The sequence below is a fragment of the Pseudarthrobacter sp. P1 genome (assembly GCF_050156935.1).
Lineage (GTDB): Bacteria > Actinomycetota > Actinomycetes > Actinomycetales > Micrococcaceae > Specibacter.
The window spans coordinates 3,060,582-3,507,906 of sequence record NZ_CP189584.1; the positions used below are offsets into that span (position 1 = coordinate 3,060,582).

Here is a 447,325-nt window from a genome sequence, read left to right on the forward strand (position 1 = left end):
GATTGCAGACCAACTCCGCAACAGGACAAAGGAGCACACGATGACTGTTTCAGCCGATAGCACCTCCGCGGACGCACCGCCCGCCGCCCGACCCTACGATCCGTTCATCGCCGCGATGGGCGCGGTGGCCACCGGCGTCACGGTGGTGGCCACCGACGGCGCCACGGGCCGGTTCGCCCAGACGGTGAGCGCCATGTGCTCCGTCTCCGCGGACCCCCGCCTGGTGCTGGTGTGCATCAACAGCCGCAGCCCCATCAACGAGGCCATCCACGCCAACGGGACCTTCACCGTCAACGTCCTGGGCAGCCAGCACGACCACGTGGCCGACACCTTCGCCGGCCGGCCCTGGCCCGGCAAGGAGCCGTGGGACTTCAGCTGCGGCGAATGGGTGCCGGCCCCCTCCGGATCGCCGCGCATCCGCGACGCCGTCGCCAGCTTCGATTGCACCATCCACCAGGTGGTGGAGGCCGGCACCCACCGGATCTACATCGGAGCCGTCGCCGACGTCGAAACCCACGGCGGGGACCCGCTGATCTACAGCGCCCAGGCCTATGCCAAGCCCCTCCCCGTGCCGCCGTCGGTCTTTGACGACTACCCCGGCTCGGGCCCCACGTACCGCAAGAACACTAAGGAGAACGCCAAATGATCCGCACCGGAGATGAATACCGCGAGTCCATCCGCGACGGCCGCAAGGTCTGGATCAACGGGGAGAAGGTGGCCGACGTCACCACCCACCCGATGTTCAAGCCGATCGTGGACGTCCGGGCCCGGATCTACGACCTGGCCCACGAGGAAGCCACCCAGAAGGTGATGACGTACACCGACGAGGCCACCGGCGAGCTGAACGCCATCGCCAACCGGCTGCCCACCACCGCGCAGGATTGGCACGACAAGCGGGCCGCCGTGGACCTGGTCCAGCGCGAGGCCGGCGGCGTGGTCACCCGGGTGGGCGATGAAACCATCGGCGAGATGTGGTCGCTCTACGACGGCCAGGACGTGCTCAACGAGGTGGACCCGCGCTTCTCCGAGAACATCCGCCGGCACATCGAGAAGTCGATCACCGCGGACCCCTTCCACGTCTCCGCCAACACCGACCCCAAGGGCGACCGCTCCAAGGCCCCGCAGGACCAGGACCCGGACATGCTGCTCCACGTGGTCCGCGAAACCGACAACGGCATTGTGGTCCGCGGCGCGAAGTACGAGACGGCCGCCGCCTACTCCAACCAGGCCTTCACCAAGCCCACCATCGCCAACTGGGGCAACAGCGAGCTCTCCGACTACGCCGTCGGATTCGTCATGGACATGGGCACGCCCGGGCTGAAGTTCATCTCCCGCAACGGCTTTGCCGGCAAGGGCCCGGCGGCGGACTACCCGCTCTCCAACCGGGTGGACGAGGTGGAATCCCTGGTGGTGTTCGACGACGTCGAGATCCCCTGGGAGGACGTGCTGTTCTACCGGCACACCAAGGCCGCGGCGTTCATCCGCTCCACCCTGCACCGCTACAGCGCCTTCCCATTTGTCCAGCGCACCCTGCACCTGGCGGACCTGATGATCGGCGCCGCGCTATGGAACGTGAAGCAGACCGGGCTGGAGAAGCAGCAGGCCGTCCAGGAGAAGCTGGCCCAGCTGGCCGTCTACCGCGAGGGCATCAACGCCCACCTCACGGCGGCCATCGCCAATGCCGAGACCAGCCCCGGCGGGCTGCTCATGCCCAACCAGTCGCTGCTCTACGCGGGACGTGTGTCGGCCCTGTCCCAGCTGCCGGCCATGATGCACATGGCCCGCGAGCTGTGCGGCGGCCAGATCTGCATCACCCCCGATGCGGCCACCTTCGGCAACCCCGAGGCGTCGCCGTGGCTGGAGAAGTTCTACTCCATCAACGACAACTGGGTTTCCGAGGACCGCCGCAAGCTGCTGTCCTTTGCCCGCGACCTGCTCAACAGCGACTACGCCGGGCACCGCCTGACGTTCCAGCTCTTTGCCCAGTCCCCGCCCTTCGCCCAGCTGGGCGCGGTGTACCGCAACTTCGACTTTGAGGGTCCGCTGGACCTGGTGAAGTCCTCCGCCGGCCTGTCCGACAAGATCCTGGGCGGGGTGCCGGACTGATGGCGCACACCAGGATCAGGACCTTCAACACGAAGGAAACGTACCCGGAGCAGAACCTGGACAACGATCTGTGCCAGGCGGTGGTGGCCAACGGCGTCGTCTACCTGCGCGGGCAGATCGGCCAGGACCTGGACACCCGGGAGTCCATCGGGATCGGCGACGTCGAGGCCCAGGCCGAGAAGGCGATGGCCAACATCAAGCTGCTGCTGGAGGAGGCGGGCGGCTCGCTGGCGGACATCGTGAAGGTGACGGTGTACCTGATCGACCCGCGCTACCGTGAACCCGTCTACCGGACCATGGGCAAGTGGCTCAAGGGCGTCTTCCCGGTGTCCACCGGGCTGGTGGTCAGCGCCCTGGCCCGGCCCGAATGGCTGGTGGAGATCGATGCCACGGCCGTGCTCAGCAGTTCCGCCAACACCACCGCCGCCGCGGCGAACTAAGTAGGAGTTCCGATGACGTTTTCCCTTGTAGCCCGTGACCCGCTGACCGGCGCCTTTGGCATGGTGGTCACCTCGTCCTCGCCCGCCGTCGCCGCCCGCTGCGTGCACCTGCGCCAGGGTGTGGGCGGTGCCGCCTCGCAGAACATCACCGATCCCGGGCTGGGTGCGCAACTGCTGGACCTGCTCGAGGCCGGCACCCCGGCGGACGAGGCGATGGCCAAGCTGGTGGCCGGCACACCGGACATCGACTACCGCCAGCTCAGCGTGGTGGATGCCTCCGGCGGCACCGCCTCCTTCAGCGGTTCCGGGACGCTGGGCACGCACCGGACGGTGGCGGGCGACGGCGCCGTGGCCGCCGGCAACCTGCTCTCCTCCCCGGACGTCGTGGATGCCATTCTGGCCGGCTACAGCCAGGCGACCGGCGCCTTCGAGGACCGGCTGCTCGCGGGCCTGGCCGCCGGGCGCGACGCCGGCGGCGAGGAGGGCCCGCAGCACTCGGCGGGACTCGTCGTCGTCGACCAGGCGGCCTGGCCCGTCACCGACCTGCGCGTGGACTGGGACGATGAGGACCCGATTGCCGCCCTTGCCCAGCTGTGGGCGCTGTGGGAGCCGCAGAAGCTGGACTACTACACCCGCGCGGTCCACCCGGAGACGGCCCCCAGCTACGGTGTTCCGGGGGACCTGTGAACAAGATGAAGGACATTGTCGGCGCACGCGTCGACGCCCTGGAGGACCGGCTGCTGGCACTCTCGCACCGGATCCATGCCAACCCGGAGGTCGCCTGGGCCGAGGTCAACGCCTCGGCCTGGGTAGCCGCCGAACTGGCCGGGGTGGGGTTCAGCGTGCAGAAGAACCTCTGCGGACTGCCGACGGCGTTTGCCGCCACGGTGGGCAGCGGCAGCCTGCACCTGGGCATCTGCGCCGAATACGACGCCCTGCCGGGGCTGGGGCACGCCTGCGGGCACAACATCATTGCCGCCGCGGCCGTGGGTGCGGCCGCGGCGCTGGCCCCGGTGGTGGACGCGCTGGGCATCACGCTCACCGTCTTCGGCACACCGGCCGAGGAGGGCGGCGGCGGCAAGATCGAGCTGCTGGAAGGTGGCGCGTTCGACGGCGTGCACGCGATGATGATGGTCCACCCGGGCCCGCTGGACGTGGCCCGGGCCGAGCCGTACGCCGTCTCGCACAGCAAAATCCGCTACCGGGGCAAGGCCAGCCACGCCGCCGCCTACCCCGAGCGCGGGGTCAATGCGGCGGACGCCTTCACCGTGGCGCAGGTGGCCATCGGGCTGCTGCGCCAGCAGCTCGAATCCGGCGTCCGCGTCCACGGCGTTCTCACCAGCGGGGGAGAGGCGCCCAACGCCATCCCCGAGGTGACGGAGGGCCGCTGGTACGTGCGGGCCGGCTCGCTGGCAGAGCTGTCGGTGCTGGAGGAGAAGGTGCGCCGCTGCTTCGAGGCCGGTGCCCTGTCCACCGGCTGCGAGCTGGAGATCGAGGCCGAGAGCAAGCCGTACGCCGAATTCGCCACCGACGAGGCGATGCTTGAGCTCTACGTTGCCAATGCCACCGCGCTGGGCCGGACGTTCACCACGTCCGGGCCGGACATGCGGATGAACCGCGCGTCCACCGACATGGGCAATGTGTCCCAGATGCTGCCGGCCATCCACCCGTACATCGGCATTGGCTCGCTGCCGGCGGTCAACCACCAGAAGGAATTCGCCGCTGCCGCCGTCACGGACGCCGCGGACCGCGCCGTCGTCGACGCCGCCAAGGCCATGGCCCAGACCTGCATCGACCTGGCCGAGAACGCTTCTTTGCGGGAGCGGCTGATCGGCCGCCTGGCCGCCCGCAATGCCGCCCGGTTCCTGCCGGAAATCCCGGACCTGCCGCTGGAAATGGAGACCGCTGATGTCCGTTGAAACGTCTGTTGCTACGTCCGCTGGGACCCGCCGCGAACACGATCTGATCGGCTGGCTGGACGTGCCGGCCGACGCCTACTACGGCGTCCACACGGTGCGCGCCAGCCTGAACTTCCCCATTTCCGGCGTCTCGATCGGGCTCTACACGCATCTGGTGGTGGCCCTGGCCGCGGTCAAGGAGGCGGCCGCCACCACCAACCACGAGCTGGGGCTGCTGGACGGTCCGCGCGCCGACGCGATCGTGGCTGCCTGCCGCGAGATCCGCGCCGGCAAATTGCACGAGGAGTTCATTGTCGATGTCGTCCAGGGCGGCGCGGGCACCTCGACCAACATGAACGCGAACGAGGTGATCGCCAACCGGGCGCTGGAACTGATGGGCGCGGCGCGCGGCGCGTACGAGCTGCTGCACCCGCTGGACCACGTGAACCTGGGCCAAAGCACCAACGACGTCTACCCGACGGCGCTGCGCGTGGGGCTGCACCGCGCCGCCGAGGACTTGCTGGCCGCCATGGCCTTGCTGCGGGAATCCTTCGAGGCCAAGGCTGTGGAGTTTGCAAGCTTTTTGAAGATGGGGCGCACCCAGCTCCAGGACGCCGTGCCGATGACCCTGGGCCAGGAATTCCGGACGTTCGCCGTCATGATGGCCGAGGACGAGCAGCGGCTGCGCGAGGCGATGGATCTGATCCGCGAGGTCAACCTCGGCGGCACGGCCATCGGCACCGGGCTGAACTCGCATGTCGACTATGCCCGGATGGCGTGCGAGCAGCTGGCGGAGATCAGCGGCGTGGGCGTGGTCCCGGCCGGCGACCTGATCGAGGCGACGCAGGATGTGGGCGGACTGGTCCAGCTGCACAGCGTGCTCAAACGCATTGCCGTGAAGCTGTCCAAGGTGGCCAACGATCTGCGCCTGCTCTCCTCCGGCCCGCGCGCCGGCTTCGGCGAAATCCAGCTGCCCGCCGTCCAGGCCGGCTCCTCGATCATGCCGGGCAAGGTGAATCCGGTGATCCCCGAGGTGGTCAACCAGGTGGCCTATTCCGTCGTCGGCAACGACATCACCATCACCATGGCGGCCGAATCCGGGCAGCTGCAGCTCAACGCGTTCGAGCCGGTCATGGCCCGGGCCCTGTTTTCCTCGCTGGGCGAGCTGCGTTCGGCCTGCACCGTGCTGGCCGAACGGTGCGTGGACGGCATCACCGCCGACCCCGCAGCCCTGCTGGCCAGCGTGGAGCGGTCCATCGGCCTGGTCACCGCGCTGGTCCCGTTCCTGGGCTACAAGACCTCAACGGAGGTGGCCCAGCAGGCCATGGCCACCGGTGCAAGCGTGGTGGACGTGGTCCGGGACAAGGGCCTGATGAGCGACGCCGAGCTGGCCGAGGTGCTCGGCTCCCCGCACCTGCTCACCGCGCCCGGCCTGCGGGCCGCCGCTGCTGGTTTCGCTGGTTGAGCCTGCCGCGGCGGTCTCGGCTCCGCGCAACCTGCCTCGCTGGTCGAGCGGAGTCGAGACCTCCCGCCGTTGGATTGATCCCTGCGGCTCTTCCGGCGTGGGGCTGCTGGCCGTAGTGTTCCCTTTGGCCGGTGCCTGTCCCAAGGTGCCGCATACGAGGAGGAAAAATGACCAAGTTTGTCGTTCTCTACCACGCCCCGCAGTCGGCCCAAGCGGCCATGGACAACAACGACCCGGCCGCCGCGGCCGAGGGCATGAAGCTGTGGACGGACTGGGCCGCGCGTGCCGGCGAGCACCTGGCAGACATGGGTGCGCCGCTGGGCAACGGTCAGGAAATCACCACCATGGGCGACAACGAGGCCAAGTCCACCGTAGGCGGCTACTCGATCCTGGAGGCGGACAGCCTGAACGACGCCGTGTCCCTCATGAACGGCCACCCGCACCTGATGCTGCCCGGCGCCTCGATCGAAGTGTTCGAGGCGCTAGCGATCCCCGGCATGTAGGTCTCGACGGGCTCGACCAGCGAACCTACCGCGGCGCGACGGTCCACCCCGTCCAGGACAGCGGAGTGGCGCCGTCCCGGAGGGGGTTGGACGTCGCGGGTGCAGTTGGGTGTCCTGGTAGGAGTTCCAGGGCGGTGCAGTACGTCTCGACCAGCGGGGCGTCAGCAGGCGGCGAGGATGTTGGCCATGGCGTCGTGCTCGCCCTGGGTGACCCAGAGGCTGTAGGTGGCCTTGACCGCGATCTGCCGGACGACGTACTCGCAGCGGTAGGACTTGTTCGGCGGCAGCCAGGTGGCGGCGTCGCCGTCGCCCTTGCTGGCATTGGTGGGGCCGTCCACGGCCAGCAGGTTGGCGGGATCGTTGGCCAGGACCGTGCGCTGGGCCGGGGTCAGCTTCTGGGCGCCCTTCTGCCAGGCATCGCTGAGCGCCACGACGTGGTCGATCTGCACTGCGGTGCTGGTGGTCTGGCCGCGGGTGAAATCAATGGTCCGCGCCGTGTAAGGATCGTCCAGGACGCCGGTGAGGACCACGCACTGCTTGCTGCCCGCCTTGAAGGTGGTGGCGGCCAGGTCCCGGGCCAGGACGTCGTTGCGGGTGTCGCAGCCGTTGTGGTCGACGTCGGACCAGGCCGGGCCAAATTCCTCGCGGCTGTAGCCGGTCTTGGGCGCGCGGCCCTTGATCGGCAGGGCTTCGAGCTGGTGGCGTGCGGCGGCGCTGCTTTCGGCGGAGCCGGGCGGGCGCACCTGGGCTGGCGCCGCGCCGAGGGCGCCGCAGCCGGCGGCCGTGAGCAGGAGCGCCACGGCGGCGGCCAGACGGGGGAACGTGCGGACGGAACGGGGCAATTCAAACTCCAACAACGGGTGCGACGGGTCTCGGCGGGCTCGACCACCGGAAACGGGGAAACGGCCCCTGACAGGTTACCGGTGCGGGCTGACGTCAGGGATGACCGGGTTTCGCCGGCGGGCGCGGGAGGTCTCGGCTCCGCTCGACCAGCGGGACTCGACCAGCGGCGTTATCGGGCGGCGAGGACCTGGGCCACGGCGTCGCGCTCGCCCTGGGTGCCCCAGAGTCCGTACGTGGCCTTGACCGCGCCGGGCAGTGCTGGGTTAGGCTGTGCGGCTAACGGCAACACGTGCATCTACCGAACAGAGGTCTGGTCATGATCCGTGCAAATGAGGCAAGAGGCGTGCGGTTCGTCCTTTCGGCACTGGTCCTGTTTGCCCTGATCTGGGCCGGAGCGGGCCCGCTTCAGGCCGCCACGAAGACGCCAACTCCCGTGGGCAACGACGTGTCCTGGCCGCAATGCGGAAAGGCTTTGCCGAAGGGACAGGCGTTTGGCATTGTCGGAGTCAACAACGGCCTCGCGAACACCACCAACCCGTGTCTTGCCAGCCAATTGACCTGGGCGCAAGGGTCCAAGGGGGGCACCACGCAACCCAAGGTCGCCCTGTACGTGAACACGGCAAATCCGGAACTCGCCGGCTCCTGGTGGCCCTCGAACAATGTCTATGGCGGGTCCACCGTCAGCAACCCCTACGGAGTCTGCGACCACACGGCCACACCCGCGTGTGCGTATATGTACGGCTACGCCAAGGCCTACGATGACGCAAACATTCGCGGCGTCACCGCGCCTTCAGCATACGTGTGGTGGCTGGATGTCGAGATAGCCAATAGTTGGTCCACCAACAAGACCGCGAACACCGCCGACCTTGAAGGCATGACCGCCTATTTCCGCAGTATCGGCGCAGACGTCGGCCTGTACGCCACGACTTACCAGTGGGGAGCTATCGTCGAAACAGTTGGGGCTGGAAGCAACCTCTACAGCCTCAAGAGCTGGATCCCCGGTGCGATGACATTGGGGCAGGCCAAAACAAACTGTTCCTCCTCACCTCTGCCGCCCGGCGGGAAAGTCACGTTGACTCAATACGTCTCTGGCTCACTCGACTACGACTACTCCTGCATCTAGGGTGCCAGCCCGGCCTGCAGCGGGCGGACGCTGGAATCGTGTCGCCACGGGCCCGGCCGCCGGGGTTCCGGTGATTGAGCGGAGCTTGCGGAGCTGAAATCCGGTGGGCCGGGCGTGTCCCCGGGTTTCGCCGTCGCGTACCGGAGGTCTCGGTCCCCAGCCGCTCCCACAGCTCGCAAGCTCGCTGCGGGCCCCTCGCGGCAGTGGGCCCCTCACTCGACCAGCGGGGGTGGTGGAGGTCTGACAGGCTCGAGCAGCGGCGGTGTGCCGTCATCGGGAGTAAACGACACGCCGGGGCGGACCGGACTGTCGGCATGCGGACGGATTTGACTGGTATAGGCGGCCACGGTCTAATGAATTTGGCCGAGATTTGGGTTACATGCGGCCGGGATGAGGATCGCATGTAGAGCGCCAGCAAACTGCCAGCCGTTGGCGTGGGTTGTTTGAATGCCGCTTCCGTGAGGCCCGCCACAGCCGCCGCGCACCCGCAAGGAACTTCCCTGCACCCCGAAGGTGGCATCTTTGCCTTGAGAAGGTAGGACGTGGAATATATGTGATTTTGCGCACAGCACGGACCTGCAGCCCAGCACCACGACAACGCACCACAGGATTCAACCGGCCGCAGGCAACCGATTGCCCGGGCCAAGGATAGGACACCAATGAGCCACGAGACGCCCATGCAGCGGCTGGACGGAATTGCCCTGTGGGATGGAACTGCCGCGCGCGGTGCCGGTTCCATCAGCTGGCAGGACGGCACCATTGTGGAGGTGGCCGAGGGGCCGGCCGACGCAGCCGGCGCCATGGCCGAGTACAGCATCATTCCGGGCCTGGTGGACACCCATGTCCACTTAGGCGGCTACGCCGGCAAGGGGTCAGTGGACTGGGTTTCCTGGCCGCTGATCACCCCGGGCGAGGAGCGTGCCCTGCACATCGCCGCCAACGCCCAGCGGGCCGCCCGCGCCGGTGTCACCACGCTGCGCGACCTGGCCGGCGACAAGCACCAGCTGGCCGTCAGCCGCGCGTTCGAGTCCGGCGTGCTGGAGGGCCCGCGCGTGCTGGTGCACGGCCAGGTGGGCATGACCGCCGGCCACGGCGACCTCTTCACGCCCCCGCACTACCCGCACCGCGAGCCCGTGGCCGACAGCCCCGACGAGTGCCGCAAGCTGGTGCGCCAGTGGGCCCGCCAGGGTGCGCACGGCGTGAAGATCTACACCAGCGGCGGCGTGCTCTCCATGGGCGACAAGGTGGGCTGGCGCAACCAGACCAACGAGGAAATCGCCACCACCGTGGACGAGGCGCACGCGCTGGGCATGCCGGTGGCCGCCCACACGCACTCCACCGAGGGCGTGGACATCGCACTGGCCCAGGGTGCCGATTCGCTGGAGCACGGCACCGGCATCGTTGCCAAGCACTGGCCCACGCTGGTGGAGCGCAACATCCCGGTGGCACCCACCCTGCTGATCAACGACGCCATCGCCGACGGCCGGATCAAGATCTCCGCCGAGGCCCAGGAAAAGGCCAAGTCCGTGGTTGAGGAGCGCAACAAGAACTTCGACGGCGCCGGCGCCGCGGGAGTCCGCTTTGTGCTGGGCACCGACGCCAACGGCTTCATGGTGGCCTTCGGCGACCAGATGGAAGAGGTCCGCCTGATGGCGGCCATGTTCGAGTGGACCCCGGCCCGCGCCCTGGTCTCCGCCACCTCCGACGCGGCCGACGCCGTCGGACTGGGGGACACCGTGGGCCAGCTGAAGGCCGGCTTCGGCGCCGACTTCATCGTGATCAAGGGCCGCCCCTGGGAGAACATCGCCGATCTGCGCATCGAGAACATTGCCGCCGTCGTCTCCCGCGGCCGCGTCATCGCCGGCTCCCTGCCGGTTTAACACACCCCCTGTTCCCCTCCGTTCACCACCTAGAAGGACCATTGTGAGCATTCTGAAGAACCGCACCCTGCGAGCCGGGGCCACGGCCCTGGCCGCGCTCCTGGCCGGCGGCGCGCTGGCCTCCTGCTCCGCGGGCGAGCCCGCCGGCGCCGGTGCCCCGGCCGAGAAGGTTGTCTTTGCCATCAAGGAGGATCCGGGCTGCATGGATCCGCAGCAGGTCACCCTGACGACGGCGCTGAACGTCAGCCGCCAGCTGACCGACTCGCTGCTGGACCAGGACCCGGCCACCGGCGAGCTCAAGCCTTGGCTGGCCAAGCGCTGGGAGTCCAACGCCGACCTGACCAAGTTCACCTTCACCCTGCGCGACGGCGTGACCTTCTCCGACGGCACCGCCCTGACCGCCGACGTCGTCAAGGCCAACCTGGATGCGCTGTTCGCCCTGGGCGCCAAGGCCTCGCTGGCCTCGCAGCTGCTGGCCGGCTACACCGGCACCGAGGTGGCCGATGCGTCCACCTTCAGCGTGGACTTCTCCGCCCCGAACGCCCAGTTCCTGCAGGGCACCTCCACCACCACGCTGGGCATGCTGGCCCAGTCGACGACGGCGGCCACCGCCGAGGAGCGCTGCCAGACGGTCATCGGCTCCGGCGCCTTTGTGCTGGATTCCTACACCAAGAACGATTCCGTGGAGATCTCCAAGCGCGCCGGCTACAACTGGGGCTCCGAGCTGCGCAAGCACAGCGGCGAGGCCTTGACGGCCCACGTCTCCTTCCCGGTGATCACCGAGAACAGCGTGCGCACCGGCGGCCTGGCCTCCGGCGAGTTCGACGTCATCCAGGACCTGCCCTACGCGGACGAGGCCCGGTTCACCACCGACGCCTACCACGTCTACGCCGCCGCCAACCCGGGCATCCCGAACTCCCTGGTGGCCAACACCGCCAAGGGCGTGCTGGCCGACACCGCCGTGCGCCAGGCCATCATGATGGGCCTGGACCGGACCGAGATCAACACCCTGGCCGGCTCCACCAGCGGCAAGGCCCCCACCAGCGCCCTGACCTCCTCCACAGGCGGCTACGCCAGCCAGGCCGTGGCCATGAAGTTCAACGCCGACGGCGCCAAGGCCAAGCTGGAGGCCGACGGCTGGACTCTGGGAAGCGATGGCATCTACGCCAAGGACGGGGCGAAGCTGACCGTCACCGTCACCGCGTTCTACGCCCAGGATGTGCTCGAGGCCGCCCAGATGCAGCTGAAGAAGATCGGCGTGGACCTGCAGCTGAAGATGGTCACCGCCGGCGACTTCTTCGGTGCCGTGGCCAAGAAGGACTACGAGTTCCTCGGTGCCGCGCTGACCCGCACCGACCCCGACGTGCTGCGCGTGGCCCTCTCCGCCAAGTCCAAGGCCGCCTGGGGCGTCATCGCCGATCCCGAGCTGGAATCCCTGCTGGCCGAGCAGGCCTCCATAGCCGACGCCGGCAAGCGTGCCGACGTCGTCGCCAAGATCCAGGCCCGCGTCATCGACCAGGCCTACGTGATCCCGACGCTGGAGACGGTGCAGCTGCACGCCTCCGCCGCCAAGGTCACGGGCATCGAGTTTGACTCCGCCTCGCGGGTCAACCTGTTCGACATGGCCGCCAAGTAAGCACTTTGGCGTTTCCCTTCGCCAAGCACCTTCCCTAAGGACAAGACATGGAATCAGCAGGAGCGTCGCCCGCCAGCCGGGCCAGATCGGCCCTGGCATATGTGGCACCCAAGGTGCTGCAGTTCGTCTTCGTGATCTGGGCAACGTACACGTTGACGTTCCTGCTGATCCATTTCCTGCCCGGCGACCCGGTGCTGGCGGCACTGTCCCTCAAGGGCGGTGACGCCACCACCACGGACCCCGCGGCCCTGCACAAGCTGCGGGTCCAGTACGGGCTGGACGGGTCCCTGGTTGAGCAGTACGTCCGCCACCTGGGCGGAGTGCTCACCGGGGACCTGGGCGTGTCCATCTCCACCGGCCAGCAGGTCTCCACGATGATCGCCCGGGTTCTCCCACACAGCGCCTCCATCGCGGCGCTGGCGCTGGTGATCGGCATCGCGCTGGCCGTCGTCGTCACCTACCTGGCCTTCCTCACCCGCTCCACCTGGCTGCGCCAGACGCTGCTGCAGATCCCGCCGCTGGGCGTGGCCATTCCGGCCTTCCTGACCGGTCTGGTGTTCATCGGCATATTCTCCTTCGGACTGGGCTGGTTCCCGTCCTCGGGCACGCGCAGCCCGCTGAGCGTGTGGCTGCCGTCCATCACACTGGCCCTGCCGGTGGGCGCCATCTTCTTCCAGGTGTTCTCCGCGGCCGTCTTTGAGGCCGCCGGCGGCGCCTACGTCTTCACCGCCGTGGCCAAGGGGCTGTCCCCGCGGGCCATCTTCACCCGGCACGTGCTGCGCAACTCGCTGCTGGCCTCCATCACCATCTTGGGCCTGCAGATCGGCTACCTGGCCGGCGGCACCGCCGTCGTCGAGACGGTCTTCTCCCGCGACGGCATTGGCCGCATGACCGTCAACGCCGTGCTCTCCCGCGACGTCAACGTGATCACCGGCGTGGTGATCGTGGTGGCGGTGGTCTACTCGCTGGTGAACCTCGTGGTGGACATCCTCTACGGCCTGATCGACCCGCGCACCCGCCCCGCACTGGGCCGCGCCAAGGCGCTTTCGCCGACGCCGGCGCCGTCGGACCCGCCGTCCACCCCTGCCTCCGCGGACGCGACCGCCGAAAGGACCGAAGCATGAGCGCGCTGAAGAAACCCGGGCTGCTGCTGGCCGCCCTGATCCTGCTGCTGGCCCTGCTGGCCGTGGCGTTCCCGTCGCTGCTCGCCACGCACAGCCCGCTCGACGGCGTACCCGCCGAGAAGCTGCTGGGCCCCAGCGCCCGGCACTGGTTCGGCACCGACCACCTGGGCCGCGACCTCTACTCGCGCGTCATTTACGGCGCCCGGCTCTCCGTGGCCGCGGCCGCCCTGGCGGTGCTGATCGGCGTGCTGGTGGGTGCCGCCGTCGGACTGGTGGCCGGCGCCATTGGCGGCGTCGTGGACTTTGCCATCATGCGCGTCATCGACGTGCTGATCGCCGTCCCCGGCATCCTGCTGGCCCTGATCGTGGTGGCCACGCTGGGCTTCGGCCCCTGGTCCGTGGCCCTCGGTGTGGCCCTGGGCGCCGCCGGTGCATTTGCCCGCGTGATGCGCTCGCAGGTGCTGCGCGTGCGCAACGAGGAATACGTCGAAGCCGCCGGCGCCCTGGGCGTGCGCCGCGGGACGGTCCTGCTGACCCACGTGCTGCCCAACGCCGCCCGCCCGGTCATCTCCATGGCCGCGCTGGAGCTGGGCACGGCCATCTTGTCCGTCTCCGCGCTGAGCTTCCTGGGCTTCGGCCCGCAGCCGCCGGCCCCGGAATGGGGGTCCCTGGTGGCCTCCGGCCGTGAGTTCGTGGCCACCTCGCTGTGGCTGAGTGTGCTGCCCGGTGCCGTGATTGTTGCAGTGGTGCTCTCCGTCAACCGCGTTGCCCACCAGCTAGGAGCCTCCAAGTGAGCCAGACCCCCTCGCCGTCCACCGCCTCCGGCTCTGACATCACCGGCGCGCCGTTGCTGGACGTCGCCGGCCTGCATATCGACTACGTCACCGGCGGGGAGACCTTCTCCGCCGTGCGCGGCGTCAGCTTCACCGTCCCGCGCGGCGGCATTGTGGCCATCGTGGGCGAGTCCGGCTCCGGCAAGAGCACCATCTCCGCCTCGCTGATCCGCCGCCTGTCCACGGGCGGCCGCATCGAGTTTGGCGGCAAGGACCTGGCGTCCGCCGGGGAACGTTTCCTGCGCTCCATCCGTGGCGCCCGGATCGGCTTTGTGCCGCAGGACCCCAGCAACTCGCTGAACCCGCTGATGAAGGTGGGGGAGCAGATTGCCGAGCCGCTGCGCCTGCACCTGAAGCTGAGCACGACGGCGGCTGCCGCACGGGCCGTCGAGATCCTCGCCGAGGTGGGCATCCCGGACCCCGGCGCCCGCGCCCAGCAGTACCCGCACCAGCTCTCCGGCGGACAGCGCCAGCGCGTGCTGATCGGCATGGCCTGGGCCTGCAACCCGGAACTGGTCATCGCGGACGAGCCCACCAGCGCCCTGGATGTCACGGTCCAGGCGCAGGTGCTGGACCGGATGGAGCGGCTGGCCAAGGAGCGCAACACCGCCGTCCTGCTGGTCACCCACGACCTCGCCGTCGCCGCGGACCGGGCCGACCGGATCATCGTCATGCAAGCCGGGCGCATCGTGGAGCAGGGCGATGCCCGCGAGGTGCTGGCCAACCCCACGCACGAGTACACCCAGCGCCTGGTGGCAGCGGCGCCCGGGCTGAATAGCGCCCGGCTGGCACCGCGCCCGATCGCGGCGGCCGGTTCCCTGGGCAGCAGCCTGTTCGCCGCGCGCCCGGAGTCCTCTGCCCGCGCTTCTCGCGCAGCCGCGCCGTCGTCGAACATCCTCGAGGCCCGGGACCTGGTCAAGACGTTCACGCTGCGCACCCCGGGCGCACCCGCCAGCACGCTCACCGCCGTCGGCGACGTCTCCTTCGCCGTGCCGCGCGGGCAGACGGTCTCCATTGTGGGCGAGTCCGGCTCGGGCAAGACGACGGCGGCGCGGATCGCCGCCCGGATTGCCGGCGCCGATTCCGGCACCGTGCACTTCGACGGCGAGAACATCACCTCGCTCACGGGCGAGAAGCTCCGCCAGCTGCGCCGCAGGATCCAGGTGGTCTACCAAAACCCGTTCGGCTCGCTGGACCCGCGGATGTCGATCGAGCGGATCATCACCGAGCCGCTGCGCGCCTTCAAGATCGGCGGCCGCGCCGCGCAGGCCGCCGCCGCGCGCGAGCTGCTGGACTGCGTGCAGCTGGCCCCGGAGCTGGCCAAGCGCCGTCCCGGCCAGCTCTCCGGCGGGCAGCGCCAGCGCGTGGCCATCGCCCGCGCCCTGGCCCTGGGCCCGGAGATGATTGTGCTGGACGAGCCGGTGTCGGCACTGGACGTCTCCGTGCAGGAGGCGATCCTGCAGCTGCTGGTGGACCTGCAGGCGCAGTTCAACCTCAGCTACCTGTTCATCTCGCACGACCTCGGCGTGATCCGGCAGGTCTCGGACCAGATTGTGGTGATGCGCTTCGGCACGGTGCTCGAATCCGGCCCCGCGGCCGAGGTGCTGAACAACCCGCAGCAGGACTACACCCGTGAGCTGCTGGCCTCCATCCCCGGCCAGCTGGCGGTGCGCTGATGTTCCTTACCGTGCCCGGGCTGGGGCGGCCTTACGGGGCGTACAGCCACCTGGCCGAGGTCAACGGGATGGTTTACTCCTCCGGGATCGGGCCGATGGATCCGGCCACGGGCACGGTGCCCGAGGGCATCACGGCCCAGGCCGAGGCCGCGGTGGACAACCTCGAAACCGGGCTGGCCGCCGTCGGGCTCACGCTGCGCGACGTCGTGAAGGTGACGGTGGTCATCGAGGACTTTGCCGCCAACTTTGCCGCGGTGAACGAGGTCTACGCCCGCCGATTCCCGCAGCCGTACCCGGTGCGCACCGTGCTGGGCGCGGCGCTGCCGGGCCCGCTGGTGGCCATGGACATCATGGCAGCCCGGCCCGCTCCCTGACGGCCGGCGCCTGGGTCTCCAGCAACCGCCGACGCCGAATCCCGTCCGGGATGCAGTCGTGGTCATGTCATAGACGGGAATCCACGTCCTGACTGCAGTTGTTCGTCCTGGACGGGGGTCTCGACGAGCTCGACCACCGGCTTGACCCCGTCCACGATTCCGGCAACGTCCTTCGACTGTGAGACAACAGGGAAGAAGGCGTCTTGCGGACAATATCCGGGAAATCTCCCTATTCTTGCCCTCCTGTTTATACATTGTGGGTGAGGGCTATCGGGAGGACGAACGTGACACATATCGGCATCGTGGCCGAGTCGGGCCACGAGACAAGGGTGGCCGCCACGCCGGCCACCGTCAGGGCGCTCGCGGCGTTGGGCTACGACGTCGTCGTCGAGAAGGGCGCAGGAGATGCTGCGTCCTTCCCTGACCACGCATACACCGACGCCGGCGCACGGATTGTTGGCGCCGACGAGGCGTGGAGAAGCGAAGTGGTGCTAAAGATCAATCCGCCCACTGAGGAAGAGATCGGCCGCCTGGCAGACGGCGCAACCCTCATTGGCATGCTGAGCCCGGCGCTGCGGCCTGACCTGGTGGAGGCACTGGCGGCGCGGCCGATCACGGCGCTTGCCCTGGACGCTGTACCGCGCATCTCGCGGGCACAGTCGATGGACGTCCTGAGCTCCATGGCGAACATCGCCGGCTACCGGGCTGTCATCGAGGCAGCACACGAATTCGGCCGGTTCTTCACGGGGCAGGTGACAGCGGCGGGCAAGGTTCCGCCGGCGAAAGTCCTGGTCGCCGGGGCCGGCGTCGCCGGCCTGGCCGCGATCGGGGCAGCGAGCAGTCTGGGCGCCATCGTGCGCGCCACGGATCCGCGGCCGGAGGTGGCCGACCAGGTGAAGTCCATCGGTGGGGTGTACCTCAAGGTCGAGGTCGACGAGGCCATGACGTCCACGGACGGGTATGCCAAGGCCACCAGCGAGGCCTACAACCGGCGCGCCGCGGAGATCTACTCCGAACAGGCCCGCGACGTCGACATCATCATCACGACGGCCCTCATTCCAGGGCGTCCCGCACCGAGGCTGCTTACGGCCGAGGACGTGGCCTCCATGATGCCGGGCAGCGTCATCGTGGACATGGCCGCCGGCCAGGGCGGCAACGTGGAGGGCTCGGTCGCCGGCGAACGTGTGGTCACGGACAACGGCGTCGTGATCCTGGGCTACACCGACCTCCCGGGGCGGCTGCCGGCGCAGGCCTCGCAGCTGTATGGGACCAATCTGCTGAACCTGCTCAAGCTCCTCACGAAGGAGAAGGATGGCCAGCTGAGAATCGACTTCGACGACGTCGTGCAGCGGTCGGTGACGGTGGTGCGCGATGGTGTGAAGACCTGGCCCCCGCCACCCGTCCAGGTTTCCGCCGCACCTGCGGTGCGCACTGATGCCAGCGCGAAGACGCCGGCTCTCCGGACGGAGAAGGGCAAGGGCCTCGGCCCTGTCGGCAAGGTCGCGCTCATTGCGGTGGGCATTGCGGTTCTTTTTGGCATCAATGCGGTCGCCCCCGCCCCGCTGCCGCAGCATTTCACGGTGCTGGTGCTGTCCATCGTTGTCGGATTCTACGTCATCGGGAAAGTGCATCATGCCCTGCACACCCCGCTGATGTCCGTCACCAACGCCATCTCGGGAATCATCGTCGTCGGTGCGCTGCTGCAGGTCACCTCGGACAACCTCGTCGTGCAGATCATCGCGGCCGTTGCGATCCTGCTGGCCAGCATCAACATCTTCGGCGGCTTCGCCGTCACGCGGCGCATGCTCGCGATGTTCTCCAAGGGAGATAAACCAAATGGCTGACCGCCGTACGCGAAGTGGTTGGACATCAAACGAGGAGCCCAACTGTGCCTGATTCCGTCGCCGGTCCTTTGAGCGCAGCGTCCATCGCTGGGGCCGCCTACATTGTCGCCGCCCTGATGTTCATCCTCAGCCTTGCCGGCTTGAGCCAGCATGAGAAGGCCCGTGCGGGCGTTCTCTACGGCATTTCGGGCATGGCGCTTGCGTTGGCAGCCACCTTCTGGCTGACCGTTCAGGACGCGTGGGGGTCGGAGCCGGGCCGCGCGGGCCTTCTCGTGCTCGTGATAGCGGTTTTGGTCGGCGGCGCCATCGGATTGTGGCGTGCCCGCGTGGTGCAAATGACCGGGATACCCGAGCTGATCGCCCTGCTGCACAGCTTCGTTGGCCTCGCCGCAGTGCTCGTCGGCTGGAACGGCCATCTGGCTGCCCCCGATCTGTCCGGGTCGCTTCTGGCGGTGCATCACGCCGAGGTATTCATCGGTGTTTTCATCGGAGCGGTGACCTTCACCGGCTCGATCGTCGCGTTCCTGAAGCTCTCGGCCCGGATGAAGTCATCGCCGCTCATGCTGCCCGGAAAGAATGCCATCAACCTCGGCGCCCTTGCCGCGTTCGTGGCGCTCACGGTCTGGTACGTCAATGACTCTGCGCTGTGGCTGCTGGTAGTTGTCACCATTCTTGCCCTCGGACTGGGCTGGCACCTGGTGGCCTCCATCGGCGGCGGTGACATGCCCGTCGTCGTTTCCATGCTCAACAGCTACTCCGGCTGGGCCGCTGCAGCGGCGGGATTCCTTTTGAACAACGACCTCCTCATCATCACAGGTGCCCTGGTCGGCTCGTCGGGCGCCTACTTGTCCTACATCATGTGCAAGGCCATGAATCGTTCCTTCCTTGCCGTGATTGCCGGTGGATTCGGCATCGCGGCACCCACCGGAGGGGACGCCGACTACGGTGAGCATCAGGAAATTTCGGCCCAGGCAACCGCCGAGCTGCTTTCAAGAGCCTCCAGCGTCGTCATTACCCCGGGCTACGGAATGGCGGTGGCCCAGGCCCAGTACCCCGTCGCTGAACTCGCGCATAGGCTGCGGGAGCGGGGGGTGGATGTCCGGTTCGGCATCCACCCGGTCGCTGGCCGATTGCCGGGCCACATGAACGTGCTCCTCGCCGAGGCAAAAGTCCCCTACGACATTGTGCTGGAGATGGACGAGATCAACGACGACCTTGGCAAGACGTCAGTGGTCCTGGTGATCGGGGCCAACGACACCGTCAACCCCGCCGCTGCCGAGGACCCCAGCAGCCCCATCGCCGGCATGCCGGTGCTCCGTGTCTGGGAAGCCGAAAACGTTGTGGTGTTCAAGAGGTCCATGGCCGCCGGTTACGCCGGCGTGCAGAACCCATTGTTTTACCGGGAGAACGCTCAGATGCTCTTCGGCGACGCCAAACAGCGGGTCGAGGACATCCTCCGCGCGTTGTAGCGTCATCGGAGGAGGCCTCGGATGTGCCTCGGCCATTGGTCCGAGACACATCCGTTGGCCGGCACCCTGGCTCTTGGGCAGCCCCGGCGGATTGAGCTCGGACTTCTGGACCGCCTCGGTGGAGAGCCCCCAGCGGTCCAGGATCTTGGCATAGCTGCCGTCCTGGATCAGGTGGTTCAGCCCGGCCTGGGCCGCCGCGGCCAGGCCGTTGCCCTTCTTGGAGGTGGCCGCGATGCTGGCCTTCAGCGGCCAGCCGCCGTCGACCAGGCCCACCAGCTTGGTCGTCGCATCCGTGTCGGCCTTGTAGGCCGACGTCGCGTTGGGCCCGAAGGTCAGGTCCGCCCGGCCGGACTGCAGGGCCAGCGTGGAGGCGGAATCGTCGTCGTAGTACTGGAATTCAACGGGTGCCAAGCCGTTCTTCTTGTTTTCCTTGTCCCATGCCAGCAAGATGGCCTCCTGGTTGGTCCCCGAGCCGACAATGACCTTCTTGCCGGCGACATCCTTGGCGGACTCCACCGTGGTGATGCGCCCGAGGCCGCCCCCGAGGCAGCCCCCGAAGCCGCCGCCGGGGCTGCTGCGGCATTGGCGCCTGCAGCGGCGCCGGGATCGGAGCAGGCCGCCAGGCCAAGAAGTGTGACGGCTGTCAGGGCCGCGCTGATGCCTGGTTTGAAGCTGTTTCGAGCCATGGTGTCCTCCGCTAAGTGGCTGCAAGTGATGTGGTGCCAGCAACTATCCGTGAGACCCCCAACCCGGCAAAAGCCCGCGACACCGGCGGATACACGGGGTAACAGCGCTTAGTGAACGGCCTTCTTCATTACGCCGCATTCCTGTTTGGTGACCCGTGTTGAGCCGTGTGGCCCCGCATTTCGGCATCGCTTGAGGCAGGCACGCAGGGGTGGTTGTGTGGCATCACAGCGTCGAAAGGACTCGCCATGACAACCACCCCACGTTTCCCACTCCGGAGAGGCTCCGCAGCGTCCTGGGCCACTTTGCCACCGGGCTGACCGTCATCACCGCGGCCACCGCCACCGGCCCTGTCGGATTCACCTGCCAATCATTCGCGTCGTTGTCGCTGGAGCCGGCCCTGGTCTCCTTCAGCCCGGCCCGGACGTGGTCCACGTGGCCGCTGTTGCGCGATGCGGGCACCTTTACCGTCAACATCCTGCCCGCCGGGCACCAGCACCTGTCCGGACAGTTTGCCCGCTCCGGCACCGACAAGTTTGCCGGCGTCGGCTACACCGCCTCGCCCCTGGGAAATCCCGTGCTGGATGCGGCGCTGGCCTGGGTGGACTGCACCTTCGACCGCGAGTACGACGGCGGCGACCACACCATCGTGGTGGCGGCGGTGCGGGCACTGGAGGCGCGCGGCGATGCCGGGCCGCTGCTCTTCTTCAAGGGTGGCTGCGTCCACGTGCAGCCCGCCGCCGAACTGCTGGGCAGCGTGGCATGAGGGTGCTCGGACAGCCCTGACCCTTCATCTGTGCAACAGCAGATGCTCGAATAATCGGTCATTGGAGCATCTACTGTTGCACAGATTCTGGTTTGGGCGGGCCGGGAAGGGCTGGCATCGGGAGGCGCTGCCGTCCCGTCAGAGGGCGCCCGTCAGTAGACTTGTCCAATGACTTTTTCAGCAATTCCCGGGGCCTCGGACGCCCCCGCGCCCGCGATGCTGCCCAAGGCGGAACTCCACCTGCACATTGAAGGCACACTGGAGCCGGAGCTGATCTTTGCCCTGGCGCAGCGCAACGGCATCGAGCTGCCCTACGCGGACCTGGCCGAGCTGCGCGCCCGGTACGAATTCACCGACCTGCAGTCCTTCCTGGACCTGTACTACGCCAACATGGCGGTGCTGCGGACGGAAGAGGACTTCGCGGACATGACTCGGGCCTACCTGCGCCGGGCCGCGGCCGCCGGGGTGCGGCATGCGGAAATCATGATGGACCCGCAGGCCCACGTGGCCCGTGGCGTGCCGCTGGCCACCGCCATCAACGGCGTCGCCTCCGCGCTGGCCGCCAGCGAGGCCGAGTTTGGCATCTCCACCGGACTGATCGCCGCGTTCCTGCGGGACCTCTCGGAGGAATCGGCGCTGTCCGTGCTGGAGGAACTGCTGGGCATGGATGCGCCCATCATCGGGATCGGACTGGACTCGGCCGAGGTGGGGAACCCGCCGTCGAAGTTTGTCCGCCTCTACGACCGTGCCCGGGCGGCCGGCCTGCGCCTGATCGCCCACGCCGGCGAGGAGGGCCCGGCCAGCTACGTCACCGACGCGCTGGACCTGCTCGGCGTCGAGCGGATCGACCACGGCATCCGCTGCATGGAGGACACCGCACTGGTGTCCCGGATGTCCGCGGAGCAGGTGCCGCTGACGGTGTGCCCGCTGTCCAATGTGCGCCTGCGGGCCGTTGACACGCTGGCGGACCACCCGCTGCCGGCCATGCTCGCCGCCGGGCTCAACGTGTGCGTGAACTCGGACGATCCGGCGTACTTTGGCGGCCACGTGGACGACAATTTCGCCCAGCTGGAGGCTGTTTTCGGTTTTGGCACAGCTGAGCTGGAACGGTTGGCGGGGAATTCCATCCGCTCATCCTTCATTGGCCTTGAGCGGCGGACGGCCCTGCTGGCCGAGCTGGCGGAGTGGGTGCGGGCGCGGGATTAGCTGCCCGCTGGGCTGTAGTCATGGGTGAGCGTGGCCGGCGGCGGGCCCTGGAGCATTTCCGGCGTGAGCCCGTGGGTGTCCACCAGGTTCTCCCTGAACCAGACGTCGAAGGGGTCATCGGACTGCGCAAGCGTGGTGAAGGCGGCGCCAAGATCGTCCGCCTCGTGGAAGAGACAGACGAAGTCCCCCTCCGATGTCTGCGTGAGCGAGGCCACCTCGCGGGTGAAGCCGAGGCGCGCGCGTGAGCGCTGGTACTCCTCGAGCCGGGGCCCGTACATCTCTTCGGTGAAGGCCCGCCAGGTGTCGAGTTTCCCCGGCAGGATCGGTGCGAACCAGGTAATGGAAGCCATGACTCTCCCCTTTCAAAGAGCGAGTGACATTTTCAGGCTACGGCGCACCTGTTGGGCCGTACCTGGCCCCGATTGGCGGACGGCCCTGCTGTTCCGCCGCTGGTCGACCGAGCGGGGAACGAGCGCGTGGAGACCCGGGCGCGACGGGCACCCGGATCTCCGTGCGGGCGTGGGGTCTGGCAAGTTCGACCACCGGGGCGGGGTCAGTCCGGGGCGTCGGCCCAGCCGAGGTTTCGGGCCATGCGCTGGAGCACGTCCAGGGTGGCCTCGTATTCATCCTGCGGAATGCCTTGGACAACCTGTTCGCGGTTCCGGCGCACGACTTCCCCGATGGACGCCAGACTAGCGTGCCCGTGCGGGGTGAGGGCGTAGCTGTCGTCGCCGGTCTCGATCCACCCGCTCTCAACCAGCTCGGCCATCTGCTCCGACGCCAGGGGATCCCCGGGTTCGTCGTGGAAGGGCTTGAGCGCCTCGTCAATGTCGGTGCTGGTGCGCGGGGTGTCGGCCAGCAAGTTCATGATCTGCCACTGCCGGCGGGTAATGCCGTGCTCTTCCACGGTGGCCTCGAACTGCGCGCTGATCAACGAGTCCACCAGCTTGAGCCAGAATCCGATGGGGCGTTCCGTTGGCATGGTCCTCCCTCGATGGATGGTGCCGTGCGCTCCGCGGAGCGGAGTTGGAATGACTCTAGCCCGGGTGGTGCCGGGCCGGTAGGGGCGGCGCCGCATCCACGCCGTCGGGCCCTCCGGCAGGTGCCCGTGGTCCACCGGTAGGCTGGAGCACCTGCCGGGTGTCCGGCGGTCCGCGATGGTGCGGGTCCACAGGCAAGGAACGGAGCTGTCGATGGTTGATCCGGCATTCGAGGCGGCGTTCGCGGCCGCACAGGAGAGCCTGGCCGAGGGCGGCATCCCGATCGGCGCGGCGCTGGCCCGCGGCGGCGACATCATCGCCACCGGCCACAACGAGCGGGTCCAGCACGGGGATCCGATTGCACACGGGGAGATGTCCGCGCTGCGCGCCGCCGGGCGCCAGCACAGCTACCGGGACACCACCCTGTACACGACGCTGGCCCCCTGCGCGATGTGCACAGGGACGATCATCCAGTTCAAGATCCCGCGGGTGGTGGTGGGCGAGGCAAGGACCTTCCCCGGCGAATTCGACCTGCTGCGCTCCCGGGGCGTGGAGGTGGTGGTGCTCGACGACGAGCGCTGCGTGGAGATGATGCGCGCGTTCCAGCGGGACCACGCCGAGCTGTGGGCCGAGGACATCGCCGAATAGCAGCCGAATAGCAGCCGCCGGGGCCAACGTTTGGCCGCCGGGCGTTACTTGGCCGGGTTCGGGACAAAGGTGTGCCCGAGCGCCGTCGAGAGCCCGACGAAGATGCGCGTGGCCGGGGACGAGCACGGGATGTCGGTCGGGTTGTCGGTGAGCGTGGACGACTCGGAGCAATCGCCGGAGGGAATGTCGCTGTTGACCAGCACGACAACGGAGGTGTCCGACGTCGTGTCGTAGTAGACAGCGGTGTTGAAGCCGGGCAGTTCGCCGGTGTGGCCCACCCATCCGCCCACACAGCCCAGGGCGAACCCGTAGCCCGCCGGGGCGGGGAAGGACTCGAGCCGCTCGGTCTGGGTTGCCGCCGACAGCAGGCCCTGCCCCGTCCCCAGTGCCCGGTCGTAGACCAGCAGGTCCGCCAGGGTGGAGACCATGCCGCCGGCCGTCCAGCCAAAGGACGGGTTCCAATTGGTGGCGTCGGCCGGGTGCTCCGGCGTGCCGCTGCCCTGGAGCGTGTACCCCTGCGGATAAGGGTCTTCAAGGGCCGGCGAATCGCCGGGCCAGAAAGTGTTGGCCATGCCGAGCGGGGCCAGGATCTTCTGCTGGAGGACGTCCTGGACGGGCTGCCCGCTCACCTTTTCGACCACCTTGCCCAACAGGATGGTGTTCGTGTTCGAGTAGTTGAACTGCGCACCGGGGGCGAATACGGGGGATGCCGAGACGCCGTACGCGATCAGCTGGTCCGGGGTGAACACCGTCTCCGGATGCCCGAAGTAGATGTCCAGGAACGCCGGGGTGTAGTAGCTGGCAATGCCGCTGGTCATGTTGGCCAGCATCCGCAGGGTGATCGTGGTGCCGTTCGGGATGCCCGGGTAGTACTTGTCGATGGTGTCATCGAGCGAGAGCTTCCCGTCCTGGGCCAGCTGGAGGACCAAGGTGCCGGTGAACGTCTTGGTGACGGAGCCGATCCGCATGTGCAGGTCCGTGGCCATCGGTGACTTGATGGTGGGGTCGGCAAAACCGTACGAGCCGGTCCAGGTCCCTGCCGGTGTGCGCACCCCAACAATCGCACCGGGGGCGGCGGCCTCCTTGAAGGACGACTGCGCCGCGGCGTCGAGCGCGGACACCAGAGACGCCGGAAGCGCGGCACTTGCCGCTGCCGGATCCGCGGCGGCGCCGACCACTGTGGCCACGTCCGGGACGCACGCCGCAGCCGTGGGTGGCGCCGTCGAACTGGCGGCCGGAGCGGAGGCGGTTGGCGTGTTGGTGCCCGACGACGACGGGCCGCAGGCCGCCAGCAGCAGGCCGGCCGCCACCACCATGGCAAGAAGCTGGGAGTAGCGCATTCCGTTGGACTTCATCGCACCGGCCACGGTGGATCCCCTGTTCGTCGAACCGGACGCCGCGGAATACTCCGCCGGTGGGCTGGCTGGAAGGAGGCGCAAGCCAGCTCAGGCCAGTGTGTGCCCCGCCCCGGGGCCTGTCAACGGCCCCGGCCGCAGGTGGGGAGCGAGACCCGTGGCCGGGCATCCATGGCGCAGCTAACGCGGCCTTGACCGGCGGAAGCCCCCTGGATCTGCGCCATCGTTTGGGACAGCGGTTGAGGCCGGTGCCGTTAGCGGGCGACGGCGGCCAGCACCGGAGCGGCCTGCTCGGCGAGGAGGAACACGCCGAGCCCGAGCATGATGATCCCGCTGGCCAGCGTGACGCCGCGGGCGGCACCGGGCCGGGACCGCAGCAGCCGCCGGGAGGCAGCTGCCACCACGGAATAGACCAGCCCCGCCGTGGCCACAAAGACCAGGCCCAGGATGCCCGATTGGACGGGCACGGACAGGGTGGCGGCCGGCGTGATGAACTGCGGCAGCAGCGCCACGAACAGCAGCATGCCCTTGGGGTTGATGGAGCTGGTGGCCACGCCGCGCAGGTAGCTGGCCAGCCGCCCGCCCTGCTGCGAATCCCCGGTGGCAAAGCCGGCGCTGCGCCACGATTTTGCCGTGGTGAACCCGAGCCAGAGCAGGTAAAGGGCGCCGGCCACGGTGAGCCAGACGAGCACCTGGGGCATGGTGGCCACCAAGGCAGCGATGCCCACGGCCAGCAGGATGGTGTGGAGCAGGTAGCCGCTGCAGAGCCCGGCAATGGCGGGGACAAAGCTGCGCTTCCCGAGGCCCGCCGCAATGGAATACGCCCAATCCGGGCCGGGCGTCAGGGACAGCGTCATGGCGACGGCGAAAAAGCCGATGAGGGCCTGGGGTTCCACGGGTGCTCCTGGGCGGTGTTGTGTGTGGCGCCCGTGGTTTTCCCGGCCATCCTGCAAGCAAGCTTAGGGAAACAGTGGCGCGAAGTGCTGACCGATTTAAGCTCAAAATGGCACTGTGGCGATAAGATTTTGCTGTGATTGATGATCTTGATAGAGATATTTTGCGCCACCTCCAGCATGATGGCCGGATGACCGCGACGGCGCTCGCCGCCAAGGTGGGATTGACCGTGGCGCCCTGCCACCGGAGGCTGAAGGATCTGGAGGCCAACGCCGTGATCCGCGGCTACCTTGCGGACATCGATCCGGCGGCGGTGGGGCTGGGCTTTGAGGCGATTGTCTTTGTGACATTGAGCCGGGTGGACCAGGCCACACTGGAGGATTTCGAGGCCCAGGTGGCCGCAAATGTGCACATTGTCCAGGCGCAGCGCCTGTTCGGGGACCCCGACTACCTGCTCAAGGTGATTGCCGCCGACCTCTCGGCCTACCAGCGCTTCTACGACGGCGAGCTCTCCGCGCTGCCGGGCGTGCAGAAGCTGACCTCCACGCTGGTGATGAAGAACCTCAAGCCCGGGTCCGGGCTGCCGCTGTAGGCAGTCCGGACCACGGTCATCGACCGGGGCCGCTTGCGGCCGCGTGGAGATGCGGGCGTTTGGCCGCGGGAGGTCTTGGCTGCGCCCGGCCGGCGGGGGTTTCGGTGATTGAGCGGAGCCAAGAGAGGCAGCAGGGTTCCGTGACCGAGCCAAGCGAGGTTAGGGTGGCTGGCGAACGGGAGCCGAAATCCGGTGGGTCGGCGGCGCTGCGTCAGTCCCGCTGGTGGTCTCCGGTAGCGCCGTCGATCAGCTCGCGGAGAATGTCCACATGCCCGGCATGGCGGGCCGTTTCCTCGAGCATGTGGACGAGGACCCACCGCATGCTGACGGCCTGGCCGTCCCAGGACGCTCCGGTTTCCTCCAGCCCGGTCTCTAGAATCACCTGGTCCGCAGCGGCCCGGGCCCGGACGTAGAAGGCGAGCACATCCGCCGTCGAGGTTCCCGCCGGCACGCGCAGGTCCGCGTTTTCATCATTTTCGTCGAAGGGCAGCGGCTCCGTTTCGCGGCCAAATGTCTTGCAGAACCAGCCGTACTCGACGGCGGCCAGGTGCTGGAGCAGCCCCGGCAGATTGGTGCCCGGCGGCGTCATGGGCCGGCGCAGGCTCCCGTCCCCGCCGAAAGAGCAGATGGGGACAATGTTGGGGCGCGGGACTGTCCTGCCGTGCTCTTTCGCGGAGGGGCGGAGGGTGCTTCGGCGGCGAAGTTAGGGTGTGGTCAGTCCACATCTACCCGAAAGTGTTCTAGAGTGTCGTTTCATGAGAATTGCACTCTTCGCCACCTGCATTGTGGACGCGATGTACCCGCGGACGGCCCGGGCAACCGTGGCCATCCTGGAGCGGCTGGGGCACACTGTCGTCTTCCCCCAAGGGCAGGCCTGCTGCGGACAGATGCATGTCAACAGCGGCTACTTCAAGGAAGCCCTGCCGGTGGTGGCCAACCATGTGCGGGCCTTTGACACCGAGGACTACGACGTCGCCGTCGCGCCGTCGGGCTCTTGCGTGGCCAGCGTGAAGCACCAGCACGGCATGGTGGCCAGGCGCTGCGGCGAGGATGCGCTGGCGGCCCGGGCCGCCGTCGTCGGCGCCAAAACCTACGAGCTCTCCCAGCTCCTCACGGACGTTTTGGGCGTCACTGACGCGGCCGCCCAGCTGGGCTCGCATTTCCCGCACACCGTCACCTACCACCCCAGCTGCCACGGCATGCGCCTGCTGAAGCTGGGGGACAGGCAGCTGGACCTGCTGCGGACGGTGGGCGGCATCGAGGTTAGGGAGCTGCCCGAGGCGGACCAGTGCTGCGGCTTTGGCGGCACGTTCTCGATGAAGAACGCCGACGTCTCCACCGCCATGCTGGCGGACAAGACCGCCAACATCTGCGGCACCGGCGCCGAGCTGTGCTCGGGCGGCGACGCCAGCTGCCTGCTGCACATCGGCGGTGGGCTCTCGCGCCAAGGCAGCGCCGTCGGGACGCTGCACTTTGCCGAAATCCTGGCCGCCACGCTGGAACACCCCGCGCACATCACCGGCGATGTCCAGCTGGCCGGGAGGAAGTAGACCATGAGCGGAACATTCTTGGGCATGCCGTCGCTGCCCGTCTTTGGCCACGGCAACCTGAACGCCACCGAGCCCTTCCCGAAGGCCGCGCACCGCGAGCTGGGCAACGCCCAACTGCGGGCCAACCTGGGCCACGCGACCCACACCATCCGCGACAAGCGGCTGCGCGTGGTGGCCGAGCTGCCGGACTGGGAGGCGCTGCGCGACGCCGGCAGCGCCATCAAGGAAAACGTGATGGCCAACCTGCCCGCGCTGCTGGAGCAGTTTGAGGCCAACTTCACCGCCCGCGGCGGCATTCTCCACTGGGCGCGCGACGCCGGCGAGGCGAATGCGATTGTCACGGACCTGATCCGGGCCACCGGCGAGACGGAGGTGGTCAAGGTCAAGTCCATGGCCACCCAGGAGATCGGGCTCAACGAACACCTGGAAGAGCAGGGCATCACCGCCTTTGAGACGGATCTGGCCGAGCTGATCGTCCAGCTGGACCATGACAAGCCCAGCCACATCCTGGTCCCGGCGATCCACAAGAACCGCAGCCAGGTCCGGGAGATCTTCCTGCGCGAGATGCCCGGCGTCGACCCCGCACTGACGGACGAGCCCGCCCGGCTGGCCGAGGCCGCGCGCAAGCATCTGCGCGCCAAGTTCCTCTCCGCCAAGGTGGCCGTCTCCGGCGCCAACTTTGGCCTGGCGGACTCCGGCACGCTGGCCGTGGTGGAGTCCGAGGGCAACGGCCGGATGTGCCTGACGTTGCCGGAAACGCTGATCACCGTGATGGGGATCGAGAAGCTGCTGCCCACGTGGGCGGACCTGGAGGTGTTCATGCAACTGCTGCCGCGCTCCTCCACGGGGGAGCGGATGAACCCGTACACCTCCGTCTGGACCGGTGTCACGCCCGGGGACGGGCCGCAGAATGTGCACCTCGTGCTCTTGGACAACGGCCGCAGCGCCGCGCTGGCGGACAGACAAGGCCGCTCGGCGCTGCACTGCATCCGCTGCTCGGCGTGCATGAACGTCTGCCCGGTCTACGAGCGCACCGGCGGCCACGCCTACGGCTCCACCTATCCCGGGCCGATCGGCGCCATCCTCTCGCCGCTGCTCACCGGGATCAAGAGCGAGGAAAACAGCTCGCTGCCCTACGCCTCTTCGCTCTGCGGGGCCTGCTATGACGCCTGCCCGGTGAAGATCAACATCCCGGAAATTCTGGTGCACCTGCGCGGGGAGGACGTGGATTCCAAGCGCTCCGCCACCAAGGTGCCCACCCAGATGGACCTGATGATGAAGGGCGCCTCCTGGGCGTTCTCCTCCGGCCGCAACCTGGGCCTGCTGGAAAAGGGCCTGCCGCTGGGCCGGCTGGCCGCGGGCAAGAAGCGCAAGATCACCAAGCTGCCGGGCATCGGAGCCGGCTGGACGCAGAGCCGCGACATCCCCGCCCCGCCGCCGCAGTCGTTTCGCCAGTGGTGGGCCAAGGAACACCAGGTACCTCTTGGGCAGAACGACGACGGCGCGCCTGGCGCCAGTTACGGCGGGACCGGCCGCACCGAACCAACCACCAAGGGAGACGCATGAGCGCGCGCCAGGACATTCTGGACCGGATCGCCTCGGCCCTGCGGGATTCCCCGGCGGTGGAGCCGGTCCCGCGCGGCTACCGCCGTGCCGGCACGCTGGATGCCGCGGCGCGCATCGAGCAGCTGGTGGACCGGTTGGTGGACTACAAGGCCAACGTCTTTGTGGTGGCCGCCGCCGACGCCCCCGCCCAGCTGGCCGAGCTGCTGGCCGGTGCCGGTTCCTACGTGGTGCCGCACGGTCTGGACGAGGCCCTGCTGGCCGCCGTCGTCGGGCCGGTGCGGGTGGTCGATGCGCCGGAGCATCCGCTGGACGTGCCCGCGCTGGACGCCGTCGACGCCGTGGTGACGGGTGCCGCCGTCGCGGTGTCCGAAACCGGGACCATCATGCTGGACGGCAGCCCCGACCAGGGCCGGCGGATCATCTCGCTGGTGCCGGACCGGCACATCTGCCTGCTCCGCTCCTCGGACATTGTGCAGATCCTGCCCGAGGCCATTGCCCGGCTGGAGCCCACGCGCCCGCAGACCTGGATCAGCGGCCCCAGCGCCACCAGCGACATCGAGCTCGAACGCGTGGAGGGCGTGCACGGCCCGCGAACCCTGGACGTTCTCATCCTCACCTAGAGGCGGCTCCTTGGGCCGGCGCAGGGGTTCCCTGCGGAGGACGGGCGTGGCAGCATGGCGGTCATGAAGTCTTCGGAACTGCTGGTGGACGCGTTTGGGCGGATCGACGAAACGGTGGCCCGCGTGCTCAAGGGCATCGACGCCGAACGGCTGAACTGGCGCCCGGGCGGGACGGGCAATTCGATTGCCTGGCTCCTCTGGCATCTGACCCGCATCCAGGACGACCACATGGCCGAGCTGGCCGGCGTCGAGCAGCGCTGGACGGCGGACGGTTTCGCCGTGCGGTCCGGATTCCCGCTGGAGCCCGCCGACACCGGCTATGCACACAGCTCTGCACAGGTGGATTCCGTGCGGGTGGAGTCGGGTACCCTTCTGCTGGACTACCACCGTGCCGTGCAGCGCCAAAGCCTGGAGCTGCTCAATGGGCTGGATGGCGCCGATTTCGATAGGATTGTGGACCGGCGCTGGACCCCCGCGGTCACCTTGGGCGTGCGGGTGGTCAGCGTGGTCAACGACTGCATGCAGCACGCCGGCCAGGCGGCCTACGTCCGCGGGCTGCCGATGGACGCGCCCCGGCCCAACGGGATGGTTGATTCCTAATTGCCGGGCCCGGATCCGAGGTGTTGGCACCACTTTCGAACCTGGACGGCTCCATTGGACAGCCATCTGGACACCGTTGCAACAGCACTGTGCGTGGCGGTGGGTGACTTTCTAAAACCAAATCCACAGTTGGCCGGATGGGCCGAGTGCGGGTCCTTCGGATCTCGGCCGGCCGCCTCGAGCTGGTCCAGAATTCCGGCTGCTGCCCGCTCAGGTCATTCACCGCCCGTGGCCCATGAAGCCCCGGAAAGCAACCATCTAAGGCCGCGACAACCGCCGCTTGCCACGAACTCCGGGCGTGCCCAGCGGCTTCGGCAGGTGGTGGCTCTGCCCGTGGTGCGCCGGGGTTAGGCGGCGGTCTGTTTCGCGGACGTCGACCGCCGTGGCAGCACAACGGCTGCCACGGCTCCGAGGAGTCCGGCCGTTCCCATGAGGATCCAGGCCGGTTGGTAGCTGGCGGCGTCCGCGCTGGTTCCGGTCGTGGCGACGAGCAGCGCGATGCCGATGGCGCCGCCGATTTGCCGGGACATGTTCAAAATGCCGGTGCCCGTCGCGTACGCATCGGCGGGGAGCTGGCTAGATCCGCCTGCCAGAAACCCGGTCTGGGCGATCCCGGCCCGGGCCCCGGTGGCCACCAGGCCGGCGAAGAACGCGGGGATCGAGAAGGCTCCGGACGCCAGGGATGCGGACCACAGGAGGCCTGTGGCTGCAAAGGCCAGGCTGCCCAGGCCTGCCAGCCAGCGCGAATCGAGGGTGGACCGGCCGGCAGCCAGCGCGCTGGCCACTGCGGTTGCCGGGCCGATGGCAAAACCGGCACCGGCGAGCAGCGGGTTCCACCCCCATACGTGGGTCAGGAACAGGCTGCCGCCCAGGAGCATGATGGCGAAGCCGACGTAGAAGACGCCCATCCCCACGGCCGCCACGGTGAAGGAGTTGACCGAGAAGAGGCGAAGGTCCACGGCCGGGGCCTCGTGGCTTCTGCACCGCACGATGAACCACGCAAGGGCGGCGGCGGCAAGGGCCGCCAGGGCCCACACTTTTCCGTCGCCAGCCCCCAATCAGTGGTGCAGGACAGCGCTGTGGCCACGGCTGCCACAGCTGAGGCGAGCAGCGCGGATCCGGCCAAATCCGGGATTCTTGTCCGCAGCCGCTTTGATTCCTGCAGCGAGGCCGCCAGCAGCATGGCGCAGGCGGCGATGGGGACATTGATGATAAAGATCCACCGCCAATCGATTGTGGTCAGGACGCCGCCGAGCACCGGTCCGGCGGCCGCGGCGACCGAGCCGGTCGCGGCCCAGATGGAGACCATCCGCTTGTGCTTCTCCTGTGGATGGGCGGCGAGCAACAACGCAAGGCTCGTGGGGACCAGCAGCGCGGCCCCCACGCCCTGAAGGCCCCGGGCGGCGATCAGCGTGGCAATCTCCGGGGCAGCGGCTGCGGCCAGGGAACCCGCAGCAAAAACCAGCAGCCCGATCCGGAAGAGACGCTTGCGTCCAAACCGGTCGGCCAGCCGGCCCGCCGGCACCAGCAATGCGGCGAACACGACTCCGTAGGCGTTCAGGACCCAGGACATGACCGACCGGTGCCGGGGCGTCCGGGAAACTGGCCGCTATGGAGGAGAAGGCGAGGTTCACGACGAACAAGTCCAACGACGCGAGTACGCTCGCGGCGCCGATCGCCAGCAGGGCCGCCGTCCCACTCCCGCTTTTGCTTGCTTGAAGAAAGTTAGTCACGTTTCGAGGGGAGGGAGTAAACTTGCTTTAAACAAGTAAGACCCTCCGACGAAGGATTTCCCCATGGCTCTGCGCTCCGACTGGTCCAACCGGCCCTGCCCGATCGCGCGGGGGATAGACATGGTCGGCGATCCGTGGGTTTTGCTGGTCTTGCGCGAACTGGTCGCCGGTGTCCGCAGGTTCGATGAGATCCGCGAGAACCTTGAGGTGGCCGACAACATCCTCTCCAACCGCTTGGCCTACATGGTCGAGGCCGGCTTGGCGGTAAAAGTGCCCTACAGCGAAGGCAAGCGGCCCCGCCACGAATATCTGCCCACCCAAGCCGCCGTCGACGCCCTGCCCATCCTGCATGCCTACGCGCTCTGGGCCGAAAAGCACACGCCGACTACCTCGGACCAGCAAAGGCTGGCGATTGTCTGCCAGGCCTGCCACCGTGAAGCCTCCCGGGCCGACAGCTGCGAGCACTGCGGTGCCGCGCTGACCACCGGCACCGTCTCGTGGATCCGGCCCCTTGCCCTGGACCGCACGCCGCAGCCCCTCTCGGAGCCGGCCGATATCCAGCTGGGTTGACCAGAGGCGGTGTGCCCTCGCCGCGGGGGCTGATGCGTGGTTTGCTGAGCGTATGCCGGGACCTGAATCAGCAAAGTTGCATGGGGATGAGCCGCACCTGGGTGGCTTGGCTGCACGGTTGAACTGGCTGCGGGCAGGGATCCTGGGTGCCAATGACGGGATCGTTTCGGTCGCGGCAATTGTTGTTGGCGTTGCGGGTGCGATGGCGGAGAACGGGGCCATCCTGACCGCAGGGGTGGCCGGCCTGGTGGGCGGCGCCGTGTCGATGGCGTTGGGGGAGTACGTTTCCGTCAGCAGCCAAAGCGATGGCCAGCGGGACCTTATCGCCAAAGAACGCCGGGAACTGGACGAACAGCCCGCGGAGGAACTTGCCGAGCTGACGGCCCTTTACGAAGAGAAGGGCCTGACGGCCGGGACTGCCAGACTCGTAGCTGAAGAGCTGACGGAGCACAATGCGCTGGCCGCCCACTTGGCCGTGGAGCTGAACATTGATGAAGACGACGTGGTCAGTGCCTGGCACGCAGCCCTCGCATCTGCCCTGAGCTTCATCGCCGGGGCGGTATTGCCCCTGCTGGCCATTCTGCTTCCCCCTGCACCCTGGCGGGTCGGGACCACTTTTGCCGTGGTCCTTGTTGCGTTGGCCATCACTGGCAGCCTGGGCGCCCACATCGGAGGTGGGTCGAGAAAGAGGGCCGCCGTCCGTGTCGTGGTCGGCGGTGCCATAGCCCTGGCCGTCACGTTCGCCATCGGCCGGCTGCTGGGCGCGTCCGGCATGGTCTGAGGGGCGATGGGTCCGCAGCCCGGGCAAACGCCCAGAGCGTGTCCATATACTTTCCACATGGCTGAGCACCCCAGGATCCTTGTCGTTGAAGACGACCGCCGGCTGGCGGGCATGCTCATGGATCTCCTCGGAGGCGAGGGCTACGCCGTCGTGGCGGCCTACGACGGGCAGCGTGCATTGCACGAGGGCCTGACGGGGCAGTTTGACCTGATGCTTCTGGACCGCGGCCTGCCCGGGCTCGAAGGCCTGGATGTGCTCGCCAGGCTCCGCCGCAGCGGCGTCGCCACGCCGGCGCTGATCCTCTCGGCCCTGGGAAACCCCTCCGACCGGGTGGAGGGGCTCGACGGCGGCGCCGAGGACTATCTGAGCAAGCCCTTCGACATCGACGAGCTGCTGGCTCGCCTCCGGGTGCTGCTGCGCCGGACCGGCACGGCACTGCGGACGCTGCACATCCGCGGAGGGTCCTTCGACGTCGACGGCCGGACGGTGGATGTCAGTGACGGACGGCGGATTGTGCTCTCGGAGCGGGAAGCGGGCCTTTTGGAGCACCTTGCCCGGCGGCCCCGGCAAACATTCCAGCGCGGCGATCTGCTCGCCAGTGTTTTCCAAGAGGCGGACGACGAGGGCGTGGTCGACACCTATGTGCACTATCTGCGCAAGAAGCTGGGGCGCGACGTCGTCCAAACGGTGCGGGGGATCGGCTACCGCTTGGGCGAGCCCCAGTGAAAGGCCGCACCGGCACAGAGCAGAAACGGGTGGTGGCCCGGCTGACCCTGCAGCTGACCGCCTTCATCGTGGCGCTGCTGGCGCTGTTGGGTGTGCTGGTCTACACCCTCGTGGCCTCCAGTGCGTCCGAATCGGCCCAGCGGACCCTCATGAACGCGACGCAGATCGATTCCCCGCGGGACGCGCCGCTGGGGGTTTTTGTCGCAGTCTCCGCCGGCGGCCAGCTGATGGTGTCCCGGAACATGCCGGCCGGTCTGCCCGACCTTGCGGCGATCGCCCAGGCCGCCCGCACCGGGGCCACCATCGAAAGCCAATCCACCATTGCCGGGCACAGTTATGCGATCCTGACCGCACCGCACGAAGGCCGGGTGGTGCAGGCCGCCATCGACAGGCACCAAGGCGATGAGGAGCTCGCGAGGCTGGCCTGGGCGTTGCTGGTGGCCATGGTGGCTGCCGCTATCGCAACAGGGTTTGTTGCCTATGTCCTGGCCCGCCGGGCCACGCGTCCATTGTCGGAGGCGCTGGCCCTCCAGCGCCGGTTCGTTGCCGATGCCAGCCATGAGTTGAGGACGCCGCTGACGCTGCTCAGCACCAGGGCCCAGCTGCTCAAGCGCCGGCTGGCCCAGACGGACGCCAGCACCCTGGTGGGCACCCTCTCCCGGGGTGTGGGCGAAATCGTGGAGGACTCGAAGGTGCTCACGGAAATCCTGGAGGACCTGTTGATCTCCGTCGATCCGCGCGAAAGCACCGATCCGGTGGACGTGGACCTCGGGGCGGCCGCCGATGAGGCCCTGGCCGCTCTGGACCTGCCCGCTCAGCAAAAGGGCCTGGCCCTGCGGCGCGAGGGCCCCGTGGCGCCGGTGTCCGTCGTGGGCGCGCGGGTGCCCCTGCAGCGGGTTTTTACCGCCTTGATCACCAATGCGCTGGACCACGCATCCTCGCGGGTGGAGGTGGAGGTGTTTGCCAAGGGGCACGACGCCGTGATCCGCGTCAGCGACGACGGAACCGGATTTCCGCCCGAGGTGGGGCAGCGGGCCTTCGAACGCTTTGCCAGTTCCCGCCCCGTGGCCGGGGAACAATCCGGCCCGCGGCACTACGGGTTGGGCCTGGCCCTGGTGGCCGACGTCGTCGCCAACCACGGCGGAAGCGTCCAGACGGGCCCCGGTCCCTCCGGCGGCGGGGCCTCGGTCACGGTGCGCCTGCCGCTGGCCAGGAAGGCCTAGCCGCACCCAAGGCCGTGTGCCGATTGGCGGGGCAGTTCCCACGAGGGGGGAGTGGTCCTACCCTGTGGCGCCCGGCAGCCGCCCGCGCAGGCGCTTGGTCACCATCAAGCCTCCGGTGCGGTCGACGCACACCACGTCAATGTCCCACGTGTCTGTGGCGTGGTTGAGGGTTTCGACGCCCCCGGCGAGGATGGCCGTGGCCAGGACATCGGCGTCGATGATGTCCGCCGCGAGCACGCTGACCTGAGCAAACGGCGTGGCCTGCGGGAGCCGCCAGATGTGTTCGCCGCGCTCGGCCGTGCCCGACGTAGCGATGGCGCGCCACGGATCCTGCAGCGCAATGCCGGCCAGGAGGACGGAATGGTCCAGGGGGTCGACGATCCCGGCCTGCCAGCCGCCGTCGTCCCGGGAGCCGTGGACCAGGATGTCGCCGCCGACGTTGAGCATCCAGTCCGTCGCGCCGGAGCCGAGCAGGAGAGCCCCGGCCGCTTCCATGGCCTGCGCCTTGACGATTCCGGAGAGGTCGATGACGCCGTCGGGGCGGTGCGGGGTGAACGCGCCGTGCGTCAGGGACCGCCACTGCAGGGCCTGGGCGTAGGCGTCGCGGAACGCGGCGCTGGACTCCGGCCCGCGGAGTTCCCCGCGGGCCAGCCGGCTGATTTCCGAGCCGGGGCGGTAGAGGCTGAATCTGTCCTCGAAGCGGGCGAAGGAGTTGCGGATGTCCCGCAGTATCCGGGGGACGGGCGGGGTGCCGGGGAAGGTGATGCTGGCCACCGTCCCCATGGTTTCAAACACCTCGGCGGCCATGGCCGCTATTTCGCCTGGTCAAGGGCCGACTGCAGGGACTGCAGATAGCCATCGGAGGTGTACGTGGCGCCGGAGACTCCATCGACCGACGCCGACTGTGCCGCGAGAACCTCCGAACGGAGGATGGGGGCGGCCCGGTTGCTGATTTGCCGGGATCTGCCGTCAACATCCGTCAGTTGGAGCGCCGTGACATCTGTGATGGTGCCGGCGGACATGGTGACCTGGACCTGGACGTTTCCGAAGCGGGTGGACACGCTGGTGCCAGTGTAGGTTCCCGACGGCCCCGCAGCGGGCGCCGGGGCTGCGGGGGACGGGGCCGCGGCGGACGGTGCGGCACTTGAGGCCCCGGTGCCGGCGCTGTTGCCCGTCCCGGTCGCCGCGGAGGAGGCTGCCGCGCCGGATGACGGTGGGGTGACCGGTGCGGCGACGACGGCGGTGCCGGTCTGGTTGTTCGACCCCGCCTGCCAGGCCACCACCAGCACGGCGGCGGAAGACAGGATGCCTGCGACGACTGCCCGGGCCCTCACCAGTCAAACCTTTCGTAATGGATCCGGTGTGCGGGCAGGCCGGCTTCCCTGGCATCCCGGACCACCAGATCGGCCCAGGACTGGGGCCCGCAAACGTAGAGGTCGGAGTCGGCCAACCGGGGAAAGGCCGAAGACAGGGTCACGCCGTGGGCCATGGCCTCGGCAGAGAGCCAGGTGGCCGCCCCCGCCGGGCGCGGACCAACCATGGAGTAGGCCGCACAGCGCACCGACTGGGTCAGGGCGGCCACCTCGCCCCACAAATAGTTCTGCGATTTATCCGTGCCGCGGAGCAGGACTGTGGCCTCGCCGGGACCGAGCCGGGAGTCCTCCAGCAAGGCCCTGATTGGTGTCACGCCGATGCCCGCGGCCACGACGGCCAGATAGGGGGCGGTCCTTGCCGCGGTGGTGAACAGGCCGTAGGGGCCCTCCACCGACACCCTGGTGCCGGTGCGGACGCGGGAAATGCTGCGGCTTCCGCGGCCCAGGTCGCGGACGGTGATGCGCGCCGCCGTTCTGGTGGGGACGGCCGAGAAGGAAATGGGATGGGCATGCCACCAGGTCCGTCCGGTCCAGAAACGCCAGATGGCATACTGTCCGCCAGCCGTCCCGAGCCGGTCCAAATCCGTGCCCGCGAGGTGGATGGAGACCACGCCCGGTGCGATCTGCTCCACCCTTTCCACCCTGATCCCGTGGCGCCAGGACCGCCAGGCGGGCGTGGCGAACCGGAACCAGAAGATCGATCCGAACGCCAGCCCATAGAGCGCGAGCCAATACAGGCGCTGCCAGGTCCCCTGGGCCAGAACGCCGCCGACGCTGAGCTGGTGGGGCAGCGCCACCAAAACGGCCACGTAGCTGACCAGATGGATTCCATGCCATGCCTCGTAGGGGAACCTGCGCCGGACGGCAAGCAGCGAGGAAACGACCACCGCGATGAGCAGTCCCAGACCCAGATAGGCAATGGCCATGTCCGGCGTCTGGAACAGGATGAGCGTTTCGGAGACAACATTGGAGCCTTCGCCGATCGCGTAGCCTGCCGTCAGCAGCCCGGCGTGCAGGAGGATCAGGTACAGGGTGGGCTTGCCCAGACGGCGGTGCAGCGCAATGGCGGCGTCCTGGCCGATGGCCCTGTCCAGGGCCGGGATCCGTGCAGCCAGGATCAGCATGACAAGGATCAAATCGGTGCCGGCGAGCCCCGCCATGACACCGGCCGCATTCAGCGCGGAACCGGCATCGGGGATCTGCGACAGGCCGCCATAGGCAAGGTACAACGCAAGGGACAGCGAGACGGAAAGCCAGCAGAGGACGGTTGCGAAATCCGCGGACCGCAACCTGCGCTGCAGGCGGCGGCTGCGTTCCGGTCCGAGTGGTGCCGCAGCGTTGGCCCGGGGCTGTGCGTTTGACATGGTCATGGCTGTCCCGGCCGGGCCGGCTCCGCACCAGAGTTATTCTTGCGCATTGTCTGGCCCTCCCTTCCATTTCGAATCGGCTCCTGTAGTCAATGTTCCACCCGTTTTCTTGGAGGATTCTTAGATGGGAAATGACATCGAGGCGGAACGGGGCATGCAGATGGAGTGAGCCTCCGATTCCCGGTGCGCTGCGGCCGGTGCACCTAACCAATCCGGCCCGGCGTCCGATAACTAGGGGTGAGTGCTGCCATGGATGGCGGCCGGATGCGCGCTGCGAAGGATGCGCCGATGATTGTTCTAACCCGTCTGGACGGCCGGGCGTTTGCGCTCAATCCGGACCTCATCGAGCGGATCTTCGAGTCCCCGGATACAACTGTGGTGATGGCCGACGGTGCCAACTACATCGTCACCGAGCCCATGATGGACGTGATCGACCTGATCGCCGGCTACCGTGCCCGGGTCATCGTTCTGGCCCGCAGCTATGCGGGCCATCCCGACGACGGCGGCTTCGGGGCCACTTCCGCGGCGGCCATGCCCGCCCATGCGCCGCGGCTGGCTGCCGGACCCGGTGATCTGGTGGTGCTGGCCGGGCTGCGGCAGGCGCGGGCACTGGCCGCCGTCGCCAGCAAGTCGGTGTTCGTGGCCTTCAGCGTCGGCAACCCCACGCCGTCGAATCCGTTCATCCTCGTCGGCATCACCCGGGACGACATCGTCCTGACCATCCTCGGCGCCCTCGGCCTGTCCAAGCCCAACTGGGGCGCACCAACTGCACAAAAACCGCTCTTTTCGTGCAGTTGCTGCGCCCCAGTTGCTCCCACGGGGCCCTCGGAATGGGCCGGGCTAGGCGTCGACCAGCCTGGCGGAGTCCACGGCGGCCGCAGCTGTGGCGCGGTCCTTGCCGGGGATGAATGCGGCCAGGGCGATCGCCACCAGGGCGGCGGCAGCGCCAATGGCAAATGTCGTGTGGAAGCCGGCCATCGTGGGCACCTTCACCGGCCCCAGCGACATCGTCATGTTGGCCAGCACCACGCCCATGACGGCGGCCGAGGCAGAGGTTCCGAAGGCGCGCATCAGCGAGTTCAGGCCGTTCGCTGCTGCGGTTTCGGTCAGCGGCACGGCACCCATGATGAGCGCCGGCATAGCGGCGTAGGCCAGCCCGATTCCGGCACCAATCACCATGGACGCCACAATCACCTGCCACACGGCGGAGGTCAGGAAGAGCGCCAGGACGTACCCCGCACCGATCACGGCGGCGCCTAGGATCAGCGTCACCTTGGGCCCGCGCCGGGTGGTGAGGCGGGCGGAGACGGGGGAGACCAACATCATCACGAGGCCCCCCGGGGCCAGCGCCAGGCCAGCCTGGACCATGGTCTGGCCCAGCCCGTAGCCGGTGGCTGACGGGGACATCAGCAGCTGCGGAAACGCCAGATTCATCGCGTACATGGCGAAGCCGACGGCGATCGAGGCCAGGTTGGTGAACAGCACCCGCGGGCGGGCCGAGACGCGCAGATCCACCAGCGGCGAGGCCACCCGCAGCTCAAAGACGCCCCAGAGGACCAGGACGACGGCGGCGGTGGCGAAGAACCCCAGCGTCAACGGGCTGTTCCAGCCCCAGTCCGCACCCTTGGTGATGGGCAGCAGCAGCGCCACGAGACCCACCATCAAGCCCGCAGCACCCACGCCGTCGAACCTGGCGGGTGTCCGGACCGGCGACTCCGGCAGCACCACGGCAACCAGCACCAGCGCCACGGCGCCCAGGGCCGCGGAGGCCCAGAAGAGCACATGCCAGTCGGCGTTTTGGGCGATCAAGGCCGCGACCGGCAGGCCGATGGCACCGCCCACGCCCATGGTGGCGCTCATGGTGGCGACGGCGGAGCCCACCTTTTCGCGCGGCAACTCGTCGCGCAGGATGCTGATGCCCAGCGGAATGGCGCCCGCGGCCATGCCCTGCAGGATGCGGCCCGCCAGCATGATGGGCAGGGAGCTGGTCAGCGCACACAGGACGGAGCCGATCGCCAGCAACGCCAGCGAGATGACCAGCATCCGCCGCTTGCCGAACATGTCGCCGAGTCGGCCGCTGATGGGGGTGACGACGGCGCCTGCCAGCAGCGTGGCGGTGATGATCCACGACACGTCGGTGGCCGAGGAGTGCAGCAGCACCGGGAGCTGGGGGAGGACCGGAATGACGAGCGTCTGCATGAGGGAGACGACAATGCCGATGAACGCCAGGATAATGACGACGCTGCGGGGGGAGGTGGATCTTGGCCGGATCGCGGCTCGGGGATGGGACATGGTGCTCCTGCATGGGAAGGGGGCGTGCCGAATGGCTCTTATGCATCATACATACAATGTGCATCATGCATACGACTTGGTAGGCTTGGATGACCAATGACGACGAAAGGCCACCACGATGACGGACAACGCCGTCCATCTGGCGGGGATCGAGCATGAGCTCATGCTCTTTTCCCGCTACCACCTGCGCCCGCAGCACTATGCGGGAACCGTCCTGGAGCGGTCGGCCTATGTGCTGATGAGCCGCCTGGAGCTGGTGGACCCGATGACGCTCAAGGAATTGTCGACGGCACTGCGCCTGGATGCTTCCACCATCCACCGCCAGGTGGGTGTGCTGCTGAACCGCGGATTGGTGGCCTACGCCGCCGTGGCCCCCGGCGAGGTGGCGCGGCGCATCAGCCCGACGGCGGAGGGCCTGGCCGAGCTGGCGGCCACACGCACGACATTCGTAGCCGGGCTGGGCCTGGTGGTGGAGAATTGGCCGGCCGCCAAGCGCGGGCAGTTCCTGGACCTGCTGCTGGAGTTCAACCAGGACGTGGAGCGGCTCGAGGGGGCTCCCTGGCCGCGCGCTACGGACACCACCCGGTCCAACTAGGGCGCGCCAACTGCACGGAATCCGCTCTTTTCGTGCAGTTGCTGCGCCCCAGTTGCTCCACCCAGTTGGGTCAGCTGAAGTCCATCCCGGCGTCGGCGCCCATCTGCATGGTGGTGTTGGCGCCGTCGAGCTGCTCGCGGATGATGTCCGCGTGGCCGCTGTGCTGGGCCGTCTCGCGCAGCAGGTGCAGCAGCACCCGGCGGACGGTCCAGTACTCCTTCTCCGGCTGCCAGGGGGCTGTGGGCAGCGGCACCAGCCGGTCAAGATCGTCCATCGTGGCCAATGATACGGCGGTCCTGGCCGCGGTGGCGCGGTAGTTGGCCAGCAACTGCTCAAAGGACTCGCCAGGGTGCACCGTGTGCGAGTCGATGCCCTCCGCCATGTCGAACACCGCGCCCTCGTCCGGTTCCATGGCGGTCTTGATCCAGCCGGCCTCCGTGACGGTCAGGTGCTTCACCAGGCTGCCCAGGGTCAGCGCGCTCGCGGTGCTGTGCGTGCGGGACTGCTCCTCCGTCAGGCCGCGCAGCGGGATCAGGAACATGCTGCGCTGGTCCGCGAGCAGTGCGGCGATGTCGGCCAGTTCTCCGGTGGGCTGCGGGGTTGGATCCGCCATGGGGGACTCCTTCGTTCCGTGTCTGCGGGGCACCGGACCGGTGTTGGCGTGGGGGGGATCCCCGACGGCGGCCCGGTCCAGAACCCAACCTAGCCCGGTGCCGCCCACGCCGCAACGAAAATCCCGGCCGGAGCCGCGCACTGCACCCCTGCCGGCTAGCCCGGCACGGCGAAAAAGGCCCGCGGATCCTGCAGGCGCGCGGGATCGGCAAAGAAGGCGCGGGGCACCATCCGTTCGAACACCGCCGGACGCCGGAGCACGCCGTCGTTCTCGGCCAGTGGACCGGCCACCGTGGCGAGGGCAAAGCCGCCGCTGTCCAGTGGAAGTGCGACGGCGTCGCCCACCTCCAGCGTGCCTACAAAGGCATCCACCTGGCGGGCACGCTTGGGCGACTTTCGCCCATGCGGCGCGGCGCGGCGCAACGACAGCGTGAACGGGGCCCCGCTGGGCAACGCTGTGCCGGGGTTCCCCGGGGCAACCAGGCCACCGGACTCGGCCAGCTCCGCGGGCATGCGCAGAATCCAGATGCGGCCCGTCTCCGGCTCCGCGGGCAGGAGCGTGCGCTCCGGTTCCGGCCAGACGTACTCCAGGTCCGCCATGCAGTTGGGGAACAGCGGACCGTAGTGGCCGGGGTCCTTGCGGACCAGGTTGGAGCGGTGGCTGCGATGGAATGCCTCATCGCCGAGCCAGGGCGGCAGCGCCAGGGCAGCCGCCCGGGTACCGGCCGCCAGCTCCGGGGCGAACTCAAGGATGTTGGCGCGGGTGCTGTCCGCATTGCCCCGAGCCATCCATTCATCGGCAATGGCCAGCCCGTAGCCCGCCAACCCGGGGACATGGCCCATCCACATCCGGGTGGCCGGATGACGTTGCCAGCCGTAGTCCGGGATGGTGAGGGCGCGCAGCAGCTGCAGTGTTTCCACCCGTTGCTTGCCCAGCCGGGACCTGTCCAGCACCGCGGCGCTGGCGGCAAAGTCCGGATACGGCAGAAATGTCTGCATCCGGCCATTCTCCCATCCAGCACCGCGTGCCATCGTCTTGCCGGGAAGGGAATGTTTTCCGGTTTGCCACCCATTGTTGGGGTCCTGTTGGCCCGTCTTCTGGTTGGATAGGGGGAAGCCAAAGCTACATCAGGGGTTCCGCCCCAAATCGATCAGAGGCAGCAATGAAGCGCATCGAGGCCGAACACCCCCGGCCACGCCATTTTCTTCTCCACCTCAGCGACACCCACCTGTTGGGCACCGCAGCACCGCTGTACGGGGTGGTGGACAGCGCGGCCCGGCTGCGGCAACTGTTCACCGAGCTCGCCGCCTCGGGGTCGCGGCCAGAGGCTGTGGTCATCACCGGGGACCTGGCCGACAAGGGTGAACCGGCCGCCTATGACACCCTGCGGAGCATTGTGGAACCGGCCTGTGCGCGCATGGGTGCGAAGGTCATTTGGGCGATGGGCAACCACGACAACAGGGTGCATTTCCGGGCCGCCCTGCTTGATGAGCCGGCCCCGGCCGGACAGGGCCCGGCAGCCGATCCGATGGCCCCCGTGGACCATTGCCACTACGTGGACGGTCTGCGCATCATCACCCTAGACAGCACCGTTCCGGGATTCCACCACGGAGAACTCAGCCCCGAGCAGCTCCACTGGCTGGCCGAAGAGCTGTCGACGCCGGCCCCCGACGGGACGGTCCTGGCGCTGCACCATCCGCCCGTGCCCAGCGTGCTGGACCTGGCGGTGCTGGTGGAACTGCGCGGCCAGGCCGCCCTGGCCCAGGTGCTGCGCGGCTCCGATGTGAGGATCATCCTGGCGGGCCATCTGCACTACTCGACCACTGCGATGTTTGCGGGCATTCCCGTCTCGGTGGCGTCCGCCACCTGCTACTCGCAGGACCTCAACGTCCCCACCGGGGGAACCCGCGGCCAGGACGCCGGCCAGTCCTACAACCTTGTCCACCTCTACGAGCACACGGTGGTCAGCTCAGTGGTGCCGCTGGGCAATGCAGGAACGGTGGGCGAATACGTCGACGCCGCCGAAACCCAGCGCCGCTTGGCGGCCGCCGGCATCACGATTCCGGAGCGCTCCGTGCAGCATCCGCCGCGGCGGCGCCCCACAGCCGCCCACGATTCCACGCGGTCGAGGGGCTAGCCGGACCCGGAACCGGCCGGAGCCCGCCGTCGGCCGGACGGCGGCGGGCTCCTCTGCGTGCGGGCCGTGCGCTACTTTTCCCAGGGCGCCTTGATGGGGAAGTACTTCTGCAGGAAGTCGGTGACCAGGCGGGCGCGCTCGTCGGCAGCCACCTCCGGGAAACTGCCGTCATTGAGGCAGAAGAAATCCGCGTTGCGCTTGGCCAGCAGCCGCGGCAGGTAGGTCAGCCCCGAGCGCATGGTGGTGTCGATGTAGCGGACCTTGGCATCCGTCTCGGTGACTGCCCGCCCGGTGAGCAGGGCGTAGTAGTGGTAGAGCGAGTTGGTCACGGAGATGTTGTCCGCGGCCCTGAAGGTGCTCGCCGCCGTGGCCGCAAATTCCTCGGGGAACTCATGCTCCAACTCCGCCATCACGGAGCGGCGCAGCGGGGCCGCCGAATGCTCCAGGTGGCGGGTGGTGATCCGGCCGAACCGGTTCCAGAGCAGCCGCCGGTTGACCCGGGCCGCGTTTTCAAAACCGCTACGCTCGGCGTCGCTCTCGCCCAGACCGATCCTGGTCCGCGCCCGAATGAAGCGGGTGATGCCGCCGGGGGTGAAGAACACCTCGGGGCTGATGGAGCGGCCAAAAAACATGTCGTCATTGGAATACAGGAAGTGCTCGGCCAGGCCGTCAATGTGGTGCAGCTGGCATTCCACGGCCTGTGAATTGTGGGTAGGCAGCACGGAAGGGTCGGCAAAGAACTCCTCGCTGCGCACGATCGTCACGCCCGGGTGCTCGGCCAGCCATGACGGGGCGGGGGAGTCGGTGGCGATGAAGATCCGGCGCACCCAGGGCGCATACATGTAGATGGAGCGCAGGGCATATTTGAGTTCGTCGATCTGGCGGAAGCGGGCCTCGTGGTCGTCACCCTCGCCCAGGACGGCGTCGGCCTCGCGGGCCCGGCGGGCGGCCTGGTATTCGGGCGAACTGCCGTCCACCCAGGAAAATACCACGTCGATGTCGAAGCGGATGTCCGAGGCGTGGTCCGCGAACATGTTTTCAATGGTGGGCCAGCTGCGGCCGTAGCGCTCCACCGTGCCGCGGACGGCTTCCTGGGTCGGCAGGATCCGCCGGGTCAGTGAGTTTTCCATCGGCAAGACCAAATCCGGCCCTTCGAAGCTCCACAGCTCCAGCTGGACGCCCAGGGAGGCGCCATAGCTCAGCCCGCCCTCGGGCTCCACCCGCGGGCGGTACAGGCGCACGATGCGCGACTTGCCGTTCCGCGCCAGTTTGCCGTCCGCCACCAGGAGCGAGGACTTCTTCTTGGCATCGACGGTGATGGAGTAGAACGGCTCGTTCCGGCACGCTGACGCCAGGGCCGCGCGCAGGGCCTTGCGGTGCTTCCAATCCACGGCCAGCACGGGACGTTCGCCGTTGCCGCGCACCAGCAGGTAGGTGATGCCGGCGGCGTCGAGGGCATCGCGGAGAAAGAGCAGATCCTCCACCATCGCCTCGGACGGGGTGGTTTTGGTGTTCAGCAGCGCATAGCGCCCGCGGTAGCGGATGACGTCATCACGGGTTGTCAGGCGCACGACGGCGGCCGGCGACGTTTCTTCGACAAGGTGGCGTTCGTCGTCATCGGCGGGGCTGCCAAAGTACACGTCTTGCTGGTCGGGCGCTTCTGTAATGGGGAATCTCCAAGGGCTAGGCACAATTGCGGTTTCTTGAATCGTAGCCCCGTTCCCCTTCATGCGTCCGGTGGGGCGGTCGCGCCGGGGAATATGTCCGCTTGGTGGACCGCTTAGCCGCGCATGGGCACCTGCCCCAGCCGGAAGAGATGGTCCGGGTCGTAGCGGTTCGCCAGGGCGGTCAGCCGCTCCAGCGCCTCGGGGCTGTAGCAGGCGGCAAAGCCGGCCTGGCCGGCGCCGGCGGCAAAGTTGGGCAGCGAGGCGCCCGTGCTCCACTGGCCCACGGCGCCGTGCACCCCGCGGGCATTCTCGGCCAGGGGGCCGAGCTCCGGCGGCGGGGCCACGCCCACGGTGTAGAGGGAATAGCCGACGCCGCGGTGTGAGAGCACGCTGGGCACCTCGGGTTCGCGCGCAAAGGCGCCGCCCAGCTGGCGCAGCTCCACCATCAGCTGGCGCGACGCCGTGCCGGGCCCGGCCGCCTCCATCAATGCATCCACGGCCGGGCCGGCAAACCCGCCCAGCAGGGTGCTGTATTCCGTGGCGGGCATGCTTTCCTCCGGATCCGAGTGGACCATGCCGATCTGGGCGAAGGGCATGGTGGCCACCGCATCGATCAGCGGTGTCGCCACGGCGCGCAGCGGCGCCAGGGCGCGGGCGCCGTCGTCCGTGCCGCCGGTGTAGACAAAGCGGACGGCGGCGGTGAACTTCCCGGCCAGCGGTTCCGGGATGCCCGGCAGGGGCGGGAGCCGCAGCAGGGCCAGCGACGTGGTGGCCGCGGCCGGCAGGGTGGGGCACCATTGGCTCCACGCCCGGGCCACCTCGGCGTCGTCGTCCGCGCCAAAGTAGAGCGCGCCGGCGTAGATTTCGGGCTGGAGGAGAAGATCGAATTCGACGGAGGTGACGATGCCCAGCGAGCCCTTGCCGCCGCGCAGCCCCCAAAACAACTCGGGCTCCGTTTCGGCCGTGGCGCGGCGGATCTGCCCGTCGCCTGTCACCACCTCGAAGGCCCGGACGCGGTCCGAGGCGGCGCCGTGGCTGCGCACCAGGGGGCCAATGCCGCCGCCGGTGGTGTAGCCGGCCACGCTCACGCCCGGGGCGGAGCCGCACAGCCCCGCCAGCCCACTCGGTGCCGCGGCCGCCAATACGGTGGACCACAGGACGCCGCCGCCGGTGGTGGCCCAGCCCTCCGGATGGATGGTGCACTCGTCCAGGGCGCCGGTCTGGATGAGCAGCGCGCCGTCCATGTCGGAGGCGATGCCGTGGCCGGTGGCCTGGACGGCCACGGGCATCCCCGCCGCGGCGGCGAACTTCACGGCCTCCGCCACATCCTTGGCGCTGGCAACGGCGACGACGGCGGCGGGGCTGGTGGCGATGGCGGCGTTCCACGGCGCGGACAGTGCCGCGTAGCCGGGCTCGCCGGGTTCGAAGAGGGCGCCGGCCAGATGCTGGCGCAGGGCGTTGAAATCGGCGTTGGCTTGAGGTTGTTCGGGTTCAAAGGCGGCCATGATTGTCCTCCCGGTGCGGGCGGCCGCCGGTCCCGGCACCTGCGGTGGTGTGTGCGGCGGCCCGTGGGAGTGGCGCCACAGCAAGCGAGAGCGGCCCTCGTTCAAGGGTGGCACCGCTGGCCGCCGCTGGCCAGCGTCCATCAGATGCCGCAGCCGGCCGTCCCGGTGTGTCGGTCCGACGCGCCGGGACGGCCTCGCCGGGACAGGTCCTACGCGGCCGGCTTGGCCTTGGCGCGAGCGATGGCAGCGGCCCGGCGGCGCGGGGCAAAGACCAGGGCCACGGCGATGCCCGCCAGCCAGATGTCCTTGGCCATGGCAGTGCCGGCCGGTGTGGGCCGGATGCCGTCCGGCTGGGTCATGCCCGGACCCTTGAGGTAGGTGGCGACCAGCCCGCCGGAGAAGGCGCTCAGTGCCAGCCCGGCGAGCCGCGAGGGGATGAATGGTGCCAGCACGAACGCTCCGAGTCCGATCTCGCCCATGGCCAGCAGCTTGCCAAACCTCTCCGGATCAATGTCCTTCAGCTGCGGTACGACATGGGCCGCGGCGGCCTGCAGTCCGGTGGCGTGCTCCCGGTCCAGGGCGAGCTTGCCGATGCCGGCATTGAGGATGAAGGCCCCGGAGACGAGGCGCAGTGCGGCGTTGCTGAGGCTGAATCCCATGGTGTTCTCCTTGGCTTGTGCGGCGGTGGGCCATCCCCATCCAGCCTAGGCAGCGCCGCCGGGTTGCGCCAGAGCGCGATTCCCCGGACCGTTCTGCGCACAGGTGGCGGCCGCCGCTGCGCAGGAGCAGCTGCTGCTGCGCAGCGCTGGCTCCAACCGTTGCGCAGGACGGCCCGCGCGAATCCCTAGGATGCCGGCAGCCAGCGGGCGGCGAGGCCTGCGACCATCGCGTCGAGGCCCAGGCCAAAGGCGGCATCGGCGTCGCCGAGGCCCTGGTCGTTGCAGCGCTGGGCCACGGCCAGCGCAAACTCCGGCGCACTGGCGGCCAGGTGGCCGGAGTCAAAGATGTTGGCCGGGGCATTGGCGTCGTAGGCGGAGCCGAAAACGAAGGATTCCAGGGCCACGATGGCATCCATGATGTGCTCGCGCGGCCAGCCGGCGGCGGCAAAGCCGGCCACCACTGCCTCGTACATGCGCACCGTTTGCGGCGCGTTGGTCACCGGCAGCAGCGCAATCACCGGGATGAGCGGGATGTGGTGCGCGAACAGGTCCCGGTAGGAGCGGGCCCAGCGCACCACGGCCTCGGCCCACGGCAGCTCGGTAAAGCCGGAGACGTCCACGCGCTCCATCAGGTGGTCTTCCACCAGCAGCAGGACCTCGTCCTTGGAGGCCACGTGGTTGTACAGCGCGGACGGCGCAACGCCGAGCACCTTGGCCAGGGCGGACATGGTCAGGCCACGGTACCCGTCGCGGGCAATCAGCTTCAGCGCGGCCCGGGTGATCTGCGCCGGCCCCAGCACGGCCCGCAGGGGCCGCCCGGCCCGCCGCGGCCGTGCCGCCGTCGTTGTTTCACTTTCTGCTGCCATCTGGCAGACACCCCCCTAGCAGCGGGAGCCGAGAATTTACGGCGCCCTATTTACCAAACCCTGTGTTCCGGGTTACAGTCTATTCTAAATGAACGACATTCATTTAGTGAAGCCAGTCACCGACTGGAACTCCGGAGAGGAAGACATGCCCAACGTGGAAAACATTGTGCGCGACGTTGTCATCATTGGAGCCGGCCCCTCGGGTCTGACTGCAGCCCGCGAACTGACCAAGGCCGGCCTGAGCGTTGCCGTGCTGGAGGCCCGCGACCGCGTGGGCGGCCGCACCTGGAGCAATACCGTCGACGGCGCCTGGCTGGAGATCGGCGGCCAGTGGGTCTCGCCGGACCAGACGGCGCTGATCGGCCTGCTCGAGGAGCTGGGCCTGGGCACCTACTCCCGCCACCGCGAGGGTGAGAGCGTCTACATCGCCCCGGATGGCACCCGGACCCGCTACACCGGCGAGATGTTCCCGGTCAGCGAGATCACTGAAAAGGAAATGAACAAGCTGATCGGCACGCTGGACGACCTGGCGGCCGCCATGGATCCGGCCCGGCCGTGGGAGCACCCGCAGGCCCGGGAGCTGGACACCATTTCCTTCCACCACTGGCTGCGCAGCCAGTCCGGGGACGAGGAGGCCTGCAACAACATCGGCCTGTTCATCGCCGGCGGCATGCTGACCAAGCCGGCGCATGCGTTCTCCACCCTGCAGGCCGTGCTGATGGCCGCCTCGGCCGGCTCCTTCTCCCACCTGGTGGACGAGGACTTCATCCTGGACAAGCGCGTCATCGGCGGCATGCAGGGCGTGTCCCTGGCCATGGCCGCGGGCCTGGGCGAGAACGTCATCCTCGACTCCCCGGTGCGCACCGTGCGCTGGGCCGAGCACGACGGCGACTATACCGTCACCGTGGTCAGCGACAACGCAACCGTCACCGCCAAGCGCGTGGTCATGGCGGTTCCGCCGAACCTGTACTCCCGCGTCTCCTTCGAGCCGCCGCTGCCGCGCCGCCAGCACCAGATGCACCAGCACCAGTCCCTGGGCCTGGTCATCAAGGTCCACGCCGTCTACGAGACGCCGTTCTGGCGCGAGGACGGGCTCTCCGGCACCGGCTTCAGCGCATCGTCGCTGGTCCAGGAGGTCTACGACAACACCAACTACGAGGACCCGCGCGGCACCCTGGTGGGCTTCATCTCGGACGAGAAGGCCGACTACGCCTTCACGCTCAACGATGAGGACCGCAAAAAGGAAATCACGGCCTCGCTGGCCGGCTTCCTGGGCGAGAAGGCTCTGGCGCCGGTGGCCTACTACGAGTCAGACTGGGGCTCGGAGGAATGGACCCGTGGCGCCTACGCGTCCAGCTACGATCTGGGCGGCCTGCACCGCTACGGCATGGACCAGCTGACCCCGGTTGGCCCCATCCACTGGAGCTCCTCCGACCTGGCCGCCGAGGGCTACCAGCACGTCGACGGCGCCGTCCGGATGGGCCAGTTCACCGCGGCGAAGCTGATCGCTGACCTCAAGTAGCGTCCTGGCGGCGGAGCCGGTATTTCCTCGGCGGGGCCCACGGCCGCGAGGGACCCGCGGCGAGCTTGCGAGCCGTGGGAGCGACTGGGGACTTTCCGACCGTCGGCCGCGGGCGGCCATGGGCCTCCCTGACGCCGCCTACGAAAATACCGGCTCCGCTCAACCACCGAACTCCACCGTTTCACCATCACTCTTCAGGAGACCTTCATGCGGTACGTAGTGGGATATACGGCCAACGCCCGGGGCTGCGATGCAGTCAATTTGGCAGTGGCCTTGGCGCGCAGGCAGGGGGCCGCCCTGGACCTTGTCATGGTCCTTCCCGAAGATTCGCCCTATAACGGCGTCTACCCGCGGGCGGCCGGTTTCGACACCATCCTCACGGAGCAGATCGAGGCCTGGCAGGAAGAGGGACTGGCACTGGTTCCCGGTGATGTCAGCGCCAAGGCGCACATCCGCCGCGGCGAGTCCGAGGCGGAGGCCCTGATCTCCGCGGCGGCCGACCTGGGTGCGGCCATGCTTGTCATCGGCGCCAGCAGCGCCGGCCTGTTCAAGCGCTTCTCCATCGGCTCGGTGGCCAGCGCCCTGCTGCACGCTTCGACCTTCCCGGTGGCGCTGGCGCCGGCCGGCTACAGCCGCACCGAGCCCGTCTCCCGGCTGACCTGCGCCCTGGGCACCCGGGCGGGCGCCGAGGATGTGCTGGCCATGGCCGTGTCCATGGCCAGGCGGCGGTCGCTGCCGCTGCGCCTGGTCTCGCTGGTGGCGCTGGGCGCCGGTGGTTCCGAGGCCACGGTCGAGGAGGCCACCACGCATCTGCGCGGTGTCGCCGAGGCCAGCGCGCGAGTCGAGGCCGGCGCGCTGGAGAAGCCCCACGTCGTCGTCGGCCAGGGGCGCACCCTCGAGGACGCCGTGGACCGGCTGGACTGGGTGGACAGCGAAATCCTGCTGATCGGCTCCAGCCGGTTGGCCCAGAACAAGTCCATCTTCCTGGGCGCCACCGCGAACCGGATCCTGCGTGCACTGCCGGTCCCCATGATCGTGGTGCCCCGCAACTATGACCTCCAGGCGGCCGACGCCATGGAAACGGACCAGATCGCCGTCGTCGGCGGCGCCGGACACAATGAGGTGACCAAATGAGTACTGACACAGTGCGGAACGCGGCCGGAGACCACGGCCTGAGCGAAAAGGGACTCAAGGCCGGCTCCGTGGGGTTGATCGGCGCCGTCGTCATCGGCGTCTCCTGCATCGCCCCGGCCTACACGCTGACCGCGGCCCTGGGCCCGACGGTGTCGGAGGTGGGCGTGCACCTGCCGGCCATCTTCCTGGTCGGCTTCATCCCGATGCTGCTGGTGGCCCTGGGCTACCGCGAGCTGAACAATGCCATGCCCGACGCCGGCACCTCCTTCACCTGGGCCTCCCGGGCCTTCGGCCCGTGGATCGGCTGGATGGGCGGCTGGGGGCTGATTGCGGCCACCATCATCGTGCTCTCCAACCTGGCGGCGGTGGCGGTGGACTTCTTCTACCTGATGTTGGGGCAGATCTTCAACAACCCCTCTTTGGCGGACCTGGCCACCATCCTGCCGCTGAACATTGCCACCACGCTGGTTTTCATCGCCGCAGCCTGCTGGATTTCCTACCGCGGCATGGAGACCACCAAGACGTTCCAGTACGTGCTGGTGGCCTTCCAGCTGCTGGTGCTGGGCTGGTTCGCGATCGCTGCCTTCAGCCATGTGGCCAACGGCACCGCCTTTGACGCCACCGCCATCTCGCCGGACTGGTTCAACCCGTTCGCCGTCGGCTCCTTCTCCCAGTTTGCCGCCGGTGTCTCGCTGTCGATCTTCATCTACTGGGGCTGGGACGTCACCCTGACCATGAACGAGGAGACCAAGAACCCCGAGAAGACCCCAGGCCGCGCCGCCACCGTGACGGTGCTGGTGATTGTGGTCATCTACATGACCGTCGCGCTGGCCACGCTGTCCTTCGCCGGCGTCGGTGACACCGGGTTGGGTGCCGGAAACCCGGAGAACCAGGGCAGCATTTTCGCCGTGCTGGCCGGACCCGTGATGGGGCCGTTCGCCATCCTGATGTCGCTGGCCATCCTGAGCTCCTCGGCCGCGTCGCTGCAGTCCACGTTCGTCTCCCCGGCCCGCACGCTGCTCTCGATGGGCCACTACAGCGCCCTGCCGAAGAGCTTTGGCAAGATCAGCCCGCGGCACAAGTCGCCCAGCTACGCCACGGTTGCCTCGGCCATCGCCGCCGCGGGCTTCTATGTGGTGACCCGGACGGTGTCCGAGAACGCCCTGTGGGACACCATCACCGCCCTGGGCATGATGATCTGCTTCTACTACGGCATCACGGCCCTGGCCTGCGTCTGGTACTTCCGCGCCGAGGCCTTCCGCGGCGTGCGCAGCTTCTTCTTCAAGTTCCTGGCCCCGCTGGTGGGCGGGGTGATCCTGCTGGTGATGTTCTTCAAGACGGCCATCGACTCCATGGACCCGAGCTACGGCTCCGGTTCGGAGATCGGCGGTGTGGGCCTGGTGTTCATTCTCGGCGCCGGCGTGATCCTGCTCGGCGCGGTGCTGATGTTCATCATGTACAAGAAGAACCCGGAGTTCTTCAGGGGCCAGATCCTCGCCCGCACCAGCCAGCCCTACAACCCGTAGGCTGCCGCGGGACCCAACTTCCGCGGGGGCGGGCGGCGCGAATGTCGAAGCGCGCCGCCGGCCCCCGCGGTCTCCTTAAAAGAAAAATCGCGCCTGTTCGTCCCGGCGAATTCCGGGGGACGAACAGGCGCGATTTTGGCGTGTGCGCCGGCGCCTAGCTCTTGGGGCGGCGTGCAGCTTCGCGGGTCTTGGCCAGCTGGGCCTCGGCGCGGGCCTTGGCGTGGCTGGCGCGGGCCTCCACCAGCCAGGCGGGCTTGGCCTCGAGCAGCGCGGTGATCTCCGCGGTCGTCAGCGCCTCGGTGATGCCGGCGCGGGTCAGTCCGGCGATGGAAACGTTCAGCTTCTGGGCGACGACGGGGCGCGGGTGCGGTCCGCTGCGGCGCAGATCCTCCAGCCAGGCCGGCGGGTTTTCGGTCAGGGTCTTGAACTCATCGCGGGAGATGGGGCTCTCCTGGAACTCCGCGGGGGCGGCCGGAAGGTAGATGCCCAGCTTCTTGGCGGCGGTGGCGGACTTCATGGTTTGTGCGGAGGGTTCGGTGCTCATACTTCAAGGGTACCGGCAGGGTGGGTGCGCTAGGGTTGGGAGGTGTCAGAACCCCGTGTGCTCAAGATTTCCTTTGTCCCCGGCGTCACCCCCGGAAAGTGGATCCGCCGGTGGGAGGAGCGCATGCGGTCGGTGCCGCTGGAGGTGGTGCCGGTCTCCGAACCCGAGCAGCTGGCGAAGCTGAAGGCCCTTGAGGTGGAGCTGGCTTTTGTCCGGCTGCCAGTGGACAAGACCGGGTTGAACGTGATCCCGCTGTACTCCGAGCTGCCCGTGGTGGTGGCCCCGAAGGACCACGAGATCGCCGTCTTCGACGAGGTTCCCGTGGAGGAGCTCGCGGCCGAGTACCTGCTGCAGGACCCGGAGCTTTTCCCCGAATGGCGTGACATTTCCGACGAAATCCGCGAGGGAACCCGCAAACCGCTGCCACCGATGGCCTCCGTGGAGGAGTCGCTGGACCTGGTCGCCGCTGGCCTGGGCATCCTGATCCTGCCGATGTCGGTGGCCCGCCACTTCAACCGCAAGGATCTGCGCTACCGCCCCGTGACGGGTGTGGCCGAGTCCCAGGTGGGTGTGGCCTGGCTGCGCCCGGACGGCCCCATCCCCGACGGCGAGGGCGATCCGGTCATCGAGGAATTCATTGGTGTGGTCCGCGGCCGCAGTGCGCAGAGCTCCCGCCAGCCCTCCATCCAGGCCAAGCAGGACGCGGCCCCCAAGAAGGGCCGCGCTCCCAAGGCCGACGCCGCTTCCGGCAAGCCCGGTGGCAAGACCGCAGGCAAGACGGCCGGGCGGTCCGGTTCCGGCGCCCGGTCGGCGCGACCCTCCTCCCGTTCCGGCCCTTCCAAGGGCAAGGGCGGCAAGGGCAAGGGGCGCCGCTGATCCCTCTTTCGCCGGGTGCCGTGCGGGCGCCGGCCTGCGGGTTTCCCTCGCCGGGCGTGCTGTCCGCCGAGCGGTAGTGCTGTCGCCTGGCGATGGACCGGGGCGCGGACGCGTTCCAGATCCCGCCTGGGCCGAGTTGGCCATGACCGACCCATTCCTCACTGTCAAACACCCTCGATAGGGATTTGGCGGGCACCCTGGATCGGTGCTGCCCAAAACACCTCTAACAGGCCATAAGAGTCCGTCTTGCGGCTGTATCAAGCGTGCTCCGGCTGCGCCAACCCTGACCCGAAAATCAGTGCATGCCAGTATCGGCACCTCATTCCGAACGCTTTAATGTGCATAATAAGCATATTCAAGTGCTTGTATTGCACGTTGTTGAATGTAGACTGACTGTAACCGAGGCCACAGGTGCGAGGGGTCCGCCGGCTGCGCCGGCCGCACCGCCACCGGCCTGAATAAACCGGACAGACAAAGATTGGGCATGAGATGACAGAAATACACATGCGGCAAGTGCGGAAGATTCGGATCCACTGGCCGATCAACGGGTCCTCACTGGCTGGACTGGCCGCCGGGAAGACCGAAGCTTTCGAGTCGGACGAGGACATGCGCCTCCTGCTGGAACTGCTGCGGTCTACGCCACAGCTCGGAGACTTCGGGGTCTACAGCCACGTTTTTGAGGCCGGCATCGGCTTCGAGGGGTTCACCACGGGCGCAGGGGCCAACCCGACCCTCGGCATGGTTGGTGAGCGGACAGTCTCGCCGACCATCATTTTCACCACCTATCTGGATGCGGACACTGGGGAAGAACTCCTTCAGGTGATCCTCAGCCGGCTGGTAGGGGTCCATCCGTGGGAGATCCCCGTCATCGAGCTGTCGGAGCCCTTCCATCTGGTGGCCCGCCAGGCCGCGGGTGCGCAGGATTTGGATGCCGCCCTGCCATCGCACCGGCGGGACATCGCGTATGCCACGGGCTTGCACGAACAGTCCTGACCTATACCAACGCTGGAAATACGCTGGAAAAGGAGACTTCCATGGCAGCATCCGAGACCACCTTTGAGTTGTGGCAGACGTTCAACGACACGATCCGGGAACGCACGTTCACCGATCTGACACATGCATTCCATCCTGGCCAGCCGCATTTCCCGGCCTTCCCTGACGAGGTGCGGGACACGGTGTTTGATCTTGGCCGAGGGGACGGTTTCACGGTCCACAGCTATTCCATTGTTGGCCAGTGGGGCACGCATGTGGATCCGCCCTCGCACTTTGTGGCCGGTGGCAGGGCGGCCGACGACATCGGTGTCGACGAGATGGTTCTGCCACTCGTCGTGCTGGACATCAGTGCCCGCGCCGCCGTCGACGCCGATGCCGTCCCGACCGTTGACGACGTGCAGGAATGGGAGCGGCTTTACGGGCGGATTCCGGAGCGGTCGTTCATTGCGCTGCGCACTGACTGGCACCGGCGCTGGCCGGACGCAGCCCGCATGGCCAACCGCGACGCGGACGGCACCAGCCACTGCCCGGGGTGGTCCCGTGAGGTCCTGGACTTCTTGATCGACGAGCGCAATGTCGCGGCCGTCGGACATGAGCAGACCGATACGGACCCGGGGCTGGCCACCTCGCGCTCGGACTTTAGCCTTGAGACCCTGGTCCTGGCCAAAGACAGATGGCAGATCGAGCTCATGGCCAATCTGGACCAGGTTCCCGCCGCAGGTGCCTTGCTGGTGGCCGCCTGGCCCAAGCCCCTTGGTGGCAGCGGTTTTCCGGCCCGGGTCTTTGCCATCCACTAGCTCTGTTGGTCCTCCTTGTAAAGTGTGGGGAATGAGCGCGAATTCGAGCATGGGCCGAGGCCTTGAGGTGTTGACAGCGGTATCGCAGCGCACACGTGCCGGGTTCGGTGGGGGTACGGTGTCCGACATTGCAGGCGACATGGGGCGGGACCGGAGCCAGGTGTCGCGGGGGCTGAAGACCATCAGTGCGGAGGAATTCCTGGTCAAGGGACCGGGCTCGCGGACGTACCGCTTGCACTGGCAGCTCTATGCCGAGGCGCAGGCGTTGACGGAACAGCGGTTGCGGACGGACGGCCTGACTTCCTTGGAAAAGCTGGTCGAGGAAACTGGCGAAGGCTGCTATCTCGGCGTCCTGTCCGGTGACAGCACGGTGACCATTGGTGAACGCGTGCCGCCCGGAAACAAAGTCATTGGCTCCTGGATCGGGCGCCCATACCCGGCGTACTGCAGCGACGCCGGGCAGGCGCTGCTTTGGGATGCGCCGGACGACGAAGTCAGGGCTGTTTTTTCACGGACCTCATTCACGCAACATGGTCCGCATACGCCACTCTCGGTGGACGATTTCCTCGCGCGGCTGGCGGCTGCACGGGAACGCGGGTACTCCATTGTCGATGAGGAAGCGGAGCCCGGCCTGTATTCGATTGCGGCACCCGTCCGCGATTTCCGGTCCGAAGTTGTTGCCGCCCTGCAGATAGTCGGGCCCAAGGTGCGGCTTGAACCCCGGCGGGCGGAATGCGCCGCAGCCTTGCTCCGCTGGGCGGCCTGGCTTGAAGGGGCCTTGGCTGCGCCTAGCCAGCCGGTCTAGGCTGCTCCGGAGGCATCAATGCCGGACAGCCGCTGCGCGGCGTCTGCCAGCAACAGTGCGATGTCGTCGGCCTCGCTGCGGAAGTCGGACTCGCGGGCCAGGACGCTGAGGGCGGCAACAATCCGCCCCCCGGCGTCCCTGACAGGGACGGCCAACTCGCGAATACCATGCTCAAACTCGCCGACGGCATCCACCAGGCCTGTCGGCCGGTCGCGTGCCATCAGAGCCAGAACCTCCTGGGCGGAATGGGCGGCATAGGGGCCGCCGACACCGATGAACTCGACATCGCCCAGCAATTCCTCGACGGATTCCGGCGTGTGGTCCCACAACAGCGCCCGTCCGGCGCCCGTGCACCAGGTTGGCGTGATCATGCCGGCCCGGATGGACATGTCAGCAAAGCCATCTTCGGACCGCAGGAGCAGCACCCTTTCATCAAGCCGCACGGAGAGCCGCGCACTGATGTGGAACCGTGCAGCCAACCTGCGCAGCTCAATCCTGGCGAGCCTGACCCAGCCGTGATTGAGTGAAGCGCCCAGGCCAAAGTAGGCGGATCCAACCCGCAAGGCCGAACCGTCGTCCTTCTCCAGGAAGCCGATGTCGCAGAGTTCCTGCGTGAGCCGGGAGACGCGGCTGCGTTCCATACGGAGCTCGTCGGCCATCCGGCTCACACCGAAACCCGGCCGGCCGGAGCGTTCGCGTTCAATAGCCGCGCGGATGATGGCAAGACCCTGGGCCACGGAGGATAGATCCGATGCTGCCATGTTCTTGCGCTCCCTGGTCTGTTCGTCTCATCTGGGGTTCCGTTGGCCTCGGTGCATCAACGGTCCGGCTGCATCGCCTGCCGTGTTCCCTTAAGTATCTTAGGGTTGGAATTTCCCCAGACGGTGTACAGGTCAGCAAACAGCGCGCCGTTGGCATCCTCCAATTCCCTGGGGGTGATTTCAGAATCCCCTTGCCTGCCAAACAGAACCACTTCGTCGCCGGGCGCGACGCCGTCGATGTCCGTCACATCTGCAACCAGCACGTTCATGGAGATCTTGTCGAGAACGGGTGCGCGGCGTCCACGGACAAGGACGTGGGCCTTCCCGGCCAGGACCCGGCGGTACCCGTCGGCATAGCCAACGGTGACGCTGGCCAGTCGCGACGCGCGGTGCAGGGTGTGGGCGCGGTCGTAGCCAACGGTGTTGCCGGCCGGGTACTCATTGACCGAAGCGACGCGTGCCTTAAACGCCATCACTCTCTTGAATTCCCGGTGGGTGGGGGACGAATCGCCGTACAGCGTGGCCCCCGCGCGGACCATGTCCAGCCAGGATTCGGGAACCTCAAGGGCTGCAAACGAGGTGGCGCAATGCAGGAGGACCTGTTGGCGGTCCAGACCCTGTCGGATGAACCAGGCCGAGTCGCGGAGAAAGCAATCCAGGCCAGCCCGAACATCGTCGCGCTGTTCCATTGGAAAATGGGTGGTGATGCCGGCAACCACCAAGTGGGGCAGCGCCAGCATAGCTCTGGCCTCAGCCCGTCCTCGGGGGCCTGCCAGCTCCAGGCCGTCACGGCTCAGTCCGGAGGAGTTGACAGCGAAGTGATAGCGCAACGCCCTACCCTTCCTTCGGGCGATGGCGTCCGCCTTCTGGGCCAAGTGGAGATTGCCGATCATCTCCTCAATCCCATGAGCCATTCCGTCGTCGATTTCGCCGGGCGCCGCTGGCCGCACACGGATCAACCGGCCGGTATAGCCATGGCCGCGCACGATTCTGGCTTCCTCGTTCCTGGCGACGCCAATGGCCGGAAGGTCCAGCGAGACCAGCGACGGCGCGAGCACGTCGAGGCCGTGGCCATAGGCATCCGCCTTGACGACGGCGCACATGCTGCTTCGACCGGCGAGCCTGGCCCCGAGTGCCCGAATATTGTGTTCGAAGGCCTCGGCGTCGATCTCCAACCAGCTGCCGAGCCGCTCCGTGGGGTTCGTGCGATGCCGCACGACGGTGGCGGGCACAGACTTGACGTTGGACGTGCGGGGGGAATGGTCCATGGTGAGGGCTCTCTGGCGCCGGGTGGCAGCCCGCACGTGCGGGCTGCCACCAGTTGGGCTACGTCGCGGTGGGCTGGTTCTGATCCACCCTGGTCATGTCCACCGGTGGCTTCGCGCCACCCTTTCGGCGGCGGCCATACCGCAGGTGGAAATACAGGTAGCAGGCTCCGACGAACGGGACCCCAAAGTACAGTGCGCCGACCTGCGCCGGGTCGAAGGCGATTCCAACCAGCGACGCCAGGCACAGCGTGAACGCCAGGATCGGCAGCCACGGATAGAAGGGTGCCCGGTAGGGGAGGGTCTTTGGATCGCCGCCGGCGTGCAGGAAGGCGCGGCGGTGGAAGAAGTGCGATGCCGCAATGGACATCCACACGCCCACCACGGCAAACCCGGAGATGGACACGAGTATCAGGTAGACCGTTTCGGGGGCGGCAACGCTTGAAACCAAGGACGCCAGTCCGCCGACCATGCTCAGGCAGAGCGCCAGCAGGGGGATGCCCCGCTGGGTGAGCTTGGCCAGCGCCTTTGGTGCGTGCCCTTCTTCGGCGAGAGAGAACAGCATCCTGGAGCACGAGAACAGACCGCTGTTGCCGGCCGACAGCAGTGCGGTGATGATGACAAAGTTCATGACGTCGCCGGCATAGGGGATGCCGATGGAGGAGAAGACGGTGACGAATGGGCTCTCGTCCAATCCAACCTTGTCGAAGGGAACGGTGGCCGCGATGACGGCAATGGCCCCGACGAAGAAAACAGCCAGTCGGATCACCGTCGACCTGAGGGCGCGCGGGATGTTTCGGGCAGGATCTGCTGTCTCCCCGGCGGCAACGCCAATGAGCTCGGAACCAGAGAAGGCATAGAACACTGCAAGAGTCGTGACCATGACGCCGGACAGGCCGTTCGGGAACAGCCCGGCGTCGGTGTTGAAGTTCTCAAACAGGAACGGGTGAGGCTGGTTGCTGAGCGGGTGGAAACCGAGCAGGGCCGCCCCGCCCAGCACGATAAGCGCTACGATGGCCGCTACCTTGATCAAGGAGAACCAGAACTCCGTTTCGCCGAATACCCGTGACGAGACGGCGTTGACGCCGAACACGAGGGCGGCGAAGACCAGACACCAAATCCACACGTCCACCTGTGGGAACCACCGCTGCATCAGCAAGCCGGACGCCGTGAACTCGGACCCGATGGCCACGGCCCAACACAGCCAATAGAGCCAGGCGGTGGCAAAGCCGGTCGCCGGGCTGATCGATCGGGACGCATAGATGTGGAATGCCCCAGACACGGGATAGGCCAAGGCCAGCTCTCCCAGGCACGCCATGATCAAGTAGACGACGAATGCGCCGATGAGGTAGGCGATGACCGCCCCAAGCGGCCCTGCCTGCGAGATGGTGTAGCCGGAGCTGAGGAAGAGCCCTGAACCGATGACACCGCCCATCGCAATCATGATGAGGTGCCGGGCGCCCATTGTTCGCCTGAGCGCGTTTTTGGACTCGGCCGGCGAGGTTAGGTCCTTTTGGCGTGGGGCTGTTCTTGAAATTGACATGGCTCTTCTCCCTGTGAGGACTGGAGGGGCGAATCTGCTGCGGGGGACTGCACGTTGCGCTGCTTGGCACGGTGGACGGATTTGCCGCGGACCATCCCCGAACGCAGGAAGCGTGAAGTTGTTGTGATGAAAGTAACACAACTTGGGCATCTTGTGCATTAAAAACATTTCCACGTGCCAATGATGCACGCAAGATTCGGCTGCGCGCGGAGTGCAGATGTCCTGCGATCCGGGCGATATGCACTCTCGATTGGTCAATATGACAGGGGTCAACTGACACGACTGGTGGCGAGGATGGAACCACGCCTAACAACCAAGGAGATTGTCTTGACTCGATATGACCTGGCCCTCATCGGATTCGGTGGGGTCAACCGTGCATTGGCTGAACTGATCAATAGCAAGGGGGCCGAACTCGCCGAAGAGCTCGGGTTCTCGCTGCGCATTGTCGCAATCACCGACCTGCGTCTGGGATCACTGGTGCAGCCGGATGGCATCGATCTGCCTACCGTCCTTGCGCTGGGCCCGGGTGACGGCGATTTCTCGCGTCATCCCGGGGGAAGCTGGGAGCCGCGGAACCAGTGGGTCATCCAGAATTCGACGGCGGACATCGTCGCGGAGGCCACCTTTACGAATCCGAATGACGGCGAACCGGCCGTCTCCCATGTGCGGTGGGCGCTCGAAGCAGGCAAGCATGTCTGCACGACCAACAAGGGTCCGGTTGCACTGCGGGGCCATGAATTGAAGGAACTCGCTGCAGCGAACGGGGTGTCGTTCGAGTTCGAGGGATCCGTCATCAGCGGCACGCCCATCATCCGGCTGGCACAGCGGATGTTTGCCGGCCTTGCGCTCGAAGGCGTTGAAGGCATCCTGAACGGAACGTGCAACTACATACTCGGCCGCATGGAATCCGGTCTTGGTCTGGAGGAAGCTGTCAAGGAGGCCCAGGACCTGGGCTACGCCGAAGCCGACCCAACGGCCGACATCGAAGGGTTCGATGTTCAGCTCAAGGTCGTCATTTTGGCCAATGAGCTCCTCGGGGCGAAGCTGACCCGGGCCGATGTTCCGCGCGAAGGAATTTCCGCACTGACCGCCGCTGACATCGCCCATGCCGCGGCCAACGGCCAGCGGTGGAAGTTGATTGGCTCGGCGAAGCGCAGAGATGATGGCAGCATCTACGCCCGCGTGGCACCGGTTGCGCTGCCGAATGACCATCCTCTCGCGGGCATTTCCGGCCCCACCAATGCAGTGGCTTTTGAAACAGACCTGCTCGGCCAGGTGACCGTCTCGGGCCCGGGCGCGGGGCGGACCGAAACCGCCTATGCCCTGCTCTCGGACATCATTGCCATCCACGAAGGAACGCCGGGCAGGACCAGCGGCAGCGCAAACCGGATCGAGGCCGCCCGTGTCTGAGGCAGCAACCCTGGACATTGCGGCTCCGGCCGACCGGCGGAGCCTGCCGGTCACCAATCCCTTCACCGGCGAGGTTGTCGGCCACGTCCCGTTGCAGGGTCCGGATTGTGTCGAACCGGTTTTGGAACGCGCCCGCCAAGGCGCACGGATTGCCGGGAGCCTGTCGCGGCACCGCCGGGCGGAGATTCTTGACACAGCCGCCCAGCTGGTCCTGGGCCGGCAGGAACAGTTTGCCCGGCTGATTGTCAGCGAGGCGGGCAAAACCATCCGGCAGGCCCGCAAGGAGACCCTGCGGGCTGTCAATACACTCAAACTCTCGGCGGCCGAAGCGCGGCGCAACGCCGGCGAGGTCATTCCATTCGATTCGTACGAGGGATCCGAGAACCGCCACGGCTGGTTTACGCGCGAGCCGCTGGGCATCATCGCCGCCATTACGCCCTACAACGATCCACTAAACCTTGTTGCCCACAAGCTTGGCCCAGCCATTGCCGGTGGCAACTCCATCATCCTCAAGCCATCGCAGCTCACACCCCTGTCGGCCCAGTGGCTGGTGGACACGTTGCTGGAGGCAGGCCTCCCCGCGGAGGTGATCACCAGCATCAATGGTGGGCGGGATCTGGCCCAGGCCGTAGTGTCCGCCCGGGATGTACGCATGATTTCTTTCACGGGCGGTTTTGCCACGGGGGAGGCAATCTCTCGCACGGCGGGCCTGAAGCGACTCGCGATGGATCTTGGCGGCAACGCGCCGGTCATTGTTTTCGACGACGCCGATCTGACCGCCGCGGTCGGCGCCTGTGTTTCGGGGGCCTTTTGGGCGGCTGGACAGAACTGCATCGGCACCCAGCGGATTCTAATTCAGCGCTCCGTCTACGCGGAGTTTCGCCGCCAATTTCTGGTAGCCACGAGCCGCCTGGTCTGCGGGGATCCGATGGATGAACGGACCGATGTCGGGCCGATGATCACGCCCGCGTCGGCCCAGAACGTGCAACAAAAGACCGACGACGCACTGGCGGCCGGGGCCACCCTGCTGTGCGGAAACACCCTCAGCGGCAACCTGTATGCCCCCACTGTCCTCGAGGGGGTTCCCGAGAATTGTGATTTGTGGGCTGAAGAAGCGTTTGCCCCGGTCGTGACGCTGCAGGCCTTTGACACGGACGATGAAGCCCTCGAGCTGGCAAACCGTGTGGATTTCAGCCTGCACGCCGGCGTTTTCACGTCCAAACTGGGCCGCGCAATGAACGCATCCCGCATTTTGGAGGCGGGCGGCGTGATGATCAACGACTCCTCCGACTACCGCTTTGACGGCATGCCGTTCGGTGGATTCAAGTACGGGAGCATGGGCCGGGAAGGCATCCGCTTTGCCTTCGAAGACATGACCCAACCCAAGGTGGTCTGCATCAACGACTGAGAACCCTCAGTCGACCGGTGGATGGTATTTCCACACTCCTGACTCCAAAGGACAAGCAACAATGAATGGAAACACGGAACAGTTCCCGCTTGCCATGGCTGCGGATCAATCGCGTTGCCGCTCCGGCTCCAGAACGGAAACGGACTCCCTGGGATCCGTTGAGATTCCGGACTCTGCCTATTGGGGCGTCCACACGAAACGGGCCTTGGAAAACTTTCAGATCAGTGAAACACCCATCTCACGCTACCCTCAGCTGGTGGTGGCCTTGGCCTGTGTGAAGCAGGCCGCGGCCTTGGCCAACGGCCAGATCGGCGCTATTGCCCCCCACAAGGCCGCGGCAATAGCGGCGGCGTGCCGTGATATTCGTGATGGCTTGCACCACGAACAGTTTTGCGTCGACGTGATCCAAGGTGGCGCCGGGACCAGCACCAACATGAACGCCAACGAAGTCATCGCCAATCTGGCCCTGGAAAAGCTGGGGTATTCGCGCGGAGAGTACCGTTACCTGCACCCCATCGATGATGTGAACCGTTGCCAATCAACCAACGACACCTATCCAACGTCGCTGAAACTGGCCTTGGTCTTTTCCGTCCAGGAGCTTGTCCAGGAACTGGAACTACTCTCCGCCGCGTTCACTGGCAAGGGCCTGGAATTCGCCCACGTGGTGAAGGTTGGGCGGACGCAACTGCAGGACGCTGTGCCCATGACGCTTGGCCAGGAGTTCACCGCCTTCGGAGCCACCATCGCTGAGGACTGTGCGCGCCTGGTGGAAACGCTGCCGCTGCTCGCTGAATGCAGTCTCGGGGCAACCGCCATCGGAACCGGTATCACGGCGGACACCGGATACGCGGCCTTGGCGCTTGGGCATCTGCAGACCATCACCGGGCTGCCCATGACGCCGGCTGCCAACCTCATGGAGGCATCCTGGGACACGGGGGTCTTCATGCAAGTCTCCGGGGCAATGAAGCGCTCAGCCATCAAGCTGTCCAAGATATGCAGCGATCTGCGCCTGCTCTCCAGCGGGCCGCAAGCCGGGTTCGGGGAAATCAACCTCCCTCCGAGACAGGCAGGATCGTCCATCATGCCCGGGAAGGTCAACCCGGTCATTCCGGAGGTGGTCAACCAGATTGCATTTGCCATCGCGGGGGCGGACGTCACCGTCACCATGGCGGCCGACAACGGGCAGCTGCAATTGAACGCCTTTGAACCCGTCATCGCCCATTCGCTGCTCCAGGGGATTTCCTGGCTGCGCCGGGGGAGCAAGGCTCTGCGCCGGTACTGCGTGGAGGGCATCACCGCCAATGATGAGTTCCTGGCGCAGCGGGCGGCCGAATCGGTGGGTATGGTGACAGCATTGATCCCCTCAATTGGCTACGCTGCGGCAGCAAACATCGCCAGAGAGGCCTTGGCCACGAACTCCAGGGTCATTGACCTCATTGCCGCCAACGGCCTTTTGGACCCAGTGCGGGCGGCGGAGCTTATGTCGCCGGGATCCCTGTCGGCGGCGGGAATCGATTGATCACCGTCGACAGGGTCAGGGCAGTTACCGTGTCAGTGACTCCGGGGTGGGCTGCGATCTCTTCCCAAATCTCCCGGATGCGCTCAAGTGAGCGTGCTTCCAGGCGGACAAAGAGGTCGAAATCGCCGCTGAGAACGTCGCAGATAACCACCTCCGGGATCAGGCGAAGGGCGGCAAGCACCTCGGCGCCGCGCATTCTGTCCTTTCGGTAGACCATCAGGATGGCCGATGCCATTGCCTCGTTCTTCTCAGGGGTGCCCTGCACCAGCGTGTAGCCCTGGATGACCCCCTGCCGTTCCAGCCGCTCGATGCGCTGGCGAACGGCATTGCGCGAGAGCATGACGCGTTGGCCCAACTCAGCGTGGGACATTCGGGCGTTGCGGGACAGCTCAGCGATGATCTGCCCGTCTACGGGGTCATGGGATCGTCTGTCCATCGTTGAGTCCACTTTCTGCCAAATCCCCGGCGTCCGCATGCAGCGGGTACGCGTCGGCCTCGAATGCCGAACCGCCGGAACAGCTTCAACAGCCTACATCGTAAGGACAACCAGCATGGAAGAGATTTCCCGCCACCATCAGCAGCAACGGAGATTCACCTGTGTGCTCTTTGACATGGATGGCACGCTTATGGACTCGGCGCCAGGCGTCGTCGCCAGTGCGGCCGAGGCCCTGCGTGCCGTCGGCGCCGTCGTGCCTGACGTCCAAACGTTGCGCAGCTTTGTTGGGCCGCCGATGTACGACTCGTTCCGGCAGGTGGTGGGGCTAGACGAGGAGACAGCCGGACGAGCGCTTGCCGCCTATCGTCGAAGCTACGCCGACAAGGGGGCCCTGAACAATTCTCTCTACGACGGAATTGTTGCGATGGTGGCGGCCCTGAACGGAGGCGGCCTTCCACTGGCGGTGGCAACGTCAAAGGTGGAGGACCAAGCAATGCGCCTGGCCGGTCACTTCCGTCTGGATGACCACTTTGTTGATGTCTGTGGCGCCTCTGACGCTGAAGCCCGCAGGAGCAAGACCGATGTCATTAGTGAATCACTTCGCCGTCTCGCGGCGCAGGGGGTGGACGTTTCCTGCCCAGTTATGGTCGGAGACCGCTGCTATGACATCGAGGGTGCCGCCAGCCATGGCGTTCCCGCCATCCATGTGCAGTGGGGGTATGGTCCTGCAGAGGCAAAAGGGGCCGTGGCGACCGTGGATTCCCCTGCCCAGCTGGCTGCGCTGCTGCTCAACCACGCGCCGGGTTGAGCAGCAGCGCAGCCCGCTGCCCCTGCGGTTCAGCGGGTGGCGTGCCCGCTGCGGTTCCTGGTCGGGGCGTAGGTCTTGGCCAGGCGGGCCAGCGCCAGGGCCGCGACCAGCAGGCCGAAGTCGCGCAGCGCCACGTCGTAGAAGCCTGGATAGGTGAGCAAGTTGACGATGATGCCGGCCAGCCACAGGGCCACGACGTAGGCGGCCAGGCGCGGCTTGAGCGCCACCGTGACGGCGGCGGCGATTTCCACCACGCCAACGATGAGCATCACGGTGTGGGCGCTGAATGGTGAAACGCTGACGACCCACGGTGCCAGGTAGCCTTCCCAGTTGGCCAGGACGTTGAAGAACTTGTCCAGGCCGAAAACGAGCGGGATCAGGAAGAACCCGATCCACAACATCAAAAACGCGCCGTACGCCGGTTCAACCCGGGCCCTGTGCAGCGCCTGGCTCGACCAGCGGGACGTTGGGGCGCCGACAACATTGGCAGACATGATGCCCTCTTTCTAAAAACTGATTTGATGTTTTTAGAATGCTCCCGGGGGCGCCCACTGTCAAGGGGTGGGCGCCGGAATGTCCCCTCGTGCCGCCGCCGTCGCCTCGATCATGTCGGCGATGAACCGCTGCGCCAGTGCCAGCTCGGCCTCCGAGTAGCCCGCCATGGCCGCTCCCAGATGCGCCGCCAGCGGCGAGAACAGGGATCTGCCCACTTGCCGGGCATGGTCGGTCATGGCCAGCTCCACCTGCCGGCGGTCCGCCTCGCTGCGCTGGCGGGTCACATGTCCGGCCCGGTCCAGCCGGTCCACCAGCGCCGTCGTCGCCGGCGAGCTGAGGTTGAGGGCCTCGCCCAGCCGCCCCGGAGTGGCCGGCTGGGGGCCAAGGCCGGCCTGGACCAGAAAGGCCAGGGCGTTCATGTCCGTCCGGTGGAGTCCGTGCAGGCTGCCCACCCGTTCCACGTAGCGGTCCGTTTCGACGGTGAATTCCCTCAGCAGTGCCAGTAGTTCGGCGTGCGGCATCCGTGCAGTCATGACATCAATCTTCCGCTATGGATTCGTGGAACAATTTTACCTCCGCGCTGGAATATCTTCATGATCGAAGTATTATTGAGCGCATGGACATCAAGGACTGGACGCCGAAACGTTGGCTGCGCGGAGTGTTGCCGGCCGCACTGATCCTCATCTGGCTGGTGGTGGCGGGCCTTGGCGGGCCCACCTTCGGCAAGATCTCCGGCGTCTCCAGCAATGATGCGGCCAGCTTCCTGCCGGCCAGCGCCGAATCGACCCTGGCCCGGGAATGGCATCAGAAGTTCCTTGACTCGCACAGCATTCCGGCCATCGTGCTGCTGGTGTCGGACCGGCCCATCGACGGCGCCGGGATGGGCGCCTATGCGGCGCTGGCCGGCATACTGGGCACCGTTCCGGGGGTGGAGCAACCCGCCGCCATTGCGGGCCCCATTCCCTCCGAAGACCGCCGGGCCGTGGAATTCATCGTGCCCATTGCCGACACCGGGAATGTCAAGGGCGTGGTCGCCGGACTCCGCGAGGCAGTCAACGCGAACCTGCCCGAGGGAACCACCGCCTACGTCACGGGTCCCGCGGGGTTGACGGCGGATCTGGTCAATGCCTTTGGCGGCATCGACGGGATCCTGCTGCTGGTGGCGCTCATTGCGGTGTTCGTGATCCTGCTGGTGGTCTACCGCTCGGTGGTGCTGCCGGTGCTGGTGCTGCTGACCTCCGTTTTTGCCCTCTGCGCCTCCATCTTGCTGATATATGCCCTGGCGAGCATGGATTGGATCAAGCTCAGCGGGCAGAGCCAGGGCATCCTGAGCATCCTGGTCATCGGTGCCGCCACGGACTACTCGCTGCTGCTGGTGGCCCGATACCGCGAGGCCCTGCACGCGGTGGATTCCAAGTGGGCCGCCATGGGGCGGGCGCTGCGCGGGGCCTGGGAGCCGATTGTGGCCTCGGGCGCCACTGTCATCATTGCGCTGCTGTGCCTGCTGGCCTCGGACCTGAACTCCAATCGCAGCCTGGGGCCCATCGCCGCCATCGGCATCGCCTTCTCGCTGCTGTCAGCGCTGACCTTCCTGCCGGCACTGCTGGTGCTCTGCGGCCGCGGCGCCTTTTGGCCCTTCCGCCCCAACGTGGAACAGCCGCACCGCCATGCCGTGGCCACCGGCGAGAATTTTCCCGCCGGTTTGGCGGGCATCTCCGGGTTGTGGCGCCGGGTGGGCCTGCTGGTTGCCTCCCGTCCCCGCACCACCTGGATTGCCACGCTGGTGCTCCTGCTGGCCGCCAGCAGCGGCGTGCTCCAGCTTCAGGCCAACGGGGTCTCCCAGACGCAGATCATCCTCGCCCCCAGCAACGCCGTCGACGGACAGAAGGCGCTCGGCGAGCATTTCGACGCCGGCAGCGGCAGCCCGGTGGTGGTCATCGCGCGTGAAGGACGGGCCGATGACGTGGTGTCGGCCGTCGCAGCCCAGCCGGGCGTCTCCGACGTCGTCCTCTATTCGGGCGCCGGCCGTCCGGTTCCCGGGGCACCCGCCGTCGTGAAGGACGGGCGGGTGCTGATCAACGCCACACTGGTGGACCAGGCGGACTCCGCCGCTGCGGAACAGGTGGTGCGGGACCTGCGCGGGACCCTGCCCGCCGTCGACGCCGACGTGCTGGTGGGCGGCGTGACAGCCATTGCGCTGGACACCAACGAGACGGCCCAACGGGACCTGTGGAAGATCGTTCCGCTGGTGCTGGTGGTGATCCTGCTGGTGCTCATGGCGCTGCTGCGCTCCATCGTGGCACCGCTGCTGCTCATCGGCTCCGTGGTGCTGTCCTACGCCGCCGCCATGGGCGTCTCGGCGCTGGTCTTCAACCACGTCTTCCACTTCCCGGGCGCCGATGCCACCGTGCCGCTGTTTGGTTTCGTGTTCCTGGTGGCATTGGGCGTGGACTACAACATCTTCCTGATGACACGGGTGCGCGAGGAATCGGCGCGGATTGGCACGCGGCCGGGCGTGCTGCGAGGGCTCGGTGTCACGGGCAGCGTGATCACCTCCGCGGGCGTGGTGCTGGCAGCTACCTTCGCTGCCCTGGGCGTGATCCCGCTGCTGTTCCTGGCGCAGCTGGCCTTCATCGTGGCGTTTGGCGTGCTGCTGGACACGGTGCTGGTGCGGTCATTGCTGGTGCCCGCGCTCGCGTACGACCTGGGCAGAGTGATCTGGTGGCCGTCGCGGCTGGGGCGGGCCCCGGTGGTTTCGACAGGCTCAACCACCGGGGTTTCGACAGGCTCAACCACCGGGGTGGGGCGCGGCTAGGGCTTCATGTTCTCCGCACCCACCATCCAGGCGTACTGCTCCAGCTTCTCGATGAAGGCATGCAGCAGGTCCGCCGTGGTGGGGTCTTCCTCGTCCACGGCGTCGTGGACTTCGCGCATGGTGGCCACGGCGGCCTGGAGCCGTTCCACCACGAGGTCGACGGCGGCGGAGGTGCCCACCAGCCCGTCCGGGAACTGCGCCAACGTGGTCTTGGCAGCGACGGTGCCGCTGCGCCCATCCGGCACGGCCTCCAGGGCCCGCATGCGCTCGGCCGTGACGTCGGAGAACTCGCGGGCGGAAGCCACCACCTCATCCAGCTGCAGGTGCAGGTCGCGGAAATTGGCGCCCACGATGTTCCAGTGCGCCTGCTTTCCTTGGACGTGGAGCTCGATCAAATCAACAAGAACTGCCTGCAGGTTGGCTGCCAGCGTCGGTGATGCCTTCATCGTTTCCTCCGTGCATTTGTGGTCCGTTGGCCGGACCGGGTGGTGACAGGCTCAGCCAGCGGCGCCGGCCTGTTTGTTGTTTGCCTCGCGGTACCGGCGCATTTGCTGGTAGCGGCGCTGCAGACTCTCACGCCGGGGCTTGCTGTCCTCGGACGCCGCCTCGGCGGTGAGATCTATGTGGGACGGCCCGTACTGCCACAACAGCAGGTCATCCAGCAGCCGGTCCGGGCCGGGGGAGTAGCGGTGGTCCAGGGCCTTGCGGACATCGCTGATGGCGGAGGGCTGGAGCAGCTCGGCCAGCTGGATGGTCCGGGTGAGCCCGTGCGCGGCCAGCAGCTCTGCCGCCCAGCCCCAATCGTCGTCGGACTTCCGGTCCACGTGCGGGAGCAGCGTCTGCCAGATCTCCTTGATCCGGTTGGGCGTCAGGGCCTCGGCCCCCTCGCCGTCCTCGTGCCAGAAGTTGGTGACAGTTTCATAGCGCTCGTGCAGCTCGGAGAAGGCGGATTCCACTGTCTCCAGCATGGCCGCCGTCGCCGTGAACTGGCGGTCGAAGTAGGGGCTCCAGGCGCGCCGGTCCTGGGATTTGAAGCGGATGTCGTGCTCGATCTCGCTCCAGGCGTGGGCGAAGATGGTGCGGATCTGGCATTCGAAGAAGTAGCTGCCGTTGGGCTTGGTTGAGGGGTCCAGGACGTCCTGGTACACCCTGACGACGTCGTTCTGGATGCTGCGCAGGATCAGGTGCCGGCTGGAGTAGCCGTAGGTGCCGGACTCGATGGAGCCAATGTCCTTCTCCCTGTCGCCGCGGCAGTCGAAGATGCTGCGCTGGCGCTTGATCAGGTTGGCGGCGACGGCGTTTTCGCCGGGCAGCGTGGTGATGACCCGGACGCCGACCATGTCCGTGAGGTTCCGCAGCGGGTCCGGGAACTGCAGGGCAGGTGCCGCGCCCGGGGACTGGTCCACCATGCGCGAAGCCTTTTCGCGGAACGATTCCACTGTCTTGGTGCGGCTGGTGACGAAGAGCGGCTTGGTCTCTTCGCCGGCGAAAATGTCCCGGATGCGGCGCTCCATTTCGGCGGTGACGCGCTCCAGGGCGGGCCGGACACGCTCGTATTCGGCCACGCTTGCGGCCACGCCGGGGCGCAGGGAATCGGCGAGTCGGTCCCAGTGAAGGCTCATGCTGCGAGCCTAGACGCCGCCACCGACATTAGTCGAGCCGGGTCCACCCCAGTTGCTCCCGGGGCCCGCAACCGCGGGTCCAGCCGGCCGCCCTATTAGGACCGCTGAACAGGTCGGGGGCCGCCAGCAGGTCGCGGAAGACCAGCTCCGCGGCACCGGCGAGGATCAGGTCCTGGCCCATCGGGGCATGCTGGATCTCCAGCCTGCTGGGGCTGACCGTGAAGGACCCCGCGGTCAGTGCCTCCACCTCCTCGGCGCTGAGCGAGGCGTGCATGGCTCCGATGAATCCGCCCAGAACCACCAGGGACGGGTTGAAGATGTTGGCCAGTGTCCGCACCGCCAGCACCACCCACGACATCTGCCGCAGCACCTCCTGGTGGAGGGCGGTGTGGGCGGAATCGGCCAGAGCCTGCGCCAAGGCCTCGAATTCGAGGGCATCCAGCCCGGCCAGGTCCAACAGCCGGCTGGCCTGGACCTCGGTTTCCAGGCAGCCGCGCGCCCCGCAGGCGCACAGGCCGCCGAGCGGCTGGATGGGAATGTGGCCCAGCTCCGTGGCGTAGCCGGTGGCGCCGTTGAGCAGGTGGCCGCCGGTGATGACGCCGCCGCCGATGCCGCTGGAGCCGCCGTACAGGTATACGACATCGTCCGCGCCCATCCCGCCACCAAAGGCGGTGGTGGCGCTGATGCCCAGCGTGGCGTCGTTGCCCACCCAGGTGGGCAGCCCGGTGGCCGTGGCCACGAGGGTGCCGAGCGGCACGTTGCGCCAGCCCAGGTTGGCGGCGTGGCCGACGACGCCGCGGTCCTGGCCCACCTGGCCGGGCACGGCGATGCCCACGCCCGCCAGGCGTGCCCCCACGGGGAGGTCCGCCCCGAGTTCGGCCAACAGTTGAGTCACAATGCCGCTGGCCTGCTCCGGCGTCGGAACGGCATCAAGGATACGCCGGGCGGTGGGGCCGGTGCGCCGGCCCAGCCCCAGGACGCGCGCACGGATGGAACGGGCCTCGATGCTGACGGCCAGGGCCGCCACCGATTCCGCGGCCGAGATGTGGGAGACCGGCCGGCCCGGCCCCGCGGCCTTGCGCGCCGATGCCTCGCGGACCAGGCCCATCTTGTCCAGTTCAGCGGCGAGCATGCCCACGGTGGCGCGCGAGAGCCCCGTCTGGGCGGCCAGTTCGAAGCGGGTGGCCGGACCATGCCGGTGGATGTGGCCCAGCACGGCACTGAGGTTCTGCCGGCGGATGCGGTCGTTGGCTGATCCCTGCATCATCAAGAAAATCGTGCTCCATTCCAAGTGTCTGGACGAATAGTACCGGCAGCGTCCCCGGGCCGGGCCAGTGTGTCGGGACCCGCGCCGGCCTCGCCCGGGCGGCGCGGGAGTGGCACACTCTTTCCATGCCCGCCCCGCAGACTCCCGCCCCGCAGCGCTACGCCTACGGCCCGGACCCCGCCCAGTGGGCCGAACTCCACCTCCCCGCCGTGCCACTGCGCCGGGGCGTGGCGGTGGTCATCCACGGCGGCTACTGGCGCGCGGCCTACGGCGCGGAGCTGGGCGATCCGTTGGCCCGCGATCTGGCCGCCCGGGGGATCGCGGCCTGGAACCTGGAATACCGCCGGGTCGGCAACGGCGGCGGCTGGCCGGAGACGTTTGAGGATGTGGCAGCCGGGATCGACGCCCTGCGCCCCGCGGCGGCGGAGCACGGGCTGGACCTCTCCGCCGTCGTCGGACTGGGCCATTCGGCGGGCGGGCAGCTGGCAGTTTGGGCGGCGGGCCGTTCCGCCCTGCCCGCCGGCGCCCCGGGGGCGGACCCCGCCGTGGAGCTCACCGCCGTCGTCAGCCAGTCCGGCCTGCTGGACCTGCGTGCGGCGCACCGGCTGGGCCTGAGCAACCGTGCCGTGGCCAAGCTGCTCGGCGCGGACCCCCAGGACGCCCTCTGGCGGTACGAGCTCGCGGACCCGCTGGCCGCCGTCCCGCTGGCGGTGCCGGTCTACGCCGTGCTGGCCGCAGACGACGGCGATGTCCCCGCCAGCCAGTCGCGGGAGTACGTGCGCGCGGCCGCTGCGGCCGGGGCCCGGGCCGAACTCGTTCCGGTCCCCGGTGACCACTATGGTCTCATCGATGTCCGGCACGCGGCGTACCGCACGTGCGTGGATCTGGTTGAGAGGTGCCTGCCGGCCGTAGGCTGAGGGCATGCTGACTGTCATTGGTGAGGCCCTGGTGGACGAGGTGGTGCGCCCGGGGCAGGCGCCCGTGCCGCATGTGGGCGGGAGCCCGCTCAATGTCGCAGTGGGGCTGGCCCGGCTGGGGCACCCGGTGCAGTTCCTGGGCCGCTTCGGTACGGATCCGTACGGGGTGATGGTCTCCACGCATCTGCACGCCAACGACGTTTTGGTGCCGGTCGCGCCGGACGCGCGGCCCACCTCCGTGGCCCGCGCCACCCTGGACGGCGACGGCGCGGCCAGCTACGAGTTTTCCCTCGACTGGGAGCTGCCGGGTGCCGGCCCGGACGCAAGCGGCGGCCCCAACTTCATGCTGTCCGCCAGCACGCTGGTGCACACCGGCTCGATTGCCGCCATGCTCGCCCCGGGTGCGGACCAGGTGCTGGCCATGGTGCGCTCCGCCCACCCCCGCGTCACCATCGGCTACGACCCCAATTGCCGCCCGTCCATCATTGCGGATGTGGACTACGCCCGCGCCCAGGCGGAAAAGTTTGTCCGGCTGGCGGACGTCGTCAAGGCCTCCGACGAGGACCTGGAATGGCTGTATCCGGGCGTGGATCCGCTGGATTCGGCCCGGCGCTGGCTGAACATCAATGGTGCCCCGGCCGCGGGGAACTCCCGGCCCGGCACCGCCCGGGACACCGGCCGCGCCGGTGGCCCCGCCGTCGTCGTGGTGACCCGCGGTGGGGAGGGTCCGTGGGCCGTGTGCGCCGCCGGCGAGGCGTCCTGTCCGGTGCCGCAGGCCGCAGTGGTGGACACCGTCGGGGCGGGGGATTCCTTCATGGCCGCGCTGCTCTCGGCAGTGGTGGACCGCGAGTTGGACGGTGCCCAGCGCCGCGAGGAGCTGCGTGCCATCAGCGCCGAGGAACTTGCTGCCATGATCCGCCATGCCGCCCGCGCCGCTGCCGTCACGGTGTCCCGGGCCGGGGCCAACCCGCCCACCCGCGCGGAGCTGCACGCGCACTAGACGCGCCAACCACCAGGAGAATCCCATGAAAAGTGATCCGTACGCCCTGCTGGACCCGGTGCCGTCCTTTGAGCTCACCAGCACGTCCTTCGCCGACGGGGCCACGTTCTCGGTCCACCAGAGGAATGCGGGCCTGGGTGGGCAGGACCTGTCACCGCAGCTGTCATGGAGCGGTTTCCCTCCGGGGACGCGCAGCTTTGCCGTGACCATGTTCGACCCCGATGCGCCCCGGGCGGGCGGCTATTGGCATTGGGCCGCCTTAAACCTGCCGGCCTCCACCGCGGAGCTGGCCGAGGGCGCGGCCACCGCCGCGGGCTCGCCAGGGATGCCGGCGGGGACTGTGACTTTGAAGAACGACGGCGGGTTTGCCGGCTTCATGGGGGCGGCACCGCCGCGCGGGCACGGCCCGCACCGGTACATGCTGGTGGTGCATGCGCTGGATGTGGCCACACTGGACATCGGTGCCGGGGCCACGCCCGCCGTGCTGGAGTCCAAGCTGAAGTTCCACGCCCTGGCCCGCGCCCGGCTGACGGGCATCTACGAGCGGTAGCCGGCTACGGTCGGGTGCCGAGCGCGGCGGGATTCTCCGCGCGGCCGCGGGCGGCCTCGGTCGATCACCGAAGCCGGTGGTCGACCGAGCGAGGAACGAGCGCGCGGAGACCCAGCCGGACGAAGCGCCAGGATCTCTGCTCGGCCACGGGTGGCTCTGGCCCGCGCCAGGCTGGCGGGCATCTACGAGCGGTAATCGGCTACGTGCGGGTGGTTTCGGCGGGCTCAACCGGCGTGCGGCCCCGCCCGGGGTTCAGGCTAATCGCGTTATGCAGCGCCATGCCCGCGGCGCCGATGGCGCTCTCGGCCTCGGTCCACTCCTTCACCGTGATGTTCAGCGGGTGGTGGAAGCGCAGCACCGTCTCCTGCAACCCCGCCTCGAAGCCGGGGCGCAGGTGCTCCCACAGCGCCGTCGTCTCGCCGGTCACGATGATGGTGGCGATGCCCAGCAGGTTCACCACCCCGCCCAGTGAGCGGCCCAGCATGCGTCCCGTCCTGGCCAGGTACACCCCGGCGGCGGAGCCGGGGTTCCCGGCCTGCCGGGACAGCTCCTCCAGCGTGGGCGCGCCGCCCGGTTCCGGGGCGCCGGCCAGCAGTTCCTTCAGCCCCGCATAGACCTGGAGGCAACCGGAATTCCCGCACACGCAGCGCGGCCCGGCCGGATCGACGGACATGTGGCCAAACTCGGTGGAGGCGCCGTCGGGCCCGTAGAACACGGACCTGCGGCTGACGATGCCCATGCCGACGCCGGGGCCCAGGCCCAGCAGCAGAAAATCGTCGTGCTTGCGGCCCAGGCCAAAGCTGATCTCCCGGGTGGCCGAGGCGAAGAGGTCGTTGGAGACGAAGACCGGCAGGTCCAGGGCCTCCTGCAGCTGCTGGCCCAGGTCGAAATTCTCCCAGTCCAGCGTGGCCGAGATGATGACGGTGGAGGAGTTCTGGTCCACCGCACCCGAGACGGAGACGCCCACGGCCACGGTGCGCTCGGGGTGTGCCAGGTCCTGCATCTGCCCGGCCACGATCGCCGCCAGCTGGCCCACGGGGTCCGCCTCGGGGGCGAAGGGGATGGTACGGGAGGCCAGGATCTGCCCGTCGATCAGCATGGCCACCGCCACCACGGCGTGCGGGCCGATCCCCAGCCCGAGGACGACGGCGGCATCGGAGACGAGTTCGACGGGCACCTTGGGCCGGCCGGCCCCGGCGCTTTGCCCGGCGGGGAGGTCCCTGACCAGGCCCTCGGCCATCAGATTGCGCACCTGGGCCGTAACAGTTGCGGCACCAAGGCCCAGCTGCTTGGCAATTTCGCCGCGGCTCAGGGGACCCGTTTCGGCCAGCAATCCCAGTATTTCCGCGCGGCTGACGGCTTCTCCGGTGGGAGCGGTGCGGGCGCGGGGGCGAGTGTCCGAAATGTGAGCTACCTCTCTCTTGACTCCGGGTGGAGGGTGCGCATAGTCTATCGGCACGGCATTTAATTTGGTACCGAATTAATTATAGGTACAGCCCCCTGCATCCTCCAACAGACCCAGAAGGACGAAGAATGAAATTAGCAACGAAGCTAGCTGCCATCGCCGTCGGATCCGCCATGATGTTTGGCGCCACGGCATGTGGTTCCACCAGCACCTCCGGTTCCTCCGGCGCCGCCGCCAGCTCCGATGTCACGCTCGATTGGTCCTTCTGGTCCCAGGGTGATGAGGGCAATAAGACCTGGAAGGCACTGGCCGACCAGGTCACCGAGAAGTACCCGAACATCAAGGTCAACCTGACCACCGCACCGTTTGCCGATTACTTCACCAAGCTGCAGTCCCAGCTGGCCGGCGGCACGGCCCCGTGCATCGTGAGCATGCAGTCCCTGCGCCTGCCGGCGTTCGCCAAGGCACTGGAGCCGCTGGACGGTGCGCTGGCCCAGACCGCCGGCTTCAAGTCCGAGGAGTGGATCCCTGGTGCGCTCAAGGCGCTGCAGGCCTCCGACAAGCAGTACGCGCTGCCCTATGGCCTCTCCACCATGGTCATGTACTACAACAAGGACGCCTTCAAGGCCGCCGGCGTGGAGGAGCCCAAGAGCGGCTGGACCACCGACGAGTTCATCGCCGCCGGCAAGAAGGTCTCGGCCTCCATGGGCAAGCCCGCCTTCGGCGAGTCCTTCTCCGATCTGCACATGTACTCCCAGCTGCTGGCCTACAACGGCGCCCGCCCGGTCTCCGACGACGGCGCCCTGCAGCTGACGGACGCCAAGGTCACCGACGCCTTCGGCTGGTACTCCTCCCTGGCGACGGACGAGAAGATCAGCTCCGTTCCGGCCAGCTCCTCCGACGTGGCCTGGGGCGAGCAGCAGTTCGTCGCCGGCAACACGGCCATGGCGGTGGATGGCACCTGGAACATCAAGAGCAACGTCACCGATGCCACCACCTTCAAGGTGGGCGTCGTGGCCCTGCCGCAGGGCCCCAACGGCGGCGGCACCTACTCGGCCAACTCCGGCTTCGGCATCTCCAAGACCTGCAAGCACAAGGATGAGGCCGCCAAGGCCATCGGCGTGCTGACCGACGCCGCCTCGCAGGCGGCCTCCGCCAACGCCGGCAACCAGCCCGCCCGCCTGGCCGCCAACGACGCCTTCATCAAGGGTCTGAAGACCGACATCGACCCCACCAACCCGGGCTACTCGGACCAGGTGGCCGCCGTGGTGAAGGCCTCCTCGGAGAAGGCCGTGCCGTTCATCAGCACGGACAACTGGGACAAGGTCACCAAGCTCATGGGCCAGCAGTTCCAGCAGGCGTTCACGGCCAAGACCTCCCCGGCCGACGCGCTGAAGAACGTGCAGCAAAGCGGCGCCAAGTAGCATCCGCTGCTTCTTCCGCCCCCTGAGCCCGACGAGAAAGGCATTACCTTGACGGCCACCCTTGCTTCACCGACCCGGCACCAAGCCCCGGAACCGGTGACAGTAAACCGGAAGAAGAAGACGGACTCCCGTGCGGCGCTGGGGTTTTTGACCCCCAGCGCCGTCGGGATGACGCTCTTCATCCTTCTTCCCACCCTCCTGGCGATTGCCACGAGTTTCTTCAACTGGCCCACATATGGTGATGTCACCTTCGCCGGGCTGGACAACTACGCCGGCCTGTTTGCCGAGGGAAGCCAGTTCCCGGCCGCGCTGCTGAACACGGTGCTGTTCACCATCATCGTGGTGCCGCTGAACCTGGTGCTGACCATTGCGACGGCGTTCTGGGTTGCCACCAGCCGGTTCTCCAAGCTGTACCGCGTGCTGTTCTTCCTGCCGGTGGTGACGCCCACCGTGGCCACCGCCGTGATCTGGAAGCTGATCTACCAGCCCAACGGCATCCTCGATTCGACGCTGCAGTCCCTGTTCGGCATCCACATGCCCAACCTGCTCGGCGACAGCAGCACGGCCATGCTGGCCGTCGTCGTCGTGATCCTGTGGCAGGGCTTCGGCTACAACATGCTGATCTTCTCGGCCGCCATCGACCAGCTGCCCCAGGATGTCCTGGATGCGTCAATGCTCGACGGCGCCGCCGGGCTCACCTCGCTGCTGCGGATCAAGCTGCCGCTGCTGACGCCGGCCATCTTCTTCGCCTCCACGGTCACCATGATCTCGGCGTTCCAGATGTTCTCCGAACCGTTTGTGCTCACCGCCGGCGGCCCGGGCACCTCCACCGTCACGGTGGTCATGAACGTCTACCAGACGGCCTTCCAGGGTGGCGAGCTCGGTGCCGCCGCGGCACCGGCCATCATCCTCTTTGCCTTGATCCTTGTGGTCACGATGATCCAGTGGCTGGGACAAAAGAAATGGGTCCACTATGACCAGTAACCAGACAATTGCCAAGGCGTCCGCCGCGCCCGCACGCCGGGCCGCCAAGCGGTCCCGGGTGCGCTTGAGCCCTTTGAAGCTGGCCAGCGAGGTGCTGATCGCCGCGGTGGTCCTGCTCTTCCTCTTCCCGATCATCTTCACCTTCTTCTCCGCCTTCAAGTCCAACGGCGAGATCTTCGCCCAGCCGCCGTCGCTCTTTGGTGCGGAGTTCCGCTGGCAGAACTTTGTCGAGGTCTTCAACTACACGCCGTTCCTGCGCTTCATCGTCAACGGCCTGGTGGTCTCCGTCGCCGGCACGGTGATTGTGGTGGCCGTATCCGCCCTGGCCGCGTACAGCTTCGGCATCCTGCGCTGGCGCGGGCGGGACAAGTTCATGCTCCTGTACCTGGCCACCATGATGATCCCGCAGGAGGTGCTGGTCATCCCCATGTTCCTGCTCATGCAGAAGCTGGGCTGGATCAACACCTGGCAGGCCCTGATCCTGCCGTGGGCGTTCGGTGCGTTTGGCGCGTTCCTGCTGCGCCAGTTCTTCGTGAACATCCCCTACGAACTGGTGGAGGCCTCCCGGATGGACGGCTGCAGCCAGTGGCGCACGTTCAGCCGGATCATCCTGCCGCTGGCCAAGCCCTCGCTGGCGGTGCTGGCCGTGTGGACCTTCATCACGTTCTGGAACAGCTTCCTGTGGCCCCTGATTGTGGTCAATGACGTCAACGAGCTCGGCAACGTTTCGCTGGGCCTGCAGACCTTCTTCGGCGAGCACGGCAGCTCCTGGAACCTGGTCATGGCCGCCTCCGTCATTGCCATCCTGCCCACCCTGCTGCTGGTGGCCGCCCTCCAGAAGCACCTGGTCAAGGGCATCGCAACCGTCGGCCTGGCCGGCCGCTAGCCCGCCACCCCTTCAACTCCCAAAGGCTGGACATGTTTTATTTTGAGGACCGCGTCGGTCCCGACTTTGGCGCGGACGCTCCGAGCTACCCGGACTGGACGTTTCCGCAGTGGCTCAAGGATGCCAAGTTCGGCATCTTTGTGCACTGGGGCCTGTACTCCGTGCCCGCGTTTGCCGAGACCGGCGATGCCCCCGCCCCGGTGGAGGACGCCTACCGCGACCACAAGTACGCCGAGTGGTACGGCAACACCGTGCGCATCCCCGGCAGCAGCGCCGAGGCCTACCAGCGCGAAACCTTCGGCCCCGGCACCAGCTACGAGGACCTGGCGGAGCTGTGGACCGCGGAGTCCTTCGACGCCGCCGGGTGCGTCGAGCTGTTCCGCCGCGCCGGCGCCCGCTACGTGGTGCCCACCGCCAAGCACCACGACGGTTTCTGCCTGTGGGGCACCGAGACCACCGGGTTCAACAGCGTCGGCCGCGGCCCGGGCCGCGACCTGATGGCGGAGTTTGCCACGGCCACCCGCGACGCCGGGCTGAAGTTCGGCTGCTACTTCTCCGGTGCGCTGGACTGGCATGTGAGCGATCTGCGCGCCATCGACACCGATCCCGACGTCTTCCGGCTGCGGCGCAACGACGAGGACTTTGCCCGCTACGCCTACAACCAGGCCAGCGAGCTGGTGGCCAAGTTTGCGCCCGACATCCTGTGGAACGACATTGAATGGCCCGACGGCGGCAAGTCGGCGGCGGAGTTCGGCGTCGCCGCACTCTTCCGCGAGTACCTGGCGGCGGTGCCGGAGGGCATCGTCAACGACCGCTGGGGCGTGCCCTCGCACGGCTACCTGACGCGCGAATACAGCGACATCGGCTTGCTCTCGGGCAAGAACTGGGAGTCCTGCCGCGGTCTGGGCCGCTCCTTCGGGGTCAACCGGCGGGAGACCGACGCCGATGTGCTTAGCGTCGCCGAGGTGGTCCGCCACCTGGTCTCCGTGGTCTCGCGCAACGGCAACCTGCTGCTGAACATCGGCCTGAACGCCGACGGCACCGTCCCGGCCATCTACCGCGACAGGCTCGAGGGCCTGGGCGCCTGGATGGACGTCAACGGCGAGGCCATCTACGGCACCCGCCCGTTTGAGGGCGGGCTCGACGACGGCGCCCAGGACCACTTTGCGCTCACCGTCGGCCCGGCGGCCACCTACCTGCTGGTGCTCGACCCGGCGGCGGAGCTGCCGGCGGCACCCGTGGACACCACCGGCGGGCGCTGGCTCGGCGCCGGCGCGGCTTCGGAGGGCTTTGCCGTCCCGGAGGCGCTGAAGGACTCGCCCGTGGCCGTGTTCGCCATTCGGCACGCCGCCGGCAGGGCAGAGATTGCCCCGGGGCATCCGGCATGAGCCAGCGGCTGGTGGGCATTGACATTGGGGGCACCAAGATTGCCGCAGGCGTGGTGGACGCGGACGGCACGGTGCTGGCCCGCGAACAGCTCCCCACCCCGGCGGGCGGGGAGAACATCGCCGCGGCGGTGGCCTGGCTGCTGGGGCGCCTCGGCGCCGACGGCGGCGGGGGAGCCACGGTGGGCGTTGCCGTCCCCGGCTACGTCTCCACCGACCACCGCAGCGTGGCCAATGCGGCCAACCTTGAACTGAAGGACGCCCGGCTGGCGGACTGGATCGAGGAGCGAGCCGATGTGCGCGCGGTGGTCCTCAACGACGCCAACGCCGCACTGTGGGCGGAATTCCGCTTCGGGGCTGCCCGCGGGGTGCGCGATGTGGCCATGCTGACGGTGGGCACGGGCATCGGCGGGGGTCTGCTGGTCAACGGGCAGCTTGTCTCCGGCGCCCACGGCTGGGCCGGCGAGGCGGGCCACATGACGGTGGTCCCGGACGGGCGCCCCTGCGGCTGCGGCAGCCGCGGCTGCCTGGACCGCTATGCCAGCGGCACGGCGCTGGGACACCCGGCCGCCAGCGCCGAGGACTTCGCGGAGCTGGGCCACTGGCTGGGCTACGGCCTCAGCCAGGTGGCCATGTTGCTTGACCCTGAACTGTTCCTGCTCGGCGGCGGCGTCAGCGCCGCCGGCGCGGCCCTGACGGACCCGACCGAGCGGCGCCTGGCCGAGCTGCTGGCCGGGCGCGGCCGCGAGCAGACGCCACCGGTGCGGCTGGCCCAGCTGGGCCCGGACGCCGGCTTCATCGGCGCCGCGGCCTACGCGGCGGACCTGCTGGCCGGCGGCGTGCCCGCCGCGGAGCTGCCGGTTCCCGCCGCGGGTCGGGCGGGGGCCTAGATGGATGCCACCGGTTCCGCCCGGCGGCCCAACGTCGTCGTCATCCTGGCCGACGACCTGGGCTGGGGCGACCTGTCCTGCCAGGGTGCCAGCGCCATCGACACCCCCAACATCGATGCACTGGCCCGGCGCGGGATGCGGTTCACCGACGCCCACGCCTCCTCGGCCGTCTGCACGCCCAGCCGCTACTCGCTGCTGACCGGCGCGTATCCGTGGCGCAGCCCGCTCAAGAGCGGCGTGCTCGGCGGTGCGGACCCGGCCATCATTGCCTCCGATGCGCCCACGCTGGCCCGCGACCTCAAATCGCGCGGCTACAGCACGGGGGCGTTCGGCAAGTGGCATCTGGGCCTGGGCTGGACGTGGCTGGACGGCACGGTGCCCGAGGCCTTTGCGGACGGATTCGCCTCCGATATGCAGGGCCACGGCCGCGGCATCGACTACACGGTGCCGTTTGCCGGCGGACCCACGGCGCTGGGCTTTGACAGGTTCTTTGGCATCGCCGGATCGCTGGACATGCCGCCGTACTGCTTCCTGGACCAGGACCGCGCCGTCGGCACGCCGCTGGCGGAAAAGACGGACCTGGTCTCCTCGCAGCGGCCCGGCCTGGCGTCCGAGGGCTGGCGCGACGACGCCGTCGACACCACCGTCACGGCGGCGGCCGTGGACTGGATCGGCGAGCAGCGCCGGGCCGGCAACGAGTTCTTCGCCTACATCGCCACCGCCGCCCCGCACCGCCCGTGCGTGCCGCCGGCCTTTGTGCGGGGCAGCACGACGGCGGGGCCGCGCGGGGACGCCGTGGTCCTGGTGGACTGGATGGTGGGGCAGCTGGTGGCGGCGCTGGGCGAGGACCTGGAGCGGACGCTGGTGGTGTTCACCAGCGACAACGGGGCGCCCACCATGTTCGCCGAGGACATGGCCGACGCCGGCATGCCCGGCACCGGGGGCGCGGCCACCGCGCACCGGCCTAACGGCCCGTGGCGGGGGCAGAAGGCCGACGCCTGGGAGGCGGGGCACCGCGTTCCGCTGATCGTGGCCGGTGCCGGCACCGCCGCCGGGGTCTGCGGCTCCCTGGTCAGCCTGCTGGACCTGCGGCCCACCGTGGCAGAGTTGGTCCCGGGACCCGGGGACGATGCCGCCGGCCCCGCCGCCGAACACAGTCTCGGTCCCGCCGTCGTCGAACACGGCGCCGCGCCGGACCACCTCGGCGACGGGGAATCCTTCGCCGGGCTGCTCGCTGGCGCCCCGGACGCGGACGGCGGCCGGATGCTGGCGCAGCAGGCCTTTGACGGCACGCTGGTGCTGCGTAGCGGCGCGGCCAAGGCCATCTACGGCACGGGCTCGGGCGGCTTCAGCGCTCCGCAGGGGGAGCCGGACGATGCCGGCCGCGGACCCGGGCAGTTCTTTGACCTGGCCGCGGACCCGGCGGAAACGGCCAACCTCTGGGTGGACCGTGCCCCGGACGCCCACGCCATGATCGACACCTTTGAACAACGCACTGGATTCAGACGAGGAACCCGATGATTTCTGCTTCGAACACGTCGCTTTCGACCACCACTCTTTCGACCACGCCGCTGGCCCCCGAGCAGTCCGAGGTCTGGTGCCCGGCACTGGCCCCGCTGCAGCCGGGCGGCCTGGACCGGCCGCGGATCGGCATTGCCGGCATCTCCATTGAATCGAGCACCTTCTCCCCGCATGTGAGCGGCACGGAGGCCTTCACGGTCCGCCGCGGCGCCGTCCTCACCGCCTACTACCCGTTCCTGGACGCCGGCAAGGACCTGCGCAAGGCCGCCGATTGGGTGCCGCTGATGCACGCCCGCTCACTGCCCGGCGGTGCCGTGGACGCGGACCTCTACGCCGCATTCCGGGACGAGATTGTGGAGCGCATCCGCCGCGAGGGCCCCTTCGACGCCTTCTACCTGGACATCCACGGCGCCATGAGCGTGCAGGGCATGGTGGATGCCGAGGGCGATCTGGCCCGCCACGTCCGCGCGGCCCTGGGTGATGACGTCCTGGTCTCCACCTCCATGGACCTGCACGGCAATGTCTCCTTCGAGCTGCTCAGCGCGGTGGACCTGATCACCTGCTACCGGATGGCCCCGCACGAGGACGCCATGAACACCAAGGAACGCGCGGTCTTCAACCTGCTGACCCGGCTGCGCGCGGCCACCGGTGCCGACGTCGTGGCCCGCCGGCCGGCCAAGGCCTGGGTCCCCGTCCCGGTGCTGTTGCCGGGCGAGAAGACCAGCACGCGCATCGAGCCGGCCCGGAGCATCTACGACGAGGTGCCCGGCGTGGCCGCACTCGACGGCGTCGTCGACGCCGCCATTTGGGTGGGCTATGCCTGGGCCGACGAGCCGCGCTGCCAGGCCTATGTGGTGGTAACCGGCGACGACGAGGAGCTCATCGTCCGCGAAGCCGAGCGGCTGGCCCGGCTGTACTGGGATGCGCGCCGCGACTTCAGCTTCGTGGCCGAGACCGCCACGCTGGCCGATGGTCTGGCCGCGGCCCTGGACCCGGCCGCACCGCGCCCCTACTTCCTTTCCGACACCGGCGACAACCCCACCGCCGGCGGTGCCGGCGATGTCACCTGGACGCTGGCGCAGCTGGTGGCCAGCGCGGAGCTGGCCGCGGGCCCGTTCCGGGTGGTGCACGCCTCCATCTTCGACGCCGGCGCTGTGGCCGCCGCCGCCGCCGCCGGGGTGGGCGGGGACATCGACGTCGAGGCCGGCGCCCGGGTGGACGCCAACGCCCACGGGCCGGTCCGGCTGCGGGGCACCGTCTACTCGATCACCGAGGGGGACCCGGTGGCGGGCACCCAGGCCGTGGTCCAGGTGGGCAATGTCTTCGCCATCCTGACCGAGCGCCGCAAGCCGTTCCACCACGTTGCCGACTTCGCCCAGCTGGGCCTGGACCCGGCGGAGTTCGACATCATCGTGGTCAAGATCGGCTACCTGGAACCCGAGCTCTACGACGCCGCCGTCGGCTGGAAGCTGGCGCTGACCCCGGGCGGCGTGGACCAGGACCTGCTGCGGCTGGGCCATTCGCACCTGGCCGAGGGTGTTTTCCCCTTCGCCGACACGGACGCGCAGCCGGCCCTGGCCGCCGTCGTGCACCGGCGCTGAGGGGCTGGCGATGACTGATTTGGAGATTGCCGTCCAGGACGCCGCGGGCGTGCGCATTGCGCTCGACGGCGGGGCCAGCCGCGTGGAGCTGTGCACAGCGCTGCGGACCGGCGGGCTGACGCCCTCGATGGGCACCGTGCAGCTGGCCGTGGAGGCCGCGGCCGGGGTGCCCGGTTTTGTCCACGTGCTGGTGCGCAACCGCGGCGGCGGCTACGTGTACTCGGACGAGGACGTGCGCACCATGTGCGCGGACATTGGCGCGTTGCGCGGCACCGGCGTGGGCGGCGTGGTGGTGGGCGCGCTCACCGCCGACGGCCGCATCGACCTGGCCGCCTTGGCCCGCTTCACCGCGGCGGCCGGCGGATTGCCCGTCACGTTCCACCGGGCCCTGGACGCCGCGGTCGACCCGCTGGCCGAGCTGGCCCGGCTGGCGGGGACGGGGGTCTGCCGCGTGCTCACCTCCGGTGCGGCCGTGCGCAGCATCGAGGGGCTGGACACCCTGGCCGCCATGGTCCGGCAGGCGCCCGAGGGCGTGCAGGTCATGGCCGGCGGCGGCGTCCGGCTGCAGGACATTGCGGCGCTGGCGGCCGCAGGCGTGGATGCCGTGCACCTCTCGGCCCGCACGACCTTCCTGGACCTGTTCCCCGCCGGTCCGGGCGGCGGCGCCCAGGAGCTGGATGCCACGGACCCGGCCCTGGTGGCCGGCGCCCGCGCGGCCCTGGGGGAGTCCATCCCGGCGCGCTGACAGGCCCAGCCACCGAACCGCTGGTCGAGCTTGCCCCGGTGGTCGGGCTTGTCGAGACCCCCGCGTGGCCGGGTCCAGTGGTCGGGACCCCCACGCGATAGCCTTGGGTATGCGCCTTATTGCCAGTGACATCGACGGGACCATTCTCGGCCACGACGGGACCATCAGCCCCCGCACGGTGGCCGCCTTCGCCGCCGCCGCGCGGGCCGGAGTGGAGATCGTCTTCGTCACCGGCCGTCCGCCGCGCTGGCTTGAGCCGCTGCGCCGGCAGATGGGCCACACCGGCACCGTGATCTGCTCCAACGGTGCGGTGGTCTACGATCTCGCCACCGACACCGTGGTGTCCTCGCACCTTCTGCCCTGGGAAACCGTAGCCAGTGCCCGCAAGATCATCCTCTCGCGCGTGCCGGAGGCCCGGTTTGCCGCCGAAAGCCTGGACGGCTTCCACCTGGAGCCGGGCTTCCTGGAACCGGGAACGGCGCCCGCACTGCAGGGCATCGAGCCGGCCCCGCTGGAGGACACCGTCAAGGACGGCACCGGGATGGTGAAGTTCCTGGCCGTCGTCCGCGCCGGCACCGCCGATGAGTTCCTGGCCGCTGTCCGCGATGACCTGGACGGGCTGCTGTCGGTGACGCACTCGGCCCCGAACATGGCGTTGCTGGAGATGGGTCCACGGGGCGTGAACAAGGCCGTGACATTGGCAGAATACGCCGCCTCGCGGGGCATCGACGCCGCGGATGTCGTCGCCTTTGGCGACATGCCCAATGACATTGAAATGCTGCGCTGGGCCGGCTCCGGCTACGCGATGGCCTCCGGCCATGCCTCGGCCATCTCCGCCACCGATCTGCAGGCACCGCACTTTGACGACGACGGCGTGGCCCAGGTGATCGAGACGCTGCTGGCCGGACTCAACCACGCCTAGCGGCCGCAGGATTTCGCTGGTTGAGCTTGTCGAAACCAGCGGCTACGCGGGGTCTCAACAGGCTCGACCAGAGAACATCGGTGATTGAGCGGAGCTTGCGGAGCCGAAATCCGGTGGGCCGGGTGTGTCCCAGGCCGCCGTCGTCGTCCGCGGGTGGTCTCGGTCCCCAGCCGCTCCCACAGCTCGCAAGCTCGCTGCGGGCCCCTCGCGGCAGTGGGCCCCTCGCTCGACCAGCGAGCGCCGCGGGGGTTTCGACGGGCTCGACCAGCGAGGGCCGGCGGACTACTTCACCGTCCCGATGGGGTCGCAGCCGCAGGACTGGCGGATCCGCAGTGCGGTGGGAAAGATTTGATGGTCCGGCGGCTGGCTCTGGTCCCTCCCGACCAGGGCGGCGACGGCCGCGGCGGCCATGGCCCGGACGGGCTGTTCCACGGTGGTCAGGGCGGGCCAGGTGTATTCGGCCTCCGTCGCACCGTCGAACGAGGTAATGGCGATGTCGCCCGGGACGGAAACGCCGGCCTCGTGGAAGGCCCGGAGGATGCCGATGGCCTGCATGTCGGAACTGGCAAAGATGGCGGTGGGGCGGTTGGCCGCAGCCAGGAGCCGCTGGCCCGCAGCATAGCCGCCGTCGCGGGTGAAGTTCCCGCGGACGATGGGGCCTTCGGGCAGGCCGGCGGCGGCCAGGGCCTGCAGCCAGCCCTGCTCGCGCCCGTCGACGTCGTTGGACACATTGGAGCCCATGGCCAGGGCAATGCTGGTGTGGCCGTGGCTGATCAGGTGCTCCACCCCCAGCCTGGCCCCGGCGACGAGGTCGACGCCGATGCTGTTGAAGCCGGGTGCCTCGCCGGCGTGGTTGAGCAGAACGGAGGGGATCGCCGCGGCCTGCAGGTCTGCCAGGTCGGGATTGAAGAGGACGCTGGTCAGCACGACGCCGTCCACCTGGCGGGCGGCCAGGTTGCGGATGTTGCGGCGTTCCTTGGCCACGTTGCCGTCCGAGTTGGTGAGCAGCAGGGCGTAGCCCAGTTCCGCGGCGGCGTCCTCCACCGCGTAGGCCAGCAGGGAGAAGAAGGGGTTGCTGTTGTCAGGGATGACCAGGCCGATGGTCTCGCTGGAGCCCAGTTTGAGTGCCCGGGCGGCGGCGTTGGGCCGGTAGCCGAGCACGCGCACGGCCTCGCGCACCCGGGCCTCGGTGGCCGGTGCCACGCGCTTGGGCCCGTGATTGACCACATAACTGACGACGGCGGTGCTGACCCCCGCGTACCGGGCCACATCCTTGCGGGTAACCACGCTGCGCGGGGGCTGCACTGCTGACTCTGTCATGGAGTAAATGCTAGCTACACTTCCCCGGGTGCGGCGCCAAAGTCGCGGATGGCCAGGCGCTCGCCGCCGTTAAGGGCGGAGGCGTGGGCCACGATGCCCGGCAGCGTGAACCGCGCGGCCACCCAGGCGTTGACCGCCGGCAGCGTGCCGGTGCTGGCCGCCGTGACGAAATCGTCCACCAGGAAGTGGTGGCTGCCCTCGTGTCCATTGGGGGCGCCGGCAAATTCGCCCGGCAGCCGTGCGACGTCGTGGACCTGGGCGTGGCCGGACATGAACGCATCCCGCAAGGCGGGGGCAACGTGGGCCAAGGAGGGATCATCGGCGCTCATGGTGGCATGGGTGGCCAGCTGGTCGGAGACGTCGGTGACGGATTCCTTGTCCTGCCACACGCTGACCTCGGCCAGCTGCTCGAAGCTGGCGTCGGTGCCGAAGTAGCGGAAGCGCGACTCCCGGATGTGCGAGGGGTAGCCGACGCGTCGCATTTCATTGATCCGCATGGCGCCGCCGTCGTTGAGCTCAAAGAGCGCCGTGGCGTTGGAGAAATCGTTGTTGAAGGCGCTGACGTCCTTGTCGAAGACCCCGTCGCCGCGCTGGTCCTTGACACCGATGCAGCTTACGCTCACGGCGTGGGCGTCGATGGCGCCGAGCACCCCGCCCACGGAGTGCGTGGGGTAGAGCATGGGCGGGTAGCTGGCGGTGCTCTTCCAGTCCTCCCCGCCGCTGTACTGGTAGGCCTCGTAGAAGCCCAGGTCCATGTCGTGGACGTAGTCGCCCTCGGCGTAGAAGACCCGGCCGAAGGACCCCTCGGCGTTCTGCTTGCGGGCGTAAACGGTGGCGGGGTTGTAGTAGCTGGTCTCGCCCATCATGTACGTGAGTTTGGTTTCCCGCACGGCCTCGATGATGGCCGCGATCTCCTCCTCGGACACCGCCATCGGCACCGCCGAGTAGACGTGCTTGCCGGCCCGCAGTGCCTTGAGCACCAGCGGCCCGTGCGTCCAGCGCTGGGTGAAGATGGCGACGGCGTCGACGTCGGAGGCCAGCATCGCGTCAAAACTCTCCACGGTGCCTGCCAGCGACAGGCGGTCATTGAGTTCCTGTGCCCGTTCGGGGAGGACGTCCGTCACGACGACGCTGCCCACCCCGGGGTGCAGCTTGAAGAGTTTTGCGAACTGGCCGGCGAACTGGCCGGCTCCGACAATGCCGAGGGAAATGCTCATGGTGGACCTTTCGTACGTGCGCCAACCGGTGCGGTTGGCGTCCAAGCAGTCTGGCACCGGCATCTACACGAGTCAATGCTTTGATGTTGGAAATTTGAAAAGCCCTTGAAGCAAGGATTTAACCCTTGTGAAGGAAAAGTTACTCGTGTAGATTCATCGTCTAGTTGTTAGCTGCATCATGACGACCACCATCGAGACCCCCGCACGACCACGGGACACCACCGGCGTCGTTGGCCCGAAGAAGCGCCGCATGGGGGATGCCAAAATCGCCCTGCTCTTCATCGCGCCGGCGCTTGTCGGCTTCATCGCGTTCTACCTCGTCCCCACCGTCCGGGGCATCTACCTCAGTTTCACCAACTACTCCCTGCTGGGCGATCCCCTCTGGATCGGCATCAAGAACTACGCCACCATTTTCACCGACAAGCTGTTCTGGAACGCGATGGGCGTCACGGGCGAATACGTGGTGCTCAACATCGTCTTCCAGACCGTCATCGCCCTCGGCTTGGCCGTGCTGATGCACCGGGTGCCCAAATCCACCCTCGTCCGGGGCGTGCTGCTCATGCCCTATCTGGTGGCCAACGTCATCGTGGCGCTGCTGTGGTTCTGGATGCTTGACTACCAGATGGGCATCGTCAACCAGGTCCTGTCCTGGGTCGGCCTGCCGCGGGTGGCCTTCTTTGGCTCCGAGACCTGGGCCATCCCCACCATCGCCTTCATCAATGTGTGGCGGCACATGGGCTACACCGCGCTGCTGCTCTTAGCCGGGCTGCAGGCCATCCCCAAGAACGTGTACGAGGTCGCCTCGCGGGACGGCGCCGGTCCGTGGAAAACCTTCTGGCGGATCACCATGCCGTTGCTGCGCCCGGTGCTGGTGCTCGTGCTGGTGGTCACCGTGATCGGATCCTTCCAGATTTTCGACACCGTCGCCGTCACCACCGGCGGCGGGCCCATCAATGCCTCCCGCGTGATCCAGATGTACATCTACCAAAAGGCCTTTACGGAGCAGGACTTCGGCTATGCCTCCGCCCTCTCGGTGATCCTGTTCGCAATCCTCGGCATCGTGGCCTTCCTGCAGATGAAGTTCCTGCGCGGCAACGAGTCGGATCTTGATTAGGAAAGTCCCATGACCACGACACAGACACGCACCTCCGGGCCCAAGCTGGCCCGGCGCAAGCCCGCGGTGCGCCCGCCGCTGGATTGGGCCAAGCTCGGCTCCTGGGCGGCATTGGCGGTGGCCATCCTGGTCACGGTCGTTCCGTTCCTGTGGATGCTGCGGACGGCGGTCTCCAGCAACCATTCGTTGGCGGCCAACGCCGGCAACCTGCTGCCCGCCGACTTCAGCTGGGGCGCCTTCAAGCGGGTGCTCGGCCTGCAAAGCCCCGAGGAGGCACTCGCGGAGGGCGGTTCCGGTGCGGCCATCAACTTTTGGCTCTACCTGCGCAACTCGGCCATCGTCTCGACGCTGATCACGGTCTCCCAGGTCTTCTTCAGCGCCCTGGCGGCCTACGCCTTCTCCCGGCTCCGCTGGCCGGGCCGCGACAAGGTCTTCCTGCTCTTCCTGGGCACCTTGCTGGTGCCGCCGATCTTCACCGCACTGCCCAACTTCCTGCTGATCAAGAACATGGGCCTGCTCAACACCTTCCTGGGCATCGCCCTGCCGTCCATGCTGATGACACCCTTCGCCATCTTCTTCCTGCGGCAGTTCTTCCTGGGCATGTCCCGGGAGATCGAGGAGGCGGCGATGCTCGACGGCGCCAAGCATGTGCGCATCTTCTTCCAGATCGCGCTGCCAAACGCCGTCGGCCCGATCGCCACCCTGTGCCTGCTGACCTTCATCGCCGCCTGGAACGACTACTTCTGGCCGCTGTTGGTGGGCCAGGACGACAGCGTCCGCGTCCTTACCGTCGGCCTGGGCGTCTTCAAGTCCCAATCCCCGCAGGGTGCGCCCGACTGGAGCGGCCTCATGGCGGCCACGCTGATCGCCGCGCTGCCCATCCTGGTCCTCTTCATCGCCTTCGGCAAGAAGGTTGTCAATTCCATCGGCTTCTCAGGCATCAAATAACCCCACCCTCCCGGCATCCATTGACGGATGCTCGCTCGAAAGGTCCCCCATGAAGAAGAAACTCGCCATCGCCGCAACCCTCGCGGTTGCAGCCCTGTCCCTGTCCGCCTGCGGTGGCGGCTCCACCGCCAGCGCCGAGGCCAAGGGCGATGTCAGCTACTGGCTCTGGGACGCCAACCAGCTGCCCGCCTACCAGCAGTGCGCCGACGATTTCCACAAGGCCAACCCAGACCTGACCGTCAAGATCACCCAGCGCGGCTGGGACGACTACTGGTCCACGCTGACCAACGGCTTTGTCGCCGGCACGGCCAGGACGGCAAGCGCTACGGCCTGCCCAAGGACTGGGACATGGTGGGCCTGTTCTACAACACGGCCATGACCGACGTCGCCGGCATCAGCGCCGAGCAGATGAAGGGGCTGACCTGGAACCCGACCGACGGCGGCAGCTATGAGAAGGCCATCGCCCACCTGACCGTGGACAAGAACGGCATCCGCGGCGACGAGGCCGGCTTCGACAAGAACAACGTCGCCGTCTTCGGGCTGGGGCTCGCAGGCAGCGGCTCCGGCCAGGGCCAGACCGAGTGGAGCTTCCTGACGGCCACCACCGGCTGGACCGCCACGGACAAGAACCCGTGGGGCACCAAATTCAACTACGACGACCCCAAGTTCCAGCAGGCCATCGCCTGGTGGGCCGGGCTGGCCGACAAGGGATACATGCCCAAGCTGGAAACCACCATCGGAGCCAGCGTGGCCGACAACTTCGGCGCCGGGAAGGCCGCCATCAACACCTCCGGCGACTGGCTGATTGGCCAGTACTCCGGCTACAAGGGCGTCAGCCTGGGCCTGGCCCCGACCCCCACCGGTCCCGACGGCAAGCGTGCGTCCATGTTCAACGGACTGGCCGATTCCATCTGGGCCGGCACCAAGAACCCGGCCGGAGCCACCAAGTGGGTTGAGTACCTGGCCTCCGCCAAGTGCCAGGACGTCGTCGCCGCCATCAGCACGTCCTCGGACATCGCCGCCAAGGCCTTTGCCGCCAAGGGTGTCGATGTCAGCGCCTTCACCGCGCAGGTCAAGGACGGCACCACGTTCCTCTTCCCGATTGCCGAGAACGCCGCCAAGGTGGATGCCATCATGAAGCCGGCCATGGATGCCGTGCTCTCCGGCAAGGCCCCCGCCAGCTCGCTGACGGACGCCAACAACCAGGTCAACGCGCTCTTCGCGAAGTAGCCTGTTCCACCCCTCGCCAGTCCGGGTGCCACCGTTCCACATCCGGAGCGGCGGCGCCCGGTAGCGTGGATCCCATGACGACCCTGCCGTACCTTGATTCCCCGGTGCCGCTGGCCTTTGCCCACCGCGGGTTTTCGCGGGAGGGGCTGGAGAACTCGTTGCCGGCCTTCGCCGCCGCGGCGGCGCTGGGCTTTACCCATGTCGAAACCGATGTCCACACCACCGCCGACGGCGTCGCCGTCGTCTTCCACGACGAGACCCTTGACCGGGTGAGCACCGGCCGCGGCCGGATTGCGGACCTGCCCGCCGCCGTCGTCGCCCAAGCCCGGATTGGCGGCACCGAACCCATTCCGACGCTGGCCGCCGTGGTCACCGCGTTTCCGGACCTGCGCTTCAACCTGGACGTCAAGGACGCCGGATCCGTGGCGACGCTGGCCGCCGCCATCGAGGAGCTGGGGCTGCACGACCGCGTCTGCGTGGCGTCCTTCTCCGACAAGCGCCGCCGCGCCGTGCTGCGCCGGCTGAGCCGGCGGACGGCAAGCTCGGCAGGCGTGGGCACCATGGCCGCCTTCGTGCTGCTCGGCTGGCTGCCGGGGCCGCTGCTGCGCCCGTTCCTGCGCGGCACCGATCTGCTGCAGATCCCCGTCCGCGTCCGCTGGCTGAAGCTGGCGACACCGCGGCTGCTGGCCCGGGCGCACCGGCTGGGCCTGAAGGTGCATGTCTGGACCATTGACGATCCGGCCCGGATGCACGCCCTCTTCGACCTGGGGGTGGACGGCATCATGACGGACCGGGGGGACCTGCTGGCCGCCGTCATGCGCGAGCGCGGCTACTGGTCCTGAGGCCCGAGCTGGCAGGATGGAACCATGCGAATTCTGATTGCTCCGGACAAGTTCAAAGGCACGTTGACGGCGGCCGAGGCGGCTGCGGCCATGGCCGAGGGCGCGCTGCGCGTCTACCCCGAGGCCGTGGTGACGTCCTTTCCCGTGGCCGACGGCGGCGAGGGCACCCTGGAGGCGGCCGTCGCCTCGGGCTTTGAGGAGCGGGTCAATGCCGTCGTCGGCCCCATCCTGAAGCCGGTGGGCGCGGCCTGGGCCATCAAGGGCACCACGGCGGTGGTGGAGACCGCGCAGGCCAGCGGCTACCTGCTGGCCGAACCCAGCAGCGAGAACTCCCTGCGGGCGCATTCCTACGGCTCCGGCCAGCTCATCCAGGCCGCGCTGAACGCCGGCGCCACCGAGATCATGGTGGGCCTGGGCGGCTCGGCGATGACCGACGGGGGAACCGGCGCCCTGCGCGCGCTGGGCCTGAAGCTGCTGGACGCGGCCGGAAACTTGGTGCCGCTGGGCGGGGGATCGCTGGCGGACGTTGTCTCCATCGACGCTTCCGAGCTGGACCCGCGGCTGGCCAATGCCGCCATCCGGCTGGCCGTGGACGTGGACAATCCGCTGCACGGCCACAATGGGGCGGCGTATGTGTTTGGGCCGCAGAAGGGAGCCACTCCGGCCGATGTGGAGCGCCTCGATGCCGGCCTGAAGCAGTTGGCCACCGTGGTGGCGGCCGCTACCGGCGTGGACATCGACGTCCCCGGCGCCGGTGCGGCCGGCGGCTTCCCCGCACTGTTCCTGGCCTACGCCAACGCCAAAATCGAGCGCGGCTTTGACCTGGTGGCGGAGCTGACGGGTCTGGCCGGCGCGCTGGAGGAGGCGGACCTGGTGATCACCGGCGAGGGCTCGATGGACTCCCAGTCGCTCTCCGGCAAGGCGCCCATTGGCGTGGCCGACGCCGCGCATGCCCGCGGGCTGCCCGTCGTCGTCGTCGCCGGCCGCATTGCCGTCACCGTGGCGGAACTGGCTGCCCACGGCGTGGTGTCCGCCGTCAGCGCCGCCGACGTCGCGCGCTCGCCGGAGGCCGCCATGGCCGAGGCCGCCAAGTACGTCACCCTGGCCACGTCCGAGGCCCTCAACGGCATCTGACCCGCGTTGAGGCGTGGCTCCGCTGCACAACAAGAAGGAGCAGGCGCATGATCTACGAACTCAACCACTTTGGCATCCTGGTCGAAGACATCGAAGCGTCCCTGGACTTCTACCAGAAGTTGGACGCCAAGATCGTCTTCGACCACACCATGGAAGGTCCACAGGTCCGGATCGTCTACCTCCAGCTCGCCGGCGGCATGATCGAACTCATTTTCGTTCCCGGCCCCAGCGAGGGGACCAGGTTTGGCATCGACCATCTGGCGTTCATGACGGAGGACCTGGAAGGCGACTACGAGCGCCTAGTCAGGGCCGGCTGCTCGGAGGACCAAGCCCCGAAGAAGGCCGGAACCGGAAACGGGACGCTGGCGTTCCTGCGGCGTCCCGATGGTGCCCGGTTGGAACTCCTGGAACGGGACGTCGATTTCCGCGTCCCCGATGCCGGGACGGGCCTCGTCGCGGGGTTTGACCACTATGCGTACCGGGTGGATGACCTTGGGGAAGCCCATGCGTTCTTCACCCAGACCATTGGCATGACCCAGCTTGTGGACACGTCGACGGCGGATGGGTCCTTTTACAGCATCGGCGCCGACGTCCTCAGCCTGCGGACCTCGGCGGAGGAGTCCGAGGTCTTTGGGCACTTTGGGCTTCGCGTCGACGACGTCGACCGGGCACTAGCGACGCTCGCCGAACGGGGCGTGCGGCCCAGCGTGCCGGCCGCGGAGCCACCATCCGGCCACGGCCGGAACGCATTCCTCGCCGACCCCGACGGCGCCCGGATCGAACTGCTCGAGCGCTAGTAGCTGGCGGGCGTGCCGCGTCGGGTGGAAGATTCGGGGATGTAGGTGGCGGCCAAGGCTTCGCTGCCCCGGGCCAGGAGCGCGACGTCGGCCCCCACCAGCAGGAAATCGGCGCCGGCCTCGAGATAGCGGCGCGCCGTGGCCTCGGCGAAGGCATTGACCCCCACCGGCTTGCCGGCGGCCTTGACCGCAAGGATGGTCCGCTCGACGGCGGCGACGACATCGGGGTGGTCCTGCTGGCCGAGCAGCCCCATCGAGGCGGCCAGGTCCGAGGGGCCGACGAAGACGGCGTCGATGCCCGCCGTGCCGGCGATGGCCGCGGCGTTCGCCACGGCTTCCACCGATTCGATCTGAACCATCACGGTGACGGTCTCCGAGGCCCGCGCCAGGTAGTCCGGGATGCGGTTCCAGCGGGCGGACCGCGCCAGGGCCGAGCCCACGCCGCGGACCCCCAGCGGCGGGTAGTGCGCCGCGGCCACGGCGGCAGCGGCATCGGACGCCGTGTGGACCATGGGGATCAGCAGCGACTGCACGCCCAGGTCCAGATACTGCTTGATCAACACGGCGTCGTTCACCGGAGGACGGACGACGGCGGTGGCCGGGTACCCGCGGACGGCCTGCAGCTGGGCCAGGATGGATTCGAGCCCGTTGGGGCTGTGCTCGGCGTCGATCAGCAGCCAGTCCAGCCCGGCACCGGCGCAGATCTCGGCCACCAGCGGGCTGGCGGAACAGACCCACATGCCGGCCAGCGGACGGTCCGCCGCGGCCAGGGCGTCCTTGAAGGACGGATCCGGCTCTACTCGAAACGGCATGTGATGGTGCCCAGCTTTCCGTAGTCGGCAAACACCGTATCCCCGGGATTGACCCACATGGGGCGGGTGAAGGAGCCTGCGAGGATGATCTCGCCGGACTTGAGGATGTCCCCGTGCGGGGCGATCTTGTTGGCCAGCCAGTGCACGCCCGCGGCGGGGTGGTTCAGCACGCCGGCGGCGACGCCGGTTTCCTCCACCGTCTGGTTCTTGTAGAGGATGGCCGACACCCAGCGCAGGTCGATGTCCTGCGGCCGGACCGGATTCCCGCCGACCACCATTGCTCCCATCGCGGCGTTGTCGGAGATGGTGTCCACAATGGTGCGGCCCTCCATCTCGATCCGCGAATCCAGGATCTCCAGCGCCGGGGTGACGTATTCTGTGGCGCGCAGGACATCGAACAGCGTGGCGTTGGGGCCGGCGATGTCCTCCTTGAGCAGGAACGCCAGCTCCACCTCGATCCGCGGGTGGGTGTACTGGCTCCACTGCACCGTGGCGCCGTTTTCCAGGACCATGTCGTCGAAGATGATCCCGTAGTCCGGCTCGCTGATGCCCGTGGCGTACTGCATCGCCTTGGACGTCAGGCCGATCTTCCGCCCGGCCAGCCTGCGCCCGGCCGCCTCGCAGCGCTGCCGCCAGAGGTTCTGCACGCGGTAGGAATCCTCCACCGTCATCTGGGGATACCGCGCCGTCAGCCGCTTCACCGGCGTCCGGCTCCGACCCGCCTCCACCAGCTCATCCGCAATGCTTTCAATGGTCTTCTGGTCAAGCATCGTTGTCCTCCTGTGTCGAGTGAGCTGCAGAGGGTGTGCGAGGCATTTTGCCCGCCGCCCGCTTCGCGGGTGCCCGAAGCCACTCCCGCGGGCCAAAATGCCTCGCACCCTCCCCCGCCCTTGGCGAGTGCTAGAGCTGGTTGCCGACCTTGAAGCCGCGCTCCTCGCCCGGCTCCCGGGTGTAGGAGAAACCATCGGCGCCCACGGTGACAGCCATCTCGGAGGAATCCGTGCGCGCCACCACCGGCTGCGGGTTGCCGTCCAGGTCCAGCACCAGGGAGGCCTCGGTGTACCAGCTCGGCACCACCGGGTTGCCCCACCAGTCGCGGCGCTGGTTGTCGTGCACGTCCCAGGTGACGGTGGGGTTGTCCGGGTCGCCGGTGTAGTAGTCCTGTGTGTAGATCTCGATGCGGTGGCCATCCGGGTCCAGGATGTAGAGGTAGAAGGCGTTGGAGACCCCGTGCCGGCCCGGGCCGCGCTCGATCCGGTCCGAGATGCGCAGGGCGCCCATCTTGTCGCAGATCTGGATGATGTTGTGCTTCTCGTGCGTGGCAAAGGCGACGTGGTGCATGCGCGGGCCGTCGCCGCCGGTCAGCGCGGTGTCGTGCACCGTCTGCTTGCGGTGCATCCAGGCGGCGTAGGTGACGCCGTCGGAGTCCTTGATGTCCTCCGAGACGCGGAAGCCCAGGTCCTCCAGGTAGGCGCGGCCCTTGGGAACGTCGGGGGTGACCTGGTTGAAGTGGTCCAGGCGGACCAGCTCGCCGGCGTTGTAGAGGTCGTAGCGGCGGGTCAGGCGCTCCACGTGCTCGGTCTCGTAGAAGAACTCGTAGGGGAAGCCCAGCGGGTCCTCCACCCGGACGGTGTCGCCAATGCCCTTGCTGAATCCACCCTTGCGGCGCTCGGTGCGGCAGCCCAGTTCCTGGTAGTAGGCCTCGGCGGCGTCCACCTCGGCGGGGGACTTTACCCGGTAGGCGAAGGCGGCGACGGCGGCAATGGGGCCCTTGCGCAGCACCAGGTTGTGGTGGATGAACTCCTCCAGGGAGCGCAGGTAGATGGCGTTCTCATCCTCTTCGGTGACGTGCAGGCCCAGCACGTCCACGTAGAACTCGCGGGATTTGGCCAGGTCTGTGACCACCAGGTCCATGTAGGCGCAGCGGACGATGTCCGGTGCCGGAACGGTGGGGGTGGGGAGGAAGTTGGTCATGGTGGGGTTCTCCTTCAACGTTGAAGTGATGCCTAGTGGGTGGCGGAGGCGCCGAATTTGGGGGTGTGCACGGTGCCCAGGGTGATGTGGACGGCCTGCTGGTCGGTGTAGAAATCAATGGAGCGGTAGCCGCCCTCGTGGCCCAGGCCGGAGGCCTTGACGCCGCCGAAGGGCGTGCGCAGGTCGCGGACGTTGTGGCTGTTAAGCCACACCATGCCGGCCTCCACGTCCTGGGCGAAGGTGTGCGCCCGGGTCAGGTCCTGGGTCCAGATGTAGGCGGCCAGGCCGTACTTGACGCCGTTGGCCAGGGCGAGGGCCTCCTCGTCCGAGTCGAAGGGGGTGATAGCGACGACGGGGCCGAAGATCTCCTCCTGGAAGATCCGCGCGTCGGGCTTCACATCGGCAAACACGGTGGGGGCGACATAGTTGCCGGTCTCCAGCCCCTCCGGGCGCCCGCCGCCGGCCAGCAGCCGGCCCTCGCTCTTGCCGATCTCCACGTAGGACATCACCTTGTCGTAGTGCTCCGGGTGGACCAGCGCACCCACCTCGGTGGCCGGATCGTGCGGATCGCCGACAATGATGTTCTTCGCCCGGGCGGCGTACTTCTCGCAGAAGTCGTCGTAGATGCCGCGCTCCACCAGGATCCGGGAGCCGGCGGTGCAGCGTTCGCCGTTGAGCGAGAACACCCCGAACAGGGCCGAATCGATGGCGGCGTCCACATCGGCGTCGGCGAAGACCACGCAGGGGCTCTTGCCGCCGAGCTCCATGGACAGGCCCTTGAGGTGGGCGGCGGCATTGCGGAAGATGGTCTGCCCCGTGGTGGTTTCGCCGGTGAAGGAGATCAGCGGCACGTCGGGGTGCTTGACGAGGGCGTCGCCGGCCTCCTCGCCCAGGCCGTTGACCAGGTTGAAGACGCCGTCGGGCAGGCCGGCCTCCTTGAAGATGGTGGCCCAGAGGGAGGCGGAGAGCGGGGTGAACTCGGCGGGCTTGAGCACCACCGTGTTGCCGGTGGCCAGCGCCGGGGCCAGCTTCCAGGACTCCAGCATGAACGGGGTGTTCCACGGTGTGATCAGACCGGCGACGCCGATCGGCTTGCGGTTGACGTAATTGATCTGGGCGCCGGGGACCTTCATGGCGTCGTCGAACTGGGCCACGATCAGGTCCGCGAAGAAGCGGAAGTTCTCCGCCGCGCGCAGCGCCTGGCCGCGGGCCTGGGTGATCGGCAGGCCGGAATCGAAGGTTTCCAGTTCTGCCAGCCGCGCCTCCTGGGCCTCGACGGCGTCGGCGATCCGGTTCAGCACCCGGGCGCGTTCGCGCGGCTTCATCCGCGGCCAGGGGCCGTTGGTGAACGCTTCGCGGGCGGCGGCGACGGCGAGGTCGATGTCCTCTTTCTGGCCGGCGGCGGCGGTGGCGTAGTTGGTGTTGGAGACCGGGTCCAGCACGTCGAAGGTCCTGCCACTGACGGAATCGACAAACTCGCCGTTGATGTAGTGCTGGATCCGGGTGGGGAGGTTTTCGGGAATGTAATGCTCAGCCATGGAAGAAGTCCTTTGCATCGAAAGCGGAAGGGGTAGGGAAGAAGGTGTCTAGTTGAGTCCGGACAGGGAGGCCGGGGCGTCGTGGCGGCTATGCGCCAGATAGGCGTCCAGCGTGGCGGCGCGATGGGCGCGGGCCGCGCGTTCTATCGTCTCGGCGGGGGCGTGGTTTTCCAGCAGCACCAGCAGCGCCTCGTGTTCGGCCACCGACTCCCTGGCCCGGCCGGGCACATAGGAGAAGGTGGAGGAGCGCAAGGCCTTGAGCCGGTTCCAGCCGCGGTGCACCAGGTCCAGGATGTGCGGGTTGGGGCAGCTTTCGAAGAGCACGCTGTGGAACGCCGCGTTGAGTTCGGTGAACCGGACGGGGTCGAAGTCCACCAGGCATTCGCGCATCCGGGTGTTGATGGCCCGGGCCCGCGCGATGTCGGCCGCGCCGATCAACGGGGCAGACAGCGCCGTCGCGGCACCCTCCACAATGCTCAAGGTCTGCATGGTGTACAGGTACTCGGTAGGGTCGATGCCCGCCACGGTGGCGCCCACATTGCGCTCGAAGGTGACAAAGCTTTCGGCCTCCAGCCGGCGGATGGCCTCGCGGACCGGCACCACGCTGAAGCCCAGGTCATCGGCCAATTTGGCCAGCACCAGGCGGTAGCCGGGGGAGTAGTCCCCGTTGAGGATCTTGTCCTTGATGGCCGCGTAGGCCTGCTCGGACTTGCTGGCGGCGCCTTGGACGCTCATGGCCGGGCTTCTTCCGCAGAGTCGTTTGCGTAGTCGGGCAGCGGGTGGGTGGTGGCCCACTCCCTGTACTTCTCGGCCCAGGCGGCGTTCATCGGGTAGAGCCCGTCCACGCTGTGCCCGGCGGCCACCATCTGCGCGATATACGTTTCCTCGTGCTCCTGGGCGATGGAATCGTTGGCGAGCTCGTCCGCCATGGCCGGCGGAAGAACCAAGATGCCGTCGGCGTCGGCCACGATGATGTCCCCGGGCTGGACGGTGGCGCCGCCGCAGGCGATGGTCAGGTCCACATCCCAGGGGATGTGGCGCCGGCCCAGCACGGCGGGGTGGGCGTTGGCGAAGTAGGTGGGCATCTCCAGGCGGGCGACGGCGGTGAGGTCGCGGACGCCGCCGTCGGTGATGATCGCCGCCGCACCCTTGACCTGGGCGCGCAGGGCGAGGATGTCGCCCACGGTGCCGGTGCCCTTTTCGCCGCGGGCCTCCATTACCAGGATCTCGCCCTCGTTCAGCGAGTCGATGGCGCGCTTTTGGGCGTTGAAGCCGCCGCCGTGGGTCTTGAAGAGGTCCTCGCGGTTGGGTACATAGCGCAGGGTGCGGGCCAGGCCCACCACGGAGCGGTCCGGACGGGTGGACTGCAGGCCGTCGATGCTGACGTTGTCCAGGCCGCGCTTGCGCAGCTGGGCGCTCAGCGTGGCGGTGGCGACGCCGGCCAGCTTGGCCTTCAGGGCAGGGTCCAGGGTGCCGTCGGCGGCCAGCCACGGTGCCTGCGGCTCAGCGGCGTCCAGGGCGCCGTTGTTCAGGGCACCTGCGGCGCGTGCAACGTCCGCGGAACCGTAGGCGTCCACGACGTCGGCCTCGGTGGAGCGGGGGACGTTGCCGAACTCCGCCATCTCGATGGTGCCCTGCGTGACGGTGGTCCGCAGCCGCCCGGTGGACAGGCCCGCGGCCGGCGAATCCACCTCGACCTCGACGACGTCGCCGGGGACGGCCACCGAGGATCCGGCCGGGGTGCCGGTGAGGATGACATCGCCGGGCTCAAGGGTCATCAGCTGGGACAGGTCCGCAATGATCTGGGCGAACGGGAAGATCAGCCCCCCGGTGGTGTCTTCCTGGACCAGCGCGCCGTTGATCCAGGTCCGCACGCGCAGGGCGTCCGGGGCCACCTGGGCGGCGGGGATCAGGGCCGGGCCCAGCGGGGTGAAGCCGTCGCCGCCCTTGGAGCGGACGTTGGAGCCCTTGTCCGCGTACTTGAGGTCGTAGACGCCCAGATCGTTGCTGGCGGTCACGAAGCCCACATGGGCCCAGGCGTCCTCGGGGCTGACCTGGCGGGCGGCGGTGCCGATCACCAGGGCCACCTCGCCCTCGAAGGCCAGCAGCTCGCAGCCGGCCGGCCGTTCCACCGTGCCGCCGCTCAGGCTCAGGGAGGAGGAGGGCTTGAGGAAGTAGGAGGGCAGGGCGGGCGTGCGGCCGCGCTGGTCGGCCCGGCTCCGGTAGGCCACATGGACGGCCAGGACCTTGCCGGCGGCACCGATGGTGCCTTCATCAACCTGTTGCATGCGTCTCTCCTGAATCACGTACGAAATCGTATACGATCAGTATGTGAGCTGAAGCACGGGCTGTCAAGCGGCCCCTTCAAGTCCGTTGAGATGGACGTTCTTTTCGTTTGAAACGCTCCGAAACCGAAAGAACGTCCATTTCAACTGCGGGCGCAGGACCGGCCGGAGGGCCCTGCGCGCAATGACAACGTCCCCTCGCTCCCGTCCCAGCCGTGGACTCCGGTGCGCGGGAAGAATAGGGTGATCCCAACGTTGGAGAACGCCCATGAGCCTGAAAATTGCCGCCGTCCGACCGGTGCCCACCCCGCCGGATGCCGCCGTGCTGGCCTTGCGCGCCGCGGTCCTTCCCGCCGCCAAGAATCCGGTCCGGCTGCATCCACGGCTGGCCGCCGTTGCGGCCGCGGCGGGTATTGCGGCCCATGGTGCCATGGCGTTTTCGATGGCCTCGTCTCCGCCGATGGTTGCCCTGACGCTGCTGATGGCCGCGGCCTGCACGCCGTGCGCGCTGTCCCTGTGGCGCGGTGGGGGAGTGGGGCCCGCCCGGATGCTGGTGGGCATGTCCCTGGCCATGGTGCTGGTCCACGGGGCCATCCTGCTGGGCGTCTTTTCCGGCGCCCTGGGGCATTCCGGGGGACACGGGGCCATGGCGCCGCTGGCCACAAGTGCGGCCGGGGCCATGGGCGCCGCCGGCAGCATGGCGGACGCGACACTGGCCGTGCTGCTCTGCGACTATCTGGCGGCGATGCTGGCCGCCACCTGGCTGTTCCGGCTGGGCCGGGCCTCACGGCTGGCCGCCGCCGCAGCCTGAACAGCCAGTCGGCAAGACCCGCCGGAGGCCTCGCTCTCGGCGTTTTCCCTCGCCGGGGGTCCAATGGTCATTCACCGGGTCAAATGCACCACCTGTCCTGGCCCGTTCGCGCAGGAGAACCTCATGGTTCTCGGGTTTGGCCACCAGTTCGCGGACGTGGTGTCCGCCGAATCCGAGCCGCATGGCAGCTGAGTCTCGGGCCGCGTCTTCAACTTCACCGGCTCGCGGGGGCGTCCATCCCGATGGAGTTCCACGGTGCGCCCCACCAACAGGAACCAGTGTCCACTTGGCGCTGTCACGGGGCTTCATCCAGCCCCGTCCCGCGGCCCCGGGGCCGCGGGACGGGGTGGTGTCAGCGCAGGCGTTCGCGGACCATTCCGGAGGCCCCTCGCTTGCGTGGAGTTCAGAGATGCTTTGCGGCCACGGGCTGCCGTGCGCCGGCCCCGTCGGAGGCTGGCTGGCTGGCGGGTGGCGTGGTGTTCTCTGCCTCGGCGGGCGGTGCGGTCTTCAGCTTGAACCACTTCCCCATGATGCTTTCGCCGCCGCGGCCGCTGCGGTTCTTGTTGAAGATGTCGAATGCGACGGCCAGGAGGAGCACCAGGCCCTTGATGAGCTGCTGGTAGTCGGTGCCCAGTCCAAGGATGGACATGCCGTTGTTGAGCACACCCATGATCAGGCCGCCGATCATGGCGCCGGCAACGGTGCCGATGCCGCCCTGGACGGCCGCGCCGCCAATGAAGGCCGCAGCGATGGAGTCCAGTTCGAATCCGGTTCCGCCCGCGGGCTGGGCCGAGTTCAGGCGTGCCGTGAACACGAGGCCGGCCAGAGCGGCAAGCACGCCCATGTTGACGAACAGCCGGAACGTGACGGCCTTGGTCTTGATGCCGGACAGCTCGGCAGCGTGCAGATTGCCGCCGATTGCGTAGGTGTGCCGGCCGAACACGCTGTTGTTCATAAGCGCCGTGTAGACGATCACGAGGACGGCGAGCACAATCAGGACGATCGGCGTGCCCCGGTAGCTGGCCAGGAGAAAAGTGACAATCAGCATGAGCAGGGCAATGAACGTGGTCTTGGTGGCGAACCAGGCCATCGGTTCGTTCTCGAGGTCGAACTTCTGGCGGAGCCGGCGTTCCTTGACCGCCTGGACCAGCAGGGCAACGGTTGCGCCTACGCCGAGGATGACCGTGAGCCATTCCAGCACTGAGGTGCCGCCGGTGATATCGGGCAGGAAGCCGCCGCCCAGCGCGCGCAGTTCGGCGGGGAACGGGGTGATCTGCTGGTTCTTGAGCGTGATCAGGGTCAGGCCGCGGAAGATCAGCATGCCGGCCAGGGTCACGATGAAGGCGGGAATGCCAACGTAGGCGATCCAATATCCCTGCCACGCGCCGACGAGGGCGCCGACGAGCAGGCAGGCCGGGATGGCGGCCCACCAGGGCCAGCCCCAGTGCACAATCATGACGCCGGCGACCGCGCCGATGAATCCGGCGACGGAGCCTACGGACAGGTCGATGTGACCGGCGATGATGACCATCACCATGCCGATGGCCAGGATCAGGATGTAGCTGTTCTGGACCACGAGGTTGGTGACGTTCTGCGGCTCCAGCAGGATTCCCCCGGTGAGCACCTGGAAGAGCAGGACGATCAGGATCAGGGCGACGAAGATGCCAACCTGCCGGAGGCGGCTTGTCAGGAAGCCAAGGGATTCTCGTAGGGCGGACATGTTCGCTATTCCTTCTCTTTGGTCATGTAGTGCATGAGGGTTTCCTGGGATGCTTCGGCGATGGGAACTTCCCCGGTGATATGGCCGGCGGACAGGGTGTAGATCCTGTCGCAGATGCCCAGGAGCTCGGGCAGTTCGGAGGAGATGACGATGACGGCTTTTCCTTCGGCTGCGAGCTTGGCGATGATGGTGTAGATCTCGAACTTGGCGCCGACGTCGATGCCGCGGGTGGGTTCATCGAGAATGAGCACGTCCGGATCGGAGAACATCCACTTGCTCAAAACCACTTTCTGCTGGTTTCCGCCCGAGAGCTTGCCCGTGATGGCTGCCACCGAGGGCGCCTTGATGTTCATGCTCGTCCGGTAGCCGTTGGCCACGGTGGTTTCTTCGTTCTTGTCCACCCAGCCGCGCTTGACGAGCTTTCGGAGCGCCGCCATGGAGACGTTGCGTTTGATGTCCTCGATGAGGTTCAGCCCGTAGAGCTTTCGGTCCTCCGTTGCATACGCAATGCCGTGCTTGATGGCGGCGGAAACGGTGGAGGTGTTGATTTCCTGCCCATACTTGAAGACTTTCCCGGAGACAGCGTGGCCGTAGGTGCGTCCGAAGACGCTCATGGCCAGTTCCGTCCTGCCGGCTCCCATGAGGCCGGCCAGCCCGACGACTTCGCCCTTGCGCACGTTCAGGCTCGCGTTGTGGACCACGGTCCGGGTGTGGTCCTGGGGGTGCCGCACCGACCAGTCCTCGATCCGCAGGACCTCCTCGCCGATCCGTGGCTCCCGGTCCGGATACAGGCTCTCCAGGTCCCGGCCCACCATGCCGCGGATGATGCGTTCCTGGGTGATCTGGCCTTCGTCCAGGCGGAGGGTCTCGATGGTCTTGCCGTCGCGGATGATGGTGACGGCGTCCGCGACCTTGCGGATTTCGTTGAGTTTATGACTGATGATGATGCTGGTGACGCCCTGGTCCTTGAGATGGAGAATCAGGTCCAGCAGATGGCCGGAATCCTCGTCGTTGAGCGCGGCGGTGGGTTCATCCAGGATGAGCAGCTTGACCTCTTTGGAGAGTGCCTTGGCAATTTCAACCAGCTGCTGTTTGCCCACGCTGATGTGCTGGACGGGGGTGGTGGGGTTTTCGCCCAAGCCAACCCGTGCCAGCAGTTTGCTTGCTTCGAGGTTGGTCTTGCGCCAGTCCACCCAGCCGTTTTTGGCCTGCTCGTTGCCGAGGTAGATGTTCTCGGCGATGGACAGGTACGGGCTCAGTGCCAGTTCCTGGTGGATGATGACAATGCCGCGCTTCTCACTGTCGGTAATGCTGGAGAAGTTGCACGGTTCGTTTTCGAAGAGGATCTCCCCGTCGAAGGAGCTGTGCGGATAGACGCCGGACAGCACTTTCATGAGGGTGGATTTTCCTGCCCCGTTTTCACCGCAAATGGCATGCACCTCGCCGCGGTTTACGTCCAGAGTGACGTCCTGGAGAGCCTTCACGCCCGGGAAGGTCTTGGTGATTCCTCGCATTTGAAGAATGGGTGTGTTCATCGTCAATTCCCACTGGCTGGTCGAAACTGGGCCGTCCTGCGGCTGCAGGGGCCTGCGCTGCGGTTGTGGCCGGGCGGGGCCCGGCCACAACCGCGCGGCTTGGCTACTTGACCTCGGCGTCGGAGTAGTACCCCGAGTCGATGAGTTCCTTCTTGTAGTTGTCCTTGGTGATGATCACGGACTTGAGCAGGTACGCCGGAACGACCTTGACCTTGTTGTCGTACGTCTTGGAGTCATTGACCTCAGGCTCCTGGCCCTTCAGCACGGCGTCGACCATTTTCACGGCCTGGGCACCCAGCTGGCGGGTGTCCTTGAAGATGGTGGAGTACTGCTCGCCGGTGATGATGGACTTCACCGAGCCCTTCTCGGCATCCTGGCCCGTCACGACGGGCAGGCTTCCCTTGGCATAGCCGCCGGTGCTGGTCAGGGCCGAGATGATGCCGATGGACAGACCGTCGTAGGGGGAGAGGACGCCGTCGAGCTTCGTGCCGGAGCTGTATGCCGCGGTGAGGATGTCTTCCATGCGCTTCTGGGCAACGGGAGCCTGCCAGCGAAGGATGGCCGCCTGATCGAACTTGGTCTGGCCGCTGGGAACCTTGAGGGTTCCGGCATCCAGGAACGGCTTAAGGGTGTCCATGGCACCGGTCCAGAAGAAGTTGGCGTTGTTGTCATCAGGGCTGCCCGCAAAGAGTTCCACGTTGAACGGACCCTTGCCGTCCACCTTCTTGCCGCTTGCGTCAAGAAGGCCCAAGCCGGTCAGCAGCGAGGTGGCCTGCTGGACGCCCACAGTGTAGTTGTCGAACGTTGTGTAGAAGTCCACGTTGGGCGTGCCGTTGATGAGGCGGTCGTAGGCAATGACCTTGACGTTCTGCTCCTTCGCCTTGGCGAGGACGTCGGTAAGAGTGGTGCCGTCGATCGCCGCGATGATCAGGGCCTTGGCGCCCTTGGTCAGCATGTTTTCGATCTGGGCAACCTGCGTGGGGATGTCGTCATTGGCGAACTGCAGGTCAGTCTTGTAGCCAAGCTTCGTCACGGAATCGGAAACGTTCTTGCCGTCCGCGATCCACCGTTCCGAGGTCTGGGTGGGCATCGAGATGCCCACGAGGGAACCCGCGGTATCGGCGCTGGCCGCCGGGGTGGCTGCCCCGCCCCGGCTGCCGCAGCCGGTGGCTCCGGCGGTGATTGCCAGGACGACGGCGAACGCGCCCAGAAGTTTCTTGAATCTCACGTTGATCTCCTTCCGCGGACAGCGCGGTCCGCGAACTGATGCCGGTTTGAGTAGCAACTGCGCTAGTCGATGGTCCAGCATTATGTAGGTCCGGTTAGCCAGTTCTCGACGAGCTAAACGATGCCCGAATGTGTTAGCGCTAACAAGTTTGTCAGTTAGCAAGCTAGCACCAGCCGGAGTTGTGAGTCAAGTCACACGATTTGATGAGGTCACGATGCCGTCGCGGCTGGCCCTAGGATGTTGGACAACACAATGCTCCGGGCTGAAAGGTGACTCACATGGGGAACGTTAGCGATAGACGCCCACCGCGCCTGGAGGACGTCGCCTCGCATGCCGGCGTCTCGCACCAGACTGTCTCCCGGGTGGTCAACAATCAACCCAACGTCAGCAAGGCCACCCGGGAACGGGTGGAGGCCGCGATTGCCGAGCTCGGCTACCGGCGCAATACTGCTGCCCGGTCCTTGGTGACGCGGCGTTCCCAGGTCATCGGCGTTCTTGGGACCGAGCTCGCCCAGTACGGCCCGGCGAACACGCTGCTTGGCGTGCAGCAGGCCGCCCGCGAATCGGGATACTTTGTCAGCATCGCGGCCCTGAAGGAGTCTGGATCCGACTCCATTGCGGATGCCGTCCGCTACTTCACGGACCAGGGGGCCGACGGGATCATCGTGATCGTGCCTCATGGCGGAACGGTCCAGACCCTGGAAGGCCTGGGCCTAGATGTGCCAGTGGTTGTGGTGGGGGCCGGGGGCCACGGTCGCTTCAGCGGGGCCATGGTGGACCAGAAGCGGGGGGCGCGGCTGGCCGTGGCCCACCTGATCGGCCAGGGCCACCGTCGGATCGGCCACATTTCCGGTCCCCGGGACTGGATTGACGCCGAAGCCAGGGCCGAGGGTTGGCGCGAGGAATTGGCGGCGGCGGGCCTGGCCGACGACCTTTTGCTCGAAGGCGACTGGAGCGCCGGCAGTGGCTACCGGATGGGCCGGAAAATTGCCGCCGACCGCACGGCCACTGCGGTGTTTGTGGGCAATGACCAGATGGCGCTTGGGCTGTTGCGCGCCTTCAGCGAGGCGGGCGTCCGGGTGCCCCAGGACGTGTCGCTGGTTGGCTTCGATGACCAGCCGGAGGCGGCGTACTTCACCCCTCCGCTCACCACCGTGAGGCAGGACTTCGAGGAGCTCGGGAGGCGCTGCATGGACGTGATGCGGACCCAGGTTGAGGACGGTGCGGCCAGCAGCATCACCGTGGTCGATCCCGTGCTTGTCCTCCGGGCCAGCACCTCGCCCCTTCCCTAAGTACGGGACTCAGGGCCGCCGATCGCTGGCTCCGCGCGTCATGGATGGCCCAGGTGGCATCCTTGACAGGAGTGTTGTTAGCGCTCACAATTAACCCAGCCCGCAGAGCAGCGGGCACGTTATTGGAGGACTTTCATGGACGCCACAGCAGACGGCAGAGAAAACCTTGTAATCGGGGTGGACTACGGCACCCTTTCCGGCCGCGCCGTAGTGGTGCGCGTCCGGGACGGCAAGGAACTCGGCAGCGCCGTCTTTGACTACCCGCACGCCGTGGTGACAGGTGCCCTTCCGGCGGATACGGCAGGCGGGGATGCCGTCCGGCTGCCGGGGGACTGGGCGTTGCAGGTGCCCAACGACTACCGGGATGTCCTCCGGCACGCGGTGCCCTCGGCGATCGCCGACGCCGGGATCGACGCCTCAGCCGTCGTCGGCATCGCCACCGACTTCACGGCCTGCACCATGGTTCCGGTCCTGGCCGACGGTACGCCGTTGAACGAGCTGGAGGAATTCGCCAACCGGCCGCACGCCTATGTGAAGCTCTGGCGGCACCACGCCGCCCAGCCGCAGGCGGACCGCATCAACGCACTTGCCCGTGAACGCGGGGAGGCCTGGCTGCCGCGCTACGGCGGCCTCATTTCCTCCGAATGGGAATTCGCCAAGGGCCTGCAGCTGCTCGAGGAGGACCCGGACGCGTACGCCGCGATGGACCACTGGGTGGAAGCCGCCGATTGGATCGTCTGGCAGCTCTGCGGCACCTACGTCCGCAACGCATGCACCGCCGGCTACAAGGGCATCTACCAGAACGGAAAGTACCCCTCGGAGGACTTCCTGGCCGACCTGAACCCGCAGTTCAAGAATTTCGTGTCAACCAAGCTGGAGCACGCCATCGGGCGCCTGGGCGATGCCGCCGGCTACCTGACCGCCGAGGCCGCCGCCTGGACCGGGCTGCCCGAGGGCATCGCCGTCGCCGTCGGCAATGTCGACGCCCACGTCACCGCCCCGGCTGCCAAGGCGGTGGAGCCGGGCCAGCTTGTGGCGATCATGGGCACCTCCACCTGCCACGTCATGAACGGTGATGTGCTGCGCGAAGTTCCGGGCATGTGCGGCGTTGTCGACGGCGGCATCGTGGACGGGCTCTGGGGCTACGAGGCCGGCCAGTCCGGCGTGGGGGACATCTTCGGCTGGTTCACCGGCAACTGCGTCCCGCCCGAATACCACGAGGCCGCGGCCGGCCAGGGCCTGGGCATCCACGAGCACCTCACGGAGCTCGCCGCCCGCCAGGCCATCGGTGAGCACGGCCTGATCGCCTTGGACTGGCACTCCGGCAACCGCTCGGTCCTGGTGGACCACGAGCTGTCCGGCATCGTCGTCGGGCAGACCCTGGCCACCAGGCCGGAGGACACCTACCGGGCCCTGCTCGAAGCCACGGCGTTCGGCACCCGGACCATCGTGGACGCCTTCCGGGACTCCGGCGTTCCGGTGAAGGAGTTCATCGTGGCCGGCGGGCTGCTGAAGAACCCGCTCCTGATGCAGATCTACGCGGACGTCACCGGGCTGCAGTTGTCCACCATCGGCTCCACCCAGGGCCCGGCGCTCGGCTCGGCCATCCACGCCGCCGTTGCGGCGGGAAACTACCCGGACATCAGGGCCGCGGCGGCCGCCATGGGGCCGGAACCGGGAGCCGTCTACACGCCCATTCCGGACAACGTTGCAGCCTACGAGGAACTCTTCCGGGAATACCGGACGCTCCACGACTACTTCGGCAGGGGAGCGAACGAGGTCATGCACCGGCTCAAGGCCATCCAACGGAACGCCACCAGGGCGCTCCTCACGTCCGGAGTCCCCGCATGAGCGCGCTGCTGGACGCCATTGCACGCATCCGCAGCGAAGTGTGCGGGCTGCATGCCGAACTGACCCGCTATGGGCTGGTGGTCTGGACGGCGGGAAACGTCTCCGCGAGGATCCCCGGGTACGACCTGATGGCCATCAAACCCTCCGGGGTCTCCTACGATGACCTGACCCCCGACCTGATGGTGGTCACGGACCTCTTCGGCACCCCGGTGACGGGGATTTCCGCCGATGCCGACGGTGCCGCGGCCACGTGGGAAAACCCTGGACTGGCGCCGTCCTCGGACACCGACGCCCACGCCTACGTGTACCGGCACATGCCCGAGGTGGGCGGTGTTGTCCACACGCACTCGACGTACGCCACGGCCTGGGCCGCCCGCGGGGAATCCATTCCCTGCGTGCTGACCATGATGGGGGACGAATTTGGCGGCGAAATCCCGGTGGGGCCGTTCGCCCTGATCGGCGACGACTCGATCGGCCGCGGCATCGTGGCAACGCTGCAGGGCTCGCACTCCCCGGCCGTGCTGATGCAGAACCACGGGCCGTTCACCATCGGCAAGGACGCCCGAAGCGCGGTCAAGGCCGCGGTGATGTGCGAGGAAGTGGCGCGGACCGTGCACGTTGCCCGCCAGCTCGGCGAACCGGTGCCCATGGATCCGGACCTGGTCGCTGCTCTGTACGACCGCTACCAAAACGTCTACGGCCAATAGACCGCCCGAAATTCCCCCGAAATTCCAGGAGCAAACCAATGCCAAACGCCCACAACACCTCGCTCGAACGCTACGAGGTCTGGTTCCTCACCGGCAGCCAGGCCCTCTACGGTGAGGACGTCCTCAAGCAGGTCGCCGCGCAGTCACAGGAGATTGCCAACCAGCTCAACGAGTCCGCCGACGTCCCCGTCACGATCGTTTGGAAACCGGTGCTGGCCGATGCGGAGTCGATTCGGCGCACGGCGCTGGAGGCCAACGCCGCCGACAATGTCATTGGCGTGACGGCCTGGATGCACACGTTTTCGCCGGCGAAGATGTGGATCCAGGGTCTGGACCTGCTGCGCAAGCCGCTGCTGCACCTGCACACCCAGGCAAACGTGGAGCTGCCGTGGGAGGACATCGACTTCGATTTCATGAACCTCAACCAGGCGGCCCACGGCGACCGCGAGTTCGGCTACATCCAGACCCGCCTGGGCATTCCGCGCAAGACGGTGGTGGGGCATGTGTCCAACCCGGAGGTCTCCCGCCAAGTGGGTGTCTGGCAGCGCGCGGCGGCAGGCTGGGCCGCCGTGCGCACCCTGAAGCTCACCCGGTTCGGTGACAACATGCGCAACGTCGCCGTCACCGAGGGGGACAAGACCGAAGCGGAGCTGCGCTTCGGCGTCTCGGTGAACACCTGGTCCGTCAACGAGCTCGCCGACGCCGTGCACGGCGCCGCCGAGCCCGCCGTCGAGGCACTGGTGGCCGAGTACGAGCGGCTCTACGAGGTCGCCCCGGAACTTCGCGCCGGCGGCCCCCGCCACGAGTCCCTCCGCTACAGTGCCCGGATCGAACTGGGGCTGCGCGGCTTCCTTGAGGCCAACGGATCCGCCGCGTTCACCACCTCCTTCGAGGACCTGGGCACGCTGCGCCAGCTCCCCGGCATGGCCGTCCAGCGGTTGATGGCCGATGGCTACGGCTTCGGGGCCGAGGGCGACTGGAAGACGGCGATCCTGGTCCGCGCCGCGAAGGTCATGGGCGCCGGACTGCCCGGCGGCGCCTCGCTCATGGAGGACTACACCTACCACCTCACCCCCGGCCAGGAGAAGATCCTCGGCGCGCACATGCTCGAGGTCTGCCCCTCCCTGACCGCCACCAAACCGCGCGTCGAAATCCACCCGCTGGGCATCGGCGGCAAGGAAGACCCGGTCCGGATGGTCTTCGACACCGACGCCGGCCCGGGCGTGGTGGTGGCCCTGTCCGACATGCGCGACCGCTTCCGCCTCGTCGCGAACGCCGTCGACGTCGTGGACCTCGACGAGCCGCTGCCGAACCTGCCCGTGGCGCGCGCGCTCTGGTCGCCCAGGCCCGACTTCGCGACCTCCGCGGCGGCCTGGCTGACCGCCGGTGCGGCGCACCACACCGTGCTCACTACGGCCGTAGGCATGGACGTGTTCGAAGACTTTGCCGAGATCGCCCGCACCGAGCTGCTGGCCATCGACGAAGGTACCACCATCAAGGCGTTCAAGAAGGAATTGGCCTGGAACGCGGCCTATTACAGGCTGGCCGGCGGCCTGTGAACGGGAACGACTAAGGGATCCGGGCGGCGGGCACGACGTCGCCACGGAGCGGGCGGGTGCCCGCCGCCAGCTGCGCCGCAGGGGCCGGGACCTGATCGTCCCGGCCCCGGCCCCGGCAGCCTGGCACACACCCGCCCGGACGTGTTCGGTGATCCTGGGAACCTGGGCGCCGGCAGTTCCGCCCCGAACGGGGATGCCGAGGCGGTGCTGGAATCCGCCGACCCGGCCGGCGTCGACCCGCACGTGGCCCGGAAACTGCTGGCCGGGCAGCGGCCCCGGCCCCAGCTGCTGCTGCACGCCCTGCTGGACTGCGTCCGCCTCGCCACCCGCACCGGCACCCTGGCCGACAACGGGGGCCTGCGCCCGCACCGACACCCTCCCGGACAACGGGGGCCTGCGCCCGCAACTGTTCATCACCGTGACCCTGGCCGAGCTCGCCGCCGGTCCCGGCAGCGCCGCCGTCCCGCACAGCGGCCCGATCCCGGCCGCCGCGATCCGCACGGCGGCCTGCGACGCCGGGATCATCCCGGCCGTGCTCGGCGCGGAGGGCGAGATCCTGGACGTGGGCCGGTCCCAGCGCCTCGTCCCGCCCCACATCCGCAGGGCGCTGCTCATCCGGGACCGGGGCTGCGCGTTCCCGGGCTGCGACCGGCCCCCGCAGTGGACCGACGCGCACCACATCGTCTACCGGTCCCAGGGCGGGGACACCTCGGTGGAGAACTGCGTGCTGCTGTGTTCCTACCACCACCACCTCATCCACCACACCGGCTGGGCGGTCGAGTCCGTGCACGGCATCCCCTGGTTCACCCCGCCCCCATCCATCGACCCGCTCCGCCGGCCCCTGCGCAACGGGTACCACCACGCCGGGGCACCGCCGGGATGACGGACACCACCGCCGCCGGGCGCGGGAGGCCCCGGTCCCCAGCCGCTCCCACGGCTCGCAAGCTCGCTGCGGTCCCCTCGCGGCAGTGGGCCCCTCGCTCGACCACCGACCGGACAGGCGGCATCCGGTCTCGACCAGCTCGACCAGCGTGCCCGGTTGAGCGGAGCTCAGAGAGACGGCAAGGTTCCCTGGCCGAGCGAAGCGAGGTTAGGGAACCTTGCGAACGGGAACCGAAATCCGGTGGGCCGGCCGCGTCCTCGGGTTCCGCCGTCGGCCTGGGTTGGCCCCCCGGGCGGGCCCCCCGTGGCACGCGAAAGGGCGGGAGTCGGCGTGTGCCAACTCCCGCCCTGACGTGCTCGACGATCGAGGGTCTCGACGGGCTCGACCATCGGGACCGCCGTGGGCCCGACCAGCGGTGATGCTAGCTGCAGCAGCTGGCGCCGTCGGGCTCCGCTGAGGCGCCGTGGCGCTTGGCCGCGCCGTCGGGCAGGTCCAGGGCCGGGTTGCGGTCCAGGAAGCCGTTGGGCTTGAGCATGAAGCCCGAGTAGTCCACCGGCATGACGGGCCAGTCCTCGGTGCGCGGCACGTGGGTGGGGCCAAAGACGTGCCAGAGCACGACGTCGGTGTTCTCCAGGCTGCGGTCCGCCTGCGTCCACTTCGCCAGCCCGTCGCCGGTGTGCTGGTTGGGGTAGTCGCCGGCGGGGAAGCGCTCGGCCGGGTCGAACGGCGTCACCCACAGGTGCTTGGTGGCGAACGCCGCCCGGGAGGCCACCGAGGAGCCCGGCTGGGCCATCAGTGCCGGCCCCGGCTGCGGGATCAGGTGGTACGACGTCGGCTGGCCGACGTGGTTGAGCCGGTTCGGGTTGGTCACGTACCAGGACCGGCCCACGCTGGTGTCGGCCATCCGGGCGGCCTCGGACTCGCGCAGCAGCGGGGTCTTTTGGTACGTGAAGGCGTTGCCGTAGGGGTTTTCCGGACCCATCGCGATGCCCACCATCTCGGCCTCTTCGACGGTGTTGGCGTTGCCGTCCACGGCCATGTCCAGCCGGGCGCAGAACAGGTGCTGGTGCACCGGGGCGATGAGGCCGGGGGACACCTCCGGTGCGTGCCGGTTGGGCACGCCGGGGATGGTGGCGCCGGCGAAGACGATGCCGGTGGCCTTCGCCTCGACCTGGATGGTGCCGTCCAGGTAGAAGTACCAGAAGAAGCCGTAGTCGTAGTTGCCGATGGTGGAGAAGTAGGAGATCACCAGCCGGCGCGAGCGCCGGACGACGGACTCCTGCCCCGGTTCGGTGTGCTTCCAGAGGATGCCGTAGTCCTCCTCGTGCATGCAGATGGCCTGCGGGATCTCCACGGGGTGGCCGTGGTCGTCGGCCACGAAGCCGTCGAAGTAGTGGATCACACCCAGGCAGTCGCAGCCCAGCTTCAGGGAGTTCGCGTTCTTGCCCAGCAGGTACTCGCCGGCGTCGAAGTAGCTGATCCAGAAGCGGGTGTTGGAGGTGTCCCCGTACGGAACCACCATTTCCGGCACCGACGCGCGGTAGAGCACCGAGCGGTCCTCGTCGCCGTCGCGGAAGGTGACGTTGTTGAGCACCAGCCCTTCCTTGGCGTTGAAGCCCACGCGCAGCTTCCAGTTCTCCCAGGTCACGTGGTTGCCGTCCACCTGGAAGCTGGGTCCCTCGGGCTGGGTGATCTCGATCGGCTTGAGCGTGGTGCGAGCCGGGCCGGTGAACTCGGGGGTGTAGTTGCCCTCTGCGGCCGGAACCGGCACGTCGCCGTCGTCGTCGACCCTGATCACGCGCTTTTCGGTGAGGTCGATGTGGACAATGAGCCCCTCCACCGGGTGGGCCCACGGGCTGTCCTCGGCAAAGTTGCGCATGAAGGTCAGCGAGCGGATGACGCGCCGGCCCACCTCGTCCTCGCGGCCGAAGGAGCCCGGCGCCAGGGGTGCGGCGAAGGCGTTTTCCAGGTCGGTCAGGCCGCGGCGGGCCATCGCGGCCTGCCACTGCGGGTCCGCCTTGACGATCTCGGCGGCCAGATCGTATTCCTCGAAGAGGTACTGCGGCTGGCCGTAGGGACTGGTCCGGTTGTCCAGCGGCGTCCAGGAGAGCAGCTTGGCCTCCGTCACCGAGACCACTGCCTCGGCGGCGTCGCCGGTGGCGGTGTCCAGCACGGTCAGAATGACGCGGCGGTCGAAGGCGTCGCCGGGCCGGTAGGCCAGCATGGCGGCCTTGTCCGGCTCCACCGGGAGCACCTGCGGGAAGCGGCTGGTGGGCACCAGCCTGCCGGCATCGGCCAGGACGGCCCGGGCCGCGGAGATTTCCGCCGGGCCCAGCGGGTCCAGCGGGTGGGGCGCGGGCGCCGGCCTGGCGGCGGCCACGGTGCGCAGCGGAATCAGCGGCAGTTCATGGTGAATGGTCATTGTCCGTCTACTCTCCGTAGTGCATCCAGACGCCCTTGACCTCGGTGTAGGCGTCGATGGAATAGGGTCCCATTTCGCGGCCCCAGCCGCTGGACTTGAAGCCGCCCCAGGGGGCCGCCATGTCCGGGATGGGGGGCATGTTGATGAAGATGGCGCCGGCACGGATGCCGTTGGCCAGCCGGTTGGCGGCCGTGAGGTCCTTGGTCCAGATGGTGGCGGCCAGGCCGTAGTCGGTGGCGTTGGCCCGGTTGATCAGCTCCTGCAGCTCGTCGTCGTCGTCGTACGAGAGCACGGACAGGACCGGGCCGAAGATCTCGTCGGTGGCGATGGTCATGGTGTCCTTAACGCCGGCAAAGACGGTGGGCTCGAAGAAGTAGCCCTTGTCCATGGCGCGCGCGCCACCGGTGATGAGCTCGGCGCCCTGCGGCACACCGGTGGCCACCAGCCGCTCCACATGCGCGAGGTGCTCGGCGGAGACCAGCGGGCCCAGCTGGGTGGTCGCGTCCAGGCCGGAGCCCAGGGTCAGGCCCGCCATGCCGGCGGCCATCTTCTCGACGAATTCGTCCTCGCGCTTCTTGTTGACATAGAAGCGGGAGTAGGCGGCGCAGACCTGGCCGGAGTTGAGCGTGCCGCCGGCAATGTTGCCCCCGACGGCGGCGTTGATGTCCGCGTCGGCGGCGATGATGGAGGGGTTCTTGCCGCCGAGTTCCAGCGTGACGCGCTTGAGGTTGCCGGCCGAGGCCCGCACGATGGACTTTCCGACGGCGGTGGAGCCGGTGAAGGAGACCTTGTCCACGCCGGGGTGTTCCACCAGGGCCGCGCCCGTGGAGCCGTCGCCGGTGGCCAGGTTGATGACGCCGCGCGGGAAGCCGGCCTCGGCGGCCAGCTCCACCAGCCGGATGGCGGTCAGCGGGGTCTGCTCGGCGGGCTTGATGACCACCGTGTTGCCCGTGGCCAGGGCCGGGGCAAGCTTCCAGGCCAGGATCATCAGCGGGAAGTTCCACGGCGTGATCAGGGCGCAGACGCCGATCGGTTCGCGGCGGGTGTACTGCAATGTGTTGGGGAAGGAGATGGGGGACGTGGTGCCCTCGATCTTGGTGACCCAGCCGGCGTAGTAGCGGAAGTGCTCGGCGGCGCCTTGGACGGAGACGGCACGCGAGACGCCGATCGGCTGGCCCTGGTCGCGGGTCTCCAGCTCGGCCAGTTCCTCAGCGTGAGCGCCGATCAGGTCCGCCAGGCGGAACAGGAGCGCGGCGCGCTGGACCGGCAGGAGGTCCCGCCAGGCCGGGTTGTTGAAGGCGGCGCGGGCGGAATTGACGGCGTCGTCGACGTCGGACTTGCCGGCGAAGGCGACCTCGGCCAGCACCTCTTCGGTGGCCGGGTTGAGCGTGGCGATCGACCCACCGGTGGCCTCAACCCACTCACCATCAATAAACAGCTTCGTTGCCATGTCGGATCTCCTCGTCGGGCGGAAGGTGGCGGGCGTCCACTTCTCCGGCGCCCTTTATCCGACTATGTCGCAGGACACATGCGGCCGTCTTGTCTGTGGCGGCACGGGGCTTGATGATTGGCGAACGCTCAGCGGCTGTTGCGGTAGCCGGTGGGCGATTCGCCGAACGCGGCGCGGAAGATCCGGCTGAAGTGGGCCGCATCCAGCAGGCCCCAGCGGGCCGCGATGGCCGTCACCGGCCGGCCGGCCAGCACCGGGTCCGCGAGGTCGCGCCGGCAGCGTTCCAGCCGGCGGCTGCGGATGGAGGAGGCCACGGTGGTCCCGATCTCCTGGAAGAGGTCGTGCAGGTGCCGCGTGGAGATGTAGTGGGCCGCCGCGATGGAGGCCGGGCCCAGCTCCGGGTCACCGAGGTTGGCCTCGATGTAGTCGTGGATCCGGCCCAGCAGCAGGATGTGCGGGTCCCGGCCGGCGTCGATGATGGCATCGAGCTCGCCGTTGAACAGCGTGGTGGCCAAATCCAGGGCGTTGTGGGCGAGCCGGAGCCCGTTGGCACCGGAGAGCGCCTCCAGATTGTCCGCGAGCCGGACCATGAACGGGCTGATCAGCTGGCCCAGGCCCTTGTCGCCGGGAATCCGGATGGCCGTCACCTGGCCCACCACCTCGATGGGCAGGTCAAGGAGCTCGGGCGGGAACATCAGCACCAGGGTGCGGAAGGCGCCATCGAAGGTGAGCGTGTAGGGGCGGTTGGTGTCGTAGATGGCCAGATCGCCCGGCAGCAGCACGGCCTCGCGGTTGTCCTGCACCAGCCGTCCCGTGCCGGCGAGCATGATGCTCAACTTGAACCAGCGCCGTTCGGCCTTGGCGATCAGTGCCGGGGTGCGCTCCACGGTGTGCCGGTCCGCGGCGACCTCGACGACGGAGATGTCCTCCAGCACGCGCGAGCGGATCTGGCCCCGGAAGCCCTCGGGCCGGTCGGTGGAGACCAGCAGCGGCACGAAGGAGCCGCTGACAAGGCGGCCCCAGTCCGCAAAACCGTCGGCGGCAGCCGTGTGGACCGTGCTGGCTCCGGCGTCGGCCACGGTGGTCATCAAACTCCTTCGTCAGGGCCGGCCCGCACCGGCGTGCGGGCCTGTTCTGGGCCCCTGCACCCGGCATTGGGCCTGGTGTGAGCTTGGCAACAATTCTACATGTGGGCCCTGTGTGGGGGCGGTGTGCGGCCATGGACAACAACCATTCCCTGTGGGACAAGTCACAGCCGGCGGCGAGGGTGCAGTCTGGCGGAGTGGCCTTGGCGGCGTGCAGCTCCGCCGGCCCATCCCAGAACAGGAGAACCCTATGAGCGTTCAGGCTCCCGCCAACCACCAGGCCGACGCCGGTCCACAGAACAGGCGCCGTCTGGGTGTCCCCTCCGTGATGTTCATGATCATTGCCGCCTCCGCACCCTTGACGGTGCTGGCCGGCGGGGTGACCACTACCTTTGCCGTCACAGGCGTCACGGGCGTGCCGCTGTCCTATCTGCTGCTGGGCGCCGTCCTGGCGGTCTTCGCCGTCGGCTACGCGGCCATGAGCCGCTACGTCACCAACGCCGGCGCCTTCTATGCCTACGTGGCCCAGGGCATTTCCCGGCCGGTGGGGGTCGGGGCGTCGCTGGTGGCGCTCATGGCGTACAACCTCATGCAGGTGGGCATCTACGGTTTGTTCGGCTTCACCGTATCCTCGCTGTTGATCGCGCGCCTGGGCGTCAATGTGCCGTGGTGGATCCCCGTGCTGGTTTGCATCGCCGCGGTGGCGGTGCTGGGCGTGAACCGGGTGGACCTCTCGGCCAAGGTGCTGGGGCTGCTGGTTGGCCTGGAGTTCCTGGTGGTCATTGTCTACGACATCCTCTCCTTCGCCGTGGCGCCGGAGGGCGTCAGCTTCGAGGCGCTCAGCCCCGCCAGCCTCTTTGTCCCGGGCATCGGTGCGGTCCTGTCCTTCGGCATCGCGGCGTTCATGGGCTTCGAATCCGCGGCCATCTACGGCGAGGAATCCAAGGACCCCAAGCGCACGGTGGCCCGTGCCACCTACGCCGCCGTGGCGATCATCGCCTTGTTCTACGCGGCCTCGTCCTGGGCCATGACCGTGGGCACGGGGCCTTCCGCCGTCGTCGAGACCTCCACCGCGGAGGGCCCGGACCTGATCTTCAACTTCCTCGGCGCGCACGGCGGCGTCCTGCTCAGCGACCTGGCTCAGCTGCTCTTCGTCACCAGCCTCTTTGCCGCACTGGTCAGCTTCCACAACGCGGTGGCCCGCTACTTCTTCTCGCTCGGCCGCGAGCGGGTCATCCCGCCAGTCCTCGCGGCGGTCCGCCGGAACAGCGGGGCACCGTTCGCCGGCTCGCTCGCCCAGACGGCCATCGCCGTCGTGGTGACCATTGGGTTCGCGATCGCGGGCTCCGGCTCCGACCTGGCCGAGCTCTATCCGGTGCTGACCCTGTTCACCTGGCTCACCAACACCGGGGCCATGGGGCTGGTGCTGCTGATGGCGGTTGTCTCGCTGTCGGTGATCGGCTTCTTCCGGCGCCGGGGCCACGCGGCCAGCCTGTGGGCCCGCGCCATCGCCCCGGCCCTGGGCTTTGCCCTGCTGGGCGCCGTGTTTGTGCTGATCGTGGCCAACTTCAACGTGCTTTTGGGGCAGACGGAATCCAGTGCGGCGACGTTCGTCCTGCCGGCGCTGATCGTGGTGCCCGGGGTGGCGGGCGTCCTGTGGGGACTGTGGCTGCGGCGGTCCCGGCCGGAGATCTACCGCGCCATCGGCCACGGCGAGGAGGGCCCGCTGCACTTGCAGTGACCGCCCGTGCCCGCCGTTGAGGCGTGGGCTTGGTGCCCCTTAGAAGCGTTCTAAACGGCACCAGCCCACGACTCAACGTGTGCGTTGGTCCGTGGCCCTTTCGGCGGCAGCTGCGTAGGCTGTCCCGACAGGCATCTTGGGGGATCGGCGGTTGGGGGACCCGATGGGCAGATGGATTGACGGCGCGCTGGTGGACGGCGATGCCGAGGCCAGGTGGGCGGCGGTGCTTAAGCGGGTGGCCCGTGCGCCGGAGCGGCGCCCGATTGATTCCCGTGGGTGGCGGCTGCTCTGCGGTGCGGCGGCGGCCACCACTGCGCTGGCCGTTGCTGCCGGGGTGTGGGGCCTGCTTCGGCCCGCGGACCAGGACAGCGCCGGGATTGCGGCGGTCCTGTCCGGGCTCGGCGTCGCCTTCTTCTGCGCCGCCGTGGCAGCCATGGTCGCCGGATGGAGCTGGGCGTCCCGGCGTGGCACCATGTCCCCCAACATGGCATGGGTGCTACGCCCGCTCACCCGGGCGGAGCGGCGGCTGGTGCGCCGGCAGATCAGGGGGCGGCGGCCGGTGCCCCGGGACAGTGTGCCCGCGCTGCGGGCTATCGCCGCCCCGGTTCGCCACCAGTTGCTGGGAACAGTGGTTCCCGTCCTGGGCCTGGCGCTGCTGCAGGCCGGGCAGCTGCTGGTGCAGAGCAAAAGCTCGGTGCAGTTCCTCTTCGCCGCGGCCGCGCTGCTCATGTTGGGCGGGGCCGCGTCCACCGTGTGGGATGCCCGGCGGATCCAGCGGTTCCTGGGCAGGGTCGCGCCGGATGCGCCGGACAAGCCGGGCCGTGCGGAAGCACCGGGACACGGTTGAGGCGTGAGTTATTGCCCTTTAGGGCGTGTCTCCCAATGCGGCGCTCCAGATGACGACGGCGTGCAGGACGGCCGCTGAGCGGTAGGTGAGGGCCAGTTTGTCGTAGCGGGTGGCCAGGGACCGCCATTGCTTGAGGGTGTTGAAGCTGCGCTCGACCACATTGCGCCGTTTGTAGGCGTCCCTGTCGTATCTGACGGGGCGTCCCCCGGCGGAGCCCTTGCGTTTCCGGTTGGCCTTCTGGTCGTCCTTTTCCGGGATAACGCACTCGATGCCCCGCCCGCGCAGGTACGCCCGGATTGCTTTGGAGGAATAGGCCTTGTCGGCCATGGCCCGGTCCGGGCGGGTGCGGGCCCGGCCGGGACCGGGCCTTTCTACCTTCAGGGCCTCCATGAGGTTCTCAAACATCGGCGAGTCCCCGCCCTGGCCCGGCCCCAGCAGCAGGACCAGGGGACGCATGTTGCCATCCACCAGGGCGTGGATCTTGGTGGTCAGCCCGCCGCGGGACCGGCCGATGGCATGGTCCTCAGGCTCGTCGAGCAGATTCCTGTAATTCGACAGGTCCCCCTGTGTGGCGGGGCAGGTTCGTGCCGTGCTGGTGGGCACGGTTGACCGTGGAGTCGATCGAGACCTCCCAGTTGATCAGCCCGGCCGTGTCCGCGCGGGTCAGCAACGCCGCCAGGACCTTGTCCCAGGTCCCGTTGGCGGCGTTGCGGCGGTGGTGCTTCCACACGGTCTTCCACGACCCGAAATAGGCAGGGAGATCACGCCATGGGATCCCTGCCCGGTAGCGGTAGATGATGCCCTCGGTCATCAGCCGGTGGTCGTTGAAGGGTCGGCCCGGTTTCCCCGACGAATCGGGCATCAACGGGGCAATGGACTCCCACTGGGCATCGGACAACACGGAATAGCGAGAAGGCACCCATCAATCATGCCAAACCGCAAAACCACTGATTAGGAGACACACCCTAGCAGCGTCCTAAAGGGCAATACCTCACGCCTCAACTTTGGACGGCTTATGCGGGCTCCAGGCCTGCGCTGTGCCGGCTCATGCTGACCAGCCGGCCGTGGGCGCCGAAGGTGAAGTGTACGGGATCGGTGCCCGCCTCGTTCCAGCCGAAAAGGTAGCCGTGCGAGCGGATCGCGGTGATGTCGCGGTGGTCCGCCACGGTGATGGATCCGCAGGGGATTACCTTCTCCCGCCAGGTGAACACGTAGATGCCCGGGCGGAGCTGGTAGGTGGTGTTGGTGTCGGTGTCCGCCAGGCCGCGCTCGGGGCCGGCCAGGCACTGCCACGTGTACCACTGCGGGCTCAGGTAGATGTGCTCGTAGGCGTGGATGGGGCTGTAGACCCATTCCACCCGGCGGCCGAGAAGTGCCGCCGTCTCGCCCAGCGCCGGCCCGCGTGCCGCCATCCCGTCAATCGTGCCCGGGTGGAAGACGTGCCGGACGGCCGTTTCGCCCTGGGCTGCCTCGCCCAGGAAGGCGGTGATGGACAGGGCCCGGCCGCTGGCCAGATCCAGGAACAGGGACAGTGCGAACGCCCCGTCCGCACCGCTGTGCCACTGGGCGTAGTAGAGGTCCTCGGCCACGGCGAAGACCTCGCAGGGATCGGTGCCGGACCGCCCGGCCATGCTCCACTGCACGCTGTCGCCGCTGAACGAAACTTCCAGCGGACCGCCGTCGCCCGCCACCCGGAACGATTGGCCGTCCAGGTCCTGCACGGGTGCGGCCTTGTTGGCGTCAAAACCGGGGGCCAGTCCGTCCAGCGGCAGCCAGGTGGAGGTGTCTTGCAGATTGGCGCCCATGGCGGATCCTTTGCTCGTGGAGTCCGGCCGCGCGTGCGGCCGCTTCCCTTCGAGTCTGCTCCTTGGCGGTCCCGGGGTCTTGTCCGGCAGGGAGCTGTGCTTGCCTCTGGGCGAAGGACTTCCCTCTCAACCCGGGGTGCGCCGTCGTCTCACAAGCGTGGCAACCACGAGGAGCACGACGACGGCGCCCAGGCCCAGCCTGGCCACCAGCTGGCCATAGGGTTGCGAGCCCGTGAAGTACATCATCGCCAGCACGGGGGCAATGGCGGCGAACTCGTAGCGCCGGCTCAGCGCCACGAACGGCAGGAGCAGCAGGGCGTACCAGGGGTAGCTGGGCGAGACGATCAGCAGCGTCCCTCCGACCATCAAGACCTGCCCGTCCCAGGGCCGGGCGGCGTCGGTGGTCCGCCAGACATAGACGGCCAGACCCAGCAGCAGCACCAGTGCCGCCGGCGTCGACCAGCTGGCCGGGAGCACCAGTTTCAGCAGCGTGAAGCGCGGGCTGTCCGCTCCGTCGTACCCCTCCGATTTAAGGTAGGTGGGCAGATAGCCCAGCACCGCCCAGCCACTGGCGAGGACATACGGTATGTACGCCACCGCAAAGGTGGCCACTGCCGCGGCCACAAAGCGGACCGGCCGGCGGTAGAGCAGGGCGGGGGCGCAGATCGCCGGGATCAGCTTGGTGGCCACTGCCGCGCCAAAGACCATTCCCGAACCCAGCGTGCGCCCGCCCACCAACAGCAGCGCCGCGGCCAGCGCCAGCGCCGCGCCGAGTGCGTCAACGTGCGCACCGTTGATGGCCTCAAGGGCCACCAGCGGGGACCATGCCCACCACACCGCCTGGTGTGCGGGCCGCCCGGTGCGGCGCAGGAACGCCAGCAGCGCCACCGTCACGGCCAGGCTCAGCAGCAGCCCGGCCAGCTGGAAGGCAATGAATCCCACCCCGGGTCCGGGGAGCAGCCGCACGGCGAGGAAATACAGCTCCGCCACGGCCGGATAAACGGTGGGCACGGTGGGGCGGTTGATGGCCGTGCACAGGGTGCCGCCGCCAGGGATGTTGGTGGTGGTCTCCGTGCCGGTGGGGAAGGGGTTGGTGTGGCAGGTAGCGTCCTGTCCAGGGGCCCGTCCGGCATCCTGGAACAGCCATGCCGGCCGCAGCGGACGCAGCGCCTCATCGGCCGGTACATAGCGGTAGGGGGAAATCCCCGCCTTCTGCACGATGCCGTCCCAGGCATAGCGGGCGGAGTCGTTGCTGGTGGCGGGCGGGGCGGAGATGGCCGCGGCACCCAGCAGCAGGGCACCCAGCAGCACCACGGCGGCCGCGTGCCGGGCGGGAACCCGGCGTGCCGCCAGGGCGGCCGGCAGAAAGAGTGCCCAGGCCGCCAGCGTGCCAACCGGTGACACCCACTCCGCAGACGGATCGGCGGCGACGGTCCACGAGAGGACACCGGCGAGCAATGCCACCAGTGACAGCGCCGCCACGGTGGCGCCCGCACGCAGCGTGGCGCCTGCACCCTCCGGCGGGCGGCCGGCGCCGTTGGCGCGGGGCAGTGAACGTCTCACCCCTCGATCCTGCCCCCAAATGCGTCACCGGACACCAGAAAAGCCGGGACTGTTCGCCTTTCGTAAGGTCTGGCCCGGGACTGCGCCGGGGCGCCGGTGGTCTGATGTCCCTATGGACAGATTGACCACCCTCCTCCAGCGCCGGATGGAGTCGGTGAACCAGCGGTTCGCCTCCCCTTTGCGCAGCAAACGGCTGACGGTGGTGCTGGGCCGCTGGCTGGGCATCGCGTTCAGTGTGTGCTTTCTGACGGGGCTTTTCAGCCACCTCCTGCAGGACCCGCCCGGTTGGATGATCTTCCTTACCCGTCCCGTTTGGCTGTATGTGGCCACGCAGGGCATCCACATCACCACCGGGATCGCCTCCGTCCCGCTGCTGCTGGCCAAAATGTGGTCCGTTTTCCCGGAGCTGCTGCGCTGGCCGCCGCTGAAGTCCGTGGTGCATGGTCTGGAACGGGCGTCGATTGCCCTTTTTGTGGCCGCTTCCCTCGTGGAGGTCACCATCGGCCTGCTCGACACCTTCCAGTGGTACCCCTGGCCCTTCTCCTTCAAGGACGTCCACTACTGGCTGGCGTGGGTGGTCATTGGCTCGCTGGCCCTGCACATTGCCGTCAAACTGCCCATCATCAGAGCGCACTGGAGCCGGGCGGCGGAGGCGGCCGCCGCCCGGCCGGTGGCAGGTGCCGGCCCGGCCGCCCGGGAGGGTTGGAACCGCCGGGGATTCCTGGTGGCACTCACCGCCGGCACCGCCGTCGTCGTGCTGGCCACCGCCGGGCAATCCTTCGCCTGGCTGGCCGGACTGAACCTTTTCGCCCCGCGGCGCATGGATACCGGACCACAGGGTGTGCCGATCAACCGGACCGCGGCGCAGGCAGGCGTGGGGGAGGCGGCGCTGGCCCCGGACTGGGTGCTGACAGTGGCATCGCACACCCGGGAGAAAACGTTCACGCTGGCCCAGTTGGCCGCCCTGCCGCAGTACAGCTACGGGCTGCCCATCGCGTGCGTGGAGGGCTGGAGCCAGGGCGCGCAATGGCGCGGCGTCCGGATCCGGGACCTGATGGCCACCGTGGATGCGCCGGCGGATGCCGAGCTGCAGATTTCCAGCATGGAGCAGGGCGGCGTCTACGGGCGCTCGTACATGCCGGCGGCGTACAGCCAGGACGAGAAGACATTGCTGGCGCTTGAGCTTAACGGCGCGCCGCTGGACCTTGACCATGGCTATCCGGCACGGATCATCGCGCCGGGGCGCCCGGGCGTGCTGCAGACCAAATGGGTGAAAAAGGTGGAGGTGTTGTGATGAGGCTGCCTCTGGTGAACCCGCCGACGACGGCGGAGCGCGGGACCGTCTGGTGGGTGCGGGCCGTGCTGGGCGCCCTGGGCGTGGCCGGGCTTGGCTACGCCGCCTGGGGGCTGCTGGCCCACCTGCCGCTGGACCAGTTGATCGGCGTGGCGGCCTGGCTGGCCGTCGCCCTGTTGCTGCATGACGGCGTCCTGGTCCCGTTGACCACCCTCGCCGGCGGCGGCCTGTCCCGGCTGACGTTCGGCCTGGGCCGGACCCAGCGGGCGATTGTGCGCGGGGCGCTGCTGGTGGGGGCGCTGGTGACGCTGGTGGCGGGGCCACTGCTGCGCGCGCAGCAGGTCCTCCAGCCCGCGGGCCGCGGAAGCGGCACCAACAGCACGGTGCTGCAGGGGGACTACGCGCTGGCCCTGGGGCTGTTCTGGCTGGTGCTTGCGCTCGCCGCGGCGGTGGCCGTTGCCAGCGCCGGCCTCTATGCCCGGCGCTCCAGCGCCAGGAAGACACGCCCCTGAACCCGCCGGGTGGTTCCCACGGCCAGACCCGCCCGGGCGGCGTGGCCGGCCAGCGCCGCCGCCCCCACCCGGGCCCAGGGGAAGGAGTCGCTGCGGCGCCCGGCGGCGTCCTCGAGCACGGCCAGATAGGCCAGATCGAGGGAATCGGGTGATTCGGCCTCCACCAGCAGCTGTCCGCCGGGCGCCAGCAGGGAGCCTACCCGCTCCAGCAGTGCCCGCACATTGCCGCCGATGCCGATGTTGCCGTCCAGCAGCAGGGCCGAGCCCCAACCACCCTCATGCGGCAGTGGGTCAAAGACTGAGCCATGGATGGCTGCTGCGCCGCGGTTCCTGGCCAGCCGCACGGCGGGTGCGCTGGTGTCAACGCCCATTGCGGCCAGGCCCAGCTCCTGGGCGGCCGCCAGCATCCGGCCTGGCCCGCACCCCACATCCAGCAATGGGCCGCGCAGGGTGCGCAGCAGCCCGCGCTCGCCGGCAGTGGCAGGCGCCGAGAAGCCGCCCACGCTGAAATGGACAGGGCCGATGGCCTGCTGCACCCCGGCTTCGTGCGCCGCGGCCTCGTGCGCCGCGGCCTCGTGCGCCGCGGCCTCGTGCGCCGCGGGCGGCGCCAAAGGCAGCACCGGACGCAGCGTGAGCCGCCCCATGCCCCTCACCAGCGTGCCGGCGTACGGCTCCCTGCCGCCCTGGCCGAATACGGCGGCCGGGCCGAAAGGGCCGGCCGGGCGGGTGCCGGGGACAAGGGGCCCTGTGTCGAACTGTCCTGTGTTGAGCTGCCCGGAGTCGGACAGCCCGGCGCCGGGCTGTCCTGTGTCGAACTGTCTTGTGTCGAACTGCGCGGTGAGCGGTGCGCCGGCATCTGCTGACACCGTCTGGGCGCTCATCGCCGTGCCGCCGGCCGCGGGCCGGTGAGAAGTCCGCCCGCCGGAGGACCGCCGACCGGAGAACCGCCCGCCGGAGGACCGCCCGCCGGTCCTGCAGGCCGGGATGCCAGCGCGGCGGCCAGGGCCTGCACGGCACGGGCAAACGGGGTGCCGGGGCAGCGCGTGGCCGCGGCCAACGCGTCGGCAAAATGGTCCACATCCCGCAGCGTGGGCAGCAGCCCCACGGCCAGGCCCGCCCCGTGCAGCCGCGCCAGTTGGTCGGCCCCGGTGCGGGCGGTGGACATTTCCACGCCGCGGACCAGCCAGCCGTCCGGCCGGTGCAGGCCCAGCGCCCAGAATCCTCCATCCGACGCCGGGCCAAGCCAGGCCCCGCAGCGGGGCGAGGGGAGCGACCAGTCCGCCAGCAGTGGAGCCAGCTGGTCCCGGGACAGCTGGGGTGTGTCCATGCCCACGATCAGCAGGGGACCATCTGCCAGTGCGCAAATGGCCGCCAGCCGTTCATCCAGCCCGCCGCCCGCCTGGGCCCAAACCTCAAATCCGGCGGCATCGCCGTCGTGGGGTGCCCCGTCAAACACCAGCAGGTGCCGGGATGCGGGGAGGGCACGGACGGTGTCCAGCGTCTGGCTGAGGCTGGTCTGGGCCAGGCAGGCCGCCTGGGCCGGGGTGAGCGGCGGCGTGAGGCGGGTCTTGACCCTGCCCGGGAGGCATTCCTTGGCGATGACGGCGATGGTGAGGTTCATGGCGTGGCTCCACGCGCGCCGGCCGGAGGTCCACCGGCGGGTTTGCCGGCCGTCGGGACCGGGGGCCGCCGTTTGGCGGCGTCCAGCTGTGCGGCCATGTCCCGCACGGCCGTCAGGGTTCCGCGCACGGTGCCCGTCACCTTGGACTTGCCCAGGCGCGGAGCGTAGGACACCGGCACCTCGGCCACGCGCCAGCCGTCGCGGTGGGCCTTGAGGAACATTTCCAGCGGATAGCCGCTGCGCCGGTCGGTGAGCTCCAGCCCCAGCAGTGCGCTGCGCCGGGCCAGCCGGAGCGGTCCCAGATCCGTCACCGGAAAGCCGGTCAGCCGGCGCAGCCGCCGGCTGAGGAGTGCGTTGGCCAGCCGGGCATGGATCGGCCATGCACCGCGGGCCGGACGGCGGGCGCCCAGGACCAGATCGGCCCGCCCGCTGCGCACCAGCTCCAGCATCGGCGCCAGCTGGGCAGGGTCCAGCGAACCATCGCAATCGCAAAAGGCCACGAACTCCGCCGTGGCAGCCAGCAGCCCCGCATGCGCCGCCGCGCCAAAGCCGCGCCGCGGTTCGAGAACGACGGCGGCCCCCAGGCTGGCGGCCAGCGTGCCGGAGCCGTCGGTGGACCCGTTGTCCACCACGATTGCGCGGTATCCGCGCGGCAGGGCCCCCAGCACCTGGGGAAGGGCCCAACGCTCGTTGAGGCAGGGCAGCACCACATCCACCAGCACGGCGGGCGCGCCCCCGGCGTCGTCGTCCGATCCGCCGCGGCGCCCGGCCGCGCCGGTTCCATCGTCCGGTCCACTCTGCTTCTTCTCCACCCTTCGACGGTAGAATCCGCAGGCCCGGCGCGTCAGGCCGAAATCCTTACGGAACCGGGACGCTTGCCCGCCGGCAGCCGGGAACCGGCCCGCAGCGGCGCGCGCGAGCCTATGCTGGGAGCGTGAACACTGTCCAGCCCGACACGGACGCCGGGGACGTTGGCAACCGCCGCATCCTGCTCGTTGAAGACGAGGCCACCATCGCCCAGGTGGTGCACGACTATCTGGTGCAGGCCGGCTTCCAGGTGGACCTGGCCGGCGATGGCTTCAGCGCCCTCCACCTGGCCCAGACACACAACCCCGACCTGATCATCCTGGACCGCATGCTGCCCGGCCTGGACGGTGTGGAGGTTTGCCGGCGGATCCGCCGCACCCACTCCATGCCGATCATCATGCTCACCGCGCTGGGCACCGAGGACGACCGCATCCTTGGCCTGGAAATGGGTGCCGACGACTACGTGACCAAGCCGTTCTCCCCGCGCGAGCTGGTGCTGCGGGTGAAGTCCGTGCTGCGCCGCAGCATCAAGGAATTCACCCCGGAGCAGCCCGTGGAGCGGGCCGGATTTGTGCTCAACCCGGCCTCCCGGATCGTTCGGTACCGCGATGAGAACCTCACCCTGACGGCCCGCGAATTCGACCTTCTGGCGTTCTTCCTGCGCCGCCCCAACCAGGTCTTCAGCCGCGACGTCCTGATCAAGGCCGTCTGGGGCTGGGACTTTGGCGATCTTTCCACCGTGACGGTGCACGTGCGAAGGCTGCGCGAAAAGATCGAGGCCAACCCCACCGCGCCCGTGCTGTTGAAAACGGTGTGGGGCGTGGGCTACCGGTTTGACGACGGCACGGAGCCGGCCAGCCATGACTAGCGGCAATCTGTTCACCATTGTCGCCGTCGTGCTGTCATGGGCGCTGGCCATCGGTGCCGTGACGGTGGTGCTGCAGCGCCTGCTCCGGCGGACCTCGATTGTGGTGCAGATCCTGCTGGTGGTTTTGGCCACCGTGGCCATCCTGGTGGCCGGGATGGTGAGTGCCTTCAACGCCATGTTCATCACGGCGGCGGATCTGCAGGTGATGTGGTTCATCCTGGCGGTCGCCTCGGCCGTGTCCGTCGCCGTCGCCGCGCTGCTGGGAGTGGGGGTGGCCAGGAACACCAAGCGACTGGCCGGGGACGCGGCCAGGATCGGCCGCGGCGAGCCCGTGGCACCGCAACGGAAAATGACCTCGGAACTGTCTGCGTTGGCCGCCGAACTGGCCGCCACCAGCCACAAGCTGGAGGAGTCCCGGCGGCGCGAGCTGGCGGTGGAGGCCGCGCGGCGTGAACTGGTGGCCTGGGTGTCGCACGATCTGCGCACGCCGCTGGCCAGCATGCGGGCCATGGCGGAGGCCCTGGAGGACGGCATTGCCGAGGACGTGTCCGGCTACCACCAGCGCATCATCGGCCAGGCCGACCAGATGGCCGTGCTGGTCAACGACCTGCTGGAGCTCTCCAAGATCCAGGCCGGAACCTTGGTGCTGGACCACCAGCAATTGGACCTGTACGACGTCGTCAGCGACGCAATAGCCGACCTCGCCCCCGTCGCGGCCAGCCGGGCCATTGCCATCAACGGCGACGCCGTCGCGCCCACCATGGTGGCCGCCGACGGGGCGTCGTTGTCCCGGGCCATCCGCAATGTGGTCCTCAACGGCATTCTGTACAGCGCCCAGGGCAGCACCGTGTCCATTGCCGTGACCTCCACGGCCGGCGAAGCGGTGGTGGAGGTCCGCGACGGCTGCGGCGGGATCCCGGAGGAGGACCTGCCCCGGATGCTCACCGCGGGCTGGCAGAAGGACGCCGGGCGCACCAAATCCCGCTACAGCGGTGCCGGGGTTGGCCTGAGCATGGTCCACGGCATCGTCCAGGCCCACCGCGGCACCCTGGAGGTGGCCAACATTGAGGGTGGCTGCCGGTTCCGGTTGCGGATACCCGCCGGGCAGGAAAACCCGGGGCCGGCAGCCTAGGCCCGTTCCCCGCGCAGCGGCGCGGTGGCGAACTCCCGCATGCCGTCCTCAAAGCCGTGCCGGGGAGTCCAGCCCAGCTCGACCTTGGCCCGTGCCGAGCTGGCGGTGATGTGCCGGACGTCGCCCAGCCGGAACTCCCCGGTGAGAGCAGGGGCCGGGCCGCCGCCAACAGCGCTCAGGACCCCAGCCACCTCTCCAATGGTGTGGACCTCCGAGGCTCCCACGTTGTATGCCCTGAAGCTGCCCGGCGCCACGGCCCTGCCGTCCGCCAACGCCCCAATCGCGCACAGGTTCGCCTCCGCCACATCGGCGACGTGGATGAAGCTGCGCCGCTGCCCACCGTCCTCGAAGACCCGCGGCGCCTCCCCACGTGCGAGGGCCGAGCGGAACAGGCTGGCCACGCCGGCGTAGGGGGTGTCCCGGGGCATCCGGGGGCCATAGACGTTGTGGTAGCGCAGGGCAATGGCAGTTCCGCCGGTGGAGCGGGCCCATGCTGACGCCAGGTTTTCCTGGGCCAGTTTGGAGGCAGCGTAGACGTTCCGCGGGTCCAGCGCCGCGTCTTCGGTGACCAGCGCGGGCAGCAGGAATTCGCCGGTGGTGGGGTCCCGGGGGTCAAAGATTCCTCGCTCCAGGTCATCGACCCGGCGCGGTCCGGGGCGCACCAGCCGCCCGGCAGAGTCTGTGTAGGCCCCCTCGCCATAGACCACCATGGAGGAGGCCAGCACCAGCTTGTCCGTGCCGGCCGAGGCCATCCCTGCCAGCAGCACGGCCGTGGCCAGGTCATTGTTGCGGATGTAATCCGGCGCATCGGAGAAGTCCACGCCCAGACCCACCTTGGCGCTCTGGTGGACGACGACGTCGATCCCCTCCAATGCCGAGGCCACGGTGGCTGCATCGCAAACATCCCCCACCAGCAGTTCCGCGGCAGGGTTGGTCCATGGCGGGCCGGGGTGCACTGCCGGGTCCAGCGAATCCAGGATCCGGACCTTCCAGCCTCGGGCCACGGCGGCATCGACGATGTGGCCGCCAATGAAACCGGCGCCGCCGGTGACCAGAATCCTCACTGGGTGTTCCGGTCCCGGCGGGGCGCGCCGCCCATCACGGTGGCCACGGCGTCGGCGGGCATGGCGGCCATCCGCCAGCTTCCGCCGTCGTCCGCGGGCTCCGCGCCGGCCAGCCCCTCCGACACCCGCCGCACCACTTCGGACAGCACGGCCAGGATCCGCGGCTGCGCGGCCGCCAGACGGCCGAGCACCAGCTCCGCGGTCACGGGTTCGGACCCGTCGTGGCCGGTGTCGGCGTCAGTGATGAACGCCAGCGCGGCGAAATGCATGTTCAGCTCCGCCGCCAGCACCGGCTCGGGGTATTGGGTCATGCTCACCAGATGCGCACCGGCCTGGACCAGGGCCGCGGACTCGGCTTTGGTGGAAAAGCGCGGACCGTTGATGACGGCCACGGTGGCTGCCGGTGCGAAGTCTTCGCCCAGCAGCTCCAGAGCGGCGATGAGCGCCGCGCGCAGCGGGGCGCTGTAGGGCTCGGCGGCGGGCAGGTGCTGCACCCCGGTGGGCAGCGAGCCATCGTAGAAGGTGTCCGCCCGGCCCCAGGTCTTGGCCAGGAATTGGTCTGGCACGGCAAAGGTGCCGGTTCCGTGGCTGGGAACCAGTCCGCCCACGGCCGCGGAGGAGATGACAGCCTCCACGCCCAGGCTTTTGAGGGCCCAGAGGTTGGCGCGGTGGTTGATCTGCTGCGGGGCAATGCTGTGTCCGCGGCCGTGCCGGCCCAGGAATGCGACCACCGGGCCGTCCGCACCGCCGGGGCCGTCCGGTGCTGCCAGCCGGGCAAGGGTGGCGGGGCTGGAGGGCGGGCCGAACGGCGTCGCGATGTCCAGCGTGTCCAGCACGGCGGCGCCCGGGAGCCGGTACAGGCCGGTGCCGCCGATGATGCCGATGCGGGCGCGGGGTTTCAGGGGGGAGGCCATGACCCCATCATGCCAACCCGGGCCGCCGCCGTCGCGGGCGGAATCCTTACAAGTCCCGAACGCCGGCGTTGAGATGGACGTTCTTTTGGTTATCGCGCGCTGATAAGCGAAAGAACGTCCATCTCAACGAGGCCTAGGACGCCACGGGCTCGGTCTCGGGCTCCTCGGCGCCGACGGCGGTGCCGCGCCACTTCGCGAGCGCATTCATCCCGTGGTAGATGACCAGTGCGGCGGCGGTGCCCAGCGCGATGCCGGCAAACTGCAGCTGGCCGATGGTCCAGGTGTAGTCGGCGATGCCGATGATCAGTGCGACGGCGGCGGTGGTCAGGTTGACCTGGTTGGAGAAGCTGACCTTGTTCTGCACCCAGATCCGCACACCCAGCACGCCGATCATGCCGTAGAGCAGCGTGGCCGCACCGCCCAGCACGCCCACGGGCACGGTGGCGATCATGGCGCCGAACTTGGGCGAGAAGCTGAGCACCAGGGCGGCCGTCGCTGCCACGTAGTAGGCGGCGGTGGAGTAGACCTTGGTGGCGGCCATGACGCCGATGTTCTCCGCGTAGGTGGTGGTGCCGGAGCCGCCGCCCAGGCCGGCCAGTGTGGTGGCGATGCCGTCGGAGAGCAGCGCGCGTCCGGCGTACGGGTCAAGGTTCTTGCCGGTCATCAGCGCCACCGACTTCACGTGGCCGATGTTCTCCGCCACCAGCACCAGCACCACGGGGACAAAGAGCCCGACGACGGCGATGTGGAAGGTGGGCGTCTGGAACTGCGGTAGGCCGATCCAGGCGGCGGCATCGATGGAGCTGAAGTCCACCTCGCCGCGCAGCAGCGCCACCAGGTAGCCCGCCAGCACGCCGACCAGGATGGCGAGCCGGCCCAGGATGCCGCGGAACAGCACGCTGACCAGGATGATGACCACCAGCGTGATGGTGGCGGTGACGGGGGCGGCCACAAAGTTGTTCTTCGCCGCCGGGGCCAGGTTCAGACCGATCAGCGCCACGATGGTGCCGGTGACGGCCGGCGGCATGAGCCGGTTGATCCAGCCCGCGCCAAACTTCTGCACCACCAGGCCAATGAGGGCCAGTACGACGCCGGCCATCACCACGCCGCCGAGGGCGCCGCTGACGCCGAACTCCTTTTGCGAGGCCATGATGGGGGCGATGAAGGCAAAGCTGGAACCGAGGTAGCTCGGGACCCGCCCCGCGGTCAGCACCAGGAACAGCAGGGTGCCGATGCCGGAGAAGAAGAGCGTGGTGGCCGGCGGCATGCCGGTGATGATGGGAACCAGGAACGTGGCGCCGAACATCGCCACCACGTGCTGGAGGCCGATGCCGACGGTGCGCGGCCAGCTCAGCCGCTCGCCGGGGGACACCACCTCGCCGGGTTTGATGGTCTTGCCATCTCCGTGGACCGTCCAGCGGGTTCCCAACATGCTCATGCGTGTATGCCTCTCATCTGCGCCCCAAGGTGGTTGTGGCCATCGCCAAGGATATCGGTCATCGGATATCCCGGGCGCAGGACGGGGGAGCCTGTGGGCGTGGGCGGCGACGGCGGGAGGCGCCTCCCGCCGTCGCCATCCCTGCCCCGCGGGGAGGAGCTAGGTGGCCGACCGGCGGTAGGCGGCCTTGGCGGATCCCCAGAACAGCAGGGCCATGACGGCCAGCCCGGCCACGGCCATGGCCAGAATGCTGCCATCGAACACGGCCGGCCCAAACGCCGCATCCACGGTGCCCTTCCCGGCGTCGGCGGCTGCCTGCTTGCGGGCTGAGCCGGAGAGGAAGGGGACCAGGCCCAGCACGGCCTCCAGCAGCACTGTCTTGCGGCAGGTGCCCAGGCCCAGGGCCAGCACGGAGTCGGTCTGCGAGTGCGCCCGGGCACGGTTGATGGCGGGGATCAGGTGCAGCTGGTTGATGGCGCCGAACACCACCAGGATCTTGGCGGTCAGCACCAGTCCGTACTGCGTGGTCACCATCTGGGAGAGGCTGCCGACGTGGACCCACGTCAGCCAGCCGCCCGAGAGGATGATGACGCCCAGCGAGACCATGGCCAACAGGGAGAACCGCTGCCAGAGCTCGGGCCAGAACGCCGCGGCAGCGGCCTTCAATGCTGTGCCGAGGTTCTTGCCACCGGCAGAAGCAGCAGGGTCAGGAAGACCAGCCCGCCCACCCAGACCGCGGAGGAGAGGATGTGGAACTGGCTGGCCAGCGGGCCAAGGACGGATTGCACGCTCAGGCCGGTGAACGAGGATGGCAGGGCCGGCTCAAGCAGCATCACGGTTCCGGCGATGGCGCCGACGGCGGCCAGCGCGGGGGCGGTTCCGCCCCAGCCCGGTGCACGGCCGGAGGCCAGCAGCCAGGCGCCCAGGGCTGCCAGCACCAGCGTCAGGACGGCGGCCAGCGTGGCCTCGCCGCCCGCGCCGATCCATTCGCCGTCCTTGGGTGCCGTCGCGAACAGCGCGGCCAGGTTGGCCGGGGCGAACCCCTCCCACAGGGTGGCCTTGGCCGCCTTGGCGCTGTCCCACCCGGTCTGCAGGAAGGCGGCAGGCACCAGCAGCAGCGCGGCAACGCCCAGGGTGAGCCGCAGCCGTCGGCCCAGCTGGGCGAGGAAGGCCGAGCCGCCGTCGATCCCTGAGCGGGCGATGGCCGCGAGCACGGCCAAGGCCGCCACCAGGAAGCCGCCCAGTACGAGCAGTTCGAGGGCCAGGTGGGTGAATTCGATCAGTTGCTTGCCTTCCGGCGGCGCCGGTGCGGCCGCTGCCAGGGCATGGAGATAGGGGCAATTGGCATGGGGGTTCCCTCAATGGATGTCGTGAAATGGTGTGGGGCCGCGCGTCCAGTCCGGGGGCGGCTGGTGGCGGCCCTGGCGGTGGCATGGCTGATCACGCCGTTACACTGCCAAGTCAAAGGATAGGCTACCCTAACCATGAGCATGTTGAGATTTGTGAACCCTGCTCAGTGTGGCCGGTGGTCCTCGCTGGCCTGCAGCACCAGTCCCAGCAGGTCGCCCAGCGCATGGGCCAGGCCGGGGTGGGCCAGCTCGTAGCGGGAGCGCCGGCCCTCCTGGACCACGCTCACCAGTCCGCAATCGCGCAGGCAGGCCAGGTGGTTGGAGATACTCTGCCGTGAGACGGCGAGCTTGTCCGCCAGGGCCGCGGGGTAGTTGGGCGCCTCGGCCAGGTCGATGAGGATTTGGGCGCGCGTGGGGTCGGAGAGGGCGTAGCCAAATCGGGCCAGCACCGCGGCTTTGCTAATGGTCTCCATTCTCAATATGGTACACCTGTCGCTGGATTCAGCTTCGGATGTACTATTGAGGCATGTCAGGACACGACCACTCCCACGCCCACGGCGCCGAATCCCACCAGGGCCGGCTGGCCGTGGCATTGGGCATCACCCTGGCGGTGTTTGTCCTGCAGGTGGTGGGCTCGCTCGTCACAGGTTCGCTGGCGCTGCTGTTCGACTCCGCCCATGTGCTGACTGACGCCGGCGGCCTGGCCATGGCCCTGCTGGCCGCCCGGCTGATGGCACGGCCCGCCACGGACCGCCGCACCTGGGGCTTTGCCCGCGCCGAGGTGCTGGCCGCGACGGCGCAGGCGGCCATCCTGCTGGCCGTGGGCCTGGTGGTGCTGGTGGAGGGCGTCAAACGTCTTTTCAACCCCACCGAGATCGCCTCAACCGAAATGGCGGTCTTTGGCGTCATCGGCCTGGTGGGCAACATCGTCTCGCTGCTGGTCCTCTCGGGCGGACGCGGCAGCAATTTCAACATGCGCGCCGCTTTCCTGGAGGTGGCCAACGATGCCCTCGGCTCGGTGGCCGTCATCGCTGCGGCGCTGGTCATCGCCTTCACCGGCTGGCTGCAGGCCGACGCCGTCGTCGCCATGGGCATCGGCGTGCTGATCCTGCCGCGCACCGTCAAGCTGCTGCTGGAAACCGTCAACGTGCTGCTGGAATCGACACCCAGCGGGCTGGACCTGGCCGCCATCCGCGAGCACATCCTCGCCGTCGACCACGTGCGCGGCGTGCACGACCTCCACGTCACCCAGATTGCCACCGGGCTGCCCGTGCTGACGGCGCACGTGGTGGTGGATTCGGAATGCTTCCACGACGGCCACGCGCCGCAGATGCTCGACGCCCTGCAAAAGTGCGTGGCGGGGCACTTCGAGGTCAGCATCGAGCATTCAACGTTCCAGCTCGAACCCGCCGGCCACACCGAGCACGAGCACGGCGTCCACCACTAGCGGGACGCCGCCTGATTTCGGCAGGCTCAATCAGCGAAGCCGCTGGTCGAACCTGGGCCCACGGCCGCGAGGGGCCCGCAGCGAGCCTGCGAGCGGTGCGAGCGGCTGGGGAGCGAGACCCTCGACGCTGGTTTCGGCAAGCTCAACCAGCGTCGAGGCCCCTTAGGAGATGACGCCGTCGACGAGCGCCTTGGCTTCGGCCTGGACCAGCTTCAGGTGCTCGTCGCCCTTGAAGGACTCCGCGTAGATCTTGTAGACGTCCTCGGTGCCGGAGGGGCGCGCGGCAAACCAGGCGCTCTCCGTGGTCACCTTCAGCCCGCCGATGGAGGCCCCGTTGCCCGGCGCCTCGGTCAGCTTGGCCGTGATGGGCTCGCCGGCCAGCATGGTGGCGGTGACGTCAGCCGCGGAGAGCTTGCCCAGGGCGGCCTTTTGCTCGCGGGTGGCAGCCGCGTCAATGCGCGCGTACGACGGCGCCCCAAAGCGGGCGGTCAGGTCGCCGTAGTGCTGCGAGGGGGTCTTGCCCGTCACCGCGGTGATCTCGGAGGCCAGCAGTGCCAGCAGGATGCCGTCCTTGTCGGTGGTCCAGACGGAGCCGTCCTTCTTCACGAAGGATGCGCCGGCGGATTCCTCGCCGCCAAAGACGCCCTCGCCGGAGAGCAGTCCGGGGACAAACCACTTGAAGCCCACCGGCACCTCCACCAGCGTGCGGCCCAGGTCCGCCGCCACGCGGTCGATGATGGAGGAGGAGACCAGTGTCTTGCCCACGCCCGCCGTCGCGGGCCAGAGCGGACGGTGGGTGTACAGGTACTGGATGGCCACGGCGAGGTAGTGGTTCGGGTTCATCAGCCCGGCATCGGGGGTGACGATGCCATGGCGGTCGGCGTCGGCGTCGTTCCCGGTGGCGATGTCGAAGGCCGCGCCGCCGGCGCCGGGGGCGAGCTTGGCGATCAGCGAGGCCATGGCAAACGGGGAGGAGCAATCCATCCGGATCTTCTCGTCCCAGTCCAGCGTCATGAACGCCCACTGCGGGTCGATGGTCGGGTTCACCACCGTCAGGTCCAGGTGGTGGCGCTCGCCAATCTCGCCCCAGTAGTCCACGGAGGCGCCGCCCATCGGGTCGGCGCCGATGCGCACGCCTGCGGAGCGGATGGCGTCCAAGTCCAGCACGGAGGACAGATCCTCCACATAGCCGGAGAGGAAATCGAACTTGCCAGTGGTCTCGGCCACCATGGCCTCGGCCAGCGGCACCCGGCGCACGCCGCGCAGCCCGTCCTCGAGCAGTTCGTTGGCGCGGTTGGCGATCCAGCCGGTGGCGTCGGAGTCGGCCGGGCCGCCGTGCGGCGGGTTGTACTTGAAGCCGCCGTCACCGGGCGGGTTGTGCGAGGGGGTCACCACGATGCCGTCGGCCTGGCCGTTCCCGGCGGAGCGGCCCTTGTTGTAGCTGAGGATCGCGTGCGAGACGGCCGGGGTGGGAGTGTAGCCGTGGCGGGCATCGATGAGCACCTGCACGCCGTTGCCGCCCAACACCTCCAGTGCGGTGTTCTGCGCCGGCTCGCTGAGGGCATGGGTGTCCTTGCCCATGAACAGCGGACCGGTGATGCCCTGCCCGGCGCGGTATTCGATGATCGCCTGCGTGATGGCGGCGATGTGGCCCTCGTTGAAGGAGGACTTCAGGCTCGAGCCGCGGTGGCCGGAGGTGCCGAAGGCAACGCGCTGCCCCGGATCGGACAGGTCTGGGACGAGATCGTAGTAGGCGTCCAGCAAAGCTGTGAGGTCAACAAGGTCTTGGGGAAGGGCAACAGTGCCCGCGCGGCTAGCCATGGAACCAGCATGCCAGAGCATGCGCGGTGTTGGCAGCGCCGACCCGCAGTGTGGACTTCCATGACGGACGACGACGGCGGATGGTGGCCGCCGCCGTCGTCCCGCGATTGGGCCCCCGCTGCTGGGGTCCGGCGGGGCGCAGCTGCCCTACGATGGAGCTAATCGCTCATTTTCACCTGTGGGGAGCCTCCAATGACGCAACAGCCAGACCAGCCGGGCCAGCCCGATCCGAACAACCTGCCCCCGGTCCCGCCAGCCAGCCCCTACGGCCAGCCGGCCTCGGCCGAGCCGGGCCCCTACGGCCAGCCGGCGGCGGATCCGTTTGCCCCGCCATCCCCCTACGGCCAGCCGCCGCAGCCTGCCCAGCAGCCTCCCGCGGACCCGTACGCGCAGCCCGGCCCGTACGCGCAACCTGCCCCGTACGGCCAGCAGCCGCCCTACGCACAGCAGCCGTACGGCCAGGCACCCTCTGCGCAGCCCGGCCCCTATGGCCAGGCCCCGTACGGCCAACCCACCTACTATGCCCCGGCGTCCACCGGCCCCAAGACCCTGAGCATCACCTCGATGGTCCTGGGCCTGGCCTCTCTGCTGCTGGGCTTCGGCTTCCTCATCCTGCCCCAGATCGCCGGCATCGTCACCGGCCACATGGCCATGAAGAAGGAGGCGCCGCAGGGGAAGCCGTTCTTCCTCACCGGCCTGATCAGCAGCTACCTGGCCCTGGCCGGATTCGCGCTGTTCTACATCGTGCTCATCATCGGCCTCGTCTACGGCGCCCAGACCGGTTACGGCAACTACTAGGACGGCGCGGGCCGGCTGGCCCGGCAGACGCAAACGGCGGCCCCACCACATAGGTGGGGCCGCCGTCGTCGCACCGGGCCCTGCCCGAAAGACCGGAGATCCGGGCCGGCAAGTGGGTGGGCCCACGCGCCCGGTGGGCCCACGCGCCCGAGGGGCCCCAATGGTGGCTCGCTTGCGAGTCGCCTTTGGGGAGGGCGTGGGGACTAGTGGACGCCGGCCATCAACTTCTTGATGGGCTTGGCGGCGAGCGCGAGCACCACACCCAGGGCGATGGCGAGCAGGCCGATCACCGTGAAGTACGGAGCATCGTTCTTCTCGTCGTAGTACCCGGCAAACACCCCCGAGAGGGCCGTGCCGAGCGAGACGGAGAGGAAGAACAGCGCCACCATCTGCGTCTTGAAGGCCTCGGGCGCCAGCTTGGTGGCCAGCGACAGGCCCACGGGGGAGAGCATGAGCTCGGCCACCGTGAAGAGCAGCAGGATGCCGGCAATGGCCAGCAGCGGCACGGAGGCCAGCCCGGAGAGCGGAATGAATGCCAGGTACGCCAGTCCCATGACCACCAGGGCGATAGCGAACTTGATCGGTGTCACGGGCTGGCGGGACCCCAGCTTGGTCCACATGGCCGCGAACACGCCGGCCAGCAGGATGATGAAGATCGGGTTGATGGACTGGACCCACGTGGGGGGCATTTCCCAGCCGAACAGGTGCCGGTCCAGCCGGACGTCCGCATAGACGGCCAGCACGGTGAACTGCTGCTGGAACAGCGACCAGAACGCGGCGCTGGCAATGAACAGCGGAATGAAGGAGTACACGCGGCTGCGCTCGGGTCCCTGCAGCTTCTTCGAGGACAGGATCACCACAAAATAGGCGATGGTCGCGGCCACCACCAGGCCCACAATGACCCACTTGAGGTTGGCGGCGGTGACCAGCCCGGTGGCCACGGCCAGCACAATGAGCGCCACGCCCGCTGCGGCGAGGATGCCCACCAGCGCGAACTTCTCCCGGGGGAGCGGGTTGGGGACGTGGTGCGCGGATTCGGGCAGGTTCTTGCGGGTCAGGGCGTACTGGGTCAGGCCCAGCGCCATGCCGACGGCGGCGGCACCGAAGCCGACGTGGAAGCCGAAGTCCTTCTGCAGCCAGCCGGTCACCAGTGGGCCGATCAGACCGCCAATGTTGATGCCCATGTAGAAGATCGAGAACCCGGCGTCGCGGCGGTCGTCGTTCTCCTTGTAGAGCGTGCCCACCAGCGAGGTGGCGTTGGCCTTCAGCCCACCGGAGCCCACGCCCACCAGGATCAGGCCGACGGCGAGGCCGGCGGCGCCGGGCAGGACGGCCAGGGAGATATGGCCGGCCATGATCAGCAGGGCGCTGAAGAACAGCACCCGCTCCGAACCCAGCAGGCGGTCGGCCACCCAGGCGCCCAGAATCGTCGACAGGTACACGCCTCCGCCGTACGCTCCAACGATGCCCAGCGCGGTGCCCTGGTCGATGCCCAGCCCGCCCTGTGTGGTGGTGTAGTACATGTAGTAGGCCAGAATGCCCTGCATGCCGTAGAACGAGAAACGCTCCCACAGCTCCACGCTGAAGAGGTTCAACAGCATCTTGGGTTGGCCGAAGAACGACCTGTCTTGGGTTTCTGGGGGCGTCTGCCCGGGGATTGTAGACTTCATCCGGCCAATTTTCGCACTTTGACGGCCCCTCGTCACATTTGCCGGTCCGCAGCAGCGATATTCTTAAAGCCCACGCATCCCAAAAAAGCAGGAGAACACCCGCCGTGTCAGAGGTAATGAACGTCACCGTCGATCAGCTGGTCGCCGGCTCCCTGATCCTTGATGTCCGTGAGGACTACGAGTGGGAGGCCGGCCACGTGGACGGTGCCCTGCACATCCCGCTCGAGCAGCTGCCGGCCCGCCTGGACGAGCTGGATCCCGATGCCGACCTGAACATCATCTGCCGCACCGGCGGCCGCTCGTTCCGGGCCACCACCTGGCTGACGGAGAACGGCTACACCGCCTTCAACGTCGCCGGCGGAATGGGGGCCTGGCAGGACGCCGAGCTTCCCATGGTGTCCGAGAACGGCCAGGCGCCCCGCGTCCTCTAGCCCGGCGGTTGGCTTCACGCACCGGCATGCCCGCCCCAATTTTGGGGCGGGCATGCCGGGTTAATTGGTCCCGCTTTCCTCTATTCCGCGGGGGTCAGCGTGCGTATGCTGTGCTTACCCCATGGCGGGGCGGTTGCTCTTACGAAAGGGGATGTGCGATGACTGCCTACAAGGTAAACGACAGCAACGATGACGGCACCATCGTCAATCCTGGCGCGCAGTATGTACGCGACGATTCTGTGGGGGACGCTGCGGACGAGGCCAACGATCTGCGCTTTGGCGAAGAGGAAACGCTGATCCGCGAACAGGGACACCACAAGGACGCCTAGGGTCTCCTTGGTCCGCCGGGCCGTGCGGGGACGGCCAGCTACGCGGTGGGGGCGGGGACGCGGACCAGCAGGGATGCCGGATCCACCGTCACGGTGACCCTCGTCGCCGGGCCCGCCGGATCGCCGTCGAGCTGGGTTTCCACCGGCATTGCCGTGCGCACCGTCACCGTGCGGGTCCGGTAGAAGTCGATCACCGGAATGCCGCCCTTGTGCTGGAACAGGATCTTGCCCATCATGGCCACCCAGCCGATGGCGCTGCGCGGGCTCACCACCACCACGTCCAGCACGCCGTCGTCGATCAGCGCGCCCGGCACGAAGTCGATTCCGCCGGGGAGCAGGGCACAGTTGGCGAACAGGACGGTGCGGACCTTGCGCTGCTGGACCGGGGCGTCGTCCATGGCGATGCTGATCTTCTTGCGCCGGCCCACCATGTGGCGCATGCCCGCCTCGGAATAGGCCAGCCAGCCCACCGTCTTCTTCAGCTGGTCGTTGGTGTCGCCCATGACCTCGGCGTCCATGCCCAGCCCGGCGATCACCAGGAATGCGTGCCGGCCGGTGGCGCCCGTGACCGAGTTTTCCGTCTCCATCACCGCCGTGTCGATCCGGCGCTGGTGGCCAAAGAGGGCGGTCTGCACATTGGAGTGGATGTCGTTGATGTCCAGGGCGATGTTGCGGGCCAGCAGGTTGCCGGTGCCCAGCGGGATCAACCCCAGCGGGATGTCCGTGTGCCGCAGCGCCTCGGCCACGGCGCGCACGGTGCCGTCCCCGCCGCCGGCAATCACGACGTCGGCCCCGAAATCCAGCGCCTGGCGCGCCTGGGCAAAGCCCGGGTCCTCGGCGCTGGTTTCCAGGAAGAGCGGTGTGTCCCAGCCGGCCAGGGCGGTGGAGCGCAGGATGAACGTTTTGGCGTCCGCTGACCCGGCCTTGGCCGGATTGAGGATCACCGCCACCTTCTGCTTGTCCAGGTGGACCTTGTGCGGGGACTGGGCGACGGCGCTGCGCGTGTGCCGCTGTGCGAGCTTGCGCACACCCCACCAACTGAACAGGCCAAAAAGGACGCAGGCGAGCACAATGATGAGGACTACGACCTGAGTTGGCATGGTTCTACCAACAATAGCCGGTGGCAGCTGTGCGATTGGATACCCTTAGACGGTGATCGACGTACGAGACCTCAGCGAAAACCCTGACCAATACCGAGCCAGCCAGCGTGCGCGCGGCGCCGACGAGTCGGTGGTTGATGCGATCATCGCTGCCGATGCCTCCCGGAAGAGCTCCATCACCTCCTATGAGGCGCTGCGTGCGGAGCAGAACGCCTTCGGCAAGAAGGTGGCCGCCGCCAAGGGCGAGGAAAAGCAGGCCCTGCTGGCAGAGGTCAAGGAACTGGCCATCTCCGTGAAGGCCGCCGGCGCCGCCGCCGATGCCGCCGCCGCCGAGCAGGACTCCCTGGTGCGTGCGCTGCCCAACCTCGTCGCCGACGGCGTCCCCGAGGGCGGCGAGGACGATTACATTGTCGTCAAGACCGTCGGCACGCCGCGCGAATTCCCCGACTTCGAACCCCGCGACCACCTGGAGATCGGCGAGCTCATCGGCGCCATCGACATGGAGCGCGGCGCCAAGGTCTCCGGCTCGCGCTTCTACTTCCTGCGCGGCGTCGGCGCCCGGCTGGAAATGGCCCTGCTGCAGCTGGCCATGGACCAGGCCATCGAGGCCGGCTTCGTCCCGATGATCACCCCCACCCTGGTGCGCCCGGAGACCATGGCCGGCACCGGGTTCGACGTCAAGCACGACGCCGAGATCTACCGCCTGGCCGAGGACGACCTCTACCTGGTGGGCACCTCGGAGGTGGCCCTGGCCGGCTACCACAGCGACGAGATCATCGACCTCTCCGCCGGCCCCATCCGCTATGCCGGCTGGTCCTCCTGCTACCGCCGCGAGGCCGGCTCGCACGGCAAAGACACCCGCGGCATCATCCGCGTGCACCAGTTCAACAAGGTGGAGATGTTCACCTACACCACCGTTGAAGAGGCCGCAGGCGAGCACGAGCGCCTGCTCGCCTGGGAGGAGGAAATGCTGGCCAAGGTGGAGCTGCCGTACCGCGTCATCGACACCGCCGCCGGCGATCTGGGCAACTCCGCCGCCCGCAAGTTCGACTGCGAGGCCTGGGTCCCCACCCAGGGCGCCTACCGCGAGCTCACCTCCACCTCCAACTGCACCACCTACCAGGCGCGCCGGCTGAACATCCGCGAACGCCAGAACACCGACGAAGGAGGAAAACCGGGCAGCAAGGGCACCACCCGCGCCGTCGCCACCCTCAACGGCACGCTGGCCACCACCCGCTGGATCGTGGCCATCCTGGAGCACCACCAGAACGCCGACGGCTCGGTCAACGTCCCCGTTGCCCTGCGCAAGTACCTCGGCGGCCTGGAAGTCTTCCCGGTCCTCTAGGATTCTGCGCTCCCGGGACCGCGTCTGTCCGTCACCATCCGCCCCACCCGGGCGGATGGTGGGCCCACGGCGGCGCGGGACCCATCGCGAGCTTGCGAGCACGGGGAGCCGCTGGGGACGGGCAGGCGCGGTTTTTTGTGGGGTGGCTGCGAGTTACCCACAGTGGGGAGAAGCTGTGAGTATTTACCCGGAGTTCATCTGGGCTGTGTCCCGGGCTACAGCGCTGGAGTGCGGGGATCTGGTTCACTTGAAACATGACAACTTTGACTGAAAACTCAGTCTCTGGCATCGATGACCAGAGGAATGACACGAAAACCACACACCTGGTGGCCCTGGATGTAGACGGCACGCTGGTGGACCACGACGGCCACATGAGCGAGGCCGTCCGCGAGGCCGCACGCCGCACAGTGGCCGCCGGACACCATGTCATCATCGCCACCGGCCGCTCGCTCGGCGCCATGCTGCCGGTGATCGAGCAGATCGGCCTGGAGCGCGGCTACGGCGTCTGCTCCAACGGCGGCGTCACCATCCACCTCGATCCCGCCTTGGAGGCCGGCTACGAGGTCATCGACCGCGAGACCTTTGACCCCGCCCCGGCCCTGGCCACGCTGCGGGACCGCGTTCCCGGCGCGCGCTACGCACTGGAGGATGAGGACGGCAACTTCCTCTCGACGGAGCGCTTCCAGGACGCCAGCTTCGGCATCGAGGCGCAGGGCGTGGACTTCCACCAGCTCATGAACACCCGGGCCGTGCGCGTGGTGGTCAACAGCGTGGACGCCAGCACCGAGGAATTCACCGCAGCGGTGGCCAATTGCGGGTTGCAGGGCGTGGCCTATTCGGTGGGCTGGACGGCCTGGCTGGACATTGCCGCGGCCGGCGTCACCAAGGCCACAGCACTGGAAAAGCTGCGCCAGCGCTTGGATGTCCACCCGGAATTGACGGTGGCCGTGGGCGACGGCGGCAACGACCTTGAGATGCTGGCCTGGGCCGGCCGCGGGGTGGCCATGGGCCAGGCGGACGACTACGTGAAGGCGGCCGCCAACGAGGTCACCGCATCGGTGTACGACGACGGTGCCGCGCACGTGCTGCACAGCCTCCTGTAGCTCCACCGCCTCCGCGAACCGTCATTTGTGGCCAATGTTTCCGCTGAACATTGGCCACAAATGACGGTTCGGCGAAGGAACGTGACAGGACATACGACGGCGGCCCCCACCATTTGGTGGGGGCCGCCGTCGTGCGCGGAGGCGAAAGGCCTAGGGTGTGTCTCCTAATCAGTGGTTTTGCGGTTTGGCATGATTGATGGGTGCCTTCTCGCTATTCCGTGTTGTCCGATGCCCAGTGGGAGTCCATTGCCCCGTTGATGCCCGATTCGTCGGGGAAACCGGGCCGACCCTTCAACGACCACCGGCTGATGACCGAGGGCATCATCTACCGCTACCGGGCAGGGATCCCATGGCGTGATCTCCCTGCCTATTTCGGGTCGTGGAAGACCGTGTGGAAGCACCACCGCCGCAACGCCGCCAACGGGACCTGGGACAAGGTCCTGGCGGCGTTGCTGACCCGCGCGGACACGGCCGGGCTGATCAACTGGGAGGTCTCGATCGACTCCACGGTCAACCGTGCCCACCAGCACGGCACGAACCTGCCCCGCCACACAGGGGGACCTGTCGAATTACAGGAATCTGCTCGACGAGCCTGAGGACCATGCCATCGGCCGGTCCCGCGGCGGGCTGACCACCAAGATCCACGCCCTGGTGGATGGCAACATGCGTCCCCTGGTCCTGCTGCTGGGGCCGGGCCAGGGCGGGGACTCGCCGATGTTTGAGAACCTCATGGAGGCCCTGAAGGTAGAAAGGCCCGGTCCCGGCCGGGCCCGCACCCGCCCGGACCGGGCCATGGCCGACAAGGCCTATTCCTCCAAAGCAATCCGGGCGTACCTGCGCGGGCGGGGCATCGAGTGCGTTATCCCGGAAAAGGACGACCAGAAGGCCAACCGGAAACGCAAGGGCTCCGCCGGGGACGCCCCGTCAGATACGACAGGGACGCCTACAAACGGCGCAATGTGGTCGAGCGCAGCTTCAACACCCTCAAGCAATGGCGGTCCCTGGCCACCCGCTACGACAAACTGGCCCTCACCTACCGCTCAGCGGCCGTCCTGCACGCCGTCGTCATCTGGAGCGCCGCATTGGGAGACACGCCCTAGGGTGTGTCTCCTAATCAGTGGTTTTGCGGTTTGGCATGATTGATGGGTGCCTTCTCGCTATTCCGTGTTGTCCGATGCCCAGTGGGAGTCCATTGCCCCGTTGATGCCCGATTCGTCGGGGAAACCGGGCCGACCCTTCAACGACCACCGGCTGATGACCGAGGGCATCATCTACCGCTACCGGGCAGGGATCCCATGGCGTGATCTCCCTGCCTATTTCGGGTCGTGGAAGACCGTGTGGAAGCACCACCGCCGCAACGCCGCCAACGGGACCTGGGACAAGGTCCTGGCGGCGTTGCTGACCCGCGCGGACACGGCCGGGCTGATCAACTGGGAGGTCTCGATCGACTCCACGGTCAACCGTGCCCACCAGCACGGCACGAACCTGCCCCGCCACACAGGGGGACCTGTCGAATTACAGGAATCTGCTCGACGAGCCTGAGGACCATGCCATCGGCCGGTCCCGCGGCGGGCTGACCACCAAGATCCACGCCCTGGTGGATGGCAACATGCGTCCCCTGGTCCTGCTGCTGGGGCCGGGCCAGGGCGGGGACTCGCCGATGTTTGAGAACCTCATGGAGGCCCTGAAGGTAGAAAGGCCCGGTCCCGGCCGGGCCCGCACCCGCCCGGACCGGGCCATGGCCGACAAGGCCTATTCCTCCAAAGCAATCCGGGCGTACCTGCGCGGGCGGGGCATCGAGTGCGTTATCCCGGAAAAGGACGACCAGAAGGCCAACCGGAAACGCAAGGGCTCCGCCGGGGGACGCCCCGTCAGATACGACAGGGACGCCTACAAACGGCGCAATGTGGTCGAGCGCAGCTTCAACACCCTCAAGCAATGGCGGTCCCTGGCCACCCGCTACGACAAACTGGCCCTCACCTACCGCTCAGCGGCCGTCCTGCACGCCGTCGTCATCTGGAGCGCCGCATTGGGAGACACGCCCTAGTGGCCCTCTGCTGCGAAACGCTTGATGGAGGCTTCCAGCTCGGCCTCGGCGGCGGCGCGGTCGGCCCAGCCCTCGGCCTTGACCCACTTGCCGGGCTCCAGGTCCTTGTAACGGGTGAAGAAGTGCTCGATCTCCTTGATCAGGAACTCGTCCACGTCGGAGATTTCCTGGATGTGGTCGAAGCGCTTGTCGTCGATGACGCACAGCACCTTGGCGTCTCCACCGCCGTCGTCGGTCATGTTGAAGACGCCGATCGGACGGGCGTCAACCACGACGCCGGGGTGCAGATCGAATTCCTGCAGCAGCACCAGGGCGTCCAGGGGATCGCCGTCCTCGCCGAGGGTGTTGTCGAAGTAGCCGTAGTGCGTGGGGTACTGCATGGACGTGAAGAGCACACGGTCCAGGCGGACGCGGCCGGTTTCGTGGTCGACTTCGTACTTGACGCGGGATCCGCGCGGGATCTCGATGGTGACGTCGTGAATCATGTGTGCTCCTAAGCAGTGGTCCGGCCCGGTGCCGGATCCGTAAAAGAGGCGGGTTGGGAAGCGCTCCGGCGCGGTGCCGCGCGTGGGCGCGGCAAACGGGCGCAGCGGCATTCCGTCTAATATGAGGATATAGGCGCTGGCTTGCTGCGCCGAAACCTGCCCCTGTCACATCCAGCGGGCTACCCCTGTCTCCGCTGCGCCGAACCCAAGGATTGCCACCACCATGAGCCGTACGTCCAAGACCGTGACGGCCGTGCTGCTGGCCGCGGCGCTTGCTGCCCTGGCTGTCCCCGTGGGCCTGAACCTGGCCCCCGGGTTCCTGGCCGACATTCGCGGCGGCGCGGCTACCACCTCCGTCCCCGCGGCGCAGCAGGAACCCACGGCGCTGGCCACGTTGGGCGGCATTTCCGCCCTGTCCCAGGACGCCCCGTTGCCGTCGAAGGAGGCGCTGGCCACGGCGCTCGACGCCGCGCTGGCCACAGACAAGGGCGACTTCACCGCCGTCGTGCAGGACGCGGCCACCGGCCAGGAGCTCTACAGCCGCAACGGCACCGCGGCCCGGATCCCCGCCTCCAACCTGAAGCTGCTCACCTCCCTCGCGGCGTTGAAGACGCTCGGCGCCGGGACCACACTGCCCACCACCGTGCTGGCAGGGCCCACGCCGTCGTCGCTGGTGCTGCGCGGCGCGGGGGACTCCCTGCTCACCGCCGGCCCCAGCGATCCCGCCGCGGTGGTGGGCCGCGCGGGGCTGGCCACGCTGGCCCAGCAGACGGCCGCGGCGCTCGCGGCCGCCGGCACCACCGGTCCCGTCACGCTGGCCGTGGACGACACCCTCTTCACCGGACCCGCACTGAACCCCAAGTGGCTCGAGGGCGACGTCGACGCCGGCGAGATCGCCCCGATCTACCCGATGGCCCTCTACGGTGGACGCCCTGATCCGGCCGGGGCGCCGGCGCTGCGCCCGCAGGATTCCGCACTGAGCGTGGGTGCGGCGTTCGCCGATGCCCTGTCCGCCGCCGGCGTGCAGGTCGCCCCGGGCGTTTCACGGGGAACGGCCGGCGACGGCGCCCGCACCGTGGCCGAGGTCCGCTCCGCCACCGTGGGCGAACAGGTCGAATACCTGCTCCAGCAGTCCGACAACTACGTGGCGGAAGTGATGGGGCGGTTGGTGGCCCTGGCCGCGCACGAGCCCGGCTCCGCCGAGGGCGCGACGTCGGCGGTCCGCTCCACCGTGGCGTCGATGGGGGTCAACACCGATGGCATGGTGCTCACCGACTGCAGCGGCCTGGCCGAGGGAAACTGGGTCAGCGCCCAGCAGCTGGCACAGGCGGTGGCCTTGATGGCCGCGGACCCGGATGAGGATCTGCGTGCCGGACTGCGCGGCCTGCCGATCGCCGGCCTCAGCGGCACGCTGGGCGAACGCTACCGCGACGCCGCCACGCTGGCCGGTGCGGGCCTGGTGCGGGCCAAGACCGGCACGCTCAACGAGGACCTCTCGCTCTCGGGCTATGTGGTGGACGCCGATGGCCGGCTGCTGGTGTTCTCCTTCGTCGGCAACTCCTTCAAGGACGGCAGCGCCGCCGCGAAGCCCGCCGTCGACGCCGCGGCCACCATCCTCGCCGGCTGCGGCTGCACCGGTTCCTGACCCGCCGCCGGTGGCCGGTGCGCCACGCCCGCCGGGTTCCCCGGCCGTGGGCCCACAGCCGCGAGGGACCCGCTGCGAGCTTGCGAGCAGTGGGAGCGGCTGGGGACGCAGCGAGGTTAGTGGGCGGGTGGGAGCGGGACCCGGCCGGTGCGCGGCGCTAGTGTGGTGTCATGGATCCCATGGACGCCACCAGCCCCGTTCCGACCACCGCCTCCCGCGGCTCCACCCTGATCAACTGGGAACTGGCCGCCCGCACGGCTGCCACCCTGGCCCCGGCAGGGCCACTGCTCAGCGGCTCGGAGATCGGCGCGGCCGTCTCCCACCTGCGCACCATGGCGGACCGCAGTGTTCCCTATGTCCATGAGATCACCGGACTCGAGGCGGCCCGGGACCTGCGCGATTCCGAGGTCCTCATTGTCGACCGGGCCTCCTGGGCGCGGGCCAACACGCAGAGCTTTGCGGTGATGATGGGCCCCGTGCTGGACGCGCTGGCGGACAAGCAGTTCTCCTCCGGCAAGCCCGTGAATGCGGCCCTCAGCGGCACCGTCACGGGCGCGCAGCTGGGTGCGGTGCTGGCCTTCCTCTCCTCCAAGGTGCTGGGGCAGTACGATCCCTTTGCCGCGCTGGCGCCGGGCGCAGGTGGGCAGGGCGCCGGCGGCCGGCTGCTGCTGGTGGCCCCGAACATCATCTCGGTGGAGCGCGAACTCTCCGTGGAGCCGGCCGATTTCCGGCTCTGGGTCTGCCTGCACGAACAGACGCACCGCGTGCAATTTGCCGCTGCCCCCTGGCTGCGCCACCACATGCTGGAGCAGATCGAGCAGCTGGGCTCGCTGCTGGTGGGGGACACCGAGACACTGGGGGAGCGGCTGGCCGCGGCGGCCAAGTCGCTGGGCAACAGGTCCTCGACCGAGGACAGCCCCAGCCGCGGCGGGGTCCTGGACCTGCTGCAGGACCCGGCGCAGAAGGCCGCACTCTCGCACGTGACGGCGGTGATGAGCCTGCTGGAGGGGCACGCCAACGTGGTGATGGACGCCGTCGACGCCAGCATTGTGCCCACAGTCAAGACCATCCGGCAGCGCTTCAATGCCCGGGGCACGGAACGCGGCACCCTCGAGAAGTTCATCCGCCACCTGATGGGCCTGGACGCCAAGATGCGCCAGTACAGGGACGGCGCCAAGTTTGTCCGCGCCGTGACCTCGCTGGTGGGGATGGAGGGCTTCAACCACGTCTGGACCAGCGCCGCGCACCTGCCCACCGAGCCGGAAATCCACGATGCCAGGCTCTGGGTCGAGCGGATGGGCCTCTAGATGGCGCTTCCGTCCGACGGCGCGTCCGGCGGCGCGTCCGGCGGGGGGAGGCCGCGGCCGCGGCTGGACCCGGTGGTGGCCAAGGCCCGCAACCTGGTGGCGGCGCTGCTGGGCATCTCCAGCACCGGCAAGGTCCGCCCGGTGCCGGATCCGCCGCTGGTCCTGGTGGCCTGCAGCGGCGGGCCTGACTCCCTGGCCCTGGCCGCCGTCGCCGCCTTCTTCGCCCACCGCGGCGAGATCCGGGTGGGCGCCGTGGTGGTGGACCACCGGATGCAGCCAGGCAGCGCCGCCGTCGCGGACGCCGCGGCCCGGACCCTGCGCGGGCTGGGGCTGGACCCGGTGCAGATCCGTGCCGTGGACGTGGAGCACGACGGTGCCGGCCCGGAGGCGGCCGCCCGCACCGCCCGCTACGGTGCACTGGACGCGGCCGCGGTTGAACTGGGCGCGGTGGTAGTGCTGCTGGGCCACACCCTGGACGACCAGGCCGAATCCGTGCTGCTGGGCCTGGCCCGTGGCTCCGGAACCCGGTCGCTGGCCGGCATCCGCGAACGCCGCGGCAGCTACCTGCGCCCCTTCCTGGACCTGCGCCGGGCGGAGACGCTGGCCATCTGCGAGGTCCTGGGACTGGAGCCCTGGCACGACCCCACCAACACCGATCCGGCCTTTACGCGCTCGCGGGCCCGGACAGTGGTGCTCCCATTCCTCGAGGCGCAGCTGGGGCCCGGCATCGCCGCCTCGCTGCACCGCTCAGCCCGGATCCTGGCCGCGGATGCGGACTACCTGGACCAGCTGGCATCGGACGAGTTCGAGCGCCTCGTGGAGCGGGTCCCGGTGGGTGTACGCACTCTGCCGCGGCTGGAATTGCGGCTGCCGGAGGACGGGCTGCGGGGCTTGGCGCCGGCGCTCCGGCACCGGGTCCTGGCCCTGGCCGCCGTCGCCCTGGGCGGCAACCAGCCCAGCTTCGAGCGGCTGCTGGCGGCCGAGGCGCTGCTGGCCCGGTGCGGCTCGGCCGGCCCGGTGGAGCTGGCCGGCAAAGTCACTGTGAGCCGGATCTCGCGCAGCCAAAGCATTCCCCATGACGGTTCCAGCTATGGGAAGCTAGTCTTTAGACGCAATGCGTAATGCCGTTGGCGGACCCCCTTTCCGCGGCGGTGCACAAACAAAGCCCTTCAACACCAGGAGCCATTGGTGGATTCACTAGACGTCCAAGCCGATCTCAAGCACGTTCTCTACACCAAGGAACAAATCCAGGACCGCGTTGCGGAACTGGCAGCCCAGATCGATGCCGACTACGAGGGCCGCGACGTCCTGCTGGTGGGTGTGCTCAAGGGCGCCGTCATGATCATGGCAGACCTGGCCCGTGCCCTGCACAGCCACGTCACCATGGACTGGATGGCCGTCTCCTCCTACGGCTCGGGCACACAGTCCTCCGGCGTGGTGCGCATCCTCAAGGACCTTGAGACCGACCTCATGGGCAAGCACGTGCTCATCGTCGAGGACATCATCGACTCCGGCCTGACCCTGTCCTGGCTCAAGGCCAACCTGGTCTCCCGCGGGCCGGCCTCGGTGGAAATCTGCACCCTGCTGCGCAAGCCCGACGCCGCCAAGGTTGAGATCGACGTCAAGTACGTCGGCTACGACATCCCCAGCGAATTTGTGGTGGGCTACGGCCTGGACTTTGCCGAGAGGTACCGCAACCTGGACTTCATCGGCACGCTGGCCCCGCACATCTACGAGTAGATCCGGCGCTGGTAGAGACAAGACCACGCATCAAGCTCGCGCCTGCTCTTCCCCATCGCCCCGCCACCCGGGGGCGATGTGGATGAACAGGCGCGGTTTTTGTTTTGCCCCGGCGGAAATCCGGTTATGCCCTCAGGGAACTATTGCCATTCGCCGCACGTGTTCCATACGAACGGTGTAAACCTAGTACCGTGGGCGTGAAGCTGCACCCGCCTTGGCAATAAGTCTTGGCAATAAGTCGCCAGACTCGGGTGTGAACCGAGTACGAATTGAACGTTGATCGGGAGGGACGAGGCTGGGCCTCGAGCACATGAACTTCAAGAATATCTTCAAGGGTCCGATCATTTGGATCATTGCAGTGGTTGCGCTCCTCCTGATCGCATTCGCCACTCTCTCCGGCGGCGGGTCCGCCCGGATCGACACCTCCGATGCCCTCGGCCTGCTGAGCCAGAGCAAGGTCGAATCGGCCAAGGTGTTTGGCTCCGAGGGTCGCGTGGATCTGGTCCTCAAGCAGGACTACACCACGCCCAGCGGCCAGAACGTGGGCAAGAACGTCCAGTTCTACTTTGGCGACTACCGTGCCGACACGCTGGTCACGGCGATCGACGACGCGAAGCTGAAGACCTTTGACGACCAGCCGGTGCAGAGCAACTTCCTCTCCAGCCTGCTGAGCCTGATCCTGCCGATCGTGATCCTGGGCGCCATCTTCTGGTTCCTGCTCTCGCGCATGCAGGGCGGCGGCTCCAAGGTCATGCAGTTCGGCAAGTCCAAGGCCAAGCTGATCACCAAGGACCACCCGCAGGTGACCTTCGTGGACGTGGCCGGTGCCGACGAGGCCGTCGAGGAACTGCACGAAATCAAGGATTTCCTGCAGAACCCGGCCAAATTCCAGGCCGTGGGCGCCAAGATCCCCAAGGGCGTGCTGCTCTACGGCCCGCCCGGAACCGGCAAGACCCTGCTGGCCCGCGCCGTGGCCGGCGAGGCCGGCGTGCCGTTCTACTCCATCTCCGGTTCCGACTTTGTCGAGATGTTTGTTGGTGTGGGTGCCTCCCGCGTCCGCGACCTCTTTGAGCAGGCCAAGGCCAACTCCCCGGCCATCATCTTCGTGGACGAGATCGACGCCGTCGGCCGCCACCGTGGTGCCGGCATCGGCGGCGGCAACGACGAGCGCGAGCAGACCCTCAACCAGCTGCTGGTGGAGATGGACGGCTTCGACGTCAAGACCAACGTCATCCTGATCGCCGCGACCAACCGTCCGGACGTGCTGGACCCGGCGCTGCTGCGCCCGGGCCGCTTTGACCGCCAGATCCCGGTGGAAGCGCCGGACCGGTTGGGCCGCGAGCAGATTTTGAACGTGCACTCCCAAGGCAAGCCGATGGCACCCGGCGTGGACCTGAACGCCGTCGCCAAGAAGACGCCCGGCTACACCGGTGCCGACCTGGCCAACGTGCTCAACGAGGCGGCGCTGCTGACCGCCCGCTCCAACGCCCAGCTGATCGACGACCGCGCGCTGGATGAGGCCATCGACCGCGTCATGGCCGGCCCGCAGAAGCGCACCCGCGTCATGAAGGAGCTTGAGCGCAAGATCACCGCCTACCACGAGGGTGGACACGCCCTGGTGGCGGCCGCGCTGCACCACACGGCCCCGGTCACCAAGATCACCATCCTGCCCCGCGGCCGTGCCCTGGGCTACACCATGGTGGTACCCGAGGACGACAAGTACTCGGTGACCCGCAACGAGCTGCTGGACCAGATGGCCTACGCCATGGGCGGCCGCGTGGCCGAGGAAATCGTCTTCCACGACCCCTCGACCGGCGCCTCGAACGACATCGAAAAGGCCACCGGCACAGCCCGGAAGATGGTCACGCAGTACGGCATGAGCGAGCGCATCGGCGCCGTGAAGCTGGGCAGCGGCGGCGGCGAGCCCTTCCTGGGCCGCGACGCCGGCCACGACCGGGACTACTCCGAGTCCGTGGCGTCCATCATCGATGAAGAGGTCCGCCGCCTCATCGACCAGGCCCACGACGAGGCCTACGCGGTGCTGATCGAGAACCGCGATGTGCTGGACCGCCTGGCCCTGGAACTGCTGGAGCGCGAAACCCTGAACCAGGCCGAAATTGCCGCGATCTTCCACGATCTGCGCAAGCACGAGCCCCGCCAGGTGTGGCTGTCCAAGGACTCCCGCCCGGTCTCCTCCATTCCGCCCGTGGTGACGGAGAAGGAGCGCCAGGACGCGCGGGATTCCGGCCAGCCGTCTCCGGACAATGTGCTGCCGCAGGACCAGCTGGCCAACGCCCACCTGGAGGGCCACGTGGATGCCCCCGGCCCCATGCCGGGCTCCGGTCCGGGCTTCGGCGGCGGGGAGCAGCTGCCGCCGCGCCCGCTTGACGGATAGAATCACCTCCGTGACTTACTACGACGACGACGACGACGAAGCCGGCGCCGCTGGCAGCGGTGCCCCGGCGGACGGCAGGGTTGACCTGGCCCGGATCGAAAAGGCCGTGCGGGAAATCCTGCTGGCCATCGGTGAAGACCCCGAGCGCAGCGGCCTGGTGGAGACGCCCAAGCGCGTCGCCAAGGCCTATGCCGAGGTCTTCGCTGGCCTGCACCAGGACCCGGCGGAGATCCTCTCCACCACCTTCGACATCGCGCACGAGGAAATGGTGCTGGTGAAGGACATTCCGTTCTACTCCACCTGCGAGCACCACCTGGTGCCCTTCCACGGTTCGGCCCACGTGGGCTACATCCCCTCGCTGGACGGGCGCGTCACCGGGCTGAGCAAGCTGGCCCGGCTGGTGGACGTCTACGCCAAGCGCCCCCAGGTGCAGGAACGGCTGACCACCCAGATTGTGGATGCCCTGGTCAAATACCTCAAGCCGCGCGGCGCCATCGTGGTGGTGGAGTGCGAGCACATGTGCATGTCCATGCGCGGCGTGCGCAAGCCCGGCGCCAAGACCGTCACCAGCGCGGTGCGCGGTCTCCTTCATGAGCCGGCCACCCGCGCCGAAGCCATGAGCCTGATTCTCGGAAGGTAACAATTTCAATGGATTCCCTCGCAGCTGCACCCGGCACCGGGCCCGCAACGTCCCCCCTGCCGGTGCTCCGCGGCCCGCGGAAGCTGGCACGGTTCGCGGATCTGCCCACCGACCGCACGGTGGTCATGGGCATCCTGAACTGCACGCCGGACTCCTTCAGCGACGGCGGGGAGTACACCTCGGTGGACACCGCCATCGCGCACGGCCTGCGGATGTATTACGGCGGCGCCGACATCATCGACGTCGGCGGGGAATCCACCCGCCCCGGCGCCGAGGATGTGGACGAGGCCGAGGAACAGAAGCGCATCCTGCCCGTCATCGAGACCCTGGTGAAGGCCGGCGCCTTGGTGAGCGTGGACACCCGCCATGCCTCCACCGCCGCTCTCGCGCTCGACGCCGGTGCCGGCCTGATCAACGATGTGTCCGGCATGCATGTGCACGCCGACATGGTGGCGCTGATTGCCGAACGCCAGGTGCCCTATGTGCTGATGCACTCGCGCGGGAATTCGCGTGCGATGGATTCGCTCACCGCGTACGGCGAGGTCGTCGAGGATGTCCTCGCCGAGCTGCGCGAGGTGCGCGAGCGTTTCTACGCCGCCGGCGTCGGCCCCGAGCAGATCATCGTGGACCCGGGCATCGGCTTCTCCAAGACCGCCGAGCAGAACTGGGACCTGCTGGCCAACCTGGACCGGCTGCACGAGCTCGGCAACAGGATCCTGGTGGGCACCTCCCGCAAGCGGTTCCTGGGCTCGCTGCTGACCAGCGCCGGCAAGGCCGCCGCCCCGAAGGAACGCGACAACGCCACCTCGGCCACCACCGCGCTGGCCGCCGTGCAGGGCGTCTGGGGCGTGCGCGTGCACGATGTCTCCGCCAGCCTTGACGCCGCGAAGGTGGCCGCCCGCCAGCGGGCCGCCATGCGCACACCCGCGGCCTCGCAGTGAGCGTGGCAGTGAGCCCGCGCGACAGGATCACCCTCACCGGGGTGAGCGCCACCGGGTACCACGGCGTCTTCGAGCACGAGAAGCGCGATGGCCAGCCTTTCGTGGTGGACGCCGTGCTGTACACCGACATTTCCGCCGCCGCGGCCACCGACGATCTGGCCAAGACAGCCCACTACGGCGAGGTGGCCGAGGAGATAGTCGCCCTGATCACCGGCGAGCCTTTCGACCTGATCGAGACGCTCACCGAGCGGATTGCCGCCCGGATCCTGGCCGGCTTCCCCGGTGTGGCCGCCGTCGACGTCACGGTGCACAAGCCCAAGGCGCCTATCGAGGTGCCCTTCGGCGACGTCACCATCAGCATCCACCGGGAGCGCGGATGAGCACCGGACCCGGGGACGCGCCCGGCCCGGCGCCCGCCATGGTGCGCGCCGTGCTGGCCCTGGGCTCCAATCTGGGCGAGCGCGCCGACACCCTGGCCTCCGCCGTCGCCGATCTGGTGGACAACGACGCCGTGCGCCTGCGCCACACCTCCCCGGTGGTCACCACCAAGCCGGTGGGCGGTCCGGCGGGGCAGCCGGACTTCCTGAACATGGTGATCGAGGTGGAGACCTCACTGGACCCGTACGCGCTGCTGGCGCACTGCAACGCCGTGGAGGCGAAGCACCAGCGCATGCGCGAGGTGCGGTGGGCCGCCCGCACGCTGGACGTGGACATCATCACCTACGGCGGGCTGGAGAGCAGCGACGAGCGCCTGACCCTGCCGCATCCGCGGGCCGCGCAGCGCGCCTTTGTGCTCTACCCGTGGTCCCTGATGGACGCCACGGCGACCCTTGACGGCATCCCGGTGGCGGCGCTTGCCGCCCGCGCCGAGGACATGGCGGGCATCGAGCATTTCAGCGGCGGCACCGAAACCCTCTAGCCGCCCGCCTTCGTTGTACCGTTGAGGAAGAACGCCTGAGCAGATCGGTGAAGCAGGTGGGTGAGGGAGACATGAGGAGCACTTTGCGGACCATCAAGCCCGCATGGCTGGTGGTGACGGGACTGGTGGCCGCCTCCGCGGGGTGGGTCGCCACGGTGCTGGCCAACCGTGCCAGCATGGCCATGCCCGTGCTGCCGTGGAGCTCGCTGCTGACCATGGCCGTCATCGTGGTGCTGACCCTGATGCTGGGCCTGCGGGTGCGCGCCTGGCGCAACGGCGACCGCAAACGCATGCTCAACCCCATCCTGGCCGCGCGCACAGTGCTGTTTGCCCAGGCCTGCGCCTATTCGGGCGCCCTGCTCCTTGGCTGGCACGCCGGCATCCTGGCCGACGTGCTGCCCACGCTGGGCCTGCGCGGCAACCTCGACATTTTATGGCAGATCCTGTCCCTGGCCGGCGGCGGTGCGGTCATGGTGGCCGTCGGCCTGATCGTGGAGCGGTTCTGCCGGGTCCCGCCGGAGGACTCCGAACCCGCTGACACCGAGCCCAAACCCAGGGCAGCCGGCGAGGGCGAATATGCCTAGCCAGCTGGCCCCGCAGGGCCTGGATTTCACGCGCGTCTCCAGCCGGCTCATCACCGCCCGCCGCATCACCCGCGGCACCGCCTCGCTGCTGTGGCTGGCGCTGGCCGGCCTGCCGCTGGTGCTGCGTGCCGCCGGCGCCTGGCCCACCCTGCCGCTCTGGCTGGCCTGGCTGCTGCCGTCCGCCATGCTGGTCGGCGTGGTCTGGGCCTTTGTGCTGATCCCGCGCCAGGTGCGCGCCATCGGCTACGCCGAGCGGAACGACGATCTGCTCATCCGCCAGGGGATCTTCTTCCAGCGCCTCATGGTGGTGCCCTATGGCCGCATGCAATATGTGGACGTCACGGTGGGGCCGCTGGAGCGTGCGCTGGGCCTGAGCAGCATCCGGCTGCACACCGCCTCGGCCTCCACCAACGCGGCCCTGGGCGGTCTGCCGGCCGAGGAGGCCTCCCGGCTGCGCGAGCAGCTCACCGCCCGCGGTGAGGCGAAGCTGGCCGGATTGTGAGCCAGCGGAACGACGGCGGCCCGGCCTTTGTGGTGGACGGCCCCGACGAGTGGCACCGCGTCCACCCCATCTCGCCGCTGGTGCGCGGCTGGGTGGCCATCGTGGCGGTCCTGTTCATCTTTGGCCGCAATTCCTTCGAGGACCTGCTGCGCTCCGAGGCCACCGGCAGGGACTATTCCCCCAGCGCCGCGCCGGCCTGGATCATCCTGAGCATTCTGGCTGCCGCCGTCGTGGTCTTTGGCGTGGGCTTCTACCTGTCCTGGCTCTTCACGCGCTACCAGGTCACCGACGACCATGTGCACGTCAATTCCGGGGTGGTCTTCCGCCAGCAGCGCAAGGCCCGGATCGACCGCGTGCAGGCCATCGACGTCGTGCAGCCGCTGCTGGCGCGGGCCTTTGGCCTGGCCGAGCTGAAGTTTGACGTGGCCGACGGCGGGAAGTCGGCGATGAAGCTGGCCTTCCTCCGGCTGGACGAGGCCCGGCGGCTGCGCAGCGCCATCCTGGCCCGCGCCGCCGGCGTGCCGGTGGATCCGCAGGCCCCGGCCGAGGTGGCCGAGGCGCCGGAGGTGGCGGTGCTGGCGCTGCGCCCGGGGCGGGTGCTCGGCTCGGTGCTGCTCTCCGGGATCACCGGCGCGGCCCTGCTGCTCTCCGCCGCCCTGGTGTGGTTGGTGGTGCGGACCGGTTCGCTGGCGATCCTGGCCGCCTTTGTTCCCATGATCCTGGGTGTGGGGGCGGCGTACTGGCAGCGCTTCACCACCGATTTCAACTTCCGTGTGGCGGTCTCGCCGGACGGCATCCGGCTGCACTACGGCATGCTCGAGACCCGCTCGCAGACCATTCCGCCGGGCCGCGTGCAGGCCGTGGGCATCAGCCAGGGGCCGCTCTGGCGGTTGCTGGGCTGGCACCGCGTGCACGTGAACGTGGCCGGCTACGGCGCCGACCACCACGAGGGCGGTGGCCGCACCGTGGTGCTGCCGGTGGGGACGCTGGACGAGGCCATGGCCATGTTGGGCCTGTTGTTCCCCAATCCCGGGGTGGAGAACCCGTTGGCGGTGTTCGGCGCGGGGATCCACGGCACGGGGTCGGCCGAGGGGTTCATCCATTCCCCGCCCGCCGCGCGCTGGATCGACCCACTGGTGTGGCGGCGGCGGGCCTACCGGGCCACGGAGACGGCGCTGCTGTGCCGCCACGGCCTGCTGTTCCGCCGGCTGCAGGTGGTGCCGCACGAGCGGACACAGTCGCTGAGCCTGTACCAGGGGCCGCTGATGCGGGCGCTGGGGTTGGCGGACTTCGAGCTGCATTCAACCTCGGGTCCGGTGCGCCCGCTGGTGCGGCACATGGAGCTGGGGGCCGCGCGGCGGCTCTTCGACGAGCAGGCCGCCCGCGCCGCCGTCGCCCGCCGCATCCACCGCGCCGAGCGCTGGATGGAAGCTGCGCCGGATCCGCTGGTCGAGCCCGTCGGGTCCGCCTCTTCCGGCGCGGCGGCGGCAGCCCCGCCCGCTTCGCGGTGCCCACCACACCATGGGCTTGCCGCCGCCGCGCCTCCAGAGGCTGGAGTGGCCCCGCTGGTCGAGCCTGGGCCCTCGGCCGCGAGGGCCCCGCTGGTCGAGCTTGTCGAGACCAAGGGGCCGGGGAGCGAGACCAAGGGTGCCGGGTCCGCCCCATGACGCACAACTGCATCCAGGACGCCGCTTCCCGTCCAGGACAGGGCCACTACGGCGTCCTGAACGGAATTCGGCGTCGGGGACGGCCCGGGAGCAGGACCCAGGGGCCGCAGAACTATTTGAACAACACACAGGAGATTGAACATGGCCGTTAAGCCGGGGCGCTTGGGCGTGGGGATCATTGGCGCCGGGAAGGTGGGTGCCGTGCTCGGGGCCGCGCTGCGGGCGGCGGGGCATGCCGTGGTGGGTGTCTCGGCGGTGTCGGAGGCCTCGCGGGACCGGGCCGAAAACCTGCTGCCGGGCGTGCCGGTGCTGCAGATCCCGGAAATTGTCGAGCGGGCCGAGCTGGTGCTGCTGGCGGTGCCCGACGACGCCCTGCCGGAGCTGGTGTCCGGGCTGGCCGCCACCGGTGCCTGGCAGGCGGGACAGCTGGTGGCGCACACCTCGGGCCGCTTCGGCACGGCGGTGTTGGCTCCGGCCAAGGCCGCCGGCGCCATTGCCCTGGCCTTGCACCCGGCCATGACCTTCACGGGGATGACCCTGGACCTGGCCCGGCTTGCCGATTGCAGCTTTGGCGTCACGGCGGATCCGGCCATGCTGCCCATCGCCCAGGCCCTCGTGGTGGAGATGGGCGCCGAGCCGGTGGTCATCGCGGAGGCGGACCGGGTGCTCTACCACGCCGCCCTGGCGCACTCCTCGAACCATCTGGTCACGCTGGTGGCCCAGGCGGCGCAGCTGCTCGGGGACATCGGCGTCGAGGCACCGGACCGGCTGCTGGGCCCGCTGCTGCGCGCCTCCTTGGAGAATGCGCTGGCCTCGGGCGAATCGGCGCTCACCGGCCCGGTGGCCCGCGGCGACGCCGGCACCGTGTCCGCCCACGCCGCCGCCCTGCGCGAGCACGCCCTGGACACCGGCCACGGCGACATTGTGGAGGCCTATCTGGCCATGGGGGCCTCCACCGCCACCCGGGCCGCCCGCCGCGGCCTGCTGGGCGCGGAGCGGTACCTGGCCGTCCAGGCCGCCCTCGGCAACGACGACGCCGGTGCCACCTCGCCCGCCGTCCCTCCCGCAACCCCGGCGACCCCTTCGAACGACCCGCTCGACGATCCACAGCACACCGAAAGCGATTGACATGTCCATCACCCTTGCCACCACCATCGACGAGCTCAAGGCGGGAACGGCGGCGCTGCTGGCCGCCAAGGCCACCCCTGGCGCGCCCGCGAGCCTGGGCCTGGTGCCCACCATGGGGGCGCTGCACGCCGGCCACGCGGAGCTGGCGCGGGCGGCGGTGGCAGGCAACGACGTCGTCGTGGCCACCATCTTCGTGAACCCGCTGCAGTTCGGCGACGACGTGGACCTGGCGCGCTACCCGCGCACCCTGGCGGCGGATCTGGCGCTGCTGGAGGAGGTGGGCGTGGACCTGGTGTTCGCGCCGCCGGTGGAGGAAATGTACCCGGGCGGCGAGCCGCTGGTGCGCATCACGGCCGGCCCGCTGGGGGAGAAATTCGAGGGCGCCTCCCGCCCCGGGCACTTCGACGGGGCGCTGACGGTGGTCTCCAAGCTGCTGCACCTGGGCATGGGCCCGCAGCAGCTCTACCGGGCGTACTTTGGCCAGAAGGATGCCCAGCAGGTGGCCCTGGTCCAGCGCATGGTGGACGACCTCAACATTCCGGTGGAGATCGTGGCGGTGCCGATCGTGCGCGACGCCGACGGGCTGGCGCTCTCCAGCCGGAACCGCTTCCTCTCCGGCGACGAGCGCGAGGCGGCACTGGTGCTGTCCCGGGCGCTGCGGCTGCTCAAATCCCGGGCGGATGCGCACGAGCCGCTGGACCTCGACTCGGCCGAGGCGCTCATCCGCAGCGCCCCCGGCGTCGAGCTGGACTACCTGGAGGTGGTGGATCCGGCCACCCTGGAGCCGCGGGCCGAGAACTGCCGCGAGACCCCCTTCACCGGCCACGCGCTGGCTCTGGTGGCCGCCGGCGTCGGACCCGTCCGGCTGATCGACAACATGATCCTGGGTTAAACGCCCCGTAGGCAAAGTTGAGGCGTGGGATAAGGCCCGTTAGACGCCGTCTAACGGGCCTTATCCCACGCCTCAAGGCGGATGCTTGCTAGCGGAAGTCGGCGACCTCAGCGGCGGTGGGGTACGCCGTCTGCGTGCCCTTGCGGGTGGCGGCCATCGCCGCGGCCACGGAGGCGTAGCGGGCGGCATCGGCCAGCGTATCGCCGAACGCCAGTCGCGCGGCCACGGCCCCGGTGAAGGCATCCCCGGCACCGGTGGTGTCGACGGCGTCCACGCGGGTGGGCGCGATCCGCACCACGGGTGTGGCGGATGTGGAGTCCAGCACCACCGAGCCCTGCGAGCCCAGCGTCACCAGCACCTGCGCCAACGAGTGCGCGGCAAACTGCGCCACCGCGGGCTCCCACGCGGACTCCGGGGCCGCCGGGGAGGGCAGCGCAAAGCCGCCCAGGAACTGCGAGGCCTCGTGGGCGTTGACCAGCAGGACATCCGTCAGCCCAGCCAGCTCGTCAGGAATCTGCGCAAAAGGCGAGAGGTTCAACAGCACCGTGGCGCCGGCGTCGTGCCCGGCCGCCGCGGCCGCCTGGACGGTCTCCAGCGGCACCTCCAGGCACAGCCCCACCACCGACGCGCCGTCGAAGGCCGCCGGGTCCACGTCGGCCGGGGCCAGCGTCCCGTTGGCGCCGGCGGCGACGATGATGGAGTTCTCCCCGGCCGCGTCAACCGAAATCACTGCGACGCCGGTGGGCTCGGACGTGCGCTTCACACGGGTGACGTCCACGCCGGCCCCGGCGGTGGATGCCAGCAGCATGGCGCCGTTGGCATCCTCTCCGACCGCGCCGATCAGCGTGACGGTCCCGCCCAGCCGGGCCGCGGCCACGGCCTGGTTGGCGCTCTTGCCGCCCGGGTTCACGGCAAAGCCTGACCCGTGCAGGGTTTCGCCGGGCAGCGGCAGCCGGTCGGTGTAGATGGTCAGGTCCGCGTTCAGCGAGCCGGCCACCACAATGCGGCCGCCGGACTGGGGGTGGGCTGCGTTCTCCATGGTCAGGCGGCCACCTCGGCCTCAACCGGCTTGGGGATCAGCAGCGAGGCGCCCAGCGCCAGCGCGGTGACCACCAGGGCCACGACGACGGTGGCCAGGTAGGATCCGGCGCCGCCCATGGAACCGGCGGCAACCAGCACGGCCGGCAGCACCAGGAAGCTCAGCCCGGCGCCGAGGTTGAAGGCGCCGGCGTTCATGCCCGGCAGGAAGCCGGGGTTGCCCTTGGGGGAGAGCACGACGCCCAGGCCGTTAAGCATGATGTTGACCGTGCCGGCGTACATGATGCCCAACAGCACGGTGCCGGTGATCATCAGCGGCAGGCTGTGCAGGCCGAAGAAGCCAATGATCGCCAGGGCCACCAGCGAGCCGATGAGGCCGACGCGCAGCACCTTGGTGTAGCCCAGCACGGGGGCCAGCCGGCCGCTGATGGGGCCGAACACCCAGCCCAGCAGGGCGTACGGGGTCAGGATCAACAGCGACATTTCCGTGGCACCGATGCCGAAGCCGGGGTCGGCAGCCTGCACAAAGGCGGGCACAATGCCGTTGATCACGGCGAAGATGCCGGTCATGGTCAGCGTGGTGGTCAGCAGCGGGGCCCAGGTGGCGCGCTGGCGCAGGTGCGCCGTCTCCACCATGGGGTGCGTGGAACGCTTTTCCGTGTTCCAGAACAGGGCAAAGGCGGCGACGGCGACGGCGGCCAGGCCCAGGGCCCAGGCCAGCGTTTCGCCGGAGAAGCCCGCCAGCAGGCCGGAGGCCTGGTTGAGGGCGATCAGCAGGGCGCCGACGGCGACGACGATGAAGAACACACCGGACCAGTCCATCCGGGTGCCCGCGCCGGGCTTGCTTTCACCGGCGAGCCAGATGATCAGGCCCGTGGCGACGACGGCCAGGGCCACCATGAGCCAGAAGATGCTGCGGAAGCCGAAGTGCTCGGCAAAGTAGCCGCCCACAAAGGAGTCGACGCCGGCGATGCCGCCGTTGACGGCGGTGATCAGGCCCATCAGCACGCCGTACTTCTTGGGCTCGGAGACGGCCGAGCGCAGCATGATCAGGCACAGCGGCACGGTGGGGCCGCTGACGCCCTGGATGATGCGGCCCACGAAGAGCCAGGTGACATCCGGTGCCAGTGCGGAGACGACGGACCCCACGGCCATCAGGAGCATCATGATGACCAGGATCCTCTTGCGGCCCACGATGTCGCTCAGGCGCGGCAGGAACAGCGAGAACAGCGCAGCGGCGGTGAAGAAGGAGGTCTGGGACAGGCCGATGACGGCCTGGTTGGTGTGCAGCTCCTCGCCCATGGTGACCAGGGCGGGGCTGAGCATGGAGGCATTGAGCTGGAACGCCACACAGGCGGCCAGCAGGGCCGTCATCAGTGCGGCAACGTTGGCGGTGCCGGCCTTTGCACCGGTTGCGATGGTGCTCACAGGTCCACCTCGCCGATGCGCACGAGGGCGTCGGTGACCATGTTCCAGAACTTCGCGTGGTCCAGGTCCACTGCCACGGAAGTGGTGCAGTCGGCGGGGGCCGGGGCGCGGAAATCGGCCACCGTCATGCCCAGCGTCAGCGTGCCGGTGAGCTCGATGTCCACCGGAACCTTGCGGGTGGTCATGACGGTGGGGTCGATGACGTAGGCGACGGCGCAGGGATCGTGCACCGGCGGGTAGTCGAAGCCCTGGGCGTCCTTGTAGGTCTTGGTGAAGAACTCCATCAGTTCCATCACAAACTTGGCCGGCTTGGTGCCCACGGCCTCGATCTGTGCCACCACCTCGGGGGTGGCCAGCGCCTGGTGCGTCAGGTCCAGGCCCACCATGACCACCGGCCACTTCTCGTTGAAGACGATGTGGGCGGCCTCGGGATCGATCTTGATGTTGAATTCTGCCACGGCGCTCCAGTTGCCCACGTGGTAGCCGCCGCCCATCAGGACAACTTCCTTCACGCGCTCAACAATGCGGGGCTCCTTGCGGGCGGCCATGGCGATGTTGGTCAGTCCGCCGGTGGGGACCAGGGTCACGGTGCCGGGCTCGTGGGCCATGACAAGCTCAATGATGAGGTCGACGGCGTGGCGCGGGTCCAGCTCGATGGTGGACTCGGGCTGGGCGGGGCCGTCCATGCCGGACTCGCCGTGGATGTCGGGTGCGTTTTCGATGGTGCGCACCAGCGGGCGCGGGCAGCCGGCGGCGAACGGAACTCCGGTGATGCCGGCGATGGTGCCCACGGACAGGGCGTTGCGGGTCACCTTCGCCAGCGTCTGGTTGCCGACGACGGTGGTCACCGCCAGCAGCTCGATGTCCGGGTTGCCATGGGCCAGCAAGAGGGCGACGGCGTCATCGTGGCCGGGATCGCAGTCCAGGATGATCTTGCGGGGTGCGGTAGTCATGATTACTCCACGTCTTTGGGGGCTGCTGCACGGGGGTATGCAGAGTCATTTAGAAAAAAGTGTGGCACCACGCCGCCGCAACGTCAAGCGCTTAACGTGAGGTTCGTCAAACGCTTGACGCCAGAGCCCGGGCGAAAACCCCCGCACCCGTTACGATCGAGGCATGGGGTCCCACGAAATTTCCAGCACCACCTCCCGGCGCGTCACGGCGGCCATGGTGGCAGCCCGCGCCGGCGTCTCGACGGCCACCGTGTCCCTGGTGGCCAACGGCAAGACCGAGGGCCGCGTCTCGGCGGAGAACGTGGCCAAGGTCCAGGCGGCCATCGAGGAGCTTGGCTACGTGGTGGACGGCATCGGCAGCTCGCTGGCCCGCGGCGGCAGCAATCTGGTGATCCTGGCCGCCCCCGATGTCTCAAACCCCTTCTTTGCCAAGGTCATTGGCGGCGTCCGCAGCGCCCTGGGCTCGGACTACCAGCTGCTGCTGGCGGTCAGCGACGCCGGGCAGCTCCCCACCCCGGAGGAGGTCCGTGCCCTCATGTCGCTGCGGCCCGCCGGGTTGCTGGTGGACGCCCCCGACGCGGCGTTCCTGGACCGGCTGCACAGCACCGCGCCGGTGGTGCTGCTGGATGCGCCGGGCGTGGAGGGTTATGCCCCCTCCGTCAACCTGGATGTGGGCCATGGGGCCCGTGAACTCGCCAAGCACCTGGCCGGGCTGGGGTACACGAGGGTGGCCTATCTGGACAGCACCGGTGGGACCGCCACCTTCCACGTGCGGCGGGAGGCGTTCCTGGCCCAGGCCGCGGCCAGCGGCCTCGAGGTGCCCAGCGGCGCCATTGCCGCCACGCCCATCGACGTCGGCGCCGCGGCCGCGGCCTTTGCGCAGGCCTGGCCGCGCTGGCAGCGCAGCGGGATCACCGCCGTCGTCTGCTGCACCGACACCCACGCCTACGGCGTGCTCCAGGAGGCGCGGGTGGCCGGCATCGCGATTCCGGGGGAGCTGGCCGTCGCGGGCTTCGACGACCTGCCCTACTCGGCCACGTCCAACCCCGCACTGACCAGCGTGCACCTGCCCGCGGCGGCGCTGGGGGAGCGGGCCGGCCGGGCGCTGAAGGAGCTGATGCGCGGCGGCGTGCTCGCCGAACCGCAGCTGACCCTGGCCAGCAACCTCATCGAGCGTGCCTCCACCCTCGGGTAGGCGGCGGCGCCATCCATGGGTTCTGTACCACGTGTGGAGGGGGCTCGGAGCGGACACTCAGTTTGAGCCACTAAACTTGGGTACCGTGAGTGCTGAAAATACCGTAACCCTTGAAGCAAGCGACGTCTCCGAGCAGATGCATATCCGCATGGAGAAGCGCGCCAAATTGCTCCAGCGTGGTGGCCAGGCCTACCCCGTGGGCGTGGCCCGCACCCACACCCTGGAGGAAATCCGGGCCAAGTACGCGGGCCTGGAACCGGATGCGGCCACCGGCGAGATGGCCGGCGTCACCGGCCGCGTGGTCTTTGTCCGCAACACCGGCAAGCTCTGCTTCGCCACCTTGCAGTCCGGCGCCGGTGAGCGCCTGCAGGTGATGCTCTCCCTGGCCAATGTGGGCGAGGAGTCCCTGGCCGACTGGAAGGGCCTGGTCGATCTGGGCGACCATGTCTTCGTGCACGGCGAGATCATCAGCTCCAAGCGCGGCGAGCTCTCCGTCATGGCCGACTTCTGGCAAATGGCCTCCAAGGCGCTGCGCCCGCTGCCGGTGCTGCACGCGGAGCTCTCCGAGGAGATGCGCGTCCGCCAGCGCTACGTGGACCTCATTGTCCGCGACACCGCCCGCGAGCAGGTCAGGACCCGCTCCGCCATTGTCAAGGCCATCCGCGACACCCTCCATGGCGAGGAATACATCGAGCTCGAGACCCCCATCCTCCAGCTGGTCCACGGCGGCGCCGCGGCCCGTCCGTTCAAGACCCACATGAATGCCTTTGACCAGCCGATGACGCTGCGCATTGCCATCGAGCTTTATCTCAAGCGCGCCGTGGTGGGCGGCATGGACAAGGTCTTTGAGGTGGGGCGCATCTTCCGCAATGAGGGTGTGGATTCCACTCACAGCCCGGAATTCACCATGCTCGAGGCCTATGAGGCCTATGGCGACCAATTCACGATGGCTAAGACCATGCAGCGCCTTATTCTGGCCGCCGCCGATGCCGCCGGATCGCGCACCATTGAAAGCCCGCGCGGCACCATTAACCTCGACGGCGAATGGCCGTGGCTGCCGGTGTACAAGGGATTGTCCGACGCCGTTGGCATGGATATCACCCCCGACACCACGGCCGAGGAATTGCGTGCGATTGCCGCCACGCATGAACTAAAGATTGACCCGGCCTGGGACGCGGAAAAGCTTGTCGTCGAGCTCTTTGGCGAGATTGTCGAGCCCACGCTTATCCAGCCCACCTTTGTCTGCGATTATCCGCCGTCGGCCCAGCCGCTGGCCCGCCAGCACCGCGATGATTCCCGCTTGATTGAGGCCTGGGATTTGGTCATTGACGGCAAGGAGACCGGCACCGCATTCTCCGAGCTGGTTGACCCAGTCATCCAGCGCGAGCGCCTGACACGCCAGTCCCTGGCCGCCGCGGCCGGCGACCCCGAGGCCATGGCGCTGGACGAGGACTTCCTGCGGGCCCTGGAATACGGCGCACCGCCCATGGGCGGACTGGGCCTGGGAGTGGACCGCCTGGTCATGCTCTTTACCGGCGTCGGAATTCGCGAGGCGATTCTCTTCCCGTTGATGAAACCAGAGTAGAAGGGCAGCGTTGTGGAATACCTTGCAGTAATTATCCCGTCCCTGGCGGTCGGCGTTCTTTTCTACTTTGCCATGAAGGCGATCTTCAATGCCGACCGCTCCGAACGCGAGGCACTCTCGCGCGCCGAACAGGAAGCGGCGGAGCACGGCGAATAGGCTTCGCTATTCATTGGCGTAAACAAACGCGTTGACGCTAAGGGCGGATTAGCGCATACTTGAAGTGAAATAATGCATATATTTCACGTCCGAGTGTGAGGAAATAGGGATCGTCCATGGCTCAAAAAGTTGAGATTACGCTTGTTGATGACGTTGATGGCAACGCCGCCGATGAAACCGTCCGATTCGCACTGGATGGGGTCAATTACGAAATCGACCTGTCCGATTCGAATGCGGCACAGCTGCGCGGCGCACTGGAGTCCTACATCGGCGCCGGCCGCCGCGTCACGGGCCGTCCGGTTCGCGCCGCCAAGGCCGCTGCACCTGTACGCAGCAACGAAGTTGGCCTGATCCGCACCTGGGCCAAGGAAAACGGCTACCCGGTCCGCGAACGCGGCCGGATCCAGGCCGAAATCCGTGAGGCGTACTACGCCGCACAGGGCTGACACCCACCGCACTGAACTGCTGAGCATGCCGGTCCTTCGGGGCCGGCATGCCGCGTTAACGCCGCCGTTTCAGCGGCGCGGATGACAGTGGTATTTCCCCTGTGGCGAACACGCCCCCACGGGGGGCGCGTTCTGCGTAGCATCAAGGTACGCAGTAGCTAGGAGTGTGGCGAAATGTTTGAGAGATTTACTGACCGAGCCCGACGTGTTGTCGTGCTGGCCCAAGAAGAGGCCCGCATGCTCAACCACAATTACATCGGCACCGAGCACATTCTGCTCGGCCTCATCCATGAGGGTGAGGGCGTTGCCGCCAAGGCACTTGAATCCCTGAGCATTTCGCTGGACGGTGTCCGCGAGCAGGTGCAGGAGATCATTGGCCAGGGCCAGCAGGCGCCCAGCGGCCACATCCCCTTCACCCCGCGCGCCAAGAAGGTGTTGGAGCTCTCGCTGCGCGAGGCCCTGCAGCTGGGGCACAACTACATCGGCACCGAGCACATCCTGCTCGGGCTGATCCGCGAGGGCGAGGGCGTGGCCGCCCAGGTGCTGGTGAAGCTCGGCGCAGACCTCACCCGGGTCCGCCAGCAGGTCATCCAGCTGCTCTCCGGCTACCAGGGCAAGGAGCCCGTGGCCAGCGGCGGCACCGCGCAGGAAGGCACCCCGGCCGGTTCGGTGGTGCTGGACCAGTTCGGCCGCAACCTGACCCAGGCCGCGCGCGAAAACAAGCTTGACCCGGTCATTGGCCGCGAGCACGAGATGGAACGCGTCATGCAGGTCCTCTCCCGCCGCACCAAGAACAACCCGGTCCTGATCGGCGAGCCCGGCGTCGGCAAGACCGCCGTCGTGGAGGGTCTGGCCCAGGCCATTGTCCGCGGCGACGTCCCGGAGACCATCAAGGACAAGCAGCTGTACACCCTGGACCTCGGGTCCCTGGTGGCAGGTTCGCGCTACCGCGGCGACTTCGAAGAGCGCCTGAAGAAGGTCCTCAAGGAGATCCGCACCCGCGGGGACATCATCTTGTTCATCGATGAGATCCATACGCTGGTTGGTGCGGGTGCGGCCGAGGGTGCCATTGATGCGGCCTCGATCCTCAAGCCCATGCTGGCCCGCGGCGAGCTGCAGACCATTGGTGCCACCACGCTGGACGAGTACCGCAAGCACATTGAGAAGGATGCCGCGCTGGAGCGCCGGTTCCAGCCGATCCAGGTCCAGGAACCCAATGTGGCCCTGGCCATCGAGATCCTCAAGGGCCTGCGCGACCGCTACGAGGCGCACCACCGCGTGTCCATCACCGACGGCGCCCTCACGGCCGCCGCCACGCTGTCCGAGCGCTACATTTCCGACCGGTTCCTGCCGGACAAGGCCATCGACCTGATCGACGAGGCCGGGGCGCGCCTGCGCATCCGCCGGATGACGGCGCCGCCGGAGCTCAAGGCCATGGACGAGGTCATCGCCGACGTCAAGCGGGCCAAGGAATCGGCCATTGACGAGCAGGACTTCGAGGGTGCCGCCTCGCTGCGCGACAAGGAGCAGAAGCTCATTGCCGAGCGCGCCGAGAAGGAGCGCCAGTGGAAGTCCGGCGGCCTGGACGATGTCGCCGAGGTGGATGAGGAACTCATCGCCGAGGTGCTCGCCAACTCCACCGGCATCCCGGTCTTCAAGCTGACGGAGGAGGAATCCAGCCGCCTGCTGAAGATGGAGGATGAGCTCCACAAGCGCGTGGTGGGCCAGAACGAGGCCATCAAGTCCATCTCCCAGGCCATCCGCCGCACCCGTGCGGGCCTGAAGGACCCCAAGCGTCCGGGCGGCTCGTTCATCTTCGCCGGCCCCACCGGCGTCGGCAAGACCGAGCTGGCCAAGGCCCTGGCCGAATTCCTCTTCGGCGAGGAAGATGCCCTGATCACCTTGGACATGAGCGAGTACTCGGAGAAGCACACCGTGTCCCGCCTGTTCGGTGCCCCTCCCGGCTACGTTGGCTACGAAGAGGGTGGCCAGCTGACGGAGAAGGTGCGCCGCCGTCCGTTCTCCGTGGTGCTGTTCGACGAGGTGGAGAAGGCCCACGCGGACCTGTTCAACTCGCTGCTGCAGATCCTTGAGGACGGCCGCCTGACGGACAGCCAGGGCCGGGTGGTGGACTTCAAGAACACCATCATCATCATGACCACCAACCTGGGCACCCGGGACATCTCCAAGGCCGTCGCCACCGGTTTCCAGTCCGTCACGGACACCCAGACCGGCTACAACCGGATGCGCGCCCGGGTCACGGAGGAGCTCAAGCAGCACTTCCGCCCCGAGTTCCTGAACCGTGTTGACGACGTCGTGGTGTTCCCGCAGCTGACCCAGGACGAGATCATCGAGATCGTGGACATGTTCGTTGGACGCCTCGAGGGCCGTCTGAAGGACAAGGACATGGGCATCGAGCTGACCGCCGCCGCCAAGGTCCTGCTGGCCACCCGTGGCTACGACCCCGCGATGGGTGCCCGGCCGCTGCGCCGGACCATCCAGCGCGAGATCGAGGACCAGCTCTCCGAGAAGATCCTCTTCGGCGAGCTCAAGGCCGGCGACATCGTGGCCGTGGACGTTGACGGGGAGGGCGACGAGGCGAAGTTCACCTTTGCCGGCATCGCCAAGCCGCACGTCCCCGAGGCCCTGCCCGCAGGCGCCTAGCAGACAACCGCATAAGAGAGCTGCCGAGGGCCCAAACCGAGCGTGCGAGGTTTGGGAGGCAGCGAACGCGGGCGGCCTCCCTTCCCGGGGAGGCCGCCCGTCGCCGTTTAGGCCGCGGCGGGCCCTAGCCAGCGGGGCGGGGCTGGCCTAGGTTTGCTGCTGTGGGCAAGACTCCAGCCAGACACACCTCGCACCTCTCGGCCTCCATGGCCGAGAGGGTTGCGGCGCGGGCGGACGTGCTGCGGCACGGGCCCTCCACGGAGCGGACGGTGTTTTTCTCCGACGCCGTCTTTGCCATCGCCATGACGTTGCTGGTGCAGGACCTCAAGCTGGCGGACATGCCCGACGACGCCCCGGCGGCGGCCGTGCAGGCGGCCCTGTTGGAACGGCTCCCGTCCTTCGCCGCCTTTGCGCTCAGCTTTGCCCTCGCCGGGCTGACGTGGATCAACCACCACCGCCGGTTCAAGGCCATCGCCGCCTACAACGGCCCCTTGCAGCTGATCAACCTGCTGGTGCTGTTCTTCGTGGCGTTCCTGCCCGTGCCCACGGCGTTGTTGTTCCAGTCGGGCAGTGGCTCCCCGTGGCCGCCGGTGGTCTATGCTGCGGCCATTTCGGGCATCTTCCTGTCGCTCAATTGGCTGTGGCGCTACGCCTGGGCGGCCGGACTGCTGGCTGAGGTGGTTGACGAGCCGCTGTACCGGCTGGTGCTGGTGGGGAACCGTCCCGTCTGGGCCGTCTTCCTGTTGTCCATTCCCGTGGCGTTCCTCGCCGCCACGGCGGCCACCTATTGTTGGATCCTGGTCTGGCCGCTGTCCCATCTGCAGGGGCGGCTGGCCTACCGGCGCCGGACCGCGGGCAATCCGCTGCCTAGGCCCCATCAACGGGCGGTGTTGCCGATATTAGCGGCCCAGGTCAACGTGCAGGCCAAGGCCCTGTTCAATGGCCTTGTCGTAGAGCACGCTGCCAATGGCGAGGTCAAGCAGGCCGATGCCTACGGAGTTGAACAACGTGATGTCGTCCTCGGCGGTGCGGCCGGTTTCTGTTCCGGCCACCACCTGGCCTAGTTCGGCCCGGACATCATCGAATCCCAGGCGGCCCTCACGGACCGGGATGATGAGGTCTCCGGATTTCTCGACAGCAGTGGCCATGCTGTCCACGAAGATCCGGGAGCGGGCCATGCCCTCGGAGTCAATCTCGCGGTGCTCCGGGCGCGGCCGGGAGCCGACGGCGTTGATGTGCAGACCTTCGCTGAACCAGCGTCCATGGACCACCGGTTCGGTCGACGGGGTCAGGGTGCACAGCACATCGGCGGATTCGACGACCTGCTGGACGGAAGCGGCGACGGTGACGTCCAGGCCGAAGCCTTCGATCTCCCGGCGGAAGGTTTCGGTGGTCTGGCTTGTGCGTGACCAGACGACGACGGCGTCGATGGGAAAGACCGCCAGCATCGCCTCGACGTGGGCCACGGCCAAGGCTCCGGCTCCCACCAGGCCCAGCGTTGTACTCCCGGGCCGGGCCAGGTGTTTGCTGGCCACGGCGCTGGCGGCGGCGGTGCGGACCCGGGTGGGAACGCGCCCGTCAAGGATGGCCAGGGTCTCCCCGGTGGATTGTGACGACAGCATGATGGTGGAACGCTGGGTGGGCAAGCCGGCGCCGCGATTGGCGGGGATGTCCGCGAGCAGTTTGATACACGCCAACTGCTGGGTGTCCGCCAATGCGGTCATCGGCAGGAAACGGGAGTCCGAGCCGGGCAGGTGCAGCGACGTCGGTGCTGGCTGATGGGCGGTTCCGCGGGCGATGTCACCGAAAGCGCGTTCGACAGCGGCGATGGTGGTGCCCATGTCGGCCAGGGACGCCAGATCGGAGGCTGTGAGGATCAGGGTCATCGTGGATTCCTAAGGTCAGGGACGGTCATCGGTTGCCAGCGGGAAGGCCGGCGGGAAAAGCTCATCGGCACTCCGGTGCAGGGTGTCCCGCTCGGAGTAGGACCCGCGCATGCGGTTGAAGAGCGTCTGCGCCCGGGTGCGCATCCGGGCGAGGTCGACGCCGGGAACGGCACCGTCGCGGACGATGATCCGTCCGGCGACCACCGAATGGGTCAGCTGCCGGGCTGTGCCGTTCAGCAACAGGGTCCGCACCGGGTCCTCGAGCACGCCGTCGCGGAAATCCCCCAGGGAGAAGGCCACCAGATCGGCCTGGGCTCCGGCTTCAAGTTTCCCCAGATCGCTGCGCTGCAGGGCGCGGGCGCCGCCCAGCGTTGCGGCCTCGAAGTAGCGTTCGGCCGGGGCTGCGTCCCGGGCTCCGTCCACGATCTTGGCCAGGTGCACACCGGTGTCCATTCCGCGGATCAGATCCGGCGGGAAGGAATCCGTCCCCAGGCAGAGGTTGATGCTGGCCTCAAGGTAAGTGCCGAAGGAGTGCAGGGCGCTGCCGTACCGGAAAGAGGTCTGCGGGCAGTGGATGATGGAGACCCCGGCGCGGGCCAGGGTGCCAAGGTCCCCGTAGTCGGCACCGTGCACGAGCGGGTTGCGGTCGATGACAAGACCGTGCGGAATCAGCAGGTCTGCCGCCAGCAGGCCCGTGCGTTCCAGCAGCTGCAGCGGCGTCACCGAGTGCCGGCGCTGCAGGAGATCTCGCTCCAGCACTCCCTGAAGGCAGTGCAGCCGCACCAGCGTGTCCCGCTCGCGGGCAGCTGCAGCTGTGGCGGCCATGATCTCTTCGGTGAGCGTTTCAATCCGGCACGGAAGCAGGACTCCGGTGACCAGCGGGTCCGCGAGGTCCTGGGCGTAATCAAGGAAACGCAGGGCGTCCGCCAGCCCCGCCCGCCCCAGGTCCTCGTCAAAGGCAACGTCTCGTTCCCCGTCCGCCCGGACGATGTTGACCCCGGACCGGTAGGCCGGGCCAAGATAGCCGCGCAACCCGATCCGCCGGGAGGTCTGGCTCATGCCCACCATTTCGTCGTAGCTTTCGGCCCAGGCGCTGTGGGTTTCGGCGGCAATCGGCATGTACGTCGTGATCCCGTGCAGGGCCAGCTGCACCAGGGCGTACTCACGGATGAACTGGCGCTCCTCGGCGGTGAAGACGTCCCGGCGGCGGGAGAGGAAATAGTCCTCGGACCACTGCAACCCTGCTTCCCGCGCCGCCGGTGCCCAGGAATCCAGGAGCAGGTGGTCAATGTCGGTCAGGGCATCCAGATCGATGAGCCCGGGCGTAATGAGCGACGCGCCCAGATCGTATGACTCGTCCACGGTTCCCTGGTAGTCGCGGCCCACAAACACGATGCGGTCGTCCTCGTAGACAACCTGGCCCTCCCGGAACAGGGCATGGTGGCCGTCCTCGTGGCCGAGCACGAAATCGGCGCTGAAGCGCGTAATCAAGGGTGCCTCCTCATAGCGGACGACGGGCATGCCCGGCAGTCCCACAATCTCGAATACAACGACAATAGCGCCATTTGGTATACCAAGTCTATCCGCCTGCTGATTCCACCCGTCTGTGGCGTCCCCGCAAATCCCCGGCAGATGGCCTCGGATGGGAATTTTTGGTCAAGTGATTTACATCTCAGTGCACGTTGCGTATTCTCATTTGGTATACAAGCTCAGTTCAGCCTTGCAGCCCGGAGGCACCCGGCACATGCCGCCTCCGCCAGCATCCGTATCCCGAACCTCCAGAACAGAGATCTTCATGGCCAACACCACCCGCGTGCCGCAAGGAAGTCCACGCACCCATCGGATCAGCCGGGGGCACTGGACGACCGTCATCGCCCTGTCCGTGGCAGTCGCAGTGGTTTCCGTGCTCATCGGAACCGTCAAAATCCAACTCGGCCCGGCCGCCGTCGTACTCTTCCCCATCATCTGGGCCGTGGTCATCGGCGCCATCCTCGGCACCCAGCGCTTCCGGCCCGTCTCCCCGGCGGCCAGGGCCGTGGCCACGCTCCTGCTGGAGATCGGCATCGTCGTGTTCCTGGCCCGGCTCGGAACCCAGATCGGTCCCACCCTGGCAAACTTCGCCAACATCGGCCCGGCCATTGTGCTGCAGGAAGTCGGCCACATTTTCGGTACCGTAATCCTCGCCCTTCCCGTCGCCGTCGCCCTCGGACTCGGACGCGTCGCCATCGGAGCCACATGGTCCATCGACCGCGAATCCTTCCTGGCCTACGCCATCCAGCGCTTTGGTGTCCGTTCCCCCGAGTACCGCGGCGTCTTCTCCGTCTGGCTGCTCGGCAGCCTCTTCGGAGCCGTCTTCATCTCGCTCCTGGCCGGATTCCTGGGCGGGCTGTCCATCTTCGACCCGCGCGCCCTGGCCCTCGGGCTCGGACTCGGCTCCGCCTCCATGATGCTCGGCGGCGCCGGAGCCCTCTCCCTCCTCTACCCGGAGCGCGCCGGGGAAATCATGGCCCTGGCCGCTCTCTCCAACCTGGTCACCAACATCGTTGGCTTCTACGCCGGCGTATTCCTGTCCCTGCCCCTGTGCCGCCGGCTCTACACCTTCTGGAGCCGGATCTTCGGCAGGGACGATGACGGCCGCCGGATCAACCGCAGGGGCCCCGTCGGCTCAACAGGAAATGCCGCATCCGCAGCCTCGCCCACCGACACGGCCGCACCGCAACCCGCCATTGATTCCGACCCCGTGGTCCGCCCCACCGGCAAGACGATGCTGCTGGCCTACGCCGTCGTCGGGGTTTCCGGCCTGCTGATGAACTTCATCGGCACCAAGACCTTCGCCCCCTCCGACATCCTGGGCATGGCCATCCTGCTGGTCCTCACGGCCGCCTCGTTCCGCCTGGCCAAACTGGTGCCCTCCATACCCTCCAGCGTCTGGGTCCTCGGGATAGCCACCGTTCTCTCGGCAACCTTCCTGCCTAGCTCCAGCCTCATCGCCGGTCTCACCGGCCACTTGGACGTCATCCTCCTGGGCGTACCCACCCTGGGCCTGATCGGCCTCACCGTCGGCCGCGACATCCCAGCCCTGAAATCACTGAGCTGGCGAGTGGTCATCGTCGCACTCATCACCTACACCGCATCGTTCATCGCCGCCGCAGCCTTGGGGCAAACGGTCCTCCACCTCTAACTGCCGGGTGCTTCGTTCGCCCGGCGCCCAGATGGCCGGCAGGCCTACCGAAGCCCGTGGGAAAGCGGCAGGCGCATCCGTCCCTGGCACCGAGGGACGGATGCGCCTGCCGCATTCCCGGAGCGCGGCGGCGGATCGGCGGTCTTAGACTTGCTTACGTGACTTCCACCTTCAAGATCCGCCCCGCCCGCACCTCCGACGTCCCCGCGATCAAGGCCCTGGTGGCACCGCTGGCCGAGCAGCGGATCCTGATGGCCAAGGAGACAGTGGCCTATTTCGAGGGGATCCAGGAGCTCCGCGTGGCCGAGGCCGATGGCGAGGTGATCGGCTGCGGCGCCCTGCACGTGATGTGGGAGGACCTGGCCGAAATCCGCACCCTGGCCAGTGCGGAGAGCTGGCGCGGCAAGGGCGTGGGGCACGCGCTGGTGGAATGGCTGCTGGACGAGGCCCGTGCCCTGGGCGTGGAACGGGTCTTCTGCCTGACCTTTGAGGTGGGCTTCTTCACCCGGCACGGCTTTGAGGTCATGGCGGACCAGTCGGCCGTGGACCCGTCCGTGTACTCCGAGCTGCTGCGCTCCCACGACGAGGGTGTGGCCGAGTTCCTGGACCTGGCGCGGGTCAAACCCAACACGCTGGGCAACACGCGGATGATCTGCCGGCTGTGACGGAGCACGGGCCGGCCGGGGAGGCGTGCCGTCCACGACGACGGCGACGAAGCCACGCCCCAGCTGAGCCGCCACGGTGCACTCTACCCAACGCTGGGGCCGCCCGGTAGGGTTCAGATTGTGGCAACCGTCGGCTCCCGCCGATCCTCCACGGCCAGTCCACGCCACGTCGTTCAGGAGTGTTGAAATGAAGAAACTGATCAATGATCCGCGTGCAGTCGTCGATGAATCGGTGGAGGGTTTCGGGCTGGCCCATGCCGATCTGGTGCGGGTCAACCCGGACCCCATGTTCATCACCCGCAAGGAGGCCCCGGAACCCGGCAAGGTGGGCCTGGTCTCCGGTGGCGGCAGCGGCCACGAGCCCCTGCACGCCGGCTATGTGGGGCTGGGCATGCTGACGGCCGCCGTCCCGGGAGCGGTGTTTACCTCCCCCACCCCCGACCAGATCATTCCGGCCACGCTGGCCGCCAATTCCGGCGCCGGTGTGGTGCACATTGTGAAGAACTACACCGGCGATGTGCTCAATTTTGAGACGGCCGCCGAGATGGCCCAGGCCGAGGGCGTTGAGGTCCGCACCGTGCTGGTGAACGACGACGTCGCCGTGGAGGACTCGCTGTACACGGCCGGCCGGCGCGGCGTGGGCGGTACGGTGTTGGTGGAGAAGATTGCCGGCGCCGCCGCCGAACGCGGGGATGGCCTCGACGCCGTCGCGGCCATTGGCCAACGGGTGAATGACAATGTGCGCACCATGGGTGTGGCCCTGTCCGCCTGCACCGTGCCGCATGCCGGGGTGCCCAGCTTTGACCTCGCCGAGGACGAGATCGAGATCGGCATCGGCATCCACGGCGAGCCGGGCCGGCACCGCATCCCGATGGAAAACGCCGACGGCATCACGGACCGGCTGCTCGAACCCATCCTGGCTGACCTGAAGCTGGCCGCCGGGGACAAGGTGCTGCTGTTCGTCAATGGCATGGGCGGCACCCCGCAGAGCGAGCTGTACATCGTCTACCGGCGCGCGCGGGCGATCCTCGCCGACGCCGGGGCCACCGTGGAGCGCTCGCTGGTGGGCAACTACATCACCGCCTTGGAAATGCAGGGCTGCTCCGTTTCCGTGCTGCGCCTGGACGAGGAGATGACAGCGCTCTGGGATGCCCCCGTCCATACGGCGGCCCTGCGGTGGGGAGTCTAGGGTGGCAGCGCCCCTGGACGTCGCCTGGGCCATCGCCTGGCTGCGGCTCAGCGCCGCCGTCGTGGCGGAAAACCGGATGGCCCTGATTGAACTGGACAGGGCCATCGGCGACGGCGACCACGGCGAGAACCTGGACCGCGGCTTCTCGGCCATCGTGGCCAAGCTGGACGAGGAATCGCCCGCGACGCCCGGGGCGGCGTTGAAGATGGCGGCCATGACGCTGATGTCCAAGGTGGGCGGCGCCGCCGGTCCACTGTACGGCACGGCATTCCTGCGCGCCGCGACGGCGGTGGGGGAGTCCGCCACGCTCGATCCGGCCGCGCTGGCCGGTGCCCTGGCGGCTGCGCGCGATGGCGTGGTGGCCCGCGGCAAGGCCGAGTCCGGGGACAAGACCATGGTGGATGCCTGGACGCCCGCGGTGGATGCCGCGGCCAGCGCCGCAGCGGCGGGAGCGGACGGCGCCGCCGTGCTGGAGGCCGCCGCCGTGGCAGCCGAGGCCGGGGCCGTGGCCACCGATCCGCTGACTGCCCGCAAGGGCCGCGCCAGCTACCTGGGCGAACGAAGCGCCGGACACCGCGATCCCGGGGCCGCCTCTTCGGCCCTGATCCTGCGCGCCGCGGCCCGCGCCGCCGCCGGGGAGGCCGCATGAGGGTGGGGCTGGTGATCGTCTCGCACAGTGCCAAGCTGGCGGAGGGAGTGGTGGAGCTGGCGGCCCAGATGGCCCCGGACGTCACCCTGCTGGCCGCCGGCGGCATGGACGACGACGGCGCAGGGCCGGGCATCGGCACGTCCCTGGCCAAGGTGATGGACGCCCTGGGCGGGGCCGACTCCGGTGCGGGGGTGCTGGTGCTGGCAGATCTGGGCTCGGCGGTGATGACGGCCGAATCCGCGCTGGAGTTCCTGGGCAGCCAGGAGACGATGCTGCTGGCCCATGCCCCACTCGTGGAGGGTGCCGTGGCGGCCGCCGTCGCGGCCCAGTCGGGTGCCGATCTGGCGGTGGTGCAGAAGGCCGCCGAGACCGCATTCATCCCGGTCGATGGCCCCGTGCCCGGCACCGCAACGGGCGGAGCGACATCAGGCGGCCGGACGCCCGGCGCGGCATCCGGCATCACCGGGGACCCGGCATTGGGCGGTTCCGTGGACGGCACCGCATCCGGCGCCGTCACCGCCGAGCTGGTCCTGATCAATCCCATGGGCCTGCACGCCCGGCCCGCGGCCGCCCTGGCGGGAGCGCTGGGCGCCATGGACGTCGACGTCGAGATCAACGGCGTGGATGGCCAGTCCGTGATGATGCTGATGACGCTCGGTGCCGGCGAGGGCACCACGCTCTCCGTCCGGGCCACCGGCCCCGATGCCGCCAAGGCCGTGGACCTGGTCCGCACGGAAGTCGAGAACGGTTTCGGCGAGCTCTGACCCCAACTGAGTAGCAGTTGTTGTTCCCCAGCCGCTCCCAGAGCTCGCAAGCTCGCTCCGGGCCCCTCGCGGCCGTGGGCCCCCATGGAGCCAACTGCTACTCAGTTGGGCAGGTGGAGGCCGGTTTCGGAATGTTGGGCCAATCCGTCGGTGAGCAGGCCGGCGATGGCGCGGTCCAGCTGGCCGGGATCGGTGTTCAGCGCGTGCAGGCGCTCCAGCTGCACCCGGACGGGGCCCCGGTGCGCGGGGTCCAGGCCGGGCTCTGCCTCGACGGCGAGATCGGCCGCGGGTGCCAGGAACAGGTCCAGGTGCACCGGCTGCTCGGCTGCGCGCAGTACGGCCATGACAGCACCGCGCACCTGCCGGTCCGTCCCGGCCCACGGCTGCCCCTTGGGGATGTAGTCCGGCTCCGGCTGGCCCGCGGCAATCCACGCGCATTCGTCCTGGACCGGGCACAGGCCGCATTTGGGCGTCCGGGCCGTGCAGACCAGCGCGCCGAGCTCCATGACGCCCGCGTTCCAGAGCACCGATTCGCCCGGATCCGCCGGCAGCAGGCTGGCCGAGAGTGCCATCTCCGCCGCGGTGAGCGAGGGGGAGGGCAGCGCCTTGCCGGAGACCAGCCGGGCGTGGACGCGGCGGATGTTGGTGTCCACCACGTTTTCGCGCCGGCCAAAGGCAAAGGCGGCGACGGCGGCCGCCGTGTAGCTGCCGACGCCGGGCAGCGTCAGCAAGGCCTCGTACGTGCCGGGCACCTCCCCGCCAAAGGATTCCACCATGGCGCCGGCCGCCGCATGCAGGCGCAGCGCCCGGCGCGGGTAGCCCAGCCGGCCCCACGCGCGCACCACCTCGCCGCTGGGCTCGGCCGCCAAGGCGCCGGGCGTGGGCCAGCGGCGCATCCACTCCTCCCAGACCGGCTGCACGCGCACCACGGGAGTCTGCTGGAGCATGATCTCGCTGACCAGCACGCCCCAGGGGGAGCGGCCGCCGCGCCACGGGAGATCGCGGGCATTGGCGGCAAACCAGGTCTCGATGGCACTGTGCACTGAAGAAAATCCTTGGGCTGGAGCGGGTTGTGACCCGTTCAACTCTAGTGCGCCGGCGGCCCGGGCGGCGTGCCGGGGCCGCGAGTGCGCGCGGCAGTCGATACGCTGGACTGATGGGCAAGCAGGCAGATTCCGACGGCGGCAACAAGCGCCGCAGTGCCGCGCCCGCACCCCGGCAGGGAACGGCGGGCCGCACCGCGGGCAAGACCGCGGGCACACCGGCCGGCAGGGCCGGAGCCAAGTCCGCCACGGGCAGGGCCCCGTCCCGCGCGGCGGCCCCGAAAGCCGCCCCGAAGCCCGCACCTCGGTCCGCAGCGCGGACAGGGGCCGGAGCCAAGGCCGCCGCCAAAACTGCGCCCAGGACCACTGCGCGTGCGGGGACCGGTGTGCCACGCCCGGCTGCCCAGCGCCCTGCGGCCACCCGGCGCCCGCCGGGCCAGGCCTCCGTACGCACGCTCACCTCCACGTCCACGGCGCGGAAGGGCCCGCGCCCGGTGTCGAAGGCCATCTACCGGCGGCGCCGGCTGGTGTTGGGGATCTTCGCACTGCTGGTGGTCGGCGCCTTGGGGGCTGCGGGGATGACTCTGACCAGCACCTTCATGGAGGCCTCCGCGCTCCGGGACCCGCTGCCCTCGGCCGGGCCGTCGTCGTCCTCCGGCGCCTCCGATGCGGCCAGCCCGAAGGCCTCCGCGGCCGTGGTGCCCCCCACCTCGGCCCCGGCCGGCTGCAACCAGTCCCTGGTGACGGTGTCGGCATCACTGGACAAGGCTTCATATGCGCCGGAGGAACTGCCGGTCATGAGCCTGAAGGTCACCAACGGCGGCACTGTTGCCTGCGATGTCAATGTCGGCACCAGCCAGATGGACTACGTCCTCACCAGCGGCAATGACAGGATCTTCTCCTCCAGGGATTGCCAGGAGGGCGGCACCGATCTGGTCAAGTCGATCGCTCCCGGCGCCTCGGAGACGGCCAATTTCACCTGGCAGCGCAAGCGGTCGGCACCCGGCTGCGGGCACATCGACGCGGTTCCTGGCGGTGGCGGGGCGTACTACGTGCTCAAGGTGTCGCTGGGTTCGCGCACCAGCGCCGAGGCCCCCTTCCAACTCCAGTAGGACCCGGCCCCGGTCCGGCCGGCTCCAGCAGGGCCTGCCGGTCCTAGGGTGTGTCTCCTAATCAGTGGTTTTGCGGTTTGGCATGATTGATGGGTGCCTTCTCGCTATTCCGTGTTGTCCGATGCCCAGTGGGAGTCCATTGCCCCGTTGATGCCCGATTCGTCGGGGAAACCGGGCCGACCCTTCAACGACCACCGGCTGATGACCGAGGGCATCATCTACCGCTACCGGGCAGGGATCCCATGGCGTGATCTCCCTGCCTATTTCGGGTCGTGGAAGACCGTGTGGAAGCACCACCGCCGCAACGCCGCCAACGGGACCTGGGACAAGGTCCTGGCGGCGTTGCTGACCCGCGCGGACACGGCCGGGCTGATCAACTGGGAGGTCTCGATCGACTCCACGGTCAACCGTGCCCACCAGCACGGCACGAACCTGCCCCGCCACACAGGGGGACCTGTCGAATTACAGGAATCTGCTCGACGAGCCTGAGGACCATGCCATCGGCCGGTCCCGCGGCGGGCTGACCACCAAGATCCACGCCCTGGTGGATGGCAACATGCGTCCCCTGGTCCTGCTGCTGGGGCCGGGCCAGGGCGGGGACTCGCCGATGTTTGAGAACCTCATGGAGGCCCTGAAGGTAGAAAGGCCCGGTCCCGGCCGGGCCCGCACCCGCCCGGACCGGGCCATGGCCGACAAGGCCTATTCCTCCAAAGCAATCCGGGCGTACCTGCGCGGGCGGGGCATCGAGTGCGTTATCCCGGAAAAGGACGACCAGAAGGCCAACCGGAAACGCAAGGGCTCCGCCGGGGGACGCCCCGTCAGATACGACAGGGACGCCTACAAACGGCGCAATGTGGTCGAGCGCAGCTTCAACACCCTCAAGCAATGGCGGTCCCTGGCCACCCGCTACGACAAACTGGCCCTCACCTACCGCTCAGCGGCCGTCCTGCACGCCGTCGTCATCTGGAGCGCCGCATTGGGAGACACGCCCTAGAGGAAGCGGTCCAGCAGGCTCGCCTCGGCAATGCGGGACAGGCCCTCGCGGACGTTGCGGGCGCGCTGGTCTCCGATGCCGTCGACCACCATGAGCTCGTCGATGGTGGCGGCCATCAGGTTCTGCAGCCCGCCAAAGTGGTCCACCAGGCGGTCGGCCACCGAGCGCGGCACGGCCTTCAGGCCGGAGACCAGGCGGTAGCCGCGCGGCTGGATGATGTTGTCCAGTGCATCGGTTCCGGTGGACAGGCCCACAATGGTGGCAATCTTGTTCAGATCGATCAGGTCGGCCGGGCCAATGTCCTGCAGGGCCGCGACGGCCGCGTCAATGTCCGCATCGGTGGTGGAGGCGGAGTAGTCCCGGATGACCATGTCGGAGCCGGGGCCGCGGCCTGCGGTGAGCTCGTCCAGCTGGAGGGACAGCAGGCGGCCGTCGACGCCGAGTTCGAGGACATACTGGGCGATTTCCTCGGAGATGCGGCGCACCATTTCGTGGCGCTGCAGCGTGACGGCGACGTCGCGCACGCTCACCATGGCCTCGATCTCCAGTGCGGAGAGCGAGCTGGTGACCTGGTCCAGCCGGGAGCGGTAACGCTCCAGCGTGGCCAGGGCCTGGTTGGCGCGGGCCAGCACCTTTTCCGAGCCCTCCAGGACGTAGCGGATGCCGTTCACATAGAGGGCAATGATCTGCATGGACTGGCTGACCGAGACCACCGGGACACCGGTTTGGATGGCCACGCGCTCGGCCGTGCGGTGCCGCGTGCCGGATTCCTGGGTCTCGATGCTGGGGTCCGGGACCAGTTGGACGGCGGCACGCAAGATGCGGCTGGCCTCCTTGTCGCAGACAATGGCCCCGTCCATCTTGGCCAGCTCGCGCAACCGGGTGGGGGCGAAGTCGATGCCGATCTCGAAACCGCCCGAACACAGCTGCTCCACGGTCTTGTCCGAGCCCAGCACGATGAGGGCGCCGGTGCGGCCGCGCAGGATCCGTTCCAATCCGTCGCGCAGCGGAGTGCCGGGTGCGACACGGGCCAGGGTAGCCTTCAAGGCTTCTTCGGGGCTCCGAGCCATGGGGGCCAATCCTTCCGCCGTGCGCGCGGAGGCTCCGCGTGGGTCACTAGCCCAATAATAGTGGGCTGGCGGAGCCGATCCGCCCGTTTTAGGGCCTATTTGGCACCGCAGGGGCTATTTTGCTCCACCAAAGAGCAGATCCATGGCCTCGGTGAGGTGGTGGACCTCCCGGACGGAGAAATTTGGCGGGATTGTGCCGGGACCCTGCGGGCTGGCCGGGACGATGGCATGGGTGAATCCGAGGCGGTGGGCCTCGTGGATGCGCTGGGTGATGCCGGGCACCGGACGGACCTCCCCGGCCAGGCCCACCTCGCCGAAGGCCACCATGCGGGCCGGCAGCGCGATGCGCGATTTCGAGGAGGCCAGGGCGAGCGAGATGGCCAAATCCATGGCGGGTTCGGTGAGCTTCACCCCGCCCACGGTGGCCACGTAGCTGTCGTCCATGTGCAGCTGGGCGCCGGCACGCTGCTGGAGCACGGCCAGCAGCATCGAGACGCGGGCGGCATCGAGTCCGCTGGTGGCCCGGCGCGGCTGGGAGTTGTTGGTCGCGGCCAGCAGGGACTGGACCTCGGCCAGCAAGGGCCGGCGCCCCTCCAACGTCACGGTGATGCAGGTGCCGGAGACGGGATCCTTGGTGCGCGAGACAAACAGGCCGCTGGGATCTGCCAGCCCGGTGATGCCGACGTCGGTCAGGTCAAAGCAGCCCACCTCGTCCGTGGGCCCATACCGGTTCTTCACGGCCCGGACCAGGCGCAGGCGTGAATGCCGCTCACCCTCGAACTGGCAGACCACATCCACCAGGTGCTCCAGCAGCCGTGGTCCGGCGATGGAGCCGTCCTTGGTCACGTGGCCCACCAACAGGGTGGTCATGTTCATCCGCTTCGCTGCGGCAATCAGCGACGCCGCCACCTCGCGGACCTGGGACACGCCGCCGGCGCTGCCGTCCACGACGGCGCTGCTGAGCGTCTGGACGGAGTCGACAATGAGCAGTTTGGGCGAGAGCACCTCGACCTGGCCCAGGGCGGCGCCCAGGTCGGTCTCCGCCGTCAGGTACAAGGTGTCGGCCACGGCGCCGATCCGGTCCGCGCGCAGCTTCACCTGCGCCGCGGATTCCTCGCCGGTCACGTAGAGCACGTCCCGGGGGCCGGCGCCGCCGTCGTGCCTGGCGAACTTGGCCGCGACATCGAGCAGCAGCGTGGACTTGCCCACGCCGGGCTCGCCGGCCAGCAGGATCACGGCCCCGGGCACCACGCCACCGCCGAGCACGCGGTCCAGCTCGGAGACGCCGGTGGGCAGGTACGCGGCGGTGCTGGCATCGACGTCGCCGATCCGGCGCGCGGGCTCGGACACCGCAGTGGCGGCAGTGGTCCTGGCCACGGTGGCGCCGGATTCCTCCACGCTGCCCCAGGCCTGGCACTCGCCGCAGCGGCCCACCCACTTCACAGTGCTCCAGCCGCATTCGGCGCATTTGTAGTTCGCGCCGCTGGTCCGTCCGGTCCGGGAAGTCTTGGTTGCCATGCTGCAAGCGTATCGGCGGCCACCGACACGCCCACGGCGGCGAGGGGCCCGTTGTGAGCTTGCGAATCCGGGGAGCGGGTGGGTGGGCCCACGCCCGCGAGGGGCCCGTTGTGAGCTTGCGAATCCGGGGAGCGGGTGGGTGGGCCCACGCCCGCGAGGGGCCCGTTGTGAGCTTGCGAATCCGGGGAGCGGGTGGGTGGGCCCACGCCCGCGAGGGGCCCGTTGTGAGCTTGCGAATCCGGGGAGCGGGTGGGTGGGCCCACGCCCGCGAGGGGCCCGTTGTGAGCTTGCGAACAACGGGAGCGGGTGGGGACTACACCGTGGGCAGCAGGGCGCGCGCCTCGGCGGGATCGGTGCCGGCGGCCTCCATCAGGTCCACCAGTAGCGGGCGCAGCAGCATCACCACCGTCTCGCCCTCGGTGCGCACAATGCCCATCGAGCTCGGGTGCAGCTGGATGGCCACCGCGGCCAGCGCCCGCCGGACGGCCAGGAAATGGACGCTCCCGGGCCCCACCCGGGGATCGGAGACCACCGCGGCCAGCTGCTCGACGGCGTCGGCGGCCTCGCCCAGGACCTCGCTGATGGCGGCCGTGCCGGCGTCGGAAAGCGCCGAATTGTTGATGGCGCTGGTCAGCCGGCGGGCAAAGACGCGGCTGGAGCGCAGCGCGAGGTCCACCGCCTCCAGGGTGTCCGCCAGCGTCCCCACTTCGGAGCGGTGGCGGCGGTAGACCGGGGAGAGGTTGGCGATTTCGGTGGAGCCGCGCAGGGTGCTGCGCATCTGGTCCACCAGCGGCTGGGCTCCGCGGGCCCGGACCAGCGCATGCCAGGCCACCGTGGCATCGCTGTAGGACAGGGCGCTGGCGCATTCGCGCAGCACGGTGGCCAGCACCTGCAGCAGCTTGCGGAGATCGCTTTGGGGCTCGCGGCGCGGGTCCCGCGGCACCAGGAAGGTCACCGCCAGGGCAAAACAGCCCCCGACGACGGCGTCCAGGCTGCGGCCGAACGGCCCGCCGGCCGCCGGGGCCGGCAGGAGCACCACCAGCAGCGATTGCAGGGCCAGCTGGGTGGTGAAGATGACGCCGCTGTCCAGGAACCGGGCCAGCATGATGGAGCAGAACACCACCACGGCCGCCTGCCAGATGCCCGAGCCGAGCCAATGCAGCAGCAGGTCCCCGACGGCGATGCCCAGCGTGCAGCCCAGGCCCACCTCCAGCACCCGGCGAAGCCGCGGCTCGCGCGAAAATCCGAGGGCAATCAGGGCGGAGGTGGCGGCGAACAGCGGGCCCACATGGCCCAGTACATGTTCGGCAACGAAATAGGCACCCACCGCGCACACCGTCATCTGGATGGCGGGGACAACACTCATGGCGCTGCGCCGCAGGCCCAGCCGGGCGCGGGTGGTGATGAACCGTGCGGGGGCGGTGGCGCCGCTGATCCTAGCCATGCGCCCAGTCTATGTGCTGGCCATGACAGGTCAGCAAAGTACAACCGATGCCAAGAATCCTGTCTCCGTTAACCTCTCGTTCACCTTTAACGGCCAGTCCCTTCACCTTGGCTTCCTATCGTCGAAGAGGTTGATAGTGCGCCCTTGCCGGGCGTGGACTTGCCGGGCGCGGCGTTGGACCGCTAAGGCACACACATTCTTAGATATTCCCTGAAAGGGGCACCCTCGTGAAGGCTCTCCACATTGGCCGCGCCGCGGCTGTTGTCACCGTCGCTGCACTGGCACTGACCGCCTGCGGCACGGACAACGCCGTCAACTCCGGTTCCACCGCCGGCGCAACCACCTCCGCAGGCGTGCCGGTCACCGGCACCTTGACCGGCACGGGCGCCAGCTCCGTCTCGGCTGCGATGGACGCCTGGAAGGCCGGCTTCGAGGGCGACAACTCCGGCGCCAAGGTCCAGTACTCCCCCGAGGGCTCCGGCGCCGGACGCAAGGCCATCGTGGCCGGTGCCGTCCAGTTCGCCGGCTCGGATGCCGCCATGAGCGACGACGAGATGGCCGCCGCCAAGGACAAGTGCGGCACCGCCGGCGCCATCAACGTCCCGTGGTACATTTCCCCGATCGCCGTGGCCTTCAACATCCCCGGTGTGAAGGACCTGAAGCTGGATGCGGCCACCGTCGCGAAGATCTTCCGCGGCGACATCAAGAACTGGAACGACGCCGCCATCGCCGCCCAGAACGCCGGCACCACCCTGCCGGACCTGGCGATCACGCCCGTGCACCGCTCGGACAACTCGGGCACCACCGACAACTTCACCGATTACCTGGCCACCGCCGCCGCCGATGTCTGGACCGACAAGAAGTCCGGCGACTGGCCCGCCGCCCTGGCCGGCGAGAACGCCAAGGGCACCTCCGGCGTCGTCAAGACCGTCACCGAGACCGCCGGCGCCGTGACCTACGCGGATGATTCAGCCGTCACCGATGCCATGGGCAAGGCCGAGCTGAAGGTGGGCGACAGCTACGTCAAGATCTCCGCCGACGCCGCCGCCAAGGCCGTCGACGCCGCCGCTCCGGTCGCCGGCCGCGGTGCCAACGACCTCGCCCTGAAGCTGGACCGCAAGACCACCGTGGCCGGCGCCTACCCCGCCGTCCTGGTCTCCTACGGCGTCTTCTGCACCACCTACAAGGACCAGGCCACGGTTGACCTGGTCAAGGCGTTCGGCACCTTCGTCGTCGGCGACGCCGGCCAGAAGGCCGCCGCCGCCGCCGCCAAGAGCGCCCCGCTCTCCGCCGCCCTGGCCACCAAGGCCAAGGCAGCCATCGCGTCCATCGCGGTCGCCAAGTAGCCAGCGCATTGCAGCTGTCCCCGGCATCGGTTCCGGTGCCGGGGACAGCTGGACACAGGCACGGCCGTCCACGCGAATGACCAGCATGAGAACCACCAGCCACGAAGGAATCTAGAGTGTCCACCAACTCGCTGCGAAGCACCACCGGGGTGGGGCGTACCGGGGACAAGGTTTTCTCGGGGGCCGCCATGGCCGCCGGAATCCTGATCCTCGTGGTCCTGTTCAGTGTTGCCATCTTCCTGCTGGTCCAAGCCCTGCCAACGTTTAGTGCCAAGCCTGCGGATCTGACCGGGGGCAAGGGTTTCTTCTCCTACATCCTCCCGATTGTCATCGGCACCCTGATCGCGGCAGCCATCGCCCTGGTCATTGCCACGCCCATCGGAATCGGCGTCGCCCTCTTCATCTCGCACTACGCCCCCCGCCGCCTCGCGCAGGGGCTCGGATACGTCGTCGACCTGCTGGCGGCCATCCCCTCCGTGGTCTACGGCGCCTGGGGTGCCAGCTTCCTGGCCTCCCAGCTCAAGGAACCGTACGCTTGGCTGGCGGAGAACCTGGGCTGGATCCCGATCTTCGCCGGGCCCGCCTCCGGCACCGCCAAGACCATGCTCACCGCCGGCATCGTGCTGGCCGTGATGGTCCTGCCCATCATCACCTCGCTCACCCGCGAAATCTTCCTGCAGGCCCCCAAGCTCCACGAGGAGGCCGCGCTGGCCCTGGGCGCCACGCGCTGGGAAATGGTCAAGATGGCCGTGCTGCCCTTCGCCCGCCCGGGCATCATCAGCGCCGTCATGCTGGGCCTGGGCCGCGCCCTGGGCGAGACCATGGCCGTGGCCCTGGTGCTCTCCTCCGGCCCGCTGATCGCCTCGCTGATCACCTCCGGCAACCAGACGGTGGCAGCGGAAATCGCACTGAACTTCCCCGAGGCGTTCGGGCTGCGGCTCAATGAACTCATCGCCGCCGGCCTGGTCCTGTTCCTCATCACCCTGGCCGTGAACATGGTCGCCCGCTGGATCATCAGCCGCCACAAGGAATTTTCGGGAGCCAACTGATGTCCCTCGCCACCATGACTGCGCGCAAGCGCTCCGCCCTGACCCGCGGCCAGCTGCCCAAATACATCCCGTACGCCATCGCCGGTGCCGCCATCATCGTGGCCGCAGCGCTGATGTCCGTGATCGGATTCAACGCCTTCGGCTGGGGAGTGCTCTCCGCCGTCCTGTTCGCCGCCGGCTGGGTGGCCACCACGGCCGCCGTCGAGGGCGTCCGCAAGGCCAAGGACCGGCTCGCCACCTCGCTGGTGGTGGGCGCCTTTCTGGTGGCACTGATGCCGCTGGTCTCCGTCATCTGGACCGTGCTGGTCAACGGCATCCCCGGGCTGGTGGAGCCCGGCTTCCTGGGCACCTCCATGAAGGGCGTCACGGGCGTCCAAGACAACGCCAGCGTGGCCAACGGCACCCCGGTGCTGGGCGGCGCCTACCACGCCCTCATGGGTTCAGTGCTGATCACCCTGTGGGCCACGCTGATCTCCGTGCCGATCGGCCTGCTGACCTCCATCTACCTGGTGGAGTACGGCCAGGGGAACCGCCTTTCCAAGGCCATCACGTTCTTTGTGGACGTCATGACGGGCATCCCCTCCATCGTGGCCGGCCTGTTCGCCGCGGCCTTCTTCGGCCTGGTCATTGCGCCGGGCACCAAGACCGGCATGGTGGCCGCCGTCGCGCTCTCCGTGCTGATGATCCCCGTGGTGGTCCGCTCCTCCGAGGAAATGCTCAAGATCGTCCCCAACGAGCTCCGCGAGGCCGCCTACGCCCTGGGTGTGCGCAAGTGGCGCACCATCGTCAAGGTGGTCATCCCGACGGCGATCTCCGGCATTGCCTCCGGCGTCACGCTGGCCATCGCCCGCGTGATCGGCGAGACCGCCCCGCTGCTGGTCACCGCCGGCTTCGCGACGTCGATCAACACCAACGTGTTCTCCGGCTGGATGGCCTCGCTGCCGACGTACATCTACACGCAGATCATGTCGCCCACCTCGCCGTCCAACCCGGACCCGTCCACCCAGCGCGCCTGGGCCGCGGCCCTGCTACTGATCCTGCTGGTGATGGCTCTGAACCTGGGCGCACGCCTGGTGGCCCGCATCTTCTCGCCCAAGACCGGCCGCTGACCCTCTCTCCTTCGCATTACAAGAACGGAAACCCTCCCCATGTCTAAGCGCATCGACGTCACGGACCTCAACGTCTACTACAGCAAGTTCCTGGCTGTGGAGGGCGTCAACATCAACATCGAGGCCAAGTCCGTGACGGCCTTCATCGGCCCGTCCGGCTGCGGCAAGTCCACCTTCCTGCGCACGCTCAACCGCATGCACGAGGTCATTCCGGGCGCCCGCGTGGAGGGCGAGGTGCTCCTGGACGGGGACAACCTCTACGGCGACGGCGTGGACCCGGTGACGGTGCGCAGCCAGATCGGCATGGTCTTCCAGCGCCCGAACCCGTTCCCCACCATGTCCATCCGGGACAATGTGCTGGCCGGCGTGAAGCTGAACAACCGGCGGATGTCCAGGTCCGACGCCGACGCGCTGGTGGAGAAGTCGCTGCAGGGCGCCAACCTGTGGAACGAGGTCAAGGACCGCCTCGAGAAGCCCGGCTCCGGTCTGTCCGGCGGCCAGCAGCAGCGTCTGTGCATTGCGCGCGCCATCGCCGTCCAGCCCGAGGTGATCCTGATGGACGAGCCCTGCTCCGCCCTGGACCCGATCTCCACGCTGGCCATCGAGGACCTGATCAACGAGCTCAAGGACCAGTACACAGTGGTGATCGTGACCCACAATATGCAGCAGGCGGCCCGCGTCTCGGACAAGACGGCGTTCTTCAACATCGCCGGCACCGGCAAGCCCGGCAAGCTGATCGAGTTCGCCGACACCACCACCATCTTCAACAACCCCACCGAGAAGTCCACCGAGGACTACGTCTCCGGCCGCTTCGGGTAGGCCAGGCGCTCCCAACACCCAACTGGGGCGCAGCAACTGCTGGAAATCTACGGATTTCCAGCAGTTGCTGCGCCCCAGTTGTTGGAGGACGACGACGGCGGCCGGCTGGGAGCGGGTTGGCTCCGACCCTGGCCGGGTGGGTCAGATGGCCGGGGAAATGGCCAGGTAGAGGATGGCGCCCAGCAGCGCCGTCGCCACAGGGGTCATGACCCAGGCGCCCAGAATGCGCAGCATCAGCGGGGTGTTGGTGACGGTGAAACGCTGGTTCAGCCCTGATCCCACGATCGAGGACGTCACGGTGTGCGTGGTGGACAGCGGCAGATGCAGCGCGATGGCCCCAATGAAGAGCAGCACCGAGCTGACCAGCTGGGCCACCAGGCCCCGCATCGGATCGACCCGGGCCAGCCGGGACCCCAGCGTGTACGAGATCCGCCACCCGCCGGCCAGCGTGCCGGCACCCAGGAAGACGGCGGTGAAGACCGGCACCCAGCCGGGCACGGCGCCGGTTCCGCCCGCCAGCCCGGCCGCGGCCAGCGCCAGCAGCACCACCGCCGCCGTGCGGGCTCCGTCCTGCAGTCCGTGGCCGAATGCAACCGCGGCCGCGGCCACCGACTGGAGCCGGCGCACACGCAGGTTGACGTAGTTGGGCTGCGAGTAGCGCACGGCCCAGACGGCGGGATAGACCGTCACGAAGGACAGTGCGAAGGCTATCACTGGCGAGATCAGCAGCGGCAGGACCACCAGGGCCAGAACCGTGCCGTCCATGCCCTGCAGCGGCGTCTCGCCCACCAACGTTGAGGCCAGGGAGGCTCCGGCCAGCGAGCCGATCAAGGCGTGCGTGGACGAGGACGGGTAGCCGCGCCACCACTGGTACACGCCCCACAGGCAGGCGCTCGCGAGGCTGGCCGTGAGCAGGCCCAGGCCGTCCTCGCCGCTGGGCAGGCTCACCAGGCGCTCACGCATGGCCGCGGCAAACCCCACGCTGAGCAGGGCGCCCAGCACGTTGAACAGGCCCGCCAGCAGCACCGCCACTGTGGGCGTCAGGGCCCGGGTGCGCACGGCAACGGCGACGGCGGTGGAGACGTCGCGGAAGCCGTTGAGGAAGGCGAACGCGGCGGCCAGGACCAGCGCCAGCACCAGGAAGACGGTGGTCAAATCATGATTCCTTGACGATGATGCTGCCCACCTCGGTGGCGACGTGCCGGAAGGCCACCGACGCACCCACCAGGGCATCGGCCAGCACCCGGTACTTGCTGTAGGCGGCCGGGGTGAGGTCGCGCAGCAGCTCGCTGTCAAAGACGCGGTGGCTGCGTTGGGCCCGCTTGGACAGGCGCAGCACCTGGATCCAGAACTCCTCCAGCTCGTCCAGGTTGTCCAGCCGGCGCATGGCATCCGCCGTGAGCTCGGCCTGGCGGGTGAGGATCTCCAACTGGTCCGAGGCCCGCGCGGGGATCCTGTCGAGCTGGTGCAAGGTGATGAGCTCGGCGGCACCGGTGATGGCCTCGCTGGCCTCGTTGAGCCGGCGGCCCAAGGTGAAGAGGTCCTCGCGGGGGAGCGGGTTCACAAAACTCGTGCGCATATTCGTCAGCAGGGCCGTGAACTGCTCCGTGGAGGCGGCCTCGGAGGCGCGCACCTGCTCGGTGAGGGATTCAAAGTCCTTGGGCGCCGCACCCAGCAGCTCGGAGAGGAGGTGGGCGCCAGACACGGCCTCGGCGGCCATCTTGGCCAGGATCTCCAGACCGGCTTTTTCCTGTGGAAAGAGACGCAGTTTCACGCAGGGAGCCTTCCGGGCGCTGTGGTTACAGGCATAAAAGTGGTGTCGAACCGGGAGCGCCTCTCGGCGTTAGGCCGCTCAAAGCGGCTAAAAGATGGAGCCCGGGGGTTCCGCAGTTCGACACCACCTTCAGTGTTCTACTTTGCGTCTTTGATGTCAACAATGCCCCGGCATTGCGCGGAATTTGTGGCCTGCGCCACGCTTTCTAGTCCAGTTCGCCATTGCGCCAGGCGGCCGCAGCGCTCTCCAGATCCTCGGCCGTCTTGACCAGCTGGTGTGCATTGCGGGTCAGTTTCCCGGCATGGTTTTCATCCGCGTGCTCCCGGGCATCGGCCACCCGGGACTGGCCCAGGGCCACCACCCGGCAAAAGGCCGCGGAACGCTCCAGCGCGACGTCGAAATCGCCGTCGAACGCGCCCGAGAGGATGGCGTCGGCCATGGTGCGCAGCTCGTCCGCGCCGAGGGGTTCGGCCGCACCGGCCACGGCCTTGGACACCTGTGCGGTGTCCTGCCCCGCACGGAAGTAGACGCTCAGCCGCTCCGGGTCGTTCTGGGTGGCCGCACGCAGGGCGTAGAGCCGCCACAGGGCCCCCGGCAGCGACCGGGCCGGGCTTTCCGCCCACATCTCGGCAATTGCCTCCAGTCCCTGCTGGTCGGCCAGCTTCACCAGCCGTTTGGTCACGGCCGGATCATCGCTCTTGCGGCCCCGGTGCACCAGCGCCTGGGCGGCAAGGTGCGCCGCCTCGGACACGCGCGCCGGATCAGGACCGCCGGTAAAAGGCTCAAAGTCCACAGGTGCAAAAGGCAGTGGTTTGTGCGGCCTTGGGGCGCTGGAGCTGGCTGCTTGGTTCATGCATCGACACTACTCCTCCGCCCGGAACTGGTCGAGAATCCGGGCGTTTGGATGGCTTCGCGGGGATTGGGGGAGCGGGCACCGCGTGCGCTATTCTTGTTAGCGTCTGCACTGGGAACCTCGGTTCCGGACGCAGGCTGGTATGGGCCTTTAGCTCAGTTGGTAGAGCATCGGACTTTTAATCCGTGGGTCGTGGGTTCGAGCCCCACAGGGCCCACCAATGGATCCGGCCGGAACGCGCACAGCGTTCCGGCCGGATCTGTTTAAGCCCGGTCGCGTCCCCGGCGAATGGCCCCTTCGCCGGCGCCGCCGCCGGTGGCAAGATTATGTGCATGACTGCATCAGCTTCCCCCGCCCTTGCCCTGACCATCGCCGGCTCCGAGGCCACCGGCGGCGCAGGCGCCCAGGCCGATCTGAAGACCTTCCAGGAACTGGGCGTCTTCGGCATCGCCAACCTCACCTGCATCGTCTCCTTCGACCCGAAGAACAATTGGGGCCACCGGTTTGTCCCCGTGGACGCCCAGGTCATCGCCGACCAGCTGGAGGCGACGACGGCGGCCTACGGTGCCGCGTCCGGCGCACCCCGGGTGCTGGACACGGTGAAGATCGGCATGCTGGGCAGCCCGGCCACGATTTCCACGGTGGAGGCCGCGCTGTCGGGGGGCGGCTTCACGAATGTGGTGCTGGATCCGGTGCTGATCTGCAAGGGCCAGGAGCCCGGCCACGCGCTGGACACGGACCAGGCGCTGAAGACCCGGATCCTGCCGCTGGCCACCTTTGTCACGCCCAACCACTTTGAGGCCGAGTCGCTCTCCGGCCTGCAGATCAACACCTTGGCGGACCTGGTGGCCGCGGCGAAAAAGATCCACGAGATCAGCGGCGCCGCGGTGCTGGCCAAGGGCGGCGTGCGGCTGGCCGGCGCTGACGCCGTCGACGTCTTCTACGACGGCGAAACCTTGGAGGTGCTCAGTGCGCCCAAGGTGGGCGAGGTGGCCGTCTCCGGCGCCGGCTGCTCGCTGGCCGCCGCCGTCACCGCGGAGCTCGCCAAGGGTGCCACCGCGCTGGCGGCCGCCCGCACGGCCAAGGCTTTCGTCACCGAGGGCATCAAGAACCGGGTGCCCTCCGGTGCTCCGTTCACCGCGCTGTGGCAGGGCGGCGCGGGCGCCAACTAGCGCGCATTGTGGTGCGCGGGCCGTTGCCAGCGCGCCCCGTTGGTGCCACGATCAGAGGATGAGCGAGCAGCAGATGGGCGAGACGGCCGAGGGCTTCCACAATGATGTGACAATGCTGCGCAACGACGCCAGGCACCGGTATGAGCTGCATGTCGGATCGGCGCTGGCGTGCATCCTCCTCTTCAAGGAGCTGCCGGGCCACATCGATCTCATCCATACCGAGATCCAGCCGGGTTTTGAAGGCCACGGGCTGGGGAATGTGCTGGACCGCTACGCCCTGGACGACGTCGTCGCCTCCGGCAAGCGGATCATTCCGCACTGCCCGCACGTGGCCAAGTACATCCACGCGCATCCCGACGAGTACACCCAGTACACGGACTGGCCGGGGCAGGGCATGTGAGCACAGACCCCTCCGGCGAGACGGCGCTGGTCACCGGGGCAACGGCCGGCCTGGGCGCCGAGTTTGCCCAGCAGCTGGCCAAGGCCCGGATCAATCTGGTGCTGGTGGCCCGCGACGCCGCCCGGCTGCAGGCCAAGGCCGTGCGGCTGCGGCACGAGTTTGGCGTGGCGGTGGAGATCTTGCCCGCGGACCTGCTCACCGACGACGGCGTGGCCGCCGTCGTCGCGCGGCTCCAGGAGGGGGACGCCCCGGTGTCGGTGCTGGTGAACAATGCCGGGTTTGGGCTGGCCAAGCCCTTTGACGAGACCACGCCGGCCGAGGAGGCCGACCACCTCAAGATCCTGGTGGCCGTGCCGATGGCCCTGATGCAGGCGGCCCTGGGGCCCATGCTGGAGCGCGGCCGCGGGCAGATCATCAACGTCGCAAGCGTTGCGGGATTTGTGCCGCGCGGCAGCTATGGGGCCGCCAAGGCGTGGGTGGTCAGTTTCAGCCGCTGGGCCAATGCGGCCTACGGGCCCCGTGGCGTGGGCGTCACGGCCGTCTGCCCCGGATTCGTGCACACCGAATTCCACCAGCGGATGGGGGCGTCCACCGCCAACATCCCGTCGTGGATGTGGCTGGAACCCGAGCGCGTGGTCCGCGAAGGACTGGTCCATGCAGCGGCGGGGAAGGCCATTTCCATCCCGTCCCGCCGCTACGCCGCCCTGGTGCTGCTGAGCAGGTTTGTGCCCAGCCATTGGGCCGCCGCGGCCGCCAAGCGCGGCCGCCCGGCCTAGGCGCTGGTTCCGGCTCCGGCCAAGGCGGGGATGCCGCGGCCGGGAGTGGGCGGCTCGTAGCTGTCGTCAAACGGCATTTCGTCCATGTCCAGCAGCGGGTTCTCGTCCTGGGTGGCCACCAGCTCGCGGGCCTCGGCCATGGTGTCCACGCTGGGCATGGAGCCCGGCAGCGGCTTCTGGGCGGATTCCTTCAGGAAGTAGATCGCCACGGCTCCGATCGCGGAGGTCGCCATCAGGTAGTACGCCGGCATCATGTCGTTGCCGGAGATCCCGATCAGGCCCTGCACGATGAACGGCGTGGTGCCGCCAAAGATGGCCACGGAGAAGTTGTACGCGATGCCCATGCCACCGTAGCGGCTCGACGTCGGGAACAGCGCCGGCAGGGCGCTGGCCAGGTTGGCCACGTAGAAGGTGACGGGGAAGGCCACCAGGGCCAGCCCCAGCATGGTGGACCAGATTTCGCCGATGCCGATCAGGCTGAACGCCGGGATGGCCAGCACCACTGTGCTGATCGCGCCGATCCACAACACGGGGCGGCGGCCCACCCGGTCCGAGAGCTTGCCCGTCAGCGGAATGCAGACGGCCATGATCACCAGGACGGGGATGGTCAGCAGCGTTCCGTGCACCGGATCGTAGCCCTTGGACTCCGTCAGGTACGTGGGCATGTAGGAGGTCAGCGCGTAGCCCACGGTGTTGGCCGCGGCGGCCAGGATCATGGCCAGCAGGATCTGGCGCCAGTAGGCCTTCATGATGCCAATCGGGCCGCGCGAGGCGTCCGCGTCGGCGGCGGTGGCGTCCTTGGCGGAGGCCTCCTGTGCGTCCAGGGTTGCCTGGAACTGCGGGGATTCCTCGATCTTGGAGCGGAAGTACACCGCGATCAGGCCCAGCGGCCCGGCGATCAGGAACGGCAGGCGCCAGCCCCAGGCTTCCATGGCATCCTGGCCCAGCGTCAGTTGCAGCACCGAAACCAGTGCGGCACCGAGGGCGAAGCCGATGTAGCTGCCCATGTCCAGGAAGCTGGCAAAGTAGCCGCGCCGCTTGTCGGGCGCGTACTCGCTGACAAAGGTGGTGGCGCCGGCGTACTCGCCGCCGGTTGAGAAGCCCTGGACGAGCTTGAGCAGCACCAGCAGGGCAGCGGCCCAGATGCCGATCTGCGTGTAGCCGGGCAGCAGCCCGACGGCGAACGTGGACGCCGCCATGATCATCAAGGTGGCGGCCAGCACTTTTTGCCGGCCGATCTTATCGCCCAACCAGCCAAAGACCATGCCGCCCAGGGGGCGGGCCAGGAAGGTGGCGGCGAACGTTCCCAGGAGGAACAGTGTTTGGACCGCTGTGTCCGCCTCGGGGAGGAAGACCGGTCCCATTGTCGTGATTAGATAACCAAAAACTCCAACGTCATACCATTCCATGGTATTTCCAACGATGGTGCCGCCGAGTGCTTTCTTGAGCATCGGTTGGTTGACCACGTTTACATGGTCAACATCGAGCCTGCGGCGCTTGAGCCGTGGCATTCTGAGTGGATTTTGCTTGGACTTCGTGGGTCCAACGGTGTCCTGGACACCCGTCTGAGAGTAGGTTGTGCTTCGGTCTATGGGCATTTGTGCCACTCCTAAGGAGGTCATTTGCTTGCGACTTTTGGCTGCCCTGCTCCGGGCAGGCTATAAATCATATCAGAAAAATGAATGTCGTGCAAGATAAAGAAATGCCTCGGGATTGTCCGGAGAGAATGTTGGAATTGTTTGAGGCAAAAACAAACAAAAAGATCCGGCCGAATCCGGCCGGATCTTTTTGCGTTTTAAAGTGTGATTTAGGACATAAAGTTTATGCGTCGTGGTTGGTCTCCAGGATGCGTGCCAGGGTCTCCAGCGCCGCTTCGGCGCCGTCGCCGGCGGCCCGCAGGACCACCACGTCGCCGTGCGCCGCACCGAGACCCATCAGGGCCAGGATGCTGGCGGCGTCGAGTGCGTCCTCGGCGGGCTCGCCGGCCCGGGCAATGGTGACCTCCAGGGGCAGGTCGCCGGCGGCCTCGGCGAAGATGGCGGCGGGACGGGCGTGCAGGCCCACGGTGCTGGCGATGGTGGCGGTGCGTTCAATCATGGTGGCTCCAAAAGTGGTGGTGGGGTTGGGCAGGGTGGTGGCTAGAGGCCCAGCTCGGACAGCAGGGGCAGCTGCGCGCGGACGGCCGTGCGGGCCGCTCCGGCGCTGGCGGCGCCCACGGCCAGCGCCGCGAGCTCGCGGGCCTGCACGGCCGTGACGGTGCGCAGGACGGCGGCAACGGCGGGGATGGCGCGGGCGGTCATGGACAGGCTGCTCACGCCCAGTCCCGCCAGCACGACGGCGAGGGCCGGGTCAGCGGCCGCCTCGCCGCACACGCCCACGGGCTTGGCGGCGGTTCCGGCGGCCGCGGCCTGGGCGGCCGCGCCGTCGACAGTGGCCTTGACCAGGGCCAGCACGGCAGGCTGCCAGGGATCGTTCAGCGCGGCCAGGGGGCCCAGCTGCCGGTCCGCGGCCATCGCGTACTGGGTGAGGTCGTTGGTGCCGATGCTGGCGAACTCCACGGCGTCCAGCACGTGCCGGGCCGTCAGCGCGGCGGAGGGGACCTCCACCATGACGCCGGGAACCTTCAGGCCCGCGTCGGCGCACATGGCCGCAAAATCGGCGGCCTCCGCGGCAGTGGAGATCATCGGGGCCATCACCCAGACCTCCGCCTGCGACTGGCCGGCGGCAACGGCAATGGCGGCCAGCTGGCGGGCCAGCACCCCGGGGGTGGTCAAATCCGTCCGGTAGCCGCGCACACCCAGGGCTGGGTTGGGCTCGGTGGCATCGGTGAGGAACGGCAGCGGCTTGTCGGCACCGGCGTCGAGCGTGCGGACCACCACCTTGGCGCCCGGGAAGGCATCGAAGACGCCCTTGTAGGCAGCCACCTGCTCCTCGTGGCCGGGCTCGGCGTCGTGGCCGAGGAAGCAGAACTCGGTGCGCAGCAGGCCCACACCCTGGGCGTTGGCCGCGGCCGCGGCCCGGGCGTCCTTGGCTCCGCCGACATTGGCGCGCAGCGGCACCTCGGTGCCGTCCGCGAGGCGGCCGGTCCCGTCAAAGCCGGCCAGGGTGGAAGCCTGCCGGGCCCAGGCCGCGGCGGCCGCGGCCTGCTCCTCGCCGGGAGTGGAGAGGATCGCGCCGGCGGCGCCGTCCACGTAGACCACTGTGCCGTCCACCAGTTCCGTCACGCCGGCGGCGGCGACGACGGCGGGCAGGCCCAGCGAGCGGGCGATGATCGCGGTGTGCGACTGCGGCCCGCCGCCGGCGGTGACCAGGGCGAGCACTAGGGCGGGGTCCAGGGTGGCCGTGTCGGCCGGGGCCAGGTCCTCCGCGACCAGGATGAAGGGCTCGGCGGAATCGGGGATGCCCGGGGCGGGCACGCCGCGCAGCTCGGCCACGATGCGGGCCCGGACGTCCAGGACGTCGTGGGAGCGCTCGGCCATGTAGCCGCCGAGGTTGAGCAGCATGGTGGCCACGCCGTCGGCGGCCTCCCAAATGGCGGCCTGGGCGGAGGACCCGGCATCGATGAGCTTCACCGCTGCCTTGACCAGCATCGGGTCCGCGGCCATCAGGGCCGTGGCCTCCAGCACGGCCTTGCCGTCACCGGTGGCGCGGCCGGCGCGTTCGCGCAGCTCTGCCTGGACGGACTTCGCGGCCGCCTTGAGGTTTTCGGCGGCCTGGGCCGGGGTCGTGGCCGGGTCGAGGCGTTCGCCGGCGGGCGGGGCGGGCACGGCGGGCGGCATGATCTTCACCGGTCCCATCACCCGTCCCGGGGTGACTCCAACTCCTGAATACGTTGTCATTGCAAGTCCTTTGATAACTGCGGGGCGCTCCATGGTGGTCACGGTCATCGGCGCGTTCAGGATACCGCTGCCAATGCCGCCGCGGAGGTTTCGGCCGCAACGGGCTTGCGGACCGCCCAGCGCTTGAGCGCAATCACGGCCAGGGCGGTGACCACCATGCCGACCAGGATCGAGCCGATGAACCAACCGATGTTGCCGATCGCGAAGAAGACGAAGATGCCGCCGTGCGGGGCCTGCGAGGTGACGCCGGCGCCCATGCAGATGGCTCCCGTGACGGCGCCGCCCAGCATGGAGGCCGGGATGACGCGCAGCGGATCGGCAGCGGCGAACGGGATGGCGCCCTCGGAGATGAAGGACGCGCCCAGAAGCCAGGCCGCCTTGCCGTTCTCGCGCTCGGCCAGGGAGAAACGCTTCTTGTCCAGCACCGTGGCCAGGGCCATGGCCAGCGGCGGCACCATGCCGGCCGCCATGACGGTGGCCATGATCTGCCACGGTGCGTGGTTGACGGCGGAACCGGTGCCCAGCCCGGCCACGGCGAAGGCGTAGGCCACCTTGTTGACGGGGCCGCCGAGGTCGAAGCACATCATCAGGCCGAGGATGATGCCCAGCACGACGGCGGAAGCGCCGGACATGCCGGTCAGCCAGGTGTTCAGGGCCATGGTCAGCCAGGCAATGGGGCCGCCGAGAACGAGGAACATCAGGCCGGAGGCAACGATGGAGGCCAGCAGTGGAATGATCACCACGGGCATCAGGCCGCGCAGCCAGCGCGGGGCCGGCAAGGTGCCGATCCAGTGTGCGACGACGCCGGCCAGCAGGCCGCCGACCAGACCGCCGAGGAAGCCGGCGCCCATGAACCCTGCCACCGCACCTGCGGTGAACCCGGGGGCAATGCCGGGCCGGTCGGCGATGCCGAAGGCGATGTAGCCCGCCAGCGCCGGGACCAGGAAGCCGATCGAGAGGGCACCGATCTTGAAGGCGACGGCGCCGAGGTAGATGTGCAGGCCGCCCTCGGGCAGGTTGCCCAGACTGTTCTGGACCACCACGGTGTCGGCAATCTTGGTGATGTCGTAGCCGCCGAGCAGGAAGCCCAGGGCGATCAGCAGACCGCCACCGGCCACGAACGGGATCATGTAGCTGACGCCGGTCAGCAGGACCTTCTTTAGCTTGGTGCCCAGGTGCTCGCTGGCGGCCTCGGCGCGGCTCTCGGCCGATTCCTCGGCGCCGAAGTGCGGCACCTTGCGGGCGTGCGGATCGCTGGCGGCGGCCACCGCCTCGCGGATCATCTCGGCGGGCTCGTCAATGCCGCGCTTGACCGGGGCGTTGATGACGGGCTTGCCGGCAAAACGCTCCTTGCCGCGGACGTCGACGTCGACGGCGAAGATCACGGCGTCGGCGGCGGCAATCACGGCCGGGTCCAGCGGGGTGACGGCGCCGGAGCCCTGGGTCTCGACCTGCAGGTCGATCCCGGCCTCCTTCGCCGCTGCCACCAGGGAATCGGCCGCCATGTAGGTGTGCGCAATGCCCGTGGGGCAGGCCGTCACGGCCACCAGCCGGACCGGTGCCTTGGCCGGGGCTCCGCCGGTGGGGGCGGCCGCGTCAGCAACCGGGACCGGCGCAGCGGGTGAGGCTGCCGCGGCGGGCTTGTCGGCGAGGGCGCCTTCGACGAGGGCTACGATCTCGGCGGGCGTTGCCGCGGCGCGCAGGGCTGCGGTGAAGTCCTTTTTGATCAGCGACCGGGCCAGCCTGGACAGCAGCTTGAGGTGCTCCTGGTCCGCGCCGGCCGGGGCGGCGATGAAGAAGATGATGTCCGCCGGGCCGTCCTTGGCGCCAAAGTCCACGGCCGGGGCCAGCCGGGCCATCGCCAGTGTCGGGACCGTGACGGCCTCGGAGCGGCAGTGCGGAATGGCAATGCCGCCGGGAACGCCGGTGGAGGTCTTCTGCTCCCGGGCCAGGGCATCGGCGTACAGGCCCTCCACCTCGGAGGCGCGGCCGGTGGCCGCCACCATTTCGGCAAGGGCACGGATGACGGTGCTCGGCTCGGTGCCCAGATTGGCGTCGAGGGTGATGAGATCGCCGGTGATCAGGGAAGTCATGTCAGTTCTCCTTGGCGGAGGCAAGGGCCGCAACGGTGACGGCTGAGGGGTTGGTTTGGGAAAGTGCCGGGACGATGGATCCGGGCAGGGAAGCGGCAGCCGCCCCATGGGCTACCGCTTGCTGCAGGCACTCCGGGCCGGTTGCCCCGGCCAGGGTGCTCAGCAGATAGCCGGCGAGGGCGGAATCGCCGGCACCGACTGTGCTTTTCGCAATGATTTTGGGTCCGTGGGCAAACCAGCTGCCCTCGGGAGTGACCAGGACCGCGCCCTTGGAGCCCAGCGTGGCCAGCACGGCGCCCACGCCGGCATCCACCAACGACTGGGCCGCGGTGGCGGCCAGTGCGTGGTCCGCCTCGAGCTCGGCCTCGGAACCGATCCCCGTCAGTTCCGCCAGCTCCTCGGCATTGGGCTTGAGCAGGTCCGGCCGCGCGGCCAGCGCGGCGGCCAGCGGCGCCCCGGAGGAATCGATGGCCACGCGCGGGGCGTGGGAGCCGAAGCGCTTGCGCAATGCCTCGGTGATCCGGGCGTAGTAGTCGGCGGGGACCCCCGGCGGCAGGGAACCGGCCAGCACCAGCCAGCTGGCGCCGTCGGACTTCTCCAGGGTCAGCTCCAGCAGTGCCTGCTGCTGCTCCGGGCCCAGTTCCGGGCCGGGCTCGTTGACCTTGGTGGTGGTGCCGTCGGGTTCGGTGATGGCCACGTTGGAGCGCAGCGGGGCGCCGATGGGCATCGCGATGTGGGGCACCTGGTGGGCGGTGAGGGCCAGCACGACCGGGTCCTCGGCGTCGCCGGGCAGCAGCGCCAGGGCCGCGATGCCGGAGGCGGCGAGGGCGCGGACGATGTTCACACCCTTCCCGCCCGGCTCGGCGGTGGCGGCGGAGGCGCGCTGGACCTCGCCGCGGCCCAGCGGCCCCGGCAGTTCGATGGTGCGGTCCAGGCTGGGGTTGGGGGTCAGCGTGGTGATCATGCGATCACCACATCTACGCCGGCGGCGGCCAGTGCTGTTGCGAGTTCCATGTCCGGCTCCTCGGTGGTGATGAGTGTGTCGATCTGTTCGAGGGTGGCGAAGCGGACCAGCGTCTCGGCGCCCAGCTTGGACGAGTCAACGAGGGCCACCACGCGGCGTGCGGCGCGCACCATGGCGGTCTTGACCGCTGCCTCCACCGGATCGGGGGTGCTCAGGCCAAACTCGGCGTGGACGCCGTTGGCGCCCATGAACGCGATGTCCGGGCGCAGCGCGCCCAGCCGGTCGGTGGCCGTGGCGCCGACGACGGCGCTGGTCAGCCCGCGCACCCGCCCGCCGAGGATCTCCAGGCTGAGGTCGGGGTTGGCGGAGAGTGTGGCGGCCATCGGCAGGGAGTTGGTGATGGCCAGCAGTTCGTCGCCCGGAGCGGCGGGCTGCCAGCGGGCCAGCAGCTCGGCCAGGGCGGCGGTGGTGGTGCCCGAGTCCAAGAGCACCGAGCTGGTCCGGGTGGAGGGGATCAGGGCCAGGGCCGCGGCCGCGATGCGCCGCTTCTCGCTCTGGCGCTGGCTCTGCCGTTCGGCCAGACTGGGCTCGGACATGCTCAGTTTGTCCAGTGCGACGGCCCCGCCGTGGACCCGGCGCAGGACCCTGCCCGACTCCAGCGTGGCCAGATCCCGGCGGACCGTCTCGGCGGTGATGGCGAAAAGGTCGGCCAGCTCGGTGACGCTGACACGGTTTCGGTCGGCCACGAGTTCGGCGATTTTCCGGTGCCGTTCTTCGGCGAACATGGTGCCTCCGCGCCCTGGTGACTGGTGTCACATTGATGTTGGATTCCATGACTTTATCTGCGTTTATCCGTGAATGTCAACAGAAAGCCACATAAACACAGAAATGCGGGGGTGGTGGCGCCCCGGGCCGGCGCCGGGACAGACTGGGGCCATGGAAACAGTGCTCTGGTCCAAGCCCGCGGCCGAACGCCGTGGGACGCCGCTGCTGCTGATGCTGCACGGCTACGGCAGCAACGAGGAGAAGATGGCGGAGTGCTTTGGCGCGCTGCCGTCGGGGCTGACGTGCGCGGCCCTGCGGGCGTCGAACGAGATGTCGGGGGACTACGGCTGGTTCCTGCTGGACTACTTCCTGGCCAACGATTTTGCCGAGGTGGTGGGTGCCGCGGGCGCGGTCCTGGCCTGGCTGGACGCGGCACAGGCCGCCCACGGCTTCAGCAGCGTCTCCCTGCTGGGCTACTCGCAGGGCATGGCGATGGCCACCACCCTGGAACGGCTGCGCCCCGGCCTGGCCACCGCCGTCGTCGGTCTCTCCGGCTTTGTGCTGAAGAACCCGCTGCTGGCCGCGATGGAGCCGTTGGCATCGCGGGTGCCCTTCTATTGGGCGCGGGACACCGTGGATCTGGTCATCAATCCGGCGGCCACGGCGTTCACCGCGGGCTGGCTGGCGGCCAACACCGAGCTGACCGAGGCCACCTATGAGGGGATGGGGCACAACATCCGCGCCGACGAGCTGGTGGACGTGGCCTCGTTCCTGACCGTGAACGTCCCCGGCGCATTCAGGCCGTCAATCTCCTAGGGGACTGCCCGGCCGGACATCCAACCTATGCTCTACCCTTGGTAGCACAGGCTACGAACGGGGCACCATGGCACAGATTTCCAGCGGCCGGGGCAAGGGAAAACCCAACCCCGCCTTGCGTCTCGCAACGGAGGCCGCCTTCGACGAGCAGGGGCACCCGAAACCTGCCATCCAGCGTGCCCTGCTCCAGGCCGTGGAGGTCCAGCGCCCGCTGGTGCTGGCCAATCTGCGCCGGCTGCGGCGCAAGCACCCGCACGCCACACCCTATGAACTCAGCCTGAAGCTGGAGCGCGATTTCCTCACCGCCGTGGGCGGGGGAGGGGCCGCCATCGGCGCCACCGCCATCATCCCCGGACTGGGCACCGTGGCCTCGCTGTCCATCTCGGCCGCCGCCACGGTGGTCTTCCTGGAGGCGACGGCGCTGTACGCCCAATCCGTCGCGGAGCTGCACGGCGTGCGGCTGCAGGATCCCGAGCGTTCGCGCCTGGCGGTCATGGCCATCATGCTCGGCGAGGAGGGGACGGCCATGCTTTCCGGGCTCACCGGCCACGCCCTGGGCACCGGCCGCACGCCGATGCAGGCGTGGGGGACGGTGCTGGGCAAGAGCGTGCCCCTGACAGCGGTGCGCAGCATCAGCTCCCGCATGCAGAAGGCGTTCCTGAAGAAGGTGGCATTGCAGAGCGGCAGCGCGATGATCGGCCGGGCGATACCGTTTGGCATCGGCGCCGTGGTGGGCGGGGCCGGCAACTACCTGCTGGGCCGCGCCGTCGTCGCCTCCACCAAGGCGGCGTTCGGTCCGGCGCCCATGTGGCTGCCGCAGGACCTGGCCTACGAGCTGGACGCCCCGCGCCCCAGGCGCCAACTGCCGGCCCTGCCGAAGGCGATCGAGGCCCGGCTGCCCGGGAAGAAACCCGGCCGGAAGAGCTAGGGCGGGCGTTGGGGATTGATGCCCCGGCCTGCTAACGGGGAGGCTACCGGGAAAATTCGATGATCGAGTCGAGGGGACCGGTCCAGGCAATCTTCGCGTGGTACCCGGCCGCCAGGAACTGGGCGTCCTCCGCTGTGGCGTCGTCTTGCGGGTAGTCGAGCCGGCGGACAACCCAGATCCTGGAGATCGTGCCGAGCGCGTTCACCGAATCGGCCAGCAGCCGCGACGTGCCATCAAGGGTTCCATTCCGCGCTCCCGGTGTGGCCAGCGTGAGATCGCGCAATCCGGCGAAGGCCTCGGGGTAGGCCACCCCAACCCGGCGGAGCGTCAGTCCCACGCCGCTGCCGGCCGGTGGATACCGGGGGCTGAAATAGACGCCGTCGCCCTGGCCCTTGTGGTCCTGGACGTAGGCCGCGGCCACCGACCAGTCGAAACCTCGCTTGGCGTAGACCTGCCGTTGCGAAACGTAGACGGGGGCGGCGAGGGCCAGGATCCCGAGCACCGCCGCGGTCCGGAGCCAATGCCGGCGCAGGAACCACACGCCCGCGCCAATCGCGATGGCGACGGCCGGGGCGCTGAAGGAGAGGTAGCGCGGGTTGTACATCGGGTGCACATAGAGCGAATACAAGCCGATGGCTGCGGTGGGCAGCACGATCTGCGGGAGCAGCCACGCCAGGTAGGTGCGGCGCACGCCCGGGGCCCGGGAGCCGAGGATTTTCACCAAGGCGAAGGACATGATGAGCCAACACGCGCCGGCAAGTGCCACGGCGGCCAGTTTCCACAGCCAACCGGGGGCAAACTGCCCCGGCGCATCCGTGGGCGTGTCCCCCAGGAACCATTGGTTGACGGCAACGTTGCGCAGCCAGCGCAGCCAGCCCAATTCCTGGTCGCTGATCTGGCGGCTCTGCGCCATGGACAGGTAGATGACGGGGGAGGCCAGCAGCACGCCTGTCCCCGCGGACGCCAGCCACGCAAAGCGGGTCCGCCAGCCCACGGCGCGCAGGGCCAGAACCGTCAGGGCATGGGAGGTGAGCACCAGCACCAGGTAGAGGTTGATGCCAATGGACACCGCGGACAACAGCGAGTAGGCACCCCAGCACCATGGCTTGCGGCGCCGAAGGGCCACCATGAGCAGCACGGACAGCCACACGGCCGCGGCGGCACTGAACGCAAAGGAGCGGGCCTCGATTCCGGCCCAGGCGACGCGGGGCAGGATGGCAAAGACCAGTGCGCTGACCACCCCGAGCCCGGGTCCGCCCAGGTGGCGGGCCAGCCAGAAGACCCCGGCGGCACCAATTCCAACCGCCAGTGCGCTGGGCATGCGCAGCGCGAGGGCCGATTGGCCAAAGATGCCGATCCAGAAGTGCATCAACAGGTAATGCAGGCCATGCACGGCGTCCACGTGCTGGAGCATGGTCCACAGCTCCGGCAGGCTGCGCCGCGCACCGGAGATGGTGGCGGCCTCGTCCGTCCAGAGCGAGGGGATCCACGACCCCAGGGCGGAAACCAGCCACGCCAGCCCACCGCAGACCGTTGCCAGCACGCCGTCGCCGGGCCGGCTGCGCCCCGCTGCCGCCGGTGGACTGGATCTGGCGCCGCCCACCGCCCGGTCCTGTGCTGGAAACCCTAAAGCCGAGGTGTCCGTTGGGTGGCCCATGATCCTCCTCGAAAGCTCTGAGAGTGGCAGTGCGGAACGGCAGGGTGGGGCTCGTTAGGCGATCGTAGCACCGCCTCCGGCGCCGTCAACGGGGCCGGAGCGGGCCTTAGCCGAAGACCAGCGTGGCGATGGTGAAAATGGCCAGGCCGGCGAGCGCGCCCACCACCGTGCCGTTGATCCGGATGTACTGCAGGTCCTTGCCCACCTGCAGCTCAATCTTCTCCGACGTCTCCACCGCATCCCAGCGCTCCACGGTCTCGGTGATGATCGAGGCGATCTGGTGCCGGTACGTGCGCACCAGGTAGGAGGCGGCGTCGGCAATCCAGGTGTTGGCCTTGGCCGCGAGCTCCGAATCCTCGGCCAACCGGGTGCCGAAATCGCGCACGGCACCGGTGAACTTGCGCCGCAGCTCGGAGTCGGGATCGTCGACGGCGGACAGCAGGGCCGCCTTGATGGTGGCCCAGGTGCGCCCGGCCAAGTCGCGGACCTGGGGATCGTCCAGGACCTGGGTCTTGATGGATTCGGCCCGGGCAATCATCACCGGATCGTGCTGTAGGTCCTGGGCCAGGTCCTTGAGGTAGCCGTCAATCTGCGCCCGGACCTGGTGGTGTGGGTCGTGCTGGACGGCATGGATGAATTTGGACAGTTCGATGTGGATTTTCTCGCCCACCAGCCCGTCCAGGAATGAGGGCACCCAGGACGGGGAGCGGTCCGAGACCAGCCGGCCGATGACCTCGCGGTGGGTGTCCACCCAATCCGCGGACCGGTCCACCAGCAGGTCCACCAGCTGGTGGTGGTGCCCCTCCTCAAAGACGCGCTCCGCCATCCGGCCGATCGGCGGGCCCCAGGGCGGGGCGAGCAGATGCTTGCGCACCATGGACTCCACGACGTCCCGGACGTCGTCGTCGTTCAACACGGCCATGGCGCCGCGGATCAGCGCCGAGCCCTCGGTGGCCACGCGCTCGGCGCTCGCCGGCTGGGCCAGCCAGGCACCCACCTTCTGGGCGAGTTGGGCGGCGGCCAGCTTTTGCGCCACCACCGCCTCGGAGAGGAAGTTGGTCTCCACAAACTCGCCCAGGCTGGCGCCGATGGCGTCCTTGCGGTTGGGGATGATGGCCGTGTGCGGGATCTTCAGGCCCATCGGGTACTTGAAGAGCGCTGTCACGGCGAACCAGTCGGCCAGCGCGCCCACCATGCCGCCCTCGGCCGCGGCCCGGACGTATTCCAGCCAGGGGTAGCTGCGCTGCAGGGCAAAGGACACGGTGAAGATGATGGCCATCAGCACCAGCAGGGACAGTGCGATGGTCTTCATCCGGCGCAGTGCCGCGGCCTTCACGGCATCCGAGGATCCGGCCGCGGCGGCGGGAACCGGTGGCGCGGTGCGCGGCGCACCCGCGGGGCCGGCGCCGTCGTCGGACATTCTCGGGCGGGGGTCCTGATCGGTGAGCGACATACTGCAAGCGTAGGTTAACCTTCCGGTTGCCTGCTGCTGGTCCGCAGACCACCTCGGCGGCGTAGGTTGGTGCCATGACGTGGAAAATCTATGCCCACCGCGGCTCCAGCGACCAGTTTGCCGAGCACACCCGGGCCGCCTACCTGCAGGCCCTGGCCGACGGTGCCGACGGCGTGGAGTGCGACCTCCACCTCAGCGCGGACGAGGAAGTGGTGCTCCTGCACGACGAAACCCTGGACCGGACCTCCGACGGCACCGGCCCGGTGGACGAGGCCACCCTGGCGCAGCTGCGGGCCCTGGACTTCGCCGCCTGGAAGGGTGCCGCCGTCCCGGCCGCCTATGGCGGAACGGCGGACCAGCTGCTGACCCTCTCCGAGCTGTTGGCGATCCTGCGCGGCGCCGGCCGGCCGGTGGGGCTGGCCATCGAGCTCAAACACTCGGGCCCGTTCGGCCCGCGGCTGGAGGAACGCACGCTGGAGGTGCTGCTGGAGGCGGGGTGGCTGCCGCAGAGCTCCCGGCTGGGCAACATCGCCATCTCCTTCATGAGCTTCCACCCGGAGGCCGTGAAATACCTGGCCCAGACCGTTCCGGCGCGGCACCTGTGCCAGCTGGTGGCCGACGTCGATGTGGCCCAGGTCCGCGCGGACCTGGACCTGGGCGCCCTCTCCGGGGAGGCCGTGGCCGCCCTGATGCGCCGGGCGCTCGCCGAGGGGGAGCGGCTGATCGAGGACGGCGTGGCCTCGCTGGCCGGACCCGGGATCGACTACGTGCGTGCCCACCCGGAGCGGATCCGGCGCTGGCTCGACGCCGGGGCCACGTTCCGCGTCTGGACCGTGGACCGGGAGGAGGACGTGGAGCACTGCGCGGCCCTGGGCATCCAGGAGCTGACCACCAACCGCCCCGCCGCGCTGCGCGCACTGCGCGACGCCGTCCCCACCGCGTAGGCGCGGGACAGCGGCTGCCTAAACCCCGGGTGCGTGTGGTTCGATGGAGCAATGGCTTCACGCATCGAGGACTACGCCCTGCTCTCCGACTTGCACACCGGCCCGCTGCTTTCGCGGGACGGCAGCGTGGACTGGCTGTGCTTCCCGCGCTTTGACTCGCCCTCCGTCTTTGGCGCCCTGCTGGGCTCCGAGGACAACGGCCGCTGGCTGCTGGCCCCGGAGGATCCCGCCGCCACGGTGGTGCGCCGGTCCTACGTGGATCGGACGTTCGTCCTGCAGACCGAGTGGGCGGCGCCCGGCGGCCGGGTGCTGGTCACCGAGTTCATGCCGGTGGGGGACCGCCGCGCCTCCCTGGTCCGGCGCATCGAGGGCCTCGAGGGCAGCGTCTCGGTCCACCAGGAGCTGACCATCCGCTTCGGCTACGGCACGGTGCTGCCGTGGGTCAGCCGGATGCCCGACAGCCATGGCACCGAGGTGCTGCTGGCCGTGGCCGGCCCCGACGCCCTGGTGCTGCGCGGGGACCAGCTGCCCCACGCCCTCGACCACAAGCACGTGGGGACATTCACTGTCTCCGCCGGCGAGAGGGTGGACCTCGAACTGGCCTGGTACCCCTCGCACCGGCCCGTCCCGGCCGGCATCGACATCGACGCCTCCCTGGAGGAGACCATCCGCTACTGGTCCGATTGGGCCTGTGGCTACAACCAGGACGGCAAGTACGCCGACGCCGTGGAGCGCTCGCTGCTGGTGCTGCGCGCCCTCACCCATGAGGACACCGGCGGCATCGTGGCCGCCCCCACCACCTCGCTGCCGGAGGAGTTTGGCGGTGCCCGGAACTGGGACTACAGGTACGTCTGGCTGCGCGACGCCGCCCTTACCCTGGAGGCCATGCTCACCCACGGCTTCGCGAACGAGGCGCTGAGCTGGCGCAACTGGCTGCTGCGCGCCGTCGCCGGCGACCCGGAAGACCTGCAGATCATGTACGGGCTGGGCGGCGAGCGGAACCTCGTGGAGGCGGAGCTGGCGCACCTGCCCGGGTACGAGGGATCCGGGCCCGTGCGCATCGGCAACGGCGCCGTCGGGCAGTACCAGGCGGACGTGGTGGGCGAGGTCCTGGTGGCGCTGGAAAAGCTGCGGCTGGCAGGGGGCGCGGAGGACCACTTCTCCTGGCCGCTGCAGCGCGCGCTGGTGGGGTTCACCGAAAAGCACCTGGCGGCCAAGGACCACGGCATCTGGGAGATGCGCGGGGACTTGATGCATTTCACGCACTCGCGCGTGATGATGTGGGCGGCCTTCGACTGTGCAGTGCGCGCCGTCCGCGACCACGGGCTCCATGGTCCGGTGGAGCGCTGGGAGGAGCTGCGCGCCGGGCTGCGCGCGGAGATCCTGGAACACGGCTTCAACAAGGAGCTGAACACCTTCACCCAGACCTACGGCGGAGCCCAGACCGATGCGTCGCTGCTGGTGATCCCGCAGGTGGGCTTCCTGGCCTACGACGACGAGAAGATGCTCGGCACTGTGGCCCGGATGGAGCAGGAGCTGCTGGACGACCACGGCCTGCTGCTGCGCTACCGCAGCGAGAGTGGCGTCGACGGCCTGGAGCCGGGCGAACACCCGTTCCTGGCCTGCTCCTTCTGGTTGGTGGAGCAGTACGCGCACACCGGCCGCCGGGCCGACGCCGTGGCCCTGATGGACACGCTGGTGGGGCTTTCCAACGAACTCGGGTTGCTCAGCGAGGAGTACGCCATGGATCTGGGCCGGATGGCCGGCAACTTCCCGCAGGCGTTCTCCCACCTGGCGCTGGTCCGCGCGGCCGATGCCCTGCACGGGACCGAAAAGCTGTCGCTGGCCTCCGGGGCCATGCCGGTCGTGGGACTGCCGCTGCTGTGACGCCGTCCCCAACACCAACCTTCTTTGCCTCCCCGGCGGTGCGGATCGGCATCTCCATCAGCGTGGCCACGGGACTCTACGGGGTCTCCTTCGGCGCGCTCTCCTCCGCGTCCGGGCTGGATTTCTGGCAGACCATGGCCCTGAGCCTGCTGCTGTTCAGCGGCGGTTCGCAGTTCGCGTTCATCGGCGTGGTGGCCGGCGGCGGCAGCGGGATTGCCGCCATGAGCGCCTCGGCGCTGCTGGGCATCCGCAACGGCGTCTACGGCATGCAGCTCAACGCCCTGCTGCGGCCCTCGGGCTGGCGCCGGCTGGCATCGGCCCATGTCACCATCGACGAATCCACCGCCACGGCGACAGGCCAGACCGTGCAGCTCGAGCAGAAGCGTGGCTTCTGGGTGGCCGGGCTGGGCATCTTTGTGCTCTGGAACCTGTTCACCGCCGTCGGCGCCCTGCTGGGCGATGCGCTGGGCGACCCCAAACAATGGGGGCTCGACGGCGCCGCGGTGGCGGCGTTCCTGGGCCTGCTCTGGCCGCGGATCAAGGCCCTCCAACCGGCGGCCATCGCCGTCGTCTGCGCCGTGGCCACGCTCCTGGTGGTGCCCTTCGTGCCGCCCGGCGTGCCCATCCTGGCGGCGGCCCTGGTAGCCGGAGTCATTGGCTGGTTCCGGCGCGGGCACGAAGGCGAGGGCATGGAGCCGGACCTGGAACCCTACGAGCACGACGCCGAAGCGCACCACGGCGGGCACCGCGCCGCCGCCGGCGGGCACGAGAAGGAGCAGCCATGAACCTGTGGCCCTGGATCCTGCTGGCCTGCGTGCTCGCCTATGCCACCAAACTGCTGGGCTATCTGGTCCCCGCGAAGCTGATGGACAATCCGCGGATTTCCCGGGTGGCCGGAACGCTGACCATTGGCCTGCTGGCCTCGCTCACCGTGGTGAACGCGATGGCCAGCGGCCACGCCGTCGTCCTCGACGCCCGGCTGGGGGCGCTGGCAGCGGCCGCCATTGCCCTGCTGCTGCGGGCGCCGTTCCTGGTGGTGGTGCTGGCCGGTGCCGCGGCCGCGGCGGGCCTGCGGCTGCTCGGCTGGGGATAAGCGGCCCCCGCTGGTCGAGCGAAGCCGAGACCCCGATCCTGCTGGCCGGGCGGAGCCGAGACCCGCGCTGGGGAGGCGGCCCTTTGCTCCAGCTATGGACTCCCGTGGACGGCACAGTCATGCTTGTGCCATTCGGGGGGCGCGCCGCATCGCGTGGAATCCTCGTCGAGCGAGGGGGCTTGGCAATGAGCAAAAACGAGAACGACGACGCAAAGACGGTTGCAATAACAATCCATGCGCCGGACAGGGAAACGCTGCGGGAGCTGGTCAGGACACATTCCTTCGACTTTGGCTGCCGGCCGAAGGCCATCGAGGTCGACGGCGGGTACTCCACGCCGGCTCTGGTGTCGCGGCGGCAACTGGCAGAGCTGGGTAAGGAACGCTTCGACTTCGAGGTTGTCTTCGATGCGATCAGCGATGACCGGACGGGCGAGGCAACTATTGGCCGGGGCGATAGATTCGACGGCGGACGGACGCCACCACAGGGTCTCGGATCCCGGCCCAGGGGAGGCAGCGGGGATCTTGGCCCCATCATGAACGTTGGCGAGATCGGATCCGCGATGGACGCTCTGGCCAACGAATACGGGATCTCCACCTTCGGCCTGCCGAACGCAACCGCGGAAGGTAAGGTCAGCCAAGGGGGCAGCATCGGCGGCATCGATGTGGGGCTGTACCATCTGTACCTGACTGCCGGTGTGCACGCGCGTGAACGGGGTGGACCTGACAGTCTGATCTATTTCATCTCTGACCTGCTGCATGCACGGAAGCATTCCACCGGTTTGGTCTACGGGGCCAAAAGCTACACCCATGCGGATGTCATCCGGGCCTTGAACACGGGAATTGTTTTCTTTCCGCTGGTGAATCCCGACGGGGTGCGCTGGGACCAGCAAACCGACAGCCTGTGGCGCAAGAACCGCAACCCTGCCAGCGCAACGCCCGGGGTCGAGCCAACGGTCGGCGTCGACATCAACCGCAACTATGACTTCCTCTGGGACTACCGCCTCCATTTTGACCCTGCCGTGGCGGCCGCCACCTCGCTGGCTTCCGACAACCCCGTGGATGAGACATTCCATGGCCAGGGCCCGTTCTCCGAAGCAGAGACCCGCAACGTGGCGTGGGTCTTTGACCAGTTTCCGCGGGTGCGGTGGTACATGGACATCCACTCCGCAGCCGGTGAAATCCTCTACAACTGGGGCGATGACAACAACCAGGTGTCAGACCCGGGCCGGACGTTCCGCAATCCGGCCTGGGATGGCAAGCGGGGCGCCGCGGGTGCGGACGCCTACCAGGAATGGATAGAAGAGCAGGACTATGGCCGGGTCCGCGGCGTCGCCGGGCGCGTGGCGGGCGCCATGCACACAGTGGGAGGGCGGCAGTACAAGGGACTGCAGGCCTTTGGGCTCTATGCCACCGCCGGAGCCAGCGACGACTACGCGTACAGCCGTTTCAGTGCCAATCCCGGGACGAACAAAGCCTATGGGTTCACGATGGAGTTCGGCTATCCCACCAACTTCTACCCGACACTCACGGAGTTCCATCAGAACGTCCAGGACATCGGAGCCGGGCTGATGGAGTTCTGCCTGTCGGCGGACGACGCCGGGCTCGCCTGACGGGCCACCCGCCGGTGCGGCTCAGCCGTTGGCGTCGAGGGCGGTTTCGAGGCGCTCGACCTTGCCGGTGAGCTCGCCGGTGAAGCCGGGGCGGATGTCGGCCTTCAGCACCAGGGAGACGCGGCTGCCGTAGCGGCCCACGGCCTCGGTGGCGCGCTTGACCACGTCCATGACCTCGTCCCACTCGCCCTCGATCTCGGTGAACATGGAGCCGGTGTGGTTGGGCAGCCCGGAATCGCGGACCACCTTGACCGCCGCGGCGACGGCGTTGTGCACGCTGGCGGCGTCGCCGGTGCCGGCGGGTGCGTCTGTGGGGGTTCCGGACGGGGCGACGGAAAAGGCAATAATCATGGGGTGCTCCTGGCGGTTCACGGGGCGGCGCCGGGTGGCGGCACCATCTACGTTAGGCCATGGCGCCGTCGTCCACCGGGCCCGTATTGGATGTGCCTCCGTGGAGAGCCCGTCGGCATCGCCTAAGTTGAAGCCATGCTCGCATCCCTCTCCGCCCTGTCCCTGGCCGGCGCCGGCCACGGCCGCTACAGCTCCGCCGGCAACTCGGCGGGCTTCGTGGCCTTTGTCCTCTTCATCGTGATGCTTGAACTGCTGCTGGTCGCTGCCTTCTATGTTGGCGGCGCCATCGCCTGGATGGGCGTCTACACGAAGGCAGGGTACCCGTGGTGGGTCGGCTTGGTGCCGTTCTACAACAGCTGGGTTCTGGTGAAGATCGGTGGCCGCCCGGAGTCCAACTTCTGGCTGCAGATCATCCCCTACGCGGGCATCTACTGGACCATCTTGTCGCTGAACAATGTCTCGAGGTCCTTCGGCAAGGATCCCGCCTACACCGTGGGGCTGCTGTTCCTGCCGTGGGTCTTTGCGTCCATGCTGTCCTTTGGCCAGGCGCGGTACCTGGGCCCGAGCTACGTTGACCCGGCCCGCGCCTACCAGGGCTACCCGCAGGGTTACGCCCAGCCGCACGGCCAACCGCAGGGCTACTACCAGCCGCCCGCGGCTCCGCAGCCGCCGTATGGCCAGCTGCAGCCCGGCGGGTATGGCCAGCCATACCCGCCGTCGGGCGGCATTCCGACGCAGTCGGGCACGCCCGGGGACCGCCCCGAAAGTGGTCCGCGTAACCACCCCGAGGGCGGGCCCGGCACGGAATAGCGGCACCCCGTCCATGGTTGTTGCGGGTATGAGCAGCTACGTGGCAGCCACCGCCTTCGGTGGCCCTGACCCATTGTCGGTTTTGGACGAAACCCTGGGCGCGCCAGGTCCGGGCGAGGCCCTGGTCAAGGTCCATGCCATCGGGACGAATCCCGTCGATTACAAGATGTACAGCGGCGCCTACGGACGCGACGATGCACGGCTGCCGATGCGGATCGGCTCCGAGGCCGCGGGCACCGTCACCGCCGTCGGACCGGAGGCTGTTGGGCCGAACGGACCCATCTCCGTGGGCGACGAGGTGATTGCGTTCCGCGCACCGGGGGCCTACGCCGCGGAACTGCTGGTGCCTGCGCATGCGCTGGTGCCCAAACCCGCCACACTGGGCTGGAACCAGGCCGCCGGGCTGATGCTCACCGGCGTCACGGCCACCCATGCCCTCGCGGCCGCCGCCGTCGGGCCGGGGGACACGGTGCTCATCCACGGCGGCGCTGGCGGCGTGGGCATCATGGCCGTCCAGTTGGCGGCCGGACGCGGCGCCACGGTGGTCGCCACGGCCAGCCCGGGACACCACGCACTGCTGGCGGAGCTGGGCGCCGTTCCGGTGGCCTACGGGCCCGGGCTGGCGGACCGCGTGCGGGCCGCCGCACCCGGTGGCGTGGATGCCGCACTGGACCTGGTGGGCACCGACGAGGCCTTGGACGTGTCGCTGGAACTGGTGGCGGACCGGGACCGGATTGCCACGATTGCCGGGTTCAGCCGCGGATTTGGGGCCGGCATCAAGGTGCTTGGCGGTGCACCCGGCGCGGACAACGGCGCCGCCCTCCGCCAAGCGGCCCGGCTGGAGCTGGTCCGGCTGGCCGAGAAGGGCACGCTCACCGTCCACGTGCAGCAGACCTTCCCGCTGGCCCAGGCGGCCGCGGCGCACCGGCTGCTGATGGACGGCCACACGACCGGAAAGATCATCCTCGTTCCGTAGCGGCCGGCTTTCGCCCGGACGGCTCTGGCGTGTCCGGCCAAGTCGGGCCTGCCGCGCAGAGCCCTTGTCTTGTCTCAGCTAAGTTGAAACACGAAAAGCCCCGATTCGAGCAAGACCGAATGTTGCGCGCTTGCCGCCTTGACCGTCCCGTTTGGGGAACCCTCAACGGGCAGACGCGGACGGGTCGGAGTTCACATTCGGGTTACGAGTGGTTGGGCCTCGAAACGAGCACTGGTAACGACCGCAGCGAAATACCGGAAAAGAAACCACGTCGGGCACTGCCGGAAACGCAGCCTTCGCGTATGCAGCTCATTTCGTGGGAGCTCCGGCCCTACAGGCCCGACACGGAGTAGCTTCGCTCGATGCCAGCCGTCGCGCGGCCCCACTCGCTGGCCTTAACTCGCGCTTGGTGGAGCTCAAAGGAGCGAGCGTCCTGGAAACATTCGGAGACATCCCATACCCATGGATCGCCAGTTTGATTCACCTCGAAAGAAATGCACCCTGGTTCAGCACGCGTCAATTCAATATGCCGAGGTAGAGACTCCGTAACGACCGCAATCTCATCGTCACCTTGGCATATCAGCTGCCCAGTCAAAATGATGTTGTTCACAAGACGGATCCTGTCATGGACAAGTACGAAGCCGAAATAATCACGGGGTTCCGTAAGACGGTCCACAAGCGGCACAAGCGACACCCTAAATTCTCCGGATCGCGATCGCCGCGTATCCGCAGACGTCCGATTCCCGTATGACCCGCCCGCAAAAAGCCCGCCCCGCGACCCTATACGAGACAAGATATGAAGGTGCTCGGGCTTTAGCGAATCACGTTCCGATGGTTCATGTGTAGTGGGATTGGTCCACTTTGGATGAGGCAGGACAGCCCTCCGCATCCTCGATTCGCTCCGCTGGGGGCCCTCGTGCGCTACGCTGGGGCGCATGAGCGATCACCCCGCGGAACCGGGCTGGATTGGTGTGGAGCGGTTCTTGGCCCAGACGCTGGCCAAGCCCGACGCGGCCCTGCAGGCCGCCGTCTCCACGGCCGCCGCAGCAGGCATGCCGGCCATCGAGGTGGCCCCGACAGCCGGCAAACTCCTGATGCTCCTGGCCAGGATCTCCGGTGCACGGCGCATCCTGGAGATCGGCACGCTGGCCGGTTTCAGCACCATCTGGCTGGCCCGCGGCATGGCCGACGGCGGCACCCTGGTGACGTGCGAATACTCGCCCGAGCACGCTGCCGTCGCCCGCAAAAACATTGACGGCGCGCGGCTGGGCTCCGATGTCGACATCCGCGTGGGGCCGGCGATGGACACGCTGCCGCTGCTGGCCGGTGGCGCACCGTTCGACCTGGTGTTCATCGACGCCGACAAGGTGAACAACACCCATTACCTTGAATGGGCCATCAAACTGGGCCGCCCGGGCACGCTGATCGTGCTGGACAACGTGGTGTGGGATGGCCGCATCATCCATGAGAAGTCGCTGGCCGATCCCGCCGACGACGCCGCCGCCATCCGCGCCTCGTTGGAGTTCATCGGCAGCCATCCGCGGTTGGAGGCCACGGCCATCCAGACCGTGGGCGCCAAGGGCTGGGACGGCTTCGCCCTGGCGCTGGTCACCTAGGCCGGGTTTCGGCTGCGCTCAACCGCCGCGGGCGTCGCTCAACCACCGGGGGCAGCGCTCTGGCGTAGCCTGAAAGCATGACACCGTTCCGCCGCCCAGGTTCCGCCGTGCCCGCTTCCCCAGGGACGTGCGCCTGATGGGCCGGCAGCGGGCGTCCAAGGACGCCGTCGTCGAGGAGGCCGGAGTGCCGGCCAACGGACCGGTGGCCGGAACCTACACGATCGATACCGGCACGGCCGAGCTCGTCCGCGACGGCGACAACCCCACGGGCTGGCTGCTCAAGCTCAACGGGGTGCAGAGCTCGCACGTTGACCTGGCCGATCCGCTCCGGCTGGATTTTGAATACATGCGCTGGATCCTGGCCCTGGTGGAGAGCCAGTGGCCCGCCAGTGCCAAGGTGCGTTCACTCCACCTCGGCGGCGCCGCCTGCTCCATGGCCCGCTACATGGTGGCCCGCTACCCGGCGTCGCGCAATGTGGTGGTGGAGATCGACGGCAAGCTGGCGGACTATGTGCGCGGCTGGTTCGACCTGCCCCGGGCGCCGCTGCTGAAGATCCGGGTGGGGGAGGCCCGCGCCGTCACCGAAACGCTGACGGAGGACAGCCGGGATCTGGTCATCCGCGACGTCTTCGCCGGACCGCTGACGCCGCTGGCCCTCACGACGGCGGAGTTCACCGCCCAGGTGCGCCGCGTGCTGGCCCCGGGCGGGGTCTACGCGGTCAACTGCGGGGACGCGCCGGCGCTGGCCACCGCGCGCCGGGAGGCCGCCACCATTGCCGCGGCCTTCCCGCACACCGCCATCATTGCCGATCCGCCGATGCTCAAGGGCCGCCGCTACGGCAACATCATCATTGCCGGCTCCGATGCCCCGCTGGGGCAGGACCCCGCGCTGCCGCGCACCCTGCTGGGCGGGGCGATGCCCGCCCAGCTCTGGGACGACGCGAAGGTGCGCCAATTCGCGGCGAACTCGCCGCTACTGCTGGACGCCGACGCCGGCTGAGACGGGGGCGCCAACCGCGCCGCCGCCGCCGGTCTTTGCCAGGGCGGCCGGGACGCTCTCATCGGCCAGCACGGCACGGCGCAGGCCGTCCCCGCGCACCCAGAGCTTGAAGGCCACCAGCAGCAGCACCAGCCAGGCGCCGCCCACCCACAGGGCCACGCTGGTGTCAGGATCCATGCCCAGGACCACAATCACCAGTGCCATGAACGCGATGGTGAGGATGGAGGCCGCGGGCCAGAGCGGGATGGGGAACGCCGACGGCGCCAGTCCCTTCCGGGCGATCTCGCGCTTCATGGCCACGTGGGCGGCCAGGATCATCACCCAGACCCAGATGGTGGCGAAGGTGGCGATCGAGGCGATGATGAGGAAGATGTTCTCCGGGATGACCGCGTTGAGCACCACGCCCACCAGCAGGATGCCTGTCATCATCACCACCGTCATCCAGGGCACCCCGGTCCGGGAAATCCGCCCGAAGACGGCCGGGGCGTGGCCCTGCTGGGCGAGGCCGAAGAGGATGCGCCCGGCGCCGAAGATGTCGCTGTTGACGGCGGACAGGGCCGCGGTGATGACGACGGCGTTGAGGATGTGGGCGGCGGCGGGGATGCCGAGCGTGCTGAAGATCTGCACGAACGGGCTGGTCTCCCCGGTGATCTGGGTCCACGGGGACAGGCTCATGAGCACGCCCAGGGTCAGCACGTAGAACAGCAGCACGCGGACCGGAACCGTGTTGACGGCCTTCGGGATCACCGTGCCGGGGTTGGCGGCCTCGCCCGCTGTGACGCCGATGGTTTCGATGCCGCCAAAGGCAAACATGACGACGGCGAAGGCCGCCAGCAGCCCGCCAAAACCATGGGGCAGGAAGCCGCCGTGGTCCACCAGATTGCCCAGCCCGGAGGTGGCCTCGGCGCCGCCGATGGAGAAGCCGAACACCAGCACGGCCACGCCGCCGCCGATCATGGCGATGATGGCGCTGACCTTGATCAGCGAGAACCAGAACTCCAGCTCGCCGAATACCCTGACGCTGAGCAGGTTCAGCGCCGCCAGGAAGAAGATGATGGCCAGCACCCAGATCCAGCGGGGCACCTCGGGGAACCAGAAGCCCATGTAGATGCTGAAGGCCGTGACGTCGGCGATGGCCACGATGGCCATTTCAAAAACGTAGGTCCAGCCGGTGACGAAGCCCGCCATCGGGCCGAGGTAGCGGCTGGCGTATTGGCCGAAGGATCCCGAGACGGGGTGGCGGACGGCCATTTCGCCTAGCGCCCGCATCACCACGAACACGGCAGCGCCGCCGATGATGTAGGCCAGCAGGACGGCGGGGCCGGCCATCTGGATGGCGGAGGCGGAGCCGTAGAAGAGCCCTGTCCCAATGGCCGAGCCGAGGGCCATGAAGCGGATGTGGCGGACGTTGAGCCCACGGTTGAGTGCCTTGGCAGCGGTCTGCATTGCGTTCCTTACCCATGTGTAGTGCTGGTAGGAACAAGCCCACCATGCCGGCGCTGCCGGTGATGGGCGTCACAGGGCAGGGCTGTCTTAGATTCCGGATTCTCCCTCCAGAATATCGTGTCTGTAATTCCAGACAGGAGTATGCTGAAACCGCTACCCCGGCCGCCCTGGATAGGCAAGGGTTGGAGACTAAATCCATGTCGTGACGGCCGCGGCCGGTTATGGGAGGCAACGAAGTGACCAGCACCGCCAAGGGGGCGTCCAAGGTCCCCGCCGCCGAAAACACGCTGCGGATCCTCAAGCTGCTGGCCTCCAAGCGCGGCCCGCTGGCGGCCTCCACCATCGCCACCGCGCTGGAGCTGCCGCGCTCGAGCGTCTACCACCTGCTGGCCGTGATGGAGGAGAACGGCTTTGTGCTGCACCTGGCCGAGGAGCAGCGCTATGGCCTGGGCCTGTCCGCCTTTGAGCTCAGCAGCGCCTATTCGCGCCAGGAGCCGCTCTCCCGGCTGGGCCGGCCGCTGCTGGCAGCACTGGTGGACGGCATCGGCGAAAGCGCCCATCTGGCTGTGCTGCACGGCCGCGACGTCCTCTACATCGTCGAGGAGCGTGCCAAGAACCGCCCCTCGCTGGTGACCGACGTCGGCGTCCGGCTGCCCAGCCACCTGACCGCCAGCGGCCGCGCCATCCTGGCCGCGCTGCCCAAATCACAGGTGCGCGCGCTCTACCCCAATGCCGCGGCCTTCACCTCGCTGGCCGAGACGCCGGCGCCCATCCTGAAGTACTCCACGCTCTCCTCCCATCTGGACCAGGTGCGCCAGCGCGGCTACGCCACCGAGAACGGCGAGATCACCCCCGGCTTTGGCTCGGTGGCCGCCCCGGTGCGGGACCACCTGGGCTGGCCGACGGCGGCCGTGGCCGTGACCTTCCTGGCCGAGAAGACGCCGGCCGAGCAGTGGCCGGTGCTGGCGCAGCGTGTGCAGAAGGCCGCCACCGACCTCTCGGTGCGGCTCTACGGGCGTGTTGACCGGGCCGTCTGACACTGTCTGAAATACCGGACAGCATGGCCCGCCAGGGGCTGTGGGGAAGGCCCCGGACGGGCTTTAGTGGTTACAGGGGGCTTCCGCCCCACAAAGTTTCTCCACAACAGTTCCATCTCCACGGACAGGATCCGCCATGCGCACCGTCACCCTCTCCTCCTCGGGCACCACGGCCGAGGACGTCATCGCTGTCGCCCGCCACGGCGCCCAGGTCGTCCTGAGCGAGGAGGCGCTGGCCACCGTGGCCAAGGTGCGCGCCCACATCGACGAGCTGGCCGTCTCCGACACCCCGGCCTACGGCATCTCCACCGGCTTCGGCGCCCTGGCCAACCGGCACATCCCCACCGACCTGCGCACCCAGCTGCAGAAGTCGCTGATCCGCAGCCACGCCGCCGGCATGGGCCCGGCCGTGGAGCCCGAAGTGGTCCGCGCCCTGATGTTCCTGCGCGCCAAGACCCTCGCCAGCGGCCGCACCGGCGTGCGCCCCGTCGTCGTGCAGACCATGGTGGACGTCCTCAACGCCGGCATCACCCCGGTGGTGCGCGAGTTTGGCTCGCTGGGCTGCTCGGGCGATCTGGCCCCGCTCTCGCACTGCGCGCTGGTGCTGATCGGCGAGGGCGAGGCCACCGGCCCCGACGGCACGCTTTTTGGTGGCGCCGGCCGGCCCGTGTCCGAGCTGCTGGCCTCCGCCGGCATCGAGCCCATCACCCTCGCCGAGAAGGAGGGGCTGGCGCTGGTCAACGGCACCGACGGCATGCTGGGCATGCTGCTGATGGCCATTGCCGACCTGCGCGAGCTCTTCACGACGGCGGACATCACCGCCGCGCTGAGCGTTGAGGGACTGCTCGGCACGGACCAGGTGTTCCTGCCCGAGCTGCATGCCACCCTGCGCCCGCACCCGGGCCAGGCCGCCAGCGCCGACAACATGCTGCGCGTGCTCGCCAACTCGCCCATCGTGGCCTCGCACCGCGAGGGCGATTCCCGCGTCCAGGACGCCTACTCGCTGCGCTGCGCCCCGCAGGTGGCCGGCGCCGCCCGCGACACCCTGGACCACGCCTACCTCGTGGCCACCCGCGAGCTCGCGGCCTCCATCGACAACCCGGTGGTGCTGCCCGACGGCCGGGTCAGCTCCAACGGCAACTTCCACGGCGCCCCGGTGGCCTACGTGCTGGACTTCCTGGCCATCGTGGCCGCCGACGTCGCCTCCATCGCCGAGCGCCGCACCGACCGCATGTTGGACCCGGCCCGCAGCCACGGCCTGCCCGCCTTCCTGGCCGGGGACCCCGGCGTCGACTCCGGCCTGATGATTGCCCAGTACACCCAGGCCGGGCTGGTCTCGGACTCCAAGCGGCTGGCCGTACCGGCATCGGTGGATTCCATCCCGAGCTCCGCCATGCAGGAGGACCACGTCTCCATGGGCTGGCACGCGGCCCGCAAGCTGCGCCGCTCCGTGGAGAACCTGCGCCGGGTGCTGGCCATCGAGCTGGTCACGGCATCCCGTGCCATCGACATTCGTTGCGCCCTCTCCGACGGCGTCCTGGCCCCCGGGCCGGCCGGCGCCGCCGTCATCGCGGTGCTGCGCGCCTCGGTGCAGGGTCCGGGCACCGACCGCTTCCTCTCTCCTGAGCTGGAAGAAGCCGACCGCCTGGTGGCCTCCGGCGCCATCCGCGCCGCCGCCGAATCCGCCGTTGGAGTCCTCAGCTAGGCGCACCCGCTGGTTGAGCGCAGCCGAAACCTGGCACGACGGGCGTGTCCCCTGGCACCGACGTCGAATCCCGTTCAGGATGCAGTAGTGGTCTTGTCTCAGGCGGGAAGCGGCGTCATGGATGCAGTTGCGCGTCCCCGGCCGGCGATGTCGTCCCGCGGGAGGTCTCGGTCCCCAGTCGCTCCCACAGCTCGCAAGCTCGCTGCGGGCCCCTCGCGGCCGTGGGCCCCCGCTCGACCAGCGAGCTCCGCTCAACCACCGGGACCGCTGGTCGAGCCTGGGCCCACGCCCGCAGGGTGCCCTGGCCGAGCGCAGCGAGGTTAGGGAGCGGGTGGGGAGCGAGACCCGGGTGCGCGGTCGCCAGGATCTCCGCGCGGCCGCAAGCGGCCTCGGTCGATCACCGGATCCGGCGGTGGTCGAGCGGAGCCGAGACCCGGGCGCGGCGGGTTTCGGCGGGCTCAACCGCCGGACCGATTCTCAATCTGCGGGAATCGCATTCTCACTCGCATGTGGTCTGGATCATCCTGAATGCATGAATGATTCACACATCGATTTGGTCGTCACCGGTCTGGTCCTTCAGGACCGGGACTGGGTCCGCAGGGACGTCCACGTGGCAGGCGGCCGCATCACGGCAATCACCGAGCCAGCCGGGGAAGCCGTTCCCGCCAAGCGCCGGATCGACACCGCCGACGCCTACCTGCTGCCCGGAATGGTCGACGCGCACGTCCACTCGCTGTCCCACCCGGGCGAGGGCATTGCCGCCTCCACCCGTTCGGCCGCCGCCGGCGGTGTCACCACCATCGTCGAGATGCCCTTTGACCTCACGGGTCCGATCAACTCGACGGACCGTTTCGCCGTCAAGCGCGAGCTGGCCGAGAGCGAGGCGTTTGTCGACGTCGCCCTGCTGGGCACGCTGGCCCCCGACGGGGGCTGGCGCTCCGCCGAGGCCCTGGCGCAGGCCGGCGCCGTGGGCTTCAAGGTGTCCCTCTTCGACACCGATGCCAACCGCTTCCCGCGGATCACCGACGCCGAGCTGCGCAATGTCATGGCCGCCACCGCCGGTGCCGGCCGGACGGTGGCCGTGCACGCGGAGAACAACGAGATTGTCCAGGCCATGCTGGCCGCCGAACGCGAACTGAACCCGTTCGATCCGAAGGCCCACGTGCGCAGCCGCCCGCCGGTCAGCGAGACCATGGGGGTGCTGACCGCCCTGGAGATCGCCTACGAGCAGAAGGCCAAGCTGCACCTGTGCCACCTGAGCCTGCCGCGGTCCGTGGATCTGGTCCAGTGGTACAAGTCCCAGGGCCTGGACGTCACGCTGGAGACCTGCCCGCACTACCTGACCTTCACCGAGGACGACCACGATGCGCAGAAGGGGCGGCTGAAGATCAATCCGCCGCTGCGCAAGGGCGCGGACCGCGAGGGCATGTGGGAGCGGATCGCCTCCGGCGCCATCGACGTCGTCTCCTCCGACCACGCGCCGTGGCCGACGGAGTACAAGGACCACGAAGGCATCTTCGCCAACCACTCCGGCGCCCCGGGCGTCCAGACCTCCATGGCCGTCACCCTGTCGGCAGCCCTGGGCCGCGGCACTGACGATTTCAGCGCCGCCGTGCGCAGCCTGACGGAAACGCCGGCCGAACGCTTCGGCCTGGCCGGCACCAAGGGCCGCATCGCCGTCGGCTACGACGCCGATTTTGCAGTCTTCGACCCGGCCTCCGGCTGGGACATCGACGCCGCCGACATGTACTCGAACGCCGGATGGACGCCCTACCAGGGAATGACCACCAGCGGCCGGGTGACCATGACCATCTCGCGCGGTACCGTCGTGTGGAATGGCAGTGAGCTGCTCGGAGAGCTTGGCCGGGGCGTCGTCGTCGGTGCCTCGGTCTGACCCGCGGGGCAGCCGGATAGGGAAGGGGTTCCGATGAGCCTGACGTCGCTGCAGCGGGGTTTGGAAATGCTCTCCCTGATGAATCGGAACGGCCCGATGCGGGTGGACCAGATTGCCGCGGCGCTGGGCATGCCCACCTCAACGGCCTACCGCTACGTGAAGCTGTTCAAGGACTCCAACTTCCTCTTTGAAATCGACGGGGTGTACTCGCCGGGGCTGATGATCTCAAGCCGGGACGAGCAATCGCAGAAGCAGCACCTCGTGGAAATGGCCGGGCCCGTGATGGCCAGGCTGCGGGAAAGCAGCGGCGAGACGGTCATCCTCACCGTCCGGGTCCAGGCCGCGGCCCTCTGCCTGGAGCGGCTGCCGGCCCGGCGGAGCGACACGCTGTCCTTCTACCGGGGGTCGGTGCGCCCGCTCTATGCCGGGGCCAGTGCGACGGCGCTGCTGGCCTACGCGCCGACCGAGGTGATTGCCTCGGTGCGCGGCGGTTCGCTGCGCCGGTTCACGGCCCTGACGCCGACGGCGGAGCGGCTGGGGCAGATCCTGCCGGCCATCCGTTCCCACGGATACGCCGTCAGCGAGGGGGAGGTTGACCCCTTCATGGTGGCGGTGGCGGCCCCGGTGTTCCGGCACGGCCACTGCATTTGTGCGCTCACCGTGGCGGGGCGGCAAAGTTCGTTGTCCGGCCAGCGTCTCGACGACGTTGTGGGCATGGTGCGCGAGGCCGCCGCCGAACTCAGCACCGCACTGGACTCCGATGCCGGCAGCGGCGCCTGGATGACAGAAGAAGGCTGGTAGCCGCGTTTGGCACCCCCCCCGAAGGGGGAAGACGCAGGGGAAGCTGCTTGAGATGATCCGGCAGAACTACAGAATTGGAAAGAATCATGACAGAACCAGATCTCGCCACCTTGAGCCCCGACGCGGAGCGCATGTGGGCAGACATCATGGAGCTCTCGTCCATCGTGGACGATGGCAGCCCCGGCTGGTCCAGGGAAGTGTTTTCCGAGCCCTACAAGGCCTCCCGGGACTGGACGCTGGCGCGCATGCGCGGCGCCGGACTGGAAACATCCATTGACGCTGCGGGCAACATTGTGGGGCGCCTGCCCGGCAAGGACCCGAATGCGCCCGCCATCATCACCGGGTCGCACACCGACACCGTCCACTCCGGCGGCCGCTTCGACGGCATTGTGGGCGTGATGGGTGCCATCGAGGCGGCCCGGACGCTGCAGGAATCGGGCACCAAGCTCACCAGCGACCTGATGGTGGTGGACTTCCTCGGCGAGGAGGCCAACGATTTCGGCGTCAGCTGCGTCGGGTCCCGCGCCATCGCCGGCGTGCTGGACCCCGTCCACCTGGAACGGACCAACCGCGACGGCGTGTCCATGGGAAACACGATGGCCGCCTTTGGCCTGGACCCCCATGCCGCGGTCTCGATGGCGTGGAAGCCGAGCTCGGTGAAGTCCTACATTGAACTCCATGTGGAGCAGGGCCCCATGCTGGAGAACGCCGGCACCGAAATCGGCGTCGTGACCTCCATTGCCGGGATTGAACGCCTGATGGCGGTCTTCACCGGGCGGGCGGACCACGCCGGCACCACCCCGATGGACCAGCGGGCCGATGCCTTGATAGCGGCGGCCGAGGCCATCCTGACCGTGGAGCGCGTCGGCTGCGGGGCACCCGTGCACGGCGTCACCACCACCGGCAAGATCGCCACCGGCCAGGGCGCGTTCAACGTGGTCCCCGATTCGTCCACCATTTGGGCGGAAATCCGCAGCATCGACCCGAGCTGGCTCAGCGGGGCACGGCGCCGGATTGCGGACCAGATCGCCGTCGACGCCGCCAAGCGGGGCGTCGAGGTGGCCATTGACCTGCTCAACGACCAGGACCCGGTTCCGGCAGCGCAGTCCATGCAGGACACGGTGGCCGCGGCGGCCGGTTCGCTGGGGCTCAGCTGGGCCGCGGTGCCCAGCGGTGCCGGCCACGACGCCGCCCATATGGCCCATCTGGGCCCGATGGGCATGATCTTCGTCCCCTCCCGCGGCGGCCGCAGCCACTGCCCCGAGGAGTGGACCGACATCAACCACCTGCGCTCCGGCGTCCAGGTGCTCGCAGCAACCTTGATGCGCCTGGACCAGGCGTAACCTATTCATCGTCCCGGTTCCGGGCAATCCCACGAAAGCACCCTCATGACAACAGTTCCGCCGTCGACGATGGCCCCCAACGAGAAGTCCCTGGACCAGCAGCGCCGCGGCGCGCTCCGCGGCGGCGTCTTCGGCTATTACGTTGACCAGTTCGACATCTTCCTGCCGATCATCACCCTTGCCCCCGCAATGAGCTACTTCAACGGCGCCGGGACGTCGCCGGAGACCGCGGCATTGTTCAGCTCGCTCATCTTCATTTCCACCCTGGTGGCGCGTCCGCTCGGGGCCGCCGTCTTCGGCAATTTTGCCGACAAGACCGGCCGCCGGTTGACCACGCTCATTGCCATCGGTGGATTTGGCGTGGCAACGCTGCTGATGGCGCTGCTGCCGGGCTATGCGACGATGGGCCACTTCGGCCTGTTTGCCCTGATCGCGCTGCGCTTCATCGGCGGGTTCTTCCTCGGCGGCGAGTACTCCATCGCCATCCCGCTGGCAATGGAGTGGTCGCCCAAGGAGCGCCGCGGACCGCTGAGCGGCATGATCACCTCCATGGCCTCGGTGGCCAACGTCACGCTGGCCCTGATCACCTTTGTTCTGCTCTCGATCATGCCTGCCGCGGGGCCCGAATCGGCCTATGCCGTCTGGGGCTGGCGGATCCCGTTCGTCGCCGGCGCCGTCCTGGCGTTCTGCCTGTTCCTGTACTACCGCAACAACGTCCACGACACCCCGGACTTTGAAACGGCGGAAAAGTCGGAGAGCCCCTTCAAGGCACTGTTCGCCGGCGTCCACCGCCGCAGCCTGGTCCAGATCTTCATCCTGATGACGGGCATGTGGATCCTCAGCAACCTCAGCAATGCGGTCCTGACCGGCCGCCTCAAGGCGGATGCGCACATTCCGGACCAGACGGTCAGCCTGATCATGTCCATTGCGCCGCTCGTGACCGCCGGCTGCTTCATTGCCGCCGGCTTCATTTCGCAGAAGGTGGGGCGCCGGACCTTTTACCGCTGGTACGCCGTCCTGATCATCGTGGTTGCGCCTGTCATGTATGTACTGGCAATGACCGTCGGCGTGACCAACATCCCGCTGGCAGCGGTGCTGGCGGTGCTGGTCCAGGTCAGCAGCCTGTGCGTGTTTGCCCCCGTCGGCGCCTACCTGAGCGAGCGGTTCCCCTCCAGCATCCGCGCCAGCGGCTACGGCGTCGGCTACAGCCTGGCCGTCATTCTGCCCGCCTTCTATGAGTTCTACATCAAGGCGCTGGGCAACATCATGCCCGACCGGTTCGCTGTGGCGTCGCTGATCTGCCTGGCCGGTGTGCTGGTGTGGATCGGGGCAACCATGGGCCCGGAAACGAAGGACGTCAACCTGGCCGACGACGCCAGCTTCACCGTCTAAGGTCGTTGCACCGCAGTGGCCCGCCGCTGCTGGTGGGTCCACGCGGGCCGTGTGGACATTTGCCGGGGGCATAGACCCCGCGGATGTCCATGCGGCCCGCGTTTCCCTTTCTTGCGGGGGCTAGGCCAGCAGGGTGTTGAGCAGGCGGGCGGCGACCTTGGCCGTGCGGTTGTCGATGTCGAACTCGGGGTTCAGCTCGGCCACATCCAGATGCAGCAGTCTGCCGCTCTCGGCCACCTGGCGGCAGACGGCGGCGATCACCGGCAGCGGCACGCCGTAGGCTGCCGGGGCGCTGACGCCCGGGGCCGCTGCGGCGGGGAGCACGTCCAGGTCGATCGTCAGGTAGAGCACGTCCACGGTTTCCAGGAACGAGCCGACAAACTCGGCCGTGCGCTCCGCGGAGCAATCCTCGTCCAGCAGGTACTTCACGTCCAGCCGGTGCGCGGTGTCGAAGAGCACGCGGGTATTGTTGGGCTCGCTGATGCCGACGACGGCGTAGTTGAGCGCGCGCCCGGTGGCGGCCTCGGCGTGGGCCATCTGCAGGAACGGTGTGCCGGAGCTTGGCACGGCGGCCTCGCGCAGGTCGAAGTGCGCGTCGAGGTTGAGCACGCCCAGCCGCTTGCCGGACTGCACGGCGGCGGAGCCCGCGACGCCAAGGTAGCTGGCAAAGGCCGTCTCATGGCCACCGCCCAGCACGCAGGTCAGGGCCCCGGCGTCGAGCAGGGCGGTGATGGTACGGCCGGCCCGTTCCTGGCCGTCCTCCAATGCATCCCCGTCCACCACGATGTCGCCGGCATCGGCCACCGGGCGGGCGGAGTGGTACGCCAGCGAACCCAGGGCGGAGCGGATCGCGGCGGGTGCGGCGGCGGCTCCCACCCGGCCCTTGTTGCGCGCCACACCGGCGTCGGAGCAGAAGCCCAGCAACGCCGTCGGACGCCCCGAGAACGCAGAAGCGGAACCGGAAGCGGGGCCAGCGCCGGTCCCCCCGGACGTCCCGGCGTTCACGGCCTGGAACCAGCGGCGGTGCTCGGCGCCGTCGCCGTCGTTCCGGCCGGTCCAGGGCAGCGGGGGAGCGTCTACGTCAACTGCGGGAAAGTCCATGCCTTAAGCCAACAGCAGGCGCCCGGCCGTTGCCAGCCGGACGCCTGCTTGGCGGTCTGGAATGCCAGACGTTGGTGCTACTTGATCCCGAAGACCTGCTCGATCGGACCGATGCCGAAGAAGACCAGGAACGCGGCGGCCACGGCCCACATCAGCGGGTGGATTTCCCTGGCGCGGCCCTGGAAGAGGCGGATCAGCACAAAGGTGATGAAGCCGGCACCCAGGCCGTTGGCGATGGAGTAGGTGAACGGCATCAGCGTGAACGTCAGGAAGGCCGGGATCGCGATGCCCCAATCGGACCAGTCGATCCTGCCCACCTGGGAGACCATCAGAAAACCGACCACCACTAGGGCGGGGGCCACGGCCTCGAACGGCACCAGCGAGATCAGCGGGGTGAAGAACATTGCCACGATCAGCAGCAGGCCGGTGACCACCGAGGCCAGGCCGGTGCGGGCGCCCTCGCCGATGCCGGCGCCGGATTCCACGAAGATCTGGTTGGAGGACACTGACGCGCCACCACCGGCGATGGCGCCAAAGGCATCCACCAGCAGCACCCGGTCCACGTTGGGGATGTTGCCGTCCTTGTCGATGGTGCCGGCCTCGCTGGCCAGGCCCACCATGGTGCCCATGGCGTCGAAGAAGATGCTCAGCAGGATGGAAAACGCCAGCAGGACGGCGGCCAGCATGCCCAGGTGGGCGAAGGAGCCGAACAGGTTGACCTGGCCGATGAGGCTCAGGTCCGGCAGCGAGAGCTCCTTGAAGGTCGGCACCACCAGGGACCAGCCCTCGGGATTGGCGGTCTTGCCGTCAAAGCTGGGGCCAATGTGGAAGACGGCCTCCAGCACGTTGGCCAGCACCGTGGCGGCGATGATGCCGATCAGGATGGCACCCTTGACCTTGCGGATCACCAGGGCGAGGGTCAGCACCAGTCCGACGACGAACACCAGCGTGGGCCAGCCCAGCAGCTTGCCGTCGACGCCCAGCCCCACGGGGACGGTGGTGCCGGCGACGTCGGGGATGCGCCGCACGAAGCCGGCGTTGACCAGTCCGATGAGGGCAATGAAGAGGCCGATGCCCACCACGATGGCGGTCTTGAGCCCGGCGGGGACGGCCTTGAAGACGGCTGTCCGGAAGCCGGTGAGCACCAGGATGAACATGGTGATGCCCGAGAGGACCACCAGGCCCATCATGTCCGGCCAGGTCAGGCCGGGGTGGCTGGCCACGGTGACGGCGACAAACGCGTTCACGCCCAGGCCGGTGGCCAGGGCGAACGGGTGCTTGGCCCAGGCGCCCATCAGGATGGTCAGGACGCCGGCCACGAAGGCTGTCATGGCGGCCACCCGGTTGGGGCCCAGGATATCCCCGGACGAGTCGGCGCCCGAGAGGATCAGCGGGTTCAGCACCACGATGTAGCTCATGGCAAAGAAGGTGGCGAAGCCGCCGCGGATTTCCCGGGAGTAGTTGGACCCACGCTCGGTGATTTTGAAATATCTGTCGATGGCAGACAAGTTGGACAGGGTAGTAGCCACGAAACGCCCTCCAGCACTTGGCGAAAAAGATGTGTTTGTCCACGATTCTATCGGTTGCCTATGGTAACGAGACGGCGTTCGACGGCGCAGGATCCCCCGAGTGGGAAAGGTCACGGCGGGCTGTGGCGTACCGTGGAATGGTGGCCGCCGCGGCGGCCACCCGATATTTGACCGGTCCAACTGATCCATAGATGGGTGTGCCATGATCCCCGCCGCCAGCGTCCCCTCCACCAGCCCCGCCGGGTCCGGCACCGCCGCGCCCGGCGCAGCAGGCCGCGGCCCCCGGCGCCAGCGCACGGTGGTGCGGACGTTGTTTGCCGCCGTGCTGGCCCTGGGCCTGTCGTTTGGCGCGGCCACCGCGGCCTCCGCCCACGACGCGTTGGAATCCTCCTCGCCGGCGGACGGTTCGTCGGTGCCGGTCGTGCCGGACCAGATCACCCTGACCATGAGCGATACGCCGGGCGCGCTGGGTTCGGAGATTAAGGTTCTCGACGAGGCCGGCACCAACTGGGCCCAGGGCGCGGTGAAGGTGGTGGACAACCTGGCCATCGAGCAGCTGCGCTCCGGCGCCCCGGCCGGCAAGTACACGGTCCAATGGCGCCTGGTGTCCTCGGACAGCCACCCGATCGAGGGCACGTTTTCCTTCACGGCCGACGCTGGCTCCTCCGCCGGCGCGGGAGCCGCAGCCGGATCGACGGCCGGCGCCAACCCGGGTGCGGCCGCAGGCACCGCTGCCCCGTTGGTGAAGAGCACCGAGGCGACAGCACCGCAGGCGGCCAGCAGCGACGGCATCCCGTGGAGCGTCATCGCCATGATCGTGGTGCTGGTGGGCCTGGTGGCCGGGCTGGCCTTCTTCGCCAAGCGCCGCCTGGGCTCCGAGGACTGACACACCGCCGCCGCGAGGGGGCAGTTGTGGTGGGTCTGCCGCCTCCACACTGCCCACAAGTGCCGGTTCGCGGGGCGAGCGGACGCTACGCGATGGCGGGGGGTGTGGCCTGGGCGGAGATGGCTTTGCTGACCAGCTTGGCCTGCTTGAGGATTTCGCGCGTCGTGGGGACCACGGCGTCGCCCACGCCCACCAGGTACATGCCCAAGGCACGCAGCACGGCCAGGATGTCCCGGCCGACCTTGATGCCCAGCGAGCGCAGCAGGGCGCGCAGCTGGGTCTGGGCGCATCGGGTCAGCACAATGTTCTGGGCCAGCAGCACGCCGTTGGCCGTGTGGACCACCCACTGCTGTGGCGCGCCGTCGCGCCGGCTCACCTGGACGGCCCGGGTGCTGGGGCGCACATCCAGCTGGTGCGTGTCGGCGTAGCGGCGCAGCAGGCGCATGATCTCCGCCCGCTCGCCCAGCGCCCGGGGATCACCGTGGGAGGACTGGCGCAGCGCCGCGGAGGGGCCGAGGAAGTCCAATCCATCCACCACGATGGCGTTGATGCCTTGGCGGCTGAGTTCGCTGGCCACGGCCAGGCCGGAGAACCCGGAACCAATCACAACGGTTGTGCAGGACTCCGCAGCGAGCGGTAAACCGAGACCTGTGGTTTTACGCTCTGGGCACGGCGCGGTCATCTCTTTGATGCCTCCATGGACGGTGAGGAAAACTAACGGTGGCCGGCGCAGCCCTCCCCCAGAAGGGCTGGACGCCGGATGGCAGGGGCGTACGGAACGGTCCGGCGAAGCGCAGTGACTGCACCTAACGGATCCGCACTTTCCCGAACACTACAGAACTTTTTGGGCTGTGGATAGAGCCGCTCCGGGCGCGCCGCGCACGGGGTTTGCGGACACGCCGGCGCAGCCGGATTTGGCCGCCCGGTCCAGTGCAGGAGGACCCGCTGGAATTGTGTCCACGGCACGCCGCAACATCCTTGACGGGCCGCAGCGAACCGGCAATAGTCACCAGTAGGGGGCGCCATGGCAGCCCCCGGAGCCGCTGTCGCACCGCTGCGGCGTCCAGACCTAGGAGGCGCACCATGAGCGATCCAACCGCCCATTCGCCGGCAGAAACACCCCCGTCCATTCCGCCGCCCACAGGCATAGTGGTGGGCATTGATGGTTCGGACCAGAGCACCTGCGCCCTCGTCTGGGCCGCCCGGGAGGCGGAGCGGCGCAACAAACCCCTGCACCTGGTGACCGCGTACAGCGTGCCCATCTTTGCCGCGTCAGGTCTGGACGGCGGCTACGCCACTGTGGACGACGACGTGATCCGCGACGGCGCGGAGGCCGTACTGCACGAGGCGGCCACGAAGGTCTCCGGCTACAACGTCGACCTTGATGCCCGCGTGGAGAACGGCGACGCCGCCGGGGTCCTGCTGGAGATGAGCGAGACGGCCGAGCTGCTGGTCTTCGGCTCCCGCGGCCGCGGCGGATTCGTCGGCCGGCTGTTGGGATCGGTCAGCAGCGCCCTGCCGGCCCACTCGAAATGCCCCACCGTCACCATCCCCATCAGCTGCGCCGAGCGCCTGGGCCAACCCGCACCGGCCCGCCGGGAACGCGGGGACAAGCACCCCGACGTCGCCGTGGAGAACGTGGTCACGGTGGGCGTGGATGGGTCCGCCACCGCCCGCATGGCCGTCCTGGTGGCCGCCGAGCAGGCCCAACGCTCCGGCCGGACCCTGCGAGTCATCTGCGCCATCCCGCCCTACACCGGTTCGCTGGCCTGGATCCCGGCCCCGCTGGACCGCGAGGCCCTCTTCAAGGACATCGGCGTCCAGCTCGACGCCGGACAGGCCTGGCTGCGCAGCCACTTCCCCGACCTGCCCGTGGATGTGCAGCTGCTGGAAGGCCCGCCGGTGGAGGTGCTGATCGAGGCCTCGCGCTCCTCGGAGCTGGTGGTGCTGGGCACCCGCGGCCGCGGCGGCTTTGCCGGCATGCTGCTGGGGTCCACCACCGATGGGGTGCTGCACCACGCCAAGGGCCCCGTCATGGTGGTCAGGGACGCCGAGGATCCCCGCCTGGCGGACAGGGAGTCCTTCGGGCCCATGCTGCAGGCCTAGGGCCAATGCGAACGACGGCGGGGCCGGCACCACAGTGGTGCCGGCCCCGCCGTCGTTGGCCAGCCGGTGAGCCGCTTGGGCCCACGGAGCCGCCGGGGATCAGTAGCGGGCGGCCATGGGGTAGAGGTTCATGCCGCTCATCCAGGCCAGCGGGGTGACAGCGATGCCGTCATGCTCGTTCAGCGCCTGGACCACCTTGCCGTTGCCGATGTAGATCGCAATATGGGAGAAGTTGCCGGTGCCGTCGTCGTTGAAGACCAGCAGGTCGCCGTACCGCAACTGGGACAGCGGAACCAGTTGCGGAGCATTCCAGAACTGGGCCGTGCCCGTGCGCGGAACCCAGGTGCCGGCCGCGGCGAACGCCTGCTGGACCAGGCCCGAACAGTCGAAGCCCACGGGGCCGGTGCCGGCCCAGACGTAGGGTCCGCCCACCTTGGACAGGGCGTAGTTGACCATCACGGACGTGTTCACGCCCGACGCCGGGGGAGGAGTCACGACGGGAGGCTGCGCCACGGGAGGTGCCACCGGAGGAACCACGGGAGGTGCCACCGGCGGGGCAACGGGGGGCGCCACCGGGGGTGCGACGGGCGGATCGGGCTTCGGTGCGGGCGGCACGACGGCGGTGCCGCCACCGTTCCCGGTCCCCGTGCCGGAGCCGCCGGAGTTGGACCCGCCCGAGTTCGAGCCACCGGGGTTCGAGCCGCCGGTGCCGGGGTTCTGCCCGGCAGGAGAACCGCCCTGCGCCGGCGGCGTGGGCTTGGGCGCAGTGGCCGAGGCCGCGATCTGGGCGGCGAGGGCGTCCTCCTGCTTTTTGGCCTCCAGGGCCGAAACGCGGGCGTCCTCCAGTTCGGCGGTGGTGTTGTGCAGGGTGGCCAGCTTGGCCACCACCGTGGCGCGCTGCTTGGTGTTTGAGTCCACCACCGCGCTCTGGGCGTCCGCCGAGGCCTGGGCCTTTGCCTTGGCGTCCTCGGCGGCCCGTGCGGCGTCGTCGGCGGCCTGCTGGGCGGCGGCAGCGGCCTCGCGCAGGGCGGTCGAGGACGAGGCGGCGGCCTCGGCCGAGGCATAGGTTCGGCTGCGGGTCTCGCTAAGGGCCATCAGGGTGGAGGCCTGGTAAAGGGCGTCCTTGGCGTCCGAGCCGCCCATGACGGTCTGGACGCTGGGGTTCATGCCGCCGGACTTGTACAGGTTTCCGGCCAGCTGGCCCACCTGCGCCTTGGCCTTGCCGTAGCTTGCGTCGGCGGCATCGGCCTTGGCAGCGGCGGCAGCGGCCGCCAGCTTGCGGCTCTCGGCCGTCAGGATGGCATTGGAATAGCTGTCGTTGGCACGCATGGAGTCCGCCACGGTCGCCTGCAGGTTCCGGGTCGCATCGTCCAGGATGGCCTCCAGCTTGGCGGCCTCCGCGGCGGTGGCATCCTCGCTGGCTTTGGCCTGGGTGATCTCGTCATCGGAAGGGATCCCGGGGCTGGAGGGCAGCACGGTGAACTCCGGGCCGGTCGGCTGGGCCGCTGTGGCGGGAGCGATGAAGGCCCCGGACAGCAGGGCCGCGCAGGCCAGGGCGGTGGTTCCGCCGGCCACGGCACGGCGCATGAACGCCGTCTTGGCAGGCTGTGGCTGGGGAGCTGTGCCAGATTCGTGGCGCGGCACCATCGTCATGTGTGAGACCTCACTGGAGTTCCGTTTGGGAAAGCACACACCTGCCAACCGGGGACGGGTGCGCCGGACAGGCCGGACCGTTGCAATCCACAACAAATCCGAGGCTACGGCGGCAAATGTCACTTTGGCAACATTCGTCACACCTTTCACATGAATAACATGAATGCCGGTGCCCGGCGTCAGTCCCAACCCAGCTCGTGGAGCCGGTCGTCGCTGATGCCAAAGTGGTGGGCGATCTCGTGCACCACCGTCACGGTGACCTCCTCGACCACCTCCTCGGCGCTGGAACAGATGTCCAGGATGGCGCCGCGGTAGATGGTGATCCGGTCCGGCAGCGAGCCGGCGCCCCACCACGAGTCCCGCTCGGTGAGCGGCGTGCCCTCATAGAGCCCCAGCAGCACCGTGTCAGGATCCTCGCCCGGTCCGGGCAGGTAGCGGTCCTCGACGAACACCACCACGTTGTCCATGGCCTGGCGCAGGTCCGCCGGGATGGCTGCCAGTGCATGGTCCACGGCCGCGTCAAACTCGTCCAGGGACATGGCGAAGGGCGCCGGATCCGCCCCGGGCACATGCCCGGGTACGGGCTCTGGGAATGGCTCGGGAAAGTGCGGATCCTGGCTCATGGGACCAGCGTAGTGCGGGTGCCAAATACGGGCCCCAGGACCGCGCCCGGGACTCGTTTTGTATATTTCCGATTTAGGCCCTATAGTTTTTGGAGTCCACTTCGGGAGGATGCGGGAAGCCGCAGAGACCATGAATGTGACGATGCCCCCATCGTCTAGCGGCCTAGGACACCGCCCTTTCACGGCGGCGGCACGGGTTCGAATCCCGTTGGGGGTACGCACGAGGTAAAACTCAAGCGAAAATCGAGTGGTAAAAACAGTCCGAAAAGACTGGTACGATATAACTCGTGAAAAACACGGAAACGTGAATGGATCGAATTATGAAGTGCAACGTATGGCCCTGTAGCGCAGTTGGTTAGCGCGCCGCCCTGTCACGGCGGAGGTCGCGGGTTCGAGTCCCGTCAGGGTCGCTTTGGTCCTCTGGAGAAATCCGGGTGATCATGGTGACCAGTTCACCAGGCTCTGTAGCTCAGTTGGTAGAGCGTTCGACTGAAAATCGAAAGGTCACCGGATCGACGCCGGTCGGAGCCACCAGCTAAAATCCCCGCATTCGAAAGAATGCGGGGATTTTTCGTTTAACCTTCGCTTAACCGTCATTTCCCCCGCTGGGCAAGGCCCCCCGCCGGGCGTAGCCTGTGGATTGGATGCGGTGATCTCAAGGGGGCGGCGGTGAAGGTTTCCTCGGCACGCTGGGTTGCGGTGCTGGGTGCCAGTGTGATCTTGGCCCTGGGCGGATGCTCCCTGATCCCGGCGTGCCGCCGGGACCGGTCCCGGCGCCGGCCACCTCCGGGCAAACCCCAGCCACAGGCGGATCAACGTCCGACGGCGGCACCGCCTCCACCTCCTCCAGCTGCCTCACCGTGGCGGGAGCCTTGGCGGGGGTGTCCTTCCTGCCCCTCTCGGCCGCCGTCGGCGCCACCGACAGCGCGGACCTGGACAAGGCCAAGGCCGCCATCCGGGAGGCGATGTCCCGGGTCCCGGACGAACTCAAGCCCGATTTTGCCAAGCTCTCCGAGGTGGTGGATGCCATGGGCGGGGATCTGTCGAAGTTCGACACCCCCGCCTTCGAGGAGGCCGTGAAGCCCATTTCGGCCTGGCTGGAGAAGAACTGCGGCGGCTAGCCACGGCACCGCGCCAGTGCGTTGCCCGCTGCCGCGTCCCTGCATAGGGTTACGGTAAGGACAACAGAAAGGGCGTGGGGGATGCAGGCGCAAGAGCAGCCGCAGGTTCAGGTTCACGGGGCAACGGGCCGGACGGTCATTGCCGAGGCGGCGGTGGCCAAGGTTGCCGCGCTGGCGGCCCGCAGCGTTGACGGCGTCTATGCGCTGGGAACCGGGGCCGCGCGCTCCATCGGAGCCATCCGCGACGTCGTCGGCGCCGCCGACGTGGCAGCCGGCGTCCGGGTCGAAGTGGGGGAGACCCAGGTGGCCGTGGACGTCAACATGGTGGCCCGGTACGGAAAACCGCTCCAACAGCTGGCCAATGCCGTCCGCGCCGCCGTCTACGCCGCCGTCGAGGAACTGGTGGGCATGGACGTGATCGAGGTCAACGTCGAAATCAATGACGTCCACGTTCCGTCCGCTGACGCCGACCGGGCCCCGGCCCGGCCCACGCTGGGGGAGCGCATCGGCGTCCTGGCTCAGGGCGCACCGGCCAGGCCCACCGTCCCGGCACCGTCCGCCGACTCCCTGCCCGCGACGAATGGGGAACCATCATGAGTGCAACGCTTGCCGGCATCGCCATCGGTGCCTTTCTGGCCTTCATGGCCTTCAGCTTTGGTTTCTGGGGCTTCCTGATCGCCGCGATCTTCATGGGCGCCGGCGCCCTGGTGGGGCGCGCGGCCAGCGGGAAGATGGAATGGCGCACCGTGCTGGACGCCATCACGGGCCGGCGTTCGTCCTCATGACGGCGGCCCCCGCCAACACCGGGGAGCGCGAGCTGGCCGGACACAACCGGATCAGCACGGCGGCCCTGACCTCCGTGGCCCAGGCCGCCACGGCGCAGGCGCTGGGCGTCTCGGCGGCGGCCGTGCGGGCCAGCTGGGCCGACGACGCCGGGCTGTTGGCCCTCTCCCTCGCCACCCCCATCGGCATGCCCCCGCTCGGTGATGTCGTGCGCGATCCCGGGACCGTGCAGCGCAGCGGCGGCAGCGTGCTGGACCGTGCGCTGTCGGCCAAAGCGGTGATCCTGGCCCTGGTCCAGGACCTGACGGGCTCGCGCCTGTCCCGGGTGGACATCCGCATCACCGGCGTCCGCACGCATCGGGGCGGTCGGGTCCTGTGACGCCGTGGATCGAGCGCATCCTGCGGCGCGAAACGCATTCCTCCCGGGCCCCGCTGGTGGGCATTGCCGCCGTGCTGGTTTCCGTCCTGGCCATCTACGCCCTGCTGGAGGCCGTCCTGCGCGCCGTCGGCCAGCCGCCCTGGCTCGCCGATCCGCTCGACGCCGCCCACAATCTGGCCAACCTCCCGCAGGGCATCTCGCCCATCCTGCTGGGAGCCATCGGCGTGCTGCTGATGCTGGTGGGACTGGTCTTCTTCTTCAATGCCGTACTGCCCGGCCGCCGTGCCCGGCACATCATTGAGGATCCGCGGGCCGCCGTGGTGGTCGACGACGGCGTGGTGGCCGCCGCCCTGGCCCGGCGCGCCCGGATGGCTGCCGGCGTCACCCGCGAACAGGTGATGGTGGTGGTCGCGCGCGACACCGTCCAGGTCAACGTCCGCCCCACTTCCGGCATCCGGCTCGATGAGGATCTGGTGCTGGCCGCGGTGGAGTCCGAGCTCGACGCCATGAAGCTGGTGCCGCGGCCAGACGTGCGCGTGGTGCTGGCCCCGATGGGGGTGGTGGGCGTATGAACGGCACGCCGCGGGCCCTCAACCGGGTCCTGCTGGCCATCCTCGGCCTGGCGTTTCTGGCCGCCGGGGCGCTCGCGCTGGCCCTGGCCGCCATTCCGGCGGTGGCCAGGTGGTGGCAGGACTGGGCCAAACCCGCTACGGACGCCCTGGTCGATCTGGCCTACCGCACCGCGTTGCCGGGCCGGGGAGGCAGTTGGATCTGGATTGCCGTGGCCGTCGCCATGGTGCTGGTGGTGGTGGCCATGGCAACCTGGGTGGCCCAGCAGGGCAAGGGCCGCGCCTCGACGCTGGCCGCCGTGTACGGGGATGCGGACGACGACGGGGCGGCCGGGATGGTGTCGATCAGCGCCGCCGTGGCGGAGCAGGCGCTCAAGGCCGCGCTGGCGGAGCGGAACGATTTGGCCGCCGTATCCGTGGCCACCTATGAGGTGGACGGGAAGCCCGCCGTGAAGGTGCGCATCCTGCCCCGGCAGGGGGTGGCCCCGCATCTGGTGGCCGACGACGTCGCCGCCCTGGTGGACGGGCTCGATGCCGTCCTGGGCCTGCAAACACCGGTTCTGATCAGCATCGGTGCCGGGGCCAGATCGCGGTTCACGAAGGCCGAACGCGTCCGCTAGTCTGGGCGTGCAGCACCCCGTTCGGCACCGCCGGACATGGGACCTATCAAGTTCTAGCGCAGGGAGTGTCACATGAGCGAGATTAACGGCGAGAACCCGATCGACGCCGCCAAGGAAGCCGCCACGGAAGCCGTTCAGGACGCCCAGGGCGCGGCAGCCGACGGAGCCGAGGCGGCCCAGGACGCGGCTCCGGATGCCGTGGAGAACGTCAAGGAATTTCTGGAGGACGCCGGCGAGAACATCAAGGATGTCGCCGCCGATGTTACGGAAAACGTCAAGGAGTTCTTCTCCGGCGATGTGGCCGAACACGCCAAGGACCTGGTGGAAGACGTGAGCGAAAACGTCAAGGATTTTGCCGGGGGTGCAGCCGAGCACGCCAAGGGGATTGGCGCCAAGATCGCCGGTTTCTTCAAGGGCGGGCACTAGGAAAACAGCACCACGGCAGGGGCGGCCCCGGGATTTTCCCGGGGCCGCCCCTCTTTTTGTGCCATGCCACGGGAAGGTCACGATTGAGTGTAAGCGCTTGCATGCGCGCCCGCTGGCACATACAGTGATCCACGTCACTCAACTGCGCCGCTGCCTACGAAGGCGTGCGCCGGCCCGTTTTTTTGGTTGGAGAGAAGAGCATGGGAATAAAGAATTCACGCAAGATGGCCCCCCTGGCTGCGGCCGCTGTGCTGGCATTGGCACTGGCTTCGTGCAGCGGCGGTGGGTCCGGCGGAGGCGGCGGCGGAGGCGGAGGCGGCGGCGATGCCGCTGCGAACCTGGACGGACGTGGCCCCATCACCTATGTGCAGGGCAAGGACAACTCGAATGTGGTCCGGCCGTTGGTCGACAAGTGGAACGCCGCCCACCCGGATGAGAAGGTCACCTTCCAGGAGCAGTCCGACAAAGCCGACCAGCAGCACGATGACCTGGTCCAGCATTTCCAGGCAAAGAGCGTCGACTACGACGTGGTGGACGTTGACGTTGTCTGGACGGCGGAGTTTGCCGCCAAGGGCTGGCTCCAGCCGCTCAAGGACACCATGGCCGTCGACACCTCGAAGATGCTGCCGGCCACGGTGAAGACCGCCACCTACAAGGGCACCCTGTACGCGGCCCCGCAGACCTCCGACGGCGGCATCCTGTACTACCGCAAGGACCTCGTCCCCACACCGCCCAAGACCTGGGACGAGATGATGGGGATGTGCTCCATCGCCAAGTCCAACAACATGGGCTGCTACGCCGGCCAGTTCGCCAAGTATGAGGGCCTGACGGTCAACGTGGCCGAGGCCATCAACACCGCCGGCGGCACCATCGTGGGCGAGGACGGCAAGCCCACCCTGGACACCGCCGCCGCCAAGGCAGGCCTGGGCAACCTGGCCGCGGCCTACAAGGACGGCAACATTCCGGTGGAGGGCATCACGTTCCAGGAGGAGCAAGGCCGCCAGGCATTTGAGGACGGCAAGCTGCTGTTCCTGCGCAACTGGCCCTACGTCTACAACCTCGCCAAGACCGATGGCGCCTCGACGGTGAAGGACACCTTTGGCATCGCGCCGCTGCCGGGCAAGGACGGCCCCGGCGCCTCCTCCCTCGGCGGGCACAACATGGCCGTGAGCGTGTACTCCAAGCACAAGGCCACCGCCAAGGACTTCCTGGCCTTCATGACCAGTGAGGAAACGGAGAAGTTCTACGCCACCCAGGGCTCGCTGGCCCCGGTGCTGGCCTCCCTGTACGACGACCCGGCCCTGGTGGCCCAGCTGCCGTACCTGCCGGTGCTGAAGACCTCCATCGAGAACGCCGTGCCGCGACCCGTCAGCCCGTTCTACCCTGCGGTCACCAAGGCCATTCAGGACAACGCCTATTCCGCCATCAAGGGGGAGAAGAGCGTTGATGCGGCCCTGGCCGACATGGCCAACGCCATCACCTCCGGCTCCCACTAGCCGTGCGCGGTGGGCGGCCCTCCCGGCCGCCCACCGCCGTCGAGCATTCCCGGTGCCACCGCAGGCGCCATCCAGCCCGGCAGCGGGCGCACAGCTGCCATCCATTTGGTGAAAGGAGAGGCCATGTCCATACACGCGCAGCCGACAACGTCGCGCGGGACCCCCGGCCCCAACGCAGGACACGAGAACAAAGAGGTTGACCAGGACCGCAAGGCCAAGACCCAGGGGCGCTGGGCGGCAACGCTCGTCCTGCCCTCGATGATCGTGCTGGGCATTGTCATTGTCTACCCGGTGGCCAACGCCATCATCATGTCCTTTCAACAGGACGAGGGCCTGGACCCGGTGACGGGCAGTTTTGTGGCCGGCGGTTTTGCCGGCTTCGCCAACTTCACGCACTGGCTCCTGCAGCAGTGCCCCGCGCCCGACGGCACCACCGCCTGCTCGCCCGGCAGCCTGGGCGCCCAATTCTGGTCCGCGATGGGCACCACCTTCTTCTTTACGGTGGTGACTGTGGTGCTGGAGACGGTGCTGGGCTTCTGGATGGCCATCATCATGGCCCGGACCTTCCGCGGGCGCAGCGCCCTGCGTGCCGCGGTCCTGGTGCCGTGGGCCATCCCCACCGCGGTGACGGCCAAACTGTGGTTCTTCATCTTCGCCTTTGACGGCATCGCCAACAAGCTCTTCGGCACGGCGATCCTGTGGACCGGGTCCGAGGGGCCGGCACGTGCCGCCATCATCATCGCCGACGTCTGGAAGACCACGCCCTTCATGGCCCTGCTGATCCTGGCGGGCCTGCAGATGATCCCGGCCGAGGTGTACGAGGCGGCCAAGGTGGACGGGGCCTCGGCCTGGCAGCGGTTCACCCAGATCACCCTGCCATTGGTGAAGCCGGCGTTGATGGTGGCCGTCCTGTTCCGTGTGCTGGATGCACTGCGCATGTACGACCTCCCGGCCATCATGACCGGCGGGGCCAACGGCACCACCACGCTGTCCATCCTCGTGGTGGACCAGATCCGGCAGGGCTTCAACTCCGCCGCGGCCCTGTCCACCATCACGTTCCTGGTCATCTTCCTCGTCGCGTTCATCTTTGTCCGCTTCCTGGGGGCCAACGCCGTCCAATCCGCCACCGGCCCGGGAAAGGGGAAAGGCAAATGAGCACCTCAACAGTGAAGGCCACGGAGGCCGCTTACGCCGCACCCCACCTGGCCGCCAAGCGGCGCGAACGCTGGGCCAGTTCGCGCACCTACATCAGCGCCGCGCTGATCTTCATCTGGTGCCTGCTGCCCTTCTACTGGATGATCGTCACCGCCTTCCGCGACGTGGGCTACACCTTCGACCCCACGCCGTTCTTCACCCACGTCACCTGGGACAACTTCACCACGGTGTTTTCCGAGGGCCTGGGCAACCACTTTGCCCGGAACCTGCTCAACTCGCTCTTCGTGGCCGGTGTGACCACCGTCGTCGCACTGCTCTTCGGCGTGTTTGCCGCCTACGCGCTGGCCCGGCTGGAGTTCCGCTTCAAGTTCCTGGTGCTGGGCTTCGTCCTCGGGGCCTCGATGTTCCCGGGCGTGGCCCTGGTGACCCCGCTGTTCCAGCTCTTCACCAACATCGGCTGGTATGGCACCTACCAGGCGCTGATCATCCCGAACATCTCCTTCGTGCTGCCGTTGACCGTGTACACGCTGACCTCGTTCTTCCGGGAGATGCCCTGGGAACTGGAGGAATCGGCGCGCATCGATGGCTGCACGCAGGGCCAGGCGTTCCGGAAGGTCATCATGCCGCTGGCCGCGCCGGCGGTCTTCACCACCGCCATCCTGGCCTTCATCGCGGCCTGGAACGAGTTCCTGATCGCCAGTCAGCTCTCCAACGATGCCACCAAGACCGTGACAGTGGCGATCGCCTACTTTGCCGGTGCGCAGCCACACCAGGAGCCGTACACCGCCGTGATGGCGGCGGGCACGGTGGTGACCATTCCGCTGGTGATCCTGGTGCTGGTGTTCCAGCGCAAGATCGTCGCCGGACTGACGGCCGGGGCGGTGAAGTAATGGCCGATTCCGATCCGCTCGGCCCGGGTGCCAGCACCGCCAAGCACCGCAGCGCCGAGGACTTCGACATAATTATCGGCTTCCTCGGATTTTGGGGAATAGTCGTATTGGCCGTCACCGTCTGGATGGAGGTCACCGGAGCGCCGGCGTTCGGCTGGTCGATGGGGCTGCTGGCCATCGTGCTTGCCTTCTGGGGCATGCTGCGCCTACGCAGCAGGCTGCCCCGGCGGATCGCCCGGCGCCGCAACTAGGCGCAGGGGCCCCATCCGCCCGGACCACGCGAGAGGAGACTTCATGGCTGTCAGCATCGACGACGTCGCCGCCCGGGCGCAGGTTTCCACTGCCACTGTGTCCCGCGCCATCCGCGGGCTGCCGCGCGTCAGCCCGGCCACCCGGGCCCGGATCCTCGCCGCGGCGGAGGAGCTTGGCTACGTGGCCTCGCCGTCGGCCAGCGGGCTGGCCACCGGGCGCACCAAGACCGTGGGCGTGCTGGCACCCTATGCCGACCGCTGGTACTTCGGCCACTCCATCGAGGGGGTGGACAAGGCGCTGCGCGAGAACTCCTTCAACCTGCTGCTGTTCAGCCTAGGCGGATATGCCGGCGGCCGGGAGCGCTTCTTCACCCGGAACATGGTGCGCAAGCAGATCGACGCACTGGTGGTGCTGTGCCTGGGCCTGACCGAGGATGAGCTGGACCAGCTGCACCGCACGGAGATCCCGCTGGTCGCCGTCGGCGGTCCGGTGGAGGGCTGCGCGTCGGTGCGGATCGACGACGGCGCCGCGGCGGCCGCGGCCACCGGGCACCTGATCGGGCTGGGCCACACCCGGATCGGCCACCTGCGCGGGGCGGTCGAGGACAAGCTCAATTTTGCCGTCCCCGCCCTGCGCACCGCGGCCTTCACCGAGGCGATGGACCGGGCCGGGCTGCACTGCCCGCCGCAATGGAACGTGGCGGGGAACTTCACCGTCGCGGAGGGTGCGGAGGCCGCCCGCCGGCTCTTTGACGCGCCCGGACCGCGCCCCACCGCCGTCTTCTGCGCCTCGGACGAAATGGCGCTGGGGCTGATGTTCGAGGCGCACCGCCGCGGCATTAGGATTCCGGAGGACCTGTCGGTGGTGGGCATCGACGACCACGATTTTTCCGGGGCGGCCGGCCTGACCACCATCCGGCAGAACCCCACCGAGCACGGCTACCTGGCGGCGAAGATGCTGATGGAGGAATTGTCCGGGACTGCCGGGGCCATCGAGGATCTGCTCCAGCCGTTTGAGCTGGTGCTGCGCACCTCCACTGCCCCGCCCGCCTCGTAGGACGGCCCCGCCTCGTAGGGCGGCCCCGCCTCGTAGGGCGGGCCCGCCTCGTAGGGCGGGCCGCCCTCGTAGGGCGGGCCCGCTGGGCGGGCCGGCCGGTTGATCGGGTGCGGCCAACGGCCGCCATGCCGGCCCCGCTAGCTGGCGCGGGCCAGCTGGCGGATCGGAATCCAGCGCGAGGCCAGCCGGCGGTAGGCCGCCGCCGCGCCGGTGATGTCGCCGTCGGCCAGGCATTCCAGCCCCATTCGGACGTCGGCGGGGGACTCGTCGGGGTAGACTCGGTTGGCCACGGGACCGTAGTCAAGCTCCACCCAGGCATCGCGGGTGTAGGTGCCCAGCCAATCATTGAGCTGGTCCAGTTCCTCGTACAGGTCAAGGTCCGGGGCGTGCTCCTCCAGCATGGCGAGCACGTTCGAGGCCCGGTGCGTGGCCAATGGCAGCGGCACCTGGATGCGCACGGTGAGCACCTGCCCGCTGGACTCCACCACCTCGGTGCGGTCCTTTTCGGACACCAGCACAAACCAGCTGAACGGGATGCCCCAGGTGGAGATCCTGGTCTGGAGGGGTCCGCGCAGCCCCTCGGAGCTCTCGGCGCGGTGCAAGGCCGGGGCCCACACGCCGTCGGGCACCAGCATCTGGGCCAGCTGGGAGGTGGGCCCGTGCGCGAACTCGGTGGCGGCCTGCCAGGACCGGGCCACCACCTGGTTGGGCGAATACAGGGTCGGCATGTCCTCGCCCAACTCCAGCGTCCGGACGCGTTCGACGGCGTGGGTGGGCAGGGGATTGGCGTTCTCGCGGCTGATCCGCCCCAGCGAGTCCGCCAGTTCCTGGGCGTCGATGCTGACCCGGTCCTGCCCCACCACCAGGTGCTCCTCGATGTAGCGCTGCTGCGTGGCGGTGTAGGCCACCAGCGGCAGGTAGACGCGCAGGGTCGACACGTAGGGGAGCGAGGCCCCGCCAAGATACAGCCCGTTGCGCATCCCGCTACCCCAGTTCCACAATCACGGGCGCGTGGTCCGAGGCGCCCTTGCCCTTGCGTTCCTCACGGTCGATCTGGGCGTCGCTGACCCGGGCGGCCAGTGCCGGGGAGGCCAGCACGAAGTCGATCCGCATGCCCTCCTTCTTCGGGAAGCGCAGCTGCGTGTAGTCCCAGTAGGTGTAGACCCCCGGGCCCGGGTGCCGGGGGCGGACGACGTCGGCAAAGCCGGCATCCTCGAACGCGGCAAAGGCGGCGCGCTCCGGGGCGCTGACGTGGGTCAGTCCCTCGGAGATGAAGTAGTCGATGTCCCAGACGTCATCGTCCTGCGGGGCAATGTTCCAGTCGCCCATCAGGGCAATCTGGGACTGGGGGTTTTCCGCCAGCCAGCCGGTGGCCTGGTCCTTCAGGACGTCCAGCCACTGGAGCTTGTACGGCATGTGGGGATCGTCCAGGGCGCGGCCATTGGGCACGTAGAGGCTCCAGACGCGCACGCCGTTGCAGGTGGCGGCAATGGCGCGGGCCTCCTGCTCCGGCGTCTTGCCCGGCTTCGCGAACTCGGGCTGGCCGGAGAAGGTGCGCTCGACGTCGTCGAGCCCCACCCGGGAGGCGATGGCCACCCCGTTCCACTGGCTGAAGCCGAAGTGCGCCACCTCGTAGCCGTTGTTTTCAAACAGCTCCCAGGGGAAGTTCTCGTCCTTGCATTTGGTCTCCTGGATGGCCAGCACATCCACATCGGTGCGGCGCAGCCAGTCCTCCACGCGGTCGGCGCGGGCGCGGAGGGAATTCACGTTCCAGGTAGCAATCTTCACAGTGCCAACGTTACCAACCACCCCCGCCCAACCAGGTGACAGCTATCGCACAAAAATCGGGCCGCAACGTGACATAGCTGTCACTCAGTTGGGCGCCACCAGGAATCGAGCAGGGTGACGGGGACGGTGCGCTTGTGCCGGGTGGCCAGATACCGGCGCTCGATGGCCTCCGCGGCCGCCGGGGGCACGTCCTTGCCCTCCAGGTAGTCATCGATGGTGTCGTAGGAGATGCCGAGCTCGTCCTCATCCGTGCGGCCTGGCTTGCCGTCCAGCAGGTCGGCGGTGGGCACCTTGTTCCAGATGCGCTCGGCGGCGCCTAGTTCGCGCAGCAGCGCGCGGTTCTGCCGCTTGTTCAAGGTGAACAGCGGCAGGATGTCCGCCCCGCCGTCGCCGAACTTGGTGAAGAACCCGGTGATGGACTCCGCGGCGTGGTCGGTGCCGATGACCAGCAGGTTTTCATGCCCGGCCAGGGCGTACTGGGCAATCATCCGCGAGCGGGCCTTGATGTTGCCCTTGTTGAAGTCACTGACATTGTCCGTGCTGGTCCTGGCGAATTCGGCTTCAAAGCCGTCCACGGCCGCGGCGATGTTGAACGTGGTGGAGGTCTTGGGGGCGATGAAGTCCAGCGCCGCCTGGGCATCGTCCTCATCGTGCTGCTCGCCGTAGGGCAGGCGCACCGCAATGAAGTTGGCCCCGACGCCCTCCGCGGCCAGTTCCTCGACGGCCAGCTGGGCCAGCCGGCCGGCGAGCGAGGAGTCCAGCCCGCCGCTGATGCCGAGCACAAACCCGTTGGTGTGCGTGGCTTTGAGGTAGTCCTTCAGGAAGGCCACGCGGCGGGTGATTTCCGCGGCCGGGTCGATCTCGGCCCGGACGCCGAGTTCTGCAATGATCTGTCCCTGGAGTTCTCGCATGCAGCTAAGCCTAGTGGCCGAGGGGCCCCGGGCGAGCGCAGCGAGGCTGGGGAGGGCACAAGGCGCCAGAGCCGGGGGCCCCGGGCGGGCGTGGCCCCGCCTTGGTGCCAATTAGAATGGATGCCATGACCCAGACTCTTGCTGCCGATCGTGCCCGCCTGCTTGACCTCATCAAGGAATTGGCCGTTGTCCGCGGCAAAGTGATCCTCTCCTCCGGCAAGGAGGCCGACTACTACATCGACCTGCGCCGCATCACGCTGCACCACGAGGCCTCGCGCCTGGCCGGCCGTGTCATGCTGGCCATGCTGGACGACGCCGGCATCGAGTTTGAGACCGCCGGCGGCCTGACCATGGGCGCCGACCCGGTGGGGACCGCCCTGATGCACGCCGCCGGCGACGCCGGACGCACGATCGACGCGTTCGTGGTGCGCAAGGCGCAGAAGTCCTACGGCATGGGCCGCCAGGTCGAGGGCCCCGGCGTGGCGGGCCGCGACGTCGTCGTCCTCGAGGACACCTCCACCACCGGTGGCAGCGCGTTGACCGCCGTCGAGGGCGTCCGCAACGCCGGCGGCATCGTCAAGGCCGTGGCCGTGATTGTGGACCGCAACACCGGCGCCAAGGAGCGCATCGAGGCCGAGGCCGGCGTGCCGTACCTCTTCGCCTTCGGCAAGGACGAGCTCGGCCTGGACTAAGCGCGGTGGCCAAACTCTACTTCCGCTACGGGGCGATGAACTCCGGCAAGTCCACGGGCCTGTTGCAGGTGGCGTACAACTACGAGGAGCGCGGCCAGCGTGTCCTGCTGGCCAAGCCGGGCATCGACACCAAGGGCGAGCACGCCATCGTCTCGCGCCTGGGCGTGAGCCGGGACGTGGACTTCATCATCCCGCCCGGCGCCTCGGCGCGGGAGCTCTTTGCCGCGCATGCCGCCGGGGACGATCCGGACGCCCTGCTGCAGCACATGGACTCCCCGCCGGTGGCCTGCCTGCTCATCGATGAGGCCCAGTTCCTCGAACCGGACCAGGTGGACGATCTGTTCAAGATTGCGGTGCTCGACGGCGTCCCGGTGCTGGCCTACGGCATCCGCACGGACTTCCGGACCGAGTCCTTCCCCGGCTCCGCACGCCTGATGGACATTGCGCACACGCTCGAGGAGCTCAAGACCATCTGCCGCTGCGGGCGCAAGGCCATCTTCAACACCCGCCGGATGGGGGATGGAATCGTGTTCGACGGCGACCAGGTGGCCATCGACGGTGCCGACGTCTGGTACGAATCCCTGTGCGGCACCTGCTTCCTCGAGGCCACCGGCGGGTCGCTGCGGCCGTAGCCGTCCCGATTGGCCGGTGGCTGTTGGTTGTGCCCGGCGTTTACCAAATTCCCAGCCACGGCTGGCACACTTCCCCCATGACTTTGCCTCAACACCCGTCCCAGTCCGAAGAGCGTGGAGACGGGCCCGGCCCCCTCGCTGGTGGTCCCGCCGTCGCCCTGGCCGCTGCAACCCTGTCCGGCGCCAGATCCGCGTGGGTCAAGGTCCCGGAAGTGACAGCCTTGTTCTGGATCATCAAGGTGCTCACCACCGGCATGGGGGAGACCACCTCGGACTATTTGGTGAAGCATTTTCCACCGGAACTTGCCGTGGCCATGGGCACGGTGGGCTTGGTGGTGTCGCTGGTGCTGCAGTTCCGCACCAAACGCTATGTTGCCGCCATCTACTGGCTGGCTGTGGTGATGGTGAGCATCTTCGGCACCCTGGCGGCCGACGTCCTGCATGTGGGCATCGGCATCCCGTACATCGTCTCGACAGGCTTCTTCGCCGTGGTGCTGGCGGCGGTCCTGTGGCTGTGGCACAGCACGGAAAAAACCCTCTCCATCCACAGCATCAACACGCGCCGGCGCGAAGTCTTCTACTGGCTGACAGTGCTGACGACGTTTGCGCTGGGCACGGCCGCCGGCGATCTCACGGCCTACACCCTGGGGCTGGGCTACCTGGGTTCCGGAATCATGTTCGCCGCCGTCTTTGCCATCCCGGCCCTCGCCTACTGGCGTTTCGGGCTGAACGCCATCGTGGCTTTCTGGTCCGCCTACATTGTCACCCGCCCGCTGGGGGCCTCCTTTGCCGACTGGATGGCCGTGGAGTCCGGCCGCGGCGGGCTGGAGTGGGGAACCGGCCCGGTCAGCCTGGGCCTGGCGGCGGTCATCCTGCTGCTGGTGGCGTTCCTGGCCTTCTCCCGCCGGGATCAGCAGAGGGAGCCTTAGCCCGCGGCCCGGCGGCGGTGCTGTGCCGGAGCGGTGCCGGTTTCCTGCACAGCCGGCGCCGGCACCCGCGGCGTCCACATCCCGAGGTGCCGGCGTTGAGCGGCCGGTTCCTGCAGTCCTAGCCTCGGTCCAGGGCGCCACCGCGGTGCCCTGGAAAACGGCAGGGGATCGACATGGATGGAGCACCAACCGCGCCGGCGCCCGGACTGAAAACGTCGGCGTTGTGCTGGATCATTGGCGCCGGCCTGGCGAATGCCATGGCCGTGGCCATCGTTGTCTGGAGCGGCATCGTGGCCGTTTCCACGTGGGCCTGGGCAGCGCCGGAACCTGCGCTGACAACCTACACCTCGGGCTCTACGGCTTTCCGCTACCCCGCCGGCATGCAGGTGATGGGCGACGGCGGCATGGTGTACGTTGTCAACGGCCATCCAGTGGCCGACCATGCCGTGATCCAGATCCCGCCCCCGCAAGGCACGAAGTCCCCCGTGGTGGTGCTCTACGAGTCGATTGCGCCGCCGCCGGACGGTTGGACGCAGGAGACCATCCAGGCAACCATTGACGAGACCTTGGCGCGGCAGACCGCTTCCACGCCGGCCCAGCTGTTGCGGGAGCACCGGCAGACTGCCATCGGGTGCATCGCGGGATTCACCTTCACGGAACCGCCCATGCCGATAGAAGGAGCGGGCCTGCAGGGCCTGGTCCACAGCTACACCTGCATGAGCCGGCAAGGCCCCATCGTGGGCACATTCCTGACCGCCATAACGCCGGACGGCATGGCGCACCGGCTCAGCGTCGAGGCCAATGAACCCTACTGGCGTTCGCATGCCGCCGAACTCGATGCCATCGCACACTCGCTGGCGTATTCGGCACCGTGACTGCGCCAGACGCCGCGCTAGATCTTGTGCAGCAGGTCCGCGACGGAGTCCAGGATCTCGTCCGGGCGGAACGGATAGGCATCGATGTGCTCGGTGGCGGTGATGCCGGTGAGCACGAGTACGGTGTGCAGTCCCGCCTCCATGCCGGCAATGATGTCCGTATCCATGCGGTCGCCGATCATGGCGGTGGTCTCAGAGTGAGCTTCGATCCGGTTCATTGCGGAGCGGAACATCATGGGGTTCGGCTTGCCCACGATGTAGGGCTCGCGGCCGGTGGCCTTGGTGATCAGCGCCGCGATGGCACCGGTGGCAGGCAGTGGACCCTCGTTGGACGGACCAGTGGCATCCGGGTTGGTGGCGATGAAGCGTGCGCCGTCGCCGATGAGCCGGATGGCCTTGGTGATGGCCTCAAAGGAGTATGTGCGCGTCTCGCCCAGCACCACATAGTCCGGGGCCTGGTCCGTCAGGATGAAACCGGCCTCGTGCAGGGCAGTGGTCAGGCCAGCCTCGCCAATGACAAAGGCGCGTCCGTGCGGCATCTGGGATTTCAGGAACTGGGCCGTGGCCAGCGCTGAGGTCCACAGGTTCTCCTCCGGAATCTCAAGCCCCGAGGCGCGCAACCGGGCGGCGAGGTCGCGCGGGGTGTAGATGGAGTTGTTGGTCAGCACCAGGAAGCGCTTGGAGGTGTCCACCCAGCGCTGGATCAGTTCGGCGGCGCCGGGAACGGCGTGGTTCTCATGGACCAGCACGCCGTCCATGTCGGTGAGCCAGCATTCAATGTCCGCCGCGGTGCGGTGTTCGGCCTTTGTCATGCGTTCCTCCTGGTCCGCGGCCAAGGCCGCGCTGCGTCCATCATGGTCTCGGCACCAGTCTTGCAGGTTTGGGGGTCCCTCCGCAGTAGATACCCTTGATAGGTGAACCACAGCCCCGAACCCCAGCCTGCCGCACCCGCCCCGCAGATCCCGGCAGCCGCCGTCGTGCCAGGTGCCGCGGAGGCACCTGCGGGCGGCATCGCGGACCCCGCGGGCAGCGCCCCGGACGACGCCGGGCACCACCTCCCGGACCCGGCGGCCGCCCACGCCGCCACCGTGGGCGTGGGCCCCTGGGAGGGTCCGCTACCGGAGGGGGAGCACTGGGACGGGGAACTGCTGCGCGAGGGGGACAGGCGCAATGTGCTGGACCAGTACCGGTACTGGACGATGGAGGCCATCATCGCCGAGCTGGACACCCGCCGTCATGATTTCCACATCGCCATCGAGAACTGGCAGCACGATCTGAACATCGGCACAGTGGTGCGCACCGCCAACGCCTTCCTGGCCAAGGAGGTCCACATCATCGGACGCCGCCGGTGGAACAAGCGCGGTGCCATGGTCACCGATCGCTACCAGCACGTGCGCCACCACCCCACGGTGGAGGACTTTGTGGCCTGGGCCGACGCCGAGGGCCTGGCCATCATTGGGATCGACATCTTCCCGGACTCCGTGAAGCTGGAAACCTACGACCTGCCGCGCAATTGCGTGCTCGTGTTCGGCCAGGAGGGGCCCGGCCTGAGCGAGGAGGTGCACGCGGCGGCGCGCGCCACGCTGTCCATCGAGCAGTTCGGCTCCACCCGGTCCATCAACGCCGCCTCGGCCGCCGGGATTGCCATGCACGCGTGGATCCGGCGGCACGTGTTCGGCCAGCACGTCTAGGCTTTTCCGCCCGGCGCGCCGCGTTCCGGCCAGGCGTGGGGCGGTGCGGCCGTAACCTGGCCCTCCGCGATCCGGACACGGTGAGCATCCCCGCCGCGTCTTGGCTACGATGGGAGGCGAAACGACGTCTGGTATGTCACAGTTTCCCACCCGATACAAGGAGCCAGCATGCCCATCGCAACCCCTGAAATCTACGCAGAGATGATCGACCGCGCCAAGGCCGGCGGCTTCGCCTACCCCGCGGTCAACGTCACGTCCTCCCAGACGCTGAGCGCCGCACTGCGCGGGTTTGCCGACGCCGGTTCCGACGGCATCATCCAGGTCACCACCGGTGGATCCGCCTACTGGTCCGGTTCCTCCGTGAAGAACATGGTCACCGGTTCGCTGGCCTTCGCGGCCTACGCGCGCGAGGTTGCCAAGCACTACGACATCAACGTCGCCCTGCACACCGACCACTGCCCCAAGGGCCACCTGGCCGACTTCGTGCTGCCCCGCTGGCCGAGTCCGAGGCCGCCGTCAAGCGCGGCGAAAACCCGATCTTCCAGTCCCACATGTGGGACGGCTCCGCCGAAACCCTCGATGAGAACCTGCGCATCGCCCGCGAAATGCTGGACCGCGCCGCTGCCGCCAAGATCATCCTCGAAATCGAGATCGGCGCCGTGGGCGGCGAGGAGGATGGCGTGGAGAACGCCATCAACGACAAGCTGTACTCCACGGTTGCCGATGGCATGGCCACGGTCGAGGCCCTGGGCTCCGGCGAGAACGGCCGCTACATCACCGCGCTGACCTTCGGCAACGTGCACGGCGTCTACAAGCCCGGCAACGTCAAGCTGCGCCCGGAGATCCTCAAGGACATCCAGGCCCAGGTCGGTGCCAAGGTGGGCAAGGCCAACCCGTTCGACCTCGTCTTCCACGGCGGCTCCGGCTCCACCGAGCAGGAAATCAAGGACGCCGTCTCCTACGGTGTCATCAAGATGAACATTGACACGGACACGCAGTACGCGTTCACCCGCCCGGTGGCCGGCCACATGCTTGCCAACTACGATGGCGTGCTGAAGGTTGACGGGGAGGTCGGGAACAAGAAGCTCTACGACCCGCGCGTCTGGGGCGCACTGGCCGAGGCCGGAATGGCTGCCCGTGTCGGCGTTGCCGCCCAGGAGCTCGGCTCCGCAGGCAAGACGTTCAAGTAGACATGGGCGAATCGTTCCGCACCAACCTGCTCGGCCCGGAGCCCACGCTCCTGCCGGTCGAGACCGAGGTCCAAGCCCGCCTGGACGCCGGGGACGAGGCCGTCGACCTGGCGGCCAAGCACCCGACGTCGTCGCTGCTCTGGGCGATCCTGGCCGAGGAAGCCTACGCCGAGGGCCGGACCATCGAGTCCTACGCCTACGCGCGCACCGGCTACCACCGCGGCCTGGACGCGCTGCGCCGCAACGGCTGGCGCGGCACCGGTCCGGTGCCGTTTGCGCACGAGGGCAACCGCGGCTTCCTGCGGGCGCTCTACGCGCTGGGCCGGGCCGCCGGAACCATCGGCGAAACGGACGAGGCGGCCCGCATTGACACGTTCCTGAACGACTCCGATCCGGCCGCGAAGGCCGCCATCGAGGCGTAGAGGCGCCGTTCCACAACTGGGTGGGCCCACTGTTGTGAGGGCCCCGAGCGAGCTCGCGAACTCCGGGAACAACTGGGGTGCAGCAACTGACCGGAATCCACGGATTTCCGGCAGTTGCCGCGCCCCAGTTGCGTTTAAGGGCCGGACCCCGACCGCGGCCGTAGGATGCAGCCATGGACATTGCAGAATCCTCTCCCGCCGCCGTCGCCGCCTTCGAAGCCGTGGCCGCGGACCTGGCGGACGCCGGCGTCGTGCCCGGCCAGATGTTCGGCAGCCGCGCCCTGATGTTGAACAAGAAGGCGGTCGGCTGCCTGCACGGCGAGGCCATGGCCTTCAAGCTGGGCCGGGACACCGAACGGCATGCCGCCGCACTGGCCCTGTCGGGCGCGGCGCTCTTTGACCCGTCCGGGATGAAGCGCCCGTTGAAGGACCGGGTGGATGTGCCGCTGGATGCACATCCGCCGGCGGGCGCCGGATGGTCCGATTTTGGGCACGACGCCGTTGCCGCCGCGGGTGCTTGAGCCGGCGCTGCGCGCGGCGCAGGTGTGATGTCCGCTAAACTTGGGTGGTAAGAGCCCCGAACCCTTGCCCTGTGGCGCCCGCCCTGCGGGAGTGCCATGCTGCACGGGTTGGGGCGTACTCATGTGCGGTGTCCGGCCCTGCGCCTGCAGGAAAGTACCGGGTGCCCAACGAATGGGGGAGGATCCTATGCCAGCAATCGTGATCGTCGGAGCCCAGTGGGGCGACGAGGGCAAAGGTAAGGCCACCGATCTTTTGGGCGGCCGAGTCGACTACGTGGTCAAGCCCAATGGCGGCAACAACGCCGGGCACACCGTCGTCGTCGGCGGTGAGAAGTACGAGCTCAAGCTCCTTCCCGCCGGCATTCTGAGCCCCAATGCCGTCCCGATCATTGGCAACGGCTGCGTGGTCAACCTCGAGGCGCTCTTTGCCGAGATCGACGGACTGGAGGCCCGCGGCGCCGACACGTCCAAGCTGCGCATCTCCGCCAACGCCCACCTGGTGGCCCCGTACCACCAGGTGCTGGACAAGGTCACCGAGCGCTTCCTGGGCAAGCGTGCCATCGGCACCACCGGCCGCGGCATCGGCCCGGCCTACATGGACAAGGTGGCCCGGCTGGGCATCCGCGTCCAGGACGTCTTTGACGAGTCCATCCTGCGCCAGAAGGTGGAGGGCTCGCTCAAGCAGAAGAACGAGCTCCTGGTCAAGGTCTACAACCGCCGCTCCATCCTGGTGGACGAGATCGTGGAGTACTTCCTGGGCTACGCCGAGCGCCTGCGCCCGCTGGTCATCGACGCCACCTACGTGCTGAACAAGGCGCTGGACGAGGGCAAGGTGGTCCTCATGGAGGGCGGCCAGGCCACGTTCCTGGACGTGGACCACGGCACCTACCCGTTCGTGACCTCCTCCAACCCGACCGCCGGCGGCGCCTCCGTCGGCTCGGGCATTGGCCCCACCCGGATCAACCGCGCCGTGGGCATCATCAAGGCCTACACCACCCGTGTTGGCGCCGGTCCGTTCCCCACCGAGCTCTTTGACGAGATGGGCGACTACCTGCAGAAGACCGGTGGCGAGTTTGGCGTGAACACCGGCCGGCCGCGCCGCTGCGGCTGGTACGACGCCGTCCTGGCCCGACACGCCTCCCGCGTCAACGGCTTCACGGACTACTTCGTCACCAAGCTGGACGTGCTGACGGGCATCGAGCAGATCCCGGTCTGCGTGGCCTACGACGTCGACGGCGTCCGCTACGACGAGATGCCGATGACGCAGACGGACTTCCACCACGCGAAGCCCATCTTCGAGTACTTCCCGGGCTGGACCGAGGACATCACCGGCACCACCACGCTGGAGGACCTGCCGGAGAACGCCCGCAACTACGTGCTGGCCTTGGAGGCCATGTCCGGCACCCGGTTCTCCGCCATCGGCGTGGGCCCGGACCGCGACCAGACGATCGTGCGCTACGACCTGATCGCCGAATAGCAACCCAAAACTGTGGTGCAGCACTTGCTCTTATGGACGTCCATTCGGGCAACTACTGCACCACAGTTTTGTTTTGTGCGGGGGCTGCACGGGCTAGGCTGGAATTCCTTTCGTAGCGAAGCCGAGGAGAAGCCATGAAGGTCAGCGTTGGACAGTTCAACCCGGGCGGCGACGTCGCCGAGAACCTGGCCGCCATGCGACGCCTCGCCGTGGGCGCCCAGGGCGAGGGTGCCGGGCTGATCGTCTTCCCCGAGGAATCCATGTTCTCCGTGGGCCGCGTGGCGGGCAGCTTTGCCGCAGCGGTGGACGCGCAGTGGACCACCTTTGTCCACGGCCTATCCGTGCTGGCCAAGGAGGTGGGCATCGCCGTGATTGCCGGCGGCTACGAATCCAGCGGCGAGGAGCGCCCCTACAACACGCTGGTGGCGGTGGACCACAACGGCCGGATCCTGGAAACCTACCGCAAGCTCCACCTCTACGATGCCTTCTCCTACAAGGAATCAACCAGGATCAAGCCCGGCGACGGCGGCATCAAGCTGGTGGAGATCGGCGGCTTCAAGGTGGGCATGATGACCTGCTACGACCTGCGGTTCCCGGAGCTGGCCCGGGCTCTGGCGGTGGCGGGGGCGGACCTGATCTGTGTGGCCGCCGCCTGGTTCAAGGGCGACCACAAGATCGAGCACTGGGAGACCCTGCTCAAGGCCCGCGCCATCGAAAATACGGTCTGGATGGCCGCCGCCGGCACCTCCAGCGACCACTGCATCGGCCACTCCGCGATCCTGGACCCGATGGGCATCCCGGCCGATTTCCTTAACGAGGAGGCCGAGGGGACAGCCACCGCGGATGTGAGCGCCAAGCGCATCTCCGAGGTCCGTGAGTTCCTGCCCGTGCTGCTGAACCGGCGGCTGGAGAGCTCCGGCCGGATGCTCTGAAACCACCCCGTCCGCCGGTCCGGAAACCATTGACGGGGCTAGGGGCCGTGGCTAGTGTCAGGACAAAGGGGAGGTTGTGATGGACGATAACCAGATTGTGGCCGGCCTAGCGCCGATGGTTCCCATTGGCTTGGAGGACATTCCACTGGCGGGGGAGTGGCTGGAGCCACCGTTCGAGGACGACGACGCCGGACGCGCCATCATCCTCAATGACGGCGACTTCCAATTCGTGGTGGTCGACCGTGAAACGGGCAGTGTCCATTGCGTCTGCGAGGACGATGAAACATTGGTGGCCTCGTCCCTGGCACAGCTGGTGGAGATCGCCGGGCTGTGGGGGGCCATCGACCGGGACGCCGTGGGCCCGGAGGACGATGAAGACTTCGATCGGGTGGCCCGCGACTTCGAGAAGCGGCTGAAGGCCATCGACGCCGCGGCCGCGCGGCCCAATGAGTTCTGGTCGCTGTATGCGGAGGAACTCAGCCACGGCGGTTGAGCCGCGGGTCTCCACCGGCCCGGCAGTCCACCGGTGGTGGGCCGGCCGGAGTAGGCTCGGTCCATGATCCATGCCAATGACCCGGACGTGATCACCCGGCTGCTCACCGCCCCTGGACGCTGGGCCGTGGTGGGCCTGTCCAACAATCCGCTCCGCCCCGCGGTGGAGGTGTCCCGGTTTGTCCAGCAGCAGCTGGGCATGGACATCATCCCGGTCAACCCCCGGGGCGAGGACGTCCATGGTGCCGCCGGCTACACGGAACTGGACGAGATTCCGGGCGAAATCGACGTGGTGGACTGCTTTGTGAACTCCACGCGCGTGGGCGCGGTGGTGGATGCGGCCATCGCCCGCGGCGCCGGTGCGGTGTGGCTGCAGCTGGGCGTCATCGACGAGGCCGCCGCCGCCCGGGCCGCCGCCGCGGGGCTGGATGTCGTCATGAATGCGTGCCCGGTGATCGAGGCGCGGCGCCGGCGCTCCTGACCCTGGGAGAACTGCTAGTCTGCCTATGACCCGTTCCGCAGACCAGAAGGTGAGCCGTGCCCCGACATCTCAATGCCGGAGCCAGTCCTTGGCGTTGGATCCTCATTTCCATGGGCATTGCCGTGGCCGCCATCTTGGCCCTGAGCGGCCTCTGGCTGCTCTCGCCCAGGGAGTCCACGGCCGCACCGCAGGCGGCCCCGGCCACCCCCGCAGCCGGGGGAGCGCAAGCCGCCTCCGCGCCGTCGTCGGCCCCGGCAGCGGTGCCGGTGCCCACCGTGCCGGCCAAACCGGCGCTGGTGCCGGACTACGTGCTGCCTCCCGTCACCGACGGCATGGTGCCGGTGCTGACCAGGGTCCCCACCGAGCAGAAGGTGGTTTTCCTGACCATCGACGACGGCGCCACCAAGATGCCGCAGGACCTGAAGATCCTGACGGACAACCAGATCAAGGCCTCGCTGTTCCTGGCCCAGACGTTCGTGCTGGACAACCCCGCGTTTTTCTCCGGCTTCGTGGCGCAGGGCCACCTGGTGGAAAACCATACGGTGAGCCACCAGCTGAACTTCATCACGCTCTCCTATGCCCAGCAGAAGGCGGAGATCTGTTCCATGGCGGACTATGCCCAGGTCGCCTACGGCCGGCGCCCGGTGCTCTTCCGGCCGCCGGGCGGCCCCTACACCAACGTCACCCGCAGGGCCGCGGCGGACTGCGGCATGAAGGCCATCGTCGACTGGGAGGCCAAGGCCAACGCCGGCGGCATGGACTACCAGGTGGGCCATGCGCTGCGTCCGGGAGACATTGTGCTGATGCATTTCCGGCCCGAATTTGCCGCCGACATGGCCGCGTTCCTGGCGGCCCAGAAGGCCGCGGGCCTTGAGGTGGTCCTGCTCGAGGACTACCTCGCCACCGGCTGACTCCGGTGCGGGTGAGGGATGCGCCGCTGCTGACGCCGTTCCCCGTCCAGGACGCACCCGTTCCGTTGTCCCCGGTGGGGACGGGCATCCCCGTTGCGCAAGGACGTCCGGCAAACCCGGCGGGTATAGGCTCGGAGGGTGGATCCCGACAGCCTGAGAAATGCCGCCCTGGCCCTGCCGGGCGCCTATGAAGATTTCCCCTTTGGCCCGGAGAATTCCGTCTTCAAGGTCCTGGCCCCGGCCGGCGGCGCCAGCCGGGTGGGGAAGGTGTTCGCCATTTCGCAGCTGGACGGACAGCCGCTGAAGGTCAGCCTCAAATGCGATCCCGAGCTCGCCCGCCAACTGCGGCTGGCCCACCCCGGCATCACCCCCGGCTACCACCTGAACAAGACGCACTGGAACACCGCCGACTGCGCCGTGGTGGAGGGATCGATGGTGTTGGACATGCTCGAGGATTCCTACGACCTGGTGGTGGCGGCGCTGCCCAGGGCGCAGCGCGAGGCCCTCGGGTGGAGCGGACTGGCCCGTGGACTCTAGGGACAGGCGCGCCGCACTGACCTATCCGCAGATCGGCCTCACGCACGCCTTGGCCACCGCGCCCACCGGAGACATCCACTGGCCGCCGGGCTACCGCGGCGTGGACATCGTGCTCCGCGTGGGCACGGGGCCCGAGGACTTCCGGGCCTTGGCGGAGGGCATCCTGGGCTGGGAGATCCAGCGTCGGGCCGGCCTCACCGTCCGCGCCGAGGCCCGGGCCCGGGTGGGCGGACGGGTGGTCAGCGGCTTCGGCGTGGGGCTGCTCCGGCTCCCGGTGCCCTGCGAGGTGGTCTGGACCGAGGCCGGCGGCGGTACTGACGGCACCCGCGTGGACGCCGGCGCCGGGCCCCGCGCCGCGGGGGAGCCTGCACTGGCGGGCTTTGGCTACGGCACGCTGCCCGGGCACCCGGCCCGCGGCGAGGAGGCCTTCGTGGCCACCCTGGCCGCCGACGGTGCCGTGCACTTCCGCCTGCTGGCGTTCAGCCGCCCCGCCGGGCTGGTCTTCACGCTGGGCGCGCCCGTCACCAGGCTGACCCAACAGTTCGTCACCAAGTCCTACCTGGCTGCCGCGAAGTCGCTGGTGGCCGATTCGCGAAAGGCGCGCCGCCATGTTTGACCAACTGTCCCTGGACAAGCTCTGGGACTTCTCCGACGCGGCAGGATCCGAGGCGCGGTTCCGGGCCGCCATGGATGCCGACGGCATGGCCCCCGCCGACGCCGCGGAGCTGGCCACGCAGCTGGCCCGCGCGCTGGGCCTGCAGGGGAGGTTCGGTGAGGCGGCGGCGGTGCTGGATGCCGTGGCGCCGCACGAACCCGTGGTGGCCGTGCGGATCGAGCTGGAACGCGGCCGGCTGTTCAATTCCTCCGGCCATGGCGCAGCGGCCATTGCGCATTTTGAACTGGCCGCGGCCCTGGCCCACGCAAATGGCCTGCACTTCCTGCAGGTGGACGCCCTGCACATGCTGGCCATCGCGGACACGGAGCGCAGCGCGCACTGGACGGCCGCCGGGCTGGCCGCCGTCGACGCCGCCACCGGCAACCCGGAGCAGGTGCGCCGGACGGCCCGCTGGCGCGTGGGGCTGCTCAACAACCGGGGCTGGTCCCTGCGCGACGCCGGGGACGACGACGGCGCCGTCGCGGCGTTCCGCGGGGCGCTGGCGGCCGCACTGGAGGTGGGCACGGCGGAGCAGCAGGAGTACGCCCGCCAGGCCCTGGACGAGGCGCAGGCGGCCGCGGACGAAAAGTGAGCCCGTTTCTTAGGTTCCGCCACCGGTAGAACGGTGGCGGAACCTAAGAAACGGGCTCAGATGTGGAGCGGGGGATCCTAGCCGAAGTACTTCGGCAGCGTGGCCTCGTGTGCCTCGCGGAGCTCATCCAGCGGTGCGCTGAACTGGCCCTGCAGGTCCAGGGAGCCGGAGGCGGCATCCACCACGCCGATGCGGGCGGCCGGGAAGTTCCGGGCCGTGCACATGTCGGTGAAGCGGATTTCCTCGGAACGCGGCACGGAGACCAAGGCACGGGCCTGGGACTCGGAGAACAGCAGCGTGAACGCATCCACGCCGTCGCGCTGTGCCACCTCGTCCAGGGCGATCCGGGCGCCGGTGTTGAAGCGCAGCGCGGACTCCACCAGGGCTGCCGCGAGGCCACCCTCGGAGAGGTCGTGCGCGGCGTCCACCATGCCGTCGCGGGAGGCGTTGATCAGGATCTCGCCCAGTGCGCGCTCGGCGGCGAGGTCGACCTTGGGCGGGAGTCCGCCCAAGTGTCCGCGCATGTTGGCCCACTCGGAACCGTCCAGCTCGGCCGCCGTCGCGCCCAGCAGGTAGATGGCCTGGCCGTCTTCCTTCCAGCCCGAGGGGGTGCGGCGGGCGACGTCGTCCAGCTTGCCCAGCACAGCCACCACGGGGGAGGGGTGGATGGGCGTGGTGCCGGTCTGGTTGTACAGCGAGACGTTGCCGCCGGTGACCGGGATGCCCAGCTCCATGCAGGCGTCGGACAGGCCGCGGATGGACTCGGCCAGCTGCCACATGACGTCCGGATCCTCGGGGGAGCCGAAGTTCAGGCAGTCGCTGACGGCCATGGGCACGGCGCCGGAGGTGGCGACGTTGCGGTAGGCCTCGGCCAGCGCCAGCTGTGCGCCGTGGTACGGGTCCAGGAAGGTGTAGCGGCCGTTGGCGTCGGTGGCCAGGGCAACGCCCAGGCCGGTTTCCTCGTCCACGCGGACCACACCGGCATCATCCGGGAACGCCATGGCGGTGTTGCCACCCACGTAGCGGTCGTACTGGTTGGTGATCCAGTCCTTGGAGCACATGTTCGGGGAAGCGATGAGCTCCAGCACGGCGGCCTTGATCCCCTCGGCGTCGGCCGGACGGCCGCCGTCGTGGACGCTGCCGGTGAAGGCATCGGCCTGCAGGGCATCCTGCCACTCGGGGCGGGCGTACGGGCGGTCGTAGACCGGGCCGTCGTGGGCCACGGTGCGCGGGTCGACGTCGACAATGACCTCGCCTTCCCACGTGATGATCAGGCGGCCGGTGTCGGTGACCTCGCCCAGCCAGGAGTACTCCACGGCCCACTTGTCCATGACGGCCTCGAACGCGGCAATGTTCTCCGGCGTGACAACGGCCATCATGCGTTCCTGCGACTCCGACATCAGGATTTCGCCCGGGGTCAGGGTGGGGTCGCGCAGCAGGACGGAGGTCAGCTCAACTTCCATGCCGCCGTCGCCGTTGGAGGCCAGCTCAGAGGTGGCGCAGGAAATGCCTGCGGCGCCCAGGTCCTGGATGCCCTCAACGAGGGAGCCCTTGAACAGTTCCAGGCAGCACTCGATGAGCACTTTCTCGGCGAAGGGGTCGCCCACCTGGACGGCGGGGCGCTTGGAGGGCTTGGTGTCGTCGAACGACTCCGAGGCCAGCACCGAGGCGCCGCCAATGCCGTCGCCGCCGGTGCGGGCACCGAACAGCACCACCTTGTTGCCCTTGCCGGAGGCGTTGGCCAAGCGGATGTCCTCGTGGCGCATGACGCCCACGGCCAGCGCGTTGACCAGCGGGTTGCCCTGGTAGATGGCGTCGAAGACCATCTCGCCGCCGATGTTCGGCAGGCCCAGGGAGTTGCCGTAGCCGCCGATGCCAGCCACCGCACCGTGCATGACGCGGGCGGTGTCCGGGTGGTCGATGGCGCCGAAACGCAGCGGATCCATCACGGCCACCGGGCGGGCGCCCATGGAGATGATGTCGCGGACAATGCCGCCAATGCCGGTGGCGGCACCCTGGTAGGGCTCCACGAACGACGGCGAATTGTGGGACTCGATCTTGAACGTCACGGCCCAGCCGTCGCCCAGGTTGGTCACGCCGGCGTTTTCGCCGATGCCCACCAGCATGTCCTTCTTCATCTCCTCCGTCACCTTGGAGCCGAACTGGCGCAGGTGGTTCTTGGAGGACTTGTAGGAGCAGTGCTCGCTCCACATCACGGAGTACATGGCCAGCTCGGCGCCGGTGGGGCGGCGGCCCAGCACCTTCACGACGTCGTCGAACTCGTTCTGCTTCAGGCCCAGCTCGGCCCAGGGCAGCTCGACGTCCGGGGTGACTGCGGCGTTTGCGACGGTGTCGATGTTGAACTTCTTGGCGGACTCGGTGGTCGAGCTTGGGCCCACGCCGGCAGGGTTACCTGGCCGAGCTTGCGAGGCAAGGGGGCCGGTGGGGAGCGAGATCTCGGACATTTATTTGCCTCCCAGAAGCGTGTTCAGGACCGAGGTGAAGAAGCCCAGTCCGTCCGTGCCGGTGTGGTCCGGGCCGTAGCCGTGTTCAATTGCGTGCTCCGGGTGCGGCATGAGGCCCACCACGTTGCCCGCGGCGTTCGTGATGCCGGCGATGTCGCGGCGGGAGCCGTTCGGGTTCATGCCGACATAGCGGAACGCCACCCGGCCCTCGGCCTCAAGGGCGTCGAGGGTCTTCTCGTCGGCGATGTACTGGCCGTCCTGGTTCTTCAGCGGGACGGTGATTTCCTGCCCGGCTGCGTACGCGTTGGTCCACGCGGTGGTGTTGTTCTCCACGCGCAGCACCTGGTCGCGGCACAGGAACTTCAGGTGGTCGTTCTTGATCATCGAGCCGGGCAGCAGGTGGGCCTCGGTGAGGATCTGGAAGCCATTGCAAATGCCCAGCACGGGCAGCTTGGCGTCGGAGTTGGCGGCGTCGACGATGCGCGTCATCAGCGGGGCGAAGCGGGAGATGGCGCCGGCGCGCAGGTAGTCGCCGTAGGAGAAGCCGCCGGGGATCACGACGGCGTCGACGTCGGCCAGCTCGGTGTCCGCATGCCAGAGCTCGACGGCGGTGGCGCCGGAGAGGCGCACCGCGCGGGCGGCGTCGCGGTCGTCAAGGGTGCCCGGGAACGTGACAACGCCGATGCGGGCTCCGCTGAGCTCGGCGCGGGGTGCGCCGGAGGCCAGGGAACCAATCAAGGGGGTTTCAGTCATGGCTAGTCAGCCACCACTTCGACGTTCACGACGTCCTCGATGACGGGGTTGGAGAGCATCTTCTCGGCGGCCTCGCGGGCCTTGGCCAGGATTTCGTCGGTCACCTCGCCGTCCACTGTCAGTTCAAAGCGCTTGCCCTGGCGGACGGCGGAGAACTCGGTGAAGCCCAGGCGGGGGAGGGCACCGACAATGGCCTTCCCCTGCGGGTCAAGGATTTCGGGTTTGAGCATGACATCGACAACGATCCGGGGCATCCGGGAACTCCTGATGTGAAGAGAGGGGTTGGCCGCGGAATTGCCGTCTCACGCCGTCTTTGGGGATCCAAGAACCACATGACACAGGCGCTCCGCGAGCTTGCCCTTCCATTCTACCGAGTGTTCGCAACCCGGCGGACCGGGGAAGGGGGCGCCGCAGGGTTCCTGCGCCGGCTGGGCCCCGCCAGGGCCGGACGTGGGCGCGGCCACGGACGTGGTGTGAAATGTACTACACAAGTGACCCAACTCACCCTATGATAGGTAGGACATTCCATGTCTGATGATCAAAGGGACCCCGGTCCGCTCATGATCGAGCAGATGTGGCTCGGCAATGCGGCCGCTCAGGGCCGCACTGAAAGGAACCGGATGACGTCCCCGAACACCCGACGCCGCTGGAGCGGCGCCGCCAAGGCCTCGGCCGCCGGCGCATTGACCGCGGGCCTGCTGGCAACGATGCTGGCACCGGCCATGGCTGCGGAAACCCCCGCGGCCCCCAGCTACGCCCAACAAGCATTGGCCGCCAATGGCGACAATGCCGTCAGTTCCACCCTTGCGCCCTTCTACCGGATCCCGGCCCTGGCCGATCTGGGGAACGGCGTCCTGCTGGCCGCCTACGACGGCCGTCCCGACGGCGGCGACTCGCCGTCGGCGAACTCCATCGTCCAGCGTCGCAGCACGGACAACGGCGCCACCTGGGGCGCCCCCACCTACATTGCCCGCGGCCAGCTGGCCGCCGCCGGCACGCTGCGCTACGGCTTCTCCGACCCCTCCTATGTGGTGGACAAGGAGACGGGCACCGTCTTCAACTTCCATGTCTACTCCAAGGACCAGGGCTTCGCCGGGAGTTCGTGGGCCACCGATGACGCCGACCGCCAGGCCATCGGCGCCGAGGTGTCCGTCTCCACCGACGGCGGCCTGACCTGGTCCACCGACCCGGCCAACCAGCCGTCCCTGCCCACGCCGCAGAACTATGCCGCCGGGTCCACGTACGCCGCCTTTGACGGCCCGCTGGTCACCGATGTCGCCAAGCCCGCCGGGACCACCGTCAACGGCGTCAGCGGCGTGGGCGGCGTGAAGGGCTTCTTCGCCTCCTCCGGCGAGGGCATCCAGCTCAAGTACGGCGCCTACAAGGGCCGCCTCATCCAGCAGTACGCCGGCACCGTGCGCCAGGGGGACAACACCACGGCCATCCAGGCCTACAGCCTCTACTCCGACGACCACGGCAAGACCTGGCAGCGCGGTGCCTTTGTCGGCACCGGCATGGACGAGAACAAGGTGGTCGAGCTTTCCGACGGCCGCGTTATGCTCAATTCGCGCGACAACGCCGGCGGCCATGGCCGCCGCATCGCCATCTCCACCGACGGCGGCGCCACCTACGGCCCCGCCACCTACGATGCAGCCCTGGTCGACCCCACCAACAACGCCGGCATCACCCGCATGTACCCGGACGCCGCGGAGAACTCCGCAGCGGCAAAGATGCTGCTCTTTTCCAACGCGAACAGCTCCTCCAGTCGCTCCAACGGCACCATCCGCTACTCCTGCGACAACGGCACCACCTGGTCCGCCGGCAAGCAGTTCAAGTCCGGAACCATGAGCTACTCCACCGTGACCGCGCTCTCCGACGGCACCTTCGGCGTGCTCTATGAGGGTGATGCCAACAAGATCACCTTCGGCAAGTTCAACGCCGAATGGCTGGACGTGTACTGCGGCGCCAGCGTGGCGGCTGCGGCCATCACGGGCGACAACGGCGCCACCGTCAACGCCGAGCTGACCGTCGGCAACACCGGCGAATCCGCGTTGGAAGGCGCGACGGCGACGTTCGCTGCGCTGCCCGGCTGGACCTTTGGCTCCGTTGCCGTGCCGAGCGTTCCCGCCGGTGGCGCTGTCACCGTCAGCGTCCCGGTGACGATCCCCGCCTACGCCAAGGCCGGAACCGCCAACATTGCCGCCAAGGTGGTTGCCGGTGCGCGTTCCGTGTCGGCGCCGGCCAAGGTGACCATCACCGGCGGCTCCACCGCGACCATCGTGGGCGCTGACATCAAGGGCCAGCGCAACGACGCCGGCCGCGACCTGGCCGCCGCCCCGTACGCGGCCGGGGATGCTGTGCCGTACAAGTTCACCGTCACCAGCCTGGGCAACATCACCGAATCGGTGGTGCCGCAGACCGGCAGCTTCAAGCCGTTCGTCCCGGCCGACGGCGGCGGCAACTGCCGCTTCATGACGCTGGCCGTCTGGGCGGGCTACGACTGCGGCACGCCCAAGCACACCGTGACCGCCGACGAGGCGGCCCAGGGCTTCTTCGTCCCGGCCGCCACCTGGCAGGTCACCGGCACCGGTGCCACCACGGCGAACTACGCCATCACCGGCGACGAGGTTGACCTGATGGTCCGCACCCCGCGCCTGGCCGGCACGGCCACGGCCGTCTGGAACGACGTCGACGGCGACGGCTACGCCACCCTCGGCGACACCATCACCTATACGTACGGTGTTGAAAACACCGGCAACGTGCCGCTGGCCGAGGTGTCCGCACCGGGCATCTCCCTGTCGCAGGCCTCGCTTGCGGTGGGGGCCACGGCATCCGCCGCCTCCACCTATGCGCTGACCGCCGCCGACCTCGCCGCAGCGCAGGTGCCCGGCGTCGCGCTGGCCGCCACGGCCAAGAATGGCGCCAAGACCGCCACTGCGGACCTGTCGGCGGCCGCCGTCGCCCTGCGCGTCCTGCCGGCGAAGCCCGCCGCCGACCCGGAGCTCTCCCGCGACAACCTCAAGGGCCAGCCTCCGGTGGATCTGGGCCTGGGCACCGGCAAGTACAGCGTCGGCGACACCGTGGCCATCCACAATGTGGTCTACGGCCAGTGGTACTACGTGTACCTGAACCAGCACAGCTACCGCATCGGCTGGTTCCAGCCCGACCGGAACAACACCGTCACGTTCACGCTGCCGGCCGGCACCAAGAACGGCAAGGACAACCTGGTGGTGCTTGATTCCGCCGGAAACCAGCTGTCCTGGGGCTCGTTCCAGGTGACGCCCGGCAAGTAGTCCCCACCCGCACCCGCGCCCCGCACCCTCGCCCAAGGAACCCTGCGGCCGTGGGCCCACCACCCGCTTGCATCTGTGTTACAGAAAACGCCCCGAAACCAGTGGTTTCGGGGCGTTTTCTGTAACACAGATGCTTGGTCAGCTGCTGCCGGCGGGGCTGCCGAACACCGGGGCCAGCGAATTCCATGCGGAGATCTTGCAGCCGTCCGTCTGGCTGAAGTCCGCAGTGACGGCCTTGCCGCCAAAGGTGCCCGTGATGGTGGCGGTGGCCGGTCCGCCGTACTGCTGGGTGCACACCGGCGGCGGACCGCTGGGCGGGGCGAAGGCTGCGCCGCCATTGGCGTCCACGGCGGCGCAGGCCGCGTCCGGATCGGCCGCCGTGGAACCGGGGAGCGACGTCGGGCCCTGGCAGTTGAGCACAAACTCCTTGGCCGCGGTGTCCGGAGTGGCCCTGACGCTGATGGCCAGGGCGGCCGTCTGGCCCGGCAGCGGCGTGCCGGTGGGCGTGGACGGAGCCGTCGTACCCGACGGCGTGGATGGCGCCGGCGTCGACGTGGCCGGTGTCGTGCCCGGGCTGGTGCCGGGGCCCGAGGGTCCGCCGCCGCAGGCGGTGAGCAGGGCAATGGCCCCGGTGAGCAGGAGGATCGCGGCGGTGCGGGACGGGTGCACGGTGGGCTCCTAAGCGGCGGGCGGCAGGGCGTCGACGGCGGCCAGCAGCCGGGTGCGCAGCAGGGCCGACTCGCCGGCGAACCGGCGCTGGTGCCCCACATACGCGGCCTTGCCCTCGGCCGTCTCGATGGGAATGGGCGGATAGCCCCATTGCTCAAGATCATAGGGTGAAGCCCGCATGTCCATCGCCCGGATCCGGAAGGAAAGTTCAAAACAATCCATCAGCAGCTCGCTCGGCAGCGCGGGGGAGAGCTTGTAGGCCCACTTGTAAAGGTCCATGTTGGCATGCAGGCAGCCGGGTTGCTCCAGCTGCCGCTGCGTCTCGCGGGTGGGTGCGAGTTCGTTCAGCGGCCCGGCGTCGGGGGTGTAGAACCGGAACGCGTCAAAGTGCGTGCAGCGGATCTTGTTCTCCTCCACCACGGCATCGGTGCCCCCGGACCCCAGCCGGAGTTCCAGGTACTCGTGGCGGATGTCGTGCGCATCCTGCCGGTAGACCATGGCCCACTCGTGCAGGCCAAAGCAGCCAAACTGGGCCGGCCGGGCGGCGGTGCCGGCGAGGATGATCCGGGCAAAGTCAATGGCCGCGGCCCGGTCGGCGGCGAAGGCGTCGGCATCCACGGCGACGGCGGGAGTGCCGGCGGACAGCCCTGCCGCGGCCAGCTCGTCGGCGGTGGCGGCGCGGTAGTGCTTCCAGCCGAGGCGTTCGAGCGCCTCCCCGCCCACCAGCAGCGTGCCCGCGCCGGGATGCCAGCGGCGCAGCTGGCCGGGCTTGTGGTTGTAGTAGGTGAAGAGGAAGTCCTCCACCGGGTGCTTCTTCCCGGCCGAACGCCGCGCCAGATAGGGGGTGGCATAGCCGTCCACCCGGCGCTGGTGCGCGGCCTGCCGGTCCAGCCACTGCTGCGGCAGCAGCACCGCTGGCGCAGGCTGCCGGGTGGTCTGCGGTTGCGCGGAGGTCGAGGCGGAGGAGGTCATCCCTCCATTATCGTCCAGCGGCGTCCGGTGCGTTCGCGGCGCTGGCGATCAGCTCCATCATGGACCCGTGCAGGGCCTGCGCTTGGGCCCGGTTGAGGCCCAGGCGTTCCATCATGGTGCCGGGGACGGCCAGGGCCTGGCGGTACAGGGCCCGGCCATGGTCCGTCAGGTCCACGTCCAGGGCCCGCTCGTCCGCCACGGACCGGCGCCGGACCAGCATGCCCGCGGCCTCCAGCCGTTTCAGCAGGGGGGAGAGAGTGGCCGGTTCCAGCATCAGGGCCGCGCTGATGTCCTTGACCGTGCGCGGGCTCTGCTCCCACAGCGCCAGCATCACCAGGTACTGCGGATGGGTCAGGCCCAGGGCGGACAGCACCGGCCTGTAGGCGCCCACCACGGCGCGCGAGGCCACGCTGAGGGCAAAGCACAGCTGGCGCTCGAGCAGCAGATCGTCCATGTTGCTGTCCATGGGGGACCGGACCTTTCGTTGGGAGCGCACCCAGATTAGTTAGTGCACTAACAATGAGTGTACCCTGTAGTGGAGACCTGGCGCGCGGGCGCCGCCCCTTGGAAAGAGTGAGGACCCTATGTCCGGCGAACCATTTGTGCAGAAATTCATGCGGACCACCAACAAGCTCCGAACCATTTTTGGCCCTGCCTTCTCCAGCTCCCTGGACCACGAGATGACCGAGGAAAACAAGCGCCTGCTGGCCCAGCAGGAGTCCGCGGCCCAGCAGTGGGAAACCGTCATCCGCCCGGACGGCAGCACCTATCTGGTGCCCAAGAACCCCGAGGACCGCTCGCTGCGCTGAGCCATTCCCTTTGGCTGCCCGCGGCGTAAAATGAGCGTAATCGGGCAGCCATCCGCTGCCGCAGGAGGGAGGTGTTGAAGATGTCGCACGATGAACCGTTCGTTGAGAAGTTCATGAAGGCCACCGGCAAGTTCTCGCATGTTTTCGGCCAGGCCGACAGGGCGGACAGTGACATTCCCGTGAACCACAAGCACGACGATTTCGAGAAGGCCTCCGAAGAGGATCTGGCCCAGTTCGAGACTGAAATTGGTTCCAACGGCGAGCACTACGCGGTCCGCAAGGATGGCACGGGCAACTGACCCCACCCGCTGCATTAAAAGCCGGGGGCCGGCCGACGCACTGCGTCGGCCGGCCCCCGGCTTTTAACTTTTAGGGCGGCGTCAGCGCCCGGTGCCGCCGTACACGGTGGCCTCGTCATCGCCGTCGAGCTCAAACGCCTGGTGCACGGCACGCACGGCGGCGTCCAGCAGGTCGGCGCGGGTCACCACGGAGATGCGGATCTCCGAGGTGGAGATGAGGTCGATGTTGACCCCGGCGTCGGAGAGCGCCTTGAAGAAGCGGTAGGAGACGCCCGGGTTGGAGCGCATGCCTGCACCGATCAGGGACAGCTTGCCGATCTGGTCGTCGTAGATCAGGTCCTCGAAGCCCACGGTGTCCTGGGCCGAACGCAGCGCGGCCAGGGCCTCGGCGCCTTCCACCATCGGCAGGGTGAAGGAGATGTCCGTCCGCCCCGAGCCGTGGGTGGAGATGTTCTGGACAATCATGTCGATGTTGGAGTGGGCGCCGGCGATGATGCCGAAGATTTCCGCCGCCTTGCCCGGAATGTCCGGAACGCCTACAACAGTGACCTTGCCTTCGGACCGGTCGTGCGCCACGCCGGAGATGATTGGCTGCTCCAAAGCAACTCCCTCTGAGAACTTGATTTTGTCGTCCGGGCTGGGCAGGACCCAGGTCCCTTCATTGTCGGTGAACGAGGACCGCACGTGGATGGGCATCCCGAAGCGGCGCGCGTATTCCACGCAGCGCAGGTGCAGGATCTTGGCGCCCGAGGCGGCCATCTCCAGCATTTCCTCGCTGGAAATCTTGTTGATCTTCTGCGCGCTGGGCACCACCCGCGGATCCGCGGTGTAGACGCCGTCGACGTCGGTGTAGATCTCGCACACATCCGCGTCCAAGGCAGCGGCCAGGGCGACGGCGGTGGTGTCGGAGCCGCCGCGGCCCATGGTGGTGATCTCGTGCGTGGCGCGGCTCATGCCCTGGAAACCGGCAACGATGGCGATGTTGCCCTTGTCCAGCGCCGTGCGCACACGGTACGGGTCGACATCGATGATGCGCGCCTTGCCGTGGATGCCGTCGGTGATCATGCCGGCCTGGCTGCCGGTGAAGGACTGCGCCACGGCACCCTGGGAATTGATGGCCATCGCCAGCAGCGCCATGGAAATGCGCTCGCCGGCGGTCATCAGCATGTCCAGCTCGCGGGCGGGCGGCGCCTCGGCCACCTCGGCGGCAAGGTCCAGGAGCTCGTCGGTGGTGTCGCCCATGGCGGACACGACGACGACGACTTCATTGCCGGCCGCCTGCGTGGCGACGACGCGCTGCGCAACCCGCTTAATGCCGGCGGCGTCGGCCACGGAGGACCCGCCATATTTTTGAACGATCAGGCTCATGCGTGCACACTCATTGGCTAACCTAACGCAGACTAGTGCTTTTGTTTCTGGACGGCTTCGGGCGGTTCAACAGCTGCCCGGGCGCCAGAACCGGTGGTGAATCGTCCTGGGGCCGATGGGGCCAGGCGTCAACGTCGGCGCGCGGGCAGGTGGGGTCAGTTTATCCCCGGTGGGTCGCGTGCACTCAATTTGGGTGTCCACATGACGGACGCGGGCGTCCAAAGTGGTGCCGTGCCGTGCTGGATTGGCCCGTGGCACGCACCTAGGATGACCGTAAGGGCGCCATCGTGCGCCCATTGGGGGAAGGGAAGAAAGATGTCAACGACGCCGGAACAAGGTGTGGAGCCCGCCGCAGGAGGCGCCTTGGTCGCCACCGGGATATCGCGCAGATTTGGCGATGTCCAGGCGATTGACCATATGGATTTCAGCGCGCCGGCCGGTGCCGTGACGGCATTGATCGGCCCCAACGGGGCGGGCAAGACCACACTGCTGCTGATCATGGCCTCGCTGCTGGCCCCGGACACCGGCACCGTCCGCATCATGGGCATCGACCCTGCCGCCCACCCGGCGGCGGCACGGATGCGCATCGGCTGGATGCCGGACACGCTGGGTGTGTGGGAATCCCTCACGGTCCGCGAAATCCTCACCATCATGGGCAGGCTGTACCGGATGCCCGCCGCGGCCCTGGCCGCCCGGGTCTCCGAGCTGCTGGCGCTGGTGAACCTTGAGGCGTTCGCCAACCAGCCGGCCAGGGTGCTCTCCCGCGGGCAGCAGCAGCGGCTCTCCTTGGCCCGGGCGCTGGTCCACAACCCCGAGGTCCTGCTGCTCGATGAGCCGGCCTCCGGACTGGACCCCGGGTCGCGCATCCAGCTGCGCCACATCCTGCGCACGCTGGCCGCGGAGGGCAAGGCCGTGGTGGTCTCCTCCCACGTGCTGGCCGAGCTGGACGAGATTGTCGATGGCGCCGTCTTCGTCAACCAGGGCCGGTCGGTGCTGGCGCAGACCGTGCACACCGCCGCCGCGCAGGGCCGGCGCTACGCCATCTCCGCCGTCGACCCGGAGGGGCTGGCCGTGGCGCTGGCCGGGCTCGGGCTGGTCTTCCGGATCGAGCCAAGCCGCCGGGCCGCCGTCACCTTGATGCTGGGCACCGAGGCCGACGCCGCACGGTTGCTGCGGGATTTGGTCGGCGCCGGCGTGGAGGTCACCAGCTTTGCTCCTGCCAGCGGTGCGCTGGAGGCAACCTACCTGAGCCTGGAAGCGGAGCAGCGATGACCACGATCCATGAAGTCCCCGGCCCGTCCGGCGCCACGGACCCCGCGCGCGGGCTGCCCGCGGACAACTACCTCCGCCCGATCGGCGTCGTGCTCCGGCTCGAATTGGCGCAGCGGCTGCGCTCGCGCGGCTGGTACATCATGCTGGGCATCTGGCTGCTGGTGACAGCGGCCGTGACCCTCCTGTCCTGGGCGGGATGGAGCGCCTCCCGGCCGTACGACCGCTCCTATGGCGACAAGGTGGTGCGCGACGACGGCCCCGGCTCGCTGATCTTTGAGATCGTGCTGGCCTTTGTGCTGCTCTTCGGGCTGCTGGTGGCGCCGGCCTTTTCCGCCAACGCCGTCAACGGGGACAGGTCCGCCGGCACGCTGGCCATCCTGCAGGTCACACTGCTCACCCCCGGGCAATTGCTCTGGGGAAAGTTCCTGGCGTCCTGGGTGGTGTCGCTGGCGTTCCTGGCCACCAGCACCCCGTTCCTGCTCATCGGCGTGCTGTTGGGCAAGATGACCGCCGCGCACATCCTCGTGGCGCTGGGCATGCTGGCCCTGGAACTGGCCGTGGTCTGCGGCATCGGCGTGGGCATTTCCGCCCTGGCCAACCGGCCGCTGTTTTCCATCGTGGTCACCTACCTGGCCGTCGCGGCGTTGGTGGTGGGGACGCTGATCGCCTTCGGACTGGGGACCTGGCTGGCCCGGGGCACGGTGACGGCCAACACACCGCAGTACTCGTACTCGGAGGAGTACACGCCCGAGGCCGGGAACTACACCTGCTCCGGGCCGCTGCGGGAAGTCCCCGTGGTGCGCACCGACACCGTGGCGTGGCTGCTGGCGATGAACCCGTATGTGGTGGTGGCCGACGCCATCCCCTACCCGGACCGCAACCAGCCCAACACCCCGTTGGGCGGCATGGGCTTCCTTGAAGGCATCAGCCAGGGTGCGCGCTACGCCATTGCCGGACCCGAGGCCACCACCACCTGCGCCAATGGCAAGGTGCATCCGGACTACCTGGCGCAGACAGTGCCGCTGTGGCCGCTGGGGTTGGGCCTGCAGGTGCTGGTGGCCGGCGGCCTGATGTGGCTGGGCCGGCAGTCCCTGCGCACGCCGGCGCGGAAACTCTCCAAGGGCACCCGCGTGGCGTAGGGCGGGTCCCCGGTACCGCCGGTGGTTTCGCTCCCCACCCGCTCCCTAACCTCGCTGCGCTCGGCCAGGGGACCCTGCGGGCGTGGGCCCAAGCTCAACCACCGAAACCGCGTCCCGCGTCTGCTACGTCAGGGCGTTGCGGCGGCCTTCGAAGGCCCGGCCGAGGGTGACCTCGTCGGCGTATTCGAGGTCGCCGCCCACGGGCAGTCCCGATGCCAGCCGGGTCACGGCGATGCCGATGGTCTTGAGCATGCGGGCCAGGTACGTCGCCGTGGCCTCGCCCTCCAGGTTGGGGTCCGTGGCGATGATGATTTCCTGGATCTGGCTGTCGTTGAGCCGGGTCAGGAGTTCGCGGATGCGCAGCTGGTCCGGGCCGATGCCGGCGATCGGATTGATGGCCCCGCCCAGCACGTGGTATCGGCCCTTGAACGAGCGCGTGCGCTCCACCGCGATCACGTCCTTGGACTCCTCCACCACGCAGATGACGGTGGGGTCGCGGCGCGGATCACGGCAGATGTTGCAATGTTCCTGCTCGGAAACGTTGCCGCAGATGGTGCAGAACTTCACCCGTTCCTTCACCGTGACAATGGCCGACACCAGCCGCTTCATGTCCTCCATGTCCGCTTCGAGGATGTGGAATGCCAGTCGTTGGGCGGATTTCGGGCCGATCCCCGGCAGGCGCCCCAGCTCGTCAATGAGCTCCTGAACTGCTCCCTCGTACACCCTTGCCTCTTCATCTGTTGTGGTCATGCCGCAGTGCTTCGATGGCCCCGTGTTCAATGCCGCGGGGCCGGCGGCTGCACAGTGTGTGGGGCTACTGGCCGTTGAGCGGACGCTCCTCGATCAGCTTCCCGCCGAGGATCCGTTCCACCGCGGCCCGGCCGATCACGCCCGACTCCTCGATGGTGACGTCGTCGGCGCTGGGGACGTCCTCCACATACGGCAAGTTTACTGCCGCCTCGACGGGGACGGCGCGGGCGGCCTGGGCCTCGGGACTGTTGCTGAGCCGTTCGTAGAGGCTCATCTTTCCCTTGCGCGGGGCAGGTGCGGGCTCGTCCGTTGCCTCGACGGCCTTGGCCGCCGGCGCGGTCTGGGGCGACGACGGCGACGACGGCACCGCGGGCTTGGCCCAGTCCGGTGCGTTGGCGGCGTTGCCCCACGCGGGCTCGGCGATGCGCGGCAGCGGAGCGACGGGAACGTCCTGCACCATGGAAGCGCCGGGCGCGCCGGCAGCACCGTGGGCGGCGGCCGCGGCAAAGCCCGCCTGCCTGGCGGAAAGCGGCTTGGCCGGTCCGGCGGCCGGGGTTGATGCCTGTTCCGCGGCCGGAACCGGTGCCGGGACGGTCGCTGTCGGGACGACCGGCGTCTGCCGGGCGGACGGGGGCTGGGTCGATGATGGGTTCCGGGCAGCTGGTGCGGCAGGAATCTGGGCGGCTGCCGGCGGCTGCCGGACGGCGCCACGGTCCTGCTGGCCGCGCGCCGATCCCTGTTGCGGGCCGCGCGGTGCGTCCCATTCGGGCATCGGGGGCTCGTCCGGGTAGGGCGGCTCGTCGGGATAGGGGGGCTCGTCCGGGAACGGCGGTTCGTCAAGGTCGGCTGGCGGCTCCGGCACGGCATCCCAGCCGGTGACCCGGGAGGTTTTTCCGGCGGAGCGGTCCTCTTCGACGGACGAACGGGCCGGCGCAGTGGATTGCGCCGCGGACTGGGCCGAGCGTGCTGGGCCGGCGGCGCGCTTGAGCGCGGCAGCGGCGGCAGGAACGACGGCAGGCGCTGCGGCACGTGCCTGCGCCGGGCTGCCTTCCGCCGGGCTGGCCTGTGCCGGGCTGCCTTCCGCCGGGCTGGCCTGTGCCGGGCTGCCTTCCGCCGGGCTGGCCTGCGCCGAGGGTGCCGGTGCCTGTGCCGAGCCGTGCGGAGCAGCGTTCACCGCTTCCGGGCGGAGGGCGGCCGCCGTCGGGGTTCCGGCGCGCACCGTGCCCGCTCCCAGGGCGCTGCCCGTGGACGCCGCGGGGGACGACTGGGGCTGTGTCCGGGGCGCAGCGGCGGAGGGCATGGCGGTGCCCCCGGGCGTCGGGGCAGAGGGCGCGGCAGCGCCGGGCGCCGGGGCAGCGGGCATGGGGGCGGCGATGCCGCCGCCACCGGCGCGTTGTGCCGGCCCGTGGACGGCGGGCGCGGACGATGGATCCACCGGCGGCACCGAGACCGGCGCCAGTCCGGCGTGATGAGCGCCCGGATGTGCCTGAGTCTCCGTCGGCGCCGGTCCCGTTGCCGGGCCGCCGTGGCGTGCCCCTGAAACTGCCTGTGCCCCTGTCGGTGCCTGTGCCTGTGCCGCCGGCTGCGCCTGGGTGGTGCGGGGCGCCGCTGGGGCGGCAGCCTTCATGCCTGCAGGGCCGGAGCCACCTGTGGCAGGGCGGGCGGGATTAGCCGGTGCTTTTGGGCTGGGCTCAGCGCCCCCGCCGGGGGCCGGACCGTCGCCAACCACCGGAACCAAAGCGCAGGTGATGCCGAGGACCGAGTTGATGCCCTGGGCCAGAACCTGCACATGGCCACCGGCGCCGAAGGAATCGATGATGCCCTGGGTGCTGAAGCGTAAAACCAGCGTCTGGCCGTCGTATGAGGCGGGGGAGACGTGCTGGGACAGCATGGCCCAGGTGCCGCGCCGCAGCTGGCTGACAGCGGCCAGGATCTCGGGCCAGGCACGGCGGATCATCTCGATGCCCTGGCCGCCACGCGGAGCGCCGACGGCAGCTGACTCGGCCGTCCCTCCATGCGGAACAGAGGGAACCGGTGCGCCGGCGCCGGGTGCAGCACCCCGGGGAGTCCCGCCCTGGTCGGGCTTCCCGGTAGCAGGTGCGGCGGCAGCGTCCGCCCGGTCTGCACCGGTGGACAGGGGTTCCCCGGACGGCTGTACCGGCGCCGTGGCTGCGGACGGTCCATCGACACGTCCATCGACACGTCCATCAACAGAGGGCACCAACGGGGTGCCGGCGGGCTGGCGGTCCGGCAGTGCCGCGTCGGCCGTCGCGGGCCGCTGCGGCGCCTTCTCGACCGTAGCGGGCCGCCGCTCCGGCGGTGCCGCGTCGGCCTGTGCGGGCTGCTGCGGTGCCGGAGACGCCTGCTGTGCGGGTGTGCCCTTCTGCTGCGGTGCGGCAACGGGCAGGCCCCAGGAATCGAGCTCGGGGGCATCCGCCCGGGCGTCCGCCTGCTGGGGGGTACCCTCCTGCGGGTGCTGCCCTGCCGGCTGCTCCGCGGCCGCAGGCTGTTCGTGGGCGGGTGGCGCCGGGGGAGTGGACGTCCGGCCGGCGGACGCTGCGGCCTTGTCCTCCACCGCGGCGGCCGTGGTGTCCTGGACGGGTGCAGGGGCTGCATCGGCGGGACCGGCTGCTTCCCTGCCCTTGGCCAACTGCGCGCGGACGGCGGCGAGGCCTCCACCGGAGTGAGTGCCGGAGGGGGCTCCGGAGGGAGCGCCAAAGGGGTCGGCCCCGGTAAAGCCGGGCTCCGGCGTCGTGCCTGTCGCGGCGGGTCCGGCGGCGAAGGCATCGGCCGGGCCGCCCGCAACGGCACCCGCCGGGGCGCCGCCGTAGTTAAGCCGGCGCTCCACCTGGTCCAGCCGCGCGGCCACGCCGCGGGCGCTGTGGTCCGCGCCGGGCAGCAGGAGCCGGGCGCCCAGCAATTCAAGGTGCAGGCGCGGGGAGGTGGCGCCCGTCATCTCGTTCAGGGCCGCATTGGTGACATCCGCGGCGCGCGAGAGCTCCGCGGCACCCAGCTGGGTGGCCTGCGTCTGCAGGCGGGCAATCTGGTCCTCCGGCATGCCGCGCAAAATGGCATGGGCACTCTCCGGCATGGCCTGGACGATGATGAGGTCGCGGAAACGCTCCAGCAGATCCTCGACAAAACGGCGGGGATCGTGCCCGGTCTGGACCACGCGGTCCACGGATTTGAAGACCGTGCCGGCGTCGGACGCGGCCAGGGCCTCAACGACGTCGTCCAGCAGCGAGGCGTGGGTGTAGCCCAGCAGGGACACGGCGAGCTCGTAGTCCAGCCCGGCCGCTCCGGCACCGGCCATCAGCTGGTCCAGCACGGAAAGGGAATCGCGCACGGAACCGCCGCCGGCGCGGATCACCAGTGACAGCACACCGGGGGCCACGGGTACGTTTTCGGCCTCGCACAGCTGTCCCAGGTACGCCATCAGCGGCTCCGGCGGCACCAGCCGGAAGGGGTAGTGGTGCGTGCGGGAGCGGATGGTGCCAATGACCTTGTCCGGCTCGGTGGTGGCAAAGATGAACTTGATGTGTTCCGGCGGCTCTTCGACGATCTTCAGCAGCGCATTGAAGCCAGCCGACGTGACCATGTGGGCCTCGTCAATGATGAAGATCTTGTAGCGGTCGCGGACCGGGGCAAAGGTGGCGCGCTCGCGCAGATCGCGGGCATCGTCCACACCACCGTGGCTGGCGGCGTCGATCTCGATGACATCGAGCGAGCCGGAGCCGCCGCGGGCCAGCTCAACGCAGCTGTCGCAGACGCCGCACGGGATGGCGGTGGGGCCCTGCGCGCAGTTCAGACAGCGGGCCAGGATGCGGGCGGAGGTGGTCTTGCCGCAGCCGCGCGGACCTGAGAACAGGTAGGCGTGGTTGACGCGGTTCTTTTCCAGCGCGGCCATCAGCGGCTCGGTGACGTGCTCCTGGCCGATGACGTCCGCGAAGGAATCGGGGCGGTAGCGGCGGTAAAGAGCTGTAGGTGCTGTCACAGATTTAACCCTATCTGGTGCGTAGGACATTCTGCAGGTCTGCGCTGGGGCCGGCCTGGTGGTCAGTCCAGCGGGCCTGGAAAAAATAAAAGACCCCTCATGCACCCGCCAGAGCCCGCTTACCCTTGCTACCTTCCGGTCCTGGGGGAGTTCACAGGATGACGCCACATGAGGGGCCGGAAAACAGCTTACCCGATTCTCGGCCGTGCCCCGAACCGGGTCCGGCGGCGGGCTCCGCCGGGCCATCGCGGGGGTGCCGGACAGCGGCGCCGTCGAACTCTTCCAAGTGCCTGCCTCCGGTGGTACGTTCGGCGCTATAGAGCGGTTTCTACAGGGGCTGCGGGCCCACGCCAGACGCTCTGGCCCCCGCGCCGTTGAGTGGAAGGACTGGACTGATGAGGGTGTATGGGGTTTTCGAGTGGATCTTCTGGGTGGCTGGCTTTCTCACCCTCTTCCTGACGTTGTCGCGCATTGAGGTTTTCTCCACCGTCAATGCCCAGCGGGCCCACCGCCACGGTGGCCAGCAGCTGATCCTGTGGATCCTGACGGCCACTTTCATGCTGGCGGGCTTTGTCACAGCCATTCTCGCCATGCGGGCCGGCGCCTCCTAGGAAACTGCTGAACAGATTGGGGGTGGTTCAAGGCGCGCCTGCTGGACTTGCGGGGCTGGTCGTTAAGACTGGTGGGATGCAAGGAATTGAGGACGCCCAGCGCGGATTTTTGGCTGTGGAGGCACTGGCCGGGGAGCCGTTGGCCCGGGCAGTGCCTCCGCGTTTTTGGCTGAACACCGGAACCGGTTGTTCCCGGATTCGATGATGGAGGACCTTTTCACGTCATCGAGGGGCCGGCCGTCGATCCCGGCGCCCGTGATCGGTTCGGTGCTGGTTCATCAGGCGTTGGAGGGGCTCTCGGACCGGGGAACGGCCGAGGCGCTGACCTTTGATCTGCGGTGGAAGGCTGCGTGCGGGTACGGGCTCAACGAGGCCGCGTTTCACCCGTCGACGTTGACGTATTGGCGCAAACGGTTGGCCGCGAGCGGGCGTCCGCACCGGATCACCGGAGCCGTCTTTGAGGTCATCACGGGGACCGGTGTGTTGAATGGTCGGCACCGTCGGGCCGTGGATTCCACGGTCCTGGATGATGCGGTGGCGCGGCAGGACACGATTACGCAGTTGATTGCCGTGATCCGCCGTTTCGGCCGGGATATCCCGGATGGCAAGAGCCTGCTCGCGGTCCACGCTCCCGGGTATGACTACACCAGGGTCGGGAAGCCCGATATTGCCTGGGACGGCAGGGAAGCGAAGAACGCCCTGATTTCCGTACTGGTGACGGACGCGCTGGCATTGTTGGGCGCCGTGGACCCGGAAGGGCTGGAGGGCCCGGCCGCGGAGACGTATGCGTTGCTGGCGCTCGTTGCCGGGCAGGACGTGGAACCGGCCGAAGGCTCGGACGGCACGGACGGGCGCTGGCGGATCGCCAGGAGGGTGGCCAAGGACCGGATCATTTCCATCGTCGACCCGGAAGCGCGGCACGCGCACAAGTCCCGGTCGGTCCTGCGCGATGGATACAAGGCCCACATTGCGGGGGAACCCGAAACCGGGCTGATCACCAACGCCGCGGTCACGAAAGCCGCCGGGGACGGTTCCAGCGACGGGGATGCCGGCCAGGAATTGCTGGCCGCCGACCCGTCCATGGATGAAGGCGCCGGGTATCAGGTGCTCGGGGACTGGGCGCATGGTTCCGGCGCCATGCTCGAACACCTGGAAGAGGCCGGGCACCAGGCGCTGGTGAAACCCATGCCTCTGCGCCCCGCCGTTGCGGGCGGATACATCCTTGATGATTTCGCTTACGACCCCGAGAAGGGGACCCTGACGTGCCCGAACGGTTTGGTCCGCAAGATCAGCCCCAAAGGCAACGTGAACTTCGGTTCTGAATGCAACGGCTGCCCGCTGCGTCCGCAGTGCACGAAGGCCAAGAAGGGCCGCAAACTTGTCACCACCGAACACCACGGCCGGCAACGGGCCCGCCGGGCCGCGGCCCGGGAACCAGGCTTCCAGCAGGACTACCGGCAATACCGGCCCCTGATCGAACGATCCATAGCCTGGCTCGTCGCCAACAACAACCGGCGCCTGCGATACCGCGGCACCCAGAAAAACCATGCCTGGATCCGGTTCCGTGTTGCGGGACTGAACCTCAAACGACTCCTGAAACTGGGGCTCACCAACGAAAACGGGGCCTGGACCATCGCCTAACCCTGTCAGGGGAAGACCCTGACCCGTCAAGCACCCGCCACCATGGCCCCGCCCGACTTCAACGGCCCCGCCAACGCCCCCAAACACGTGAAAACCAGACCGCCGGACACCCGCCGACAACGGCCACGTGGCCGGCTCAAGCGCCAAAAAGCCCGAACCGGCCACTCAAATAGCCCGTAGTTCAGCAGAGTCCCAGGGATCTTTGCCACCGGGCCGCGACACGGCGGCGACATTTCCGCCACACGGCTGTCATGTGGCTGTGACAATGTTGTAAAGTCGTGGCAGGACCCCGGCCCGCGGGAGCACGGCTTGGGGTTCTAACGGTCGATGGCCGCCTCGCGCGGACATCGGGTGTAGGAACGGTCTGCCTTCCAGAGGACCGAAATGAAATAAGGGTGGTTGGGCTTGAACGGGGTCCGGCCACCCTTATTTCATGCCCAAAATTTCATGCCCAAAAACGGGGTGCCATGCCCCATTGCGCCCGTCCCGATGCTCTATTGACCGTGTTTTTGGCCGGGTCTAGCGTTGGATTGGCACCGAAATCTTCGCCTGCCGCCTCTATGGGAGGTCACCATGGCCATTGCAGTAGTTATGGATTTTGCCGGCGGCACGCTGGACCAGTACGACGAGGTCCTCAAGCGTGCGCAGTTCGCCGCGGAGGGTGCGGGTTCGCCCGGCGGGCTGTTCCACTGGGTCGCAGCCACCGACGGCGGGGTCCGCATCACGGACGTCTGGGAGTCGCGGGAAGTGGCGGACGCGTTCTACCAGGACCAGCTGGGGCCCATCACCGCCGAACTCGGCATCGTCGAGCCGGAGGTCTCGTACTTCGACGTCCACAACTTCCTGACGGCCGGGCCGTCGGCCTGAATCCGGGGGCGGGCGGCACAATCCATCAACCAGGCGCCTCCGGTGTGCACTTGCCCCGGTGCCAGAGAGCGCGCCCGACGGCGGCGCCTGGCATGTTTCGTGCGCGGCAGGATCCGATGCCCGGGTGTGCGCAGGCCCGGGGTTTTGGCCGATTCGTTGTTTGGGCCAAGTGTCAGGTACTCTTGAACCTGCCGTGTTCGCCACGGCAGCCTGGAGGATTCGCCTAGCGGCCTATGGCGCACGCCTGGAACGCGTGTTGGGTTAACGCCCTCGGGGGTTCAAATCCCCCATCCTCCGCGCAACTGGAAGCGGCTCCGACCTTACGGTCGGGGCCGCTTTTGCTTTGCCCGGACCCGGGGTTGGATGCCCGGCAGCGCCCGGATGGGCCCACAAGCGAGGGCCCCCTGTGAGCGGAGCCGCCAAGGAAGTCACTTGGGTGGGCCCCTGAGGGCGAGGGCCCCGGTGAGCGGAGCGAACAAGGGAGCCCCAGGGAATATGTGCCCGGGGCAACGGGTTGCGCCAAGGGAACCTGAATCCCTGTGAAAGAGGCACCCTTGAAGCTTTTCTCCCCGCTCGCCCTCGGCGGCATCGAAATCCCCAACCGCCTCGTAATGGCACCCTTGACCCGAGTCCGGTCCGGCCGCAATGGTGTTCCCGGCCCCTTGGTGGCCGAACACTACGCCCAGCGCGCCAGCCTTGGCCTCATTGTCAGCGAGGGCACGTATCCCAGCCCTGCCGGCCGCGCCTTCCCGGGGCAGCCCGGCCTGGTAACGCCGGAGCAGGTGGCCGGCTGGAAAAAGGTCACCCACGCCGTGCACGATGCCGGTGGGCGGATCTTCGCCCAGTTGATGCACGGCGGCCGGGTGAGCCACGAGAGCACCACCGGCGGCCACCAGGTGGTTGCCCCCAGCGCCATCGCCATCGACGGTGAGACCCGCACCTACGACGGCAAGCAGCCCTTCCCCGTGCCCCGTGCCCTGGAGGCGGCTGAACTGCCGGGCATCGTGGCGGAGTTTGCCGCGGCCGCCCGCGCGGCCATCGAAGCCGGGTTCGACGGCGTCGAGCTGCACGGGGCCAACGGTTACCTGTTGCATGAATTCCTCTCGCCCGCCGCCAACCAGCGGACCGACAGCTACGGCGGCACGCCGGTGAACCGCGCCCGCTTTGTGGGCGAAGTGGCCCGTGCCGTCGCCGCGGCCATCGGCTCCAGCCGGGTGGGCATCCGCATTTCCCCAGAGCACAACATCCAGGGCGCGCTGGAGACCGATCCGGCCGACGTGGCGGCCACCTATGGCGCGCTGATGGACGAGCTGGCACCGCTGGACCTGGCCTACCTGAGCGTCCTGCACAAGGCGCCGCTGGAGGGCCTGGTGCAGGGGCTGCGCGCCCGGTTCGGCGGCCCCGTGCTGCTGAACACCGGATTCTCCACCGTCACCAGCCGCGAGGAGGCACTGTCGCTGGTGGATGGTGGCCACGCCGATGCGGTGGTGGTGGGCCGGCTGGCCATCGCCAACCCGGACCTGGCCCGCCGCTGGGCCGGGGACCTGCACCTGAACGAGCCGGATGCATCCACGTTCTATGGCGACGGGGCCGCCGGCTACACCGACTACCCGTTCTGGGATGCAGGGCTGAACTAACGGCTTCCGGCCGCCCCGGAAAGATGCCCCGGGAGGACAGCCCGGCGGCAAGGGTGGCACCATGGATCCATGCATGAAACCACCTTTGCCGCAGGCCTGCCCTCCACACCCTTCCTTGCCGTGGAGGCGGGGATCATGGAACGGAACCTGGCCGCGATGGCCAAACACGCCGCCGACGCCGGGCTGTCCCTCCGTCCGCACGCCAAGACACACAAGGTGCCCCAGATCGCCCGCAAGCAGCTGGAGCTGGGCGCCGTCGGGCTGACGGTCGCCACACTGGGGGAGGCGGAGGTGTTCGCCGACGCCGGCTGCACCGACCTGTTCCTGGCCTACCCGCTGTGGGTGACCGGGGCCCGGGCTGCCCGGATCCGCGCGCTCGCCGGACGCGCCACGCTGAGCCTTGGCATCGACTCGGCGGAAAGCGCCCGGGAGCTGGGACGCGCCGTGGCCGGCAGCGGCGTCCGCGCCGTCGTGGAGGTCGACAGCGGCCACCACCGCAGCGGCGTCCAGCCCGCCGACGCTGCCGAGGTGGCGCTGGCCGCCCAGGCCGCGGGCCTCGACGTCGTCGGCGTCTTCACCTTCCCCGGGCACGGCTACGGGCCGGGCAAGCGGCCGCAGGCTGCGGCGGACGAGGCGGCCGCCCTGGCCACAGCGGCGGCGGCCCTCACCCGAGCCGGGCTGTCCGCCGCCGTCATCAGCGGCGGATCCACGCCCACGGTGGCCGGCGCCGATTCCTCGGTGCTGACCGAGATCCGCCCCGGTGTCTACGTCTTCAATGATGCCCAGCAGGTGGAGCTGGGCAGCTGCACCTTCGAGGACGTCGCGCTGTCGGCGGTGGCCACCGTAGTCAGCAGCTCCGGCAACACCGTGATCCTCGACGCCGGCTCCAAGGTTTTGGGGGCCGACCAGCCGGCCTGGGCCACTGGTTGCGGGCGCATCCTGGAGCATCCCGAGGCCCGCATCACCGCACTGTCCGAGCACCACGCCACGGTGGTCTTCCCCGAGGGGGCGGCGGTGCCGGCCCGCGGCAGCATCCTGCGCGCCATTCCGAACCACGTATGCGCGGCCGTGAACCTGGCCGATGAGCTGGTGGTGCTGCGCGAGGGCGTGCTGGAGGATGTCTGGCCGGTGGCCGCGCGCGGCCGCAACAACTAGCCCACGCCCAGGCGCGCCAGCCGGGCCCGCGCCGCCGTTTCGCTGGGGCCCACCCGGCCCAGCGTGCGGTGGATGACCGCCAGGGCCACCCGGGCGGCGGTTCTGGCGGGCAGCGGCACTGGTCCCAGATGTGCCGTCCGCAGCCCCAGCAGCTCCCGGTGTTTCGGTTCCAGCGAGCTGACGGCGGCGGCAAAGAGCACGGCGTAGCCTGGCCGCAGCAATGGATGCAGCGGTGGATGCCTGAGCAGGGCCACCACCTCGGCGACCCGCGCGTCGGCCCGGAGTGCCCCGCCGTCGTACCAGGAATCGAGCATCCGGCGCAGCTCGGACTCGGTCTCCGGGGGATCTGCCACGACCATGAGCCGCCCGGCCTGGGCCCATTCGTGCACATAGGCATCCGGCCCGCCGGGGATCGGGCCGCCCCAGATGTGGTGTGCGCCCAGGAACGCATCGGTGAAGGCGGCATGGACCCAGCTCAGGAGCTCGGGGTCGGCGGCGGAATATGCCCGCTCGACGCCGTGCCCGTCAACGTAGCTTCCGTGGACAAGCCGGTGCAGCTGCTGCACGCGCCCCGTGGCCTCCCGGGCGGCGTCCGTGGAGCCGTAGGTCACGGTGAAGATCCAGCGGATGGTGCTGGCGAGGCGGCCGAGCGGATCCTCGCGGAACCGGGAATGGTCGTAGACGCCGGCCAGCGCGCCGGGGTGCAGGGCCTGCATCAGCAGCGCCCGGATGCCCGCCACGATGGTGGGCATGGCGCCGTGGACGGCCCAGGTGGCCGAGCCCGGCAGGAAGTACCCGGCGTCGGTGCCGTCGGCCAGCCTGGGCACCCAGTCCGGCGTGCCGTCCGGGCTGCCCGTCAGCGTGCGCCGCAGCTCGGCCCGGAAGGTCTGTGCGAAGTTCGCCATGGCCTATTGTCCCGCGCGGGCGGCCGGGCGGACCGACTCTCAGTGGGCGATTTCCCAGATGTGGCCGCCGGGGTCCTGGAAGCTGGCTGTCCGGATACCCCACGGCCGGTCCATCGGGCCGTTGAGCAGTTGGACGCCGCGCCGGGCCAGTTCGGCGCACGTTGCATCAACGTCAGGCACCTCAATGGTCAGCTGGATGCGCGCCCCCGCGTCGGCACCGGCAACCGCGGCCGGCCCGATGAGGTCAATAGCGGCAGGACTGGCCAGCAGGTTGACCAGCAGGTTGCCGAAGCTGAAGACAGCGGAGTCGGGATCCTCGAACGCCACCGGCAGCCCGAACACCTCCCGGTAGAAGCCCTTGGCCGCCTCAAGGTCATCGACAAAGAGCGTGATCGCCGCGACGCCCTTCGGCCAGGCCTCTGCCGTGCCGTCCGCTGGATTCTCCGCCATGGTGCTCCTTCGCTGCCTTTGCCGCCGTGCCCCACAGCCTAGCCCCCTGCGCCGGGGCGTGGCACGGTGCAGCGCCGCAACCTGGGGAGGCGGATGCGCCTGGCACTCCCGGGCGTCAGGTGCGCCAGCCGCGGATGGACGCCGCCAGCGCGGCCTCGTAGACGGGATTCCAGTCCGTCCCGTCCGGACCCATGCCGGCCAGTTCCAGGCTGGCCAGCCCGTGCACGATGCCCCACAACGAGGTGGCGATGAGCTCGGCCGGCTCGCCGCGCAGGGCGCCCGAAGCCTGTCCGCGCCGGACGGCATCCATCAGCGGGGCCAGTCCATCCGCCGCGCAGGCCAGGGTCTCGGGCGAGCGTACATAGGCGTTGAGCGCGCCGCTGAACATCAGCGAGAACAGCACCGGATTGGCTAGTGCCCAGCGCCGGTATTCGCGGCCCAGCGCGGCCAGCTCGCCGGCGGCGGGTCCGTCCATGAACCCCGCGGCCACCGCATTCTGCGCCGCCGTGAACGAGCTGAAGCTCGCCACCACCACGGCCTCCAGCAGCTGTTCCTTGCCGCCAAAGAGGGTGTAGACGGCGCTGGTGGAGGTGCCGGCGTCGGCGGCGAGCTGGCGCATGGACAAGGTGTCCACGCCGTAGGCGTGCACGGTGGCCGCGGTGCGCTCCAGCAGCTGGCGGCGGAGGTCGTCGTCGTGCGTTTTAGGTCTTGCCATAGATGGATTATTGCATAACACTGTTTTATAACACCGTTTTCAATCGGTGGTCCGCCAGCTGGCCCCGGACTCCGGGTGTCGGCACCGCAGGAGGTTTCCATGGCAGCACAGGTGTTTCCGGGCCGCTACACCGTCCCGGCCGACGGCGAGGACGTGACGGTCTTTCTGATTGGCATGCGCATCAACAAGCCCTGGCAGGTTCGCCGTTGGGCCACGGTGGCGGCGGCCATGCCGCGGATGCTCAGGCATCTGGCCCAGCACCCGGAGGCCGGCATGCTGGGCTTCCAGAACTGGTTCGGCCGCACCACGGTGCTGGTGTCGTACTGGAAGTCGCCGGAGCATCTGCGTGCCTTCGCCGCCGACCCCAAGGCGCCGCATGCGGCACCCTGGCGGGCGTTCATGAAGGAGATCGGCGCCAGCGGCGACGTCGGGGTGTGGCACGAGACCTATGTGGTGCGTGCCGCGGACCGCGAGTGCATCTACGCGAACATGCCGCTCTTTGGCCTCGCCGAGGCCGCCGGGCACGTCAAGGTCGGCGCGGGGCGTAACACGGCTCGCCAGCGCCTCGGCAGTGCCGGATAGACTCGGCACCGTGACTACTGCAACGATGCACAGCATCCCCCTGTCCCTGAACGATGGCACGGAGACCGACTTCGGCCGCTTTGCCGGCAAAGCCGTTTTGGTGGTGAACGTCGCCTCGGCCTGCGGCTTCACCCGCCAGTACGACGGACTGGAAGCCCTGTACACCCGGTTCAAGGACCGCGGGTTCGAGATCCTGGGCGTCCCCTGCAACCAGTTTGGCGGCCAGGAGCCGGGCACGGACGAGGAGATCGGCGAGTTCTGCCGCCGCAACTTCGGCGTCACCTTCCCGCTCACGGCCAAGACGGACGTCAACGGCGCCGACCGGCACCCGCTCTACGCCGCCCTGGCCGGTGCCGGGGAACCCATCGAGTGGAACTTTGAAAAGTTCCTGGTGGGGCCCGACGGCGCCGTGCTGGTCCGCTTTGCCTCGAAGGTCGAGCCCGAGGCGGCCGAGCTCGCCACCGCCATCGAGTCCGCCCTCGCCTGACCCACCGGGCACCGCCCAGCCCAACTGGGGGGCAGTTGCTGCGCCCCAGTTGTGTCAGCTGACGGCTTCCAGCCAGGCGTGCAGGAAGGCGCCGCCGGCGTCGTCGTGGATCACCTCGGGGCCCAGGTCCAGATCGGCCGCTGTCAGGACCATGTACGGCTTCTCCGGTACGCCGTCGGCCGGGCGGACATCCACATGCTTCACGTCGTGGTCCTGGTGGTGCAGCCAATCGGCCATGGCGTAGTCCGTGCGGGAATCGCCCATGGTCCGCCAGGCCTTTGGCGTGATGCCCTGCGCGGCCAGCAGTTCGACGGCGCGGCTGGCGCCCAGGTCCTTGCCGACGCGGATGGATTCGATGTCCGTGGAAATGATGGTCGGATCCACCCGGTAGTCGACGGTGTCGTCGCTGCCGGGCACATGGTGGTCCAGGCGCACCACGCCCAGATCGTGCCGGGCCATGATCGCCATGGCATCGGCGTCGAACAGCGTCTGCTCGGACAGATAGCCGGCATTGGACACATCCACATGCTGCTCCACGGAGACCATGGCGCGCTTGGTCTCGTCGAAGAACATGTGTGCGGCGTAGTCCTCGGCCACCAGCCGGCGGATGTCATCGCCATAGGCCGCGGGCATGGCCAGCGTCGCATCGACGTGGACCGGGCCGGCGCCGTCGGGCGTGAACGAGAACCAGACGGCGCCCTTTTCACAAATGGCGTGCACCACGGATCCGGCCGGCAGGCCCACGGCCAGCATCGGCTCCATCACCTGCTCCTTGATGAATGCGTCCGAGCGGCCGGTGTTGAACACCACCGGAATGCCGCAGGCCACCAGGGCCAGAAGGTCGGCGATGATGCCCGCGGGCACCTGCCGGGTCACGGGGCTGGCGATGGGGCCGTCGACGTCGAGGAGCAGGGCAAGGGGTGGGGTCAGCATGGTCATGGCTCCATGATCCCAAACCTGCGCGCGCATTGCCCGCCCATGAAGTCGCACGGCCGGGTCTGGGTAACCTTTTGGCAACACGTCCCGGCGCGCGGGCCCTCCTACCGCCCAACGCCCGTGGCATGTCTCTACTCTGGGTAGGTGATCTTCAAAGCAGTGGGCGACAGACGGCCCTACCCGGACCATGGCTACTTGACGCCCAAGGACTGGGCGTCCGTGCCGCCCCGGCAGGTGCGTCTGGCGGACCTGGTGACCACCAAGGCCACCCTCGACCTCGAGGCGCTGTTGGCTGAGGACTCCACGTTCTTCGGCGACCTCTTCCCGCATGTGGTCCAGTGGCGGGACACCTTGTATCTGGAGGACGGGCTGCACCGGGCCGTCCGCACCGCCCTGCACCAGCGCACCATTTTGCATGCCCGTGTGTTGGTGATTGATGACTGAAGGCACCCCGGGCATCCCGCCCCGCATCCCGCCCAAGCCCCGTCTGTCGCCCAAGGACCTGCACAGGCAACAGGCCAAGGATGAGCGGGCCGCGGCCAGGGCTGCCGAACAGGCCGTTAAGGATGCCAAGTTTGAGCAACGCCAGGCGCTCAAACACTCCACCGACATCACTGTCTTCAACGGCCACCACGTCATCGGTGCCCGCCAGCTCAAAGAGGCGTTTCCCGATGACCCCGACGACGCCGTCGAGAATCCGGTCCGCTTCCGCCACCAGCTGGTGCACGGAATCACCCTGACAGTGCTGGCCGCCGTGCTGGTCGCCGCCGTCGTGCTGGCCGTTCTGGTCTCGCGCGGCCAGCTGAAAATCTTTGCCGGTGACAGCACCGCGGCACCCACCCCGCACTGCCCCACGGGCACCTTCGACTATCCGGCGAACGGCACCGTCCACGTGAATGTCTACAACAGCACCCGACGCGAGGGGCTGGCCACCGGTGTGGCGGACCAGCTGGCGCAGCGCGGCTATCTGGTGGATAGCGTGAAGAACAAGGCCACCAACTACCGCGGCACGGCGGTGGTGGTCTCCGGGACCAAGGGGCAGGGAGCGGCCTTCAACCTGCAGCGCAATGTAGCCGGCGCCGGCACCGACTACGTCCAGGACGACCGCTCCGACGCCACTGTGGACATCTACCTGACCAGCTCCTACACGGATCTGGTGGCGCCGCCATTGGTGGACCAGACGCCGGGGCAGCTGTCCTGCCCGCGCTTCAGCCCCACGCCGTCGGCCACGACGACGGCGCCAGGTTCCGTTCCGGCGCCCGCGGCTCCGGCGCCTGCGGTCCCGGCGCCGTAGCGCCGGTCAGTCCAGCTTGAGCGGACGGCCGTCGTCGTCGAACGCGGCACCCACGCCGGCTTGGATGAAGCGGACGGTGATGCCAATCTTCTCCTCCAGGTCCTCGTCGGCGGCGTCGCGGCCGCGCGAGGCGCTGGCCGTCAGCGAAGCGTGGACCAGCTGGGCCAGCGCGTCGATGTCACCGGCGGGCAGGTAGCGCTGGTCCATGCCGTCGCGCAGGATGTCCTGCAGCAGCGTATTCAGCTCGCCCACGTGCACGGCCAGCCGCTGGAAGGAATCGGAGGAGAGGACCGAACGCATCGCCGGGCCCGGCGGCAGGTGCCGGCGGGCCAGGTCCTGGATCTGCGAGCGGACGTAGACGGCCAGCCGGTCCACGGGGTTGTCCAGTCCGGCCAGCTCTGTCTTGAGGTCGTTCAGGAACCGGCCGGTTTCATCCAGCGCATAGGCCACCAGCAGCTGTTCGAGGTCCGCAAAGTAGTTGTACACGGCCGTGCGGCCCACGCCGGCGCGGCGGGCGACGTCGGTCATGGTCAGGCCGGGCAGGCCATGGGTGAAGAGCAGGTCGCCAAACGCGTCGAGGATTTTCCGCTGCGTCTGTTCGCGCTGTTCCGCGTTGGTTTGTGCAGCAATTCGAGGCATATAGACACTTTACCGGCAAAACGTCAGTAAAAGTTGCGTGTCGCCGGTGGTCGCCTGCCCTGTCCGCCGTTCCCGGTGGCAGTGGTGTGGATAGAGCCTGATCCAACTGTTTTGACGTTGATATTGACGTCAGACGCGTTGACGTCAATATCAACGTCAAGTACTGTGACGTTGATATTGACGTCACAAGGGGTGGCGGAACAGGGCGGACGATTGCAGGGTTGACATGGTGCTGCGGGGCGAAGTTCGAAATGCCGAATCCTTGGGCGGCATGCTGCAGCAGGGGCGGTTGCTTCATGGACTGACCCAGCGCCAACTTGCCGAACAGCTGGGGATAAGCCAGAAGTATGTGTGGGAAATGGAACAAGGCAAGCCCGGGATCTTCACCGAGCGGCTGTTCGACATGCTGCGCGCCACGGGAGTCCGGCTGGTTGCCGAAATAGATGACCCCCGCGATGCCGGTGGTGGTCTGCCAGGCTCCGGCATAGGGCGGGAGCCATGACCGCGCTGCGCGTGGAACTGTACGGCCAGTTGGTCGGCTGGCTGTCGGGACCGGATTGGCGGACCTTTGACTTCCACGCCGAGCCGGCGGCAGTGGACGAATTCGGGCTCGGCAGCACGGTGGTGTCGGAATCGGTGCCGCTCTCCGCCGTGGCGAACCGCAGCCGGGCGAACCGGCGCCGCAATTTCTTCGGCGAATTGCTCCCCGAGGGGCGGATCCTGGTGAATCTCGCGGCCCAAGCTGGCGTACGGGAACACGACGTTCTCGGCCTGTTGGCCCACTATGGCAGGGACGTGGCTGGAGCCGTCCAGATCTATGACCCTTCGCGTCCGGGCGAGCCGCGACGCCCGCGGACCAAGGCTGTCACGGACACGGAAATTGGTGCCTTGTTGCTGGACACGGCGGCAGCGCCCCTCGGCAACAACCCCCTGACGGGCAAGACGTCGCTGGCCGGGGTCCAGGACAAGATCGTGCTGGCACGGGTGGCGGGAGCTTGGCACCGCGTGCTGGACGGCTTCCCGTCCACGCACATCGTGAAACCTGCATCCAGGGAGTACCCTACGGTGGTCTTTGACGAAGAGTATGGGGCCAGGGCCGCCCGCTCGCTCGGGTTGGCGGGCGGGGCCACGTGGTTGGCGGAGTTTGGCGAGGTCCCCGCCCTGGTCATCGAACGGTTCGACAGATCGCCGGACCCGACATTGGGCAGGATCCACCAGGAGGACATGAACCAGGTCCTCGGGGCGCATGCCAATGAGAAGTACCAGGAATTCGGCGGCAAGGTCAGCCTGGCGAGGGTCGCGGCCGTCTTCGCGAAGAACGGTGACACCGGGTCCATGGAACGGTTGCTGAGGCAAACCGTGGTTGCGGTGGCCCTGGGGAATGTTGACATGCACGCCAAGAACATCGCAATGCTGCACTTTCCCGATGGGCGTGCCACCCTCGCGCCGGCGTACGACATGGTGCCAATGCGCCACCAGCGCAACGACGGGCGCATGGCATTGTCCATCAACGGCGTCTATCCGCACGATCAGACCACGGCCGCAGACTTGGCGGCGGAAGCGGAGTCGTGGGGGCTGCGTGGCACCGCACCGCAAGTGGCCGCGGCGTTGGAGGAGATGGAAGCGTTCGCAGCCCGCGAGGTGCCGGACCCGCGGGCCCACCCCGGACTGCAGGCAGAAGTGCTTTCCTTTACGCGGAACCTGTTGGCCGGGAACCCGGCGGGTGCGTAGGCCCGGCTTCCGGCAAAGGCCGAGCGCAGGCTTCCAGGATTTTCCCAATGGCATAGTCCCACCGCACGTGTTCCTGCTCAAGCCGCACCGCGGCGGCGTACTCGTTGCGGCACAGGCGGTTGTACACCAAAGACTCGGCCGGCTCCAACCTCGTCAGCATGGCCGTGGACTGGCTGGAATCGGCACCCCAGAAGTCCCGGTGTGCCAGGAGTGTTTGCTCGTCCATCATCAGGCTTTGCACATGGGGGTGGACGGCGCGCAGCTGGTCCAGAATCCTGTACCCATGCGTGTCCAGGTCTCCCCAATAGTGCACACCACAGTGGCTCAACCAGGCCGCATCCGCCAGGGCGGCGAATCCATAGCCGCCGCCATAGAGGGCCAGCGTGCCCGGCACCGGTGGAAGGGCCAGGAAATTCGTGAGGTTCTCGGTTGCCACCACGTGCCGGACGCCCAGCTCCAGGGTGGCAAAGGCCTCGGCGGTCACGCTCACGTCATGTGCGCGCCCAAATGGTGCCATGCCTGGATCCAGCAGGCGGAACCGGACGAGCTCGGGTTTGGGCACAAATCCGTGCCGCGCAACAAAGTCCGCGCCATCGGTGGCCCGCCCGGGTGCCAGCACCGCCACCATCTGGTCGATGACCCGCCGGTGTGCCTCCACAAATTTGGTGTGGACGCCGGGAAGGGAGAGCTGCCGCAGATAGATCCCCGGCGCCGGGTTTTGCACCAGCCACTGAGCCACGCTGCCGGCCGTTAGCGCCCGGCCCGCCAGCTCGACCAGCTTGAGTGGATGCCGCTGCGCCCACCCGCCCAGCAATGGGTCCATCCCGGAAAGCTGCGCCGCAAGCCGCCCAAACGTGGCGGCAGCCTCCCGCATCCCGGCAAACGCGATTTCGTCCTGGACGGTGGCGAACACCGCGGCGGCTGGCACCTGGTTGGCCCCCGCCGTGTTCCGGCCGATGGTCACGTACTCCAGCGAGTAGCCGGCCTTCCCCTGGGCGCCCGCAGCCAGATCCGCGGCCCACGCGCCTACTTCCGGGTAGTGGTCGCGCAGCTGCGCCGCCGTGGGATGCTTCAGCGTGCGACGGCGGGGGTACGCTCCGCTGGGCGAGAGCAGCTCCCGCAGCAGATCGCCCGTGGTCCACGCCTTGCGCACCTGGCCCCGAAGCTCGCCGACAGTGGTCCACGGGGCCGCAGGGGCACTAGTGCTCACGGCGCTCGCGCTCCGCCCGGTACTCGTGGATGGTCATATTGCGCAGCTGGGAGTCGTCGCCGCTCCGGTTGGCCACAAACCCGACATTGGCCACGAACGGTTCTATGACATGGATTTTCTGCAGCGGCGTGACAATCAGCAATTGCAGTTTCATGCGTTGGAAGAGTTCCAGTCCGTAGCGGGCGGATTCGTCGGATCCGCGCCCAAACGCCTCGTCTATGACCACGAATCGGAAGCTCCGGTTGCCGCCGGTGCCCGGACCGGCCGCCAGGCCAAACTGGAACGCCAGCGCGGCGGCCAGGATGGTGTAGGCAAGCTTCTCCTTTTGGCCGCCGGATTTTCCGCCGGAGTCCGTGAAGTGCTCGTGCTCCTCGCCCGTTTCGGTCCAGCGCTCCGAGGCGGAGAACGTGAACCAGTTGCGGACATCCGTGACCTTGGCCGTCCACCGTTCATCCAGTGCGGTCAGGCCCGTCCGGCCGCGGAACCGTTCCACCAGCTTTTCCACCTGCAGGAATTTCTGTTCGGAGTACTGCTCCTGGGCGCCGATTGTCCCTTCGGAGCATGCCCGCAGCTCGATGCCGAACTCACGGACATCCGGGTCCGAGGCCGATTGGTGCTCCAACTGGATGTGCCGGCCGGGGTTGTATTCAATCCGGGCCAGCGAGGCATTGATTTCACCGATGCGGGAGATGATGTCCTGCCGCCGGGCATCGAGGAAGGCGTTGAAGGCCACGATCTCGTTGATGGTGTTTTGGGTTAGGGATTCCTTGAAGTGCTCGGCAAACCGGGGCAGGTCGTTGTCCACCAGCTGTGCCAGGAGCGTGTTGAATTCACCTGCGGCCTCCAGTGAGGCATCGATGTCCGTTGTCTGGGCCGGATACTTGTTGCGGAACTCCGCCATTTGCCGGACGGTGGTTTCGGCGGAGCGGATCACCTGCTTGTTGAGGGCATCGATGGTGTGGGTGAGCTCGGTTCGAACACGGCTCTCGATCTTGTCCGTGTTCTTGTAGGTGAGCACTTCGGTCTCCAGCGCCGCCGAGGTGAGCCTGTCCAGCTGGACCAGCAAGCCGGCGTCGTCCGTCAGCGGGGCCTCGGCAAGTGACTGCCGGCAGTTTTCAATCTGTTCCTCTATTTGCTCGGACGCATTGGCATTGCGGCCAATGCGCTCCTGCAGCGTAGCGAGCTTGTCCATTAAACGGTTCAGCCGAACAAGTGTTTGGGCCTCCCTGGCGGTGAGCTCGCGCAGGACGTCGCTGGAGGATTCCAGCAAAGTCTTCTCCTCGGCCAGCGCCTCAATGCTGCGTGCAGTCAGCTGCCAGCCCAGCTCTGAGAAACTCTTCACCGCGCCCACCGTGCCCAGCTGCCGCTGCGAGCGGCCGAGCTCGCCCAGCTCGGCATCGGCACGTCCCATCGCCGCGATGGCAGTGGTCAACCGGCCTTCAGCCTCGTCCAGGGCCGTGCGCAGCCGGGCGATCTTGTCGTGGTTGTCCCACCCGAGGACGTAGTGGCTGCGGTCCCTCAGATCGCGCCGGTCATCCTTCTCATGCCGCCCACGGCCGCCCTTGAGCTGGCCGTTGAGGGTCAGGGCTTTGGGATGGCGGCGGAATTCCGCCAGGTTGTCGCAGCAATGGTGGTCGAAGCGTCCCGCCAGCTCGTCGAGCAGGAAATCCCGGAATGAAGTTCCCGGCTTGATCAGGATCTTGCTTGCCAGGCTCCCGGCCGCTGGTTGGCGCGCCGCGGGCGGTTCGCCCACCTTCAGGTACACCAGCCTGGCGCGCAGGTTGTTGCCATCCACCCAGCCGCTGACCGCCTCGTAGTGGTTTGCCGTCACCAGCAGGGAGAGGGCAAAGCCGTGCAGGGTGCGTTCGGCCGCGCCTTCCCAGGCGCCCTCGGATTCGCGCACACGCAACAGCTCGCCGGCGAATGGCAGCTGCTCCTCGGCGATTCCGGTGCCCTTGCACAGCTGCTGGCGAAGCCGGATCAAGGTGTCCGGGAGCAGGTTTTGCCGTCCCTGCAGGCTCTTGAGTTCCGTGCCCAGCTGCTGGGCCAGTTCTTTTGCCTCCGCGCGCTGCCGGTCCAACCCTGTCCGGCGTTCCTGAAGGTCGGATCCGGCAGCCGCCAGCCGTTCCTCTACGGCCTGCAGCTGGCTGGCATTGGCATCAAAGAGCACGCGGTCTTCGGGGACGTGCAGGCCCAGCGCCTGCGCGGCTGCGGCATACGTCTCGAAACGGCTGCGCTGGGTTTTGGATTCGACGGCCAGCCTGGCCAGTTCGGCGTCGATCGTGGCCAAGCGTCCGCCGCCGCTGGTCCGGATGTCATCGCGCAGCTCGGACAGCTCCAGATTGACCTGCCCGGCCTCGGCGGACAGGGATTCACGGTCCGTGTCCAGCCGTGCAGCCGTGCGCTGGAGTTCCACCAGGTGGTCTTCGCTCAGTGCCAGCCGCCGGGCCGCAAACCACGGCCCCAGCTGGTCACGCTGGCCGCGGCATGCGGATTCCTCCACCGACAGGCTGCTGTGGCGCCCGGCGTTGTCACGGATCGGTTCCAGCAGCCGGATCTGGTCCTTCGCGCGTTGGACGGCTTCGTGGGCCTTTTTCAGGTCATCGAAGTGGTGCAGCAGGTTCTTGATCCGCGACTCGACGTCATCCTCATCCAGCATGTTGGTGCGGACAAAGTGGGTGATGTTCTCCACCTGCTTCATCGACACCGTGCGGTGGAAGAGATCCATGGCCTGGGCCGAGCCAATGCCAAAGTGGCGCTTGAAGGCGGACGAGTATTTCTCAAAGGCGTCAAACACCTGGACCCCGGCGGTGCGCAGCCGGCGCTTCAGCTTGGCCGTGTCCTGGCCGAAGTCGGAGAAATCCCCGAGGATCGACTGTTCACCCTCGGCAATGGAGTAGAACCGGTTGGGCGTACCGGCTTCCTGGGTGGCCCACAGGGTGATGGCCAGGGTGACGGACTTGTCCAACACTGCATTGTGGAAGACGCCAAGGACCACGGTGTAGGTCCCCGGTCCACGCAACGCCACCGGCCGCGAATGTTCGCCGGTGCTGCTTCGTGCACTCTTGTGGTGGCCGCGCACATAGGACATGAGGCTGCGTTCGCGTTTCTGCGCCCCGGCAGCCTTGTTGTATTCGATCTTGTTCGCCGGCAGCAACAGGGTGGTGACGGCGTCCACCACGGTGGACTTTCCCGAGCCAATATCGCCGGTCAGCAGACTGTTTTCGCCGTCGAGCCGGAAGGTGCGAACACTGCCGTTGAAGGTGCCCCAGTTGAGCAGCTCCAGGCGGTGCAGCCGGAAACCGGGCTGCCGGCCGCCGTCGTTGGTAGTTTCCGTGGTGTTGGCTTCCTCCGTGCCGATCTCGTCGAGGCTGAACAATCCCGGCTGCGATTGGATGCTCATGCTGTGCCACCTTCCAACGACGTGCGGTAGTCGGAGAGCCGCGCGTCGAACTCTTCGAGCCATTGGGCGTCCACATAGGCTTTGAGAATACGGGCCACCTCATAGGTTTGGTCCTGGCCGCGCAACTTGCGCAGGAAACCAAGCTCGGCCACCTTCTTGATGTTGGCGGCAAGCTGGTCCATGAGGCGTGCCTCATTGCTGGATTCCGGCAGGAAGACGGAGACCATGTCGCGGATCTGCGTCTCCGTCATGATCAGCCGGGTCTCCGCGTTCTCCTGGTCAAATTCGGCCAGCCTGGCCCGCAGCAAGGCCAGCAGCAGGCTCACATTGAACGTCAGCTGGCGCCGGGGGACCAGGCGCGGCAGGGTTGAATCGGCACCCGCACTTGAGCGGAGGAACGCATAGCCCTCTGCCTCATCGAGCACCAACTCGAGCTCCAGAACCGCCACGTAGTCCCGTGCCTGGGCCGACAACTCGCTGAGCGCCTGCCAGATCTTCTCATCCGCTTCCCGGTAGAGGACGCCCTTGAACAGCTTGGTAATGACCAGGGGCAGCTCGTCCGCGGGCGGGGCTAGGGTGTGTCTCCTAATCAGTGGTTTTGCGGTTTGGCATGATTGATGGGTGCCTTCTCGCTATTCCGTGTTGTCCGATGCCCAGTGGGAGTCCATTGCCCCGTTGATGCCCGATTCGTCGGGGAAACCGGGCCGACCCTTCAACGACCACCGGCTGATGACCGAGGGCATCATCTACCGCTACCGGGCAGGGATCCCATGGCGTGATCTCCCTGCCTATTTCGGGTCGTGGAAGACCGTGTGGAAGCACCACCGCCGCAACGCCGCCAACGGGACCTGGGACAAGGTCCTGGCGGCGTTGCTGACCCGCGCGGACACGGCCGGGCTGATCAACTGGGAGGTCTCGATCGACTCCACGGTCAACCGTGCCCACCAGCACGGCACGAACCTGCCCCGCCACACAGGGGGACCTGTCGAATTACAGGAATCTGCTCGACGAGCCTGAGGACCATGCCATCGGCCGGTCCCGCGGCGGGCTGACCACCAAGATCCACGCCCTGGTGGATGGCAACATGCGTCCCCTGGTCCTGCTGCTGGGGCCGGGCCAGGGCGGGGACTCGCCGATGTTTGAGAACCTCATGGAGGCCCTGAAGGTAGAAAGGCCCGGTCCCGGCCGGGCCCGCACCCGCCCGGACCGGGCCATGGCCGACAAGGCCTATTCCTCCAAAGCAATCCGGGCGTACCTGCGCGGGCGGGGCATCGAGTGCGTTATCCCGGAAAAGGACGACCAGAAGGCCAACCGGAAACGCAAGGGCTCCGCCGGGGGACGCCCCGTCAGATACGACAGGGACGCCTACAAACGGCGCAATGTGGTCGAGCGCAGCTTCAACACCCTCAAGCAATGGCGGTCCCTGGCCACCCGCTACGACAAACTGGCCCTCACCTACCGCTCAGCGGCCGTCCTGCACGCCGTCGTCATCTGGAGCGCCGCATTGGGAGACACGCCCTAGGACGGACGGACCGTCCCGGAAGTCGATGGGATCGGTGCTCATGTTGGCCTCACGAAGATGATTTGGTCGACTGTTGCCTCGCGGAGGCTGCCGTCCGGCAGGGTCCACGCATGGTTCTGCGGATGCTCGGCACTGATGGTAGCCCAGGGGGAATCCGAGGCCAGCTGGAAATAGCCCACCAGCTCGGCCAGCCCTTGGCTGAGCGGAAAGGCGTCGGTGATGTCCGCCAATGTGGCCTGTTCGGCGTCGGCCAGCACGGCCTCGACATTGCCCTTCAGCCGTTGCTGGTCCACGTGGAACTGGCCAAAGAGGGCATCCGCATCAACATCCAGGTCCTCGGAGACGGAGACGACGTCGTTGATGGCCACTTGGGCGCTGGGCTCGTATAAGGGGCGCTCAAAGGGAAGCACGACGTCGACTCCCTGGCCGGGGAGCGACGTGAGCAGGTCCGACGGCGGTGAGGAGCGCACTGCCAGCGAATGGGACTCGATGCTGCGGATCAATTGCATGATGCGCTTGTTTTCCAGGAACACCTTGTCATCCAGAAGGCGCCGGATCTGGGCCGAAAGCGCCCTGACGGTGGCCTGGGTCTGTTCCACGGCGGGGAGCCAATCGGCCTGCATGGTGGTGATGGCGCCAACGTTCTCCAGCCCTGCCAGGGCCTCGATCTGTGTGGCCCGTTCCAGGAGGTCGCCAAGGTCGGCCCGCAGCTGCGGTGACATCAGATAGTCCCAGAAACCTTGGAAGGTGCGCCCCTGCAACGAGCCGGTGATGTCCTGCTGGGTGGAGAAGATTGATTCGAGGAGATCGCCCTGGCTGCCGTCCCACGTGGAGATTTTCTCGCGGAGGTTGCGGTCCAGCTTCCGGAAGTTTTGCTCGACCTCGCGAAAGTCCGCCAAAAGGTCTTTTGCCTGCGTGGTCAGCTGGCGGAAGTGGTCCACGGCCTCCGGAGCGCTCATCACGGGTATGTTGCCGGCGCGGATCTGCTCTATCTGCGCATCGATGGCATCGCGCTGGCGGCCCAGCTCTGCCAACCGGGCTTCCGGATCCGTCTCCGTGCCGTGGACCAGGGCTTTGAGCAGGGTGAAGATGCTGGAGAGCCGCGACTGGGTTGGCACAAAGTCGCGGCCCCGCAGCGACTCCACCCAGTGGATCACATCCTCGGCCGCGGCCGTGAGGTCATAGACGGGATCATCCCGGTTGTCGGCATAGAACTTGCGCAGCCAGGCCTTCTCCGGGGCCGCCCAGTCGTCAAGGTAGTCCGCTGCGGTCCGCGGGAATTTGTCCTCTCCCAGGGAGTCCCGCAGGGCAAAGAGCACGTCTTCGAGCACATCAACCAATTCCGGGCGTCCCAGATTGCGCTGGTTGGTCGTTGTGAAGGCTGCCATGAAGAACGTCAGGGCCAGCGGGGCATTCTGCGCGCGCAGGAGAGACCAGCCTGCGTGGTTCTCGCGCAGAGCGTTGATCGCAAAGTAGTCCATCGGTTCCACTTCCATCGCCTTATGGCCATCAGGACAATGCTAGATGCTGGCGCCGACAACCTCGGCGAAGGATTGCCGTGACCCAGCCAGCCGGGTGGACGGCGACGCGCAGTTTGATCTGCTCCGCCGCCGGTCGAGCCGTCCCGCCGCCCGTCGAGCCCATCGCCGCCGGTCGAGCCTGTCAGACCCAGACCCGGTAGAGTCCGTGGCAACGGACAACGGTGGAGGGGCCGGAACATGGGCAAGAAAACGACGACGGCGCAAGGCGCGGGCGGCGGCCGCTCGGCGGGCCGCTCGGCCAGTGGGCTCAGGGCAGGCCGTGCCATCGACTCCCTTGCCCCGGCCTTTGTGGAGTGGCTGGCCGCCCAGGCGGCCGATTCGGGTCCCGTGGCCGTGGCGTTCCTGGCCATCGCCCGCGAGGTTGCCGCCAGCTACTTCGCCAAGAACGCAGCCCCGGACTTCACCGGTTTCGAGGCCGGCGCGCTGGCCACAGCGCTGGACGACGTCCTCGCGGGCGGCCGCGGCGCTGACCAGGACCTGATCGTCTACGCCGCCATGCGCTGTTTCGTGGACTTTCTGGGGGACACCGGCGCTTGGACGGGCACCGCGGGGCAGCTGGACACGGCCAAGGGAATGCTGGAGGCCGGACAAAATTCCCGGGGCACCCGCGCCATGGCGCAGCACCCCGGCGCGGAGGCGGAACTGGAGTTCTTCGCCGGGCTGCCGCTGGTCGAGTACGCCAGGGAATTGCTGCACTGGGTGGGGGCCGGGCGGCAGGTCACCGGCACGGGACAGATCCGGCTGGCGGACATCCAGGGGCCGCCGCCTGCGTCGGATTGGACGCCGTGGGCGTGTCCCGACACAGTGCTGCCCACCACCAGGGGTTCTGGAAGGACGACTACGCCGGGCCCCACGAGGTCAAGACCATGTCCAAGCTCCCGCTGCTGGCCGACATCTGGTTTGCCCTGTCCGCGGCAGGGTTCATCGAGGTCGGCGCCACCCGGGTCCGCCTCTCGGACGCGGCGGCCGCGTTCATGGGCGGGGATCCCCGCGAAACGTTGCTGGCCCAGAAATGCTTCGTGGCCGAGTTCCTCCAGACCATGGTCCTCCCGCACGAGGCGGTGTCCTCCGTAGAATATGCCCGCGGCGCCTACCAAATGGCCGCCTTGCTGGCCGCCACCACCGCCCAACCGCCCATCATGGACAAGATCCGCGCGGCAATGGCCGAGGCGGAAAACGAGGATTTTGGGACGTGTCTGGTGTTCACCTCGGCCCTGCACGCCTTCGAACGGATGGCGGAGCTCGGCCTGCTGGACATCGGGGCATTGCTCGTGGTGCCGACGGTGCTGGCCCCCTGCGTTGCCGCGGCGTTTGCCGGCGCCAACCTGCCCGAGCTGTGGCGGGTGGACAGGGAACTGAACCGGCGGCCGCCGTCGTCCGTTTACCAGCTCAAGATCGAACTCGAGGACGCGCACCCTGCCGTCGGGCGGCGGATCCTGGTCTCGGCGGATATGACCCTGGCCGAGCTCCACCACACCATCCAGCTCTGCTTCGGCTGGGAGGACAGGCACCTGCACGAGTTCCGCGTGGGCGGCCCCGGCGGCACGGTCTACGGCCCCGACGACGACGAATACGAGTGGGACGAACCCTTTCTGGACGAGGCGGCTGCGACCATCGGATCCGTCCTCTCCGGCGCCGGGCAGGGCCTGGCATACACCTACGATTATGGCGACTGCTGGGACCACCGGGTCACCGTCCAGAAGGTGCTGGGCGAGTACGACGGCGGCATGCTGCCCCGCTGCACGGCCGGCTCGGGCGCCGGACCCCGGGAGGACAGTGGTGGAACCTACGGTTGGTCGGCCAAGGTGCGCACGGCCAACGATCCCACGGCCGCGGGGCACCGGGAGATTCGCCGGTGGCTGGGCCTGGGGCACGGAGAGGTCCTCGATCCGACGCAGTTCGACAAGGACCTGCTCAACCACAGGCTTGACGTCTTCAAACAGGACCGTGGCCTGGCCTGGCACCTGCAGGACTAGTCAGGCTTCGACGGTCAGCCGCCCCCCGACCGGTGCGGGATGGTCCGGCCGGCTCCTTCTTGGCGCAAGCGCAGGTAGTGAAGCTGTTTCTCCGATGGGCGCCGCAGACATTTGGAGGCCATGCCGGCATCGATCGCCCAGTTCGAGCAGGTGGAGCGGTTCAGGCCCAGCTGCTTCGCTGCCGCACTGACGCTGCCGATTTCGCGCAGCACGCTGAGGAACTCCTCAACCACCGCAGGTGGGTGGCGTTGCGCGGGATCGGTCTTCACGGTTCTCGTGGCCCGTGGTTTTCTCCCGGCAGGATTGACCCTGCCGGCCCAGGTGTGCGCGGTGCTGATGTTCAGCCCCAGTTCCCTGGCTGTCGCCACGATGCTGCCGGTCCGGTCAAGGACGGCATGGAACTGTTCCTTCTCGGCCGGGGTGTACTGGCGTTGACGCCTGATCCGGACAGCGTTCGCCCACTTCTGGCACGTGCTCCGGTTAATGCCGAGTTCCTGAGCCGCCTCGGCGACAGTTCCCAGGCGCTCCACGGCGGAAAGGAAATCCTGTCTTTGCGCACGGGTATAGGACTGCTGGGGACGCTTCCCCGGCGCCCCGGCCATAGACGCCGGTTCCTTCGTCGACGGAGACTTTTTCCTTAAGGAAGAACTATTTTTTGATGGTGATTCCATGGGTGTTGCAACTCCCGGATTTTCGGGGATGTTGCGACGATCGCTAGAACTCGCCCTCAGTGGGCAGTTACGTGGCCGCCTATGGGCAGTTTGCCATGGCCGCTAACACCCGGTCTCGGCTGGGACGAGGTCGCGGAAATGTCGGAGGCCGAGTTACATTCGGCGTTGTTTTCCGGCCGCGGCGTCCGCGAGTCCATGTTCGCACAGCCGGACTGGCCTCGGGAGCACACCGACGTTGAAGCTCCTCCATCAGGCGTATGTCGACGCGTCTTCGATGGCGCAGGCGACGATGAGTATGACCGGTTCTGCCGCCTTTATGGCGAGCACGCCGCTGTTTCAGGGGCGACCTCGCGTGTCAGCCACAACGCCGGCCGCAACATCGAGGTCGACTGGTCCGGATCCACGATGCAGCTTTTGGATCCGAGCGCGGGTGAGATGTCAAAGTGTATTTGTTTGTCGCGTGCCTGCCGGCCAGCCGGTATGCGCTCGTAGAAGCGACCCCGGATATGCGGCTCGAGTCGTGGTTGCGCGCCCACACATCAATGTTCGCTTTCTTGGGCGGAAGCGTCGCGCCTGGTGCCGGACAATTCGAAGACCGGGGTGATCTCCCACCTGCGCGAGGGCGAGGGTGAGGTCGTATTGAACGATGCGTGCCGGGAGATCGTAGGTGTTGCGTCTCGGTGGACATCGCCCTCTCTGTGGTTCGGTGCGCATCGGCTCGCAGCCGCATCTCCAGGGCCGGTGGGGCGCTCCATAATCGGCCAGCTCTTGCTTACGTATATGGTTCTAGGGGACTTGACGCGGCGATCTGTTGTGGCCGTTCCACACCGCGGAATTCCGAGGGCGTTTCGACGTCGAACGAAACTGGAGACTGAATCGTCATGATCTTTTTCAAAGCAAGGGTTCTGCTCTGGCCTCTCCTGCTGATCACCGTCCTGGTTGTCGCGGGAACGGGCGCCGCTTTCGCATTCGGTGGACTCAACGCTCTCGCTCTCAGTTCGCTGTTCACCAGCACCTCGAACGAACGCGATTCGCAGGTGGTTCAGTCCGTCACGCGCGTGCAAGAGGTCGCCTTGCTGAGCCTTCACATCGAGGGTGTCGCGAGGCACGAAAGCAATGGCGAGATTCTCGGCGTGGCCATACCCGCGAGCGAGAAAACGACGCTGATCCAGTACAAGTTCGACGCAAAATTAGGCATCGATGGGTCACAGGTGAAGATCGAACCCACCGGCCCAGAGTCGTTTCGGGTGACCATCCCTCAATTTATTGGCATCGGCTTTGACGATCCCGTGTTCGAGGACCCCCTCGAGAGCAACAACGCGCTTAGCTGGCTGGCACCGCCAGCCGTTCAAACTCGCATGATCAACAACATTCTCAGCGACGAGAACAAGCAGAAGTACATCACCCAAAACGCAGCAGCGCTGAAAGAGCAGGCCAAGGTGTTCTACTCCGGAATCATCGCAAGCGTCGATCCCGAAATCACCATCGGCTTTGAGTTCGCAGGGTAGATGCCCGCAGCGCCCCGTCCTCGCCGCATGAACCCGAGGGTGACGATGGCTGCTATATCCGGAGCGGTGACTACTACGCCGGAGAACCCGGTGAGCCGGCTGGATGGGGAACCCACCGCCTTCGCCACCGCGTAATCCGTGACCGGGAGCGCCAGTGGTGCTGGGCCACACGACCGCTGGTGCTCTCCCGCACGATCCGTGGTGCTGAACCGCACGATCGAGTGGTGCTCAAAGCGTTAAATACTCACATGCACTGTCGGGAACCAGAATCCTCCAAAGATTGACACCGGGGTGGGCGCAAACGCACCGACCGGCGCGCCCGCCGACACCAGCACGCGGGAAGCAACCGAAGCGATTGCTCCGGAGGTTCCCGCAGCAACAACCCCGGGCACGACCGAGATGACCCTGTCGGAACTCGACGCAGCCAGGCCACCCGCATCAGCCCCCTTCGTCGGAGGAGAACCCATCCCCGCCTCCGAACTGCAGGGCAGCCGAACCTACCCGCACATGCTCTACCTTGTGGGCAGGCTCGACGGCTACCTGGCAGCGAACGGCGTCCCGGCGGACTGGGAGACGGAAGGGTTCGGCTACATCGCCGTCGTCTACGACAACAGCTCCTGGGACCCTGACGTTATGTCCGGCTTCCTAGGTCAGCCGGACGGCAGCTACACCTTACGAGGATGGAGCTCCAAAAACCCGAAGTTCAACGACTTCAACACCGGCCTTGAATATGACTCCGTCAGAGGCTTCATCACCGGTTAAAGGAGCCATGCCCCGACCTGAATGGCGCGGCATCTGGCTTAAGTTGGCCGGCGATGGCCGGTTGAGGCCCTTGGTTTGAATACGCGGCTAGCGGTGCCCATAGTAGTTTCAAGACCATGGCGGCGGCGGCCGGGAACACGCCCGTCGCGCCGGGTTTCGGCTCCGCTTCGCTCAACCAGCGGGGTGGGCCGGGATCTCGACGAACTCGATCACCGGACGGGCCCGGCCAGCCGGGCCGTCAGTCCCCGCGGAGCCTGTCCATCTCGCGGCGGTCCTTCTTGGTGGGGCGGCCGGCACCGCGGTCGCGCTGGGGGAGTCCGAGCGCGGGCAGCACGGGGCGCGGGGGTGTGTGGTCGGTGAAACAGCGGGCCGCGGCCTCCGCGCCGACGCGCTTGGCAATCAGCACCCGCACCTCCAGGATCCGCTCCCAGCCTGACTCGCGCACGCGGATGGTGTCCCCGGAAACCACCGACTGGGCGGCCTTGGCGGGGTTGTCGTTGAGCCGCACATGCCCGGCGCGGCAGGCGGCAGTGGCGGCGGACCGGGTCTTGTAGACGCGGATGGCCCACAGCCAGGCGTCGATGCGGACGGAGGCGGGCGCGTTCTTGGGGAGGAATCCGGGAGTACTCATGCTGGAAGCGAGTCTAGCCCGGTGCCGCCGTCGAACAGGGAAAAGTGGTACTACGGCACCGTCAGGAAGCCGGCATCGAAGGAGTTCAGGTCAATCGCCACGCCGTGGTAGTTGAACTCGAAAAGCTGCTGGCTGGCGATGCGCATGGTGCCGGGGGCATTCCAACCGCCGTAGGCGACGGGTGCCGGGGACAGATGGTCGGGCTGCCAGCCGGTAAAGGGGAAGACCGAGGTGTCGGTGTCCCAGAGGGGCACGTCGGAGAAGCTGTTGGCCGTGGCACCCTGCAGGCCGTCCCACATGCCGGAACCGCTGTAGATGATGGGCCGGACACCGGTGGCGGCAACGCCGTCGACCATGGCACGGGTGACGGGCACACCGCCGTTCTCCACGTCGAGGGCGAAGAACTGCAACCGGCTGGCGTAGGGGCCCGCGGCGTCGATGCCGGCCTGCCAGCAGCGCGGATCGCGGGTGTAGATGGCGATCTTCAGTCCGGCGTCGAGGGCCATCTTCAGCTGGGGTGCGGTGCGCTCCCACGGCGTGCAGCTGTCCCACATGACCGCGTGCATGACGTAGAGGCGGAAGCCATCGGCATAGGCCTGGGCAAACCACGCGGGGTCCGTGATGGGGTTGGCCGAGTCGATGGCCTTGACCGAACCAGACAGGGTGGTGTCCACGGTTCCCTGCGCGGCCAGCTGCGGCGCGGCAATGGATGCGGGCGCGGCGGGGGTGGTCTCGTCCACTGTGGCTGCTCCGTCCATCTCGGCAGGGGCCGCGGGCTGCGGCACGGCGGTGGCGATGCCGGCCAGGCTGCGGTCCAAAGGTGCGACGGCGGACGCCGTGCCGGGTGCGACGCTGGGGCTGGTTGCCACCGCGCCGGCCACGGAAAATGCACCCACCGCTACGGCCAGCGTAGCCGTGAGGGCGGCAATTTTGGCGAATGGACGGCGGCGGGCAGGGGCCGTGGCAAGGCGCGGAAAAATAACGGAAAACCTAACGATCTTTGGTGTGCGGAGCCACAAACGTGATGCGATCGGACAGCAATCACTGGGCAGTCACCTCTACCACGGTAACCCGGGGGACATAGGACGTCGTTAGGACGGCCGTCACATGAGACGCCGGTTTTCCGCCGGTCCTCGTCCGGCGAGGACCGGCACCTCCCTACGGCACCTTCAGGAAGCTGACATCGAAGGAGTTCAGGTCGACGGCGACGCCGTTGTAGTTGAATTCGAACTGCTGCTGGCTGGCGATGCGCATGGTGGTGGGGGTGTTCCAGCCGCCGTAGGGGATCGGGGTGGGGGCCAGATAGTCCGGTGCCCAGCCGCTAAACGGGAAGACCGAGGTGTCGGTGTCCCAGAGCGGTATGTCCGGGAAGCTGTTGGCCGAGGCGCCCTGCAGGGTGGGCCACATGGTGGCGCCGGTGTAGATGACCGGCCGGACTCCGGTGGCGGCCACGCCGTCGACCATTCCACGCGTCACGGCAACGCCGCCGGTTTCCACATCCAGGGCAAAGAACTGCAGCCGGCTGGCGTAGGGGCCCGCGGCGGCAATGCCGGCCTGCCAGCAGCGCGGGTCGCGGGTGTAGACGGCGATCTTCAGCCCGGCGTCGAGGGCCATCTTCAGCTGTGGCTGGAGGTGGTCCCACGGCGCGCAGCTGGTCCATTGGGTTGATTGCGCCACGTAGAGGCGGAAGCCGTCAGCGTACGCCCGGGTAAACCAGCCAGGATCGGTGATGGCATTGGCCGAGTCGACGGCCTTCACCGAGGGGTGGGGCGCCTCGGCCGCGGGCCAAGCCAGTGCCGCGGGCTCCGCCAGCGCGGCTGTTCCGGCCGAAGCGGCCGCCAGCGGGAGCAATCCCGCGGCCAAATGCGCGGCGGCAAGGACAACCAGAATCCGTCCGGTCCAGCCCCGCCGGATTTTTGCCAATGGGAGGGCCCGGGAATTTCCGGCCTGGTTTTCTGGGGTGTGCAGCACGATGGGCATGGCGCCTCCGATGACGATTCACTCGGTCTGCGGCTCCAACCAACATAACCCCACCGGCGGCGGTCCGGAAGGGCCGGCGCCGAGGCGGCGGATGCGCGTCTTCCTCCCGACATGGAAGCATTGGGTGTGACGGTTCCGCGCTGGGTGGACCGAGATCGGAGGCGGGCCCATGGTGACCCACGTGGATGTTGTTGTGGTTGGTGGCGGAGCGATGGGCTCGGCCGCCGCGTTGAGCATCGCCCGGCGGGGACAATCCGTGGTTCTGCTCGAGCAGTTCGACGCCGGCCATCACCTGGGTGCCTCCCACGGGGCGACCCGGAACTTCAATCTCGCCTACGACAAGGCCGAGTATCTCAACCTTGTGGCAGAGGCCCGCACGATGTGGGACGACCTTGCGGCCGAATCCGGTATCCAGCTGCTGGACCTGGTGGGGCTGGCCAACCACGGTGATCCTGCGCCGCTGGGGCGCATCCGCAGTGCCCACGAGTCCTTCGGCATCCGCAGCGAATTCCTGTCACCGGGGGAAGCCGCGGCCCGGTGGGGAGGTATGCGCTTCCGCAGTGAGGTCCTGTACGTGCCGGAGTCGGGGCGGGTGCGGGCCGCCGACGCACTGGCCGCCATGCGGATGTCGGCCGAAGCCCGTGGGGCGCAGTTCCACTATGCAACCCCCGTCCGCGACATCGCCGTCTTGGGCGAGGACTCGGTGGCGGTCCTCACCGACACCGAGGAGTACCGCGCCAAGCGTGCCATCGTCACCGCTGGTGCGTGGAGCCAGAAGATCCTGGCCGGACTTGCCCAGCTTCCCCGGCTTGTTGTCACGCAGGAGCAGCCGGCCCACTTCCTGCCGTTGGATCCGTCGCACGACTGGCCAAGTTTCAACCACACCCCAGACCCAGGGTCCGCCGCCGATTCCTACTGGTACAGCCCGACCTACGGCATGCTCACCCCCGGCGAAGGAGTAAAGGTCGGCTGGCACGGTGTCGGTCCCGTGGTTGACCCGGATGCCCGCGATTTCACTCCCGAACCCGTCCAGCTTGAAGAGCTCCGCCGCTACGTCCGCGAGTGGTTGCCGGGTGTAGACGCGGACGCCTGCGCGCCCATCAGCTGCACCTATACGTCCACCGACACCGGGGACTTCATCCTGGACAGGTTCGGCCCCGTGGTGGTTGGTGCCGGATTCTCCGGACACGGGTTCAAGTTCACGCCCGCCATCGGCCGCGTACTGGCGGACCTGGCGGACGGAACACCGGCCCCTGCGCTGTTCTCCGCCAACCGCGCAGCCGGGTGAGCCGAGCCGTACATCCGGGGCGATCTTCCTAAACGGGTGGCTGCCGCTTTTCGCGGGGTCCGGCGGGGTAGCCGTTGCGGCGGCTGGCGATGGCAATGGCGAGGGCGGCCGCCGCCGGGATGGCAGCGGCCAGCGGCACGAGCAGGGCACCGGCGGCGGTGAGTGCGAGGGCGCCGTAGACGGCACCGATGGAGATTCCGAGCTGGATGGTGACAACTGTCAAGCCATTGGCGGCGTCGCGGTGTTCGCCGCCTGCGCGCAGGATCGCTGCCTGGTTGTAGATGCCGATCGCGCCGAAGGCTGTTCCCCAGACGGCCATCAGGACCAGGTTGCCCGCCCAGGTGCCGCCCAGCACGGGCAGGAGGGCGAAGGCGGCCACCAGGACCGCAATGGTGGCCAGCACGGAGCGCCGCGGCCGGGAGTCGGCGGTGAGCCCGGCAATCCAGATCCCGGCCAGGCCTGACGCTCCCACCACCGACAGGGAGATGCCTGTCGCGGCGTCGGGCAGACCCGTGGCGTGGAGAAAGGGGGCGATGTAGGTGAAAAGGGTGAAGTGGGCCAGCAGCAGCAGGGGCCAGGCCGTGGCGACGGCGATGACTCCGGGTTGTGCCAGTGCACCGCGCAGGGATGGGGTGGAATGGCCGGCATTGCGGGGAACGGCCGGCAGCAGGTACGCCGCCAGCAGGGCCAGGATTGCCGCGATCCCGGCCAGGACCAGGAAGGAAGTGCGCCAAGTCAGCGCCGTGCCCATCAGGGTCCCGATCGGGGCGCCGATGGCCAGGGCGATGCTGTTGCCGCTGAAGACGATGGCCATGGCTTTGCCCACGGAGCGGGCCGGAACGATCCGGGCCACGTAGGGGGCCATGGTGGACCAGAGCAGCCCGTGGGCCACGCCGCCGAGCAGCCGTGCACCCACGGCCAGGGCAAGGTTTGGGGCCAGGGCCAGCAGGACGTTGCTCAGGGCGAACGCCAGGACCGTGGCGATCAGCAGGACCCTGCGCGGGACCCGGCCCGAAAGGAACCGGGACAGGGGGAGTGCGGTGAAGACAATGACGGCGGCGTAGGCGGCCGTCAGCGAGCCGACGGCGGATTCCTCCACGCCCAGGTCGCGGCTGATCTGCGGCAGCAGCCCGGACGGCAGCAGCTCGGTGGTGACAGCCGTGAAGCCAATGGCCGCCAGAACCAGCAGTCCACCCCACGGGATCCGCTGCGGATTCGACACTTGCGGCGCCATCCGTGCTGGCGCTGCGATGTCAGAGGGCTCTTGCTTCAATGGGTATTCCTCAAAGTCTGGTTGTGGGGTTCTCCCGCGGTCCGGCGCGTTGGGGCTCGGACCAAGTTGATGGTGAAGAAGTCGTCGATTCAGCCCTCGATGCTCACGCCACTTCTGTCGCCAGGTAGCTCCTGATTGAATGCACAACCAGCTGATGATCCTCATCGGAAGTCAATCCGGAAACAGTGACGGCTCCGATAACGCCTGCCCCATGCACTCGGATCGGGAAGGAGCCACCCGCCAAGGTGTAGTCCTGGGGAGTGAGCCAACCATCCTGTGTCGGATCGAAGTCCTTGAACTGCTCAGCAAGGAGGGCCGTGCTGTGTTCGAAGCGCAGGGTGGTTGCCGATTTGCGGCGGATCCATTCCTCTTGGTCGGAAGTGGCCCCCGGCAGCACGCAGCGGAACAGCACTATGTTGTGGCGACGGATATCAATCGCTACTCCATGACCGTCGGCAATGGCGCGGTTGGCGATGAGCGAGCCGAGGCGCCAGGCGTCATGGTGGTCAAAGCTCGGGAAAACCAGTTCGTCTTCGTGTTGGCGCAGTTCGGTGATCCGCGGTGAGGGGATTTCAGTCATTGCCATTGCCGCTGCCATTGTCTTGCGACGCGGTGTCGGCCGCGTAGCTGAGCCCGATCTGGCGGCGGATCTCATCCATGGCGGCCATGACAGCAATGCTCTCGCGTGGCGGGAGGATGGTGCCCGTGGTGGCGCCCTCCTTGACCAGGCGTTCCATCTCTGCCGCCTGGAACTGCATCCCCCTGCTGTTCACCGGCTGATCGAACCTCTCCAGGACCTTTCCGTCGACATCGAAGACCGTGAAGGGCGTTGGGGCGTACCACGTGGCCTCGATCTCGATCCACCCTTCCGTCCCGATGACCACGGCCCGGTTGGGTCCGGCCGCATCCAGTTGACAGTCCAGGATGGCCTGCTGCCCGTTTGCGTATTCGAAGATCGCAGCGGTCTGGCGGTCCACGCCCGTTGCCGTCATGGCGGCGCTGGCCCGGATGGTTTCCGGAGCGCCGAAGATGTCAAAGGCAAAGGAGACGGGGTAGACGCCGAGGTCCAGCAACGCGCCGCCACCCAACCCGGGATCATTCAACCGGTGCGCAGGATCCTTGGGGAGGTTCTGGTTGTGGCTGGCCATCACCTTGCGGACCTCGCCGAGTGTGCCTTCCCCGATGATTTCGCGGAGGCGGATCATGTGCGGGAGGAAACGGCTCCACATGGCCTCCAGAGCTACAAGGCCCTTTGCCTCGGCAAGTTCAACGATCTCCTGCGCTTGGCGGGCGTTGATGGTGAACGCCTTCTCCACCAGCACGTGCTTCCCGGCATTGAGCGCGAGCAGTGCGTTCGCATGGTGGAACGGGTGTGGCGTGGCAACGTACACGACGTCCACGTCCGGGTCCGCAACCAGTGCTTCATAGCTGCCATGTGCGCTCGGAATGCTGTACTTCTCACCGAACGCCGTGCTCGATTCCAAGGTGCGCGAACCCACGGACTGAACCGTGAAACCGTTCTCGATCAGGTCCTGTGTCTGCAGACCCGCGATGAAGCCAGTGCCGAGGATTCCCCAGCGGATTCGTCCGTCGGAAGTGCCATTGGGATGGTTGGTCACGTCAGTCCTTTGTAGTTTCGGAAACTCTAAACGGATATGCAACGTACGCGAACCCGGTGGAATCGGGCGCCCAGCTGTTGACGTTGAGGGTACCTTGCCCACCGAAGAGGGGCCACACATGCAGTGGTGCGGCCCAGTCGCTGGTAGAGACAAGCACGACGTCGACCGCCAGGTCAGCGGGGTGGCCCATCGTGCCAGCCGGGAAACGGATGTAGCTGGCCAACGCTCCGTCGGGGGAGAGATGGGGGAACCAGTCGACGGTTTCACTCTGAAGGAGTTGTTCCGCCGAGCCGCTGTTGGAGGTGTGAAGCCTGGCAAGTTGGGCATGGCCCGGCTGGCCGGTGAAGGCCTCGGTGTTGAAGTACAGCCAATCACCGTCAGGAGAGTACTCGGGCCCGTCGCAGTGCCCGTCGACATTCAGCTCGGTGGTGGCGCCACCGTCGGCCGGGATCCTCATGAGTTTGCCCGGCTGGGTGAAGTCGCCGGCACCGATTCCGACGTAGGCGAGCTCACCGCCGTCCGGGCTGACGCCATGGAGGAAATGGAAGCAACCGTCGTCTTTGGTGATGCGAACGGCCTGGCCACCGCTGAGCGCCGCACGGTAGATGTGGCCGTCGTTCGCTGAGAGGTAGATGTCGCTGCCATCGGGTGCCAGCACATGGTCGTTGTTCAGGTCCGGGACGCCTGTGAGGGGGACCTGCGCCAACTCTTTCCCGGCAATAGACAGGGTCCACAGCTTCCCGTCCCCGTTGAGGACGAGTGAGCCGCCGTAGAGGGTCCAGTTCGGTGCCTCCAGGAGGATATCGTCGGTCGCGTACACCAGCGTGGATTCCCCGGTGACCGACGCGATCCAGACTTCGCAGCGCTGGCCGGGCATCAGCGCTCGCGGCATGAATGTCGTTTCGGGGGTTGTTGGCATGGAGAGGCTCCTTCGGGGGCCGGTGATTGAGCGGAGCTTGCGGAGCCGAAATCATGGTGGGCCGACGGTGTCGCCGGGTGCCGCCGTCGGGCGCGGGAGGTCTCGGTCCCCAGCCGCTCCCACAGCTCGCAAGCTCGCTGCGGGTCCCTCGCGGCCGTGGGCCCCTCGCTCGACCACCGGCGGCGTCAGGTCTGGTTGGAGAAGGCGGCGTCGAAGGAGGTCTGCGAGGCCGGGAAGTCGAACTTCTTCAGCGCGGCCAGGGCCTCCGGTGCGCCGTGGAGGCGGTCCATGCCGGCGTCCTCCCACTCGACGGAGATGGGGCCCTCGTAGCCGATGGCCGTGAGCGCACGGAACGATGATTCCCAGGGCACGTCCCCGCGTCCGGCGGAGACGAAGTCCCAGCCGCGGCGCGGATCGCCCCAGGGCAGGTGCGAGCCCATCACGGTGTTGCGGCCGGTCATGCGGACCTTGGTGTCCTTGCAGTCCACGTGGTAGATCCGGTCCTTGAAGTCCCAGATGAAGGAGACCGGGTCGATGCCCTGCCACATGAAGTGCGACGGGTCCCAGTTCAGCCCAAACGCCTTCCGGTGGCCGATGGCCTCCAGAGTGCGCACGGTGGTCCAGTAGTCGTAGGCGATTTCGGAGGGGTGGACCTCGTGGGCGAAGCGGACGCCGCATTCGTCAAAGACGTCCAGGATGGGGTTCCAGCGGTCGGCAAAGTCCTGGTAGCCGGCGTCGATCACGGCTTCGGGCACGGGCGGGAACATGGCCACGTACTGCCAGATGGAGGAGCCGGTGAACCCGACCACGGTGTCCACGCCCAGGGCCCGGGCGAGGCGGGCGGTGGCCTTCATTTCCTCGGCGGCGCGGGTGCGCACGCCCTCGGGGTCGCCGTCGCCCCATACCGTGGAGCCCACGATTGCCTGGTGGCGGAAGTCGATGGGGTTGTCGCAGACGGCCTGGCCGGTGAGGTGGTTGGAAATGGCCCAAACCTTCAGGCCGTGCCGTTCCAGCACCGCGAGCTTGCCGGAAACGTAGCCGGGTTCGTCCCAGCGCCAGGGGTCCAGGTGGTCCCCGGAGCAGGCGATCTCCAGGCCGTCGTAGCCCCAGCCGGCGGCCAGTGCGGCCACTTCTTCGAAGGGGAGGTCGGCCCACTGGCCGGTGAACAGCGTGTACGGGCGGGGCATGGATGGATCCTTAGGAATTGGAGGTTAGCTTGCTGTAACGGTGACGACGGCGCTCTTGGCCGCGGCTGATTCTTCGATGCCGGCCAGCACGCGCTGGACGGAGAGGCCCTCCTCAAAGGAGGGCGACGGCGCGGTCCCGGTGGCGATGGCGGACAGGAAATCGCGCGCTTGATGCGTGAAGGCGTGTTCCCACCCGATGACATGGCCCTGCGGCCACCATGCTGCCAGGTAGGGGTGTTCCGGCTCGGTGACCAGGATGCGGGAGAAGCCCTGCTCGCGCACGGGCACAGTTCCGTCCAGGAAGTAGAGCTCGTTGGGGTTTTCCAGGTCGAAGCGCAGGCTGCCGGCCGTGCCGAAAACCTCGATCTGGAGGGAGTTCTTGCGACCCAGCGCCACGCGGGAGACTTCCACGCTGGCCACGGCGCCGCCGGACATGGTCAACGTGGCCCAGGCGGCGTCGTCGACCGTGACAGGCTCCGGACCCTGCGGGCCGGGACGTTCGGAAATGAAGGTGTGCAGCCGGCCGGAGACCTCGGTGACGGTGTCGCCGAGCAGGTACTGGACCTGGTCGACGGCGTGCGAAGCTGTGTCGCCCAAGGCGCCGGAGCCGGCGGTTTCCTTGCGCAGCCGCCAGGTCATCGGGGTCTTCTCATCGGCCAGCCAGTCCTGCAGATACGCCGCGCGCACCTGCCGGACCGTACCCAGCCTGCCCTCGGCAATGAGGTCCCGGGCCAGGGTAAGGGCCGGAACACGGCGGTAGGTGAAGCCCACCATGGACTGGACTCCCCGGGTGCGGGCCGCCTGGGCCGCGGCCACCATCGCCTGGGCCTCGGCGAGGGTGTTGGCCAGCGGCTTCTCCACCAGCACATGCTTGCCCGCCGCCAGGGCGGCAATGGCGATCTCGGCGTGCAGCCAGCCCGGGGCGCAGATGTCCACGATGTCGATGTCGTCGCGGGCAATCACGTCCCGCCAATCGGTGGCCGATTCCGCCCAGCCGTAGAGCCGGGCGGCCTCGGCCACCTCATCCGCATTCCGTCCCACCAACACCTTCTGCTCGAAGGCCGGGACATCAAAGAAACTGCCCACGTTGCGCCACGCGTTGGAGTGCGCCTTGCCCATGAAGGCGTAGCCGATGGCGGCAACGCCCAGCGGGCGGTTGGCATCGACACCAGCATCGCGTGGGGCCCCGCTGCCGGCTTCGGGCGTGGAGTTGGTGGGGTGTGCTGCGGATTCCATGGATGCGTCCTAGAGGGTAGAGGCTGCCGGGTCCCAGTCCTCGGGGAGGGCGGGGGAAACGGTTGCGGTGCTGTCGACGGTGATGAACGTGCCGGTGTCGATGGATTCGGAGATCGAGACCATGGCGTCCAGGACATGGTAGGCAAGCTGGCCCTGCGCGCGGTGCGGGACGCCGGCCCGGAGGGAGCGGGCCATGTCCAGCACGCCCATGCCGCGCCCGTTGGCCGGACCGGTGGCCGGGATGAGAGTCCACTCCTCGTCGCCGGCCCGCCAGAGGCGGAGGTCGCCGTCGAAATAGTTCGGGTCCGGCAGCGAGAGGGTGGCCTCGGTGCCGGTGATCTCGACAAACCCCATCTCCAAGCGGGGGGATTCGAAGCTGTAGACGCTGTGCGAGGAGGCACCGGACTCAAACTCGGCGATGGCGCTGACGTGCGTGGGGACCTCGACGTCGAACTCCTCCCCGGCCTTGGGGCCGGAGCCGACCACCCGGGTGGCGCGCGACGCCGAGCCGACGGCGGCCACACGGGCAATGGGGCCGAAGGACTGGATGAGGGCCGTCAGGTAGTACGGCGCCATGTCGAAGAGCGGACCGGCTCCCTTTTGGAAGAGGAACGCCGGGTTCGGGTGCCAGGACTCCGGGCCGGGCGTCTGGAACACCGTGCGAGCCGTGAGCGGGGTGCCGATGGCGCCGGATTCGATGAGCCGGCGGGCGGTCTGCAGCCCGGCACCCAGGAAGGTGTCGGGTGCACAGCCCAGCCGGACGCCGGCGGCGTCGGCCGCCTTGAGCAGGCCCAGCCCGCTTTCGCGGTCCAGCGAGAACGGCTTCTCGCTCCAGACGTGCTTGCCGGCGTTGACGGCGGCGGTGGCCACCTCCACGTGGGCCGCGGGGATGGTCAGGTTGACGATGATCTCGACGTCGGGGTGGTTCAGCGCGGCGTCAACCCCACCGGAGGCGGGGATGCCGTACTCGGCCGCGCGGGCGGCGGCGGCGTCCTCGAAGAGGTCCGCGATGACGTGGACCTTCAGGTCCGGGAACGTCGTGAGGTTGTCCAGGTACTGCTTGGAGATGTTTCCCGCGCCGATGACGGCGACGCCGACCGGGCCCCGGCCCGTGGCTGCTGCGGCGCTCATGGCTGTGCTCCGGCGGTGGCGGTGGCGGTCTGCAGGTAGGCCAGGCTGGCGGCGATGCCCTCGAAGATGTCCCCGGCGTAGTCGTCGAACTCGACCACGCCCACCTCGAGCGAGGTTGCGGCGGCGATGACGTCGAAGACGGGGATGCTGCCTTGGCCGGCCGGCTGCTGGGCCTTGGTGTCGGTATTGATGGGGCCGTCCTTGATGTGGATGAACTTCACGCGCTCGCCCAGCCGGGCGAGCAGCTCGACGGGGTTCTGGCCGCCGACGGCGGCCCAGTAGGTGTCAACCTCCAGGACGAGCTCCGGGTCCAGCAGGGACTCGAAGTACTCCAGCGCTGTGGTGCCCTCGATGGTGGCCTCCAGCTCCCAGGCATGGTTGTGGTAACCGACGCGGATGCCGTATTCGGCGCCCTTCTTGGCGGCGGCGTTGAGCTTGGCGGCGGTGGAGGCGATGTCCTGGGCGTTCTGCCAGTGCTCGGCCGGCAGGTAGGGGTCGATGACGGTCTTGATGCCCAGATTTTTGGCTGCGGCGAAGATTTCGTCCTGGTCCTGGCTCAGCAGCGGTGCATGGCCGGAGGGGGCGGTCAGGCCGTTCTCCTTCAGGGCGGCGCCCAGTTCGGCGGCGGTGGCCACAAAGTTGTACGGCTCAACCTGGGTGAAGCCGATCTCGGCCACCTTGGCGATGGTGCCGGCCAGATCCTCCGAGATGGCGTTGCGCAGGGTGTAGAGCTGGATCGAATACGTCATGGGTTTTCTCCTTTGAATGCCGATTGAAACTGAATTCGGGTGGAACGTTGGGTTGTTGAACGTGGGGGAAGGGATGTGTCAGCGGCCGGCGAGCGATCCGCCGATGCCGCCGACGCTGAAGTACTTGTTGAGGCCGGCGAAGACGACGATGGGCGGGAGCATCATGACCACGGCCAGGGCCATGACGGAGGTCCAGTCCGTTTGGTTCTGCTGGAAGAAGGATTGCACGCCCATGGGCAGGGTGAAGATTTCCGAGGAGCGCAGGAACACGATGGCCACCAGGTAGTCGTTCCAGGCCAGCAGGAAGGCGAAGATCGCGGTGGAGAGGATGCCTGGAAGGGAGTTGCGGAGCACCACCTTGGTGAAGCTGCCGAAGACGGAGCAGCCGTCGATCCAGGATGCTTCTTCCAGGCTGATGGGGATGGAATCGAAGTAGGCGGCCATCATCCAGGTGGCCACGGTCATGGTCGAGCCGACGTAGATGATGGTCAGGCCCATGAGGTTGTCCACGAGCCCCAGGCCGGCGAACAGGATGAACAGCGGCACCACCGAGGTGATGATGGGCAGCGACTGCATGACGAACAAGAGCAGGGAGTAGCCCGAGACCGCCTTGCTGCGGCCGCGGGAGAGGACATAGCCGGCAGGGGCGGCCACGGCGACGGACACGACCACCGTGCTGAGGGTGGTGATGAGGCTGTTGGACAGCCAAGTGGATGCAAGGGTCTGGGAGAAGACGTTGCCGAAGTTCTCCAGGGTGAAGCCCGTGGCCGTGCTGGTGGGGCTGGGAGTAAATGCGAGCACCACGGTGACCGTGATGGGCACGAGCACGACGGCGGTGATGGCCAGGATCAGGGTGAAGCGCCACCAGCGGCCGCGCAGGCCCGCATCCGAGAGGGCGCGGTTCTGCTTGCCGGTGCCGGCGACTCCGAGCGCGGGGCCGGACTGGGCGTGGGTGTGAAGTGCTGCACTCATTATTCGACGCTCGACTTTCGGATCTGGCGGTACAGGAGGACCGACACGACAACCAATGTGATGGTCATGAGGAAGGCGATCGCGACGCCCGGCCCGGTCTGGAAGTCCTGGAAGACGGTCCGGTACGCCAGTACCACGAGGGAGGTGGTGGCATCCACGGGTCCGCCGCCGGTGAGCAGGTAAATGGTGGGGAAGTCGTTCACGCAGAAGATCGTCATGAGGATCCAGCTGATGTAGGTGGAGCGCGCGGTCAGCGGAAGCGTGATCTGGCTGAACTGCTGCCAGCGGCTGGCGCCGTCCATGCTGGCGGCTTCATAGACGGTGCCGTCCACGGAGGCCAGGGCGGCGGAGGTCATCATCATCATGAACGGGAAGCTGACCCACACCTTGAACACCATGACGGTGACGGCCGCGAGCGTCGGGTCCGCCAGGAAGAGCGGTGTGCCCAGGCCGAGGTTGCGGAAGAGGGACGGGATGAGGCTGTCGGGCGTGCCCACCAGCCAGTTCCAGGCGGTGGAGGACACCACGATCGGCACCACCCAGGGCAGCAGCAGGAGGACCTTGAAGAGTCCGCCGGCGGGAATCTTGGTGCGCAGCAGCAGGGCCAGGCCAAGGCCAACAGCCCAGGATCCGAAGACGCCGACGATCGTGAACAGCAGCGTGAAGCGGGCCGCCTTCCAGAAGGCTTCGGAGGCCACGACGGAGGCGAAGTTGTCCACTCCGACGAAGTTCCCGGTCTCGATGAGGGAGCCGTCATGGGTGGCCTGGACGCCGGCGTAGATGAGCGGGTAGCCGTTGATCAGGATGAGCAGGACGATCGAGGGCAGCAGGAGCCAGAAGAACGTTCGTCGGGTCTGTGCACTGAGTTTGCTCTTGCGGTTGGCGGGGTTGGGCTTGCCGGGGCCGCCGGGGGCAACGCCCCGCCGGGCCCGGCTCAGGCCGGTCTGTGTTGTGGTCAGTGCCATCGAAGGATCCGCTTACTTCTTCATCGTGGATTCGAGGCCCGACTTGAACGCCTGCAGCGCGGACTTGGCGTCGGTCTTGCCGGTGAGGATGGTCTGGGTGAACTGGTTGATGGCCTGGCCACCGTCAAGGACGGCGAGGCCGGCATTGAGGGTGCTGCCCTGCGCCGCGAAGGTCTTGGCGATCGGCTGCCATTCCTTGACGATCTTGACGTTGTTGGGATCGGAGGTGAACTCGGGCAGCTCGGTGATGGACTTGAACACCGGCAGCGCATTCATCAGCTTCTGCTGCCACAGGTCCTTCAGCTGCCCCATGTAGGCGACCAGGAAGGCCTCGGAGGACTCCTGCGACGGGGTGTTCTTGTACATCATGATGTTGTTCGGGAACACAATCGTGGCCTTGTCGCCGTGGGGGCCCGCGAGCGGGCTGGCGACGAGGAGCTCGCCCGTCGTATCCCCGATGCGCGCCGGAAGGCCTGCGACGGTGAGGCCGTACGCCGCCTTTTTGTCCTTCCACTGTGCGTTGAGGTTGTCGCCCGTGTAGCTCACTGCGGCCGGGTCGATGATCCCGTTGGACACCAATTCGAGCAGGAACTCGACGGCTTCAACGTTGCGATCGTTCATCACGTCGAGTTCACCGTCCTTGGTGAACACCCCGCCGCCGTTGTTGACCATCATCATGATTGCCGCGTGGTTGCCCAGGAAATTGCCCGCGCCCGCACCCGTTGCAAAGCCGACGGCGCCGATGGTCTTCAGCGCCTTGCCCGCCTCAAGCAGCGAGGACCAGTCCGTGGGGACGTCGACGCCGGCCTGCTCGAAGAGCGACTTTCGGTACCACATCACGCGCATGTCCAGCTGCCACGGAATGGCAACGTAGCCCTTGTCGGTCTTGAACGGTTCGAGGACGCCCGGCAGGAAGTCGTCGAACATGCCGTTCTTCTTGAACTCGTCGACCACCTTGTCGGCGTAGGCGATTTGCCCCTGCTGTTCGAACTGGAAGGCCTGGAAGCCGCCGCCCGTGCTGACGGCAGGGCCGGTCTTGGAGGCGATGGCCGAGGAAAACGTCTGGTAGAAGTTGTTCCACTGGATGGTCTGGTAGCTGGCCTTGAGGTTGCTGCCGGTGGGTGCGTAGCTTTCAGCAATCTTCTTGGCGGCGTCGTTGTAGGCCGGTGCGGCCCACGGCATGTCCCAGAACTTGACGGCGCTGCCGCCGGCGCCGGCGGAGGCAGAGCCGCCGCCGCAGGCGGCCAGCAGGGGAACGGTGGCGGCCGCAGCGGCCAGCCCGAGGAAGCCGCGCCGGGAGAAGCCGGGGGTTGCGGCGGAAAGGGTGGAGGTCATTGCAATTCCTTTCAGGAACCGGCGGGCGCCCAGGGCGCCGGGCCGGTGTCTAGCTCGACAGTGAGTTGTAGAACAAAAGAGAGGTGCAGAACTTCGTGGATGGAAACGGGTTAGTGCCGGCGGAGCCGGATGAGTGCGGAGGCGAGGCGGTTGAAATCCGCCAGATCGGGAGTCGGGGCCGCTGCCTCCACGGCACCGGCCAGGCGGCGCCAGCTGGTGCGGTGGGCCGATTCAAAGATCGTGGGCAGCGTGGTGGCGCCGGAGGCGGTGGTCACGGTGGCCTCGGCCGGACGCGCGGTGTCCGGATCGGGCACCGCGATCTTGACGCCGCCGTCGGCCGTGAGCAGGTCCAGGCGGACACCGCCGGGCAGTGCCCGGGTGAGGATGCCCTGCAGCGACACCGGCGCCCCGTTGGGCAGCCGGCCGGCCACGGTGTAGCTGCGGGGGCCGCGCGCGATGATGCGCAGCTCCTGGACGTCGCCGGTGATGCGGAAGAGAAGGGCCAGATGCTCCCCGAGGAGCAGTTCCGGATCGGTGTGCGGCGGGGCGACGGCGACGGAGTCCAGCAGGGCTGCCTCGCCGGCAACTTCCAGCGCCGCTGCGGCGGCGTTGTCCACTGCGGCGTTGGACGCCCAGCGGTGGTCAAGGACCACGGAGACGCCCGCGGTTTCCGCGGCGGAGGCGAGGGCTGCGGTGTCTTCGGGGGCGGGCTCGACCACCACCAGGCCCCGGGCCCCGCCGGCGATGGCGGTGAGGGCCTCAGTGGTCCAGCCGGGCCGGCCGGAAATGGCGCGGATGTCGGCGTCGGCGCCACCGGGCACCAGGGAGACGGGCAGGGAGGCGAGAATGGAGCCGACGGCGCAGGTGGCCTCCGCCGTCGGGCTGGCATTGACGCTCAGCAGCGGGCTCATGCGTGCACCTTCTCGGGAAGTGCGGCGGCGGCCGTGGCCGCGGCGGCGGTTCCGTCCGCGATGTCCAGGGCAAAGGTGAGGTCGTTGATCAGGGCTTCGGCCGAGGGGACCTCCCCGGTGCCGTTGGCCAGCTCGGCCAGTTTGTGCCACTCGCCCTCGTAGCCGTTGTGGCCGTAGGGCCCGTAGACGGTGGTGGCGCCGCCGCGGGTGATCCGGGCCGTGGCGGAACCGGCCTGGACATAGGAGGGGCTGAACTCAATGTGCAGGGCGGCGTCGTCGCCGATGGCCTCGAAGACCCACTCGGGCTGCCATGTCCGAGTCATTGCGGCCCGCAGTTCGATGCTGCGGTCCCCGGCTTTCAGCGAGATGGTGTAGCCGAAGGGCTGGACGATCTCGGCATGGCGGACCTCGACGTCGTCGAACGCGGGCAGGAACCGCCGCACCAGCGGGAGGTCATGGATGGCCAGGCCCATCACGCCGCCGCGCAGCATCCCCTTGACCACCTCGAGGTCCGAGTAGTCGGGCGATCCTGCGGCCGGGCGGGTGAGGATCTGAGTGGCGAAGTCCTCGAACCGGCTGTTCGGCGGGAGCACGATGGAGGATCGGATGGTGTGCGCGGTGCTGGGCAAATCGCCCCAGGCGTTCTCCGCTGCCAGCCAGCCCGGGTCAAAGGTGTGCATGGCGCCGACGAGAATCGGAACGCCGGTCTTCGCGGAGACTTTGGCGATCCGGGAGGCTTGCTGGGCGTCCAGAGCGAACGGCTTTTCGCACAGGACGGCCTTCTTTCCGGCTAGGCAGCTGGCGATCACCTGCTCGGCGTGGAACTGGTGCGGGCTGCAGATGGCAATGACGTCGACGGCGGGGTCGGCCAGCAGGGCGTCCATGCTGGAGGAGGAGGCAGCACCCACACGGGCGGCCACGGATTCGGCGACGGCGGGGTCAACGTCCATGATGTGGCGGACCTCGAGGAGCCCGCTGAGCCGGGCCAGGGCCGGCAGGTGGATGGCCTGTGTGACAGGCCCGGCACCGAGGATGCCTACACCCAGGGGCTTGGCTGGCGGCAAGTGATTGTTGGACAACGTGCAACTACCTCTTCTCATCGTTGAGCGCTTCTCGGCCGGGGAGGGGATTCCGTGGGAGTGATGCGGCTCACAACTCAAGGTAATGACACTTATGTCGAACGTCAAGCAAAAGTTGAAAGAAGGTCGACAACCTTTTTCTGGCGTGACACGCATAACCATTCGTGCTATCACTGGATGCATGACCCAAGGCACCGGACATGGAACCTCCTCCCAGGACAGCACTGGCACTTTTGCCCGCGCCGGCGAATTGTTCCAGCTGCTCCGCGACGGCAAGGCCCGGACCCGGGCGGAGCTGGCCCTGAACACAGGGCTGGCGCGGTCAACGGTGGCGGCGCGGATCGACTCCCTGATGCTCTCGGGGCTGGTGGGACCGGCCGGCGAGGCCACCTCCAGCGGCGGACGGCCGCCGTCGAGGTTTGCCTTCAACCCCGCCGCACGGGTGGTCCTGGCCGTCGACATCGGCGCCACGCACTTGAGCGTTGCCCTGACGGACCTGAACGGCACGGTGCTGGGCCAGCGGCGGGTGGCGCAGGAGGTTGCAGCGGGGCCGGAGGTGGTGCTGCGCCGGGTGGTGGAACAGGGCCAGGAGCTGCTGGCCGGCAGCGGCCGCGAACCCGGCGATCTGGCGGGCATCGGCATCGGTGTCCCGGGGCCGGTGGAACACGCCACGGGAACCCCGGTCAAGCCTCCGATCATGCCCGGCTGGGACGGCTACAACGTGGTCGCATACATGCAGCGCTGGCAGCCCGTCCCCGTCCTGGTGGACAACGACGTCAACATCATGGCGCTGGGCGAGCGCACCGCGCACTGGCCCGAACACCGTAACTTTCTCTTCATAAAAGTCGCCACAGGCATTGGCGCGGGGATCATCAGCAGCGGCGAACTCCAGCGCGGTGCCAACGGCACGGCCGGGGACCTGGGCCACGTCCGCGTTCCCCGCGGCGACGACGTGCTGTGCCGGTGCGGCAACTACGGCTGCCTCGAAGCCCTGGCCTCCGCCCCGGCGATTGCCCACGGGCTCGCCGCCGTCGGAGTTCACGCGGAGAACAGCGCGGACATTCTGCGGCTGGTGGCGGAGGGCAATGTGGAAGCCATCCAGGCACTGCGGCAGGCCGGGCGTGACCTGGGCACGGTGCTGGCCACCTGCGTGAACCTGCTCAATCCCTCGATGATCGTCATCGGCGGCAGCCTTGGCCAGGGCGGCGAGCACCTCATGGCCGGTGTGCGCGAAATCGTCTACCAGCGCTCGCTGCCGCTGGCCACGTCCCATCTGCGCATCGGCCTGTCCAAGGCCGGGGACCAGGCGGCCATCCTGGGCGCCAGTCAGATGGTCACCCAGCATGTGCTCTCCTCCGAACTCATCGAAGCAACCCTCCAAGCCACGGTTTAACGAAAACTGTCCCGCACTTATCGCCCGCTTGAGGGCTCAAGCGGGCGATAAGTGCGGGACAGTTTGGCGGGAGAGCTAGAGGGCGCAGCCGTCCGGGCCGCAGGATTCGCCACCGTTGGACCCATCGCCGGCGCCCATCAGCGTCAGCGGGTTGGCCTCGGCCCAGGCCTCGTTCAGTGCTTGGCTGAAGAGCTCGGCCGGCTGGGCGCCGGAGATGCCGTACTTGCGGTCGATCACGAAGAACGGGACGCCGCTGACGCCCAGGGACTGGCCCTCGGCAAAGTCGGCGCGGACGTCGTCGGCGTACTTGTCCGTGTCCAGGGCTGCGTTGATCTCGGTGGCGTCCAGGCCGGCGGAGACACCGGTGCGGACCAGGTAGTCGCGGCTGCCGATGTTCTCGCCCTGCTCGAAGTGGCCCGACAGCAGGGCCTCCTTGACGGCGTCGCCCTTGCCATGGGCCTTGGCCAGGTGCAGGAGCTGGTGGGCATTGAAGCTGTTGGCCACCACCAGGTCGTCAAACTTGTAGTCCAGGCCCTCGCCCGCGGCGGCGTCGGCCACGTGGCCCATCATGGAGCGCACCTGGGCCGGATCCATGCCCTTGCGCTCGGCCAGGTACTCGACCTCGCTGCCGTGGAAGTGCTCGGGGATGCTGGGATCGAGCTGGAAGCTCTTCCACGCCACCTCGACGGCATCCTTGTGTGCGAACTCGTTCAGGGCGGACTCAAACCGGCGCTTGCCGATGTAGCACCAGGGGCAGGCCACGTCGGACCAGATCTCAATCTTCATACTTGCGCCAACACCGCACCCGCGGCCCGTATTCCGCCGCAGGGGGCGGGGTGGCGGAGCGCACAGGAAAATGGCTGGCCCTCCCGCCCCGGATTTCGGGGGTGCTGTGGCATGCACGTGGGTGGGCCAGCCAATCGTTCCTGCGCCGGGTCTCGACCAGGTCGACCAGCGGTCTCGACGAGCTCGACCAGCGGTGGTGCAGCTACGCGGCGGCGCCGGCCAGTTCGCGCCGGGCGCCGGTCTCCTCGTCGCGGTCGGTCGATTCGCGCAGGAACCGGGCGTAGGCCGGGATCGTGAGGAAGGCCGGGAACACCGTGCCCAAGGCCACCTCCTCGAAGATCTCCCGGGCGTCGTCGAACCTGTCCTCGTCAAAGCGCGGCATCTTGGCGAACTCCTCCTCGACCAGCTCGGCCACCGACTCGGCGGTGACCAGTTCGCCGTCGTCCGTGATGGCCTGGGCATAGATCCACTGCCAGATCTGCGAGCGGGAGATCTCCGCGGTGGCGGCGTCCTCCATCAGGTTGTTCAGCGCGACGGCGCCGTGGCCGCGGAGCCAGGACTCGATGTACTGGATGCCCACCCAGATGTTGGAGCGGATGCCGGCCTCGGTGATCAGCCCCTCGGTGGCGGCAATGTCCAGCAGCGCGCGGTCATCCGGAACCACGTCCTCGCGCAGCCGTTCCAGCTGGTTGGGGCGCTCGCCGAGGGTGGCGTTGAAGACCTCCATGGCGACCGGGACCAGGTCCGGGTGGGCTACCCAGGAGCCGTCAAAGCCGTCGTTGGCCTCGCGGGTCTTGTCTGCACGCACCTTCTCCATGGCAATGGCGTTGACCTCCGGATCGCGGCGGCTGGGGATGAACGCCGCCATGCCGCCGATGGCCATGGCACCGCGGCGGTGGCAGGCACGAACCAGCTGCTCGGTGTAGGCGCGCATGAATGGTGCCGTCATGGTGATCTGGTTGCGGTCCGGGAGCACAAAGCGCGGGCCACGGGTGCGGAAGTTCTTGATCACGGAGAACAGGTAGTCCCAGCGGCCGGCGTTCAGGCCCGCGGCGTGGTCGCGCAGCTCGTAGAGGATCTCCTCCATCTCGAACGCGGCGGTGATGGTCTCGATCAGCACCGTGGCGCGGATGGTGCCCTGCGGGATGCCCAGCAGGTCCTGGGCCAGGATGAAGATGTCGTTCCAGAGGCGGGCCTCCAGGTGGTTTTCGATCTTCGGCAGGTAGAAGTACGGCCCCTTGCCCTGGGCGAGCAGGCGCCGGGCGTTGTGGAAGAAGTACAGGCCAAAGTCCACGATGCCGCCGGCCATCGGCTTGCCGTTGACCAGCAGGTGCTTCTCCGGCAGGTGCCAGCCGCGGGGCCGGACCACGATGGTGGGCAGGTCAGCGGCCGCGCGGAGGCGGTATTCCTTGCCCTCCGGGGTGGTGAAATCGATCCGGCGCTCCAGGGCGTCGACCAGGTTGAGCTGGCCGCGGATGACATTGCCCCAGGTGGGGGTGGAGGAATCCTCCATATCCGCCAGCCACACCTTGGCGCCGGAGTTGAGGGCATTGATGGCCATCTTGCGGTCCACCGGGCCGGTGATCTCCACGCGGCGGTCCTCCAACCCCGGGGCCGGCGGGGCGACCCGCCAGTTCGGGTCCTCGCGGATGGGAGAGGTTTCGCGCAGGAAGCGGGGGTCGGAGCCGCTGGCGATCTGCTGGCGGCTGGCCTGGCGGTGCTGCAGGAGTTCCTGGCGCCGGTTTTCCGTGGCGCGGTGAAGGGCGGCGATGAAGTCCAGCGCCTCCGGGGTTAGGATCTCGTCCTGGCGGTGGATGGGCGTGGAGGTCAGCGTGATGCCGTTGAAGGTGAAGCCATTGAGGCTGTTGGTCGAGTTCATGGGAGCGTCTCCAAGTCTGGTCAACTGTGTAACAGTAGATGTCCCTAAAACCGTGTTTGGGAGCATCTACTGTTACTCAGTTGAGAAAGTTGTTAGTGGAACTGCTGGGCTTCGGTGGAACCAGCCAATGCGAGGGTGCCGCTGTTCGGGTTCAGGGCTGTCGCCACCAAGTCGAAGTAGCCTGTGCCCACTTCGCGCTGGTGCTTGGTTGCGGTGTAGCCGCGGTTTTCGGAGCCAAATTCGCGCTCCTGCAGTTCGACGTAGGCGCTCATGCCGTTGCGGGCGTAACCATGGGCAAGGTCAAACATCGAGTAGTTCAGGGCGTGGAAGCCCGCCAGGGTGATGAACTGGAACTTGAAGCCCATGGCGCCGAGTTCACGCTGGAACTTGGCAATGGTGGCGTCGTCGAGGTGCTTTTTCCAATTGAACGACGGCGAGCAGTTGTAGGCGAGCATCTGGTCCGGGTACTCGCTGCGGATGGCCTCGGAAAACTTCTTGGCCAGCTCCAGGTCCGGGGTGCCGGTCTCCATCCAGATCAGGTCAGCATACGGGGCGTAGGCCAGGCCGCGGGCGATGCAGGGCTCCAGGCCGTTTCGCACGTTGTAGAAGCCCTCGGCCGTGCGCTCGCCGGTGACAAACGGCTTGTCGCGCTCGTCGACGTCGGAGGTGATCAGGGTGGCCGCCTCGGCGTCGGTGCGGGCCACGATCACGGACGGGACGCCGGCGACGTCGGCCGCCAGCCGGGCCGCATTGAGCGTGCGGACGTGCTGCGAGGTCGGGATGAGGACCTTGCCGCCGAGGTGGCCGCACTTCTTTTCGGAGGCCAGCTGGTCCTCCCAGTGCACGCCCGCCGCGCCGGCGGCAATCATGGACTTCATGAGTTCGTAGGCATTCAGCGGACCGCCAAAGCCGGCCTCGGCGTCGGCCACGATCGGCACCAGCCAATCCTCCACGCTCTGCACTCCCTCGGAGAACTCGATCTGGTCCGCACGGAGCAGCGCGTTGTTGATGCGGCGAACCACGGCGGGGACGGAATTGACGGGGTAGAGCGACTGGTCAGGGTAGGTGTTGCCGGAGGTGTTGGCATCGGCGGCAACCTGCCAGCCGGAGAGGTAGATGGCCTTCAGCCCCGCCTTGACCTGCTGCACGGCCTGGTTGCCGGTGAGGGCGCCCAAAGCGTGGGTGTAGTCCTCGGGGCCGGCGTTGCGGAGCTGGTCCCAGAGCTTCTCCGCACCGCGGCGGGCCAGTGTCTGCTCCTCGGTGACCCGGCCGCGCAGCTTGAGGACGTCGGCGGCGGTGTAGTCGCGCTGCGTGCCTTCCCAACGGGGGTTGGCGGACCACTCGAGCTCCAGGGCGGCCATGGCCTCAGCGGTGGCCTGCTTCGGCGTCTGTGCGGGGTCGAATGCTGCAGTCATGGTGGGCTCCTTTGCCATTGTGCCGGTTTGGCGCTGCTCGGTGGTCGAGCCTGTCGAGATCGGCTGTTCTTCGTAAATCCCACTATTCAGGACTTCGCAATGCGCTTTCTAGGGGTAAATGCTGGAAAGAAACGCAGTTCTTCGCGTATGGTCAAGAAATGGAATCTGCTGGATGGAATCTCCCCGGACGCGGCGCGGCGGCCGGCACCAACACCCGCAACGACGGCGGCCTGGACGTCATCAGCCTGGGCCGGCGCGTGCGCCACCTGCGCAAGGCGGCAGGGCTGACGCTGGACGGTCTGGGGGCCGCCGTCGGCACAGCCCCAAGCCAGCTCTCGCTCATCGAAAACGGCAAGCGCGAGCCCAAACTGGGCATGCTGCAGAACCTGGCCAAGGCCTTCGGCGTGACCATCGATGCGCTGCTCGGGGACGAGCCGCCCAGCCGCCGGGCCGCGCTGGAAATCGAGCTGGAGCGGGCCCAGCGCGGGCCGCTCTACCAGTCGCTGGGACTGCCCAAAGTCCGCGTCAGCTCGCGGCTTTCGCTGGAGGTGCTGGAGTCCCTGGTGGGGCTGCAGCATGAGCTCGAACGCCGGCTGGACGAGCAGTCCGCAACCCCCGAGGAGGCGCGCCGGGCCAACACCGAAATCCGCTCCGAAATGCGGGCGCGGAACAACTATTACCCGGACATCGAATCCCAGGCCCAAGACCTGCTCAAGGCGGTGGGCCACAACCGCGGTCCGCTGTCCCACCACGTGGCCGCGGACATCGCCGAACACCTCGGTTTCGACCTGCACTACGTGGGCGATCTGCCGCATTCCACCCGGTCGGTGACGGATTTGAAGAACCGCCGAATTTACCTCACGCACGGCCAGCGGGCGGACCACGACCCCCGTTCGGTGCTGCTGCAGGCCCTGGGGCACTACGTGCTGGGCCACCAGCCCCCGCGCGACTACGCGGATTTCCTCCGCCAGCGGGTCTACACCAACTACTTTGCCGCGGCCCTGCTGATGCCCGAGCATGCCACGGTGGACTTCCTCAAGGAGGCCAAGGCAGCCAAGGAACTGGCCATCGAGGACATCCGCGACGCCTTTGCCGTCTCCTACGAGACAGCCGCGCACCGCTTCACCAACCTGGCCACCGAACACCTGGGCATCACCACGCACTTCCAGAAGGTGCACGAGAGCGGCATCATCCACAAGGCCTATGAGAACGACGGCGTCAACTTCCCCGCCGACCACACCGGCGCCATCGAGGGCCAGCCGGTCTGCCGGCACTGGACCTCACGCGTGGTCTTTGACGTGCCGGACAAGTTCCGTGCGTTCAACCAGTACACGGACACCGCCGTCGGCACGTTTTGGTGCACCGCCCGCACCGAACGCCATTCCTCGGGGGAGTACTCGCTGAGCATCGGCGTGCCATATGCGCACGTCAAGTGGTTCCGCGGCCGGGACACCACCGAGCGGTCCCAGTCCAAGTGCCCGGACGAGTCCTGCTGCCGGCGGCCCCCGGCGGACCTCTCGGCCCTGTGGGCGGGCCATGCCTGGCCCAGCACGCGCGCCAACTCGCACCTGCTGGCCGCCATGCCGCCCGGCGCCTTCCCGGGGGTGGACGAGACCGAGGTCTACAGCTTCCTGCAGGCGCACGCACAACGGTAGCCACGTGCGCCCGCCGTCCCGGTGCCGGCGCACCCGGTGGTGCGGGTGGCGGATCCTCAGCCCTCGAATAGTGAACGTACATCCTCGGCGCTGAGCGCCGAGGAGAACATTGCGCCGTCGTCGAGGACGGCCGAGAAGAGTTTGGCCTTCTTTGCCTTCAGCGCCATGACCTTCTCCTCGATGGTGTCCTTGGCTACCATCCGGTACACCATCACATGGCGGGTCTGGCCGATGCGGTGGGCGCGGTCGACGGCCTGGTTCTCGCTGGCCGGGTTCCACCACGGGTCCAGCAGGAAGCAGTAATCGGCCCGGGTGAGGTTCAGCCCGAATCCGCCGGCCTTCAGGCTGATCAGGAACACCGGCGCGGTGCCATGGGTGAACTTCTCGATCGCCTTGGCCCTCCCCCGGGTTTTGCCGTCCAGATAGGCGTGCTCGATCCCCGCCGCGTCCAACCGCTCAGCGGCCTTGGCCAGGAAGGATGTGAACTGGCTGAAGACCAGGGCCCGGTGCCCCTCGGCGACGACGTCCGCCAGTTGTTCCAAAAGGGCATCGAGTTTGCTCGAGGGCACCCCTGCGTACTGCTCGTCGACCAGCGAGGCGTCCAGGCTCAGCTAGCGGAGCATGGTCAGCGAGCGGAAGATCTGGAACCGGTTCTTGTCCATGTCATCGAGCAGGCCCAGCACCTTCTGGCGTTCGCGTTGCAGGTGGCGCTGGTAGATGGTCCGGTGCTTCGGGGAGAGCGCCAGTTCCAGCACCTGTTCCTGTTTCGGCGGCAGGTCGGCGGCCACGAGTTCCTTGGTGCGGCGCATGATCAGCGGGCGGATGCGGCGGCGCAGCTGGGCCAGCTTGGCGTCGTCGGCGTCCTTCTCGATGGGCTTGCGGTAGTAGTCCTCGAAACGCTGGGCCGAGGGGAACAAGCCCGGGGAGGTGATCGCGAACATGGACCACAATTCCATCAGGTTGTTCTCCATCGGTGTGCCGGTGATGGCCAGCTTGAACGGGGCGGGGAAGGCGCGCGCCTGCTGGCTGGCTTTGGTGGCCGGGTTCTTCACGAACTGTGCCTCGTCGAGCACCAGCCCGGCCCACTCGTGTTCGGCGTAGGCCTCGTGGTCGAGCCGGAACAGCGCGTACGAAAGGACGACGACGTCGACGTCGTCGTGCATGTCGGCCAGGGGAATGCCTGTGCGCTTGAGCGTTTCGGTGACCGCGACGGTCCGCAGGGACGGGGCGAACCGCCGGGACTCGGCTGCCCAGTTCGGCACCACCGAGGTTGGTGCGACAACGAGGAACGGCCGGTGGGCATCCCCGGCGGCCCGGGCACCCTCCCGGGCGTGACAGATCAGGGCCAACGTCTGCAGCGTCTTGCCCAGGCCCATGTCGTCGGCCAGCACCCCGCCGAGGCCATGGCTGTAGAGGAAGGCGAGCCACTGGAAACCCTCGAGCTGGTAGGGGCGGAGCGTGGCATCGAGGTCCTCCGGCAGCCCGGGGCGCGGAATCGAACTGAGGTCCAGCAGGCCGCCGACCGAGCGGCCCCATGACTCGGACTGCTCGGCGGTGCCGGCGAGCTCGACGAAGTCATCCCAGAGCGAGGCCTGGTGGCGGCTGATGCGCAGGCCGTCGGCGTCGCGGTCCTGCAGCGACCGAGCCTCCTCGATGAGCCGCCGCAGCTGCTGGAATTCCGGCTGGTCCAGCGCGAAGAAGTTGCCGTTCTCCATCAGCAGGTAATCTTCGCCGCGCACGAGTGCCAGGAACAGCTGGTTGAAGGGCACCGCCCTGCCGCCGAGGCTGACGCTGACGCCCAGATCGAACCAGTCGGGGGTCTCGGTGTCTGCGGCGGTGACGGTGATGGCTGGGGCGTCGGTGAGCTCCAGGTAGTCCGGGGACTCACCCTGAACATCGACGTCCACCCGTTCCATGGCCGCGAGCAAGGGCAGGGCATCGGTGGTGAAACGGGCTGCGTCCATGCCAACCAGCTGGACGGGATCGGTGCTGCCCGCGAAGGCGCGCAAGGGGTCCGGGAACGACTGGCTCCAGACGGCGGGGAAATGCGCGAGGACCGCCGAGACCTCGCGCAGCAGCCCCGCCTCCGAGCCCTGGTCCCGGTAGCCGTGGCCGTCGTCGAGCAGCACGGTGTTGGTGGGCTGCCCATTGCTGATGTAGTCCCAGCTCCAGGAAAGCTGCAGCGCCGCGGTGCCGGGGTTCCGCCGGGTGCCGGCAATGAGGGCATGCCCGGCGGTGAGCCGCAACCGGGGCGGCAGCTGCCCGGGGACGTCGACCGCGCCATCTTGGGAGGACAACCGGACTCTGCGGGCCAGTTGTGGCAGGTAGTCGGTGGTGAAGCCAGCCCGCCCGTTGCGCGGGATTTCCAATGGCTTACCTCTGCCGAGCAGGCCCAACATCAGGTCGCCGATGGGCTCCGCGGTGGGGGCCAGGTGGATGTTGCGTTCGCGCAGGGGCGTTTCGGCGGAACCGTCCCACCACATCAGGCCGTGGCCCGGGTCGCCGAAGGGATGGATCGTCGCGGATTCCCCGGTCAGATCCCCACCCTGGAGCTGCGGCAGCAGGCGCAGCTTTCCGTTGGCCTCCTGCACATCGATGCCCAGGCTCACCGGCGAGTGGATCGTGACCGTTGACGACGGCCCGGCGGCCCGCAGGACAATGTCGGCGGCTTCGGCCCGGGCCAGCAGTTCCCAGAGCAGCGGGCTGGAGAAATCGTCCATGTAGAGGGTCGGCACGCTGCCGTAGCCGCCGCCGTCATTGAGCGAACGGAAGTCCTGCATCCACCGGTTCTGCGCGTCGCTGAATGACTCGCTCTGCCGCGCGTAGCCGTAGTAATAGGCCCGGTAGTTGGATGAGTGGAAGGTGTCCCAGCGCAAGTTGGCATAGATCCAGCGTCCCTTGGCGTTGAGCATGACAGGCCGGGCGCCGAGCCGGATGCCCGGGGACTTCCGTGACCGGCCCGCATCAACGAGCTCGAGCTGGACCCCGAGCGGGGCGGGGGCTTCCACCGTGCCGGCTTTGGCCAGGATGGTGTCGAGCTGGCGCTGCCACGGGCTCGGGCGCTTGGCCGGCGGCCTGATGTTCAGTATGCCCTTGGACACCGCATTGGAGGCGCACACGAGCGCCACGGCATGCTTGCAATTCATCCCCATGGGGCAGGTGCACAGCGCGGCGACCGGTTCCAAACCGCCGGAACCTGCGGCAAGAACCACCACGGTGCGGTACGTCACTGCACCGGCCCCGCGCACCGTCCCGGTGAGCTCGAGTTGCTGGGGTGCCCACAGGATGTCGCTCACGCGATTCTCCTGCGAGTACTGCAGCCCGAGCGAGTGGGCCACCACGCCGACGAGGGAACGCATCGAGGCGAGGCTGATCTCGGGAGCGGAATCGTGGGCCATTGCACAAGGATACCGAGGCGGGCTGATCGAGGAGTCTAGCGGCCGTCCGACGGCGACGGCGCAAGCATATGGGGTCCTTAAAATATGTAACGCACTCGACTATCAATCGTGCGTTACATATTTATGCTGGTGCCATGACCTCCATCGACGTGCTCATGGCACTTCTGGACACCCGGGCCGTGGATCCGTGGCCGGAACTCTTGTACGAGGTCGGCGATTTGAAGCGGATCGCAGGCCACTCCGCACGCTCCCATCCCACCATTTCCGACCTGCGGCCTGTCCGCCGGTTGCGGGACGAGCTGGCCCCTGCCGTGTTGGGCCGCGATCTTGCTAAGGGACGGCGCATTCTCGACGAGCTCGCCCGAAAGCACGCCATCACGCCCGCGCTTGGCGACGGCGGCGGCCTCCATTTCAGATCCGCGACGGACGGTTTTGCAGGGGAGCTTGCTGCCGTGCTGGTTCTGGCGGCGATGGAGCTGTACGCGACGGGGTTGATTGAACGGGTATGCGAGTGCTCCGCCCCCGGCTGTGTCACGTCTTTTGTGGACAGCAGCCGGAAGCGGAACCGGACGTTCTGTTCCGCCGCATGTGGAACGCGGATGCGCGTGCGGCGGTACCGCGAGCGTCAGTAGCGGAAGGCTTCGAGTTCCTGGTCGACTGCACGGAAATCGAACGCCGCCAGATCCAGCTCCCCGCCCTCATTCAACCCCACCCAGTCGCGGTAGTGTCCATGTTCTTGGTGCCGGGGGTCGTTGGCGGCGCCCACGATGTCCATCCACCCCCATGGGCCGCCGGAGTCCTCCTGCGGGGCCATGCCGCGACCGCCCGTGCAGCGTGGCAGCTCACCGGCGGGTGCCGCGGGCAGGACCTTTTCCAGTGTGATGGTGTGGGCCCAGTTGTCGCCGAAGTCGTAAACGTACTTCAGTTTGCTCTTTTCCAGGGGGAGAACCTCCGTGAGCGCAACGCCGGTCTCGTCAACAGGCGGCTCGCCCCAGTGGTCCTCGTCCGGGTCAAACGGTCCATAGGTGGTTCCGCCCCACTCGGTGTGGCGGAACCGGTGCAGGTGGTAATCCTCCCAGTTGAAGCTGCTTTGGATGATCTCGTGCAGTTCATCCAACCGCAACTCCGCCGGCACCTCGATCCGCCGCCAGATAGGCGGCCTGATGCCATCGAGCTGGATCTTCAGCTGGTACGTGGCCTGAGAGGGGGCGCGCCGGTCCCTGCCGGCGGCAGTTGATGTCGCCAAGTCCACGACATCGGCCATCGCCTGGCGCAGCACGTCCGGAATCACAATCCGCTCGCCCACCGACACCAAGCCGTCCTCGGCCCAGGATTCCAGCTCCCCGCGCAGCAGTGTGGACCAAAGTTCGCCCATGGGTTCCCCCGCCAAGGATGCGAACACATCATCCGTCTGTGGCGGCGAGTCGGATGCCGCTGCAAGGAACAGTGCCATGGCCAGCGGCTGGAACTCGGCATGGAACACCGAGCCGGATTCCCCCATCACGATCTCGAGGTAGAAGTAGGCGGCCAGGACCCTGGCGAGCCGCACGGGCAGGCTGGGGTTGGCCCCGTGGGGATCGGCCAAGGCGGCGATCGTGTCCATGGTGGGCCGAACGCGCGTGGCCGATACAGCGATCAGCCCGACGGCCTCAAGCGCCACCCAATAGTCCATCAGCCCGGGGACGTCGAGCATGGAGTTCACGGTGCGGAGTCCGGACGGATCCTTGCCATCCGCGCCCATTCTCCGGCTGCCGGCGGCCTCGACGCCCACGCACGAGGCCGCCGGCTGGATGTCCTTCAGCCGCAGGACTCCCGTCGTGGTGACCTCTTTGCCGTCCCCGATCCACCCCAGCAGCGCGCGGGCCCGCTGCCAGAAGGGCAGCGCTTCCACGCCCGCCCGGGCCTGTTCGTCCGTCAGCTCGGGAACGACGACGTCGGGCAGGACGTCCTGGGGCGCATCATCCGGTCCCCGCTCGGCCAGGCGGTGGATGTCGTCCAACGCCGCGGGGCCGCCCGTCCACGCGTCCGTATCGATGAGGAAGTGGACGTAGGTGTGCAGGGTCTCCCCGAAGGCAACGCCTGCTTCCGGGCTGAAGTCATCCGCACTGCGCAGGAGATCGGCCACGGCTGCCGGCTCCAGTGCGGTGAGGTCCAGCTCCGTCGCGAAATCGGCGTAGAGGGAGAAGAAGCGTTGCAGCCTCTCCAGCAGGTTCTTGACGTTTTCCCCCGGGCCGTCCTGTTGGGCGGCCCAGCGGGCTAAAGCCGGCACAACCCGGGCAAACGCACGATCGGCACGCACCTCGTCCAAGGACGCCACCGTTGGCGCTCCGTCCCGCAGCGCCGGGTTTCCCGGCCGGTGCTTGCCGGTGTTGGAGTTCTTGGACTTTTTGGGCTGCGTGGCCATGGGGATCCTCACGTTTGTAGGCACCGGGTTCGGCCAATTTTACGGGACTGGCCGTTGCGTTGACGGCGGCGAAAGGCCGCCCCGGGAATTTCCCGGGGCGGCCTTTCGCCGTGGGTGCTGCAGTGCTTGGCCGTGCCTAGTGGCGGGCTGCCCTGCGGCGGCCGGCCACGATGACCAGTGCCGCGGCAACCAGCAGCACCAGCGCGGAGCCAAAGATGAGCAACGGCATCATTCCGACGCCACCGGTGGCGTCCAGCTTGGCGTTGGCATCCGCGCCACCAGTTGCGGCATCGGCCGGTGGCGCGGTGGCGGTGTCCTTGGCCAGTGAACCGTGGCTAGCCGTTGCCGTTGCCGTTCCCGTTTCCTTGGCCATCTCCTTTGGCAGGCCCGCCACCGTTTCCGTTCCCTGGGCCATCTCCTTTGGCAGGCCCGCCACCGTTTCCGTTCCCTGGGCCATCTCCTTTGCCAGGCCCGCCACCGTTCCCGTTCCCGTTTCCGTTGCCGTTGCCGCCGTCAACGGTAGCGGAGACCACCTGCGCCTTCGCGCCGGTGGCGTTGTGCAGGTGCAGGAACAGGGCCCTGGCATCCGTGGCACCGGCTGCGCGGTTGACCTGCAGGGCCGTGCCGGGGGCATCCACAAACAGTCCCGACGCACCGTTGCCGTTGAACCACAGCGCGGGCGCCACGACGTCGAACGGGATGGCGGCCGTCTCTTCCACGACCGGGATGTTGACGTTGGCGGCGTTGAAGTTGTACTGGCTGTAGCTGACCACCTTGTAGCTGATGGGTGCCGGCTTGGTCAGGTCCAGGCCCAGCGCGCCGGCCCAGACCGGCAGGGACAGGACGTTGGTGTCGAAGGTGTTGGTGTCGGTGTTGCCGAAGACGCCGTTGGCGAACTCCATGTCAACCGGCTTTCCCGTGGCCATGGAGTACGTGGTGACAACGATGGCGTCAAGGTTCGTCTGCATCCCCGTCTGCACCACGAAATCGGGGTTGCCGTCGCCGGTGGTGTCGATTTCCACACCGAACGCCGTGGCCGACAACAGTGCCGCCCAATTGCCGTAGGTGGCGATGCCGAAGTTCAGCATGCCGCCCGCCGCCACGTCGCCGCCCGCCTGGGCGATGGCCGGGACGGTGGTCGAGGCGCCCACGTACTGCAGGTCCATGGACTTGTTGGTTAGCGGTGCCTTGTCGGTTGCCGGCAGTTCGGCGCTCGTGGCGCCGAGCACAAACGGGGCCACAATCGAGGTGTAGTTCGCCGCTCCGGTGCCCTGGTTGACGCCGCGGCCGGTGAGCTTCGCCGTCGTCGTGGTGGCTGTGCTGGAGAAGGAGATGCTGCCGGCGCTCATGTCGGAGACCGGCTTGGGCGCGGTGTAGACGGGCACCCTCAGCGTCGGCTTGCCGGCGGAGGCGAACTGCACGCGGCCCGAGGCGTCGGCCAGGAACTGCCGCGGCAGGCCCAGCATGGTGGCGCTCATGGTCGGATCCAGCGTCTTGGCCAATGCCTTGGGATCGGCGATGGACATGGTCACCGTGACCTTGGCGGTGCCGTTCGCCGGCACCACCACCGACGACGGCGACACCGTGTAGGCGACGCCCGGCATGGTTGTTGCGGGCAGGTAGCTGGCCGCATAGGTGGCAGCCGGCCCGCGGTTCTTCAACGTGATCTTCTTGTCGATGCTGACCGGCTTGCTGCCGACCTCCACCACGCCGAAGTTGACGCTCACCAGGTCGGAATCGTCCGCGGCATAGGCCAGCACCTGGGCGTTCATCGCGTCAGCGGCGTTCACCCGGCCGGAACCCACGCGGTTGGGGCCGTAGGGGACACCGTTGGCCAGCACGTCCACGTTGGCGGTGTTCATGATGGTGGCCTTGATCGCGATGGGCGATTTCTTTCCCCCCGCATCGACGGCCGCGGAGTAGAGCAGCGCCGCGATGCCGGCCACGTGCGGGGTGGCCATCGACGTGCCGCTCTTGACGGCCACACCGCTGCCCGAACCGACGCCCGCCGAAGCAATCGATGTTCCCGGTGCGGCGACGTCGGGCTTGACGATCCCGTTGGAGCCGTGGACGCCGCGGGAGGAACTGGAGTTCAGCGTGTCAAGGGCGCCGGTGGCAGCACTGGCGGTGCCCTTCCAGGTGGGGTCCAGCTTGATCTGCAAGGTTCCTGCCTTGGCGGCAGCCGTCAGGGCATCCGTGGCGGCCTTGTTGAACTGCACGCCGGGAATGGTGGCGTTGCCGGCGATCCCGGCCTCAAATACGGTGCGCTGGGACGTGAAGACGACGCCCACCGCTCCGGCCGCCTGGGCGTTGTTGAAACGGACTGCCGAGCCGCAGACGCGGGTGGCGTCGTTGTCGTCCCAACTGAACATGGCCCACTTGCCGGCGACGGCGGCCGCCTGCTCGGGGGTCAGGGCGCTGCAGCCGCTCTGGTCCACGCCGGGGACAAACTGGACAGTGCCCGTCAGCCGGGCGGGGGTGACGGTGGGTGCGGAGTAATTGAACGAGTCCGAGTACTGTCCGGCCACGGAGCCCACCTTGTCGGCAGGGGCCAGGACATCGATCCGGTCCACGGCGGCCTTGGAACCGACGCTGTTGGCCACCGTCAGGGAGGTCTTGGCATTGCCCGGCGAGCCGCCGACGTCGTAGGTGTCACCGGCGTTGCCGGAGGCCACCACGGACAGCACGCCCTGCTTGGTCAGGTTGTCCACAATGGCGTTCTCGGGGTCGTCGGTGGGGGAGCCGTCGGAGCCGAGGGACATGTTCACGATGTTGGCGCGGTCGTCAAAAACGCCGTCGCCGTTGGGGTCCAGCACCTTGTCCAGGGCGTTGCCCACCACATCGGAGGAGCCGGCGCAGCCGAAGACGCGCAGCGCCACCAGCTTTGCCTTCGGGGCCGAACCTGGGCCGATCCGCATCGCGTTCACCGCGGCTTCGTCCAGGGTTCCATAGTCGCCGGTGAAGGTGGTGCCGTTGGCGTTGACGCCGTACCCTGCCGCGGTGCCCGCGACGTGCGTGCCGTGCCCGGCGGCCGTGCAGTCCAGCGGGTTCGCGTCCGGTGCCGGGACCGGCTGGTAGCCGGGGCCGGCCGCGGGGTCGGCATTGTAGGAATCGCCCACGAGGTCGTAGCCGCCCACAAACTTGGTGGCATCGTAGGTGCCCGGAACCAGCGTGCCGGAGGCCTTGGCCGTGGCATACGCCGCAGCCGTGCCGGGGCCGCCAAAGTCGGTGTGCGTGTAATCGATGCCGGTGTCGATCACGGCAATCGTGGCCTTGGCACCCGTGGCATGGTTTTGCGTCCAGGCGCTGAGCACCTTGGTGTCGATGTCCGTGCTGCCGTTTTCATAATGCTTGGGCACAATGGGGGTGATCTTGACGATGTCGGCCCGCTTGGCCAGCTCTCGGATGCTCGCGGCATCGGCGGTGATGCCCGCGCCCGGAATCGTGTTGGTGGTGGTGTACAGCTTGGTGCCGGCGGCCGCGGAGGTGACGGAATCCGCCGTCGACTCGATGCCGGCCCGGATCGCCTTGACCGAGGCCGAGGCATCCACCGTGGTGGCGGTGGGATCGTCCTTGACGGATTGCGGCTGGGTGGCGTCAAAGGCACCCTCGCCCTGGAACTGGACAAAGACCGAGATGGCGCCGGTGGCGTTGGCCAGGTTTCCGCCAAACTTTTGCGCCGGAGCCAGACTCAACGGCACAGTTGTCCTGCTGAATCCCTGGGCCAGCGGCAGGGCGTCGGACGAGTCATCGGCGACGGCGGTTCCTGCTGCGGTGGCGGCCAGGGCCAACCCTGTCAACGTCGCCAGGATGCGTGTTCTGGCGCGATGGTGCTGCTTGCTCATCGATCTCCTCGTGCAGGATCGCCCGGCCAGATGCCCTGTGCGCGGGGCCGCCAGAACCAGGCAATGCGGTGATGTCCGGCCTCCGGGCTGAGTCCCGGTGGCCGAAGGGGGCCACCACGGCGTGGAAGTGATGCCCGTCTCTACCATTGTGGCTGATGACTAGCTTGTCAAAGGTGTTGCGCAGATTTGTTTTGCCCGTCGCGCAGCGCCCCTTATGCACCGCCTCCGGCGCCGGCCCGTGCCCCGCTGTGGGCTTCATGGGAGAATTGGCGTTGGCCCGGGTGCAGACGGGTCCAGTGCTAATACAGCTCCCGCCGGCACACCGGTGCGGATGCGAACCACTAGAAGAAGATTTGAGACTCGCTCCCATGCCTGAACTGCAAAACAACACCTCCGCCCAACCGGCCGCACCGAGCGCCGGCGGCCGGGCGGCCGCCAAGTTTGCCGCCGTCGGCAGCCCGCATTTCGCCATCCTGCTGGCGTTCATGGCCGTCATCGTCATCCTGTCCAACATCGGTGCCGCCAAGGGCGTCCAATTCGGCCCCATCATCACCGACGGCGGATTCTTCCTGTTCCCGTTTGCCTACATCCTGGGCGATGTCATCTCGGAGGTGTTCGGCTTCAAGGTGGCCCGCAAGGCCATTCTGACGACGTTTGCCTTGTCCATCTTTGCCTCGTTGACCTACTGGGTGATCATCGCGTTGCCCGGATTCACCGACGAGTACGGTGCAGCCAAGCAGTCCGCGCTGGAGGGCGCCCTGGGCCCGGTCCCGCAGATCGTGCTGGCCAGCCTGCTGGCATTCCTGGCCGGGCAGCTGATCAACTCCCAGATCATGGTTCGCCTGAAGGCACGCCAGGGCGAGCGCCGGCTGTGGATGCGGCTGATGGGCTCCTCCGGGGTCGGCGAGTTCGTGGACACGCTGATCTTCTGCACCATTGCCGCCCCGGTCATTGGCATCACCGACTTTGGCATGTTCGCCAACTACGTGGTGGTGGGCTTCCTCTACAAGACGGCCGTGCAGTATATCCTGGTGCCCGTGACCACGTTGGTGATCGGTTGGATCAAGCGCCGCGAACCCAGCTACGGCGTCTGACCGCTCCCGGGCCCTCTGTGGCACCCATGGTTGACACTTCAAGTTAATCTCTGGGACACTTTAGTTGAAGCGTCAACGTACTGATGCCCGCCGCCTGTTCCTGTCGGCCCGCCATCTGCCCCAAACGGTGAGAATCCCATGAATAATCCCGCACTGACCACGACCGCCCGCACCGTCCTCCGCGTTGTCGTTGGCTTCCTCTTTGCCGCCCATGGCTGGCAGAAATACAGCCAGTTCACCATCGCCGGCACCCGGGGCGCCTTTGCCCAGATGGGTGTCCCCGCCGCGGACCTGGTGGCCCCCATCGTGGCCACGCTGGAACTCGCCGGCGGCATCGCCCTGGTCCTGGGCCTGCTGACCCGCCCGATTGCGGCCCTGCTGGTCCTGGACATGATCGGCGCCCTTGTCCTGGTCCACGCCTCCGCAGGCGTCTTCGTCGAGGCCGGTGGCTTTGAGATGGTGCTCCTGCTGGCTGCGGCGGCGCTGGCCGTGGCGCTGGTTGGCCCGGGCCGCCTCTCTGCCGACAACGCCCTGTTCGGCCGCAGCAGCTCCAAGCTGAGCGTGCTGGCCTAAGTACAGGTCCGCCCGGAGCCGGCTCGATCGAGAGCTCCGGCGGACAAGGGGCGCATGCCTTCCCGTCCGGGAGGCGTGCGCCCTTTTTCTTCTGCCCGCGGCGGGCCGGGCCGGGGCTACGTGGCGGGGTAGTAGCGGCGCAGGGTTTCGGCCTTGAACTCGAAGAAGGTGCCGTCCTCGATGGCCAGACGGGCATCGTCGACCATCTTCACCACGAAGCGCTCGTTGTGGATGGACACCAGTGTGGCGGCCACCATCTCCTTGGCGCGGAAGAGGTGGTGGATGTAGGCGCGGGAGTAGTTGGCGCAGGCGTAGCAGTCGCAGGTATCCACCATCGGGGCGAAATCGCGCTTGAAGCGGGCATTGGAGAGGTTCAGCCGGCCGTCGGGGGTGTAAAATGCCGAGGAACGGGCCACCCGGGTGGGGGAGACGCAGTCGAAAGTGTCGGCCCCGTTCTCGATGGCGGTGAAGATGTCGTCCGGCTCGGAAATGCCCAGCAGGTGGCGCGGCTTGTCTTCCGGCAGCTCCTCGGCGCACCAGCGCACGATGGTGCCCAGATTCTCCTTCTCCAGCGCCCCGCCCAGGCCGAAGCCGTCGAAGTCCATGGCGCCCAGGTCGCGGCAGGCCTTGCGGCGCAGGTCTTCGTACTGGGCGCCCTGGATGACGCCGAAGAGGGCCTGGTACGGCTTGGCGGCGCGTTCCCCGGTGAGGCGGAAGTGCTCGGTGATGCAGCGTTCGGCCCAGAGCCGGGTGCGCTCCAGCGACATCTCCTGGTATGCCCGGGAGTTCATCAGCGTGGTGAGCTCGTCGAAGGCGAACATGATGTCCGCGCCGATCTGGTGCTGGACCTGCATCGACACCTCGGGGGTGAAGCGGTGCTTGTCCCCGTTCAGGTGGGACTTGAACCAGACGCCGTCGTCGTCGATGTGCGCCAGACGCTCCTTGCCCACGGCCACACGATCATCGCTGCCAGCCTCCTCGGAACCCTCGATGGCGGCCATGCTGATCACCTTCTTGAAGCCCGAGCCCAGGCTCATCACCTGGAAGCCGCCGCTGTCGGTGAAGGTGGGGCCGGACCAGTTCATGAATTTGCCGAGCCCGCCGGCCGCGTCCAGCACGTCGGCGCCGGGCTGCAGGTACAGGTGGTAGGCGTTGGACAGCAGTGCCTGGGCGCCCAGTTCGGCCATGGCTTCGGGCAGCACGGACTTGACAGTGGCCTTGGTGCCGACGGCGATGAAGGCGGGGGTGGAGATGGTGCCGTGCGGTGTGGTGATCACGCCGGTGCGGCCCAGGAATGCGCCCCCGTTGGCTTCCTCCGCCGCCTGGGTGGGGTTGCAGCTTTCGCCCAGACGCGTCTTGACGGAGAAGGAAAATTCGGACTGCTTGGCGGAGCTGGATTCGGCGGCGGGCATTGGTCCATCTTGCCAGCCGGCGCCCCAAGGAAAAAATGTACCCCCGGAGGCCTCCTTTCCCGACCGTCCGGTCATTAGGCTAAATACGGAGCATTTTGACGGGTCATCGAGATCAGGAGCTGCAGATGTCCGGCACCGATAGTCAAAGCGAAAGTCCAACCAGAGGTCCGGCACGCAGCGGACCCTATGCCGTGAGCGGCATACTGCTGGCCATTGGCATCATTGTCCCGCTCATTGTGCCCCTCTACGCCCATGCCGATCCGCATCTGGGCGGGATGCCGTTCTTCTACTGGTACCAGATGCTCTGGGTGCCCATTGATGCGGCCCTCATCGGCATCTGCTACCTGCTGATGACCAGGGAGGACCGGCGCCGGCGCGAGGTGCTGAAGACCGGAACCGGCGCGCAGCCAGGGACCGGCGACGGCGGTGGGGCCAAGTGAGCGCCGCACCGGCCGCCGTGGTCCTGGCCGAGGGTGCAACCCGGGCCGTCAACGCCGTGGCGCTGACCGTCGTCGTCGTGCTCTTTGTCCTGGTGGGGGTTTTGGGCTTCTACGCGGCACGCTGGCGCGGCGGTTCCAAGGAGGGCCTGCACACGCTGGACGAGTGGGGCCTGGGCGGGCGCAAATTCGGGGCCTGGATCACCTGGTTCCTGCTCGGCGGCGACCTCTACACGGCATACACCTTTGTGGCCGTGCCGGCAGCCATGTGGGCCACCGGTGCGGTCAGCGGCTTCTTTGCCGTGCCCTACACCGTGGTGCTCTACCCGATCGTGTTCCTGCTGATGAGCCGGCTCTGGTCCGTCTCGCACCGGCACGGCTTTGTCACCACCGCCGATTTTGTCGGCGGGCGCTACGGCAGCAGGCCGTTGTCGCTGGCGATCGCTGTGACGGGCATCGTGGCCACCATGCCGTACATTGCCCTGCAGCTGGTGGGCATCAAGGCCGTGCTGACGGTGCTGGGGGTGGGCAGCGCGGAGAACTGGTTCCTCAATGACCTGCCGCTGATCATCGCATTTGTGGTGCTGGCCGCCTACACCTACACCTCCGGCCTGCGGGCCCCGGCCATGATCGCCGTGGTCAAGGACGTGCTGATCTACCTGGCGGTCATTGTCGCCATCATCTACCTGCCCGCCAAGCTGGGCGGCTGGGAGCAGATCTTCGGTGCGGCGCAGGCCAAGCTGGGCACGCCCAACCCCGCCACGGGCGCGGCGACGGGCGTCTTCATTCCCGGCGCGGCCGGCTACTCCGCCTATTGGACGCTGGCGCTGGGATCGGCCATGGCATTGTTCATGTACCCGCATTCCATCACCGGCGTGCTGGCCACCAAGAGCCGCAACACCATCCGGAAGAACGCCGCGGTGCTGCCGCTGTACTCCCTGGTGCTGGGCTTCCTGGCGCTGCTGGGCTACGTGGCGATTGCCGCGGGCACCAAACCCACCGAGCTGGATGGCAAAACGGTGAATCCGCAGCTGGTGGTGCCCCAGCTGTTCCTGGACCACTTTCCGTCCTGGTTCGCCGGGGTGGCGCTGGCCGCCATTGCCGTGGGTGCGCTGGTTCCGGCCGCGATCATGTCCATTGCGGCGGCCAACCTGTTCACCCGCAACATCTACCGGGACCTGTTCCGCCCCGACGCCACTCCCCGCCAGGAGGCCAAGGTGTCCAAGCTGATGTCCCTGCTGGTCAAGTTCGGTGCGCTGGTCTTTGTCATTGCCATGGACCAGTCCGCCGCCATCAACATGCAGTTGCTGGGCGGCATCTGGATCCTGCAGACCTTTCCGGCCATTGTCGCGGGCCTCTACACGCGCTGGTTCCACCGCTGGGCCCTGTTTGCCGGCTGGGCGGCAGGCATCATCTACGGCACGGTGGCCGCGTACAACGTGGTCAACCCGGTGACGCATGCGCACTTTGGCGGCTCCATTGCCGCCATTCCGGGCACCACCGTCACGGTCTACATTGCCGTCGTCGCGTTTGCGGTGAACGCGATCGTGTCGGTGCTGCTGACCCTGGTGTTCCGGGCCATGAAGCTCCCCGACGGCAAGGACATCACCCATGCCCAGGACTACGGCGCCGACGAAAACGACCCCAAGGTGGCCAGGATTGCCACGCAGCGCCCGGATACGCCGGTGGCCTGACGGCCGGCCGGTGGCCGGTTTCCGGACGCCGGCTTAGCTGAGCGGGTAGCGCGTCTCCATGAAGGAATCCCAGTGCGAGCCGACGGAGTCCAGCGCGGCGGCACCCAGCCCGTAGGTGGAGGCGATCAGCAGCGCCCCTTGGTGTTCGCGGATGCCCTCCAGCGGGGCCTGTTCGGCGAGGATCAGCAGCCCGTCGCCGTGCTCGGCGTAGTCCTTCACGGTGAGCCCGAGCTGGGTGTCGGTGCGGTACCAGACCTTGCCGCTGATCCGCTGCCCGGTGGTGAGCGTTGCCTCGTAGTCCTCGCCCGGCTCCGGCAGCCAGCCGATGTCGATGCCCAGGGCCTCCCAGATGGTGGTGGCCGCGGTGGTCTGGCCGTCGGCATAGACCGTGCGCCGCGGAGTGTGCGGATGGTGCTCGGCCATGAACCGGAGCTGCTGGATGAACATCTGCCAGCCCTCGGAGATGTCGGCGTCGTACTTCTCCCACTCGCCGGTGGCACGCCCGCGCGACATGGTCAGCACGGTGCCGTCCGCCACGGGTTCAAGCGCAAAGACATCGCCCATGCCCAGCTCAAGGCGCAGGTGGTTGGCGCCCTCGGTGACGTCGCCGTAGTAGATCTCCCGGATCTCCTCCGCCAGCCCGTCCATCTCCCAGCCGTGCCATTGGGCGATCAGCGCGGGCTCGCGCAATAGCCGCCACACCTGTTCGGCGTCGGCGTTGACGTGGACCGATATCTGGATGCTGGCCATGACTTGAATGTACCCCGGCCGCCGGGGGCGCGGCTAGGGACGGACGACGGCGGCTGCCGGGCCGGGCGTCTCCCGGTGGGCCCAGCCGGCCCGCAGCGCCTCCAGCTCGGCCGCGATGCGCCGCTCAAGCTCAGCGTCAGGCATGGTCTGGGAGCCGCCGTGGGCCAGCAGGTGCAGCAGCACGTTCAGCCGCAGCTCCCGCCATTCCAGCTCGGCGGACTTGTCCCCGGAGTCCACGGCACGAAGGATTTCCTTGTCGTACAAATTGGGGGCGTTGAGCGTGCGCTGGCGGACCTCGGCGCTGGTTTTGGCCCGGAACGCATCCAGCTCCAACCGCTCCGGGGCGCGCACCGCGTAGGAGAGCTGCTCGGCCAGCAGCGGCTCCTCGGTGCGGACCATGTAGTGCAGCAGCGACAGGGCGTGCTCGATGGAGGCCCACCGGCCAGGGGTTCCGTCGTAGGGCAGATCCGTCAAGAGGCTGGCGATGGCGCGGGCATTGGCGGGATCGTCCAGCCGGACGAAGAGCACCTGCGCCAGGTCCCGGGCATCGGCGAGGTTGGCCCCGGACCGCGGGTTCAGGCCTTTGGCCAGCCGGGCGGCCAGCCGCTGCACCGTATCGTGCGCACCGTGGGCGGAGGCCGCGGCAGCCAGCACCGCGTCCAGCACGGCCGGATCGGTGGCCGGCGGGGCCTTGGGGGCGACGGCGGGCCGCGGCTTCACCGCGACGCCGTCCGGGGACAGGGTGTCGGATGCCGCCGCACCGGCAAGCACTGCGGCATGCGTGCCGGCCGCTATCCGCACGCTGCCGCCGTCGTACTCCACGACGGCCAGCGCGGGCTGGCCATAGTCATCGCGCTCCCAGTGCACGGCCGTGACCAGCACCTCTTCACCGGCCGGGGTGGTGATGCCGGCGCCGGGGACCAGGCTTTCCAACGGATCAGCGTCCATGGGGCTAACCGTTGTATCCGGCGAAGGCGAGGGCCTGGCGCAGCAGCTCGCCGCGGCCGCCGACAAATTCCTGTTGGACACCCGGGCCGAGGACCTCCGCCGGCGTCATCCAGGTCAGCTCCAGGGCATCCTGGCGGGGGGTGCACTCGCCGGTCACCGGGATGACATAGGCCAGGGCGACGGCGTGCTGGCGTTCGTCCGTGAAGCCGGTCTGCGAGGGGGAGGGGAAGTACTCGGCCACGGTGAACGGCACGGGGCTGATGGGCAGCTGCGGCAGGGCGAGGGGCCCCAGATCCTTCTCCAGATGGCGCAGCAGCGCGGCCCGGACCGTCTCGCGGTAGAGCACGCGGCCCGAGACCAGCGAGCGGACCATGGTGCCGTCGTCGTCGGCCTGGAGCAGCAATCCCACCTCGCTGACATAGCCCAGCGGGTCCAGCCGGACGGGCACCGCCTCGACGTAGAGCATGGGCAGCCGGCTGCGCGCCTCGTAGAGGTCGTCGTCGGAGAGCCAGCCTGGCATGGGGTCGGGGGTGCGAACGCTCATACTCCAGTTGTACCGGAAGTTGCGGCCCCACGCTCGCCGGGCCACGCCAACGGTACCGCCTACCGCCCTCACCAGCGCCGCTCCGCCGGGGTCCCTCGAGCGCTAGCGCCCAGCGCTCTGCCCAGCGTCGCTCCGCTCCGCCGGGGCCCCTCGAGCGCTAGGCTTGGGCGCATGGCGGACCAACTTCCCGAACTGCTGCTCCCCGATGCGCCGGCGTGGCGCGCCTGGCTTGGCCGGCACCATGCGGACAGCCCGGGCGTGCGGCTGGTGCTGCACAAGAAGGGTGGAACCGTCACGAAGCTGGACTATGCCGCGGCGCTGGACGAGGCGCTGTGCTTCGGCTGGATCGACGGGGTGGCGGGCAGCCGGGACGAGGGCAGCCACCTGAGGCGGTTCACCCCGCGCACGCAGCGGAGCAAATGGTCAAAGAACAATGTTGAACATGTCGCCAGGTTGCAGAGCGCCGGGCTGATGTGCCCGGCCGGGCAGGCCGCCGTGGACGCGGCGAAGGCCGACGGGCGCTGGGAGGCGGCGTACGCGGGCCAGGGAACCGCCGAGGTGCCGGAGGATCTGGCCGCGGCGATTGCCGCAAACGCACGGGCCACGGCGATGTTCGAGGTGTTGACGGCCACCAACCGCTACGCGCTGATCTACCGGGTGGGCACGGTGCGCACCGCCGCGGCCCGGGCGAAGAAGATCGCCGGCTTCGTGGACATGCTCTCCCGCGGTGAGACGCCCTACCCGCAGAAGCGCCGCCCCAAGGACTGACACAGGCCACAGTCGGCATTCAGCTTACGGTCAGGGACCGGTCAGGAATCGTCCAGCAGTGCAGTGGACGATGGATGGATGACTTCCGAACGCCTCACAGCCCCGCCCGCCCGCACACGACGGCGTCCCCCGCGGGGTCTGTCCGCGGGCCTGCCGCTGGCACTGGGAAGCGTGTTGTTTGCCGCGGTGGCCGTGATGGTCGGCTCCGGCTCCGGGCTGGCGCTGCTGGACCCTGGTCTGCACCAATGGCTGGTGGATGCCCGGACCCCGGCAGCCACGACCGTGCTGGAGGCCATCACCACCGTCTCCTCGCCCACCTGGCTGACGGTCATTGGCATCGGCTTCGCCGCCATCTGGGCGTTGGTGCGGAGGGAAGTGTGGCGGCCGGGCCTGCTGATGGCAGCCATGGCGTCCACGGTGGCGGTGTCCTGGACCATCAAGCACCTGCTGGCCCGCAGCCGCCCGCCCACGCCGCAGATGCTCATGGGGCCCGACGATGCCTATTCATTCCCCTCGGGGCATACATTCGGTGCCACTGTGTTCCTGCTGGTGCTCGCCTACCTCATGCTGTCCCGGCGGTCCACCGCGTGGCGCCGGAGGGCTCTGGCGGCCGCCGCCGTCGTGCTCATCCCACTGGTGGCCCTCAGCCGGGTCTACCTGGGCTACCACTGGCCCACCGACGTGCTGGCTTCGGTGTTCCTGGGCACGGCGATGCTGGGTGTGGTGGTGCTGGTGGATGCGCGCCGGCCGCGGTGGACCCGGGTCTCGTTCCCCAGCCGCTCCCACAGCTCGCAAGCTCGCTGAGGGTCCCGCGCGGCCGGGGGCCCAGCTTGACCACCGGGGTTTCTCAGGCGTAGGGGAACGCGACGCCCTCGCCCACCACGCGCAGGCTCAGCTCGGTGCCCATCCGGGCCAGGCCGGCGTTCCAGTGCCGGATGGTGATGACTTCCCCGCCCTTGGGCTGGTGCGGGTCCACCGGCCGGGTGGGGTCTACGGCCAGCGGATGCAGCTTGATGCGCACAGTGGTCTCCGGGCCGAAGTAGTCCGTCTCCACCACCGTGCCGCGGATGGGGCCGTCGGGGGCGATGCGGATCTGTTCGGGGCGGAGCATCAGCTGCACCAGGCCCTGGGCGGGCGGGCGGCGGACGGCGATCCCGCCCAGTGAGCAGAGGGCCAGCGAGCCCTCCAGCCACGCCTCGAGGATCACGGCGTCGCCCAGGAATTCCGCCGTCTCGCGGTCCGCGGGGCGGGTGTAGACCACAAACGGGTTGCCGATCTGGGCCAGCCGGCCATCGCGCATGACGGCCACCTGGTCCGCGAAGGACAGGGCCTCGGCCTGGTCGTGCGTGACCAGGATGGTGGTGACGCGGGCCCGGGCCAGCGTGGCGGCCACGGTGCGCCGGGTCGCGGCGCGCAGCCCGGCGTCCAGGGCGCTGAAGGGCTCGTCCAGCAGCATCAGTTCCGGTTCCCGGGCCAGGGCGCGGGCCAGAGCCACCCGCTGCTGCTGACCGCCGGAGAGCTCGTGCGGGTGCCGGCTGGCATAGGCCGGATCCATCGAGACCATCTCCAGCAGCTCCGCCACCCTGTCCCGGGCGGCCTTGCCGCGCTTGGCCAGCCCGAAGGCGACGTTGGCGCCGACGCTTAGGTGCGGGAACAGCGCGCCGTCCTGGGCCACGTAGCCCACTTGGCGCTTGTGCGCCGGAACCCAGGCCCCGCCGCCGGCCACCGGGGTGCCGTTCAGTGCGATGGTGCCGCCGTCGGGCGCCTCGAAGCCGGCGATCAGGCGCAGCAGCGTGGTCTTGCCGGAGCCGGACGGGCCCACGATGGCGGTGGTGCTGCCCTTGGAGACGGAGATGTCCACGCCCTTGAGCACCGCGGTGCCCTCGAAGGACTTGGTGGCGCCGGAGACCTGCAGGTGCGTGTCGGTGCTGGCGGCAATGGCGGCGGAGATGCGCTGGCCGTCGGCGTATTCCGGCCGCGGGGCGGGGAGCTGCGAATGGGTCACTTGCCGGCCGCTTTCTTGGATTGCACAAACAGGAGATAGGTCATGGGGGCCGAGAGCAGGATCATCAGCAGGGCATAGGGGGCCGCACCGGCATAGTCGATCTCGCTGGAGAGAGCCCAGAATTCGGTGGCCAGCGTCGTCGTCCCGTTCGGGGAGAGCAGCAGCGTGGCGGTGAGCTCGTTGGTGATGCCCAGGAAGACCAGGGCGGCGCCGCCGGCGGCGGCTGGGGCGCTCAGGCGCAGCGTGACGCGCAGGAACGCGATGAACGGCGGCTTGCCCAGGGCCCGGGCCGCCTCGTCCAGCTGGCGTGGCGCCTGGGCCAGGCCCGCACGCAGATTCACCAGGGAGCGGGGCATGAACAGCAGGACATATGCCGCAACCAGCACAAAGGAGGTTTGGTAGATGGCCGGGAAGCTGTGGACGGTGATGGTGACAAAGGCCAGAGCCACCACAATGCCCGGCATGGAGGAGCTGATGTAGTTTGATCCCTCCAAAACCTTGGCAAACCAGCCCGGGTGCCGCACCACCAGATAGGCCAGCGGGAAGGCCAGCACCGTTGTCGCAAGGGCGCCGGCCAACCCATAGCCCAAGGTCTGGGCAATGGAGGACACCAGCTCGGGCCGGCCCCATACCGCGGCGCCGCCGCCCACCAGCCAGCGGACCACGTGGAACAGCGGCACGCCCGCGGCCAGGGCCACCAGGGCCGCCAGCCCCAGCTGGGCCGGCAGCTGCCAGCCGTGCAGGCCCAGTCGAGTGGAGGCGGACTGGGTTCCGGAACCAATGCGCGCGTAGCGGGCAGAGCCTCGGGAGCGGGTCTCGGCCAGCAGCAGCACCAGGCACATCACCACCAGGACGGAGGCGAGCATATTGGCCGCGGCTCCGTTGAAGGTGGATTGGTACTGCGAGTAGATGGCGGTGGTGAAGGTGTCGAACTGGATCATCGCAAAGGCGCCGTATTCGGCCAGCAGGTGCAGCGAAACCAGCAGGGCCCCGCCCGCCATGGCCAGGCGCAGCTGCGGCAGCACCACGCGGAAGAAGCTCGGCCAGGCACCTAGGCCCAGCGAGGCGGCGGACTGCTCCAGGGCGGGGTCCAGCCGGCTGAGCGTGGCGGCCGCCGGGATGTACACCAGCGGGAAGTAGGAGAGCGTGGCGATCAGCACACCGCCCCACAGGCCTCCGATGGAAGGGATGGCACTGACCCAGGCGTAGCTGTTTACGAACGCCGGGATGGCCAGCGGCGCCGCCAGCGCGATGGCCCAGAACTTGTGCCCGCGCAGCGTGGTCCGTTCCACCAGCCAGGCGGCGCCGACCCCCAGCACCACGCACAATGGCACGGTGACGGCGATCAGGCCCACGGTGTTGGCCAGCAGCTCGCCGACCTTGGGCCGGAAGACCAGCGCGGCGATGGTGTCCCAACCGGCGGCGATGGTCATCTGGACCACATACCCCAGCGGGATGAGGGCAAAGAGGGCAATCGCGGCGCAGAGCACGACGACGGCCAGCGGGGGCCGGAGCGCATGCCCCGTCCCCCCGCTGGAATCCGCCCCGCGGCAGGGAGCCGCCGGGCCGTCGTCGAACTTTTCACTATGACTACAGTAGTCCTGCCGCGGTCATCAGCTCGGAGACCTTGGGGCTGTTCAGCTTGGCCGGGTCAACCTTGGGGGCCTGCAGGTCCTTCAGCGGGGTCAGCTTGGGGTTGGCTTCAACGCCGCTGCCAACGGGGTACTCAAAGGATTCGCCGGTGCGCAGCACGTCCTGGCCGGCCTTGCCCGTGATGAACTTCAGGAACTGCTGTGCCTCGGACTGGTGGTTGCTGGAGGCCAGCACGCCGCCGCCGGAGATGGAGACGAACGCCCCCGGGTCCTGGTTCTTGAAGTAGTGCAGGGCCACGTTCTTGGAGTTCTCGCCGGTCTTGGCCTGGTCGCCGAAGTAGTAGTAGTGGTAGATGATGGCACCCTCCACCTCGCCGGCATTGACGGCCTTCATGGCGGTGGAGTTGCCCTTGTAGGCCTTGGAGTTCTCCTTCATGGACTTCAGCCAGGACAGCGTGGCGTCCTCGCCCTTGAGCTCCAGCATGGCCGAGACAATGGCCTGGAAGTCGGCGCCGGAGGGCGATGCCGCCCAGCGGCCCTTCCAGCTGTCGGTGGCCAGGTCCATGATGGACTTGGGCAGCTGGTCCTCGGTGAGCTTGGTGGTGTTGTAGGCAAACACCGTGCTGCGGGCGGCGATGCCGGTCCACTTGTTGGTGGAGGGGCGGTACTCGGCCGGCACCTGGGCGACGGTGTCCTTGTCGACGTCGGCGAACAGGCCGGCGTTCTCCACCAGCGCCATTGCCGGGGAATTCTCGGTCAGGAAGACGTCCGCGGGGGAGTTCTTGCCCTCGGCCTTGATCTGGTTGCCCAGCTCGGTGTCGTCGCCGTTGCGCAGGGTCACCTTGATGCCGGTTTCCTTGGTGAACGCGTCAACCCAGGCCTGGGTCAGGGACTCGTGCTGGGCGTTGTAGACGGTGATGCCCTCGGCGCTGGCGGAGGACGGGGCCGGCGACGTCGACGTGGCCGGGGCGCTGCTGCCGCAGGCGGAGAGTGCCAGCACTGCGGCGGTGGCGGCGGCCAGGGCGGCGGCCGGCTTGAAGTACTGCTTCACGAGGGTGGACCTTTCGGCGGGGAAGTAGGGGCGGGCCAGGAAAGCACAGCTGGCTCACAGAAAGAACTGTAGGTTAGGCATTCCTAATTTCCGGCCCAAATTATCCATTTTGTGAGCAGTATCACATCAATTACGGCACATTTCCTTTGGCTATTTGCCCGTGGCAACCGAATCGGCCGCCGAATCCACGGCCACGGCGGCGGCCGCTTCGAAGGCCATCCAGGCCTGCAGCTGCGAGGACAGCCCGACGGCATCCGCCTGCGCAAAGCTGTCGGCGGCGGGCGCGCCTGTGTCCTGGGGGAAGGCCAGGAACGGCTCCGGCCGGCGGGCGGCCCAGAGTGCCAGGGCGGTGTCGAGGACCAGCTCCGCCGCGGTCTTGCGGGTGCCGGGCGGGAGCTGGGGATGGATGGCGGCGAGTGCCAGATACCGCAGCAGGATGCCGGTGAAGAGGCCGCCGTCGCCGGCGCCGTGCAGAACCAGCGGCCGCCCGGCCCCCGGACCGCCGTCGACGGTCAGCTCCCGGGCAATGGCGCCCACCAGCTCCGCGGCCTGCCCCAGGTACGCCGGCCCGCCGAGCTCCAGCAGAGCGCCGAGGACGGGCCCCTGGTTGTAGCTGTAGATGGTCCGCTCCACCTCCCGGCCCCACTCCTGGCCGCCACCGGTGCCGTCGTGCTTGCCGCCGAGCGGGTCTTCGCCCACGGGGTGGACCCCATCCAGGTACAGGCCCTGGACGGGATCGAAGAGCTCGGTGCGCAGCCAGTCCACCAGGGAGCGCGCCGTGGCCGTGGACCCGGCGCGGGCAAAGTACAGCGCGGCCGGGCCGTTGGCGGGCGTGTTCTTGTAGTCCCGGGCGGTGGACCAGTAGATGCCCCCGCCCAGCCGCTCGCTGTGCCCGGCGGCCAGCCGGCGGCCCAGCACGGCATGGGCCCGGCGCGCGCCGCGGAACCCCGGACCGGCCTCCCCGCGGGCCAGGGCACCGGCCCGGCCGGCGGCCAGTGCCAGCCAGGCCATGTCGTCGAAATAGCCGTTGCGGAAGCGGGCAAAGTTGCGCAGCCGGATGGTGCGCAGCAGGGCGCGGATCCGGCCCAGGCCGGGCGCCGGTGCGGTGCCGGTGTCCGCGCCGCACCGGGCGGCGGCGTCCACCAAGACATCCAGGTACTGTGCCTGCCACCAGTAGTGCCACTCGGACCAGGGCCAGCGGGCGGCCGGGGCGGGGTGCGCCACCGCGGCGATCCAGGTGCCCGGCAGCCCGAGCAGCCGGTGCCCGTACAGGGTGTCCACCGCTGCGGCCGCGGCGTCGGCCCGCGCCGCCCAGACGCTGTGCCCGTTGTCCATGACTTCAAGGTTACGCCGCCGCCCGGCCGCGCACCCTGGCGGCGGACGGTACCCGCCGACGCCCGATTCAGTTAGGCTTCATTAACACTTGTCGGTGCATGGCCCTCAACGAGGAGGATGCGTGGAGATTTCGAAGTCAGTTGCCCTCATTACCGGGGGTGCCTCAGGACTGGGCGCCGCGACGGCGCGCCGGCTGCACGCGGCCGGCGCCGGCGTCGTGCTGGTGGACCTGCCGCAGTCCCACGGCGCCGAACTGGCCGCCGAGCTGGGCGGACGCGCGCTCTTCGTCCCCGCCGACGTCACCAACGAGGCCCAGGTCAAGACCGCCGTCGCCGCCGCCGGGAGCCTGGGCCCGCTGCGCATCGTGGTCAACTGCGCCGGCGTCGCCACCCCCGGCAAGGTGCTGGGACGCGACGGCGTGCTGCCGCTGGAGGCCTTCAACAAGGTCATCCAGATCAACCTGGTGGGCACCTTCAACGTGCTCCGGCTGGCCGCGGAGGCCATCGTCGCCACCGAGCCGTTGGCCGGGGAGTTCGGCCCGGAGCGCGGCGTCATCATCAACACCGCCTCGGTGGCAGCCTTTGACGGCCAGGTCGGCCAGCCCGCCTACGCCGCCTCCAAGGGGGCAGTGGCCGCCATGACGCTGCCGGTGGCGCGCGAACTGGCCCGCTCGCTGATCCGCGTGATGGCCATTGCCCCCGGCATCTTCGAGACCCCCATGCTGGCCGGCCTGCCGCAGGACATCCAGGATTCGCTCGGCGCCCAGGTGCCGCACCCCTCCCGGCTCGGCAAGCCGGACGAGTACGCCGCGCTGGTGGAGCACATCGTTTCCAACGCCATGCTCAACGGCGAGACGATCCGCCTCGACGGCGCCATCCGGATGCAGCCCAAATGACGGCAGCCCTGGACTCGCTGCCCTCGGCGGATTTCTACTCCTACGAGCGCCTGCTCAGTGCCCCCGAGCGGGACAAGCTGGCGCAGCTGCGTGAGTTCCTGGCCACCGAGGTGGAGCCCTATGCCACCGGCTGGTGGGATGAAGCGGAATTCCCCTCGCACATCCTGCCCAAGCTGGCCGCGCTGGAGCTTTCCGGCCCGGACCGGCGCGCGTTCTCCTCCCTGTTCGCCGGCCTGGTGGTGGCGGAAATGACCAGGGTGGACACCTCGCTGGCCACCTTCTTCCTGGTCCACCACGACCTCTTTGTCCAGGCCCTGCACGATTTCGGCTCCGCGGAGCAGAAGGAACGCCTGCTGCCCGATGCCCTGGCGCTGCGGACCACCGGGGCATTTGCGCTCACCGAGCCGGACCACGGCTCGGACGTGGCCGGCGGCATGGCCACCACCGCCACCAAGGTGGTGGCGGCCGACGGCGCCGTGCACTGGGTGCTCAACGGCGCCAAGCGCTGGATCGGCAACGGGACGTTCTGCGACTACATGCTGCTCTGGGCCAAGGACGCCGAGACCGGGCAGATCCGCGGCTTCATCCTTGACGCCAACCTGCCCGGCGTCACCCGCACCAAGATCGAGCACAAGATCGCGCTGCGCACGGTGCAGAACGCGCACATCCTGCTGGCGGATGTGCGCGTGGCGGAGCGGGACAGGTTCGCCTCCATCGGCTCCTTCTCCGACACCAATGTGCTGCTGCGCGGCTCGCGCATCATGGTGGCCTGGCAGGCGGTGGGCCAGCAGCTGGGTGCGTTCGACGTCGCCCGGGCGTACGCCGTCGAACGCGAACAGTTCGGCCGCCCGCTGGCCCGTTTCCAGCTCATCCAGCGGCAGCTGGTGCAGATGCTCGGCAACGCCACCGCCTCGCTGGGGATGATGGTGCGGATCGCCCAGCTGCAGGACGAGGAGCCCGGCGCGGTGATGGCCCAGGTGGCGCTGGCCAAGGCCTTCACCACCGAGCGGATGCGCGAATCCGTGGCGCACGGGCGCTCCATCCTGGGCGGCAACGGGATCGTCACGGACTACAAGATGGCCAAGATCTTCGCCGACGCCGAGGCGATCTACACCTACGAGGGCTCGCAGGAGATCAACACGCTGATCGCCGGCCGCGCCATCACCGGGGTGTCGGCCATCACGTGAGGGACTTCCAGGGCGTGGCGGCTGCCGGCGCGGCTCGTCTAGAGCAGCCCCACGGAGCTTGCCAGGGCCCGGATTCCGGTTTTGCCCATGCCGAAAACGGCCATGCCCAGGCCGCCCATCGCATAGGCGGCCACGGGCACCAGCAGCATCCACTCGCGCCAGGACCCTGCATTGCCCAGCACCGGGAAGGCCAAGTGTCCGCTGGGCCGCCAGATCCAAGACAGGATGGGGATCTTGCGCCAGAATTTCGGCGGTTTGATGGTGATGGGCCACAGCAGGTTGCAGCCGCCGGTGGTGAGCATGTCGCCCAGGATGTGGACGGCCACTCCCACTGTCATGGCCACCGGAAACCAGCCCTGCATCTGCGGGGCAAAGAACATGATGAACAGCCCCGTGGCCAGCCCGTAGGCCCACGGGCATTTCTGCATCGAATCCGGGATGAACGCCAGCACCTTCACAGCGAAGGAGACCAGCAGCACCGACAGCAGCCCGGCGCCCGGGAAGACGGTGCCAAACCCGGCCACCTCCATGGTCCACAGCCCGGCCAGCCAGGCCACCGCGGCAAAGGCTGCCATGCCGATAATGGAGTGGGTGCCGTGGCGGTGCCCGCCGGCCACCTTGCCGATGCCGCTGCACAGCGCGTTCGACAGAGGTGGGAGCGAATGGGCGATGGTGGCGTTGTGGTGGTCGGCGTCGGGCAGCAGTGCGGCTCCGGCGGTGACCAGGGCCCCGGTGATCACACCCATCGGGGTGACGTCGATCAGCCCCAGCCCAAGGACGAGGTGCTCGGGCACCTGGGGGAGTGTCTGGTGGAGCGCGGACAGGGGGATATCGAATTGGGTGGTGAGTGCAACCCAGGCGGCGGCGCCGCAGGCTGCATGGTGGGCGCCCATCATGGCAGGGAGTCCTTCAGTGGTTGGAGATGGTGTGGCACGTGCCGCGGGTGCCATGGCAGCACCCTGTGGCGACCGGGCTCTGCAGCCCGCCCGCCAATCTCCTGACCTTACCGGGAGCCTCCGACAAGAACCTGTGCGCGGCTACTCCGGCAGCTTTTCCCCGGCCTCGATGGGGGCCTCGATGCGGTTTCCGGGCACGGGCATGGGGCAGGTGCCGTAGTCGGTGAAGGCGCTGGGGTAGTTGATGGTGCGGTTGAAATCGACCACCACCGTGCCGTCCGGGCGGGGCCGGGTCAGCTCCAGCTTGCGCCAGCCGTCGGTGATGTCGCCATTGGTGTCGTCGTGGAACGTGATGACCAGCGAGCCCAGCTTGCCCTCCTCCGCGGCCAGCCGGTACGTGGTGCCGGCCAGGTCCAAGACCACCTCGCCCACCACGACGGCGGTGCCGGGCACCTCGGGGTTGGCGGTGCCGATGGCCACTGTGCGCGGCTCGGCGAAGGGCTCATAGCGGCCCTCCACCACCAGCATCTGGTTGTAGCCAAAGACCGGGACTTCGGTGAACTCGGTGTACAGCGGGGACTGGGCGTCGCGGGTGCGAATGGCATAGCGGCCGGCGCGCATGGCCAGCTCCACCACGATGCTCCCGTGCCGGACCCACATCAGGGATTCCTCGTCGGCCAGCGTGGCCTCGATGGTGCCGGCCACCGGCTCCCCGGTTTCCACAAGCTCAAGTCCGTCGTCCGCGCCGGCGGTGAGCACCGCCGTCGTGCCGTCCGTGCTCCAGAGCCCGGCGACCAGCTCCAGCGGCCCCGGCGTGGCGGGCAGCCACTGGAAGGAGGTGAGGGTCAGCCAACCGTGCTCGGCGGCCAGGGCGGCGTTGCGCCCGGTGCGGAAACGGTTCCAGCGCTCGGTGAGGGCGGCTGCGGCGGATTCGGTGGAGGTCATGGTGCTCCTTCGGCGGAAGGTCCCGGTGGCCCGGGTGGCGGCGGGTGCGCTCCTTCCAGTCAACCACCCGGACGGGTTTGGTATTCCGTGCACGGACGCCGGTGCATGCGGCAGGATGGAGGCATGAGCACCGAACTGAACACGGACATGGCCCGCCACCCGCTCGGCGACGCGGACCGCCGCGGCGACGGCACCACGGTGCTGGTGTTTGTCCGCGAGTACGCGTTCCCGGCGGAGCAGGTCTGGGCCATGCTGACGGACCCGGCCCTGACGGAATTGTGGTGGGCCCGCACCCGCGGCACCGCCCGCACGGGGTCCTCCTTTGACCTGAAGTGGCTCAACGGCAAGGACATGGGCGAGGGCAACGAGCTGGACTGGTGGAACGGCAAGGTGCTGGCCGCCGAGCCGGGGCGGCTGCTGGAAATCTCCAACGCCATGCACGGGGTGATCCGCGCCGAGGTGGTGCCGCTCTCCGGCGGGGCGTCCGACGGCGGTACCCGGCTGGTGTTCACCAATGCCGTGCACGCCCCGGAGGAGGTGGTGCTGATGAGCCTGGCCGGCTGGCATTGCCATCTGGACCACCTGCAGGAGGCGCTGGAGGGCAAGAGCGTGGACTGGCCGCATTGGTGGGACGATTTCTACCCGGCCTGGGAAAAGATCCACGCCGCCTACCAGGCGGCCCAGACCCAGGGCTAGCGGCCGGCGGCCGGGCCTTCCCGCGGGCTGTTGCGCTATTCGGAGTCGAGGGCGACGGCGGTGGCCCCGGTGATGGTGCCGTTGGCATTGACGGTCAGCTTGTAGTCGATCGACAGCTGCCCCAGGGCGCGGCAGGCGCCGCCGTCCCGCGGGCGGACCGGATCCAGCGGCTGGAACGCGTAGTGCCCGACGAACGGGGCCGTCGTGGCGGTGAGGGAGAACAGCTGGGCACCCACGGCCTGGCAGCTGACCGCCGCGTTGGCCGCGCGGACCACGACAGCGGTGAGCACCCGGACCGGCCGGATTGGATCCTGCGGCAGGACCGGATCCACCGGCTGGATGACGAGGGCGACGTTGCCCTTGATGGTCAGGCTGCCGGCACCGGAGGCGATGGTCCCGGTGAGGGGGACCGTCACGGCCACGATCTTCGGTCCCGGGGCGGTGGCCGCCGGGGCGGTGGCGGCCCCGGCCGGGCCTGCCACGGTCCCGGCCAGCGCGGCGGCTGCGACCAGGGCGGAGGCCACGCGGAGCAGAATGGTGCGTTTCATGGCTTTCTCGTTTCATTGCAAGGCGATCGAATCGGGAGGCACCCTCCGCCAAGCGGAGGGAGAGCCGTGCCTGCGGTTACGGGACGAGCCCTGACAGCGGCCGCAGGGCCGCTCACCGTGGAGCCGTTGACTCCAGGAGGTCCAGCACGAAGCGGGCCATCTCCACCCGTCCGGCCACGAGGGTGCGCAATTCCGCCGAGTCGGGTTCGGCCAGGCGCTGGGTGGCCACGGCCTGCAGTCCGGCGAAGAGGGCCATGGATGCCGCGTGCCCGCGGCGCACGGTGGCTTCCGCGACGTCGGTGCCGGAATCGGCCAGACCCTCGCAATAGGCCGTGAGGGAGAGCGGCTCCAGGCGGTACAGTTCCTCCCCGCCCATGGCGCCCTGGTTGACCCAGCCGGCCAGCAACTGGCCCAGGTCAAAACCGGCACAGGCCACTCCGTACAGGCCCCAGTCAATGACGGCGAAGCTGGTGGATCCGCCCCGGCCCTCTGCGGTGCTCTCGACCAGCAGGTTCTGCGGGCTGGCGTCGCCGTGCGCGGGCAGGGCCGGAAGGGCGATGATCTCCTCCATGAGTCCGCCGGCCCGGTCGGTGAGCGAGCGGAGCCCGGCAATCAGTTGCGGGTCTGCGGCGTCGGCTACGGCCGGGACCCGCCACAGGTCTTCGCCCCGGATGCCTGGGATGAAGACCATCGCGCCGACTCCCTCCAGGTAGAACCGCAGCCTGTCTGCGTCCCGTGCCGCGGAAACAGCCGGGCCGAGCTCCCGCACGGCGGCGCTTCCTGCCAACCTGCCGAGCAGCCTGGCGGCGTCGCGGAACCGGGCGTCGGTCCACCCGGCGCCGGGGCATTCGGACACGTCCTCCAGCCAGATCGCGGTGCGCTGCCCATCCAATTCTTCAATGCTGTACAGCTTGGGAAGCCGGCCGCCGTCGGGCATGGCGTCGGCCAACCCCGACGCATAGACCTCGGCCTCCGTGCGCCACCGGTAATGGTGCGCCAGGCCGTCCCGGACGTGGGGCGGGACCGCCCCGATGCCGCTCCACAGCAGCGGGGACTGGACCAGCTTGACGACAGCGCTGAAGGGAATTGCCTCGCGGCTGCCGGTGGATCCGGGGCGGGCGGTTCCCTCGACCCGCCAGAGGCCCCCGGTGGTCATGTTGAACATCGGAAACGTGATCTCCGCGGCGCTGGCCGAAAGGAGCTCCACCGCCGGCATGCCCAGGGCGGCGGCTGCGATGGACGCCAGCTTGCCGGCGTCCACGGAGGCGGCACCGAGTGCATCCATGTTCTCGAGTATGGCGGCCTGCATGGTGCACCCCTTTGACGGAAAGGGCCGCGGCCGAGCCGACCGCAACTGGTAAATCAGCTTTACTAACTAAATGGTAAAGTTGCTTTATGACTGGCGTCAATGACCACGCTCCCGCAGATTCCCTGCCGCACATCGCAGACCTTCTGGCCGGCGCCTTCGGGACCTTGAGGTCAACGATCAACGCCCGGTCCATCCCGGGCCTGCGGCCCTCGCACTACCGGGTGATGTCGCTGATCCCGCCGGAAGGAATCCGCTTGACCGAGTTGGCCGAGCGCGCCAGCATCACCAAGGCCGGAATCGGCCAATTCATGAAGTACCTGGAACATGAGGGCTATGTTGGCCTCGCCGGCGACCCGGCCGACAAACGCGCCAAGATAGTGGTGCTGGCACAGCCGGGCCGTGCCGCCGTCGACCTCTCGCTGCAGATCATCGCCGAGACCGAAGAGCGGTGGTCCGAAGCCTTGGGCGCCGAACGCTACCGCGAGCTGCGCCGCGCCCTGTTCGACATCGCCTCCCTACCGCGGGAAACGGCCCATGAAACGCCCCTGGACGCCTAGGCCAGGCCCAGCTCCCGCTGGACGAAGCTGACCAGCAGTTCCCGCGACGTCTCCACCGAAATGGCCGGATTGCGGGCGTAGCACTGCACGGCCAGACCATCCACCATGGCCGCCGTTTCGGTGGCAAAGCGCAGCGGGTCGCTGCAGGTGAACACGCCGTCCTCGACGCCCTTGGCGGTGATGTCCCGCAGGGCCTCGCGCCAAGCGCCGTAGTGGTCCGTCATCCACTGGCCGTAGAGCTCGTCGCGGGTGGCGGCGGCCCAGAAGTCGAACCAGATCAGCCAGTGCCGGCGCGCGTCCACGTCCGAGCCGAACAGGCCGCGGAGGAAGTACAGCAGCTCCGCGGCCGGATCGCCGGTGCCGCGTGCACCCTCCTGCAGCGGGACGTAGAAGCTGGCAGTTTCCGCCTTGACCACCTCCATCAGCACCTCGTCCAGGCCCTTGAAGTGGTAGGTGATGGTACCCGGGGACACCCCGGCGGCCGCGGAGATGTCCCGGATCTGCACGCCGAACAGGCCCTTGTCCGCGATCAGGTCCCGGGCGGCGTCGACCACCAGCTGGCGGCGGACCTCCGTGGGATGGCGCTGGCGCTCGCCGGCCCGCTTGGCCCGCGGCCTGTCCACATGGTCCTGGGCGGCCTGTGTCATGTCGGAGTTGCTCGCTTTCCTGGGATTAAGCGCTGGTCCGGGCGATGTTCTTTTCGAAGGTTCTCTCAAAGAATAGTTCGTCGCCCTTGTAGGTTTTGACTGTGTTGTGCAGGACATAGTGCTCCTTGGTGGCCGTCACCGTGGCATGCGTCTGGATCCGCACCGCCCAGTCCCCGCGCTCCATGGTGACCGTCCACTCGGACTCGGCGCGGGCGCTGAGCGGATCGTTGCCGGAGATGGTGTACCGCTCCGTGGCGTCCTCGCCGAACTTCAGCCCGTCGGGGTAGATCCGGTTTCCGCCGTAGTTGGGGTCAACGGTCAGCGTCCAGGTCTGGGACGCCGGTTCGTAGTGCACCTCGCGCTCCGGGCGTGGCGGCAGGGCAGGGCCGGGGCGGATGTCCAGCGGGGCCGACTGCTCGGGCTCCTCGAACTCGATGGTCAGCGCGCCCACCACCGCCGGGTCGAGGTCGTCCAGGAGCAGCGTGCTGTGCGCCGCATCCACGGTGATGCTGCCCTGTTCGCCGTGCGGCCAGATCCACGGCCAGTAGGTGGTGGACAGGGCCAGCCGGAGGCTGTGGCCCGCCGGAACCTGCCAGCCCATGCTGGTGAATTGGATGTCCGCGTCGACAAACTCGCCGGGCACCAGCTCGTCCGCGCGGTCCATGCCGTTGCGCCGGGCCAGGTTGATGGCCCCGCGGGTGATGAGCGTGGAGGAGCCATCCGGGGCCACATCGCAGAGCCGGGCGAAGACATTGGCGCGCGCCGTGCTGCTGGCCACGCGCAGCTTCAGCCGGGCATAACCGAGCAGGTTGATGTCCCGTTCCAGGGCCGGCGTCTGGAAGACCACCGAGCGGCCGTCCTCGGCGCGCTGGTCCGGCGGCAGGTCGGAGAGGTTGCCGAACGGGAACCAGCGGGCGGCGTCGACGCCGTTGTGCTGTTCGGTGTCCACCACCGCCAGGGAGTCCGCACCGGTGGCGAGGCTGCGCAGGCCGGTGGCCAGGTTGAAGCTGCGGCTGCCCACCGCCGGCGAGGGCCAGCCGTCCAATCCCACCCAGGTTCCGGCCCGCTCGGGGTAGTGGGTGGCCGGGCGGACGGAGTCCTGGTGGTAGGCGCGCAGGGCGGGCTCGTCCATGATGGCCGTGTCCTTGCCCTTGAGCCAGTGGTCCCACCAGCGCAGGGTCTCCTGCAGGAAGCCGATGGTGGGGCCGGGCGTGCGGGCAATGTCCGGGTACTGGTGCGACCACGGGCCCACCAGCCCCTGGACGGGGGACTGGAGGTTTTCCAGCAGCCGGAACACGGTGTTGCGGTATGGATCGGCCCAGCCGCCCACGGCCAGCACGGCGGCGGTGATCTTGGAATAGTCCTCGCAGACGGAGCCGTGGCGCCAGTAGTCGTCGCGCTCCTGGTGGTCCAGCCAGATCTCGGAGAACGGCTGGAGCGCCTCGAGCCGCTCCTTCCACAGCGTCTCCCAGTTCCCGCCCACGTTCCACGGCGACGGCGGCCGGCACTGGAAGGCGAGCATGGTGCCGGCCCAGGAGGTCATGTCGATGCCCAGCATGGCGCCGCCGTAGTAGTGGACGTCGTCGGCGTAGCGGTCATCCGTGGAGCACACCGTGACAATGGCCTTCAACGCCTCGGGCTGCTCGGCGGCGAGCTGGAGGGCGTTGAAGCCGCCCCAGGAGATGCCGAACATGCCCACGTTGCCGCTGCACCACGGCTGCGCGGCCAGCCATTCGATGACCTCCACGCCGTCGGCCTGCTCCTGCCGGTGGTACTCGTCCAGCATCACGCCCTCGGAGTCGCCGCAGCCGCGCATGTCCACGCGCACCGAGGCGTAGCCGTGTCCGGCGTACCAGGGGTGGCGCTGCGCATCCCGCGGTGCGGTCCAGTCGCTGCGCCGGTAGGGGAGGTATTCCAGCAAGGCCGGGACCGGGTTGGCCCCGGCGTCCTCGGGCAGCCAGATGGTGGCGGCCAGCCGCACGCCGTCGCTCATGGGAATGGACACATTCTCCAGAACGGTGGTGCGGTGGGGGAACTCGGTGCGGATCTTCACTGTTGTCCTTTTCTTAGCGGGCGAGGGCGCTGGGGCTGAGTTCGGAGATGTCGGCGTGGCACATGATCTGGTGCCCCGCGCTGACGCGGATGGCCGGCGGCGCCTCGGTGCGGCAGGCGTCGCGGACCAGCGGGCAGCGGCTGGCGTAGGGGCAGCCGTGCTCCGGCGGTGCGGCCGGGATCTCGTCCCTGGCGTTGCGCGGCTTGGCGTCGTGGTCGTCGCCGAGCTCGATCACCGAGTCCAGCAGTAGCCGGGTGTACGGGTGGGAGGTTTCGGAGAAGATGGCTTCCACCGTCCCCTCCTCGACCACGCGGCCCAGGTACAGCACCACCACGCGGTCCGCCACGGCCCGCACCACGGCGAGGTCGTGGGTGATGAACAGGAAGCCGATGCCCTTTTCCCTGCTCATGGTGTCCATCAGCCGCAGGATGGAGGACTGCACGGAAACGTCCAGGGCGGAGACGATCTCGTCCGCCAGCACCAGGGACGGCCCGGCGGCGATGGCGCGGGCAATGCCCACGCGCTGGCGCTGTCCGCCGGAGAGCTGTCCCGGCAGCCGCTGGGCAAAGCCGGCCGGCAGGTCCACCTCGGCGAGGGACTGCTCCACGGTGGTCCGTTGGACGCCGAAGAGCTTCAGCGGCCGCGCAATGGCGGCCCGCACGGTCTTGCGCGGGTTCAGCGAGGTGTCGGCGTTCTGGAAGATCAGCTGCACGGCCTGGCGCAGCCCCTTGGGCCGTTCGGACACCGTGCGGGCCAGGTCGCGGCCGCCCGAGAGGGCCATGGTGCCGGCCTCGGTCCGCTGCAGGCCGGCGATGGCGTTGGCGATGGTGGACTTGCCGGACCCGGATTCGCCCACCAGCGCCACGATCTCGGAGGCATGGACGTCGAAGCTGACGCCCTGGACGGTGGGGCCGGTGCCCGGGACGGGCCGGCGGCGGTAGTCGATGGTGAGGTCGCGGACCGCCAGCACGGTGGGCGTGCCCGACGGCGCCGCCCGCACGTAGACCTCCCGGGACCCGGCGGGCTGGACCCCGGCGTCGATGGCCGCGTGGTCCATGCTCGGCGGAATCCCGGGGGTGTCCACGCGCGGCACGCTGGCGAGAAGGCCCTGGGTGTAGGGGTGCTGCGGCGCGGCCAGCACCGCGCGGGTGGCCCCGGCCTCCACAATCCGGCCGTCGCGGAGCACGGCGATGTCGGTGCACATCTTGTCGATGACGCCCAGGTCATGGCTGACCAGCACCATGGACATGTCCAGCGTCCGGGCCAGGTCGGTGAGCAGGTCCAGGATGGCCGCCTGGGTCACCACGTCCAGTCCGGTGGTGGGCTCGTCGAGCACCAGCAGTGCCGGGTTGGCGGCCACGGCCATGGCAATGCCGATGCGCTGCTGCTGGCCGCCGGAGAACTGGTGCGGGTATTTGCCCAGCGCCTGCGCCGGGTTGGGCAGCCGGACCAGGCGCAGCAGCTCCTCGGCCCGGGCCCGCTTGGCGGCGCGGTCCAGCTCCGGGCTGCGCAGGGCCTCGGCGATCTGGTCCACGATGCGCATGGTGGGGGTCAGCGCGCTGCCCGCGTTCTGCGGCACCATCGCGACGTCGGTGCGGCGCAGCTGGCGCAGGGCCGGCGCCGGAAGCGAAAACACGTCCTGCCCCGCCACCGCCACGGAGCCGGAGGAGATGAACGAGCCGCTGCGCAGCGAACCCAGGAACGTGCCGGCGAGGGTGGATTTTCCGGAGCCGGATTCACCCACGAGCCCGAGCACGCGGCCGCGGTCCAGCCGCAGGGTGATGCCCTTCAGGACGTCCACCTTCAGGCCGCCGGAGGTGTAGGAGACGCTCAGGTTGTTGATGTTGACAATGGGATCGCGCATTAGCCCAGCACTTCCTTCATTCGGTCGACACCAAAGCTCTTCGCCAGGCCGTCGGCGGCGAGGTTGAGCCCCACGATCAGCGTTGCCAAGGCAACGATCGGGGACAGCGTGGCCCAGGGGACCACTGCCATCAGATTGCGGTTTTCGGCCACCATCAGCCCCCAGTCGGGCGTTGGCGGGTTGGCGCCGAAGCCCAGGAAGGACAGCGAGCTGATCAGCAGGACCGCCCAGGAGGCCCGCATGGCGAATTCGACCAGGATGATGTCCAGGACGTTGGGGAACACCTCGCGCGCCAGGATGGAAAACATGCCCTCGCCGCGGGCCCTGGCGGCCGTGATGTAATCGCGCGGCATCACGTCCATGGCGGCGGCACGCACAATCCGGGTCACGCCGCCGGTGTAGACCACCACCACGGCCAGGATGATCACCCACGGCCCGGAGCCGAACACCGCGACGATGACCAGCATGGACAGGATGGCCGGCACCGCCAGGATCGAGTCGAGGACCCGGGAGATGGCATCGTCCACGATCCCGCCCTTGAAGGCGGCGATCCCGGCGATGGTGGAGCCGAGCACCACGGCGATGGCCGTGGCGCTGAAGCTGATGGCCAGTGCGTACTGGCCGCCAAAGAGCGTGCGGGCCAGGATGTCCCGGCCCAGCGCGTCGGTGCCGAGCAGGTGGGCCCCGCCCGGGTTCTCCAGCGGCACCATGGCGTCGTTGGCGGTGGGGTTGAAGGGGGTCAGTGCCGGGGCCAGCAGGGCGAGGATGATGTGCAGGAACACCAGGGCGAAACCGAACGTTGCCATCCGCGAGCGGAGCACCGACCGGACCACCCGGCGCAGGGTACCCGGGGCCGCGGGGGCCGGGGCGGGGCGTGCTGTCAATGTGGTCATTTTGCGCTCCTTGGGAACCGCAGCCGGGGATTGAGCAGGTGGGCGGCCAGATCGGCCAGCAGATTGCACAGAACGTAGGTCAGGGCGCTGAGCACCGTGATCATCAGGATGGTCGGCAGGTCCCGCGTCTGCACGGAGCGGATCATCAGGGTGCCGATGCCGGGGTAGTTGAAGATGCTCTCCACCACCACGACGCCGCCGATCAGCCAGGCGATGTTCATGGCGATGACGTTGAGCGTGGGCAGCATGGCGCTGGGCAGGATGTGCTTGAACACCAGCCGCGGGGTGGAGTTGCCCTTGAGCCTGGCGGTGAGGACAAAATCGCTGTCCATCACGTCAATGACGGAGGTGCGCATCATCCGGATGATGTAGGCGCTAAGCGCACAGACCAGCGCCGCCGCCGGCAGCCAGACGGAGGGCAAAAGCTCGGCCAGGCTGGCATCCTGCCCCGCCACTACCACGGCCGGGAAGAGCGGGATGTAGATGGAGAAGAGCAGTACAAGCACTGTGGCCACCACAAACTCCGGCACGCTCATCCCGATCAGGGCCAGCGTGGAGATGGCGGCGTCGGGCCACTTGTCCCGGAACAGGCCGGCCAGCAGGCCCAGCACCACGGAGAGCGTGATGCCCACCAGGATGGTGACGGCGGCCAGCAGGGAGGTGTTCAGCAACGCCCGCCCCACCTCGGCCCCGACGCTCTTGCCGTCCAGCAGGGACGTGCCGAAATCGCCGGTGAAGGCGCCGCCGAGCCAGTGGAAGAACCGTGCGATGGCCGGCTCGTCCAGGCCCAGCTGGCTGCGCAGCGTGGCCACGGCCTCCGGCGTCGCGTTCTGGCCCAGGATCTGGGTGGCCGCGTCGCCCGGCAGGGACTGGATGGCGGTGAACACCAGGATCGTGGACAGCAGGACAGTCACCACTGACCAGCCCACGCGTTTGGCGAAGAGTGAAATCATCGTCCCCCCTCAAATCCAATGTTGATGTAGTCGAACTCGAAACCGAATTCGGTGTAATTGACCACCTTCTGGCTGATTCCGACCAGTCGGTCGGAGAAGAAGGGGGTGAGGGAGCCGCCGTCGTCCACCAGGATCCTTTGCGCATCCTGGTAGAGCGTCTTGCGCTTGGCATCGTCAACGGTGGCGCGGGCGGTGGCGAGCGTCTGGTCGAAGACCGGGTTGGCGTAGGCGGTCTCGTTGTAGGAGGAGCCGGTGGAGAAGATCTGGCCCAGCAGCTGGTCGATGGGCCGGCCGGTGTACCAGTAGGTGGTCATCAACGGCTTCTGCATCCAGATTTCCGAGTAGTAGGAATCCGCCGACGCATTGGTCACCGTGAGGTTGATGTTGGCGTCCTTCATGGAGCCCTGCAGGGCCAGGGCCAGCGGGGTCAGCACGGGATCGTAGGTGGAGGTGTAGATCGGCACGTCAAAGGAGTCGAAGCCGGCCTGCTTCAGCAGGGACTTGGACTTCTCGGGGTCGTGCTCCAGCCCGTAGTCCAGGTAGTATGCCTGCGTGGGCGGCACGGGATTGTTGTGCGCCACGGTGCCGTAGCCCTGGACCGCCAGCTTCATGACCAGGTCGGGATCGTAGGCATGGGCCATGGCCTGGCGCACCAGCGGATTGCGGAACTGCTCGCTGGTGTTGAGCATCGGCACCGGGTACCACTGGGCGTTCTTGACCGCCGACACCGTGGCGACCCGGGAGGTGGAGACCATGCGGGCGGTGGCGTAGTCCAGGTTGGTCTGGGACACCAGGTCCACCTGGCCCGCCAGCAGGGCGTTCACCCGGGCCTGCGTGTCAGCGATGGAGGAGAACTCGATGGCGTCCAGCGTGGCCGTCTGGCCGAAGTAGTGCGGGTTGCGCACCACGGAGCCGGGGCCGGCCGCGGTGAAGGAACGCAGCATGAACGGGCCCGTCCCGACGCCGGTCTTGCCGATGGTGGCCGCCGATCCCGCCGGGATGATGTAGCAGTTGTAGCCCGTGAGCAGGCTGGCAAACTCGGCATTGGGGGAGGTCAGGGCGAAGACCACCGTCCGTGCCGTGGGGGTGCTGATGGAGGCGGGCCCGACAAACGGGGACAGCACGCCGGCCTGCGGGGACTTGGTGGCCGGGTCCAGGATGTGCGCGATGCTGTAGGCCACGTCGGCGGAGGTGAAGGGCAGGCCGTTGTGCCAGCTGGCGTCGTCCCGCAGCGTGAACGTCCAGGTCATCGCGTCGGGCGTCTGCTCCCACGACGCCGCCAGGTCCGACAGGATCTCCCCGGTGGCGGAGAGCTTGACCAGCCGGTTGTACAGCGCACCCAGGTACTCATAGGCGGAGAGCGAGCTGGCCGGGTCGAGGGTCTCGGCCTTCGACGCCGGCGGCCGGGCGATGCGCAGGGTGCCGCCCGGGGCGGCCGCCGCCTGGCGCGGCGGGCCCATGGCGCCGGGGTTGGGGGCCAGCGCGCAGCCGCCCAGCAGGGCGGGGGCCAGCACGGCCGCCGCGGTGCCCAGCAGGAGGCTTCTTCGGGACAGCACCCGTCCGGGCAAGGCTTGCAATGATCCACCCATATGAGCGTCCACATCCTTCGCGTCTTTTGCTACTCCGAACGATCTAATTGTTGTAGTGTACGAATAACTTCTTCCGGACATCAATAGATGGGCGGAAGATTTCCTGGCCGGTTCGTCCATTCCGGCCCAATCGAAAGGTGGCGCCCGTGTGGCGATGGCTTCGCCGGCCTGATGTGCTCATGGTTTTGGCTTCCGCGCCCACCTATGTGGCCACCCGGGAAACCTTGAAGGTGCTCGACCCCCAATCGCTCACGCCGCTGCGCTTCCTGAGCTCCGCCGCCGTCGTCGGGCTCTACCTGCTGCTGCGGCGCCAGCGCCTGCGGCTGGGTGCCCGCGATGCGCCCCGGATGCTCGCCGCCGGCCTGCTGGGCTACGCCGCCTACGGGCTGCTGCTGAACCTGGGCCAGGAAACCGTCCCCGCCGGAACCACCAGCCTGCTGCTGAACCTCTCGCCCGTGTTCGCCTTCGCGCTGGGCTACGTGGTGCTGCGGGAGCGGACCACGCGCCGGGGCTATCTGGGCATGGCCGTGGCCGTGGCCGGCGTCGCGGTGGTCACGCTCGGCGACGGCGGGCCGGCCGGCTTCAATGCCGACGCCCTCTACATCCTGGCCGCGGCGCTGCTGCTCTCCGTCTTCCTGATTGTCCAGCAGCCGCTCTTCCGCCGGCTCGGTGCCGCGGAGGTGGTCTTCTGGGGCAGCCTGGCGGGCGGTCTCTGCACCCTGCCGACGGCGCACGCGCTGCCGCCCCTGGCCGGGCCGTCCGGCGCCGGGCCCGGCTTCTGGCTGGCCCTGGTGGTCCTGGTGGTGGTCAGCACCGCGCTGGCGTACGGCTTCTGGAACGTCTCCCTCGCCGCGACCAGCGTGGCGGCCGGCGGCTCGCTGCTGTTCGTGATCCCGGTGTTTTCACTGCTGCTGGGCTGGCTGCTCCTCGGCGAGGTGCCCAGCGTGCCCTCGATCGTGGGCGGCGCCATTGCGCTCGCCGGCGTGGTCCTGCTCAACCGGGCCGCCAAGGTCCACCCCCACCCCAGCGTCCTGGAGGCCGTCCCGTGAGCGATCAGCTGCACGTTGTTGAAGACCATGCCGCGCTTGCGCTCCCGCCCGGCGCCGGCGCGGAGCTGGCCCGGATCGCCGGCGCCGCCGCGGGGGAGCTCGGGGCCAGGCTGGTGACAGTCTCGCTGTGGCGCGGGGGCAGCCGGGACCTGGTGCGCGTGCATTCCTCCCTGCCGGAGGTCTACGCCGTGGGCGGGATCTCCCGCGTCCTGGGTGCGGAGTGGCTGCGGCGTTGTGTGGACAACCACGAGTCCTACCTGGCCGAGGACGAATCGGCCGTGAACTCCGATTCCTTTGAACACCACGGCGTCCTGGCGGCCCTGGAGCTGACGGCGGCCCTCAACGCCGTCGTCGTCCACCGGGGGCGCTTCCTGGGCTGCCTGAACCTGCTCGATGCCGCGGGACGCTATTCGGCGGCCAGCGTTGCCCGTGCCGAGGCCCATGCCGGCGCACTGGCGGCGGTGCTGCGGCGGATCCCCGAACCCCGGGATGTGCGGCCGCGGGGCCCCCTCACTATCTGAGACAGATTTCCACTGGCTCCCGGCGCTCGGTAGGATCCCTACCAAGACCGGGACTCTTTGGTGCCCGGGCATCGTTTAGACGCTATGTATCCAATGCCGCATACGAGCACCCCAGAAAAACCTGACCGTAAGGACTTCTGCGTCATGAGCTCCACTGTGCCAACGCCTGCTGCAGGCCTGCCTCCGGAGGCCAGCGCCGCCGCCGAGCTGGCCGCCTCCCTCGATGCCGAGCTGCGCCGCGATGTCCGCCGCGTCAGCACCCTGCTGGGCGAATCCCTGGTCCGCCAGCACGGCCCCGAACTGCTGGACATGGTGGAGCAGGTGCGCCTGCTCACCAAGGAGTCCAAGGAGGCCGCCCGCGGGGAGACCGGCACCGGGCCCTGGACCGCGCACGACGTCGCCGAGCAGGTCCGCGAACTGCTCGCCTCCCTGCCGCTGGAGCAGGCCACCGACCTGGTGCGCGCCTTTGCCTTCTACTTCCACCTGGCCAACGCCGCCGAACAGGTCAACCGCGTCCGCGGGCTGCGCACCCGCAAGGACTCCGAGGGCTGGCTGGCCAAGGCCGTCTCCGACATTGCCGAGCAGGCCGGCCCGCAGGTGCTCCAGGACGTGGTGAACGAGCTCGACGTGCGCCCCATCTTCACCGCGCACCCCACCGAGGCCTCGCGCCGCTCCGTGCTGGACAAGATCCGCAAGCTCTCCGACATCCTGGCCACCGACACCGAGGAGGGCTCCTCCGCCCGCCGCCGGCAGGACCGCGCGCTGGCCGAGATCATCGACCAGATGTGGCAGACCGACGAGCTGCGCCAGGTCCGGCCCACGCCGATGGACGAGGCCCGCAACGCGATCTACTACCTGAACACCATCCTCACCGACGCCATGCCCGGGATGCTCACCGAGCTGGCCGAGCTGCTGGGCGAACACGGCGTCACGCTGCCCTCCGGCACCGCGCCGCTGCGCTTTGGCTCCTGGATCGGTGGCGACCGCGACGGCAACCCGAACGTGACCCCGCAGGTCACCCGCGAGGTGCTGATCCTGCAGAACCAGAACGCCGTGAAGATCAGCATCGCCCTGGTGGATGAACTCATCTCCACGCTCTCCAACTCCTCCGCGCTGGCCGGTGCCGACGCCGAGCTGCTGGAATCCATCGACGTGGACCTGAAGAACCTGCCGGGCATCGAAAAGCGGGTGCTGGAGCTCAACGCCCAGGAACCGTACCGGCTGAAGCTGACCTGCATCAAGGCCAAGCTGCTCAACACCCGCAAGCGCGTGGCCGTGGACAGCTACCACGAGGACGGCCGCGACTACGCCACCACCGGCGAGCTCGTCGAGGACCTGGAGCTGCTGGAGCGTTCGCTGCGCAACAACTCCGCGGCCCTGGTGGCCGACGGCGCGCTGGCCTCGGTCCGCCGCGCGATCTCCTCCTACGGACTGCACCTGGCCACGCTGGACATCCGCGAGCACGCCGACTACCACCACGACGCCGTCGGGCAGCTGCTGGACCGCCTGGGCGAGCTGGAAATTCCCTATGCCGACCTCTCCCGCGAGGAGCGCCTGCGCGTGCTCAGCGGCGAGCTGGCCTCCCGCCGCCCGCTGTCCGGGCACCCGATCAAGCTCGACGGCGCCGCGAACGGCACCTACGACGTCTTCCGCGAGGTCCGCCGCGCCCTGCGCATCTACGGCCCCGACGTCATCGAGACGTACATCATTTCCATGACCCGCGGAGCCGACGACGTGCTGGCCCCGGCCGTGCTGGCCCGCGAGGCCGGACTGGTGTCCCTGCAGGGCGAGGAGCGCTACGCCAAGATCGGCTTCGCGCCGCTGCTGGAGACCGTGGACGAACTCCGCGCCTCCGCCGACATCGTGGACCAGCTGCTCTCGGACCCCACCTACCGCGAGCTGGTGCGCCTGCGCGGGGACGTGCAGGAAATCATGCTCGGCTACTCGGACTCCAACAAGGAATCCGGTGTGCTGACCTCCCAGTGGGAGATCCACAAGACCCAGCGCAAGCTGCGCGACGTCGCCGCCAAGCACGGCGTGAGCGTGCGGCTGTTCCACGGCCGCGGCGGCTCGGTGGGCCGCGGTGGCGGACCGACCTACGACGCCATCCTGGCGCAGCCGAACGGGGTGCTGGAAGGCGCCATCAAGTTCACCGAGCAGGGCGAGGTCATCTCGGACAAGTACTCGCTGCCCGAGCTGGCGCGCGAAAACCTTGAGCTGTCGCTGGCCGCGGTGATGCAGGGTTCGGCCCTGCACCGCACCCCGCGGCATTCCGCCAGCGAGCTGGAAACCTACGGCGCGGTCATGGAGACCATCTCCGACGCCGCCTTTGCCCGGTACCGTGCACTGATCGACCACGATGATCTGCCGGCGTACTTCCTGGCCTCCACCCCGGTGGAGCAGCTGGGCAGCCTGAACATCGGCTCCCGCCCGTCCAAGCGCCCCGACTCCGGCGCCGGCCTGGGCGGCCTGCGCGCCATCCCGTGGGTGTTTGGCTGGACCCAGTCCCGGCAGATCGTGCCCGGCTGGTTCGGCGTCGGCTCCGGCCTGAAGGCGGCCCGGGAGGCCGGGCACGACGGGGCCCTGGCGCAGATGCTGGAGAAGTGGAACTTCTTCAGCTCCGTGCTTTCCAACGTGGAGATGACGCTGGCCAAGACGGACATGGACATCGCCGCGCACTACGTGGCCACGCTGGTGCCGGCGGAGCTGCAGCACCTGTTCGCCGTGATCCGCGCGGAGTACGAGCTCACCGTGGCGGAGGTGCAGAAGCTCACCGGCGAGGCCGAGCTGCTGGACAACCAGCCCACGCTCAAGCGTGCGCTCTCGGTCCGCGACCAGTACCTGGACCCGATCTCCTACCTGCAGGTGGAGCTGCTGCGCCGCGTCCGCGAGAAGGACGCGACCATCGCCAATTCCGAGGGGGACGAGCGCCTGCAGCGCGCCATGCTGATCACCATCAACGGTGTGGCCGCCGGCCTGCGCAACACCGGCTAGATTTCCGACGACTAAAGGGCCCATGGTGCGTGCGCATCATGGGCCCTCTCGCGTTCCCGGGTCTCGGTCCCCACCGGTCTCGGTGATCGACCCAGGCCGTGCGCGGCCGCGTGGAGATCCGGCTTAGCCGTTGAACTCGGCGGGGTGCGGGCCGGTGCGGCCGTCGCGCTCCAGGGCGTCGACGGCGTCGAGCTCCGCGTCCGTGAGCTCGAAGCCCAGGATGTCCAGATTCTGCCGGATCCGGGCCGGTGCGACGGACTTCGGGATGATGATGGGGCCCTGCTGCAGGTGCCAGCGCAGGATCACCTGGGCCGGCGTGACATCGTGGGCCGCGGCGATCGCCCGCACCGTCTCCTCGCCCAGCACAGCGCCCTGCGCCAGCGGGCTCCAGGCCTCCGTGGCAATGCCGTGGGCCGCATTGAAGGCCTCAACACCACGCTGCTGCAGCGCCGGGTGCAGTTCGATCTGGTTGACGGCCGGCACCACTGTGCCCGCATCTAGGATCGGCTGCAGGTGCTCGGGCAGGAAGTTGGAGACGCCGATGGCCCGCACCCGGCCGTCCGCGTGGAGCGTCTCCAGTGCGCGCCAGGACTCGAGGTACTTGTTCTGCGCCGGGGCCGGCCAGTGGATCAGGTAGAGGTCAAGATAGTCCAGGCCCAGCGTGGCCAGGCTGGCATCGAAGGCCGCCAGCGTTTCCTCGTAGCCCTGGTCCGCGTTCCACAGCTTGGAGGTGATGAACAGGTCCTCCCGGGCGATGCCGGATTCCGCAATGGCCCGCCCCGTCCCCGCCTCGTTGCCGTAGATCGCTGCCGTGTCGATGCTGCGGTAGCCGGCGTCGAGCGCCGCGGCGACGGCGGCCGTGGTCTCCTCGTCGGGGACCTGGAAGACGCCAAAGTCGATCTGCGGCATGGCGACGCCGTTGTTCAAGGTGATGGTGGGAATGCCGGTCATGGCTGCTCCTTGTAAGAGGGGATTGAAAGGTTGGTCAGCGGACCGCTGCGACGGCCTCGGGAGTGGACCCGACGGCGGCAGGTGCCGCGTCCGCCGTCGTCGGCAGTTTCCTGGCCCGGGCGGCGGCGACGGCCATCACGGCCAGCCCCAGGACGGTGATGCCGGCGCCGGCCCAGATGGGGGAGGTGTAGCCCAGGCCCGCGGAGATGGTGAGGCCTCCCAGCCACGCGCCCAGGGCGTTGCCGACGTTGAAGGCGCCGATGTTGGCGCCCGACGCCAGGGTTGGGGCCGAGGAGGCGTACTTCATCACGCGCATCTGCAGCCCGGGCACGGTGGCGAAACCGAAGCCGCCCATCAGCAGCAACGAGGCGATGGTCAGGATCTGGTTCTGCGCCGTCAGGGCGAAGGCGACCAGCACCACGCTCAACACGGCCAGGACAATGAGCAAGGTGGCGTCGACGTTGCGGTCGGCCGCCTTGCCGCCGATGGTGTTGCCGATGAACAGTCCGACGCCGAAGAGGACCAGCAGCCACGGCACGGCCCCGGCGGAGAAGCCGCTGACGTCGGTGAGCGTGTAGGCGATGTAGGTGAAGGCGCCGAACATGCCGCCGTAGCCCAGGACGGTGACGGCAATGGACAGCCACACCTGGCTGGATTTGAAGGCGCGCAGCTCACCGCGCAGGCCCTGGGGGCCCGCGGCGCCGTGCCCCGTGGCGGGCACCAGCGCCAGGACGCCAATGAGTGCCACGACGCCGACGGCGGTGATGGCCCAGAAGGTGGAGCGCCATCCTGCGGCCTGGCCCAGCAGGGTGCCGAAGGGGACGCCCAGGACGTTGGCGGCGGTCAGCCCGGTGAACATGATGGCGATGGCCGCGCCCTTCTTCTCCGGTGCCACCATGTCGGCGGCCACCACGGAGCCGATGCCAAAGAATGCACCATGGCACAGGGCGGCGATGACGCGGCCGACCATCATCAGCGGGTAGTCCGGCGCCACGGCGCAGAGCAGGTTGCCGATGATGAACAGGACCAGCAGTCCGGCGAGGACGGGTTTGCGCGGCAGCCGGGTGACGGCAGCGGTGACAAGCAGCGCGCCGACGACGACGGCCAGGGCGTAGCCGGAGATCAGCGCGCCGGCCGTGGCCTCGCTGACATTGAACGCCGCGGCCACCTCGGGCATGAGGCCCATGATGATGAACTCGGTCAGGCCGATGCCGAAGCCGCCGAGTGCGAGGGCTATGAGGCCAATGGGCATGGGATTACTCCTTGGAAACTGTACCGAAGCAGGTAGGGTGCGTAAGCTAGTAGTTGCAGGCGCGTTATTTATTGTTGCACACGCAACTATAGAGCGCAAGCAACTAATTATTTGGCGTGCCTTCTTGGGGCACGGTGCAGCGAAAGGGGCCCCTGATGGGCATCAAGGACGACGCGGTGGAAATCCGGGCCAAGGGCTGGCGGACGCTGGCCGCCCTGCACGGCCTGATCGAGACCGAACTTGAGCGCTCGCTGCAGTCCAGCGCGAAGCTGTCAGTGGTGGAGTTCACGGTGCTCGATGCCCTGAGCCGGCAGGACGGCTGGCACATGCGCATGCAGCAGCTGGCCCGCGCCACGGCCCTGAGCCCCAGTGCCACCACGCGGCTGGTGAACCGGCTGGAGGATCGCGGACTGCTGATCCGCATCCTCTGCGCGGACGACCGCCGCGGGATCTACACCGAACTCACGGCGGCCGGCGTCGAACTGCTGGAGGGTGCCCGTCCGGTCCACGACGAGACGCTGGAACGGGCGCTGGCCCAGGCCGTGGAGGTCCCCGAACTGGCGGCGCTGGTGCGGGCCCTGCCGCAGCTGCACACCTCGCCAATGGGCTGAGCGGATGCCCTCATTCCGCGCCCAGCTGCAGATCATGGGCCTGCGCCCGGGCAACGCCCCGGAGGCCGTGATGGACGCCGCCGTGGCCGCCGTCGGATCCATCCATGTGGTGGAGGCCAACCAGCTTGACCTGGTGGCCGGCATTCCGCGCATCACCGTGCGCTTCATGGTGGAAGCCAGCGAGTACGGGGCCGAGAACCGCCAGGCGCTCCATGCCGGTGCCGGCATGCGCGAGGAGGTCGACGCCGTCGCCGTGGCGGGCCGGCTCAGCGTGCTGCGCCGCAACCGCGGCAAATGGATGCCGCTGGGCTGAGCGGCCCGGTCCGGCGCTGCGGATCCGGTCATCCGCCGCCGGTCTACTGGGCGCGGATGACTGAACCTGTGGCGTTTAGCCCGGGAAGCCGCCGAGCTTGAGCGCCGAGTCGTAGCGGACGGGGCGGTGGGTCAGGGGATCGGTGAATTCGATGCTCTTGGCCAGCAGCTGCAGCGGCTTGGTGTAGTCGTCCGGCGCCTGCTCGTGCAGCACGGGGTAGAAGGGATCGTTCATGATCCCGATGCCCTGCGCGGCCAGGTGCACGCGCAGCTGGTGCGTCTTGCCGGTGTGCGGGGAAAGCTTGTAAAGCCCGACGGCGCCGTCGGGGCCCATGGCGGTGTCCTCCAGCTCGATCAGGGTCTCGGCGTTGGGCTCGCCCTCCACCTCCTGGGCCAGAAGGTAGGTGCGGGACTTGACCATCCGGCTGCGCACGGTCAGCGGGAACTCCAGGTCCTCGCGCACGCCGGCCACCGCCTCATAGGTCTTCTGGACCTGGCGCTTCTCAAAGAGCAGCTGGTAGTCGCCGCGGGTTTCCGGGTTGGCGGAAAACAGCAGCACGCCGGCCGTCATGCGGTCCAGGCGGTGGATCGGCACCAGGTCCGGCAGGTCCAGCAGCACCCGCAGGCGGACCAAGGCCGATTCCTGGACGTACATGCCGCCGGGGGTGGTGGGCAGGAAGTGCGGCTTGTCGACCACCACCAGATCATCGTCCTGGTGCAGCACGCTCAGCTCCACCGGGAGCCGGTCCTCCACGGGCAGTTCGCGGTAGTACCAAATGAAGGTGTGCTCGTTCAGCGGGGTCTTGGGAGTGACCACATCCCCGCCGAGTGCCTTGACCTCGCCGCGGACAAACCGGTCGATGATGCCGTCCCGATCAACGTGGTTGAACCGGTCCAAAACATAGGCCATGGCGGTGTCCCACGGGCCCTCGTCCGGCATGCGCATCCGGGTGGCGTTGACTCCGTTGCGCACGGGGAGGGGAGATTTCATCACCTATCAAGCGTACCGGTGGGCTCAACCAGCGGAATCCCCGTTGGTTGGGCTTGCCGAAACCTGGTGGGGTGGGCCGGGTCTCGCTCCCCAGCCGGTCCCCGGCCTCGCAAGCTCGGTCGGGGACCCCTGCGGCTGTGGGCCCAGGCTCGACCAGCGGTGCGGGAGGTCTCGGCGGGCCCGCTGGACGAGCCCGCCGAGACCACCGGACGTCTAGCCCACGCGGTCGAGCATGGACTGGATCTTGCCGTCCACGAACGTCCCCAGCACGGCGCTGGCGGCCAGTTCGTCCGGGGCGGCGGTCAGCGGATCCAGCTCAAAGACAGTGAAGTCGGCGCGCATGCCCACCGTGATGGACCCCGACACGTCCCATTGGCCGGCGGCGCGCGCGGCATGGGAGGTGTACCCCTGCAGCGCCGTGAGCGCCTGGCCGGGGGCGATGGGTGCCTGGTCCGGGTGTCCGGAGCGGCGGCGCAATTGGGCGTCCGCCAGGATCGGCAGCGGCTCGAAGGGGGCGATGGGCCAGTCCGAGCCAAGCCCCAGCACCACGCCGGCATCGCGCAGGTCCCGGCCGCGCCAGGCCCGGTTGGCACGCTCGGTGCCCAGCCGGGTGGACCAGTTGTCGCTGTGGTCAGCGCGCGAGTAGTGCGTGCAGTGGGTCGGCTGCATGCTGGCCGCCACACCCAGCCGTTTGAACCGCTCGACGAGGGCATCCGGCACCGTCTCGATGTGCTCGATCCGGTGGACGGCGGTGCCGGAGCCCGCGGGCAGGGACTCCAGCGCATCCAGCACATGGGCCACGCCCGCATCGCCGATGGCATGGGTGGCGGTGGGGATGCCGCGGGCGGCGAAGTAGTGCACCGCCGCGGTGTATTCCGCCGGGCGCGGCCAAAACGCGGACGTTGACGCGCCATACGCGTCAGGCCGGTGCAGCCAGGCGGTGCCGTTGTCGATGGTCCCATCCACGAACAGCTTGATGGCATCCACCGACCACCGCCTCCCGGCAAGGCGCGTCTGCTGCGCCAGCCGCTCCCACTCGGCCTCGCCGCTGCCGGGCATGCACCACGGGGCGCAGCGCAGCCGCAGCGGCAGCGCGCCGTCGTCCTCCAATGCCTGGTAGAGCTCCAGCGAGCCGTCGCTGAGGTCCATGACGTGGCCGCCGGTCAGGCCGGCGGCGGCAAAGCGCGCCAGCAGCGCCGCCAGCCGGCCCTTGCGGTCGGCCAGTGGTTCCTTGGGCATGACCCGCTGCACCAGCTCTATGGCCGCTGCCTCCAGCAGCAGCCCCGTGGGCACGCCGCCGTCGTCGCAGACCACCTCGGCCGTCTGGTCGAAGGCGCGCGGGCCGGTGATGCCCGCCAGTTCCAGGGCCTTGGCGCTGGCCAGTGCGCAGTGCCCGTCGAAGAGCCGGACCAGGGCCGGGCGGCCGCCGACGGCGTCGTCGATCGCGTTCCGGTGCACCGCAGCGGTGCCGAACACATTGGGGTCCAGGCCCCACGCGCGTAGCCAGCCGTCCGCCCCGGAGGCCTGCGCCCGCAGGAGGGCGCGCACCTCGGCCAGCGACCCGGCCCCGGAGAGGTCGCAGCCGGCGGTCAGTTCCAGGCCGAAGACCGGGTGGATGTGGCAGTCCACCAGCCCCGGGGTGAGGGTGGCGGCACCGAGGTCGAGCACCTGCGTGGCCGGCCCGCGCCAGCCGGCGGCGTCGGCGCGGCTGCCCACGGCGGCCACCAGGCCGTCCCGGACCGCCACGGCCTGGATCGGTGCCGGGCCGCCGTCGAGCGTGTGGATGGTCTCGGCGAGGAGGATGAGGTCAGTCGTCATGGGATTCAAAGCTTCCAATCTTGGCAAAAACGTGCGGACGGGCGGTGCGCAGCCGGCGGGCGATGAGCAGGCCGGCAGCAAAGACGGCGGGGGCCACCAGCAGCAGGATGGCGTTGGTCAGGGCGTCGGCGAAGGTCAGCAGCTCGATGTTGATCCCGATCAGCGCGACCACCCCGAAGAGCAGCACAGCGGAGACCATGCTCAGCGGCACGAGCAGCTTGTGGGTGATGGCCGCGGGGTTCCGGCGCAGGTAGATGAATGCTGCCACCGAGACCAGGCCCTGCAGCCCCCCGATCCCGAAGATTCCGGGCGTGTTCACCCAGATCAGCAGCTGCTTGTAGGGATCGGCGCCCAGCACGGCGCAGATGATAATGACGACGGCGGCCAGTGCCGTCTGCAGCTGCCCGGCCAGGTGCGGGGACTTGTACTTCGGGTGGGTTCTGCCCAGGAATGCTGGCAGGACGCCGTCGCGGGCCAGCATGTAGACGTAGCGGTTGATCGCATTGTGGAAGGCGAGCTGGGAGGCGTAGACGCTGGTCACGATCAGCACGTACATCACCACCTCGGCCCACGGGCCAACATAGTGGCTGATGGTCTCGAAGAACATCCCGCCGGCCAGCTGCCCCGCGGCCTCGACGACGTCGACGTCGCCGTAGGCCTGCACCACCGTCCAGACGATGAAGGCGTAGAAGACGGACATGAAGCCGACGGCGATGAACGTGGCCCGGGGCACGGACTTGTCGGGGTCGCGGGCCTCGCGCCGGTACAGCAGGGTGGATTCGAAGCCCATGAAGGCCGCAAAGCAGATGCCGAGGATGGCCAGCACGCCGGGGTTGAAGGCGTGCTCGGGGGCGAAGGAGGAGGTGCTGATGCCGTGGGCGCCGCCGCGGGCCAGGATGCCGGCACCCATGATGGCTAGGATGGCCGTCTCGGCGACCAGCAGCACGCCCAGGACCTTGGCCCCGACGTCGATCCCGCGGTAGCCCAGGAACCAGACGGCGGCGACGGCGGCCAGCGCCACCACCGGCCAAGGCACATCCACGCCGAAGAGCACCTGGAGCATGGCCTGGGTCTGCACGGCGAAGAGCCCGTAGACGCCGATCTGCAGGCAGTTGTAGGAGACGATCGCCAGGATGGCCGAGGCCAGGCCCACCGTCTTGCCCATGGCAAGGGTGATGTAGGTGTAGAAGCCGCCGGCGGCCTTGACGTGGCGGGTCATGGCCATGAACCCGACGGCAAAGAGCATCAGGACGGCGCCGGCGATCAGGTAGCCCATGGGGGCGCCGATGCCGCCGATGGAGATCGCCACGGGGGCGACGCCGGCCATGACGGTCAGCGGTGCGGCGGCGGAGATGATGAGGAAGGCGATCCGCCGGTGCCGAGGGCATTGCGCTTGAGGCCATCCTCCGCGTCCGCGGACGGCGGGCGTGTTTCGATGTCTGACATGGGTGGAACCTTAGGGAGGGGAGTCGTGGGCCTAGTTAACCGAAAGGCTTTCGATTGGTATGGGGTCCTGTGACCCGCGGCACAATACCTTGCGGGAAATTTCTGGCTAGGGGTCGAACCCGATCCGGTCCGGCACACGCAGCAGGCGCCCACCCCAAAGGGGTGGGCGCCTGCTCTATCGCACCGCCACGCCGGCAGCTGTCGTGCCGCCTATTGGATCAAGGCTAGGCGGCGGGGGTGCTGATCTTTTCCCCTGCCGGGCTGATGACCCACCAGATCTTGTTGAAGCCCTGGCCCTTAACATCGCCGGGGGTGGCGTCGTCGGCGAACAGGTACAGGGGCATTCCGTTGAGTGTGACCTGCTTGGTCCCGGTGTCTGTCGTGATGACACCGATCTTTCCACTCACGCCCTCTACCACCGGTGTGCCGGAACCGGCGGTCACCGCGGGCCAAATCGTCTGGCAGGCCCCTGTGCAGGCGCTTTTTCCGGAGTCTTTGACGTCCTTGTCGAAAACGTAGACGGACATCCCCTTGCCGTTGACGACGATGTTCCCGGGCACTGTCGTGGCGGTGGCCAGATCCGCCGGGGCGGCACTGGCAGCGGGCGCCGAATTGGCGCCGGCAGCGGCCGGGGCTGACATTGTTCCGCTGGATGTTGTTGCTGAGGTGCCGCAGCCGGTCAGGGCCAGAACGGTAAGGGACAGCACCGCCATGGCAGTGCTCAATCGCTTAGTCATGAAATATGGCTCCTCTACTAAAACAAAGACACCGGGTTATTGCCAGCGGGTCGTTGCGGTGGGTTGGCACGGCGCGGGTACGCCGCTGTGCGCTAAGACGCCGAGAATGGTGGGGATGGTTCAACTGGTGCCATGAATTTTGTCGACTGAACCTTTCGGGACCATCCGGCGTCTTACCGGGTAGCTCTGCTCCACGATGGGGGCTGTTCCATGATGAGGTCAGGGGTGTCCATGCCATTGGATGATGAGATAGTCGCAGAGATCTACAGGGACCATGCGCCGGTGCTTCGGCGCTTTGTCATGGGAATAGCATCAAGCCCGGACCAGGCCGAAGACGTCGTGCAGGAAACCATTCTGCGCATCTGGCAACAGGCTCCCAGGATCACCACCAGCACGCGCAGTTACCTTTTCCGGACGGCCAGAAACATCGTCATCGATAATTTCCGGCGACAGCAGCGCCGGCCGCAACAAACACAGACTGAGGACCTGGAGCAGATGGCGGTTACCGTTGAGCATGTGGATGGGTTGCTGACGAAGGTTCTGATGGAGGAAGCCCTGGGCCGGCTCAGTGCCGAGCACCGCGATGTTGTGATCGCCCTGCATTACCGCCGCCTGACCGCGGTCCAGGCCGCCGGAGAGCTCAACATCCCGGCAGGAACTGTCAAGTCGAGGGCCTTCTACGCGCTCAAGGCCCTCCGGGCCGTTCTGGATGAGATGGGAGCGAAACCGTGACCGCAGACCCGGCAGACCACGCGGCCCTGCACCACCTCGTGGGAGCCTACATTCTCGGCGGCCTGGAGCCGCGGGAGCTGGCGCTGTTCGAACTGCATCTGGCACTGTGCCCCCGCTGCGTGGGCGAGTTGGAATCATTGGAAAGCCTGTCCGGATTCCTTGATGCCGTGCCGGCGGAGGCAGCCATTGCCTCGCGAAGCACACCGGCCGGCCTGGCCTCCCAGGCCCAGGGTGGCTCCACGGAACAGGCGGATTCCCCGGACCGGGCCGGGCAGGCCAGCATGGGGACGCTCATGGAAAAGCTGGCCGCCCGTCGCCGTCGGGCCCGGTGGCGCGCTGCGGCACTGGTTTCCGGTGTCGCCGCGGCATTCCTGGCCATCGGCCTAGTGGCCGGGCCGTCTGTCACCGCGCACCCGAAGCCTGAGGAAAGTTTCACCACCAGCACCGCCTCCGGACCCCAGGTGCAGCTGGGTCTGGTGAAGAAGGCCTGGGGGACCGAGCTGGCACTGGACGGGCACAGCCTGCCTGCCCGGGGGATCCTCTCCCTCTGGGTCAAGGACAAGTCCGGCAGCTACGACCGGGCGGCCAGCTGGAGCGCCACAGCCCAGGGCCAGGCCAAGGTCACCGGGGCAACGCCGGTCAGCATCGAGGACGTGGCAAGCATCGAAATCCGCGACGCCGCCGGACGGAAAATCGCCGTCCTCTCCAGAGCCATCGGAAGCTAGGAGATTGCTCCGACGGGCCATGGCCGGCACCGGCGGCCGGTGGCACCTATCGGCGCAATCTCCTAGTGTCGTACCTAGCCGCTGATTGGAGACACCCCATGGCCCGCCCGCTCGTTCCGCTGATATCCGTCGATGCACTCGTCAGGGCTGCCCTTGACCTGGTCGACGAGAGCGGCGATTTCAGCCTGCCCAAGCTGGCGCGCCGGATCGGCGTCAGCCAGTCTTCGATCTACAGCCATGTCAGCGGCCGGGAGGAGATCCTGGAGCTGATGCGCGGGCGGATCATCGCCGAGAAGGCCCGGCCGCCGATGGACGGACAGGGGTGGGATGCCGTGCTGCGGACTTTGATCCGTGCCTACCGCGATGCCTTTGCCCGGCATCCCCGGCTGGTGCCGCTGCTGGTGCTGCAAACCGTGCAGGACACCGACGTCATCGGCATGTACGAGGAACTGGCGCTGGCCTTGAGGAGGCCGGATTCCGCGGCAAGGACGTGGTCTCGGCCCTGTCCACCATCGACAGCTTTGCCCTCGGCGCCGCCCTGGACCTGGCCGCCCCGGAGGTGGTGTGGGCACCGCCGTCGGACGGGTTCCCCACGCTCAAACGCGCGCTCGGCCATGCAGGCCCGGCGCAGCAGCGCGGCGAGGACGCCTTCAACTTTGGGCTCGAGATCCTGATCGCGGGGCTGCGCTCGCGCCTGCAGGCCTGAACCGTTCGAAACCCTCCGCGAACAAGCAGTTGGGGACAGTCCCGGGCAACAACACTGTCCCCAAGTGCTGGTTCGACAAATGGTTTGGGGGTTGTCCGGGTAGGGTCCGCAGCGGGTCAGAGGAGGGGCTGGCAGCTGGGGCAGAAGTAGAGGTCCCGGGGCTGCCGGGCCGGAAACGCCGGATTCGCCTGGGTGCCGTGGCGGATGATCGACCCGCAGCGCTTGCAGGGCTTGCCGGCCAGGCCGTAGACCCACGCCGCGGCATCGCCCGTCGCCGGCCCGCCCGTGGTGGAGCGCTGGGGCCTGTCCTTGTTGGCCTCCAGCAGCCGCTTCGCCAGGTCCACCAGCCGCGGCAGGTCCGGCACCTGGCCGGTGGGCGTGTCCGGGTGGACGCGGGCCAGGAAGCAGAGCTCGTTGCGGTAGATGTTGCCGACCCCGGCCAGGTTCCGCTGGTCCAGCAGGGCCAGCCCCACGGGCCGCTCCTGCGCCGCCAGCAGCCGGCGCAGCGCCTCGGCAGCATCCCAGTCCGGGCCCAGCAGGTCAGGACCCAGATGCCCGACGGCGTCCGCCAGCCCACTCTCCGGCAGCACCTCCAGCAGTCCCAGCGAGAAGCCCACGGCGGTGCCCACCGCCGTGGACAGCACGGCCCGGGCCGTGTGGGCCGGCCGGCGCCAGCGCACGGGCCGGCCGCCGCGCGAGACGGGCGGGTACACCTCCCAGATCCCTTCCACGGACAGGTGCGAATGGACCACCTGCCCGGCGACAAAGACCAGCAGGTGCTTGCCCCGGGACTCCACGCGGTCCACTGTGCTGCCGGTGAAGTCGACGGTGGCGAAGGCCGGAACGCGCAGATCGCAGCCCGTCAGCACCCGTCCGGCCAGGGCTCCGCGCAGCAGCTTGGCCTGCCGCCAGACGGTGTCGCCCTCAGGCACGGATCCGCAATCCGCGCGGGGTGGTGTAGGCGCCGGCCTCCACCAGGGCCCGGGCCAGCGGGGTGCCCAGGATGTCTGCGCCGTTGACCTTCTCGATGGCCAGCTTGTCCACGGCACCGCGCTGCACCACCGACACCAGGGCGCGGGCGGCCAGCGCCACGCCGTCGTCATCCGCGGTGAAGGCGAGCAGCGTCTTGCCGCCGCGCTCCACGTACAGCGCCAGGGCGCCGTCGACCAGCACCACCAGCGCACCCGCCTTGCGGCCGGGCCGGTGCCCGACGTCGAGCGCCGGCCAGGCGAGGGCGGCGCCGTAGGGGTTGGCCGGGTCCGTGGCCGCCAGCGCCAGTGCCTGCGGCGGTGCCGGGTTGAGCGCGGCGTCCTCGCTGAAGGAGCGCAGCCGGTCCACCGTGGCGGGCACGGCAAACTGGGCCGCACCCAGATGCTCGATGAAGTAGCCGCGGCGGCACTTGCCGCCCTCCTCCAGCCGGGCCAGCACCTTGTACATGAGCCCGAACCCGCCGGGGATGCCCTCGCTCATGACGGAGCCGCGGGTGATCACGCCGTACCTGTCCAGCAGGAGCTCTGCCAGCGCATGGGTGCGCAGCGTGGTGTGCTCCTCCGGCGCCGGCAGCAGGCTCCAGCGCCCGGCCCCCAGCGGCGGTGCGCCGCGGGGTGCGCCGCCGGCCAGTCCCGGGGCGCGGCCCAGCCGGCCATAGCGTCCGGCCGGGCGCAGCCTTGGTGCGCTGGGGCGCTGGCGGTGCGCGGTGTGTCCGCCCGCAATCAGGGAGCGGACGGGGGCAAAGGTGTCGTTGCTGATCCGGCCGGCCCAGAGCAGCTCCCAGAGGGCCGCCGTGAGCTCGTCGTCGGAGGGCAGCGCAGTGCCGGTGGGGTCCGCCGCCAGCTCGCGCAGCTGGTGGAAGAAGTACGCGCCGCCGCCGTTGAGCTGGGCCAACAGCCGGCCCTGCAATTCGGTGGGTTCAAAGCCCGGCACGGGAGTCAGCGTTAGCGGGGCCGACTCGGCCACGTGCAGGGACAGCCAGCCGTCGTTTCCGGGCAGCGAGCCGTTTCCGGAGAACAGGATCTCCCCGCCCGCCGTGAGCTCATCCAGCATGGCCGGTCGGTAGTCGGCCACGCGCGAGGCCAGCACCAGCGGCTCCCACGCGGAGGCGGGGATCGGCACGCCGGCCAGCTGGTCCACCACGGTGAGCAGCCCGTCCAGGCCGCGCAGCGCCGCCGTGCCCCGCGCGGCCGGGCCGCCGGCGGCAGTGACGTGCTGCCAGGCGGGCAGGAAGCGGCCGAACGTCGCCGGGTCCACCGGCTCCACCTCGGCCCGCAGCGCGGCCAGCGAGCGGCGGCGCAGCCTGCGCAGCACCTCGACATCGCACCACTCGCTCTGGGACTTCAGCGCACCGGCCGGTGGGCCGGTGGGGGAGCCGGTGGATGGGCCCACGCCGGCGAGGGCCCCCAGCTGAGCTTGCGAAGCCGGGAAGCCGGCGGGCAAAAACTCGCCCTCCGAAATCCGCCCATCCGCGGCCAGCCGGGCCAGCCCGCTGACGACGACGGCGGCACCGAGTCCCAGCCGGACGGCGGCCTCTGCCGCGGTGAAGGGTCCATGGGTGCGGGCATAGCGGCCCAATAGGTCGCCCAGCGGATCGGCGACGGGCTCGATAAAGGCCAGCGGGATGCCCATGGGCAGCGGGATGCCCAGGGCATCGCGCAGCCGGGCGGCATCCTCCACCGCGGCAAAGCGCTCCTCCCCGGCCATGTTCACCCGCAGGGCCCGGTTGGTCCGCACCAGCGCTTGAAGGTGCCCGGACGCCAGGTCGGCGTGGGCAGCCAGGGTGGCTCCGCCGTCGTCGTGCCCCCGAACATCGGTGCCGGGCCCGTCGCCCACACCGGCGCCGCGCTCCAGCCGGGCAGCCACCTCCGCCACCGTCAGCGGGCCGAGCAGGCGCAGCAGGTCCGCCACGCCCTCCAGTCCGCGTGCCAGCCGGTCCGGGGCCAGCCGCTGCAGCTCCGCCTCGGTCGCGGCGATGACCTTGGGGTCCAGGAGTTCGCGCAGCTCGGCCCGGCCCAGCAGTTCGTTGAGCAGCGATGGATCCAGCGACAGTGCCGCCGCGCGGCGCTCGGCCAGCGGGGAATCGCCCTCGTAGAGGAAGGAGGCCACGTAGCCAAAGAGCAGCGAGCGGGCAAAGGGCGAGGGCTGCGCTGTGGTGGTCTCGACCACGCGCAGCTCGCGCCGCTCGATGGACGCGGCGATCTCCTTCAGCGCCGGGAGGTCGTAGACGTCCTGCAGGCATTCGCGGACCGTCTCCAGCACGATCGGGAAGGATGGATATTTCCGCGCCACGTCCAGCAGCTGCGCCGAGCGTTGGCGCTGCTGCCACAGCGGGGAACGCTTGCCCGGATTCTGCCGCGGCAACAGCAGGGCGCGGGCCGCACATTCACGGAACCGGCTGGCAAAGAGGGCCGAACCGCCCACCTCCGCGGTGACGATGCCGTCCAGCTCGGCCGGATCGAAGAGGAACAGGTCAGCGCCCGGCGGCTCGTCGTCCATCATGGGCACGCGCAGCACAATGCCGTCGTCGGAGGCCATGGCCGAGCCGTCCATGCCGTACCGCTCGTGCAGCCGCGCCGCCACGGCCAGCGCCCACGGCGCATGGACGGGCATGCCGAAGGGGCTGTGCAGGACCACGCGCCAATCGCCCAGCTCGTCGTGGAAGCGCTCCACCAGGAGCACTTTGTCGCTGGGCACGACGGCGGTGGCCTCCTGCTGCTCCGACAGGTAGCTGAGCAGGTTGTTGGCGGCCCAGGCATCCAATCCGGTGGCCTCGCAGCGTTGGAGCGCGGCCTCGCGCGGGGCGGCGCTGAGTTCCCGGGTGAAGGCACCCACGGCCCGGCCCAGCTCCACGGGCCGGCCGAGGGAATCGCCCTTCCAGAACGGCAGCTTGCCCGGCTGGCCAAAGGCGGGGGAGACCAGCACCCGGTCGTGCGTGATGTCCTCGATCCGCCAGCTGGTGGCGCCCAGGGCGAAAACGTCCCCCACCCGTGACTCGTAGACCATTTCCTCGTCCAGCTCGCCCACGCGCCGGCCGCCCTGCCGCCCGGTGGTCGGAGCACCCTCCGTCTCGGTGCCGATGATGTAGACGCCAAAAAGGCCGCGGTCCGGGATGGTGCCGCCGGAGGTGACGGCCAGCCGCTGGGCCCCGGGCCGGCCGGTGAGCGTGCCGGCGACACGGTCCCAGATGATGCGCGGGCGCAGCTCGGCAAACTCGTCCGAGGGGTAGCGCCCGGCGAGCAGGTCCAGGGTGGCGTCAAAGGCGGAGCGGGGGAGCGCGGCGAAGGGGGCGCTGCGCCGCACGGTGTCGAACCATTCCTCGACGTCGATGCTGCCCAGCGCCGCCGCGGCCACCGTCTGCTGGGCCAGGATGTCCAGCGGGTTGGCGGGGATGTACAGCGGCTCGATCTGCCCGGCCAGCATCCGTTCCACTGTGACAGCCGAATGCAGCAGGTCTGCCCGATGCTTGGGGAACAGCACGCCCTGGGAGACTTCGCCCACCTGGTGCCCGGCGCGGCCCACGCGCTGGAGGCCGCTGGCCACCGACGGCGGGGATTCCACCTGGACCACCAGGTCCACGGCCCCCATGTCGATGCCCAGTTCCAGGGACGACGTCGCCACCACGCAGCGCAGCCGGCCGGACTTGAGGTCGTCCTCGATCAGGGCGCGCTGTTCCTTGGAAACGGAACCGTGGTGGGCCTTGGCCAGCACCAGCTCCGCGCCGGCGGTGGACCCGGCCTGGGCCATCATCTGGGCAGGCAGCCGGGCGGGAGCGGGACCTCCGCCAGCCCTGGCGCCGGCAGCATTGGGACCGGAGGTGCCGGACGGGCCGCCACTGGCGCCGTCGCCACCCTCCGGGTTCCCGTCTCCGGCGGCCAGGGTCAGCCGCCCGGTGTAGATCTCGTTCAGCCGGCCGGTCAGCCGCTCGGCCAACCGGCGGGAGTTGGCGAAGACAATGGTGGAATTGTTGGCCAGCACGTGGTCGACAATCTTCTCCTCCACATGCGGCCAGATGGAGGCATTGGGGGCCAGCCCGGAGGCCGGGCCGAGGTCGTGCGCGGAAGCCTGGGCGGGCAGCTCCGTCATGTCCTCCACCGGCACCGTGACGGTCAGGTTCCAATTCTTGGTGCTGGCCGGGGCCACAATGGCAACAGGCGCGGACCCGGCCAGGAACCGGGCCACCGTCTCCCGCGGCTCCACGGTGGCGGACAGCCCGATCCGCTGCGCCGGACGCTCCAGCAGGGCATCGAGCCGCTCCAGCGAGACGGCCAGGTGCGCGCCGCGCTTGGTGCCCGCCACGGCATGGACCTCGTCCACAATCACCGTGTGCACGCCCGCCAGGGTCTCGCGCGCCTTGGAGGTCAGCATCAGGAACAGCGATTCCGGCGTCGTGATCAGGATGTCCGGCGGGTGGCTGAGCAGCCGCCGGCGCTCGCCGGCCGGGGTGTCACCGGACCGCACGCCCACGCTGATATGCGGCGCCGGCAGACCCATGCCCTTGGCCGTCTGGGTGATGCCGATCAGCGGGGCGCGCAGGTTCCGTTCCACGTCCACGCCCAAGGCCTTCAGCGGCGAAATGTAGAGCACCCGGGTGCCGCCGTCGGCAACGCCGCCGGGCCCGGTGGTGGCGTCCGACGGCGCCTGGCCGGGCTCCGCGGCGATCAGCCGGTCCAGCGCCCAGAGGAAGGCGGCCAGCGTCTTGCCGGACCCCGTGGGGGCCACCACCAGCGAGTGCGATCCGGCGGAAATCGCCGCCCAGGCACCGGCCTGCGCGGGGGTGGGGGAGGCGAAGGCGCCAGTGAACCAGGCCCGGGTGGGCGCGGTGAACTGGGCCATCGGGGAGGACCCGACGGCGGGGCCGGACGGGGCTTGCCGGCCCGCGGTTTTCTTTGGCGGCACGGCTCCATCATGCCGCAACGGTGTGACATTTGCCCGCGTCCGGTGTGCCCGGAACATGGCCCCGCGCATTCGTTGTAATCTGGCGGTACAAATGGCAATGCTGCCTTTGCCGTTTCCCGTACGCACCGTGCGGAATTTTTGCGCGGCAAGGTGCACACAGCGGAGATGGAGGGGCCGTGGTCTCGCGGCATGTGGGGAACAACTGGTTCCCCATGCTCGGTCTGTCCCTAGTGTTCCTTCTGGGCGCGGCCGTTGAACTGGTCGGCAACAGCACCTACGGCGCAGCACCGCGGTACTTTGTCTTCGCGTCCCTGGCGTGGGGCGCAGGATCGGCCCTCTGGTTGTGGAAGAACCCCTCCGCGTGGCCGGCCGAAGGCCGCAAATACCTCTACCTGGGCGCGGCGGCGCTGGCCGGCGTCGTCCTAGGCGCCATGCTTCCGTTCCTGAACGGCTGCGGCCCGTGGCTGGCACTGGCCGGCAGCCTGGTCTACTACGGAAACCTGGAACGGGCGCGCGTGATTGTCACCGCCGGTGCTGCTTCGGCCGCGGCCGGACTGCTGGCTGCCATGGTTTCGGCCTCGGTCTGGGGCGGGCTGATGCACGCGCTGGCCGCCGTGGTCTGCGCCTTCGCCAGCAGCCGGCTGCACCTGCTCCGGCACGGCCGGCGCCGGGCCCGGCAGCACGAAGACATCGATGTACTGGACTTCCTGCAGGACGACGACGAGGATTCGCGCGCCCGCTGACGCCGGACCGGCCCGCCGGAGCGGCCCGCCGGCGCCAGCTTGAACCCTAGGGCTGGAACGTCCCGGCCTGGAACGCCCCGATGGTCAGCAGCTTGATGTCCTCGTTGCTGCAGGCCGTGAGCGGGTGCGCAATGTAGAGGGCATCGGTGGCACTGGGCGGGTAGATGCGCAGGCCCTCGGCGGGCACCTGCTGGCAGTTCTGGTAGTTTCCGGCCTGTGTATAGCGCAGCACGGCGGTGGCCGAGGCTCCCGCGGCCAGCTGGATGGGGCCCGACGACGGCGCTGCCGCGTCCCGCTCGGCCGCGGCACCGAGCTGGGTTCCGTTGCCCTCGCCCACGAGCGAGACGCCCGGGTAGCCGTCCAGCACGCAGGTCGTGCCGGTGGTGTTCTTCACGATCAGCTTGATGTAGATGCTGCCGGCCGCGCCGCCGCCGGAGTCATCCAGCGCACCCGAGAGCATGGCTGCGCTGCAGAGCGCGTCGGCTGCGCTGGTGCTGGCTGGAGTGCCGGCTGGAGTGCTGGCCGGGGCACTGGTGGTCTCGGCCGCGGCGCTGGAAGTCTCCGGGGAGGTGGTGCCCGGCGCTGCAGTGGTCTGGCTGGCGGGGACATTGCCGCCGCAGGCGCTCAGCGCCAAGGCAAGGGCAGCCACTGCCGCGGCGGACAGCGTAGCGGAGAGGCGGGTGCGGGACCGTCCGGTGAAGTTCATGGTCCCAGCCTCTAGTGCTCGGGTGCCCGCGTCAATTCTGGCGCGGGCCCGCACCCAAATTGCAACAATTGCGGTGTCCGGCCCGGGATGCGGGCCGGACACTACAAGGGTGTGGCTACTTGGCGGTCTTGCGCGTGCGCACCAGCGCCACGCCACCCATCGCCAGGCCCAGCAGGCCGGCACCGAGCCCGATCCAGCCCGGTGCCTGGCTGGCCCCGGCCGATGCGGCGGGCTCGGCACCGGCGGCCTCGGCACCGCCGTCGGCGTGGGCGGCACCGTGTGCATCGGCGTCGGCGGCCGCGGCCGTCACAGCCAGGCTGGGGGCCGGTGCCTTGAGGGTCTCGGGGTCCTGGCCCGCCGCGGCGATGTCGGCCCAGTTGGTTTCCCCGGTCTCACAGCTCTGCAGCGTGGGGAAGTAGAGCGTCTTGCCTGCGGCGTCGGGCACCTTCAGGGAGAGCGTGAGGACATCGCGCTGGTGCGCATCCAGCGGCGTCTTGGCCGTGTAGATGATTTGGCTGGTCCGCTCGGTGATGGTGCTGCCATTGGCCTGCGTCACCGGGGCGTCGAGCTTCTGCGTGGTCTTGGAGATGGTCCAGTTGGCGTTCACCGTGGGGGTGGCGTCGTTCAGCTCCGTGGGGAGGGTGATTGCCACGGAGGTGGTGGGGGAGCCGCTGCAGCCGTGTCCGATGCTGAAGCTGACCAGCGAGTAGGAATTGGCGGCGGTGGAGGTCGGGTCGGCCTCGACGTGGGCGGAAGCGGCGCCCAGGCCAAGGGCCATCAGTGAGCCGGTGGCACCAAGGGCCAGGGTGGTCTTGAGGGCGCGGTGCAGCGTCGTGCGGGTCATGGGATTGCCTTTCGGGTGCACAAAAGCGTGCGGAAAATGAGGGGTATGGCTGAAGGCACCCCTGCGGATCCGTCCGGAAGGGTGCTAGGCGAAAAGGGCTGCGGCGGCCGGTGGGCCCCGCCGGCTGTGGCTGCGCAGGTACCGCCAGGGCCGCGGCACGGCAACGGTGCCCGGCACCGGGAGCGCATGGGCCAGCGGCAAGGGACGGACGACGTCGGCGGCCGGGGTGAGCAGCGGACGCAGCCACTGGGCCAGGGCCCAGAGTGCGGCCTCGCCCCGGGCGAGCACGACGGCGGTGGCAACAGTGGCCAGGGCATGGGCCGCGGTCATCGCGAAGCCGCCGCCGTGGTCCGCCATGGTGGTGGCGGACATCGCCGGTCCGGCCATGCCTGCGGCGGTGGCCTGCTGGAAGGCGGCGGCCGTCTGGGCCGCCGCGGAAAGCGAATGGTCGTGCAGCGCCGGCATCGGCACGCTGGGCCCGGTGCCGCCGGAGAGCAGGTCAAAACCCTGGTGCAAGGCGAGCTGGCCGGCCCCGAGCAGGCCCAGCATGGCGGGCAGCGAGACGCGGATCCGCGTGGCCACGGTGGACACCAGACCGGTCAGTGCCGCCAGGGCGGCGAGGATCAGCGGATCCGGCAGCATGCCGCCGGCCAGCACGTGGGCGGCCGCGGCCAGGGACAGGATGGTGGCGCCAATGGCCGCCGAGCGCAGCAGTCGGAAGGGCGATGCGTGCTGTGGCACGATGCTCCTTTCCGCCGGCACAATCTGCCCCATTCTACCGAACGCGGCCGTCCCGCCGCCGTCATATATGTCCGGGTCAGAGCCCGGGTCGCGGGCGGGCAACGGCCCGGGTCCGCGCTAGCGCCTAGCGCTCTCCCCAGCGTCGCTCCGCTCAGCCGGGGCCCCTCGAGCGCTAGGCTTGGCGGAAACAACGCGTGGGGGCGGTTGTGCGATGGCGGCCCCTGCCTACAGGTACGAAAGATGCAGCTATGGGGCACCCACTCCCGGAGTCCATGGACGACACCGTCGTTCTGCCGGCCTTTGACGGCGACACATCCTTTGACGGCGCAGCACCGGAGGCAGCGCCCGACGCCGGTCCACCTGTTCCGGCGCGTGGCGGCCCGCCGGTCCTTGCGCTCGCCGTGCTGGCCGCGCTGTCCCTGGCCGCGGGCGTTTTCTGCCTGGCCGCCGTCTACCTGGTGCCCGGCGCCCTGGACGCGCCCTCGCCGAACCAAGCGGACGTTCCGTTGCCGGCCTGGGGGCCCCTGCTGTGGATGGTGTCGCCGGTGTTCCTCACCGTTGGCTTCGGCATTGCGGCCGGGCTGCTGTTCGTCCGCGCGCACCGCGTGCCGGTGCAGGCCTCCCGACTGCGCGGCGGCCTCTGGGCACTGGCGTTGGTGCTGCTGGCCGGCGCAACCATCTTCCTCTTCGCCCAGAACATCTTCGCGGAGGCCATCCTGGCCATGGCATCCGAGTCGTCGGCCGGCCGGTTCCGGGGCGGCGGGTCCTGGCGGCCGGAATGGCCCGTGCTGCTGCCCTTTGCGGCGCCGGGCCTGCTGACCCCGGGGCTGGCCATTGTGGCTGGCCTGCTCGCCACGGTGAAAAGGCGTCGGCCCTGAGCCGCCGGCAGCCCGAACCCCGGGTCGAGATCTTCGCGCTCGATGCGGCTGGCCGGGTGCTGGACGCCGACGCCGACGGCGACGGCGGCAGCGCCCCCGGGCCGGATGCCGGGCCCGGTGCCACTGCATCCGGCTATGCCTGGCACGCCCCCACCGCCTGGGTTGTTGCCGCGGTGTTGGCAGTGGTTGGTGCCGTGCTGGTCTTTGCGCCCCGGATCTTCACCGGGTCCCTCGCCCCCGGTGCCGTCCACAACAATGGCGCCAGCATGTCCCTCCAGCCCTGGCCAAGCGTGGCCGCGGCCGCCGGCCCATCGTTCCTGCTCGTGGGCCTTGGCCTGGCCGCCGTCGGACTCTTCCTCCGGGCCGCAGCGCGGAGCCGGGGCAGCACGCCGGCCCCACCGGCAACTGCCTTCACTAACGCGGACGGTGGAAATTTCGGTTCGACGGAGATCCACCCGCGCTAAGTGGCAGCATCCTCGGCAGCCGTGCGTCCCCGGCTACATCGGAGAGCGCAGATACACATAGCCCGCCGTGGCGTCGCAGAAGGCGGTGAACCGTCCGACGCACGTGTAATCGCCCGCCTGGTCGTAGGCGAGCACCCTGGTCCCATAGACCTGGGCGGTCCAGGCGTCCCGCCATTCAACGATCGTGGCTATCTGGAATGAGCCCTTGCCGTAGATCTTGAAATCGGAGGTTTGGAGGTAGAGGCCGGGCTGTCCGTCGGCCAACGGCAGGCTGGCGCTTCGGTTGGCGATCTGGACCCAGCCGGTCCCGTTCCAGCTGGAGAGAGTGGTCAGAAATGTAACCGTCTGGGCCCCGTTCGACGCCGGTGACCGATAGGCATAGGGGGCCGGAACCCAAATCTGCGGGTTGAAGCACACCGAGGGATAGCCGCCGCATGCATCGTAGTGCAGGCCCTGGGCCTGGTAGCCGACCACGGATCCCGGCCAGTTGCCTGTTGTTACCTCGTGATAGGCCGCGGCGGATGATGCCGGAACGACGATGGACAACGCCGTCAGGATCAAAGCCAGCCCCGCGAGCAACGCCCGCAATGGCGTCTGCCTCTTGCGTTTCACGCCAATCATCTTCTTCGACTGGTTCCGAGGTGATTTGTTCCGCGTCGGTCTTGGTGCCGAACGCTGAACGTGGTTGGCAGATGATTATCGAAGCGGTTCACGGCGCAACTCGACCAACCGGAAGTGAGGCCTGGACGGAAAGCTGATGTAACCCAAGTGTGCTCGCCTCTCCGGGACGCCGCAAGGCGGGGATGGCGCCAGGCATGGATAGCTGTGGCGTACCGTTCTGCGCAGAGTTTGCCGCAGACAATGCGCAGCAGCAGCTTCTGCGCACTGTTGGCTCGAAACTCTGCGCAGAACGGTCCGCCGGAAATGACAAAGGGCGTCTGCCTCGCTGGTTTCCCAACAAGGCAGACGCCCGTTGCATGTGGCGGTGACGGTGGGATTTGAACCCACGTTAGGCTCTCACCTAAACAACATTTCGAGTGTTGCACCTTCGGCCGCTCGGACACGTCACCAACTCGATTACCTTACCGGACACTGGGCGCTGATCCCAAAATGAGACCGCCGCAGCCGGGGCTGATGCAGGATGGTGCCATGGACGCAGAGATGGACATTGCCAAATTCCGGGCCTGGGCCTGGCACAAGCAGGGGCTGGATGGATCGCTGGCAGGAGCCGACGCGGCGCGGGTGTTCGGTGCCGCGGGCTGGGCGCGCTCGGTGGGCGGGGCCAACCCGTACCTGACGCTCTTTGCCCGGGCCGGCATCCGCCGGGAGCAGGTGGACGCCGATGTTGCGGCCCTGCGCATCCATGAACTTCCCACCGCCCGCGGCTGCACCTACGTACTAGGCGCCGAGGACTTCGGTTGGGGGCTCCAGCTCGGTGCCGGCGCCGCCGGAGCCACCGCCAAGGTGCTGGAACGGCTGGGGGTGGCGACGGCGGAGATCGCCGCGCTGGAGGAGCAGACGCTCGCCGTTCTCCAGACGAGCGGCCCGCTGGACCCGAAGGAGCTCAAGGATGCCTTGGGCGGCACCGTGCGGAGCCTGGGGGAGGAGGGCAAGAAGAAGGGCGCCTCCACCACGCTGCCCACGGCGTTGGGTCTGCTGCAGGCCGATGGCCGCATCCGCCGCGTGCCGGTAAACGGCCGGCTGGACCAGCAGCGCTACACCTATACGTCCTGGGACCTCCCTCCCAGCGGCCTCAGCGACGAGCAGGCCCGGGCACGGTTGATGGAGAGGTACCTTGCCTGGACCGGAGGGGCCACCCTGAAGCAGACGCAGTGGTTCACCGCCTTCACCGTGGCCCAGACCAAGGCCGCGCTCGCGGACGCCGGGGCCGTGGAGGCCCATGGGCTGTGGATGCTCCCGGCCGACGTCGAGGCGTTGGCGGACTTCCGCGCGCCGGAGGACGAGCAGGTCCAGCTGCTGGCCGGATCCGATTCACTGGTGCTGCTGCGCCGCAATTCAACCGATCTTCTGGACCCCGCGGACCAGGGGAAGAAGGTGCTGGACTCCACCCTGGCCCTCCAGGCCGACCTGCCGGACCATCCGATTCTGGACCGGGGAAGGATCATCGGGCTGTGGCAGTACGACCCCAGCAAGGAACGCATTGCGCACTGGGCGTTAGGCGGCACCACAGCGGCCGTGAAGGCCCGCATCATCGAGGTGGAGGACTTCATCCGCGAGGATCTGGGCGATTTCCGCTCCTTCTCCCTGGATTCCCCGGCGAGCAGGCAGAAGCGGATCGACGCCTTGGACGCCGCCGGGTAGCAGGCCATCAGTTGGCCGGATCCGTCCGGTACATGGCCCGGAAAGCCCTCCCGGACGCGGCGGAACCTCCGTAGCGTTGGCGCTATGAAAGCACTCCTTGTCATTGACGTCCAAGAATCCTTCCGCCAGCGTGAGAATTGGAACGCGGTCTCCAACCCCGGCGTCGTCGGCCAGGTGGGCCGGCTGGTGGACCACTTCCGCGCAGCCGGCGACGCCGTCGTCTGGATCATCCACAACGAGCCCGGAACGGGCAACGTGTTCGACGCCGTGAGCGGCTTCAACGTGCCGATGGCCCCGCTGGAACCCGGCCCGGGCGAGGCCCTGTTCACCAAGACCGCGCACAATGCCTTCAACACCACGGGCCTGCAGCGGTATCTGGTGGAGCGCGGCATCACCGGGCTCACCGTCTGCGGCATCCGCACCGAGCAGTGCGTGGAGACCACCAGCCGGGTGGCCAGCGACTTTGGCTACACGGTCGATTTTGTGGTGGATGCGACGGCCACCATGCCCATCGAACATTGGGACGCGCCGGCGGGGCGCGGCCTGGCGGAGATCATGGCGGACCCGCGCACGCTGGCGGCGGAGGACATCGTGGCGCGCACCTGCTACGCGCTGGCCGGCCGCTTCGCGACGATCCGCACCGTGGACGAGGCCATCGGCGTAGAGTGACCTGATATGACCGCCATCGTCATTCCCGTGCTGGACACCGTGCACCTGCTGGACCTGGCCGGACCGGCCCAGGTGTTCGGCGACGCCGCCCACTTGGGGGCGAAGTTCACGCTGCACTTTGTCGCCGACGCCCCCGGAGCGATCGTCTCCGCCCAGGGCCTGCCGCTGGCGCCGTCGCCCCTCTGGCCGGCCCTGGACCGGGGCGACATCGTGCTGGTGCCCGGCGGGCGCGCCCCCACGGTGGAGGCCGCCGCCCGGCTGGGCCCGGCGTCGCTGGAGCGGATCAGAGGCCACTACGACGACGGCGGCCGGGTGGCCAGCGTGTGCTCCGGCGCCGTCTCGCTGGGCCTGGCCGGACTGCTGGACGGGCGGCGCTGCACCACGCACCACGATCTCCAGCGCGGGCTGGCCGCCCGGTTCCCGCGGGCCCATGTGGTGGCGGACGTCCTGTTCACCGAGGACGGCCGCGTCCTCACCTCGGCCGGCATTGCCAGCGGCATCGACCTGGCGCTGCACATCGTGGCCCAGCAGGAGGGTCCGGCGGTGGCGGCCAGGGTGGCGCGTGGCATGGTGATGTACACGCGGCGCAACGGCACGGCGCCGCAGCAAAGCGCCATTTTGCGGCACCGGGGGCATCTCAGCGATGTGGTCCACCATGCGCAGGACGTGCTCGACGAGCGTTTCCGCGAACGGCTGCCGCTGGCCGAGGTGGCGCGGGAGGTGGGAGTCAGCGCCCGCACGCTGACCCGCGCCTTCAGCGAGGCCGTGCAGCTCTCGCCGCTGCGCTACCAGCAGCTGCTGCGGCTGGAGGAGGCGGACGCGCTGATCCAGCACGGCAGCACCGTGGAGGCGGCGGCCGCCGCCGTGGGCTTTGACGACGCCCGGATGCTGCGCCGGCTGCGCGCCCGCGAGCGGGAGCTGGCGGGCGCGGCGCGCTAGAAGCTGTGTTCCGGCCCGGGAAAGGTTCCCGCCGCGACGTCGGCCGCGTAGTTCCGGGCAGCGTTGGTCAGCACGGTGTGCACCTCGGCGTACTGCTTCACGAAGCGGGGAAGCCGTCCGGTGCGCAGACCGGCCATGTCCTGCCACACCAGCACCTGCGCGTCGCAGCCGTTCCCGGCGCCGATGCCGACGGTCGGGATGGCCAGGGTCTTGGTGATCTCGGTGGCGGTGTCCGCGGGCACCATCTCGATCAGCACGGCAAACGCGCCCGCGGCCTCGAGCGCCTTCGCATCGGCAACCAGCCGCTGGGCGTCGGCGCCGCGGCCTTGGACGCGGTATCCGGCGAGGGTGTGCTCGGACTGCGGGGTGAAGCCAATGTGGGCCATCACCGGAATGCCGGCGCGGGTGAGCAGCGCAACCTGCGGCGCCATCTCCGCCCCACCCTCGAGCTTCACCGCATGGGCATTCGCCTCCTTCATGAACCGGACAGCCGTGTGGAACTCCTGCTCCGGGGAGCCCTGGTAGGAGCCGAAGGGCAGGTCCGCGATGACCAGCGCGTGGCGGGCCGAACGGGCCACCGCCCGTACCAGCGGGATGAGCTCGTCCACGCTCACCGGCAGTGAGGTCTCGTTGCCGAAGACGTTGTTCGAGGCGGAATCCCCGACCAAGAGCACCGGGATGCCGGCCCCGTCAAAGGCCGCCGCGGTGTACATGTCGTACGCGGTGAGCATGGCCCACTTCTCGCCGCGTTCCTTCATCTGCCGCAGGTGGGGAATCCGGACCCGTGTGCGGGCCCGTGCGGTCTCAACTGTTGCGCCACCGTAGGGGGCGGGCTGTTCGGTCATGGTTCACTCCTGGGTTCTTGCCAATGGTCTGTCGATGTATCCGGGCGGCGACCGGTCACCGGTGCATGAGCTGTTCCACCAGCAGGACCACGCCGATCGCCACCATCGCGATGCCGGAGATCCGGGTTACGGTCCGGGCGGCCGTGGGCCGGGTGCGCAGCACCACGCGGGCCCCGGCACCCACCCCGGTGTAGACGACGGCGCAGCTGGCCACGTGGACCAGCCCGAGGGCCACGATCTGCCCGGCGGCCGGCCACCCGGCGTGGGGGTTGGTGAACTGCGGCAGCAGCGCCAGGAACAGCAGGAAGACCTTCGGGTTCAGCCCGCTGATCCCCGCGCCCTTCAGCGCCTGGCGCAGCCACGAGCCGGAGGGTTGGTCCGCCCCGGCGTGCGGGACCGCGGGGTTCCTCAGCATGCCGATCCCCAGCCAGACCAGATACGCCGCACCGGCGACGGCCAGTACGGTCAGCACCACCGGTTGGTTGGCCACCAGCACGCCCACCCCGGCGGCGACGACGGCGGTGGCCGCCAGGTGCCCGGACAGCAGCCCGGCCACCGCCGGGACCACCGACCTGTGCCGGAGCCCGGCCGAGATCGCGTAGGCCTAGTCGGCTCCCGGGGCCAGCACGAACAGGAACGATACGGCCCAGAACGCCGCGATGGTGCCCAATGCCATCGCTTCTCCTTGACTTGTGGCGGACCCCCGGAGTCACCGAATGTCCCGCCAGAAAAAGCCTAGTGAAGCCGGCCCGGAATGTGCTTCCAACTTCTTCCGCCCAAGGCGCTGGATGGGGAAGAATCTTCCGCATAGATAAAATAGACCGGAAAATTCTTGCGGAGCTCCAAGGCGACGGCCGGCTGTCGCTGACGGACCTCGCCGAGCGTGTCGGACTGAGCCTCTCGCCGTGCCACCGCCGGCTGCGCGCGTTGGAGCAGTCCGCTGCGATCAGCGGATACCGCGCGCAGCTGGACGCCACTGCACTGGGCCTTGGCTTCGACGCCCTGGTCTTTGTCACCATGCGCGACGCGGCCCGCGGCACCGTTGATGCGTTTGAACAGGCGGTGGCGGCCATCCCCAACGTCCTGCGGGCCCAACGGCTTTTCGGCGACCCCGACTACCTGCTGCAGGTCATCGCCCGCGACCTGCCTGCCTTCCAGCAGCTCTATGACGACCGCATCTCCACCCTGCCCGGCGTCCAGCGCCTGAGCTCGACGCTCGTCATGAAGAGCGTCGTGGAGAACCGGCCGCTTCCCCTCTGATCGGTGGCCGGCCTTGGCGCTGGCGGATTCCGGTCAGTCGGCGCGGTGGCTGGCGAAGAAGTCCTTCAGCAGGGCGGCGCACTCGTCCTGGCGGACGCCGGGGAAGACCTCCACCCAGTGGTTGAGCCGGCGCTCGCGCAGCACATCGAACACGCTGCCGGCGGCCCCGGCCTTCTCGTCCCAGGCGCCAAAGACCACCCGCGGCACCCGGGCCAGCACGATGGCCCCGGCACACATGGTGCACGGTTCCAGGGTGACCACCAGTGTGCAGCCGGCCAGCCGCCACTCGCCCAGGGCGGCCGCCGCCTGGCGGATGGCCACCACCTCGGCGTGTGCCGTGGGGTCCCCGTGCGCCTCGCGTTCGTTGCGCCCGGTGCCAAGCACCGCGCCGTCGGGCCCAATCACGAGGGCGCCAATGGGAACGTCCGCCGTCGCCAGCGCCCCGCGGGCCTGAGCCAGCGCCAGGTCCATCCACTCAAGGTGGCTGCTGGGTGTGGGGATGGACTCGTGTTGGCGGGTTTCCGGGATAGTCGGCACGGCTCAATGGTAGCTTTTATCTATGCGCGTCATCGTTGCGGACCACCCGCTTGTAGCCCACAAACTCACGGTTCTTAGGGACAAGAACACCCCGTCGCCGGTCTTCCGGCAGCTGACGGAGGAGCTCGTCACCCTGCTGGCCTACGAGGCCACCCGCGAGGTGCGCGTTGAACCCGTGAACATTGAAACCCCCGTCACCTCCACCGTGGGCACCGGTCTGGTGAAGCCCACCCCGTTGGTGGTCCCCATCCTGCGCGCCGGGTTGGGCATGCTCGAAGGCATGGTCCGCCTGCTCCCGACGGCGGAGGTCGGCTTCCTGGGCATGGCCCGCAACGAGGAGACACTCGAAGCGATCACCTACGCCGAGCGCCTCCCGGACAACCTGACCGGCCGCCAGGTCTACGTGCTGGACCCCATGCTGGCCACCGGCGGAACGCTGCGCGAGGCCATCAAGTTCCTCTTTGCCCGGGGAGCTGCGGACATTACCTGCATCTGCCTGCTGGCCGCCCCGGAGGGTCTTGAGATCCTGCGCCAGGAGCTCGAGGGCAAGAACGTCACCATCGTGCTGGCCTCGATCGACGAGAAGCTGGACGAGAACTCCTACATCGTTCCCGGCCTGGGCGACGCCGGCGACCGCCTCTATGGCGTGGTGGACTAAAGAATCTGTTGCTGGACGAGGAAGGGCCGGACGCTGCAGCGTCCGGCCCTTCCTCGTCCAGCGGTCCGCGGGTTGGTCCAGCGGGGTGGCCTAGTACCAGCCGATGGAGGTTTCGTGCCCCCAGGCGCCGCACGGGTTGCCATAACGGTTCTTGATATAGCCCATGCCCCAGGTGATCTGGGTCTGGTAGTTGGTGCGCCAGTCGGTGCCCACGGAGTCCATCTTGGAGGCCGGCAGCGACTGGGCGATGCCGTAGGCCAGGCTGGAGGAGTTCTCGGCAGTGGTGGTCCAGTCGGACTCACGGTTCCACAGCGGAATCAGGCACTTCATCTGGTCCTGGCCCCAGCCAAAGTCGGCAAGCTTGGAGGCCGCGAAGGCCTGGGCGCCGGCGGGGTCGTTGACCGCCCCGCCGTTGGCTCCCACGGGGACCACCGAGCTGGCATTGCCCTTGATGTCCGGGACGTTGGTGGTGTTTGCACTGCTGGACGCCACGGCGGGGCGGGTAAAGGACACCGCAACGCTGCTGTCCGCTGCCACCGGGGCGTCGACCAGGGCCTCATCGGCGGACAGCGGAGTGTTCAGGCCCGCGGCCGTGGCCTGCTCCCCGGGCGCCTCGGCCAGACCTGCACCCACCAGGAGGGCGCCCGCGACGGCGACAGCGGCCATGCGCTGTCCGGCGGCGGTGGGCTTGGGTGCTGCGTTCCACAGCTGCAGTGCCAGCGACTCTTTGTGCGCCGGCTGGGCACGGCGGCGGCCGTGCTGTGGGTTCTTGGACATGCGGATTAGCCTCTCTCAACGCCTGCGAGGTGAGCTGTCGGGTTCGGATGGAGAGCATCCGGCCGCGCGCAAGGCGCGGCTTAACCCCAAGGGCTTCCAGTGGTGGAGGCCCGCAAATCGTGGGTCCCCCGTCTCTGCCAAAGATTGAACGGGCCTCGGGCGGCGGCAGAGCTCGGCGAACCGTCCGGGGATGCCAGGCAGCCTGTTGGCTGCAGTCGGCACACTACCCACTGTACAGACCGACTGGCTCATAGTCACGCTTTGGTAACGGCAAGACACCCCTGTGACCAGCCGAACATTTACTTAGCATTGCTAAGGATCTAGGATGGGAACTACACAAAACACGAGTGATACGCAACGCAGCTACAGGTAGATGACTTTCATGGCACACACACCAGCATCAAAAATTGCAGAAACCACGGCGCGAAATTCCGCCAAGAGCACAACCAAAAACCCCGCTCCCGGGCCGCTCCCGGTGGAGCTTCGGATTGCCATCATGCGCACCTCGCGCCGGCTCCGGGCAGAGGCCAGTTCCGAAACGCTTTCCCCCGGGCAGTATTCGGTGCTGGCCGCCGTGGCCCGCGGCCCCATGACCCTGCGGGCGCTGGCCGAGCGGGAAAACATCTCCGCCCCGTCCATGACCCGGATTGTGAATTCGCTTGAGGCCTCGGGCTTCGTGGAGCGCGTGGCGCATCCGACGGACGGCCGCCAGGTACTGGTGTGGATCGCCGACGCCGGGACGGCCGCACACAGCGCGGCCCGCACCAAACGCACCGAATGGCTGGCCAAACGGGTGGCCAAACTCAGCTCGGAAGACCGCGCCGTCCTGCGCCGCGCGGCCGCGATCCTTGCGGAGATGAGCGCAAAATGAGCACCATGTTCCGTGCCCTGAAGGTATACAACTACCGGCTCTGGGTGGGCGGGGCATTGGTTTCCAACATTGGCACCTGGATGCAGCGGGTGGCCCAGGACTGGCTGGTCCTGACCGTGCTGACCAACAACTCCGGCACCGCCGTCGGCATCACCACCGGGCTGCAGTTCCTGCCGATCATCTTCCTGGGACCCTATGCCGGCCTGCTGGCGGACCGGATGGACAAGCGCAAGCTGCTGCTGATGACCCAAACCACCATGGGCCTGTGCGCTCTGGTGCTGGGCCTGCTGGTGGTCACCGACACCGCAGTGCTCTGGCAGGTCTACGCCCTTGCGCTGGCCCTTGGCGTCGCCAGTGCCTTCGACGCACCGGCCCGGCAGGCCTTTGTGTCGGAGGTGGTGGAGACCCGCGACGTGCCCAACGCCGTCGCCCTCAACAGTGCCTCCTTCAACCTGGCCCGGCTGGCCGGCCCCGGCGTCGCCGGCCTGGTCATCGCCTGGCTGGGCACCGGCCCGGCCTTCCTGGTCAACGCGGCAAGCTTTGCCGCGGTGCTGGTCTCCCTGCTGCGGATGCGGCCCGAGGAACTGCACCCGGTGGCCAAGGCCCCGCGCGGCAAGGGCCAGATCCGCGAGGGGCTGGCCTACATCCGCCAGCGCCCGGACCTGATGATGATCATGGTGCTGGTGTTCCTGGTGGGCACCTTCGGCATGAACTTCCAGCTCACCAACGCCCTGATGGCCACCGAGGTGTTCCACAAGGGCGCGGGGGAGTACGGGATGCTTGGCTCCATCATGGCCGTGGGCACGCTCGCCGCGGCGCTGCTGGCCGCGCGGCGCAAGAACACCCGGATGCTCTACGTGCTGGGCGGCGTGCTGGCCTTTGGCGTCTTTGCCGCCATCGCCGCCTCGATGCCCAGCTACTGGCTGTACGCGCTGGCCCTGATCCCGTTGGGGCTGGCCGCGCTGACCTTCATGAACGCCGCCAACACCACCGTGCAGCTCTCCACCGATCCGGCCATGCGCGGGCGCGTGCTGGCCGTGTACATGGTGGTCCTGCAGGGCGGCACGCCCATCGGCGCCCCGCTGGTGGGCTGGATCGGCAGCGAGTTCGGTGCCCGGTGGTCGCTGGGGATCGGCGCAGCGGTGGCCCTCGCCGCCGGTGCCTGGGCCCTGGTGCTGATGAACCGGCGCAACGAGGTGCGGCTGCGCGACCAGGTCCGCGAGCAGGTGCGGCACTACGCACCGCTCTCGCTCCGGCGGGCGCTGCACCACTAACCGCACTGTCCGGGCGGGTGGTCTAGGATGCCGGCAGCTCCAGCGAGAACCGGGTGAACCCCGGCCGGCTGGACAGGCTGATCCGGGCGCCGTGGGCCTGCGCGATGGCCTGCACGATCGCCAGGCCCAGGCCCGTGCTGGGTACCGCCCCCGAGCGCGCGGAATCGGCCCGCGCAAAGCGGTCGAAGGCCTTGTCCTGGAACGCCTCCGGAACACCCGGGCCGTTGTCGGACACGGTGACCACCACCGATCCGCCGGGCGATTGCCGCATGCCGGCCACGACGGTGGTGCCGGGCGGCGTGTGTTTGTGCGCGTTGCTGAGCAGGTTCAGCAGCAGCGCCCGCAGCTGCTCGGCGTCGGCCTGGACCACCACCGGATCCTCCGGAAGGTCCAGCTCCCAGCGGTGTCCGGGCGCCGCGACCTGGACATCGCTCACCGTCTCCACCAGGACCTCGGTCAGATCCATGGGTGCCCGCTGCGGGGCACGCCCCTCGTCCAGCCGCGCCAGCAGCAGCAGGTCCTCCACGAGCCGCGCCATCCGTGCGCTGTGCTGTTCCACCCGCTCCAGCGATTTGCCGCCGTCGGGCGTGAGGTCTTCACTGATCCGCAGCAGTTCGGTGTAGCCGCGGATGGCCGTCAGGGGGGTGCGGAGCTCGTGGCTGGCATCGGCCACGAAGCGGCGCACCTGCATCTCGCTGCGCTGGCGGGCCTCCAGCGCGTTGGCGACGTTGTCCAGCATGTTGTTGAAGGCGTGGCCCACGTTCCCCACCTCCGTGGCCGGGTTGGCGGCGGCGGGGGGCACGCGCTCGGCCAGGGCCACCTCGCCGGCGTCCAGCTGCAGCTTGGACACGCGGGTGGCAACGGCCGACAACTCCTCCAGCGGGCGCAGGGTCCGCCGGATGATGATCGTCCCCACGAGTCCCAGCGCCAGCAACCCGGCCGCCGAGACCACCACAATGGTCCGCAGCAGGGCGACCAGGGTGTTGTGCTGGGCCTCCAACGGCAGGCCGGTCACGATGGTCTCGCCGGTGGAGAGGCCGACGGCGGCGAGCCGGTAGTCGCCGATCGACAGGGTCCGGTCCACCGGGTTCATGGCGGGCTGCACCGGCGGCTGCCCGTCCGTAGGCACCGGCACGGCCAGCTCCGCCAGGATCCTGGCATCATCGTTGGTGATCTGCGGCTGCGCCGTCCCCACCGAGAGAATGCCGGCGCTCGCCACTGTGCCGTCGGCGGCCAGCCGCGCGGTAAAGGTGCCCACGCCGGTTCCCCGGGCATCGAGCGGATTGGGCCGCGGCGTGCCCGACCCGGTGCTGCCACCGGAGGAACCGGCGCCGCCAAAGGCCGCGGCCCGGTGCGATGCAGAGGCCAGGGCGGCGTCGAGCTGGCTGTCGAGCGAGAGCTGGACGGCCGTGTAGCTGACCATGCCCACCACCGCGCAGATGGCGGTCAGCAGCACCATGGTGGCCGCGACAAATTTGGTCCGCAGATGCCAGGTGGAGGGGTGGAAGGCCCTCACTGCGCCGGCTTGATGACGTACCCCGCGCCACGGACGGTGTGGATCATGGGCGGGCGGCCGACGTCGATCTTCTTGCGCAGGTAGGAAATGTAGAGCTCCACGATGTTGGCCTGTCCGCCGAAATCGTAGTTCCAGACGCGGTCCAGGATCTGGGACTTGCTCAGCACGTGGCGCGGGTTCTCCATCAGGTAGCGCAGCAGCTCAAATTGCGTGGTGGTCAGCGGGATCTCGGTGCCGCCCCGGACAACTTCACGGGTGTCCTGGTCCAAGGTCAGATCGCCCACCGACAGCACTGCGGAATCTGCGGCGGCCACGCCGGAGCGCTGCACAATCCGGTGCAGGCGCAGCAGCACCTCTTCCATGCTGAACGGCTTGGTGACGTAGTCGTCCCCGCCCGCGGCCAGACCGGTGACCCGGTCCTCCACAGCGTCCCGGGCCGTCAGGAACAGTGCGGGAATGTCGGGGTAGAAGGTGCGGATCTTGGCCAGCAGTTCGAATCCGTCCATGCCCGGCAGCATGACGTCCAGAACCAGTACATCCGGCCGGTCCGCGCGGGCAGCCTTCAACGCAGCGGTGGCGTCGTAGGCAACCTCCACCTCCCAGCCTGCCATGCCCAGCCCCATCCGGACCAGATCGGCAAGGCTCGGCTCGTCATCGACCACGAGGGCCCGGATGGGGGAGCCGTCCGGGTGGGCGAGGGCGGGCAGGTTGCGGGTGAAGGAGCGTGAATCAGCCATGACTCCACTGTGCGCCATTGCTGCAGGTCTCTGCTGGGAAGAGTCTGTGAGCTTGCTGTGTTTTGTTGCCCCGTTGTCTGGGTGCCCGGCGGCGCACGCGCTGTTTGAATCGGGCGGCCGGACACTCTCCAACCGGCGCCCGGCATGGACGTCACGGCCAACGCTGGACGGATTGTCCGAATGCTGGACGTATATCGGGCAAACCTGAATGTTCCCTGAGTGCTGCCCGGGGTCCAATGCAAGGGGGCAAATTGAGGGGTAAATCCGGATCGAACGCAAATGGCCTAGATGCCGATCCAATCGAAGAAATTCATTCGGAACAAGGTTTTTGTTTTCTAAAATTCGGCCGATGTCCCCTTTTGCCGCCTCACTGAGACGAAGAACATGATGTTAGGTTCATCACACTTGCAGCAGCAGTCTCACGATGTGGACATTTCGACCCATTGTTACTTGCGTGTTGCCTTTATTACGTAGGAAACTCGTTCTGTGAACACCAACTCAAAGGCATCTGCAGTCGCAGCGAACCATCGGGGCAAGCCCGGGGGATCTTTCGTGTGCTGTTGTCGAATGCGGCCCTAACTCAACACCCCAGAGTTCAGGCAGTTCGGCCCATCTGGCCCGCCCTGTGCAGGGCACCAAGTTCTGATACCCAGAGCACGAAGTTACATTCGCGCCGTGACAACGGTCATACACCTTAGGTAGTTCAATGTCTGTAGCATCCGGATACGTCCACATTTCTGTTCGCAACGCCAACAAGGCCGCAGCATTGGCCGGCAGCGCCGGCTCCCGCCAGCCTTTCGCCCCACGCCCCTCCTTTGCCGCCCCCGCCGCCGCCCGCGGCTATGGCTTTGAGCACGAGGCGGCCGCCGGCCACGCCCATCTGCGTGCCGTGCCCCAGAACTCCGCGTCCCCGATGACCGCCCCCACTCCGGTGGTGGCCAGCGGCGACACCCTCCGCAGCGTTGGCCAGGACAATGTGGCCCGCGGATTCGTTCTCTATGTCGGCGTGGACGAGGACACGGCCGCAGCGGCCGGCACCTCGCTGGCCAAGCTGGCCCAGGACATCCGGGCCTACGCCCAGTCCCTGGTGCCGCAGGCCCAGAGCTACGCCGCCGTTGCCATTGCCCCGGCAGATGCCCCCGGTTCCCCGCTCGATGTCGTCCGCTCCACCTTTGGCGATCCCACGGTGGCCGCACGCCAGCGCCAGGAATCCGCACGTCTGGCCGCCGCACAGGAACCGCGCCCGTCCGGCGTGTTGATCGACCTGGCCCGCCGTGAGGTCCACCTCGACGGCGAAACGCTGAACCTGACGTTCAAGGAATTCGAGCTGCTCAACTACCTGGTGGAAAACGGCACCCGCACCGTGGGCCGCGACGAGCTCCTTGAGGGTCTGTGGAGCAATGCCGACGAGGTCCCCAACGAGCGCACCATCGACGTCCACATCCGCCGTCTCCGCTCGAAGCTGGGACGCCTGGCCAACACGGTCCGCACCGTGCGCGGCGAGGGCTACCGCTTCTACGAGCACCCCGAAGTTGTGGTCTGGGCCGCCCCGGAATACTCCATCTAGGCAGACCTGCACCGACGTGCCAAAAAGCCGGTCCGCGGCGGGATTCCCCGCAGCGGACCGGCTTTTTACGTACCCTCACTAGACTGGGGCTATGAGCGAACACCACGTGAAACGGCTGATCCTGATGCGCCACGCCAAGGCGGCCTACCCGTTGGGTGTGGGGGACCACGACAGGCCGCTGGCCCAGCGCGGCCACCACGAGGCACCGCTCGCCGGCAAGTGGCTGCTGGAACAGGGGATCGTCCCGGACTTCATCCTGTGTTCGTCCTCCCTGCGCACCCGGCAGACCTGCACCTGGGTCTGCCAGCAGCTGGGGGACAAGGCGCCCACGCCCAAGCTGGAGGAGCGGTTGTACGCCACCAGCGCCACGACGATGCTCTCGGTCATCAACCATGTGCCGGACACCGTCCAGACGCTCATGGTCATCAGCCACCTGCCCGGCGTGCAGGACCTGGCGCTGCGCCTGGCCTCGCGGGACTCGGACGAGGACGCCTACATGGAAATGGCGTCCCGGTACCCGACCAGCGCGTTCGCCGTCTTTGAGCACACCAAGACGTGGGGGGAACTGGATGGCCAGGACGCCCGGGCCACCCACTTCCACATCCCGCGCTAGACCTCGATCTCGGGCTGGAGCGTCTTCAGCGTCCAGAACTTGTGCTTGTTGACGGCCAGCAGCGAGAACAGCAGGCCCAGCAGCGTGTAGCCCACCAGCCCCAAGGCAATGGGCGCCAACGGTGCCAGTTCCGCACCGTAGATCAGGTGCCGCATGCCCTCCACGACATGCCCCATGGGCAGGATCTGGTGGAGGATGTGCAGGGGTTCCGGCGTGGTCTGCCACGGGAACGTGCCGCCCGAGGCCACCAGCTGGAACACCAGCAGGATCAGCACCACAAACTTGCCCGGCGTGCCCATCAGCGCCACGATCCCCTGGATCAGGGCCGTGAAGGCCACCGCCGCCAGCAGCAGCAGCCCCAGCGTCAGCCAGGGGTGGCTGGGTTCAAGTCCCAGGCCAAAGTGCACGACGGCGTAGAGCAGCAGGGCCTGTCCGGAGGCCACCACCATGAACGGCAGCCAGCCGCCGACGGCGATCTTCCAGGACGGAGCGTTCGAGGCCAGCGCGCGCTTGGTCAGCGGGCGCATCGCCTGGACCAGCATGAACGCCCCGATCCACAGGGCCAGGACCAGGAAGAACGGCGCCAGGCCGGCCCCGTAGCTGGCGGCCGTGGCCTGCGAGAGCGAGTTCACCTTGATGGGGTCCGAAATGACCGAGGAGGCGGTGTTCTTGGCTTCGTCGGACGGATTCGGCACCGAGGCGGCGCCGGCGCCCAGCTGCGTGGCGAGCTCGCCGGCTCCGTCGGCGAGCTTGGTGGCACCGTCGCTGAGCTGGCCGGCGCCGCCGTCGAGCTTCCTGGCCCCGGCATCGAGCTGGTTGGCCCCGTCGAGCGCCTTGTCCTGCCCGGCCGCGAGCGTGCCGGCGCCGCTGGCCAGCTGGGCCGCGCCGTCGTTGGCCTGGCCGATGGCCCCGGTCAGCGTGGGCGTCGCGCCCGCCAGTTTCGCGGCACCGTCGGCGACGGCCTGGGAGCCGGCGGCCAGCCGGGCGATGTCGGCGGAGTCGGTGGCAATGGTGTTCTTCAGGGCCGCCATGCTGGGGCTGGCTCCGGCGCTGCTGACCGCGGCCTGGATCTGGTCCGACTGGACCTGGGTGATGACGTTGCCGGCCACCAGCTGGGCCAGCCTGTCGGTGATGGCCGCCCCGGCCGCCGTGTCCAACTGCGCCAGGGTGCCGACGGTGCCCTGCACCTTCGTGTTCAGCGAGGCATTGCCGGCGGCCACCTGCGCGGCGCCCTTGGACAGGGCTGCGGTGTCGGCGGGCAGGGTGGAGGTCTGGCTCTTGAGCTGGCCCAGCCCGCCGCTGAGGGTGGAGGCGCCGTCGGCGAGCTTGTGGGCACCGGCGGAGAGCTGCACGGAGCCGTCCACCAGCTGGTCCGCACCTGCAACCAGCGACGACGTCCCCTGGTGCAGGGTTGCGGTCCCGCCCTTGAGCGTGGCCGCCCCGTCCGCCAGTTGCTGTGCGCCGTCCGCGGCGGCGGCCAGCTTGCCGTGGATGGTGCCATAGCCGCTGAGCAGGGCATCGGCGGTCTGCATCCCCACCTGCTGCGCCACTGACTCGTGGACCTGGGTGGTCACCTTGTCCACAATGTTGGTCAGCAGGTAGTTGTTGGCATCGTTGGTGGTGACGCTCATGATGGCCTGGGTGGCGGAGTCAAAGTCCGCGGGCGAGGCCAGATTGGCGGAGAAATCCGCCGGAATCACCAGGGCAAAGGCATACTGCCCACTCTCCACCCCCTGGTTGGCGGCGTCCGGGGAGTCCACCCTGGTCCAATCGAACTTCCTGCCGTCGATCAGCGTCTGCGCCACGTCCTGGCCCACCTGCAGGTGCTTGCCGTCGCTGGTGGTGGCGCCCTGGTCCTGGACCACCACGGCTGCCTTGAGCTGGTCAAGGTTGGAGTAGGGGTCCCAGTTGGCGTAGAGGTACACCGCGCCGTAGAGCAGCGGGACCATGGTGAGGGCAACGATGGTCAGCTTGGGCAGCAGCCCGCCGGTCATCCTCTTGAGTTCGGAAAGCGCCAGGCGCAGTACGGTCATCAGCGTTCCTGCTGTTCGGTGGTGTCAGGGGAGTCGGGGGAGTCGTGCAGGGCCGGCGGTTCGGGCGCGACGGCGGCCGCCGGCTCGGGTTCTGCGGCAGGGTCGGGTCCGGCGTCGGGCTCCGGCTCTTCCCCGGGCTCGGGTTCCGGGGGTGCGTCGCCGGCGTGGGCCACGGCGCCGTCCCACGCGTCCGGGATGCGGCCGACGACGGCGACCACCAGCAGTTCCCGGCCGGCCAGGTCCGCGCCCTCGGCCAGGCGCGCCAGGAAGGGCAGCCAGCGGGAGTCATCGACGGTGTGCCGGTCGGGTGAATCCACCACCACCAGTTCCACCTCCGGATTGGCCAGTGCCAGCTCCACCAGCAGTTCCAGCATGGTGGAGCTGTCCAGCTCCTCCACCCACTTGCCCACCAGATCCGTGTGCCCCTGGCGCACCAGCCACGCCGTGGGGCGGGTGCGGTCGCGGAACTTCCGCGGCACCATGGCCAGGTCCTCGGCCACCAGGCTGCGGACGCTCAGGTGCCGCTCGGGCTCGTTGACGTTGGGCGAATCGATGATGGCGCTGCGCCGCCGCAGCCGAGCGATGTTGCCGTCGTGGCCCAGGGCCACAGTTCCGGAGGAGGGCTTCAGGCGGCCGCTCAGGGCAAGCGCCAGCGCCGTCCGGCGGTCCTGGCCATCGGCCTGCACCAGCAGCAGCCGGCCGCGTTCGGCCGCCAACGTGGTGGCGGGGAGCAGAGTGTGGTGCCGGCCGTTGACGTGAACTTGTGCAGTTGAAAGCACGCGGGAATCCTTTTGCTGGTGTGGGCTTGCCCCAAAGATATCAAACTGACTGGTCAGTGTAAAACTATCGAGGCGAGTGTCACAGACCAAAACCGCGGAGCAGCTGCTGCCACAGCCGGGCCGCGGAGGGCGCGGGCGGCAGCGCGAGCAGCAGCGTCGGCACCGGAATCCGCCCCACGATGCCGACGGCGGCCAGCTGGGCCAGGTCCCCGGCATGGCTCCCGGCAAAGGCCGCACCCAGCAGCAGGCCGGTGTCCGCGTCCACCACCAGTGAACCCCAGACCGCTTCCTTCGCCGGCACCTGCCCGGAATCGGCCTCGGCGGTTCCGGCGGATTCGACGGCGGAGAACCCGGCCTCAAGCGCCGCGGCCAGCGCCATGCCGGTGGCCGCGAGCGGAGGATCGGTGAAGACCATCTGGACGCCCAGCGCCTCCGGGACGGCCGCGGCATCGGCGCCGCCGGCACGCGCCAGGATGGCATCGGCCGTCCGCCGGGCCTGCTCAAGGGCCCACGGGGTGCTGAACGCCGCCGCAGAATCCGCGAGCGGATCCGCGGCGGCGTCGCCTGCGCAGTACAGCCAATCGGTGCCGCCGGCCAGCCCGGATCCGTCCAGCGGGGCGCCCACCAGCCCCAGCCGTTCCAGGCCGATGCCGTGCACGGCGGGCCGGCGCACGGTGTCCACGAGCAGGGCATCGCAGCGCAGGGAATGGCCATTGTCCAGGGACAGGACCAGTCCGCCCTCGGCCAGGCTGGCCGCGGCCAGGCCCACCCCGTTCCAGAGCTGGACGCCGTCGGCCCGCAGCAAGGCGCCCACCAGGGCGACGGCCGGTCCGGGCCAGCCCGGCAGCAGGCCCTCCGGCGCCAGCACCGTGACGCCGGTGCCCAGCCGGGCAAAGGCCTGCGCCACCGCTGAGGCATTCGGCCCGGCGCCCAGCACCCCCAGCCGCCGGGGCAGCGCCGGTGCCGACAGGGCCGCCCTGGTTCCCCAGCACAGCGGGCCGGCGGCCGCCGCGGCGGGGCCGGGGGCGTCGGGCACCGATCCGGTGGCAAGCACCACGGCCAGGGCGGCGTGCAGGTCCTGGCTGGCGCCGTCGAGCCTGGCCACGGAGACGGTGCGCGCCGCGCTGATCCGCCCCCGGCCGCGCAACAGCGCCACCCCGGCGGACTCCAGCACGGCGGTGGCGGCGGAATCCTGCCAGTGGCCGGTGAGGTCGGTGCGGCGGGCCAGCGTGGCGGCCGCGTTCAGGGTGGAGGTGACGGCCTGGGCCGCGCCGGGTGTGGATTGGGCCGCGAGCAGCACGGCCCCCGGTCCGCGGAGGGCATGCAGGGGGGTGTCGGCCCAGTAGGCCGCGGCCCCGCCGGCCAACCCCGATTCGACCACGGCCACGGACACCCCGCCCCGGGCCAGGGCGGCGGCCACCGCCATGCCGGCCGTGCCGGCACCCAACACCACTACGTCCACTTCCAGCGGCTCCGCCATGACTGGAGCATACGTCCATAAACGGATCGGGGCGAGGCACCCTGGTGGTGCCCCGCCCGCGATCCTGCGGCGTCCGGAATCCGGGCCGCGTGCAACAGCCCTAGGCCGTGATGGCGTCCTTGAACCAGCCGGTGATGGTGGCCGGGTGCGTGATGGCGGTGCCGACGACGACGGCGAACGCGCCGGCGTCCAGCGCGGCGCGGGCCTGGGCCGGGGTGTGGATGCGGCCCTCGGCGATGAGCGGCTTGCCCAGGTTGACGGCGGCGATGGCCGCCAGCAGCTCCAGGTCCGGGCCGTGGGTCTTCTCGCGTTCGCCGGTGTAGCCGGCCAGGGTGGTGCCGATGATGTCCGCGCCGGCCTCCACGGCGGCCACGGCATCGTCTAAGGAGCCGCAATCGGCCATGACCAGGGCGTTGGATCCGGCATGGATGCCGGCGATGGTCTCCTGCAGGGTCAAGCCGTCCGGTCGCGGGCGGCGGGTGCCGTCAATGGCCACCATGTGGGCGCCGGCGTTGGCGCAGGCCAGGGCGTGGCGCAGCGTGGGGGTGATGAAGACGCCGTCGTGGCCGTCCTTCCACAGGCCGATCACCGGGACCTCCACGGCGGCCCGGGTGAACTGGATGTCCGCAATGCCCTGGACGCGGATGCCCGCGGCGCCGCCGATCACGGCCGAGGCCGCCACCTGGGCGGTGGTGCGGGGGTCGCGCATGGGCTCGCCGGGGTACGCCTGGGCCGAGACAACCAGCTGGCCGGCAAGGGAATCGAGGGTGGTCAGTTTCAGCGTCACGGGAACTCCTTGGTGGGGTGGTCTGGCGGGGAAGGGTCTGGGGGGAACTAGTTGAAGACCAGGCTGGCTGCGCCGACAATGGCGGCGGTGTTGCCCAGCGTCGCGCGCAGCACCGGGACATCGGCCAGCGGGGCCAGCAGCTCCTGGCGCAGGGCGCGCTCCATGGCGCCCCACCAGAGCTCGCCGGCGTCGGCCAACCCGCCGGAGACCACCACCACCGCCGGGTCAAGGATGTTGACCATGCCGCCCACGGCCTGGCCCGCCGCGCCGGCCCCGACCCCAATGGCCTTGCGGGCCGTGGCATCGCCGCCGCGCGCCAGGTCAAAGACGGCACGGGTGTCCGGGACGGCGGCGGAGCCGCCAAAGCGCAGGAAGCTGGCGTGGATGGCGGGGCCGGAGGCGATGGCCTCCACATGCCCCGCGTGGCCGCAGGAGCAGTCCAGCGCAACGCCGTCGTGGTAGGCGTAGGGGGAGGCGAAGTGGCCCACGTGCCCGCCGACAAAGCGGTGGCCCAGCACCGGGTGGCCGTTGAGCACAAAGCTGCCGCCGACGCCGGTGCCGAAGGCCACCAGAAGCGAGGAGGACGTGCCGGCCGCGGCGCCCAGCCAGGCCTCGCCGAGGGCGTGCGCGTGCACATCGTTCACCACCGAAACGTCCAGCCCGGTGCGCTGCGTCAGCCCGGTGAAGATGTCCGTACCCGTCCAGCCCAGGATGGCATCGGTGGCGGAAATGACCGTGCCCGCCTCGGCGTCGATCACACCCGCCGAGCCCATACCAATGGCGGAGACTTCAATGCCGTCCGCCGCCGCCTGGGCACGCAGCGAGGTGGCCAGCGCGGCCGTGGCATCCAAGATGGCCTCCCCGCCAGCGCGGTTCAGCGTCGGCGTCTGGCCCGAGTAGAGCACCGTGCCGTCAGCGGCAACCACCCCCGCCGCCGTCTTAGTCCCGCCCAGATCTATACCAATTACGTACTGCATGCCATTCCTCAAAAGAGAGTTGCGGTCAAAAAAGAAGCAATGAAGAAGCCCGAGGCCCAAGCCTAAGATTCCATCCCCGGCGGCGGTGCTGGAGTCACCGTTTTGCGTAGGTGCGCATCGCGGACGCGTGTGGCGCGCCGCGAGCTCTGCGAGCAAGCGACACACCGGCCGTGTCTAAGCGCCGGCAAAACGGTGCGCAAGCACCGCCACCCAGGAAAGAGCCTTAGATCAGGCCGTTGCGCTCCAGGATGACCTTGACCGCAGCGGTCTCGTCCTCATCCAGGGACAGCATCGGCGCGCTCATGACGTTCGTCTTGATGACGCCCATCAGCTGCAGAGCGGTCTTGAAGGCGCCCAGGCCCGCGGCGTTGCCGGACATGCGGCCGGCCTTGGGGGTGTAGACGATCTCGAAGACATCGGCCAGGCGGTCCTGCTCGGCTGCGGCCTTGGCCCAGTCGCCGGCCACAGCGGCGTCGTAGAGGCGCTTGTAGCCGGCCGGGTCAACGTTGCCCAGACCCGGAACAACACCCTGGGCACCGCCCAGCATGGCACCGTCAACAACCACTTCGTGGCCGGTGAAGATGTCGAAGTTGGGGATGTCCTTGGCGGCCAGCAGCAGCTGGCGGAAGGAGACGTCGTCGCCCGAGGAGTCCTTCACACCGGCAATGACGCCCTCGCGGCCCAGTTCGACCAACAGGTCGGTGGGCAGCTTGAAGTGGGTGCGGACCGGGACGTCGTAGGCGAAGACGGGAACGTCGACGGCGGCGGCGATGGAGCGGAAGTGGGTGCCGTTCTCCTGGGCGTTGGAGATGGCGTAGTACAGGCTGGTGGCGACGATGGAGTCGGCACCCAGGGCGATGACGCGCTTGGCTTCTTCGATCACGCGGTTGGTGGTCTGCTCAACGGCGCCCACGATCACCGGCACCTGGCCGGCGTTCACGCCGGCCACGGTCTGCACAACGAGGTCGCGCTCGGCATTGGTCATGTGGGTGACCTCGCCGGAGGAACCCAGCACGAACAGGCCGCTGACGCCGCCGTCGAGCAGGTGCTTGGTGACGTTCTCCAGCGACGGGACGTCGATGGCGCCTTCGGCGGTGCGGGGGGTGACGACGGGCGGGATGACGCCCTGGAAACGGGAAGCGACGGTGGTCACAGTGTTCTCCAAATTATTGATTGTTAGGTGAAAATCTTGCGGGGGGAAGGCTAGATGTGCAGGAGCGACGGCGCCGCGCCCAGCAGCTTTTTGGTGTAGTCGTTGCTGGGGTGCGCGAAGATCTGCTCCGCGGAGCCCTCTTCGACGATCTGGCCGTAGTACATGACGCAGATGCGGTCCGAGACGTACTTGACGGTCTGGATGTCGTGGGAGATGAACACCATGCCCAGGTTCAGTTCCTTCTTCAGGTCCGAGAGCAGGTTGAGCACCTGGGCGCGGACGGAGACGTCCAGCGCCGAGGTCGGCTCATCGGCCACGATCAGGTCCGGGCCCAGGGCCAGTGCGCGGGCAATGGCCACACGCTGGCGCTGGCCACCGGAGACCTGCGACGGCGTGACCTCGGCCGCGGACTGCGGCAGGCCGACCAGGGACAGCAGTTCCTTGACCTTGGCCGCGCGGGAGGCCGCGGTGCCAATGCCGTGGACCTGCAGGGGGTCCGTGAGGATGTCCTGGATGGTCATGCGCGGGTTCAGCGCCGTCGCCGGGTCCTGGAAGACCACGGAGACGGAACGGCCGAATTCCTTGCGCATGGCGGCGTTGCGCTTGATGGCGGGCTTGCCGTGGAAGAGCACCTGGCCGGAGGTGGGCGTCTGCAGGCCCACCAGCACCGAGGCCAGGGTGGACTTGCCGCAACCCGACTCGCCGACGATGCCGACGGTTTCGCCGCGGTTGACGGAGAAGTCGACGCCGTTGACGGCCTTGACGTAGTTCGGCTTGAACAGGCCGCCGGACCGGGTCCGGTGGTGGACGTGGAGGTCCTTCAGCTCAATGACGGGGGTGGTTGCATTGCTCATTTGGCACCTACCTGGTTTTCATTCGCTGTGCCGGCGGCTGCTGTTCCAGCAACTGCGGTTGTCCCGGCAACTGCAAGGGCGTCTTCCTTGAGGTGGCTGGCCCAGTAGTGGTCCGTGCCCTCGCTGGCGCCGCCAAGCTTGACGAACGCCAGCTTCTGGTTCGGATCGGAGTCCGGGCGCAGCGAGCGGCTGGCGAACCGGTCTCCGGTCGCGAATTCCCGCGGAGACGGGACGGTGCCGGGGATCTGGTGCAGACGCGCGGCGTCGGCCTCGATCGAGAGCACTGCGCCCAGCAGGCCGCGGGTGTACTCGTGGGTGGGGTTCTGCAAAAGCTCGGAAGCCTGTGCCGATTCCACCACTTGTCCGGCGTACATGACGGTGATGCGGTGGGCCAGCGAGGCCACCAGGGCCAGGTCGTGGCTGACGAACACCATCGCGAAGCCCAGCTGGTCGCGCAGCTCGTTGAGCAGGTCGACCACCTGCTTCTGGACGGTGACGTCCAGCGCCGTCGTCGGCTCATCGGCCACCACGATCTTGGGCGAGCGGGAGAGCGCCATGGCGATCAGCACGCGCTGGCGCTGTCCGCCGGAGAGCTCGTGCGGGTAGCTTTTGAGCGTGCGGACCGGGTCCAGCTTGACCATTTCCAGCAGCTCGGCGGGGGTCTTGCGGCCGCCGCGCTTGGTCAGCTGCAGCATCTGGTCCTTGATCAGCATGGACGGGTTCAGCGAGCTGAGCGCGTCCTGGTAGACCATGGCAATCTGCTCGCCGCGCAGGCCCTCGTAGGCCTTGACGTTGCTGTGCTCGGTTTCGGGGTCCAGCAGTTCCTTGCCGTCAAACTTGATGGAACCGGTGACCTTGGCCGTCTTGGGCAGCAGGCCCATGATGGCCAGGGAGGAGATGGACTTGCCACAGCCGGACTCGCCCACCAGGCCCATGGTCTCGCCCTCGCGGACGGTGAAGGAGACGTTGTCCACGATGGGGGTCTCGCCAAAGCGCTCCGGGAAGCGGATGGAGAGGTTCTTGACCTCCAGCACGTTGCGGGCAGTGGCGCCAACCTGCGGCAGGCGGTCGGTCCGCTTGGCCTCGATGTCGCGCAGCAGCGTCAGCTCGTGGTCCAGCAGGGCGAACGGGTTGGCCGAGGCCAGCACCGGGTCCTTGACGGCACTGGCTGCGGCTTCGGCGTCGTCCAGCTCGGAGTGCAAAGGAGTGTCCAAGCGGTCCAGCTCGTGCGATTCCACCGTGGAGACGGCCGTCGGGGACGTGCCGATCTCGGTGTCAACGCCCTTGGCGGCAATGGCGGCGGCGGAGCCGTCGTCGTCGCTGACCTTGGGGGCCTTGCGTAGCTTCGGGTTGACCATGGCATCGGTCAGGCCCTCGGCCAGGATGTTCAGCGCCAACACGGTGAGCAGGATGGTCAGACCGGCAAAGGTGGTGGCCCACCAGCCGCCGGAGAGGACCAGGTTGCGGCCGTAGGAGATCACGTTGCCCCAGGACGGGTCCGGGTCCTGGATGCCGGCGCCCAGGAAGGACAGCGAGGCCTCCAGGATGATGGCGTCGGCCACCATCACCGTGGCGAACACCAGCACCGGAGCGGCGGTGTTGCGGACAATGTGCTTGAGCAGGATGTAGGGAACGCTGGCGCCCATGACCTTTTCGGCACGGACGTAGTCCTCGCCGTACTGGGAGAGCACGTTGGCGCGGACCACGCGGGCAATCTGCGGGGTGTAGATGATGGCGATGGCAATGATGATCACGGGGACCGAGTTGCCGAAGGAGGCCAGCAGCACGGCGGCCAGGGCGATGCCCGGGAACGCCATCAGGATGTCCATGAGGCGCATGATGACCTCGGCCACGCCCTTGGAGGCGGTGGCGGCGATGGAGCCAAGGATGGCGCCGGCAACGATGGCCAGTGCCACGGCGCCCAGGCCGATCATCAGCGATGCGCGGGCACCGTAGATCAGGCGGGAGAAGACGTCGCGGCCAATGCGGTCGGTGCCGAACCAGTGGTCGGCGCCCGGGGCCTGGGCCGGAATGTCCGAGGCCAGGGGGTCATGCGGGGCGATCAGGGGGGCGAAGATTGCCACGATGATGATGAAAAGCAGGAAGAGCAGGGCAAGTTTCGATCCCAGGGCCAGGGCCTTGAACCGCAATCCGGGGGCGCTCAACCGTTCGGCAAGTTTGCTGCGCATGACTTAGACCGTCCTGATTCGGGGGTTGATGAGCAGGTACAAGAGGTCAACCAGGATGTTGACCAAGACGAAGGTCACGGAGATGACCAGGACAACACCCTGGACGAGGTTGGTGTCCTTGTTGGTGATGCCGTTGAGGATCTGCTGTCCCATGCCGGGCAGGGAGAAGATCATTTCAATCACGACGGCGCCGCCGAGCAGGTAGCCAACGCGCAGGCCCAGCACCGTCACCGGGGTGACCAGGGCGTTGCGCAGCACGTTGCGGGAAACCACTGTGCTGTACGGGACGCCGTTGCCGACGGCGGTGCGGACGTAGTCGCGGTCCAGCTCCTCCACCATCGAGGTGCGCACCACGCGGATCAGCGAGGCGGAGACAGGAATCGCAAGGGCCAGCGCGGGCAGCGCCATGGAGCGCAGCCAGCCGCCGAAGCCTTCGGCCGGGTCGGTCAGGCCGCCGGAGGGGAAGATCGAGTCAGTGCCCAGGGCGAACCACTGGATGAGCAGGATGCCGAGCCAGAAGGACGGGGTAGCGATGGCGGCGATCGAGAAGATGCGCACCAGCTGGTCGACCCAGGTGTCGCGGTACAGTGCGGCCAGCACACCGAAAGCCAGGGACAGGACGACGGCGATCAGGACACCCAGGAAGGTGAGCTGGAGCGTCAGCGGAAAGGCAGAAGCAATAACCTCGGTGATGGGCTTCTGCGGGGGCAGGGTGTTGCCGAAGTTCAGCGTGACCAGCTTGGCCAGGTACCTGAAATACTGCAGGAACAACGGGTCATTGAGCCCGTTCTCAACTCTGAACTGCTCGAGTGCCTCGGGGGAAGCTCCTTCGCCCAAGGCTGCTACGGCACGGTCGCCTGGGGCGAACTGCAGCACCACGAAGACCAACAGGGTGACACCCAGGATCATCAGCGGAAGTGCTGCGAGTCTGCGTCCCAGCAGTCGCAAAAACATTACCAATTTACTTCTCCGGTTCTATTAGCAGTGTGTGCTGCGTCATAGGCTTTGTGATGTTAGGCCAGAGGGGCCGTGGCCGGGTGGCCACAGCCCCCCTGGTCTGTGTGTAGCGGTGCGTGCTATGCGGAGCGTCCCACGCCCACGAAGCTCAGGCCCGTGGTCGGCAGCGGCGCGAAGCCGGACAGCTTCTTGGAGTCCCAAGCGGACGGCAGCTTGCGGTGGAAGATCGGGTACAGCGGCACCTGCTCGGCGATGATGTCCACGATCTCCTTGTAGAGGGCCTTCTGGGCATCTCCGGTGGCAGCAATGGCCGCATCCATCTTGGTCTGGACGGTTGCGTACTCTGCGGTGTCGCTCCAGGCGAAGCGGTTCTTGGCCCAGGTGGCGCCGCGGTAGAACCAGCTGAGCAGGATGTCAGCGTCGTTGCCGAAGACGGAGGGGTCGCCGGGGGCGGCAACGACGTCGTACTTCAGGCCGCCAACCTTGTCCGGACCGTAGACGGCGGAGGAGGCCAGTGACTCCAGCGTGGTGTTTACGCCAATGGCGTCCCAGTTCTTCTTGATCAGCGGGGCGACATCCTTGACCCAGGCGGTGTCAGTGGTGGTCAGCGTCAGGGACAGGCCCGAGACGCCGGCGCCTGAGAGCAGGGACTTGGCCTTGTCTGCATCGAAACCGTAGACGGTGCCGGCCTTCTGGTACGACGGGTGCGTCGGCTGGAAGTAGGAGGAGGCGGCCGTGGCGTTGCCCAGCAGCGCCGTCTTGATGATGGTTTCCTTGTCCAGGGCGTAGTGCAGTGCCTGGCGGACTTCCTTCTTGTCGAAGGGGGCCTTGGAGAGGTTGAACATCAGGAACATCAGGCCGAAGGACTGGACGGCTTCGACGTTCACCTTGGACTTGAGCGAGTCGACGTCCAAGTAGGGGACATCCTCGATGGCCTGGACACGGCCGGACTGGACGGCGGTGACGCGGGCGGCGGCGTCGGAGAGCAGGAACCAGGTCATGCTCTTGGCTAGGGCCGGCTTGGGGCCGTTGTAGGCGTCGTTGCGCTCGAAGACGATCTTGTCGTCCTTGGCGGCGGAGACGAACTTGTACGGGCCGGTGCCGATCGGCTTGGCGTCGAAGGCCTTCTGGTCGGCGGAGGCGATGGCCTTCGGGACAACCTTGACCACGGAGATGCGCGGGCCGAATCCGGCGAAAGCGGTCTTCAGCTTGAACTCGACGGTCTTGGCGTCAACGGCGGTGACGGAGTCGAGGAAGAAGATGAACTGGGCGAACAGGGCCTTGTTGGCCGGGTCCATCACGCGGGTGAAGGAGTAGACAACGTCATCGGTGGTGACCGGGGTGCCGTCGTGGAACATGGCGCCGTCGCGGAGGGTGACCTGGTAGGTGAGGTCGTCAATCTTCTTGGGGTCCGAAGCAGCCAGCGCGTTGTAGGGCTCGCGGGTGGCCGGGTGGAGTTCCACCAGACCCTCAAAGATGTGGAGGTTAGCGGCCAGCGGAGTGGCGCCCGAGGAAGACATCGGGTCGAAACCGGTGGACAACGAGTAGGAGATGCCTGCCTCGATGGTCAGGTCTTTGTTGACGGCAGCGGCAGAGGCGGCAGTGGTCGTCGTCGACGTCGACGAAGAGCCACAGGCGGCAAGCGTTCCGGCAAAGGCCGTCGCAGTACCAAGGACGCCGGCAATCTTCAGGAAGTTGCGGCGGGACGCATCCTTGATCAAAGGCAGGTTCTCAAGAGTGTTGCTCATTGTGGGACTCACCATTTCGTAAGTTGGTTATCGGATGTAGGACGTCCGATGCTTGTAGTAGAACTGTAAGAGGGATCACAGTGTTTGGTCAAGCGGATTTCAGGTTGCGAATCGGTTACGGAGTACACAAGCACACGACACCGTGTGACAGGTTTACTGGGGAGTAACCTCCAGAGGTACCCCTGGCCCGAATTGTCGGGGAGCGGCGGGTGCGCCACATCTATATTAGTCGTGGGACATCCGATATCATATGTGCTAGATCACGTTTTTTGCGGACCGGATTCTTGGGGCAACTTTACACCGCGCGTGTGTGTTGCCCCCGGGCCCGCAAGGCCCGAATTTTCCCAGGCACGCAGCCCACTAAGGAGTACCGATGACAGCATCGACAGCCGCACCGCAGGCACGCTTCAGTGCCCAGGCCCGTTTGAGGGCCCTGCAGTCGGACATCATGGAGCTCATCCTTGACCGTGAGCTCGAAGCCGGCGATCCGCTGCCCACCGAGAGCGAACTCTCGCTGGCCCTGGGCGTCGGGCGCAACACGCTGCGCGAATCCCTCAAGGTGCTCCAGGCGCTGGGTGTCATCGAGATCCGCCACGGATTCGGCATGTTCGTCGCCCCGAGCAACTTTGACGCCATGGCCGATGGTCTGACCTTTCGCGGCCGGCTGTCGCTGCGCCACCAGGGCCTGGAGGCCCAGCAGCTGGTGGACATCCGGCAGGCGCTGGAGTCGGGGCTGATCGGCAGTTCCATCGCCGTCATCACGCCCGGGCAGCTGGCCGGCATCGAGGCCGCCGTGGTCAAGATGGAGACGCTGGCCCAGCAGGGGGAGATGTTCACCGAGGCCGACGCCGAGTTCCACTCGCTGCTCTTCGAGCCGCTGGCCAACGACCTCTTGATGAACCTGATGACCGTCTTCTGGAAGGTCTACCGCAAGATCCACACGGAGATCGGTGCCGGCGACGCCGACCTGGTGGGCACCGCCGCCACGCACCGTGCCATCTTTGAGGCCGTGAAGGCCAAGGACAAGGCGCTCGCCTCCGAGCTGCTGGCCCGCCACTTCGATGGCATCCGCCGCCGCATCACCGAGGTGGTTGGCGCGCCGTAGCGCCAGCCGCCCCCAGCGTGCCCGGCCCCGCGCCGGACGCCAACAGCAACGGCCGGCCCCGCGCCGGACGCCGGCTGCCAACGCCGCCGCCATGTCCACGCATGGCGGCGGCGTTTTTTGTGCCCCGCCGTGGAACCATGGGTGCCATGGAGGGGATGCGGATTGCCGCCGAGCGGGACGCACAGGGCTCCACCGTGCTCCGGGCCGTCCGCGGTGCGCACGAATGCGGCTCCGTGGTGCTGGCTGCCGCGGGGGAGTCCGCGGCCTGGCCGGCGGCCCTCGTGCTGCGCGATCTGCGGGTGGACCCCCCATGGCGCCGCCGCGGCCTGGGTGCCGCGCTGGTGGCCGCCGTGGAGGAGCTGGCGGCCGCATCGGGTGCCGAGCTGCTGGTGCTGGAGGTCGACACCTCAAATGCCGCGGCCGCGCGGCTCTACGCCTCCCGCGGCTGGCTGCCGGTGGGGGAGCCGAGCGCCTACAGCTATACGTCGCTGGACGACGGCGGCGCCGCCTCGGTGGTGGAGGTGTCCCGCCAGACCTGGGCCAAGGCCCTCTGAGCCGTGGGCTGCCCGCTCCGTACCGTACCGTGTTGCGCAGCGGTGGCCCTGAAGAGTGCGCAGGAGCATCCCCTGCGCACAGTCGAGGCCGGACCCTGCGCAGGACGGTACGCTGCGCAACGAAAAAGCCCGCCTGATCTTTCGATCCAGCGGGCTTTTCCGGCAAGTGCGCGCGAAGGGATTCGAACCCCCAACCTTCTGATCCGTAGTCAGATGCTCTATCCGTTGAGCTACGCACGCATATTTTGTTTTCGGCTTTTTGGGCCGGGAACAACTGTAGCGTATTTTTCGCCCGCCGTTTTCCACCAGTCTCCGAAGGACGCCATGTCCGCCCAGGATGCGCGCCCCTGGCGCAACGAAAAAGCCCGCCTGATCTTTCGATCCAGCGGGCTTTTCCGGCAAGTGCGCGCGAAGGGATTCGAACCCCCAACCTTCTGATCCGTAGTCAGATGCTCTATCCGTTGAGCTACGCACGCATATTTTGTTTTGCTTTTGGCTCTCAAGCCGGAAATAACTCTAACCCGATTCGCCCGGCAGGACAAATCCGGTGCCGCGTGAGCCCGGCCACACTAGACCGGTCTACGTGAGATAGATCACATAATTTGGACACGATGAAGCGGATAATCGGCGGAATTCCGGTGTTTTCGACCGGCGCCCACCGGGGAGATCCTATCTCCTGGCCCGAGAAATCGCCGCAAGACGCCCCTACATTTGAAACACACCACCTGACCCACTGAAGGGAAACACAATGGGCCACGCATCAGCGCAGCAGATAGTCGACCATGCACCGACCACGCACCGCCGTCTGGCAGCCTGGGTTGCCGAGGTTGCGACGCTGACCCAGCCGGATTCCATCCACTGGGTGGACGGTTCCGAGGCGGAAAACCGCGCCCTGACGGACGCCCTGGTGGCGGCCGGCACGCTGGTGAAGCTCAATGACGACCAGTTCCCCAATTCCTTCGCGGCGTTCTCGGACCCCAAGGATGTCGCACGTGTCGAGGAGCAGACGTTCATCTGCTCCAAGAACGAGCGCGACGCCGGCTTCACCAACAACTGGATGGAACCGGCCCTGATGAAGGCCAAGCTGGACGGGCTCTTTGCCGGCTCCATGCGCGGCCGCACCATGTACGTCATCCCGTTCGTGATGGGCCACCTTGACGCCAAGGACCCCAAGTTCGGCGTCGAGATCACCGACAGTGCCTACGTGGTGGCCTCCATGCGCATCATGGCCCGCATCGGCACCGATGTGCTGCGCCGGATGGAGGAGCTGGATGCCTTCTACGTCCCCGCCCTGCACTCCGTGGGCATGCCGCTCGAGGACGTCCAGGCCGACGTCGCCTGGCCGTGCAGCGACGAGAAGTGGATCGTGCACTTCCCCGAGGCGCGCTCCATCTACTCCTTTGGCTCCGGCTACGGCGGCAACGCGCTGCTGGGCAAGAAGTGCTACGCCCTGCGCATCGCCTCGGTGATGGCGCACGACGAGGGCTGGCTGGCCGAGCACATGCTCATCCTGAAGCTGACCTCCCCGGCCCAGAAGACCTACTACGTCTCCGCGGCGTTCCCTTCCGCCTGCGGCAAGACCAACCTGGCCCTCCTCGACCCGACCATTGACGGCTGGAAGGTGGAGACGTTGGGCGACGACATCACCTGGCTGCGCTTCGACGAGGCCGGCCAGTTGCGCGCCATCAACCCGGAGTCGGGCCTGTTTGGCGTGGCCCCGGGCACGGGCTGGCACACCAACCCGAACGCCATGCGCGCCATCGCCAAGGGCAATTCCATCTTCACCAACGTCGCCCTGACCGACGACGGCGGCGTGTGGTGGGAGGGCATGACCGAGGACGTGCCCGCGCACCTGACCGACTGGCAGGGCGAGTCCTGGACTCCCGAGTCCGGCGAGCCGGCCGCGCACCCGAACTCGCGCTTCTGCACGCCGATCGACCAGATCGACATGATCGCCGACGAGTACACCGACCCCGAAGGTGTGCCGATCTCGGCCATCCTGTTCGGCGGACGCCGCAAGACCACCATTCCGCTGGTCACGCAGTCCCGCGACTGGACCAATGGCATCTTCATGGGGTCCACGCTGTCCTCTGAGACCACGGCTGCCGCCGCGGGCGCCGTCGGCGTGGTGCGCCGCGACCCGATGGCCATGCTGCCGTTCATCGGCTACGACGCCGGCGACTACCTCAAGCACTGGATCGCGCTGAGCAAGAATGCGGACCAGGAGAAGCTGCCGAAGATCTTCCTGGTGAACTGGTTCCGCCGCAAGGCCGATGGCTCCTTCGCCTGGCCCGGATTCGGCGACAACTCCCGCGTGCTCAAGTGGGCCATCGAGCGCATCGAGGGCACCGCCGAGGCCGTGGAGACGCCCATCGGCTTTGTCCCCGCCCCCGGTTCGCTGGACATCAGCGGCCTGGACATGACCGAGGCCGACGTCGCCGAGGCCGTCAAGGTGGACGCGACCGAGTGGGAAGCGGAGCTGGACAGCATTGACGAGTGGTACCGTCGCTTCGGCAGCTCGCTGCCGGCGGAGCTGCTCAACGAGCTCGAGGGCCTCAAGACCCGCCTGGGCTGACCACTCCCCATACCGGTCTAGACCACTAAGAGGCGGCGGCGGAACCTTTGGTTCCGCCGCCGCCCTCTTGCGTGGCTGGAGATATGACGTGCGGGCCGGAGCCTTCTCATTCACAGCGTCCGTGGGTCGCCTGTGAACGACCCCTTGGCTATATTGGCCCTCGCCGTCCCCAACTAGTGTAGTGTCTCAGTTTTGCTTGACGGCTTGGAGCGCAACCCGGCCACGAGCCACTTTTTCCAGGATCGACTCCGCATCCGCGGTCCACACCAAAGGCTTCGGGTCGGCATTGTTCACCTCGATGTATTCCTCGATCTTCGCAATCAAATCAGGCACTGAATGAAAGACCCCACGGCGTAGCGCCTTCTCCGTCAACTCCCTGAACCACCGCTCCACCAGGTTCAACCACGAGGATGAGGTCGGGGTGAAATGCAGGTGGAACCGTGGGTGTTTGGCCAGCCACGCCTTCACGTTCGCATGCTTGTGCGTCGCGTAGTTGTCGATGACCAGGTGGATCTGAAGGCCGGCCGGGACTTCCTTTTCAATGGTTTTCAGGAACACCAGGAATTCATCGTGGCGGTGCTTGGGAACGCAGGAGCCGATGACCTTTCCGGTTGCGACCTCCAGGGCCGCGAAGAGACGTGGTGGTTCCGTTGCGCTTGTAGTCGTGGGTCATCGTCCCGGCCCGCCCCCTGGTCATCGGCAACGACGGCTGGGAGCGGTCCAGGGCCTGGATGGAGGTCTTCTCGTCCATGCAGAACACGATCGCGTTCTCCGGTGGGTTCAAATACAGTCCGCACACGTCGATGAGCTTTTCCTCGAACTTCGGGTCCGTGGAGAGTTTGAAGGTCTTCACCAGATGCGGTTTCAACCCGCGGGCAGACCAGATGCGTTGCACCTGCGCCGGGGAGACCCCGGTCTTCGCGGCCATGGTGCGCACCGACCAATGCGTGTGTCCCTCAGGCTTTGAGTTCTGTGTCAGCTCAACGATTTCGTCGATCGTCGACTGCGGGATCACCGGTTTGCGTCCCCGCCCGCCACGCACCTTCCCGAGCTTGGTCAGGCCTTCCTCGGCGAAGCGGGTACGCCAGGAGCGCACCGTGCCCGGGGTGATGCCCACCACCCGGGCGATCCACTCGTTGGCCAGGCCCTCGGCGGCCATCAGCAGAACCTGCGCCCGCTGCACCTCCCGGTGGGAGGCCACCTGGGATGCGGCCAGCGCTTCCAGGACGGTGCGCTGGGCGTCGGTAAGGGCCAGGGCGGGTGCTGGATTCGACATGATCCCAGCCTAAACCCAAAGTCATTAACTATTTTGGAGACACACCACTAGGTGACAGTTATCGCACGTTCCGGGCCTTGGAACGTGCGATAACTGTCACCTAGTTGGGGGCGATTGTGGCTAGTTGGTTCCGACCAGCCACAGGTCCGGGCCGAACACCTCGTAGTGGATGTTCGCGGCGGGAATGCCGGCGCCGAGGGCCTCGCTGCGGATCTTCTTCATGAACGGCAACGGGCCGCAGACATACACCGATGCGCCGGCGGGCAGCTGGAGGTCCTGCAGGGACATGAACCCGTGGTGCAGGCTCCCGGGGGTCTCCTGCGGATCAAGGGCCGGCTCCTCCAGCCAGAGCCGCAGGCTGGCGCCGTCGAGGCTGCGGATGTCGGCGCTCATCTGCTCGCGCAGGGCCCAGGCCGCAAGGTTCTTCTCCGCATGCAGCACCATGACCTCGCGGTCCGAGTCCTTGCCGGCCAGCGAGCGCAGGGCCGAGGCCGAGGGCGTGCAGCCGATGCCGGCGGTCGCGAAGACCAGCGGTCCGTCGCCGTCGTCGAGGGTGACATCGCCGTACGGGTTGGACAGTTCCAGGACATCGCCCACGGCCACGCTGCGGTGCAGCGCGGGGGAGACCTCGCCGCCGTCGTCCAGCTTGGTGGTGAAGACGCGCCGGCCGGTGGACTCCGCGTCGGCGGAGAGCGTGTACTGGCGGCACTGGCGCAGACCGTCGGACAGCGCGACCTTGACGGTCACAAACTGGCCGGGTAGCGCGGCCGTGGCAGGGGTATCGTCGGCCGGTTCCAGCACGAACGTCATGCTGCCGGTGCCGGCCGGGTTCTTTTCCACCACCGTCCACGGCGTCCACATCTTGTCGTTGGCTTGGCGTGCGTACAGGCCCTGCTCGATGGCGATGAGCGCGTTGGCCATCAGCCAGTAGACCTCCGTCCAGGCCTCGGCGATCTCGGCGGTGATGACGTCGGCGAGCTCCTCGGCAATGGCGGCAAAGAGGTGCGTGTAGACAATCTGGTACTGGTCGGCGGTGATGCCCAGCGAGGTGTGCTTGTTGGCGATGCGGCTCAGCATGGCCTCGGGGACCAGGTCGGGGTTGGCCACCAGTGCGCCGGCAAAGGCCGCAATGGAGCCGGCCAGGGCCTTCTGCTGCTCCCCGTTGTTCTGGTTCGCCCGGCTGAACAGTCCGTCCAACAGCTCCGGGTGGGCCGCAAACAGGCGGCGGTAGAAATTCGGTGTGATGGCGCCCAGGCGCGCTCCGACGAGCGGCAGTGTGGCCTCGATGGTGGGGCGGGACTTCTCGGAAAGCATCGGTACTCCTTGGCTGGAAGTTGCTCGGTTCCTCCAAAGTAGCATTTAAAATGCGCATTTAAATCCAAACTTCTACACTTCGTAGAAAAAGTGTTGAAGCGGCGGGGTCAGCCGGCCGGCCGTGTGGCCAATGTCACGGCCACGGGGCCGGAGCGGCGCGGCCGGGCGAGGCTGGAGACGGCAACCGGGTCAAGCTCGGCATAGAACGCCTCGCGGGCCCGTCCCAGCGCCCCGCGCAGCCCGCAGCCGCCGATCAGTGGACAGTCGCCATTGGCCGCGTGGCATTCGGCCACATCCTCGCGTTCGTCGAGGGCCCGCAGCACGCTGCCGACGGTCACGGTGAGTCCGGCGGCGTTGATCCGCACACCCCCGGCCCGGCCCCGGACGGCGTCGACCAGGCCGAGGTTGCCCAGCTTGAGCACGGCCTTGCTGACGTGGTTGTACGGCGTGCCCACGGCACCGGCGATGTCCTTGGTGGTCAGCAGCTCCGCACCCGGGTCCGCGCACAGCACCATGAGCACGCGCAGGCACACATCGGAAAAGGCATTGATGCGCATGGATCAGCCGCCCAGCTTTCCCGACGGAGGAGGCGTCACTGCCAAACGAGCTTCTCGCCGGGCTCCCAGATGGGGTCGGCGAAGGTCCAGGCGCCATCCTCGGAGGGCGTGTACGACTGCACAGCGGCGATGGAGACGCCGGCGCTGTGCTCGGCCACCACGTGGATGGCGTCGGTGGACTCGTCCGGCAGGTGGATGTCGCAGACGACGGCGGCGGCGCGGTTGCTCCCGCGCTGCTGGCGCAGGATCTCGTACAGGTCGGCGATCATCTCGTCGGCATCCAGCTCCGGGTCCCCGCCGTCGACGTTGTCCGCGGAGGGGTCCGCGCTGGGGCCCACGGCCACCAGCCGGACTTCGCCGTCCTCGGCCACCACCAGTGCCACGGGCAGGAAGGCGCCGTGCTCCTCCAGCTGCTCCTGGGCCAGGGCGAGGGCGGTGCCCACCAGCTTGTTCAGGTCCTCCTGGATGAGTTCTTCGGTCAGCTCGGTCTGCGGGGCCGGCTCAGTCATGGTGTTTTCTTCTTTCGGTGTCAATGTCTAGGCGCGGACAAGGGCCAGCACGGCGTCGCGGAGCTCCACCATGGTGGGGGCGTCCACGGCCTCGGCGTTCAGGCGCAGGAACGGCTCGGTGTTGGAGGCGCGCAGGTTGAACCACCAGTCGCCGTTGTCGGCGGCGAACGTCAGCCCGTCCATCTCGTCCACGCTCACGCCCTCGCGCGCGTAGGCCGCGCGGACGCGGCCCACGGCGGCGGGGACATCGGCCAGCTTGGAGTTGATCTCGCCGGAGGAGATGTAGGGCTCGTATTCGCGGCCGAGCCCGGACAGCGGGCCGTCCTGCTCGCCCAGGGCGGCCAGGACGTGCATGGCGGCCAGCATGCCGGTGTCCGCGTTGTAGAAGTCGCGGAAGTAGTAGTGCGCGGAGTGCTCGCCGCCAAAGACGGCGCCCTCCTCGGCCATGACGGCCTTGATGAAGGAGTGGCCCACACGGGTGCGGACCGGGCGGCCGCCATCGGCGGTGACCAGCTCCGGCACGGCGCGGGAGGTGATCAGGTTGTGGATGACCACGGGGGTCTCCTCGCCGGCGGCCTTCGCCCGGGCGATCTCGCGCCGGGCCACCAGGGCCGTCACGGCGGAGGGGGAGAGGGGGGCGCCGAGCTCGTCGATGACAAAGCAGCGGTCCGCGTCGCCGTCGAACGCCAGGCCGATGTCCGCGCCATGGGCGACGACGGCGGCCTGGAGGTCGCGCAGGTTTTCCGGTTCCAGCGGGTTGGCCGGGTGGTTCGGGAAGGAACCGTCGAGCTCGAAGTAGAGCGGCACGATCTCCAACGGCAGGGCCGGGAGCAGCGTGCCGCCCAGCACGGCGGGGGTGGTCATGCCGGCCATGCCGTTGCCGGCGTCCACGACGATCTTCAGCGGGCGGGAGCCGGAGAGGTCCACCAGGGAGCGCAGGTACTGCGCGTAGTCCTTCAACACGTCGTGCACGCCGATCGCCCCGGGGCGGATGCCCGCAGCCTCCGTGTCGGGGAGACCCTCGTCGAGGTAGGTCTGGGCCAGGGCCCGGATGTCCTCCAGCCCGGTCTCGGAGGACAGCGGCACGGCACCGGCCTTGGCCATCTTGATGCCGTTGTACTCGGCCGGGTTGTGGCTGGCGGTGAAGACCACGCCGGCGGCGTCCATCGAGCCGCAGGCGAAGTAGAGCTCATCGGTGGAGATCAAATCCAGCAGCACCACCTCCGCGCCGCGGGCGGTGGCGCCGGCGGCAAAGGCCGCGGCGAAGTCGGGGGAGGAGGGGCGCATGTCCCCGCCCACCAGCACGCGCTCCCCGGACAGCCCCAGGACATCCACGAAGGCGGCACCCACGGCCTTGACCGAGGTGGCGGTGATGGTTTCGCCCACGATGCCGCGGACGTCATAGGCCTTGAAGGATTCCGAAAGGTCAATGGTGGTGTTCTCTGAGCTGCTCACACCCTCCATCGTACCGGGGGTTATCCACAGACCCGGCGACGCTCGGGTGGGTGTCAGCCCCGGCTGGGATACTGGATGGATGACCCAGCCTGCTGCCACCACCCAGAACGCCACCGACACAACCTCCACCTACGGCCAGGCCCTGGACGTGCTGCGCCGCCTGGTGGGCCGGGAGGATGCCAGCTTCCATGACGGCCAGTTCGAGGCCATCGAGGCCCTGGTCGACGGCGGCAAGCGGGCCCTGGTGGTCCAGCGCACCGGCTGGGGCAAGTCCGCCGTGTACTTTGTCTCCTCCCTGCTGCTGCGTGCCCGCGGCGCCGGTCCCACGCTGATCGTCTCCCCGCTGCTGGCACTGATGCGCGACCAGGTGGCCGCCGCCGAGCGCGCCGGTGTGCGGGCCATGGCGATCAACTCCGCGAACGCCACCGAGTGGGATCTGGTGCGCGAAGCCCTGGAGGCGGACGAGGTGGATGTGCTCCTTGTCTCCCCGGAGCGGCTGACCAACCCGGCCTTCCGCGAAAACCAGCTGCCGGCGCTGATCCGGCGCACCGGGCTGCTGGTGATCGACGAGGCCCACTGCATTTCCGATTGGGGCCACGATTTCCGCCCCGACTACCGGCGCATCGCGGACCTCATCGCGCAGCTGCCCGGCACCGTCCCGGTGCTGGCCACCACCGCCACCGCCAACTCCCGCGTGGTGGCGGACATCGAGGAACAGCTCGGTGCCGGCGTCTTCACCATCCGCGGCGCGCTGGCCCGCGAATCCCTGCGCCTGGGCGTGCTCCGGCTCTCCGATTCCCGCGACCGGCTCGGCTGGCTGCTCACGCACCTTTCGGACCTGCCCGGCAGCGGCATCATCTACACGCTGACGGTGTCCGCGGCGGAGGACACCGCGCGGCTGCTGGCCTCCGCCGGGCACAAGGTGCTCAGCTACACCGGCCGCACGGACCCGATGGACCGCGAATCCGCCGAACAGCAGCTCAAGGACAACCAGGTCAAGGCGCTCGTGGCCACCAGCGCCCTGGGCATGGGGTTCGACAAGCCGGACCTGGGCTTCGTGATCCACCTGGGCGCGCCGTCGTCGCCGGTGGCCTACTACCAGCAGGTGGGCCGTGCGGGCCGTGGCTCGGCCAACGCCGATGTCCTGCTGATGCCCGGGCGCGAGGACAAGGACATCTGGGCGTACTTCGCCACCGCGTCCATGCCGTCCCAGGAAAAGGCCGCCGCCGTGCTCCAAACGCTGGCCGACGCCGGCAAGGCGCTCTCCACGATCGCGCTGGAGGCGCGGGTGGACCTGCGCCGCACCCCGCTGGAGCTGCTGCTGAAGGTGCTGGCCGTCGACGGCGCCGTGGAGCGGGTGGGGGGCGGCTGGCTGTCCACCGGCCGGCCGTGGGTGTACGACGCCGAGCGCTACGGGCGGATTGCCCAGGCCCGGGTGGACGAGCAGGACTCGATGATCGACTATGAGCGCATGGGCGGCTGCCGGATGGAGTTCCTGGCCGCCGCGCTGGACGATGAGACGGCCGCCCCGTGCGGGCGCTGCGACAACTGTGCCGGGCGCTGGTTCTCCGATGCCGTCGACGGCGCGGCCGTGGCCGTGGCGGGGGAAACCCTCAGCCGGGCCGGGCTGCTGTTGGAGCCGCGGCTCCAGTGGCCCACGGGCATGGACCGCCTGGGCGTGCCGGTGAAGGGCAAGCTGGGGGCCGGCGAGCTCAGCGGCGGCGGGCGTGTGCTGGCCCGCATGACGGATCTGGGCTGGGGCACGGCGCTGCGGACGCTCTTCGCCGCCGAGGCGCCGGATGCCCCGATCGATCCGGGGATGCTGCAGGCCTGCGTGGCGGTGCTGCGGGATTGGGGTGTTGGCGGCTGGAGCGGCGAGGGCCGCCCGGCGGCAGTGGTGTCGATGCCCTCGCGCAGCAAGCCCCAATTGGTGCGTTCGCTGGCGGAGGGCATTGCGTCGGTGGGGCAGCTGCCGTATCTGGGCGAGTTGGAGCTGGCGTTTGGCGGCCCGTCCGGGCAGCGCGGCGGCAACAGCGCCTACCGGCTGGCCGGCGTCTGGGACCGCGTGGTGGTGGGGGAGGCCCTGGCCGCGGCCCTGCAGGAGGCGGCCGGCCGCCCGGTGCTGCTGATCGACGATCTCGTGGACAGCCGCTGGACCCTGACCATCGCCGGCCGCGCCCTGCGCCACGCCGGCGCCGGCCAGGTCCTCCCGCTGGTATTGGCACAAGCGGGCTAACACCGACCCGTGTCGCTTCGCCTCCACGCGGCCGCGGACGGCCTTGGTCGATCACCGAGGCCGTTCGGTGGTCGACCAAGCGCGCCCTGAGGAGCGCGTGGAGACGCTGCCCGGTCCGGACCTACTGGCCGGCGGGGCGCAGGCGCAGGGCCTGCATGCCGCCGTCGACGGCGATGGACGTGCCGGTGGTGGAGCCCGAAAGCGGGCTGGCCAGGTAGGCCACCGCCCCTGCCACCTCGTCCGCACTGACCAGCCGGCCGTGCGGCTGGCGGGCGTTCAGGGCGGCGCGCTCGGCGGCAGGGTCGTCGGCCGAATCGAGCAGCCGGCCGACCCACGGGGTGTCGGCGGTGCCCGGGTTGACGCAGTTGACGCGGATGCCCTCGCGCAGGTGGTCCGCGGCCATGGCCTGGGTCAGCGAGAGCACGGCGCCCTTGGTGGCGCTGTACAGCGCGCGCTGGGGCAGGCCCGCGGTGGCGGCAATGGAGCAGGTGTTCACGATGGCGGCGGCCGTGGACCGGCGCAGGTGCGGCAGCGCGGCGCGGCTCAGGCGCACCATGCCCACCACGTTGATGTCCCACACGCGGTGCCACTCCTCGTCGCCGTTGTCCTCCACGGTGCCCTTGGCGCCGATTCCTGCGTTGTTCACCACGATGTCGATGCCGCCCAGCTGCTCGGCGACGGCGTCGACGGCGGCGCGGATGGACGCGTCGTCGGAGACGTCGCAGACCAGGCCGAGCTGGCCCTCGGGGAGGTTCGACGGGTTGAGGTCCAGCACGGCCACCGAGGCGCCCATGCCCTGCAGCCTGGCCGCGATGGCCGCGCCGATGCCGGACGCGCCGCCGGTGACGATGGCGGTGAGCGAGTTCATTTCCGTGGTCATCTAGGCCTCCTGGCCGGTAGCTGTTGCTGCTGCGGCGGCCAGTCCGGCGCCGGCGCGGAAAAATTCCTGGCGCTGGCGGCCCAGACCCTCGATTTCGACCTCGACGACGTCGCCGTCCTGGATGTACGGGAAGCGGCCGGAGAGCGCCACGCCCTCGGGGGTGCCGGTGAGGATGACGTCGCCGGGCTCGAGCACCATGTACTGGCTCAGGTGGTGGACGATCGTGGGGACGTCGAAGATCAGGTCAGCGGTGTTGGAATCCTGGCGGGGCTCGCCGTTGACCCAGCTGCGCAGGCGCAGGTTGCCGGCGTCGACGTCGGTGGCCGGCACCAGCCACGGGCCCAGCGGGGTGGACTTGGGCAGGGACTTGCCCTTGGTCCACTGGCCGGCGGCGCCGGGGAGCTGGTATTCGCGCTCGGAGAGGTCGTTGGCGACCACATAGCCGGCGACGGCGGCCGCGGCCTCCGCCAGGGAGGCGGCGTAGCTGAGTTCGGAGCCGATCACGATGCCCAGCTCCACCTCCCAGTCGTACTTGGCGCTGCGCGGCGGGATGGGGGCGGCGTCGAACGGGCCGGCCACCGTGTTGTTCGGCTTGAGGAACACCACCGGGATCGTGGGCGGCAGCGCGCCGGACTCGGCGGCGTGCGCGGCGTAGTTCATGCCGATGCAGACGACGTTGTTGGGCCGGGCGATGGGGCTGCCCTGGCGCAGGGATTCGGCACCCTCAAGCACCGGCAGGGTGCCCGCTTCAAGGGCGGCGCGCAGGGCGGCAATGCCGCCGCCGGCCAGGAAGGCTCCGTCAATGCTGGCGGTTACGGAGCTGGCGTCGTAGGCGCGCTCCGTGCCGGTGGCGTCTTGGGCGAAGACGGCGGGGGTCTCGCTCCCCGGCGCTCCGAGCTGTGCAATCTTCATGGGGAAGCCCCTTTCAACCGATTCATACGGCGGTGTACTGGTGGTCCGGTGTGGCTCGGCTCGGATAACATCTGAGCTTTGACGTCACTTTACCCCCAATTCTAGGCCACAACCCGTCATTGACAAGTGAAACATCGGATGTTTATCTTGAGGGAGTTGGTGGCTGCCGCGGCAGTGCACCGTGCCGACACCAAACCCCAGGGAGCCATCCAGTGAGTACAGTCATCGCTGTCGAGACCAGTGACGTTCGTTTTCCAACATCGCGCCACCTGGACGGCTCGGATGCCATGAACCCGGACCCGGACTATTCCGCCGCATACCTGCGCATCCGCACCGACGCCGAGGACGGCCTGGAGGGCCACGGCTTCGTCTTCACCATCGGCCGCGGCAACGACGTCGAGACGGCGGCGATCACCGCGCTGGCCCCGTACCTGATGGGCCGCAATGTGGAGGAGCTGCTGGCTAACATGGGCGCCACCTACAAGGAGCTCATCAACGATTCGCAGCTGCGCTGGCTCGGCCCGGAGAAGGGCGTCATGCACATGGCCATCGGCGCCGTCGTCAATGCCCTGTGGGACCTGAAATCCAAGCGGGCCGGGCTGCCGCTGTGGCAGCTGCTGGGTTCCATGAGCCCCGAGGAACTGGTGGAGCTGGTGGACTTCCGCTACCTCTCCGACGCCCTCACCCCCGAGCAGGCGCTGGAGATCCTGCGTGCCGCCGTGCCGGGCCGCGCCGAGCGCCAGGCCACCCTGCTGGCCGAGGGCTACCCGGGCTACACGACGACGCCGGGCTGGCTGGGCTACTCGGACGAGAAGCTGACACGGTTGGCGCACGAGGCGGTGGCCGACGGATTCAAGCAGATCAAGCTCAAGGTCGGCGCCGATCTGGCGGACGACATCCGCCGGGTGCGCGCCGCCCGCGCCGCCGTCGGGCCCGACATCAAGATTGCCGTGGATGCCAACCAGCGCTGGGACGTGGACGCCGCCATCGAGTGGATGAAGCACCTGGCGCCGTTCGACATTGCCTGGATCGAGGAGCCCACCAGCCCCGACGACATCCTGGGCCATGCGGCCATTGCCCGCGGTGTGGCGCCGATCCCGGTGGCCACCGGGGAACACGTGCAGAACCGCGTCGTGTTCAAGCAGATGCTCCAGGCGAAGTCCTTGGAGGTGCTGCAGATCGACGCCGCGCGCGTGGCAGGCGTCAACGAAAACGTGGCGATCCTGCTGTTGGCCGCCAAGTTCGGCGTCCGGGTCTGCCCGCATGCCGGCGGCGTGGGCCTGTGCGAGGCCGTGCAGCACCTGTCCATGTTCGACTTCGTGGCGGTGTCGGGCACCAAGGAGGATCGCATGATTGAATTTGTGGACCACCTGCATGAGCACTTCGTCACCCCCATCGACGTCCACGACGGCTGCTACTGGCCGCCGCTGGCGCCGGGTGCGGGCAATGAAATGCATGCGGCCTCGATTGAGGAATACAGCTTCCCGCACGGTGCCGCCTGGCGCGAGGACGCCCTGGCCGGCATCCCGGCCTAAGGTTCACTGATGACGGCAACGATTGACCACGCACCCTGGTTCACCCAGGCGCGGCTGGGCATGTTTGTCCACTGGGGCCTGTACTCCCTGCCCGCGCGGCACGAGTGGGTGATGAACCGGGAACGGATCTCCGTCCCCGACTACGCCAAATACTTCGAGCGCTTTGAGCCGGACCTCTACGATCCGCGCGAGTGGGCCCGGGCGGCCAAGGCGGCCGGGATGAAATACGTGGTCCTCACGGCCAAGCACCACGAGGGCTTCTGCCTGTGGGATTCGGCCCTGACGGACTACAAGGCCACCAACACCCCCTGCGGCGCCGATCTGATTGAACCCTATGTCGAGGCGCTGCGCGAGGCGGGGCTGAAGGTGGGCCTGTACTACTCGCTGATCGACTGGCACCACCCGGACTTCACCATCGACGCCGTGCACCCCGAGCGCGGCAACCCCGAGGCGGCGGCCCTGAACGAGGGCCGCGACATGGCCCGCTACCGGGCCTATCTGCACGGCCAGGTGCGCGAGCTGCTGACCAACTACGGCCAGATCGACTACCTGTTCTTCGACTTTTCCTACTCCGAGGGCGAGTACGCCCAGCAGTTCCCCGGCAAGGGCAGGGCGGACTGGGGCTCGGAGGAGCTGCTGGCTCTGGTGCGCGGACTGCAGCCGGGCATCGTGGTGAACGACAGGCTGGACCTGCCGGGCGATTTTGCCACCCCGGAGCAGTACCAGCCCGCCGGCCCGGTGCTCTCCGGCGGCAGGGAAGTGCCCTGGGAGGCCTGCCAGACGCTCAACGGCAGCTGGGGGTATGACAGGGACAACCTGGACTACAAATCCGCCGACCAGCTGGTGCGCATGCTCATCGACGGCGTCGCCAAGGACGGCAACCTGCTCCTGAACGTGGGCCCCACCGCACGCGGCGAGATCGACCCCCGCGCGGGCGAGGCACTGGCCGGGATGGGGGAGTGGATGCGGGTCCATGCCCGGTCCATCCATGGCGCGGGCGCCGTCGACCTGGTGCCCCCGCCGGACTGCCGCTACACGCGCCGGGGCAACCGGCTCTATCTGCACCTGTTCGCCTGGCCGTTCCAGCACGTCCACCTGGCGGGCCTGGCCGGCAAGGTGGCCTATGCCCAACTGCTCAACGACGCCTCCGAGATCCGCATGGTGGAGCTGGACCCGCACCAGCAGGCCGGCAACATGACCCAGGCCGGCCAGGCGCCCGGCACCCTCACCCTGACCCTGCCGGTGCAGCGGCCCAATGCCGCGGTGCCGGTGGTTGAACTTTTCCTGACCGAAGGAGACTAAGAGATGGCCCAGACCATTGCCCTGCACACCCGGCTCAAACCGGGCAAGGAGGCGGAGTACGACGCCGTGCACGCGCGGATCAGCGACGAGCTGGATGCCGCGCTGCGCGCGGCGGGCGTGGCCAACTGGCGGATCTGGCGCAGCGGGCGCGAGCTGTTCCACCTGGTGGAGGTGGCGGACTACAGCGCCATGCGCAAGGAACTCGCCACCCATCCGGTGAACATCGCCTGGCAGGCGCTCATGAGCGAGCTCTTGGAAGTTGAAGACGACTATTCGGGCAACGATCTGGGCCTAGCGAAGGTGTGGGAACTGCCATGACGGAACTGACAACGCTGGGATTCGGCGCCGCCGGCATCGGCAACCTGTACCGCGCCGTTTCCGATGAGATGGCAGCGGCCACCGTCGAGGCGGCCTGGGACGCGGGCATCCGCTACTTCGACACCGCCCCGCACTATGGCCTGGGCCTGTCCGAGCGGCGGCTGGGCGCCGTGCTGGCCACCAAGCCGCGCGGCGAATTTGCCATCTCCACCAAGGTGGGCCGCGTGCTGGTGCCCAGCGCAAATCCCAGCGGTGCCCTGGACGCGGAGGGCTTTGCGGTTCCGGCCGACACGGTGCGCCGCTGGGATCCCAGCGAGGCGGGCATCCGGCGCAGCATCGAGGACTCGTTGGAGCGCCTGGGCCTGGATTCCATCGACATCGCCTACCTGCACGATCCGGACGTCTACGACCTCCAGGCCGGCATTTCCCAGGCCCTGCCGGCGCTGGAGAAGCTGCGTGCCGAGGGGCTCATCACCCAAATCGGTGTGGGGGCCAACTCCGCCGACGCTCTGGCCGCCTGCATCCGCGGGGCGGACCTGGACCTGGTCATGCTGGCCGGCCGCTACACGCTGCTGGAGCAGCCGGCCCTGGCCGAGCTCCTGCCGCTCTGCGAGGAGCACGGCGTGGGTGTTGCCAATGTCGGCGTCTACAACTCGGGCCTGCTGGCCCGCCCCGTGGTGCCGGCCGATGCTCACTACAACTACGTGCCGGCCCCGGCCGCCATCCTGGACAAGGCCCGCGCGCTCGCCGCCTGCTGCAATGAATTCGGTGTGGACCTGCCGACGGCGGCACTGAAGTTCAGCTTGCGGCACCCCGCCGTGCGCACCGTCGTCGTCGGCGCTGCCACGCCGGAACAGATCAGCCAGACGGCCGAGCGCATGGCAGCCACCGTCCCGGACGAACTATGGGAGGCGCTCGTCGCCCGCGGCCTGCTGCCCGCCGAGGTCTGTGCGTGAACCAGCCCGGTGCCGTTCCGGCCTCCGTGCCGGACGCTGCGACGGCCGCCGTGCCAGCACCCGGGGAGCGGGTGGACGCCCACCTGCACCTGTGGCGGCTCGAGCCGGGCCGCTATGCGTGGTTGGGGCCGGAGCATGGCGTGCTGTACCAAAGCTTTGACGCCGCCGAGGCCTGGACCGAGCTGTCGGCCGTTGGCATCACCCGGGCCATCCTGGTCCAGGCCGAGGACTCAGCGGCCGACACCGAGTCCATGCTCGCGGCGGCTCAGGCCAATCCGTGGATAGCCGGCGTCGTGGGCTGGATCCCGCTGGACGACCCGGCCGCCGCGGCCGGCGCGTTGGATTTGCTCCTGGAGCGTCCGGCCTTCGCCGGCATCCGGCACTTGGTCCACGACGACCCCCGGACGGGGTTCCTGGCCCTGCCGGAGGTCCGCGAATCGCTGGCCCTGCTGGCCCGCGCGGGGGTCCCGTTCGACGTCCCCAATGCCTGGCCCGGGCATCTGGCCGACACCGTGGACCTGGCTGCGGAGCTGGAGGGGCTGTGCGTGGTGGTCGACCATCTGGCCAAGCCGCCGGTGGAGCCGGCGGACTTTGCCGCCTGGGCCGCGCAGCTGCGCCGCTTTGCCGACCTGCCCAACGCCGTCGCCAAGGTCTCTGGGCTGCACCAGGCCGGGCGCCCGTATGAGGCCGACGCGCTGGCCCGCATCTGGGACCTCGCGCTGGAGGTCTTCGGCCCCGGGCGGCTGATGTACGGCGGAGACTGGCCGGTCAGCCTGCTGGGCGCCCCGCACGGGCAGACCCACGCCGTCCTGGCGACGTTGATCGACTCGCTCAGCGGCGCCGAAGCGGTCCAGATCTGGTCCGGAACGGCCCGCCTCGTCTATGCGCAGGCGAACTGGTAGGTGCTGGGGGTGCGGTGGCCATGGCCGCTGGACCGTGCCGCGGGGATCTGTTCTCTATAGGGCCTGGCGGAGCCACTGCTCGACGCCGGAGATGTGCACCGTCAGCAGGGCCCGGGCCAGGTCCGCATCGCCGCGCTCAAGCGCATCCGCGATGGCCGCGTGCTCGGAGAGGGTGCGGGAGACGGCCTTTTCCTGCGTCAGTCCGCGCCAGATGCGGGCCCGCACGGTGTTGGAGGAGAGTCCATCGAGCAGGCTGGCCAGGTAGGAGTTCTCGGCCGCCGCGGCGATCTGGCCATGGAACACCAGATCGTGGTTGACCAGTTCCTCTACGCTGGTGTCCTCGCCGACGTCGGCCATGGATCTGCGCAGGGCGGCCAGCTGCTCCGGGGTGATGTGGCGGGCGGCCATGGCGGCGGCGGCCGGCTCCAGGATGCGGCGGACCTCGAAGATCTCCAGCACCGACTTGTCCTGGTGCAGGTCCACGATGAAGGACACGGCCTCCGTCAGCAGCGCCGGCTCCAGGCTGGTGACGTAGGTGCCGTCGCCGCGGCGCACATCCAGGACCCGGATGATCTCCAGGGCCTTGACGGCCTCGCGCAGCGAACTGCGGGACAGGCCCAGCTTCTCGCTGAGCTCCTTCTCCGGCGGCAGCCGGTCCCCGGCCGAGAGCTCGCCGGCGAGGATCATCTCTTTGATCTTGTGGATTGCTTCATCGGTGACGGCCATGGGACAAGTTTATTGGTCTGATGTTTGTTCATGGTGCAGGCGCGTCGTCCCGGTGGTTTCGGTGGTCGAGCGAGACCCCGACGGCCGGCGGCGCTGGTCAGGTATGCGCTCGTCTCACGGGGTTTCGGCTCCGCAAGCTCCGCTCAACCGCCGGAAAGGGTGCCCAGGGCGCGGCTGTACATTTCCGGGTCGAGGCGGGTCGCCGTGGACACCGCCAGATGCCGGCGGGTGATGCGCCGGGCGTAGAAGCCGCGGTAGGGCAGCGTGACGACGGTGTCCAGCCCACCCCGCCACGCCTCGATCAGCGCGGGCAGGGACAGGCGCTCGGGGGTTTCCTCCACACGGTGGGGCTCGGGGATGGGGTGCAGGGAATTCTGCCACGGTCCGTAGGCGTCCCTGTCAATGCCCGCATCGCCGTACTCCGCCTGCCAGAAGGGCGGGACCAGGGGATGCAGCGGCTGGCCGGGGACCGACAACGAACGCATCAGCTCCTGCGTCGGAAGGTGGTCAGGGCGCCACGGCCTTGGTTCCGGGATCCCGTACCAGTCCCAGGCACGCTGCCACGCCACGGCCCAGCGGGCGCTCCATTCGTCCAGGCTGGCTGTGGCCGGCGGGGCGGACGTGCCGGGATCCGGCACCGGGTCCAAGGCGGGCACATCGACGTCGTCGGCGATGCCCCAGGCGCTGCGGATGTACAGCAGCTGGCAGATATGGAAAGGGCCCTCGTCCACGGAAATGACCATGTCGTGCGGCCAGGGGTTCCCCGGCCTCGGGTGCAGCAGTCTCATGAGGTCCCCGCTCCAGTCTGGTTGCGTGGCTCCATCCTCGGCCAGAACCGTTCGGCGGGGAAGGCCTCCGGACGCGGTGGCTGGGGACACGCTCGTCGTGCCGGGTTTCGGCAGGCTCAACCAGCGGCGTTTCCCGGGTACGCAAAAGGCCCCCTCCGAAGAGGGGGCCGGACGCGGAGACGGGGGGATTTGAACCCCCGGTGGAGTTGTGCCCCACACTTCATTAGCAGTGAAGCCCATTCGGCCGCTCTGGCACGTCTCCAGGTGCTGGTTCCGGTAGAAGCCCGAAACCAGCTTCCATAGATTATCTAGAAACCGGTGCACAAAGCAAAACGGCGGTGGACGGCCATGTTCTGTGGCGCCCCGGCCGGCGGCATTGCTGCTCAGGCACCGCTTCCGGCCAGCACCCGCCAGAGGAATTCGTGCGACGCCGAGTGCAGCCGGGCGCCCTGCCGGTTGTCCGTGGCGCCGGCGTGCCCGCCCTCCAGCGACTCGTAGAACCACAGCCCGGGCACGCCCATGGCCTCCATCCGTGCGGCCATCTTGCGCGCCTGCACCGGCCCCACGCGGTCGTCCGACGTGGCGGTCCAGATGAACGCGGCCGGGTAGTCCACGCCGTCGCGCAGCAGGTGGTACGGCGAGAACGTCTGCACGAACTCCCAGTGCTCGGGCAGGTCAGGGTTGCCGTACTCGGCGATCCACGAGTACCCGGCGGAGAGCTTGGTGTAGCGGCGCATGTCCAGCAGCGGCACGCCGCAGGAGACGGCGCCGAAGAGCTCCGGATAGCTGGTGAGCATATTGCCCACCAGCAGGCCGCCATTGCTGCGCCCCTCGCAGCCCAGATGCGCGCGGCTGCTCACGCCGCGGCGGGAAAGGTCCGCGGCGACGGCGGCGAAGTCCTCGTAGGCGCGGTGCCGGTTTTCCTGCAGGGCGGCCCGATGCCAGCCGGGGCCGTATTCGCCGCCGCCGCGGATGTTGGCCACCACGTAGACGCCGCCGCGCTCGCGGCCCTCGACGGCGGCGCGGCGCTCCAGCCAGGTGCGGCCGGTGGCGCCGCTGTAGCGCGGGGCCAGTGAAGTCTCGAAGCCGCCGTACCCGCTGAGCAGCGTGGGGTTGCCGCCGTCGAGCACCAGGTCCTTGGACGCGATCTGGAAGTAGGGCACGCGCGTGCCGTCGGCGGAGACGGCGAAGTGCTGCTGGACCTCGTACGGGTCAGCGTCGAAGAACGACGGCGAGCGCCGCACCAGCTCCGCCGGAGCGTTGCCCGATGCACCGGGGGAGAGCGTTCCGCGGTACACCGAGGACGGCGTCAGGAAGCCGGTGGCGATGAGCCAGTAGTCGTCGCCGTCCTCGTCGTCCACGGCGTAGGCGTCCACCGAGTGCAGCGGCGGGCAGGCGTCCAGCTCCGTGGCGGCCCAGCCCGCGGCGGGGTCCAGGACCAGGATGGCGGAGGAGACGTCGCGCAGCAGGTTCAGCAGGAGGTAGTTCTCCGTCCAGCTCCAGGACTGCAGGGCGGTGTGCGCATCCGGGGTGAAGAGCGTGTGCAGGGTGCGCTCGCCGGCCAGGAAGGCCTCCAACGGCGCGGCCAGCAGGGACCCGGCCGGGTGGACGGCGCCGTCGAGCTCCCAGTCGGTGCGCGGGCGCAGCACCAGCCACTGCCGGTGCAGGGAGACGTTGACGTCGTCGGGGACAGGGATGTGCACCCACTCGGCGCCCACGCGCAGGTAGGAGCGGCTGGCGTAGAAGTCCAGGATGTCGTAGGCCACGTCCCGCTCGAAGCCGGGGGTGCTGTCGTGGATGGCGCCGCCGCTGAGGTGGTCCGCCGGCACCTCGAAGTACGGCTCCGCGTCGGCCAGATCCTGGCCACGGCGCAGGATCCGCGAGCTGCGCGGGTAGGAGGAGGTGGTCAGCGTGCCCGGGCCAAAGTCCGTGGCGACGTACAGGGTGTCCTCGTCCAGCCAGTCCAGCCGGGTCTTGGCCGCGGGGACCGCGAAGCCGCCGGGCACAAAGGCCTTGGTGGACAGGTCGAACTCGCGGTGGGCCGCGGCATCGCCGCCGTCGGGGGAGAGCGCCACCATCGCCAGCCGGTATTCCTGGCCCTGGGCCGGGCGCAGCACGCTGGCGCCGGCCCACACCCATTCGGTGCCCTCCGCGGCGCACAGGGCATCGACGTCGAGCAGCACGTCCCAGGCCGGGTCGCCGGCGAGGTAGCTGTCCCAGTCGGTGCGGCGCCACAGCCCGCGCGGGTTCGCCTCGTCCCGCCAGAAGTTGTAGTACCAGTCCCCGCGCTTGGAGACCATGGGGATCTTGTCCTTGGAATCGAGCACCTCCAGCACGGAGGCCTCCAGCGCGCGGTAGCCGTCGGTCAGCAGGACGGCGTCGGTGCTGTCGTTGCGCGCGCGGACCCAGTCCAGGGCCTCGGTGCCGTAGATGTCCTCCAGCCAGAGGAACTCGTCCGCCGGTTCGGGGGCCAGGCCTCCGGACGGCGCGGACGGTCCGGACGGCGTGGAGTCGGTGGCGGGCTGGGCGGTGGCGGAATCGGTGCTGGACGTCATCCTTTCATCCTAGGCACCGGGCCGCGGGGCCACCCGTCGGTTAAGCTCAGAGAATGGGTGATGCAGGCAAACGTACGGTGGTCATTGTGGGGGCCGGCCCCCGCGGCACCTCCGTGTTGGAGCGGTTGCTGGCCCGGCAGGCGCGCGGCATGGGCGGTGGGCTGGCGATTGACCTGGTGGACCCCTACCCGGCCGGGCCCGGGCATGTGTGGCGCACGGACCAGTCCCGGCTCTACCTGATGAACACCCAAGCCTTCTTCCCGACGCTGATCCCCGGCCACGCCCCGGAGGCCCCCGCGCTCGCCGGCGGCAGCTTCGACGCCTGGCGCCGCGGCCAGCGCGAGGACCCCTCGCCGGAGCTCAGCGACGGCGACCGGGCCGAGCTGGCCGGCCTGGAATCCACCGGCTTCCCCAGCCGCGCCCTGTACGGCCGCTACCTGCGCTGGACCTTCAACCGGCTGCTGGACAACCTGCCCGAGGGCGTGGAGGTGCGGGTCCACGCCACCACCGCCCGGCATGTGGCCCGCCGCAACCCCGGGTTCGCCGTCGCACTCCAAACGGGGGAGACGCTGGAGGCCGATTCCGTGGTGCTGGCCCTGGGGCACCTGCCCGCGCGGCTGAGCGACACGGCCCAGCGCGTTGCCGACAAGGCCCGCGCCACCGGATTGAACTACTGGCCGCCCGCCATCCCCAACGATGTCCAGTGGGACGGGCTGCCGCACCGCGAGCACGTGCTGGTGCGCGGCATGGGGTTGAACTTCTTCGACGTGCTCGGCCAGCTGACCGAGGGCCGCGGCGGGCACTTTGAAGACACCGGCGATGCTCCCGGCGATGCCGTGCGGTACGTGAAGTCCGGCCGGGAACCGTTGATCCTGGCGGCCTCGCGGCGCGGCGCCCCGTACCGGGCCAAGGCCGAGCTGGAGCGCTACTACCCGGCCAGCGTGCGGCTGCGCTTCCTGAGCGAGGACGCCGTCGCCGGGCTGCGCGCCATGGGCGCCACCGCCGGCTTTGACCACGATGTCTGGCCGCTGCTGCACCGCGACGCCGTCTGGGCGTACTACAGCACGCTGGCGCGGACCCTGCCCGGGGCCATCCTGGCCGTGGATTTCCTGGACCGGCTGGCCGCCGTGCTGTCGCTGGAGGCCGCCGTGGATGGGCTGCCGGGCCGGTCCTGGGAGCGCGCCCTGGCCGCACTGGTGGCCGAGTGCGTGGCCCCCGGACACCGGCTGGACCTGTTGGGCCTGGCCCGGCCGTTCGCCGGCCGCAGCTTCGCCAGCCATGACGAGCTGGACGCCGCCGTGCTGGAGTATCTGCGCGCCGACGCCGCCGGGTCCGCCCGCGGCGAGGACGATCCCGTCAAGATGGCCATCGGCGCCCTGAACGCCGGCCGCGCCGTGGTGAAGTCGCTGGTGGCCGACGGCGGCATCACCGAGGAATCCTGGCTGGGTGAGCTGCGCGGCTGGTTCGAGGCCTTTGTCGAGGGCCTGGCCAGCGGGCCGCCCGCCCTGCGCATGGAGCAGCTGGCCGCCCTGGTGCGCGCCGGTGTCGTCCGCTTCATTGGCCCGGACCCGGTGTTCAGCGTCGAGGACGGCCAGTTCCGCGCGGATTCGCCCTGGGTGCACGGCGAGCCGTGGCGGGCCCACCACCTGGTGGAGGCGCTGGCCCCGGCCAACCGGGTCCTGGCCAACCACTCGGCGCTGCTGGAGGGCCTGCTCGACGACGGACTCGTGCGCCCGCGGGTGATGATCGCCGCCGACGGCGAGGCCGTTGCCACCACCGGGCTGGACGTCACGGCCCCGCCCTACCGGCCCCGCGATGCCAACGGCCACACGGTGGAGAACCTGTTTGTGATCGGGCTGCAGCTCTCGGCCGTGCAGTGGGGGACGGCGATCGCCGCCGAATCCGGCCCGGTGTACCGCAGCGGCGACCGCACCCTGCGCGACGCCGACGCCATCGCCGAGCGCGTGCTGGCCTGATGGACGAGGCACCGAACGGCCCTTTGGCCGGCCCTCCGGCCGGCCCCACACTGCGCCCGGCGACGGCGGCGGATCTGCCCTTCATCCTCCGCGGCGAACGCAGCTACATCCGTGAAATCGAGCCCGCTGCCGAGGCCGGCTGGACCAATGCCCTGGACCGGAATCTGCAGCTCTGGGTGGACAACCTGGAGCGGGCGGCCATTGTGGAGGTTGCCGGCGAACCCGTGGGCTACTACCTGTGGATGCCCGACGCCGGCGCCCGCGGCGCGGCGCGGCTGCTGCTGGGCGTGCACCGGGACAATCCGGCCCGGTTGTTGTACGAGCAGAGCGGCTTCACCTTTACCGGCACCGACGGCGGCTATCTGAACTACCAGGCAATGCCCTAGGGTTCACGCCCCGCACGGGATGCCCGCAGACAACAATGGCCGGGACGCCCGCGGGCGTCCCGGCCATTGCCTGGTGGCGGAAGGTGCGAGATTCGAACTCGCGGTACGGGGTCACCGCACACTGGTTTTCAAGACCAGCTCCATCGGCCGCTCGGACAACCTTCCATACCCTTGTAGTGTTTCATACGGTACGGCCAGCCACAAAAGGCGCCGTGCCATGGGTCGATATCTGCGGAAGGCAACAATGAAGGCAATCGTCACCACGGATTTCGGCGGTCCGGACGTCCTGCAGCTGGCCGATGTCCCCGCCCCGGTGCCGGGCCCCGGCGAGGTGCTTATCGACGTCGTCGCCGCCGGGCTCAACAGGGCCGACGTCCAGCAGCGCCGCGGCTACTACCCGCCGCCCGAGGGTGCCTCGCCCATCCTGGGCCTTGAGGTCTCCGGCAGGATCGCCGGCTTTGGCCCCAACGTGGCCCGGCCGTTCTCCAAGGGCGACAAGGTGGTGGCCCTGCTGACCGGCGGCGGTTACGCCGCGCAGGTGGCGGTGCCCGCCGAACAGGTGCTGCGGATCCCCGACGGCGTGGACGTGGTCACCGCCGCCGCCCTGCCCGAGGTGGCCGCCACCGTCTACTCCAACCTCTTCATGACGGCGCAGCTGCAGCCCGGTGAGACGGTGCTGATCCACGGCGGGACCGGCGGGATCGGCGCCATGGCCGTGCAGCTGGCCAAGGCCATGGGGGCCCGGGTCGCGGCCACAGCCTCCACTGACGAGAAGGTAGGCACGCTCACCGGCTACCTGGGTGCCGACATCGCCATCAACTACAACGAGGCGGATTTTGTCGAGGAGCTGCGCCGGCAGACCGGCGGCCACGGCGCCGACGTGATCCTGGACGTAGTGGGCGCCAAGTACCTCCAGCGCAATGTGGACGCCCTGGCCATGTACGGCCGGCTGGTGATCATCGGCCTGCAGGGGGGTGCGACGGCGGAGCTGGACCTGGGCACGCTGCTGTCCAAGCGCGCCGCCATCATCGGCACCACCCTGCGCGGGCGCCCGGTGTCCGAGAAGGGCGCCATCATGGACGCCGTGCGCGAGCATGTCTGGCCGCTGCTGACCTCCGGGGCGATCCACACGGTGGTGGACAAGACCTTCCCGCTGGCCCAGGCCGCCGAGGCGCACCGGTACTTTGATTCCGGCGCACACGTGGGGAAGATCCTGCTGCTCGTCTAAGCGCCCGCGGTCTGCTGGGGTCGCCGGGCGAATTCCGGGGCGT

General features: G+C 68.4%; 413 protein-coding genes, 10 tRNA genes, 1 other RNA gene, 9 pseudogenes and 1 riboswitch (1 of these 434 running past the window's edge). Of the genes and pseudogenes, 235 read left to right on the forward strand and 198 right to left on the reverse strand.

Annotated elements, in window-relative coordinates; translation table 11 throughout:
• The first annotated feature begins 40 nt into the window (after positions 1 to 40).
• The 7 genes from ACQCSX_RS14440 to ACQCSX_RS14470 all read left to right on the forward strand — a co-directional run bounded on the left by ACQCSX_RS14440 (position 41) and on the right by ACQCSX_RS14470 (position 6,412).
• Positions 41 to 646: a flavin reductase family protein gene (locus tag ACQCSX_RS14440; RefSeq protein WP_427015978.1), complete on the forward strand. Its 606-nt coding sequence runs from the start codon at positions 41 to 43 to the stop codon at positions 644 to 646.
• A complete protein-coding gene (locus ACQCSX_RS14445) occupies positions 643 to 2,106 on the forward strand; it encodes a 4-hydroxyphenylacetate 3-hydroxylase family protein (RefSeq protein WP_427015979.1) in 1,464 nt (487 codons plus the stop codon). Before ACQCSX_RS14440 ends, ACQCSX_RS14445 begins: the two co-directional genes overlap by 4 nt.
• Positions 2,106 to 2,546 carry a RidA family protein gene (locus tag ACQCSX_RS14450; RefSeq protein WP_427015980.1) on the forward strand — a complete coding sequence of 147 codons (441 nt, stop codon included), beginning with the start codon at positions 2,106 to 2,108 and terminating at the stop codon, positions 2,544 to 2,546. Before ACQCSX_RS14445 ends, ACQCSX_RS14450 begins: the two co-directional genes overlap by 1 nt.
• A gap of 12 nt (positions 2,547 to 2,558) precedes the next feature.
• Positions 2,559 to 3,233 (forward strand): DUF1028 domain-containing protein, encoded by a 675-nt coding sequence (locus ACQCSX_RS14455; RefSeq protein WP_427015981.1) that lies wholly within the window; start codon positions 2,559 to 2,561, stop codon positions 3,231 to 3,233.
• Positions 3,234 to 3,238: 5 nt separating this feature from the next.
• Complete coding sequence (locus ACQCSX_RS14460) at positions 3,239 to 4,465, forward strand: amidohydrolase (RefSeq protein WP_427019058.1); 1,227 nt, start codon at positions 3,239 to 3,241, stop codon at positions 4,463 to 4,465.
• Complete coding sequence (locus ACQCSX_RS14465; RefSeq protein WP_427015982.1) at positions 4,455 to 5,909, forward strand: aspartate ammonia-lyase; 1,455 nt, start codon at positions 4,455 to 4,457, stop codon at positions 5,907 to 5,909. Before ACQCSX_RS14460 ends, ACQCSX_RS14465 begins: the two co-directional genes overlap by 11 nt.
• 167 nt (positions 5,910 to 6,076) lie before the next feature.
• Positions 6,077 to 6,412 carry a hypothetical protein gene (locus tag ACQCSX_RS14470; RefSeq protein ID WP_427015983.1) on the forward strand — a complete coding sequence of 112 codons (336 nt, stop codon included), beginning with the start codon at positions 6,077 to 6,079 and terminating at the stop codon, positions 6,410 to 6,412.
• Between the two features lie 161 nt (positions 6,413 to 6,573).
• Here ACQCSX_RS14470 and ACQCSX_RS14475 read toward each other — a convergent pair whose 3' ends face one another.
• Positions 6,574 to 7,254, reverse strand: coding sequence for an HNH endonuclease family protein (locus ACQCSX_RS14475; RefSeq protein ID WP_427015984.1), 681 nt, complete (start codon positions 7,252 to 7,254; stop codon positions 6,574 to 6,576).
• A gap of 317 nt (positions 7,255 to 7,571) precedes the next feature.
• Between ACQCSX_RS14475 and ACQCSX_RS14480 the strand changes: the two genes are divergently transcribed.
• The 9 genes from ACQCSX_RS14480 to pntB all read left to right on the forward strand — a co-directional run bounded on the left by ACQCSX_RS14480 (position 7,572) and on the right by pntB (position 19,214).
• Positions 7,572 to 8,378 (forward strand): hypothetical protein, encoded by an 807-nt coding sequence (locus ACQCSX_RS14480; protein WP_427015985.1) that lies wholly within the window; start codon positions 7,572 to 7,574, stop codon positions 8,376 to 8,378.
• 659 nt (positions 8,379 to 9,037) lie between these two features.
• A complete protein-coding gene (locus tag ACQCSX_RS14485; RefSeq protein WP_427015986.1) occupies positions 9,038 to 10,258 on the forward strand; it encodes an amidohydrolase family protein in 1,221 nt (406 codons plus the stop codon).
• A 43-nt stretch (positions 10,259 to 10,301) separates the two neighbouring features.
• The gene (locus tag ACQCSX_RS14490; RefSeq protein ID WP_427015987.1) at positions 10,302 to 11,894 is read left to right on the forward strand and encodes an ABC transporter substrate-binding protein; all 1,593 of its coding nucleotides are present in this window, start codon (positions 10,302 to 10,304) and stop codon (positions 11,892 to 11,894) included.
• A 47-nt stretch (positions 11,895 to 11,941) separates the two neighbouring features.
• Positions 11,942 to 13,018 carry an ABC transporter permease gene (locus tag ACQCSX_RS14495; protein ID WP_427015988.1) on the forward strand — a complete coding sequence of 359 codons (1,077 nt, stop codon included), beginning with the start codon at positions 11,942 to 11,944 and terminating at the stop codon, positions 13,016 to 13,018.
• The gene (locus tag ACQCSX_RS14500; protein WP_427015989.1) at positions 13,015 to 13,812 is read left to right on the forward strand and encodes an ABC transporter permease; all 798 of its coding nucleotides are present in this window, start codon (positions 13,015 to 13,017) and stop codon (positions 13,810 to 13,812) included. Before ACQCSX_RS14495 ends, ACQCSX_RS14500 begins: the two co-directional genes overlap by 4 nt.
• Positions 13,809 to 15,527, forward strand: a complete 1,719-nt coding sequence (locus ACQCSX_RS14505; protein ID WP_427015990.1) for a dipeptide ABC transporter ATP-binding protein — start codon at positions 13,809 to 13,811, stop codon at positions 15,525 to 15,527. Before ACQCSX_RS14500 ends, ACQCSX_RS14505 begins: the two co-directional genes overlap by 4 nt.
• A complete protein-coding gene (locus tag ACQCSX_RS14510; RefSeq protein WP_427015991.1) occupies positions 15,527 to 15,901 on the forward strand; it encodes a RidA family protein in 375 nt (124 codons plus the stop codon). The genes ACQCSX_RS14505 and ACQCSX_RS14510 overlap by 1 nt, the downstream gene beginning before the upstream one ends.
• A 284-nt stretch (positions 15,902 to 16,185) precedes the next feature.
• A complete protein-coding gene (locus ACQCSX_RS14515) occupies positions 16,186 to 17,745 on the forward strand; it encodes a Re/Si-specific NAD(P)(+) transhydrogenase subunit alpha (RefSeq protein WP_427015992.1) in 1,560 nt (519 codons plus the stop codon).
• Positions 17,746 to 17,861: 116 nt separating this feature from the next.
• Entirely contained in the window at positions 17,862 to 19,214 is a 1,353-nt protein-coding gene (gene pntB / locus ACQCSX_RS14520) for a Re/Si-specific NAD(P)(+) transhydrogenase subunit beta (protein WP_427019059.1), read from the forward strand.
• Between the two features lie 72 nt (positions 19,215 to 19,286).
• Here pntB and ACQCSX_RS14525 read toward each other — a convergent pair.
• Positions 19,287 to 19,739 (reverse strand): annotated as a pseudogene (locus ACQCSX_RS14525) (ABC transporter substrate-binding protein); the annotation flags it as partial.
• A 376-nt stretch (positions 19,740 to 20,115) separates the two neighbouring features.
• On the opposite strand from ACQCSX_RS14525, the gene ACQCSX_RS14530 reads away from it, so the two are divergent.
• On the forward strand, positions 20,116 to 20,664 hold the full coding sequence (locus tag ACQCSX_RS14530; protein WP_427015993.1) for a flavin reductase family protein: 549 nt from the start codon (positions 20,116 to 20,118) through the stop codon (positions 20,662 to 20,664).
• Between the two features lie 168 nt (positions 20,665 to 20,832).
• On the forward strand, positions 20,833 to 21,870 hold the full coding sequence (locus ACQCSX_RS14535; RefSeq protein ID WP_427015994.1) for an adenosine deaminase: 1,038 nt from the start codon (positions 20,833 to 20,835) through the stop codon (positions 21,868 to 21,870).
• Here ACQCSX_RS14535 and ACQCSX_RS14540 read toward each other — a convergent pair.
• Complete coding sequence (locus ACQCSX_RS14540) at positions 21,867 to 22,220, reverse strand: hypothetical protein (protein WP_427015995.1); 354 nt, start codon at positions 22,218 to 22,220, stop codon at positions 21,867 to 21,869. The two genes, ACQCSX_RS14535 and ACQCSX_RS14540, sit on opposite strands and share 4 nt — an antisense overlap.
• Positions 22,221 to 22,423: 203 nt before the next feature.
• A complete protein-coding gene (locus ACQCSX_RS14545) occupies positions 22,424 to 22,852 on the reverse strand; it encodes a MarR family winged helix-turn-helix transcriptional regulator (RefSeq protein ID WP_427015996.1) in 429 nt (142 codons plus the stop codon).
• A 211-nt stretch (positions 22,853 to 23,063) separates the two neighbouring features.
• Here ACQCSX_RS14545 and ACQCSX_RS14550 point away from each other — a divergent pair, with 211 nt between their 5' ends.
• A complete protein-coding gene (locus ACQCSX_RS14550; RefSeq protein ID WP_427015997.1) occupies positions 23,064 to 23,498 on the forward strand; it encodes a nucleoside deaminase in 435 nt (144 codons plus the stop codon).
• A 44-nt stretch (positions 23,499 to 23,542) separates the two neighbouring features.
• On the opposite strand, the gene ACQCSX_RS14555 is transcribed toward ACQCSX_RS14550, so the two are convergent.
• Both ACQCSX_RS14555 and ACQCSX_RS14560 read right to left on the reverse strand, forming a co-directional pair.
• Complete coding sequence (locus tag ACQCSX_RS14555) at positions 23,543 to 24,853, reverse strand: serine hydrolase domain-containing protein (RefSeq protein WP_427015998.1); 1,311 nt, start codon at positions 24,851 to 24,853, stop codon at positions 23,543 to 23,545.
• A gap of 254 nt (positions 24,854 to 25,107) precedes the next feature.
• Complete coding sequence (locus ACQCSX_RS14560; RefSeq protein WP_427015999.1) at positions 25,108 to 25,749, reverse strand: LysE family translocator; 642 nt, start codon at positions 25,747 to 25,749, stop codon at positions 25,108 to 25,110.
• Positions 25,750 to 25,883: 134 nt separating this feature from the next.
• On the opposite strand from ACQCSX_RS14560, the gene ACQCSX_RS14565 reads away from it, so the two are divergent.
• Positions 25,884 to 26,339, forward strand: coding sequence for an Lrp/AsnC family transcriptional regulator (locus ACQCSX_RS14565; RefSeq protein WP_427016000.1), 456 nt, complete (start codon positions 25,884 to 25,886; stop codon positions 26,337 to 26,339).
• Positions 26,340 to 26,550: 211 nt separating this feature from the next.
• Here the strand turns inward: ACQCSX_RS14565 and ACQCSX_RS14570 are convergent, their stop codons facing one another.
• Positions 26,551 to 26,976, reverse strand: coding sequence for a DinB family protein (locus tag ACQCSX_RS14570; protein WP_427019060.1), 426 nt, complete (start codon positions 26,974 to 26,976; stop codon positions 26,551 to 26,553).
• Between the two features lie 118 nt (positions 26,977 to 27,094).
• Here ACQCSX_RS14570 and ACQCSX_RS14575 point away from each other — a divergent pair, with 118 nt between their 5' ends.
• The 4 genes from ACQCSX_RS14575 to ACQCSX_RS14590 all read left to right on the forward strand — a co-directional run bounded on the left by ACQCSX_RS14575 (position 27,095) and on the right by ACQCSX_RS14590 (position 30,675).
• Entirely contained in the window at positions 27,095 to 27,889 is a 795-nt protein-coding gene (locus tag ACQCSX_RS14575) for a (Fe-S)-binding protein (protein ID WP_427016001.1), read from the forward strand.
• A gap of 3 nt (positions 27,890 to 27,892) precedes the next feature.
• A complete protein-coding gene (locus ACQCSX_RS14580) occupies positions 27,893 to 29,455 on the forward strand; it encodes a lactate utilization protein B (protein WP_427016002.1) in 1,563 nt (520 codons plus the stop codon).
• On the forward strand, positions 29,452 to 30,075 hold the full coding sequence (locus tag ACQCSX_RS14585) for a LutC/YkgG family protein (RefSeq protein WP_427016003.1): 624 nt from the start codon (positions 29,452 to 29,454) through the stop codon (positions 30,073 to 30,075). The genes ACQCSX_RS14580 and ACQCSX_RS14585 overlap by 4 nt, the downstream gene beginning before the upstream one ends.
• Before the next feature lie 63 nt (positions 30,076 to 30,138).
• A complete protein-coding gene (locus ACQCSX_RS14590) occupies positions 30,139 to 30,675 on the forward strand; it encodes a mycothiol transferase (RefSeq protein ID WP_427016004.1) in 537 nt (178 codons plus the stop codon).
• A gap of 347 nt (positions 30,676 to 31,022) precedes the next feature.
• Here ACQCSX_RS14590 and ACQCSX_RS14595 read toward each other — a convergent pair whose 3' ends face one another.
• Together ACQCSX_RS14595 and ACQCSX_RS14600 are read right to left on the reverse strand one after the other, a co-directional pair.
• A complete protein-coding gene (locus tag ACQCSX_RS14595) occupies positions 31,023 to 31,712 on the reverse strand; it encodes a hypothetical protein (protein ID WP_427019122.1) in 690 nt (229 codons plus the stop codon).
• Positions 31,713 to 31,882: 170 nt separating this feature from the next.
• Positions 31,883 to 32,248: pseudogene (locus ACQCSX_RS14600) on the reverse strand (MFS transporter); the annotation flags it as partial.
• A 223-nt stretch (positions 32,249 to 32,471) separates the two neighbouring features.
• Between ACQCSX_RS14600 and ACQCSX_RS14605 the strand changes: the two are divergent.
• Genes ACQCSX_RS14605 through ACQCSX_RS14620 form a run of 4 tightly spaced genes read left to right on the forward strand, consistent with a single transcriptional unit; the run spans position 32,472 to position 35,708 of the window.
• Entirely contained in the window at positions 32,472 to 32,978 is a 507-nt protein-coding gene (locus ACQCSX_RS14605) for a winged helix-turn-helix transcriptional regulator (protein WP_427016005.1), read from the forward strand.
• Between the two features lie 52 nt (positions 32,979 to 33,030).
• Positions 33,031 to 33,759 carry a VIT1/CCC1 transporter family protein gene (locus ACQCSX_RS14610; protein WP_427016006.1) on the forward strand — a complete coding sequence of 243 codons (729 nt, stop codon included), beginning with the start codon at positions 33,031 to 33,033 and terminating at the stop codon, positions 33,757 to 33,759.
• A gap of 57 nt (positions 33,760 to 33,816) precedes the next feature.
• Positions 33,817 to 34,485, forward strand: a complete 669-nt coding sequence (locus tag ACQCSX_RS14615) for a response regulator transcription factor (RefSeq protein ID WP_427016007.1) — start codon at positions 33,817 to 33,819, stop codon at positions 34,483 to 34,485.
• Positions 34,482 to 35,708 carry a sensor histidine kinase gene (locus ACQCSX_RS14620; RefSeq protein WP_427016008.1) on the forward strand — a complete coding sequence of 409 codons (1,227 nt, stop codon included), beginning with the start codon at positions 34,482 to 34,484 and terminating at the stop codon, positions 35,706 to 35,708. Before ACQCSX_RS14615 ends, ACQCSX_RS14620 begins: the two co-directional genes overlap by 4 nt.
• Before the next feature lie 57 nt (positions 35,709 to 35,765).
• On the opposite strand, the gene ACQCSX_RS14625 is transcribed toward ACQCSX_RS14620, so the two are convergent.
• Genes ACQCSX_RS14625 through ACQCSX_RS14635 form a run of 3 tightly spaced genes read right to left on the reverse strand, consistent with a single transcriptional unit; the run spans position 35,766 to position 38,445 of the window.
• The gene (locus ACQCSX_RS14625; protein ID WP_427016009.1) at positions 35,766 to 36,515 is read right to left on the reverse strand and encodes an FAD:protein FMN transferase; all 750 of its coding nucleotides are present in this window, start codon (positions 36,513 to 36,515) and stop codon (positions 35,766 to 35,768) included.
• A gap of 5 nt (positions 36,516 to 36,520) precedes the next feature.
• A complete protein-coding gene (locus tag ACQCSX_RS14630) occupies positions 36,521 to 37,042 on the reverse strand; it encodes an FMN-binding protein (RefSeq protein ID WP_427016010.1) in 522 nt (173 codons plus the stop codon).
• Positions 37,039 to 38,445 (reverse strand): ferredoxin reductase family protein, encoded by a 1,407-nt coding sequence (locus ACQCSX_RS14635; protein ID WP_427016011.1) that lies wholly within the window; start codon positions 38,443 to 38,445, stop codon positions 37,039 to 37,041. The genes ACQCSX_RS14630 and ACQCSX_RS14635 overlap by 4 nt, the downstream gene beginning before the upstream one ends.
• Positions 38,446 to 38,736: 291 nt before the next feature.
• On the opposite strand from ACQCSX_RS14635, the pseudogene ACQCSX_RS14640 reads away from it, so the two are divergent.
• Positions 38,737 to 38,850: pseudogene (locus tag ACQCSX_RS14640) on the forward strand (flagellar FlbD family protein); the annotation flags it as partial.
• 77 nt (positions 38,851 to 38,927) lie between these two features.
• Here the strand turns inward: ACQCSX_RS14640 and ACQCSX_RS14645 are convergent.
• Both ACQCSX_RS14645 and ACQCSX_RS14650 read right to left on the reverse strand, forming a co-directional pair.
• Complete coding sequence (locus ACQCSX_RS14645; RefSeq protein ID WP_427019123.1) at positions 38,928 to 39,131, reverse strand: hypothetical protein; 204 nt, start codon at positions 39,129 to 39,131, stop codon at positions 38,928 to 38,930.
• A gap of 157 nt (positions 39,132 to 39,288) precedes the next feature.
• Positions 39,289 to 40,740, reverse strand: a complete 1,452-nt coding sequence (locus tag ACQCSX_RS14650; protein ID WP_427016012.1) for an MFS transporter — start codon at positions 40,738 to 40,740, stop codon at positions 39,289 to 39,291.
• A 118-nt stretch (positions 40,741 to 40,858) separates the two neighbouring features.
• Here ACQCSX_RS14650 and ACQCSX_RS14655 point away from each other — a divergent pair, with 118 nt between their 5' ends.
• Positions 40,859 to 41,335: a MarR family winged helix-turn-helix transcriptional regulator gene (locus tag ACQCSX_RS14655; protein ID WP_427016013.1), complete on the forward strand. Its 477-nt coding sequence runs from the start codon at positions 40,859 to 40,861 to the stop codon at positions 41,333 to 41,335.
• A gap of 70 nt (positions 41,336 to 41,405) precedes the next feature.
• Here ACQCSX_RS14655 and ACQCSX_RS14660 read toward each other — a convergent pair whose 3' ends face one another.
• Entirely contained in the window at positions 41,406 to 41,948 is a 543-nt protein-coding gene (locus ACQCSX_RS14660) for a DinB family protein (protein ID WP_427016014.1), read from the reverse strand.
• A gap of 155 nt (positions 41,949 to 42,103) precedes the next feature.
• Positions 42,104 to 42,946: an MSMEG_6728 family protein gene (locus ACQCSX_RS14665; protein WP_427016015.1), complete on the reverse strand. Its 843-nt coding sequence runs from the start codon at positions 42,944 to 42,946 to the stop codon at positions 42,104 to 42,106.
• A gap of 164 nt (positions 42,947 to 43,110) precedes the next feature.
• Between ACQCSX_RS14665 and ACQCSX_RS14670 the strand changes: the two genes are divergently transcribed.
• Positions 43,111 to 44,085: a phosphodiesterase gene (locus ACQCSX_RS14670; protein ID WP_427016016.1), complete on the forward strand. Its 975-nt coding sequence runs from the start codon at positions 43,111 to 43,113 to the stop codon at positions 44,083 to 44,085.
• Between the two features lie 71 nt (positions 44,086 to 44,156).
• Here ACQCSX_RS14670 and ACQCSX_RS14675 read toward each other — a convergent pair whose 3' ends face one another.
• The 4 genes from ACQCSX_RS14675 to ACQCSX_RS14690 all read right to left on the reverse strand — a co-directional run bounded on the left by ACQCSX_RS14675 (position 44,157) and on the right by ACQCSX_RS14690 (position 48,782).
• On the reverse strand, positions 44,157 to 45,815 hold the full coding sequence (locus ACQCSX_RS14675) for a stealth family protein (protein ID WP_427016017.1): 1,659 nt from the start codon (positions 45,813 to 45,815) through the stop codon (positions 44,157 to 44,159).
• Between the two features lie 50 nt (positions 45,816 to 45,865).
• Positions 45,866 to 47,257: an FAD-binding oxidoreductase gene (locus ACQCSX_RS14680; RefSeq protein WP_427016018.1), complete on the reverse strand. Its 1,392-nt coding sequence runs from the start codon at positions 47,255 to 47,257 to the stop codon at positions 45,866 to 45,868.
• A 209-nt stretch (positions 47,258 to 47,466) separates the two neighbouring features.
• Positions 47,467 to 47,916: a hypothetical protein gene (locus ACQCSX_RS14685; protein ID WP_427016019.1), complete on the reverse strand. Its 450-nt coding sequence runs from the start codon at positions 47,914 to 47,916 to the stop codon at positions 47,467 to 47,469.
• Between the two features lie 185 nt (positions 47,917 to 48,101).
• Positions 48,102 to 48,782 carry a TetR/AcrR family transcriptional regulator gene (locus ACQCSX_RS14690; RefSeq protein ID WP_427016020.1) on the reverse strand — a complete coding sequence of 227 codons (681 nt, stop codon included), beginning with the start codon at positions 48,780 to 48,782 and terminating at the stop codon, positions 48,102 to 48,104.
• A 154-nt stretch (positions 48,783 to 48,936) separates the two neighbouring features.
• Between ACQCSX_RS14690 and ACQCSX_RS14695 the strand changes: the two genes are divergently transcribed.
• The 3 genes from ACQCSX_RS14695 to ACQCSX_RS14705 all read left to right on the forward strand — a co-directional run bounded on the left by ACQCSX_RS14695 (position 48,937) and on the right by ACQCSX_RS14705 (position 52,964).
• Entirely contained in the window at positions 48,937 to 50,304 is a 1,368-nt protein-coding gene (locus ACQCSX_RS14695) for a flavin monoamine oxidase family protein (protein ID WP_427019061.1), read from the forward strand.
• A 207-nt stretch (positions 50,305 to 50,511) separates the two neighbouring features.
• Positions 50,512 to 51,438 carry a universal stress protein gene (locus tag ACQCSX_RS14700; protein ID WP_427016021.1) on the forward strand — a complete coding sequence of 309 codons (927 nt, stop codon included), beginning with the start codon at positions 50,512 to 50,514 and terminating at the stop codon, positions 51,436 to 51,438.
• The gene (locus tag ACQCSX_RS14705) at positions 51,435 to 52,964 is read left to right on the forward strand and encodes an APC family permease (protein WP_427016022.1); all 1,530 of its coding nucleotides are present in this window, start codon (positions 51,435 to 51,437) and stop codon (positions 52,962 to 52,964) included. The genes ACQCSX_RS14700 and ACQCSX_RS14705 overlap by 4 nt, the downstream gene beginning before the upstream one ends.
• 154 nt (positions 52,965 to 53,118) lie before the next feature.
• Here the strand turns inward: ACQCSX_RS14705 and ACQCSX_RS14710 are convergent, their stop codons facing one another.
• Positions 53,119 to 53,508, reverse strand: a complete 390-nt coding sequence (locus ACQCSX_RS14710; RefSeq protein WP_427016023.1) for a DUF5997 family protein — start codon at positions 53,506 to 53,508, stop codon at positions 53,119 to 53,121.
• Between the two features lie 42 nt (positions 53,509 to 53,550).
• Here ACQCSX_RS14710 and ACQCSX_RS14715 point away from each other — a divergent pair, with 42 nt between their 5' ends.
• The 4 genes from ACQCSX_RS14715 to ACQCSX_RS14730 all read left to right on the forward strand — a co-directional run bounded on the left by ACQCSX_RS14715 (position 53,551) and on the right by ACQCSX_RS14730 (position 56,979).
• Positions 53,551 to 54,384, forward strand: a complete 834-nt coding sequence (locus ACQCSX_RS14715) for a substrate-binding domain-containing protein (RefSeq protein WP_427016024.1) — start codon at positions 53,551 to 53,553, stop codon at positions 54,382 to 54,384.
• A gap of 504 nt (positions 54,385 to 54,888) precedes the next feature.
• Positions 54,889 to 55,377 carry a hypothetical protein gene (locus ACQCSX_RS14720; protein WP_427019062.1) on the forward strand — a complete coding sequence of 163 codons (489 nt, stop codon included), beginning with the start codon at positions 54,889 to 54,891 and terminating at the stop codon, positions 55,375 to 55,377.
• Positions 55,378 to 55,418: 41 nt separating this feature from the next.
• Entirely contained in the window at positions 55,419 to 56,174 is a 756-nt protein-coding gene (locus tag ACQCSX_RS14725; RefSeq protein WP_427016025.1) for a cyclase family protein, read from the forward strand.
• Positions 56,175 to 56,205: 31 nt separating this feature from the next.
• Positions 56,206 to 56,979, forward strand: a complete 774-nt coding sequence (locus tag ACQCSX_RS14730; protein ID WP_427016026.1) for an IclR family transcriptional regulator — start codon at positions 56,206 to 56,208, stop codon at positions 56,977 to 56,979.
• Here the strand turns inward: ACQCSX_RS14730 and ACQCSX_RS14735 are convergent.
• From ACQCSX_RS14735 to ACQCSX_RS14745, 3 genes are read right to left on the reverse strand one after another with little or no spacing between them, the layout of a single operon-like run.
• Positions 56,976 to 57,740 carry an IclR family transcriptional regulator gene (locus ACQCSX_RS14735; RefSeq protein ID WP_427016027.1) on the reverse strand — a complete coding sequence of 255 codons (765 nt, stop codon included), beginning with the start codon at positions 57,738 to 57,740 and terminating at the stop codon, positions 56,976 to 56,978. The genes ACQCSX_RS14730 and ACQCSX_RS14735 overlap by 4 nt on opposite strands.
• Positions 57,741 to 57,796: 56 nt before the next feature.
• The gene (gene alr / locus ACQCSX_RS14740) at positions 57,797 to 59,008 is read right to left on the reverse strand and encodes an alanine racemase (RefSeq protein ID WP_427016028.1); all 1,212 of its coding nucleotides are present in this window, start codon (positions 59,006 to 59,008) and stop codon (positions 57,797 to 57,799) included.
• A gap of 58 nt (positions 59,009 to 59,066) precedes the next feature.
• The gene (locus ACQCSX_RS14745; protein WP_427016029.1) at positions 59,067 to 60,548 is read right to left on the reverse strand and encodes an amino acid permease; all 1,482 of its coding nucleotides are present in this window, start codon (positions 60,546 to 60,548) and stop codon (positions 59,067 to 59,069) included.
• A 327-nt stretch (positions 60,549 to 60,875) separates the two neighbouring features.
• Between ACQCSX_RS14745 and ACQCSX_RS14750 the strand changes: the two genes are divergently transcribed.
• The 3 genes from ACQCSX_RS14750 to ACQCSX_RS14760 all read left to right on the forward strand — a co-directional run bounded on the left by ACQCSX_RS14750 (position 60,876) and on the right by ACQCSX_RS14760 (position 64,885).
• Positions 60,876 to 61,958 carry a homoserine dehydrogenase gene (locus ACQCSX_RS14750; RefSeq protein ID WP_427016030.1) on the forward strand — a complete coding sequence of 361 codons (1,083 nt, stop codon included), beginning with the start codon at positions 60,876 to 60,878 and terminating at the stop codon, positions 61,956 to 61,958.
• A complete protein-coding gene (locus tag ACQCSX_RS14755) occupies positions 61,951 to 63,366 on the forward strand; it encodes an aldehyde dehydrogenase family protein (protein WP_427016031.1) in 1,416 nt (471 codons plus the stop codon). The genes ACQCSX_RS14750 and ACQCSX_RS14755 overlap by 8 nt, the downstream gene beginning before the upstream one ends.
• 94 nt (positions 63,367 to 63,460) lie before the next feature.
• Positions 63,461 to 64,885 (forward strand): aspartate ammonia-lyase, encoded by a 1,425-nt coding sequence (locus tag ACQCSX_RS14760; protein WP_427019063.1) that lies wholly within the window; start codon positions 63,461 to 63,463, stop codon positions 64,883 to 64,885.
• Here the strand turns inward: ACQCSX_RS14760 and ACQCSX_RS14765 are convergent.
• Positions 64,845 to 65,321: an Lrp/AsnC family transcriptional regulator gene (locus tag ACQCSX_RS14765; protein ID WP_427016032.1), complete on the reverse strand. Its 477-nt coding sequence runs from the start codon at positions 65,319 to 65,321 to the stop codon at positions 64,845 to 64,847. The two genes, ACQCSX_RS14760 and ACQCSX_RS14765, sit on opposite strands and share 41 nt — an antisense overlap.
• 115 nt (positions 65,322 to 65,436) lie before the next feature.
• Here ACQCSX_RS14765 and ACQCSX_RS14770 point away from each other — a divergent pair, with 115 nt between their 5' ends.
• The gene (locus ACQCSX_RS14770) at positions 65,437 to 66,129 is read left to right on the forward strand and encodes an HAD hydrolase-like protein (RefSeq protein WP_427016033.1); all 693 of its coding nucleotides are present in this window, start codon (positions 65,437 to 65,439) and stop codon (positions 66,127 to 66,129) included.
• Between the two features lie 29 nt (positions 66,130 to 66,158).
• Here the strand turns inward: ACQCSX_RS14770 and ACQCSX_RS14775 are convergent, their stop codons facing one another.
• Both ACQCSX_RS14775 and ACQCSX_RS14780 read right to left on the reverse strand, forming a co-directional pair.
• Entirely contained in the window at positions 66,159 to 66,623 is a 465-nt protein-coding gene (locus ACQCSX_RS14775) for a hypothetical protein (protein ID WP_427016034.1), read from the reverse strand.
• Between the two features lie 60 nt (positions 66,624 to 66,683).
• Positions 66,684 to 67,157, reverse strand: a complete 474-nt coding sequence (locus tag ACQCSX_RS14780; RefSeq protein WP_427016035.1) for a MarR family winged helix-turn-helix transcriptional regulator — start codon at positions 67,155 to 67,157, stop codon at positions 66,684 to 66,686.
• An 83-nt stretch (positions 67,158 to 67,240) separates the two neighbouring features.
• Between ACQCSX_RS14780 and ACQCSX_RS14785 the strand changes: the two genes are divergently transcribed.
• Positions 67,241 to 69,439 (forward strand): MMPL family transporter, encoded by a 2,199-nt coding sequence (locus ACQCSX_RS14785; protein ID WP_427016036.1) that lies wholly within the window; start codon positions 67,241 to 67,243, stop codon positions 69,437 to 69,439.
• On the opposite strand, the gene ACQCSX_RS14790 is transcribed toward ACQCSX_RS14785, so the two are convergent.
• Genes ACQCSX_RS14790 through ACQCSX_RS14800 form a run of 3 tightly spaced genes read right to left on the reverse strand, consistent with a single transcriptional unit; the run spans position 69,436 to position 72,328 of the window.
• The gene (locus ACQCSX_RS14790) at positions 69,436 to 69,885 is read right to left on the reverse strand and encodes a Dps family protein (protein WP_427016037.1); all 450 of its coding nucleotides are present in this window, start codon (positions 69,883 to 69,885) and stop codon (positions 69,436 to 69,438) included. The two genes, ACQCSX_RS14785 and ACQCSX_RS14790, sit on opposite strands and share 4 nt — an antisense overlap.
• Before the next feature lie 51 nt (positions 69,886 to 69,936).
• On the reverse strand, positions 69,937 to 71,061 hold the full coding sequence (locus ACQCSX_RS14795; RefSeq protein WP_427016038.1) for a GTP pyrophosphokinase: 1,125 nt from the start codon (positions 71,059 to 71,061) through the stop codon (positions 69,937 to 69,939).
• 28 nt (positions 71,062 to 71,089) lie between these two features.
• Complete coding sequence (locus ACQCSX_RS14800; RefSeq protein WP_427016039.1) at positions 71,090 to 72,328, reverse strand: ROK family protein; 1,239 nt, start codon at positions 72,326 to 72,328, stop codon at positions 71,090 to 71,092.
• 125 nt (positions 72,329 to 72,453) lie between these two features.
• Between ACQCSX_RS14800 and ACQCSX_RS14805 the strand changes: the two genes are divergently transcribed.
• Genes ACQCSX_RS14805 through ACQCSX_RS14815 form a run of 3 tightly spaced genes read left to right on the forward strand, consistent with a single transcriptional unit; the run spans position 72,454 to position 74,795 of the window.
• Positions 72,454 to 73,245, forward strand: a complete 792-nt coding sequence (locus ACQCSX_RS14805) for an alpha/beta hydrolase family protein (protein WP_427016040.1) — start codon at positions 72,454 to 72,456, stop codon at positions 73,243 to 73,245.
• A 4-nt stretch (positions 73,246 to 73,249) separates the two neighbouring features.
• Positions 73,250 to 74,245: a carbohydrate kinase family protein gene (locus ACQCSX_RS14810; RefSeq protein WP_427016041.1), complete on the forward strand. Its 996-nt coding sequence runs from the start codon at positions 73,250 to 73,252 to the stop codon at positions 74,243 to 74,245.
• A 25-nt stretch (positions 74,246 to 74,270) separates the two neighbouring features.
• A complete protein-coding gene (locus ACQCSX_RS14815) occupies positions 74,271 to 74,795 on the forward strand; it encodes a YbhB/YbcL family Raf kinase inhibitor-like protein (RefSeq protein WP_427016042.1) in 525 nt (174 codons plus the stop codon).
• A 199-nt stretch (positions 74,796 to 74,994) separates the two neighbouring features.
• Here the strand turns inward: ACQCSX_RS14815 and ACQCSX_RS14820 are convergent, their stop codons facing one another.
• Positions 74,995 to 76,254, reverse strand: coding sequence for an ROK family transcriptional regulator (locus ACQCSX_RS14820; RefSeq protein WP_427016043.1), 1,260 nt, complete (start codon positions 76,252 to 76,254; stop codon positions 74,995 to 74,997).
• A gap of 74 nt (positions 76,255 to 76,328) precedes the next feature.
• Between ACQCSX_RS14820 and ACQCSX_RS14825 the strand changes: the two genes are divergently transcribed.
• From ACQCSX_RS14825 to ACQCSX_RS14865, 9 genes are all read left to right on the forward strand, one after another.
• Positions 76,329 to 77,624, forward strand: coding sequence for an ABC transporter substrate-binding protein (locus ACQCSX_RS14825; protein WP_427016044.1), 1,296 nt, complete (start codon positions 76,329 to 76,331; stop codon positions 77,622 to 77,624).
• A 48-nt stretch (positions 77,625 to 77,672) separates the two neighbouring features.
• Positions 77,673 to 78,608: a carbohydrate ABC transporter permease gene (locus ACQCSX_RS14830; protein ID WP_427016045.1), complete on the forward strand. Its 936-nt coding sequence runs from the start codon at positions 77,673 to 77,675 to the stop codon at positions 78,606 to 78,608.
• A complete protein-coding gene (locus ACQCSX_RS14835) occupies positions 78,598 to 79,494 on the forward strand; it encodes a carbohydrate ABC transporter permease (RefSeq protein ID WP_427016046.1) in 897 nt (298 codons plus the stop codon). The genes ACQCSX_RS14830 and ACQCSX_RS14835 overlap by 11 nt, the downstream gene beginning before the upstream one ends.
• A gap of 32 nt (positions 79,495 to 79,526) precedes the next feature.
• Complete coding sequence (locus tag ACQCSX_RS14840; protein WP_427016047.1) at positions 79,527 to 80,882, forward strand: alpha-L-fucosidase; 1,356 nt, start codon at positions 79,527 to 79,529, stop codon at positions 80,880 to 80,882.
• Positions 80,879 to 81,769, forward strand: coding sequence for an ROK family protein (locus tag ACQCSX_RS14845; protein ID WP_427016048.1), 891 nt, complete (start codon positions 80,879 to 80,881; stop codon positions 81,767 to 81,769). Before ACQCSX_RS14840 ends, ACQCSX_RS14845 begins: the two co-directional genes overlap by 4 nt.
• Positions 81,770 to 83,290 (forward strand): sulfatase family protein, encoded by a 1,521-nt coding sequence (locus tag ACQCSX_RS14850; RefSeq protein ID WP_427016049.1) that lies wholly within the window; start codon positions 81,770 to 81,772, stop codon positions 83,288 to 83,290.
• The gene (locus ACQCSX_RS14855; protein WP_427016050.1) at positions 83,287 to 84,891 is read left to right on the forward strand and encodes a M81 family metallopeptidase; all 1,605 of its coding nucleotides are present in this window, start codon (positions 83,287 to 83,289) and stop codon (positions 84,889 to 84,891) included. Before ACQCSX_RS14850 ends, ACQCSX_RS14855 begins: the two co-directional genes overlap by 4 nt.
• Positions 84,892 to 84,901: 10 nt before the next feature.
• The gene (locus ACQCSX_RS14860; RefSeq protein ID WP_427016051.1) at positions 84,902 to 85,636 is read left to right on the forward strand and encodes a copper homeostasis protein CutC; all 735 of its coding nucleotides are present in this window, start codon (positions 84,902 to 84,904) and stop codon (positions 85,634 to 85,636) included.
• A 109-nt stretch (positions 85,637 to 85,745) separates the two neighbouring features.
• Positions 85,746 to 86,558 carry an HAD family hydrolase gene (locus tag ACQCSX_RS14865; RefSeq protein WP_427016052.1) on the forward strand — a complete coding sequence of 271 codons (813 nt, stop codon included), beginning with the start codon at positions 85,746 to 85,748 and terminating at the stop codon, positions 86,556 to 86,558.
• Positions 86,559 to 86,840: 282 nt separating this feature from the next.
• Here ACQCSX_RS14865 and ACQCSX_RS14870 read toward each other — a convergent pair whose 3' ends face one another.
• Complete coding sequence (locus ACQCSX_RS14870) at positions 86,841 to 87,878, reverse strand: LacI family DNA-binding transcriptional regulator (protein ID WP_427016053.1); 1,038 nt, start codon at positions 87,876 to 87,878, stop codon at positions 86,841 to 86,843.
• 14 nt (positions 87,879 to 87,892) lie between these two features.
• The gene (locus ACQCSX_RS14875) at positions 87,893 to 89,095 is read right to left on the reverse strand and encodes a Gfo/Idh/MocA family protein (RefSeq protein WP_427016054.1); all 1,203 of its coding nucleotides are present in this window, start codon (positions 89,093 to 89,095) and stop codon (positions 87,893 to 87,895) included.
• A gap of 250 nt (positions 89,096 to 89,345) precedes the next feature.
• Between ACQCSX_RS14875 and ACQCSX_RS14880 the strand changes: the two genes are divergently transcribed.
• From ACQCSX_RS14880 to ACQCSX_RS14905, 6 genes and pseudogenes are all read left to right on the forward strand, one after another.
• Positions 89,346 to 90,209: a carbohydrate ABC transporter permease gene (locus tag ACQCSX_RS14880; RefSeq protein ID WP_427019064.1), complete on the forward strand. Its 864-nt coding sequence runs from the start codon at positions 89,346 to 89,348 to the stop codon at positions 90,207 to 90,209.
• Positions 90,210 to 90,218: 9 nt separating this feature from the next.
• The gene (locus ACQCSX_RS14885) at positions 90,219 to 91,157 is read left to right on the forward strand and encodes a carbohydrate ABC transporter permease (RefSeq protein WP_427016055.1); all 939 of its coding nucleotides are present in this window, start codon (positions 90,219 to 90,221) and stop codon (positions 91,155 to 91,157) included.
• A gap of 49 nt (positions 91,158 to 91,206) precedes the next feature.
• Positions 91,207 to 92,387, forward strand: a pseudogene (locus tag ACQCSX_RS14890) (extracellular solute-binding protein).
• Positions 92,388 to 92,461: 74 nt separating this feature from the next.
• Entirely contained in the window at positions 92,462 to 93,229 is a 768-nt protein-coding gene (locus tag ACQCSX_RS14895) for a glycerophosphodiester phosphodiesterase (RefSeq protein WP_427016056.1), read from the forward strand.
• A gap of 24 nt (positions 93,230 to 93,253) precedes the next feature.
• On the forward strand, positions 93,254 to 94,363 hold the full coding sequence (locus ACQCSX_RS14900; protein ID WP_427016057.1) for a glycerate kinase: 1,110 nt from the start codon (positions 93,254 to 93,256) through the stop codon (positions 94,361 to 94,363).
• Positions 94,364 to 94,410: 47 nt separating this feature from the next.
• Complete coding sequence (locus ACQCSX_RS14905) at positions 94,411 to 95,160, forward strand: VOC family protein (protein WP_427016058.1); 750 nt, start codon at positions 94,411 to 94,413, stop codon at positions 95,158 to 95,160.
• Here ACQCSX_RS14905 and ACQCSX_RS14910 read toward each other — a convergent pair.
• From ACQCSX_RS14910 to ACQCSX_RS14935, 6 genes are all read right to left on the reverse strand, one after another.
• Positions 95,157 to 95,972 (reverse strand): aldolase/citrate lyase family protein, encoded by an 816-nt coding sequence (locus ACQCSX_RS14910; protein WP_427016059.1) that lies wholly within the window; start codon positions 95,970 to 95,972, stop codon positions 95,157 to 95,159. The two genes, ACQCSX_RS14905 and ACQCSX_RS14910, sit on opposite strands and share 4 nt — an antisense overlap.
• Positions 95,957 to 96,742, reverse strand: coding sequence for a 2-oxo-hept-4-ene-1,7-dioate hydratase (gene hpaH / locus ACQCSX_RS14915; protein WP_427016060.1), 786 nt, complete (start codon positions 96,740 to 96,742; stop codon positions 95,957 to 95,959). The genes ACQCSX_RS14910 and hpaH overlap by 16 nt, the downstream gene beginning before the upstream one ends.
• A gap of 130 nt (positions 96,743 to 96,872) precedes the next feature.
• On the reverse strand, positions 96,873 to 97,946 hold the full coding sequence (gene hpaD / locus ACQCSX_RS14920; RefSeq protein WP_427016061.1) for a 3,4-dihydroxyphenylacetate 2,3-dioxygenase: 1,074 nt from the start codon (positions 97,944 to 97,946) through the stop codon (positions 96,873 to 96,875).
• A gap of 32 nt (positions 97,947 to 97,978) precedes the next feature.
• Complete coding sequence (gene hpaE, locus ACQCSX_RS14925) at positions 97,979 to 99,484, reverse strand: 5-carboxymethyl-2-hydroxymuconate semialdehyde dehydrogenase (protein ID WP_427016062.1); 1,506 nt, start codon at positions 99,482 to 99,484, stop codon at positions 97,979 to 97,981.
• A gap of 48 nt (positions 99,485 to 99,532) precedes the next feature.
• A complete protein-coding gene (locus ACQCSX_RS14930) occupies positions 99,533 to 100,219 on the reverse strand; it encodes a GntR family transcriptional regulator (protein WP_427016063.1) in 687 nt (228 codons plus the stop codon).
• Positions 100,216 to 101,772: a fumarylacetoacetate hydrolase family protein gene (locus ACQCSX_RS14935; protein ID WP_427016064.1), complete on the reverse strand. Its 1,557-nt coding sequence runs from the start codon at positions 101,770 to 101,772 to the stop codon at positions 100,216 to 100,218. The genes ACQCSX_RS14930 and ACQCSX_RS14935 overlap by 4 nt, the downstream gene beginning before the upstream one ends.
• A 265-nt stretch (positions 101,773 to 102,037) precedes the next feature.
• Here ACQCSX_RS14935 and ACQCSX_RS14940 point away from each other — a divergent pair, with 265 nt between their 5' ends.
• A complete protein-coding gene (locus tag ACQCSX_RS14940) occupies positions 102,038 to 102,580 on the forward strand; it encodes a hypothetical protein (RefSeq protein ID WP_427016065.1) in 543 nt (180 codons plus the stop codon).
• Between the two features lie 403 nt (positions 102,581 to 102,983).
• On the opposite strand, the gene mmsB is transcribed toward ACQCSX_RS14940, so the two are convergent.
• From mmsB to chvE, 3 genes are all read right to left on the reverse strand, one after another.
• Positions 102,984 to 104,300, reverse strand: coding sequence for a multiple monosaccharide ABC transporter permease (gene mmsB, locus ACQCSX_RS14945; RefSeq protein WP_427016066.1), 1,317 nt, complete (start codon positions 104,298 to 104,300; stop codon positions 102,984 to 102,986).
• Between the two features lie 5 nt (positions 104,301 to 104,305).
• Entirely contained in the window at positions 104,306 to 105,835 is a 1,530-nt protein-coding gene (mmsA, locus tag ACQCSX_RS14950) for a multiple monosaccharide ABC transporter ATP-binding protein (RefSeq protein ID WP_427016067.1), read from the reverse strand.
• Positions 105,836 to 105,938: 103 nt separating this feature from the next.
• Positions 105,939 to 107,063: a multiple monosaccharide ABC transporter substrate-binding protein gene (chvE, locus tag ACQCSX_RS14955; protein WP_427016068.1), complete on the reverse strand. Its 1,125-nt coding sequence runs from the start codon at positions 107,061 to 107,063 to the stop codon at positions 105,939 to 105,941.
• Between the two features lie 278 nt (positions 107,064 to 107,341).
• Here chvE and ACQCSX_RS14960 point away from each other — a divergent pair, with 278 nt between their 5' ends.
• From ACQCSX_RS14960 to ACQCSX_RS14980, 5 genes are all read left to right on the forward strand, one after another.
• Entirely contained in the window at positions 107,342 to 108,355 is a 1,014-nt protein-coding gene (locus ACQCSX_RS14960; protein ID WP_427016069.1) for a LacI family DNA-binding transcriptional regulator, read from the forward strand.
• A gap of 135 nt (positions 108,356 to 108,490) precedes the next feature.
• Positions 108,491 to 110,206, forward strand: coding sequence for a ribulokinase (gene araB, locus ACQCSX_RS14965; RefSeq protein WP_427016070.1), 1,716 nt, complete (start codon positions 108,491 to 108,493; stop codon positions 110,204 to 110,206).
• A complete protein-coding gene (locus ACQCSX_RS14970) occupies positions 110,203 to 110,913 on the forward strand; it encodes an L-ribulose-5-phosphate 4-epimerase (protein ID WP_427016071.1) in 711 nt (236 codons plus the stop codon). Before araB ends, ACQCSX_RS14970 begins: the two co-directional genes overlap by 4 nt.
• Before the next feature lie 38 nt (positions 110,914 to 110,951).
• Positions 110,952 to 112,472 carry an L-arabinose isomerase gene (araA, locus tag ACQCSX_RS14975; protein ID WP_427016072.1) on the forward strand — a complete coding sequence of 507 codons (1,521 nt, stop codon included), beginning with the start codon at positions 110,952 to 110,954 and terminating at the stop codon, positions 112,470 to 112,472.
• A 193-nt stretch (positions 112,473 to 112,665) separates the two neighbouring features.
• Positions 112,666 to 113,355 carry a DUF222 domain-containing protein gene (locus ACQCSX_RS14980; protein ID WP_427016073.1) on the forward strand — a complete coding sequence of 230 codons (690 nt, stop codon included), beginning with the start codon at positions 112,666 to 112,668 and terminating at the stop codon, positions 113,353 to 113,355.
• Between the two features lie 421 nt (positions 113,356 to 113,776).
• Here the strand turns inward: ACQCSX_RS14980 and ACQCSX_RS14985 are convergent, their stop codons facing one another.
• The 3 genes from ACQCSX_RS14985 to ACQCSX_RS14995 all read right to left on the reverse strand — a co-directional run bounded on the left by ACQCSX_RS14985 (position 113,777) and on the right by ACQCSX_RS14995 (position 118,315).
• Entirely contained in the window at positions 113,777 to 115,777 is a 2,001-nt protein-coding gene (locus tag ACQCSX_RS14985) for a primary-amine oxidase (RefSeq protein ID WP_427016074.1), read from the reverse strand.
• Positions 115,778 to 115,784: 7 nt separating this feature from the next.
• The gene (locus tag ACQCSX_RS14990; protein ID WP_427016075.1) at positions 115,785 to 117,227 is read right to left on the reverse strand and encodes an aldehyde dehydrogenase family protein; all 1,443 of its coding nucleotides are present in this window, start codon (positions 117,225 to 117,227) and stop codon (positions 115,785 to 115,787) included.
• Between the two features lie 128 nt (positions 117,228 to 117,355).
• A complete protein-coding gene (locus ACQCSX_RS14995; protein WP_427016076.1) occupies positions 117,356 to 118,315 on the reverse strand; it encodes a helix-turn-helix domain-containing protein in 960 nt (319 codons plus the stop codon).
• Between the two features lie 247 nt (positions 118,316 to 118,562).
• On the opposite strand from ACQCSX_RS14995, the gene ACQCSX_RS15000 reads away from it, so the two are divergent.
• Positions 118,563 to 120,053, forward strand: a complete 1,491-nt coding sequence (locus tag ACQCSX_RS15000; protein WP_427016077.1) for an APC family permease — start codon at positions 118,563 to 118,565, stop codon at positions 120,051 to 120,053.
• 163 nt (positions 120,054 to 120,216) lie between these two features.
• Positions 120,217 to 120,900, forward strand: coding sequence for a hypothetical protein (locus ACQCSX_RS15005; protein WP_427016078.1), 684 nt, complete (start codon positions 120,217 to 120,219; stop codon positions 120,898 to 120,900).
• An 18-nt stretch (positions 120,901 to 120,918) separates the two neighbouring features.
• Here ACQCSX_RS15005 and ACQCSX_RS15010 read toward each other — a convergent pair.
• The 3 genes from ACQCSX_RS15010 to ACQCSX_RS15020 form a co-directional block, all read right to left on the reverse strand.
• Positions 120,919 to 121,762 (reverse strand): IS5 family transposase gene (locus tag ACQCSX_RS15010; RefSeq protein WP_427018933.1). Its coding sequence is split into 2 segments (ribosomal slippage): positions 120,919 to 121,455 and positions 121,457 to 121,762, totalling 843 coding nucleotides; the frame shifts between segments, so codons are not numbered across the junction.
• 151 nt (positions 121,763 to 121,913) lie between these two features.
• The gene (locus ACQCSX_RS15015) at positions 121,914 to 122,705 is read right to left on the reverse strand and encodes a MoaF C-terminal domain-containing protein (protein WP_427016079.1); all 792 of its coding nucleotides are present in this window, start codon (positions 122,703 to 122,705) and stop codon (positions 121,914 to 121,916) included.
• A 126-nt stretch (positions 122,706 to 122,831) separates the two neighbouring features.
• Entirely contained in the window at positions 122,832 to 124,268 is a 1,437-nt protein-coding gene (locus ACQCSX_RS15020; RefSeq protein ID WP_427016080.1) for a glycosyltransferase 87 family protein, read from the reverse strand.
• A 112-nt stretch (positions 124,269 to 124,380) separates the two neighbouring features.
• On the opposite strand from ACQCSX_RS15020, the gene ACQCSX_RS15025 reads away from it, so the two are divergent.
• Positions 124,381 to 125,562 carry a molybdopterin-dependent oxidoreductase gene (locus tag ACQCSX_RS15025; protein WP_427016081.1) on the forward strand — a complete coding sequence of 394 codons (1,182 nt, stop codon included), beginning with the start codon at positions 124,381 to 124,383 and terminating at the stop codon, positions 125,560 to 125,562.
• Positions 125,562 to 126,074, forward strand: coding sequence for a hypothetical protein (locus ACQCSX_RS15030; RefSeq protein WP_427016082.1), 513 nt, complete (start codon positions 125,562 to 125,564; stop codon positions 126,072 to 126,074). The genes ACQCSX_RS15025 and ACQCSX_RS15030 overlap by 1 nt, the downstream gene beginning before the upstream one ends.
• On the opposite strand, the gene ACQCSX_RS15035 is transcribed toward ACQCSX_RS15030, so the two are convergent.
• The 3 genes from ACQCSX_RS15035 to ACQCSX_RS15045 are packed head-to-tail and all read right to left on the reverse strand — an operon-like array spanning position 126,035 to position 128,507.
• Entirely contained in the window at positions 126,035 to 126,955 is a 921-nt protein-coding gene (locus ACQCSX_RS15035; protein WP_427016083.1) for a class I SAM-dependent methyltransferase, read from the reverse strand. The genes ACQCSX_RS15030 and ACQCSX_RS15035 overlap by 40 nt on opposite strands.
• Positions 126,952 to 127,695: a TIGR04282 family arsenosugar biosynthesis glycosyltransferase gene (locus ACQCSX_RS15040; protein ID WP_427016084.1), complete on the reverse strand. Its 744-nt coding sequence runs from the start codon at positions 127,693 to 127,695 to the stop codon at positions 126,952 to 126,954. The genes ACQCSX_RS15035 and ACQCSX_RS15040 overlap by 4 nt, the downstream gene beginning before the upstream one ends.
• Positions 127,692 to 128,507: a glycosyltransferase family 2 protein gene (locus ACQCSX_RS15045; protein ID WP_427016085.1), complete on the reverse strand. Its 816-nt coding sequence runs from the start codon at positions 128,505 to 128,507 to the stop codon at positions 127,692 to 127,694. The genes ACQCSX_RS15040 and ACQCSX_RS15045 overlap by 4 nt, the downstream gene beginning before the upstream one ends.
• A 122-nt stretch (positions 128,508 to 128,629) precedes the next feature.
• Here ACQCSX_RS15045 and ACQCSX_RS15050 point away from each other — a divergent pair, with 122 nt between their 5' ends.
• On the forward strand, positions 128,630 to 129,370 hold the full coding sequence (locus ACQCSX_RS15050) for a response regulator transcription factor (RefSeq protein ID WP_427016086.1): 741 nt from the start codon (positions 128,630 to 128,632) through the stop codon (positions 129,368 to 129,370).
• Positions 129,363 to 130,502, forward strand: coding sequence for a sensor histidine kinase (locus ACQCSX_RS15055; protein ID WP_427016087.1), 1,140 nt, complete (start codon positions 129,363 to 129,365; stop codon positions 130,500 to 130,502). Before ACQCSX_RS15050 ends, ACQCSX_RS15055 begins: the two co-directional genes overlap by 8 nt.
• Here the strand turns inward: ACQCSX_RS15055 and ACQCSX_RS15060 are convergent.
• The 6 genes from ACQCSX_RS15060 to ACQCSX_RS15085 form a co-directional block, all read right to left on the reverse strand.
• The gene (locus tag ACQCSX_RS15060; RefSeq protein ID WP_427016088.1) at positions 130,499 to 131,566 is read right to left on the reverse strand and encodes an NAD-dependent epimerase/dehydratase family protein; all 1,068 of its coding nucleotides are present in this window, start codon (positions 131,564 to 131,566) and stop codon (positions 130,499 to 130,501) included. The two genes, ACQCSX_RS15055 and ACQCSX_RS15060, sit on opposite strands and share 4 nt — an antisense overlap.
• Entirely contained in the window at positions 131,563 to 132,480 is a 918-nt protein-coding gene (locus ACQCSX_RS15065) for an MTAP family purine nucleoside phosphorylase (RefSeq protein WP_427016089.1), read from the reverse strand. Before ACQCSX_RS15065 ends, ACQCSX_RS15060 begins: the two co-directional genes overlap by 4 nt.
• Positions 132,481 to 132,613: 133 nt before the next feature.
• Positions 132,614 to 133,918 carry a uracil-xanthine permease family protein gene (locus tag ACQCSX_RS15070; protein ID WP_427016090.1) on the reverse strand — a complete coding sequence of 435 codons (1,305 nt, stop codon included), beginning with the start codon at positions 133,916 to 133,918 and terminating at the stop codon, positions 132,614 to 132,616.
• Between the two features lie 159 nt (positions 133,919 to 134,077).
• Complete coding sequence (locus ACQCSX_RS15075) at positions 134,078 to 134,584, reverse strand: CopD family protein (protein WP_427016091.1); 507 nt, start codon at positions 134,582 to 134,584, stop codon at positions 134,078 to 134,080.
• Positions 134,581 to 135,147, reverse strand: coding sequence for a hypothetical protein (locus ACQCSX_RS15080; RefSeq protein WP_427016092.1), 567 nt, complete (start codon positions 135,145 to 135,147; stop codon positions 134,581 to 134,583). Before ACQCSX_RS15080 ends, ACQCSX_RS15075 begins: the two co-directional genes overlap by 4 nt.
• 284 nt (positions 135,148 to 135,431) lie before the next feature.
• A complete protein-coding gene (locus tag ACQCSX_RS15085) occupies positions 135,432 to 135,740 on the reverse strand; it encodes an ArsR/SmtB family transcription factor (RefSeq protein ID WP_427016093.1) in 309 nt (102 codons plus the stop codon).
• A 53-nt stretch (positions 135,741 to 135,793) separates the two neighbouring features.
• Between ACQCSX_RS15085 and ACQCSX_RS15090 the strand changes: the two genes are divergently transcribed.
• A complete protein-coding gene (locus ACQCSX_RS15090; RefSeq protein WP_427016094.1) occupies positions 135,794 to 136,714 on the forward strand; it encodes a cation diffusion facilitator family transporter in 921 nt (306 codons plus the stop codon).
• A 162-nt stretch (positions 136,715 to 136,876) separates the two neighbouring features.
• Here ACQCSX_RS15090 and pgm read toward each other — a convergent pair whose 3' ends face one another.
• Complete coding sequence (pgm, locus tag ACQCSX_RS15095; protein WP_427016095.1) at positions 136,877 to 138,535, reverse strand: phosphoglucomutase (alpha-D-glucose-1,6-bisphosphate-dependent); 1,659 nt, start codon at positions 138,533 to 138,535, stop codon at positions 136,877 to 136,879.
• A gap of 192 nt (positions 138,536 to 138,727) precedes the next feature.
• Between pgm and ACQCSX_RS15100 the strand changes: the two genes are divergently transcribed.
• Complete coding sequence (locus ACQCSX_RS15100; RefSeq protein WP_427016096.1) at positions 138,728 to 139,333, forward strand: DUF4190 domain-containing protein; 606 nt, start codon at positions 138,728 to 138,730, stop codon at positions 139,331 to 139,333.
• Positions 139,334 to 139,536: 203 nt separating this feature from the next.
• Here ACQCSX_RS15100 and ACQCSX_RS15105 read toward each other — a convergent pair whose 3' ends face one another.
• Entirely contained in the window at positions 139,537 to 141,003 is a 1,467-nt protein-coding gene (locus ACQCSX_RS15105; RefSeq protein ID WP_427016097.1) for a peptide MFS transporter, read from the reverse strand.
• A gap of 104 nt (positions 141,004 to 141,107) precedes the next feature.
• Between ACQCSX_RS15105 and ACQCSX_RS15110 the strand changes: the two genes are divergently transcribed.
• Positions 141,108 to 141,434, forward strand: a complete 327-nt coding sequence (locus ACQCSX_RS15110) for a rhodanese-like domain-containing protein (RefSeq protein WP_427016098.1) — start codon at positions 141,108 to 141,110, stop codon at positions 141,432 to 141,434.
• A gap of 158 nt (positions 141,435 to 141,592) precedes the next feature.
• Positions 141,593 to 141,763 (forward strand): hypothetical protein, encoded by a 171-nt coding sequence (locus ACQCSX_RS15115; RefSeq protein WP_427016099.1) that lies wholly within the window; start codon positions 141,593 to 141,595, stop codon positions 141,761 to 141,763.
• A 38-nt stretch (positions 141,764 to 141,801) separates the two neighbouring features.
• Here ACQCSX_RS15115 and ACQCSX_RS15120 read toward each other — a convergent pair whose 3' ends face one another.
• Complete coding sequence (locus tag ACQCSX_RS15120) at positions 141,802 to 142,863, reverse strand: diacylglycerol/lipid kinase family protein (RefSeq protein ID WP_427016100.1); 1,062 nt, start codon at positions 142,861 to 142,863, stop codon at positions 141,802 to 141,804.
• Between the two features lie 52 nt (positions 142,864 to 142,915).
• Between ACQCSX_RS15120 and serS the strand changes: the two genes are divergently transcribed.
• The 6 genes and pseudogenes from serS (at position 142,916) to ACQCSX_RS15150 (ending at position 147,358) form a co-directional block, all read left to right on the forward strand.
• A complete protein-coding gene (serS, locus tag ACQCSX_RS15125; protein WP_427016101.1) occupies positions 142,916 to 144,208 on the forward strand; it encodes a serine--tRNA ligase in 1,293 nt (430 codons plus the stop codon).
• A 254-nt stretch (positions 144,209 to 144,462) separates the two neighbouring features.
• Positions 144,463 to 145,311: an HAD family hydrolase gene (locus ACQCSX_RS15130; RefSeq protein WP_427016102.1), complete on the forward strand. Its 849-nt coding sequence runs from the start codon at positions 144,463 to 144,465 to the stop codon at positions 145,309 to 145,311.
• A 218-nt stretch (positions 145,312 to 145,529) separates the two neighbouring features.
• Positions 145,530 to 145,907 (forward strand): transposase, encoded by a 378-nt coding sequence (locus tag ACQCSX_RS15135; RefSeq protein WP_427016103.1) that lies wholly within the window; start codon positions 145,530 to 145,532, stop codon positions 145,905 to 145,907.
• 55 nt (positions 145,908 to 145,962) lie between these two features.
• Positions 145,963 to 146,163: pseudogene (locus ACQCSX_RS15140) on the forward strand (IS5/IS1182 family transposase); the annotation flags it as partial.
• Positions 146,164 to 146,165: 2 nt separating this feature from the next.
• Positions 146,166 to 146,411, forward strand: a complete 246-nt coding sequence (locus tag ACQCSX_RS15145; RefSeq protein WP_427016104.1) for a transposase — start codon at positions 146,166 to 146,168, stop codon at positions 146,409 to 146,411.
• A 103-nt stretch (positions 146,412 to 146,514) separates the two neighbouring features.
• A protein-coding gene (locus ACQCSX_RS15150; RefSeq protein ID WP_427018933.1) for an IS5 family transposase occupies positions 146,515 to 147,358 on the forward strand; the annotation gives its coding sequence in 2 pieces (ribosomal slippage) (positions 146,515 to 146,820 and positions 146,822 to 147,358; 843 coding nt in all).
• Here ACQCSX_RS15150 and ACQCSX_RS15155 read toward each other — a convergent pair.
• Positions 147,355 to 147,843 carry an inorganic diphosphatase gene (locus ACQCSX_RS15155; protein ID WP_427016105.1) on the reverse strand — a complete coding sequence of 163 codons (489 nt, stop codon included), beginning with the start codon at positions 147,841 to 147,843 and terminating at the stop codon, positions 147,355 to 147,357. The genes ACQCSX_RS15150 and ACQCSX_RS15155 overlap by 4 nt on opposite strands.
• Positions 147,844 to 148,066: 223 nt before the next feature.
• Here ACQCSX_RS15155 and dacB point away from each other — a divergent pair, with 223 nt between their 5' ends.
• From dacB to panC, 14 genes are all read left to right on the forward strand, one after another.
• Positions 148,067 to 149,488 carry a D-alanyl-D-alanine carboxypeptidase/D-alanyl-D-alanine endopeptidase gene (gene dacB, locus ACQCSX_RS15160; protein ID WP_427016106.1) on the forward strand — a complete coding sequence of 474 codons (1,422 nt, stop codon included), beginning with the start codon at positions 148,067 to 148,069 and terminating at the stop codon, positions 149,486 to 149,488.
• 170 nt (positions 149,489 to 149,658) lie between these two features.
• Positions 149,659 to 150,795, forward strand: coding sequence for a zinc-dependent metalloprotease (locus ACQCSX_RS15165; RefSeq protein WP_427016107.1), 1,137 nt, complete (start codon positions 149,659 to 149,661; stop codon positions 150,793 to 150,795).
• Positions 150,796 to 151,917, forward strand: coding sequence for a tRNA lysidine(34) synthetase TilS (gene tilS, locus ACQCSX_RS15170; protein WP_427016108.1), 1,122 nt, complete (start codon positions 150,796 to 150,798; stop codon positions 151,915 to 151,917).
• A gap of 66 nt (positions 151,918 to 151,983) precedes the next feature.
• Positions 151,984 to 152,535, forward strand: a complete 552-nt coding sequence (gene hpt / locus ACQCSX_RS15175) for a hypoxanthine phosphoribosyltransferase (protein ID WP_427016109.1) — start codon at positions 151,984 to 151,986, stop codon at positions 152,533 to 152,535.
• A gap of 310 nt (positions 152,536 to 152,845) precedes the next feature.
• The gene (gene ftsH / locus ACQCSX_RS15180) at positions 152,846 to 154,930 is read left to right on the forward strand and encodes an ATP-dependent zinc metalloprotease FtsH (protein ID WP_427016110.1); all 2,085 of its coding nucleotides are present in this window, start codon (positions 152,846 to 152,848) and stop codon (positions 154,928 to 154,930) included.
• Between the two features lie 10 nt (positions 154,931 to 154,940).
• Positions 154,941 to 155,570, forward strand: coding sequence for a GTP cyclohydrolase I FolE (gene folE / locus ACQCSX_RS15185; protein WP_427016111.1), 630 nt, complete (start codon positions 154,941 to 154,943; stop codon positions 155,568 to 155,570).
• A gap of 8 nt (positions 155,571 to 155,578) precedes the next feature.
• The gene (gene folP / locus ACQCSX_RS15190; protein WP_427016112.1) at positions 155,579 to 156,511 is read left to right on the forward strand and encodes a dihydropteroate synthase; all 933 of its coding nucleotides are present in this window, start codon (positions 155,579 to 155,581) and stop codon (positions 156,509 to 156,511) included.
• Entirely contained in the window at positions 156,508 to 156,891 is a 384-nt protein-coding gene (folB, locus tag ACQCSX_RS15195; protein WP_427016113.1) for a dihydroneopterin aldolase, read from the forward strand. Before folP ends, folB begins: the two co-directional genes overlap by 4 nt.
• Positions 156,888 to 157,430, forward strand: coding sequence for a 2-amino-4-hydroxy-6-hydroxymethyldihydropteridine diphosphokinase (folK, locus tag ACQCSX_RS15200; RefSeq protein WP_427016114.1), 543 nt, complete (start codon positions 156,888 to 156,890; stop codon positions 157,428 to 157,430). Before folB ends, folK begins: the two co-directional genes overlap by 4 nt.
• Positions 157,431 to 157,513: 83 nt before the next feature.
• The gene (locus ACQCSX_RS15205; protein ID WP_427019065.1) at positions 157,514 to 158,014 is read left to right on the forward strand and encodes a DUF3180 domain-containing protein; all 501 of its coding nucleotides are present in this window, start codon (positions 157,514 to 157,516) and stop codon (positions 158,012 to 158,014) included.
• Entirely contained in the window at positions 158,007 to 158,516 is a 510-nt protein-coding gene (locus ACQCSX_RS15210; RefSeq protein ID WP_427016115.1) for a PH domain-containing protein, read from the forward strand. The genes ACQCSX_RS15205 and ACQCSX_RS15210 overlap by 8 nt, the downstream gene beginning before the upstream one ends.
• Positions 158,513 to 160,183 carry a PH domain-containing protein gene (locus ACQCSX_RS15215; protein ID WP_427016116.1) on the forward strand — a complete coding sequence of 557 codons (1,671 nt, stop codon included), beginning with the start codon at positions 158,513 to 158,515 and terminating at the stop codon, positions 160,181 to 160,183. The genes ACQCSX_RS15210 and ACQCSX_RS15215 overlap by 4 nt, the downstream gene beginning before the upstream one ends.
• A 141-nt stretch (positions 160,184 to 160,324) precedes the next feature.
• Positions 160,325 to 161,311 carry a Rossmann-like and DUF2520 domain-containing protein gene (locus ACQCSX_RS15220; protein ID WP_427016117.1) on the forward strand — a complete coding sequence of 329 codons (987 nt, stop codon included), beginning with the start codon at positions 160,325 to 160,327 and terminating at the stop codon, positions 161,309 to 161,311.
• 1 nt (position 161,312) lies between these two features.
• On the forward strand, positions 161,313 to 162,203 hold the full coding sequence (gene panC / locus ACQCSX_RS15225) for a pantoate--beta-alanine ligase (protein WP_427016118.1): 891 nt from the start codon (positions 161,313 to 161,315) through the stop codon (positions 162,201 to 162,203).
• 88 nt (positions 162,204 to 162,291) lie between these two features.
• On the opposite strand, the gene ACQCSX_RS15230 is transcribed toward panC, so the two are convergent.
• Genes ACQCSX_RS15230 through ACQCSX_RS15240 form a run of 3 tightly spaced genes read right to left on the reverse strand, consistent with a single transcriptional unit; the run spans position 162,292 to position 165,622 of the window.
• Positions 162,292 to 163,242: a ribokinase gene (locus ACQCSX_RS15230; RefSeq protein ID WP_427016119.1), complete on the reverse strand. Its 951-nt coding sequence runs from the start codon at positions 163,240 to 163,242 to the stop codon at positions 162,292 to 162,294.
• Positions 163,243 to 163,244: 2 nt separating this feature from the next.
• Entirely contained in the window at positions 163,245 to 164,615 is a 1,371-nt protein-coding gene (locus ACQCSX_RS15235; RefSeq protein ID WP_427019066.1) for an MFS transporter, read from the reverse strand.
• Between the two features lie 50 nt (positions 164,616 to 164,665).
• Entirely contained in the window at positions 164,666 to 165,622 is a 957-nt protein-coding gene (locus ACQCSX_RS15240; RefSeq protein WP_427016120.1) for a nucleoside hydrolase, read from the reverse strand.
• Between the two features lie 163 nt (positions 165,623 to 165,785).
• Between ACQCSX_RS15240 and ACQCSX_RS15245 the strand changes: the two genes are divergently transcribed.
• From ACQCSX_RS15245 to ACQCSX_RS15270, 6 genes and pseudogenes are all read left to right on the forward strand, one after another.
• Entirely contained in the window at positions 165,786 to 166,817 is a 1,032-nt protein-coding gene (locus ACQCSX_RS15245; protein WP_427016121.1) for a LacI family DNA-binding transcriptional regulator, read from the forward strand.
• Between the two features lie 136 nt (positions 166,818 to 166,953).
• Complete coding sequence (gene lysS / locus ACQCSX_RS15250) at positions 166,954 to 168,402, forward strand: lysine--tRNA ligase (protein WP_427019067.1); 1,449 nt, start codon at positions 166,954 to 166,956, stop codon at positions 168,400 to 168,402.
• Between the two features lie 12 nt (positions 168,403 to 168,414).
• Positions 168,415 to 168,558, forward strand: a complete 144-nt coding sequence (locus tag ACQCSX_RS15255) for a hypothetical protein (protein WP_427016122.1) — start codon at positions 168,415 to 168,417, stop codon at positions 168,556 to 168,558.
• 116 nt (positions 168,559 to 168,674) lie between these two features.
• A complete protein-coding gene (locus tag ACQCSX_RS15260) occupies positions 168,675 to 169,004 on the forward strand; it encodes a histone-like nucleoid-structuring protein Lsr2 (protein ID WP_427016123.1) in 330 nt (109 codons plus the stop codon).
• A 174-nt stretch (positions 169,005 to 169,178) separates the two neighbouring features.
• Positions 169,179 to 171,668, forward strand: coding sequence for an ATP-dependent Clp protease ATP-binding subunit (locus tag ACQCSX_RS15265; protein WP_427016124.1), 2,490 nt, complete (start codon positions 169,179 to 169,181; stop codon positions 171,666 to 171,668).
• A 206-nt stretch (positions 171,669 to 171,874) separates the two neighbouring features.
• Positions 171,875 to 172,195, forward strand: a pseudogene (locus ACQCSX_RS15270) (TMEM175 family protein); the annotation flags it as partial.
• A 372-nt stretch (positions 172,196 to 172,567) separates the two neighbouring features.
• Here ACQCSX_RS15270 and ACQCSX_RS15275 read toward each other — a convergent pair.
• A complete protein-coding gene (locus ACQCSX_RS15275) occupies positions 172,568 to 173,554 on the reverse strand; it encodes an ornithine cyclodeaminase family protein (protein ID WP_427016125.1) in 987 nt (328 codons plus the stop codon).
• A gap of 15 nt (positions 173,555 to 173,569) precedes the next feature.
• Complete coding sequence (locus ACQCSX_RS15280; RefSeq protein ID WP_427016126.1) at positions 173,570 to 175,075, reverse strand: chlorohydrolase family protein; 1,506 nt, start codon at positions 175,073 to 175,075, stop codon at positions 173,570 to 173,572.
• Positions 175,076 to 175,349: 274 nt separating this feature from the next.
• Between ACQCSX_RS15280 and ACQCSX_RS15285 the strand changes: the two genes are divergently transcribed.
• From ACQCSX_RS15285 to dhaM, 5 genes are all read left to right on the forward strand, one after another.
• Complete coding sequence (locus tag ACQCSX_RS15285; protein WP_427016127.1) at positions 175,350 to 176,735, forward strand: DUF3100 domain-containing protein; 1,386 nt, start codon at positions 175,350 to 175,352, stop codon at positions 176,733 to 176,735.
• A gap of 158 nt (positions 176,736 to 176,893) precedes the next feature.
• Positions 176,894 to 177,400, forward strand: coding sequence for an amino-acid N-acetyltransferase (locus tag ACQCSX_RS15290; RefSeq protein ID WP_427016128.1), 507 nt, complete (start codon positions 176,894 to 176,896; stop codon positions 177,398 to 177,400).
• A 187-nt stretch (positions 177,401 to 177,587) separates the two neighbouring features.
• Positions 177,588 to 178,589, forward strand: coding sequence for a dihydroxyacetone kinase subunit DhaK (gene dhaK / locus ACQCSX_RS15295; protein WP_427016129.1), 1,002 nt, complete (start codon positions 177,588 to 177,590; stop codon positions 178,587 to 178,589).
• A 1-nt stretch (position 178,590) separates the two neighbouring features.
• Positions 178,591 to 179,238, forward strand: coding sequence for a dihydroxyacetone kinase subunit DhaL (gene dhaL / locus ACQCSX_RS15300; RefSeq protein WP_427016130.1), 648 nt, complete (start codon positions 178,591 to 178,593; stop codon positions 179,236 to 179,238).
• Positions 179,235 to 180,002, forward strand: coding sequence for a dihydroxyacetone kinase phosphoryl donor subunit DhaM (gene dhaM / locus ACQCSX_RS15305; RefSeq protein WP_427016131.1), 768 nt, complete (start codon positions 179,235 to 179,237; stop codon positions 180,000 to 180,002). Before dhaL ends, dhaM begins: the two co-directional genes overlap by 4 nt.
• Before the next feature lie 101 nt (positions 180,003 to 180,103).
• On the opposite strand, the gene ACQCSX_RS15310 is transcribed toward dhaM, so the two are convergent.
• On the reverse strand, positions 180,104 to 181,087 hold the full coding sequence (locus tag ACQCSX_RS15310) for an A/G-specific adenine glycosylase (protein WP_427016132.1): 984 nt from the start codon (positions 181,085 to 181,087) through the stop codon (positions 180,104 to 180,106).
• A 71-nt stretch (positions 181,088 to 181,158) separates the two neighbouring features.
• Between ACQCSX_RS15310 and ACQCSX_RS15315 the strand changes: the two genes are divergently transcribed.
• Positions 181,159 to 182,157: a hypothetical protein gene (locus ACQCSX_RS15315; RefSeq protein WP_427016133.1), complete on the forward strand. Its 999-nt coding sequence runs from the start codon at positions 181,159 to 181,161 to the stop codon at positions 182,155 to 182,157.
• A gap of 150 nt (positions 182,158 to 182,307) precedes the next feature.
• A protein-coding gene (locus tag ACQCSX_RS15320) for an IS5 family transposase (RefSeq protein WP_427018933.1) occupies positions 182,308 to 183,151 on the forward strand; the annotation gives its coding sequence in 2 pieces (ribosomal slippage) (positions 182,308 to 182,613 and positions 182,615 to 183,151; 843 coding nt in all).
• Here ACQCSX_RS15320 and disA read toward each other — a convergent pair.
• From disA to ACQCSX_RS15335, 3 genes are all read right to left on the reverse strand, one after another.
• On the reverse strand, positions 183,148 to 184,221 hold the full coding sequence (gene disA, locus ACQCSX_RS15325) for a DNA integrity scanning diadenylate cyclase DisA (RefSeq protein WP_427016134.1): 1,074 nt from the start codon (positions 184,219 to 184,221) through the stop codon (positions 183,148 to 183,150). The two genes, ACQCSX_RS15320 and disA, sit on opposite strands and share 4 nt — an antisense overlap.
• 114 nt (positions 184,222 to 184,335) lie before the next feature.
• Entirely contained in the window at positions 184,336 to 185,739 is a 1,404-nt protein-coding gene (gene radA, locus ACQCSX_RS15330) for a DNA repair protein RadA (RefSeq protein ID WP_427016135.1), read from the reverse strand.
• 313 nt (positions 185,740 to 186,052) lie between these two features.
• A complete protein-coding gene (locus ACQCSX_RS15335) occupies positions 186,053 to 187,183 on the reverse strand; it encodes an FUSC family protein (RefSeq protein WP_427016136.1) in 1,131 nt (376 codons plus the stop codon).
• A 227-nt stretch (positions 187,184 to 187,410) separates the two neighbouring features.
• On the opposite strand from ACQCSX_RS15335, the gene pstS reads away from it, so the two are divergent.
• The 4 genes from pstS to pstB all read left to right on the forward strand — a co-directional run bounded on the left by pstS (position 187,411) and on the right by pstB (position 191,506).
• Positions 187,411 to 188,529: a phosphate ABC transporter substrate-binding protein PstS gene (gene pstS / locus ACQCSX_RS15340; protein ID WP_427016137.1), complete on the forward strand. Its 1,119-nt coding sequence runs from the start codon at positions 187,411 to 187,413 to the stop codon at positions 188,527 to 188,529.
• A 116-nt stretch (positions 188,530 to 188,645) separates the two neighbouring features.
• Positions 188,646 to 189,578, forward strand: coding sequence for a phosphate ABC transporter permease subunit PstC (pstC, locus tag ACQCSX_RS15345; RefSeq protein WP_427016138.1), 933 nt, complete (start codon positions 188,646 to 188,648; stop codon positions 189,576 to 189,578).
• Between the two features lie 14 nt (positions 189,579 to 189,592).
• Complete coding sequence (gene pstA / locus ACQCSX_RS15350) at positions 189,593 to 190,687, forward strand: phosphate ABC transporter permease PstA (protein ID WP_427016139.1); 1,095 nt, start codon at positions 189,593 to 189,595, stop codon at positions 190,685 to 190,687.
• Between the two features lie 39 nt (positions 190,688 to 190,726).
• Positions 190,727 to 191,506 carry a phosphate ABC transporter ATP-binding protein PstB gene (pstB, locus tag ACQCSX_RS15355; protein WP_427016140.1) on the forward strand — a complete coding sequence of 260 codons (780 nt, stop codon included), beginning with the start codon at positions 190,727 to 190,729 and terminating at the stop codon, positions 191,504 to 191,506.
• A gap of 141 nt (positions 191,507 to 191,647) precedes the next feature.
• Here the strand turns inward: pstB and ACQCSX_RS15360 are convergent, their stop codons facing one another.
• The 3 genes from ACQCSX_RS15360 to ACQCSX_RS15370 all read right to left on the reverse strand — a co-directional run bounded on the left by ACQCSX_RS15360 (position 191,648) and on the right by ACQCSX_RS15370 (position 194,133).
• The gene (locus ACQCSX_RS15360) at positions 191,648 to 192,661 is read right to left on the reverse strand and encodes an inorganic phosphate transporter (RefSeq protein ID WP_427016141.1); all 1,014 of its coding nucleotides are present in this window, start codon (positions 192,659 to 192,661) and stop codon (positions 191,648 to 191,650) included.
• A gap of 1 nt (position 192,662) precedes the next feature.
• Positions 192,663 to 193,280, reverse strand: a complete 618-nt coding sequence (locus tag ACQCSX_RS15365) for a DUF47 domain-containing protein (RefSeq protein ID WP_427016142.1) — start codon at positions 193,278 to 193,280, stop codon at positions 192,663 to 192,665.
• Between the two features lie 205 nt (positions 193,281 to 193,485).
• On the reverse strand, positions 193,486 to 194,133 hold the full coding sequence (locus tag ACQCSX_RS15370; RefSeq protein WP_427016143.1) for a hypothetical protein: 648 nt from the start codon (positions 194,131 to 194,133) through the stop codon (positions 193,486 to 193,488).
• A gap of 144 nt (positions 194,134 to 194,277) precedes the next feature.
• On the opposite strand from ACQCSX_RS15370, the gene ACQCSX_RS15375 reads away from it, so the two are divergent.
• The 4 genes from ACQCSX_RS15375 (at position 194,278) to ACQCSX_RS15390 (ending at position 196,481) form a co-directional block, all read left to right on the forward strand.
• A tRNA-Lys gene (locus ACQCSX_RS15375) sits at positions 194,278 to 194,353 on the forward strand.
• Between the two features lie 112 nt (positions 194,354 to 194,465).
• Positions 194,466 to 195,305 (forward strand): hydroxymethylpyrimidine/phosphomethylpyrimidine kinase, encoded by an 840-nt coding sequence (locus ACQCSX_RS15380; RefSeq protein ID WP_427016144.1) that lies wholly within the window; start codon positions 194,466 to 194,468, stop codon positions 195,303 to 195,305.
• 58 nt (positions 195,306 to 195,363) lie between these two features.
• Positions 195,364 to 195,705, forward strand: a complete 342-nt coding sequence (locus ACQCSX_RS15385) for a GNAT family N-acetyltransferase (RefSeq protein WP_427016145.1) — start codon at positions 195,364 to 195,366, stop codon at positions 195,703 to 195,705.
• Entirely contained in the window at positions 195,702 to 196,481 is a 780-nt protein-coding gene (locus tag ACQCSX_RS15390; protein WP_427016146.1) for an SDR family NAD(P)-dependent oxidoreductase, read from the forward strand. The genes ACQCSX_RS15385 and ACQCSX_RS15390 overlap by 4 nt, the downstream gene beginning before the upstream one ends.
• Here the strand turns inward: ACQCSX_RS15390 and ACQCSX_RS15395 are convergent.
• The 6 genes from ACQCSX_RS15395 to ACQCSX_RS15420 all read right to left on the reverse strand — a co-directional run bounded on the left by ACQCSX_RS15395 (position 196,478) and on the right by ACQCSX_RS15420 (position 204,162).
• Positions 196,478 to 198,079, reverse strand: a complete 1,602-nt coding sequence (locus tag ACQCSX_RS15395; RefSeq protein WP_427016147.1) for an MFS transporter — start codon at positions 198,077 to 198,079, stop codon at positions 196,478 to 196,480. The two genes, ACQCSX_RS15390 and ACQCSX_RS15395, sit on opposite strands and share 4 nt — an antisense overlap.
• Positions 198,080 to 198,302: 223 nt before the next feature.
• On the reverse strand, positions 198,303 to 198,578 hold the full coding sequence (locus ACQCSX_RS15400) for an HPr family phosphocarrier protein (protein ID WP_427016148.1): 276 nt from the start codon (positions 198,576 to 198,578) through the stop codon (positions 198,303 to 198,305).
• 41 nt (positions 198,579 to 198,619) lie between these two features.
• Positions 198,620 to 200,320, reverse strand: coding sequence for a phosphoenolpyruvate--protein phosphotransferase (ptsP, locus tag ACQCSX_RS15405; RefSeq protein WP_427016149.1), 1,701 nt, complete (start codon positions 200,318 to 200,320; stop codon positions 198,620 to 198,622).
• 56 nt (positions 200,321 to 200,376) lie between these two features.
• The gene (locus tag ACQCSX_RS15410; RefSeq protein ID WP_427016150.1) at positions 200,377 to 202,413 is read right to left on the reverse strand and encodes a PTS fructose transporter subunit IIABC; all 2,037 of its coding nucleotides are present in this window, start codon (positions 202,411 to 202,413) and stop codon (positions 200,377 to 200,379) included.
• A 1-nt stretch (position 202,414) separates the two neighbouring features.
• Positions 202,415 to 203,377, reverse strand: a complete 963-nt coding sequence (locus ACQCSX_RS15415; RefSeq protein ID WP_427016151.1) for a 1-phosphofructokinase family hexose kinase — start codon at positions 203,375 to 203,377, stop codon at positions 202,415 to 202,417.
• Positions 203,374 to 204,162, reverse strand: a complete 789-nt coding sequence (locus tag ACQCSX_RS15420; protein ID WP_427016152.1) for a DeoR/GlpR family DNA-binding transcription regulator — start codon at positions 204,160 to 204,162, stop codon at positions 203,374 to 203,376. Before ACQCSX_RS15420 ends, ACQCSX_RS15415 begins: the two co-directional genes overlap by 4 nt.
• Positions 204,163 to 204,313: 151 nt before the next feature.
• Between ACQCSX_RS15420 and ACQCSX_RS15425 the strand changes: the two genes are divergently transcribed.
• Complete coding sequence (locus tag ACQCSX_RS15425) at positions 204,314 to 204,958, forward strand: alpha/beta hydrolase (RefSeq protein WP_427016153.1); 645 nt, start codon at positions 204,314 to 204,316, stop codon at positions 204,956 to 204,958.
• A gap of 67 nt (positions 204,959 to 205,025) precedes the next feature.
• On the forward strand, positions 205,026 to 205,886 hold the full coding sequence (locus ACQCSX_RS15430) for a hypothetical protein (RefSeq protein WP_427016154.1): 861 nt from the start codon (positions 205,026 to 205,028) through the stop codon (positions 205,884 to 205,886).
• Positions 205,887 to 205,929: 43 nt separating this feature from the next.
• Here ACQCSX_RS15430 and ACQCSX_RS15435 read toward each other — a convergent pair whose 3' ends face one another.
• Complete coding sequence (locus ACQCSX_RS15435; RefSeq protein WP_427016155.1) at positions 205,930 to 207,543, reverse strand: glycosyltransferase family 39 protein; 1,614 nt, start codon at positions 207,541 to 207,543, stop codon at positions 205,930 to 205,932.
• Positions 207,544 to 207,649: 106 nt separating this feature from the next.
• Positions 207,650 to 208,855 carry a DUF445 domain-containing protein gene (locus ACQCSX_RS15440; RefSeq protein WP_427019068.1) on the reverse strand — a complete coding sequence of 402 codons (1,206 nt, stop codon included), beginning with the start codon at positions 208,853 to 208,855 and terminating at the stop codon, positions 207,650 to 207,652.
• Between the two features lie 215 nt (positions 208,856 to 209,070).
• Here ACQCSX_RS15440 and ACQCSX_RS15445 point away from each other — a divergent pair, with 215 nt between their 5' ends.
• The 5 genes from ACQCSX_RS15445 (at position 209,071) to ACQCSX_RS15465 (ending at position 214,530) form a co-directional block, all read left to right on the forward strand.
• Positions 209,071 to 209,940 carry a glycerophosphodiester phosphodiesterase family protein gene (locus ACQCSX_RS15445; RefSeq protein WP_427016156.1) on the forward strand — a complete coding sequence of 290 codons (870 nt, stop codon included), beginning with the start codon at positions 209,071 to 209,073 and terminating at the stop codon, positions 209,938 to 209,940.
• Between the two features lie 33 nt (positions 209,941 to 209,973).
• Positions 209,974 to 211,827 carry a glycoside hydrolase family 15 protein gene (locus ACQCSX_RS15450; protein ID WP_427016157.1) on the forward strand — a complete coding sequence of 618 codons (1,854 nt, stop codon included), beginning with the start codon at positions 209,974 to 209,976 and terminating at the stop codon, positions 211,825 to 211,827.
• A complete protein-coding gene (locus ACQCSX_RS15455; RefSeq protein WP_427016158.1) occupies positions 211,824 to 212,612 on the forward strand; it encodes an AzlC family ABC transporter permease in 789 nt (262 codons plus the stop codon). The genes ACQCSX_RS15450 and ACQCSX_RS15455 overlap by 4 nt, the downstream gene beginning before the upstream one ends.
• Entirely contained in the window at positions 212,609 to 212,920 is a 312-nt protein-coding gene (locus tag ACQCSX_RS15460) for an AzlD domain-containing protein (protein ID WP_427016159.1), read from the forward strand. Before ACQCSX_RS15455 ends, ACQCSX_RS15460 begins: the two co-directional genes overlap by 4 nt.
• A gap of 185 nt (positions 212,921 to 213,105) precedes the next feature.
• Positions 213,106 to 214,530 carry a M14 family metallopeptidase gene (locus ACQCSX_RS15465; protein ID WP_427016160.1) on the forward strand — a complete coding sequence of 475 codons (1,425 nt, stop codon included), beginning with the start codon at positions 213,106 to 213,108 and terminating at the stop codon, positions 214,528 to 214,530.
• 21 nt (positions 214,531 to 214,551) lie between these two features.
• Here ACQCSX_RS15465 and ACQCSX_RS15470 read toward each other — a convergent pair whose 3' ends face one another.
• Positions 214,552 to 214,881, reverse strand: coding sequence for a thiamine-binding protein (locus ACQCSX_RS15470; RefSeq protein ID WP_427016161.1), 330 nt, complete (start codon positions 214,879 to 214,881; stop codon positions 214,552 to 214,554).
• Positions 214,882 to 215,016: 135 nt separating this feature from the next.
• Between ACQCSX_RS15470 and ACQCSX_RS15475 the strand changes: the two genes are divergently transcribed.
• From ACQCSX_RS15475 to ACQCSX_RS15490, 4 genes are all read left to right on the forward strand, one after another.
• The gene (locus ACQCSX_RS15475; protein ID WP_427016162.1) at positions 215,017 to 215,691 is read left to right on the forward strand and encodes a DUF5684 domain-containing protein; all 675 of its coding nucleotides are present in this window, start codon (positions 215,017 to 215,019) and stop codon (positions 215,689 to 215,691) included.
• A 28-nt stretch (positions 215,692 to 215,719) separates the two neighbouring features.
• On the forward strand, positions 215,720 to 216,667 hold the full coding sequence (locus ACQCSX_RS15480) for a quinone oxidoreductase family protein (protein ID WP_427016163.1): 948 nt from the start codon (positions 215,720 to 215,722) through the stop codon (positions 216,665 to 216,667).
• Between the two features lie 935 nt (positions 216,668 to 217,602).
• Positions 217,603 to 218,283, forward strand: coding sequence for an O-methyltransferase (locus tag ACQCSX_RS15485; RefSeq protein WP_427016164.1), 681 nt, complete (start codon positions 217,603 to 217,605; stop codon positions 218,281 to 218,283).
• A gap of 136 nt (positions 218,284 to 218,419) precedes the next feature.
• Positions 218,420 to 219,283 carry a spermidine synthase gene (locus ACQCSX_RS15490; RefSeq protein ID WP_427016165.1) on the forward strand — a complete coding sequence of 288 codons (864 nt, stop codon included), beginning with the start codon at positions 218,420 to 218,422 and terminating at the stop codon, positions 219,281 to 219,283.
• Here ACQCSX_RS15490 and ACQCSX_RS15495 read toward each other — a convergent pair.
• Positions 219,257 to 220,729, reverse strand: coding sequence for an amino acid permease (locus tag ACQCSX_RS15495; RefSeq protein ID WP_427016166.1), 1,473 nt, complete (start codon positions 220,727 to 220,729; stop codon positions 219,257 to 219,259). The genes ACQCSX_RS15490 and ACQCSX_RS15495 overlap by 27 nt on opposite strands.
• A 236-nt stretch (positions 220,730 to 220,965) precedes the next feature.
• Between ACQCSX_RS15495 and ACQCSX_RS15500 the strand changes: the two genes are divergently transcribed.
• From ACQCSX_RS15500 to ACQCSX_RS15525, 6 genes are all read left to right on the forward strand, one after another.
• Positions 220,966 to 221,766 (forward strand): IclR family transcriptional regulator, encoded by an 801-nt coding sequence (locus ACQCSX_RS15500; RefSeq protein ID WP_427016167.1) that lies wholly within the window; start codon positions 220,966 to 220,968, stop codon positions 221,764 to 221,766.
• 136 nt (positions 221,767 to 221,902) lie between these two features.
• Positions 221,903 to 223,471, forward strand: coding sequence for a histidine ammonia-lyase (gene hutH, locus ACQCSX_RS15505; protein ID WP_427016168.1), 1,569 nt, complete (start codon positions 221,903 to 221,905; stop codon positions 223,469 to 223,471).
• Positions 223,472 to 224,003: 532 nt separating this feature from the next.
• Positions 224,004 to 225,365, forward strand: a complete 1,362-nt coding sequence (locus ACQCSX_RS15510; RefSeq protein WP_427016169.1) for a dihydroorotase — start codon at positions 224,004 to 224,006, stop codon at positions 225,363 to 225,365.
• A 33-nt stretch (positions 225,366 to 225,398) separates the two neighbouring features.
• The gene (locus ACQCSX_RS15515; protein WP_427016170.1) at positions 225,399 to 226,166 is read left to right on the forward strand and encodes an IclR family transcriptional regulator; all 768 of its coding nucleotides are present in this window, start codon (positions 225,399 to 225,401) and stop codon (positions 226,164 to 226,166) included.
• A gap of 86 nt (positions 226,167 to 226,252) precedes the next feature.
• Complete coding sequence (locus ACQCSX_RS15520; RefSeq protein ID WP_427016171.1) at positions 226,253 to 227,509, forward strand: M20 family metallo-hydrolase; 1,257 nt, start codon at positions 226,253 to 226,255, stop codon at positions 227,507 to 227,509.
• Between the two features lie 45 nt (positions 227,510 to 227,554).
• Positions 227,555 to 228,901, forward strand: coding sequence for an MFS transporter (locus tag ACQCSX_RS15525; RefSeq protein WP_427016172.1), 1,347 nt, complete (start codon positions 227,555 to 227,557; stop codon positions 228,899 to 228,901).
• A gap of 120 nt (positions 228,902 to 229,021) precedes the next feature.
• On the opposite strand, the gene hutG is transcribed toward ACQCSX_RS15525, so the two are convergent.
• Positions 229,022 to 230,002 (reverse strand): formimidoylglutamase, encoded by a 981-nt coding sequence (gene hutG, locus ACQCSX_RS15530; protein ID WP_427016173.1) that lies wholly within the window; start codon positions 230,000 to 230,002, stop codon positions 229,022 to 229,024.
• 77 nt (positions 230,003 to 230,079) lie between these two features.
• Positions 230,080 to 231,531 (reverse strand): NCS2 family permease, encoded by a 1,452-nt coding sequence (locus ACQCSX_RS15535; RefSeq protein ID WP_427016174.1) that lies wholly within the window; start codon positions 231,529 to 231,531, stop codon positions 230,080 to 230,082.
• A gap of 202 nt (positions 231,532 to 231,733) precedes the next feature.
• Between ACQCSX_RS15535 and ACQCSX_RS15540 the strand changes: the two genes are divergently transcribed.
• The gene (locus tag ACQCSX_RS15540; protein ID WP_427016175.1) at positions 231,734 to 232,417 is read left to right on the forward strand and encodes a copper resistance CopC family protein; all 684 of its coding nucleotides are present in this window, start codon (positions 231,734 to 231,736) and stop codon (positions 232,415 to 232,417) included.
• An 85-nt stretch (positions 232,418 to 232,502) separates the two neighbouring features.
• Here ACQCSX_RS15540 and ACQCSX_RS15545 read toward each other — a convergent pair whose 3' ends face one another.
• Complete coding sequence (locus tag ACQCSX_RS15545) at positions 232,503 to 233,024, reverse strand: FAD-binding protein (RefSeq protein WP_427016176.1); 522 nt, start codon at positions 233,022 to 233,024, stop codon at positions 232,503 to 232,505.
• A 476-nt stretch (positions 233,025 to 233,500) separates the two neighbouring features.
• On the opposite strand from ACQCSX_RS15545, the gene ACQCSX_RS15550 reads away from it, so the two are divergent.
• Positions 233,501 to 234,523, forward strand: coding sequence for a universal stress protein (locus tag ACQCSX_RS15550; protein WP_427016177.1), 1,023 nt, complete (start codon positions 233,501 to 233,503; stop codon positions 234,521 to 234,523).
• 99 nt (positions 234,524 to 234,622) lie between these two features.
• Here ACQCSX_RS15550 and ACQCSX_RS15555 read toward each other — a convergent pair whose 3' ends face one another.
• Together ACQCSX_RS15555 and ACQCSX_RS15560 are read right to left on the reverse strand one after the other, a co-directional pair.
• A complete protein-coding gene (locus tag ACQCSX_RS15555) occupies positions 234,623 to 236,176 on the reverse strand; it encodes a C40 family peptidase (RefSeq protein ID WP_427016178.1) in 1,554 nt (517 codons plus the stop codon).
• A gap of 179 nt (positions 236,177 to 236,355) precedes the next feature.
• Entirely contained in the window at positions 236,356 to 236,799 is a 444-nt protein-coding gene (locus ACQCSX_RS15560; RefSeq protein WP_427016179.1) for a metallopeptidase family protein, read from the reverse strand.
• A gap of 144 nt (positions 236,800 to 236,943) precedes the next feature.
• On the opposite strand from ACQCSX_RS15560, the gene ACQCSX_RS15565 reads away from it, so the two are divergent.
• The 15 genes from ACQCSX_RS15565 to ACQCSX_RS15635 all read left to right on the forward strand — a co-directional run bounded on the left by ACQCSX_RS15565 (position 236,944) and on the right by ACQCSX_RS15635 (position 245,546).
• Positions 236,944 to 237,016: transfer RNA gene (locus ACQCSX_RS15565), tRNA-Glu, on the forward strand.
• Between the two features lie 119 nt (positions 237,017 to 237,135).
• Positions 237,136 to 237,209 (forward strand) — tRNA-Asp (locus ACQCSX_RS15570).
• A 48-nt stretch (positions 237,210 to 237,257) separates the two neighbouring features.
• Positions 237,258 to 237,333, forward strand: a tRNA-Phe gene (locus ACQCSX_RS15575).
• A 200-nt stretch (positions 237,334 to 237,533) separates the two neighbouring features.
• Positions 237,534 to 237,920 carry a hypothetical protein gene (locus ACQCSX_RS15580; protein WP_427016180.1) on the forward strand — a complete coding sequence of 129 codons (387 nt, stop codon included), beginning with the start codon at positions 237,534 to 237,536 and terminating at the stop codon, positions 237,918 to 237,920.
• Positions 237,921 to 238,001: 81 nt separating this feature from the next.
• The gene (locus ACQCSX_RS15585; protein WP_427016181.1) at positions 238,002 to 238,517 is read left to right on the forward strand and encodes an Asp23/Gls24 family envelope stress response protein; all 516 of its coding nucleotides are present in this window, start codon (positions 238,002 to 238,004) and stop codon (positions 238,515 to 238,517) included.
• Positions 238,514 to 238,705 carry a hypothetical protein gene (locus ACQCSX_RS15590; RefSeq protein ID WP_427016182.1) on the forward strand — a complete coding sequence of 64 codons (192 nt, stop codon included), beginning with the start codon at positions 238,514 to 238,516 and terminating at the stop codon, positions 238,703 to 238,705. The genes ACQCSX_RS15585 and ACQCSX_RS15590 overlap by 4 nt, the downstream gene beginning before the upstream one ends.
• Entirely contained in the window at positions 238,702 to 239,082 is a 381-nt protein-coding gene (locus ACQCSX_RS15595; protein ID WP_427016183.1) for a hypothetical protein, read from the forward strand. Before ACQCSX_RS15590 ends, ACQCSX_RS15595 begins: the two co-directional genes overlap by 4 nt.
• Positions 239,079 to 239,654 (forward strand): hypothetical protein, encoded by a 576-nt coding sequence (locus ACQCSX_RS15600; RefSeq protein ID WP_427016184.1) that lies wholly within the window; start codon positions 239,079 to 239,081, stop codon positions 239,652 to 239,654. The genes ACQCSX_RS15595 and ACQCSX_RS15600 overlap by 4 nt, the downstream gene beginning before the upstream one ends.
• Complete coding sequence (locus ACQCSX_RS15605) at positions 239,651 to 240,271, forward strand: hypothetical protein (protein WP_427016185.1); 621 nt, start codon at positions 239,651 to 239,653, stop codon at positions 240,269 to 240,271. Before ACQCSX_RS15600 ends, ACQCSX_RS15605 begins: the two co-directional genes overlap by 4 nt.
• 72 nt (positions 240,272 to 240,343) lie before the next feature.
• Entirely contained in the window at positions 240,344 to 240,697 is a 354-nt protein-coding gene (locus ACQCSX_RS15610) for a hypothetical protein (protein WP_427016186.1), read from the forward strand.
• Between the two features lie 224 nt (positions 240,698 to 240,921).
• On the forward strand, positions 240,922 to 242,193 hold the full coding sequence (locus ACQCSX_RS15615; RefSeq protein WP_427016187.1) for an ABC transporter substrate-binding protein: 1,272 nt from the start codon (positions 240,922 to 240,924) through the stop codon (positions 242,191 to 242,193).
• A gap of 123 nt (positions 242,194 to 242,316) precedes the next feature.
• Positions 242,317 to 243,348 (forward strand): carbohydrate ABC transporter permease, encoded by a 1,032-nt coding sequence (locus tag ACQCSX_RS15620; RefSeq protein ID WP_427016188.1) that lies wholly within the window; start codon positions 242,317 to 242,319, stop codon positions 243,346 to 243,348.
• A complete protein-coding gene (locus ACQCSX_RS15625; protein ID WP_427016189.1) occupies positions 243,345 to 244,238 on the forward strand; it encodes a carbohydrate ABC transporter permease in 894 nt (297 codons plus the stop codon). Before ACQCSX_RS15620 ends, ACQCSX_RS15625 begins: the two co-directional genes overlap by 4 nt.
• Entirely contained in the window at positions 244,238 to 244,489 is a 252-nt protein-coding gene (locus ACQCSX_RS15630; RefSeq protein ID WP_427016190.1) for a hypothetical protein, read from the forward strand. Before ACQCSX_RS15625 ends, ACQCSX_RS15630 begins: the two co-directional genes overlap by 1 nt.
• Before the next feature lie 43 nt (positions 244,490 to 244,532).
• Positions 244,533 to 245,546: a LacI family DNA-binding transcriptional regulator gene (locus tag ACQCSX_RS15635; protein ID WP_427016191.1), complete on the forward strand. Its 1,014-nt coding sequence runs from the start codon at positions 244,533 to 244,535 to the stop codon at positions 245,544 to 245,546.
• Positions 245,547 to 245,683: 137 nt separating this feature from the next.
• On the opposite strand, the gene ACQCSX_RS15640 is transcribed toward ACQCSX_RS15635, so the two are convergent.
• From ACQCSX_RS15640 to nadE, 3 genes are all read right to left on the reverse strand, one after another.
• The gene (locus ACQCSX_RS15640) at positions 245,684 to 246,526 is read right to left on the reverse strand and encodes a hypothetical protein (protein WP_427016192.1); all 843 of its coding nucleotides are present in this window, start codon (positions 246,524 to 246,526) and stop codon (positions 245,684 to 245,686) included.
• A gap of 4 nt (positions 246,527 to 246,530) precedes the next feature.
• The gene (locus ACQCSX_RS15645) at positions 246,531 to 247,334 is read right to left on the reverse strand and encodes an exodeoxyribonuclease III (protein WP_427016193.1); all 804 of its coding nucleotides are present in this window, start codon (positions 247,332 to 247,334) and stop codon (positions 246,531 to 246,533) included.
• Between the two features lie 80 nt (positions 247,335 to 247,414).
• Complete coding sequence (gene nadE, locus ACQCSX_RS15650) at positions 247,415 to 248,245, reverse strand: ammonia-dependent NAD(+) synthetase (protein ID WP_427016194.1); 831 nt, start codon at positions 248,243 to 248,245, stop codon at positions 247,415 to 247,417.
• Between the two features lie 125 nt (positions 248,246 to 248,370).
• Here nadE and pyrE point away from each other — a divergent pair, with 125 nt between their 5' ends.
• The 4 genes from pyrE to ACQCSX_RS15670 all read left to right on the forward strand — a co-directional run bounded on the left by pyrE (position 248,371) and on the right by ACQCSX_RS15670 (position 251,373).
• Entirely contained in the window at positions 248,371 to 248,937 is a 567-nt protein-coding gene (gene pyrE, locus ACQCSX_RS15655; RefSeq protein WP_427016195.1) for an orotate phosphoribosyltransferase, read from the forward strand.
• Positions 248,938 to 248,942: 5 nt separating this feature from the next.
• The gene (locus ACQCSX_RS15660) at positions 248,943 to 249,569 is read left to right on the forward strand and encodes a thymidine kinase (RefSeq protein WP_427016196.1); all 627 of its coding nucleotides are present in this window, start codon (positions 248,943 to 248,945) and stop codon (positions 249,567 to 249,569) included.
• Between the two features lie 77 nt (positions 249,570 to 249,646).
• Positions 249,647 to 250,498, forward strand: coding sequence for a hypothetical protein (locus tag ACQCSX_RS15665; protein WP_427016197.1), 852 nt, complete (start codon positions 249,647 to 249,649; stop codon positions 250,496 to 250,498).
• A 173-nt stretch (positions 250,499 to 250,671) separates the two neighbouring features.
• Positions 250,672 to 251,373: a hypothetical protein gene (locus ACQCSX_RS15670; RefSeq protein WP_427016198.1), complete on the forward strand. Its 702-nt coding sequence runs from the start codon at positions 250,672 to 250,674 to the stop codon at positions 251,371 to 251,373.
• Between the two features lie 17 nt (positions 251,374 to 251,390).
• Here the strand turns inward: ACQCSX_RS15670 and ACQCSX_RS15675 are convergent, their stop codons facing one another.
• The gene (locus tag ACQCSX_RS15675; protein ID WP_427016199.1) at positions 251,391 to 252,185 is read right to left on the reverse strand and encodes an HAD-IIA family hydrolase; all 795 of its coding nucleotides are present in this window, start codon (positions 252,183 to 252,185) and stop codon (positions 251,391 to 251,393) included.
• A 276-nt stretch (positions 252,186 to 252,461) separates the two neighbouring features.
• Between ACQCSX_RS15675 and ACQCSX_RS15680 the strand changes: the two genes are divergently transcribed.
• The 12 genes and pseudogenes from ACQCSX_RS15680 (at position 252,462) to ACQCSX_RS15735 (ending at position 261,274) form a co-directional block, all read left to right on the forward strand.
• On the forward strand, positions 252,462 to 253,064 hold the full coding sequence (locus tag ACQCSX_RS15680) for a TrmH family RNA methyltransferase (protein ID WP_427019069.1): 603 nt from the start codon (positions 252,462 to 252,464) through the stop codon (positions 253,062 to 253,064).
• A gap of 168 nt (positions 253,065 to 253,232) precedes the next feature.
• A pseudogene (gene fbaA / locus ACQCSX_RS15685) lies at positions 253,233 to 254,254 on the forward strand (class II fructose-bisphosphate aldolase).
• A gap of 2 nt (positions 254,255 to 254,256) precedes the next feature.
• The gene (locus ACQCSX_RS15690) at positions 254,257 to 254,676 is read left to right on the forward strand and encodes a DUF3151 domain-containing protein (RefSeq protein WP_427016200.1); all 420 of its coding nucleotides are present in this window, start codon (positions 254,257 to 254,259) and stop codon (positions 254,674 to 254,676) included.
• A gap of 173 nt (positions 254,677 to 254,849) precedes the next feature.
• Positions 254,850 to 255,197, forward strand: a complete 348-nt coding sequence (locus ACQCSX_RS15695; protein WP_427016201.1) for a hypothetical protein — start codon at positions 254,850 to 254,852, stop codon at positions 255,195 to 255,197.
• A gap of 187 nt (positions 255,198 to 255,384) precedes the next feature.
• Positions 255,385 to 256,674 (forward strand): adenylosuccinate synthase, encoded by a 1,290-nt coding sequence (locus ACQCSX_RS15700; protein ID WP_427016202.1) that lies wholly within the window; start codon positions 255,385 to 255,387, stop codon positions 256,672 to 256,674.
• 134 nt (positions 256,675 to 256,808) lie between these two features.
• Entirely contained in the window at positions 256,809 to 257,606 is a 798-nt protein-coding gene (locus tag ACQCSX_RS15705) for a carbon-nitrogen hydrolase family protein (protein WP_427016203.1), read from the forward strand.
• A 79-nt stretch (positions 257,607 to 257,685) separates the two neighbouring features.
• A complete protein-coding gene (locus tag ACQCSX_RS15710) occupies positions 257,686 to 258,099 on the forward strand; it encodes an SUKH-4 family immunity protein (RefSeq protein WP_427016204.1) in 414 nt (137 codons plus the stop codon).
• A 63-nt stretch (positions 258,100 to 258,162) separates the two neighbouring features.
• On the forward strand, positions 258,163 to 258,579 hold the full coding sequence (locus ACQCSX_RS15715) for a CoA-binding protein (RefSeq protein ID WP_427016205.1): 417 nt from the start codon (positions 258,163 to 258,165) through the stop codon (positions 258,577 to 258,579).
• A gap of 110 nt (positions 258,580 to 258,689) precedes the next feature.
• Positions 258,690 to 259,490: a polysaccharide deacetylase family protein gene (locus tag ACQCSX_RS15720; protein ID WP_427016206.1), complete on the forward strand. Its 801-nt coding sequence runs from the start codon at positions 258,690 to 258,692 to the stop codon at positions 259,488 to 259,490.
• A 138-nt stretch (positions 259,491 to 259,628) separates the two neighbouring features.
• Positions 259,629 to 260,027: an MmcQ/YjbR family DNA-binding protein gene (locus ACQCSX_RS15725; RefSeq protein ID WP_427016207.1), complete on the forward strand. Its 399-nt coding sequence runs from the start codon at positions 259,629 to 259,631 to the stop codon at positions 260,025 to 260,027.
• The gene (locus ACQCSX_RS15730; RefSeq protein ID WP_427016208.1) at positions 260,017 to 260,643 is read left to right on the forward strand and encodes a DUF1990 family protein; all 627 of its coding nucleotides are present in this window, start codon (positions 260,017 to 260,019) and stop codon (positions 260,641 to 260,643) included. Before ACQCSX_RS15725 ends, ACQCSX_RS15730 begins: the two co-directional genes overlap by 11 nt.
• A complete protein-coding gene (locus ACQCSX_RS15735) occupies positions 260,636 to 261,274 on the forward strand; it encodes a hypothetical protein (RefSeq protein ID WP_427016209.1) in 639 nt (212 codons plus the stop codon). Before ACQCSX_RS15730 ends, ACQCSX_RS15735 begins: the two co-directional genes overlap by 8 nt.
• Positions 261,275 to 261,351: 77 nt before the next feature.
• Here ACQCSX_RS15735 and purL read toward each other — a convergent pair whose 3' ends face one another.
• Genes purL through purS form a run of 3 tightly spaced genes read right to left on the reverse strand, consistent with a single transcriptional unit; the run spans position 261,352 to position 264,746 of the window.
• Complete coding sequence (gene purL, locus ACQCSX_RS15740) at positions 261,352 to 263,739, reverse strand: phosphoribosylformylglycinamidine synthase subunit PurL (RefSeq protein ID WP_427016210.1); 2,388 nt, start codon at positions 263,737 to 263,739, stop codon at positions 261,352 to 261,354.
• The gene (purQ, locus tag ACQCSX_RS15745) at positions 263,740 to 264,492 is read right to left on the reverse strand and encodes a phosphoribosylformylglycinamidine synthase subunit PurQ (RefSeq protein WP_427016211.1); all 753 of its coding nucleotides are present in this window, start codon (positions 264,490 to 264,492) and stop codon (positions 263,740 to 263,742) included.
• A gap of 2 nt (positions 264,493 to 264,494) precedes the next feature.
• Positions 264,495 to 264,746, reverse strand: a complete 252-nt coding sequence (purS, locus tag ACQCSX_RS15750; RefSeq protein WP_427016212.1) for a phosphoribosylformylglycinamidine synthase subunit PurS — start codon at positions 264,744 to 264,746, stop codon at positions 264,495 to 264,497.
• A 273-nt stretch (positions 264,747 to 265,019) separates the two neighbouring features.
• Between purS and ACQCSX_RS15755 the strand changes: the two genes are divergently transcribed.
• Positions 265,020 to 267,785, forward strand: coding sequence for an exo-alpha-sialidase (locus ACQCSX_RS15755; protein WP_427016213.1), 2,766 nt, complete (start codon positions 265,020 to 265,022; stop codon positions 267,783 to 267,785).
• 138 nt (positions 267,786 to 267,923) lie between these two features.
• On the opposite strand, the gene ACQCSX_RS15760 is transcribed toward ACQCSX_RS15755, so the two are convergent.
• The 3 genes from ACQCSX_RS15760 to ACQCSX_RS15770 are packed head-to-tail and all read right to left on the reverse strand — an operon-like array spanning position 267,924 to position 269,892.
• Positions 267,924 to 268,454, reverse strand: coding sequence for an SSI family serine proteinase inhibitor (locus ACQCSX_RS15760; RefSeq protein WP_427016214.1), 531 nt, complete (start codon positions 268,452 to 268,454; stop codon positions 267,924 to 267,926).
• Positions 268,455 to 268,463: 9 nt separating this feature from the next.
• On the reverse strand, positions 268,464 to 269,426 hold the full coding sequence (locus ACQCSX_RS15765) for a 3-methyladenine DNA glycosylase (protein ID WP_427016215.1): 963 nt from the start codon (positions 269,424 to 269,426) through the stop codon (positions 268,464 to 268,466).
• Between the two features lie 7 nt (positions 269,427 to 269,433).
• The gene (locus ACQCSX_RS15770) at positions 269,434 to 269,892 is read right to left on the reverse strand and encodes a MarR family winged helix-turn-helix transcriptional regulator (RefSeq protein ID WP_427016216.1); all 459 of its coding nucleotides are present in this window, start codon (positions 269,890 to 269,892) and stop codon (positions 269,434 to 269,436) included.
• A gap of 118 nt (positions 269,893 to 270,010) precedes the next feature.
• On the opposite strand from ACQCSX_RS15770, the gene ACQCSX_RS15775 reads away from it, so the two are divergent.
• Entirely contained in the window at positions 270,011 to 270,235 is a 225-nt protein-coding gene (locus ACQCSX_RS15775; RefSeq protein ID WP_427016217.1) for a hypothetical protein, read from the forward strand.
• Positions 270,236 to 270,315: 80 nt separating this feature from the next.
• Positions 270,316 to 270,534: a hypothetical protein gene (locus ACQCSX_RS15780; protein ID WP_427016218.1), complete on the forward strand. Its 219-nt coding sequence runs from the start codon at positions 270,316 to 270,318 to the stop codon at positions 270,532 to 270,534.
• 81 nt (positions 270,535 to 270,615) lie between these two features.
• Here ACQCSX_RS15780 and ACQCSX_RS15785 read toward each other — a convergent pair whose 3' ends face one another.
• Complete coding sequence (locus tag ACQCSX_RS15785; RefSeq protein WP_427016219.1) at positions 270,616 to 271,902, reverse strand: aspartate kinase; 1,287 nt, start codon at positions 271,900 to 271,902, stop codon at positions 270,616 to 270,618.
• A 315-nt stretch (positions 271,903 to 272,217) separates the two neighbouring features.
• Here ACQCSX_RS15785 and ACQCSX_RS15790 point away from each other — a divergent pair, with 315 nt between their 5' ends.
• Together ACQCSX_RS15790 and ACQCSX_RS15795 are read left to right on the forward strand one after the other, a co-directional pair.
• Positions 272,218 to 273,174, forward strand: coding sequence for an ABC transporter ATP-binding protein (locus ACQCSX_RS15790; protein WP_427016220.1), 957 nt, complete (start codon positions 272,218 to 272,220; stop codon positions 273,172 to 273,174).
• Positions 273,171 to 274,313: an ABC transporter permease gene (locus tag ACQCSX_RS15795; protein WP_427016221.1), complete on the forward strand. Its 1,143-nt coding sequence runs from the start codon at positions 273,171 to 273,173 to the stop codon at positions 274,311 to 274,313. Before ACQCSX_RS15790 ends, ACQCSX_RS15795 begins: the two co-directional genes overlap by 4 nt.
• A 123-nt stretch (positions 274,314 to 274,436) precedes the next feature.
• On the opposite strand, the gene recR is transcribed toward ACQCSX_RS15795, so the two are convergent.
• The 3 genes from recR to ffs all read right to left on the reverse strand — a co-directional run bounded on the left by recR (position 274,437) and on the right by ffs (position 279,238).
• On the reverse strand, positions 274,437 to 275,036 hold the full coding sequence (gene recR, locus ACQCSX_RS15800; protein WP_427019070.1) for a recombination mediator RecR: 600 nt from the start codon (positions 275,034 to 275,036) through the stop codon (positions 274,437 to 274,439).
• Between the two features lie 91 nt (positions 275,037 to 275,127).
• The gene (locus ACQCSX_RS15805) at positions 275,128 to 279,057 is read right to left on the reverse strand and encodes a DNA polymerase III subunit gamma and tau (RefSeq protein ID WP_427016222.1); all 3,930 of its coding nucleotides are present in this window, start codon (positions 279,055 to 279,057) and stop codon (positions 275,128 to 275,130) included.
• A gap of 85 nt (positions 279,058 to 279,142) precedes the next feature.
• Positions 279,143 to 279,238: signal recognition particle sRNA small type (gene ffs, locus ACQCSX_RS15810), an RNA gene on the reverse strand.
• Between the two features lie 214 nt (positions 279,239 to 279,452).
• Between ffs and ACQCSX_RS15815 the strand changes: the two genes are divergently transcribed.
• The 6 genes and pseudogenes from ACQCSX_RS15815 to ACQCSX_RS15840 all read left to right on the forward strand — a co-directional run bounded on the left by ACQCSX_RS15815 (position 279,453) and on the right by ACQCSX_RS15840 (position 284,968).
• On the forward strand, positions 279,453 to 279,668 hold the full coding sequence (locus ACQCSX_RS15815) for a hypothetical protein (RefSeq protein ID WP_427016223.1): 216 nt from the start codon (positions 279,453 to 279,455) through the stop codon (positions 279,666 to 279,668).
• Between the two features lie 76 nt (positions 279,669 to 279,744).
• Positions 279,745 to 281,309 (forward strand): annotated as a pseudogene (locus ACQCSX_RS15820) (IS1182 family transposase).
• Between the two features lie 573 nt (positions 281,310 to 281,882).
• Positions 281,883 to 282,176 (forward strand): hypothetical protein, encoded by a 294-nt coding sequence (locus ACQCSX_RS15825; RefSeq protein ID WP_427016224.1) that lies wholly within the window; start codon positions 281,883 to 281,885, stop codon positions 282,174 to 282,176.
• A 212-nt stretch (positions 282,177 to 282,388) separates the two neighbouring features.
• Positions 282,389 to 282,473 (forward strand) — tRNA-Ser (locus ACQCSX_RS15830).
• A 257-nt stretch (positions 282,474 to 282,730) separates the two neighbouring features.
• Positions 282,731 to 283,813: an alkene reductase gene (locus ACQCSX_RS15835; protein ID WP_427016225.1), complete on the forward strand. Its 1,083-nt coding sequence runs from the start codon at positions 282,731 to 282,733 to the stop codon at positions 283,811 to 283,813.
• Between the two features lie 69 nt (positions 283,814 to 283,882).
• Positions 283,883 to 284,968, forward strand: coding sequence for an alanine racemase (locus ACQCSX_RS15840; protein ID WP_427016226.1), 1,086 nt, complete (start codon positions 283,883 to 283,885; stop codon positions 284,966 to 284,968).
• Here ACQCSX_RS15840 and ACQCSX_RS15845 read toward each other — a convergent pair.
• The 3 genes from ACQCSX_RS15845 to ACQCSX_RS15855 all read right to left on the reverse strand — a co-directional run bounded on the left by ACQCSX_RS15845 (position 284,965) and on the right by ACQCSX_RS15855 (position 287,038).
• A complete protein-coding gene (locus ACQCSX_RS15845) occupies positions 284,965 to 285,873 on the reverse strand; it encodes an oxygenase MpaB family protein (RefSeq protein WP_427016227.1) in 909 nt (302 codons plus the stop codon). The two genes, ACQCSX_RS15840 and ACQCSX_RS15845, sit on opposite strands and share 4 nt — an antisense overlap.
• Before the next feature lie 39 nt (positions 285,874 to 285,912).
• Positions 285,913 to 286,323 carry a VOC family protein gene (locus ACQCSX_RS15850; RefSeq protein ID WP_427016228.1) on the reverse strand — a complete coding sequence of 137 codons (411 nt, stop codon included), beginning with the start codon at positions 286,321 to 286,323 and terminating at the stop codon, positions 285,913 to 285,915.
• Between the two features lie 115 nt (positions 286,324 to 286,438).
• Positions 286,439 to 287,038 carry a TetR/AcrR family transcriptional regulator gene (locus tag ACQCSX_RS15855; protein ID WP_427016229.1) on the reverse strand — a complete coding sequence of 200 codons (600 nt, stop codon included), beginning with the start codon at positions 287,036 to 287,038 and terminating at the stop codon, positions 286,439 to 286,441.
• 99 nt (positions 287,039 to 287,137) lie between these two features.
• Between ACQCSX_RS15855 and ACQCSX_RS15860 the strand changes: the two genes are divergently transcribed.
• Together ACQCSX_RS15860 and ACQCSX_RS15865 are read left to right on the forward strand one after the other, a co-directional pair.
• On the forward strand, positions 287,138 to 287,620 hold the full coding sequence (locus ACQCSX_RS15860; RefSeq protein WP_427016230.1) for a DUF4188 domain-containing protein: 483 nt from the start codon (positions 287,138 to 287,140) through the stop codon (positions 287,618 to 287,620).
• A gap of 25 nt (positions 287,621 to 287,645) precedes the next feature.
• Positions 287,646 to 288,107: a glutathione peroxidase gene (locus ACQCSX_RS15865; protein WP_427019071.1), complete on the forward strand. Its 462-nt coding sequence runs from the start codon at positions 287,646 to 287,648 to the stop codon at positions 288,105 to 288,107.
• Between the two features lie 54 nt (positions 288,108 to 288,161).
• Here ACQCSX_RS15865 and ACQCSX_RS15870 read toward each other — a convergent pair whose 3' ends face one another.
• Positions 288,162 to 289,046, reverse strand: coding sequence for a hypothetical protein (locus tag ACQCSX_RS15870; protein ID WP_427016231.1), 885 nt, complete (start codon positions 289,044 to 289,046; stop codon positions 288,162 to 288,164).
• A 141-nt stretch (positions 289,047 to 289,187) separates the two neighbouring features.
• On the opposite strand from ACQCSX_RS15870, the gene ACQCSX_RS15875 reads away from it, so the two are divergent.
• Positions 289,188 to 289,487 (forward strand): type II toxin-antitoxin system VapB family antitoxin, encoded by a 300-nt coding sequence (locus ACQCSX_RS15875; RefSeq protein WP_427016232.1) that lies wholly within the window; start codon positions 289,188 to 289,190, stop codon positions 289,485 to 289,487.
• Positions 289,480 to 290,337 carry a LytR C-terminal domain-containing protein gene (locus ACQCSX_RS15880; RefSeq protein ID WP_427016233.1) on the forward strand — a complete coding sequence of 286 codons (858 nt, stop codon included), beginning with the start codon at positions 289,480 to 289,482 and terminating at the stop codon, positions 290,335 to 290,337. Before ACQCSX_RS15875 ends, ACQCSX_RS15880 begins: the two co-directional genes overlap by 8 nt.
• A 6-nt stretch (positions 290,338 to 290,343) precedes the next feature.
• On the opposite strand, the gene ACQCSX_RS15885 is transcribed toward ACQCSX_RS15880, so the two are convergent.
• A complete protein-coding gene (locus tag ACQCSX_RS15885) occupies positions 290,344 to 290,976 on the reverse strand; it encodes a TetR/AcrR family transcriptional regulator (RefSeq protein WP_427016234.1) in 633 nt (210 codons plus the stop codon).
• 226 nt (positions 290,977 to 291,202) lie between these two features.
• Here ACQCSX_RS15885 and ACQCSX_RS15890 point away from each other — a divergent pair, with 226 nt between their 5' ends.
• Together ACQCSX_RS15890 and ACQCSX_RS15895 are read left to right on the forward strand one after the other, a co-directional pair.
• On the forward strand, positions 291,203 to 291,478 hold the full coding sequence (locus tag ACQCSX_RS15890) for a helix-turn-helix domain-containing protein (protein WP_427016235.1): 276 nt from the start codon (positions 291,203 to 291,205) through the stop codon (positions 291,476 to 291,478).
• Positions 291,475 to 292,707 (forward strand): type II toxin-antitoxin system HipA family toxin, encoded by a 1,233-nt coding sequence (locus ACQCSX_RS15895; protein WP_427016236.1) that lies wholly within the window; start codon positions 291,475 to 291,477, stop codon positions 292,705 to 292,707. The genes ACQCSX_RS15890 and ACQCSX_RS15895 overlap by 4 nt, the downstream gene beginning before the upstream one ends.
• On the opposite strand, the gene ACQCSX_RS15900 is transcribed toward ACQCSX_RS15895, so the two are convergent.
• Genes ACQCSX_RS15900 through ACQCSX_RS15910 form a run of 3 tightly spaced genes read right to left on the reverse strand, consistent with a single transcriptional unit; the run spans position 292,667 to position 297,913 of the window.
• Positions 292,667 to 293,917, reverse strand: coding sequence for a Wadjet anti-phage system protein JetD domain-containing protein (locus ACQCSX_RS15900; RefSeq protein ID WP_427016237.1), 1,251 nt, complete (start codon positions 293,915 to 293,917; stop codon positions 292,667 to 292,669). The genes ACQCSX_RS15895 and ACQCSX_RS15900 overlap by 41 nt on opposite strands.
• Positions 293,907 to 297,320 carry an ATP-binding protein gene (locus tag ACQCSX_RS15905; RefSeq protein ID WP_427016238.1) on the reverse strand — a complete coding sequence of 1,138 codons (3,414 nt, stop codon included), beginning with the start codon at positions 297,318 to 297,320 and terminating at the stop codon, positions 293,907 to 293,909. Before ACQCSX_RS15905 ends, ACQCSX_RS15900 begins: the two co-directional genes overlap by 11 nt.
• Entirely contained in the window at positions 297,317 to 297,913 is a 597-nt protein-coding gene (locus ACQCSX_RS15910; RefSeq protein WP_427019072.1) for a DUF4194 domain-containing protein, read from the reverse strand. The genes ACQCSX_RS15905 and ACQCSX_RS15910 overlap by 4 nt, the downstream gene beginning before the upstream one ends.
• 85 nt (positions 297,914 to 297,998) lie before the next feature.
• Between ACQCSX_RS15910 and ACQCSX_RS15915 the strand changes: the two genes are divergently transcribed.
• Positions 297,999 to 298,842, forward strand: a protein-coding gene (locus ACQCSX_RS15915; protein WP_427018933.1) for an IS5 family transposase whose coding sequence is annotated in 2 segments (ribosomal slippage) — positions 297,999 to 298,304 and positions 298,306 to 298,842 — 843 coding nt in all. Because the reading frame shifts where the segments join, the coding sequence is not laid out codon by codon here.
• 38 nt (positions 298,843 to 298,880) lie between these two features.
• On the opposite strand, the gene ACQCSX_RS15920 is transcribed toward ACQCSX_RS15915, so the two are convergent.
• Complete coding sequence (locus ACQCSX_RS15920; protein ID WP_427019073.1) at positions 298,881 to 300,323, reverse strand: DUF3375 domain-containing protein; 1,443 nt, start codon at positions 300,321 to 300,323, stop codon at positions 298,881 to 298,883.
• A gap of 851 nt (positions 300,324 to 301,174) precedes the next feature.
• Here ACQCSX_RS15920 and ACQCSX_RS15925 point away from each other — a divergent pair.
• Positions 301,175 to 302,359 carry a plasmid pRiA4b ORF-3 family protein gene (locus ACQCSX_RS15925; protein WP_427016239.1) on the forward strand — a complete coding sequence of 395 codons (1,185 nt, stop codon included), beginning with the start codon at positions 301,175 to 301,177 and terminating at the stop codon, positions 302,357 to 302,359.
• Positions 302,360 to 302,373: 14 nt separating this feature from the next.
• Here ACQCSX_RS15925 and ACQCSX_RS15930 read toward each other — a convergent pair whose 3' ends face one another.
• Positions 302,374 to 302,961: a hypothetical protein gene (locus ACQCSX_RS15930; RefSeq protein WP_427016240.1), complete on the reverse strand. Its 588-nt coding sequence runs from the start codon at positions 302,959 to 302,961 to the stop codon at positions 302,374 to 302,376.
• A 950-nt stretch (positions 302,962 to 303,911) separates the two neighbouring features.
• Between ACQCSX_RS15930 and ACQCSX_RS15935 the strand changes: the two genes are divergently transcribed.
• Complete coding sequence (locus ACQCSX_RS15935; protein ID WP_427016241.1) at positions 303,912 to 304,538, forward strand: hypothetical protein; 627 nt, start codon at positions 303,912 to 303,914, stop codon at positions 304,536 to 304,538.
• Between the two features lie 291 nt (positions 304,539 to 304,829).
• The gene (locus ACQCSX_RS15940; protein WP_427016242.1) at positions 304,830 to 305,300 is read left to right on the forward strand and encodes a hypothetical protein; all 471 of its coding nucleotides are present in this window, start codon (positions 304,830 to 304,832) and stop codon (positions 305,298 to 305,300) included.
• A 238-nt stretch (positions 305,301 to 305,538) separates the two neighbouring features.
• Here ACQCSX_RS15940 and ACQCSX_RS15945 read toward each other — a convergent pair whose 3' ends face one another.
• From ACQCSX_RS15945 to ACQCSX_RS15955, 3 genes are all read right to left on the reverse strand, one after another.
• Positions 305,539 to 305,931, reverse strand: coding sequence for an RNA-binding S4 domain-containing protein (locus tag ACQCSX_RS15945; RefSeq protein WP_427016243.1), 393 nt, complete (start codon positions 305,929 to 305,931; stop codon positions 305,539 to 305,541).
• 50 nt (positions 305,932 to 305,981) lie between these two features.
• A complete protein-coding gene (locus tag ACQCSX_RS15950; protein ID WP_427016244.1) occupies positions 305,982 to 306,827 on the reverse strand; it encodes a hypothetical protein in 846 nt (281 codons plus the stop codon).
• 262 nt (positions 306,828 to 307,089) lie between these two features.
• Entirely contained in the window at positions 307,090 to 307,911 is an 822-nt protein-coding gene (locus ACQCSX_RS15955; protein ID WP_427016245.1) for a hypothetical protein, read from the reverse strand.
• A gap of 169 nt (positions 307,912 to 308,080) precedes the next feature.
• Between ACQCSX_RS15955 and ACQCSX_RS15960 the strand changes: the two genes are divergently transcribed.
• Positions 308,081 to 309,199 (forward strand): FAD-dependent oxidoreductase, encoded by a 1,119-nt coding sequence (locus ACQCSX_RS15960; RefSeq protein ID WP_427016246.1) that lies wholly within the window; start codon positions 308,081 to 308,083, stop codon positions 309,197 to 309,199.
• 28 nt (positions 309,200 to 309,227) lie between these two features.
• Here ACQCSX_RS15960 and ACQCSX_RS15965 read toward each other — a convergent pair whose 3' ends face one another.
• From ACQCSX_RS15965 to ACQCSX_RS16025, 13 genes are all read right to left on the reverse strand, one after another.
• Complete coding sequence (locus ACQCSX_RS15965; RefSeq protein ID WP_427016247.1) at positions 309,228 to 310,433, reverse strand: MFS transporter; 1,206 nt, start codon at positions 310,431 to 310,433, stop codon at positions 309,228 to 309,230.
• Between the two features lie 142 nt (positions 310,434 to 310,575).
• Positions 310,576 to 311,052 carry a heme-degrading domain-containing protein gene (locus tag ACQCSX_RS15970; protein ID WP_427019074.1) on the reverse strand — a complete coding sequence of 159 codons (477 nt, stop codon included), beginning with the start codon at positions 311,050 to 311,052 and terminating at the stop codon, positions 310,576 to 310,578.
• Positions 311,045 to 312,091, reverse strand: coding sequence for a Gfo/Idh/MocA family protein (locus ACQCSX_RS15975; protein ID WP_427016248.1), 1,047 nt, complete (start codon positions 312,089 to 312,091; stop codon positions 311,045 to 311,047). The genes ACQCSX_RS15970 and ACQCSX_RS15975 overlap by 8 nt, the downstream gene beginning before the upstream one ends.
• Before the next feature lies 1 nt (position 312,092).
• Entirely contained in the window at positions 312,093 to 313,010 is a 918-nt protein-coding gene (locus tag ACQCSX_RS15980; protein ID WP_427016249.1) for a TolB family protein, read from the reverse strand.
• Positions 313,011 to 313,195: 185 nt separating this feature from the next.
• Positions 313,196 to 314,197, reverse strand: coding sequence for a sugar phosphate isomerase/epimerase family protein (locus ACQCSX_RS15985; RefSeq protein ID WP_427016250.1), 1,002 nt, complete (start codon positions 314,195 to 314,197; stop codon positions 313,196 to 313,198).
• A gap of 24 nt (positions 314,198 to 314,221) precedes the next feature.
• Positions 314,222 to 315,433: a Gfo/Idh/MocA family protein gene (locus ACQCSX_RS15990; protein ID WP_427016251.1), complete on the reverse strand. Its 1,212-nt coding sequence runs from the start codon at positions 315,431 to 315,433 to the stop codon at positions 314,222 to 314,224.
• Positions 315,434 to 315,442: 9 nt separating this feature from the next.
• The gene (locus ACQCSX_RS15995) at positions 315,443 to 316,564 is read right to left on the reverse strand and encodes a Gfo/Idh/MocA family protein (protein ID WP_427016252.1); all 1,122 of its coding nucleotides are present in this window, start codon (positions 316,562 to 316,564) and stop codon (positions 315,443 to 315,445) included.
• Complete coding sequence (locus ACQCSX_RS16000) at positions 316,561 to 317,313, reverse strand: sugar phosphate isomerase/epimerase family protein (protein ID WP_427016253.1); 753 nt, start codon at positions 317,311 to 317,313, stop codon at positions 316,561 to 316,563. Before ACQCSX_RS16000 ends, ACQCSX_RS15995 begins: the two co-directional genes overlap by 4 nt.
• Positions 317,314 to 317,391: 78 nt before the next feature.
• Entirely contained in the window at positions 317,392 to 318,285 is an 894-nt protein-coding gene (locus tag ACQCSX_RS16005) for a carbohydrate ABC transporter permease (RefSeq protein WP_427016254.1), read from the reverse strand.
• Complete coding sequence (locus tag ACQCSX_RS16010) at positions 318,285 to 319,250, reverse strand: carbohydrate ABC transporter permease (protein ID WP_427016255.1); 966 nt, start codon at positions 319,248 to 319,250, stop codon at positions 318,285 to 318,287. The genes ACQCSX_RS16005 and ACQCSX_RS16010 overlap by 1 nt, the downstream gene beginning before the upstream one ends.
• Positions 319,251 to 319,262: 12 nt before the next feature.
• A complete protein-coding gene (locus tag ACQCSX_RS16015) occupies positions 319,263 to 320,585 on the reverse strand; it encodes an ABC transporter substrate-binding protein (protein WP_427016256.1) in 1,323 nt (440 codons plus the stop codon).
• 110 nt (positions 320,586 to 320,695) lie between these two features.
• Positions 320,696 to 321,496 carry a hypothetical protein gene (locus ACQCSX_RS16020; RefSeq protein WP_427016257.1) on the reverse strand — a complete coding sequence of 267 codons (801 nt, stop codon included), beginning with the start codon at positions 321,494 to 321,496 and terminating at the stop codon, positions 320,696 to 320,698.
• Positions 321,493 to 322,575 carry a Gfo/Idh/MocA family protein gene (locus tag ACQCSX_RS16025; protein ID WP_427016258.1) on the reverse strand — a complete coding sequence of 361 codons (1,083 nt, stop codon included), beginning with the start codon at positions 322,573 to 322,575 and terminating at the stop codon, positions 321,493 to 321,495. The genes ACQCSX_RS16020 and ACQCSX_RS16025 overlap by 4 nt, the downstream gene beginning before the upstream one ends.
• Positions 322,576 to 322,756: 181 nt before the next feature.
• On the opposite strand from ACQCSX_RS16025, the gene ACQCSX_RS16030 reads away from it, so the two are divergent.
• The gene (locus tag ACQCSX_RS16030; RefSeq protein WP_427016259.1) at positions 322,757 to 323,968 is read left to right on the forward strand and encodes an ROK family transcriptional regulator; all 1,212 of its coding nucleotides are present in this window, start codon (positions 322,757 to 322,759) and stop codon (positions 323,966 to 323,968) included.
• A 75-nt stretch (positions 323,969 to 324,043) separates the two neighbouring features.
• Here ACQCSX_RS16030 and ACQCSX_RS16035 read toward each other — a convergent pair whose 3' ends face one another.
• The 3 genes from ACQCSX_RS16035 to aceA all read right to left on the reverse strand — a co-directional run bounded on the left by ACQCSX_RS16035 (position 324,044) and on the right by aceA (position 328,048).
• On the reverse strand, positions 324,044 to 324,754 hold the full coding sequence (locus tag ACQCSX_RS16035; protein ID WP_427016260.1) for a DsbA family oxidoreductase: 711 nt from the start codon (positions 324,752 to 324,754) through the stop codon (positions 324,044 to 324,046).
• Positions 324,755 to 324,956: 202 nt separating this feature from the next.
• A complete protein-coding gene (aceB, locus tag ACQCSX_RS16040) occupies positions 324,957 to 326,633 on the reverse strand; it encodes a malate synthase A (protein WP_427016261.1) in 1,677 nt (558 codons plus the stop codon).
• 92 nt (positions 326,634 to 326,725) lie between these two features.
• Complete coding sequence (gene aceA, locus ACQCSX_RS16045; RefSeq protein ID WP_427016262.1) at positions 326,726 to 328,048, reverse strand: isocitrate lyase; 1,323 nt, start codon at positions 328,046 to 328,048, stop codon at positions 326,726 to 326,728.
• A gap of 158 nt (positions 328,049 to 328,206) precedes the next feature.
• Here aceA and ACQCSX_RS16050 point away from each other — a divergent pair, with 158 nt between their 5' ends.
• Positions 328,207 to 329,703: a helix-turn-helix domain-containing protein gene (locus tag ACQCSX_RS16050; RefSeq protein ID WP_427016263.1), complete on the forward strand. Its 1,497-nt coding sequence runs from the start codon at positions 328,207 to 328,209 to the stop codon at positions 329,701 to 329,703.
• A gap of 56 nt (positions 329,704 to 329,759) precedes the next feature.
• Here ACQCSX_RS16050 and ACQCSX_RS16055 read toward each other — a convergent pair whose 3' ends face one another.
• Positions 329,760 to 330,272 (reverse strand): DEAD/DEAH box helicase, encoded by a 513-nt coding sequence (locus ACQCSX_RS16055; protein ID WP_427016264.1) that lies wholly within the window; start codon positions 330,270 to 330,272, stop codon positions 329,760 to 329,762.
• A 42-nt stretch (positions 330,273 to 330,314) separates the two neighbouring features.
• On the reverse strand, positions 330,315 to 333,101 hold the full coding sequence (locus ACQCSX_RS16060; RefSeq protein ID WP_427016265.1) for an SNF2-related protein: 2,787 nt from the start codon (positions 333,099 to 333,101) through the stop codon (positions 330,315 to 330,317).
• Positions 333,102 to 333,235: 134 nt separating this feature from the next.
• Between ACQCSX_RS16060 and ACQCSX_RS16065 the strand changes: the two genes are divergently transcribed.
• The gene (locus ACQCSX_RS16065) at positions 333,236 to 333,733 is read left to right on the forward strand and encodes a CGNR zinc finger domain-containing protein (RefSeq protein ID WP_427016266.1); all 498 of its coding nucleotides are present in this window, start codon (positions 333,236 to 333,238) and stop codon (positions 333,731 to 333,733) included.
• On the opposite strand, the gene ACQCSX_RS16070 is transcribed toward ACQCSX_RS16065, so the two are convergent.
• The 3 genes from ACQCSX_RS16070 to ACQCSX_RS16080 all read right to left on the reverse strand — a co-directional run bounded on the left by ACQCSX_RS16070 (position 333,727) and on the right by ACQCSX_RS16080 (position 339,350).
• Positions 333,727 to 335,505, reverse strand: a complete 1,779-nt coding sequence (locus ACQCSX_RS16070; RefSeq protein ID WP_427016267.1) for a plasmid pRiA4b ORF-3 family protein — start codon at positions 335,503 to 335,505, stop codon at positions 333,727 to 333,729. The genes ACQCSX_RS16065 and ACQCSX_RS16070 overlap by 7 nt on opposite strands.
• 136 nt (positions 335,506 to 335,641) lie before the next feature.
• Positions 335,642 to 335,878 carry a hypothetical protein gene (locus tag ACQCSX_RS16075; protein ID WP_427016268.1) on the reverse strand — a complete coding sequence of 79 codons (237 nt, stop codon included), beginning with the start codon at positions 335,876 to 335,878 and terminating at the stop codon, positions 335,642 to 335,644.
• Positions 335,841 to 339,350 carry a S8 family serine peptidase gene (locus ACQCSX_RS16080; protein ID WP_427016269.1) on the reverse strand — a complete coding sequence of 1,170 codons (3,510 nt, stop codon included), beginning with the start codon at positions 339,348 to 339,350 and terminating at the stop codon, positions 335,841 to 335,843. Before ACQCSX_RS16080 ends, ACQCSX_RS16075 begins: the two co-directional genes overlap by 38 nt.
• 368 nt (positions 339,351 to 339,718) lie before the next feature.
• On the opposite strand from ACQCSX_RS16080, the gene ACQCSX_RS16085 reads away from it, so the two are divergent.
• Positions 339,719 to 340,444 (forward strand): queuosine precursor transporter, encoded by a 726-nt coding sequence (locus ACQCSX_RS16085; protein ID WP_427016270.1) that lies wholly within the window; start codon positions 339,719 to 339,721, stop codon positions 340,442 to 340,444.
• A 138-nt stretch (positions 340,445 to 340,582) separates the two neighbouring features.
• Positions 340,583 to 341,017, forward strand: coding sequence for a DoxX family protein (locus tag ACQCSX_RS16090; RefSeq protein WP_427016271.1), 435 nt, complete (start codon positions 340,583 to 340,585; stop codon positions 341,015 to 341,017).
• 116 nt (positions 341,018 to 341,133) lie between these two features.
• On the opposite strand, the gene tgt is transcribed toward ACQCSX_RS16090, so the two are convergent.
• Positions 341,134 to 342,429, reverse strand: coding sequence for a tRNA guanosine(34) transglycosylase Tgt (gene tgt, locus ACQCSX_RS16095; RefSeq protein ID WP_427016272.1), 1,296 nt, complete (start codon positions 342,427 to 342,429; stop codon positions 341,134 to 341,136).
• Between the two features lie 191 nt (positions 342,430 to 342,620).
• Between tgt and ACQCSX_RS16100 the strand changes: the two genes are divergently transcribed.
• On the forward strand, positions 342,621 to 342,869 hold the full coding sequence (locus tag ACQCSX_RS16100) for a DUF3311 domain-containing protein (RefSeq protein WP_427016273.1): 249 nt from the start codon (positions 342,621 to 342,623) through the stop codon (positions 342,867 to 342,869).
• Entirely contained in the window at positions 342,866 to 344,560 is a 1,695-nt protein-coding gene (mctP, locus tag ACQCSX_RS16105) for a monocarboxylate uptake permease MctP (RefSeq protein ID WP_427016274.1), read from the forward strand. The genes ACQCSX_RS16100 and mctP overlap by 4 nt, the downstream gene beginning before the upstream one ends.
• 33 nt (positions 344,561 to 344,593) lie before the next feature.
• On the opposite strand, the gene ACQCSX_RS16110 is transcribed toward mctP, so the two are convergent.
• Genes ACQCSX_RS16110 through ACQCSX_RS16120 form a run of 3 tightly spaced genes read right to left on the reverse strand, consistent with a single transcriptional unit; the run spans position 344,594 to position 346,802 of the window.
• Positions 344,594 to 345,310 (reverse strand): SRPBCC domain-containing protein, encoded by a 717-nt coding sequence (locus tag ACQCSX_RS16110; RefSeq protein ID WP_427016275.1) that lies wholly within the window; start codon positions 345,308 to 345,310, stop codon positions 344,594 to 344,596.
• Between the two features lie 33 nt (positions 345,311 to 345,343).
• Entirely contained in the window at positions 345,344 to 346,258 is a 915-nt protein-coding gene (locus ACQCSX_RS16115; protein ID WP_427016276.1) for a DUF6707 family protein, read from the reverse strand.
• Between the two features lie 4 nt (positions 346,259 to 346,262).
• Positions 346,263 to 346,802 (reverse strand): NUDIX hydrolase family protein, encoded by a 540-nt coding sequence (locus ACQCSX_RS16120; RefSeq protein WP_427016277.1) that lies wholly within the window; start codon positions 346,800 to 346,802, stop codon positions 346,263 to 346,265.
• A 171-nt stretch (positions 346,803 to 346,973) separates the two neighbouring features.
• Between ACQCSX_RS16120 and ACQCSX_RS16125 the strand changes: the two genes are divergently transcribed.
• Positions 346,974 to 347,570, forward strand: coding sequence for a YdeI/OmpD-associated family protein (locus ACQCSX_RS16125; protein WP_427016278.1), 597 nt, complete (start codon positions 346,974 to 346,976; stop codon positions 347,568 to 347,570).
• 78 nt (positions 347,571 to 347,648) lie between these two features.
• Positions 347,649 to 348,374 carry a phosphatase PAP2 family protein gene (locus ACQCSX_RS16130; RefSeq protein ID WP_427016279.1) on the forward strand — a complete coding sequence of 242 codons (726 nt, stop codon included), beginning with the start codon at positions 347,649 to 347,651 and terminating at the stop codon, positions 348,372 to 348,374.
• Positions 348,375 to 348,417: 43 nt separating this feature from the next.
• On the opposite strand, the gene ACQCSX_RS16135 is transcribed toward ACQCSX_RS16130, so the two are convergent.
• The 4 genes from ACQCSX_RS16135 to ACQCSX_RS16150 form a co-directional block, all read right to left on the reverse strand.
• Complete coding sequence (locus ACQCSX_RS16135; protein ID WP_427019075.1) at positions 348,418 to 349,521, reverse strand: ABC transporter ATP-binding protein; 1,104 nt, start codon at positions 349,519 to 349,521, stop codon at positions 348,418 to 348,420.
• 50 nt (positions 349,522 to 349,571) lie between these two features.
• Positions 349,572 to 351,008 (reverse strand): ABC transporter permease, encoded by a 1,437-nt coding sequence (locus ACQCSX_RS16140; protein ID WP_427019076.1) that lies wholly within the window; start codon positions 351,006 to 351,008, stop codon positions 349,572 to 349,574.
• 157 nt (positions 351,009 to 351,165) lie between these two features.
• Positions 351,166 to 352,218, reverse strand: coding sequence for an iron ABC transporter substrate-binding protein (locus tag ACQCSX_RS16145; protein WP_427016280.1), 1,053 nt, complete (start codon positions 352,216 to 352,218; stop codon positions 351,166 to 351,168).
• A 150-nt stretch (positions 352,219 to 352,368) separates the two neighbouring features.
• The gene (locus tag ACQCSX_RS16150; RefSeq protein WP_427016281.1) at positions 352,369 to 353,553 is read right to left on the reverse strand and encodes a glycoside hydrolase family 76 protein; all 1,185 of its coding nucleotides are present in this window, start codon (positions 353,551 to 353,553) and stop codon (positions 352,369 to 352,371) included.
• 121 nt (positions 353,554 to 353,674) lie between these two features.
• Here ACQCSX_RS16150 and ACQCSX_RS16155 point away from each other — a divergent pair, with 121 nt between their 5' ends.
• Both ACQCSX_RS16155 and ACQCSX_RS16160 read left to right on the forward strand, forming a co-directional pair.
• A complete protein-coding gene (locus ACQCSX_RS16155) occupies positions 353,675 to 354,448 on the forward strand; it encodes a 3-hydroxyacyl-CoA dehydrogenase (protein ID WP_427016282.1) in 774 nt (257 codons plus the stop codon).
• A complete protein-coding gene (locus ACQCSX_RS16160; RefSeq protein WP_427016283.1) occupies positions 354,445 to 355,635 on the forward strand; it encodes an acyl-CoA dehydrogenase family protein in 1,191 nt (396 codons plus the stop codon). The genes ACQCSX_RS16155 and ACQCSX_RS16160 overlap by 4 nt, the downstream gene beginning before the upstream one ends.
• A gap of 38 nt (positions 355,636 to 355,673) precedes the next feature.
• Here ACQCSX_RS16160 and ACQCSX_RS16165 read toward each other — a convergent pair whose 3' ends face one another.
• Complete coding sequence (locus ACQCSX_RS16165) at positions 355,674 to 356,531, reverse strand: metal-dependent hydrolase (protein WP_427016284.1); 858 nt, start codon at positions 356,529 to 356,531, stop codon at positions 355,674 to 355,676.
• Between the two features lie 141 nt (positions 356,532 to 356,672).
• Positions 356,673 to 357,476 carry a DUF1684 domain-containing protein gene (locus ACQCSX_RS16170; RefSeq protein ID WP_427016285.1) on the reverse strand — a complete coding sequence of 268 codons (804 nt, stop codon included), beginning with the start codon at positions 357,474 to 357,476 and terminating at the stop codon, positions 356,673 to 356,675.
• A 123-nt stretch (positions 357,477 to 357,599) separates the two neighbouring features.
• Between ACQCSX_RS16170 and ACQCSX_RS16175 the strand changes: the two genes are divergently transcribed.
• Positions 357,600 to 358,172, forward strand: a complete 573-nt coding sequence (locus ACQCSX_RS16175; RefSeq protein WP_427016286.1) for an SRPBCC domain-containing protein — start codon at positions 357,600 to 357,602, stop codon at positions 358,170 to 358,172.
• Between the two features lie 35 nt (positions 358,173 to 358,207).
• Here ACQCSX_RS16175 and ACQCSX_RS16180 read toward each other — a convergent pair whose 3' ends face one another.
• Both ACQCSX_RS16180 and ACQCSX_RS16185 read right to left on the reverse strand, forming a co-directional pair.
• Positions 358,208 to 358,720: a hypothetical protein gene (locus ACQCSX_RS16180; RefSeq protein WP_427016287.1), complete on the reverse strand. Its 513-nt coding sequence runs from the start codon at positions 358,718 to 358,720 to the stop codon at positions 358,208 to 358,210.
• A 112-nt stretch (positions 358,721 to 358,832) separates the two neighbouring features.
• A complete protein-coding gene (locus ACQCSX_RS16185) occupies positions 358,833 to 360,029 on the reverse strand; it encodes a phosphotransferase (RefSeq protein ID WP_427016288.1) in 1,197 nt (398 codons plus the stop codon).
• Between the two features lie 86 nt (positions 360,030 to 360,115).
• Between ACQCSX_RS16185 and ACQCSX_RS16190 the strand changes: the two genes are divergently transcribed.
• Positions 360,116 to 360,586, forward strand: a complete 471-nt coding sequence (locus tag ACQCSX_RS16190; protein ID WP_427016289.1) for a MarR family winged helix-turn-helix transcriptional regulator — start codon at positions 360,116 to 360,118, stop codon at positions 360,584 to 360,586.
• Here the strand turns inward: ACQCSX_RS16190 and ACQCSX_RS16195 are convergent.
• From ACQCSX_RS16195 to ACQCSX_RS16220, 6 genes are read right to left on the reverse strand one after another with little or no spacing between them, the layout of a single operon-like run.
• Positions 360,583 to 361,233, reverse strand: a complete 651-nt coding sequence (locus ACQCSX_RS16195) for a TetR/AcrR family transcriptional regulator (RefSeq protein ID WP_427016290.1) — start codon at positions 361,231 to 361,233, stop codon at positions 360,583 to 360,585. The genes ACQCSX_RS16190 and ACQCSX_RS16195 overlap by 4 nt on opposite strands.
• 25 nt (positions 361,234 to 361,258) lie before the next feature.
• On the reverse strand, positions 361,259 to 363,286 hold the full coding sequence (locus ACQCSX_RS16200; RefSeq protein WP_427016291.1) for a CocE/NonD family hydrolase: 2,028 nt from the start codon (positions 363,284 to 363,286) through the stop codon (positions 361,259 to 361,261).
• Positions 363,287 to 363,299: 13 nt separating this feature from the next.
• Positions 363,300 to 365,150 carry an ABC transporter ATP-binding protein gene (locus ACQCSX_RS16205; protein ID WP_427016292.1) on the reverse strand — a complete coding sequence of 617 codons (1,851 nt, stop codon included), beginning with the start codon at positions 365,148 to 365,150 and terminating at the stop codon, positions 363,300 to 363,302.
• Complete coding sequence (locus tag ACQCSX_RS16210) at positions 365,150 to 366,043, reverse strand: ABC transporter permease (RefSeq protein ID WP_427016293.1); 894 nt, start codon at positions 366,041 to 366,043, stop codon at positions 365,150 to 365,152. The genes ACQCSX_RS16205 and ACQCSX_RS16210 overlap by 1 nt, the downstream gene beginning before the upstream one ends.
• Entirely contained in the window at positions 366,040 to 366,996 is a 957-nt protein-coding gene (locus ACQCSX_RS16215; protein ID WP_427016294.1) for an ABC transporter permease, read from the reverse strand. Before ACQCSX_RS16215 ends, ACQCSX_RS16210 begins: the two co-directional genes overlap by 4 nt.
• The gene (locus tag ACQCSX_RS16220) at positions 366,993 to 368,585 is read right to left on the reverse strand and encodes an ABC transporter substrate-binding protein (protein WP_427016295.1); all 1,593 of its coding nucleotides are present in this window, start codon (positions 368,583 to 368,585) and stop codon (positions 366,993 to 366,995) included. Before ACQCSX_RS16220 ends, ACQCSX_RS16215 begins: the two co-directional genes overlap by 4 nt.
• A gap of 179 nt (positions 368,586 to 368,764) precedes the next feature.
• Here ACQCSX_RS16220 and ACQCSX_RS16225 point away from each other — a divergent pair, with 179 nt between their 5' ends.
• From ACQCSX_RS16225 to ppc, 3 genes are all read left to right on the forward strand, one after another.
• Entirely contained in the window at positions 368,765 to 369,634 is an 870-nt protein-coding gene (locus tag ACQCSX_RS16225) for a DMT family transporter (RefSeq protein WP_427016296.1), read from the forward strand.
• Positions 369,631 to 370,155, forward strand: coding sequence for a hypothetical protein (locus ACQCSX_RS16230; protein WP_427016297.1), 525 nt, complete (start codon positions 369,631 to 369,633; stop codon positions 370,153 to 370,155). The genes ACQCSX_RS16225 and ACQCSX_RS16230 overlap by 4 nt, the downstream gene beginning before the upstream one ends.
• A 144-nt stretch (positions 370,156 to 370,299) precedes the next feature.
• On the forward strand, positions 370,300 to 373,149 hold the full coding sequence (gene ppc / locus ACQCSX_RS16235) for a phosphoenolpyruvate carboxylase (protein ID WP_427016298.1): 2,850 nt from the start codon (positions 370,300 to 370,302) through the stop codon (positions 373,147 to 373,149).
• Positions 373,150 to 373,272: 123 nt separating this feature from the next.
• On the opposite strand, the gene ACQCSX_RS16240 is transcribed toward ppc, so the two are convergent.
• Positions 373,273 to 374,100, reverse strand: coding sequence for an aldo/keto reductase (locus ACQCSX_RS16240; RefSeq protein ID WP_427016299.1), 828 nt, complete (start codon positions 374,098 to 374,100; stop codon positions 373,273 to 373,275).
• Positions 374,101 to 374,134: 34 nt separating this feature from the next.
• Positions 374,135 to 375,352, reverse strand: coding sequence for an MFS transporter (locus ACQCSX_RS16245; RefSeq protein ID WP_427016300.1), 1,218 nt, complete (start codon positions 375,350 to 375,352; stop codon positions 374,135 to 374,137).
• Positions 375,353 to 375,507: 155 nt separating this feature from the next.
• Between ACQCSX_RS16245 and ACQCSX_RS16250 the strand changes: the two genes are divergently transcribed.
• Both ACQCSX_RS16250 and ACQCSX_RS16255 read left to right on the forward strand, forming a co-directional pair.
• Entirely contained in the window at positions 375,508 to 375,963 is a 456-nt protein-coding gene (locus tag ACQCSX_RS16250; RefSeq protein WP_427016301.1) for a MarR family winged helix-turn-helix transcriptional regulator, read from the forward strand.
• A gap of 4 nt (positions 375,964 to 375,967) precedes the next feature.
• Positions 375,968 to 376,276 carry a hypothetical protein gene (locus ACQCSX_RS16255; protein WP_427016302.1) on the forward strand — a complete coding sequence of 103 codons (309 nt, stop codon included), beginning with the start codon at positions 375,968 to 375,970 and terminating at the stop codon, positions 376,274 to 376,276.
• Between the two features lie 75 nt (positions 376,277 to 376,351).
• On the opposite strand, the gene ACQCSX_RS16260 is transcribed toward ACQCSX_RS16255, so the two are convergent.
• From ACQCSX_RS16260 to ACQCSX_RS16275, 4 genes are all read right to left on the reverse strand, one after another.
• The gene (locus ACQCSX_RS16260; protein ID WP_427016303.1) at positions 376,352 to 377,266 is read right to left on the reverse strand and encodes a pseudouridine synthase; all 915 of its coding nucleotides are present in this window, start codon (positions 377,264 to 377,266) and stop codon (positions 376,352 to 376,354) included.
• 213 nt (positions 377,267 to 377,479) lie between these two features.
• Positions 377,480 to 379,084: an amidohydrolase gene (locus ACQCSX_RS16265; protein WP_427016304.1), complete on the reverse strand. Its 1,605-nt coding sequence runs from the start codon at positions 379,082 to 379,084 to the stop codon at positions 377,480 to 377,482.
• The gene (locus ACQCSX_RS16270) at positions 379,074 to 380,411 is read right to left on the reverse strand and encodes an APC family permease (RefSeq protein WP_427016305.1); all 1,338 of its coding nucleotides are present in this window, start codon (positions 380,409 to 380,411) and stop codon (positions 379,074 to 379,076) included. Before ACQCSX_RS16270 ends, ACQCSX_RS16265 begins: the two co-directional genes overlap by 11 nt.
• A gap of 343 nt (positions 380,412 to 380,754) precedes the next feature.
• Positions 380,755 to 381,267, reverse strand: coding sequence for a COG4315 family predicted lipoprotein (locus ACQCSX_RS16275; protein WP_427016306.1), 513 nt, complete (start codon positions 381,265 to 381,267; stop codon positions 380,755 to 380,757).
• Between the two features lie 231 nt (positions 381,268 to 381,498).
• On the opposite strand from ACQCSX_RS16275, the gene ACQCSX_RS16280 reads away from it, so the two are divergent.
• The 3 genes from ACQCSX_RS16280 to ACQCSX_RS16290 all read left to right on the forward strand — a co-directional run bounded on the left by ACQCSX_RS16280 (position 381,499) and on the right by ACQCSX_RS16290 (position 383,430).
• Positions 381,499 to 381,999, forward strand: a complete 501-nt coding sequence (locus ACQCSX_RS16280) for a sigma-70 family RNA polymerase sigma factor (RefSeq protein WP_427016307.1) — start codon at positions 381,499 to 381,501, stop codon at positions 381,997 to 381,999.
• Entirely contained in the window at positions 381,996 to 382,724 is a 729-nt protein-coding gene (locus tag ACQCSX_RS16285; RefSeq protein WP_427016308.1) for a zf-HC2 domain-containing protein, read from the forward strand. Before ACQCSX_RS16280 ends, ACQCSX_RS16285 begins: the two co-directional genes overlap by 4 nt.
• A 490-nt stretch (positions 382,725 to 383,214) precedes the next feature.
• Complete coding sequence (locus ACQCSX_RS16290) at positions 383,215 to 383,430, forward strand: TetR/AcrR family transcriptional regulator C-terminal domain-containing protein (RefSeq protein ID WP_427016309.1); 216 nt, start codon at positions 383,215 to 383,217, stop codon at positions 383,428 to 383,430.
• Between the two features lie 116 nt (positions 383,431 to 383,546).
• On the opposite strand, the gene ACQCSX_RS16295 is transcribed toward ACQCSX_RS16290, so the two are convergent.
• Both ACQCSX_RS16295 and ACQCSX_RS16300 read right to left on the reverse strand, forming a co-directional pair.
• Entirely contained in the window at positions 383,547 to 384,362 is an 816-nt protein-coding gene (locus ACQCSX_RS16295) for a DNA-formamidopyrimidine glycosylase family protein (RefSeq protein ID WP_427016310.1), read from the reverse strand.
• Positions 384,355 to 389,256: an ATP-dependent helicase gene (locus ACQCSX_RS16300; protein WP_427019077.1), complete on the reverse strand. Its 4,902-nt coding sequence runs from the start codon at positions 389,254 to 389,256 to the stop codon at positions 384,355 to 384,357. The genes ACQCSX_RS16295 and ACQCSX_RS16300 overlap by 8 nt, the downstream gene beginning before the upstream one ends.
• Positions 389,257 to 389,495: 239 nt before the next feature.
• On the opposite strand from ACQCSX_RS16300, the gene ACQCSX_RS16305 reads away from it, so the two are divergent.
• Entirely contained in the window at positions 389,496 to 390,062 is a 567-nt protein-coding gene (locus ACQCSX_RS16305; protein ID WP_427016311.1) for a hypothetical protein, read from the forward strand.
• A 46-nt stretch (positions 390,063 to 390,108) separates the two neighbouring features.
• Here the strand turns inward: ACQCSX_RS16305 and ACQCSX_RS16310 are convergent, their stop codons facing one another.
• From ACQCSX_RS16310 to ACQCSX_RS16320, 3 genes are all read right to left on the reverse strand, one after another.
• Positions 390,109 to 390,768, reverse strand: a complete 660-nt coding sequence (locus ACQCSX_RS16310; protein WP_427016312.1) for a DUF4232 domain-containing protein — start codon at positions 390,766 to 390,768, stop codon at positions 390,109 to 390,111.
• Between the two features lie 115 nt (positions 390,769 to 390,883).
• Positions 390,884 to 391,612: a YcnI family protein gene (locus tag ACQCSX_RS16315; RefSeq protein WP_427016313.1), complete on the reverse strand. Its 729-nt coding sequence runs from the start codon at positions 391,610 to 391,612 to the stop codon at positions 390,884 to 390,886.
• 84 nt (positions 391,613 to 391,696) lie between these two features.
• Entirely contained in the window at positions 391,697 to 392,353 is a 657-nt protein-coding gene (locus ACQCSX_RS16320) for a hypothetical protein (RefSeq protein WP_427016314.1), read from the reverse strand.
• Positions 392,354 to 392,601: 248 nt separating this feature from the next.
• On the opposite strand from ACQCSX_RS16320, the gene ACQCSX_RS16325 reads away from it, so the two are divergent.
• Together ACQCSX_RS16325 and ACQCSX_RS16330 are read left to right on the forward strand one after the other, a co-directional pair.
• Positions 392,602 to 393,231: a hypothetical protein gene (locus ACQCSX_RS16325; RefSeq protein ID WP_427016315.1), complete on the forward strand. Its 630-nt coding sequence runs from the start codon at positions 392,602 to 392,604 to the stop codon at positions 393,229 to 393,231.
• 56 nt (positions 393,232 to 393,287) lie between these two features.
• Positions 393,288 to 393,695 (forward strand): hypothetical protein, encoded by a 408-nt coding sequence (locus ACQCSX_RS16330; protein WP_427016316.1) that lies wholly within the window; start codon positions 393,288 to 393,290, stop codon positions 393,693 to 393,695.
• A gap of 33 nt (positions 393,696 to 393,728) precedes the next feature.
• On the opposite strand, the gene ACQCSX_RS16335 is transcribed toward ACQCSX_RS16330, so the two are convergent.
• Positions 393,729 to 394,307 (reverse strand): hypothetical protein, encoded by a 579-nt coding sequence (locus ACQCSX_RS16335; protein ID WP_427016317.1) that lies wholly within the window; start codon positions 394,305 to 394,307, stop codon positions 393,729 to 393,731.
• A 368-nt stretch (positions 394,308 to 394,675) separates the two neighbouring features.
• Positions 394,676 to 394,765 (reverse strand) — tRNA-Ser (locus tag ACQCSX_RS16340).
• A gap of 79 nt (positions 394,766 to 394,844) precedes the next feature.
• On the opposite strand from ACQCSX_RS16340, the gene ACQCSX_RS16345 reads away from it, so the two are divergent.
• The 3 genes from ACQCSX_RS16345 (at position 394,845) to ACQCSX_RS16355 (ending at position 397,625) form a co-directional block, all read left to right on the forward strand.
• Positions 394,845 to 396,017 carry a DNA glycosylase AlkZ-like family protein gene (locus ACQCSX_RS16345; protein ID WP_427016318.1) on the forward strand — a complete coding sequence of 391 codons (1,173 nt, stop codon included), beginning with the start codon at positions 394,845 to 394,847 and terminating at the stop codon, positions 396,015 to 396,017.
• Positions 396,018 to 396,101: 84 nt separating this feature from the next.
• Entirely contained in the window at positions 396,102 to 396,686 is a 585-nt protein-coding gene (locus ACQCSX_RS16350) for a cysteine hydrolase family protein (protein WP_427016319.1), read from the forward strand.
• 6 nt (positions 396,687 to 396,692) lie between these two features.
• Positions 396,693 to 397,625, forward strand: a complete 933-nt coding sequence (locus ACQCSX_RS16355) for a GlxA family transcriptional regulator (RefSeq protein ID WP_427016320.1) — start codon at positions 396,693 to 396,695, stop codon at positions 397,623 to 397,625.
• Here the strand turns inward: ACQCSX_RS16355 and panB are convergent.
• Positions 397,622 to 398,470 (reverse strand): 3-methyl-2-oxobutanoate hydroxymethyltransferase, encoded by an 849-nt coding sequence (panB, locus tag ACQCSX_RS16360; RefSeq protein WP_427016321.1) that lies wholly within the window; start codon positions 398,468 to 398,470, stop codon positions 397,622 to 397,624. The two genes, ACQCSX_RS16355 and panB, sit on opposite strands and share 4 nt — an antisense overlap.
• 55 nt (positions 398,471 to 398,525) lie before the next feature.
• A complete protein-coding gene (locus ACQCSX_RS16365; RefSeq protein WP_427019078.1) occupies positions 398,526 to 399,065 on the reverse strand; it encodes a LysE family translocator in 540 nt (179 codons plus the stop codon).
• Between the two features lie 212 nt (positions 399,066 to 399,277).
• Here ACQCSX_RS16365 and ACQCSX_RS16370 point away from each other — a divergent pair, with 212 nt between their 5' ends.
• Positions 399,278 to 399,730 carry an Lrp/AsnC family transcriptional regulator gene (locus tag ACQCSX_RS16370; RefSeq protein WP_427019079.1) on the forward strand — a complete coding sequence of 151 codons (453 nt, stop codon included), beginning with the start codon at positions 399,278 to 399,280 and terminating at the stop codon, positions 399,728 to 399,730.
• Between the two features lie 33 nt (positions 399,731 to 399,763).
• On the opposite strand, the gene tadA is transcribed toward ACQCSX_RS16370, so the two are convergent.
• Positions 399,764 to 400,267 (reverse strand): tRNA adenosine(34) deaminase TadA, encoded by a 504-nt coding sequence (gene tadA, locus ACQCSX_RS16375; protein WP_427016322.1) that lies wholly within the window; start codon positions 400,265 to 400,267, stop codon positions 399,764 to 399,766.
• Between the two features lie 22 nt (positions 400,268 to 400,289).
• On the opposite strand from tadA, the gene upp reads away from it, so the two are divergent.
• Positions 400,290 to 400,925 carry a uracil phosphoribosyltransferase gene (gene upp / locus ACQCSX_RS16380; protein WP_427016323.1) on the forward strand — a complete coding sequence of 212 codons (636 nt, stop codon included), beginning with the start codon at positions 400,290 to 400,292 and terminating at the stop codon, positions 400,923 to 400,925.
• A 90-nt stretch (positions 400,926 to 401,015) separates the two neighbouring features.
• Here upp and ACQCSX_RS16385 read toward each other — a convergent pair whose 3' ends face one another.
• Positions 401,016 to 401,702, reverse strand: coding sequence for a transglycosylase (locus ACQCSX_RS16385; RefSeq protein ID WP_427016324.1), 687 nt, complete (start codon positions 401,700 to 401,702; stop codon positions 401,016 to 401,018).
• A gap of 5 nt (positions 401,703 to 401,707) precedes the next feature.
• A riboswitch (cyclic di-AMP (ydaO/yuaA leader) is annotated at positions 401,708 to 401,863 on the reverse strand.
• 335 nt (positions 401,864 to 402,198) lie between these two features.
• Between ACQCSX_RS16385 and ACQCSX_RS16390 the strand changes: the two genes are divergently transcribed.
• On the forward strand, positions 402,199 to 402,573 hold the full coding sequence (locus ACQCSX_RS16390) for a MarR family winged helix-turn-helix transcriptional regulator (protein WP_427016325.1): 375 nt from the start codon (positions 402,199 to 402,201) through the stop codon (positions 402,571 to 402,573).
• Entirely contained in the window at positions 402,570 to 403,847 is a 1,278-nt protein-coding gene (locus ACQCSX_RS16395; RefSeq protein WP_427016326.1) for an MFS transporter, read from the forward strand. Before ACQCSX_RS16390 ends, ACQCSX_RS16395 begins: the two co-directional genes overlap by 4 nt.
• 22 nt (positions 403,848 to 403,869) lie before the next feature.
• Here ACQCSX_RS16395 and ACQCSX_RS16400 read toward each other — a convergent pair whose 3' ends face one another.
• Positions 403,870 to 405,306 carry a HAMP domain-containing sensor histidine kinase gene (locus tag ACQCSX_RS16400; RefSeq protein WP_427019080.1) on the reverse strand — a complete coding sequence of 479 codons (1,437 nt, stop codon included), beginning with the start codon at positions 405,304 to 405,306 and terminating at the stop codon, positions 403,870 to 403,872.
• Positions 405,307 to 405,359: 53 nt separating this feature from the next.
• Positions 405,360 to 406,100, reverse strand: a complete 741-nt coding sequence (locus tag ACQCSX_RS16405; protein WP_427016327.1) for a response regulator transcription factor — start codon at positions 406,098 to 406,100, stop codon at positions 405,360 to 405,362.
• Positions 406,101 to 406,806: 706 nt separating this feature from the next.
• Between ACQCSX_RS16405 and ACQCSX_RS16410 the strand changes: the two genes are divergently transcribed.
• Both ACQCSX_RS16410 and ACQCSX_RS16415 read left to right on the forward strand, forming a co-directional pair.
• On the forward strand, positions 406,807 to 407,667 hold the full coding sequence (locus ACQCSX_RS16410) for a winged helix-turn-helix domain-containing protein (RefSeq protein WP_427016328.1): 861 nt from the start codon (positions 406,807 to 406,809) through the stop codon (positions 407,665 to 407,667).
• 91 nt (positions 407,668 to 407,758) lie between these two features.
• Positions 407,759 to 408,280 (forward strand): SixA phosphatase family protein, encoded by a 522-nt coding sequence (locus ACQCSX_RS16415; RefSeq protein ID WP_427016329.1) that lies wholly within the window; start codon positions 407,759 to 407,761, stop codon positions 408,278 to 408,280.
• Here ACQCSX_RS16415 and ACQCSX_RS16420 read toward each other — a convergent pair.
• The 10 genes from ACQCSX_RS16420 to ACQCSX_RS16465 all read right to left on the reverse strand — a co-directional run bounded on the left by ACQCSX_RS16420 (position 408,277) and on the right by ACQCSX_RS16465 (position 421,237).
• Positions 408,277 to 410,313, reverse strand: a complete 2,037-nt coding sequence (locus ACQCSX_RS16420; protein ID WP_427016330.1) for a YhgE/Pip family protein — start codon at positions 410,311 to 410,313, stop codon at positions 408,277 to 408,279. The two genes, ACQCSX_RS16415 and ACQCSX_RS16420, sit on opposite strands and share 4 nt — an antisense overlap.
• Complete coding sequence (locus ACQCSX_RS16425) at positions 410,313 to 411,092, reverse strand: ABC transporter ATP-binding protein (RefSeq protein ID WP_427016331.1); 780 nt, start codon at positions 411,090 to 411,092, stop codon at positions 410,313 to 410,315. Before ACQCSX_RS16425 ends, ACQCSX_RS16420 begins: the two co-directional genes overlap by 1 nt.
• A 79-nt stretch (positions 411,093 to 411,171) precedes the next feature.
• On the reverse strand, positions 411,172 to 412,572 hold the full coding sequence (locus ACQCSX_RS16430; RefSeq protein ID WP_427016332.1) for an FAD-dependent oxidoreductase: 1,401 nt from the start codon (positions 412,570 to 412,572) through the stop codon (positions 411,172 to 411,174).
• Between the two features lie 100 nt (positions 412,573 to 412,672).
• Entirely contained in the window at positions 412,673 to 413,353 is a 681-nt protein-coding gene (locus ACQCSX_RS16435; RefSeq protein ID WP_427019081.1) for an N-acetylmannosamine-6-phosphate 2-epimerase, read from the reverse strand.
• Between the two features lie 53 nt (positions 413,354 to 413,406).
• On the reverse strand, positions 413,407 to 414,336 hold the full coding sequence (locus ACQCSX_RS16440) for an ROK family protein (protein ID WP_427016333.1): 930 nt from the start codon (positions 414,334 to 414,336) through the stop codon (positions 413,407 to 413,409).
• A 223-nt stretch (positions 414,337 to 414,559) separates the two neighbouring features.
• Positions 414,560 to 415,489, reverse strand: coding sequence for a dihydrodipicolinate synthase family protein (locus ACQCSX_RS16445; RefSeq protein ID WP_427016334.1), 930 nt, complete (start codon positions 415,487 to 415,489; stop codon positions 414,560 to 414,562).
• A gap of 50 nt (positions 415,490 to 415,539) precedes the next feature.
• Positions 415,540 to 416,343, reverse strand: coding sequence for an ATP-binding cassette domain-containing protein (locus ACQCSX_RS16450; protein ID WP_427016335.1), 804 nt, complete (start codon positions 416,341 to 416,343; stop codon positions 415,540 to 415,542).
• On the reverse strand, positions 416,340 to 418,532 hold the full coding sequence (locus ACQCSX_RS16455; RefSeq protein ID WP_427016336.1) for a dipeptide/oligopeptide/nickel ABC transporter permease/ATP-binding protein: 2,193 nt from the start codon (positions 418,530 to 418,532) through the stop codon (positions 416,340 to 416,342). Before ACQCSX_RS16455 ends, ACQCSX_RS16450 begins: the two co-directional genes overlap by 4 nt.
• A gap of 3 nt (positions 418,533 to 418,535) precedes the next feature.
• Positions 418,536 to 419,492: an ABC transporter permease gene (locus ACQCSX_RS16460; protein WP_427016337.1), complete on the reverse strand. Its 957-nt coding sequence runs from the start codon at positions 419,490 to 419,492 to the stop codon at positions 418,536 to 418,538.
• Between the two features lie 116 nt (positions 419,493 to 419,608).
• Positions 419,609 to 421,237, reverse strand: coding sequence for an ABC transporter substrate-binding protein (locus ACQCSX_RS16465; RefSeq protein WP_427016338.1), 1,629 nt, complete (start codon positions 421,235 to 421,237; stop codon positions 419,609 to 419,611).
• A gap of 373 nt (positions 421,238 to 421,610) precedes the next feature.
• Between ACQCSX_RS16465 and ACQCSX_RS16470 the strand changes: the two genes are divergently transcribed.
• Together ACQCSX_RS16470 and ACQCSX_RS16475 are read left to right on the forward strand one after the other, a co-directional pair.
• Positions 421,611 to 422,342 carry a FadR/GntR family transcriptional regulator gene (locus ACQCSX_RS16470; protein WP_427016339.1) on the forward strand — a complete coding sequence of 244 codons (732 nt, stop codon included), beginning with the start codon at positions 421,611 to 421,613 and terminating at the stop codon, positions 422,340 to 422,342.
• A gap of 146 nt (positions 422,343 to 422,488) precedes the next feature.
• Positions 422,489 to 422,896, forward strand: a complete 408-nt coding sequence (locus ACQCSX_RS16475; protein WP_427016340.1) for a GNAT family N-acetyltransferase — start codon at positions 422,489 to 422,491, stop codon at positions 422,894 to 422,896.
• Positions 422,897 to 423,063: 167 nt separating this feature from the next.
• On the opposite strand, the gene ACQCSX_RS16480 is transcribed toward ACQCSX_RS16475, so the two are convergent.
• Both ACQCSX_RS16480 and ACQCSX_RS16485 read right to left on the reverse strand, forming a co-directional pair.
• Positions 423,064 to 423,136: transfer RNA gene (locus ACQCSX_RS16480), tRNA-Arg, on the reverse strand.
• Positions 423,137 to 423,299: 163 nt separating this feature from the next.
• A tRNA-Arg gene (locus ACQCSX_RS16485) sits at positions 423,300 to 423,372 on the reverse strand.
• 272 nt (positions 423,373 to 423,644) lie between these two features.
• On the opposite strand from ACQCSX_RS16485, the gene ACQCSX_RS16490 reads away from it, so the two are divergent.
• Complete coding sequence (locus ACQCSX_RS16490) at positions 423,645 to 425,471, forward strand: phosphoenolpyruvate carboxykinase (GTP) (RefSeq protein WP_427016341.1); 1,827 nt, start codon at positions 423,645 to 423,647, stop codon at positions 425,469 to 425,471.
• Positions 425,472 to 425,657: 186 nt separating this feature from the next.
• On the opposite strand, the pseudogene ACQCSX_RS16495 reads toward ACQCSX_RS16490, so the two are convergent.
• The 5 genes and pseudogenes from ACQCSX_RS16495 to ACQCSX_RS16515 form a co-directional block, all read right to left on the reverse strand.
• Positions 425,658 to 426,747, reverse strand: a pseudogene (locus ACQCSX_RS16495) (IS630 family transposase).
• Between the two features lie 120 nt (positions 426,748 to 426,867).
• Positions 426,868 to 428,061 (reverse strand): globin domain-containing protein, encoded by a 1,194-nt coding sequence (locus ACQCSX_RS16500; protein ID WP_427016342.1) that lies wholly within the window; start codon positions 428,059 to 428,061, stop codon positions 426,868 to 426,870.
• 107 nt (positions 428,062 to 428,168) lie between these two features.
• Positions 428,169 to 428,618, reverse strand: a complete 450-nt coding sequence (locus ACQCSX_RS16505; protein WP_427016343.1) for an RrF2 family transcriptional regulator — start codon at positions 428,616 to 428,618, stop codon at positions 428,169 to 428,171.
• Between the two features lie 35 nt (positions 428,619 to 428,653).
• On the reverse strand, positions 428,654 to 429,127 hold the full coding sequence (locus ACQCSX_RS16510; protein WP_427016344.1) for a hypothetical protein: 474 nt from the start codon (positions 429,125 to 429,127) through the stop codon (positions 428,654 to 428,656).
• Positions 429,128 to 429,154: 27 nt separating this feature from the next.
• On the reverse strand, positions 429,155 to 430,591 hold the full coding sequence (locus tag ACQCSX_RS16515) for a phosphomannomutase/phosphoglucomutase (protein WP_427016345.1): 1,437 nt from the start codon (positions 430,589 to 430,591) through the stop codon (positions 429,155 to 429,157).
• A gap of 70 nt (positions 430,592 to 430,661) precedes the next feature.
• Here ACQCSX_RS16515 and ACQCSX_RS16520 point away from each other — a divergent pair, with 70 nt between their 5' ends.
• Positions 430,662 to 432,818, forward strand: a complete 2,157-nt coding sequence (locus ACQCSX_RS16520) for a RecQ family ATP-dependent DNA helicase (RefSeq protein ID WP_427016346.1) — start codon at positions 430,662 to 430,664, stop codon at positions 432,816 to 432,818.
• Between the two features lie 121 nt (positions 432,819 to 432,939).
• Here ACQCSX_RS16520 and ACQCSX_RS16525 read toward each other — a convergent pair whose 3' ends face one another.
• Together ACQCSX_RS16525 and ACQCSX_RS16530 are read right to left on the reverse strand one after the other, a co-directional pair.
• On the reverse strand, positions 432,940 to 433,698 hold the full coding sequence (locus ACQCSX_RS16525) for an SDR family NAD(P)-dependent oxidoreductase (RefSeq protein WP_427016347.1): 759 nt from the start codon (positions 433,696 to 433,698) through the stop codon (positions 432,940 to 432,942).
• Complete coding sequence (locus ACQCSX_RS16530) at positions 433,699 to 434,610, reverse strand: fumarylacetoacetate hydrolase family protein (protein WP_427016348.1); 912 nt, start codon at positions 434,608 to 434,610, stop codon at positions 433,699 to 433,701.
• Positions 434,611 to 434,822: 212 nt separating this feature from the next.
• Here ACQCSX_RS16530 and ACQCSX_RS16535 point away from each other — a divergent pair, with 212 nt between their 5' ends.
• The 5 genes from ACQCSX_RS16535 to ACQCSX_RS16555 are packed head-to-tail and all read left to right on the forward strand — an operon-like array spanning position 434,823 to position 439,623.
• Positions 434,823 to 436,145 carry an enolase C-terminal domain-like protein gene (locus tag ACQCSX_RS16535; protein ID WP_427016349.1) on the forward strand — a complete coding sequence of 441 codons (1,323 nt, stop codon included), beginning with the start codon at positions 434,823 to 434,825 and terminating at the stop codon, positions 436,143 to 436,145.
• 9 nt (positions 436,146 to 436,154) lie between these two features.
• The gene (locus ACQCSX_RS16540) at positions 436,155 to 437,447 is read left to right on the forward strand and encodes an alpha-L-fucosidase (RefSeq protein WP_427016350.1); all 1,293 of its coding nucleotides are present in this window, start codon (positions 436,155 to 436,157) and stop codon (positions 437,445 to 437,447) included.
• 3 nt (positions 437,448 to 437,450) lie between these two features.
• The gene (locus ACQCSX_RS16545; protein ID WP_427016351.1) at positions 437,451 to 437,765 is read left to right on the forward strand and encodes an L-rhamnose mutarotase; all 315 of its coding nucleotides are present in this window, start codon (positions 437,451 to 437,453) and stop codon (positions 437,763 to 437,765) included.
• A complete protein-coding gene (locus ACQCSX_RS16550) occupies positions 437,762 to 438,721 on the forward strand; it encodes an aldo/keto reductase (RefSeq protein ID WP_427016352.1) in 960 nt (319 codons plus the stop codon). Before ACQCSX_RS16545 ends, ACQCSX_RS16550 begins: the two co-directional genes overlap by 4 nt.
• Entirely contained in the window at positions 438,718 to 439,623 is a 906-nt protein-coding gene (locus tag ACQCSX_RS16555; RefSeq protein ID WP_427016353.1) for an amidohydrolase family protein, read from the forward strand. Before ACQCSX_RS16550 ends, ACQCSX_RS16555 begins: the two co-directional genes overlap by 4 nt.
• Before the next feature lie 54 nt (positions 439,624 to 439,677).
• On the opposite strand, the gene ACQCSX_RS16560 is transcribed toward ACQCSX_RS16555, so the two are convergent.
• The 4 genes from ACQCSX_RS16560 to ACQCSX_RS16575 all read right to left on the reverse strand — a co-directional run bounded on the left by ACQCSX_RS16560 (position 439,678) and on the right by ACQCSX_RS16575 (position 443,692).
• On the reverse strand, positions 439,678 to 440,349 hold the full coding sequence (locus ACQCSX_RS16560) for a FadR/GntR family transcriptional regulator (protein WP_427016354.1): 672 nt from the start codon (positions 440,347 to 440,349) through the stop codon (positions 439,678 to 439,680).
• A gap of 143 nt (positions 440,350 to 440,492) precedes the next feature.
• The gene (locus ACQCSX_RS16565) at positions 440,493 to 441,137 is read right to left on the reverse strand and encodes a hypothetical protein (protein ID WP_427016355.1); all 645 of its coding nucleotides are present in this window, start codon (positions 441,135 to 441,137) and stop codon (positions 440,493 to 440,495) included.
• Between the two features lie 174 nt (positions 441,138 to 441,311).
• A tRNA-Ser gene (locus ACQCSX_RS16570) sits at positions 441,312 to 441,399 on the reverse strand.
• Positions 441,400 to 441,520: 121 nt separating this feature from the next.
• A complete protein-coding gene (locus ACQCSX_RS16575; RefSeq protein ID WP_427016356.1) occupies positions 441,521 to 443,692 on the reverse strand; it encodes a prolyl oligopeptidase family serine peptidase in 2,172 nt (723 codons plus the stop codon).
• A 53-nt stretch (positions 443,693 to 443,745) separates the two neighbouring features.
• Here ACQCSX_RS16575 and ACQCSX_RS16580 point away from each other — a divergent pair, with 53 nt between their 5' ends.
• Positions 443,746 to 445,668, forward strand: a complete 1,923-nt coding sequence (locus ACQCSX_RS16580) for an FAD/NAD(P)-binding protein (protein ID WP_427016357.1) — start codon at positions 443,746 to 443,748, stop codon at positions 445,666 to 445,668.
• Positions 445,668 to 446,054 (forward strand): hypothetical protein, encoded by a 387-nt coding sequence (locus tag ACQCSX_RS16585; protein ID WP_427016358.1) that lies wholly within the window; start codon positions 445,668 to 445,670, stop codon positions 446,052 to 446,054. Before ACQCSX_RS16580 ends, ACQCSX_RS16585 begins: the two co-directional genes overlap by 1 nt.
• Before the next feature lie 74 nt (positions 446,055 to 446,128).
• Here ACQCSX_RS16585 and ACQCSX_RS16590 read toward each other — a convergent pair.
• Positions 446,129 to 446,219 (reverse strand) — tRNA-Ser (locus ACQCSX_RS16590).
• Between the two features lie 79 nt (positions 446,220 to 446,298).
• On the opposite strand from ACQCSX_RS16590, the gene ACQCSX_RS16595 reads away from it, so the two are divergent.
• Complete coding sequence (locus tag ACQCSX_RS16595) at positions 446,299 to 447,282, forward strand: NAD(P)H-quinone oxidoreductase (protein ID WP_427016359.1); 984 nt, start codon at positions 446,299 to 446,301, stop codon at positions 447,280 to 447,282.
• Here ACQCSX_RS16595 and ACQCSX_RS16600 read toward each other — a convergent pair.
• Positions 447,279 to 447,325, reverse strand: the final stretch of a protein-coding gene (locus tag ACQCSX_RS16600; RefSeq protein ID WP_427016360.1) for an FAD-dependent oxidoreductase. 1,198 nt of this gene lie beyond the right edge of the window; 47 of the gene's 1,245 nt are visible here — the last part of the coding sequence; its start codon lies off the right edge, out of view; it ends in the stop codon at positions 447,279 to 447,281. The two genes, ACQCSX_RS16595 and ACQCSX_RS16600, sit on opposite strands and share 4 nt — an antisense overlap.

Excerpts from the sequence above, each read along its gene's own strand:
- ACQCSX_RS16345 (WP_427016318.1), top strand. The coding sequence starts at position 394,845 with ATGGACGCAGAGATGGACATTGCCAAATTCCGGGCCTGGGCCTGGCAC.
- ACQCSX_RS14445 (WP_427015979.1), top strand. The coding sequence starts at position 643 with ATGATCCGCACCGGAGATGAATACCGCGAGTCCATCCGCGACGGCCGC.
- ACQCSX_RS16490 (WP_427016341.1), top strand. The coding sequence starts at position 423,645 with ATGGGCCACGCATCAGCGCAGCAGATAGTCGACCATGCACCGACCACG.
- ACQCSX_RS16015 (WP_427016256.1), bottom strand. The coding sequence starts at position 320,585 with ATGACCTCCACCCTTTCCGCCGCAACCCCCGGCTTCTCCCGGCGCGGC.
- ACQCSX_RS15335 (WP_427016136.1), bottom strand. The coding sequence starts at position 187,183 with ATGGCTAGGATCAGCGGCGCCACCGCCCCCGCACGGTTCATCACCACC.
- ACQCSX_RS14810 (WP_427016041.1), top strand. The coding sequence starts at position 73,250 with ATGCTGACTGTCATTGGTGAGGCCCTGGTGGACGAGGTGGTGCGCCCG.
- ACQCSX_RS14865 (WP_427016052.1), top strand. The coding sequence starts at position 85,746 with ATGCGCCTTATTGCCAGTGACATCGACGGGACCATTCTCGGCCACGAC.
- ACQCSX_RS15580 (WP_427016180.1), top strand. The coding sequence starts at position 237,534 with ATGCTCCCTGATCCCGGCGTGCCGCCGGGACCGGTCCCGGCGCCGGCC.
- ACQCSX_RS16175 (WP_427016286.1), top strand. The coding sequence starts at position 357,600 with ATGAGCACCGAACTGAACACGGACATGGCCCGCCACCCGCTCGGCGAC.
- ACQCSX_RS15720 (WP_427016206.1), top strand. The coding sequence starts at position 258,690 with ATGGGCATTGCCGTGGCCGCCATCTTGGCCCTGAGCGGCCTCTGGCTG.
- ACQCSX_RS15595 (WP_427016183.1), top strand. The coding sequence starts at position 238,702 with ATGACGGCGGCCCCCGCCAACACCGGGGAGCGCGAGCTGGCCGGACAC.
- ACQCSX_RS15460 (WP_427016159.1), top strand. The coding sequence starts at position 212,609 with ATGAACCTGTGGCCCTGGATCCTGCTGGCCTGCGTGCTCGCCTATGCC.
- ACQCSX_RS14690 (WP_427016020.1), bottom strand. The coding sequence starts at position 48,782 with ATGGCAGCAGAAAGTGAAACAACGACGGCGGCACGGCCGCGGCGGGCC.
- ACQCSX_RS15040 (WP_427016084.1), bottom strand. The coding sequence starts at position 127,695 with ATGAACCTCACCATCGCCGTCATCGCCAAGGAATGCCTCCCGGGCAGG.
- ACQCSX_RS16400 (WP_427019080.1), bottom strand. The coding sequence starts at position 405,306 with ATGGTGCTGCTGACCGCCATCTGCGCGGTGGTGGGCATGGTCAGCTAC.
- ACQCSX_RS15380 (WP_427016144.1), top strand. The coding sequence starts at position 194,466 with ATGACTGCATCAGCTTCCCCCGCCCTTGCCCTGACCATCGCCGGCTCC.
- ACQCSX_RS14670 (WP_427016016.1), top strand. The coding sequence starts at position 43,111 with ATGAAGCGCATCGAGGCCGAACACCCCCGGCCACGCCATTTTCTTCTC.
- pntB (WP_427019059.1), top strand. The coding sequence starts at position 17,862 with ATGTTCATCCTCAGCCTTGCCGGCTTGAGCCAGCATGAGAAGGCCCGT.
- ACQCSX_RS14785 (WP_427016036.1), top strand. The coding sequence starts at position 67,241 with ATGGACATCAAGGACTGGACGCCGAAACGTTGGCTGCGCGGAGTGTTG.
- ACQCSX_RS14985 (WP_427016074.1), bottom strand. The coding sequence starts at position 115,777 with ATGACCATTCACCATGAACTGCCGCTGATTCCGCTGCGCACCGTGGCC.
- ACQCSX_RS15860 (WP_427016230.1), top strand. The coding sequence starts at position 287,138 with ATGGCAGCACAGGTGTTTCCGGGCCGCTACACCGTCCCGGCCGACGGC.
- ACQCSX_RS16060 (WP_427016265.1), bottom strand. The coding sequence starts at position 333,101 with ATGGCCCACGATTCCGCTCCCGAGATCAGCCTCGCCTCGATGCGTTCC.
- ACQCSX_RS14835 (WP_427016046.1), top strand. The coding sequence starts at position 78,598 with ATGACCAGTAACCAGACAATTGCCAAGGCGTCCGCCGCGCCCGCACGC.
- ACQCSX_RS14580 (WP_427016002.1), top strand. The coding sequence starts at position 27,893 with ATGAGCGGAACATTCTTGGGCATGCCGTCGCTGCCCGTCTTTGGCCAC.
- ACQCSX_RS14535 (WP_427015994.1), top strand. The coding sequence starts at position 20,833 with ATGACTTTTTCAGCAATTCCCGGGGCCTCGGACGCCCCCGCGCCCGCG.
- hpaE (WP_427016062.1), bottom strand. The coding sequence starts at position 99,484 with ATGGCTGAGCATTACATTCCCGAAAACCTCCCCACCCGGATCCAGCAC.
- ACQCSX_RS16215 (WP_427016294.1), bottom strand. The coding sequence starts at position 366,996 with ATGATTTCACTCTTCGCCAAACGCGTGGGCTGGTCAGTGGTGACTGTC.
- ACQCSX_RS15005 (WP_427016078.1), top strand. The coding sequence starts at position 120,217 with ATGGGCAGATGGATTGACGGCGCGCTGGTGGACGGCGATGCCGAGGCC.
- pstA (WP_427016139.1), top strand. The coding sequence starts at position 189,593 with ATGACTGCGCGCAAGCGCTCCGCCCTGACCCGCGGCCAGCTGCCCAAA.
- ACQCSX_RS16265 (WP_427016304.1), bottom strand. The coding sequence starts at position 379,084 with ATGACGACTGACCTCATCCTCCTCGCCGAGACCATCCACACGCTCGAC.
- ACQCSX_RS16585 (WP_427016358.1), top strand. The coding sequence starts at position 445,668 with ATGGACGAGGCACCGAACGGCCCTTTGGCCGGCCCTCCGGCCGGCCCC.
- ACQCSX_RS14775 (WP_427016034.1), bottom strand. The coding sequence starts at position 66,623 with ATGTCTGCCAATGTTGTCGGCGCCCCAACGTCCCGCTGGTCGAGCCAG.
- ACQCSX_RS15015 (WP_427016079.1), bottom strand. The coding sequence starts at position 122,705 with ATGGGCGCCAATCTGCAAGACACCTCCACCTGGCTGCCGCTGGACGGA.
- ACQCSX_RS14805 (WP_427016040.1), top strand. The coding sequence starts at position 72,454 with ATGCCCGCCCCGCAGACTCCCGCCCCGCAGCGCTACGCCTACGGCCCG.
- ACQCSX_RS14885 (WP_427016055.1), top strand. The coding sequence starts at position 90,219 with ATGACCACGACACAGACACGCACCTCCGGGCCCAAGCTGGCCCGGCGC.
- ACQCSX_RS15700 (WP_427016202.1), top strand. The coding sequence starts at position 255,385 with ATGCCAGCAATCGTGATCGTCGGAGCCCAGTGGGGCGACGAGGGCAAA.
- ACQCSX_RS16150 (WP_427016281.1), bottom strand. The coding sequence starts at position 353,553 with ATGGACAACGGGCACAGCGTCTGGGCGGCGCGGGCCGACGCCGCGGCC.
- ACQCSX_RS14995 (WP_427016076.1), bottom strand. The coding sequence starts at position 118,315 with ATGACCACCGTGGCCGACGCCGGAGCCAGCACGGTCCACACGGCTGCC.
- ACQCSX_RS15550 (WP_427016177.1), top strand. The coding sequence starts at position 233,501 with ATGAGCGATCCAACCGCCCATTCGCCGGCAGAAACACCCCCGTCCATT.
- ACQCSX_RS14790 (WP_427016037.1), bottom strand. The coding sequence starts at position 69,885 with ATGAAGGCATCACCGACGCTGGCAGCCAACCTGCAGGCAGTTCTTGTT.
- ACQCSX_RS15370 (WP_427016143.1), bottom strand. The coding sequence starts at position 194,133 with ATGAACCAAGCAGCCAGCTCCAGCGCCCCAAGGCCGCACAAACCACTG.
- disA (WP_427016134.1), bottom strand. The coding sequence starts at position 184,221 with ATGGCTCGGAGCCCCGAAGAAGCCTTGAAGGCTACCCTGGCCCGTGTC.
- ACQCSX_RS16115 (WP_427016276.1), bottom strand. The coding sequence starts at position 346,258 with ATGGACGCTGATCCGTTGGAAAGCCTGGTCCCCGGCGCCGGCATCACC.
- ACQCSX_RS15640 (WP_427016192.1), bottom strand. The coding sequence starts at position 246,526 with ATGCGCAACGGGCTGTATCTTGGCGGGGCCTCGCTCCCCTACGTGTCG.
- ACQCSX_RS15315 (WP_427016133.1), top strand. The coding sequence starts at position 181,159 with ATGGGCAAGCAGGCAGATTCCGACGGCGGCAACAAGCGCCGCAGTGCC.
- ACQCSX_RS14870 (WP_427016053.1), bottom strand. The coding sequence starts at position 87,878 with ATGACAGAGTCAGCAGTGCAGCCCCCGCGCAGCGTGGTTACCCGCAAG.
- hpaH (WP_427016060.1), bottom strand. The coding sequence starts at position 96,742 with ATGCTTGACCAGAAGACCATTGAAAGCATTGCGGATGAGCTGGTGGAG.
- ACQCSX_RS16110 (WP_427016275.1), bottom strand. The coding sequence starts at position 345,310 with ATGGCCAGCATCCAGATATCGGTCCACGTCAACGCCGACGCCGAACAG.
- ACQCSX_RS15815 (WP_427016223.1), top strand. The coding sequence starts at position 279,453 with ATGAGGGTGTATGGGGTTTTCGAGTGGATCTTCTGGGTGGCTGGCTTT.
- ACQCSX_RS14605 (WP_427016005.1), top strand. The coding sequence starts at position 32,472 with ATGGCTCTGCGCTCCGACTGGTCCAACCGGCCCTGCCCGATCGCGCGG.
- ACQCSX_RS15435 (WP_427016155.1), bottom strand. The coding sequence starts at position 207,543 with ATGGGCCACCCAACGGACACCTCGGCTTTAGGGTTTCCAGCACAGGAC.
- ACQCSX_RS15885 (WP_427016234.1), bottom strand. The coding sequence starts at position 290,976 with ATGCCTCGAATTGCTGCACAAACCAACGCGGAACAGCGCGAACAGACG.
- ACQCSX_RS15845 (WP_427016227.1), bottom strand. The coding sequence starts at position 285,873 with ATGGCGAACTTCGCACAGACCTTCCGGGCCGAGCTGCGGCGCACGCTG.
- ACQCSX_RS15920 (WP_427019073.1), bottom strand. The coding sequence starts at position 300,323 with ATGGACTACTTTGCGATCAACGCTCTGCGCGAGAACCACGCAGGCTGG.
- ACQCSX_RS16310 (WP_427016312.1), bottom strand. The coding sequence starts at position 390,768 with ATGAACTTCACCGGACGGTCCCGCACCCGCCTCTCCGCTACGCTGTCC.
- ACQCSX_RS14655 (WP_427016013.1), top strand. The coding sequence starts at position 40,859 with ATGACGGACAACGCCGTCCATCTGGCGGGGATCGAGCATGAGCTCATG.
- ACQCSX_RS14910 (WP_427016059.1), bottom strand. The coding sequence starts at position 95,972 with ATGCCGTTTCGAGTAGAGCCGGATCCGTCCTTCAAGGACGCCCTGGCC.
- ACQCSX_RS15415 (WP_427016151.1), bottom strand. The coding sequence starts at position 203,377 with ATGATCACCACGCTGACCCCCAACCCCAGCCTGGACCGCACCATCGAA.
- ACQCSX_RS16530 (WP_427016348.1), bottom strand. The coding sequence starts at position 434,610 with ATGAAGATTGCACAGCTCGGAGCGCCGGGGAGCGAGACCCCCGCCGTC.
- ACQCSX_RS14900 (WP_427016057.1), top strand. The coding sequence starts at position 93,254 with ATGCGAATTCTGATTGCTCCGGACAAGTTCAAAGGCACGTTGACGGCG.
- ACQCSX_RS15710 (WP_427016204.1), top strand. The coding sequence starts at position 257,686 with ATGGACGATAACCAGATTGTGGCCGGCCTAGCGCCGATGGTTCCCATT.
- ACQCSX_RS14610 (WP_427016006.1), top strand. The coding sequence starts at position 33,031 with ATGCCGGGACCTGAATCAGCAAAGTTGCATGGGGATGAGCCGCACCTG.
- ACQCSX_RS15690 (WP_427016200.1), top strand. The coding sequence starts at position 254,257 with ATGGGCGAATCGTTCCGCACCAACCTGCTCGGCCCGGAGCCCACGCTC.
- alr (WP_427016028.1), bottom strand. The coding sequence starts at position 59,008 with ATGGACCATTCCCCCCGCACGTCCAACGTCAAGTCTGTGCCCGCCACC.
- ACQCSX_RS16255 (WP_427016302.1), top strand. The coding sequence starts at position 375,968 with ATGCCCTCATTCCGCGCCCAGCTGCAGATCATGGGCCTGCGCCCGGGC.
- ACQCSX_RS15970 (WP_427019074.1), bottom strand. The coding sequence starts at position 311,052 with ATGACTGAAATCCCCTCACCGCGGATCACCGAACTGCGCCAACACGAA.
- ACQCSX_RS14970 (WP_427016071.1), top strand. The coding sequence starts at position 110,203 with ATGAGCGCGCTGCTGGACGCCATTGCACGCATCCGCAGCGAAGTGTGC.
- dhaK (WP_427016129.1), top strand. The coding sequence starts at position 177,588 with ATGAAGAAACTGATCAATGATCCGCGTGCAGTCGTCGATGAATCGGTG.
- ACQCSX_RS16220 (WP_427016295.1), bottom strand. The coding sequence starts at position 368,585 with ATGGGTGGATCATTGCAAGCCTTGCCCGGACGGGTGCTGTCCCGAAGA.
- ACQCSX_RS15715 (WP_427016205.1), top strand. The coding sequence starts at position 258,163 with ATGATCCATGCCAATGACCCGGACGTGATCACCCGGCTGCTCACCGCC.
- ACQCSX_RS15995 (WP_427016252.1), bottom strand. The coding sequence starts at position 316,564 with ATGAGCGCCGCAGCAGCCACGGGCCGGGGCCCGGTCGGCGTCGCCGTC.
- ACQCSX_RS16415 (WP_427016329.1), top strand. The coding sequence starts at position 407,759 with ATGAGCGAACACCACGTGAAACGGCTGATCCTGATGCGCCACGCCAAG.
- purS (WP_427016212.1), bottom strand. The coding sequence starts at position 264,746 with ATGCCCCGGATCGTTGTCGATGTCATGCTCAAACCCGAAATCCTTGAC.
- ACQCSX_RS16405 (WP_427016327.1), bottom strand. The coding sequence starts at position 406,100 with ATGGCTGATTCACGCTCCTTCACCCGCAACCTGCCCGCCCTCGCCCAC.
- ACQCSX_RS16205 (WP_427016292.1), bottom strand. The coding sequence starts at position 365,150 with ATGCGCGATCCCATTGTCAACATCAACAACCTGAGCGTCTCCTACACC.
- hutH (WP_427016168.1), top strand. The coding sequence starts at position 221,903 with ATGCGCACCGTCACCCTCTCCTCCTCGGGCACCACGGCCGAGGACGTC.
- aceB (WP_427016261.1), bottom strand. The coding sequence starts at position 326,633 with ATGAACTCGACCAACAGCCTCAATGGCTTCACCTTCAACGGCATCACG.
- ACQCSX_RS16430 (WP_427016332.1), bottom strand. The coding sequence starts at position 412,572 with ATGGCGGAGCCGCTGGAAGTGGACGTAGTGGTGTTGGGTGCCGGCACG.
- folP (WP_427016112.1), top strand. The coding sequence starts at position 155,579 with ATGGATTCCCTCGCAGCTGCACCCGGCACCGGGCCCGCAACGTCCCCC.
- ACQCSX_RS15280 (WP_427016126.1), bottom strand. The coding sequence starts at position 175,075 with ATGCCCGTCGTCCGCTATGAGGAGGCACCCTTGATTACGCGCTTCAGC.
- ACQCSX_RS15155 (WP_427016105.1), bottom strand. The coding sequence starts at position 147,843 with ATGATTCACGACGTCACCATCGAGATCCCGCGCGGATCCCGCGTCAAG.
- ACQCSX_RS15085 (WP_427016093.1), bottom strand. The coding sequence starts at position 135,740 with ATGGAGACCATTAGCAAAGCCGCGGTGCTGGCCCGATTTGGCTACGCC.
- ACQCSX_RS15945 (WP_427016243.1), bottom strand. The coding sequence starts at position 305,931 with ATGAGTACTCCCGGATTCCTCCCCAAGAACGCGCCCGCCTCCGTCCGC.
- ACQCSX_RS15795 (WP_427016221.1), top strand. The coding sequence starts at position 273,171 with ATGACCACGATCCATGAAGTCCCCGGCCCGTCCGGCGCCACGGACCCC.
- ACQCSX_RS15230 (WP_427016119.1), bottom strand. The coding sequence starts at position 163,242 with ATGGAGAACGCAGCCCACCCCCAGTCCGGCGGCCGCATTGTGGTGGCC.
- ACQCSX_RS16195 (WP_427016290.1), bottom strand. The coding sequence starts at position 361,233 with ATGACACAGGCCGCCCAGGACCATGTGGACAGGCCGCGGGCCAAGCGG.
- ACQCSX_RS14675 (WP_427016017.1), bottom strand. The coding sequence starts at position 45,815 with ATGAAGGGGAACGGGGCTACGATTCAAGAAACCGCAATTGTGCCTAGC.
- ACQCSX_RS15470 (WP_427016161.1), bottom strand. The coding sequence starts at position 214,881 with ATGATTATTGCCTTTTCCGTCGCCCCGTCCGGAACCCCCACAGACGCA.
- ACQCSX_RS15615 (WP_427016187.1), top strand. The coding sequence starts at position 240,922 with ATGGCCCCCCTGGCTGCGGCCGCTGTGCTGGCATTGGCACTGGCTTCG.
- ACQCSX_RS15770 (WP_427016216.1), bottom strand. The coding sequence starts at position 269,892 with ATGGACAGCAACATGGACGATCTGCTGCTCGAGCGCCAGCTGTGCTTT.
- ACQCSX_RS15165 (WP_427016107.1), top strand. The coding sequence starts at position 149,659 with ATGGATCCCATGGACGCCACCAGCCCCGTTCCGACCACCGCCTCCCGC.
- ACQCSX_RS16190 (WP_427016289.1), top strand. The coding sequence starts at position 360,116 with ATGACTGGCGTCAATGACCACGCTCCCGCAGATTCCCTGCCGCACATC.
- ACQCSX_RS14895 (WP_427016056.1), top strand. The coding sequence starts at position 92,462 with ATGACGACCCTGCCGTACCTTGATTCCCCGGTGCCGCTGGCCTTTGCC.
- radA (WP_427016135.1), bottom strand. The coding sequence starts at position 185,739 with ATGGCAACCAAGACTTCCCGGACCGGACGGACCAGCGGCGCGAACTAC.
- ACQCSX_RS15675 (WP_427016199.1), bottom strand. The coding sequence starts at position 252,185 with ATGACAAAGGCCGAACACCGCACCGCGGCGGACATTGAATGCTGGCTC.
- ACQCSX_RS15755 (WP_427016213.1), top strand. The coding sequence starts at position 265,020 with ATGTCTGATGATCAAAGGGACCCCGGTCCGCTCATGATCGAGCAGATG.
- ACQCSX_RS15510 (WP_427016169.1), top strand. The coding sequence starts at position 224,004 with ATGAATGATTCACACATCGATTTGGTCGTCACCGGTCTGGTCCTTCAG.
- ACQCSX_RS16270 (WP_427016305.1), bottom strand. The coding sequence starts at position 380,411 with ATGGCCGGCGTCGCCCCCGTGGCGATCTCCATCGGCGGCATCGGCGCC.
- ACQCSX_RS14460 (WP_427019058.1), top strand. The coding sequence starts at position 3,239 with ATGAAGGACATTGTCGGCGCACGCGTCGACGCCCTGGAGGACCGGCTG.
- ACQCSX_RS16545 (WP_427016351.1), top strand. The coding sequence starts at position 437,451 with ATGGCCCAGACCATTGCCCTGCACACCCGGCTCAAACCGGGCAAGGAG.
- ACQCSX_RS14770 (WP_427016033.1), top strand. The coding sequence starts at position 65,437 with ATGGAAGAGATTTCCCGCCACCATCAGCAGCAACGGAGATTCACCTGT.
- ppc (WP_427016298.1), top strand. The coding sequence starts at position 370,300 with ATGAGCTCCACTGTGCCAACGCCTGCTGCAGGCCTGCCTCCGGAGGCC.
- ACQCSX_RS16245 (WP_427016300.1), bottom strand. The coding sequence starts at position 375,352 with ATGCCCATTGGCCTCATAGCCCTCGCACTCGGCGGCTTCGGCATCGGC.
- ACQCSX_RS15425 (WP_427016153.1), top strand. The coding sequence starts at position 204,314 with ATGGAAACAGTGCTCTGGTCCAAGCCCGCGGCCGAACGCCGTGGGACG.
- ACQCSX_RS16260 (WP_427016303.1), bottom strand. The coding sequence starts at position 377,266 with ATGAAATCTCCCCTCCCCGTGCGCAACGGAGTCAACGCCACCCGGATG.
- ACQCSX_RS15410 (WP_427016150.1), bottom strand. The coding sequence starts at position 202,413 with ATGACTTCCCTGATCACCGGCGATCTCATCACCCTCGACGCCAATCTG.
- ACQCSX_RS14510 (WP_427015991.1), top strand. The coding sequence starts at position 15,527 with ATGTTCCTTACCGTGCCCGGGCTGGGGCGGCCTTACGGGGCGTACAGC.
- ACQCSX_RS15235 (WP_427019066.1), bottom strand. The coding sequence starts at position 164,615 with ATGACGGCCCTGCTGGCCGCCTGTGTGGCGTTCCAGCTCAATGCCTCC.
- ACQCSX_RS15220 (WP_427016117.1), top strand. The coding sequence starts at position 160,325 with ATGGCCGTTAAGCCGGGGCGCTTGGGCGTGGGGATCATTGGCGCCGGG.
- ACQCSX_RS16165 (WP_427016284.1), bottom strand. The coding sequence starts at position 356,531 with ATGATGGGCGCCCACCATGCAGCCTGCGGCGCCGCCGCCTGGGTTGCA.
- ACQCSX_RS14710 (WP_427016023.1), bottom strand. The coding sequence starts at position 53,508 with ATGAGCACCGAACCCTCCGCACAAACCATGAAGTCCGCCACCGCCGCC.
- ACQCSX_RS14780 (WP_427016035.1), bottom strand. The coding sequence starts at position 67,157 with ATGACTGCACGGATGCCGCACGCCGAACTACTGGCACTGCTGAGGGAA.
- ACQCSX_RS16550 (WP_427016352.1), top strand. The coding sequence starts at position 437,762 with ATGACGGAACTGACAACGCTGGGATTCGGCGCCGCCGGCATCGGCAAC.
- ACQCSX_RS16315 (WP_427016313.1), bottom strand. The coding sequence starts at position 391,612 with ATGACCCGCACGACGCTGCACCGCGCCCTCAAGACCACCCTGGCCCTT.
- ACQCSX_RS16005 (WP_427016254.1), bottom strand. The coding sequence starts at position 318,285 with ATGAGTGCAGCACTTCACACCCACGCCCAGTCCGGCCCCGCGCTCGGA.
- ACQCSX_RS15880 (WP_427016233.1), top strand. The coding sequence starts at position 289,480 with ATGACTGAAGGCACCCCGGGCATCCCGCCCCGCATCCCGCCCAAGCCC.
- ACQCSX_RS15870 (WP_427016231.1), bottom strand. The coding sequence starts at position 289,046 with ATGACCATGCTGACCCCACCCCTTGCCCTGCTCCTCGACGTCGACGGC.
- ACQCSX_RS15735 (WP_427016209.1), top strand. The coding sequence starts at position 260,636 with ATGTTTGACCAACTGTCCCTGGACAAGCTCTGGGACTTCTCCGACGCG.
- ACQCSX_RS15480 (WP_427016163.1), top strand. The coding sequence starts at position 215,720 with ATGAGCAGCTACGTGGCAGCCACCGCCTTCGGTGGCCCTGACCCATTG.
- ACQCSX_RS15590 (WP_427016182.1), top strand. The coding sequence starts at position 238,514 with ATGAGTGCAACGCTTGCCGGCATCGCCATCGGTGCCTTTCTGGCCTTC.
- araA (WP_427016072.1), top strand. The coding sequence starts at position 110,952 with ATGCCAAACGCCCACAACACCTCGCTCGAACGCTACGAGGTCTGGTTC.
- ACQCSX_RS16465 (WP_427016338.1), bottom strand. The coding sequence starts at position 421,237 with ATGAGCAACACTCTTGAGAACCTGCCTTTGATCAAGGATGCGTCCCGC.
- ACQCSX_RS16500 (WP_427016342.1), bottom strand. The coding sequence starts at position 428,061 with ATGCTTTCCGAGAAGTCCCGCCCCACCATCGAGGCCACACTGCCGCTC.
- ACQCSX_RS15990 (WP_427016251.1), bottom strand. The coding sequence starts at position 315,433 with ATGGAATCCGCAGCACACCCCACCAACTCCACGCCCGAAGCCGGCAGC.
- ACQCSX_RS14980 (WP_427016073.1), top strand. The coding sequence starts at position 112,666 with ATGCCGAGGCGGTGCTGGAATCCGCCGACCCGGCCGGCGTCGACCCGC.
- panC (WP_427016118.1), top strand. The coding sequence starts at position 161,313 with ATGTCCATCACCCTTGCCACCACCATCGACGAGCTCAAGGCGGGAACG.
- ACQCSX_RS16085 (WP_427016270.1), top strand. The coding sequence starts at position 339,719 with ATGCCTGAACTGCAAAACAACACCTCCGCCCAACCGGCCGCACCGAGC.
- ACQCSX_RS15025 (WP_427016081.1), top strand. The coding sequence starts at position 124,381 with ATGGACAGATTGACCACCCTCCTCCAGCGCCGGATGGAGTCGGTGAAC.
- ACQCSX_RS14680 (WP_427016018.1), bottom strand. The coding sequence starts at position 47,257 with ATGGCCGCCTTTGAACCCGAACAACCTCAAGCCAACGCCGATTTCAAC.
- ACQCSX_RS14795 (WP_427016038.1), bottom strand. The coding sequence starts at position 71,061 with ATGAGCCTTCACTGGGACCGACTCGCCGATTCCCTGCGCCCCGGCGTG.
- ACQCSX_RS16525 (WP_427016347.1), bottom strand. The coding sequence starts at position 433,698 with ATGACCACGGAAATGAACTCGCTCACCGCCATCGTCACCGGCGGCGCG.
- ACQCSX_RS15090 (WP_427016094.1), top strand. The coding sequence starts at position 135,794 with ATGTCAGGACACGACCACTCCCACGCCCACGGCGCCGAATCCCACCAG.
- folK (WP_427016114.1), top strand. The coding sequence starts at position 156,888 with ATGAGCACCGGACCCGGGGACGCGCCCGGCCCGGCGCCCGCCATGGTG.
- ACQCSX_RS16275 (WP_427016306.1), bottom strand. The coding sequence starts at position 381,267 with ATGACTAAGCGATTGAGCACTGCCATGGCGGTGCTGTCCCTTACCGTT.
- ACQCSX_RS15850 (WP_427016228.1), bottom strand. The coding sequence starts at position 286,323 with ATGGCGGAGAATCCAGCGGACGGCACGGCAGAGGCCTGGCCGAAGGGC.
- ACQCSX_RS15520 (WP_427016171.1), top strand. The coding sequence starts at position 226,253 with ATGACAGAACCAGATCTCGCCACCTTGAGCCCCGACGCGGAGCGCATG.
- ACQCSX_RS14725 (WP_427016025.1), top strand. The coding sequence starts at position 55,419 with ATGGCAGCATCCGAGACCACCTTTGAGTTGTGGCAGACGTTCAACGAC.
- ACQCSX_RS16560 (WP_427016354.1), bottom strand. The coding sequence starts at position 440,349 with ATGGCCGTCACCGATGAAGCAATCCACAAGATCAAAGAGATGATCCTC.
- ACQCSX_RS15965 (WP_427016247.1), bottom strand. The coding sequence starts at position 310,433 with ATGGCGCCGCAAGTGTCGAATCCGCAGCGGATCCCGTGGGGTGGACTG.
- ACQCSX_RS16595 (WP_427016359.1), top strand. The coding sequence starts at position 446,299 with ATGAAGGCAATCGTCACCACGGATTTCGGCGGTCCGGACGTCCTGCAG.
- ACQCSX_RS15985 (WP_427016250.1), bottom strand. The coding sequence starts at position 314,197 with ATGCCCCGCCCGTACACGCTGTTCACCGGCCAGTGGGCCGACCTCCCC.
- ACQCSX_RS14905 (WP_427016058.1), top strand. The coding sequence starts at position 94,411 with ATGATCTACGAACTCAACCACTTTGGCATCCTGGTCGAAGACATCGAA.
- ACQCSX_RS15785 (WP_427016219.1), bottom strand. The coding sequence starts at position 271,902 with ATGAGCCTGATCGTTCAAAAATATGGCGGGTCCTCCGTGGCCGACGCC.
- ACQCSX_RS15765 (WP_427016215.1), bottom strand. The coding sequence starts at position 269,426 with ATGACCTCCTCCGCCTCGACCTCCGCGCAACCGCAGACCACCCGGCAG.
- ACQCSX_RS15695 (WP_427016201.1), top strand. The coding sequence starts at position 254,850 with ATGGACATTGCAGAATCCTCTCCCGCCGCCGTCGCCGCCTTCGAAGCC.
- ACQCSX_RS15635 (WP_427016191.1), top strand. The coding sequence starts at position 244,533 with ATGGCTGTCAGCATCGACGACGTCGCCGCCCGGGCGCAGGTTTCCACT.
- ACQCSX_RS15420 (WP_427016152.1), bottom strand. The coding sequence starts at position 204,162 with ATGTTCGCCGAAGAACGGCACCGGAAAATCGCCGAACTCGTGGCCGAC.
- purL (WP_427016210.1), bottom strand. The coding sequence starts at position 263,739 with ATGTCCGAGATCTCGCTCCCCACCGGCCCCCTTGCCTCGCAAGCTCGG.
- ACQCSX_RS16240 (WP_427016299.1), bottom strand. The coding sequence starts at position 374,100 with ATGACCGGCATTCCCACCATCACCTTGAACAACGGCGTCGCCATGCCG.
- ACQCSX_RS15430 (WP_427016154.1), top strand. The coding sequence starts at position 205,026 with ATGGCACAGATTTCCAGCGGCCGGGGCAAGGGAAAACCCAACCCCGCC.
- ACQCSX_RS15245 (WP_427016121.1), top strand. The coding sequence starts at position 165,786 with ATGGGGTCCCACGAAATTTCCAGCACCACCTCCCGGCGCGTCACGGCG.
- aceA (WP_427016262.1), bottom strand. The coding sequence starts at position 328,048 with ATGACTGCAGCATTCGACCCCGCACAGACGCCGAAGCAGGCCACCGCT.
- ACQCSX_RS14990 (WP_427016075.1), bottom strand. The coding sequence starts at position 117,227 with ATGGCAACGAAGCTGTTTATTGATGGTGAGTGGGTTGAGGCCACCGGT.
- ACQCSX_RS14815 (WP_427016042.1), top strand. The coding sequence starts at position 74,271 with ATGAAAAGTGATCCGTACGCCCTGCTGGACCCGGTGCCGTCCTTTGAG.
- ACQCSX_RS15260 (WP_427016123.1), top strand. The coding sequence starts at position 168,675 with ATGGCTCAAAAAGTTGAGATTACGCTTGTTGATGACGTTGATGGCAAC.
- ACQCSX_RS16520 (WP_427016346.1), top strand. The coding sequence starts at position 430,662 with ATGACCCAGCCTGCTGCCACCACCCAGAACGCCACCGACACAACCTCC.
- ACQCSX_RS15240 (WP_427016120.1), bottom strand. The coding sequence starts at position 165,622 with ATGACTACCGCACCCCGCAAGATCATCCTGGACTGCGATCCCGGCCAC.
- hutG (WP_427016173.1), bottom strand. The coding sequence starts at position 230,002 with ATGGACTTTCCCGCAGTTGACGTAGACGCTCCCCCGCTGCCCTGGACC.
- ACQCSX_RS16540 (WP_427016350.1), top strand. The coding sequence starts at position 436,155 with ATGACGGCAACGATTGACCACGCACCCTGGTTCACCCAGGCGCGGCTG.
- ACQCSX_RS14550 (WP_427015997.1), top strand. The coding sequence starts at position 23,064 with ATGGTTGATCCGGCATTCGAGGCGGCGTTCGCGGCCGCACAGGAGAGC.
- ACQCSX_RS15670 (WP_427016198.1), top strand. The coding sequence starts at position 250,672 with ATGGATGGAGCACCAACCGCGCCGGCGCCCGGACTGAAAACGTCGGCG.
- ACQCSX_RS16455 (WP_427016336.1), bottom strand. The coding sequence starts at position 418,532 with ATGCGCAGCAAACTTGCCGAACGGTTGAGCGCCCCCGGATTGCGGTTC.
- ACQCSX_RS15555 (WP_427016178.1), bottom strand. The coding sequence starts at position 236,176 with ATGACGATGGTGCCGCGCCACGAATCTGGCACAGCTCCCCAGCCACAG.
- dacB (WP_427016106.1), top strand. The coding sequence starts at position 148,067 with ATGAGCCGTACGTCCAAGACCGTGACGGCCGTGCTGCTGGCCGCGGCG.
- ACQCSX_RS14760 (WP_427019063.1), top strand. The coding sequence starts at position 63,461 with ATGGCTGCGGATCAATCGCGTTGCCGCTCCGGCTCCAGAACGGAAACG.
- ACQCSX_RS16065 (WP_427016266.1), top strand. The coding sequence starts at position 333,236 with ATGACCTCCATCGACGTGCTCATGGCACTTCTGGACACCCGGGCCGTG.
- ACQCSX_RS16185 (WP_427016288.1), bottom strand. The coding sequence starts at position 360,029 with ATGCAGGCCGCCATACTCGAGAACATGGATGCACTCGGTGCCGCCTCC.
- ACQCSX_RS16575 (WP_427016356.1), bottom strand. The coding sequence starts at position 443,692 with ATGACGTCCAGCACCGATTCCGCCACCGCCCAGCCCGCCACCGACTCC.
- ACQCSX_RS16210 (WP_427016293.1), bottom strand. The coding sequence starts at position 366,043 with ATGACCACATTGACAGCACGCCCCGCCCCGGCCCCCGCGGCCCCGGGT.
- ACQCSX_RS15620 (WP_427016188.1), top strand. The coding sequence starts at position 242,317 with ATGTCCATACACGCGCAGCCGACAACGTCGCGCGGGACCCCCGGCCCC.
- ACQCSX_RS16510 (WP_427016344.1), bottom strand. The coding sequence starts at position 429,127 with ATGACTGAGCCGGCCCCGCAGACCGAGCTGACCGAAGAACTCATCCAG.
- pyrE (WP_427016195.1), top strand. The coding sequence starts at position 248,371 with ATGACCCAGACTCTTGCTGCCGATCGTGCCCGCCTGCTTGACCTCATC.
- ACQCSX_RS15065 (WP_427016089.1), bottom strand. The coding sequence starts at position 132,480 with ATGGCCTCCCCCCTGAAACCCCGCGCCCGCATCGGCATCATCGGCGGC.
- ACQCSX_RS14455 (WP_427015981.1), top strand. The coding sequence starts at position 2,559 with ATGACGTTTTCCCTTGTAGCCCGTGACCCGCTGACCGGCGCCTTTGGC.
- ACQCSX_RS16090 (WP_427016271.1), top strand. The coding sequence starts at position 340,583 with ATGAATAATCCCGCACTGACCACGACCGCCCGCACCGTCCTCCGCGTT.
- lysS (WP_427019067.1), top strand. The coding sequence starts at position 166,954 with ATGCATATCCGCATGGAGAAGCGCGCCAAATTGCTCCAGCGTGGTGGC.
- ACQCSX_RS14735 (WP_427016027.1), bottom strand. The coding sequence starts at position 57,740 with ATGGCAGCATCGGATCTATCCTCCGTGGCCCAGGGTCTTGCCATCATC.
- ACQCSX_RS14930 (WP_427016063.1), bottom strand. The coding sequence starts at position 100,219 with ATGAGCGTCCAAGGCGCCGCCAGCAAGTCCGAGCAGGCCTACGCGGCC.
- ACQCSX_RS16565 (WP_427016355.1), bottom strand. The coding sequence starts at position 441,137 with ATGAGACTGCTGCACCCGAGGCCGGGGAACCCCTGGCCGCACGACATG.
- ACQCSX_RS16280 (WP_427016307.1), top strand. The coding sequence starts at position 381,499 with ATGCCATTGGATGATGAGATAGTCGCAGAGATCTACAGGGACCATGCG.
- ACQCSX_RS16440 (WP_427016333.1), bottom strand. The coding sequence starts at position 414,336 with ATGCAGTACGTAATTGGTATAGATCTGGGCGGGACTAAGACGGCGGCG.
- ACQCSX_RS15440 (WP_427019068.1), bottom strand. The coding sequence starts at position 208,855 with ATGAAGACCATCGCACTGTCCCTGCTGGTGCTGATGGCCATCATCTTC.
- ACQCSX_RS16170 (WP_427016285.1), bottom strand. The coding sequence starts at position 357,476 with ATGACCTCCACCGAATCCGCCGCAGCCGCCCTCACCGAGCGCTGGAAC.
- ACQCSX_RS16450 (WP_427016335.1), bottom strand. The coding sequence starts at position 416,343 with ATGAGCAATGCAACCACCCCCGTCATTGAGCTGAAGGACCTCCACGTC.
- ACQCSX_RS16020 (WP_427016257.1), bottom strand. The coding sequence starts at position 321,496 with ATGAGCCCGCTGCTGAGCGTCAATGCCAGCCCGACGGCGGAGGCCACC.
- ACQCSX_RS15960 (WP_427016246.1), top strand. The coding sequence starts at position 308,081 with ATGGTGACCCACGTGGATGTTGTTGTGGTTGGTGGCGGAGCGATGGGC.
- ACQCSX_RS16395 (WP_427016326.1), top strand. The coding sequence starts at position 402,570 with ATGAGCACCATGTTCCGTGCCCTGAAGGTATACAACTACCGGCTCTGG.
- ACQCSX_RS15485 (WP_427016164.1), top strand. The coding sequence starts at position 217,603 with ATGAGCGATCACCCCGCGGAACCGGGCTGGATTGGTGTGGAGCGGTTC.
- ACQCSX_RS14825 (WP_427016044.1), top strand. The coding sequence starts at position 76,329 with ATGAAATTAGCAACGAAGCTAGCTGCCATCGCCGTCGGATCCGCCATG.
- ACQCSX_RS15705 (WP_427016203.1), top strand. The coding sequence starts at position 256,809 with ATGAAGGTCAGCGTTGGACAGTTCAACCCGGGCGGCGACGTCGCCGAG.
- nadE (WP_427016194.1), bottom strand. The coding sequence starts at position 248,245 with ATGCGAGAACTCCAGGGACAGATCATTGCAGAACTCGGCGTCCGGGCC.
- ACQCSX_RS16475 (WP_427016340.1), top strand. The coding sequence starts at position 422,489 with ATGGAGGGGATGCGGATTGCCGCCGAGCGGGACGCACAGGGCTCCACC.
- ACQCSX_RS14875 (WP_427016054.1), bottom strand. The coding sequence starts at position 89,095 with ATGAGCATTTCCCTCGGCATTGTCGGAGCCGGCCAGTTCGCCGGCCAG.
- ACQCSX_RS16420 (WP_427016330.1), bottom strand. The coding sequence starts at position 410,313 with ATGACCGTACTGCGCCTGGCGCTTTCCGAACTCAAGAGGATGACCGGC.
- ptsP (WP_427016149.1), bottom strand. The coding sequence starts at position 200,320 with ATGACAACGTATTCAGGAGTTGGAGTCACCCCGGGACGGGTGATGGGA.
- ACQCSX_RS15385 (WP_427016145.1), top strand. The coding sequence starts at position 195,364 with ATGAGCGAGCAGCAGATGGGCGAGACGGCCGAGGGCTTCCACAATGAT.
- ACQCSX_RS14940 (WP_427016065.1), top strand. The coding sequence starts at position 102,038 with ATGAGCCTGAAAATTGCCGCCGTCCGACCGGTGCCCACCCCGCCGGAT.
- ACQCSX_RS16580 (WP_427016357.1), top strand. The coding sequence starts at position 443,746 with ATGGGTGATGCAGGCAAACGTACGGTGGTCATTGTGGGGGCCGGCCCC.
- ACQCSX_RS15285 (WP_427016127.1), top strand. The coding sequence starts at position 175,350 with ATGGCCAACACCACCCGCGTGCCGCAAGGAAGTCCACGCACCCATCGG.
- ACQCSX_RS16035 (WP_427016260.1), bottom strand. The coding sequence starts at position 324,754 with ATGAAGATTGAGATCTGGTCCGACGTGGCCTGCCCCTGGTGCTACATC.
- ACQCSX_RS14480 (WP_427015985.1), top strand. The coding sequence starts at position 7,572 with ATGATCCGTGCAAATGAGGCAAGAGGCGTGCGGTTCGTCCTTTCGGCA.
- araB (WP_427016070.1), top strand. The coding sequence starts at position 108,491 with ATGGACGCCACAGCAGACGGCAGAGAAAACCTTGTAATCGGGGTGGAC.
- ACQCSX_RS16120 (WP_427016277.1), bottom strand. The coding sequence starts at position 346,802 with ATGAGCGTTCGCACCCCCGACCCCATGCCAGGCTGGCTCTCCGACGAC.
- ACQCSX_RS16070 (WP_427016267.1), bottom strand. The coding sequence starts at position 335,505 with ATGGCCACGCAGCCCAAAAAGTCCAAGAACTCCAACACCGGCAAGCAC.
- purQ (WP_427016211.1), bottom strand. The coding sequence starts at position 264,492 with ATGACTGAAACCCCCTTGATTGGTTCCCTGGCCTCCGGCGCACCCCGC.
- ACQCSX_RS14745 (WP_427016029.1), bottom strand. The coding sequence starts at position 60,548 with ATGTCAATTTCAAGAACAGCCCCACGCCAAAAGGACCTAACCTCGCCG.
- ACQCSX_RS15515 (WP_427016170.1), top strand. The coding sequence starts at position 225,399 with ATGAGCCTGACGTCGCTGCAGCGGGGTTTGGAAATGCTCTCCCTGATG.
- hpaD (WP_427016061.1), bottom strand. The coding sequence starts at position 97,946 with ATGACCAACTTCCTCCCCACCCCCACCGTTCCGGCACCGGACATCGTC.
- ACQCSX_RS14685 (WP_427016019.1), bottom strand. The coding sequence starts at position 47,916 with ATGGGATTCAGCCTCAGCAACGCCGCACTGCGCCTCGTCTCCGGGGCC.
- ACQCSX_RS15775 (WP_427016217.1), top strand. The coding sequence starts at position 270,011 with ATGTCCGGCGAACCATTTGTGCAGAAATTCATGCGGACCACCAACAAG.
- ACQCSX_RS15610 (WP_427016186.1), top strand. The coding sequence starts at position 240,344 with ATGAGCGAGATTAACGGCGAGAACCCGATCGACGCCGCCAAGGAAGCC.
- ACQCSX_RS16010 (WP_427016255.1), bottom strand. The coding sequence starts at position 319,250 with ATGGCACTGACCACAACACAGACCGGCCTGAGCCGGGCCCGGCGGGGC.
- ACQCSX_RS15865 (WP_427019071.1), top strand. The coding sequence starts at position 287,646 with ATGCACAGCATCCCCCTGTCCCTGAACGATGGCACGGAGACCGACTTC.
- ACQCSX_RS14450 (WP_427015980.1), top strand. The coding sequence starts at position 2,106 with ATGGCGCACACCAGGATCAGGACCTTCAACACGAAGGAAACGTACCCG.
- ACQCSX_RS15445 (WP_427016156.1), top strand. The coding sequence starts at position 209,071 with ATGACGTGGAAAATCTATGCCCACCGCGGCTCCAGCGACCAGTTTGCC.
- ACQCSX_RS14585 (WP_427016003.1), top strand. The coding sequence starts at position 29,452 with ATGAGCGCGCGCCAGGACATTCTGGACCGGATCGCCTCGGCCCTGCGG.
- ACQCSX_RS15465 (WP_427016160.1), top strand. The coding sequence starts at position 213,106 with ATGAGCAAAAACGAGAACGACGACGCAAAGACGGTTGCAATAACAATC.
- pstB (WP_427016140.1), top strand. The coding sequence starts at position 190,727 with ATGTCTAAGCGCATCGACGTCACGGACCTCAACGTCTACTACAGCAAG.
- ACQCSX_RS16140 (WP_427019076.1), bottom strand. The coding sequence starts at position 351,008 with ATGACCATCGCCGCCGGTTGGGACACCATCGCCGCGCTGGTCTTCCGG.
- ACQCSX_RS14705 (WP_427016022.1), top strand. The coding sequence starts at position 51,435 with ATGAGTACTGACACAGTGCGGAACGCGGCCGGAGACCACGGCCTGAGC.
- ACQCSX_RS16080 (WP_427016269.1), bottom strand. The coding sequence starts at position 339,350 with ATGAGCAAGCAGCACCATCGCGCCAGAACACGCATCCTGGCGACGTTG.
- ACQCSX_RS15030 (WP_427016082.1), top strand. The coding sequence starts at position 125,562 with ATGAGGCTGCCTCTGGTGAACCCGCCGACGACGGCGGAGCGCGGGACC.
- ACQCSX_RS15265 (WP_427016124.1), top strand. The coding sequence starts at position 169,179 with ATGTTTGAGAGATTTACTGACCGAGCCCGACGTGTTGTCGTGCTGGCC.
- ACQCSX_RS14880 (WP_427019064.1), top strand. The coding sequence starts at position 89,346 with ATGGGGGATGCCAAAATCGCCCTGCTCTTCATCGCGCCGGCGCTTGTC.
- ACQCSX_RS14720 (WP_427019062.1), top strand. The coding sequence starts at position 54,889 with ATGCGGCAAGTGCGGAAGATTCGGATCCACTGGCCGATCAACGGGTCC.
- ACQCSX_RS14845 (WP_427016048.1), top strand. The coding sequence starts at position 80,879 with ATGAGCCAGCGGCTGGTGGGCATTGACATTGGGGGCACCAAGATTGCC.
- ACQCSX_RS15625 (WP_427016189.1), top strand. The coding sequence starts at position 243,345 with ATGAGCACCTCAACAGTGAAGGCCACGGAGGCCGCTTACGCCGCACCC.
- ACQCSX_RS15525 (WP_427016172.1), top strand. The coding sequence starts at position 227,555 with ATGACAACAGTTCCGCCGTCGACGATGGCCCCCAACGAGAAGTCCCTG.
- ACQCSX_RS16410 (WP_427016328.1), top strand. The coding sequence starts at position 406,807 with ATGTCTGTAGCATCCGGATACGTCCACATTTCTGTTCGCAACGCCAAC.
- ACQCSX_RS16470 (WP_427016339.1), top strand. The coding sequence starts at position 421,611 with ATGACAGCATCGACAGCCGCACCGCAGGCACGCTTCAGTGCCCAGGCC.
- ACQCSX_RS15855 (WP_427016229.1), bottom strand. The coding sequence starts at position 287,038 with ATGGCAAGACCTAAAACGCACGACGACGACCTCCGCCGCCAGCTGCTG.
- ACQCSX_RS15105 (WP_427016097.1), bottom strand. The coding sequence starts at position 141,003 with ATGAAGTCTACAATCCCCGGGCAGACGCCCCCAGAAACCCAAGACAGG.
- ACQCSX_RS16505 (WP_427016343.1), bottom strand. The coding sequence starts at position 428,618 with ATGCGCATCAATGCCTTTTCCGATGTGTGCCTGCGCGTGCTCATGGTG.
- ACQCSX_RS15825 (WP_427016224.1), top strand. The coding sequence starts at position 281,883 with ATGGCCATTGCAGTAGTTATGGATTTTGCCGGCGGCACGCTGGACCAG.
- ACQCSX_RS16515 (WP_427016345.1), bottom strand. The coding sequence starts at position 430,591 with ATGGAGGGTGTGAGCAGCTCAGAGAACACCACCATTGACCTTTCGGAA.
- ACQCSX_RS16125 (WP_427016278.1), top strand. The coding sequence starts at position 346,974 with ATGGCGGACCAACTTCCCGAACTGCTGCTCCCCGATGCGCCGGCGTGG.
- ACQCSX_RS15210 (WP_427016115.1), top strand. The coding sequence starts at position 158,007 with ATGCCTAGCCAGCTGGCCCCGCAGGGCCTGGATTTCACGCGCGTCTCC.
- ACQCSX_RS15955 (WP_427016245.1), bottom strand. The coding sequence starts at position 307,911 with ATGCCCATCGTGCTGCACACCCCAGAAAACCAGGCCGGAAATTCCCGG.
- ACQCSX_RS14800 (WP_427016039.1), bottom strand. The coding sequence starts at position 72,328 with ATGATGCAGGGATCAGCCAACGACCGCATCCGCCGGCAGAACCTCAGT.
- ACQCSX_RS14500 (WP_427015989.1), top strand. The coding sequence starts at position 13,015 with ATGAGCGCGCTGAAGAAACCCGGGCTGCTGCTGGCCGCCCTGATCCTG.
- ACQCSX_RS14545 (WP_427015996.1), bottom strand. The coding sequence starts at position 22,852 with ATGCCAACGGAACGCCCCATCGGATTCTGGCTCAAGCTGGTGGACTCG.
- ACQCSX_RS16250 (WP_427016301.1), top strand. The coding sequence starts at position 375,508 with ATGGGCATCAAGGACGACGCGGTGGAAATCCGGGCCAAGGGCTGGCGG.
- ACQCSX_RS16355 (WP_427016320.1), top strand. The coding sequence starts at position 396,693 with ATGACCGCCATCGTCATTCCCGTGCTGGACACCGTGCACCTGCTGGAC.
- ACQCSX_RS14840 (WP_427016047.1), top strand. The coding sequence starts at position 79,527 with ATGTTTTATTTTGAGGACCGCGTCGGTCCCGACTTTGGCGCGGACGCT.
- ACQCSX_RS15130 (WP_427016102.1), top strand. The coding sequence starts at position 144,463 with ATGACAACTTTGACTGAAAACTCAGTCTCTGGCATCGATGACCAGAGG.
- ACQCSX_RS14540 (WP_427015995.1), bottom strand. The coding sequence starts at position 22,220 with ATGGCTTCCATTACCTGGTTCGCACCGATCCTGCCGGGGAAACTCGAC.
- ACQCSX_RS15905 (WP_427016238.1), bottom strand. The coding sequence starts at position 297,320 with ATGAGCATCCAATCGCAGCCGGGATTGTTCAGCCTCGACGAGATCGGC.
- pgm (WP_427016095.1), bottom strand. The coding sequence starts at position 138,535 with ATGGCTAGCCGCGCGGGCACTGTTGCCCTTCCCCAAGACCTTGTTGAC.
- ACQCSX_RS14625 (WP_427016009.1), bottom strand. The coding sequence starts at position 36,515 with ATGGCCGCCGAGGTGTTTGAAACCATGGGGACGGTGGCCAGCATCACC.
- ACQCSX_RS15790 (WP_427016220.1), top strand. The coding sequence starts at position 272,218 with ATGTCAACGACGCCGGAACAAGGTGTGGAGCCCGCCGCAGGAGGCGCC.
- ACQCSX_RS15665 (WP_427016197.1), top strand. The coding sequence starts at position 249,647 with ATGACTTTGCCTCAACACCCGTCCCAGTCCGAAGAGCGTGGAGACGGG.
- ACQCSX_RS16130 (WP_427016279.1), top strand. The coding sequence starts at position 347,649 with ATGACTTCCGAACGCCTCACAGCCCCGCCCGCCCGCACACGACGGCGT.
- ACQCSX_RS15605 (WP_427016185.1), top strand. The coding sequence starts at position 239,651 with ATGAACGGCACGCCGCGGGCCCTCAACCGGGTCCTGCTGGCCATCCTC.
- ACQCSX_RS15400 (WP_427016148.1), bottom strand. The coding sequence starts at position 198,578 with ATGATTGAACGCACCGCCACCATCGCCAGCACCGTGGGCCTGCACGCC.
- ACQCSX_RS15895 (WP_427016236.1), top strand. The coding sequence starts at position 291,475 with ATGACCGCGCTGCGCGTGGAACTGTACGGCCAGTTGGTCGGCTGGCTG.
- ACQCSX_RS14470 (WP_427015983.1), top strand. The coding sequence starts at position 6,077 with ATGACCAAGTTTGTCGTTCTCTACCACGCCCCGCAGTCGGCCCAAGCG.
- ACQCSX_RS14960 (WP_427016069.1), top strand. The coding sequence starts at position 107,342 with ATGGGGAACGTTAGCGATAGACGCCCACCGCGCCTGGAGGACGTCGCC.
- ACQCSX_RS15930 (WP_427016240.1), bottom strand. The coding sequence starts at position 302,961 with ATGGCCGGGGCGCCGGGGAAGCGTCCCCAGCAGTCCTATACCCGTGCG.
- ACQCSX_RS15780 (WP_427016218.1), top strand. The coding sequence starts at position 270,316 with ATGTCGCACGATGAACCGTTCGTTGAGAAGTTCATGAAGGCCACCGGC.
- mmsB (WP_427016066.1), bottom strand. The coding sequence starts at position 104,300 with ATGTCCGCCCTACGAGAATCCCTTGGCTTCCTGACAAGCCGCCTCCGG.
- mmsA (WP_427016067.1), bottom strand. The coding sequence starts at position 105,835 with ATGAACACACCCATTCTTCAAATGCGAGGAATCACCAAGACCTTCCCG.
- ACQCSX_RS15395 (WP_427016147.1), bottom strand. The coding sequence starts at position 198,079 with ATGCCCATAGACCGAAGCACAACCTACTCTCAGACGGGTGTCCAGGAC.
- ACQCSX_RS16160 (WP_427016283.1), top strand. The coding sequence starts at position 354,445 with ATGACGGCAGCCCTGGACTCGCTGCCCTCGGCGGATTTCTACTCCTAC.
- ACQCSX_RS14495 (WP_427015988.1), top strand. The coding sequence starts at position 11,942 with ATGGAATCAGCAGGAGCGTCGCCCGCCAGCCGGGCCAGATCGGCCCTG.
- ACQCSX_RS14850 (WP_427016049.1), top strand. The coding sequence starts at position 81,770 with ATGGATGCCACCGGTTCCGCCCGGCGGCCCAACGTCGTCGTCATCCTG.
- ACQCSX_RS14440 (WP_427015978.1), top strand. The coding sequence starts at position 41 with ATGACTGTTTCAGCCGATAGCACCTCCGCGGACGCACCGCCCGCCGCC.
- ACQCSX_RS15100 (WP_427016096.1), top strand. The coding sequence starts at position 138,728 with ATGACGCAACAGCCAGACCAGCCGGGCCAGCCCGATCCGAACAACCTG.
- ACQCSX_RS14660 (WP_427016014.1), bottom strand. The coding sequence starts at position 41,948 with ATGGCGGATCCAACCCCGCAGCCCACCGGAGAACTGGCCGACATCGCC.
- ACQCSX_RS14635 (WP_427016011.1), bottom strand. The coding sequence starts at position 38,445 with ATGTCAAACGCACAGCCCCGGGCCAACGCTGCGGCACCACTCGGACCG.
- ACQCSX_RS14590 (WP_427016004.1), top strand. The coding sequence starts at position 30,139 with ATGAAGTCTTCGGAACTGCTGGTGGACGCGTTTGGGCGGATCGACGAA.
- ACQCSX_RS15035 (WP_427016083.1), bottom strand. The coding sequence starts at position 126,955 with ATGAGCGCCCAGACGGTGTCAGCAGATGCCGGCGCACCGCTCACCGCG.
- ACQCSX_RS14615 (WP_427016007.1), top strand. The coding sequence starts at position 33,817 with ATGGCTGAGCACCCCAGGATCCTTGTCGTTGAAGACGACCGCCGGCTG.
- ACQCSX_RS16075 (WP_427016268.1), bottom strand. The coding sequence starts at position 335,878 with ATGGCCAAGGAAACGGGAACGGCAACGGCAACGGCTAGCCACGGTTCA.
- ACQCSX_RS15070 (WP_427016090.1), bottom strand. The coding sequence starts at position 133,918 with ATGAGCATGTTGGGAACCCGCTGGACGGTCCACGGAGATGGCAAGACC.
- ACQCSX_RS16390 (WP_427016325.1), top strand. The coding sequence starts at position 402,199 with ATGCGCACCTCGCGCCGGCTCCGGGCAGAGGCCAGTTCCGAAACGCTT.
- ACQCSX_RS16325 (WP_427016315.1), top strand. The coding sequence starts at position 392,602 with ATGGGGCACCCACTCCCGGAGTCCATGGACGACACCGTCGTTCTGCCG.
- ACQCSX_RS15475 (WP_427016162.1), top strand. The coding sequence starts at position 215,017 with ATGCTCGCATCCCTCTCCGCCCTGTCCCTGGCCGGCGCCGGCCACGGC.
- ACQCSX_RS14555 (WP_427015998.1), bottom strand. The coding sequence starts at position 24,853 with ATGAAGTCCAACGGAATGCGCTACTCCCAGCTTCTTGCCATGGTGGTG.
- upp (WP_427016323.1), top strand. The coding sequence starts at position 400,290 with ATGCGCGTCATCGTTGCGGACCACCCGCTTGTAGCCCACAAACTCACG.
- ACQCSX_RS15585 (WP_427016181.1), top strand. The coding sequence starts at position 238,002 with ATGCAGGCGCAAGAGCAGCCGCAGGTTCAGGTTCACGGGGCAACGGGC.
- ACQCSX_RS15540 (WP_427016175.1), top strand. The coding sequence starts at position 231,734 with ATGATCCCCGCCGCCAGCGTCCCCTCCACCAGCCCCGCCGGGTCCGGC.
- ACQCSX_RS15275 (WP_427016125.1), bottom strand. The coding sequence starts at position 173,554 with ATGACCCTGATCCTCACAGCCTCCGATCTGGCGTCCCTGGCCGACATG.
- ACQCSX_RS15055 (WP_427016087.1), top strand. The coding sequence starts at position 129,363 with ATGACTAGCGGCAATCTGTTCACCATTGTCGCCGTCGTGCTGTCATGG.
- ACQCSX_RS15490 (WP_427016165.1), top strand. The coding sequence starts at position 218,420 with ATGGGCCGGCAGCGGGCGTCCAAGGACGCCGTCGTCGAGGAGGCCGGA.
- ACQCSX_RS16000 (WP_427016253.1), bottom strand. The coding sequence starts at position 317,313 with ATGACGTATTCGATCCAGCTCTACACCCTGCGCAACGCCATCTCGGAG.
- ACQCSX_RS14645 (WP_427019123.1), bottom strand. The coding sequence starts at position 39,131 with ATGAACGGATTCGACGGCGTGGGGTTGCCGACGCTGAAGGCCACGAAC.
- ACQCSX_RS16050 (WP_427016263.1), top strand. The coding sequence starts at position 328,207 with ATGGAATCTGCTGGATGGAATCTCCCCGGACGCGGCGCGGCGGCCGGC.
- ACQCSX_RS16350 (WP_427016319.1), top strand. The coding sequence starts at position 396,102 with ATGAAAGCACTCCTTGTCATTGACGTCCAAGAATCCTTCCGCCAGCGT.
- ACQCSX_RS14935 (WP_427016064.1), bottom strand. The coding sequence starts at position 101,772 with ATGCAACAGGTTGATGAAGGCACCATCGGTGCCGCCGGCAAGGTCCTG.
- dhaM (WP_427016131.1), top strand. The coding sequence starts at position 179,235 with ATGAGGGTGGGGCTGGTGATCGTCTCGCACAGTGCCAAGCTGGCGGAG.
- ACQCSX_RS15935 (WP_427016241.1), top strand. The coding sequence starts at position 303,912 with ATGATCTTTTTCAAAGCAAGGGTTCTGCTCTGGCCTCTCCTGCTGATC.
- ACQCSX_RS15980 (WP_427016249.1), bottom strand. The coding sequence starts at position 313,010 with ATGCCAACAACCCCCGAAACGACATTCATGCCGCGAGCGCTGATGCCC.
- panB (WP_427016321.1), bottom strand. The coding sequence starts at position 398,470 with ATGACCGAACAGCCCGCCCCCTACGGTGGCGCAACAGTTGAGACCGCA.
- ACQCSX_RS16385 (WP_427016324.1), bottom strand. The coding sequence starts at position 401,702 with ATGTCCAAGAACCCACAGCACGGCCGCCGCCGTGCCCAGCCGGCGCAC.
- tilS (WP_427016108.1), top strand. The coding sequence starts at position 150,796 with ATGGCGCTTCCGTCCGACGGCGCGTCCGGCGGCGCGTCCGGCGGGGGG.
- ACQCSX_RS14730 (WP_427016026.1), top strand. The coding sequence starts at position 56,206 with ATGAGCGCGAATTCGAGCATGGGCCGAGGCCTTGAGGTGTTGACAGCG.
- ACQCSX_RS15495 (WP_427016166.1), bottom strand. The coding sequence starts at position 220,729 with ATGCAGACCGCTGCCAAGGCACTCAACCGTGGGCTCAACGTCCGCCAC.
- ACQCSX_RS14465 (WP_427015982.1), top strand. The coding sequence starts at position 4,455 with ATGTCCGTTGAAACGTCTGTTGCTACGTCCGCTGGGACCCGCCGCGAA.
- ACQCSX_RS16300 (WP_427019077.1), bottom strand. The coding sequence starts at position 389,256 with ATGGCCCAGTTCACCGCGCCCACCCGGGCCTGGTTCACTGGCGCCTTC.
- ACQCSX_RS14575 (WP_427016001.1), top strand. The coding sequence starts at position 27,095 with ATGAGAATTGCACTCTTCGCCACCTGCATTGTGGACGCGATGTACCCG.
- ACQCSX_RS15115 (WP_427016099.1), top strand. The coding sequence starts at position 141,593 with ATGACTGCCTACAAGGTAAACGACAGCAACGATGACGGCACCATCGTC.
- ACQCSX_RS15560 (WP_427016179.1), bottom strand. The coding sequence starts at position 236,799 with ATGAGCCAGGATCCGCACTTTCCCGAGCCATTCCCAGAGCCCGTACCC.
- ACQCSX_RS14700 (WP_427016021.1), top strand. The coding sequence starts at position 50,512 with ATGCGGTACGTAGTGGGATATACGGCCAACGCCCGGGGCTGCGATGCA.
- ACQCSX_RS15000 (WP_427016077.1), top strand. The coding sequence starts at position 118,563 with ATGAGCGTTCAGGCTCCCGCCAACCACCAGGCCGACGCCGGTCCACAG.
- ACQCSX_RS14650 (WP_427016012.1), bottom strand. The coding sequence starts at position 40,740 with ATGTCCCATCCCCGAGCCGCGATCCGGCCAAGATCCACCTCCCCCCGC.
- ftsH (WP_427016110.1), top strand. The coding sequence starts at position 152,846 with ATGAACTTCAAGAATATCTTCAAGGGTCCGATCATTTGGATCATTGCA.
- ACQCSX_RS15630 (WP_427016190.1), top strand. The coding sequence starts at position 244,238 with ATGGCCGATTCCGATCCGCTCGGCCCGGGTGCCAGCACCGCCAAGCAC.
- ACQCSX_RS14665 (WP_427016015.1), bottom strand. The coding sequence starts at position 42,946 with ATGCAGACATTTCTGCCGTATCCGGACTTTGCCGCCAGCGCCGCGGTG.
- ACQCSX_RS16225 (WP_427016296.1), top strand. The coding sequence starts at position 368,765 with ATGGTTTTGGCTTCCGCGCCCACCTATGTGGCCACCCGGGAAACCTTG.
- ACQCSX_RS15840 (WP_427016226.1), top strand. The coding sequence starts at position 283,883 with ATGCATGAAACCACCTTTGCCGCAGGCCTGCCCTCCACACCCTTCCTT.
- ACQCSX_RS14860 (WP_427016051.1), top strand. The coding sequence starts at position 84,902 with ATGACTGATTTGGAGATTGCCGTCCAGGACGCCGCGGGCGTGCGCATT.
- tgt (WP_427016272.1), bottom strand. The coding sequence starts at position 342,429 with ATGCCCGCCGCCGAATCCAGCTCCGCCAAGCAGTCCGAATTTTCCTTC.
- ACQCSX_RS14485 (WP_427015986.1), top strand. The coding sequence starts at position 9,038 with ATGAGCCACGAGACGCCCATGCAGCGGCTGGACGGAATTGCCCTGTGG.
- ACQCSX_RS16180 (WP_427016287.1), bottom strand. The coding sequence starts at position 358,720 with ATGAAACGCACCATTCTGCTCCGCGTGGCCTCCGCCCTGGTCGCAGCC.
- ACQCSX_RS15120 (WP_427016100.1), bottom strand. The coding sequence starts at position 142,863 with ATGCCAACTCAGGTCGTAGTCCTCATCATTGTGCTCGCCTGCGTCCTT.
- ACQCSX_RS15890 (WP_427016235.1), top strand. The coding sequence starts at position 291,203 with ATGGTGCTGCGGGGCGAAGTTCGAAATGCCGAATCCTTGGGCGGCATG.
- ACQCSX_RS14765 (WP_427016032.1), bottom strand. The coding sequence starts at position 65,321 with ATGGACAGACGATCCCATGACCCCGTAGACGGGCAGATCATCGCTGAG.
- ACQCSX_RS16030 (WP_427016259.1), top strand. The coding sequence starts at position 322,757 with ATGACCCAAGGCACCGGACATGGAACCTCCTCCCAGGACAGCACTGGC.
- ACQCSX_RS14855 (WP_427016050.1), top strand. The coding sequence starts at position 83,287 with ATGATTTCTGCTTCGAACACGTCGCTTTCGACCACCACTCTTTCGACC.